Raw genomic sequence first — 461,373 nt, 5'->3', positions numbered from 1 at the left:
CATCCCCTGGTCTTCGATCACCACCTTCGCCAACTTTGTGCGCGGGATTGGTTCCGTTGTGGCGAACTACGATGTGGATCGCCACGAGGATGCAGATAAAGCGAAGCAGGCGCTGCGCGATGCGGTAGAAGAACTGATGCAGATGGAGGACATTCGCGGGCTGGTGATCGGAGAGCCGTCATTTGCCGGCATCGTCGGGCTGACGAACACGGCGTTTACCCTGCGCGTGTCGTTCACCACCCAGCCGCTGAAGCAGTGGACGGTGCGCTTTGCCCTCGACAGCATGGTGAAGAAACACTTTGATCTGGCGAACGTGCGGATGCCCGTGCAGACGTATCAGGTATTGCCGCCGCCCGCATCGCCGCTCCCGCCGCAGGAGCCGACGCTGTAACCTGGTTGCCGGGTGGCGGCTTCGCCTTACCCGGCCTACGACAGGGTGCTATTTACGACGTTTGTTATTGTCCATAAACGTCCAGGCGATAAACCGGCTCTGTTTCTGGCCCTGCGCCATCTCTTTTTTCACCACTTTTACGGCGCCCGCTTCGGTCAGCGCGCGGTAGAGCGGCGGCAGGTTATCCCCGCGGGAAACCAGCGTCGTGAACCACTTCACCTGACGGCCAAACTGTTTGCTTTCCGCAATCATGCGCAGGATAAACGCCACTTCGCCCCCGTCGCACCAGAGCTCCTGCTGCTGTCCGCCGAAGTTCAGCGCGGCGTCTTCAGCCTGACCCAGGTTACGGCGCTTGCGCTCGCTGCCCGCACGGGCCGATGCCGCCGAATCATGGAACGGCGGGTTGCACATCGTGGCGTCATAGCTTTCATTTTTGTGAATAATGCCGTTGAAGATCGACGCCGCGTCTTTCTGACGACGCAGGCGAATAGCGCGGCTCAATCCCGGGTTAGCGCTGATAATCGCCTGGGCGCTGGCAAAGGCCTCGTCACCGATTTCGCTTCCGGTAAAGCGCCACCGATATTCATGCGCCCCGATCAGCGGGTAAATCAGATTCGCCCCGGTGCCAATATCCAGAATGGTAGCCTGCTGTGGAACGACACCCTCATTACCTTCGGCAAGAAGGTCGGCAAGGTGATGAACGTAATCCGCGCGGCCCGGCACGGGTGGACAGAGAAAGCCTTCCGGAATATCCCAGTGAGCCACACCGTAAAAATGCGCCAGCAGGGCTTTGTTCAGCATTTTAACCGCCTGCGGGTCGGCAAAGTTAACCGAGGGCTCACCCGCTGGGGTCTGAACAAGATAGTCCTGCAGCGGCGGGCAGCTCAGGCATAACGCGTTCATGTCGTAGCGGCTGCGGTGGCGATTTCGCGGGTGCAATCCCGGCTTTTGGGCAGTCATGGCATTCTCCTTTAAACAGCGGCGTAAGATACCCTTTGCTGGCCCAACGGTAAATCTTTCTCTGCGGCGTTCAAAAAACAGCCATAAATCAAACACCTTTATGTCTATGATCCGTCAGCGAATTGTCAATTTATATCGTTCAAAAAATAAGCAGATCATCATCAAATATTTGCGCTAAGTCACACTCGTCAGGCTTCTAAACTTAAAGGGAATCACCTGTTGTTTCCTCATGAGGATGTGATTATGAAAAAGTACCTGACCCTTGCTGTTATCGCAGCCGCCCTGGCGACCGCGTCCTTCTCTGCCATGGCCGTCCAGTCACTCACCCAGAGTAATGACACCAGCCAGCTACGCCCTGCGGGCACCGTTTCGGTAAGCCGTGCCAGTAACCTTGACGACCTACAGGCTAAACTCGCCGAAAAAGCCCGTCAGGAAGGTGCAAAAGGATTCGAGATTAATTCCGCCAGCGGCGATAACCATATGTTTGGCACCGCGACCATCTACAAGTAACCCCACGACACGCCAACACACTGCATCTGCCACACAGGTGCAGTTCTCTTCTCCCTTCGCCTTGATTGTTCATTTTTTAACCCCATAGTAAACGTATGGCCTAAACCGATTTCAGGAGGACGCTATGGCTTCCGGCTGGGCAAATGACGACGCTGTTAACGAACAGATCAACAGTACAATTGAAGATGCGGTTGCGCGTGCCCGCGGTGAAATTCCGCGCGGTGAAAGCCTAACGGAATGCGAAGAATGCGGAGAACCCATTCCGGAGGCGCGTCGAAAAGCCATCCCCGGCGTGCGGCTTTGCATTACGTGTCAGCAGCATAAAGATTCAAAAAAATCATTGCACTCAGGATATAATCGCAGAGGTTCGAAAGACAGCCAGTTGCGTTGACTTTACTTTACCCAGGCTAACCGAGCCCGCACGTTCCTTTACGCTCACGGTTTTTAGCCAGACGCGTAGCAAAACGTGCCCTTCTTGTCTCCTCTGTAAAGCGCATCCACAAGAAGTGTAAAGCGGCACTTTGAATTTATTAATATTCAATAAGTTATTTGTCATTCAATTTTTTTGAGCAACCACGTCAATTCTCTTCGATTTTATCTCTCGTAAAAAACCGTGATACTCATCACATCGACGGAACATCGTCCCCTTAACAGAAACACCTGCGAGAGATTAATTATGAAAACCATCAAATATGCTGTAGCTGCTGTTGCCCTGTCCGCTCTGTCTTTCGGCGCTTTCGCCGTAGAGCCTGTCTCTTCTACTCAGGCACAGAACATGAACAAAGTTGGTGTGGTCAGTGCTGATGGCGCCACCACCCTGGACGGTCTGGAAGCCAAACTGGCTGAGAAAGCCGCTGCTGCCGGTGCAAGCGGATACACCATTACCTCCGCTAACGGCAATAACAAGCTGAGCGGTACCGCGGTTATCTACAAATAATCGACTGAATGAATGCTGTACCCTCGCCATACCCTCTGGTGAGCTGCTCCACCCTCATTGACCCTGTTGTTGTTACCCTTGCTTGCCCGTCCGCCACTGGACGGGCTTTTTTTGTCTAAAACGCCTGCGCCACGCGTTCAAGCCCGTCCTGAACGGATTCCACTTCTCCGGTAGCCAGCAAACAGCAGGCCATCTGCAGCTTGATCGAATGTGGAACAGGAACATTTCCGGCAAGGCACTGCTCAATCCAGTGGGCTGTAGTATGGGGATCTTTTGCCTCAGGCAATATCACACCGGTATTCTCTTCCCCGCGCTCAAGAATGGCGCGCGTGCCTGCAGAATCAATCAGCATCACCTGCGGGCAGCGCTGCGGGTTCGCATAAACCTCGCCCTCCGTGCCGTGCATCAGTAACGCCCTTCCGCCAATAGCCTCAAAGAACTGCCCCACGCGCGCCACGTATTCCGGGTGCGAGACGCTGGAAAGACGCAGGGCGGCATCTTCGCCAAACGGCGTGGCCAGCTTCGCCAGCGTGTGCGCGCTGTTGCGCACGCCCATGCGCCAGCGCATATCGAGCTGCTTTTCCAGCGGCGGGCAGAGCGTGCCGACCGGGATATAAACAGGCTGATGACCATCCAGCTTAGCCTGCGCCTGACCGGCATGACGCGTTGGCTCGATGCCCAGCATCCCGAAAATGGTCTCCGTCAGCACGCGGGTGGGATCTTCGCTAACGCCGTGCACCACCACCGGGAACCCCAGCTTGTGTAACAGGATAGCGAGCAGCGGGGTTAAGTTTGCCTGCTTGCGCGCGCCGTTATAGCTCGGGATCACAATCGGCATCGGTTTAGCCACCGGCGGCGTTAAGCGCAGCGTTTGCGCCTGCATGGCGTCATAGAAGCCGCGCATCTCCGCTTCACCTTCGCCTTTAATACGCAGCGCAATAAGAATACCGCCCAGCTCCAGCTCCGGCACCTCGCCGTTAAGCATGCGGGTATAAAGCGCACGCGCGGTTTCATGGTCCAGATCGCGGGCGTGGTTTTTGCCTCTGCCTACCTCTTTGATAATTTTACGATAATCCACGACATTTCTCCTTACAGCAGGTTATCAACAATATAGCCCTGATGATGACTCCGCTGTTAGTTTTTTTGCCCACCCTGCGGGTTTTTATAATCAATTGTTTTAGTAAGAAAAATTATTTTGCAAGAATTAATTGGATTATTAGGAAGCCGCGCGGGACCTTTCCCGGCCTGAATTTTCTGATTAAATAGTCGGCGGTGAGTAGTTGAGACATAACTTCGAATAATGCGGGATGCAGATGTCGAAAGGAGAAACATACAGGTTTAAATATGAAAAAAGTCACTTTAGGTATATTCATTGCTGCCGCTTTGGGATGCTCTGCATCTTCTTTCGCAGCATCCACCGGTGAAGGGCAAATTAACTTCACAGGTGAAATTATCGATTCCGCCTGTCAGGTGGTTAACGGCTTAAGCAGTCCGCTGAATGTTGCGCTGGGCAAAGTCTCCAAAACAGCGTTTACCGGCGCAGGCTCTACCAGCACCTTAACGAAATTTGATATTCAGTTAAAAAACTGCCCGGAAACGGTCACGTCGGCAGCCATCAACTTCGGTGGTACGCCAGATGCGGATAATAACACCACGCTGGCCTTGACCCCGGGTGCGACGACGGCAACTGGCGTGGCAATTCAGCTGGTGGATTCTTCCGAACAGCCCGTCAGTTTATATACGCCTTCAAAGCAGTATCCTTTAGCTGCTGGCACGACGGTAAATAATCTGGAGTTTGGCGCACGTTATATACAGACTCAGGCATCGATCACTGCCGGCCAGGCTAACTCAGCGTCTACTTTTACAGTTATTTATAACTGATACGATCAATAAGGAGATATTCGCCTTCACGCGAAGGTTAATATCTCCTCTTTCTTTGAGACAGATTTATGCGACACAGTTATTTATTAAGCGCACTTTTACTGACCGCAGTAACAGCCCATGCAGGTGTGATTATTAATGGCACCCGACTGGTTTATCAGGGAGAGAAAAAAGAGTCTTCGATTGGGATTTCCAATCCGGATGATATTAACTATCTGGTACAGTCCTGGGTGGATACCGGCTTGAAAAAAGGCGGTAAAGCGCCATTTCTGATTACCCCGCCTCTGTTCCGTCTGAACGCTAAAGAAGATAACGTGCTGCGCGTGGTGCGCACCGGCGGAAATATGCCAGAAGATCGCGAGTCGTTGTACTGGTTAAATATTAAAGCCATTCCTTCTTCAAGTCATGAAGAGGGCGTTAATACATTACAAATAGCCATTAATACCCGTATTAAATTGCTGTATCGCCCTGCATCGATTAAAGGCAAACCTGAAGCAGTGGCTGATAAACTGGAATGGCACCGCGAAGGCAATGATCTGGTGGTAAACAACCCCACGCCTTTCTATATGAATTTCCAGAGCGTAACGCTGAACGGCCAAAAAGTGGCAAAAGCTACCTGGGCTGTGCCAGATACCTCTACCCGCTTTGCCCTTCCGGCAAATACGAACGGTAACACCGTAAGCTGGTCGGTCATTAACGATTACGGAAGCATCAGTAAAACCTGGTCTGCATCCGTTCGTTAATACTCTATTCAACGCCTGGATAATCATGTACAGCACAACTAAGCCGCTATTACGTCGACTGCGTGAAATGCTGCCCACTTTTTGTGGGATAGCGGTGACATGCTGCGCGCTGCAGGCCCACGCTGATGATTATTTTAACCCTGCCCTGCTGGATATTGATAATCCAGAGCAGGCAAAGACCGATCTCTCTGTTTATGAAAACGGTCCCGGTCAGGCGCCCGGTAAATATCAGGTCACGATGTTCGTCAATAACAATAAAATCGACACCCGTGACGTCCTTTTTACATTACAAAAAGATGCGCAGGGAAATGATTCTCTGCAGCCATGCCTGAGTCTGGATGAATTAACGCATCTGGGCATCAAAACCAAAGATTATCCAAAGCTGGCTGCAAAAGGGGAATGCGCGGATCTCAGCGCCATCCCTTCGGCCTCGGCGACTTTCCGCATCAAAAACCAGCAACTACTGCTGAGTATTCCCCAGTCGGCGCTGGGCCAGGTGCCTCGCGGCTATATCGATCCGAAAGAGTATGACGAAGGGATCACCGCGGGCATCCTGAACTATAGCGTTAACGCCAGCCAAAGCCGCGCCCGCCAGCATGGGAAAGCGGACAACAGCAGCCAGTTTATTAACCTGCGCCCCGGTTTTAACACCGGTGCCTGGCGCGTGCGAAATTACAGCACCTGGAACCACAATTCGGATGGCGGTCAGGGCGACGGCAAGCTGACCCCGGTCTATACCTATGCCCAGCGCGATATCGTGGGGCTGAAGAGCGAGCTGACCGTGGGACAGAGCAGCACCCAGGCCGACGTTTTCGACAGTGTCTCTTACACTGGCGCACAGCTGGCTACCGAAAGCGACATGCTGCCGGACAGCGAGCGCGGGTATGCCCCGGTGGTGCGCGGTACGGCGCACAGTAACGCCCAGGTGGTAGTTCGCCAGAATGGCTACGTTATCTACCAAAACACCGTCGCCCCCGGCGCGTTTGAGATTAACGATCTCTACCCCACCGGCAGCAGCGGCGATCTGAACGTCACGGTAAAAGAGACCGACGGCAGCGAGAGTCATTTTGTGGTGCCGTTTGCCTCCGTGCCGGTTCTGCAGCGGGAAAAACACCTGAAGTACAGCGTCGCTGCAGGGCGCTATCGTTCATACGATAAAGAGGTTGAGAAGACCCCTTTCGCCCAGGGCAGCGCCATCTATGGTCTGCCACACGGCGTCACCGTTTACGGCGGTACGCAGCAGAGTTCGCATTACCACTCCGCCGCGCTCGGCGCAGGGAAAAACGTTGGTGACCTCGGGGCGTTCTCCGTAGACGTTACCCGCGCCAAAGCGTTACTGAAAAAGCGCAAAACCAGCAACGGGCAATCCCTTCGTCTGCGCTACAGCAAAAATTTTACCGCGACCGGCACTCACTTTTCGCTGGCGGGTTATCGCTACAACAGCAAAGGCTTTTACACCCTGCAGGACACCATGGAGTCCTGGACCAGTGCAAACGACTGGTCCGCTCCACAGCAGCGCCGCGCACGGGCAGAAGCCACCGTCGACCAGACGCTTGGCGACAAGTGGGGTTCAGTGACGCTAAGCCTGGTGAAAGAGAGTTACTGGAGCCAGCGTCAGGATATGACCTCCCTGAGCGTTAACTACAACAATAGCTGGCACGGCGTGAGCTATAGCCTGAGCTACAGCGTCAATAAAAACAGCGACGACACGGACGAGGACGGTAAATCCATCAGCTATGACCGACAAATCGGCCTTAACGTGTCGGTTCCGCTCGACCGCTGGCTGCCTAACACTTGGGCAAACTACAGCCTGAACAACGGTAAAGACGGCACCACCCACAACCTGGGCCTGAATGGTACCGCGCTGGAGGGAGACAAGCTGAGCTGGAACGTTCAGCAGGGACTGGACAGCGCCAATAACAACACCTCCACCAGTATGAATGCGGATTACAAAGGCACCTACGGTGAAGTGCGCGGCGGCGTAAGCCAGGACAGCCATCAGCACTCCGTGAACGCCGGGATCCAGGGCGGCATCGTCGCCCACTCTGACGGCGTCACCTTCGGTCAGACCCTGGGCGAAACCGTGGTGCTGATTAAAGCACCGGGAACGCACGGCACGCACGTTGCCAACCAGACGGGCGTGGAAACGGACTATCGCGGCTATACGCTGGTGCCCTTTGTCACTCCGTGGCGTCACAACCCAATTTCGCTGGATACCGAGACGCTGCCAGACGATGCCGACGTGACACACGCCTCGCAGACGGTGACACCAACGCGCGGCGCGATAGTTCGCGCCAGCTTCGATACTCGCGTGGGCAACCGCGTCTTAATGACGCTGGCCTGGAAAGACAAACCGCTGCCCTTTGGCGCAACGGTCACCACGGAAGACAAGAGCAGCGAATTTATCGTCGGTAACGACGGCCTGGTGTATCTCACCGGACTGCCGCAGCAAGGACGCCTTTTCGTTTCGTGGGGCAAGGAGGCGAGCGAGCATTGCGTCGCCGATTACGCCCTGACGCAAGAGAAGGATGACACCAACATTATTAACGCTGCCGCGCAGTGTCACTGATTAACACCGGACCGATCATAATGCAGATAGCAAAATCGTTTTTCTTACTTTTAGTTCTGGCGACGGCAGCACTCTTTATGCCGCACGCAAAGGCCAACTGTGTCTCACCAAATTTACCAGCGCTGCTGTCGTTAGCGTCTATTTCAGTACCTACCAGCCTTCCCGTGGGAGAGACCATCCCGGGAACGGAACGTTCGGCTCACATTGCGGGGGGCTGCTATACAGCCGAAGACGCAGGCCGTCAGATCATTGCCTGTTACCACGGCCTGGGTAGAGAGACTCCCAATATCCCTGGTGTTTATGAGTCGGGTGTTGCCGGGATCGGCGTGTCGCTCCGAAACAGTAAAGGGGAGCGTGTGATGGGAGCAGCAGACCAAATCTGCACAACTAAGTCTTCCGTGGGTCAGGTGTCTGATTCGAGCGGTAGCGATGGTTCATTTGCGTTTAGCTTCGACGTCTCGCTGGAACTGGTGAAAACCAGCGAGGTGGTTACCGCCGGTACACTCACATCCAGTAATACACAATTTGGCTTTGGCGTTGAGCAAGTAGAAAGCTTGAGTTATCCAAACACCCTCTCCTACTCAGGTAACGTGGTGGTTAAAGCAGTCACCTGCACCGTATCGCCCAAATCTCTGACCGTCACGCTGGGGGATTTTCCGGTAAGCCGTTTTACCGGTCCGGGAACCCTGGTCTCCCAGTCGGTATTCAATATCGACATGCTCTGCGATCAGGATGTACAGCCGGAAATGATGGTCACCAGCGCCAATGGCTATGAAACGAATTTTCCTGGCGTGATCAAATTAACGCCGGAAAACGGCGTGGCGACCGGCGTGGGGGTGAGAATGCTCTTTAACGGTCAGATGCCTGTTTTCGGGCAATATATGGATACCTTTACCGCCTATGCCAATATCCGCTCGCAATATCCCTTCAGCGTCTCTTACGAACAAACCAGTTCGGAGGTGACGCCCGGAACGGCGAATGCCGTCGCAACCATTACGGTGGCCTACAAATGAAAACCTTATTAGCCCTTTTACTCCTTGGAGTCGCCAGCCAGAGCCTGGCGGAAGAGATTCAGCTCGATATTCGCGGAAACATTTACGCCAACGCCTGCCAGGTAGACAGCGCCAGCCAGAACCTGACGGTGAATCTGGGCAAAGCGAATGCCGGCGATTTTAAGGATGTGGGCGATACCGGACAATGGCATTCATTCGACTTAACCCTGTCGAAATGCCCAACCACTTCCGTGCTGGCCACGGCCACCTTTCACGGTCAGCCAGACAGCATTCATCCGACTAAATTCGCCAGCACCGGAACCGCGAAAGGACTGGCGCTGGAGCTTGCCGACCCGCAGGATCAGATCTCGCTTGCCCCGGACGCCAGCTTCAGCGTGTTGATCAACCAGGACAATCACACGGCGGATTTCCCGCTGGCCGCCCGCTATTACGCCACCTCATTGCCGGTCACGGCAGGAACGTTCAGCAGCGTGGTGCAGGTGACCTTCATTTACCAGTAGGACCGCGCCCCTTAGCACGGAGGCTTTTCTTGCGCCCTGCGGTCAGTTTGACCGGCGGTTTTTTTACCTCGGGCACTTCCGGCTGTTCGATCGAGAAGATCGGCAGCGCGTTCAGGAGCCGTTGGCCGTAATTTTTGGTGAGCAGACGTTTGTCATAAATCACCACCTCGCCCCAGCAGCCGTGGCTACGAATCAAGCGCCCGACCTGCTGAATCAGGTTAAACGACGCCGCAGGCAAACTCTGCACCTCAAACGGATAGCGGTTGAGGCTTTTCAGCCACTCCCCCTCGGTGATCACCACCGGGCTGTCGATAGGCGGGAAGGCGATTTTATGGATATGCACCTGCGTCAGGTAATCGCCTTTCAAATCCAGACCTTCAGCAAACGACTGCAACCCCACCAGCACGCTGCGCTCGCCGTTATCAATGCGCTTACGGTGGGTTTCCACCAGCCGGTAGCGCGGCTGATCCCCCTGCACCAGCAGGAGTAAACGCAGATCGGTGACGTGTTCGAGGAAGCGCTGCATCGCCCGCCCGCTGGCAAACAGCACCAGCATACCGGGGTACTTTTTACTTTCGACCTGCTCGCGGAAGTAGGCCGCCATTTCCGCGATGTGCTGCTCTTCGTTGTCGATGAGCGGCTCGAATTTCATGCGCGGAATGACCAGCTTGCCCTGCTCGCAGTGGTTAAACGGCGAGTCCAGCGCCACGAAACGGTCCCCCGCTTTCTCTTTGAGCCCGCTCATCTCCTGCAGCCTTGAGAAACTGTTCAGGGAACGCAGCGTGGCAGAGGTGACAACCACGTGCGGCACGCTGCGCCAGATCAGCTTTTCCAGCTGATCGGCCACGCGGATGCCCACGCAGTGGAAAAAGAGGTGCACCTGCCCGTCCCGCACGTCGCGGGTGGCCCATTTGGTGACCGGCGCGCCGGACGCCTGCGCCATCGAGGCCAGCCGCCAGAGCTTGCTCTGCGCTTCGAACATCCCCAGCGCGCGGTTCATCTGCAGCAGAACGCGGTGCAGACGCACCACGTCATGCGAGCCGGTTTTCTCGCTGAGATCGTTTAAGAACATCTCCGCCAGCCCGCGCAGCTTTTCCAGATGTTTCGCCAGCTGCTGGCAGATCGCCATCACCTCTTCCGGTAGCTCACCCATCGCAAAGCGATGTTCGGCTTCCTGGGTTGCCGGAAGATAAAGATTCAGGATGTTGTTCAGGGATGAGATGAGGCTATAGACCTCTTCACAGTGGTCGCTCAGCCGCTCCGGCACCGCCAGCGGCGGCGTGGTTTTCGGGCGGAACTGCTCCATGCAGGTCGCTACCAGCTTGCAGAAGAGATCCAGCTGCAGGCGGAACCACGGAGCGGTGATTTCGGCGCTCATCTCCAGCGCATCCCGCGCCACGTCCGGCAGATGGTGGCCTTCGTCGAGCACCAGCAGCAGGTTTTTGGGCTCCGGCAGCACCGCTTCGCTCTCGAGCGCCGCCATTACCAGCGCGTGGTTTGCCACAACCACTTCCGCCTCCTGAATTTCACGCCGGGCGACAAAGAACGGACACTCGCGGTAGTAGTGACAGTTGCGGTTCAGGCAGCTGGCTTTATCGGTGCTGAGCCTGCGCCACAGGTCGTCGCTGATGGCCTGGCTGGTGTGATCCCGCAGGCCGTCCCACTTATAGCCGTCGAGCTCGACTTTGAGTTTTGCACACTGCTCCTGCTCGGCCTTATTGTTTGGCGTCAGTTCGTCATCCAGAAACGCGAGCAGATCCTGCTGATTCGGCTCGCTGCTGGCCAGCGCCGCCAGGTTACGCGGGCACACGTAACGCCCGCGCCCAAAGGCTGCCGTAAACCGCAGGTCGGGGATGATTTTGCGCAGCAGGGGCAAATCTTTGCTGAAGATCTGGTCCTGCAGCGCCACGTTGGCGGTGCTGACCACCAGCGTTTTGTCCTCTTCCCGCGCAATCGCGATGCCTGGAATGAGATACGACAGGGTTTTCCCGACGCCGGTCGGGGCTTCAATCGCCAGATGTCGCCCGTCGTCCCCGGCGAGCGTTTTTGCCACGTCAGCAATCATCTGCCGCTGCGGCGCTCGGGGGATAAAGTCGGGGATCTGCTGTTGTAGCGCCTTATACCATGCGCCAATTTGCGCCTTGAGCGCAGCGGTTAAAGCCATCGGAAAACCTGAAATACTGTATAAACAGCCACTATTGTGGCACTTTCTTTTCGCTGCCGCAAAAAGAAAAGCCCGGCTTTACGACCGGGCTTCCAGATTACTGCGGGTTAGCAGGCTTGCGCGGGCGGCGTCGACGCTGCCCTTCACCTGCCGGTTTCCCCTCGCCGCTGCGCCACGGGTTTTCACCCGCTGGTTTGCTGTCGTTGTTACGACGCGGCGGTTTGCCGGATGATTTCGGTGCGCCGCCTTCGGCACGACGCGGCTGCTGACCGCGACCGCCGCCGCCCTGACCACGTCCACCGCCGCCCTGACGACCGTTCTGAATCGGCTCGGCTTTGATCGACGGGTCCACTTCGTAACCCGGGGTTTCGATGCGCGGGATCTCTTTCTTCAGGAGGCGCTCGATGTCGCGCAGCAGCTTGTGCTCGTCCACGCAGACCAGAGAGAGCGCTTCACCGGTTGCCGCCGCGCGGCCGGTACGGCCGATACGGTGAACGTAATCTTCCGGCACGTTTGGCAGCTCGTAGTTCACCACGTGCGGCAGCTCTTCAATGTCAAGGCCACGGGCGGCGATGTCGGTCGCCACCAGCACGCGGATGTCGCCGGATTTGAACTCAGCCAGCGCACGGGTACGCGCGCCCTGGCTCTTGTTGCCGTGGATCGCCGCACTGCGAATGCCGTCTTTGTTCAGCTGTTCCGCCAGGTGGTTGGCGCCGTGCTTGGTGCGGGTAAAGACCAGCACCTGCTGCCAGTTGCCCTGGCCGATCATCTGGGAGAGCAGTTCCCGCTTGCGCTTTTTATCCACAAAGTGAACGTGCTGCGTCACCTGCTCGGAGGCGGTGTTGCGGCGCGCCACTTCCACTTCCAGCGGGTTATGCAGCAGCTTTTCCGCCAGCGCCTTGATCTCGTCGGAGAAGGTCGCGGAGAAGAGCAGGTTCTGACGACGCGCGGGCAGCTTGGCCAGCACGCGACGAATATCGTGGATAAAGCCCATGTCGAGCATGCGGTCGGCTTCGTCCAGCACCAGAATTTCAACCTGGTCCAGCTTCACCGCATTCTGGTGCTCCAGATCCAGCAGGCGACCTGGAGTCGCAACCAGAACGTCGACGCCGCTGCGCAGCTTCATCATCTGCGGGTTGATGCTTACCCCGCCGAAAACCACCAGCGAACGAATGTTGAGATAGCGGCTATAGTCACGCACGTTCTCACCAATTTGCGCCGCCAGCTCGCGGGTTGGGGTCAGGATCAGGGCACGAACCGGACGACGGCCTTTGGCGTGCGGCTGGTTTTTTACCAGCAGTTCCAGCAGCGGCAGGGTAAAACCGGCGGTTTTGCCGGTACCGGTCTGGGCGCTCGCCATCAGGTCACGGCCCTGAAGAACAGCGGGGATCGCCTGCTGCTGGATTGGGGTTGGCTCAACGTAGCCCTGCTCTGCGATCGCGCGCAGAATTTCCGGGTTCAGGCCAAGGGAATCAAAAGACATAAAAACTCCGAACCGCCCCGACCATCACAGGTGTAGTTTTCAGGGAGATATAACGAATAGGGGAGGACAAAAACCACAATGTCGCGAAGGAGCGGAGTGTAGCAGCTTTTGTGACGTGGCGCATAAAATATCCCTCAGCGTTCCCTCGACGTTAGCGGGAATCAGGCATAATCTTAATCAATCGATTGATTAATTCTTAATGCCGCCATGAATACGACCCCCACAACAACCAAAGGTGAACAGGCCAAAAATCAGCTTATCGCCGCCGCGCTGGCGCAGTTTGGTGAGTACGGGCTGCATGCCACCACGCGCGATATTGCCGCGCTGGCCGGGCAGAACATTGCGGCGATTACCTACTATTTTGGCTCAAAAGAGGATTTATACCTCGCCTGCGCCGAGTGGATCGCCGATTTTATCGGCACGCAGTTTCACCCGCACGTTGAGGAAGCCACCGCGCTGCTCGGCCAGCCGTCGCCCGATCGCGCCGCCGTTCGCCAGCTTATTCTCTATGCCTGCCACGATATGATTCGCCTGCTGACGCACGACGATACGCTCAACCTGAGCAAGTTTATCTCACGGGAGCAGCTCTCCCCGACCGTCGCCTACCAGCGGGTACACGATCGGGTGATTGAGCCAATGCACTCGCACCTGACCCGGCTGATCGCCGCCTATACCGGGCGGGACGCCAGTGATACCGAGACAGTTTTGCATACCCACGCCCTGCTGGGTGAAATCCTTGCCTTCCGTCTGGGCAGGGAAACCATCCTGTTACGCACCGGCTGGACACAATTTGATGAGGATAAAGCCGCGCAGATTAGTAAGGTCATCGCCTGTCACGTCGATCTGATCCTGCAAGGCTTAACGCAAAGGAGCCTGAAGTCATGAAAAAACCTGTCGCCATCATTCTGGTGGTTGTTGTTTTGCTTGCTGCCGGAGTCGGTGGATGGCTGTGGTATCAGAGCCATCAGGATAAAGGCCTGACGCTGTACGGCAACGTGGATATTCGCACGGTGAACATGAGCTTCCGCGTGGGCGGACGTCTCGCCTCGCTGAGCGTTGACGAAGGCGATGCCATTAAAAGCGGGCAGACGCTGGGGATGCTGGATAAAGCGCCCTATGAGAATGCGCTGCTGCAGGCCAAAGCGGGGGTGTCCGTCGCCCAGGCGCAGTATGACCTGATGCTGGCAGGCTATCGCGACGAAGAGATTGCGCAGGCCGCCGCCGCAGTTAAGCAGGCGCAAGCCGCCTATGACTACGCGCAGAACTTCTACGCGCGCCAGCAGGGGTTGTGGAAAAGCCGCACCATTTCCGCCAACGATCTGGAAAATGCGCGCTCGTCCCGCGACCAGGCGCAGGCCACGCTGAAGTCCGCGCAGGACAAATTAAGCCAGTACCACACCGGTAACCGCCCGCAGGATATCGCCCAGGCGAAAGCCAGCCTTGAACAGGCGCAGGCGCAGCTGGCCCAGGCAGAGCTGGATCTGCACGACACCACCTTATTCGCGCCGTCTGACGGCATGCTGATGACCCGCGCCGTGGAGCCGGGCAGCATGCTCAGCGCCGGCAGCACCGTCTTAACGCTCTCCCTGACCCGCCCAGTCTGGGTACGCGCCTACGTTGATGAGCCGAACCTCGGCCAGATGCAGCCGGGCCGCGAGCTGCTGCTCTATACCGACGGTCGCCCGGACAAGCCGTATCACGGCAAAGTGGGCTTTGTCTCCCCTACCGCCGAATTCACGCCGAAAACCGTTGAAACACCTGATCTGCGTACCGACCTTGTGTATCGCCTGCGCATCATCGTGACCGATGCGGACGACGCGCTGCGTCAGGGCATGCCCGTCACCGTAAAAGTGAACAACGGGGAACGACATGAATGACGCGGTTATTCAGCTCAACAATCTGGTCAAACGCTTCGCGGGAATGGACAAACCGGCCGTCGCGCCGCTGAACTGCACCATCCGGAAAGGCTATGTGACCGGGCTGGTCGGCCCGGACGGCGCGGGGAAAACCACGCTGATGCGGATGCTGGCGGGGTTGCTCAAGCCGGACGAAGGCACGGCCAGCGTGCTCGGTCTTGACCCGATCGAGGATGACGGCGCGCTCCACGCCATGCTCGGCTATATGCCGCAGAAGTTTGGCCTGTATGAAGACCTGACGGTGATGGAAAACCTGAACCTGTACGCCGACCTGCGCAGCGTCACCGGCGAAACGCGGCAAAAAACCTTCGCGCGCCTGCTGGAGTTTACCTCCCTCGGCCCGTTCACCGACCGGCTGGCGGGCAAGCTCTCCGGCGGGATGAAGCAAAAGCTGGGGCTGGCCTGCACGCTGGTCGGCGAGCCGAAAGTGCTGCTGCTGGACGAGCCCGGCGTCGGCGTAGACCCCATTTCGCGCCGCGAACTGTGGCAGATGGTGCACGAGCTGGCGGGCGACGGGATGCTGATCCTCTGGAGCACCTCCTACCTCGACGAAGCGGAACAGTGCCGGGACGTGCTGCTGATGAACGAAGGCGAACTGCTTTATCAGGGCGAGCCGACGACGCTGACGCAGAGCATGGCCGGGCGCAGCTTCCTGCTGCACAGCCCGCAGGAGTCTAACCGCAGGCTGCTGCAGCGGGTGCTCAGGCTGCCGCAGGTCAGCGACGGGATGATCCAGGGCCGCTCGGTACGGGTGATCCTCAAAAAAGAGGCCACCGTCGACGATATTCGCCAGGCGCCCGGCATGCCTGAGATCGAGATGGAAGAGACCGCGCCGCGCTTTGAGGACGCGTTTATCGACCTGCTGGGCGGCGCGGGTACCTCAGAGTCGCCGCTTGCCGCCATTTTGCATACGGTGGAAGGCACGCCGGGCGAAACGGTGATTGAAGCCAAATCCCTCACCAAAAAGTTCGGGGATTTCGCCGCTACCGATAACGTCAATTTTTCGGTAAAACGCGGGGAGATTTTTGGCCTGCTCGGACCGAACGGCGCGGGAAAATCGACCACCTTTAAGATGATGTGCGGCCTGCTGGTGCCGACGTCCGGCAAGGCGCTGGTGCTGGATATGGACCTGAAGGTCAGCTCCGGCAAGGCGCGCCAGCATCTCGGGTATATGGCGCAGAAGTTTTCCCTGTACGGCAACCTGACGGTCGAACAGAATCTGCGCTTTTTCTCCGGCGTGTACGGCCTTCGCGGGCGGGCGCAGAACGAGAAAATCCGCCGCATGAGCGACGCCTTCGCCTTAACCAACATCGCCTCCCACGCCACCGACGAGCTGCCGCTCGGCTTTAAGCAGCGGCTGGCGCTGGCCTGCTCGCTGATGCACGAGCCGGATATTCTGTTTCTTGATGAGCCGACATCAGGCGTTGACCCCATTACCCGCCGCGAGTTCTGGCTGCACATCAACAGCATGGTGGAAAAAGGGGTGACCGTGATGGTGACCACCCACTTCATGGACGAGGCGGAGTACTGCGACCGCATCGGGCTGGTGTATCGCGGCAAGCTGATTGCCCACGGTACCCCGGACGACCTGAAAAACCAGGCCGCCGACGATGAGGTTCCGGATCCGACCATGGAGCAGGCGTTTATCACCCTCATCCACGACTGGGATAAGGAGAATGCCCATGCGCAGTAATGCCATTTCCTGGCGCAGGGTGCGCGCGCTGTGCATTAAAGAGACGCGGCAGATCGTGCGTGACCCCAGCAGCTGGCTGATTGCGGTAGTGATCCCCCTGCTGCTGCTGTTTATCTTTGGCTACGGCATTAACCTGGACTCCAGCAAGCTGCGGGTCGGGATTTTGCTGGAGCAGCAGAGTGAGGATGCGCTGGACTTTACTCACGCCATGACCGGATCGCCCTACATTGACGCCACCATCAGCGATAACAGGCAGGAGTTGATCCAGAAAATGCAGGCCGGGAAAATTCGCGGCCTGATCGTCATTCCGGTGGATTTCGCCGCCAACATGGCGCGGGCGAATACCGACGCGCCGATCCAGGTGATTACCGACGGCAGCGAGCCAAACACCGCCAACTTTGTGCAGGGCTACGCGGAGGGGATCTGGCAGCTGTGGCAGATGCAGCGGGCGGAAGATCGGGGCGAAGAATTTAAACCGCTGATCGACGTGCAGACGCGCTACTGGTTTAACCCCGCCGCCATCAGCCAGCACTTTATTATTCCGGGCGCGGTGACGATTATCATGACGGTGATTGGCGCGATCCTGACCTCGCTGGTGATCGCCCGCGAGTGGGAGCGCGGGACCATGGAGGCGCTGCTCTCTACCGAAGTGACGCGCGTCGAGCTGCTGCTGTGCAAGCTCATCCCCTACTATTTCCTCGGCATGCTGGCGATGCTGCTCTGTATGCTTGTCTCGGTCTTTATCCTCGGCGTGCCGTATCGCGGCTCGCTGGTGGTGCTGTTTTTTATCACCAGCCTGTTTTTACTCAGCACGCTGGGCATGGGGCTGCTCATCTCCACCATCACCCGCAACCAGTTCAACGCCGCGCAGGTGGCCCTCAACGCCGCCTTTTTACCGTCGATTATGCTGTCCGGATTTATCTTCCAGATAGACAGTATGCCTGCGGTGATCCGCGCCGTGACCTATGTTATTCCGGCGCGCTACTTTGTGAGCACGCTGCAAAGCCTGTTCCTGGCGGGAAATATTCCGGTGGTGCTGATCGTCAACACCCTGTTTTTAATGGCGTCAGCGGCGATGTTTATTGGGTTGACGTGGATGAAAACCAAACGGCGACTGGATTAAGGAGCGAACATGTTTCACCGATTATGGACGTTGATACGCAAAGAGCTGCAATCCCTGCTGCGCGAGCCGCAAACCCGCGCCATTCTGGTCTTGCCGGTGCTGATCCAGGTTTTGCTGTTCCCGTTTGCCGCCACCCTTGAGGTGACCAACGCCACCATTGCCATTTACAACGAAGACAACGGCAAGCATTCCGTCGAGCTGACGCAGCGTTTTGCCCGCGCGAAGGCCTTTACCCACATCCTGCTGCTGAAAAGCCCGCAGGAGATCCAGCCCACCATCGACACGCAAAAAGCGCTGCTGCTGGTGCGGTTCCCGGCGGATTTCTCCCGCAATCTGGATACCTTCCAGACCGCGCCGATGCAGCTGATCCTCGACGGGCGTAACTCCAACAGCGCCCAGATAGCCGCCAACTACCTGCAGCAGGTGGTGAAGGATTACCAGCAGGAGCTGATGGAGGGCAAACCGAAGCCCAACAACAGCGAGCTGGTGGTGCGTAACTGGTACAACCCGAACCTGGACTACAAGTGGTTCGTGGTGCCGTCGCTGATCGCCATGATTACCACTATTGGGGTGATGATCGTGACTTCCCTTTCCGTCGCCCGCGAGCGCGAACAGGGCACGCTGGACCAGCTGCTGGTCTCCCCGCTCGCCACCTGGCAAATTTTCGTCGGCAAAGCGGTCCCGGCGCTGATCGTCGCGACGTTCCAGGCCACCATCGTGCTGGGGGTGGGAATTTGGGCCTACCAGATCCCGTTCGCCGGTTCGCTGGCGCTGTTTTACTTCACTATGGTGATTTACGGGCTGTCGCTGGTGGGATTTGGACTGCTGATCTCGGCGCTCTGCTCGACGCAGCAGCAGGCGTTTATCGGGGTCTTCGTCTTTATGATGCCCGCGATTTTGCTCTCGGGGTATGTTTCACCCGTCGAGAACATGCCGGTGTGGCTACAGGATCTGACGTGGGTAAACCCGATTCGGCACTTTACGGACATCACCAAGCAAATCTATCTGAAGGATGCGAGTCTGGATATTGTCTGGGGAAGTTTGTGGCCGCTACTGGTCATAGCGGCCACGACGGGCTCAGTGGCGTACGCGATGTTTAGACGCAACATTGCGTAGCTTTTTCTCTTTGGTCAGCAGCGAGACCACCGCAGGCCCTGCGAGGATAGCCAGACCGGCCAGGGCCAGCAGCAGGTTGTTTTGCAGCACGCGCGACAGCAGCCAAAGCACAATCATCGCCGCGCCAAAATACCAGGTGGTGGTGAGCTCTTCGAGCACATCACCCACCTCGCGCCAGCGCGCTTCATGGTGGCGCTGTAAGAACAGCATCGACAGCACGGTGACGCCATAAAGGACGCATAGCCCCAGGCCAACACGCACCAGCGTACCGCTCATCCAGCCCATCACCAGTACGGCCACGACCAGTAAATGCAACATTATCTGCCAGCAACTCAGGCCAGTTGCGACACGAACACGTTGTTGCCACTTCATGGCTTCTCTCCTGAAGGATTTTTCTCTGCTTAATCAGACTACCGCACTTTACGGAAAATTCCGTAACGCCGCATCTTTTTGTGACGACGACTACACTTTATTTTCATTGGGATAGTCACTCAGGAAGGAGCTTATGACTCAAAAAATGCAGCATTTCTCGCTTAAGGTGCTGACGATAAACATTCATAAGGGCTTCACAGCATTTAACCGCCGCTTCATTTTACCGGAGCTGCGCGACGCGGTTCGCACCGTCAGCGCGGATATTGTCTGCCTGCAGGAGGTGATGGGCGCACACGAAGTGCATCCGCTCCACTTTGAGAACTGGCCCGACACGCCGCACTATGAATTTCTGGCCGACACCATGTGGAGTGATTACGCCTACGGCCGCAACGCGGTCTACCCTGAAGGGCATCACGGAAACGCGGTGCTGTCCCGTTACCCCATTGAACATTACGAAAACCGCGACGTTTCCGTCGGGGAAAGCGAAAAACGCGGCCTGCTTTACTGCCGCATTACCCCGCCCGACCTCGAGCGACCTGTCCATGTCGGCTGTGTTCACCTGGGCCTTCGCGAAGACCATCGTCAGGCGCAGCTGAAAATGCTGGCCGAATGGGCCAACGCGCTTCCCGAAGGCGAACCTGTGGTGGTAGCGGGCGATTTCAACGACTGGCGACAGCGGGCAAACCATCCGTTGAAAGTAGATGCCGGGCTGGAAGAGATTTTTACTCGCGCCAACGGCAGGCCTGCGCGCACTTTCCCGGTCCGTTTCCCGCTGCTTCGGCTTGACCGCATCTACGTGAAAAATGCCCACGCCAGCAGCCCGACCGCCCTGGCGCTCCTTAACTGGCGACATCTTTCCGACCATGCCCCGCTCAGCGCGGAGATCCACCTATGAAATGTTCCTGGCAGGAAGGCAACCGAATCACGCTGCTGGTCAACGGGGACGAGTATTATCCGGCCGTGTTTAAAGCGATTGACCATGCACAGCAGAAGGTGATCCTCGAAACCTTTATCTGGTTCGAAGACGACGTCGGCAAGCAGCTGCATGGCGTGCTGCTGCGCGCCGCCCGGCGCGGCGTCAAAATTGAAGTATTGCTTGATGGCTATGGCTCGCCGGATCTCAGCGATACGTTTGTGAATGAGTTGACCGCTGCGGGCGTGGTGTTCCGCTACTACGATCCCGGCCCTCGCCTGTTCGGCATGCGGACCAATCTTTTCCGCCGGATGCACCGCAAAATTGTGGTGGTGGATGAGACGGTGGCGTTTGTCGGCGGCATTAACTACTCCGCTGAGCATATGTCCGACTACGGCCCGGAGGCGAAGCAGGACTACGCTATTCGCATTGAAGGCCCGGTGGTGCAGGACATTTTGCTCTTTGAACTGGAGAACCTGCCGGGTAAAGAGGCCGTTCGCCGCTGGTGGAGACGTCGCCATCGCCCGGAAGAGAACCGGAAGCCCGGCGAAGCGCAGGCCCTTTTCGTCTGGCGGGATAACGGCGAGCACCGGGACGACATTGAACGTCATTATCTCAAGATGCTCGCCAACGCGAAGCGCGAAGTGATTATTGCTAACGCCTACTTTTTCCCCGGCTATCGTCTGCTGCACGCCATGCGCAATGCGGCCCGACGCGGGGTACGCGTGAAGCTTATTGTGCAGGGCGAGCCGGATATGCCGATAGTCAAAGTCGGCGCGCGGCTGCTGTATAACTACCTGGTGAAGGGCGGCGTACAGATCTACGAATATCGCCGCCGACCGCTGCACGGCAAAGTGGCGCTGATGGACGATCACTGGGCCACCGTGGGTTCGAGTAATCTCGATCCGCTGAGCTTATCGCTCAATCTCGAAGCTAACCTGATCATTCACGATCGCCAGTTTAATCAGACCCTGCGGGATAACCTGCAGGCGCTGATCGTTAACGACTGCGTGCGCGTGGACGAGTCCATGGTCCCTAAACGCACCTGGTGGAACCTGGGCATCAGCGTGGTGGTGTTCCACTTTCTGCGCCATTTCCCGGCCATGGTCGGCTGGCTGCCGGCGCATACGCCTAAGCTTGCGCAGGTGGACCCGCCGGTACAACCCGAAATGGAAACCCAGGACCGTATTGAAGCGGAAGACGGAGGCAAACCCTGATGTCGAAATCGCATCCGCGCTGGCGGCTGGCAAAAAAGATCCTGACCTGGCTGTTTTTTATTGCGGTCGCGGTTCTGCTGGTGGTCTACGCGCAGAAAGTTGACTGGGAAGAGGTATGGAAAGTCATCCGCAACTATAACCGGATGGTGCTGCTGGGCGCTGTGGGGCTGGTTATTGTCAGCTACCTGATGTTCGGCTGTTATGACCTTCTGGGCCGTGCTTACTGCGGCCATAAGCTGGCCAAACGTCAGGTTATGCTGGTGTCGTTTATCTGCTACGCCTTCAACCTGACGCTGAGCACCTGGGTCGGCGGCATCGGCATGCGATATCGCCTTTATTCGCGGCTCGGCCTGCCGGGCGGGACCATCACGCGCATTTTCTCGTTAAGCATCACCACCAACTGGCTGGGCTATATTCTGCTCGGCGGGGTGATCTTCACCATCGGCGTGGTGCAGCTGCCCGCGCACTGGTATATCGATGAGACCACGCTGCGCATTCTGGGCATTGTGCTGCTGCTGATTATCGCCGTTTATCTGTGGGCCTGCGCCTTTGCCAGACGCCGCCATATGATCATTAAGGGGCAAAAGCTGGTGCTGCCCTCGTGGAAGTTTGCGGTGCTGCAGATGGCCGTCTCCAGCGCCAACTGGATGGCGATGGGGGCGATTATCTGGCTGCTGATTGGCGAGGACGTCAATTACTTCTTCGTGCTGGGCGTGCTGCTGGTGAGCAGTATTGCGGGCGTGATTGTGCATATTCCGGCGGGGATCGGCGTGCTGGAGGCTGTGTTTATCGCGTTGCTGGCCGGGGAGCATGTCTCTCAGGGAACGATTATCGCCGCCCTGCTGGCGTACCGCATGCTGTATTACTTCCTGCCGCTGGCGCTGGCAACGGTGTGTTATCTGGTGCTGGAGAGTCGGGCGAAAAAGCTGAGAGCGAAGAACGAAAAGGCGTTAGCGAAATAAAAGCAAAACGGCAACGATGTTGCCGTTTTTAGTGTTTGTTCCCTCTCCCGTGGGAGAGGGTCAGGGTGAGGGCACCAGACCGCCACCCGGCAAAACAACCTTAGCGACGGTTGCCGAAAATCCGCAGCAGCATCAGGAACAGGTTGATGAAGTCCAGATACAGCGTCAGCGCGCCCAGAATCGCGTATTTGCGCAGGTTCGAAGTGTCGCGTACGTCGATCTGCTCGCCGATGTTTTTCAGCTTCTGGGTGTCATACGCCGTCAGTCCAACGAAGATCACCACCCCGATGTAGGTCACGGCCCACATCAGCGCGTCGCTCTTCAGCCACAGGTTTACCAGCGACGCCAGCACAATCCCAATCAGCCCCATAAACAGCATGCTGCCGAAGCCGCTCAGATCGCGCTTCGTGGTGTAACCGTAGAGACTCATCGCACCGAACATCCCGCCGGTGACCACAAACGTGCTGGCGATGGAGGAGTAGGTGTAAACGATGAAAATGCTGGAAAGCGTCAGCCCGGTTAGCGCCGAATAGAGCATAAACAGCGTAGTCGCCATTCCGGCACTCAGCTTTTGCACCAGACCAGAAAGCACAAACACCAGCGCCAGCTGCGCGATAATCAGCCCAAAGAAGGTGATTTTGCTGGAGAAGATAAACATCATCAGCTCAGGCGTGTTCGCCGCATACCACGCGATAAACGCGGTAAGCAGCAGACCAACCGTCATCCAGCCGTACACCTGAGCCATATACGTCTGCAGGCCGCTACGGGTCTGCTGTACTATTGAATCGGAACGCGGAAATCGGTCCATGATTCACTCCTGATTAAGTTTAAGTAGACACACACGTTAAGATTAACACATCCACGTAAACCGACTACCAACGGCTGGCAGCTTGTTTATCGCTGTCGCGCGATTCTACCCAGCGGTCACCTTCCGGCGTGGCTTCGCGCTTCCAGAACGGCGCTTTGGTTTTGAGGTAATCCATAATGAACTCCCCTGCCGCAAACGCGCTGCTGCGGTGCGCGCTGGTCACCCCGACGAAGACAATCTCCTCGCCAGGCCACATCTCGCCGATGCGGTGAATAACCGTGACGCGGCCAAGCGGCCAGCGGCCTCGCGCCTCGTCGACAATCTCCGTCAGCGATTTCTCGGTCATCCCCGGATAGTGCTCCAGCGTCAGTGCCTTCACGCTGTCGCCGAGGTTGTGGTTGCGCACTTTGCCGGTGAAGGTGACGACGGCGCCGTCTTCATCGCGTTCCGCCAGCCAGCTGTATTCTGTCCCCACGTTAAAACGTTCGGGACTCACCAGAATTCGGGTTTCAGCCATCTTAGCCCCCCGTAACCGGCGGGAAGAAGGCCACTTCATCGCCCTCCTTCAGCGGATGGGTGAACTCCACCAGCGTTTGGTTAACGGCGGCCAGCAGCTTGCCTTCGTCCAGCGCCAGCGCCCAGCGGTCGCTTTGTGCCGCCAGATGCGCGCGCAGGGCCGCGACGTTTTCGAAGGACGCATCCAGCGTCAGGCTGTCGGTATTCACCAGCTCACGCACCTGCGCAAAAAAGAGCACCTTAATCATGGCTGTCCACCTTAAAATCACCGGATTTGCCGCCGCTTTTTGCCAGCAGGCGAACCGGGCCAATCACCATATCTTTCTGCACCGCTTTGCACATGTCGTAGATGGTCAGCGCGGCGACTGAGGCCGCCGTCAGCGCCTCCATCTCCACGCCGGTTTTGCCGGTTAAGCGGCAGAGTGACTCAATGCGCACGCGATTATGCTCCGGCTGCGCCTGCAGGTTCACTTCCACCTTGCTCAGCATCAGCGGATGGCACAGCGGAATGAGATCCCAGGTCCGTTTGGCGGCCTGAATACCGGCGATGCGGGCGGTGGCAAAGACGTCGCCCTTGTGATGGCTGCCGTCGATAATCATCGCCAGCGTTTCCGGCAGCATGGTGACGAACGCTTCCGCGCGCGCCTCGCGCACCGTTTCCGCTTTGGCGGAGACGTCCACCATATGCGCTTCGCCGGCGGCGTTAATATGGGTCAGTTGTGACATAGCTTATTTCTTTAAATGGGGATGGAAATTACACGGGCGGGTACGGGCATCCAGCTGCGGGGCGATGATGTTTTCCCACGCGGTGCGGCAGGCTTTGGTCGAGCCCGGCATAGCGAAAATCAGGGTTTTGTTAGCCACCCCGGCAATGGCGCGCGACTGGAGCGTGGAGGTACCAATCTCTTCAAAGGAGAGCATGCGGAACACTTCGCCGAAGCCTTCTACCTCGCGATCGAACAGCGGGATCAGCGCTTCAGGGGCCTGATCGCCTGCGGTAAAACCGGTGCCGCCGGTAATCAGCACCACCTGCACCTCATCGCTCGCAATCCACTGCGAAACCTGAGCGCGAATGGCGTAGCGGTTCTCCTTCACGATCGCTTTATCGACGATGTGATGCCCCGCGTCATGGGCCGCCTCGCGCAGCCAGTAGCCAGAGGTATCATCCTCTTCGCCACGGCGGTCGGAAACGGTAAGGATAGCAATGCGTGTCGGGATAAATTCTGCGCTTACCTGACTCATCTTCTGATTCCTTCTTAAGCCTGATTACCCGCCGATGTAGGACAGGTTCTGAGTAATACCGGTATTGCCCTGATGCAGGAAGTGGGTCTGTTTTTTATGCGTCAGCGCGTCAGAAATGCGTGCTTCAAGCGCGGCCTGCTGCGCATCGTCTTCCAGCAGATCGCGAAGATCCAAGCCGCCGTCGCCGAACAGGCAAAGATGGAGCTTGCCAACGGAGGAGACGCGCAGGCGGTTGCAGCTGGCGCAGAAGTCTTTCTCATAGGGCATGATAAGCCCAATCTCACCCTCATAATCCGGGTGGCAGAAGACCTGCGCCGGGCCGTCGCTGCGCTGGCGGATTTGATGGATCCAGCCGCGTTTCAGCAGCTCGTCGCGCAGCACCATGCCCGAGATGTGATGGCGACGGAACAGCTCGCTGCCCTCACCGGTTTCCATCAGCTCGATAAAACGCAGCTGAATGGGGCGGGATTGGATCCACGCCAGGAAAGTATCGAGCTGATGATGGTTCACATCACGCATCAGTACCGTGTTGACTTTGACTTTTTCGAAGCCCGCCGTGAACGCGGCGTCGATGCCGTCCATGACCTGCTGAAATTTATCCTGGCCGGTAATGGCGTGGAACTGACGGGCATCCAGGCTATCGACGCTGACGTTGATCGCCGTCAGCCCCGCATCGCGCCAGTTCGCCACGTCACGCGCCATGCGGTAACCGTTGGTGGTCACCGCAATCTGGCGGATGCGTTCGTTTTCACGCACGGCGGCAATGATGTCGGGGAAATCGCGGCGTAGGGAGGGTTCGCCGCCGGTCAGACGCACTTTTTCGGTGCCGAGCTCAGAGAAGGCGCGCGTGACGCGGCGCACTTCATCCACGGAGAGAAAGCCGTTATTGGTGACGCTGCCCGGTTTGTAGCCATCGGGCAGGCAGTAGGTGCAACGGAAATTGCACACATCGGTAATCGACAGACGTAAGTAATAAAACTTACGCGCGAAAGCATCAGTAAGTTGTGAAGCCATGTACACCTTTCCAGATCGGGAGGCACAGTCATTTCTTTCTGTACCCTGGTGGCAAATTCGCCACGGCCAGAGCGCCATATCTTTCGACACAGGCACAAGGGCTAGAGTGTATGTTTTCAATTTTGAAAACGTGGTTAGGGCGATAGTAGCGCGGAAATTCTGACGACGCCATTCTCGCTTTTCGCTGTATAATTATCTATATAGCGAATCGTTCCTGCATTTTCGCTACAGAATACCTAAAAACCGCATTTTCACATTGATATACGTCATTTTGCATCGGGTGAGGCATCGTCTTTTAGGGGTAGTTAGGTTACTGTTACGCGATCGAACGTGATAAGGAATACGTATGCGCAATCGCACTTTTGCGGATCTTGACCGAGTGGTCGCTCTTGGCGGAGGACACGGCTTAGGCCGGGTTATGTCCTCTTTGTCGTCACTCGGCTCAAGGCTGACAGGGATAGTAACCACCACCGACAACGGCGGCTCAACCGGGCGCATTCGACGTGCCGAAGGCGGCATTGCCTGGGGAGATATGCGCAACTGCCTGAACCAGTTAATTACCGAGCCGAGCGTCGCGTCGGCGATGTTTGAGTACCGTTTTGGCGGTAATGGCGAACTTTCCGGACATAACCTCGGAAATTTGATGTTAAAGGCGCTCGATCACCTGAGCGTAAGGCCTCTGGAAGCCATCAACTTAATCCGTAATCTGCTCAAAGTGGACGCATTCCTGATCCCCATGTCAGAACAACCGGTTGACTTGATGGCAATCGACGCCGAAGGGCATGAAGTGTACGGCGAAGTGAATATCGACCAGCTCATCCTGCCGCCAACGGAGTTAATGACCTATCCGAGCGTGCCCGCCACGCGAGAAGCGGTGGAGGCCATCGGGGAAGCGGATCTTATCCTGATCGGTCCGGGCAGTTTTTACACCAGCCTGATGCCCATTCTGCTGGTAAAAGAGCTGGCGCAGGCGCTGCGCCGCACCCCTGCCCCGATGGTTTACATCGGTAACCTGGGACGTGAACTGAGCCCCGCGGCGGCGAGCCTGTCGCTGGCTGACAAACTTGATTTAATGGAGCAGTACGTCGGTAAAAAAATTATCGACGGCGTCGTGGTCGGGCCGAAGGTGGATGTGTCGGGTATTGGCGACCGCGTGGTGGTGCAGGAGCCGCTGGAAGCGAGTGACATTAAATATCGCCATGACCGTCACCTGCTGCGCGAGGCGCTGGAGAAGGCGATTCAGGCGCTGGGTTAGGTTCCTTTTGTGCGGCCTGATGCCCTCATAATAATGCCCGCACGGACGACCCCCTCTCCCTTGAGGGAGAGGGCTGGGGTGAGGGGGACCATACGACTCTGGTGGTCATTCCGTTCACTTTATGTTCCTTGCTACTCTGTAACGACATGACCGGTGAACGTGCCAGGGTGGCTCAATCGCCACCACCATGGCGACCCGGGCTCCCGGCGGTAAATCGCCGCTTCGCGGATTGTTCGCCCCATCCCTGGGGCTCACCCCTTCGGGGCCAGCGCAAGCGCTGGCCAAAATTGCTCCCGGCAATTTTGTCATCGGCTTATTCCTTTCGGCTGATCGGGTACGGGCGGAGGTAACGTCCCTGTAAAGCCCGCCCTCTCGGCGCATCCCTGCGCCTCGCCCCGGCCTGCAGGAAACGCCTCAGCGATTTACAGCCGGACCAGAGCATCGCTGATAGCCTTCAATCGCTCTGAAACAACGTTATTGCTTCTGTTCAAAAATTACTGGGGATCCCTCTCCCACGGGGAGAGGGAGAAAACAACGCTTTACTCACGATGCCGCGATGAAAAGATCCCGCAGCTGATGAAGCTGGTCGCGGATCTGCGCCGCCTCTTCGAACTCCAGGTTCTGCGCGTGCTGCATCATCTGCCCTTCCAGCTCGTGGATTTTCTGCTGCAGCGCTTTCGGCGTCAGCACGACGGTATCCTCTTCCACCACTGAACGCGCCTTGCCGCGCCCCTTCGCTTTGGTTTTGGCAATGTTCTGACCCAGCGCCAGAATATCCACCACCTTCTTGTTCAGACCCTGCGGCGTAATGCCGTGCTCTTCGTTGTAGCGCTGCTGTTTCTCGCGGCGGCGCTCCGTTTCGCCAATCGCTTTCGCCATCGACGGGGTGATTTTGTCACCGTACAGAATCGCTTTACCGTTGACGTTACGCGCCGCACGGCCGATGGTCTGGATCAGGGAGCGTTCAGAACGCAGGAAGCCCTCTTTGTCCGCATCCAGAATCGCCACCAGCGAGACTTCCGGCATGTCCAGACCTTCTCGCAGCAGGTTGATCCCCACCAGCACGTCAAACTCGCCCAGACGCAGGTCGCGGATAATCTCCATGCGCTCCACGGTGTCGATATCCGAGTGCAGATAGCGCACCTTCTCGCCGTGCTCTTCGAGATACTCGGTGAGGTCTTCCGCCATACGCTTGGTGAGCGTAGTGACCAGCACGCGCTCGTTGATGGCGGAACGGGCGCGGATCTCTGAGAGCAGATCGTCCACCTGCGTGGCCACCGGACGCACCTCGATAATCGGGTCCAGCAACCCGGTCGGACGCACAACCTGATCGACAACGTCTTCACCGGATTTCTCCAGCTCGTAGTTGCCCGGCGTGGCCGAGACGTAAATGGTTTGCGGCGCTAATGCCTCAAACTCTTCAAACTTCATCGGACGGTTATCCAGCGCTGACGGCAGGCGGAAGCCGTATTCCACCAGCGTCTCTTTACGCGCCCGGTCACCGCGGTACATCCCGCCGATCTGCGGGATCGTGACGTGGGATTCGTCGATCACCAGCAAACCGTCTGCCGGCAGGTAATCAAACAGCGTCGGCGGCGGCTCGCCCGGCCCGCGCCCGGAGAGGAAGCGCGAGTAGTTTTCAATGCCGGAGCAATAGCCCAGCTCGTTCATCATCTCAAGGTCAAACTGGGTACGCTGGCTGAGGCGCTGCTCTTCCAGCAGCTTATTGTTCGCCAGCAGCACCTTACGCCGCTCGGCCAGCTCCACTTTGATCTCTTCCATCGCCTGCACGATACGCTCGCGCGGCGTTACGTAGTGCGTTTTCGGGTAGATGGTGAAGCGCTGGATCACCGACTCAACGTGTCCGGTCAGCGGGTCAAAGAGCGACAGGCGTTCAACCTCTTCGTCAAACAGCTCGACGCGCAGCGCCATATCGTCCGATTCCGCCGGGAAGATGTCGATCACTTCGCCGCGTACGCGGAAGGTGCCGCGCTGGAACGCCTGATCGTTACGGGCGTACTGCAACTCTGCCAGACGACGGACGATGGCGCGCTGGTCGATAATCATCCCCTGCGTCAGGTGCAGCATCATCTTGAGATAGAGATCCGGATCGCCCAGACCGTAGATCGCGGAAACCGATGCGACGACGACCACATCACGACGCTCCAGAAGCGCCTTCGTGGCCGACAGACGCATCTGCTCGATGTGTTCGTTCACCGAGGCATCCTTCTCGATGAAGGTGTCAGAGCTCGGCACGTAGGCTTCTGGCTGGTAGTAATCGTAGTAGGAGACGAAATACTCCACCGCGTTTTCCGGGAAGAACTCTTTCATCTCGCCGTAAAGCTGCGCGGCCAGGGTTTTGTTGGGTGCCAGCACCATCGTTGGGCGCTGGAGATCCGCAATCACGTTGGCGATGGTGAACGTTTTACCCGAGCCGGTTACCCCCAGCAGCGTCTGGTGCGCCAGCCCGTCTTCCAGCCCCTCTTCCAGACGACGGATCGCCTCAGGCTGATCGCCAGATGGACGGAAAGCAGAATTCAATTTGAACGGTTTACTCATGGGCGACAACCTGATGACGTTATAAGCGGCAGGTGAGTAATTTTACTCGTTGTTGCCAGGAATGCCAGTAAAAAACACTGGATGAAAAACCAGTAGCATGTCAGGATATTTAGCATAGCGCATGAATGATTAGTGGGATAACGGCCAAAATTTGGACTGTGACAATATAAAACACCAGTCAGGTCAGGTTATCCCCAGAACTTTTTCTTTTTTAACATTTGTCAAGCCAGGTAATGATAGTTTTGTGGCAACCGGTGACACTTTCATGACGGGAATTGCTTTTATCTAAGCAATTAAATAATAAACGATATTTTCTAAAGCCGCGTTTCGCGCCAATTTGGGCGTAAGCCGCGTCTTCTCTCGCTTATCGCGTGTTTTCTAACTCTAATGCACATGGTTATCCACAGGAATAGTGGATAACTGCTTCCAGCCCATACAGACTGGCGCTCGGCAAATTCCCGGTTTTTCCCACGAGACGGCAGTAAAAAATTTTTATAGCTATTTTTTGATGATTAACAGTTGCGTCATTCATAACCAGTCGATGGGATCTTGCTCACATTTTCATCATTTTGGGTTCTGCACCACAACTCACCACCTCCAGCACCGTCGCTGTGCAATCCGGTTTTTTATAAACCGCTTTCTGGTGATTCATTCCTAAAAAAGCCGTTTTTTTGAACACTTTTCGGTTTCTGGCAGGGGTTTTGCAAATTCAAACACGAGCCTCACCTACACACATTTTTAAGGAGAAAAAGATGTTGAGTCTGCGTGCTGTGAATCAGTTTTACGGAAGCCAACATACGCTATGGAACGTGAATTTGGATTTTCCGCAAGGGATGTGTACAGGCGTCGTTGGCCTGCCGGGGATGGGGAAAACCACCCTCATGAATTGCATCGCCGGGAGAGTGCCCGTTGAAAGCGGCAGCATCATCTGGCACGAGGCGGGCGCACCGCCGCGCGATTTGCTTAACCTGCCGCCAGAACAGCGTTCAGGACCGGGGATAGGCTATGTCCCGCAGGACAGGCGGATCTTCTCCCAGCTAACGATTGAGGAGAATCTGCATATCGCCATGCGGGCGATGGGGAAACCCAACCCGGAGGCCAAAAGTGACGTTTACGACCTGTTTCCGGCGCTCTACGCGTTGCGGCAGGCCCGCGCCAATACGCTCTCTCCGGACGATCAGTATCAGCTGGCGCTGGCTAACGCGCTGGTGAACCGCCCGAACCTGCTGATCCTCGATGAGCCCCTGCACGGCGCAGGGCACAGCTTCGCCCAGAAGCAGGGGCAGCTGCTGGCGCGCTTAAACCGGGAGTTAGGTATGACGGTGCTATTAGCGGAGCAGCAGCTGTCGTTTATCCGCCGGGTTGCGGACCGTTTCTGCATGCTCTATCGCGGGCGTAACGTGGCGCAGGGCCACGTTAACGAACTGGATGACGAGCTTATCGCGCACTGGATGTCGCGGGAAGCAAGACGCTGAGATCGAGATAACGCCCGGTGTCGGCATTTTCCGCGCCGTCTGCAAGCCAGGGAATTTCCCCCAGGCACGGGGCGGGCAGTACGCGCCTGAGCGTCGCCAGATACTCCTGGTGTCGTTTACCCGGCGCAACCACGTCGTTCGCTATCCAGCCCGCCAGCGTCAGCCCGGCCTGCTGGACGGCCTGCGCGGTCAACATGGCGTGATTGATGCAGCCCAGCCTGACGCCGACGACCAGAATGACCGGAAGCTGCTCGGCCTGCACCCAGTCAGCAAACGTCTGCGTCTCCGAAAGCGGCGTAAACCAGCCGCCTGCACCTTCCACCAGCACCCAGTCGGCATGGCTTTCCAGCGTCCGTAACCCGGCTGACAGCACGGTGAAATCAATCGGACGACCTTCGTCAGCGCTGATGATGTGCGGCGAGGTCGGTTCGGCAAAGGTGTACGGATTGACCGCTGAATAGGCGAGTTCAAGGGTGCTGTTACGCTGGAGCGCCAGCGCGTCGGTGTTGCGTAATCCTTCCGCCGTCACCTCGCTGCCGGAAGCAACGGGCTTATATCCGGCGGTGTTTTTTCCGAGCAGTCGTGCCGCCTGCAGCAGCGCCGAGCTGGCCACCGTTTTGCCCACTTCCGTATCCGTGCCGGTAACAAAATAACGTTCAGTCACGTTCGATAATCCCATGAAAAAGTTGATAAGAGAGCGGGAAATGTCCCCGCTGCTGCGGCCAGGCCAGCTCCAGACGCTGCAGCTGTCCCCGGGTCAGCGGTTTTTTCTCCCGCCCGGCGTGCAGGTGCGTGGCCCCGATGCCCTTCAGCGATCGCATCGCGCTCAACGCATCGCTAAAATTGAGGGTGATGGTCTGCACCGTGCTGCGATAGCGCCAGCCTGCCAGCGCCTGCGTCACCTGCTCATGCGATAAAAATCGGTTAGCGTGAGGCTGCTCATCCACCGCTTTCCACGCCTGATTCAGCTCCGGCAGCGAGCTTTCCAGCAGGGTGGTAAAAGCCACCTTCCCGCCCGGTCGCGCCACGCGATAAAGCTCGCGCAAGGCCTGCGGCAGGCTGCTGCACCACTGGACCGCCAGATGACTCCAGACCAGATCGAACTGCGCATCCGCCAGCGGAATCGCCTCGATATCCGCCAGCAGATAGCGATCCGCTGCCTGCCGCTGACGCGCCTCATCGAGCATCTGCTCTGAGAGGTCGATAGCCGTGACCTGGCTTCCCGCCCCGCGCCAGTAGCGGCTGTTGCTGCCGGGACCACAGCCGGCGTCCAGCACCTGCGGAAAACGGTTCTCGCCAAGCGCGACCAGAAGCCCCTGCGCGCTCTGACGTTGCAGCTCATCGTGCTGCGAATAGCTCTGCGCGGCCCGGCCAAATGCTGCCGCGACGGCCTGCTTATTCACCGGCGTCATGGAGCGCCTCCAGCAGCGTCTGGATATCCCGAGCGTCATGCGCCGCCGTCAGGGTTAAACGCAGCCGCGCGGTACCCGGCTGGACCGTCGGCGGGCGAATGGCGGTCACCCACATGCCGCGCTCGCGCAGCGCCTGTGCCAGCGCCAGCGCGCGGCCGTTTTCGCCGACAATCACCGGCTGGATGGCGCTTTGCGAATCGGGACTGTGGAAGGGCAGCGCCGCTAACCCCTTGCGGAAGCGGGAGATATGCTCTGCCAGCCGCTGACGACGTTCATCCCCTTCTGCGCTGCGGATCACCGCCAGCGACGCAGACAGCGCCACGGCCTGCGCCGGGGGCATGCTGGTGCTGTAGATCAGGTGTCGGGCAAACTGCAGCAGATAGTCGGCGACGGACTCGCTGCACAGCACGGCGGCGCCGCTGACGCCAAAGCCTTTGCCGAAGGTGACAATCAGCAGCTCCGGCTTTACGTTTTGCTGATGCGCGCTGCCGCGACCTTCGTCACCCATTACGCCAATGCCGTGGGCATCGTCGACCAGCAGCCAGGCGTTTTGCCGCCTTGCTGCCTCGTGCAGCGCGGCAAGCGGCGCGCTGTCGCCGTCCATGCTGAACACACCTTCGGTGACCGCCAGCTGCTGTCCGTCGCAGGGTTTATCCAGCAGCGCGGCGAGCTGCCCCGCATCGTTATGGGCAAAGCGGCGCAGCTGCGCCGGGCTTAAATTTGCCGCCTCCAGCAGCGAGGCGTGGCTCAGGCGGTCGGCGACAATCCGGTCCTCTTTTCCCATCAGGGCGGTAATGACCGCCTGGTTGGCGGCAAAGCCGGAGATGAACAGCAGCGCGCGCGGGTAGCCGAGCCAGTCGGCAAGCGCCTCTTCCAGCGCCTGATGCGCCGTGGTGTAGCCGCTGACGTGTCCCGAGCCGCCGCTGCCCACGCCAAACCGCTCCGCACCCTGCTGCCAGGCGCGGATGATGGCAGGATGCTGGCTCAGCCCGAGATAGTCGTTGCTGGAGAAATTACAAAACTGCCGCCCCTCGCGGGTAAGAAAACGGCCCGCGCCGTTTTCCACCACCCTGCGAACGCGAAACGCCTCTGCCGCCCGGCGTTCGTCCAGCGCGGTATTGATGCGTGCCTGCCAGGTCATACGGCTGCCGCGTTGTAGAACTGATCAGTGTCGGCGTTGAAAATCTGCTGCTCCAGCTGCTGCTGTTGCTCGTTATCGCCCTTCAGCACCTCGGTCTGATGCGGGTTAAGCCCCAGCTTGCGGAACAGCTGAACGTCTTTGTCCTCTTCCGGGTTCGGCGTGGTCAGCAGCTTGCAGCCGTAGAAGATGGAGTTGGCTCCGGCCATAAAGCACATCGCCTGGGTCTGCTCGTTCATCTGCTCGCGACCGGCAGAGAGGCGCACGAAAGAGGTCGGCATCATGATGCGCGCCACCGCGATGGTGCGAATAAAATCAAACGCATCCACGTCGTCGTTATCCGCCAGCGGCGTTCCCTTAACCTTTACCAGCATGTTGATCGGCACGCTTTCCGGCGGGGTCGGCAGGTTTGCCAGCTGCAGCAGCAGGCCCGCGCGGTCTTTCACCGTTTCGCCTAAGCCGACAATACCGCCCGAGCAGACCTTGATCCCCGCATCGCGCACTTTATCCAGCGTGTCCAGACGCTCCTGATAGGTCCGCGTGGTGATGATGTTGCCGTAAAATTCCGGCGAAGTGTCGAGGTTATGGTTGTAGTAGTCCAGCCCTGCGGCGGAGAGGCGCTGCGCCTGCTCCTCGTTCAGCGTGCCGAGCGTCATACAGGCTTCGAGGCCCATCTCCTTCACGCCCTTCACCATCTGCTCCAGATACGGCATGTCGCGGTCGTGCGGGTTCTTCCACGCCGCGCCCATGCAGAAGCGGGTCGAGCCGGCGTTTTTCGCCTTGCGGGCGGAGTCGAGCACCTGCTCTACTTCCATCAGCCGTTCGGACTCCAGTCCGGTTTTGTAGCGCGCGCTCTGCGGGCAATATTTGCAGTCTTCAGGACAGGCACCGGTTTTGATCGACAGCAGCGTGCTGACCTGAACATGGCGCGGATCGAAGTGCTGACGATGCACCTGTTGGGCTTCGAACATCAGCTCAAGGAAAGGTTTGTTGAATAATTCAGTGACTTGCGACATCGTCCAGCGTGCGTGGTGAGCCATCGGGCTTCTCCAAAGGGTTTTGTTAATTTTCGGTTCGGTTTATACTCGTAAACCTAAAACTTTTCAAAATGGTTTACAAGTCGATTATGACCCAGGACGATCTCGCCTTCGACAAGCAGCATATCTGGCACCCTTACACCTCCACCACCCGCCCCCTTCCCGTCTATCCGGTGGCCTCGGCCCACGGCTGCGAGCTGCACCTCGCCAGCGGCGAACGGCTCGTTGACGGGATGTCTTCGTGGTGGGCGGCCATTCACGGGTACAACCACCCGCGCCTTAATGCGGCGATGAAGGCCCAGATTGACCAGATGTCGCACGTGATGTTTGGCGGGATCACCCATCAGCCCGCGGTGGATTTATGCCGTCGCCTGGTGGCGATGACGCCTGAATCGCTGGAGTGCGTGTTCCTGGCCGATTCCGGCTCCGTGGCGGTGGAAGTGGCGATGAAAATGGCGCTGCAGTACTGGCACGCGAAAGGTGAAACGCGCCAGCGCTTCCTCACCTTCCGCAACGGCTATCACGGGGATACCTTCGGGGCGATGTCGGTGTGCGATCCGGACAACTCCATGCACAGCCTGTGGAAAGGCTATCTGCCGGAAAACCTGTTCGCCCCAGCCCCGCAGAGCCGTTTCGACGGCGAGTGGAACGAGATGGACATGGTCGGTTTCGCGCGGCTGATGGCGGCGCATCGCCATGAAATCGCCGCCGTGATCCTGGAGCCGATTGTGCAGGGCGCTGGCGGAATGCGGATGTACCATCCGGAATGGCTGAGGCGCATTCGCAGGATGTGCGACCGCGAGGGCATTCTGCTGATTGCCGATGAGATCGCCACCGGCTTTGGCCGCACCGGCAGGCTGTTTGCCTGCGAGCATGCGGGCATTGCGCCGGATATTCTGTGTCTGGGTAAAGCGCTGACCGGCGGCACCATGACGCTCTCCGCCACGCTCACGACCCGCCAGGTGGCCGACACCATCAGCGACGGCGAGGCGGGCTGCTTTATGCACGGCCCGACGTTTATGGGCAACCCGCTGGCCTGCGCCGTAGCAAGCGAAAGCCTCGCCATTCTGGAGAGCGGCGAGTGGCAGACGCAGGTTGCGGCGATTGAGGCGCAGCTGAAAGATGAACTGAGCGTCGCCTCGAGCGCGAATTTTGTGGCAGACGTGCGCGTGCTGGGCGCCATCGGCGTGATTGAAACCACCCATCCGGTGAATATGGCGGCGCTGCAGCGCTTCTTCGTGAACCAGGGCGTGTGGGTACGGCCCTTCGGCAAGCTTATCTACCTGATGCCGCCGTACAGCATTACGCCGGAGCAGCTGCGTAAATTAACCGACGCGGTTGTAACAGCCGTTAACATTCCCGCGCATTTCACGATGTAACCCTATGCATTACACTTGCTGAACGAGCGATCAACGAGGGTAAACCGTATGAAAATCATCAGTAAAGATCTGCGCGACGGTGAAAAACTGCCGGAACGCCACGTATTCAACGGCATGGGGTATCAGGGAGACAATATCTCCCCGCACCTGGCGTGGGATGAGGTTCCGGCCGGAACAAAAAGCTTTGTCGTGACCTGCTACGACCCGGATGCGCCGACCGGCTCCGGCTGGTGGCACTGGATTGTGGCGAACCTGCCTGCCGACACGCGCGTCCTGCCGCAGGGTTCCGGTTCAGACCTGGTTGCCCTGCCTGAAGGCGCCATTCAGACGCGCACTGACTTTGGTAAAGCGGGCTACGGCGGCGCGGCGCCGCCAAAAGGGGAAACCCACCGCTATATCTTCACGGTGCACGCGCTGGATGTGGAGAAGATTGAGGTCGATGAAGGGGCGAGCGGCGCGATGGTCGGGTTTAACGTGCATTTCCATTCGCTGGGGAGCGCGTCGATTACGGCGATGTATTCATAATAGTGCGGGCTGATGCCCTCACCCCGGCCCTCTCCCACAGGGAGAGGGAGAAAACCGGACAATTCCCTCTCCCTGTGGGAGAGGGTGAGGGCAAAAAATCACAGCACTGAAGGTAGCAGTCCTACAAGGCTTCCCTCTTCCAGAAGCTGCATCGCCTTATCAATATCCGGCGCAAAGAAGCGGTCGTCATCGTAGTGCGATACGTGCTCGCGCAGCGCATGACGCGCCTGCTCCAGCAGCGGGCTGGATTTTAGCCCTTCACGCAGATCGACACCCTGACATGCCGCCAGCCACTCCACCGCCAGCACGCCGCGGGTGTTGGAGGCCATTTCCCAGAGACGACGCCCGGCAGCCGGCGCCATCGAAACGTGATCTTCCTGGTTCGCTGACGTTGGCAGGCTGTCCACGCTGTGCGGGTGCGACAGGGCTTTGTTCTCGCTCGCCAGCGCCGCCGCGGTCACCTGGGCAATCATAAAGCCCGAGTTGACCCCGCCGTTACGCACCAGGAACGGCGGCAGCTGGGACATATGTTTATCCATCATCAGCGCGATGCGGCGCTCGGACAACGCGCCGACTTCGGCAATCGCCAGGGCGATATTATCCGCCGCCATTGCCACCGGCTCGGCGTGGAAGTTGCCCCCGGAAACCACCTCGTTTTCGTGAGCGAACACCAGCGGGTTGTCGGACACCGCGTTGGCCTCCACCAGCAGCACTTCTGCCGCCTGACGCAGCTGCGTCAGGCACGCGCCCATCACCTGCGGCTGGCAGCGCAGGGAATACGGATCCTGCACCTTTTCACAGTTGTGGTGTGAATCCGCGATCTCGCTGGTGTCGGTAAGCACGTGACGGTACATCGCGGCGGCATCAATCTGCCCGCGCTGACCGCGCACCTCGTGGATGCGGGCATCGAACGGGCGACGCGAGCCCAGCACGGCTTCGGTGGTCAGCGCACCGCACACCACCGCCGAGGCAAACAGATCTTCCGCTTCAAACAGGCCGCGCAGCGCGAAGGCCGTCGATGCCTGCGTGCCGTTCAGCAGCGCCAGCCCCTCTTTCGCCGCCAGCGTAATTGGCGTTAATCCGGCTTTTTTCAGCGCCTCCTTCGCAGGAAGCCACTCGCCCTGCCAGCGCGCTTTGCCTTCGCCCAGCAGCAGCAGCGACATGTGGGCCAGCGGCGCAAGATCGCCGGATGCGCCAACGGAACCTTTCGCCGGGATCCACGGATAGACTTCCGCATTGACCAGCGCCATCAGCGCCTGAATCACGCTCAGGCGAATGCCGGAGAAGCCGCGCGCCAGGCTGTTGATTTTGAGCACCATCATCAGACGGACAATCTCATCATCCAGCGGCTGACCCACGCCCGCCGCATGTGACAGCACCAGCGAACGCTGTAAGTTTTCCAGATCGTGTGTCGCGATGCGGGTCTGCGCCAGCAGGCCAAATCCGGTGTTAATCCCGTAGGCGGTGCGCCCTTCGGCAACGATGGCTTCGACGCAGGCGACGCTGTCGTTAATGGCGGCGTGGGCACTTGCATCCAGCGAAAGGGTGACCGGTTTACGCCAGACGTTACGCAGCTGCTTGAGCGTCAGCGAGCCGGGAGTGAGTGTTAATGCGTTCATTAATGCTTTCCTTGTGTGGCAGGGATCATCGGCAGGTTAAGGCCCTGCTCTTTGGCACAGTCAATGGCAATTTCGTAACCCGCATCCGCGTGACGCATCACGCCGGTGGCCGGGTCGTTGTGCAGCACGCGAGCGATACGCGCGGCGGCTTCATCGGTTCCGTCGCAGACGATGACCATCCCGGAATGCTGGGAGAAGCCCATCCCCACGCCGCCGCCGTGGTGCAGCGACACCCAGGTCGCGCCGCTGGCGGTATTCAGCAGAGCGTTCAGCAGCGGCCAGTCGGAGACCGCATCCGAGCCGTCGCGCATGGCTTCGGTTTCGCGGTTCGGGCTGGCGACGGAGCCGGAGTCCAGGTGGTCGCGGCCGATGACGATCGGCGCGGAAACTTCACCGCTGCGCACCATTTCGTTGAAGGCGAGGCCGAGTTTTTGACGCCACTCCAGCCCTACCCAGCAGATACGCGCCGGCAGGCCCTGGAAGTTAATGCGCTCGCGGGCCATGTCCAGCCAGTGATGCAGGTGTTCGTCATCGGCGACGATCTCCTTCACTTTGGCGTCGGTTTTGTAGATGTCCTCCGGGTCGCCGGACAGGGCAACCCAGCGGAACGGACCGATGCCGCGGCAGAACAGCGGGCGAATATAGGCAGGAACGAAGCCCGGGAAGTCGAACGCGTTATTCACGCCCATCTCTTTCGCCATCTGGCGGATGTTGTTGCCGTAGTCAAAGGTCGGAATACCCATCTGGCTGAAGGCCAGCATGGCGGAGACGTGCTCAGCCATGGCGCGTTTCGCGGAAAGCACCGTGCCTTCCGGGTCGGTTTCCGCTTTTTGCTGATATTCTTCCCACGTCCAGCCTTTTGGCAGGTAACCGTGCAGCGGGTCATGGGCGCTGGTCTGGTCGGTGACCAGATCCGGACGCACGCCGCGGGCGACGAGCTGCGGGAGAATGTCCGCCGCGTTGCCGCACAGAGCAATCGACACCGCTTTGCCTTCGGAGGTGTATTTTTTGATGCGCGCCAGCGCATCGTCCAGATCGGTTGCCTGCTCATCGACGTAGCGAGTGCGCAGACGGAAATCAATTCTGCTCTGCTGGCACTCAATGTTGAGCGAGCACGCGCCGGCAAGCGTGGCGGCCAGCGGCTGCGCGCCGCCCATACCGCCAAGACCTGCGGTCAATACCCAGCGGCCTTTGAGCGAGCCGTTATAGTGCTGGCGACCGGCTTCCACGAAGGTTTCATAGGTGCCCTGCACGATCCCCTGGCTGCCGATGTAGATCCAGCTCCCCGCGGTCATCTGGCCATACATCGCCAGCCCTTTCGCGTCCAGTTCGTTGAAATGTTCCCACGTGGCCCAGTGCGGCACGAGGTTAGAGTTAGCGATCAGCACGCGCGGCGCGTTTTTGTGTGTTTTGAACACGCCAACCGGCTTGCCGGACTGCACCAGCAGGGTTTCGTCGTGTTCGAGTTCGGTCAGGGATTTTACAATTGCGTCATAGCATTCCCAGTTGCGCGCGGCGCGGCCTATGCCGCCGTAGACCACCAGCTCGTGGGGGTTCTCCGCCACCTCAGGGTCGAGGTTATTCATCAACATGCGCAGCGGGGCTTCGGTGAGCCAGCTTTTGGCGGTAAGCGTGGTGCCGCGCGCGGCGCGGACGTCCTGCTGGCGGTATTTACCTGACGACATTGTGTGCTCCTCATAGGGGACAGATGATGCATTTAGATATACTTGTATAGACAAGCACACACAAGGTCAGATTTAACAAAGAAGATACAATTTTGTTATATTGCGTTAGCGATCACGCTTATAAAACTTATGACATGAAGTGGCCCTGCAGCCGGTAGCGATTCCCCGGGAAAAGCAGCCGGGCATGCGACACAATGTGCGACGAGGACCAGGTTCGACGGCGGATCAGCAGGCACGGATCGTGCTCTTTAATGCGTAGCCTTTCGCACTCCTGCGGCGTGGCGCGCACGGCCTCCACAATGTGCTCCCCTTCCGTCAGCGGTGCGACGAGCGAGAGATAGGCATGCGGCGTGGTCTGGGTGTAATCCTGGTTCAGATAGTCCGGTATCCGCTCAGCGTTCACGCAGCGATCTTCAATCTGCACCGGAATGTCGTTTTCGAAATGCACCATCACGGAGTGGAAAATGCGGCTTCCCTCCTTGACGTTAAGCTCTGTGGCCTGCTCGGCGCTGGCCTGGGTCTCTTCGAGCACCAGCACCTCACAGCGGTGCTGATGTTTACGCGCGGCTATCTCGTCCGCAATGCTGCGGATTTCAAACAGGGCCGACTGTCCTTTCGGTTCCGCCACAAACGTCCCCACGCCCTGCAGGCGCACCAGAAGCCCTTCGTCGGTCAGCTCGCGCAGCGCCCGGTTGACGGTCATCCGGCTAAAACCAAACTGCGCCACCAGCTCGGCCTCCGAAGGAATACGATCGTGCGGGCGCCAGACGCCGGTAGCGATTTTTTCGCTAATTGCCTGCTTCACCTTTTCATAGAAAGGCGCGGGAGGGCTCGACTGCGGCAGAGGTGAGCGTGAAAACATTGTGACTCCTTGAATAGTGTTATGCCCACCAGTGAGCAATTTGCCAGGCCAGGCGGGCGGCGAGCTTAGCGCCCTGCCCGTCCCGATCGTACTGCGGGTTAAACTCTACCAGATCGGCGGCCTGTAGCTTACCGCTGCGGCAGATTTGTTCGATAACCGGGAGAAGATCCAGCGCCGGTATGCCTAACGCAGCCGGTGCGGACACGGCAGGCATTTCGCTGGCGGGCAGGACGTCCAGATCGATCGTCAGATAGATACGATCGGCCTGCGCCAGCACCCTTTCCAGGGCGGATAGCGCATCGCGCCTGAAATGGAGATCTTCCACCAGCGTGACGTTCAGGCGTTCGGCCTCATCCCACAGCGCCAGCGTGTTCGCCGCCCGGCTCACGCCAAGGCAGGCGTAGTGAAATTCCCGCCCGCGCTCATCGCAGTAGCGCGCCAGCTGGCGAAACGGGGTGCCGGATGTGGCCCGGTCGGCCTTGCGCAGATCGAGGTGGGCATCAAGGTTGATAATGACAACCCGCTCGTTCGGGAAGGCCTCCAGCACGCCGCGACCGTGCGCCCACGCGGTTTCGTGCCCGCCGCCAAACACCAGCGTCCGCATCCCGGACTGCTGACAGGCCGTGACGGCATCGCTTAACGCCTGCTGCGCCGCTTCCAGCTCGTCGCCTTCAACATACACCGAGCCCATATCCGCCAGCCGGTCATGCCCCTGATGGCTTGCCATATTTGCCAGCGCTTTTCGCAGCGTATCCGGTGCCTGCACGGCACCGGGCCTGCCCTGATTGCGTTTAACCCCTTCATCACATTCAAAGCCTATCAGCGCGATGCCGGATGAAAGCGGCGTGAACTGGCCCTGCTGCTTTATCGTCTGGAAAATGCGCTTTGCACTGCTGGCCTCGGCGCTGTCATCGCGCCCCTGCCAGACGGTTTCGGCTACGGGCCGCCATAACCTCATACTGCCTCCCCACGGAAAATACGTTGATACAGCGGATTGCGTCCCGGCTCGTAGACCATCTCAACCGGATGATGAGCATCCCAGACGATAAAATCGGCGACAAACCCTGCCCGCAGCTGCCCGTGGGTTGCGCCACGGCCCAGCGCCTGCGCGGCATGCCGCGTGACGCCAGCCCAGGCCTCTTCAGGGGTCAGACCAAACTGGACGCAGGCCATGTTCATCGCCAGGTGCAGGCTCGCAAACGGGCTGGTGCCGGGGTTATAGTCGGTGGCGACGGCCATCGGCACGCCCTGTTTTCTGAGCTGTTCAACCGGCGGACGCTGGCGCTCCTGCAGAAAATAGAACGCACCCGGTAACAGGACGGCAACCGTGCCGCTTTCCGCCATCGCCTGAACGCCTGCGTCGTCGAGATATTCGATATGATCGGCGGAAAGGCCCTTATACTGGCTGACCAGCGCCGCGCCGCCCTGATTCGACAGCTGCTCGACATGCCCTTTCACCGGGATACCGAGCGCGGCGGCAGCCTGGAAAAGGCGCTCGGTTTGCGACGGGGTAAAGCCGACGTTTTCACAAAACACGTCGACTGCTTCATATAACTCTTTTTGCCACAGCGTGGGCAGTATCTGCTCACAGACCAGCGTGAGGTAGGCATCCGGATCCTGCCGGTATTCCGGCGGAACCGCATGGGCCGCCAGCAGCGTTGGGCTGATATCAATCGGATTATTGAGGCCCAGCTGGCGGGCAACCTGCAGCATCTTCTCTTCGGCCTCGGCGTTGAGCCCGTATCCCGATTTGATTTCAACGGTCGTCACGCCTTCATTCATGAGACGCTGGAGCCGCTGCTGCGCCAGTTTCAGCAAGGTTTCGGCTGAGCTGCTGCGCGTCGCCGTCACGGTAGCGTTAATCCCGCCCCCCTGGGCGCTGATGGTTTGATAAGAGACGCCGTTCAGGCGCTGCTCCCACTCCGCCGCGCGGTCGCCGCCAAAGACCAGATGGGTATGGCAGTCAATCAGGCCAGGCGTGACCAGACGCCCCTGAAGATCGACACAGTGTCGGTGTCCGGAAGGAATGTCAGATTCAGGGATCGCGGCCAGAATAGTGTGGCCGCGCACGACCAGGGCGTGTTGCTCTTTCAGTCCATAAGGCGCAGGTACGTCCGGCGCCATCGTAGCCAGTCGCGCATTTCGCCATATTACATCGTCGGGATGAATCTGCTGCATGGGGCATTCCACTTGTCTTAGGTTGTATAGACATTTATTTGCATCCACCGTCTACTGTCAACCGCCTTAACGGAAAATGTTATTTATTTGTGATCACCTACCTGCCGCTCCGGGGCTAAAAATGTAACTTTTACCCTTTTTATCTTCCCGTTTCGCTCAACTTAGTATAAAAAAGCAGGCTATTTCGTCTATCCCGTTTAAGACTTGCATACCCAGGAGCTCTACCTTGAACATTTCCAGGATTTCCCGTCTGGCGTTAGCACTCGCCTTTGGCGTGACCTTATCCGCATGCAGTTCAACACCACCGGATCAGCGCCCTTCTGAGCAGGTTGCGCCCGGTACCGCCTCCCGACCGATTTTGTCCGCTGATGAAGCGAAGAATTTCGATCGTGCGCACTACTTCTCGGCGATGGATCCTAACGCTGCGCCGTGGACACCGTCTTCTATCAACCTGCCTAAACAGCCTGACTTCGTAGTTGGCCCGGCGGGTGCGCAGGGCGTAACGCATACCTCTATTCAGGCTGCGGTTGATGCTGCCATCACTAAACACAGCGCGTCTCGCCAGTACATCGCGATCCTGCCGGGTGAATATGAAGGCACCGTGTATGTTCCAGCGGCCCCTGGCAGCATTACGCTTTACGGTCTGGGCGAAAAAGCGATCGACGTAAAAATTGGTCTGGCGATTGATTCCGAAATCGACAGCAACACCTGGCGTCACCTGGTGAACCCGGCCGGTAAATATATGCCGGGCAAACCGGCGTGGTATATGTTTGATAACTGCCAGAGCAAGCGCTCCGCCACCATTGGCGTGATGTGCTCGGCGGTATTCTGGTCTCAGAATAACGGTCTGCAGCTGCAGAACCTGACCATTCAGAATACCCTGGGCGACAGCGTTGATGCCGGCAGCCACCAGGCCGTTGCGCTGCGTAGCGATGGCGATAAGGTGCAGATTAACAACGTCAACATTCTGGGCCGTCAGAACACCTTCTTCGTGACCAACAGCGGCGTGCAGAACACCCTGCAGAATAACCGCCTGACCCGTACTCTGGTGACCAACAGCTACGTTGAAGGTGACGTGGATCTGGTGTCCGGTCGCGGCGCGGTGGTGTTTGATAATACCGATTTCCGCGTGGTGAACTCACGCACTCAGCAGGAAGGTTACGTGTTTGCTCCGGCAACCCAGTCTAACCTCTTCTACGGCTTCCTGGCCGTGAACAGCCGCTTTAACGCTGCCGGTGACGGCGTGGCGCAGCTGGGACGCTCCCTGGACGTGGACTCTGCGACCAACGGTCAGGTCGTGATCCGCGACAGCGTGATCAACGAAGGCTTCAACATGGCGAAGCCGTGGGCTGATGCCGCGATCTCCAAACGTCCATTCTCCGGCAATACCGGCGCGGTGGATGATAAAGGGAACGTGCAGCGCAACCTGAACGACGCTAACTTCAACCGCATGTGGGAATACAACAACCGCGGTCTGGGTAGCAAAGTGGTTGCTGAGCCGAAGCAGTAAGCTATTTTGCCCGGTGGCGCTGCGTTTACCGGGCATAAAAAAACCTCGCATTCGCGAGGTTTTTTGTTTTTAGCCGCTTAGTGAGCGTTTACCACCACCCACATTGGCCCCTGGCCTACGGCATAACGCCCTTTCTCTTCCAGCAGCCCCTGCTCGCCTTTAATTTCATACAGCGCGATGTGGTGGGATTTCTGCCCCGCCGCAATCAGGTATTTACCGCTGTGATCGATATTAAAGCCGCGCGGCTGGGTTTCCGTTGGCTGGAACCCTTCAATCGCCAGCACGCTGCCGTCTTCAGAAATGCTAAAGACGGTAATCAGGCTGGAGGTACGGTCGCAGGCGTACAGATGGCGGCCATTTGGCGTAATGTGGATATCCGCCGCCCAGCGGGTATCGGAGAAATCAGACGGCATCATGTCCAGCGTCTGCACGCACTCAATCTGGCCGTTTGGATCTTTCAGCTCCCATACGTCCACAGAGCTGTTCAGCTCATTGACCACGTAGGCGTACTGCTGGTTCGGATGGAAGACCATATGGCGCGGACCCGCGCCTTCAACGGTAGTCACTTCGGCAGGATGCTGCGCCACCAGGTGACCATCGTCGCTCAGGGTGAACAGGCAGATACGATCCTGCTTCAGCGCAGGCACCCACAGCGTGCGGTTATCCGGAGAGATATTCGCCGAGTGGCAGCCTTCAAGCCCTTCCACCACATCCACGGTTTCGACCGGAATACCATCTTCCAGACGCGTTACGCTGACGCAGCCCGCGTTATAAGAGCCGCTGAAGACAAAGTTGCCTTTACGATCGGTCGAGATATGGGTTGGGCTGCCCGGCAACGGGGCTTCGGCAGTGTACGTCAGCGCACCATCGTCCGGAGAAATGCGATAGGCCAGCACGCGGAACTCCGGGCGCACACCCACGTACAAGAAACGTTTATCCGGGCTGATGACCATCGGTTGCACCTGGCCTGGCACATCAACAACCTGAACCAGCGTGAGTGTCCCTTCGGTATTTAAACGCCAGACGTGGATCTGCTGGCTTTCAGGACTGGCGGTATAAACGGTTTGTTTCATGAATATTCACTCCTCACTGCGCATGAAAGTAGTTAACTTTTGACGGTGAATGCTGAATTGTCGACAGGAGTTTTGAAGCGTTCGCCTCTCGGTGTACCATCCCATCAAAACGTAAATTCAATATTAACCCGGGAAAACAGATGACCTCGCGTGTGATTGCTCTGGATTTAGACGGTACCTTACTGACGCCGCAAAAAACCCTTCTCCCCTCCTCCCTTGAGGCGCTAAAACGCGCGCAGGAAGTGGGATATCAACTCCTTATCGTAACGGGTCGACATCACGTTGCCATTCACCCTTTTTATCAGGCACTGGCGTTAGATACACCTGCAATTTGTTGTAATGGCACTTATTTGTATGATTATCAGGCAAAAAAGGTTTTAGAATCCGACCCGCTGCCGGTTCCCCAGGCGCTGCAGCTGATCGATCTGCTGGATGAGCATGCCGTTCACGGCCTGATGTACGTGGATAACGCGATGGTGTACGAGCGCCCTACTGGCCATGTGGTGCGCACCAGCAACTGGGCGTTGTCCCTGCCTGAAGCGCAGCGTCCGGTCTTTACCCAGGTTTCCTCCCTGCGTCAGGCAGCCCAGGACGTTGAGGCTATCTGGAAATTCGCCCTGACCGATGAAGACACCACCAAACTGAATACCTTCGCAAAACACGTGGAACAAACGCTGGGTCTGGAGTGCGAATGGTCCTGGCATGACCAGGTGGATATTGCCCGCAAAGGCAACAGCAAAGGCAAGCGCCTGACGCAGTATGTGGAATCGCAGGGCGGGTCGATGCGTGACGTGATCGCCTTCGGCGACAACTATAACGACATCAGCATGCTGGAAGCCGCCGGTACCGGCGTGGCGATGGGCAATGCCGACGACGCGATAAAAGCCCGCGCCAACGTGGTGATTGGTGACAACACCACCGACAGCATCGCGCAGTACATTTATACCCACCTGCTGTAATCAGGCGGTGATCGAGACGCTCTTAATTTGCGCGTAAAGCCACAGGCCGGGTTTGATCCCTAACTCATCCCTCGCCCACGGGCTAATGCGCGCCCAGAGCGTCCTGCTGCCGACTTCAAGCTTCACTTCCACCTGCCCGTTATCATCAAAACACTCCGCGACTTTGGCGCGCAGAATATTTCGAATACTGGTTTGCAGCGGCGGCTGCAGTACCAGCGAGACGTCCGACGCCTGGATGCGAATTCGCAGCGCGGACTGTAGCGGTTTGTCGATCTTATTGACCCACAGATGCTGGTCGCCCAGCGCCAGGGCGGTCATCGCGTAATGCGGATGATGTTCCAGAACGCTCACTTTCAGGATGCTGCTCTGCTGTTCCCGGGGTAACCAGGGGTGCATTACGCTGCTGCCCCACACCTCTTCCAGATTGCCGAAGGCCTTCACGCTGCCCTCTTCCAGCACCAGCACCTTGTCGGCCAGATGGAGGATCTCATCCAGCGAATGGCTGACGTAGAGCATCGGAATATTAATTTCGCGCGTCAGGCGCTGCAGATAAGGCAGAAGTTCGCGTTTACGCGGAATATCGAGCGAGGCCAGCGGCTCGTCGAGCAGCAGCAGCTCGGGGGCGGTCAGCAACGCGCGGCCAATGGCCACACGCTGTTTTTCTCCGCCGGAGAGCGAGGATGGCAGCCTGTCGAGCAGAGGTTCAATGCCTAAAAGCGTCACCAGCTTGTCAAACTGCCCGGCCATGCTTTTCGCCATGCCGTAACGCAGGTTGCCGCGCACGCTGTAGTGCGGGAACAGGCGCGCGTCCTGGAAAACATAGCCGATGCGGCGTTTATCCGGCGAGAGGTAAATTTTGTTCTCCACGTCATTCAGGACGCGGTCATTCAGGACAATACGGCCTGACTGCGGGCGGGTCAGGCCGCTGATGGCATTAATCAGCGACGTTTTTCCCGCCCCCGACACGCCAAAGATAGCGGTGATTCCGCTTGCCGGCAGCGTCTCGTTAAGCGTCAGGGTATGGTTTCCCAGCGTCTGGGTGAAATGGAGTTCCAGCATGCTTATTTCCCCATCCGCTCGCGGCTGAGCCGCGCCAGCCATTCAGACACCATCAGCGATACCAGCGCCAGCACAATTGAAATAATACACAGCCGCGCCGCCGCGCCTTCACCGCCCGGCGTTTGAATCAGAGTATACATTGCCGACGGGATGGTTCGCGTCTCGCCGGGGATGTTCGACACAAACGTGATCGTCGCGCCAAACTCGCCCAGCGAGCGGGCGAAGGCCAGCACCGTCCCGACAATAATGCCCGGTAGCGTAAGCGGGAGCGTGATGGTGAAAAAGACGCGCCAGCGCCCTGCGCCCAGCGTGCGGGCCGCCTGTTCGAGCTTCATGTCCACGCCTTCCAGCGCGAGGCGTATCGCCCTCACCATCAGCGGAAATGACATCACCGCCGCCGCCAGTACCGCACCGCGCCAGCTGAACGCAAACGTCAGCCCAAACCAGTCGTAGAGCTTCTCGCCGATAAAACCACGTCGCCCCATCGAAATCAGAAGCAGGTAACCGACCACCACGGGCGGCAAAACGAGCGGAAGATGCAGCACGCTGTCGAGCAGCGTTTTGCCGGGAAACTGACAGCGAACCAGTAGCCAGGCAAAGAAGATCCCAAAGGGCAAGCTCAGCGCAACCGCCAGGGAAGAGACTTTTAGGCTCAGCAGAACAGCCTGCCATTCAGGATCGGTCAATATCATCAGTGAGTCGTAAATCCATAACGTTTAAAGATTGCGGACGCCTCCGGCCCTTTCAGGTAATCGCGGAAGGCCGTCACGGCCGCATTTTTATGTCCATCAACAATCGCAACAGGATATTCCACTTTCTTATGGGAATCTTCAGGGAACGTTGCGACTACTTTTACCCCTTTACTGGCAACGGCATCAGAGCCATACACAATGCCCAGCGGGGCTTCGTTGCGCTCTACCAGCGCCAGCGCGCCGCGCACGTCTTCCGCCGGGGCCAGCTTCGGTGACAATGTCTCCCATGCACCCAGCTTTTGCAGCGCTTCTTTGGCATAAATCCCGGCCGGAACGTGCTCCGGGTCGCCCACGGCCAGACGGCCACCGTTCAGCAGGCTCGTCCAGTGGGTCTCTTTGTTGATGGTGATCTCCGCCTGCGCGCTGGCTTTTGGCGCCACGACAACCAGGCTATTCCCCAGCAGCGTTTCGCGGGTTGTGGCATCAATCGATTTCTTCTCCGCCGCGTAATCCATCCACTTCTGGTCAGCCGAGATGAACAGATCCGCCGGTGCGCCCGCTTCTATCTGGCGCGCCAGCGTAGAGGAAGAGGCAAAAGAGGAGACCACCTCGACGTTTTTCTCTTTTTTATACGCCGCCGCGATGTCCTGCAGCGCGTTGGTCAGCGACGCCGCGGCAAAGACCGTGATTTTACCTTCGTCCGCCAGCGCGTGTCCGGTAACGTTGCCCCTGCGAAAAGGCGTCCCCATGAACGTGCCATCTGTAACTCCTGTGAGTAGCGTTATATACATATTAATATAACGGTAACGTCAGGGAGATCCCAGCGTTTAATCGTACCGCTGAAGGGGTAAACCGGGGTGATGCATTAAATAATATCGGCGTAGACGGGAAAATCTTGAGAGCAAAACGCCCGGGCTAGCCGGGCGTTTTGTGGGGAATCAATGCTGCTTTTTAGCCTGGTCTTTGTGACCAATGTTCGAAAAGACGTTGAACACTTCACCCAGGCCGTAGATGGCACCGAGGATGATGGCCATCACTACTGGTACCATGATCACGGCGAATACCAGACTTTTCAACAACTCTAACATGGTTTTCTCCAGATATTGTGAACGGCTCATTCTACCTTGAAAAGTGAGAAAAACATCCCCTTTTGTGCGGTACCCTTTGCGCCTTGCACCATTTGGGTCACAATACTCTTTTTGCCAGGACACTGTTATGCAGGCCGAAATTCTTCTCACTCTACGACTTCAGCAAAAGCTTTTCGCCGATCCGCGACGTATCTCCCTGCTTAAACAAATAGAACAAACGGGCTCAATTAGCCAGGGGGCGAAAAACGCGGGCATCAGCTACAAAAGTGCCTGGGACGCCATCAACGAAATGAACACCCTGAGCGAACAGCCGCTGGTAGACAGAGCCACAGGCGGCAAAGGCGGCGGCGGTGCGATCGTGACGCGCTATGGCCAGCGCCTTATTCAGCTTTACGATCTGCTGGCCCAGATCCAGCAAAAGGCGTTTGATGCGTTGAGCGACGACGATAACGTTCCGCTGGACAGCTTGCTGGCCGCCATTTCCCGCTTCTCGTTACAAACCAGCGCCCGCAACCAGTGGTTTGGAACGGTGACGGCGCGCGACAATCTGCAGGTACAGCAGCATATTGAGATCCTGCTTGCCGATGGCACCACCCGTCTGAAGGCCGCAATAACGGCGCAGAGCGCAGAGCGCCTGGAGCTTTATGAAGGTAAAGAGGTGCTGGTGCTGCTGAAAGCGCCGTGGGTCAATATCACGCGCGATCCCGACACCGCAAAGGCAGCCGATAACCAGCTACTGGGCGCAATTAGCCATATCGAACGCGGCCAGGCGCAGTGCGAAGTGCTGATGACCCTGGCTGACGGGCAGCCGCTTTGCGCGATGATACCGCTTAGCGAAGCGGACGGTTTAGAAGAAGGTTCTGTCGTTACCGCCTGGTTCAATGCAGATCGGGTGATTATCGCCACATTGTGCTGAGCGCATTGACATTCGCGCCGACAGTGCGTATCCCTGATATCTATTGCTGCAAAAACAGGGATAAATCATGTCATCATTGCATATTTCGCAAGGCACGTTTCGTCTTAGCGATACCCGAACGCTGACGATTGCTGATTTGACGATACGCGCGGGTGAAAGCTGGGCGTTTGTCGGCACAAACGGCAGCGGTAAATCCGCGCTGGCCCGCGCGCTGGCCGGCGAGCTCCCCCTCCTCAAGGGCGAATACCAGAGCGACTTTACGCGCCTGACGCGCCTGTCATTTGAACAACTGCAAAAGCTGGTAAGCGACGAGTGGCAGCGCAATAACACTGATTTACTCAGCCCAGGCGAAGAAGATACCGGCCGTACGACGGCGGAAATTATTCAGGATGAGGTGAAAGATCCCGCCCGCTGTCAGCGCCTGGCAGAACGGTTCGGCATCACCGCCCTGCTGAACCGGCGCTTTAAATACCTTTCTACCGGCGAGACGCGAAAAACGCTGCTTTGCCAGGCGCTGATGAGCGAGCCCGAGCTGCTTATCCTCGACGAACCGTTTGACGGCCTTGACGTGCAGTCCCGCGCGCAGCTGGCGGCCCTGCTGGAGTCTCTTAATCAGCAGGGATATACCCTGGTTTTGGTGCTTAACCGCTTCGATGAAATTCCGGACTTTATTCAGCACGCGGGCGTACTGGCCGACTGTAACCTGACCGAGACCGGTGAAAAAACAGCGCTGCTCAAGCAGGCGCTCATCGCCCAGCTCGCGCACAGTGAACAACTCGACGGAATTACCCTTCCGGAACCTGACGCCCCTTCGGCCCGCCACGCGCTCGATCCCCACCAGCCGCGCATCGTGCTGCGGGATGGGATGGTCTCTTATGACGATCGCCCGATCCTTAACCGTCTTAGCTGGACGGTCAATCCCGGCGAACACTGGCAGATTGTCGGCCCTAACGGCGCGGGAAAATCCACGCTGCTGAGCCTGGTAACCGGCGATCACCCGCAGGGCTATAGCAACGATCTGACGCTGTTTGGTCGGCGTCGCGGCAGCGGCGAAACCATCTGGGATATTAAAAAACATATCGGCTACGTCAGCAGCAGCCTGCATCTGGATTACCGGGTCAGTACCACGGTACGCAACATGATCCTTTCCGGGTATTTTGATTCCATCGGTATTTATCAGGCGGTGTCTGACAAACAGCACAAGCTCGCCCAGCAGTGGCTGGATATCCTGGGCATGGACAACCGGGTCGCTGACGCGCCGTTTCATAGTCTGTCGTGGGGGCAGCAGCGTCTGGCCCTGATCGTTCGCGCGCTGGTGAAACACCCTACGCTTCTGATCCTCGACGAACCGCTGCAGGGACTCGATCCGCTGAATCGCCAGCTTATCCGCCGCTTTGTGGACGTGCTGATTAGCGAAGGTGAAACGCAGCTGCTGTTCGTTTCACATCATGCCGAAGATGCCCCCGCCTGCATCACGCATCGTCTGGAGTTTGTGCCGGACGGTGGGAGTTATCGCTACCTTCTCAGCAACGTCGATTAACCGTGGAGGGCTCTGCCCTCCTCTTTTTCAGATAACTTGCATCAATACATCGCTATCTCTTTGATCTAGAATGCACTCAGTCATTGAAAAAGCGAGTGTGAAAACGAGTGTAAACGATTCCACTATTTTATCCCATGTCACACTTTTCGCGTCTCTGTTATGCTATGGTTATTACATACCATAAGCCCAATGGAGCGAAATATGCGAGTTCTGGTAACAGGTGGTAGCGGTTACATAGGTAGTCATACCTGCGTGCAACTGCTGCAAAACGGTCACGACGTCATCATCCTCGACAACCTGTGCAACAGTAAGCGCAGCGTGCTGCCGGTGATTGAACGCCTTGGCGGTAAACAACCGACTTTCGTGGAAGGCGACATCCGCAACGAAGCGCTGATGACCGAGATCCTTCACGACCACGCCATCGAAGCGGTGATCCACTTCGCGGGCCTGAAAGCGGTTGGTGAATCCGTTGCGAAGCCGCTCGAGTATTACGACAACAACGTCAACGGCACTCTGCGTCTCATCTCCGCCATGCGCGCGGCCAACGTCAAAAACTTTATCTTTAGCTCCTCCGCCACCGTTTACGGCGATCAGCCCAAAATCCCTTACGTTGAAAGCTTCCCGACCGGTACCCCGCAAAGCCCGTACGGCAAAAGCAAGCTGATGGTTGAGCAGATCCTGACCGACCTGCAAAAAGCGCAGCCGGAGTGGAGCATCGCGCTGCTGCGCTACTTCAACCCGGTCGGCGCGCATCCGTCCGGCGACATGGGTGAAGATCCGCAGGGCATCCCGAACAACCTGATGCCGTATATCGCCCAGGTTGCCGTGGGTCGCCGCGACTCGCTGGCGATATTTGGCAATGACTATCCGACCGAAGACGGTACCGGCGTGCGCGACTACATCCACGTGATGGATCTGGCCGACGGTCACGTTGCGGCCATGCAGCAGCTGGCCAACAAACCGGGCGTGCATATTTACAACCTCGGCGCCGGGGTCGGCAGCAGCGTGCTGGACGTGGTTAACGCCTTCAGCAAAGCCTGCGGCAAGCCGGTGAGCTATCACTTCGCGCCGCGTCGAGATGGCGACCTGCCTGCTTACTGGGCCGATGCCACCAAAGCCGACAAAGAGCTCAACTGGCGTGTGACGCGCACGCTTGATGAAATGGCACAGGATACCTGGCACTGGCAGTCACGCCACCCGCAAGGCTATCCGGACTAAGGATCCGTCATGACGCAATTTAATCCCGTCGATCATCCGCATCGTCGTTTTAACCCGTTAAGCGGGCAATGGATTTTGGTTTCTCCGCATCGCGCCAAGCGCCCCTGGCAGGGGGCGCAGGAGACGCCTGCAAAACAGACGCTGCCACAGCACGACCCGGACTGCTTCCTCTGTCCGGGCAACACGCGCGTCACCGGGGATAAAAATCCGGACTACAAAGGCACCTTCGTGTTCACCAACGATTTTGCCGCCCTGATGACCGACACGCCGGACGCGCCGGAAAGCCACGATCCTCTGATGCGCTGCGAAAGCGCGCGCGGCACCAGCCGCGTGATCTGCTTCTCGCCCGATCACAGCAAAACGCTGCCCGAGCTGAGCGTGGACGCGCTGAAAGATGTGGTGAGCACCTGGCAGGCGCAAACCGCAGAGCTGGGGCAGCGCTATCCGTGGGTGCAGGTGTTCGAAAACAAAGGCGCGGCCATGGGCTGCTCTAACCCGCACCCGCACGGCCAGATCTGGGCGAACAGCTTCCTGCCTAACGAAGCCGAGCGTGAAGACCGTCTACAGATAGCGTATTACGCGGAAAACGGTTCGCCGATGCTGGTGGATTACACCCAGCGCGAGCTGGCCGACGGCAGCCGCACCGTGGTGGAAACCGAACACTGGCTGGCCGTCGTCCCTTACTGGGCCGCCTGGCCGTTTGAAACGCTGCTGCTGCCAAAAGCGCACGTGCAGCGCATCACCGATCTTAGCGACGCGCAGCGCGACGACCTTGCCCTGGCGCTGAAAAAGCTGACCAGCCGTTACGACAACCTCTTCCAGTGCTCTTTCCCGTACTCCATGGGCTGGCACGGCGCCCCGTTTAACGGCGAAGAGAATCAACACTGGCAGCTGCACGCCCATTTCTATCCGCCGCTGCTGCGCTCTGCGACGGTGCGTAAATTCATGGTGGGCTATGAAATGCTGGCGGAAACCCAGCGTGACCTGACGGCGGAACAGGCGGCAGAACGTCTGCGTGCCGTTAGCGACGTCCACTATCGCGAATCAGGAGTCTAAAAAAAATGAGTCTGAAAGATAAAACCCAATCCCTGTTTGCTGAGAAATTTGGCTACCCTGCCACACACGTTATCCAGGCGCCAGGCCGCGTTAACCTGATCGGTGAACACACCGACTATAACGACGGTTTCGTGCTGCCGTGCGCCATCGATTACCAGACCGTCATCAGTTGCGCGAAGCGCGACGACCGTAAAGTACGCGTGATTGCGGCGGATTACGGTAATGAGACGGACGAGTTTTCCCTCGATGCCCCGATTGTGACGCACGACAGCCAGCAGTGGTCTAACTACGTGCGCGGCGTGGTGAAACACCTTCAGAAGCGCAACAAGAACTTTGGCGGTGCGGATTTAGTTATCAGCGGCAACGTGCCGCAGGGTGCGGGCTTAAGCTCCTCTGCGTCGCTGGAAGTCGCGGTTGGTACCGTATTCCAGCAGCTTTATCATCTGCCGCTGGACGGCGCGCAAATCGCCCTGAACGGTCAGGAAGCAGAAAACCAGTTCGTGGGCTGTAACTGCGGCATTATGGACCAGCTGATCTCCGCACTGGGCAAAAAAGAGCATGCCCTGTTAATTGATTGCCGCTCGCTGGGTACCAAAGCCGTTCCCCTGCCGAAAGGCGCGGCTGTGGTGATCGTCAACAGCAACTTTAAGCGCACGCTGGTGGGCAGCGAATACAACACCCGCCGCCAGCAGTGCGAAACCGGCGCCCGCTTCTTCCAGCAGCCTGCCCTGCGCGACGTGACGCTCAATGAATTTAACAAAGTGGCGCACGAGCTGGATCCGATTGTCGCCAAACGCGTTCGTCACGTGCTGACGGAAAATGCCCGTACCGTTGAAGCCGCGTCCGCGCTGGCGAAAGGTGACCTGAAACGCATGGGTGAGCTGATGGCGGAATCTCACGCCTCCATGCGCGATGATTTTGAAATCACCGTTCCGCAGATCGACACCCTGGTGGACATCGTTAAAGCCACCATTGGCGACAAAGGCGGCGTGCGCATGACGGGCGGCGGTTTTGGCGGCTGCATCGTTGCGCTGGTGCCAGAAGAGCTGGTCCCTGCCGTACAGGATGCCGTGGCGAAGCAGTACGAAGCAAAAACGGGTATCAAAGAAACCTTCTATGTTTGTAAAGCATCACAAGGAGCCGGACAGTGCTAAACGAAACACCTACCCTTGCACCGGATGGTCTGCCGTATCGCCTGTTAACCCTGCGCAACAGCGCGGGGATAGTCGTTACGGTGATGGACTGGGGGGCAACCCTTCTTTCTGCCCGCGTACCGATGCCGGACGGCAGCGTGCGCGAGACCCTGCTCGGCTGCGCCTCGCCTGAGCAGTACGTCAATCAGTCCGCCTATCTGGGCGCGTCCGTTGGGCGCTATGCTAACCGCATCGCGAAGAGCCGTTTTGAGCTCGACGGCGTGCAGTACACCCTGCTTCCAAGCCAGGGGGAGAACCAGCTGCACGGCGGACCGGACGGGTTTGATAAACGCCGCTGGAAGATTGTTCGTCAAAACGACGGGGAAGTGCTGTTCTCGCTGGATTCGCCTGATGGCGACCAGGGGTTCCCGGGGAACCTTGTCGCGTCCGCGCGCTTTACGCTGACCGACGACAACCGTATCGCCATCGAATACCGTGCGACGGTCGACAAGCCGTGTCCAGTCAACCTGACCAATCACGCGTATTTCAACCTGGACGGTAACCAGTGCGACGTTCGCAACCACAAGCTGCAGATCCTGGCGGATGCGTATCTGCAGGTTGACGAGATGGGCATTCCGCATCAGGGCCTCAAAGACGTGAGCGGCACCAGCTTTGACTTCCGCAGCGCGAAGACCATCGCCCAGGATTTCATGAGTGATGACGATCAGCGCAAGGTGAAAGGCTACGATCACGCTTTCCTGCTGCAGGCCAAAGGCGATGTGAAACAGCCTGCCGCGCAGGTCTGGTCTGCGGATGAGAAACTGCAGATGACGGTTTATACCACCGCCCCTGCCCTGCAGTTTTACTCAGGCAACTACCTCGGCGGCACGACGGCGCGCGAACACGATGAGTACAGCGACTGGCAAGGCCTGGCGCTGGAGAGCGAGTTCCTGCCGGACAGCCCGAACCATCCGGAATGGCCGCAGCCGGACTGCGTGCTGCGCCCGGGTGAAGAGTACGTGAGCGTCACCGAGTATCATTTCACTCCGCGCGCTTAACGCCCGGCGGCGCTACGCTTGCACGGGCCTACGGTTAGGCCGGATAAGCGAAGCGCCATCCGGCAAAAAACGCCAGCCCTCACAACGAGGGCTTTTTTCTGCGCGCCTTGCTGAAAATAGCGCCGATCGCAGACAAAATCATAACCCTGGATTCACAAGCATCTTACACTCAGAGACTATTTTCGCTATGGTTAGGGTTAAGCGTTGCTGGTGGCACGGCCACGGCAATATAATGAGAATTGTTATCATTCTAAAAATGCTTGAGGAGTAAGAGATGGCTATAACTAAGCTGGTCCTGGTGCGTCACGGCGAAAGCCAGTGGAACAACGAAAACCGCTTTACCGGTTGGTACGACGTTGATCTGTCTGAGAAAGGCGTAAGCGAAGCAAAAGCAGCGGGTAAACTGCTGAAGGAAGAAGGCTTCAGCTTTGATTTTGCTTACACCTCTGTGCTGAAACGTGCCATCCACACCCTGTGGAACGTGCTGGACGAACTGGATCAGGCCTGGCTGCCGGTTGAGAAGTCCTGGAAACTGAACGAACGTCACTACGGTGCGCTGCAGGGCCTGAACAAAGCGGAAACCGCTGAGAAATATGGCGATGAGCAGGTTAAACAGTGGCGTCGCGGCTTCGCAATCACCCCACCAGAGCTGACCAAAGATGACGAGCGTTACCCGGGCCACGACCCGCGTTACGCGAAGCTGACCGACGCTGAGCTGCCAACCACCGAAAGCCTGGCGCTGACCATCGACCGCGTTGTGCCTTACTGGAACGAAACCATTCTGCCACGCCTGAAAAGCGGCGAGCGCGTGATCGTCGCGGCTCACGGTAACTCCCTGCGTGCGCTGGTGAAATACCTGGACAACATGGGTGAAGACGAAATCCTCGAACTGAACATCCCAACCGGCGTACCGCTGGTGTATGAGTTCGACGAAAACTTCAAGCCAATCAAACACTACTATCTGGGTAACGCAGAAGAGATCGCGGCGAAAGCAGCGGCTGTCGCGAACCAGGGTAAAGCGAAGTAACTTTCGCAAGGCATAAAAAAAGCGCGGAGCCTTCCGCGCTTTTTTATTTGTGTCTGAAAATTCAGCCGCGGCGCGCTTTTACCGCATTCGCCAGCTGACGCAGGATGGTATCGGTATCGTCCCAGCCAATGCAGGCATCGGTGACGCTTTTGCCATACACCAGCGGCTCGCTGCCTTCCAGGTTCTGGTTACCTTCAACCAGATGGCTTTCGATCATTACCCCAATCACCGCCTTCTCACCGCCGGCAACCTGCTGGCAGACGTCTGCACCCACTTCCATCTGCTTTTTAAACTGCTTGCTGGAGTTAGCATGGCTGAAATCGATCATCACCTGCGGTGGCAGCCCGGCTTTTTCCAGCCCGACCTTCACTTCCGCCACGTGTTTCGCACTGTAGTTTGGCTCTTTGCCGCCGCGCAGAATGATATGGCAGTCACCGTTACCGCTGGTGTTAACGATGGCGGAATGGCCCCATTTGGTCACGGACAGGAAGCAGTGCGGCGCACCCGCTGCGTTGATGGCGTCGATAGCCACCTTAATGGTGCCGTCAGTGCCGTTTTTGAAACCCACCGGGCAAGAGAGACCGGATGCCAGCTCGCGGTGCACCTGAGATTCGGTTGTACGGGCACCAATTGCGCCCCAGCTCATCAGGTCTGCCAGATATTGTGGCGTAATCATGTCCAGGAATTCACCGGCCGCAGGCAGGCCACTGTCGTTGATCTCCAGCAGCAGCTTGCGCGCAATGCGCAGACCGTCGTTGATCTGGAAGCTGTTATCCATATGCGGATCGTTAATCAGTCCTTTCCAGCCCACGGTGGTGCGCGGTTTCTCAAAATAGACGCGCATCACGATTTCCAGCTCGTCCTTCAGCTCTTCACGGAGGGTGAGCAGACGGGCAGCGTACTCTTTCGCAGCTGCAGGATCGTGAATGGAGCACGGGCCAATCACCACCAGAAGACGATCGTCATTACCTTTCAGGATCTTATGGATCGCTTTACGAGCATGAGAAACCGTGTTTGCGGCATTTTCAGTGGCGGGGAATTTCTCAAGGAGCGCTACAGGAGGTAATAACTCGTTGATCTCTTTAATGCGTAAATCGTCGTTCTGATAATTCATTTTCTTTCCAGCTCTGCCATATCTTTAGTAATGAAAGCAATCCTTTCAATCTATCTTGTCGACCAGGAAGTGTAAACACGGTTTTACACTTCACGCAGATAATTCCTGGAATTCGCCTAAAAATCGCCACAAAATAGCGAAAAACGAGATCTAACCTAAGCTTTTTAACTGTAACAACCAATTTTACACGCTTAAACGCGATTCCCTACTGACGTAAGTCCGTAAGGCGGAATCTTTCGCCTCAGAAAAAGATGCACTGTTGGAGAATGTTATCCAGCGTAACGACAAGAACAGGAGCACCATGATGAAAATGACAAAACTGGCAACCCTCTTCCTGACCGCCACACTCACTCTGGCCAGCGGCAGCGTCCTGGCCGCGGAAACGGGCACATCAGACAGCAACGGTGATGCGAATGCCGCGGCAGCAGCAGGCCAGCCCGCACCTGATGCGAAACAGAATATCGCCCCGAATAATGTCGACAACAGCCAGATCAATACCGGCAACACTAACACCGGAGGCACCATGCTGCATCCCAACGGCAGCGGTTCCGGCACCATGAATCATGACAATATGAGTTCGGACGAGGTTCATAAGAACTCAATGTGCAAGGACGGCAAATGCCCTGACCCTAATGACAAAGTAGGGAACGACGCGAATACCAAAACCGATGGCACCACCCAGTAATGTAGGGTTCGGTAAGAAAAAGGAGAGCTCTGGCTCTCCTTTCTTTTTGGAGTAACCTATTAAAAACGCTACACTAAAAACAATAACATATCAGGAAAGCAGACATGGCTCACTCCCATTCCCACTCACCCTCTCCCGGCAACGACAACGCTAAACGACTGATGCTGGCCTTTGGCGTTACCGCAACGTTTATGATTATCGAGGTCATTGGCGGCCTCATTTCCGGCTCTCTGGCGCTACTGGCTGATGCCGGACATATGCTGACCGATGCCGCAGCGCTGCTCTTCGCCCTGCTGGCGGTGCAGTTTGCGCGTCGTCCTCCCAATGCGCGCCATACCTTCGGCTGGCTGAGGCTGACAACCCTCGCCGCGTTTGTTAACGCCATTGCGCTGGTGGTCATTACCGTTCTTATCGTATGGGAGGCCGTCCAGCGCTTCAGACACCCGCAGCCGATCGCCGGGGCGACAATGATGGTGATTGCCGTGGCGGGGCTGCTGGCGAATATCCTCGCCTTCTGGATTTTGCACCGCGGCAGCGGGGAAAAGAACCTCAACGTGCGCGCTGCGGCTCTGCATGTTCTGGGTGATTTGCTCGGCTCAGTCGGGGCGATTGTCGCCGCGCTGGTGATCCTCTACACCGGCTGGACGCCTGTCGATCCGATTCTGTCCGTGCTGGTGTCGTGTCTGGTCTTGCGCAGCGCCTGGCGGCTGCTGAAGGAGAGCGTGAATGAACTGCTTGAAGGGGCACCGGCATCGATGGATATTGACGAGCTGAAGCGCAACCTGCGCCGTTCAGTCCCGGAAGTCCGCAATGTTCATCACGTGCACGTCTGGCTGGTAGGGGAAAAACCGGTCATGACGCTGCACGTCCAGGTGATCCCGCCTCACGACCACGATGCGCTGCTTGAACGCATCCAGCATTTTCTTGAACATCACTACGAAATTGGCCACGCCACCATCCAGATGGAGTATCAGCCCTGTAACGGGCCGGACTGCCACCTTAACGAGGCGCAGTCCGGACATTCACATCAGCATCACCACTAGCTGGAAAGCGCGTGAGAACCCCGCTCACGCGCGCTCTTAATCCACATCCGGCTGCCGTTCAGCGCAATGAAGGTCAGCAGCAGATATTCCAGCGACATCGCATAGACGCCCTGCAGGGCGAAGATCGCCACGCTGATCACGTTGATGATGACCCACAGCAGCCAGTTCTCAACGTATTTACGGGTCATCAGGATCATCGCTGCAATTGACAGCACCATCATGCAGGAATCCCAGAACGGAAAGGCATCCGGCTGGAGCTCGGGCATCGTCACGTTCAGGCCGAAACCGGACATGACCGAAACGGCAACGCGGGTCAGGAACGCAAACACCGGGTTGATATAGACGGTCATTAAGCCAATGGCGACCACGCAGGCGACAAACCAGGCGATGGCTTTCGGCAAGGGCAGCCAGCGGATCTGCAGCTCTGCCTCCTGCTGGCTGTTCTGACGCGACCACGCGTACCAGCCGTAAATATTGGCGGCGAAGAAGAACAGCTGCAAAAGCAGACTGGCGTACAGCTGGATCTGGAAGAAGATAATCGCAAACAGCGTAACGTTTATCAGCCCGAACGCGTAGTTGCTGATCTTCTCCAGGCTTGCCAGCCAGATACAGAGTAATCCCGCCAGCGTGCCAACGGCCTCAATCCATGACAGGTCATAGCCACCTGCACCAATCGGTATATGAACCAGAATGTTCTGCGTGCTAAAAAAATCCATCTTTTCCCCGGGGCGTTTTGAATTAAGTACGTAGTGTAGCCGCAAAATCCAGCATACGGTTAAGCGGAATTAACGCACCTTCACGCAGGGCGGCATCCACATGGATTTCATGTGCTGCACCGCCTGTCTCAAGCCCTTCGGCAATGGCCTTCAGGCCGTTCATCGCCATCCACGGGCAATGCGCACAGCTGCGGCACGTTGCGCCCTCACCCGCCGTTGGCGCTTCAAGGAGCTCTTTCTCCGGCACGGCCTGCTGCATCTTGTAGAAGATACCACGATCGGTTGCCACGATGAGCTGTCTGTTAGGCAGCGTTCTGGCCGCGTTGATAAGCTGGCTGGTTGAGCCCACGGCGTCCGCCATCTCGACAATAGACTGCGGTGATTCAGGGTGAACAAGAATCGCGGCGTCAGGATAAAGTGCCTTCATGCGCGCCAGCGCCTGGGTTTTGAATTCGTCGTGCACAATGCAGGCACCCTGCCAGCAGAGAACGTCAGCCCCTGTCTGCTTCTGGACATAATTTCCAAGATGGCGGTCAGGCGCCCAGATAATTTTCTCGCCCAGGCTATCCAGATGTTCAATCAGCTCAACGGCGATGCTGGAGGTGACAACCCAGTCTGCCCGTGCTTTTACCGCCGCAGAGGTGTTGGCGTAAACCACCACGGTGCGGTCAGGGTGGGCGTCACAGAAGGCCGTGAATTCGTCAATCGGACAGCCGAGATCCAGTGAACACTCCGCATTAAGCATCGGCATCAGAATGGTTTTTTCAGGGCTCAGGATCTTTGCCGTTTCGCCCATAAAACGCACGCCAGCAACCAGCAGCGTGGAAGCAGGATGTTTTGCACCGAAGCGTGCCATCTCCAGTGAGTCGGAAATACAGCCGCCGGTCTCTTCCGCCAGCTGCTGAATTTCCGGGTCGGTGTAGTAATGGGCCACCATCACCGCATCTCGTTCTTTGAGAAGACGTTTGATCTTCTCACGGTAGAATTGCTTTTCGTCCTGGCTCAGCGGGACAGGCTTTGGCGGAAACGGATAGATTGCGGCTTCAGGATCAAACATCACACTCATTATGGCTTCTCGTTTTACGGGCTTAACAATTTTGCCTTTCTTTTGCATGACATAGCAAAACGCATGGCAATTGTGTTTTGTATACTAAACAAGATAGCGAATATGAGAGGAAAAGTCACCGGAAATAGGTGCGGATAGCATTTGTCGGCCAGCGGCTTCGCCTTGCCCGACCTGCACAGACGGCAGATAGCAAAAAGGCGCCTTTAGGGCGCCTTTCTACACTGGTGGGTCGTGCAGGATTCGAACCTGCGACCAATTGATTAAAAGTCAACTGCTCTACCAACTGAGCTAACGACCCCTTGCGGGATGTACTTCAAATTTATTCAGGCTGGTGGGTCGTGCAGGATTCGAACCTGCGACCAATTGATTAAAAGTCAACTGCTCTACCAACTGAGCTAACGACCCTTTTGGGTGTTGCCTGAATTATCACTCGGAACCAATAAAATTGGTGGGTCGTGCAGGATTCGAACCTGCGACCAATTGATTAAAAGTCAACTGCTCTACCAACTGAGCTAACGACCCGAGTGGTGGGTGATGACGGGCTCGAACCGCCGACCCCCTCCGTGTAAAGGAGATGCTCTACCAACTGAGCTAATCACCCACTCTGTACTGCTGGTGTGCGTTAAGTGGTGGGTCGTGCAGGATGACTCGGCTTCACCTCGCCCTACGGGCCGTTGCTGACGCAACGTTATCCTTCACGTTTTACTACTACTTCCACCTGACTTAGTGGTGGGTCGTGCAGGATTCGAACCTGCGACCAATTGATTAAAAGTCAACTGCTCTACCAACTGAGCTAACGACCCACTTTTACGCTGTTTTCACGTTGTTTGATATCCCGTGGCAACGGCGGCATATATTACTGATTTAAGAATTCAGCGCAACAAAAATTTCGATGAAGATCACTTAACTGCTTACGAATCATGCTGCACGACCAGAAATAACGCGATTTCTGGTCATGCGATAATCATCCCATCGAATTCAGACGTTTTTGCGCCTGCTTAGCACCTTCGGTACCCGGGAATTTAGAGACCACCTGCTGATAAACCGCTTTGGCTTTCGCAGTGTCGCCTTTGTCCTGCATGATGACGCCCACTTTATACATCGCATCAGGCGCTTTTGGCGATTTCGGGTAATTTTTCACCACAGAGGCAAAATAAAACGCCGCATCGTCCTTTTTACCCTTGTTGTAATTCAACTGACCAAGCCAGTAATTCGCATTTGGCTGATAAGTGGAATCAGGGTATTTCTTAACAAAGTTCTGAAACGCAGCAAGCGCGTCATCCTGACGAGATTGATCCTGCACCAGGGCAATGGCCGCGTTGTAGTCCGTATTCGCGTCACCGCTCTGTACAGGCGCACCTGTTGCAGCAGAAGCATCCGCAGCCGGAGCTGATGTCGCCGCACCGGTCTGATCGCCCGCGGCTGGCTGTGCTTGTGCTGCTGCACCACCGCTGCTCAGGCTATCTATCTGCAGCAAAATCTGCTTCTGACGTTCCACAACCTGGTTCAACTGATACTGGCTTTCCTGAATCTGGCCGCGGAGAGAGTCAATATCGTTTTGGTTATCAGAAAGTTGTTGCTGGAGTTGGGTTAAAAGCTGGCTGTGAGCGTTAGAAATACGCTCGAGTTGAGTGACCCGGTCTTCTACCGAGCCTGAGCCGACACTACTGATTGGTGCCTGAGCAAAAGCGGCCCAGGGGGCCGCTATTCCAACCAGTAACGACAGACTCAACAGATGATGTCTGAAGTTACTGCTCATGCAATTCTCTTAGTAAACCAGTACGGCACGACGGTTTTTGGAGTAAGCCGCTTCGTCGTGACCCAGTACTGCAGGTTTTTCTTTACCGTAAGAAACGATGGAGATCTGGTCAGCAGAAACGCCTTTACCCTGCAGGTACATTTTAACAGCGTTAGCACGACGTTCACCCAGGGAGATGTTGTACTCTGGAGTACCACGTTCGTCCGCGTGACCTTCTACGGTGACTTTGTAAGATGGGTTGCTACGCAGGAAGTTAGCGTGAGCATCCAGCATCGCAGCGAAGTCAGAACGGATGTCGTATTTATCCAGATCGAAGTAAACGATGTTGTTCTGCTGCAGCTGCTGCATCTGAAGACGCGCTTGCTCTTCAGAAGACATGTTGCCATTGCCGTTCGCGTCCATACCGGTGCCGGCACCCATCATGCCTTCGCCGCTCTGGTCATTGCTGGCGTTCTTGTTAGAAGAACACGCTGCGATTGCCATTACAGGCAGAGCGATCATCAGCCCCTTCAGCACTTTGTTCAGTTGCATTTCTATGATTCCTTTAGTAATCAATTAATTATTATTTACAGATACGGCGACCAGGCAGGTGATTTTACCTGTCCATCAGTTGCCGGAATACGCGCTTTGAAACGCCCATCTGTAGAAACCAGATTCAGCACAGATCCCATCCCCTGAGAAGAGCTGTAGATTACCATCGTGCCGTTAGGTGCCAGACTTGGCGTTTCATCCAGGAACGTTGACGACAGAACTTGAACGCCACCCGCTACCAGATCCTGTTTGGCAATGTGCTGCTGCCCACCGTTGGAGCTCACCATTACCATAAATTTACCGTCGCTGCTCACGTCTGAGTTCTGGTTCTGCGAACCTTCCCAGGTAATACGCTGCGGAGCACCGCCGTTGATGTTGACTTTATAGATTTGTGGACGGCCAGCCTGGTCAGAAGTAAACGCCAGGTTTTGACTATCCGGGAACCATGAAGGTTCAGTGTTGTTGCTGCGGCCGTCGGTCACCTGACGGATCTGGCCAGAGCCAATGTCCATCACGTACAGGTTCAGGCTACCGGTTTTTGACAGCGCAAACGCCAGTTTAGACCCGTCCGGAGAGAAGGAAGGTGCACCGTTGTGACGTGGGAAAGACGCCACCTGACGAACAGCTCCGTTTGCCAGCGTCTGGATAACCAGCGCTGAACGGCCGCTTTCGAAGGTTACATAGGCCAGTTTAGAACCGTCCGGAGACCAGGCTGGAGACATCAGCGGCTGAGAAGAACGTTTCACCAGGAACTGGTTGTAGCCGTCGTAGTCAGATACGCGCAGCTCATACGGGAACTGACCACCGTTGGTCTGCACCACATAAGCAATACGGGTACGGAACGCCCCTTTAATGCCGGTCAGTTTTTCAAATACCGCATCGCTGGCAGCGTGTGCCGCGTAGCGCAGGTACTGCTTAGTGACCTTGTAAGAGTTCTGTGCCAGAACGGTACCCGGTGCACCGCCGGTATCCACCAGCTGCCAGGCCACGTTGTAAGAGCCGTCCGGGTTAGGCGTAACCTGACCCACAACCACGGCATCAATACCCAGTGCAGACCATGCTGCAGGCTGTACTTCCTGCGCGCTGCCCGGCTGCTGCGGCAGACGAGAACGATCTAACGGGTTGAATTTACCGCTGTTACGCAGGTCAGCCGCCACGATGCCACCGGCATCTTCAGGTGCAGCGCCAGGACCGGCCCACTGGAACGGAACAACACCGATTGGGCGTGCCGAGTCCACCCCCTGGGTGATCTCGATACGTACTTCTGCGTGCAGTACTGCTGCCCACAGCATTAAAAAACTAAATGCTACACGTAATGCCTGCTTCATCATATCTCCCTTATCCGGGTAACCTTACCCACGATAATTTAGCAGAATGTTAACAAACTCAAATAGACAAAACTACCAGAACCCTGTGACTAAACCTGGTCTATTTTTCCCCGTTTGCACGGGGAAAATGTAACTTAAGGTTTGAAGTCCAGCGGCGCATTTTTGAAGACTTCGTAAACTGCCTGAGACGGCGGTTTAGGCATCTTCGCCTGACGCGCTGCAGCCAGGGCCGCAGTACATAAAGCCGGGTCGCCACCTTCAGACTTGATATCCAGCAGCATGCCGTCCGGAGCCAGTTTTATACGCAACGTACACGTTTTACCGGTATAGGAAGACGCATCATAGAATCGGCTTTCAATAGCGGATTTAATCTGCGCGGCATAACCGTTGATTTCAGCCCCTGTCGCACCGTTACTCTTAGTGTTACCACTTCCCGTCGGCGCTGCGTTGTTTCCTTTCGCCCCACCGCCCGTTTTCGGTGCATTCTTACCGGAGCTCAAATCGCCCAGCAGATCGTCAACCCCTGCGGCAGCAGCGGCTTTTTCAGCAGCCGCGGCCTTTTTGACCGCCGCTTTATCAGCAGCAGCTTTCTTATCGGCAGCGGCCTTCTCAGCTGCAGCTTTCTTATCGGCGGCAGCCTTCTCAGCTGCAGCTTTTTTATCGGCAGCGGCTTTTTCAGCGGCGGCAGCTTTTTCTGCAGCCGCTTTCTCAGCAGCAGCCGCTTTCTTCGCGGCCTCGGCAGCAGCTTTCTTCTCTGCTTCCTGAGCGGCTTTTTTCGCGGCTTCCGCTTCGGCTTTCTTCTGAGCATCAGCAGCGGCTTTCTTCACGGCTTCCGCTTCAGCTTTCTTTTGAGCATCGGCAGCGGCTTTCTTTGCCGCTTCCGCTTCAGCTTTCTTCTGAGCATCAGCAGCGGCTTTCTTCGCCGCTTCTGCCGCTAATTTTGCCTGGGCATCAGCCTGTGCTTTCGCGTCCGCTGCGGCTTTTGCTGCCGCCTCTTCCGCCTGCTTTTGCTGTTCCTGTGCTTTCTTCGCGGCCTCTTCGGCTTGCTTCTGCTGTTCCGCCTGCTCTTTCGCAGCTTCCTGCGCCTGCAAACGCTCTTTCTCAAGCTGCTTCAGACGCTCCTGCTCTGCGGCCTGCTTTTCACGCAGTTCTTCCGCCTGCTGTTGCGACTGTTTTTCACGCTGCTCTTCAGCCCGTTTGGCACTCGCCTTCTGCTGCTGTTCGCGATTATAGTTCTGTACTACCGCACCGGGATCCACCATCACGGCGTCAATGGAAGACCCTCCACCGCCACCGGCTGATGCATCAATATGCTCGTCGAACGAACTCCAGATCAGCGCTGCAAGGAGAATCACGTGCAGCACTGCGGAGACGATTATCGCTCGCTTAAGCTTGTCGTTCTGTTCGGTTGCCTTTGACACTATCGGTTCCCAAAAACTACGCGGATGATCAAATAGGTTGGGTCATTAAGCCAACTGACTTAACACCCGCACTATGTAGCAAGTTCAGCGCTTTAATAATTTCATCGTAGGGTACGTCTTTCGCGCCACCGATTAAGAAGACCGTTTTCGGATTTGACTCCAGACGACGCTGCGCTTCAGCAATCACCTGCTCAGGCGGCAGCTGATCCATACGATCTTTCTCTACCACGACGCTGTATTGCCCTACGCCGGAAACCTCAATGATAACCGGAGGATCGTCATTGGTGCTCACCGCCTGTGATTCTGTCGCATCCGGCAGATCCACTTCCACGCTCTGAGTAATGATTGGCGCTGTCGCCATGAAGATCAGCAGCAGTACCAGCAGGACGTCCAGCAGTGGAACGATATTGATTTCGGACTTGAGCTCGCGACGACCTCGTCCACGCGATCTGGCCATGGTTTACCCCTTGTTGCTCTCGGTGCTGGTAAACGCCTGACGGTGCAGAATCGCAGTGAACTCTTCCATAAAGTTGTCGTAGTTCAGTTCCAGTTTGTTCACGCGCTGGTTCAGACGGTTGTAAGCCATAACCGCAGGAATTGCCGCAAACAGACCGATAGCGGTCGCAATCAGTGCTTCAGCGATACCCGGTGCAACCATCTGCAACGTCGCCTGCTTCACCGCGCCCAGCGCGATAAAGGCGTGCATGATCCCCCACACGGTACCAAACAGGCCGATATACGGGCTGATGGAACCGACAGTACCGAGGAATGGAATATGCGTTTCGAGATTTTCCAGCTCACGGTTCATAGAGATACGCATCGCACGCGAGGCACCTTCTACAACCGCTTCCGGCGCATGATTGTTTGCACGATGCAGACGAGCAAACTCTTTGAAACCGCTATAAAAAATTTGCTCGGAGCCTGTAAGGTTTTCACGACGTCCCTGGCTTTCCTGATACAGACGAGAAAGCTCAATACCCGACCAGAACTTATCTTCAAACGCTTCAGCTTCACGGCCAGCGGCATTGAGGATACGCGTTCTCTGGATGATGATGGCCCAGGATGCGATTGAAAAACCAATCAAAATCAACATGATAAGTTTAACCAGAAGGCTTGCCTTCAGGAACAAATCAAGGATATTCATGTCAGTCACTGCTTAAACTCCGCGACAATAGACTTAGGAAGCGCACGAGGCTTCATTATGGTTGGATCAACACAAACAATCAGCACTTCAGCTGAGTTCAGTACGGTATTCTCTGCGTTGACTATCCGCTGCGTGAAAACCAGTGAGGTCCCGCGCATTGATGTAATTTCAGTTTGGACTTCGAGCATATCGTCGAGTCTGGCAGGCGCAAAATACTCAAGCGTCATCTTGCGTACCACGAAGGCAACTCGCTCAGCCAACAGCACCTGTTGACTAAAGTGATGATGGCGCAGCATCTCTGTGCGTGCCCGTTCATAAAAAGCAACGTAGCTGGCGTGGTAAACCACACCACCGGCATCGGTATCTTCGTAATAGACACGAACCGGCCATCGAAACAGCGTTGTATTCACTTTACATCCCGGTAATGCAACAAAAGTTAATGCTTTTAAACTTCGCTACTATACGCGCGGGAAAGAGGGTTGGGAATGGGAGAAAGTAAACGGAGAGTAAATTTTTATGGGCTCGGGTAAGCCCATAACGTTAACGGACATTTCTTATTCAGAAGAAGAAGAAAATCAAACCGGCGAGAAGCACCAGATCGGCAATCAGCGGGCAAAAAATTCCCTGCCAGTGAATGGCTTTCGGACGAAAGCCGACGCCGTGGATCACACCTGCGCACACCGCCCACATAATGAGAAAGCCGTGCCAGATTTCAAGCTCGCTGGTTTTCGCTGCAAAGCGCGAAGGGTCCCAGAAGATACAACCTGCCAGCAGTAATGCCATCACTAAAGAAAGCGCCCGTAGCGGGCGCTTATCCATTACCGCGTAAAGCGTCGCGATAATATTCATCAGTGTTTTTCTTCACCCGCTTTGGTCGCTTCGACGTGCTCAAGCGCCAGGGCAGTGATGACACCAAATGCACAGGCAAGAAGCGTCCCTAAAATCCATGCGAAATACCACATATTCAGCTCCTTACTTAGTACATAGAGTGGGTGTTGCTTTCGATATGTTCTTTAGTGATGCGACCGAACATTTTCCAGTAACACCAGGTGGTGTAGAGCAGGATAATCGGTACGAACACGCAAGCAACATACGTCATCAGGTTCAGCGTCAGCTGGCTGGACGTTGCGTCCCACATGGTCAGGCTAGCATTCAGCATGGTGCTGGATGGCATGACGAATGGGAACATCGCAATACCCGCCGTCAGGATGATGCACGCCAGGGTCAGCGAAGAGAACACGAACGCCAGCGCGCCTTTCTCCAGACGAGACGTCAACACGGTCAGCAGCGGCAGCAATACGCCCAGAGCCGGGATCGCCCACAGCGCAGGGGTGTTATTGAAGTTCACCAGCCATGCGCCAGCCTGACGCGCCACTTCTTTGGTCAGCGGGTTAGACGGTGCCGAGTGGTTAATTGCAGAGGTCACCACATAACCATCAATGCCGTACACCACCCACACACCGGCCAGTGCGAAGCAGACCAGCGTTACCAGCGCAGCGACCTGAGCCGTCGCGCGAGAACGCAGGTGCAGTTCACCAACCGTACGCATCTGCAGATAGGTTGCGCCCTGAGTGATGATCATCGCCACGCTCACCACGCCGGCCAGCAGGCCAAATGGATTCAGCAGCTGGAAGAAGTTACCCGTGTAGTAAAGACGCATGTATTCGTCCAGGTGGAACGGTACGCCCTGCAGCAGGTTACCGAACGCCACGCCGATCACCAGCGGTGGAACGAAGCTACCGATAAAGATGCCCCAGTCCCACATGTTGCGCCAGCGGGTGTCTTCAATCTTGGAACGGTAGTCGAAACCGACCGGACGGAAGAATAAAGAGGCCAGCACCAGAATCATCGCCACGTAGAAGCCGGAGAACGCAGCCGCGTAGACCATCGGCCAGGCAGCGAACAGCGCGCCGCCAGCGGTGATCAGCCACACCTGGTTACCGTCCCAGTGAGGGGCGATGGAGTTGATCATGATTCGACGCTCGGTGTCATTACGACCGAGGAAACGGGTGAGCATCCCCACCCCCATGTCGAAACCATCCGTGACGGCAAAACCGATCAGCAGAACGCCAACCAGCAGCCACCAGATAAAACGCAATACTTCATAATCGATCATTTGATGACTCCTGTCTTAGCGTGCCGGCTGAGTAGTCGCAGTGGACTGCTCGTAGTGATAGCGACCGGTTTTCAGGCTGCTTGGGCCAAGGCGCGCGAACTTGAACATCAGGAACAGTTCAGCCACCAGGAACAGGGTGTACAGACCACAAATCAGCAGCATGGAGAAGATCAGGTCGCCCGCTGTCAGGGACGAGTTCGCTACCGCCGTTGGCAGTACCTCACCAATCGCCCATGGCTGACGGCCGTACTCCGCAACAAACCAGCCGGATTCGATAGCGATCCACGGCAGTGGAATACCGTACAGCGCGGTGCGCAGCAGCCATTTTTTCTCGCCGATGCGGTTGCGAATCACGGACCAGAAGGACGCCGCAATGATCAGCAGCATAATGATGCCGCAGCCCACCATGATACGGAATGCGAAGTACAGTGGCGCAACGCGTGGAATCGAGTCTTTGGTTGCCATCTGGATCTGCGCTTCTGTCGCATCAGAAACGTTCGGGGTATAACGCTTCAGCAGCAAACCGTAACCCAGATCTTTCTTCACGTTGTTGAACTGGTCGCGAACGGCCTGGTCGGTAGAGCCTGCACGCAGCTGTTCCAGCAGCGAGTAGGCTTTCATACCGTTACGGATACGCTCTTCGTGCTGAACCATCAGCTCTTTCAGACCGGTCACCTGCTTGTCAACAGAACGGGTGGCGATGATACCCAGCGCATAAGGGATCTGAATGGCGAAGCGGTTTTCCTGCGCGTCCTGATCCGGAATACCGAACAGCGTAAAGGCAGCAGGTGCTGGTTGGGTTTCCCATTCGGCTTCGATGGCGGCCAGTTTGGTTTTCTGCACGTCACCCATTTCATAACCGGATTCATCACCCAGAACGATAACAGAGAGGATTGCAGCCATACCGAAGCTTGCAGCGATAGCAAAGGAGCGCTTAGCAAACGCGAAGTCACGACCGCGCAGCATGTAGTAAGAGCTGATGCCCAGTACAAACATCGCGCCGCACACGTAGCCAGAAGCCACGGTGTGAACGAATTTAACCTGCGCAACCGGGTTCAGGACCAGCTCGGCAAAGCTGACCATCTCCATTCGCATGGTTTCGAAGTTGAAATCAGACGCGATAGGGTTCTGCATCCAGCCGTTCGCCACCAGGATCCACAGCGCGGACAGGTTCGAACCTAATGCCACCAGCCAGGTCACCGCCATATGCTGGACTTTACCCAGACGGTCCCAGCCGAAGAAGAACAGACCTACAAAGGTGGATTCGAGGAAGAATGCCATCAGACCTTCAATGGCCAGCGGCGCACCGAAGATATCCCCGACATAGTGGGAATAGTAAGACCAGTTAGTCCCGAACTGGAACTCCATGGTCAAACCGGTTGCCACGCCCAGCGCAAAGTTGATACCAAACAACTTGCCCCAGAACTTGGTCATATCTTTATAAATCTGTTTGCCGGAGAGAACGTATACCGTTTCCATAATGGCCAGCAGGAACGCCATACCGAGCGTCAGTGGCACAAACAGGAAGTGGTACATCGCGGTCAAGGCAAACTGTAAGCGCGACAGTTCGACTATATCTAACATCATGACTCCTTGCTCATCGCATGAAGACTCCGAGAGTGAACCCCGTCAGAGAGAGATCCACACGCATGCCCCAATACAAATTATTCGCATCCTTGTCGTCGTTATTACCCTGAAGGAGGATAAAAACGATGACGTGAGGTTACAAATACGTTAATAAAAAACTCAAATTGATCCCGCAAATATAATACGCTGCAAAACCCTTACAATAAACAGGTTTTTATTGAATCACATTTACGTTTTTCGACGGCGATCAATTTATAGCAAAATTACCACTTTTCGGCCATTTTGATCGGGGACAATTTACCGCCTTTTGATGAGTTTTTCCAAGGATTAAACATTGATTTAAATCAAAAACAATCCTTTGTGTTAAATGTGTTTTGATGCGGTGAACATAGTAAAAACCATGTTAAAGATATGTATATAAAATACAATTAAGGTTATCAAGTCGATTGATGAATATAAACAGAAGTGATTTTTATTAACTCAGAAGCCCGAATGCCTAATTTATTCAGGACATAAATTTTAGTGCGTTTTTCGTTTTTTTCCATCCGCTCTCTTTAAGGTAAATAAATAACAATTATTTTACTTTTATCCCCCTCTCTAATTAACACCATTTAGTGACTATTGCATGATGCCCGGCAGGCAATAAAAAAGGCCGCTTTACAGCGGCCAACCATGTCGAAACGGACATTTTTATACTTCAACGCCCCCCTTTCGGGGAGCAGAGAGGACTTACTTAATGATGGATTTCAGTGCTTCGCCGATATCCGCCAGGCTGCGAACGGTTTTCACGCCTGCGGCTTCCAGCGCTGCGAATTTCTCATCAGCCGTACCCTTACCACCGGCGATGATCGCGCCTGCGTGACCCATACGCTTGCCTTTCGGCGCGGTCACACCCGCGATGTAACCGACTACTGGCTTGGTCACGTGTTCTTTGATGTAAGCAGCGGCTTCTTCTTCCGCGCTACCACCGATCTCACCGATCATCACGATCGCTTCGGTCTGTGGATCTTCCTGGAACAGCTTCAGGATGTCGATGAAGTTAGAGCCCGGAATTGGGTCACCGCCGATGCCCACGCAGGTGGACTGGCCGAAGCCGTAATCGGTAGTCTGCTTAACGGCTTCATAGGTCAGCGTACCGGAACGGGACACGATGCCCACTTTACCCGGCTTGTGAATGTGGCCCGGCATGATGCCGATTTTGCATTCGCCCGGGGTGATAACGCCAGGGCAGTTCGGGCCGATCATGCGCACGCCTGCTTCATCCAGCTTCACCTTCACGGTCAGCATATCCAGCGTCGGGATGCCTTCAGTGATGGTGATGATCAGCTTGATGCCTGCGTCGATCGCTTCCAGAATGGAGTCTTTGCAGAACGGTGCCGGAACGTAGATCACGGTCGCGGTTGCGCCCGTCGCTTCAACGGCTTCACGCACGGTGTTGAATACCGGCAGGCCCAGATGCGTGGTGCCGCCTTTACCTGGCGTTACGCCGCCAACCATCTGCGTGCCGTAGGCAATCGCCTGTTCGGAGTGGAAAGTCCCCTGGCTACCGGTGAAGCCCTGGCAGATAACCTTGGTATCTTTATTAATTAAAACTGACATTATTTCCCCTCCACTGCGGCAACAACCTGCTGAGCTGCATCCGTCAGACTTTTCGCTGCAATAATATTCAGGCCGCTGTCAGCCAGTTTTTTCGCGCCGAGTTCAGCGTTGTTACCTTCCAGACGTACAACAACCGGAACGTTCACGCCCACTTCTTCTACCGCACCGATGATACCGTCGGCGATCAGGTCGCAACGAACGATGCCGCCGAAGATGTTAACCAGAACGGCCTTCACGTTGTCGTCAGAGAGGATGATTTTGAACGCTTCGGTTACGCGCTCTTTGGTTGCGCCACCGCCTACGTCGAGGAAGTTTGCTGGCTCACCGCCGTGCAGCTTAACGATGTCCATGGTGCCCATTGCCAGGCCCGCACCGTTAACCATGCAGCCGATGTTGCCGTCCAGCGCTACGTAGTTCAGCTCCCACTGTGCAGCCTGTGCTTCACGCGGATCTTCCTGAGACTGGTCGCGCATTTCGCGCAGATCCGACTGGCGGAACAGCGCGTTGCCGTCAGCGCCCAGCTTGCCGTCGAGGCAGATCAGGTCGCCCTGGGTGGTGATCACCAGCGGGTTGATCTCGATCAGCGCCAAATCGCGCTCCAGGAAGATGTTCGCCAGACCCATGAAGATCTTGGTGAACTGCTGAACCAGCTTGCCTTCCAGGCCCAGTTTGAACGCCAGCTCGCGACCCTGGTAAGGCATCGGGCCCGCCAGCGGATCGATTGCCACTTTGTGGATCAGGTGCGGGGTTTCTTCCGCCACTTTTTCGATTTCCACGCCGCCTTCGGTAGACGCCATGAACACCACGCGACGGGAGCTACGGTCAACAACCGCGCCCAAATACAGTTCTTTTGCGATATCGGTCGCCGCTTCAACCAGGATCTGGTTAACCGGCTGGCCGTTCGCATCTGTCTGGTAGGTTACCAGACGCTTGCCGAGCCAATGTTCAGCAAACGCACGAATCTCTTCTTTACTCTTAACAACCTTCACACCGCCAGCTTTACCACGGCCACCAGCGTGAACCTGACACTTAACTACCCAAGGGCCGGAACCGATTTTAGATGCGGCTTCTTCTGCTTCACGCGGGGTAGTACAGGCATAACCCACCGGAGCCGGTAAGCCATACCGGGCAAACAGCTGTTTGGCCTGATATTCATGTAAGTTCATGTGTTCTATCCATCCTTCAGGTAATCGTTAGGTCGTGCTTTTATTGGCCCGGCAGCCATACGCCGCCGGGCAAGACTGCAAAACTAGACGTCCAGCAGCAGACGGGTTGGATCTTCCAGCAGCTCTTTAATCGCGACCAGGAAGCCCACGGACTCGCGGCCGTCGATCAGGCGGTGATCGTAAGAGAGCGCCAGGTACATCATCGGCAGGATCTCAACTTTACCGTCTACCGCCATAGGGCGATCTTTAATGGCATGCATACCCAGGATCGCGCTCTGCGGCGGGTTAATGATCGGGGTAGACATCAGCGAGCCGAATACGCCGCCGTTGGTAATGGTGAAGTTACCGCCGGTCAGGTCGTCTACGGTCAGCTTGCCGTCGCGGCCTTTAACAGCCAGCTCTTTAATGTTTTTCTCGATGTCAGCCATACCCAGGGTATCCACATCACGCAGAACCGGGGTGACCAGTCCGCGTGGAGTAGAAACCGCCATGCTGACGTCGAAATAGTTATGGTAAACCACGTCATCGCCGTCAATAGACGCGTTCACTTCCGGATAGCGTTTCAGCGCTTCAACTACCGCCTTCACGTAGAAGGACATAAAGCCCAAACGGATACCGTGACGTTTTTCAAACGCGTCACCGTACTGCTTGCGCAGGTCCATGATTGGCTTCATGTTCACTTCGTTGAAGGTGGTCAGCATCGCGGTGGAGTTTTTCGCTTCCAGCAGACGCTCGGCCACGCGCTTGCGCAGGCGAGTCATCGGCACGCGTTTTTCGCTGCGGGCACCCAGAGCAGGCTGTGCTGCCGGTGCCGCCGCAGGGGCTTTCGCTTCTGCCTGAGCAGGCGCTTTCGCCAGGTGTTTATCGATGTCTTCGCGGGTCAGACGACCGCCCACACCGGTGCCTTTGATGGCTGCCGGGTCAAGGCTGTGTTCAGCCAGCAGGCGACGGATCGCCGGGCTGAGAGCGTCGTTAGACTGTTCTTCCAGAGAAGCCTGCTGGCGCTGAGCCGGCGTAGAGGCTTTCTCTTCAGATTTCGCGCTGGACTCTTTGCCCGCGCTGTTGCCTTCACGCAGGCGACCCAGGATCTGACGAGAGGTTACGGTGGTACCTTCATCTTCCAGCACCGCGTCCAGAACGCCATCCGCCGAAGCCGGTACTTCCAGTACCACTTTGTCAGTTTCGATTTCTACCAGCACTTCATCGCGCTTAACGGCATCGCCTGGTTTTTTGTGCCAGGTAGCGACGGTCGCATCTGCTACGGATTCAGGCAGGTCGGGAACAAGAATATCTACGCTACTCATTTTGTATCCTTTAATTAATCGACGTTCAGCGCGTCATTGACCAGATCTTGTTGCTGCTTCTGGTGAACGGACATATACCCTACCGCCGGAGAGGCGGAGGCCGGGCGACCTGCATAGCGCAGGGCTGACCCAAATGGAATCACTTCACGGAAATGATGCTGGCTGCAGTACCATGCGCCCTGGTTAAGCGGCTCTTCCTGGCACCAGACAAAATCATGTACGTGAGCGTACTGTTTCAGCACTTCCTGCATCGCCTGATGCGGGAACGGATAAAGCTGTTCGATACGCACGATGGCGACATCTTTCTGATCGTTCTTGCGGCGCTGTTCCAGCAGGTCGTAATAAACCTTACCAGAACACATCACCACGCGCTTCACGCCCTGCGGATCCAGCTCGTCAATTTCACCGATGGCTGGCAGGAAGGTTCCGTTCGCCAGTTCTTCCAGGCTCGACACCGCCAGCGGGTGACGCAGCAGGGATTTCGGCGACATCACCACCAGCGGACGGCGCATACCGCGCAGCGCCTGACGACGCAGCATGTGGTAGACCTGAGCCGGGGTGGACGGCACGCAGACCTGCATGTTCTGCTCGGCGCAGAGCTGCAGATAACGTTCCAGACGCGCGGAGGAGTGCTCCGGACCCTGACCTTCATAACCGTGCGGCAGCAGCATTACCAGGCCACACATACGGCCCCACTTCTGCTCGCCGGAGGAGATGAACTGGTCGATCACCACCTGCGCGCCGTTGGCGAAGTCACCGAACTGCGCTTCCCAGATGGTCAGGGTGCGTGGTTCAGCGGTGGCATAACCGTATTCGAAGGCCAGAACCGCTTCTTCAGACAGCACGGAGTCCCAGACCTTGAACTGGCCCTGACCGTTGTGCACGTGCTGCAGCGGGGTGTAGGTTGAACCGTTGGACTGGTTGTGAACAACCGCGTGACGGTGGAAGAAGGTCCCACGGCCCGCATCTTCACCGGACAGACGAACAGGAATGCCTTCGTCAACCAGCGTTGCGTAAGCCAGCGTTTCCGCGCCGCCCCAGTCGAACAGCTTCTCGCCTGCCGCCATGGACTGACGGTCAGCGTAAATTTTCGCCACGCGAGACTGCATCTCGATAGCGTCCGGTACGGTGCTGATGCGTTTAGCCAGCTCCTGCAGGCGCTTCATCTCAACCTTGTTCGGGTAGCTCTCATCCCACTCGTGGTTGAGGTACGGCGACCAGGTAAAGGAGTGCATGTTCATCGGGCGCAGCTCTTTGACCACGCATTCACCCGCATCCAGCGCGTCGCGGTAGAGGTTGACCATTTCGGTCGCATCTTCCAGCGTCGTCACTTTGTCGCTCTCCAGCTTGTCAGCATAGATTTTGCGCGGGGTCGGGTGTTTTTTGATTTTCTGATACATCAACGGCTGGGTTGCACTTGGCTCGTCCGCTTCGTTGTGGCCGTGACGGCGGTAGCAGAAGAGGTCAATGAACACATCGCGTTTAAAGGTGTTACGGAAATCCAGCGCCAGACGGGTAACGAAAGCAACGGCTTCCGGGTCATCCGCGTTAACGTGGAAGATTGGCGCCTGCACCATCTTACCGATGTCGGTGCAGTATGGGGTAGAACGCGCGTCCAGCGGGTTAGAGGTGGTAAAGCCCACCTGGTTGTTGATCACGATGCGAACGGTACCGCCCACTTCGTAACCACGCGCTTTCGACATGTTCAGGGTTTCCTGAACTACGCCCTGCCCTGTTACCGCCGCATCGCCGTGGATGGTAATTGGCAGAACTTTATTGCTGCTCGGCTCGTCCAGACGATCCAGACGCGCACGCACGGAACCGATAACCACCGGGCTAACGATTTCCAGGTGTGACGGGTTAAACGCCAGCGCCAGGTGAACCAGACCGCCTTCGGTTTCGATATCCGACGAGAAGCCCATGTGGTACTTCACGTCGCCGGTGCCGAGGTGTTCTTTATGTTTGCCCGCGAATTCGTCGAACAGGTCCTGCGGTTTTTTACCCAGCACGTTGACCAGCACGTTCAGACGACCACGGTGCGCCATGCCCAGTACCACTTCACGGGTGCCGCTCTTGCCTGCGTGACGAATCAGCTCTTTCAGCATCGGCACCAGCGCGTCGCCGCCTTCCAGCGAGAAGCGTTTTGCGCCCGGGAATTTCGCGCCCAGATAGCGCTCAAGCCCTTCCGCTGCGGTCAGTTCGTTCAGGAAGCGTTTTTTCTCGTCAGCCGAGAAGGTCGCGTGGCCCGCTACGGATTCGATGCGCTGCTGGATCCAGCGTTTCTCTTCGGTAGAGGTAATGTGCATGTATTCCGCGCCGATGGAGCCGCAGTAGGTTTGCTTGAGCGCGTCAATCAGATCGCCCAGCTTCATCGTGTCTTTGCCGATGGCAAAGGAACCTACGTTAAAGCTTTCCTGGAAATCGGCCTCGGTCAGATCGTGATACGCCGGATCGAGATCGGCCACACGGTCTTGCTGCCACAGTCCCAGCGGATCGAGATTCGCATGCTGGTGACCGCGGAAGCGATAAGCGTTGATAAGCTGCAGGACTTTAACCTGCTTCGCATTAGTGTCAGGGTCGGAAATCGCAGAAGAGTAACGTGAGGCATCCTTCGCCAGACGACGGAAATAATCACGTGTTTTGGAATGGAATTGATCCGGTTTGACCCCTGTGCCAGGCAACTGCTGGAACATGGAACGCCAGTTTGCGTCCACTGAGTCAGGATCGGTTAAGAAGTCTTCATAGAGCTGTTCAATCCAGCTCTGGTTCGCACCAGAAAGGAAAGAAGAGTCCAGCCAGGCTTTCATTGCGCCGTTCTGCATCGTGATCCCTTAAGCATTTTTATGCTTACTTTCGCCGTAGAAACTACCACGCACACCACGTGTACGTGCCGGGGTTCACCTGCGAGCTCTTTGTGGCCCGCGAAGGAACCTTTAGAAACTGTCTAAGGGTCTTTACCCTCACCCCTACCCTCTCCCTAAGGGAGAGGGGGAATGCCGTCGGCAGTTTTTAAAGATTTCCTGCAATCTGTCCCCTCTCCCTTAGGGAGAGGGTTAGGGTGAGGGGAACAGCGCTCCCCTCTCACTACTTACGCACTGCGCTGCAGCAGCATCGACTTAATATGGCCGATGGCGCGCGTCGGGTTCAGCCCCTTCGGACACACACTGACGCAGTTCATGATGCTATGGCAGCGGAATACGCTGAAAGCGTCACTCAGTCCTTCCAGACGGCTGTCGGTTTCGGTGTCGCGGCTATCAATCAGGAAGCGATAGGCAGCCAGCAGACCGGCCGGGCCGATAAACTTGTCCGGGTTCCACCAGAACGACGGGCAGGACGTTGAACAGCATGCGCAGAGAATACACTCGTACAACCCATCGAGTTTTTCACGCTGCTCAGGAGACTGTAAGTGTTCGCGAGCGGGTGGATTTTGCCCATTATTCAATAAGTAAGGCTTAATCTTCTCATATTGTGCATAGAATTGCCCCATGTCTACCACCAAATCACGCACGACCGGCAGGCCTGGCAGAGGACGGATAACAATTTTCTGACCAGGACGCTGCAGCGCTGAAATTGGCGTGATGCAGGCCAGGCCATTTTTGCCGTTCATGTTCACACCGTCAGAGCCACAAACCCCTTCACGGCAGGAGCGGCGGAACGACAGCGTAGGATCTTTTTCTTTCAGCTGGATTAACGCATCCAGCAGCATCATGTCGCGACCTTCTTCCGCTTCCAGGGTGTAGTCCTGCATACGCGGAGCATCATCAACATCCGGGTTATAACGATAAACTGAGAATTCGAGTTTCATTATCCTGTCTCCGCATTAGTAAGTACGAATCTTCGGCGGGAACGCCGGACGCAGTTTCGGTTCCATGTTGACGCTACGACGCGTCATGGATTCCGACTCTGGCAGATACAGGGAATGGCACAGCCAGTTTTCGTCATCACGATCCGGGAAGTCGAAGCGGCTATGCGCGCCACGGCTTTCGGTACGGAAGTTTGCCGACATCGCCGTCGCGAACGCGGTTTCCATCAGGTTATCCAGCTCCAGGCACTCAACGCGCTGGGTGTTGAATTCGCTGGAGGTGTCGTCCAGACGGGCATTTTTCAGACGCTCGCGGATCGCTTTCAGCTGCTCAAGACCTTTGGCCATCGCGTCGCCTTCGCGGAACACCGAGAAGTTGTGCTGCATGCATTCCTGCAGCGCTTTACGGATTTCCACCGGATCTTCGCCGTTGCGGTTACCGTTCCAGCGGTTGAGGCGCTCAAGAGAGGCATCAATTTCGTCGTCGGTCGCGTCACGCAGCGCGCCCTGCTCGGCAATGGATTCCTGCAGATGCAGACCGACTGCACGACCAAACACCACCAGGTCCAGCAGGGAGTTGCCGCCCAGACGGTTTGCACCGTGTACGGATACGCAGGCAATTTCGCCCACCGCGAACAGGCCAGGAATAACCACGTCTTCGCCCTGCTCGTTTACGGTCAGCGCCTGACCGGTCACTTTGGTCGGAATACCGCCCATCATGTAGTGGCAGGTTGGAATAACCGGAATCGGCTCTTTGACCGGGTCGACGTGTGCGAAGGTGCGGGACAGCTCCAGGATGCCCGGCAGACGGGACTCCAGAACTTCTTTACCCAGATGGTCGAGCTTCAGCTTCGCGTGTGGCCCCCATGGGCCGTCACAGCCGCGGCCTTCACGGATTTCGATCATGATGGAACGCGCCACCACGTCACGACCCGCCAGGTCTTTCGCATTCGGGGCATAACGCTCCATGAAGCGCTCGCCGTGCTTGTTCAGCAGGTAGCCACCTTCACCGCGGCAGCCTTCTGTTACCAGAACGCCCGCACCGGCGATACCGGTTGGGTGGAACTGCCACATCTCCATATCCTGCACCGGCACGCCCGCGCGGATAGCCATACCGACACCGTCACCGGTATTGATGTGGGCGTTGGTGGTGGACTGATAGATACGGCCTGCGCCGCCGGTAGCCAGCACGGTAGCGCGGGCTTTGAAGTAAACCACTTCACCGGTTTCGATGCACAGCGCGGTACAGCCGACGATTGCGCCATCGGCGTTTTTCACCAGATCCAGCGCGTACCACTCGGAGAAGATGGTGGTGTGGTTTTTCAGGTTCTGCTGATACAGGGTGTGCAGCAGTGCGTGACCGGTACGGTCAGCCGCCGCCGCGGTACGTGCCGCCTGCTCGCCGCCGAAGTTTTTCGACTGGCCGCCAAACGGACGCTGATAGATGGTGCCATTTTCCAGACGGGAGAACGGCAGACCCATATGGTCCAGCTCCAGAATCGCTTCCGGGCCGGTTTTACACATATATTCGATGGCATCCTGGTCGCCGATGTAGTCGGAACCTTTTACCGTGTCATACATGTGCCATTCCCAGTTATCTTCATGGGAGTTACCCAGCGCAACGGTGATACCGCCCTGCGCAGACACAGTGTGGGAACGGGTCGGGAAAACTTTAGAGAGCAGCGCACAGGTCTGGCCGCTCTGGGAAATTTGCAGTGCGGCACGCATACCTGCGCCACCGGCACCAATTACAACAGCATCAAATTCTCTGACTGGCAGTTTCATTACACACCCCACACCACAACGAATCCATAAATAACGTAAACCACCAGTGCAACAACAATGGCCAGCTGCAGTGGGAGGCGAATCGCCAGCGGTTTAACGTAATCGGTCAACACCTGCCACATGCCAATCCAGGCATGAATAAGGATGGAGAACAGAGCCAGCAGGGTGAACACTTTGGTGAAGGCGGATCCGAAGAACCCACTCCAGATTTCCCACGTCAGCGTGCCGCTGGTCGCGAAGAAACCGATCATATAGATGATGTAAAGAGTGAGAACGATGGCGGTAGCACGGACCAGGATGAAGTCATGTACGCCGTTGCGTCCTAATGCGGAGGCGTTGCTTACCATACGAGAACTCCTGCGAGAAGTGAAAGCACGACAGTAATCACAAATGAAATGTTAGCGGAGCGTTTCCCGGCTTCGAAAGTCTCTTCCAGGTAGCCAAAGTCCATCAGCATATGGCGAACACCCACGACGACGTGGTACGCCAGCGCGGTCAGAATGCCCCACATGATGAATTTCACGAAGAAGCTGTTCATGATGGCGGAGGCCTGGAGGAATCCTTCAGGGGAAGAGAGGCTGGTGCCCAGTAACCACAGCAAAATACCGACCGCCACAAACGTAATCACACCAGAAACACGGTGCAGAATGGACGCTATTGCTGTTACAGGGAACCGGATCGTTTTGAGATCCAGATTGACAGGTCTTTGTTTTTTCACATTTCTTATCATGAATAACGCCCACATGCTGTTCTTATTGTTTCCTTCCTCCGGACTGCGATGCGGGTCAAGCAGCGTTCCTTTTCTATAACTGCGCGTCATGCAAAACACTGCTTCCAGATGCTTAAACGACACGTTACAACGCTGGGTGGCTCGGGATTGCAGGGTGTTCCGGAGACCTGGCGGCAGTATAGGCCGTTCACAAAATCATTACAATTAACCTACATACAGTTTGTCGGGTTTTCTCTGGAACAGTGATCAGGGTCACGATAACAACATCTTTTTAATTTTTAATCATCTGATTTGACAAATGTTAAACAATATTGTTACAAACGTCATCAGAAAAGGCATATAATGCGCAAAAGTTATGAGGTCTCTCTTTCACCTGACAAATAGTTATGTAACAGTGTGATGGTATTGACCGAAGTTATCAGGACAGTTATTAGTGATATACAGGTTTGAATAATTCGGACTGCAAAAACGCTGATTTGCTGTTGTTTCACTGATATTTCATTCGTTTACCTGCAAGGCGCCATAGCTCTGTACCCTGGTTTGTCCTCGTGAGCTGAGCGGTAAGCCAAATAACAATCTGGTAACGGTGATTAACAGCTGAAAGCAAATCCGGTAAAGCGCAGTCTTAAGCATAAGGCGCTAAGGAGACCGTAAATGGCTGATACAAAGGCAACGCTCACCCTAAATGGTGACACTGCTATTGAACTGGATGTGCTAAAAGGCACGCTCGGTCAGGATGTTATTGATATCCGTACGCTGGGTTCTAAAGGTGTATTCACCTTTGACCCTGGATTTACCTCTACCGCATCTTGCGAATCCAAAATCACCTACATTGACGGTGACGAAGGTATCCTGCTCCATCGCGGCTTCCCCATCGATCAGTTAGCCACCGAATCCAACTATCTGGAAGTGTGCTACATCCTGCTGAACGGCGAAAAACCGACGCAGGCACAGTACGATGAATTCAAAACCACCGTGACCCGTCACACCATGATCCATGAGCAGATTACTCGTCTGTTCCATGCGTTCCGTCGTGACTCTCACCCGATGGCGGTGATGTGCGGGATTACCGGTGCGCTGGCGGCGTTCTACCACGACTCCCTTGACGTGAATAACCCGCGTCACCGCGATATCGCGGCGTTCCGCCTGCTGTCCAAAATGCCTACCATGGCGGCGATGTGCTACAAATACTCCATCGGCCAGCCGTTTGTGTATCCGCGCAACGACCTCTCCTACGCGGGTAACTTCCTGCGCATGATGTTCTCCACGCCGTGCGAAGAGTACGAAGTGAACCCGGTGCTGGAACGCGCGATGGACCGTATTCTGATCCTGCACGCTGACCACGAACAAAATGCTTCTACCTCTACCGTCCGTACCGCAGGCTCTTCAGGCGCGAACCCGTTCGCCTGTATCGCTGCGGGCATCGCCTCCCTGTGGGGACCGGCGCACGGCGGCGCGAACGAAGCGGCACTGAAGATGCTGGAAGAGATCAGCACCGTTGAGCACATTCCTGAGTTCGTGCGTCGCGCGAAAGACAAGAATGACTCCTTCCGCCTGATGGGCTTCGGTCACCGTGTTTACAAAAACTACGACCCGCGCGCCACCGTCATGCGTGAGACCTGCCACGAAGTGCTGAAAGAGCTGGGTACCAAAGATGACCTGCTGGAAGTGGCGATGGAGCTGGAACACATCGCGCTGAACGACCCGTACTTCATTGAGAAGAAACTCTACCCGAACGTCGATTTCTACTCTGGCATTATTCTGAAAGCGATGGGCATTCCGTCTTCCATGTTCACCGTGATCTTCGCCATGGCCCGTACCGTAGGCTGGATTGCGCACTGGAACGAAATGCACAGCGAAGGCATGAAAATCGCCCGTCCTCGTCAGCTGTATACCGGCTACGAGCAGCGTGATTTTAAGTCTGATATTAAGCGCTAACAGGAGTTGGGTGCGGCCTGATGCCCTCACCCCGGCCCTCTCCCACAGGGAGAGGGTGAACACCTTAAAAACGGTAACCCCTGAGTTACCGTTTTACTTTTATTTCTGGCAGTGCGGGCACCAGTAAAAGGGTCTCGAAGAGAGCATAATTCTGTCAATAATTCCGCCGCATCGCTCGCACTTTTTCCCCGCCCGATGAAACACCTTGAACCGGAACAGCGCCCCGTGATGCGTGTTCTCATCCACCACGCCGCGCGTGTTGTACGACAGCCGCGGAATATCCAGCAGCGCGTGGGATAACGCCTCCAGCTGTTCATCGCTCAGCTGAGACGCTTTATGCTGCGCCGCCAGCCCAACTTCCCAGAGGATCTCTACCCGCAGGTAGTTGCCCAGCCCGGCCAGAAAGGTCTGGTCGAGGAACAAACCGGAAAACTGTCGGTTACGGAATTTAGGTGATAACAGCCGGGCCTTCACGTCGCTTGCCGTCAGGCGCATGTCCAGCACGTCCGGCCCGACCCGCTGCAGGAACGGGTGCGTCAGCAGCTGCTCCGGCGTTAACATTTCGATATCCGACGCGCTATAGAGCAGGATCGCCTTATCCGCCGTTTGCAGCCTGACGCGCAGCACGCGGGTGGTTTGCGGCTGCTCGTCCGCCTCCACCACGCGCCAGACGCCGTAAAGCTGGTTATGGCTATATAACGTCAGGTTATGGGAAAAGTGCGTGAGCAAGGCCTTGCCGCGCGTTTCAATATGGGTCACCGTCTGGCCCACCAGCTGTGATTCAAACGGTTTAAGTTGAGGAAAAGCAAACCAGACATCCGTCAGGGGTTTGCCCTTTATCGCCGCCTCCAGGCTATCCGCCGCGCGGCGGATCTCCGGACCTTCTGGCATTTTTGTGTCCTTATCGTCATTATTCGGCGCTGACGAGGATGCCCTCTTCAGAGAACGCTGCCCGCAAGCGGCGCGCGAACTGGAGCGCATGCTCGCCGTCGCCGTGTAAACATACCGTATCGGCCTGAACGTTTGCCGGTGTTCCATCCACGGCGATCACCCGCCCGGCGCGCACCATCTCCAGCGTCTGCGCCAGCGCCTTGCCTTCATCGGTAATCAACGCCCCGGCTTGCGTCCTCGGCACCAGGCTGCCGTCCGGCTGGTATCCCCGATCGGCAAACACTTCCTGACGCGTGGTCAGCCCCAGCCGTTGTCCGGCGCGAATCAGCTCGCTGCCCGCCAGACCCACAAGGATCAGCTGCGGGCTGCAGTCCCACACCGCGCGGGCAATGGCGTCCGCCAGATCCGCATCTTTCGCTGCCTGGTTGTAAAGCATGCCGTGCGGCTTCACGTGGCGCATCACGCCGTTCTGGGCGCGCACCATCGCCTCCAGCGCGCCGATCTGGTAGAGCACCTGCGCATAGACCGTCGCAGGGGGCAGATCCATCGCCGTGCGGCCAAAGTTTTCCCGGTCGGGGAAGCTGGGGTGAGCCCCAATCGCGACGCCGTTTTTAATGGCATTACGCACGCTCTCCAGCATGGTTTGCGCATTGCCCGCGTGAAAGCCGCAGGCGATATTGACCGAGGTGACCAGGGTCATCAGTTCCGCATCAGCGCGGCTTCCCTCCCCCAGATCGGCGTTCAAATCAATCTTTACCATCAAGCCTCCACGCCAGCTGTTCGAGATAACGCTGCCGATCCTGCCGCGCTTTCAGCGCTTCCTCCAGCGAACACTGCACGAAGTGAATCGGCTGGCCGAGGGGAATTTGCGCCAGATGGTAGCGATCCGCTTCAATAATGCAGGCAATGCGCGGGTAACCGCCCGTTGTCTGCGCGTCGTTCATTAACACGATGGGCTGACCGTTGCCCGGCACCTGAATAACCCCCGGCAGTAAACCGTGGGAGAGCAGTTCCCGGTCCGTCGTGCGGGTCAGCGGCTGACCCTGCAGGCGGTAGCCCATGCGGTTACTCTGCGGGCTGATCTTCCACGGCGCGCGCCAGAAAGACTCTTTAGAAGCCTCGTCAAACTCGTGATATTCCGGCCCCGGTAAGGCGCGGATCTGGTTTCCCCACAGCAGCTGTTTTACGCCCTGCGTGGTCGAGAAATGGCGCGCGGAGGCTTTGATTGCCAGCCGATCGCCGTCGCGCAACAAACGCCCTTCGTGACCGCCGATCCCGGCTTTTTGATCGGTACTGGATGAACCCAATACCTCCGGCACGTCAATGCCGCCAGCCACCGCGAGATAGCTACGCACGCCGTGCAGCGGACGTTTGAGCGTCAGGCGCTGCCCGGCTTTCGCCCGCAGCCGCCAGCCGGTCCACACCGCTTTGCCATCCAGCGTCGCATCACACCCTGCGCCGGTTAAGGCAAACCAGGTCTCCTGACCAAACTCAATCACACACTGACCCAGCGTAATTTCTACCGCCGCCGTGCTGCCTGGGTTGCCCACAAGCAGGTTGGCAATCTCCAGCGAAGGACGGTCAAGCGCACCGCAGTAGCTCACGCCCGACTGGCGAAGACCAAAGCGACCGGCATCCTGTACGGAGGTGTAAAGCCCGGCGCGAATAAGCGTTAACATACCCCCTCCTTCTGCGGGATAAAGCGAAGGGTATCGCCGGGACGCAGGAGTATTGGCGTCTCCAGCCCGGGTTCAAATAACGGTGTAGCGGTATGCCCAATAAGCTGCCAGCCGCCGGGCGATGTCAGGGGATAAACGCCGGTCTGCTCGCCGCCGATAGCCACCGTTCCCGCCGGCACGCTCACGCGCGGCTCGGCACGGCGTGGCGTATGCAGCCGGGGAGATAACCCGCCCAGATACGGGAATCCGGGCTGAAACCCCAGGAACCAGACCACGTAGTCAACCGAGCTGTGCAGCTCAACAACCTGCTTTTCGGTTAATCCGCAGTGATCTGCCACCACGCCAAGATCCGGCCCACCCGTACCGCCATAAACGACCGGGATCTCAATGGCGCGCGATTCCGGCTCCAGCGCCTCGCTCTCTTCCCACCAGCGCTGCAAACGTTCAATGGCATCCAGCGCCAGGGTATGCGGGCTACGCAGCACCACAGTGATGTTATTCATCCCCGGAATGGCTTCAACCACCTCCGGTAATTCGGCCAGACGCTGGGTCAGCCGCCAGATACGCTTTTGCGTGGCAAGCGTCACCGGTGGTTCAAGCTCCAGAACCACTGCGGTTTCACCCAGAAGATAACAACGCGCTCGCTGCACTTAACTACCTCTCGTCAGGCTGGGTTAGGGATATCAATAAAGATCACATCCAGATCGGTATTTTCTGTCAGCCACTCGCTGAGGGCGCGAATGCCGCCGCGCTCGGTGGCGTGATGGCCAGCCGCGTAAAAATGCAGCCCCTGTTCACGCGCCGAATGAATGGTCTGCTCGGAAACCTCGCCGGTGATAAAAGCATCGACGCCGAAACGCGCTGCGCTGTCGATAAAGCCCTGACCGCCACCGGTACACCATGCGACACGCTTCACCGTATCCGGACCGGTATCACCGCTCCACAGCGGACGACGGCCCAGGCGCGCTTCAATCCACGATGCCAGCTCCAGTCCAGGTACCGGCATCGCCAGCTCGCCCCACGGCACCAGCGGCTCAATTTCACCCATCACGGTAATCCCCAGTAGCTGCGCCAGCTGGACGTTGTTGCCGAGATCCGGGTGCGCATCCAGCGGCAGATGGTAGCCGTACAGGTTGATGTCATTAGCCAGCAGCGTTTTCAGACGATTGCGCTTCATCCCGCGAATAATCGGCGATTCGTTTTTCCAGAAGTAACCGTGATGAACAATCACCGCGTCGGCGTTCTGACGAACGGCCTCGTCCAGCAGCGCCTGGCTTGCCGTCACGCCGGTGATAATTTTTTGCACCGTCTCACGGCCTTCAACCTGGAGCCCGTTCGGGCCGTAATCGCTGAAAGAGGTACTGTTCAGTTTTTCGTTAATCAGGCTTTCCAGTTCGCTGTTTTTCATCATCACTCTCTTATGCTTTGCGGGCAGCTTCGTACGCCGCCAGCGTGGCGACACGCGCCTGTTTATGGTCGACAATCGGACGAGGGTAATCCAGCTTTACACGCTGTTTATCCGCCCATGCCCACGGTTCGTGGATCGCTTTAGCAGGTATACCGTTAAGTTCAGGAACCCAGCGGCGGATAAACTCGCCGTCCGCATCAAATTTTTGCCCCTGCGTGGTCGGATTGAAAATCCGGAAATAGGGTGCGGCATCGGTGCCGGTAGAGGCCGCCCACTGCCAGCCGCCGTTATTCGCCGCGAGATCGCCATCGATCAGCTGAGAGATAAAATAGCGCTCTCCGATACGCCAGTCGATAAGCAGATCCTTCACCAGAAAGCTGGCGGTAATCATCCGCAGGCGGTTGTGCATCCACCCCGTCTCATTAAGCTGACGCATGGCGGCATCGACTATTGGATAGCCCGTCTGCCCACTTTGCCAGGCTTTCAGCTGCTTATCATTCGATTGCCACTTTACATTATCGGTCCAGCCAATGAAGGGCCGATGTTTACATAAATCAGGGTGATACGTCATCAGATGGCGGTAGAACTCGCGCCAGATAAGCTCATTCAGCCAGACAGACCCTGCGCCGCCCTCCAACGCCTGCGGCTGCTCCGCCAGCAGACGATGCAAACACTGGCGCGGTGAGATCGCGCCCAGCGCCAGACAGGCCGACAGGCGGCTGGTGCCCTCGATGGCGGGAAAATCCCGACGCGCGTCGTAACTGGCCGCGTCCTGCTTGCAGAACTGGCGCAGTTGGGCGATGGCCGCTTTCTCATCGGCAGGGAACAGCGTTTCATCAAACGGCTGCTGAGGGTAATCAAACGTCAGCTCAGGCAGCTCTTTTATGGCTTCGCCTCGCACGGCAGGCGCGGCAACGCACTCCGGCAGCGCCTCTTTCAGACGTTTGATAAAGGCATTTTTGAACGGCGTAAAAACTTTATACATCTCGTGGTTGCCGGTCATCACGCTGCCCGGTGCCAGCATCACGCTGTCATCAAACCCTTCGCAGACCACCCCTTCCAGCATCTTCTCCAGCTGACGGTCGCGCTGCTGTTCGTTGAATTCGTACTGATAGTTGTAAAAAAGATGCGTGACGTTGTGCTGCTTACATATCTCCTGCACCGTCTGAAGCTGTGCGGCAAAATCACCCACTTCTTTATAGAGAAGCGGTATGCCTTTTCCGGCAAGCGAGTGCTGCAGATCGTTAAGATACGCCCGGAGCAAGGCCGCCTGCCGGGGGGCCATATCGTGCTGCCGCCACTGCTCGGGCGTGGCCATAAACAGGGCCAGTACGTTAGCGTCTGTGGCGCGGCAGGCTGCCGCAAGGGCGATGTTGTCATGTACGCGCAGGTCCGCGCGAAACCAAACCAGATGGGTGGGCATAAAACTCCAGGCAATTATCCATTATGTCCGTAAGGGCATGCCGTAAAAGGAAAAAGCATGCATTGAACTACTTTGCCATGAAGTGTAGACGGGATGAAATAAAAAAGGCCGCCCGAGGCGGCCTTAGCGCTACTTGTCCTGCGCTATCGTGGTTAACGCGACAAACCCATTAGGTTCATCGCTCTTTACAACGAGTACGCTGGCGACAATGAACGCGATGCAAAAATAGCGTTTCATTATGCGGTCCCTGCTGCTAACCGCTCCACCGTTCACCACCGGTGATAAGTCGGTGGACACAAGCCCGGGTAGGCGGGCTGCTTTACGGCTGTAAGTACACCTTTCCCAGGACCGATGCCCATTTGCGAGATGGCGGAAAGGGACGCAGCATCATAATTAACATCCGCTGCGAAGGTAAGATACTCGAATAAAATTAGGAATTTATAAAGGCTTCGAGGGATTGCCATCTGCTTACAGGAAGGTATGATAAAAACCCCGGGTAGGGGCTGCAAGACCACCCAACGGACCGCGAATCCCGAGGGACAAAAAAACCGCCAACAGTAATGTGGCGGTTTTTTTTATTGCTATGTGTAGTCTTAGTATCAGTAGAAATCGCAGGTCGCTTTCTCGGCCTGATCCATCCACACCGGCTTCTCGCTGGTTTTCGCCCAGACGCGGTGCAGATAGCTGTAAAAACGTGCACGATCTTTCCAGAACAGCATCACCGGCAGAGCCAGCACGCCAGCCACTACGGCGAAAGCGCGGCGCAAGAACACGATATGAGCCGGATACTCTTTATAAAGATCCATATTTTCTCCCCTATAGTTGGCCGGAAACGTCATCCGGAAAATTCAAAATCTGTGACCTGGCTAAAATAATATCGCTTTGTTTGTAATTTTACTACTCATCCGACCACTTATTTTTGCCCATTTAGTGAATATTTACATTCACGCCGTAATTAAGTTACAAAAAAGTTAACAGTTTACTTATCAATAGTTAAATTGTGGGCTTTGCCATTTTTATACTTTTTTTACACCCGCCCTCCCCATTTTTGCGAAATCTTTGCGCCGGAAATCCTACCGTTAGTACAACAACGAAAGTCACCTGGAGGTGGATTGTGAGTGCAGGTCTTATTGCCGGCATCGTGCTGGTGTTCCTGTTATTGGGTTATCTGGTCTATGCCCTGATTAATGCGGAGGCCTTCTGATGGCTGCTCAGGCGTTTCTGCTTATTGCCAGCTTCTTAGTGGTACTGTTCATTCTGGCAAGGCCACTGGGATCGGGACTGGCACGATTGATCAACAACGTCCCTTTGCCCGGCACGGGAAGCGTTGAAAAAGGGATCTGGCGCGTACTGGGAATAGACGATCGGGAGATGAGCTGGCGTCAGTATCTGATCGCCATTTTGCTGCTGAATATCGTTGGGCTCATTGCGCTTTTTGCCATGCTGATGTTGCAGGGCATCCTGCCGCTGAATCCGCAACGGTTACCGGGCCTGTCCTGGCATCTTGCGCTGAACACGGCGGTGAGCTTTGTCACTAACACCAACTGGCAGTCCTACGCCGGTGAAACCACGCTGAGCTATTTCAGCCAGATGGTCGGGTTAACCGTGCAAAACTTCCTCTCGGCCGCCAGCGGTATCGCCGTGATCTTCACGCTGACGCGTGCGTTTGCGCGTCAGAAAATCAATACCCTGGGTAACGCGTGGGTGGATCTGACCCGCATTACGCTGTGGATCCTGCTGCCAATTGCGCTGCTGATCGCGCTGTTCTTTATCCAGCAGGGCACCCTGCAAAACCTGATGCCTTACGCGCCCTATACCTCGCTGGAAGGTGCAAAACAGCTCCTGCCGATGGGGCCAGTAGCGTCACAGGAAGCCATCAAAATGCTCGGAACGAACGGGGGTGGCTTCTTCAACGCCAACTCGTCGCATCCGTTTGAAAACCCTACAGCATTGACCAATTTTGTGCAGATGCTGGCGATTTTCCTGATCCCCGCCGCGCTCTGCTTTGCCTTTGGTGATGTGGTTAACGATCGCCGTCAGGGCCGCACCCTGCTCTGGACCATGTCGCTGATCTTTGTGGTCTGCGTGGCGCTGGTGATGTGGGCCGAGTGGCAGGGTAATCCGCACTTCCTCTCGCTGGGTGCCGATAGCGCAATCAACATGGAAGGTAAAGAGAGTCGCTTTGGCATTCTCGCCAGCAGCCTCTATGCGGTGGTCACCACGGCGGCCTCGTGCGGGGCAGTCAACGCCATGCACGATTCCTTTACGGCGCTGGGTGGCATGATCCCGATGTGGCTGATGCAGATTGGCGAAGTCGTCTTTGGCGGCGTGGGTTCGGGTCTTTACGGCATGCTGCTGTTCGTGCTGCTGGCGGTGTTTATTGCCGGTTTGATGATTGGCCGCACCCCGGAATACCTCGGTAAAAAAATCGACGTTCGCGAGATGAAATTAACCGCGCTGGCGATTCTGGTCACCCCGGCGCTTGTGCTGCTCGGCACCGCGCTGGCGCTGATGACCGAGGCCGGACGCAGCGGCATCTTTAATCCGGGCATTCACGGTTTTAGCGAAGTGCTGTATGCCGTCTCCTCTGCCGCCAACAACAACGGCAGCGCCTTTGCGGGCTTAAGCGCCAACTCACCGTTCTGGAACTGCCTGCTGGCGTTCTGCATGTTTGTGGGTCGCTTCGGGATCATTGTGCCGGTCATGGCGATTGCCGGATCGCTGGTGAATAAAAAAATCCAGCCGACCACCACCGGAACATTACCGACCCACGGCGCGCTGTTTATCGGCCTGCTGACGGGTACCGTGTTACTGGTCGGCGCCCTGACCTTTATCCCCGCCCTCGCGTTAGGCCCGGTCGCGGAATACCTCTCTTTACGCTGATTTTGCGGAGAAATTGTCATGAGTCGTAAACAACTGGCCCTGTTCGAACCGTCTTTAGTTCGCCAGGCGCTCATGGATGCGGTGAAAAAGCTGAGCCCGCGCGTGCAGTGGCACAACCCGGTGATGTTTATTGTCTGGGCGGGAAGCGTGCTGACCACCGCCCTGGCGATTGCCATGGGAACGGGCCACATGCCGGGAAATGCGATGTTTACCGGCGCCATCAGCCTGTGGCTGTGGTTTACCGTGCTGTTCGCCAACTTTGCGGAAGCGCTGGCGGAAGGCCGGAGTAAAGCCCAGGCCAACAGCCTGAAAGGGGTGAAGAAAACCGCCTTCGCGCGCAAGCTGCGTGAACCGAAATACGGCGCGCAGATGGACCACGTTCCGGCGGATGAACTGCGTAAAGGCGATGTGGTGCTGGTGGAAGCCGGTGACATTATCCCTTGCGACGGTGAAGTCATCGAAGGGGGCGCCTCGGTGGATGAAAGCGCCATTACCGGGGAGTCCGCGCCGGTGATCCGTGAATCCGGCGGCGATTTCGCCTCCGTGACGGGCGGGACGCGCATTCTCTCCGACTGGCTGGTGATCCAGTGTAGCGTTAACCCGGGGGAAACCTTCCTCGACCGGATGATCGCCATGGTGGAAGGTGCCCAGCGTCGTAAAACGCCGAACGAGATTGCCCTGACCATCCTGCTGGTGGCCCTGACCATCGTCTTCCTGCTAGCAACCGCGACGCTGTGGCCGTTCTCCGCCTATGGCGGCACCGCGGTCACCATCACGGTGCTGGTGGCGCTGCTGGTCTGCCTGATCCCCACCACCATTGGTGGCCTGCTGTCAGCCATCGGCGTAGCCGGCATGAGCCGTATGCTCGGTGCCAACGTCATCGCCACCAGCGGGCGCGCGGTGGAAGCCGCCGGTGACGTGGACGTCTTACTGCTGGATAAAACCGGGACCATTACCCTCGGTAACCGCCAGGCGTCAGATTTCCTGCCCGCCCCGGGCGTGGATGAAAAAACGCTGGCGGACGCCGCGCAGCTCTCTTCGCTTGCCGATGAAACCCCGGAAGGCCGCAGTATCGTGATCCTCGCCAAGCAGCGCTTTAACCTGCGCCAGCGCGACGTTCAGAGCCTGCACGCCACTTTCGTGCCCTTCACGGCGCAAACCCGCATGAGCGGCATTAACATTCAGGATCGCATGATCCGTAAAGGCTCTGTTGACGCCATCCGTCGCCACATTGAGGCCAACAACGGCCACTTCCCGCCGGAAGTGGACAGCCTGGTCGAAAGCGTGGCCCGTCAGGGGGCGACGCCGCTGGTGGTGGCCGAAGGGGCACACGTGCTGGGAGTGATTGCCCTGAAGGATATCGTCAAAGGCGGCATCAAGGAGCGCTTTGCCCAGCTGCGTAAAATGGGGATCAAAACGGTGATGATCACCGGGGATAACCGTCTTACCGCCGCGGCGATTGCCGCCGAAGCGGGCGTGGATGATTTTCTTTCCGAAGCCACACCGGAAGCGAAACTGGCGTTGATTCGTCAGTATCAGGCGGAAGGCCGTCTGGTGGCGATGACGGGCGACGGTACCAACGATGCCCCTGCCCTGGCGCAGGCCGACGTGGCGGTGGCAATGAACTCCGGTACCCAGGCGGCAAAAGAGGCGGGCAACATGGTCGACCTCGACTCAAACCCGACCAAGCTGATTGAAGTGGTGCACATTGGCAAGCAGATGCTGATGACGCGCGGATCGCTGACCACATTCAGTATCGCCAACGACGTGGCGAAATATTTCGCCATCATTCCGGCCGCGTTTGCTGCGACCTATCCGCAATTAAACGCGTTGAACGTGATGCACCTGCACTCTCCGGCATCAGCCATTCTGAGCGCAGTGATCTTTAACGCCCTGATTATTGTCTTCCTGATCCCGCTGGCGCTGAAAGGCGTGAGCTATAAGCCGCTCACCGCCGCCGCCATGCTGCGCCGCAACCTGTGGATTTACGGCCTGGGCGGGCTGGTGGTGCCTTTCATCGGTATCAAGGTTATCGACCTGCTGTTGACGCTGTTCGGCCTGGTTTAAAAGGTGAATCAAATGACGATGTTACGCCCCGCTATACTTCTGTTTATTCTGCTGTCTCTCATTACCGGCGGGCTGTACCCGCTGGTGACCACCGCGCTGGGACAGTGGTGGTTTAAGGATCGGGCCAACGGCTCGCTGATTATGCAAAACGGTGAAAACCGCGGTTCGCGCCTGATTGGTCAGAACTTTACCGATGCCCGTTACTTCCAGGGACGCCCTTCCGCCACTGCCGAAAGCCCGTATAATCCGATGGCATCCGGCGGCAGTAACCTGGCGGGCAGCAACCCCGAGCTGGACAAAGCCGTTGCTGAGCGCGTGGCAGCCCTGCGCGCCGCTAATCCGCAGGCCAGCCGTGAGGTGCCCGTAGAGCTGGTTACCGCCTCGGCCAGCGGGCTGGACTACAGCCTGACGCCAGCAGCCGCGGCATGGCAAATCCCGCGCGTCGCCGCGGCCCGTCAGCTGACCGTCGAGCAGGTTAGCCAGCTGGTTGCAGAGCACACGCAAAAGCCGCTGGTCAGCTTTATCGGCATGCCCGTAGTGAATATTGTTGAGCTGAATCTGGCGCTGGACGCGCTAAGGAAAAACTAAATGACCGACGAGCCCATGCGCCCGGATCCGGACAGGCTGCTTGAACAGACGGCCGAAGCCCATCGCGGCAAACTGAAAATTTTCTTTGGCGCCTGCGCAGGCGTTGGGAAAACCTTCGCCATGCTGACGGAAGCCCAGCGGCTTCGGGCGCAGGGGCTCGATATATTGATAGGCGTGGTAGAAACCCACGGACGCAAAGAGACCGCATCGCTGCTGAAGGGGCTGGCCACCCAGCCGCCCCGCCGCATCAGCCACCGCGGTCGGTTAGTCACCGAATTCGATCTCGATGCCGCCCTCGCCCGCCGTCCCGCCCTTATCCTGATGGACGAACTGGCGCACAGCAATGCGCCAGGCTCACGCCATCCAAAACGCTGGCAGGATGTAGAAGAGCTGCTCGAAGCCGGCATCGATGTTTTCACGACGGTTAACGTTCAGCATCTTGAAAGCCTGAACGACGTGGTGAGCGGCGTGACCGGCATTCAGGTGCGCGAGACGGTGCCCGATCCCTTCTTTGATTCTGCCGATGAAGTGGTGCTGGTCGACCTGCCCCCTGACGATTTGCGCCAGCGCCTGCACGAAGGCAAGGTTTATATTGCCGGCCAGGCCGAGCGCGCCATCGAACATTTCTTCCGTAAAGGCAACCTGATTGCCCTGCGCGAGCTGGCCCTGCGTCGTACTGCCGATCGCGTCGACGATCAGATGCGCGCCTGGCGCGATCTGCAGGGCCAGGAGCGCGTCTGGCATACGCGAGATGCCATCCTGCTGTGCGTAGGGCACGGCAGCGGCAATGAAAAACTTGTCCGCACCGCTGCCCGCCTGGCGGCTAAATTTGGCAGCGTCTGGCATGCGGTGTATGTCGAAACGCCGCAGCTGCACGCGCTCCCCGAGAACCAGCGTCGCGCGATATTGAGTTCGCTTCGCCTGGCGCAGGAGCTGGGCGCTGAAACCGCCACCCTTTCCGACCCTCAGGAAGATAAAGCCATCCTGCGCTACGCCCGTGAGCACAATCTGGGGAAAATCGTGATTGGCCGTCGCCAGCATCGCCGCTGGTTTAGCCGCGAATCGTTTGCCGACAAGCTGGCCCGCCGTGCACCGGATCTGGACCTGGTGATCGTGGCGCTGGATGATAAGCCCACGCCGTTACCCAGCCGCGCGCCGGACAGCCGTGCCTTCAGCGATAAATGGCGCATTCAGCTGCGCGGCTGTCTTGTCGCCGTCGTGCTCTGCGCCCTGATTACCGTGATTGCCAGCCAGTGGCTGATCGCATTTGATGCCGCCAACCTGGTGATGATCTACCTGCTTGGCGTGGTGGTGGTGGCGCTCTTTTACGGGCGCTGGCCGTCGGTACTGGCGACGGTGATCAACGTCATCAGCTTCGATCTGTTCTTTATTGCCCCGCGAGGGACGCTCGCGGTGTCGGACGTACAGTACATTCTCACCTTCGCGGTAATGCTCACCGTCGGGCTGGTGATCGGGAATCTGACGGCGGGCGTGCGCTACCAGGCGCGTATTGCCCGCTATCGCGAACAGCGCACGCGCCATCTCTATGAGATGTCGAAATCGCTGGCGGTGGGCCGCACGCCGCTGGATATCGTGCAGACCAGCGAGCAGTTCATTCGCTCGACGTTTCATGCCAGCAACCTGATTTTGCTCCCGGACGAACACGGCAAGCTGCGCCCGCTGACGTCGGCCTCAGGCATGACGCCCTGGGATGAAGCCATCGCGCGCTGGAGCTTTGATAAAGGGCTACCGGCAGGCGCAGGGACCGACACCCTGCCCGGCGTGCCCTATCAAATTCTGCCGCTGCGCAGCGCCGATAAAAATCAGGGGCTGGTAATTGTTGAGCCCTCCAACCTGCGCCAGCTGATGATCCCCGAACAGCAGCGGCTGCTGGAGACCTTTACGCTGCTGGTTGCCAGCGCGCTGGAGCGGCTGGCCCTCACCGCCAGCGAAGAGCAGGCCCGGCTGGCGAGCGAGCGTGAAAGCATTCGTAACTCGCTGCTGGCGGCGCTCTCTCACGATCTGCGAACCCCGCTCACCGTCCTGTTTGGTCAGTCAGAAATCCTGACGCTGGACCTGGCGGCGGAAGGCTCTAAACACGCCCTTCAGGCCAGCGAGATCCGCCAGCATGTGCTGAATACCACGCGTCTGGTTAATAACCTGCTCGATATGGCGCGTATCCAGTCAGGCGGTTTTAACCTCAAAAAAGAGTGGCTCACGCTTGAAGAGGTGGTGGGCAGCGCCCTGAAAATGCTCGAACCCGGCCTGGGCGGGCGGTATATTGCGCTGAACATGCCCGAGCCCCTGACGTTAATTCATGTTGATGGTCCGCTGTTTGAACGGGTGCTGATCAACCTGCTGGAAAATGCCGGCAAATATGCGGGCGCCAGCGCGCAAATTGGCGTGGATGCGACGGTGGACGACGGCACGCTTCGCCTTGACGTCTGGGATACCGGACCCGGCATTCCCGCCGGGCAGGAGTTGGCTATTTTCGAAAAATTCGCGCGCGGCAATAAGGAGTCTGCCATTCCGGGCGTCGGGCTGGGGCTGGCGATTTGCCAGGCGATCATTGACGTCCATGGCGGGTCCATCTCCGCTGAGAATCGCCCCGAAGGCGGCGCGCGGTTTTGTGTTACACTTCCTCTGGAAACCCCGCCAGAACTAAATGAATTACCAGAGGATTTGTGATCAACGTTCTGATTGTTGAAGATGAGATCGCCATTAGCCGTTTTCTGCGCGCTGCGCTGGAAGGGGACGGTCTGCGCGTTCATGATGCGGGCACGCTTCAACGGGGTTTAATTGAAGCCGCCACCCGCAAGCCGGACCTGGTGATCCTCGATCTTGGTTTGCCGGACGGCGACGGCATCGATTTTATCCGGGAAGTGCGTCAGTGGAGCCAGATGCCGATCCTCGTGCTCTCCGCGCGTACTGAAGAGACGGATAAAATCGCGGCGCTGGATGCCGGTGCAGATGACTATCTGATTAAACCTTTTGGTATCGGCGAGCTTCAGGCTCGCCTTCGCGTGGCGCTGCGTCGCCACAGCGCAACCACGCCTGCTGACCCAACGTACACGTTTGGGGATATCCGGGTTGACCTGGCCGCGCGGCGTATTGTGCGCGGTGAAGAAGAAATCCATCTGACGCCAATAGAATTTCGCCTGCTCGCCGTTCTGCTCAACAACCACGGCAAGGTTCTCACCCAACGCCAGCTGTTAAGTCAGGTGTGGGGACCCAACGCTGTAGAACATAGTCATTATTTACGCATATATATGGGACACCTTCGTCAGAAACTCGAAGTTGACCCCGCTCGCCCTCGCCATTTATTAACTGAAACCGGTATCGGTTATCGGTTTATGCTTTGAATAACTATTCATTTTATTTTTAAATAAAAACGAAATCCCTCAGACAGTATTTCACAAATAACCCATAAATTATTTTTACGGGCTATTTTCGCTCATTTAAAACATTGACGACACAACCTGTTAACGCATCATCAACAAATCAGAATTTTGATCTGCGATATTCATCTAAACCGAATATTTATTTCTGATTTGATCGGTTAACGGTGATCTACCTCACGGTTAATCGCCTTTCACTGGATAAAATGACCATGCTTTCAATTACTGAAAGGAAAATGAAACATGGAAAACAACAATCGCTTAATGCCCCATATAAGGCGGACAACACATATCATGATGTTTGCCCACCGAAACTGCTTTGACTTTCATCTCTTTAATGCCCGGTAGTCCTTCGACTTCTGGCGCACTCGCTTACAGGTTATCCTGAAACACCTTATTTTACAGGCCATTGCCTGTGAACTCGTGCGCTCATTCATTTTAATTCAGACTCATCCGCACCGGGCGGACTGAATTTCAATCATCAAAAAAGCAATTCACTGATTTTAATCAGCGGCCACCCTTTGCTTTTTTTCCGGTAAATTATCGATTTCTTTCTTGCAAGAAATCGAGGGACGCTTATTACCTAAAATAAAGAGAGAAAGATGAAAAGTTTAAAAATCGCAGCCAGCCGTGCATGTCCGGATTGTTTTACTACCCAGCGTGAACTGGTAGATGTCCGCGCCTCTGATTATATTGATGTTGCCGCCATTGTTCTGGCGGTCACGGATATTGCCAGCGGTATCCTGGACGAAATAGAAGCCACCGGTTTTGGCATTCCTGTTTTTGTTGCGACCCACAAAGAAGAGTTCATCCCGGCAGACTATTTATCGCGCATTCACGGCGTATTTGAGTATTCAGACACCAGCAACGACTTTTATGGACGCCAGCTGGAAGCGGCCGCCCAGAAGTATGAAACCCAGCTGCGCCCGCCGTTTTTCCGCGCCCTTGTCGACTATGTGAAGCAGGGCAACAGCGCGTTTGACTGCCCGGGGCATCAGGGTGGCCAGTTCTTCCGCCGCCATCCTGCCGGTAATCAGTTTGTCGACTTCTTTGGTGAGACGCTTTTCCGCTCCGACCTGTGTAACGCCGACGTGGCGATGGGCGATCTGCTGATCCACGAAGGCGCACCGTGCATCGCCCAGCAGCATGCGGCAAAAGTCTTTAATGCTGATAAGACCTACTTCGTGCTGAATGGCACCTCGTCATCCAACAAAGTGGTGCTTAACGCCCTGCTCACCCCGGGCGACCTGGTACTGTTCGACCGTAACAACCACAAATCTAACCATCACGGTGCCCTCCTCCAGGCTGGCGCAACGCCGGTCTATCTGGAAACCGCGCGCAACCCGTACGGCTTTATTGGCGGCATTGACGCCCACTGCTTTGAAGAAAGTTATCTGCGCGAGCTGGTGGCAGAGGTGGCGCCAGGCCGTGCACGCGATGCGCGTCCGTTCCGTCTGGCGGTGATCCAGCTGGGTACCTACGATGGCACCATCTATAACGCCCGTCAGGTGGTGGATAAGATTGGACACCTGTGTGATTACATCCTGTTTGACTCGGCCTGGGTGGGTTACGAGCAGTTTATTCCGATGATGGCCGACTGCTCTCCGCTGCTGCTGGAGCTGAACGAAAACGATCCGGGGATCCTGGTCACCCAGTCCGTACATAAACAGCAGGCCGGCTTCTCGCAGACCTCGCAAATCCATAAGAAAGACAGCCACATCAAAGGGCAACAGCGCTATGTCCCGCATAAGCGCCTGAATAATGCCTTTATGATGCACGCCTCCACCAGCCCGTTTTATCCGCTGTTCGCTGCGCTGGACATCAACGCCCGTATGCACGAAGGCCAGAGTGGCCGCAACATGTGGATGGATTGCGTGGTGAACGGTATCGAAGCGCGCAAGCTGATCCTGGAGAACTGCCGGTATCTGCGCCCCTTCGTACCGGAGACGGTAGATGGCCGCCCGTGGGAAAGCTGGGACACCGCGGAAATTGCGACCGATCTGCGCTTCTTCCACTTCGTACCGGGTGAAAACTGGCACGCTTTTGAAGGCTACGCTGAGCATCAGTATTTTATCGACCCGTGCAAGCTCCTGCTGACCACGCCGGGTATTAACGCCCGCACCGGGGAGTATGACGACTTCGGCGTGCCCGCCACTATCCTCGCCAACTTCCTGCGTGAAAACGGCATCGTGCCGGAAAAATGCGATCTCAACTCGATCCTGTTCCTGCTCACGCCTGCGGAAGATATGGGAAAACTGCAGCAGCTGGTGGCGCAGCTGGTGCGCTTCGAAAAACTGCTCGAGAGCGATGTTCCGCTGAAAGACGTCCTGCCTTCTCTCTACAAACAGCATCCGGAACGTTACGCGGATTACACCCTGCGCCAGATCTGCCAGGAAATGCATGACCTGTACGCCCGCCACAACGTGAAACAGCTGCAGAAAGAGATGTTCCGCAAGTCTCACTTCCCCCGCGTGATGATGAACCCGCAGGACGCAAACTACGCCTATCTGCGCGGTGAGGTTGAACTGGTCTCTCTGCGCGATGCGGAAGGCCGCATCGCCGCCGAAGGCGCCCTTCCTTATCCACCGGGGGTGCTGTGCGTGGTTCCAGGGGAAGTCTGGGGCGGTTCCGTGCTGCGCTACTTTGCCGCGCTGGAAGAAGGCATCAACCTGCTGCCGGGCTTCGCGCCGGAGCTGCAGGGTGTGTACGTCGAGGAGTGTGAGGGTCGCAAGCAGGTTCGCTGTAACGTCATCAAACAACCCGCCGCTCAGCCCGCGCTGCTGAAAGGAGAGAAATTATGAGTAAGTCCAATAAAATGGGCGTGGTGCAGCTGACCATCCTCACCATGGTGAACATGATGGGCTCCGGGATTATCATGCTGCCCACCAAACTGGCAGAGGTGGGCACCATCTCTATCATCTCCTGGCTGGTGACGGCAGTCGGTTCAATGGCGCTGGCGTGGGCGTTTGCCAAGTGCGGAATGTTCAGCCGTAAGTCAGGCGGCATGGGCGGCTATGCCGAATACGCTTTTGGCAAGTCGGGCAACTTTATGGCCAACTATACCTACGGGGTGTCGCTGCTGATCGCCAACGTGGCGATTGCCATCTCCGCCGTGGGTTACGGTACGGAGCTGTTTGGCGCGACGCTCAGCCCGGTGCAAATAGGGCTGGCGACCATCGGGGTGCTGTGGATCTGTACCGTAGCTAACTTTGGCGGCGCGCGCATCACCGGGCAGCTCTCCAGCATCACCGTCTGGGGCGTGATTATCCCGGTTGTCGGCCTGTGCATCATCGGCTGGTTCTGGTTCAGCCCGACACTCTACGCCAACTCCTGGAACCCGCACCATGTGCCGTTCTTTACCGCTGTTGGGTCATCCATCGCCATGACGCTTTGGGCCTTCCTCGGCCTGGAATCCGCCTGCGCGAACGCGGAAGTGGTAGAGAATCCGGAAAAGAACGTGCCGATTGCGGTTCTCGGCGGCACGCTGGGCGCGGCGGTGATCTATATCGTCTCGACTAACGTGATTGCCGGGATTGTGCCAAACATGGATCTGGCAAACTCTACGGCGCCGTTCGGACTGGCCTTCGCGCAGATGTTCACGCCTGAGGTCGGGAAAGTGATCATGGGGCTGATGGTGATGTCCTGCTGCGGTTCACTCCTCGGCTGGCAGTTCACCATCGCACAGGTGTTTAAATCCTCGGCTGATGAAGGTTACTTCCCAAAAATCTTCTCCCGCGTGACCAAAGCGGATGCGCCGGTGCAGGGCATGCTGGCGATTGTTATCTTCCAGAGCGGATTGTCGCTGATGACCATTAGCCCGTCGCTGAACAGCCAGTTCAACGTGCTGGTCAACCTGGCGGTGGTGACGAACATCATTCCGTATATTCTGTCGATGGCAGCGCTGGTGATCATTCAGAAGGTGGCGAAGGTGGATCCTCGCAAAGCGCGTGCGGCCAATATCGTGGCGCTGATCGGGGCAATCTACAGCTTCTATGCGCTCTACTCATCCGGCCAGGAAGCGATGCTGTATGGAGCGATGGTGACCTTTATGGGCTGGACGCTGTACGGTCTGGTGTCACCACGGTTTGAATTGAAGAACAAGCACAGTTAAGTAAAAGCAAAACGGCAACCCAGGGGTTGCCGTTTTTTGTGTTTTCTCCCTCTCCCTGTGGGATAGGGCTGGGTGAGGGCATCAGCCCGCCCCCGAACATCACTTACGCGTTTTTCAGCACTTCGCTGACAATCTCTACCGCTTCTTTCTCAATCTGCTGACGGTGCTCAGCGCCGAGGAAGCTTTCGCAATAGATTTTGTACGCATCTTCCGTACCGGACGGACGCGCGGCGAACCAGCCGTTCTCGGTCATCACTTTCAGACCACCAATGGATGCGCCGTTGCCCGGTGCAGCCGTCAGACGCGCGGTGATCGGATCGCCCGCCAGGGTGCTTGCGCTGACCATCTCCGGTGAGAGCTTGGACAGGGCCGCTTTCTGGGCTGACGTCGCGCTCGCCTGAATACGGTTATAGCTTGGTGCACCAAAGCGTGCCGCCAGGTCGTTGTAGTGTTCCTGCGGGTTCTTACCGGTGACCGCGGTGATCTCCGCCGCCAGCAGGCACATGATGATGCCGTCTTTATCGGTTGACCATGGCGTGCCGTCGAAACGCAGGAAAGATGCGCCCGCGCTCTCTTCACCGCCGAAGCCGAAGCTGCCGTCGTGCAGACCGTCAACGAACCATTTGAAGCCGACCGGCACTTCCACCAGCTTGCGGCCCAGCGCCTCGACCACGCGGTCAATCATCGCAGAGGAAACCAGCGTTTTACCGACGGCCACCTCTTTGCCCCACTGCGGGCGGTGCTGGAACAGATAGTTAATTGCAACAGCCAGATAGTGGTTCGGGTTCATCAGCCCGGCAGGGGTGACGATACCGTGACGGTCATAATCCGGGTCGTTAGCAAACGCCAGATCGAATTTATCACGCAGCGCCAGCAGGCCCGCCATCGCGCACTCGGAGGAGCAGTCCATACGGATCGCGCCGTCTTTATCCAGGTGCATAAAGCGGAAGGTCTGATCGACGTGATCGTTCACGATGGTCAGATCCAGCTTGTAGTGCTCGGCGATACGTTTCCAGTATTCGATACCGGAGCCGCCCAGCGGATCCACGCCCAGCTTCAGGCCGGCTTTCTGGATGGCCGCCATATCGACGATATCCGCCAGCCCTTCCACGAACGGCTGAACCAGATCCTGCTCTTTCACGTGACCGGACGCCATGGCCGCATCCAGAGAAATACGCTTCACGCCTTTAAGATCGTCAGCCAGCAGCGCGTTCGCACGATCTTCCACCACTTTGGTAACGTTAGTGTCGGCCGGGCCACCGTTAGGCGGGTTGTATTTGATACCACCGTCTTCCGGCGGGTTGTGGGATGGCGTAATAACGATACCGTCCGCCAGCGCGCCACCTTTTTTGTTGTGCACCAGGATGGCGTTAGAGACCGCAGGCGTCGGGGTGAAGCCATTGTTCTCCTGAACAATCACATCGACGCCGTTTGCCGCCAGCACTTCCACAACAGAGATGAACGCCGGTTCAGACAGGGCATGGGTATCTTTCCCCACATAGCACGGACCGGTAACGCCGTTTTTAGCGCGCTCTTCCGCAATGGCCTGAGCAATGGCCAGAATATGCGGTTCGTTAAAGCTGTGGCGCGCCGCGCTGCCGCGGTGACCGGATGTACCAAACTTCACTGCGTGTTCTGCGTTGCCCACGACCGGTTTCAGCACGTAATACTGCGCGGTCAGCTGAGCGACGTTAATCAAATCGCTTTGTTGTGCAGGTTGGCCTGCACGGCTGTGATTTGCCATTACCGGGTCCTTCTGATGCAAGGGTTAAATTGTACCGCAAACCTTTTCAATCAATTCCGCCGGGAACTGCATGGACTGCATGATGTGTTCAATCATGCTGCACTTGCGGCCCGTATTGGTATTGGTGATCACCCAGTACGGGGTGCCAGGAACATGTTTGGGTTTGGTTTGATTGCCATTTTGCAGCAGCGTCTGCTCGTCGCCCGCGAAATAGACGCGAGTACGGCCGTGAAGCGACTCGGTCGCTTCAGCAAACGCTTTGTTATCCAGTGAGTAAAGTGTAGACAGCACAAGCATAAAGCGGTTTACCGCTTTTTTCTGCTCCGCGTATTCATCGGAGAGCAGCAGCTCGCGCATCGCGCGCACTTTATCTTTTGCCGGCGTCACGGCAGGTTTTGCTTGTGCAACAACGCTCGGCTGAGACACGACATCTTTGGTGACTGGGGTAGCAGGCTGTGAAGCGGCGGAAATTTTAAGCATGCGCCGTAAAATGTCGGACGCGCTCTCCCCGATATGCCGCGTCTGGCTGGCAATATACTGATAGAGTTCGTCATCAACTTCGATTGTTTTCATCTTAATCCAGTGCGATATCTTATCTGAATACAAGTCATTGGGATTATAAGGTCAAATCCCAACAGCGGATAGCGTCAAACCAGGTTGGCAGCAAAAGTCAGATTAAACTGGAACCTTGCAGCCGGGCGGCAGAATGGTCAACATGATACCCTAACCTGACATCCGTAAAAAAAGAACTTTGCCATGAAATTGAATACCCGAGCGCAAACTGCACAATCGCCGAACAATAATTCTCCCATCGTACTGGTTCACGGGCTTTTTGGCAGTCTGGATAACCTGGGCGTGCTGGCGCGCGATCTGGTTACCGACCACGATATTTTACAGGTCGATATGCGCAATCATGGTCTTTCCGGGCGTTCCGACGAGATGACCTACGCGGCGATGGCGCAGGATCTGCTGGATACGCTGGATGCCCACGACCTGCAAAAGGTGACCCTCATCGGGCATTCAATGGGTGGCAAAGCGGTGATGGCCCTGACGGCACTGGCCCCGGACCGTATTAGCGGCCTGGTGGTGATTGACGTCGCGCCCGTGGATTATGACGTCCGCCGTCACGACGAGATTTTTGCCGCCATCAATGCGGTCACAGAAGCGGGTGTCGCGACGCGCCAACAGGCGGCTGCCGTCATGCGTGAGCATCTTGATGAAGAAGGCGTCGTGCAGTTCCTGCTGAAGTCGTTTGTTGACGGGCAATGGCGTTTTAACGTGCCGGTGCTCTGGGATCAATACAATAACATCGTGGGCTGGGAAACCGTCCCCGCCTGGCCACACCCTACTCTCTTTATTCGCGGCGGAAACTCACCTTACGTTACCGACGCGTACCGCGACACGCTGCTGGCCCAATTCCCGCAGGCTCGCGCCCACGTGATTGCCGGTGCCGGGCACTGGGTGCATGCGGAAAAACCGGATGCTGTGCTGCGCGCCATTCGCCGCTATCTTGCTGATACTGCAAATTGATTAAAAAGAAAGCGACTGGAAGGCTGCGGGCTTCCAGTCGTTGGCGTGCCGTTTTTGGTGATGTATGATGGCGCGCTTATCGCCCGGGCATTAGCAGGGCGGCGTGTTTCCCCCGAAGTCTCAGAATCATGGCCAAAGAACAAACGGACCGTACGACACTAGATCTGTTCGCGAATGAGCGTCGCCCGGGACGACCCAAGACGAATCCGCTTTCGCGCGATGAACAGCTGCGTATCAATAAACGCAACCAGCTTAAACGCGATAAAAATCGTGGGCTTAAGCGTGTCGAACTGAAGCTTAACGCCGACGCCGTCGACGCGCTGAACGAGCTGGCTGACGCGCGAAATATCAGCCGCAGCGAGCTCATTGAAGAAATGTTGCTCGTCCAGCTTGAGACGTTACGCAGCCAGGCATAAGTCTGAAAATCCCCTTTCTCACCCTTTTCATGTAGCACAGAGTGCAGTCCTGCGCGATAGCTGTTTCCGCAGGGTTGCCAGTTCTGCTATTATTGCCCTTATCCGTGGCCGAATTGCGCCACCATACTATTAAGTTTCAAGAGGTTATTTTACTCATGGCAATCATCGGCATTTTCTTTGGCAGTGATACCGGCAATACCGAAAATATCGCAAAAAACATTCAAAAACAGCTCGGTAAAGACGTTGCTGATGTGCATGACATCGCCAAGAGCAGCAAAGAAGATCTGGAAGGCTATGACATTCTGCTGCTGGGTATCCCAACCTGGTACTACGGTGAAGCCCAGTGCGACTGGGATGATTTCTTCCCGACGCTGGAAGAAGTGGACTTCAACGGTAAGCTGGTCGCCCTGTTTGGCTGTGGCGATCAGGAAGACTACGCCGAATACTTCTGTGACGCACTGGGCACCATCCGCGATATCATTGAGCCGAACGGCGCGGTTATCGTAGGCCACTGGCCGACCGCCGGTTACCACTTCGAAGCGTCTAAAGGCCTGGCCGATGACGATCATTTCGTAGGCCTGGCAATCGACGAAGACCGTCAGCCAGAACTGACCGCAGAGCGCGTTGAGAAATGGGTGAAGCAGATCCGTGAAGAACTGCACCTGGATGATATTCTGAACGCCTGATTTTATCGCGGCGCAACTGCGGTTGCGCCCATGCTCCAGGTCAAACCGATTAAATTAATCGCTACAATCTTTTAACTTTTTCGCCCAGACCTGTACAATGTCTCCCTGATAAAACGTGGTTTTCCATTGAGCAAGTTTGTTGGTGATACCACGTTTTTATAAGCATATTTTGCCTGAGACTTGCAGTTTTCATTTAGCCATGGCAGTTCTATAATGAGACGCATTATCCCGGGTGCATTTTCTGTCACTTCCTACAGAAGTGAATCGTTTAGCAACAGGACAGATTCCGCATGACTGACAACAATACCGCATTAAAGAAGGCTGGCCTGAAAGTTACGCTTCCTCGGTTAAAAATCCTTGAAGTGCTTCAGGGTCCAGACAATCACCATGTCAGTGCGGAAGACCTTTATAAACGTCTTATCGACATGGGTGAAGAGATTGGGCTGGCTACCGTCTATCGCGTGCTGAACCAGTTTGATGACGCGGGCATTGTTACCCGTCATAATTTCGAAGGCGGTAAATCTGTTTTCGAACTGACCCAGCAGCAGCACCACGATCACCTGATCTGCCTCGATTGCGGCAAGGTCATTGAATTCAGCGATGATTCCATCGAAGCGCGCCAGCGTGAAATCGCGGCGCGTCATGGCATCCGCCTGACGAACCACAGCCTGTACCTTTACGGTCACTGCGCTGAAGGCGATTGCCGCGAAGACGATCACGCGCACGACGCGAAATAATAAGACTCATACTCTGAGCCAGCCGCAAGGTTGGCTTTTTTTTGCCTAAAAAAAGCCCGCTGGCGCAGAGCCACCGGGCATGATAACAGCGAATTAGTTACTGTTATTGCTTCGTATTTCTTTCCAAATCTGGTCGCAACGCTTCGCCACTTCCTGATCGTTACCGGTTTTACGCGCCTGGATACAGGCCTGATAATCCATCACGCGGACGTTTTCCTGCGTCGCGAACTGCTCATGCGCTTTCTCTTTCTTCAGCACGTTCAGCACGCTCTGACAGGCTTGAATTTTCTCCGGCGATCCTTCCGCAGTATTTATGCAGGCGCTATACGCCTCCTTCAGACGGGAGTCCTCTTTAGGCGCCTGATTCTGAGCACACGCCGCCAGCCCTGATGCCAGCAACGCGACGATTACGATTTTTTTCATCATGTGCAGTCTCCATGCCGGCGGGACTCAGCCCGCCGGTGCGTTCATCAGAAGATGGTGAATGGGGCAATAACCATGAATTTCACGTCACGCTCATCCTGGAAGATGTTGCCGTAACCGCCCGCATAGCTCGGGATATCGGAGTGGTTGTCATACTGGGTGAAGTGCAGTTTGAACATCGTGCCTTTCGCACGACCATCCTGCAGGGTGTAGATAGCATCTAAGCTGTAGGAAGACTCTTTCAGGCGATAGTTGGGATCGTAGTATGCGTCCGGCGTGGCCATATCGGCAGGTTTTGCGTCCCAGGCGTAAGCGTAAGAAGCGCCCACCGCCCAGCCAGGCAGGTTCCAGTTTTTCAGGTCATACATTGCGCCGAAGAAGACCGCTTTCTCGCCGTCGGCGTTGAAGTCTGAGCGGTTATCCCACCAGATATCAAGACGACCGTTGGAGGAGGCGTAGGTCGGGGTCATACGCTGCAGGAAGTAGCCCTGCTGCCCTTCCGCCTTCACCCATGTGCCTTCCAGACGCAAATCAACCTGACCGACCTTGTAGCCGAAGGTTAACGCCTGCAGCCACGCGGTGCCGTCATAAATGTCGTTGACGCCACCGTTGCTGACCTTGTCGCGCGTACCGTAGAACTGGTAGCTGGTGCTCAACGGGCTACCCGCGACATCGAATTTATAGCTGGCCTTGGCAAAATACTGATCGACATAGCCTTGTGCCTGACCGAATGCCGCTTCAAGCACCAGATCGTTTTTGAAGTCGTACTTCGCGCCCAGCGAGTGCAGGTAATCGACTTTGGTTTTTTTATCGTTCTGGTAGAACTTGTCCATTTCGATGTGCCACGGTGCTTTGTACTCGTTGGTCCACATATAGGAGAAGCTCAACGCACCCGCATCACCGTAGTCAAAGTTCGCCCCGGCTTCTGCACCCTGATAGGTACCCGGCATAAAGCTCCAGTGCGGCGCTAACAGAGTCTGACCGGTTGGCTGAATATAACCACCGCGCGCCCAAACCGGACCGTATTTAAATTTTGCTGCGGCTTTGTAAAGGCTGATACCGCTCTTATCCCCGGACCAGTCTTCTTTATAGGCTTTGTTGCTGGAGGAGAAGGCAATTTCGTTCGGGTGGGCGCTGTCGCCGTTTTCCGCCATTTCAATCGCGGTAAACGCAGCAATATCCAGACCGAACATATCCGCGGCATAGCCTGACTGGAAGTCCAGGTTGGCGTTCCAGGTGGAGTGCGAAAGGTTGGTTTTGTATTTGTCTTCGGTGACGTCTTTACGGTCACGTTCACGCTGCCAGTAATAAATACCGCCCGTGAGGGTAGAATCATCGATGAAGCCCGCCGCTTTCGCCTCTGGTGTCACCACCAGACCCGACATTGCTGTCACACCGGCAATAGCCAGCGCCAGCGCACTACGTTTGCCACTGAACGTACGCATAGATTATTCCTCTTTGACGAATTAAAACGCCTGAAGCGGCGTAAATAAAAAAGACCAAATAGTCAGGGGTAGCTTTAAATACCCTCGAATTAACTACCGTCTTTAGGTTATTTTTCGCGGCGCGAATTATCAATGCTTTTTAGCGGACAAAAGTCAGGATTATGACGAAGTGCACATAATTGGTAGCGCTTTGTAACATTTGTGAGGAGGCGAGGAATGGCGGGGAATTTTCAGGTATTTCAGTGGCTAGACGTGAGAATTCTTTCCTTTTTTATCACCTTTTTAATTTCCGCAATGATACAAACTTTTTTTTGAAAAATAAGTAGCACCTCATTGACCTGATATTTTTATCACACCTTTTTAGGCCCTGTCTTAATACCCTGATCGTTAAATAAAAAAACGCCGCATAGTGCGGCGTTTGTCTCTCATTGACCAGACCAGCAATATTATTCGCCGCTCTTCGTCCAGGTATCACGCAGACCTACGGTACGGTTGAATACCGGTTTTTCCGCCGTGCTGTAACGGCTGTCCAGGCAGAAGTAACCTTCACGTTCGAACTGGAACGCTTTGCCCGCTTCAGCGGCTTTCAGAGAAGGCTCCGCATAACCCTGCTTGATCACCAGAGATTCCGGGTTGATGGTCGCCAGGAAATCTTCCGCTGCACCTGGGTTAGGCACGCTGAACAGACGATCGTACAGACGAATTTCTACCGGCAGCGCGTGGGAAGCGCTCACCCAGTGAATCACGCCTTTCACCTTGCGGCCATCCGCCGGATCTTTGCTCAGCGTTTCAGCGTCATAAGAACAGAAGATGGTGGTGATATTCCCTTCCGCATCTTTCTCTACGCGCTCGGCTTTGATGACGTAGGCATTACGCAGACGCACTTCTTTACCCAGCACCAGACGCTTGTACTGCTTGTTGGCTTCTTCGCGGAAGTCAGCGCGGTCAATCCAGATGTCACCGCTGAACGGTACGTCACGGCTACCCATTTCCGGTTTGTTCGGATGGTTAGGCATGGAGACCAGCTCGCTTTCACCCTGCGGATAGTTTTCGATAACCAGTTTCACCGGGTCGATAACGGCCATCGCGCGCGGGGCGTTTTCGTTGAGATCTTCGCGAATGCAGGATTCAAGGGAGGCCATCTCGATGGTGTTGTCCTGCTTGGTCACGCCGATGCGTTTGCAGAACTCACGAATAGAGGCGGCAGTGTAACCACGACGGCGCAGACCAGAGATGGTTGGCATACGTGGGTCATCCCAGCCTTCAACGTGCTTGTCGGTCACCAGCAGGTTCAGCTTACGCTTGGACATCACGGTGTATTCCAGATTCAGACGAGAGAACTCGTACTGGCGCGGATGAACAGGAATGGTGATGTTGTTCAGAACCCAGTCGTACAGACGACGGTTGTCCTGGAACTCCAGCGTACACAGGGAGTGCGTAATGCCTTCCAGCGCATCGCTGATGCAGTGGGTAAAGTCGTACATCGGGTAGATGCACCACTTGTTGCCGGTCTGATGGTGTTCCGCAAACTTAATGCGGTACAGCACCGGATCGCGCATAACGATGAACGGAGACGCCATGTCGATTTTGGCACGCAGGCACGCTTTGCCTTCTTCAAAGCCACCGGCACGCATTTTTTCAAACAGCGCAAGGTTCTCTTCCACGCTGCGATCGCGGAACGGGCTGTTTTTGCCCGGCGCGGTCAGCGTACCGCGATATTCACGGATTTCATCAGCAGACAGTTCGTCAACATACGCCAGACCCTTGTTGATCAGTTCAACCGCGTAGGCGTACAGCTGATCAAAATAGTCAGAGGAGTAGCAGATATCGCCAGACCAGTTGAAGCCCAGCCATTGCACGTCATTCTTGATGGACTCAACGTATTCGATGTCTTCTTTTACTGGATTGGTGTCATCGAAACGCAGGTTGCACTGTCCCTGGTAGTCTTGCGCAATGCCAAAGTTCAGGCAGATGGACTTCGCATGCCCGATATGCAGGTAGCCGTTCGGCTCCGGCGGGAAGCGGGTATGAACTGTGGTGTGCTTACCACTGGCCAGATCTTCATCGATGATCTGACGAATAAAGTTACTCGGGCGGGCTTCTGCCTCACTCATCGTGGATTCCTCAAAGCGTAAACAACGTATAACGGCATATGATCTTATAAGCCGGACGTAGTGACAACCCTTAAAACGTCTCTGAAGAAAATAATGGGGGCTTTTGCTGCAAAAAAAAGCGGCGGAGGATATCCCCCGCCGCTTAAGGCATGACTCTACTCAGGAGCGATTACTTGCCTTTAATCTCATACAGCGGTGTTTGCCCCGCAACAACCAGACCTTTCGCCTGAATGACCAGGCCACTGAAGTCATCGATGTTGCTGCAAACGACCGGGCTTATCATGGAGCGCGCGTTGGCGTTCAGGAAGTCCAGATCCATTTCCAGAATCGGCTGCCCGGCCACCACTTCAGCGCCCTCTTCCACCAGGCGAGTAAAGCCCTGACCGTTCAGCGCAACGGTATCGATACCCATGTGGACAACGATCTCCGCGCCATTTTCGGTTTCGAGGCAGAACGCGTGGTTGGTGTTGAAGATTTTCACGATGGTACCGGCCGCCGGAGACACAACGGTTTTGTCCGTTGGTTTCACCGCCACACCGTCACCAACCGCTTTGCTGGCGAAGGCTTCGTCAGGCACCTGCTCAATCGCAACGACTTCACCGGTTACCGGTGAAACCAGCGCGGCTACCGTTTTGGCGTTCGGTACCGCCTGCGGTTTTGCGGCCGCTGGCGCAGCGGCAGGTGCGGCAGAAGCTTCTGCTGCGGCTACCGGACCAGTGGTTTTCATGGCGTTAGCAATTTTCTCTGCCACGAAGCCAACGATAATCTGCACGCTGGTTTTGTTCAGGCGAATAACACCGGAAGCACCCAGACGTTTGGCCAGCGCTTCGTTCACCAGGGAAGAGTCTTTGACGTTCAGACGCAGACGAGTGATACAGGCGTCGATACCGGTCAGGTTGTCAGAGCCGCCGACAGCGGCGATGTACTGACGCGCCAGGCCTGAAACGTCCTGATCCTGAGCACCGCTCACGTTCACATCCTGACCATCCGCTTCGCTACCGGCCACGGCCAGTTCACGACCCGGGGTCATCAGGTTGAATTTGGTGATAGTGAAACGGAACACCATGTAGTAGATCGCGAAGAACACCAGACCTTGCGGGATCAGCATCCACCAGTGGGTCGCCAGCGGGTTACGGGACGACAGCACCATATCCACCAGACCGGCGCTGAAGCCGAAACCGGCAATCCAGTGCATGCTGGCAGCGATGAACACGGAGATACCGGTCAGCACGGCGTGGATCACATACAGAACCGGCGCCACGAACATGAAGGAGAACTCCAGCGGCTCGGTGATACCGGTGAAGAAGGCCGCGAACGCCCCCGCCATCATGATACCCAGCACTTTCGCTTTGTTCTCTGGACGCGCGCAGTGGTAGATAGCCAGCGCAGCACCCGGCAGACCAAACATCATGATCGGGAAGAAGCCCGCCTGGTAACGACCGGTGATACCGACAACCGCTTTACCTGCTTCGATGGACTGTGCGCCACCCAGGAAGTTAGGGATATCGTTAATACCGGCAACGTCGAACCAGAATACGGAGTTCAGCGCGTGGTGCAGACCGACCGGGATCAGCAGACGGTTGAAGAACGCGTACACGCCCGCACCGACAGAACCCAGTTTCTGGATGTGCTCACCGAAGTTCACCAGACCGTCGAAAATCATCGGCCAGACGTACATCATGATGAACGCGACAACGATCATCACAAACGAGGTCAGGATAGGAACCAGGCGGCGACCGCTAAAGAAGGAGAGCGCTTTTGGCAGCTCTACGCTGCTGAAGCGGTTATACAGTTCGGCGGAAATAATACCCACAAGGATACCGACAAACTGGTTGCTGATCTTACCGAACGCCGCCGGAACCTGGTCCGCCGGAATTTTTTGGATCATGGCCACCGCTGCAGGCGAGCAGAGGGTGGTTAACACGAGGAAACCGACAAAACCGGTCAGCGCAGCGGCGCCGTCTTTGTCTTTGGACATACCGTAAGCCACACCAATCGCGAACAACACGGACATGTTGTCGATAATGGCGGAACCTGACTTGATAAAGAACGCCGCCAGCGCGCTGGTATTACCCCAGCCGTTGGGGTCGATCCAGTAGCCGACACCCATCAGGATGGCTGCGGCAGGCAGCGTGGCGACCGGCACCATAAGCGCGCGGCCAACCTTTTGTAAATAACCTAGAATACTCACTTTCTTCCCCCTATGAGACCCCGTTTAAGGCATGTTCTCAGCTCTGTTTTTTATTGTGTCACGAACTATAGATACAGTTGATGCTTCACTGGCATTGTGAGTGTGTGAAAAATTAATTCGTATCGCAAATTAAACGCGTACTTTTTGTGATTTTTGTCACCAAATATCGTTATTCCCCCTCCCTTATACTGGCTAACAGCGAAAACTTATTTTATCATTCAAAAAATCAAGACGGATTGATCCGGCCTGAAAGTTTCCAGGTTACGCTTAAGTATCAGGTCCCGATAGCCATCCGCCCACTCTTCTACTTAAACTCTTGAGGTGAACAATGAGACTGATTCCCCTGGCAACTGCTGAACAAGTCGGTAAATGGGCCGCTCGCCATATCGTTAACCGTATTAACGCCTTTAAACCGACCGCCGATCGTCCTTTCGTTCTTGGACTTCCGACAGGCGGCACGCCGCTGACCGCCTATAAGGCGCTGGTTGAGATGCATAAAGCAGGCCAGGTTAGCTTCAAACATGTTGTGACCTTCAATATGGATGAATACGTTGGCTTACCGAAAGACCACCCGGAAAGCTACCATAGCTTTATGCACCGTAATTTCTTTGATCACGTTGATATTCCATCTGAAAATATTAACCTGCTGAATGGAAACGCGCCTGATATTGACGCAGAATGCCGTCAGTATGAAGAAAAAATCCGTTCTTACGGTAAGATCCACCTGTTCATGGGTGGTGTAGGTAATGATGGTCATATCGCGTTTAACGAACCGGCGTCATCTCTGGCTTCCCGCACCCGTATTAAAACGCTGACCCATGACACGCGCGTGGCAAACTCCCGCTTCTTTGACGGCGATGTTAACCAGGTTCCAAAATACGCCCTGACCGTAGGCGTAGGCACCCTGTTGGATGCCGAAGAAGTGATGATTCTGGTGCTGGGCGGCGTGAAAGCGCAGGCGCTCCAGGCTGCCGTTGAAGGCAACGTTAACCATATGTGGACCATCAGCTGCCTGCAGCTGCATCCGAAATCAGTCATCGTCTGCGACGAACCGTCCACGATGGAGCTGAAGGTTAAAACGCTGAAATACTTCAACGAGTTAGAAGCTGAGAACATCAAAGGTCTGTAATTGAATAACCGCCTCTTCATCAAGAGGCGGCCGCTTTTTTTAACCGGGGGTCGTTATGTACGCTTTAACCCACGGTCGGATTTATACCGGCCATGAAATTCTGGATGACCATGCGATTGTTATCGCTGATGGCCTGATTGAACGTGTTTGTCCGCTGGCAGAACTGCCGCCGGAGATTGAACAGCGCTCACTCAATGGAGCAGTAATCTCCCCCGGTTTCATCGACGTACAGCTCAACGGCTGCGGCGGTGTGCAATTCAATGACACCGCGGATGCGGTGACGGTCGAAACGCTGGAGATCATGCAGAAAGCCAACGAGAAATCGGGCTGCACCAGCTATCTGCCAACGCTCATCACCAGCAGTGATGACCTCATGAAGCAGGGTATCCGCGTGATGCGCGAATACCTGGCCAAACACCCTAACCAGGCGCTGGGTCTGCACCTTGAAGGGCCATGGTTGAATATGGTCAAGAAAGGAACGCATAACCCGAATTTCGTGCGTAAACCGGATGCGGAGCTGGTTGACTACATGTGTGCGAACGCCGATGTGATCACCAAAGTGACGCTGGCGCCTGAAATGACGGGTACGGATGTGATCAGTAAACTGGCCGCCGCCGGGATTATCGTTTCAGCTGGCCACTCAAACGCGACGCTGAAAGAAGCGAAAGCCGGTTTCCGCGCGGGCATTACCTTCGCAACGCACCTTTACAACGCCATGCCGTATATCACAGGCCGTGAACCGGGTCTGGTCGGGGCGATTCTGGATGAGCCAGACGTCTACTGCGGCATTATTGCCGACGGCTTACACGTCGATTACACCAACATCCGCAACGCTAAGCGGCTGAAAGGTGACAAGCTTTGTCTGGTGACGGATGCCACCGCACCGGCAGGTGCAAATATTGAGCAGTTCATTTTTGCCGGTAAAACAATATACTACCGCAATGGACTGTGTGTGGATGAAAACGGTACGCTGAGCGGTTCCTCTTTAACCATGATTGAAGGGGTGCGTAACCTGGTTGAACATTGCGGGATTGCGCTTGATGAAGTCCTGCGTATGGCCACCCTTTATCCGGCGCGCGCAATGGGCGTGGATAAACAGCTCGGCGAAATTGCACCAGGTATGGTTGCAAACCTGACGGCATTCACACACGATTATAAAATTATTAAGACCATCGTTAATGGTAACGAGGTCGTCACTGAGTAAGTAAAAGTATGACACCTGGCGGACAAGCTCAAATCGGTAATGTCGATCTCGTTAAACAACTTAACAGTGCGGCGGTATACCGCCTGATTGACCAGCACGGACCAATCTCGCGAATTCAGATAGCCGAACAGAGCCAGCTTGCTCCCGCCAGCGTGACAAAAATTACCCGCCAGCTCATTGAGCGCGGTCTGATCAAAGAAGTCGATCAGCAGGCCTCTACCGGGGGCCGCCGCGCCATCTCCATTATTACCGAAACCCGCAATTTTCAGGCCATTGGCGTCCGTCTGGGCCGTCATGACACCACGCTCACGCTGTACGATCTGAGCAGTAAAGCGATTGCGGAAGAGCACTACCCTCTTCCGGAGCGCACTCAGGAGACGCTGGAGCATGCGCTGCTGAATACCATCGCGCAGTTTATTGAAAGCTGTCAGCGCAAGATCCGTGAACTCATCGCCATCTCCGTGATTCTGCCCGGACTGGTCGACCCGGAAAGCGGCGTGATCCGCTATATGCCGCATATTCAGGTTGAAAACTGGGGGCTGGTCGACGCGCTGGAAAAGCGTTTTAAGGTGACCTGCTTTGTGGGTCACGACATTCGCTCTCTGGCGCTGGCAGAGCACTACTTTGGTGCGAGCCAGGACTGTGAAGACTCTATTCTGGTGCGCGTTCACCGCGGAACGGGCGCCGGTATTATCTCTAACGGCCGTATTTTTATTGGTCGCAACGGTAACGTCGGCGAGATTGGCCACATTCAGGTTGAACCCCTCGGGGAGCGCTGCCACTGCGGCAACTTCGGCTGCCTTGAAACGATTGCCGCGAACACGGCCATCGAGCAGCGCGTTCGCCATCTTCTTGAACAGGGATATCAAAGCCGCGTCACGCTGGACGATTGCAAGATAGGCACCATCTGCAAAGCCGCCAATAAAGGCGACGCGCTGGCCTGCGAAGTGATTGAGCAGGTAGGCCGCCATCTGGGGAAAACCATCGCCATCGCCATTAACCTGTTTAACCCCCAGAAAGTGGTGATCGCCGGTGAAATTGTGGAAGCGGAAAAGGTGCTGCTCCCCGCCATTGAAGGCTGTATTAACACCCAGGCGCTGAAAGCATTCCGCCAGAACCTCCCGGTGGTTCGTTCAAAGCTTGATCATCGCTCGGCGATTGGCGCGTTCGCGCTGGTCAAACGCGCCATGCTCAACGGAATTCTGCTGCAGCATTTGCTGGAAAGTTGATCGGACCTTATAGTAACGCCTTCTTTTTTTGATGTCGGACTGTCCATGACCATTAAGAATGTAATTTGTGATATCGACGGCGTGCTGATGCACGACAACGTTGCCGTGCCGGGTGCTGCGGAGTTTCTTCACCGCATCATCGACAAAGGAATGCCTCTGGTTCTGCTCACGAACTACCCTTCCCAAACCGGTCAGGATCTGGCTAACCGCTTTGCCACGGCGGGCGTCGACGTTCCGGACAGCGTGTTTTATACCTCGGCAATGGCCACGGCAGATTTTCTGAAGCGTCAGGAAGGGAAAAAAGCCTACGTAGTGGGTGAAGGTGCGCTGATACACGAGCTGTACAAAGCTGGCTTTACCATCACTGACGTGAACCCGGACTTTGTGATTGTCGGCGAAACGCGCTCCTTTAACTGGGAGATGATGCATAAGGCAGCATACTTTGTCGCCAGCGGCGCACGCTTTATCGCGACCAACCCGGACACGCACGGCCGTGGTTTTTATCCGGCCTGCGGCGCGCTGTGCGCCGGTATCGAGAAAATCTCAGGTCGTCAGCCGTTTGTGGTCGGTAAACCGAGCCCGTGGATCATTCGTGCCGCGCTCAACAAGATGCAGGCCCACTCTGAAGAAACCGTTATTGTCGGCGACAACCTGCGCACCGATATTCTGGCCGGATTCCAGGCGGGTCTGGAGACGATTCTGGTCCTCTCCGGCGTCTCTCAACTTGATGACATTGATTCGATGCCGTTCCGGCCAAGCTGGATTTACCCCTCCGTCGATGAAATCGACATCATCTGATACCGAACCACGCCTCAGGGCGTGGTTTTTCATTTATGGCCTGCACAAATAAAACCACATCTAACAAAAAGCACGTTTTATTGCATAATCATCAATAAAAGAATTCATGGCGTACTCTTTTTTCACTATTCCGCAATCGCTATTGCACTATTTCCGTTTTCACCCGTAAAACGCTTGCGCGCCCTGCCCCTTTGCGGCATTTTCATAAGCAAGCAACATTACAAAGCAACAGGGTTAACGGAGAAGGTTATGTGTTCAATTTTTGGCGTACTGGATATTAAAACTGACGCGGGCGAACTGCGTAAAAAGGCACTCGAACTGTCCCGCCTGATGCGCCATCGCGGCCCGGACTGGTCAGGCGTTTACGCCAGTGACAAAGCGATTCTGGCTCACGAACGTCTGTCTATTGTTGACGTCAACGCTGGTGCACAGCCGCTGTATAACGAGAAAAAAACGCACGCGCTGGCTGTCAACGGTGAAATCTACAACCACCAGGCGCTGCGCGCCGAATACGGCGACCGCTACGCGTTCCAGACCGGTTCTGACTGTGAAGTGATCCTGGCGCTGTATCAGGAGAAAGGGCCTGAGTTCCTGGACGACCTGCAGGGCATGTTTGCCTTCGCCCTGTACGACAGCGAAAAAGACGCTTACCTGATTGGCCGTGACCATATCGGCATTATCCCGCTGTACATGGGCCACGATGAGCACGGCAACTTCTACGTCGCCTCTGAAATGAAAGCCCTGGTGCCGGTATGCCGCACCATTAAAGAGTTCCCGGCAGGCAGCTATCTGTGGAGCAAAGACGGCGAGATCCGCTCCTATTACCAGCGTGACTGGTTCGACTATGATGCGGTAAAAGACAACGTCACGGACAAAGCCGAGCTGCGTCAGGCCCTGGAAGATTCCGTCAAAAGCCACCTGATGTCCGACGTGCCGTACGGCGTGCTGCTCTCCGGCGGTCTGGACTCCTCCGTGATCTCCGCGATCACCAAGAAATTCGCGGCCCGTCGCGTGGAAGATCAGGAGCGCTCAGAAGCCTGGTGGCCACAGCTGCACTCTTTTGCAGTTGGCCTGGAAGGTGCGCCTGACCTGAAAGCCGCGCAGGAAGTGGCGAACCACCTCGGCACCGTGCACCATGAGATTCACTTCACCGTGCAGGAAGGTCTGGATGCGATCCGCGATGTGATCTATCACATTGAAACCTATGACGTGACCACCATCCGCGCCTCAACGCCGATGTACCTGATGTCGCGCAAGATCAAAGCGATGGGCATCAAGATGGTGCTCTCCGGTGAAGGTTCTGACGAAGTGTTTGGCGGCTACCTGTACTTCCACAAGGCGCCGAACGCCAAAGAGCTGCACGAAGAGACCGTGCGCAAGCTGCAGGCGCTGCACATGTTCGACTGTGCGCGTGCCAACAAAGCGATGTCGGCCTGGGGCGTGGAAGCACGCGTGCCGTTCCTGGATAAGAAATTCCTCGACGTGGCGATGCGCATCAACCCGCAGGACAAGATGTGCGGCAACGGCAAAATGGAAAAACATATCCTGCGTGAATGTTTTGAATCCTACCTGCCGGCGAGCGTGGCATGGCGTCAGAAAGAGCAGTTCTCTGATGGCGTAGGCTATAGCTGGATCGACACCCTGAAAGAGGTCGCGGCGAAACAGGTTTCTGACCAACAGCTGGAAACCGCGAGCTTCCGCTTCCCGTACAACACGCCGGGCTCGAAAGAGGCCTATCTGTATCGTGAAATTTTTGAAGAGCTGTTCCCGGTGCCGAGCGCTGCGGAGTGCGTACCGGGTGGCCCGTCCGTCGCCTGCTCTTCTGCCAAAGCGATTGAATGGGATGAATCTTTCAAATCCATGAACGATCCGTCAGGACGCGCGGTAGGCGTTCACCAGTCAGCCTACAAATAATCACTCAGATCGCAATCAGGCCCCTCAGGGGCCTGATTTTTTTGCCTCACATTTCACCGTCTAAATCTGATTAATAACCAATAATTGCCGAATATTCGGCCACGCTGTTCGCAACCTAACCAAACAGTCACATTCCGGCTATTTTCGTTGAAAAAGGTGTTGACGCTGCAAGGGTCTATACGCATAATGCGCCCCGCAACGCCGATAAGGTAACGCGAAAAAAGATGGCTACGTAGCTCAGTTGGTTAGAGCACATCACTCATAATGATGGGGTCACAGGTTCGAATCCCGTCGTAGCCACCATCTTTTTTGCGGGAGTGGCGAAATTGGTAGACGCACCAGATTTAGGTTCTGGCGCCGCAAGGTGTGCGAGTTCAAGTCTCGCCTCCCGCACCATTCCCGGGTAAGCGTTGCACGGATGGGGTATCGCCAAGCGGTAAGGCACCGGTTTTTGATACCGGCATTCCCTGGTTCGAATCCAGGTACCCCAGCCATATTTCTTCGATTTTGCGGTTCTCCGCGGTATTGGGGTATCGCCAAGCGGTAAGGCACCGGTTTTTGATACCGGCATTCCCTGGTTCGAATCCAGGTACCCCAGCCATCGAAGATTGCAGTACTGGCTACGTAGCTCAGTTGGTTAGAGCACATCACTCATAATGATGGGGTCACAGGTTCGAATCCCGTCGTAGCCACCAAATTAAGATTGTCGATTTTTCGGTAATCAAGACAAATTGTTGGGGTATCGCCAAGCGGTAAGGCACCGGATTCTGATTCCGGCATTCCGAGGTTCGAATCCTCGTACCCCAGCCAATTTAAAAAGTCGTTAAGCAGCTTGTTTAACGCAATTGGGGTGTCGCCAAGCGGTAAGGCTCTGGTTTCTGATACCAGCATTCCGGGGTTCGAATCCCTGCACCCCAGCCACTTAAGTAACAAAAAAGCCCGCTATGCGGGCTTTTTTGTTTTTGTTGTTCAGAATGGTGCGGCCTGATGCCCTCACCCTGACCCTCTCCCACGGGGAGAGGGAATGAAAATTAAAGTCCTAAGGCGTATTTCAGCGCCTGACGCTTCAGACCACCGGCACGTTCCGCTGCCATCAATCCAATATTACGCAGAATGCGCACCGGGGCTAAGTCATTGCTGAACCCGGCATAAAACAGATCCATCCCCGACTGCATGATAAAGTTATCCGCCATGCGTCGCGTCTGGTAACGCTTCAGCACCTGATGGCTGGCCCAGTTTTCCGCGTGCCCGCGGGCGCTGCCCAGCACATCCAGTAACGCATCGACATCACGGTACCCCAGGTTCACGCCCTGCCCGGCCAGCGGATGAATGGTGTGTGCCGCATCGCCCACCAGCGCCAGCCCTTCACGAGCATACTGCAAAGCGTGACGTCGCGTGAGGGGAAACGCCCCTGCAGCCACCGGCATCACGTTGCCCAGACGGCTCGGGAAATGCAGGCGGATTTCCCGCTGCAATTGTTCCATTGTAAGCCCCTGCAGCTGGCGAATGCGTGCCGGTTTGTCGTACCAGACCAGCGATGCCCAGTTATCAAACAGCGGTAAAAAGGCATGCGGGCCATTCGGCGTAAAGTGCTGCCACGTGCTTTCTCCCGGCGCATTCTCGCACTCGACGGTAATCAGCATGCAGGACTGCTCATACTGCCAGGCATGAACGCCAATTCCCGCCATCTGTCTGACCTGCGAGTTAGCGCCGTCCGCTCCGACGACGAGCTTCACGGCCAGTTCATCGCCGCTGTCGAGCGTCAGCAAATACCCGCTCTCGTGAGGATACAGTGCCTTAATCGACGCCGGAACGCGCAGCGTCACCTTCGGATGCGCCTCCAGCGCCTGCCAGAGCGCCTGCTGGAGCACGTTGTTTTCCACCATATAACCCAGGCGCGGCAGCTTCAGCTCAGCGGCATCGAACGCGACGTGGGCATTTTCCCACTCCCAGGTTTCAAGACGGCTGTAAGGATGGGCGCGCATCGCCAGCACCACCTCCCAGACGCCCAGCCCGCGCAGCAGATCGACGGACGCCGCGCTGATCGCGGAAATGCGCACATCCGGTTTGCTCGCGGGATCGAATGCCGGCGGAGCAGCCTGTTCGATTACCGTTACCTCAAATCCCTGCTGCGCCAGCCCCAGCGCCAGCGCGCCGCCGACCATACCGCCGCCGACAACGGCAACTTCGGTGTGTAGGAGTGTCATGGTCAATTTTCCTTATTGGAGAATCCCTTAAGTTTACCGGATTTTTGCGGTCCTGAGACACATAACCTTCATACTGGTCACAACCCCACCAAAGCATTACAATACGCGGCTTGCAATCCTGAGCTGAGCAAGTCGATGACTAAAAAACTCCATATAAAAACCTGGGGCTGTCAGATGAACGAATACGATTCATCCAAGATGGCCGATCTGCTGGATTCAACCCACGGATACCAGCTGACTGAAAATGCGAAAGAAGCGGACGTGCTGCTGCTGAACACCTGTTCGATTCGTGAAAAAGCGCAGGAAAAAGTCTTTCACGTGTTAGGCCGCTGGAAGCTTCTCAAACGAAAAAATCCGGACCTGATCATCGGGGTGGGTGGCTGCGTCGCGTCGCAGGAAGGTAAGCTGATTCGCCAGAGAGCCCCGTATGTGGATATCGTCTTTGGCCCTCAGACCCTGCACCGCCTGCCGGAGATGATCAATCAGGTTCGCGGCAACCGTAGCCCGGTCGTTGACGTCAGCTTCCCGGAAATCGAAAAGTTTGACCGTCTGCCGGAGCCGCGCGCCGATGGCCCGACCGCCTTCGTCTCCATCATGGAAGGCTGCAACAAATACTGCACTTACTGCGTGGTGCCTTACACCCGTGGTGAAGAAGTCAGCCGTCCGGCAGATGATATTCTGTTTGAAATCGCGCAGCTTGCCGCACAGGGCGTTCGCGAAGTGAACCTGCTGGGCCAGAACGTAAACGCCTGGCGCGGGGAAAACTACGACGGCACCACCGGCAGCTTTGCCGAACTGCTGCGTCTGGTGGCCGCGATTGACGGCATCGACCGCATTCGCTTTACCACCAGCCATCCGATGGAGTTTACCGACGACATCATTGACGTGTATCGCGATACGCCAGAGCTGGTGAGCTTCCTGCACCTGCCGATTCAGTGTGGCTCTGACCGCGTGCTGAACCTGATGGGCCGCCCGCATACGGTGCTGGAGTACAAGTCCACCATTCGCAAGCTGCGTGAAGCCCGTCCGGATATCCAGATCAGCTCCGACTTTATCGTCGGCTTCCCTGGCGAAACCGCTGATGACTTCGAGCGCACCATGAAGCTCATCGGTGAAGTGAATTTTGACGTCAGCTACAGCTTCATCTTCTCTGCGCGTCCTGGAACACCTGCGGCCGATATGGTTGACGATGTGCCGGAAGAAGAGAAAAAGCAGCGTCTGTATATTCTGCAGGAGCGTATTAACCAGCAGGCCAACGCGTGGAGCCGCCGTATGCTCGGCACCGTTCAGCGCATTCTGGTGGAAGGCACCTCCCGCAAGAGCATTATGGAACTCTCCGGTCGTACCGAAAACAACCGCGTGGTGAACTTTGAAGGCACCCCGGATATGATCGGTAAATTCGTGGACGTCGAGATTGTCGAAGTGCTGACCAACTCGCTGCGCGCGAAGCTGGTACGCACCGAGGACGAAATGGGCCTGCGTATTGCCGAGTCACCGGAATCCGTGATCTCTCGTACCCGTAAAGAAAACGATTCTGGCGTGGGGATTTACCAGCCTTAATCCTCCTGGCCTGCCTTTCCGGCAGGCCTTGTATTTCCTCTCATCGTCCCCAATATCTTCCGCAACGCTTGCGCCTTTATTCTGTGGCGTGAATAATTTCGGTAATGACCGTTTTATTACGTCCTATCGCAATGGGTCAGTTAACCAATTAAAGAGGAACAGTTTGAATATAGATACGCGTGAAATTAGCCTTGAGCCAGCAGACAACGCTCGCCTGCTGAGCCTGTGCGGGCCGTTTGATGACAACATCAAACAACTGGAGCGACGTCTGGGTATCGAAATCAATCGTCGCGATAATCATTTCAAACTTACCGGACGCCCTATCTGCGTCAACGCCGCTGCGGACATTCTGCGTAGCCTGTATGTGGATACATCACCCATGCGCGGCGAAATTCAGGATATCGAACCGGAACAAATTCACCTCGCCATTAAAGAGGCGCGCGTGCTTGAGCAAAGCGCGGAAAGCGTGCCGGACTACGGTAAGGCAATCAATATCAAGACCAAACGTGGCGTCATTAAGCCGCGTACGCCAAACCAGGCGCAGTACATCGCCAATATCCTCGACCACGACATCACCTTCGGGGTGGGTCCGGCGGGTACGGGTAAAACCTATCTGGCCGTTGCCGCTGCGGTAGATGCGCTGGAACGCCAGGAGATCCGTCGTATTCTGCTGACCCGTCCGGCCGTTGAAGCGGGCGAAAAGCTGGGCTTCCTGCCGGGCGATCTGAGCCAGAAGGTCGACCCGTATCTGCGCCCGTTATACGATGCGCTGTTCGAGATGCTCGGCTTTGAGAAGGTTGAGAAGCTCATTGAGCGTAACGTTATCGAAGTGGCCCCGCTCGCCTACATGCGCGGTCGTACGCTGAACGATGCGTTCATCATTCTCGATGAGAGCCAGAACACCACCATCGAACAGATGAAGATGTTCCTGACGCGTATCGGCTTTAACTCGAAAGCGGTCATTACCGGTGACGTCACCCAGATCGACCTGCCGCGCAGCACCAAATCCGGCCTGCGCCACGCCATTGAGGTGCTGGCCGAGGTCGACGAAATCAGCTTTAACTTCTTCCACAGTGAAGACGTGGTACGCCACCCGGTGGTCGCGCGTATCGTTAACGCCTATGAAGCCTGGGAAGAAGCGGATCAGAAGCGTAAGGCCGAACTGGCCGCAGAACGTAAGCGCGAAGCGCAGGAGCAAGAACAGAAATGAGTCAGGTGATCCTCGATTTACAGCTGGCCTGTGAAGACAATTCCGGCATGCCAGATGAGGCACAGTTTCAGAAATGGCTGGATGCCGTTATTCCTCAGTTTCAGGAAGAATCAGAAGTCACGATTCGCCTGGTGGATGAAGCAGAAAGCCATGAGCTTAACCTGACCTATCGCGGGAAAGATAAGCCGACCAACGTGCTCTCTTTCCCGTTCGAAGCGCCGCCGGGCATTGAGATGCCGCTGTTAGGCGATCTGATCATCTGCCGTCAGGTGGTTGAACAGGAAGCCAAAGAGCAGCAAAAGCCGCTTGAGGCCCACTGGGCGCATATGGTGGTACACGGCAGCCTGCACCTGCTCGGCTACGATCACATTGAAGATGACGAAGCGGAAGAGATGGAGTCCCTCGAGACAGAGATAATGCTTGCTCTGGGCTATGAGGATCCGTACATTGCCGAGAAAGAATAGTCCGTCACCTGACGGACTCACATGCCGCCACGAAAGGATATCGCGTGGCGGTAAACGTTGAACTAACAAGAGAACCCTTAACAAACGCCATGAGCGACGACAATTCACACAGTAGCGACACGACAACCAGTAAAAAGGGATTTTTCTCCCTCATTCTGAACCAGCTTTTCCACGGCGAACCCAAAAACCGTGATGAACTGCTGGAGCTGATTCGTGATTCCGGGCAGAACGACCTTATCGACGAAGATACGCGCGAAATGCTCGAAGGGGTTATGGACATCGCCGACCAGCGCGTTCGCGATATCATGATCCCCCGCTCGCAGATGATCACCCTGAAACGTAACCAGACCCTGGACGAGTGCCTCGATGTGATCATCGAATCCGCCCACTCGCGTTTCCCGGTCATCAGCGAAGACAAAGATCACATCGAAGGGATTTTGATGGCCAAAGATCTGCTGCCGTTTATGCGCAGCGATGCCGAAGCCTTCAGCATGGAAAAAGTGTTACGCCAGGCCGTGGTTGTGCCGGAAAGTAAACGTGTGGATCGGATGCTGAAAGAGTTTCGCTCTCAGCGTTACCACATGGCGATTGTTATTGATGAGTTTGGTGGCGTTTCCGGTCTGGTCACGATCGAGGATATTCTTGAGCTGATCGTGGGCGAAATCGAAGACGAGTACGACGAAGAAGAAGATATCGACTTCCGTCAGCTTAGCCGCCACACCTGGACCGTACGCGCGCTGGCCTCGATTGAGGACTTTAACGACGCCTTCGGTACCCACTTCAGCGATGAAGAGGTCGATACCATTGGCGGGCTGGTGATGCAGGCCTTTGGCCACCTCCCGGCGCGCGGTGAGACCGTTGACATCGACGGTTACCAGTTCAAAGTGGCAATGGCCGACAGCCGACGTATTATACAGGTTCACGTCAGAACGCCGGACGACTCACCGGTGCCAAAACTGGAAGATTAATGTAAATGGCATTTGCCCCACTGCTTGAACGCCAGCGCATCCGTTTGCTGCTGGCGCTGTTACTCGGAGCCAGCGGTACGCTGGCTTTTTCTCCTTACGATATCTGGCCCGCCGCCATTCTATCCCTGATGGGGCTTCAGGGCCTGACCCTGAATCGTCGTCCCGTACAGGCTGCGGCCATCGGTTACTTCTGGGGACTGGGGCTGTTTGGCTCAGGCATCAACTGGGTCTATGTCAGCATCGCCCAGTTTGGCGGTATGCCAGGCCCGGTCAACGTCTTCCTGGTGGTATTGCTCGCCGCGTATCTCTCGCTCTATACCGGTCTGTTCGCCGGCATCCTTTCTCGCCTGTGGCCAAAAACCACCTGGCTGCGCGTCGCCATTGCCGCGCCGGTGGTCTGGCAAATAACCGAGTTCCTGCGCGGCTGGGTGCTGACGGGCTTCCCGTGGCTACAGTTCGGCTACAGCCAGATTGACGGCCCGCTGAAAGGGCTGGCACCGGTAATGGGCGTTGAGGCCATCAACTTCCTGCTGATGGTGGTCAGCGGTCTGCTGGTCCTGGCGCTGGTCCAGCGCTGCTGGAAACCCCTGGCTGTGGCGCTGGTGCTGTTTGCCCTGCCCTTCCCGCTGCGCTATATCCAGTGGTTCACGCCCGAGCCAGAGCGCGCCATGCAGGTGTCCATGGTGCAGGGGAATATTCCGCAGTCCATGAAGTGGGATGAGAAAGAACTGCTGAATACGCTGAAGATCTACGCCAACGCCACCGAAGAGGTGATGGGTAAATCCCAGCTGATTATCTGGCCGGAGTCTGCAATCCCCGATCTGGAAATTAACCAGCAGCCGTTCCTCAACATGATGAACGACCTGCTGCTGGCGCGCGGCAGCACGCTGATCACCGGGATTGTCGATGCGCGTCTGAATCAGCAGAACCGCTACGACACCTACAACAGCATCATTACGCTCGGGAAAGATAGCGAGTACAGCTACCACTCCACTGACCGGTACAACAAGAACCACCTGGTGCCGTTTGGTGAATTTGTCCCGCTGGAGTCGATTCTGCGCCCACTGGCCCCGTTCTTTGACCTGCCGATGTCCTCTTTCAGCCGCGGCCCGTACGTACAGCCTCAGTTGCACGCGCACGGCCTGGCCCTGACGGCGGCCATCTGCTACGAAATCATTCTCGGCGAGCAGGTACGCGATAACTTCCGCCCGGATACTGACTATCTGCTGACCATCTCCAACGATGCATGGTTTGGTAAGTCAATCGGCCCGTGGCAGCACTTCCAGATGGCACGTATGCGCTCCCTGGAGCTGGCGCGTCCGCTGCTGCGCAGCACCAACAACGGCATCACCGCCGTGATTGGTCCGCAGGGCGAGATTCAGGCGATGATCCCGCAGTTTACCCGTGAGGTACTGACCACTAAAGTCACGCCAACCACCGGGCTGACGCCATACGCGCGCACCGGCAACTGGCCGCTGTGGATACTGACCGTGCTGTTCGGCTTTGGCGCGGTGCTGATGAGCCTGCGTCAGCGTCTTCGATAATCTCACCTCTTCCTGCCGGGTGGCGGCTACGCCTTACCCGGCCTACATTCCCCATTTCCGTTCCCGTAGGTCGGGTAAGCGTCAGCGCACCCGACAATCCCCTCCCCCAATCGTAAATCTGGCACGCCTATTGCTTTGTTTATTCAGGTAAACGCAGTTTGGCTTAACGTGCAACTTTGTCGCACCAGCGTAGATCATCGGTAGCACCGAAACGGTGCAACGGGAGATATTTGCCTCTGAATGGTGCGGCGCGCTTCGCAAAAATAAACAATAACGCAGCAAAATCTTTACATTAAGCCAGACTAAATGTTAACAAGCTTGCATAACACTGCACTCGCACTGCGCGAGATATAACAACATCACAATGGGTATCAATGCGTCGCTGGCGCTGATAAAAAAGGAGTTGGGTATGCAATTACGTAAACTGGCCACAGCAATGCTGGTTATGGGAATGTCTGCAGGCGTGGTTCACGCTGAAGATGCTCCGGCAGCAGGCAGCACTCTCGACAAGATTGCCAAAAACGGCGTCATCGTGGTCGGCCACCGTGAATCTTCAGTCCCGTTCTCTTACTACGACAACACGCAAAAAGTCGTGGGCTATTCACAGGACTACTCCAACGCCATCGTTGAAGCTGTGAAGAAAAAGCTGAACAAACCTGACCTGCAGGTGAAGCTGATCCCAATCACTTCACAGAACCGTATTCCACTGCTGCAAAACGGCACCTTTGACTTCGAGTGTGGCTCCACCACCAACAACCTCGAGCGTCAGAAACAGGCTGCCTTCTCTGACACCATCTTTGTCGTGGGCACCCGTCTGCTGACGAAGAAAGGCGGTGAGATCAAAGACTTCGCTGACCTGAAAGGCAAAGCGGTTGTTGTGACCTCCGGTACCACGTCAGAAGTGCTGCTGCACAAGCTGAACGACGAGAAGAAAATGGATATGCGCATCATCAGCGCGAAAGACCATGGCGACTCCTTCCGTACCCTGGAAAGCGGTCGTGCCGTCGCGTTTATGATGGATGACGCCCTGCTGGCGGGCGAACGTGCGAAAGCGAAGAAACCAGACAACTGGGATATCGTCGGTACCGCGCAGTCCAAAGAAGCCTACGGCTGTATGCTGCGTAAAGACGATCCGCAGTTCAAAAAGCTGATCGATGACACCATCGCTCAGGTGCAGACCTCCGGCGAAGCGGAAAAATGGTTCGACAAATGGTTCAAGAACCCGATTCCACCAAAAAACCTGAACATGAATTTTGAACTGTCTGACGACATGAAGGCGCTGTTCAAATCTCCAAATGACAAGGCTCTTAACTAATTAGAACAACAGGGGCGGGATCTCCTGCCCTCTCGATTGTCGGGAAGCATGGACAGACTATACGTTGAGTGGTCGTTCCCCACTCAGCGCGAAAAATGAGCTTCTCACCAATCTTCGAGGGTAGCGCTGCTACCCTTTTTTTTCTGGAGTGTATTATGTCAATAGACTGGAACTGGGGCATATTCCTGCAACAAGCCCCGTTCGGCAACACCACCTATCTTGGCTGGCTGTGGAGCGGCTTTCAGGTCACCGTGGCACTATCGATAACGGCGTGGATTATCGCGTTTCTTGTCGGTTCTCTGTTCGGTATTCTGCGCACCGTCCCTAACCGTTTTCTTTCAACGCTTGGCACCCTGTATGTGGAACTGTTCCGTAACGTTCCGCTGATCGTGCAATTCTTTACCTGGTATCTGGTCATCCCGGAACTGCTGCCGGAAAATATTGGCATGTGGTTCAAGTCGGAACTGGATCCGAACGTGCAGTTCTTTGTCTCCTCCATGATGTGTCTGGGGCTGTTTACCGCTGCGCGCGTTTGCGAGCAGGTGCGTGCCGCCATTCAGTCATTGCCGCGCGGACAAAAAAACGCGGGCCTGGCGATGGGCCTGACGCTGCCCCAAACCTACCGCTACGTGCTGCTGCCTAACGCCTACCGGGTTATCGTTCCACCGATGACCTCCGAGATGATGAACCTGGTGAAAAACTCGGCCATCGCCTCGACTATCGGCCTGGTCGACATGGCCGCGCAGGCGGGCAAGCTGCTGGATTATTCCGCTCACGCGTGGGAATCCTTCACCGCGATCACGCTCGCGTATGTTCTGATTAACGCTTTCATCATGCTGGTGATGAACCTGGTTGAACGCAAAATCCGCCTGCCGGGTAATCTGGGGGGCAAATAATGTACGAATTTGACTGGAGTTCTATCGTTCCATCCATGCCTTACCTGCTTGATGGCCTGGTGATTACCTTAAAAATCACCGTTATTGCCATCATCATTGGTATCGTCTGGGGCACCCTGCTGGCCGTCATGCGCCTGTCGAGCTTTAAGCCGCTCGCCTGGTTTGCGACCGCCTACGTTAACGTGTTCCGCTCCATCCCGCTGGTGATGGTGCTGCTGTGGTTTTACCTGATTGTGCCCGGCTTCCTGCAGAACGTGCTGGGGCTGTCGCCGAAAACCGATATCCGTCTGATCTCCGCCATGGTGGCGTTCTCAATGTTCGAGGCCGCTTACTACTCGGAGATTATCCGAGCGGGCATTCAGAGTATCTCCCGCGGGCAATCCAGCGCCGCGCTGGCGCTGGGAATGACGCACTGGCAGTCCATGCAGCTCATTATTCTGCCGCAGGCGTTTCGCGCCATGGTTCCGCTCCTGCTGACCCAGGGCATCGTGCTGTTCCAGGATACCTCGCTGGTCTACGTTCTGAGTCTGGCAGACTTCTTCCGTACCGCGTCAACCATCGGTGAACGTGATGGTACGCAGGTCGAGATGGTGCTCTTTGCGGGTGCGGTCTATTTTGTGATTAGTTTAAGCGCGTCGCTGTTGGTCAGCTGGCTGAAGAAAAGGACGGTATAATGATTTCCCTGAAAAATGTTTCTAAATGGTATGGGCACTTTCAGGTGCTGACCGACTGCTCCACCGAAGTCAAAAAAGGCGACGTAGTGGTGGTATGCGGGCCGTCCGGCTCCGGTAAATCGACGCTGATTAAAACCGTCAACGGACTGGAGCCGGTGCAGCAGGGTGAGATCGTTGTCAACGGCACCAAAGTCAACGATAAGAAAACTAATCTCGCCCAGCTTCGCTCTCACGTTGGCATGGTGTTCCAGCACTTTGAGCTGTTCCCTCACCTCTCCATTATTGAGAACCTGACGCTGGCGCAGGTAAAAGTGCTGAAGCGTGATAAAAAAGCGTCGCGCGAGAAAGGTCTGAAGCTCCTGGAACGCGTTGGGCTTTCGGCGCATGCCGATAAGTTCCCGGCACAGCTTTCTGGCGGCCAACAGCAGCGTGTGGCGATCGCCCGCGCGCTGTGCATGGATCCGGTGGCAATGCTGTTTGATGAGCCAACGTCGGCGCTCGATCCAGAGATGATCAATGAAGTGCTGGACGTAATGGTCGAGCTGGCGCACGAAGGGATGACCATGATGGTGGTGACCCACGAAATGGGCTTTGCCCGTAAAGTGGCCAACCGCGTGATCTTTATGGACGAAGGGAAAATTGTCGAAGACTCACCGAAAGAAGAGTTCTTCGCTAACCCGAAATCCGAACGTGCGAAGGATTTCCTCGCGAAAATCCTGCATTAATCTTCCCGGTGCGCAATCTGCGGATTGCGCACTGCTTCACGCTTTCACTCACTTCCGCTCGTCGGCGTCACATTGCAGCGTTAACCTTGTCACAAAATAACGCTACGTATGGAGAACGCTATGGCACAGCCTATTATTCTCGATTGCGATCCGGGTCATGATGACGCGATCGCGCTCGTCCTTGCACTTGCCTCCCCTGAACTCGACGTAAAAGCCGTCACCTCGTCCGCCGGAAACCAGACCCCTGAAAAAACCCTGCGCAACGTGCTGCGCATGCTCACGCTGCTCAAACGCACAGATATTCCTGTCGCCGGCGGGGCCGTGAAGCCGCTGATGCGCGAGCTGATTATTGCCGACAACGTTCATGGTGAAAGCGGGCTGGACGGTCCGGCACTGCCGGAGCCGGGTTTCACGCCGCAAAACGGTACCGCCGTCGAGTTGATGGCGAAGGTGCTGCGCGAAAGTGCAGAACCGGTAACGCTGGTGGCAACCGGACCGCAAACCAACGTTGCGCTGCTGCTGAACAGCCATCCCGAGCTGCATAATAAAATTGCCCGTATTGTGATTATGGGTGGCGCCATGGGGCTCGGTAACTGGACGCCAGCGGCGGAGTTCAACATCTTTGTCGACCCGGAAGCGGCGGAAATCGTCTTTCAGTCCGGCTTACCGATTGTAATGGCGGGACTGGACGTTACCCACCGCGCGCAGATTATGGCGGACGATATTGAGCGATTCCGCTCGGTGGGTAATACGGTCGCGACAACCGTGGCCGAGCTGCTCGACTTCTTTATGGAGTATCACAAAGTTGAGAAATGGGGCTTCCACGGCGCGCCGCTGCACGACCCGTGCACCATTGCCTGGCTACTGAAGCCGGAGATGTTCACCACGGTGGACAGATGGGTTGGTGTTGAGACGCAGGGAAAATACACCCAGGGAATGACGGTGGTGGATTACTACTCGCTGACGGGGAATAAACCGAATACCACGGTGATGGTGGACATCGACCGCGAGGCGTTTGTGGATTTGCTGGCGGAGAGACTTGCTTACTATAGTGCGGCCTGATGCCCTCACCCCAACCCTCTCCCACGGGGAGAGGGGGCAAACACTAAAAACGGCAACGTGGTTGCCGTTTTGCTTTTACCATGTGCAGCCTGATGCCCTCACCCCACCCCTCTCCCACTGGGAGAGGGAGCAGAGAGTTTTGCTTTTATTTAGGGCTCAAACGGCCGACGCTGGAACTGATCGTGGCCGCATTTCGGACACAGCGGCAGGACATCCGGCGTATATACCGCAATATGATGGTGGCAATTCTCACATACCAGATTTCCCAAGCCGACCACCTCACCACTGTGATACACACCGTGATGGTTCAAATCCTGAAAGACCTCGCGCCACTCCAGCTGCGTTTTATCCGTGATGTCGGCCAGCTCTTGCCACAGGCTCTCTTTAATCACCCGCATAAAAACGCTGTCCGTAACCTCCTCCTGGCTCTCCTGGTAGCTGCGCGCGAACTCTTCCAGATCGCGACGCACGGCGCGCGTCACCTCTTCCACTTCGGTTCGCGTTAACTCACCCGTTTGCGTCACGCGGGCACGCGCTTGCTCCACCAGCGCGTCGATATCTCGCTCGCCGTTACGCAGCCGTTCCGTCAGTGTCGCCACCAGTTCGCGGTAAAATTGAGCAACCTTGTTCATCATTTTGCCTCCCGGGTAAGTAACTATTTCTAATAATAGACCTTATTTCATCGCCGCTTTGTCAGGTGAAGCACAGACCCGGTAAATTCCTGCAAAGCGCATTTGTGCGAAAGGCTGTTTTGACGCTGGCGTTTGGGCTATGCTATGCGGATCTGAATTACCACATCCATTGGCTACATTTGTAGCTGTATTGAAAACAGGACCACTGGCTGCCATGCAAGAGCAATACCGCCCGGAAGAGATAGAATCAAAAGTCCAGCAACACTGGGACGAGAAGCGCACCTTTGAAGTAACCGAAGACGAGAGCAAAGAGAAGTATTACTGCCTGTCGATGCTTCCCTATCCTTCTGGTCGACTACACATGGGCCATGTGCGTAACTACACCATCGGCGATGTGATTGCACGCTACCAGCGCATGCTGGGCAAAAACGTTCTGCAGCCTATCGGCTGGGATGCGTTCGGTCTGCCTGCGGAAGGCGCGGCGGTCAAAAACAACACCGCACCGGCGCCGTGGACGTACGACAATATCGCGTACATGAAAAACCAGCTCAAGATGCTGGGCTTTGGCTATGACTGGAGCCGCGAGCTGGCAACCTGTACCCCGGAATACTATCGCTGGGAGCAGAAGTTCTTCACCGAGCTGTATAAAAAAGGCCTGGTTTATAAGAAGACCTCTGCCGTTAACTGGTGTCCGAACGACCAGACCGTTCTCGCGAACGAACAGGTTATCGACGGCTGCTGCTGGCGCTGTGACACCAAAGTTGAGCGTAAAGAGATCCCACAGTGGTTTATCAAAATCACCGCTTACGCTGATGAGCTGCTGAACGATCTGGATAACCTCGACCACTGGCCAGATACCGTTAAGACCATGCAGCGCAACTGGATTGGCCGTTCTGAAGGCGTGGAGATTACCTTCAACGTTGAGAACTACGACCAGACCCTGACTGTCTACACCACCCGTCCGGACACCTTCATGGGCGCGACCTACCTGGCCGTGGCCGCAGGTCACCCGCTGGCGCAGAAAGCGGCAGAGAACAACCCGGAGCTGGCCACCTTCATCGACGAGTGCCGCAACACCAAAGTGGCCGAAGCCGACATGGCGACGATGGAGAAAAAAGGCGTCGCGACAGGCTTCTATGCGAAGCATCCGCTGACTGGCGAAGCGATTCCTGTCTGGGCAGCGAACTTCGTGCTGATGGAGTACGGTACAGGCGCGGTAATGGCCGTTCCGGGACACGATCAGCGCGACTACGAGTTTGCCACCAAATACAGCCTGCCGATTAAAGCCGTTATTCTGGCCGCCGATGGTTCTGAACCCGACCTGTCCGAACAAGCGCTGACCGAAAAAGGCACCCTGTTCAACTCCGGTGAATTCAGCGGCCTGAGCTTCGAAGAGGGCTTCAACGCCATCGCCGATAAGCTGGCCTCTCTGGGCGTGGGCGAGCGTAAAGTTAACTTCCGTCTGCGCGACTGGGGCGTTTCCCGTCAGCGTTACTGGGGCGCGCCAATCCCAATGGTGACGCTGGAAGATGGCACCGTGATGCCAACGCCGGAAGATCAGCTCCCGGTGATCCTGCCGGAAGACGTGGTCATGGACGGTATCACCAGCCCGATCAAAGCCGATCCTGAGTGGGCAAAAACCACCGTCAACGGTCAGCCTGCGCTGCGTGAAACCGACACCTTTGACACCTTTATGGAGTCATCCTGGTACTATGCGCGCTACACCTGCCCGCAGTATCAGGACGGTATGCTCGATTCCGATGCGGCAAACTACTGGCTGCCGGTTGATATCTATATCGGCGGCATCGAACACGCCATCATGCACCTGCTCTACTTCCGCTTCTTCCACAAACTGATGCGCGATGCAGGCATGGTGAACTCTGACGAACCAGCAAAACAGCTGCTGTGTCAGGGCATGGTACTGGCAGATGCGTTCTATTACGTCGGTGCTAACGGCGAGCGTAACTGGGTTTCTCCGGTTGATGCGATCGTCGAGCGCGACGAGAAAGGCCGTATCGTTAAGGCGAAAGACGCCGAAGGTCATGAACTGGTCTATACCGGCATGAGCAAGATGTCTAAGTCGAAAAACAACGGCATCGATCCGCAGGTAATGGTTGAGCGTTACGGTGCGGACACCGTGCGTCTGTTCATGATGTTTGCCTCTCCGGCCGACATGACCCTGGAATGGCAGGAGTCCGGCGTGGAAGGGGCGAACCGCTTCCTGAAACGCGTCTGGAAACTGGTTTACGAACACACTGCACTGGGCGATGCCCCGGCGCTGAACGCCGCCGCACTGACTGAAGATCAGCAGGCGCTGCGTCGCGATGTTCATAAAACGATTGCGAAAGTGACCGATGATATTGGTCGTCGTCAGACCTTCAATACCGCAATTGCGGCTATTATGGAACTGATGAACAAGCTGGCGAAAGCCCCGCAGGACGGTGAGCAGGATCGTGCCTTAATGCGTGAAGCGCTGCTGGCCGTCGTTCGCATGCTGAACCCGTTCACTCCACACGTCAGCTTCACCCTGTGGCAGGAGCTGAAAGGCGAAGGCGATATTGACAACGCGCCGTGGCCGCAGGCTGACGAAGCCGCGATGGTGGAAAACACGACGCTGGTTGTGGTCCAGGTAAACGGCAAAGTCCGCGGTAAAATTACAGTGGCGGTCGATGCAACCGAAGAACAGGTTCGCGAGCGCGCGGGCCAGGAACCTCTGGTCGCAAAATATCTTGAGGGCGTTACCGTACGTAAAGTGATCTACGTACCGGGTAAACTGCTCAATCTGGTCGTTGGCTAAGCGCGGGAGGAAACGTGCGACAACTGGCAACAATACTCTTATCACTGGCGGTGCTTGTCACCGCTGGCTGTGGCTGGCACCTGCGCAATACCACGGCAGTGCCTGCTGAGATGAAAACGATGATTTTCGACTCATCGGATCCGAATGGTCCACTCAGCCGGGCAGTTCGTAATCAGCTGCGTCTGAACGGCGTTGAGCTTGTTGAGAAACAAACGCTGCGCCAGGATGTACCGTCTCTGCGTATCATCGGAGGAGGTCTGTCGAGAGATACGGCCTCAATCTTCCAGGACGGTCGTACAGCTGAATATCAGATGGTGCTGACGGTCAACGCAGCGGTCCTGATCCCGGGTAAAGACATCTATCCGATCAGCACGAAAGTGTTCCGTTCGTTCTTCGATAACCCGCAGACGGCGTTGGCAAAAGATGCCGAACAGCAGATTATCATCAACGAAATGTACGACAAGGCGGCGGAACAGCTGATCCGTAAACTGCCAGGTATTGCAGCGTCTACCCGACAAGGCTCTGACATTGTTGAAAAACCGGTTGCTGGCACGCTTCCTGCTGCTAACTCTCTGGGTAAATGATGATCAGGCTGTATCCTGAACAACTCCGCGCGCAGCTCAAAGAAGGGCTGCGCGCGGCGTATCTGCTTCTTGGAAACGATCCGTTATTGCTTCAGGAAAGCCTGGATGCCGTGCGGCATGAAGCCGCCTCTCAGGGCTTCGATGAACACCACACCGTCCAGCTGGATAACAACACCGACTGGAATGCCCTCTTCTCACTCTGTCAGGCGATGAGCCTTTTTGCGTCGCGCCAGACAATTCAGATCCTGCTGCCGGAGAACGGCCCTAACGCGGCCATCAATGAACAGCTGGCCACGCTGGTCAGCCTGCTTCACAGCGATCTGCTACTGATTGTGCGCGGCAACAAGCTCACCAAAGCGCAGGAAAATGCGGCGTGGTTCACCCAACTCGCAGCCCACGCGGTGCAGGTCACCTGTCAGACGCCTGAACAGGCGCATCTGCCCAAATGGGTGGCAGCGAGAGCGAAGCAGAACAACCTTCAGCTGGATGATGCGGCGAACCAACTGCTCTGCTACTGCTATGAAGGTAACCTGCTGGCCCTGGCGCAGGCGCTGGACAGACTCTCCCTGCTCTGGCCGGATGGCAAGCTGACCTTGCCGCGCGTCGAGCAGGCCGTTAACGACGCGGCGCACTTCACGCCGTTCCACTGGGTGGACGCGCTGCTGTCGGCGAAAAGCAAACGCGCCATGCATATTCTGCAACAGCTGCGTCTCGAAGGGAGCGAACCGGTTATTCTGCTGCGTACGCTGCAGCGCGAGTTGCTGCTGCTGATTACGCTCAAGCGTCAGTCTGCCCATACGCCGCTGCGTTCGCTGTTTGATAAACACCGCGTGTGGCAAAATCGCCGGGCTTTGATCACCGAAGCCGTCAACCGCCTGAGTCATGAACAGCTTCGTCAGGCAGTGCAGCTTCTGATGCGCGCTGAGCTCACGTTAAAACAAGATTATGGCCAGTCGGTCTGGGCGGAGCTGGAAAGTCTTTCTCTCCTGCTCTGCCACAAGGCGCTGGCAGACGTTTTTATTGATGGATAGCATGCATTCTTTACAGGCCTTATATGGCGGCACCTTCGACCCGGTACATTACGGGCATCTGAAGCCGGTTGAAATTCTGGCAAATCTGATCGGCCTTCAGCGCGTCACCATCATGCCCAACAATGTCCCGCCCCATCGTCCACAACCCGAGGCGACCAGCGAGCAGCGAAAAGAGATGCTTGCCCTTGCCATCGCAGATAAACCGCTATTCCGACTTGACGAGCGTGAGCTGCGTCGCGACACGCCCTCCTGGACGTCTCAGACGCTTCAGGAGTGGCGCGCCGAACAAGGGCCAGACCAGCCGCTTGCCTTTATCATCGGCCAGGATTCTCTGCTGAATTTCCCTACGTGGCATCAGTATGAAACCATCCTGGAGAACAGCCATCTGCTCGTCTGCCGCCGTCCCGGCTATCCGCTGACCATGCGCGAAGAGCAGTACCAGCAGTGGCTGGAAGACCACCTCACCGATAATGTTGAAGATCTTCACAACCAGCCTGCCGGGAAGATCTATCTGGCGGAAACGCCGTGGTTTGATATCTCTGCAACCCTCATTCGCGAGCGTTTACAGCAGGGTTTAGCGTGTGACGATCTGCTGCCGACCCCGGTGCTGGCCTATATCCATGCGCACGGTTTGTATCAGAAAAGCGCAGATGAATAGCCGGAGAGCATAAAAAGCGGCTTATTGTTTATCCCGCCTTGACAGGGTAAGCCATACTGTTATTCTCCGCTGCCAGACTTTCCCGCCGATCATTGCTTTACAGAAATTGTTTTACAAAAATGGCAATGCAATCTCAGGCGGAGGGTGGGATGATACCCGCCTTCAAAAGCCCGGCCGGAGACATTTGTCCCGACGCAGGCGTGAGTTCAGGTATACTGTCTGGCTACGAATTCAAAGTTTTACAATCTCATTCACCCCAGGGGGAAAACTTGCAGGGTAAAGCACTCCAGGATTTTGTTATTGACAAAATTGATGACCTGAAAGGTCAGGACATCATCGCTATCGACGTTAAGGGTAAATCCAGTATTACCGACTGCATGATCATCTGCACCGGTACATCGACGCGTCATGTTGTTTCAATTGCCGATCACGTGGTTCAGGAATCGCGTGCAGCAGGGCTGTTGCCGCTGGGTGTTGAAGGTGAAGCGACGGCTGACTGGGTGGTAGTCGACCTCGGCGATGTGATTGTCCACGTCATGCAGGACGAGAGCCGTCGCCTGTATGAGCTGGAAAAACTCTGGGGTTAATGCGTGAAGTTACAGCTGGTCGCCGTCGGCACCAAAATGCCGGACTGGGTACAAACCGGTTTTACTGAATATCTGCGTCGTTTTCCAAAAGACATGCCGTTCGAGCTGGTGGAAATTCCCGCCGGGAAGCGCGGCAAGAACGCTGATATCAAACGTATTCTCGATAAAGAGGGCGAACTGATGCTGGCTGCCGCTGGCAAAAACCGCATCGTCACCCTCGATATTCCAGGTAAACCCTGGGATACGCCGCAGCTGGCACAAGAACTGGAGCGCTGGAAGCAGGATGGCCGTGACGTCAGTCTGTTGATTGGCGGACCAGAAGGGTTATCCCCTGCCTGCAAAGCGGCGGCTGAACAAAGTTGGTCCCTCTCCGCGCTGACGCTTCCCCACCCGCTCGTTCGGGTACTGGTGGCAGAAAGCCTGTATCGCGCGTGGAGCATTACTACCAACCACCCCTATCACCGCGAGTAATGACTGACCAGGGTAGATTAAGCAGCGGATGAAACTACAGAATTCTTTTCGCGACTATACGGCTGAGTCCGCGCTGTTTGTGCGCCGGGCGCTGGTCGCCTTTACCGGGATTTTGCTGCTTACCGGCGTGCTGATCGCCAACCTCTATAATCTGCAAATTGTCCGCTTTACCGACTACCAGACGCGTTCAAACGAAAACCGTATTAAGCTGGTGCCTATCGCACCCAGCCGCGGCATTATTTACGATCGTAACGGCACCCCGCTGGCGTTGAACCGAACCATCTATCAAATCGAGATGATGCCGGAAAAAGTCGATAATGTTCAGGATACGCTGGAAGCGCTGAAAAGCGTTGTCGATCTTAACGATGACGATATCGCGGCCTTCAAAAAGGAGCGCGCCCGCTCTCACCGCTTCACCTCGATTCCGGTTAAAACCAATTTGACGGAAGTCCAGGTGGCCCGCTTTGCGGTGAATCAGTACCGCTTCCCCGGCGTGGAAGTGAAGGGATATAAGCGTCGCTACTATCCCTACGGCTCCGCGCTGACGCATGTGATTGGCTACGTTTCCAAGATTAACGACAAAGACGTCGACCGCCTTGATAAAGACGGCAAGCTGGCCAACTACGCTGCTACGCACGATATCGGTAAGCTGGGGATCGAACGTTACTACGAAGACGTTCTGCACGGGCAAACCGGCTATGAAGAGGTTGAGGTTAACAACCGTGGACGCGTGATCCGCCAGCTGAAAGAAGTGCCGCCTCAGGCGGGGCATGACGTCTATCTGACGCTCGACCTCAAGCTTCAGCAGTATATCGAAACCCTGCTGGCGGGCAGCCGTGCAGCCGTTGTGGTCACCGATCCTCGTACCGGCGGCATCCTGGCAATGGTCTCCATGCCTAGCTATGACCCGAACCTCTTCGTTGACGGTATTTCCAGCAAAGACTATTCCGGTCTGCTGAATGACCCGAACACGCCGCTGGTGAACCGCGCGACGCAAGGGGTTTACCCGCCAGCATCAACGGTTAAACCGTACGTGGCGGTCTCTGCGCTGAGTGCCGGCGTCATCAACCGTAATACCAGCCTGTTTGACCCGGGCTGGTGGCAGCTGCCGGGTTCAGATAAGCGCTATCGTGACTGGAAAAAATGGGGCCACGGTCATCTGAACGTCACCAAATCGCTGGAAGAATCTGCGGATACCTTCTTCTATCAGGTGGCGTATGACATGGGTATCGACCGCCTGTCAGAGTGGATGAGCAAATTCGGCTACGGGCATTACACCGGCGTGGACCTTTCAGAAGAACGTTCTGGCAACATGCCAACGCGTGAATGGAAGCTGAAGCGCTTTAAAAAACCGTGGTATCAGGGTGACACCATTCCGGTGGGTATCGGTCAGGGCTACTGGACGGCAACGCCGCTTCAGATGAACAAGGCCATGATGATTCTCATCAATGACGGCGTGGTAAAAGTGCCGCATCTGCTACAGAGCACGGTTGAAGACGGCAAAAAAGTACCGTGGAACCAGCCGCACGAGGCGCCAGTGGGTGACATCCATTCCGGCTTCTGGGAAATTGCGAAAGACGGTATGTACGGCGTGGCAAACCGCCCGAACGGTACCGCGCATAAGTACTTCACCGGTACGCCGTACAAAGTGGCCGCGAAATCCGGTACTGCGCAGGTATTTGGTCTGAAAGCCAACGAAACCTATAACGCGCACCGCATTGCTGAACGCCTGCGTGACCATAAGCTGATGACGGCGTTTGCCCCTTATGATAACCCGCAGGTCGCGGTGGCGATGATTCTGGAGAACGGCGGTGCCGGGCCAGCAGTAGGGACCATCATGCGCCAGATCCTTGACCACATTATGCTGGGTGATAACAACACCGAACTGCCGGCTGAAAACCCGGCCGCCGCTGCGGCGGAGGACCAATAATCATGACGGATAATCCAAATAAAAAATCGCTGTGGGATAAAATCCACATCGACCCAGCCATGCTGCTGATCCTGCTGGCTCTGCTGGTGTACAGCGCCCTGGTTATCTGGAGCGCCAGCGGCCAGGACATCGGCATGATGGAGCGCAAAATCGGCCAGATCGCCATGGGTCTGATCATCATGGTGGTGATGGCGCAAATCCCGCCGCGCGTCTACGAAGGCTGGGCGCCCTATCTTTACATCTTCTGTATTATTTTGCTGGTTGCGGTAGATGCGTTTGGCGCCATTTCAAAAGGGGCGCAGCGCTGGCTGGATCTGGGCGTTGTCCGCTTCCAGCCCTCGGAAATTGCCAAAATCGCCGTTCCATTGATGGTGGCACGCTTTATCAACCGCGACGTCTGTCCGCCGTCGCTGAAAAACACGGCCATCGCGCTGGTGCTGATTTTCCTGCCGACGCTGCTGGTTGCGGCGCAGCCTGACCTTGGCACCTCAATTCTTATCGCCCTTTCCGGCCTGTTTGTCCTTTTCCTGTCGGGACTGAGCTGGCGCCTGATTGGTATCGCGGTGGTGCTGATTGCAGCGTTCATTCCTATCCTCTGGTTCTTCCTGATGCATGATTACCAGCGTCAGCGCGTCATGATGCTGCTCGATCCGGAAACCGATCCGCTGGGCGCGGGCTATCATATTATTCAGTCCAAGATTGCGATTGGCTCCGGCGGCCTGCGCGGTAAAGGCTGGCTGCATGGCACGCAGTCGCAGCTGGAATTTTTACCGGAACGCCACACCGACTTTATCTTCGCCGTACTGGCGGAAGAGCTGGGGCTGGTTGGCATCTTAATATTGCTGGCGCTGTACGTACTGCTGATCATGCGGGGATTGTGGATTGCAGCACGCGCGCAAACCACTTTTGGTCGCGTCATGGCTGGCGGGTTGATGCTGATTTTATTCGTTTATGTCTTCGTAAATATTGGTATGGTGAGTGGTATTCTGCCGGTGGTAGGCGTACCGCTGCCGCTGGTGAGTTACGGAGGCTCGGCACTGATCGTGTTGATGGCCGGGTTTGGTATCGTGATGTCGATCCATACCCACAGAAAAATGTTGTCAAAAAGCGTATAAAAATAAGGGGATCGGAATGCGTAAGCAGTGGCTGGGGATCTGCATCGCGGCAAGTTTACTTGCGGCCTGCACAAGTGATGATGGTCAGCAACAGGCAACCGTCGCGCCGCCGCAGCCTGCGGTGTGTAATGGCCCGATCGTTGAAATCAGCGGTGCCGATCCCGTTTATGAACCGCTGAATGCCAGTGCCAATCAGGATTACCAGCGCGACGGCAAAAGCTATAAAATTGTTCAGGATCCTTCCCGTTTCAGTCAGGCGGGCTTTGCCGCCATTTATGATGCCGAGCCGGGCAGTAACCTGACGGCTTCCGGGGAAGCGTTCGACCCAATGCAGCTGACGGCAGCACACCCGACGCTGCCGATCCCGAGCTACGCTCGTATCACCAACCTGGCGAATGGCCGTATGATCGTCGTGCGTATCAACGACCGTGGTCCTTACGGGAATGACCGGGTGATTTCCCTCTCGCGCGCGTCTGCCGATCGCCTGAACACCTCGAACAACACCAAAGTCCGTATTGACCCGATTATCGTCGCACAGGATGGTTCGCTCTCCGGGCCGGGTACCGCGTGTACGACGGTGGCAAAACAGACCTATGCCCTTCCTGACCGCCCAAATCTTGACGGCGGAATGGGAAGCGTCTCGTCTCCGGCAGAGCCTGCTCAGCCGGGGGGAGAAATACGCCCGATCAGCAATGACACGCTGCAAAGCGAGGATTCTACCGGCGCGCCGGTAAAGAGTAGTGGCTTTCTTGGCGCACCGACGACCTTAGCCTCGGGCGTGCTGGAAGGCAGTGAGCCGACTCCAGCCCCTGCTCCCGTTGCGGCACCAGCAACCCAGCCGGCTCCCGTAACGGCGCCTGCAGCCACGCAAAGTGCGGTGGTAGCGGCTCCAGCAGCGGCCAGCGGCAGCTATGTGGTTCAGGTAGGCGCAGTAAGCGATCAGGCCCGGGCCAAACAGTATCAACAGCGTCTGAGCCAGCAGTTTGGCGTACCGGGACGCGTTGAGCAGAACGGCGCGGTCTGGCGCATTCAGATGGGGCCGTTTGCCAGCAAATCGCAGGCCGCGTCCCTGCAGCAGCGTCTGCAGAATGAAGCTCAACTTCAGTCATTTATCGCTGTTGCGAAATAATTAACCGGCGGTATCCGAATTGTCAGTTAGTGTAAAACACATTCACAAACTCATGCTTAAAGTCGGATGCCTGCCTGAATAGCATTTGCTATAGTAAGGCACTTTTTTTAATTCCATCACGGATGTCGTAGTTCTGACCATGAAGACCACTTTTTCTGCTCGTTTTGTGCAGCGCATGGCGCTGACCACGGCCCTTTGCGCTGCTGCGCTCTCTGCAGCTCACGCCGATGACCTGAATATCAAGACCATGATCCCTGGCGTTCCGCAAATCGACGCGGAATCCTACATCCTGATCGATTACAACTCTGGCAAAGTGCTGGCAGAACAGAATGCCGATGCCCGCCGTGACCCGGCCAGTCTGACCAAAATGATGACCAGCTACGTTATCGGCCAGGCGATGAAGGCAGGTAAATTCAAAGAATCGGATCTGGTCACCATCGGTAACGATGCGTGGGCAACCGGGAACCCTGTTTTCAAAGGTTCCTCTCTGATGTTCCTGAAGCCGGGTATGCAGGTTCCTGTTTCCCAGCTGATTCGCGGTATCAACCTGCAGTCTGGTAACGATGCCTGCGTGGCGATGGCCGACTTCGCCGCCGGTAGCCAGGATGCCTTCGTGGGCCTGATGAACAGCTACGTTAACGCGCTGGGTCTGAAAAACAGCCATTTCCAGACCGTACACGGACTGGACGCAGACGGTCAGTACAGCTCCGCACGTGACATGGCCCTGATTGGTCAGGCGCTGATCCGCGATGTACCTAATGAATACTCTATCTATAAAGAGAAAGAGTTCACCTTCAACGGTATTCGTCAGACCAACCGTAACGGCCTGCTGTGGGATAACAGCCTGAACGTTGACGGCATCAAAACTGGCCACACCGATAAAGCGGGCTACAACCTGGTGGCCTCTGCCACTGAAGGTCAGATGCGTCTGATCTCTGCCGTGATGGGCGGCCGTACCTTTAAAGGTCGTGAAACAGAAAGCAAGAAACTGCTGACCTGGGGCTTCCGCTTCTTCGAAACCGTGAACCCACTGAAAGCAGGGAAAGAGTTTGCGTCTGAACCCGTCTGGTTCGGCGACAACGACCGTGCTTCTCTCGGCGTTGATAAAGACCTCTACCTGACCATTCCACGCGGTCGCATGAAGGATCTGAAAGCCAGCTACGTGCTGAACAGCACCGAACTGCATGCCCCGCTGCAGAAAAACCAGGTGGTGGGTACGATCAACTTCCAGCTGGATGGAAAAACGATCGATCAGCGTCCGCTGGTTGTCCTGCAAGAAATTCCTGAAGGCAATTTCTTCGGCAAAATCATTGATTACATTAAATTGATGTTCCACCACTGGTTTGGTTAAAAATTGAACACTTGAAAGTGTGATTTTGATCCCCATATACTAAGTATCCTGATAACTCCCACCTGACGTGGGAGTTATTATTTTTTGACGTTACGCCGGAGCTGACATGAAAACCAAACTTAACGAACTGCTTGAATTCCCAACCTCATTTACCTACAAAGTAATGGGTCTGGCGAAACCTGAGCTGGTTGATCAGGTGGTTGAAGTGGTACAGCGCCATGCGCCGGGTGACTACTCTCCGTCAGTAAAACCAAGCAGCAAGGGCAACTACCACTCGGTTTCTATTACCATCACTGCAACACACATTGAGCAGGTGGAAACGCTGTACGAAGAGCTCGGCAATATCGAAATTGTTCGTATGGTGCTGTAGTCCCTTTGCGGTTACCCGGTTTGCCGGGTAACCCCTCTCCCCCGCTGTGATATACTCCCCCACACCTTTTGTCCCTCGTCTTCGGAGACGCAGTTTTGTATCAGGATAAAATTCTGGTCCGTCACCTCGGGCTGCAACCTTATGAGCCTGTCTCCCGGGCTATGCATGACTTCACCGATTCACGCGATGACAGCACCCCAGATGAGATCTGGCTGGTCGAACACCTGCCGGTATTTACGCAGGGCCAGGCGGGTAAAGCAGAGCATTTGTTAATGACGGGAGATATCCCGGTTATTCAGAGCGATCGCGGCGGTCAGGTCACTTATCATGGGCCCGGTCAGCAGGTGATGTACGTCCTGCTCAATCTGAAGCGCAGAAAGCTGGGCGTGCGTGAACTGGTTACCTTACTGGAACAAACTGTCGTCAACACGCTGGCGGAATATGGTATTGACGCGCATCCACGCGCCGATGCGCCGGGCGTCTACGTTGGGGAAATGAAGATCTGCTCACTGGGGCTGCGTATTCGTAAAGGTTGCTCATTCCATGGCCTGGCCTTGAATATTAATATGGACCTTGCGCCTTTCCAGCGCATTAACCCCTGCGGCTACGCCGGCATGGAAATGACGCAAATGCGTCAGTGGGTTGAAACCGCTACGCCAGAACATATTCGTCCCGTGCTTTTAAAGCAGATGTTAGCGCTACTTAACAATCCCCCATACGAATATATCCCTGCTTAATACATCATACAACATGGCTCGATAATTTGGCGGGCCACTGTTTATTTACAGCTTTTGCACTTTACAATAATCCACAGATTCTATATTTTCGAAGCGCCCGAATATTACCGCCACATATTATTTAGCCTCCAGCAAGCATGGCAAACACGGCATAAGTAAGGTGAGCAATTATCACACAACCGTTTGCCCTTGATAAACAAGTGAAACAAAACCAACACTTTACGAATCTCTACAAGCATAATAAATAAATTCAACTATCATTCATATTGTGAATGTATACGGAGTGAAAGCGTGGAGTATAATAATTTACCAGCCAAACGACTGAATGAACCCGGTGGCGAAGACAAGCCGCAAATTTTTCGGACTTTACGTAATATTGATCTCAATTTACTGACTATTTTTGAGGCGGTATATGTCCATAAGGGTATCGTTAACGCTGCGAAAATTCTTAATCTCACGCCATCAGCAATAAGCCAGTCAATCCAAAAGCTACGCGCTATATTTCCCGACCCGTTATTTATCCGTAAGGGCCAGGGGGTAACGCCGACGGCTTACGCCACGCATCTCCACGAGTACATCAGCCAGGGGCTGGAGTCGATTCTGGGCGCACTGGATTTAACCGGGAGCTATGATAAGCAGAGAACCATCACCATCGGCTGTTCCCCTTCTGTCGGGGTGCTGGTGATGCCGGCGATCTTCCAGGCCGTAAAAGAGCATGCTCCGCAGCTTCTGCTTCGCAATGTGCCTCTCAATGAACCTGACATTCAGCTTGCCCAGTTCCAGACGGACCTGATTATTGAAAGCGGCAGCTTCAGTGCCAGAGCGCTGGGGCAAAATGTGCTTTATGCGGATAACCTGGTACTGGTTTGCCGCCAGCAGCATCCTGCTCTTAGCGAGCCGTTAACCATCGAAAACCTGCGCAACTACGACCACTCGTCTTTCATGACCGAAGGGCAATCTAATCATGCGCTTCGTCAGCGTATTGATGAAATTTTCCCGGAGCGTCAGATCAGCTTCAGCAGTTACAATATGTTTACCACCGCATCCCTGATCGGCAGCAGCGACATGCTGTGCGTTATGCCATCACGCCTGTACAGCCTGCTACAAAAATGCTGGCCGCTGGAAAGCATCCCGCTCAGCCAGCTTAATGCGGAATCTATCGAGATTTCACTGCATTACAACAAGCTGAGTTTGCGCGATCCGGTCCTGGAAAACGTCATCCGCATCATCCGTCAGGCCTTCTGACAGGTTTAGCCAGCACAAGCCCCTGCAACCCGCAGGGCAAAAGGCACTAAACAACAACTATTTTACAAATTGGCGATCTGGCAGGCTGCTTTAACGACCGTTTCAATGATATACTGCCTGTCGTTCGTTCAAAAATAGTTGATAAATACAACATTCCCTTGAATTGAAACGCTTTCCTTCGATATTCGCAACTGGAACACGCACGCTATGAGTAAACCCATTGTGATGGAACGCGGTGTTAAATACCGCGATGCCGATAAAATGGCCCTTATCCCGGTTAAAAACGTGGCTACAGAGCGCGAGGCGCTGTTAAGAAAACCGGAATGGATGAAAATCAAACTTCCGGCCGACTCTTCGCGTATCCAGGGGATCAAAGCGGCGATGCGCAAGAATGGCCTTCACTCCGTTTGTGAAGAAGCCTCTTGTCCGAACCTTGCTGAATGTTTCAATCACGGTACCGCGACGTTTATGATTCTGGGTGCTATCTGTACCCGCCGCTGCCCGTTCTGCGATGTTGCTCATGGCCGTCCAGTCGCGCCTGATGCTAACGAACCCCAGAAACTGGCGCAGACCATCGCCGACATGGCGCTGCGTTATGTGGTTATCACATCCGTTGACCGTGACGACCTGCGTGATGGTGGTGCTCAGCACTTCGCCGACTGTATTACGGCCATTCGCGAGAAAAGCCCTAACATCAAAATCGAGACTCTGGTGCCTGACTTCCGCGGCCGTATGGACCGCGCGCTGGATATCCTGACCGCGACGCCGCCAGATGTGTTTAACCACAACCTGGAGAACGTGCCGCGTCTTTACCGTCAGGTCCGTCCGGGCGCTGACTATAACTGGTCCCTGAAGCTGCTGGAGCGTTTCAAAGAAGCGCATCCGCATATTCCGACCAAGTCTGGTCTGATGGTGGGTCTGGGTGAAACCAATGATGAAATCATCGAGGTGATGCGCGATCTTCGCCGCCACGGTGTGACCATGCTTACCCTCGGACAGTATCTGCAGCCAAGCCGTCACCACCTGCCGGTACAGCGCTACGTGAGCCCGGACGAGTTCGATGAAATGAAAGCCGAAGCGATGGCGATGGGCTTCACCCACGCTGCCTGCGGCCCATTCGTTCGCTCCTCATACCATGCCGATATGCAGGCTAAAGGCGAAGAAGTTAAATAATGCTGTAATATTCATTTACAGTAATACAAAAAACCGGCCTCATGAGCCGGTTTTTTTTCGCAAGCCCTCAGGCGTTGCTGTCACTCTTTGTGAGAAAGCTTGTCTGCCGGGACGTTATCCTCGGCGCTTTTCTTCGCCGCTGCATCATCATCGTTCATCGCTTTCTTAAAGCCTTTGATGGCAGCCCCCACGTCACCACCCAGCGTGCGTAACTTCTTGGTACCAAACAGCAGGACGACCAGTGCGGCAACCACCAGCAGTTTGGTAATACTAATCTCACCCATAGATACCTTCTTTACTTAAAACAGGCTGCATTCAGCGCCAAAACCTGACTGTATTAACGGTCATTTAGCGCGTGCACACAATAGCAATCTGTAACAAGGTGAATCAAGCATTGTTGAAAAAAACATCACAATAATTGCGGTGGCGCAAACCGACGATTGCGAAGAACGGGTAATTGCTGACGCGCAAGCGCAATTCTTTCTGAGTTTATCTCCGCCACCAGCAAATGCGGAGCTTCAGCGGCGGCGGCGATCGTCACCCCCAGCGGATCAACCACCCTGCTTTGCCCGATGTTTTTCGTGCCACATTCCCCTGCGGCAACGACATAGCAGGTTGTATCCAGCGCGCGTGCCGTAAGCAGCGTTGCCCAGTGGTGCTCTTTTAACGGCCCTTTGACCCACGCGGCAGGCAGTACCAGTACGTCCGCCCCCTGCAGCGCCAGATGGAGCGCCAGCTCGGGAAAACGCAGGTCATAGCAGGTCATCAGCCCGACCCTGAATCCGTCAATCTCCAGCAGCGGAGGGATATTGTCTCCGGGGTCAACGCGTCGCGACTCCTGGATGCTGAACGCATCATAGAGGTGAAGCTTGGCGTAACGTGCCACGATAGCTCCGTCACGAATCGCCACGAGCGTATTCACCGCGCGACCCGGCGTGGAGGGAACATGGATCGTTAAGATCGTCGTCATCGTATTGCCTGCGCTCTGGGCAAGCAGCAGCTGCAAAAATTCGCCGTCCAGCGGCTGCGCGGACTTCACGGATAAATCCGGGTCGTTATCATCTCTGGCCAGCAGCGCCTCGGGGAGAACCAACAGCGACGCGCCTTTCTGCCGGGCCTGCATCATCAGGTTGACGCATGTTCTCGCATTCTCATGCCAGTCAGGCGTGACGGCAAACTGCCCTACCGCTACATACATATTTGTCCCCTCATCATAAACGGCGTTAAACTCGCTACTCTTACACATCAAATAGCAGGTATTTAGCGTGTTACAACTACTTTTAGCCGTTTTTATTGGTGGGGGAACGGGTAGCGTTGCGCGATGGTTTCTGAGTATGCGGTTTAACCCCCTGCATCAGGCGATTCCTATGGGGACGCTTGCCGCAAACCTGATTGGTGCCTTTATCATTGGTATGGGGCTGGCCTGGTTTAACCGAATGACGCACATCGACCCAATGTGGAAAGTATTGATTACCACCGGATTCTGCGGCGGTTTGACCACCTTCTCAACCTTTTCTGCGGAAACGGTTTTTCTCTTTCAGGAAGGCCGTATCGGCTGGGCGCTGATGAATGTGGCGATCAATATGCTCGGCTCCTTTGCGATGACGGGGATCGCATTTTGGCTATTTTCTTCCGCAAGCGCGCATTAACAGCCGAACCGTTAATGTTGGCTTAATTTTTCTCTGTCACTCTGAATGTAATACTGAACGAGGGTGACAGAATGAAACAGAGTCTGATGAGCGCAGGAATGGTGTTGTTGAGCGTGCTGATCGTTGCCAGCTTCCTGAAAATGTATCTGCTTGGCTGATTCAAAACGAAAAAAACCCGCTCAGTGAGCGGGTTTTGAAATTCTTGCTGACGCGTCTGAATTACAGAGCGATTACGTTAGCAGCAGAAGGGCCTTTGGCACCGTTAGTGATTTCGAACTCTACACGCTGACCTTCAGCCAGAGTTTTGAAACCATTAGACTGGATTGCAGAGAAGTGTACGAACACGTCTTTGCTGCCATCTTCAGGAGTAATGAAACCGAATCCTTTGGACTCATTAAACCACTTAACGTTACCTTTAATCTTAGACATCAAAATTACCTTTACATTAAAAAACGACACAAATGCTGTGTCGGTTATCAGTACATCAATTGTGGGACCTTTTGTCCAGCGGATCTTTGATAAAAAGTGACTAAAGTCGCGTTAATTTTCACTGACAGATTTTTATCGCTTATGAATCAACGCCTGCGCGTTTTTTCACCAGCATGTAACGTTTTGTCAGTTAAAACTGAAAACGCATCCAGGCGAAGTAAACGTTACCGTTGTTGTACGTACCCGGAATGTAGGTCATCTGGAACGTTGCGGGGCCATAGCCGATAGAGGCCAAAGGCAGCAGCACCGGGATTGGAATGTATTTCCAGTTATCACGTGCAGTAACCCCGGCGGTATAGCCCAAACCGACGTGGAAGTTCTCGTCCGCTAGCGGCCGCCAGGTTTTTTCCCAGCCATACCCCCCAATCGGCTCCCATTTATTAAACGAGTCTTTGAAGGCCATCAGATAGATGCCATGCCAGTTTCCCTTTTCATCCCAGCGCGACTGGCCAAAACCCGCGCCCCACGGACGCTCGTTGTATTTATCGGTTTTCTCTTTGTCATAAGCAAAACGCGCATGCCACGTTATTGCCGGGACATAGAGATCATAATGTTCAGGTGCCGTCCATGTCTGGGAAACATTATCCGTAAAGGTTGAGAACCAGCCTTTATCCGTCGCGTTGCCTTCTGCCTGAGCAACAGAACAAAACGTTAACTGCCCAAAAATAAACAACAAAATAGAGAAAAATGTATTACGTACAATCACAATGCAATTACCATTCTTAGTATTCGAGGCAAAGTTTACCATAAAGTAGTTGAATCAAAGCTTAACGACATCGGCGTTATTCCTAATTATTCAGCTTCTTTTCGGGAATATTCTTAAGGAAAGGCGGCGATGCGTTCAAAATAAACCCACAAGGGGTGTGACTTTACCTATTTAATATTCTGAATCAGTGACATGTAAAACCACACAAAACATTAACAATTTGTTATCATTATTAGGACATATTGCGCTATTTCTGACGGTCAAGACCCGCATGACATAAATGTATGGGCCATGGCAAAAAGACGGTTGTTCTGTTCTTTAGTCGTCTGTTTATTGATTTTAATCAGCAAGAACAGGCCAATTATTCGGCACATTTTCATCCTTCTTTTTTTTGATTTTTTGTGCTCCATAGCAGCAGAGATACAGGGGAAATCATGCTTACGTTATTCGAACTCCTTATTGGAGTCGTCGTCATTGTCGGCGTCGCACGCTACATCATTAAAGGCTACTCGGCCACAGGCGTATTATTTGTCGGCGGTCTAACGCTGCTGATTATCAGCGCAATAATGGGGCACCAGGTGTTACCTGCCAGCGCGACCAGCACCGGTTACACGGCTACAGATATTGTTGAATACATTAAAATATTGCTCATGAGCCGCGGCGGCGATCTGGGTATGATGATCATGATGCTGTGCGGTTTTGCAGCCTATATGACCCATATCGGCGCCAACGACATGGTCGTTAAGCTTGCCTCTAAACCCCTGCAATACATCAACTCGCCGTATCTGCTAATGGTCGCAGCCTATTTCCTCGCCTGCCTCATGTCACTGGCCGTTTCGTCGGCTACAGGGCTTGGCGTACTGCTCATGGCGACGCTGTTCCCGGTCATGGTGAACGTCGGTATCAGCCGTGGCGCGGCCGCGGCAATTTGCGCGTCTCCGGCAGCGATTATTCTCTCCCCGACCTCCGGCGACGTTGTGCTGGCGGCAAAGGCGGCGGAGATGTCACTCATCGACTTCGCCTTTAAAACCACGTTACCGATCTCAATTGTTGCCATCGTGGGCATGGGGATCGCGCATTTCTTCTGGCAGCGCTATCTCGATAAGAAAGAAAACATCAGCCATGAAATGATGGACGTGAGTGAAATCACCACGACCGCTCCCGCGTTCTATGCCATTCTGCCGTTCACCCCGATCGTCGGAGTGCTGATTTTTGACGGAAAATGGGGTCCACAGCTGCACATCATCACCATTCTGGTCATCTGTATGCTGCTGGCCGCCGTGCTGGAGTTTGTGCGCGGTTTTAACACGCAAAAAGTCTTCTCGGGTCTGGAAGTTGCGTATCGCGGTATGGCGGATGCCTTCGCTGGCGTGGTGATCCTGCTGGTTGCAGCGGGCGTTTTTGCCCAGGGTCTGAGCACGATCGGCTTTATCCAGAGCCTGATTTCTATCGCCACCTCGTTCGGCTCCGCCAGTATTATCCTGATGCTGGTTCTGGTGGTGCTCACCATGCTGGCGGCGATGACCACCGGTTCCGGTAATGCGCCTTTCTACGCTTTCGTTGAGATGATCCCGAAACTGGCTCACTCCTCCGGTATTAACCCGGCCTACCTTTCCATTCCCATGCTGCAGGCGTCAAACCTGGGCCGTACCATTTCGCCGGTGTCGGGTGTGGTCGTCGCCGTTGCCGGGATGGCGAAAATCTCGCCATTCGAAGTCGTCAAACGCACCTCAGTGCCCGTTATAGTTGGTCTGATTATCGTGATTATCGCCACGGAAGTGCTGGTACCCGGCGCGGCCTAAGCTAAATTAGGGATATCCAAAAAGCGCCTGCGGGCGCTTTTTGTGCTTTAATAACTTCCAGAAATTAATCGTGCTCATTCGATCAGGAAATCATATGTTCAGGAAGGATATCGTCATCCCGTCTGGCGCAATCGCGCTTGCTCTCTGTCTCTTCTCCGCACAGGCGGAACCGCTGAAGGCAACACAGTATGGCGATTTCGATCGCTATGTGCTGGCTCTGTCCTGGCAAACCGGGTTTTGCCAGAGCATGGTCGAACGCAACCGCAATGAACCTGACGAATGTCGCCTGCAAAAAGAGCGCGATAATAAAGCCGATTTTCTGACCGTTCACGGTCTATGGCCTGGCCTGCCGAAATCTATTGCCGCACGCGGCGTGGATGAACGTCGGTGGATGCGTTTTGGCTGCGCCACGCGCCCCATTCCGAACATGCCGGAAGTAAAGGCTAGCCGCAAATGCGATGCCGCCGAAACCGGACTGTCGCTTTCCGCAGCCGCAAAGCTCAACGACGTGATGCCGGGCGCGGGCGGTAATTCCTGCCTGGAACGTTATGAATATGCCAAACATGGCGTCTGCTTTGGTTTCGATCCAGATGCCTATTTCGGCACGATGGTGCGGATGAATCAGGAAGTTAAAAACAGCGCGGTCGGTAAATTCCTCGCCGATAATTACGGGAAAACCGTCAATCGCAGCGACTTTGACAGTGCCGTTGCCAAAAGCTGGGGCAAGGAGAACATCAAAGCGTTAAAGCTGACCTGCAACGGCAATCCGGCGTATCTGACCGAAATGCAGATTTCGCTTAAGGCGGACACCATTAATAACCCGCTTTCATCGGCGTCATTTGCCCCGCAGCCACATCCGGGTAACTGCGGAAAACAGTTCGTGATTGATAAAGCCGGCTACTGATCCGCGCCCGGGCGCACCATATCAAACCGGTTTTCGTCACTGATGCCATAATACGCCGTCGGCCCACCCGCACGCAGGATGGGCTGCGCTTTCGCCGTCTGGTAAATCCCCTCTTCCAGCAGCGTTTCGGCAATATGGATACCGACCACCTCCCCCAGCACCAGCCAGGTATCGACCGGTGTGCCGTCAGCACCGGTAAGCTGAATGCACTGCGACAGGCGGCACTCAAAGTTCACCGGGCTTTCTGCGACGCGGGGCGCGTTAACCAGCTGGCTCGCCGCTGGCGTAAGTCCGGCAAAGCTGAATTCATCCCGATCGTGCGGAAGCATCGCAGAGGTTTGGTTCATCGCTTGCGCGAGATCGCGCGTCGCAAGGTTCCAGACAAATTCCTTTGTTTCGGTAATATTACGCACGCTGTCCTTCCAGCCGTTGCTGGAAAAGCCGATGATCGGCGGGCGATAGTTAAAGCAGTTAAAGAAGCTATACGGTGCGAGGTTGAGCTGACCGGCCTTGTCGCATGAGGAGATCCAGCCGATCGGACGTGGACCAATAATGGCGTTCAGCGGATCGTGCGGCAGGCCGTGCCCCTGAGACGGTTGGTAGAAGTACATAGTTCTCTCTCATTGGTGGGCGGACGCGAATAGCGCTTCGCGCAAAGCCCGGGTTCAGGACACTCAGCGTAACGTATTCCGCCCGGAATGAAGACTGAATAAATTTCAGCGAAAATTCATATGGACCATGAATGTGACCTTCATCACTTCAAACTTGCGCGCTCAGCCAGTATCATCGGGAGAGTTAAACCCTCGCTGCCAGACGGCGAGGGTTTTCTTTTGGATTGGTTTCTGCGTTACGCGCAGCATTAACGACATGGAGTAAAAATGTCCAGACCTACAATTATCATCAACGAGCTCGACGCAGAACGTATCGACAGGCTGCTGGAAAAAGCGGAGTTTGCCTCACTTCCCGTGGCCGACGCCCTGAATGAGGAGCTCGACCGGGCGCAGATGTGCACGCCTGAGACGATGCCGCATGACGTGGTCACCATGAACAGCCAGGTAAAATTCCGCAACCTGACCACCGGTGAAGAGCTGACCCGCACGCTGGTTTACCCGGCTCAGATGACCGACAGCAGCGCACAGCTTTCTGTTCTTGCGCCTGTGGGTGCCGCACTGCTGGGCCTGCGCACGGGCGATACCATCCACTGGGAGTTGCCGGGCGGCGCCTCTGCCCATCTTGAAGTGCTGGCGTTGCTCTACCAGCCAGAAGCCGCGGGCGATTACCTGCGTTAACCACTTCTGAACAAGCGCCCACCCGCTTTGCACAGAGGATGCAGCCGCATCCTCTTTCCGTAAATTCACCCCATTTTCTTATATCGCGCAAAAAGCCCTTAATCCACGCTTAATCTGTTTTGGTGCCGTGGGGACGGTCATGAGTGAGATACTGGTTATCACACTTATTTTTCTGATTATTGCGGCGATTATCGTCATGGCCGTGCTTTATCTTGAACGCCACAGCTAGGCGAGCACTTATGCAACCCCACCCGGGAAAGCGTTCACCAGGCCCTTAACTTTTTGCTCTGCGGCCTCAGGCGTTTCTGCGCCAGGGACCAGAATCACCTTCCGGCACTCCTCCTCCCGTTTTTCGAATACCTTATAGGCGCGTTCCGCATCGGCAAGGGGAAGATAATGGGTCACGATCTCTTCCGGGGTAAGCAGCCCTTTTTCGATCAGCGGCAGCAGCTCACCCAGCCAGGCATGGACGTGCGTCTGGCCCATCTTAAACGTCAGACCCTTATCAAAGGCATCGCCAAACAGGAAGCCATGAATAAACCCGGCGTACACGCCGGGTACGCTAACCACGCCACCGCGTCGAACGGCAGCAATGCACTGCCGCAGCGCTTTGCCGCTGCTGCCTTCAATTTTAAGATTGCTGAGGATCGTTTCCGTGGTGCTGCCTTTCGCTTCGAACCCTACCGCATCAATCACGGCATCAACGCCGCGCTGGCCAGCGGTCTGCTCGATGATTTTTTCCGCTGCGTCGTTATCATCATCAAAGTTGATGGGGATTGCGCCGTAACGCGCCTCGGCAAATCGCAAACGGTACGGGTGGTGATCGATAACAAAGATCTGCTCGGCCCCTAACAGCCGCGCGCAGGCAATGGTCAGGAGCCCCACCGGCCCGGCGCCGAAAACCGCAACGCTTGAGCCTTTTTCAATCTGCGCATTTTTTGCCGCCTGCCAGGCCGTGGGCAAAATATCGGAAAGGAACAGCGCCTTATCATCGGAGAGGAGTTGCGGGACCTTAAACGGCCCGACGTTGCCTTTTGGCACGCGGACATATTCCGCCTGTCCCCCCGGCACGCCGCCGTAGAGATGGCTGTAGCCAAACAGCGCGGCCGGCGCGGGGATTTGCTTTTTGTTCAGCGCGGCGCCCTGCCCGGCATTGGTATTCTCACAGGCCGCGTATTGCTGCAGACGGCAGAAGAAACAGTCCCCACAGGCAATGACAAAGGGGATCACCACGCGATCGCCTTTTTGCAAATTCTTCACCTCTGCGCCGCACTCGACGATTTCCCCCATAAACTCATGGCCAAAAATGTCGCCGTGCTGCACCTTCGGGATCTTTCCTCGATAGAGATGCAAATCGGAGCCGCAGATAGCCGTGGCCGTGACGCGCAGAATGATATCGTCGGGCTGTTCGATAATGGGATCGGGGACATTCTCGACGCGAACATGGTGCGGACCGTGATACGTAAGTGCTTTCATGCGACCTCCGAAAGGTTCCAGGTAAGTGTATAAGGGTAGCTACCCCTGAAGGTCTGCCCCGGAATACGGGCCTTTTGAGATTTATCCTGGCAACTTAAGAAAACTGACGGGGCGCTTACAGAAACCATATCTATTTTATGGTTGAATGAGTTCAGCGTTTATAAACATGGAGAAACGGGTATGTATCAGAGAATCATTATGCCGGTTGATGTTTTTGAGATGGAGCTGAGCGACAAGGCCGTACGCCATGCGGAGTTCCTGGCGCAGCAGGACGGTGTTATCCATCTTTTACACGTACTGCCGGGCTCCGCCAGCCTGAGCCTGCACCGCTTTGCCGCCGACGTGCGTCGCTTCGAGGAGCATTTGCAGCATGAAGCGGAAACTCGACTGCAAACCATGGTCAGCCACTTCAGCATCGACCCTTCACGCATCAAAGCGCACGTCAGATTCGGCAGCGTTCGCGATGCGGTAAACGAACTGGCGAACGAGCTGAAAGCAGACGTGGTGGTCATCGGTTCGCGCAACCCTTCCATTACCACGCATCTGCTGGGCTCTAACGCCTCCAGCGTGATCCGCCACACCCATATACCGGTGATGGTCGTAAGATAAAAAAAGAGGCCACCTTTCGGTGGCCTCTCGCTATTGCAGGTGTAGCCTTACTTTCTTCTGTTATGCGGTTTTGGTGCGAATCAGGTAGTCAAAGGAACTCAGAGACGCCTTCGCCCCTTCGCCCGTGGCGATAATGATCTGTTTGTACGGCACGGTGGTGCAGTCGCCCGCCGCAAACACGCCTTTCACGCTGGTTTCACATTTCGCATCGATGATGATTTCGCCCATGCGGTTGCGCTCAATCGCGCCTTCCAGCCAGGTGGTATTTGGCAGCAGACCAATCTGCACGAAGATCCCTGACAGCTGAACGCTGTGCACGTCGCCGCTCACGCGGTCGCGGTATTCCAGGCCGGTCACTTTGCTGCCGTCGCCCTTCACTTCCGTGGTCTGCGCGTTCAGTACGATGTCGACGTTTTTCAGGCTGCGAACTTTATCCTGCAGAACCTGGTCGGCCTTCATCTCTGGAGCGAACTCCAGAAGGGTAACGTGCTCAACAATCCCCGCCAGGTCGATAGCCGCTTCCACGCCGGAGTTACCGCCGCCGATCACCGCCACGCGTTTACCTTTAAACAGCGGGCCGTCGCAGTGCGGGCAGTAGGTCACGCCTTTGGTACGGTACCGATCTTCGCCCGGAACGTTCATGTTGCGCCATTTCGCGCCGGTGGCAATGATAATGCTGCGCGCTTTCAGCACCGCGCCGGACGCGGTTTCAATCTGGTGTAAACCACCCTCGACCGCTGCCGGAACCAGCTTGCTGGCGCTCTGGCTGTCAATCACGTCCACGTCGTAGTCGCTGACGTGCGCCTTCAGCGCCCCCGCCAGCTTCTGGCCTTCGGTCTTCGGCACGGAGATGTAGTTTTCGATGTCCACGGTATCGAGCACCTGGCCGCCAAAACGTTCGCCCATCAGGCCGGTACGAATACCTTTACGCGCAGAGTACACCGCTGCCGCCGCGCCCGCAGGGCCGGAACCGACGATAAGCACGTCGTAAGCATCGCGTTTGTTCAGCTCTTCCGCCGCACGTTTTTCAGCACCGGTATCCACTTTGGCTACGATTTCGGTCAGCGTCATACGGCCCTGGCCGAACTCTTTGCCGTTCATGTAGACCGCCGGAACGCCCATCACGTTGCGATCGGTGATTTCATTCTGGAAGGTACCGCCGTCAATCGCCGTGTGCTTGATGCGCGGGTTCAGAACCGACATCAGGTTCAGCGCCTGCACCACGTCCGGGCAGTTGTGGCAGGAGAGCGAGTAATAGGTTTCAAATTCGAAATCACCGTCGATATCGCGGATCTGCTCCAGCAGCGCCTGCGCTTCTTTTGACGGATGACCACCGGTCCACAGCAGCGCCAGCACCAGTGAGGTAAATTCGTGACCCAGCGGCGAGCCGGCAAAGCGCGGTCCCTGGTCGGAGCCTGGGTTGGTAATCAGGAAAGAGGGCTTACGGACCGGCAGCGCGTTGTCTTCTTTGAAGGTCACTTTCGGCGACAGCTCGGCGATCTCCGCCAGCAGTTCCTTGATTTCTGCCGATTTGGCGCTGTCGTCCAGCGTGGCAATCAGCTCAACGGGTTTGGTCAGTTTCTCAAGGTAGGCCTTGAGCTGGGTTTTCATGTTAGTGTCGAGCATTGTTCTTCCCTCTCTTAAGACGTCATCATGCAAGCTGCCTTATACGGGCGGCCTGAATGCAACTTGCATCATGGTGCTGGAATGAAATGGGCGCGGGTGCGCCCATTGATTGCCGAATGGGCAAAACTTAGATTTTACCAACCAGATCTAAGGATGGAGCCAGCGTCGCTTCGCCTTCTTTCCATTTCGCCGGGCACACTTCGCCTGGGTGAGAAGCCACGTACTGAGCAGCTTTCACTTTACGCAGCAGGTCAGACGCATCACGGCCGATACCTTCAGCGGTAACTTCGATAGCCTGGATAATGCCCTGCGGGTCAACAACGAAGGTGGCGCGGTCAGCCAGGCCTTCATCTTCACGCATGTTGTCGAAGTTACGGGTCAGGGCGCCAGTCGGGTCGCCGATCATCGCGTATTTGATTTTCGCGATGGTTTCGGAGCTGCTGTGCCATGCTTTGTGGGTGAAGTGGGTATCGGTAGAGACGGAGTAAACGTCTACGCCCAGCTTCTGCAGTTCATCGTAATGGTCTGCAACGTCACCCAGTTCAGTCGGGCAAACGAAGGTAAAGTCAGCCGGATAGAAGAAGAAGACGCTCCAGCGGCCTTCGGTATCTTTCTCGGTAACTTCGATGAACTCACCGTTTTTGAACGCCTGGTTTTTGAAAGGTTTAATTTTGGTGTTAATCAAAGACATCTGTACTTCCTCCGTGTTTTCGTTGAGGTGTAAGGTAACCAACTTTATTCATCGGGGCTAATGCGTATGCTTTATCAAATCAATCAGCCAAACCTTACAACGTCGACAAGACAACAAGGTGAACCTTTTACAGGAAAGCCTGAAAGTAAAAAGGCCGCCTCAACGGGCGGCCCTGATACCTGAATTCCCCGCAGGTACATTCAGTGCCAGCCGAAACTGGCGTTGCGTTGCGCTCTACAACCCTTTATATCAAGGCGGTAACAGCCGTTTGATTACAACACCCGCGCAGGGATTGAGCAATCCATAAGAGAGGCATTCCTGCCTATGGCTGTGATAGGTTGTGTCGAACATCATTCCGGTGCGTTATAAATTTATTTTTATTATAAAACTATCGCAATATATAAATGACAGTTGTCATTTAAAATGATTGTTCCCTTTACTAAGATAAAATTATCTCAATCGCTTTTGAAGCGCTATTTCAATAATCTGCCACCGTGATATATTAAGATGATTTAATTTAAAACTAAGAGAGCTAACCGAAAGAGTTATAAATGGTTAGCCTTAAACTATTGTTATCAGTTATATGATAACCACAGCAAACGCAGTACCTTCAGGACGAAACATGGCAAACCTGTATGACCTTAAAAAATTCGATCTTAATCTGTTAGTCATTTTCGAGTGCATTTACCAGCACCTTAGTATCAGTAAAGCCGCCGAGACGCTGTATATCACACCCTCTGCCGTGAGCCAGTCACTGCAGCGTCTGAGAGGACAACTCAACGATCCTCTGTTTATCCGTTCCGGTAAAGGGATCACCCCCACGACCGTCGGCGTCAATTTGCATCATCATCTGGAACAGAACCTGAACCAGCTGGAGCAGACTATCAATATCATGCACAGCAGCGGGTTGAAGAAGAACTTTGTCATTTATTGCCCGCATTTTATGAGTACGAAAGCAACGCTTGACCCTATAAAACTGTTGATGGAAAACCATAACTATTCAATTGAATTACATGATGTTTTTCTTTCGTCTGATTCTGCAGAAGATCTCTTAGCCTACAGAAGAGCCGACCTGATATTTTCGTTTTCTTCTTCTAACAATCATTCTGTCGCCTGTAGCCTCTACCATAAACTTCCTTTCGTCCTCGTTTGTCGGGAGGGCCATCCCCGTCTCAGTGAAAATCCCACCCGTCAAGAAATTCTGAATGAAAACTTCACCGCCTACCTGAACGATGAAAACAGCTTCAAAGACTATCAGGAAAAGGCCGAAAACCTGTTAACCGAAAGAAATATCGTCTATCGCAGCGACTCTTTTATATCCCTTCTGTCGGTGATTGGTTCGTCCGACCTCATAGGATTAGTGCCCGCACCGGCCTTCGAACAATATGGGCCAGCCCTCAACCTGCGAAAAGTGGAAACTGACATTCAATTCCCCAGCATTGATATTTACATGATGTACAATCGTTCCGCGCTCAATAGCTCGGCATTCGCGAGTTTTATTGAAGAAATATCCTTACCGTGAGATATTGCTGTGGTTCTCGCACAAAATGGGAACCACACCGTTAAAACATACACCACCGTTATAGAATTACGCGGCATAACCGTTACATATCCAATTAATTATTGACTGATATAATCCTCTTATTAGTATTGACGCTACAGTCAGGTATTTATTCCTCAGGATGAGAATAAGCATGTCAATTTATAAATACCCTTTAAATCAGGATGTTCTTACCGCTGCTCGGGAGCGAATAAAATGGACGCTCGAAAACTTACCCAGAATCTGTGTTTCTTTTTCAGGAGGTAAAGACTCCACCGTCATGCTGCATCTGGTTGCCCAGCAGGCGCGACTGATGAACATCAAAATAGATGTGCTCTTTATCGACTGGGAAGCGCAGTTTTCCCATACCATTATCCATGTGGAACATATGCGCGAGTTGTACAGCGATGTCATCGACCATTTCTGGTGGGTCGCGCTCCCCCTGACAACGCAAAATTCACTGTCGCAATTCCAGCCGGAATGGCAATGCTGGGAACCCGGCACACAATGGGTCCGCCAGCCTCCTGACGATGCGATAACCGATCTCACTTTTTTTCCCTTCTACCAGCCAGGCATGACGTTTGAAACCTTTGTCCGCGGTTTCTCCGACTGGTTCTCTCGCAATCGCCCGGCGGCGGTACTGATTGGCATCAGAGCCGATGAGTCATACAACCGTTTTCTGGCTGTCGCGTCGGCGCGTAAACAGCGGTTTGCCGACGATAAACCCTGGACAACCGTCGCACCGGGAGGACATGCCTGGTATATCTACCCTCTCTACGACTGGAAAACCGCCGATATATGGACCTGGTTCGCCAAATCAGGGGGTTGCTATAACCCACTCTATGACCTGATGTTTCAGGCCGGCGTGCCGCTACGCTACATGCGGATTTGTGAACCCTTTGGTCCTGAACAGCGTCAGGGATTATGGCTCTACCACGTTGTTGAGCCCGATCGCTGGGCGGCCATGTGTGAGCGCGTGAGCGGTGCGCGCAGCGGGGGGATGTACGCCGGACACGATAACCATTTTTATGGTCACCGAAAAATTCTGAAACCCGAACACCTGTGCTGGCGCGAATATGCCATGCTGCTCCTCGACAGCATGCCGCAAAATACGGCTGAGCATTACCGCAATAAAATCGCCATTTATCTGCACTGGTATCAGAAGAGAGGCACAGAGGAGATTCCCGATACGCAGGACGGTGATATCGGTGCCAAAGATGTTCCCTCATGGCGCCGTATTTGTAAGGTTCTCCTGAATAACGACTACTGGTGCAGGGCGCTATCATTCAGCCCAAATAAACCCAAACATTATCAGCGCTACAGCGACAGAGTGAAGGCGAAACGCAAGGAGTGGGGCATATTATGCGACAAAAACTAATCAACGAGATGGAAACGTACCTTCAGTCACTTCCCGAAGAGGAACGCATTAACGCCATAAATGCTTTTCGTGAAGCGATCCATAAACACAGTCCGTTTCGTGCGCAACCGATAGACTGCGTCCTCTGGATCAGACAGGACGCTATTACCGCTAACGACTACAACCCCAATAATGTTGCCCCGCCAGAAAAACGGCTGCTCAGTAAGTCGCTGGAACTCGATGGATTCACCCAACCTATCGTTGTGACAGAAAGTGAACCGCAACACTATGAAATTGTGGATGGTTTTCATCGCCATGAAATCGGTACAAATCGGGCGGCACTGAAGCACCAGCTCAAGGGTTATCTCCCTGTGACCTTCCTGCGCCAGGACCGACAGGATAAACATGACCGTATGGCTGCCACTATTCGTCACAACCGGGCGCGGGGTCGACACCAGATTAACGCTATGTCGGAGATCGTTCGCGAGCTGGTGCAGCTTGGCTGGAATGACGAGAGAATAAGCAAGGAGCTGGGAATGGACGGCGATGAAGTCTTGCGCCTCAAGCAAATCAACGGTCTGCTGGAGCTGTTTGCAGACCGTCGTTACTCAGAAGCCTGGACGGTGAAATAATCAGAGCGTGATCAGGCGCTCTGCCGCCGCTAGCAGCGTCGATTCCTGCTTCGCAAAGCAAAGACGAATCAGCTTATGCGGGAAGGGATCGGCGCAGAATACAGACAGCGGAATGGCGGCCACGCCCACCTCTTTCGTCAGCCACTGGCAGAAACTCACGTCGTCCAGTTCCGATATCGCGCTGTAGTCGGCGAGCAGGAAATAGGTCCCTTCTGAGGGCAAAATTTCCAGACGACTTTTGCTTAGCGCCGCCACAAACAGATCCCGACGTTCACGATAGAAGTGCGGCAGCTCGCGATAGTGCTCCGGCTCGGCGCGCAGCATATCCGCCAGCGCCAGCTGAGCCGGCGTGTTCACGGCAAAGGTCAGGTACTGGTGCACCTTGCGCAGCTCGGCGCTGATAGCCGCCGGTGCGACGCAGTAGCCCACTTTCCAGCCGGTCATATGGTAAGTCTTACCGAATGACGAGACGGCGATAGCACGCTCGCGAAGCTGCGGATGGGCCAGCACGCTGGCGTGTCCTTCTTCTGCAAAGCAGATGTGCTCGTAGACTTCATCGCTCAGCACGTAAATTTCACGTTCCGCAATCGCCTGCCACAGCACGGCGAAATCGGTCTTTTGCCACACCGTCGCCGACGGGTTGTGCGGGGTATTCAGGATCACCAGGCGGGTTTTGTCGCTCAGCAGCGCAGCAAACGCCTGCCAGTCAGGGCGAAAATGCGGCGGCTGAAGCGCCACGCGCTTCACCACACCGCCGGAGAGTTCAACTGCAGGCGCATAGCTGTCGTAGCTCGGATCAAAGCAGATAACTTCATCGCCCGTACGCACCAGCGCGGTGATTGCCGCATAGAGCGCTTCGGTCGCCCCTGCCGTCACCGTAATGTCGCTGTTCGCATCGGGCTTATGGCCGTACAGCTCCGCCGTTTTATCCGCAATGGCTTCCCGCAGCGCCTGCACGCCCGTCATCGGCGCATACTGATTCGCCCCCTGCGCCACGTGGTACGCCAGGCGCTCCTGCAGATAGGTCGGGCCGTCGAAATCCGGGAATCCCTGAGAAAGGTTAATGGCGTTGTGCTGCTGCGCCAGAGCGCTCATCTGCGTAAAGATGGTAGTACCGAGATTGGGAAGTTTACTCTGAGGAATCAATGCTTTATTGCTCATTGTGTCGTGCCTGCTTGTAATACTTATGTTGCTGCCACTATAACACGATGTTAGTCTTTGGCAATCAAGACGCTTAGACGTCTATACCCTAAATAATTCGAGTTGCAGGAAGGCGGCAAGGGAACGAATCCCCGGGAGCGTACATAAGTACGTGACTGGGATGAGTGAGTGCAGCCAACGCACCTGCAACTTGAAGTATGACGGGTATAAACCATATGAATATTCCTGGCCGCGAGGGTAAAAGGAAATGACAGACAACCTGCAACTCACACATCTGGTCGACGCCTGCCGCTGGATTGGCGCCAAAGGCTGGGCCCCCGCCACCGGGGGCAACATGTCGGTGCGTCAGGACGAACGACTCTGCTGGCTCAGCGAATCCGGAAAAGACAAAGGCAGCCTGACAACGGCAGATTTTCTGCAGGTTGAAATCGCCACCAACCGCGCGCCGTCTGGCCGCAGGCCGTCGGCTGAAACCGGTCTTCACACGCTGATTTATCGCCTGTTCCCGGAAGCCAACGCCGTCCTGCACGTTCATACCGTCAACGCCACGGTGCTGTCGCGTCTGGTCAAAGAAGCCGAGCTCAACATCAGCGGCTTTGAGATGCAAAAATCCCTCACCGGGCAGACCACGCATCAGGATACGGTGGCTATCCCGGTCTTCGATAACGACCAGGATATTGACGCCCTCGCCTCCCGAATCGCCCATTACGCTAAGGAACGCCCGCTTAATTATGGTTTTCTTCTGCGCGGTCATGGCTTAACCTGCTGGGGACGCGACGTGGCCGAGGCCCGCCGTCATCTGGAAGGACTAGAATTCTTATTTGAATGCGAAATGCGTTTACGACAACTGGAGAGAGTATGATTCGCGCGATTGTGACGGATATTGAAGGGACCACCAGCGATATCCGTTTTGTCCATGACGTTTTGTTCCCCTACGCGCGTGAGCGGCTGGCGGCCTTCGTGACCGCGCAGCAGTACGCCGAGCCGGTCAAATCCATTCTGGACAACCTGCGTGATGAAATCGGTAACCCGCATGCCAGCGTCAGCGAGCTTATCGAGGCCCTTTTTGCCTTTATGGATGAGGACCGCAAATCCACGGCGCTCAAAGCCCTGCAGGGGATCATCTGGCATGACGGCTACGTGAACGGCGACTTTACCGGCCACCTCTACCCGGACGTACTGCCTGCGCTGGAAAAGTGGAAAGCGCAAGGGATTGATCTCTATGTTTATTCCTCTGGCTCCGTCGCCGCGCAGAAACTGTTATTTGGCTACAGCGACGAAGGTGATATTACTCATCTGTTCAGCGGCTATTTTGATACCCACATCGGCGCCAAGCGCGAGGTGCAGTCCTATCAGAACATTGCGGCACAAACGGGCATCGCCCCGTCGCAGATCCTGTTCCTGTCCGATATTCATCAGGAGCTGGACGCGGCTGAACAGGCAGGTTTTCGCACCCTGCAGCTGATTCGCGGTGATGATGACGGCGCAAGCCATCACCATCAGGTCCACCAGTTTGACGAGATTAATCCGGAGCAGATCCCTTCATGAGCGCATTGACCATTTATTCCGATAAAGACGCCAGTCAACACCAGTGGCACAGCACCGACGCCGCCGAGATCGCCCAGCAGCTCAACGCCAAAGGCGTGCGGTTTGAACGCTGGGCGGCGGATCGCGATTTAGGACACGATCCCGCACCTGAAGCCGTGATCGAGGCGTATCAGCATGCGATCGACAAGCTGGTGGCGGAAAAAGGCTACCAAAGCTGGGACGTGATCAGCCTGCGCGCCGACAACCCTCAGAAAGAGGCGCTGCGCGCGAAGTTCCTGAACGAACACACCCACGGCGAAGACGAAGTGCGCTTCTTCGTGGAAGGCGCGGGGCTGTTCTGCTTGCACATTGGCGATGAGGTGTATCAGGTGCTGTGCGAGAAAAACGACCTGATTTCCGTTCCCGCGGGCACGCCGCACTGGTTTGATATGGGCTCAGAGCCGAACTTTACGGCGATCCGTATTTTCGATAACCCGGAAGGCTGGGTGGCGCAGTTTACGGGCGATGCCATCGCGGATGCGTATCCACGGTTGGCATAGGTAAAAGCAAAACGGCAGCTAGAGCTGCCGTTTTTAGTGTTTGCTCCCTCTCCCTGTGGGAGAGGGTCGGGGTGAGGGCATCAGGCCGCTCGAGCTTCAACGCTCCAGTCCTTTCACATAACCCACCAGCTGATCCAGCACAATCCCCCACCCTTCGTGGAAGCCCATCTGTTCATGCTGCTCGCGGATTTCCTTCGTCGGATGACGCGCAATCGCCGTGTAGCGGGTCTTGCCCTCGCCCACATCCTCCAGCAGCAGGATCGCCGTCATAAACGGCTTCTCGGCCGGTTTCCAGCCTTCGGTATAGCCGTCGGTAAAGACCAGCTTTTGACCGGGATCGATTTCCAGGAAGACGCCCCGGTTATCCATCCGCTGCCCGTCCACCTCAAACACGGTGTTGAACCGCCCGCCCACGCGGAGATCGAGATCGCATTCGGTCACCTTATGGGGAGCAGGAATGAAGAAGTTTTTGATGTGCTCCGGCGTGGTCCAGCACAGCCACAGCAGGTCGCGCGGTGCATCCACCACGCGCTCCAGTTTTAAGTCTGTTTCAGGATCGAGCGTCACGATATTGTCCTCTCAAGGGAACCCCTTAAAGGATAGCCGGACTCAGGCGAATTTCCCGTTTGCCACCGCTTCCGGCGTGACTACGCCCGTATCCAGCACCCAGCCGCTAATCAGCGAGGCAGGTGCGACGTCAAACGCCGGGTTATAGACCTGCGCGTTTTCCGGCGCCCACTGCACCGCGCCAAAGCTTCCGGCCACGCCCGTCACCTCGCTGGCGGCGCGCTGCTCAATCGGGATCGCGTCCCCGTTCGGGCAGTCCGGATCGAGGGTCGTTTGCGGGGCGGCAACGTAGAACGGAATGCCGTGGAACTTCGCCAGCACCGCCAGGGAATAGGTGCCGATCTTGTTCGCCACGTCCCCGTTGGCGGCAATGCGGTCTGCGCCCACCCACACGGCGTCCACCAGCCCTTTTGCCATCAGGCTGGCGGCCATGGAATCGGTAATCAGCTGATACGGCACGCCCAGCTCGCCAAGCTCCCACGCGGTCAATCTGCCGCCCTGCAGCAGCGGACGGGTTTCATCCACCCAGACGTTGCTGACGTTACCCTCCTGATGCGCGCGGGCAATCACGCCCAATGCGGTGCCAACGCCCGCCGTTGCCAGCCCGCCGGTGTTGCAGTGGGTCAGCAGACGGCTGCCGGGCTTCACCAGCGCGCTGCCGGCTTTGGCAATCGCGTCGCAAAGACGTTTGTCTTCGTCAATCAGGCGCAGCGCTTCGGCCACCAGCGCCGGAACATACTCTTCCTGCCACAGGGCGAGCTTCATGCGGTCGAGATTGTTCATCAGGTTCACCGCCGTCGGGCGGGATGCGCGCAGGGTTTCCAGCGCCGCCGCCAGCTCGTCGCGGCTTTTGCCGTTTTCCGCCAGCAGCGCCAGCAGCAGGCTTGCAGAGAGACCAATCAGCGGCGCGCCGCGCACGCGCAGGGCGTGGATATGCCCGACCAGCGCCTCTACCGTCGAGGCATCCAGCCAGCGTTTCTCCTGCGGAAGCGCCTGCTGATCGAGAATAAAGAGCTGATTATCCGCCACCCGCAGGCTGGTCGTCTGTAATGTCTGCATGTCGTTAATTCCCTGTTGCGTTGTTGTAGCACATTGTGTCAGGATGAAATCCAGATGTATAGACGTCTACATGTCTTAATTAGAAAACTCGTGAGGAGCAGGCCATGTCGCAATACCGTACCTTTACCGCTCAGGACGCCGTGGAGTATGCCAGGCAGTTTGGCGGACTTGACGATCCTTCATCGCTGGTAGAGGCGCAGGAAGTAGGCGACGGCAACCTCAATCTGGTATTCAAAATTTTCGACGGCGCGGGCGTGAGCCGCATCGTCGTTAAGCAGGCGCTGCCCTACGTCCGCTGCGTCGGCGAGTCCTGGCCGCTGACGCTGGACCGCGCCCGCCTTGAAGCGCAAACGCTGGTCGAGCACTACCAGCACAGCCCGCAGCACACCGTGAAAATCCACCACTTCGACCCGGAGCTGGCGGTGATGGTGATGGAAGACCTCTCCAGCCATCGCATCTGGCGCGGCGAGCTGATTAAAAACATTTACTACCCGCAGGCGGCCCGTCAGCTGGGCGAATACCTCGCGCACGCGCTGTTCCACACCAGCGATTTCTACCTGCACCCGCACGCGAAAAAAGCGCAGGTGGCGAAATTCATCAACCCAGAGATGTGCGAGATCACCGAAGATCTGTTCTTCAACGATCCGTACCAGATCCACGAACGCAACAGCTACCCGGCCGAGCTGGAAAATGACGTCGCGGCCCTGCGCGACGACGCTCAGCTTAAAATTGCCGTGGCCTCCCTGAAGCACCGCTTCTTCTCGCACGCCGAAGCGCTCCTGCACGGCGATATTCACAGCGGCTCGATTTTTGTGGCTGACGGCAGCCTGAAGGCCATCGACGCCGAGTTCGGCTACTTTGGCCCGATTGGCTTTGACGTCGGTACCGCCATCGGCAACCTGCTGCTGAACTTCTGCGGCCTGCCGGGGCATCTGGGCATTCGCGATGCCGCCGCCGCGCGCGAGCAGCGCCTGACCGATATTCAGGAGCTGTGGAACACCTTCGCGGAACGCTTCCAGGCGCTGGCAAACGAGAAAACGCGCGACGCCGCGCTCGGCGCGCCGGGCTATGCCTCCGCGTTCCTGAAAAAGGTCTGGCATGACGCCATCGGCTTCTGCGGCACCGAGCTCATTCGCCGCAGCGTCGGGCTTTCCCACGTCGCGGATATCGACACCATCCAGGACGAGGCGATGCGCCACGAGTGCCTGCGCCACGCGATAACGCTCGGTAAAGCGCTGATTGTCATTGCCGACCGCATCGACAGCGCCGAAGATCTGGTGGCACGGGTGCGTCAGTACAGCTGATTACATTTGGTTTTCTCCCTCTCCCTGTGGGAGAGGGACGGGATGAGGGCATCAAACCGCACTCATCCCAGATACTCAATCACCGACAGCCCGCCGTTATAATCCGTGCTGTAAATTATCCCCTGCGCATCCACAAACACGTCGCACGACTGGATCACCTGCGGGCGATTCGGCCTCGTGTCCATCATTCTCTCCGGCGCGGCGGGCACCAGCGCACCGGTTTCCACCGGTCGATACGGATTGGAAATGTCATATGCGCGCACGCCCGCGTTCTGATAGGTCGCAAAAATCAGCGTCGAGCTGATAAAGCTCCCCGGCCGGTTCTCATGCAGATTATGCGGGCCAAAATGCGCCCCTTTCGCCACGTAGTCGGTTTCATCCGGCTGCGGGAAGGTCGAGATGCTGACCGGGTTCGACGGCTCGCGGATATCAAACAGCCAGATCAGCTTTTCGCCGTCCTCCTGGTTATCGAGCACCGCTTCGTCCAGCACCACCAGCAAATCGCGGTCCGGCAGCGGCAGCGCGGTGTGCGTCCCGCCGCCAAACGGCGGACTCCAGTTGCGGTGGCTAATCAGCTTCGGCCGGGTGCGGTCCTTCACGTCCAGCAGCGTCAGGCCGCCGTCGCGCCAGCTGCCGTAGGCGGTATCGCCCGCGATAATCGCGTGATGCAGCGCGTAGCGTTTCCCTTCCGGCCAGTTCGGCTTCTCCCCTTCGGCCTGGTTCATCCCCGGCAGCCACCAGCGCCCCGCCACTTCAGGCTTACGCGGATCGGCCAGATCGATGGTCAGGAAAATGTAGTCGGTAAAGCCGTCGATCAGCGCTGACACATACGCCCAGCGGCCGCCGACGTACCAGATGCGGTGGATGCCGATGCCGCTCAGCGACAGAAAGCCGATTTCGCGCGGCCTGTCGGGCGTGGAGATATCAAACACCCGCAGCCCGGCGCTCCAGCCTTTGTCCTGCACATCGCTGACGGTCTCCCCCACCTGGCGTGTGTAGTAGACCTTCTCGTCGGCAAAGCGGGCATCGGCAAACAGATCCCGGGCGTTAATCACCAGCAGCAGGTCGTCATGCGCCTGCAGGTGCACGTTCCAGGTGCCGGGCGGCGCGGGCACGTAGCCCGCCGCTTTCGGGTTTTTCGGGTCGCGCACGTCGACAATCGAAAAGCCCTGCGACACCATATGGCCGATATAGGCGAAACCGCGATGGACCATCAGCTGCACGCCGTCCGGGCGACCGCCCTGATCGCTATGGCCAATCAGCCGCATATTGTGGCTGTATTCTGGAAGGGGTACTTGCGTCACCTGTTAGCTCCTTTGGGTTTTCCCCCTCTCCCTGCGGGAGAGGGCCGGGGTGAGGGCATCAGGCCGCACCTGACGCCACCCGGCCTGGTTTTATTTATTTTTCGCTTCCAGCGTCGCAAACCACGGCGCGATAAAATCTTCCGTCTGGCCCCAGCCCGAAATGATTTTCCCCAGCGACGCCACGTTCACCGGGCCCGGCTGGGCGGTCAGCAGCGCCTGAGGAATGGCCGCCGCTTTGAAATCGTAGGTCGCAGGCGTCGCTTCCCCGGCAATCTTGTTCGCCACCAGACGCACGTTAGTTGCGCCAATCAGCTTCGGATCCACCGCCACGCTCACCTTCCACGCGCTGCCCGGCTCGCGCATCAGCTGCAGATCCTGGTTAGAGATGTCGATGCTGTAGAGCTTGATCTCGGTGCGGCCGTTCTCTTTCAGCGCCTTATACGCGCCCTGGCTGAAGGCGTCCCAGGTTCCCCAGATGGCGTCAATTTTGCCTTTCGGGTATTTCGCCAGGATCGCCCCCACCTTGTTGGCGGTATCGCCCTGCACGTCAGAGGACACGGCGCCGATAGACTCCAGCTCTTTGATGTCCGGATACTGCTTTTGCAGCTCTTTATAGGCCGCCTGACGACGCTCCATCGGCGGGAAGCCCGCCACCCACAGCTTGACGATATTGGCCTTGCCGTTGAAATCTTTCGCCAGCTGGCCGAAGGAGAGGTTCGTCAGGGAGGCATCGTCCTGCTGGGTGACGGTCACGCCAGGGATCTCGCCGTTAACCGCCGTATCAAAGACGGAGACTTTGATCCCGGCATCCACCGCTTTCTTCACCAGCGCGGTGGAGTACGGATCGCGCCCCTGAGAGAGAATAATCCCGTCGTACTTCTGGCTGATGGCCTGGTTCACAAAGTCCTGGAATTTGGCGTCGTCCCCGTTGCTTAAAAAGGTGCTGACCTTAAAGCCGAGCTTTTTCCCTTCCTGAATTGCGCCAGCAATAAACTGCGTGGTGTTGTCGTCTGAGCCGAGGTTACGGATCACCGCGATGCGGATCGGGCCGTCATGGTTCGCAATGGCAGCCGGAAGCGGCGCGGGCGTAGCCGCGAAGCCTGGCAGAGCAGTGAGCAACCCAAGTGCCACCAAAGAGAATGCAATCTTTTTCATTTTTTTATCCCGTTGTGTTGTCAGCGTTTTTGTATGTAGGTAATCGCCAGCGCTACCGCGAGCACCAGCCCTTTTATAATGTCCATGGCGTAATACGGCACGGAGAGCATCACCAGCCCGTTCGACAGCACGCCGAGAATGACCGCCCCGACCAGGGTTCCCAGCGCGTTCGGCTTGCCGGAGCCTGCCAGAGAGAAGCCAATCCACGCCGCCGCCACCGCATCCATCAGGTATCCGCCGCCCGCATTCACCTGCGACGAACCGATGCGCGAAGCCAGCAAAATCCCCCCCAGTCCCGCCAGCAGCGAGGCAATCACGTAGGCCGCCACCTTGTAGCGCGTGGTGCGAATGCCGGAGAGGCGCGCCGCTTCGGGGTTACCGCCGATGGCGTACATGCGTCGGCCATGCGTAGTGAGCGACAGGCCCAGCTGCGCCAGCACGGTCACCACCAGCATGACGATCACGATGGTCGGCACCTGCCCCAGCAGGCTGAACGCCGCCGGAATGGTCCCTTCCGCCATGTCGCCGCTCGGCAGGACCATGTTCTCGGTAATCGACCCGCCGTAGCTGTAGGTCATCGCCACGCCCTGGATTACAAACAGGCTGGCAAGCGTCGCCAGCATGTCCGGAATGCGCAGGATGACGATCAGGAAGGCGTTAAACAGACCCACCAGCGTGCAGAGCGCGAGGGTGATCAGAATCGACTCGGTGGTGCCAAAGCCGTGCCAGACGAAAAGTGAAATCACCAGCGCGTTCGCCAGCGAGGCGGTGGATCCCACGGAGAGATCGAACCCGCCGATGGTCAACGAGATCGACACGCCAATGGCAATCACCGTCACGATGGCAATCGAGCGCAGAATATTGATGATGTTGTTCGGATCGAGGAAGCTGTCCGACGCCAGGCCAAAGACGGCCACCAGCGCGACGACGGTTAACAGCATGCCCCACCTGTAGAGAAAATCGAAAATCTGCTGGCGGCCAGACGCCGCCGCGTTCACTGAAAGGGCCTTGCTCACGACGCCGTTCCTCCGGTTGAATAATAAAGTAGTGTCTCTTCGCGGGCCTCGGCCCCGGCGATTTCCGCCACGATGCGCCCGTCCCACAGCACGCAGATGCGGTCGCACAGCCCGACCAGTTCGGCAAACTCGCCCGAGGCGTAAATCACCCCTTTGCCCTCGCGCGCCAGGCCGTCAATCAGCTGGAACAGGTCGGTTTTGGCCTTCACGTCCACGCCTTTGGTCGGCTCGTCGAATATCAGCACGCTGGCGTCATTGCGCAGCCATTTACCGATGGCGACCTTCTGCTGGTTGCCGCCGGAAAGACGGCGCAGCACCTGCCCCGGCCCACGCGCGCGCACGCCGACGCGGGCGATGACCTCTTCCGCCCAGCGCCACGCCTGACGATGGCCAAACAGGCTCCAGCGCGAAAAGCTGTTATCGGCGCACACGGCGAGGTTCATGCTCACCGGCTCGTCGATAAAAATGCCCTCTTTGCGGCGCTCCTCCGGCACCAGCGCCAGACCGCGCAGCACGGAGTCGGCCGGATCGCGCGGCTGCCAGGATTGATGATTCAGCTCACCGTGCGCCACGCGGCTTTTAGTGGCGCCAAACAGCGCCTTGCAGAGTTCGGTTTTTCCCGCGCCCGCCAGCCCGGCAATCCCGAGAATTTCGCCTTTGCGCAGGTGCAGGGAGATATCTTTCAGCAGCGCGTCGTCGTGAAGCCCCTCAACGCGTAACAGCGTCTCTTCGCCGTGCGGCGGCCGCGCGGGCGGATAGATATCGCTCAGCACGTGGCCGAGCATCTTCTCGACGATCGCTTCGCCGCTAAGATCGGCCATCGGGCCGGACTCGATCAGCTTGCCGTCGCGGAGCACCGTCAGGGTGTCGCAGATGGCCTTCAGCTCGTGAATACGGTGGGAGATAAACACCACGCCGATGCCCTGCTGCTTTAAACGTCTCACCACCGCAAACAGGCGCTCGCTCTCATGCGCATCCAGCGGCGCGGTGGGCTCATCAAGAATCAAAAAACGGCAGTGGTGGGACAGGGCGCGCGCCAGCAAAATCTGCTGCTTTTCGGCCAGCGAACAGCCGTCGATGGAACGGCGAACGTCCAGCGTCACGTCGAGCTGCGCCAGCGCCTGTCTCGCCTGCTGGCGGATAGCGCGCCAGCTGAAGCGATGCCCCGGCTGCGCCAGCTGGTCGAGCATGATGTTTTCGGCAATGCTTAACCCCGGGATCAGCGCTACGTCCACTTCCTGCTGCACAAGGTGGATCCCCAGCCGTTTGGCATCGAGCGGTTCGCGGATGCTCACCGGCTGGTTGTTGATGCTGATCTCACCCTCATAGTGGTCGTGCGTCCCGCACAGAACCGCCATCAGGGTCGATTTTCCCGCGCCGTTGGCACCGGTCAGCGCGTGTACGGATCCGCCGGTTAAGGTGAAATTCACGCGCGACAGCGCCTGAAAGCCGGAAAAGGCCAGGCTGATACCGCGCATCTCAAGGCGACTGGAAACCATCCGCGTAAATCCTTCATTACTCTTCTGATTTATCGAATTTTTCACAGCTCTGGTTGACTGACAACGACGGAAAAGGCATAAGTTAAAGCGAAATATTATTAGCCATCCGGATGTCCAGACATAACATCGGGTTAGCGCTTCCGCAAAAAGGACACCATCATGAGCAACACCGATATCCGCGTCGTGCCTGGCCCGGCGAACTACTTCTCTCATCCCGGAAGCCTTGCGCAGCTGGATAACTTCTTTACCCCGCAGCAGCTCTCCCGCGCGGTGTGGATTTACGGCGAGCGCGCTATCGAAGGCGCGCGCCCTTTCCTGCCCGAGAGCTTTAACGCGCCGGGAGCGAAACGCCTGCTGTTTAAAGGCCACTGCAGCGAGCGCGACGTCACCCATCTGGTGAATGAATCCGGCAGCGACGCCAGCGTGGTGATTGGCGTCGGCGGCGGCGCGGTGATGGATACCGTCAAGGCCGTGGCGCGCCGCTTAGGGGTGCCGTTTGTGGGCATCCCCACCATTGCCGCCACCTGCGCGGCGTGGACCCCGCTCTCCGTCTGGTACAACGATGCCGGTCAGGCGCTGCATTTTGAGATCTTCGACGACGCCAACTTCCTGGTGCTGGTGGAGCCGCAGATCGTCCTTAACGCTCCGGCGGAGTATCTGCTGGCGGGCATCGGCGATACGCTGGCGAAGTGGTACGAAGCGGTGGTATTGGCACCTGAGCCGGAGAACCTGCCGCTGACCGTGCGGCTGGGCATTAACGGCGCGCTGGCGATCCGCGACGTGCTGCTGGCGCGCAGCGAAGAGGCGCTGGCCGACCAGCAGCGCGGCGAACAGACGCAGGCGTTCCGGGACGTGGTGGATGCAATCATCGCCGGCGGCGGGATGGTCGGCGGCCTGGGCGAACGCTATACGCGCGTGGCGGCGGCGCATGCGGTACACAACGGCTTAACCGTGCTGCCGCAGACGGAGAAATACCTGCACGGCACCAAGGTGGCCTACGGCATTCTGGTGCAGAGCGCCCTGCTCGGCCAGGACGACGTGCTGGCGCAGCTGGTGACGGCTTACCAGCGTTTTAACCTGCCGACCACGCTTCGCGAGCTGGACGTCGACATCAATAACCGCGACGAGCTGGATCGGGTCATCGCCCACACCCTGCGCCCGGTGGAGTCGATTCACTATTTACCTGTTACGTTAACGCCTGACGTTCTGCGCGCCGCGTTTGAGAAAGTAGAATCCTTCAGCCGTTGATCGCGCCGACAGGCTATACCTAATGATGATTCTTACCACTCTCGTAACGAGGTCATCATGCAGATCGATTTAACAGGTAAAAAGGCGCTGGTTACCGGTGCCAGCCGCGGGTTGGGTCGTGCGATTGCCCTGTCGCTGGCGCGCGCCGGTGCGGATGTGATTATTACGTATGAAAAATCTGCCGATAAAGCCCAGGCGGTCGCCGATGAGATTAAGGCGCTGGGACGACACAGCGAAGCCGTGCAGGCCGACAGCGCCAGCGCGCAGGCGATTCAGGATGCCGTCACCCATGCGGCGCGTTCTCTTGGCGGGCTGGACATTCTGGTCAACAACGCCGGGATCGCGCGCGGCGGCCCGCTGGAGTCTATGACGCTGGCGGACATTGACGCCCTAATCAACGTCAACATTCGCGGCGTGGTGATCGCCATTCAGGAAGCGCTGGTGCACATGTCCGACGGCGGGCGCATTATCAACATCGGCAGCTGTCTGGCAAACCGCGTGGCGCAGCCGGGCATTGCCGTTTACTCGATGACCAAATCGGCGCTGAACTCCCTCACCCGCGGGCTGGCCCGTGATTTAGGGCCGCGCGGCATTACCGTTAACCTGGTGCACCCCGGCCCCACCAACAGCGATATGAACCCGGAAGACGGGGAACAGGCTGACTCTCAGCGTCAGCTTATTGCTTTGGGTCATTACGGTCAGCCGGAAGACGTCGCGGCGGCGGTCACGTTTCTTGCCAGCCCGGCGGCCGGGCAGATCTCCGGCACCGGCCTGGATGTGGACGGCGGTTTGAACGCCTGATCGCAATCTCCCTGCAAGCCTCTGTCGCCCGGCAGAGGCGTTTCCGAGCATCCTCGACGGTTCGCGTTTTGCCGCTTTCTCCGGTTATTTCCCCGCTCTACAGTACCCCATTAGAAATTCGGAATTTATCTAATAGCCTTATTATTTCCTTATACTTTGTGTGGGCGTACAGTGGAGGTACGGATGAAGATTGTCTGGTCAAAGAATGCAAAGAAAGAGTTTTTCAAAATCGATGGCCGATATCAGCGAAGAATCAAAGCAAAACTTGCTGAGCTGGACGATCGCTCAGCTCCCCGGCCCGATATCAAAAAAATATCGGCAACAGAAAATCAATTCCGGCTACGCGTTGGCGATTACCGCATTCTGATTACACTTCGGGACGATCCCGATAACCATTGTTATGTTTTGGCCGTCAAGCGCAGAACATCAACGACCTACCTTCACGAGGAGAAAGCCCCCTATGGCTGTTCAGCTAATTAAGGACGATGACGGAAAAGCGCAGTACGTCGTTATTCCCTATGATGAATACTTTCGTATGTGCTTACAGATGGCAGAAATCGACGACGAAACCGATGATGATCTAGAGGATATTGAAGTCGAACACGATTGTTATGATGACGTAGGATTACCTGGTGAAGTGTGCGACGTCATGCATAACGAGAACGTCAGCCTGCAGGCCGCGTGGCGTATCCTGCGCGGCATGTCCCAGCAGGAGGTGGCGGAAAAACTCGGCATCACCCAGTCCGCCGTGTCGCAGCTGGAAGCGCTGGACTCCCGTCCGCAAAAGCGCACCCGTGAAAAGCTGGCAGCGATCTACGGCTGCAGGCAGGAACAGATCAGCCTCTATTTACCGAAAGAGGGTTAACAGCACTTCGCCCCGCCCTTGCCGCCGTAGCGGGCGTCCTGGCGGTCGCGGAAAAATTCTTCGTAGGTCATGGGCGTCTGGTCCGGATGGTTGACGCGCATATGCTCGACGTAGTTGTCGTAGTCCGGCACGCCAATCATCATTTTGGCGGCCTGGCCCAGGTATTTACCTGCTTTGGATAGAGTGTCGAACATAATCAGTTTCTCGTTTGTTTCCGGCCCTCTCCCGGAGGGTGAGGGCGGAGAAGAAATGTAGGCCGGGTAAGGCGAAGCCGCCACCCGGCAAACAGGTTAGTGCGCCCCTTTCGCCTGGGTCACAATCTCTTCCAGGTTTTCAGGCATCGGCTCGTACGGTGTTTCTTTCGCCGTTGGCTGATCGTTTTTCAACGCCGCGAGCGCGGTCTTGAGAGAATACAACGCCAGCACCACGACCACCACCATAAAGAAGATGGTCAGCCCGGCATCCAGACGGTTGTTAAACACCAGTTGGGACAGCTGCGACTCGGTGTACTGCGCCGGGATCTTGCCGCTGTCGATCATCGCCTGGAACTTGTTGGCGATCGCCAGGAAGCCCACCTTGTTGTCCGGGCTGAAGGCTTTCTGCCAGCCCGCCGTCAGGGTACAGATCAGCAGCCACGCGGTTGGCACCAGTGCCACCCACGCGTAACGCTGGCGCTTCATCTTGAACAGCACCACCGCGCAGAGCATCAGCGCCATGCCTGCCAGCATCTGGTTGGCGATACCAAACAGCGGCCACAGGGTGTTAATCCCGCCCAGCGGATCGACTACCCCCTGATGCAGGAAGTAGCCCCACGCCAGCACGCACAGCGCCGTCGCCAGCAGGTTAGCCGGGAGCGAATCGGTACGCTTCAGGTTCGGGGAGATCACCCCCAGCAGGTCCTGCAGCATAAAGCGCGCCGCACGGGTTCCTGCATCCACCGCCGTCAGGATAAACAGCGCCTCGAACAGGATGGCGAAGTGATACCAGAACGACACGTCCATCAGCCCGCCCAGCGCGCCGTGAAGAATATACGCCATGCCGACCGCCAGCGTCGGCGCTCCGCCCGCACGGGAGATAATCGACTGCTCGCCCACTTCACTGGCGATGCTCGTCAACGTATCAGGGGTAATCGCAAAGCCCCAGCCGCTCACCACCTGCGCGGCGGACGCCACCACGTCAACGGTGCCAGCCGGTGCCAGTACCGCCATCGGGCTGTTCATCGCGAAATACACGCCCGGGTCGATGATACAGGCAGAGACCAGCGCCATGATGGCGACAAAGGATTCCATCAGCATGCCGCCGTAGCCGATCAGGCAGGCCTGATTTTCATTCGCCAGCATCTTCGGCGTGGTTCCGGATGCGATCAGCGCGTGGAAGCCCGACACCGCGCCGCAGGCGATGGTGATAAACAGGAACGGGAACAGGTTACCGGTCCAGACCGGACCGGTACCGTCGATGAATTTGGTTAACGCAGGCATGGTCAGGGTCGGGCGCATAATCAGAATGCCGATCGCCAGCCCGACGATGGTACCGATTTTCAGGAACGTAGAGAGATAGTCACGCGGAGCCAGCAGCAGCCATACCGGCAGCACCGCCGCCACAAAGCCGTAGCCCACCAGCATCCAGGTCAGCTGGACGCCGGTAAAGTCGAAGAACGGCGCCCAGGTCGGGCTTTCCGCCACCCAGCCGCCGGAGATAATGGCGAACACCAGGAACACCAGGCCAATTACCGACACCTCACCAATGCGGCCCGGGCGCAGGTAGCGAATATAAATCCCCATAAACAGCGCCAGCGGAATGGTGAAGGCAACGGTATAGGTCCCCCACGGGCTGTGGGTCAGCGCTTTCACCACGATCATCGCCAGCACCGCGAGGATGATCACCATGATCATAAAGGTCGCCACCAGCGCAATCACCCCGGCGGTTGCCCCCATCTCCTCTTTCACCAGCTCACCCAGCGAACGCCCGTCGCGGCGGGTCGAGACGAACAGCACCATAAAGTCCTGCACCGCGCCCGCCAGCACCACGCCCGCGAGGATCCAGATCATCCCCGGCAGGTAGCCCATCTGCGCCGCCAGCACCGGCCCCACCAGCGGACCCGCCCCGGCAATCGCCGCAAAATGGTGACCGAACAGCACTTTTTTGTCGGTCGGCACGTAGTCCAGCCCGTCGTTATGGCGGACGGCAGGCGTCATGCGCGTCGCATCAACGCCCAGAACGTTCTTCGCAATATAGCGGCCATAAAAACGGTACGCGATCAGATAAATGCAGACGGAGGCGACGACGATCCAGAGCGCATTGATCTGTTCCCCCCGGTTGAGGGCGATATAGCCCAGGGCAAAGGCTCCCACAACGGAGAGCCCTGCCCATATAAGGTATTTCCCTGAGTTGTTCATAGTTGTTGTCCGTTGTTGTGAAACAGTGAGATGTTACATTTTGTTTCTAGAACAACCGGAAAAATTTAACAACTTTGAAACGCAATAATGCGTGGTCAAACCAGAGATTTACACCACAGTGTTAAGCCGATCACTTTGATCTGCCTGGCTTAGCCCAACACCATCGTACTCAACCGACAGGTGCAGCACCGCCGCCCCTGCTCGTCGAATACCACAATCTCCCAGCTCTGGCTCGAACGCCCCAGATGCAGCGGCTGGCATACCCCGCGCACTTTGCCGTGAGAGACCGCACGATGGTGCGTGGCGTTAAGCTCCGTCCCCACCACGCTCTGCCCGTCGCGGGTCATCAGAAAACCGGCCATCGACCCCAGCGTTTCCGCCAGCGCCGCCGACGCGCCGCCGTGCAGCAGGCCAAACGGCTGATGGGTACGCGCATCCACCGGCATCTCCGCTTCCAGCGTGTCGTCACCGATACGGGTATAGACGATACCGAGATGCGCCACCAGGGTGTTCAGGCTGGTCGCGTTCAGCTCCTCGAGCGGTAAATGACGTTTCCAGATCATCTTACGCCCCCAGCGTGGAGCCGCCGTCCACCACGATATCCTGCAGGGTGATATGGCTGGCGGCATCGGAAGCAAGGAACAGCACCATGCTGGCAATCTCCTGCGGGCGAGCGATTTTGCCCAGCGGAATGCCGAGCTTGAACTGCTCGCCAAAACCGCGAATACGCTGCTGCTCCGCGTCGTCGCTTTTCCACAGCGTGCGCTGCATATCGGTATCCGTTGAGCCCGGCGACACCAGGTTACAGCGCACGCCGCTGCCCGCCAGCTCCAGCCCGACGGTCAGGGCCAGGCTTTTCAGCGCCGCCTTCGACGCGCCGTAGGCGCTCATGCCGATGCGCGGCGTGTGTGCCGCGTCGGACGCCACGGTGACTATCGCCCCGCCCTGCTGACGGCGAAACTGGCCCATCGTCTGCTGGAACAGGTTGAACGCGCCGCCGACGTTGACCGCGAAGGTCTGCTGCCAGTCCTCTTGCGAAAGCTGGTCCGTCGCCCCCATGCGCAGAATGCCCGCCGCGTTGACCAGCACGTCCAGCCGTTCAAGCGACGCCAGCGCCCGCCCGCACACTTCATGCACCTGCGCGGCATCCGCCACGTCCAGGGTTTCAGTGGCGAACGGATAATCCCCCAGCGGAAACGCCAGATCGAAGCCGGTCACCCGTGCGCCCACCTCCACAAACGCCAGCGCCGTCGCGTAGCCAATCCCCTTACCCGCGCCCGTCACCCAGACGGTTTTACCGGTGAAATCCAGCCCCATCACTTCACCTCGCGGGACAGCAGCGCCCACCAGGCGTCGATGGTTGGATTTTTGGCCAGCATCACGAAGTCAATGTCGCCGTGCACTTTGCGCCAGCGGGCGGCCAGCGCCATCATGCGCACCGAGTCCAGGCCGTAGTCGATCAGGTTTTCGTCATCCATCGGCTCGTCGGACTCGTCCAGCAGCGGCAGAATCAGCTCACGCAGCGCGGCTTTGGTCGCCGGAACGGACGGCAGCAGCTCGTCGGTCATCACCACACGGCCCGAGCGTCCGGCCACATAGTTGAGCGACATCAGGTGCTCGTCGCGGGTGAAATCCGCCAGCGCGTCGGCGATAAAGAACGGTTTGATGTCGCGCATAAAGGCATCGGTGGCGGTGGTCATACAGCCGATATGGGCGTAAACGCCGGTAATCAGCAGCTGGTTGCGGCCGGTTTCTTTCAGCATCTGCTCCAGCGGCGAGCGGTGAAACGCGCTGTAGCGCCACTTCACCAGCACCGTGTCCGCTTCGTCCGGGGTCAGTTCGCGGACAATGCGCTGCTGCTCCGGCGAGCGGGTCAGGCCCGGCCCCCACATGTCGTTCAGCAGGGCGCGGTCTTCGTCGCTCTGCTCTTTCGGCTGAGCGGTGTAGTACACGGGAATATTGTGCGCTTTGCAGTAAGCGCGCAGTCGGGCGATATTCGCCACCACCTGCTGCATCATCGCGCTGTTTTCGCCCCAGAAGTTCAGGAAATACTCCTGCATATCGTGGATCAACAGCGCGGCACGTTCAGGCTCAAACGCCCAGTTCACTTTACTGGTCGGCAGTTCTGCGGCGGTCGGCAGCGCGTAAGCGGTTAATTTTGGAATGGCCATACTCTGTTCCTCAGCCCCGGGCGCGTTCAGCAAGCCACAGGCGCAACTGTTTCTTATCGACTTTGCCGACCGGCGTCAGCGGGAGCGCATCCACGCTCTCCACGCGGTCCGGCAGCTTGAATTCGGCAACGCCCTGCTCGCGCAGGAAGCGGCGCACCTCGACCGCGCGCAGGGGCTGTTTCACCACCAGATACGCGCAGCTTTTTTCGCCCAGCAGGCTGTCCTCCATGCTCACCAGCGCGGCGTGGATCACCGCCTCGTGGCGCAGCAGCAGGTTTTCAATCTCTTCAGCGGCGATCTTCTCGCCGCCGCGGTTGATCTGATCCTTCTCGCGCCCCTGCACGGTGATGTAGCCCTGCTCGTCGATGGCGATCAGATCGCCAGAGCAGTAAAAGCCGTCGGCGTCAAAGGCGCTGGCGTTGTGTTCCGGGCTGTTGAAATAGCCGCGGAAGGTATACGGCCCGCGCGTCATCAGACGCCCGACCTCACCGCGCGGCAGCGGGTTGCCGTGTTCGTCCGCCACCCACACTTCGTCGTCCGGGCACATCGGGCGACCCTGAGTGTTGATGATGCGCTCCGGCAAGTCGTCGAGCGCGGTGTAGTTCACCAGCCCTTCCGCCATGCCGAACACCTGCTGAAGCTGGCAGCCGATTTCCGCCGGAATGCGCGCCGCGAGCGTGGCGGAGAGGCGTGCGCCACCCACCTGCAGCAGCCTGAGGGATTTAAGCTGCGCGTTGCCCGCGCCGTCGGCAATCGCCTGCAGCCACAGGCTCACCGCCGGAGGAACCAGCGAGGTGACGTTAATCTGATGCCGTTCAATCAGCGGGAAGCAGAGCGTGGCGCTTGGATCGTTCGCCAGCACCACGCACCCGCCCGCGGTGAAGACGCCTAACGATCCCGGCGAGCTCATGGCGTAGTTATGCGCCGCGGGCAGCGCGTTCAGATAACGGGTGTGTGCATTGATTCCGCAGATCTCGTTGCTGCGGCGGATGCTGTAGTCGTAGTCGTTATGCGTGCGCGGGATCAGCTTCGGCGTGCCGGTGCTGCCGCCGGAAAGCTGGAAAAACGCCACTTCGTCGGCGGGCGTCGGGTTCGGGATGAAATTGTCTGTCGGACGCGCAATCGCCGCTTCCAGGGCGTGTTCGTCCTTATCGCCGCGCAGCAGCACGACGCGAACCGAGCGGTGCGCATCCACAAAGGTGTTAAGAAAATCATTGCCCGCAAACAGCGCGTGGTCGCGATCGGCAATCAGCACGGCGGGTTTGATCTGCTCCGCGTAGGCGTTCAGCTCGCTGCGCTGGTGGCTAAAGAGCGCGTTCACCGGCGCGACGCCGATTTGCAGCAGCGTAAAGAAAGTGACGTAGAACTCGGCCACGTTGCCGAGCTGAACCAGCGCGGTCTCGCCGCACTGCAGCCCGCGCGCCTGAAGAGCGGACGCCAGGTTGTTCACCGCCTGATTAAACGCGCGGTAGGTTATGTGCCGCTCGCCGTCGATAATCGCCACGGCATCGCTGTCCGCGCGATCCGTCAGGATGTGGGTCAGCGGCAGATCCTTCCAGTAGCCTTTTTCACGATAGCGGCGGGCGAATTCCTCAGGCCAGCGGGTAAAAGGAATGGTCATGAGCGATCCTTAGTGCAAGCCAAACACGTTGAGCATGGTGGAGAGCTTCACGCCCGTTTCGCGCCATTCGCCCACCGGCGAAGAGGCAGGCACAATGCCCGCGCCGGCAAACAGGCGAACGCTATTTTCGCGAAGACGCGCGCAGCGGATGGTCACCACCCACTCGCCGTTGCCTTCGCTGTCGCACCAGCCGACGATGCCGCCGAACAGCTCGCGGTCGAACGGCTCCAGTTCGGCGATCAGCTCTTTTGCCGCCTCATGCGGGAAGCCGCTCAGCGCCGGGGTCGGGTGCAGCAGGCAGGCCAGAGTCAGGGCGTTTTCGTTTTCACGCGCGTCACCTTCAACCGGCGTCGCCAGATGCCACAGCGTCGGCGTGGTGATGAGCTGCGGGGAAGACGGCATGCTCAGGTGGTGGCTTCGCGGTGCCAGAATGGCCTTCATCGCCTGGGTTACGAGATCGTGCTCGTGACGGTCTTTTTCGGAGGCCAGCAGCTTATTGCCCGCTTCGCGATCCAGCACGTCGTCCGGCTGACGGCGCGCGGAGCCTGCCAGCGGCAGCGAGCTAAAGTGCGCGCCCTCTTTACGCAGCAGCAGTTCGGGGCTGGCGCCGAGCAGCACGCCGCCGTCTTCCAGCGGCACGTGGAAGTTAAAGCTCGCCGGGTTCTGGGCGATCAGCCGCTCCATCAGCGCACCGCTATCAATGTTTTTGTCGGTCGCGATATCAATCAGACGCGACAGCACCACCTTGTTCACCTGCGGCGTGGCGGTGAGCGACGCGGCGCGAGCAACCATCTCTTCGAACACGGTCTGCGGCGGGATCTCGGTGCGTTGTTCCACCTTCAGCGCCTGCGAGCCGGAAAAATAGCGTGCGGACTGCTGACGTGCCGGACGGGAAAAGGTCTGCCAGCGCTGCGGAATAAACAGAGAAGATGGCTTGCGGGTATCGAACGGGATAGCCCCTACCATCACCGGATGAGCGATACCGTTAGCTTTCGCATTCCGGAAGGCCTGGGCTAATTTTTGCTGGAATTGCCCGGCCGGATCGTCACCGCCGACGGCGGGTTCAGAGAAGCGGGCAAAACAGCCTGAGGTAGTAAAACTGCGGTAAGGCGACATAAAGAAAAAGCTGTCTGATTGCAGCGTGGTCGCGGTGTGCTGAACTTCCTCAGCCAGGGACGTGTCCATATCATCCTCCTCAAAATGATAAAAGAAGCAATAATGATTATCATTTATATTTTCGTCGGCTAACCTAATCCCACATCGCTTCGCTGTCAACCGTCGGACAAATAACTTATGCGACAAAAGCTTGCATCCCTTCGCATCAACCATGAAAATGAGAAGCATTATCTTCAACGAAAACAGGATGTCGCGCTGTGAAATTCCATGCCCTATTCCGTAATACCCTGCTTTTATCTGGACTTTTTGTTTTAGGACTTGCCTCAGCCGCTGCCGCCGACTGGCCGCGTCAGGTGACCGACAGCCGAGGCGTTCACACGCTTGAGAGCAAACCGACGCGTATTGTCTCCACCAGCGTGACCTTAACTGGCTCCCTGCTGGCGATTGACGCGCCGGTCGTTGCCAGCGGCGCGACCACGCCGAACAACCGCGTGGCGGATGCGCAGGGCTTTTTGCGTCAGTGGGGCGATATTGCGAAACAGCGCAAGGTTGCGCGGCTGTACATTGGCGAGCCAAGCGCCGAAGCGGTCGCCGCGCAAATGCCGGATCTGATTTTGATCAGCGCTACCGGCGGGGATTCCGCGCTGGCGCTGTACGATCAGCTTTCCGCCATCGCCCCAACGCTTATCATCAACTACGACGACAAGAGCTGGCAGGAACTGCTGACGCAGCTGGGCACAATAACCGGGCAGGAAAAACAGGCCTCAGAGCGCACTGCCGCGTTTGATAAACAGCTCGAGCAGGTGAAACAGCAGATGAAGCTGCCGCCGCAGCCGGTGAACGCCATCGTCTACACCGCCGCCGCGCACAGCGCCAACCTGTGGACTGCGGAATCGGCGCAAGGCAAGCTGCTGCACCAGCTGGGCTTTACGCTGGCGGAACTGCCCGCCGGACTGCACACCTCTAAAAGCCAGGGCAAACGCCACGACATTATTCAGCTGGGCGGTGAAAACCTGGCGACGGGGCTGAACGGCGAAGGGCTGTTTGTGTTTGCCGGCGACCAGAAAGACGTGGATGCGATTTACGCCAACCCGCTGCTGGCGCATTTGCCGTCGGTGAAAAACAAACGGGTTTGGGCATTGGGAACGGAGACGTTCCGCCTGGATTATTACAGCGCGATGTTGGTGTTGCAGCGTTTAGAAGCAATCTTTGGGTAACAGCTGCGCCCGGTGGCGCTTCGCTTACCGGGCCTACGGGTGCAAAATGTAGGCCGGGTAAGGCGCAGCCGCCACCCGGCAAATCACACCGGAGCACTCTCCTGCCTGAATCGGCGCAATTCTGCCAACGACATGAATAAAACCACGCCAATAATTGCCAGTACAAACCCGCCGCAGCTCGCCGAGGCCACCGGAGTCATCATCGCCCCCAGCCCGCCGAGGATCGCCGCGCCAATCGCATCGCCCGTGACGTTCTGCGCCGTCCACAGACCGTTAATGCGCCCGAGCATCCCTTCCGGCGTCTGGGTCTGGATCAGGGTGTACTGCAAAAGCGAGCTGATGGCGCTCAGCCAGCCGAAAATCACCAGACACAGCACCCCGAGCGCCCACACAGGCATCAGGCTGAAGAACCCAATGGCGATAAACGAGGCCAGCGTGGCAAGCAGCATAATCAGCCCCGGACGCGCGCCCTGCGCCAGGTTGCCGCTGGTCAGCGCCCCGCACGCCGCGCCGAGCGGAATGGCGGCGTAGAGAATGCCAATCTCCGAGGCGCTCATCTGCCACTCTCCCGCCAGCGCCGGGTACAGCACGCGCACGGCGCTCGCCATGGTCAGCAGGCCGCCGAGCAGCGCAATCCCGCCAATCAGCGGGTTGCTGAACAGGAAACGAATCGCGGCCATCAGCGATTTCAGCGGATGCTCGCGCGGCTGCGGCGGAGGCGGCAGCAGCGGCAGGCGCAGCAGCGTCAGCGTGGTGATAAAGGTTCCCGCCGCCGCCAGCCCGTAGTTCCAGGCCACGTTGCCGGTCGCCAGCAGCAGGCCGCCCACCATCGGCGAAATCACCGAGCCCAGACGCACGGTGAGCATGGTGATCGCCCCCGCCTGCATCAGGTTCTCGCGCCCGACCAGCGCGGGCGTCGCCGCCAGCAGCGCCGTCACGCCCAGCGAGGCGAAGAAACCGTCCCACAGCCCCAGGGCATAAATCGCGAGCAGCGACGGCTCCGGCAGCATCGCATTCAGACACAGCCCAATAAAGCCCACGCCGCAGGTGCCGCGCGCCAGCAGGATCAGCTTTTTACGCTCGTAGCGGTCCGCCAGCACGCCGCCGACCATCAGGCCGATGAACATCGCCCCGCCGGTTAAGGTGACGGATAACCCCACCAGCCAGCTGGAGTGGGTCATGGTCTGGATCTGTACCGGCACGGCGACGCCAAGCAGCCCGAGGGACAAAATGGAGATAAAGCGAGCGATAAAAACGGCGCGATACGCCGGGTGCGTTTTCAGCAGGCTGAGGTTGAGCAGCCAGGATTTTTGATTCATGACAAAGCCTTGAGTCTATTTCTACCCATTCCATGGGCGCACATGCTAACATAGCCAAATAAGATAGATAACGATAATCACTATCATTATCAAATCATGGATGTTGCTATGTCGTTTTCCTCTTCTTCGATGCGCGCCGTTGCCGTGCCCGTTTTATTGCTGCTGTTGATCCTTGCGACTGCACTCAGCCTGCTGGTCGGCGCGAAGCCGCTGCCCGCGTCCGTTATCGTTGATGCGCTCTCCGGCACCTGCCAGAGCGCCGACTGCGTCATCGTGCTCGACGCCCGACTGCCCCGCACGCTTGCCGGACTGCTGGCCGGTGGCGCGCTCGGCCTTGCTGGTGCCCTGATGCAAACCCTCACCCGTAACCCGCTGGCGGACCCCGGCATTCTCGGCGTTAACTCCGGCGCCAGCTTTGCCATCGTGCTCGGCGCGGCGCTGTTCGGGTTGACATCTCCTTCCGAGCAGCTGGCGATGGCCTTCTGCGGCGCGCTGGCCGCCTCGCTGGTGGTCGCCTTTACCGGCAGCCAGGGCGGCGGGCAGCTGAGCCCGGTACGCCTGACGCTCGCGGGCGTAGCGCTCGCGGCAGTGCTGGAAGGTTTGTCCAACGGCATTGCCCTGCTCAACCCGGACGTCTACGACCAGCTGCGCTTCTGGCAGGCCGGTTCGCTGGATATCCGCACCCTTGAAACCCTAAAAGTGGTGGCGATCCCGGTCATTATCGCCGCCGCCGTGGCGCTGTTTTTAAGCCGGTCGCTCAACAGCCTGAGCCTCGGCAGCGACACCGCGACCGCCCTCGGCAACCGCGTGGCGCGCACGCAGCTGATTGGTCTGTTCGCCATCACCGTGCTGTGCGGCAGCGCGACCGCCGTGGTCGGCCCGATCGCCTTTATTGGCCTGATGATGCCGCACATGGCGCGCTGGCTGGTGGGCGCGGATCACCGCTGGTCGCTGCCGGTCACGCTGCTGGCGACCCCTGCCCTGCTGCTGTTTGCCGACGTGCTGGGCCGCCTGCTGGTGCCCGGCGAGCTGCGCGTCTCGGTGGTCAGCGCCTTTATCGGCGCGCCGGTGCTGATTTTCCTGGTACGCCGTAAACGCGGAGGTGGCGCATGATGGCCCCGTCCCGTCGTTTACTCACCAGCATCTGCCTGCTGAGTATTGCCATTCTGCTGCTGGCGGTCTGGAGCCTGCGCAGCGGCGCGGTGACGCTCGACTTTGCTCAGGTCTTCAACGCCCTGCTCGGCAGCGCGCCGCGCAACATCACCATGGTGGTGACGGAGTGGCGCCTCCCGCGCGTGGCGATGGCGATTCTGGTCGGCGCGGCGCTCGGCGTGAGCGGTGCGATATTCCAGTCGCTGATGCGCAACCCGCTCGGCAGCCCGGACGTGATGGGCCTTAACACCGGGGCCTGGAGCGGCGTGCTGGTGGCGATGGTGCTATTTGGTCAGCACCTGACGGCCATTGCCTTTACGGCGATGGCGGGCGGCATTCTGACGTCATTACTGATCTGGGCGCTGGCCTGGCGCAACGGTATCGACACCTTTCGCCTGATCATCATCGGGATCGGCATCCGCGCCATGCTGATGGCCTTTAACACCTGGCTTTTACTGCAGGCCTCGCTGGAAACCGCGCTCTCCGCCGGGCTGTGGTACGCCGGATCGCTCAACGGCCTGACGTGGGGCAAAACCTGGCCCGCCGCGCCGCTGATTTTGCTGATGTTTATCGGCGCGCTGCTGCTGGTGCGGCGCATGCGTCTGCTGGAGATGGGCGACGACAGCGCCTGCGCGCTGGGCGTGGGCGTCGAGCGCTCGCGCCTGATGCTGATGCTGGTCGCCGTACTGCTGACCGCCGCCTCCACCGCGATTGCCGGGCCAATCTCGTTTATCGCCCTCGTGGCACCGCACATCGCCCGGCGACTTAGCGGCACGGCGCGCTGGGGATTAACCCAGGCGGCGCTGTGCGGCGCGCTGCTGCTGCTGGCCGCCGATCTCTGCGCCCAGCGGCTGTTTATGCCTTATCAACTGCCGGTGGGCGTGGTGACCGTCAGCCTCGGCGGGATTTACCTCATCGTCTTGCTCGTTCAGGAGTCACGCAGGAAATGACTGATTCAACCACCCGCTTGCGCGGCGAAAACTTAACCCTCTGCTACGGCAAAAAAATCATTGCCCGTGACTTATCCGTCGCCATTCCGGACGGCCATTTCACCGCGATTATCGGCCCGAACGGCTGCGGCAAATCGACCCTGCTGCGCACCCTGAGCCGCCTGATGACGCCGGCTGAAGGCAGCGTGTTCCTCGACGGGGAGCAGATCCAGCGCTTCGCCAGCAAAGAGGTAGCACGGCGCATCGGTCTGCTGGCGCAAAACGCCACCACGCCGGGCGACATCACGGTGCAGGAGCTGGTCTCGCGCGGACGCTACCCGCACCAGCCGCTGTTTACCCGCTGGCGCAAAGAGGATGACGAGGCGGTGAACCGCGCGATGCAGGCGACGGGCATCACCGATCTTGCCCAGCAGAGCGTGGACACCCTCTCCGGCGGGCAGCGTCAGCGGGCGTGGATCGCGATGGTGCTGGCACAGGAAACGTCGATCATGCTGCTGGACGAGCCGACAACCTGGCTCGACATCAGCCATCAGATTGACCTGCTGGAGCTGCTGAGCGAGCTGAACCGCACTCAGGGGTATACCCTGGCGGCGGTGCTGCACGACTTAAACCAGGCGTGCCGCTATGCGACGCATCTGATTGCGCTTCGCGACGGTGAGATCGTGGCGCAGGGTGCGCCGAAGGAGATTGTGACGCCGGAGCTGATCGAGCGGATCTACGGCATGCGCTGCATGATTATTGACGATCCGGTGGCGGGTACGCCGCTGGTGGTGCCGCTGGGGAAGCGTGCGGGCTGATGCCCTCACCCCGGCCCTCTCCCACAGGGAGAGGGAGCACCCCCTCCCCTCGCCCTGTGGGAGAGGCGCTTTTGACGTTACCCCAATATCTCCCTCAACACCGGCCCTATCTTCTCAAACGCCTGCGGTGAAATGATATCCACGTGGGCGCAGTCCTGGCTGTACACCTCAAGCTCCGCCACCCACGGCGCCCAGGCGACCTGCGGATCCATCGTTCGCGTGCGCTCGGCGACAAACAGCGTCGCTTTGCCGTCAAAGCGCGCGCTGCGCGCCGTGGTGAGCAGCCGCACCGCGTCGGCGTAGTTGCCCTCGATAGCGTTAAACAGCTCGCTGGAGCCCTGACCCTGCTGGGCGGCGATAAACGCCTGACGCTCGCGCTCGATTTCCGCCAGCACCTCGGGGTCGAGGCCGTTGGCCTCTTTCTCCGACCAGTTCTGGGTTTCCGGCGGCCAGGTGTCCAGCAGGCCGAGGAAGGCTACCGCTTCACCCTGCTCGCGCAGACGGGCGGCAATACCCTGCCCCAGCGTGCCGCCGAGGGAATAGCCGAACAGGTAATACGGCCCCTGCGGCTGCTGCTTACGCAGCGTAGCCAGGTGATGCTCAATCACCCCATCCAGATCCGCACGCTGCTGCATTGGACCGTCCGGACGCGGCGACTGAATGCCGACGATGGACCAGCGCGGGCTGAGATAGCGTGCCAGGACGCTAAACTGCCAGGCAAAGCCGGACGCCGGATGGAAACAGAACAGCGTCGGGCCGTCGCTTTCGCGCAGCGGAAGAAGTGTTTCATACCCCAGTCGCTGCGCCTGCTCGTCGCTCATCTGCGAGTCCAGCAGCGCGCTGAGCTTGCTCACCGTGGAGGCGACCATAATCTGCCCCGGCGTAACCTTGCGCTCGAACTCGCGGCTAAGCTGTGCCGCCAGGCGCATCGCCAGCAGCGAGTGTCCGCCGAGGGCAAAGAAGTCGGCGTCGATGTCGTTGACCTCGCAGCCCAGCAGGGCGGAAAACGCCTGCGCGACGGCGACTTCGGTTTCCGTCTCCGGCGCACGGCCGGAGGATTTACTCGTCAGCTCCGGCAGCGGCAGCGCCTTGCGGTCAAGCTTGCCGTTCGCGCTGAGCGGCAGCGCGCTGATTTGCAGCAGCACCACCGGCACCATGTGCGGCGGCAGCTGTGCTTTTAGTGCTTCCATCAGCGCGTCGCGATCCAGCGGTAAGCCGGATTCGGAAACCACATACCCCACCAGCTGGCGGGCATCGCCGCCGGTGGCTGCCGCCTGGTTGAACACGCAGGCGTGCGCCACGGCCTGGGCCACATCCGGCAGCGACAGCATCGCCCGGTCGATTTCGCCCAGCTCGATGCGCTGTCCGCGGATTTTTAACTGGTCATCGCTGCGGCCGAGATATTCCACCGCGCCGTTGTCCAGCCAGCGGGCAACGTCGCCGGTGCGGTACATCCGCTCGCCCGGGGCGAACGGGTCGGCAATAAAGCGGCTGGCGGTGAGGTCCGGACGGCCCAAATACCCCTGCGCCAGCTGAATCCCGGTGAGATAAAGGTCCCCCGCCACGCCGAACGGCACCGGGCGCATCATCGCGTCCAGAATGCGCAGCCCAGTGTTCCAAACCGGGAAGCCGATCGGCACGCTGTTGCCTTCCACCGCCGCCAGCTCGGGGCCAAACGCCGGATACCAGCTGACGTCAACCGCCGCTTCGGTTGGGCCATAGAGGTTGTGCAGCGGCGCACGAGTGAGCTGCTCCCACTCGCGGCACAGCTCGGTCGGCAGCGCTTCGCCGCTGCAGAACACCTGCTTAAGCGTTCTGCAGCAGTCGACGTTTTCCGGCGTCAGCGAGGCGACAAACGCCGCCAGCATCGACGGCACGAAGTGGGTAGTAGTCACGCCGTACTGCGCGAAGAAGCTCTGCATGGCCTGCGGGTCGCGGTGCGCGTCCGGCTCGGCCATCACCAGCTTCGCCCCGGCGATAAACGGCCACCAGAACTCCCACACCGACACGTCAAAGCTGCACGGCGTTTTCTGCGCCACCACATCCGTCGCGTCCAGCGGGTAGTGGTCCTGCATCCACTTCAGGCGGTTAACGATGGCGGTATGGCCAACCATCACCCCTTTCGGACGCCCCGTCGAACCGGAAGTAAAGATGATGTACGCCGTCTGCTCCGGCTTCGCCAGGCGCAGCGGTTTTACATCCGCAGCCGGTAAAAGGGTGTTGTAACTAAAGGCAGTAATCGGCAGATCGCTAAAGCGCGGAAGCTGCTCGTCGGTGGTAATGAGCAGGGATGGCTTCGCGTCTTCCAGCATCATCCGCAGGCGGTCGTCCGGGTAGCCGGTGTCGAGCGGCAGCCACGCGGCGCCGGCCTCGACGATGCCGTGCAGCGCCAGCGTCAGGAACACCGAGCGCGGCAGGGCCACCGCCACGCTGTCGCCCGGCTTCACGCCGCGCGCGCGCAGCAGGTTTGCCAGCGCAACCACCTGCTCGCGCATCTGACGATAGCTGAGCTCAATATGCGCGTCCGCCAGCGCGGGGGCGTCCGGCGTTTTGCTCGCCTGCTCAGCCACCAGATCCGCCAGCGTGGTGGCCGGCAGCGCCAGTCCGGTATCGTTGATGCGCGCAAGCCTCTGGTATTCCTGCTCTGAAACGGTTTCCACTTCGCCGCAGCGCAGGTCCGGGTTGGCCGCAAACTGCATCAGCATCGCGTTCAGGCGCGCGACGTGACGGGAAAGCGTCGCCTCATCGTAACGCTGCTTACTGGCGAGGATCTCAATGCTCAATCCGCCCTGTTCGTCCGGGAACAGCGCCAGCTCAAGGTCGTTCACCGGGCCGGTGGCCAGCGTGTGGGTGATGGCCTCCACGCCGTCGATATCCAGCTGATAATCAAACACCTTCACGTTCAGCACCGGGCCAAACAGGGCTTCTTCGCCTGCGGCACGCCCGCTGTCGCGCACGATCTGCTCGGCGTCGTAGCGCTGGTGGCGGCGCATTTTTTTCAGCTGGTTGGCCAGGCGCAGCGCCAGCTCCGGCAGGCTCTCCTGCGGATTGATATTCACCGCCAGCGGCAGGACGTTGAGCACCGGTCCGGTCGCGGTCAGCGCGGCGGAGCCCATGCGTCGCATAAAGATAAACCCGGCGGCGTAGTCCAGCCTTCCGGTCAGGCGGCCCAGCCACAGCGCCACCAGCGCAAGGGCCAGATCGGTACGCTGCGCCTGCCCTGCCGCCTGTGCAAGCTGGCTAAAGGCGCGACCGTCGGCGGCGATTTTGAGGCGCAGAATATCGGTAGTGGCGGCGCGTCCCGGCAGCGGCGCGGAAGAGAGCGAGACCGGAGAAGGAAGCTGCCTGCGCTGCTCCGCCCAGAAGGCGCCGTCGCGCTGATACGCCTCGCTGTCGCGATAGCGCTGATACTCTTCCACCACTTCGGCAAATGGCGTAAACGGGGAGTCAGGAGTCGGTTCATCCTTTTTCCACGCGGCGTAAATCGCGGCGATCTGGCGGGTAATGGCCGGGAAGCTGAAGCCATCCACCACCAGATGGTGATAGCGCTGATACCAGTACCAGTGGCTTTCACCCACCTGAATCAGCTGGTGAAACGCCAGCGGCTGACCGCTATCGACGCGCAGGTTTTGATTGAGATCGGCCTCCATCAGCGCCACGGCATCTTCGTGAGAGGCAACGCGAACGATGGACGGCTCCGGCAGAATGAGGGTGTCATCCACCCACTGCCACACCTCGCCGTTCTCCTCGGCAAAACGCATCCGCAGGGTATCGGCCTGCATCATGCCTTCAGCAATCGCTTTTGCCAGCAATGACGCGTCGATATCGCCTTTCAGCTCGGTGTAGTGCGCCACGCTCCAGGCGTTTGGCAGCGTGGACAGCTGCTCCGCCATCCAGATACCCGGCTGGGCGGCGACGAGGGGAAGACGGTTCATGGGTTCTCCCCCGCAAAATGAGACGGTTCAAGAGTGCGCCAGTGCCCGGCCAGCCACTGCTGGCACGCCTCCTGAGACTGCGCTTCGCACACCACGCGCCACCCCGCAGGCAGTTCGCACTGCTGCGGCCACAGGCTGTACTGCCCACGGTCGTTTTGCAAAATGGCGAACTGTCCCTGCGGATTATCGAAAGGATTGCTGAATTCCATACAGACTCCGTTATTGAATGAGCGGCTGCCAGAGGGTCATCAGCCCCTGCGTCAGCCCACCGCGCCAGCAAAGCGCATCGTGTCCGCCGTCAACCTGACGCCAGGTAACCTGCTGCGCGCGTAGTTCGGCGTAAATCGCCTGATTGGCATTGAAAATCAGCGGCTCGTTGCGCCCGGCCTCGAGGACGATACGCAGCCCGCTCGCGGTCAGCTCACCGGCTCTGAGCTGTTCGATGAGGCACCCTTCCTGCTGCCCGCCGCGGTGCGGCCACCAGTACGAGCCGGACTGGCTCAGCACGCAGCCAAAACGCTGCGGCCAGCTGAGGCCAGCATAAAGCGAAGAGAGTCCGCCAAAGCTCTGGCCCGCCACCACGGTACGGTCGGCGCGGTCGCTGAAGGGCGTGAGATGTTTTACAAGAGGGAGAAGTTCTTCCTGTACCGCCAGCCAGAAATCGGGGTTACAGGGCAATTCGCGGTTGCGGTGTTCCATATCGATCGCATCGATTAATACGTAGACCGCAGGGGGCAGTTGGCGCCCGGTGGTGAGCGACGTCAGCGCAGGCCAGACGGGCATGCTTTCGGCCCAGAACTGCCCGTCGAGCAGCACCGCCAGCGGGCGCTCGGGGCCGTCGTCCCCGGTGGTAAAAATCCATACGCGGCGACGGTTGTTGAGACGCTCGCTGTTCCACTCAATGCAGACCGGCTGTTGATACGGCGTATCGGGACGATCCCAGCCGGGCTGAACGGGCGCGTCCGGCATCTCCAGCGCCGAAACGGCATGACCGCGCCCGCCGCGCCAGCTCTGCCGATTCAGCGGGTCGGAAACCGCGTGCGGCAGCAGCTTGCGCCAGCCTTCGCGCAGCGCCATGCGGTCCGGCAGTTCGCCTTCAAACACGGTATCGGCAAAATCGTTTTCATTTTCAGAAGGGATAAAACAGTAGCTCCCGCGCCACTCGGGGCTGAATTCGCCCTGCCACTGCCAGACGTCGGTATCCGGGATGCGCTCGAGGGACTGCGGGCGGGCATTTTGATGGTGATCGGTCACGCCGGTAACGTAGAGCCAGACGCGTTTGACCGATGAGGTTTTCTGCGTGCCTGCCGGATCCCGCCACCAGAAGGTGACGCGACAGCTCTCCTTCAGACGTTCCCATTCAGGTCCGTTTTTCGACTGCCACCACGCTTCACTTCCGGTTGTTAACGTCGTCACCCTTATAACCCCATGTTTAACAGACTTTTTTGTTTCAGAGCAAATTTTATTGATAATATTATTGATAACTATTTGCATTTGCAATAGCGTAATGCCCGCGCTGTGGGAAGCGCGCTCATTAAATAACCATAAAAGCGGGACGTACAATGAATAAGAAGATTCACTCTCTGGCCTTGCTGGTCAATTTAGGGATTTATGGTGTCGCGCTGCCCGCCGTGGCAGACGACAACACCGCCTCTGCGCAGCACGAAGACACCATGGTGATCACCGCCGCCGAGCAGAATTTACAGGCGCCGGGCGTGTCGACCATCACCGCCGACGAGATCCGCAAAAACCCGCCCGCGCGCGACGTGGCGGAAATCATCCGCACCATGCCGGGCGTTAACCTCACCGGCAACTCCACCAGCGGCCAGCGCGGAAACAACCGTCAGATTGACATTCGCGGCATGGGGCCGGAAAACACGCTGATCCTGATCGACGGCAAGCCGGTGACCAGCCGTAATTCCATCCGTCTGGGCTGGCGCGGCGAGCGTGACACGCGCGGCGATACCGGCTGGGTGCCGCCGGAGATGATCGAGCGTATCGAAGTGATCCGCGGTCCGGCAGCCGCGCGCTACGGCAACGGCGCGGCAGGCGGCGTGGTAAACATCATCACCAAAAAATTCGACGACCAGTGGCACGGCTCCTGGAACACCTACCTGAACGCGCCAGAACATAAGGACGAAGGTTCCACCAGGCGCACCAACTTCAGCCTGAGCGGCCCCCTGGGCGGCGACTTCAGCTTCCGCATGTTCGGTAACCTCGATAAAACCCAGGCCGACGCGTGGGACATCAACCAGGGTCATCAGTCCGATCGTACCGGTGCCTACGCCAACACCCTGCCGGCTGGCCGCGAGGGCGTGGAAAACAAAGACATCAACGGCGTGGTGCGCTGGGACTTCGCGCCCATGCAGTCCCTGGAGTTCGAAGCGGGCTACAGCCGCCAGAACAACCTCTACGCGGGCGACACGCAGAACACCAACAACGACAGCGCGCTGGTGAAGAAGAATTACGGCAAAGAGACTAACCGTATCTACCGCCAGAACTTCGCGGTGACCTGGAACGGCGGCTGGGATAACGGCATCACCACCAGCAGCTGGGCGCAGTACGAACACACCCGCAACTCCCGCCTGGGCGAAGGTCTGGCGGGCGGGACGGAAGGCTTGTTCAACAGCAATAAATTCACCGACACCGACCTGGCCGACGTGATGCTGCACAGCGAGATCAACCTGCCGATTGATTTCCTCGTCAACCAGAACCTAACGTTGGGCACCGAGTGGAACCAGCAGCGCATGAAGGACTCCACCTCCTTTACGCAAACCCTGCAGGGCGGCACCGTTCCGGGCATGAGCAACGACCGCAGCCCGTACACCTCGGCGGAGATTTTCTCCCTGTTCGCCGAAAACAACATGGAGCTGACCGACAGCACTATGCTGACCCCTGCCCTGCGCTTCGATCACCACACCATCGTCGGCAACAACTGGAGCCCGTCCCTGAACCTGTCGCAAGGTCTGGGCGATGACTTCACGCTGAAGATGGGGATCGCGCGCGCCTATAAAGCGCCGAGCCTGTACCAGACCAACCCGAACTACCTGCTCTACAGCAAAGGCCAGGGCTGCTACGCCAGCTCGGACGGCGTGGGCTGCTACATGATGGGCAACGACGATCTGAAAGCGGAAACCAGCATCAACAAAGAGATTGGTCTGGAGTGGAAACGCGACGGCTGGCTGGCGGGCGTGACCTGGTTCCGCAACGACTATCGCGACAAGATTGAAGCGGGCTACGCGCCGATCGGTCACACCTCTTCCGGTAAAGTGCAGACGGATATCTACCAGTGGGAAAACGTTCCGAAAGCGGTCGTCGAAGGGCTGGAAGGCTCCCTGAACGTGCCGGTCAGCGACACGATCAACTGGACCAATAACATCACCTGGATGCTGCAGAGCAAAAACAAGGAGACCGGTGACCGTCTGTCGATCATTCCGGAGTACACGCTGAACTCGACCCTGAGCTGGCAGGTTCATCAGGACGTGTCGCTCCAGTCGACCTTTACCTGGTACGGCAAGCAGCAGCCGAAGAAGTACAACTACAAAGGTCAGCCGGTGACCGGGTCTGAGAAAGACGAAGTCAGCCCGTACAGCATCGTTGGCCTGAGCGCGACCTGGGACATGACCAAAAACGTTAGTCTGACCGGCGGCGTGGACAACGTCTTCGACAAACGCCAGTGGCGCGCGGGTAATGCCCAGACGACCGGAAATTCCACCACCGGTGCATATATGTACGGTGCGGGAGCGTATACGTATAATGAGCCGGGCCGTACCTGGTACATGAGCGTGAATACGCGATTCTGATACAGGCAGTAACTCCCCCCTCTCCCCGTGGGAGAGGGCCGGGGTGAGGGCATCAGGCCGCACAATTCTGAAGGGAAAAACATGCACACAACCCACACCACGTTCATTCTTGCCGGCCACCCCGTCCATCACGTCACCTTCGACCCCACCACCTTCACCGACGCCGACCTTCTCTGGCTCCCCCACTACGCTGAGCTTGCAAACGCCGGACGCAAACGCAAAGCCGAGCATCTGGCAGGCCGCATCGCCGCCGCACATGCGCTCGGCGCGATACATGAACGCGCGATCCCCGGCATCGGCCCCAGCGGCGAACCGCTCTGGCCGGAAGGGGTTTCGGGGAGCATCACTCACAGCGGCGCGCAGGCGATGGCGGTTGTCGTCCGTCATCCAGATGCGCTGGTGGGTATTGATTGCGAAGCCATTCTTGCGGAGCGTGAAGCCCGCGAAATCCAGGACGGCATTATTGATGCGCAGGAGGCGATATGCCTGACGCACTCGGGCTACCCTTTTGCGCTGGCGCTGACGCTGGCATTTAGCGCCAAAGAGAGTTTGTTTAAGGCGCTCTTTCCAAAGGCAAATACTTACATGGGGTTTGAGTGGGCGAGAGTCACAGAGTTAACGGAAAAAACAATCACGCTGGCGCTTTCGAACCCGGCTGGAGACTATCCTGAGGGTAAACGCTTCATCCTCGTCTGGCAGCATAATGATGGGAACGTGTGGACGCTGCTAAAAGCCTGATGGCGCTACGCTTATCAGGTCTTCGGTAAAGCGGTGTTGTAGGCCGGGTAAGGCATCGCCGCCACCCGGCATAAATTGTACAGATAGATATCAGCTCACTGCCCCGCAAGCGCTCTGAAAAACGCGGGATTATCTCTAATCACATTTAGCACTTTCGCCGCTAATCCCGTTGGGTTTCGCCGTTTCGACTCCCAGCTTTTAATCGTATCAACACTTGTACCCAGAGCCTTCGCCATTTCGCTTTGAGTGACATTTAACTGCTCTCTTATCGCCCGAACGTCCGCGACCTCATAGCGAGTGACTCGTGATGGAGTTTTCTTACCACGTTGGATCTCGGCAGCCTCTTCAAGCGAAGCCTTAAGTTCATCAAAGATACTCATTGTCTGCCCCTTCTTGCCTGATGGAGTACATAGTACACCTTTAATTGACGGAACTTGAAGCGCTATTGGTGAGAACAGACGTGAGTTTTCTGAGTTCGGCTTTCTCTACATCGGTCAGGCTGTCCTTCATGCTTTTTGGATAGGCCATGAGGAAAAAAATCACCTCTTCAGTAGCCAGAAAGTAGATGACTCTGGCCCCGCCGCTTTTTCCCTTTGAGCCAACAGCCATTCTTATTTTACGTAGCCCGCCTGTATGCTGGATCAAATCGCCTTTATGAGGCCAGGCAATGAGTTCCTTTTGGAGATCCCTTAATTCATCATCCGTAGCAATACTTTTGAACTGCCGGGTAAAAAGTGATGTTTCGATAAATTCTATCGCGTGGCTCATGCATGATTCCTTCCCTGATGCAGCAAAAGCCTGAATGCTTCAGCATCAGGCTTTTGCTGCAATATGACTCTTCCATGAGTAATATCGCATTGAACAACTGTATTTATATACAGATATATTGTTATTTAAGAATCCGTTTAGACATCCGGGAACATCACGCTATTCCCCGGCGCTTCCCTGTGCAGATGGATAAAGTTCAGGTGCCGTTCATACTGGTCCAGAATGTCCGTAATCACCTGCTCCTTGCTGTAGTCCATCAAATCATTCCCCTGGCTCCCTTCCAGCAGGAAGGTCTCAAGCCGGTAGTAGGTCGATTTCCCGCTGCGCGCCCGGTAGGTAAACCCGGGTACCGAATACTGCTGCGGCCAGATCTGATAAACAAAGTTCTGCTCGTCGCCCATGTGCACCAGCAGATCCAGGTGCCCCAGGGTCTCTCCCTCCTCCGGCGGCAGGTTTTTCAGCTCCACGTAGGCTCCACGCAGCTTCAGCTCCTGCGCAACCTCTTCCATCGCCGGGAAGCAGACCGTCTCCATCATCTGTTTCGTGTAGCGCGTGCCCGGGTAGTTCATCAGGCGCGAGAGACGTTTCTTCCAGCTCAGCCTGTCCTGCGCGCCCATCGGACGCGGCGCGGTGTCGCGGCTGGCGCTGACGCGGCGATAGTCTTCTACCTTGAGCGATTTATACAGCCCGGCCATCACGAAGAAGATGACGAAGCTGAACGGCAGGCCCATGATCACCGTGGTGTTCTGCAGCGCCGAGATACCGTTGGTCATCAGCATGCCGAGCGTCAGCAGGCCAATGGCGATGGACCAGAAGATGCGCAGCCAGTTTGGCGCATCGCTGTTGATATCTTTGAGCTTCGAGGTGAAGTTGCCCAGCACTAGCGCGCCGGAATCCGCCGAGGTGACGTAGAACAGCAGGCCGGTGATGGTCGCCACGGAGGCGCTAAATGTGAACGCCGGATACTGCGCCAGCAGGCTGTAGAAGCCGCGCTCCGGGTGCGCCATCGCTTCCTGCGCGAAGGTGGCATTGCCGTGGATGATCTCATGCAGCGCGCTGTTGCCGAAAATCGACAGCCACAGCAGGGTAAAGGTGAACGGGATAATCAGCGTGCCCATCACGAACTGGCGGATGGTGCGGCCACGCGAAATACGCGCCAGGAACAGGCCGACAAACGGCGACCACGCCACCCACCACGCCCAGAAGAACAGCGTCCAGTTGTTCATCCACTCTACCGGGCGGTCGAAGGCGAAGCTGTTCAGCGTCATGCCCATAAAGCGGTTTACGTAGTCGCCCACGTTGAGCACTAAGGCATTGAGCAGGAACGAGGTATCGCCCATAAAGAGCACGAACAGGATCAGCCCCAGCGCCAGCGCCACGTTCAGCTCGGAGAGCACGCGGATGCCTTTATCGACGCCCGACGTCACCGAAATGGTGGCGATAATGACGGAGAGCGCAATCAGCGCCGCTTTGGCCGCCATCGAATCCGGGATATCAAACAGCACGCTCAGCCCGTAGTTGAGCTGCACCACGCCAATCCCGAGCGTCGTCGCAATACCAAAGATGGTGCCGATCACCGCCGCGATATCGACGCTGTGGCCAATCGGCCCGTTAATCTTTTTACCGAAGATCGGGTACAGCGCGGAGCGGATGGTGAGAGGCAAATTATAACGATAGCTAAAGTATCCGAGCGCCATGCCCATCAGGGCGTACATCGACCAGCCCGTCAGGCCGTAGTGGAACAGCGTCCAGACCATCGCCTGGCGCGCGGCCTCCATCGTCTGCCCCGCCCCTTCCGGCGGCTGCATATACTGCGTGACCGGTTCGGCCACGGAGAAGAACATCAGGTCAATGCCGATGCCGGCGGCAAACAGCATCGCGGCCCAGCTCAGCAGGCTGAACTCGGGCTTGGACTGCTCAGGCCCGAGCTTCACCGAGCCGAAGCGCGAGCAGGCAATGCAGACCACGAAGACGATATAGAGCGTCGCGGCCAGCAGATAGTACCAGCCGAAGGTCTTCGACACCCAGTTCAGGGTGCGCCCAATCCACTCGGCAGAAAAATCACGAAAGAAGATGGTCGTCAGGGAAAACAACAAAATCAGCCCGGCGGACGTGTAAAAAACGACCGGGTTGATTTTGTCTTTTTCTCTGTCTTGTGAAAGGTCTGTCATCCAGTATCCCCACTGTTTTTGTAACTATTAAAATCCAAATCTGCAACAATTAAGACACATTTTATATTGAACGTCCAATCAAAAACCGCTTTAATGTATTACCAACGCTGATGAATGGAGTGGCAAAAATGCCCAAAGTGGGGATGCAGCCGATCCGGCGCAGGCAGCTTATCGACGCCACGCTGGAAGCAATAAATGAAGTGGGAATGCACGACGCGACGATCGCGCAGATCGCCCGTCGGGCGGGCGTTTCCACGGGGATCATCAGTCACTACTTCAAAGACAAAAACGGTCTGCTGGAAGCGACCATGCGCGACATTACCGGTCAGCTGCGCGACGCGGTTTTGAGCCGCTTACGCGCCCTGCCGGACGGCAGCGCGGAGCAACGCCTGCAGGCCATTGTCGGCGGCAATTTTGATGAAACCCAGACCAGCGGCGCGGCAATGAAGGCCTGGCTGGCCTTCTGGGCGAGCAGCATGCACCAGCCGATGCTCTACCGCCTGCAGCAGGTGAGCAGCCGTCGCTTGTTGTCAAACCTGGTGTACGAGTTCCGCCGTGAGCTGCCGCGCGAACAGGCTGAAGAGGCGGGCTACGGCCTGGCGGCCCTGATCGACGGGCTGTGGCTGCGCGCCGCGCTGAGCGGCAAGCCGCTGGATAAGACCCTGGCGCAGTCGCTCACCAGCCACTTTATCAGCCAGCATTTACCGACCGAATAACCGAGGAGAATTTATGTCCCGAATGGCAGAACAGCAGCTTTATATCAATGGTGGTTATACCTCCGCCACCAGCGGTCGCACCTTCGAGACCATCAACCCGGCCAACGGTGAAGTTCTGGCGAGCGTACAGGCCGCCGGGCGCGAAGACGTCGACCGCGCCGTGGAAAGCGCAAAACGCGGGCAAAAAATCTGGGCAGCGATGACCGCCATGGAGCGCTCGCGCGTTCTGCGTCGCGCCGTCGATATCCTGCGCGAGCGCAACGACGAGCTGGCGAAGCTGGAAACCCTCGACACCGGTAAAGCGTATTCCGAAACCTCCACCGTCGACATCGTTACCGGCGCGGACGTGCTGGAGTACTACGCGGGGCTGATCCCGGCGCTGGAAGGTAGCCAGATCCCGCTGCGTGAGACCTCATTCGTCTACACCCGCCGCGAGCCGCTGGGCGTGGTGGCGGGCATCGGCGCGTGGAACTACCCGATCCAGATCGCCCTCTGGAAATCCGCCCCGGCGCTGGCGGCGGGCAATGCGATGATCTTCAAGCCGAGCGAAGTGACGCCGCTCACCGCCCTGAAGCTTGCCGAGATCTACACCGAAGCGGGCCTGCCGGACGGCGTGTTTAACGTCCTGCCGGGCGTGGGCGCGGAGACCGGCCAGTACCTCACCGAGCATCCGGGCATCGCCAAAGTCTCCTTCACCGGCGGCGTCGCCAGCGGCAAGAAGGTGATGGCCAACTCGGCGGCCTCGTCCCTGAAAGAGGTGACGATGGAGCTGGGCGGCAAATCCCCGCTGATTATTTTCGACGACGCGGATCTCAATCTCGCGGCGGACATCGCCATGATGGCGAACTTCTTCAGCTCCGGCCAGGTGTGCACCAACGGCACCCGCGTGTTCGTACCCGCGAAATTCAAGGCCGCGTTTGAGCAGAAAATCGTTGAGCGCGTGGGCCGCATCCGCGCGGGCGATCTGTTCGATGAACGCACCAACTTTGGCCCGATGGTCAGCTTCCCGCACCGCGACAGCGTGCTGCGCTACATCGCCAAAGGCAAAGAGGAAGGCGCGCGCGTGCTGTGCGGCGGTGACGTGCTGAAGGGCGAAGGCTTCGACAACGGCGCGTGGGTTGCCCCGACAGTGTTCACCGACTGCACCGATGAGATGACCATCGTACGCGAAGAGATCTTCGGCCCGGTGATGTCCATTCTCACCTATGACGCTGACGAAGAAGCGATCCGCCGCGCCAACGACACCGACTACGGTCTGGCGGCGGGCATCGTCACTGCCGACCTGAACCGCGCGCACGGCGCCATTCATCAGCTCGAAGCGGGCATCTGCTGGATCAACACCTGGGGTGAATCCGCCGCAGAGATGCCGGTCGGCGGCTACAAACACTCCGGCATTGGCCGCGAGAACGGCGTGATGACGCTGCAGAGCTACACCCAGGTGAAGTCCATCCAGGTTGAGATGGGTAAATTCCAGTCCATATTTTAACCGGGAGGTTTATTTGCAATTTGACTACATCATTATCGGGGCCGGCTCTGCCGGCAACGTGCTGGCAACGCGACTGACTGAAGATCCGAATACCACCGTCCTGCTGCTTGAGGCGGGCGGGCCGGACTACCGCTTTGACTTCCGCACCCAGATGCCCGCCGCGCTGGCGTTCCCGCTGCAGGGCAAGCGCTACAACTGGGCGTATGAAACCGAGCCAGAGCCGTACATGAACAACCGCCGCATGGAGTGCGGACGCGGCAAAGGTCTGGGCGGCTCGTCGCTGATCAACGGCATGTGCTACATCCGCGGTAACGCGATGGACCTCGACCACTGGGCCAAAGAGCCGGGTCTGGAGCACTGGAGCTACCTCAACTGCCTGCCCTACTACCGCAAGGCGGAGACGCGCGACGTGGGGCCGAACGACTACCACGGCGGCGACGGCCCGGTGAGCGTTACCACCTCGAAACCGGGCGTGAACCCGCTGTTTGAGGCGATGGTGGAAGCGGGCGTGCAGGCGGGCTACCCGCGCACCGACGATCTCAACGGCTATCAGCAGGAAGGCTTCGGCCCGATGGACCGCACGGTCACGCCGCAGGGTCGACGCGCCAGCACCGCGCGCGGCTATCTTGACCAGGCCAAAAAGCGCCCGAACCTGACCATCCGCACTCACGCCATGACCGATCATATTATTTTTGACGGCAAGCGCGCGGCGGGCGTCGAGTGGCTGGAGGGCGAAAGCACTATCCCGTCCAGAGCGACGGCGAATAAAGAGGTGCTGCTGTGCGCAGGCGCGATTGCCTCCCCGCAGATCCTCCAGCGCTCCGGCGTGGGCAACGCGGAGCTGCTGAAGCAGTTCGATATTCCGCTGGTGCACGACCTGCCCGGCGTGGGCGAAAACCTGCAGGATCACCTGGAGATGTACCTCCAGTACGAATGCAAAGAGCCGGTCTCCCTCTACCCTGCCCTGCAGTGGTGGAACCAGCCGAAGATTGGCGCCGAGTGGCTGTTTGGCGGCACCGGCGTGGGCGCGAGCAACCACTTCGAAGCGGGCGGTTTTATCCGCAGCCGCGAAGAGTTCGAGTGGCCGAACATTCAGTACCACTTCCTGCCGGTAGCGATTAACTACAACGGCTCGAACGCGGTAAAAGAGCACGGCTTCCAGTGCCACGTTGGCTCCATGCGCTCCCCAAGCCGCGGGCACGTGCGCATCAAGTCGCGCGATCCGCGCCAGCATCCGGCGATCCTGTTCAACTATATGTCTCACGAGCAGGACTGGCAGGAGTTCCGCGACGCGATCCGCATCACCCGCGAGATCATGCGCCAGCCCGCGCTGGACAAATATCGCGGTCGCGAAATCAGCCCGGGCGTCGACTGCCAGACCGACGAGCAGCTCGACGAGTTCGTGCGCAATCACGCGGAAACCGCCTTCCACCCGTGCGGCACCTGCAAGATGGGTTACGACGAGATGGCGGTGGTCGACGGCGAAGGCCGCGTTCACGGGCTGGAAGGGCTGCGCGTCGTGGATGCGTCGATCATGCCGCAGATCATCACCGGCAACCTGAACGCCACCACCATCATGATTGGCGAGAAGATTGCCGACGCCATTCGCGGGCTCGAGCCGCTGGCGAAGAGCACGGCGGCGTATTATGTGGCGAACGGGGCGCCGGTTCGACGCTGAGGGTATTTCCCCTCCCCTTAACCCTCTTCCATACGGGGGAGGGATCCCCACAAAACAATGCCTGTACGGACGACTCCCTCTCCCTTGAGGGAGAGGGCTGGGGTGAGGGGGAACATACGGCTGTGGTGGTCATTCCGTTCACTTGACGTTCCTTGCCACTCTGTAACGACGTAACTTGTGAACGTTCCAAGTTAAAAAATGACTGGGGCTCTCTCACTCCATACGGGAGAGGGAGTTTATCTTCCCGCCAAAAATTTATTTTCATTTGCCTGCATCCAGTTTCCACCCTGCCCTCGTATGTGAGTATGTGAGCAACGCCTTTGCTCCTTAATCCGAGGATAAATGATGAAAAAGCTACTCAGTGTTGCATTCGTATCCAGCGCTTTACTCTTCTGTGCAGGCGCATCAGCAGCCATGACGTCAGGCTCCGTGATGGTGGGCGGAGCGGAAATGTTCCCGAGCAAAAACATTGTTGAAAACGCCGTGAATTCTAAAGATCACACCACGCTGGTGGCGGCGGTTAAAGCGGCCGGGCTGGTGGATACGCTGCAGAGCAAAGGGCCATACACCGTCTTTGCGCCCACCGATGCGGCGTTTGCGAAATTGCCTGCGGGTACGGTCGACAATCTGGTGAAGCCGGAAAATAAAGCGCTGCTCACCAGTATCCTGACCTATCACGTGGTTGCGGGTAATTACGATATGAAAGCGCTGGAGCAGAAAATTAAACAGGGCGGCGGCCACGCGGAGCTGAAAACCGTTAACGGTCAACCGCTGTGGATCATGAGTAACGGCCCGCACAATATTCAGCTCAAGGATGGTAAAGGCAACGTGGCGAATATCAGCACCTATGACGTCCATCAGAAAAATGGCGTGATCGATGTGATTGATACCGTCCTGATGCCTAAGTAGTTGTCTATACTTCGGAAGTGTGACGTTGCCTTCCGGGAAAAACATGGATAACGCGTTGGCTGAACAGCAGTTGAAATTAATGCAGGCGGTCGCAAACGGCGATCGCCGCGCATTTGAACAACTTTACCGACTCACATCGCCTCACCTGTTTGCCGTCGCGCTGCGCATGCTACGCCATCGCGCCTGGGCAGAAGAGATCCTTCACGACTGTTTTGTCACCGTCTGGAGTAAAGCCGAAACCTATAACGCCGCCCTGAGCTCTCCGATGACCTGGCTTACGCATATTGTTCGCAACCGCTGTATTGACTGGCTGCGCAGCGGGCAAACCCGCGCTGCCGCCCGCGAGGAGTCGTATTCCGAAGAGAGTCTGCTGAGCGAAAACGATGAGCAAAACAACTGGTACGACGACGCGCAGGCAGCACGGCTCAGGCATTGTCTGGATCATCTGAGTCAGGAACAGCGCCAGAGCATTACGCTCGCCTACTATCAGGGCATGTCCCACAGCGACATTGCCGACTGGCTCCAGCAGCCCGTGGGCTCGGTAAAAAGCTGGATCCGCCGCGCGATGGATCATCTTCGGGAGTGCGTGGGCCTATGAATGACAGCGAAAAACGCGATGACATGCTGGCTGCAGAATATGCCCTCGGCACCCTGCGCGGAGGGGCGCGGCTTCAGTTCCAGAAAAGGCTTGCCGCTGAGCCCGGTCTGGCTGCCCGCGTGGCGTACTGGCAGGAAATGTTCAGCACGCTCGATAGTCACCTTACGCCCGTTCACCCACCCGAGACGGTGTGGAAGAGAATCGCCCTCGATCTGCCACCGAAAAAGCCTTTGCGCCAAAGCCGGCCCTATCTCGGCTGGATGGTCGCGGCCGGCCTCGCCGCCGTTACCGTCGTGACCTGGTATTCCACCCGAACGCCGGAACTCGCACCGCTGATGGTGCTCAACGATGCCCAACAGCACGGGCAATGGATCGTCAGTGCGGACAGCCGCCGCCAGTATCTGAGCATCACCCCTCTCAGACCGAACGCTGTCGCGGCGCAAAACAGCCTGCAGCTTTGGCTTATTCCTGCCGGTAAGGCCCCGATATCCCTTGGGCTGCTGCAACGTGATATACCGACTCATGTTGCCCTCAGGAACAACACCCTTACCCCTGACGCGATGATAGCCATAAGCCTCGAGCCCGAAGGTGGGTCACCCACCGGTCAACCCACCGGCCCCGTGCTGTACAGCGGCAAGATTTAATCCCCCGGCCTTGTTCGCAGGGCCGCGGGGGTCACCAAATTTTATTCTGTTCATATGATTGTTACATATAAGAATTAAATATTAAGCTTGCAATTAATTTAATTATTAAAAAACGTCATTGACATTTTCTTCCGCACTCCATTAAGTTTTAAGCGAGCATTATTTCATTCCAGATACAGAATATATCAAAAACGAGCGTTTAAGAATTTTTCATAATTCTTAAACCGCTCCCTTATTTTTATTTATTTTGAATCACACAACAGTGAGATAAGATCATGAATAATAGTGCAAACAAAGTTGTTGTTATCACCGGTGCCAGCAGCGGTATTGGTGAGGCCATTGCCCTTCATCTGGCAAATAAACCTTTCTCTCTGGTGCTGGTTGCCCGTCGTCTGGAGAGAATTAACGCCCTGGTGGATCGCATTATTCAGCAGGGCGGCCAGGCGATTGCCGTGAAGGCGGACGTGACCCGACAGGAGGAGGTTCAGCGCGCGATTGACGCTGCCGTCGCCGCATACCAGCGCGTCGACGTGCTGATCAACAACGCAGGCTTTATGGCGATTGCTCCCCTCAGCGAGCTGAAAACCGACGAGTGGGACCGGATGATCGATACCAACATCAAAGGCGTGCTGTACGGTATCGCAGCGGCATTCCCGGTATTCCAGCGTCAGGGGAGCGGACACTTTATTAACGTGGCCTCCGTGGCGGGTATCAAGGTCCTTGCCCCCGGCGGCGTGGTGTACAGCGCCACGAAATTCGCCGTCCGCGCCCTGAGTGAAGGCTTACGTCAGGAAGCGGGGAAAACCGTTCGGACGACCCTTATTTCCCCCGGCGCCGTTGAAAGCGAGCTGCAGTTTGGCAGCTCTGATGCCCCGAGCAAACAGTTCCTGCATGAATTTTATAAGCAGGCTATTCCGGCAGAGTCGATTGCCAGGGCCGTATTATTTGCTATCGAACAGCCTGGCGACGTTGATGTAAATGAAATAATTGTCCGTCCTACGCAGGAAGAATTTTAGCATGAGTTAAATAACGCTGAATGAGGTGTCATTATGATTAAATCATTAACGTCCCTGTCAGATTTAAATATGCGATCGGGTGCCGATATTCTCCTTGAAGTGCTGGAGAGTGAAGGTGTGGAATATATTTTTGGCAACCCCGGCACCACCGAACTCCCGCTCATTGATGCCCTTCTTCGCCATGAAAATATTCACTATATTCTGGCACTCCAGGAGAGCAGCGTGGTCGCCATTGCCGACGGCTACGCGAAAGCCTCCGGCAAGACCGGTTTTATCAATTTGCATACCGCCAGCGGTCTTGGGCACGGCATGGGGAATCTCATTAATTCGCGGATCATGAAAACGCCGCTGGTTGTCACCGTCGGGCAGCAGGACACGCGGCACTACGTGCGCGACCCGCTCCTGTATGATGACATTGTCTCCATTGGATCGCCGGTGGTGAAATGGGCGCAGGAGGTCACCAGCGCCGACCAGCTTCCGGTGCTGGTGCGTCGGGCGTTTCATGCCGCCAGCTACCCTCCCGCGGGTCCGGTTCTGCTATCCCTGCCAATGAACGTGATGGAAGAGCTGAGCGACGCCGGGATACAAACGGCCTCTAAAGTGAACTACCACACCGTGGCGGGCTCGCTGGACGAACTGGCCGAAGAGTTGAGCCAGGTTACGCCCGGCAGGATCATGATTGTGGCGGGGGATGAAGTTCACTCCAGCGGCTCGACGCAGGAGATTGTCCAGCTTGCTGAAGCGCTCGGCGCCCACGTCTACGGCTCCTCCTGGCCGTTGAATTTGCCCTTTCCCACGCAGCACGCGCTATGGCGAGGCAATATGCCCACCACCGCAAATGAAATCGCCAGCGTCGTTAATGCCTACGATGCGGTGTTTATCATCGGCGGCAGAAGCCTGATTACCATTTTGTATAGCGAGGGCGAGGCCATTCCGGAAACCTGCGCGGTGTATCAGCTCTCGGCGGATATGAACGAACTTGGCCGTACCTACGCCACCCGCCTCTCGGTGATGGGGGATATAAAACTCTCCCTGAAGGAACTGCTGCCGAAGCTTGAGCAGCGCCGGGTGGCAAGCAAATTGACGCATCAGCGGCTGCTCAAAGCGGCACGTGCTGAACGAGAAAAAGAGTGGCAACTGCAGGAAGAGCGTCTGGCAGCCGAGCGGCTGCGCCCGGCGATTTCGCCGATGGTCGCGGCCTACGAGGTGATAAAGTCCGTTCCGCCGGGCACCACGATTGTCGACGAGGCGATAGCAACGGCCAGACACGTTCGCCGGTTTATTTCCGACCAGCAGCACCCGCGCTACTACTTTATGCGCGGCGGCGGTCTGGGCTGGGGAATGCCTGCAGCAGTCGGTCACTCGCTGGGGCTGGGGCGCGAGCCGGTTGTGTGTCTGGTTGGCGACGGCGCCTCCCTGTACTCGCCGCAGGCGCTCTGGACGGCGGCGCACGAAAATCTGCCCGTCACCTTTATCGTGATGAATAACCTGGAGTACAACATCCTGAAAAACTTCATGAAAGGACAGCCGGGCTACAGTTCGACAAAGCTGGGTCGCTTTATCGGGATGGATCTGATTAACCCGCGAATTGATTTCCAGTCGCTGGGCGCCGCGATGGGTATCCGCTGCTGCCGGGTGACTCAGGCCGCGGATATCGCCTCGGCGGTGACGCAGGGGCTACAGTCCGGAAAAACCAATTTGATCGAAATTGCCATTTCCGCAGATTGATCGACCGTTTCAGACGTACCCTACATAAAACACTTATAACCGAAACGCCTCAAGCCGCTTAATCTGACGCCCTTCCCCGTCAAAATTCTCCGCCGCCAGCCAGGCGCGCAGCTCGACGTCTCTTTGCGGCCACTCGCCGTCAATAATAGAAAGCATATCGCTGTCGCGGTTGCGCCCTTTGCGCACCAGCTTCTGGCGCAGGCGTCCTTCCCAGACAAACCCCAGCCGCTCCGCCGCATTGCGTGACGCAACGTTCATGGAATCGCACTTCCACTCGACGCGCCGGTAGCCGTGCTCAAACGCATTTTTCAGCAGCAGCCACACCGTTTCGGTGCCCATCCGGGTTCCTTTCATCCTGCGCGACCAGGTCACGTGCCCGATCTCCACTGATCCCAGCAGCCGCTCGTTAGCCATATAGCTCACCAGCCCCACCGCGCGTTCGGTGCGTAAATCAATGACGGCAAACGGCACCAGCTCATCGTCCATCACCTTAGCCACGATCCAGTGGGCGGTGGCTTCCACGCTCGCTGGCTGCGTGCTGGCAAGCCACGTCCAGTCGCTGTCGTCGCCCAGCGCGTAGGCCTCATAGAGATCGGCCGCGTGGCGATCGGCATCCAGCGGCTCCAGGCGGCAATACTGGCCGAACAACGGCGTGCGGGTTAATACGCGCGCGCCTCTCCAGTCTGGAACGATATCGTTAACGGTTTGACCATGTTGATTGATTTCGGGCACGGCGGTGACTCCCTGAAAGGTAAGGAGTTTGTTATAGCAGGTTAAAAAGCGGGCGAAAAGCAGCACATTTTAATAGCCCAAGCGCATGCGATATTCCCTGAAGATATAAGCAAAGCTGAATTTCGACTTTGCGGAATGTCAGAGTCGACCTAACGTAGCGGAGCATAAAACAATCACAATATATTCTTCTCAGGGATCGCTATGACGAAAAAACTGTTGCCGTTACTGGTGCTGGCTGCGCTCTCAGGCGCTGTCCACGCCGCTACTCCGCCCAACACGCTGGTTGTCGCCCAGGGGCTGGATGACATCGTGAGCCTCGACCCGGCCGAAGCCAACGAGCTTTCCAGCATCCAGACCGTGCCGAGCCTGTATCAGCGTCTGGTACAGCCGGACCGCGATAACCCGGAAAAAATCACCCCGATTCTGGCAGAAAGCTGGGAAGCGGACGCGGCAGCAAAAACCCTGACGATTAAGCTTAAGCCTGATGCCAAATTCGCCTCCGGGAACCCGCTGCGCCCGGAAGACGTGATTTTCTCTTACACCCGCGCCGTGACGCTGAACAAATCTCCGGCCTTTATTCTGAACGTGCTGGGGTGGGACGCGAGCAACATCGCCAGCCAGCTGAAAAAGGTGGACGACCATACCCTCCAGCTTCACTGGACGGCGGACGTTAGCCCGTCGGTGGCGCTGAATATTCTCTCCACGCCGATTGCCTCCATCGTCGATGAAAAGCAGGTCGCGGCAAACGTGAAGGATAATGACTTCGGCAACGCGTGGCTGAAAATGCACTCGGCGGGCAGCGGCGCGTTCAAAATGCGCGTCTATCAGCCGCATCAGGCCATCGTGCTGGAAGCCAACGAATCTGCACCCGGCGGCGCGCCGAAGCTCAAAAGTATCATCATTAAAAACGTCCCCGATCCGGCCTCACGCCGCCTGCTGATCCAGCAGGGTGATGCCGACGTGGCGCGCGATCTCGGAGCAGATCAGATAAGCGCCCTGGACGGCAAGCCGGGCGTTAAGGTGCTGAGCATTCCGTCCGCCGAGCAAAATTACCTGGTGTTTAACACCGGCAACAGCGCCAACCCGCTGCTGAACAACCCGGCGTTCTGGGAAGCCTCGCGCTGGCTGGTCGATTATGAAGGCATCACCAAAAATCTGCTGAAAGGCCAGTACTTTGTTCATCAGAGCTTCCTGCCGGTCGGCCTGCCGGGCGCGCTGGAAGACAACCCGTTTAAATTTGACCCGGCAAAAGCGAAAGCCATTCTCGCCAAAGCGGGCATTAAAGACGCGCACTTCACGCTGGACGTGGAGAACAAGCCGCCGTTTATCACCATCGCCCAGTCGATGCAGGCGAGCTTTGCTCAGGGCGGCGTGAAGGTCGATCTGCTGCCTGCCGCCGGGAGCCAGGTCTATGCCCGCGTGCGCGCAAAGCAGCATCAGGCGGCGATCCGTCTGTGGATCCCGGACTACTTCGACGCGCACTCAAACGCCAGCGCCTTTGCGTGGAACGACGGTAAATCCAGCACCGTGGCCGGGCTTAACGGTTGGAAAATTCCGGAGCTGAACAAAGCCACGCTGGCGGCGGTAGCCGAGCCGGATCCGGCGAAGCGTCTGGATCTCTACAAAAAGATGCAGGAACAGCTGCAGCAGAATTCGCCGTACGTGTTCGTCGATCAGGGTAAAACCCAGATCGTGGTGCGCGATAACGTGAAGGGGTATCAGCAGGGGCTGAACGCGGATATGGTCTGGTACGATCGCGTCACGAAGTAGCCCTTCTCCTTCTCCCTCTCCCGTGGGAGAGGGTTGGGGTGAGGGCAACATCGTGCAACAGAGCCGCCTGTTCCCCCTCACCCCCGCCCTCTCCCACAGGGAGAGGGGGTCGTCCGTGCATATTTTCAGGATAACGATTTACCCATGCCACATCTTTCCACCCGCGTGCTTCAGGGTCTGCTGACCCTGCTGCTCACGCTCTTCGGGCTGTTGCTCGTCACGTTTGCGCTCTCGGCGTTTTCACCTGTCGATCGCGTGCTGCAGATCGTCGGCGATCACGCCAGCCAGTCAACCTACGATCAGGTTCGCCACCAGCTTGGGCTGGATCGTCCCCTGCCCGTGCAGTTCTGGCACTACCTGCAAAACCTTGCCCACGGTGATTTAGGCACCGCCAGCGCCACCGGGCAGCCGGTGCTGCAGGATCTGCTGCACGCGTTCCCCGCCACGCTGGAGCTGGCCACGCTGGCGTTAATCATCGGCGCCGTGCTCGGCGTGATTGCCGGGGTGCTGTGCGCCCGCTACGCCGGTTCGCCGCTCGATCTCGCCATCAGAACGCTCACCCTGCTCGGCAACTCGGTACCGATTTTCTGGCTCGGCCTGCTGATGCTGGCCCTGTTCTACGCGAAGCTGCAGTGGAGCGCGGGTCCCGGCAGGCTGGACGATATCTGGCAGTTCACCGTCGAGCCGCGCACCGGCTTTGCGCTGGTGGATACCTGGCTTTCCGGCGATCGCGAGGCGTTCCGCAACGCCCTCAGCCACCTGGTGCTGCCGGTGCTGCTGCTGGCCTATTACTCGCTGGCGAGCATCACCCGCCTGACGCGTTCCGCCTGCCTGAGCGAAATGAACAAAGAGTACATCCTGCTTGCCCGCGCCAAGGGCGCCGGGGAGATGGCCATTCTGCTGCGCCACGTGCTGCCGAACATTCGCGGCACCCTGCTGACGGTGATCGCCCTCGCCTACACCAGCATGCTGGAAGGCGCGGTATTAACCGAAACCGTCTTCTCCTGGCCGGGGATCGGGCGCTACCTCACCACCGCCCTGTTCGCCGGAGACACCACCGCCGTCATGGGCGGCACGCTGCTGATTGGCGTCTGCTTTGTGCTGATCAATAACCTTACCGACCTGCTCGTGCGGGCGACCGACCCCAGGGTGCGCTGATGCCGTTTTATCTTTTCTTACGCCGCCTGCGCCGCTCCCCCGCCGCGTTTTGCGGGCTGGCTGCCATCGCGCTGCTGGTAGCTATCGCCCTGTTCGCGCCGTGGCTCGCGCCGCTTGACCCGAACTGGCAGGACGCCGCCTCGCGCCTGCAGGCACCGAACAGCCAGCACTGGCTGGGCACCGACAGCTACGGGCGAGACCTGCTTTCGCGCCTGATTTACGGCACCCGTCCGGCGCTCGGGCTGGTGGCGTTAGTTACCGTAATCACCCTGCCCGCCGGGCTGCTGGTGGGGATTTTGTCCGGCTACTACGGCGGCTGGCTGGAGCGCATCCTGATGCGTTTTACCGACGTGGTGATGTCGATGCCGCGCCTGATCCTCGCCTTCGCGTTTGTGGCGATGCTCGGCCCAGGGCTGGTCAACGGCGCGCTGGCGCTGGCCTTAACCACCTGGCCTGCCTACGCGCGTCAGGCGCGGAGCGAGATTCAGCGTCTGCGCCACAGCGATTATCTGGCCGCCGCCGAGATGATGGGCATTCGCGGCCCGCGCCTGCTGGTCGGCCATATTCTGCCCCTGTGCCTGCCGTCCGCGATTGTGCGGCTGGCGCTGGATCTGGCGGGGATTATTCTGGCGGCCGCCGGTCTGGGCTTCCTCGGCCTTGGCGCACGTCCGCCGATGGCCGAATGGGGCGCGATGATTGCCGACGGCATGCAGGTGATTTTCGACCAGTGGTGGATTGCCGCCATTCCGGGCGGGGCCATTCTGTTTGCCAGCCTGGCCTTTAACCTGCTGGGCGACGGCCTGCGCGACGTACTGGAGCCACAGCATGACTGAACACCGCGTTATCGTCGATGCGCTGAATATCGACTACCCCGCCGCGCGCGTGGTCAACAATCTGAGCTTCACGCTGGGCAACGAGCGGCTGGCGCTGGTGGGGGAATCCGGCTCGGGCAAATCAATGTCCGCCCGCGCCCTGATGGGGCTGGTGCGCAAACCCGGCATCGTGAGCGCGAACCGGCTTAGCGTGCTCGGCAACGACCTGCTGACCCTGAGCACCCGCCGCTGGCAGGCGCTGCGCGGTAACGGGATTGCGATGGTCCTGCAGGACCCGCGCTACGCGCTGAATCCGGCGCAAAATGTCGCCGCTCAGCTTGATGAGGCGCTGACCCTGCACCAGCGCCTGCCCCGCGCCGAGCGCCTGGCGCGCATTCACGACATTATCCGCGCCGTCGGGCTCAACGAACACGTCCTCCAGCGCTATCCCGGCGAACTCTCCGGGGGCATGGGCCAGCGGGTGATGATCGCCATTGCGCTGATCAACAACCCGCAGGTGCTGATTGCCGACGAACCCACCTCCGCGCTGGACGCCCGCCTGCGCAATCAGATCCTCGAGCTGCTGGTGCAGCAGAGCGAAGAGCGCCAGATGGCGATGCTGCTCATCAGCCACGATCTGCCGCTGGTGGCGGAACACTGCGACCGCGTGCTGGTGATGTATCAGGGCGAAAAGGTCGATGAGATGGCGGCGAACCGGCTGCCGCAGGCGACGCACCCGTATACGCGCACCCTGTGGACCTGCCGTCCGAACGCCAACACCTTCGGCCAGATGCTGCCGACGCTGGACCGCACGCAGCCGTGGAAGGAGGCCGATAATGGCGCTCGTTGAGGTTAACGATCTCCAGGTGAGATTCGGGGAGAAAACGGCGGTGTCCGCCGCCAGCTTTGGCATCGAGAAAGGTGAAACCTTCAGCCTGATCGGCGAATCCGGCTGCGGGAAATCGACTATTCTGCGCGTGCTGGCGGGATTGCAGCGCGAGTGGAACGGCCGCATTTCGATCCTGGGAGAGGCGCTACGGCCAGGACGGCGTTTTGAAGGCGAGCTTCGCCGCAACGTGCAGATGGTGTTCCAGGATCCGTGGGCGTCGCTGCACCCAAACCACACCGTTGCGCGCACCCTGTCGGAGCCGTTAAACATCCACGGCGAAACGCAGATTGCGGAGAAAGTGGCGGATGCGCTGCAGCAGGTGGGACTTTCCGCCGACGCGGGCAGGCGTTACCCACACCAGCTTTCCGGCGGGCAGCGTCAGCGCGTGGCCATTGCCCGCGCGCTGCTGCTGCGCCCGCAGCTTCTGCTGCTGGACGAGCCGACTTCGGCGCTGGATATGTCCGTGCAGGCGGAAATTCTCAATCTTTTGAACCGCCTGAAGGCCGAGCACGGCATGACCTACCTGCTGGTGAGCCATGACGCGGACGTGATTGCCCATATGTCCGACCGGGCGGCATTTATGGCGCACGGGGAGATCCAGAGGGTGTTTGACCGCGAGGCGATGTTACGGGGTGAGCACAGGATGGGGTAAGCCGCGTGGCGGCGAGCGCCGCGCGGGTTTTCCAGGCCGGGTAAGGCGTCGCCGCCACCCGGCAAAAAAAATCACTTCAGCAGCTTCACCGTGGCGTCGATGTCGATCTCATCTTCGGTGAAGATTAGCGTCGTATTCTGGAAGGTGGTGATCGCCAGCTTCTTCACCGTGCGCATTTCGCCCGGCTTTTTCTCGGATTTCGGCTTGATGCTGTTCATCAGCAGCCCAACCGACAGCACCGCGTTCTCTTTGTCGATTTTGGTATCAGCCGGCTCTTCTTCGTTAAACACCACGAAGGATTTGATGGAGGAGAGCTTCACGCGCTCGCCGGCAATAAAGAGATGTTTGCTTTCGGGGATCACCTTCACCGCGTAGGCGGAAAGGCCTTTGTTGTTGGTGGTCGGCTCAAAGGTCACCGCGGCATCTTTCTTAATCAGATCGGGGTTCGCGACCTTAATCACATGAAAATAGCGGTTGTCGCCGTTTTCATCTTTGATAAATCCAAAGCCTTTATCTTTAAACCACGTTGTGATTGTACCGTTCATCGCTGTTACCGCCTGTCAGATCGTAATGACTAAAGTTTTGCAGCGCGCAGTGTAATGCACAATGACGGAGGAGACAAAAAAAAGCCCCTGCACGGGTGCAGGGGAAAACTCATGTCAGAGCTTTTACCCTAAATAATTCGAGTTGCATGAAGGCGGCGACGCAGCGAATCCCCGGGAGCGTACATCAGTACGTGACTGGGGTGAGCGAGGAAAGCCAACGCACAGGCAACTTGAAGTATGACGGGTATATTAGTATTTAGTTGAACACCATCCCTCCATCGATTAAGAGCGACTGGCCGGTCATGTAGTCGGAATCCGGGCCTGCCAGGTATGAGACGCAGGCGGCGACATCTTCCGGCTCGGACAGGCGGCCAAGCGTAATGCGTTTGGCAAAGGTTTCGGTCCCGTAGCCGAGCGGTTTACCCGCCGCCTCGGAGACCTGACGGTCGATTTCCGCCCACATCGGCGTTTTGACGATGCCCGGGCAGTAGGCGTTAACGGTGATCCCCAGCGGCGCGAGATCCCGTGCCGCGGTCTGGGTTAAGCCGCGCACCGCGAACTTGCTGGAACTGTAGACCGCCAGTTCCGGGTTGCCGGTGTGGCCCGCCTGGGAGCAGGCGTTGATGATCTTGCCGCCGTGCCCCTCTTTGCGGAAGGCGTCAATCGCGGCCTGGATCCCCCAGATCACCCCTTTCACGTTGATGTTGTAGACCTTGTCGACAATGTCCGGCGTGATGGATTCGATAGGGGTAGACGGCGCAATCCCGGCGTTATTAACGATAACGTTAAAACCGCCCAGCGCGGTGCGCGCTTTCTCCACCGCCGCAAACACCTGTTCGCGGTCAGAGACATCGACCTTCACGGCAACGGCGTTGCCGCCGTTACGGATGATTTCATCGGCGACGGCTCTTGCCGTCTCAACGTTATAGTCGGCGATGGCGACGGCAAAGCCGTCTTTCACCAGGCGAAGCGCGATCGCTTTACCAATCCCCTGGCCTGAGCCTGTTACGAGAGCAACTTTTTGCATTTCTCTGTCCTTATATTGAGTCACAAAATCTGGCTGAGATGGAGCTGGCCCATCAGCAGCGGGTTATCGCTGTAGTCGACGGGAATGGCCACCACGGCCGGGCCATCCACATCCATCGCCGCACGCAGCGTCGGCTCAAGCGCCTCGGCGCTCTCCACGGCAAAGCCTTTCGCGCCGAAGGCGTCGGCATATGCTTTGAAATCGACCGGGCCGAATTCGACGCCGGAAAGCCGCTGGTATTTTTTCTCTTCCTGAATCGCCACCATGTTGTAGGCGTTATCCACCCAGATGATGTGCAGCACGTTGGCGTTGAGGCGCACCGCGGTTTCCAGCTCCATGCTCGACTGCAGGAAGCCGCCGTCGCCGGAGACTGAAACCACCTTGCGGCCCGGGTTCACCAGCCACGCGCCAATCGCCCACGGCAGGGCAACGCCCATGGTCTGCTGACCGTTGGAGATCATCACCTGACGCGCCCGGAAGCTGTAGAGATAGCGGGCGATCCAGATGTGGAAGCTGCCCATGTCGACAGTGAGCGTCACGTCGTTGTTCACAATGTCCTGCATGGCGCGCACGATGCGCAGCGGATGCAGGGCAAACTGGTTGAGCGAGGCGCCGCGGCGGTCGAGCAGATCGCGCTGATGCTGGCGATCGACCAGAATTTCGGAGGCCCGCTGGCTCAGCTCGAGCTTACGATCGATCCGGTTAGCGAGCAGGTTCAGCGTTTCGGCGATGTCCCCCACCAGCTCCAGATCCGGGACGTAGTTCCGCTCTTCATAAGCGGGCAGCACGTCGATATGCACCAGCGTCGCGTCGCCGCTGTTCCACATGGACGGCTCGTACTCCACCGGGCTGTAGCCGATGCAGATAATCAGGTCCGCCAGATGCAGCAGCCGGTCGCCCGCCTGGTTATTGAACAGGCCGACGCGTCCGGCGAAGCGGGTGAAGTGCTCCTGGTTTACCGCCCCGGCGGCCTGATAGGTGCTGGTCACCGGAATGCGGCTTTTCTCCAGCAGCTTGCGCAGCGCGGCGCTGTTCGCGGGCTGGCTGGCCATCAGGCCGAGTAAAATGACCGGGTTTTTGGCGTTTTCGATAAGCTTCGCCACGTCGTTAATCGCTGACTCCGGTGCCGGGCCCATCAGCGCCGGGCCGCTGGCGGGTAAAATCGCCCCCGTGGCGGGCTGGTCGACGATATCCTGCGGCAGGCTGACGAACGCGCCCCCCGGCCTGCCGTGCTCGGCGGCGCGAAACGCGTTCGATACCACCTCGGCAATCGCGTCTGGCGAACTGACCTCCACGGCGTATTTAGTGACAGGGCTGAACATGGCGACGGTGTCCATACTCTGGTGCACCAGCTTGGCTTTATCCGCCCGCTTCACCGCCCCGCCCAACGCCACCACCGGGTCGCCTTCGCTGTTGGCGGTGGCGATGCCGGTGATCAGGTTAGAACAGCCCGGCCCGGAGGTGACCAGCGCCACCCCGGCCTTGCCGGTCAGCCGCCCGACCGCCGCCGCCATAAACGCCGCGTTGGCCTCGTGGCGTACCGGGATGATCTCGATGGAGGAGTCCAGCAGGGAGTCAAAGACCTTGTCGATTTTCGCCCCCGGGATCCCGAACACCTGCTTCACGCCCTGCGCTTCCAGCTGGCCGACAACCATATCGGCGCCGTGCGCCCACTGACGTGACTGTTTCTCACTGTTCACGGTAGTTCTCCTGTTAGTTTTCGACGGAACGGATCGCTGCATCAAGATTGCTGGGGTGAAGGTTGGCCTGTAAGAACGAGCTGTCGGCGGGCAGGTCAATCATCAGCTTGTGAATTTCACCGAAGGTGAGCACGCCGCTCTCCAGCTGGTAGTCGAGCAGATGGCCCCCGCCCTGACGGTCGTCGGTGATGAAATGCTCGTGATAGCCCGCCACGTTGATGCCCTGCATGTGCTGCGGCGTGCGGAACCCGACCAGCACCCCTTCTCGCTGGTTAAAGCGGAACACCGGCTGGTCGTCCAGCACGTCGGTCATCGCGCGGTACGGCGGCTTCTGGCGCGGTACCGTGCGGGTGTGGGCGTGGCGGAAGTTGCCGTCAATGCGCAGCGCGCAGAACAGGTTATCGGAGGGGATCTGCTGGTCGATGACGTCGTGGATCTGCTGACGGCTGACCGGCGCATCGAAGGTTTTGCGGTACTGCGGCTGGAACCAGGTCATCACCGCGAACGGCGTTTTCTGTTCTGGCTTCGCGGCCCGGGCGCTGCCGTCGGCGCGCAGCTGGTACACCTGGCTGCTGAAGGCAATCATTTCACCGTCCAGCTCGTTGAAGGTGCCTAAACCAAAATCACCGTGTGCCAGCAGATCGGCGATGGTGGTCTCTCCTTCGTACACGCCGCTTAGCAGGGCGCTCATTAGCGATGTCTGATAGATCACGCTGTCAGGATGCCGGGCGGAGAACCCCCGCAGGGTCTCGCACAGGCTGGCCTCACAGTCGCAGGCAGATGAATGCATCATCGTGCTCGTCCTCTTCAACTTTATTTAGAAAGGTTAAATAAATGTTGACCCGATTCAGCAGAGAGTTCCAATATAGAAACCATGCTGGTTTGAGACGTTTTAGATATGGAACTTCGTTATCTGCGGTATTTTGTCGCGGTTGCACGCGAGCGACACTTCACCAGGGCGGCCGAAGCGCTGGGTATTTCACAGCCTCCTCTGAGTCAGCAGATCAAACGGCTCGAAGAGGAAGTGGGCACGCCGCTGTTCAGACGCCTGACGCGGGGCGTGGAGCTGACCGAGGCGGGAGAAGCCTTCTACGAGGACGCCTGCAAAATTCTGGCGCTGAGCGATGCCGCGCTGGAAAAAGCCCGCGGCATCGCGCGCGGGCTGAACGGCAACCTGTCGATTGGCATCACCAGCTCCGACGCTTTTCATCCCAAAATTTTCGCGCTGATCCGCCAGTTTCAGGTGCAGAACATGGCGGTGCAGGTTCACCAGGTGGAAGCCAATATGTCGTCGCTGACGACGATGCTGGCGGAGGGTGAACTGGATATTGCCTTCGTGCGCCTGCCGTGCGAGAGCAGCAAGGCGTTCGAGTTAAAAATCCTCGACCGGGAGCCGATGGTGGTGGCGCTGCATCGCGATCATCCGCTGGCGGCGTGCGATTCGCTGGCGTTAGAGCAGCTTCGGAATACACCGGTGGTGCTGTTCCCGCAGGAGGTCGCGCCGGGGCTGTACGAACGGGTTCACGGCTGCTGCGAGCGGGCCGGAATTGACGTGCAGCACGCGCTGCAGTCGTCGCAGCTTTCCTCCTCCCTGAGCATGGTTTCCGCGGGCGGCGGGTTCGCGCTGGTGCCCAAATCCATGGCGGCCATTTCACCGCCGAATGTCACCTATCACTCGCTGAGCTCGCCGGAGCTTTATACCGATATCGCGCTCTGCTGGCGGCGCTTTGAACGCTCGCGGACGGTGAAGCGGTTTTTGATGATGATGAGCGAGGGGTGACGGCAATAGAGGGGTTTTGGTTTTTGTAGGCCGGGTAAGGCGCAGACGCCACCCGGCAATGCCAGCCTCTGTCGTGCTTAGAACGGTAAAGGTCATGTTGATGCACGCTTAGGTACTACGTTTTCCTGGTAATTGTCTGCCGCAAACCCTCTGTTACTCTGGCTGCACTCAAGGGATGACAAGGAAGAGAGATGCTGAATCCAGGCTGGCAAGATGCCTTGAAATACCCTGAACAATGGAGGTTTTGATGACTACACGAGTTATTGCATTTTTGCTTATACTCGGCGCATTCGCTGTAAATGCTGCCGATGGCGGTAATGGTGGGGATGGCGGAAACGGTTCTGATGGAGGAAACGGTTCGGATGGCACCGTCTCAGCTCCGGGCCGTGCGGGTTGTCCGGGCGGAACAAATCCGGACGCGTCGGGAAAATTTTATCTTCCAGGAACAAAACAGCAGTGCAATCCGGGGAAGCAGGATGCCGTGAAAAGCGCCAGGCAATCAGATGCAGAGTGACAGTATGTTAACGCATCCTGGTTCCACATCCTCACTTGCCTCCTGCTTCAGGCATTAATATATGCGCCGGAATACGCAGAACTAGACTTTCGCCTCCGCACGTAATGCGGCCTGCACCGCGGGCCGGGCACTGATTTTTTCCCTGTGCGCCAGTAGCGCGGGCCAGTCGTTGAGTTCAATTGAGAAGAACGTGCACCATCCCAGCACGGTGAAAAGATAGGCATCTGCCACGCTGAAAGACGCTCCCGTCAGATAAGCGCTTGCGGAGAGCGTTTCCTGAAGAAAATCGAACCGCCTGAACAGCTTCTCACGAAAAATCGATTTGGCCTCTTCGGGCAGCGCACGATTAAAAAGAGGTGCCGATCCCGCGTGTATTTCGCTGGTGATAAAGTTTAGCCATTCCTGAAGCCGCACCCGCTCCCAGCCGTCTGCTCGCGGTGCCAGCCCACTTTCTGGCTTGAGGTCTGCCAGGTACTGCAAAATGGCTGGCCCCTCGGTCAGGATTTTCCCGTCATCCAGTTCAAGCGCAGCGACATAACCTTTGGGGTTGATGGTCAGGAAGTCGCGCCCGTCAGCGGTAAGCTTGCTCCTGTTGTCCACTTTAACCAGTTCAAACTCAATCGCCAGTTCGCGCAGCACGATATGGGGTGAGAGTGAACAGGTGTCCGGGGCGTAATAGAGTTTCATAATCTCTCCGTTAAAGCGGTTGTGTGATTTACATACACTGTGCTTAAAGCCATTCTCACTGTAAAATTAATGATTCATAAAATAGCTATTAGCTGAGCTACTGATATCCATGATGAATCTTTTACACTGGCGCTTGCTGGTTGCAGTGGCCGATGCCAGTAATATTTCCCGTGCCGCTGAAGAGGTTGGCATGACGCAGTCTTGCGCCAGCCAGGCGATCGCTCAGTTAGAGGCCTCATTAGGATTTGCGGTATTCACGCGAGAGCGACGCCACATCGGCGTGACTGCCCTGGGCGAGCGGGTTGTCAAAGAAGCAAGGAGTATGCTGGCGCGGCTGGATGCCATCCGTGCACTGGCGGATGAGAGCCGGGGGCTGAGCGGCGGGCGTATTCGTCTTGCCAGTTTTCCTTCGGTGACATCCACGTTTTTGCCCGGGCTGCTGCGGGATTTTAAGCGCCTGCATCCTGAAATCGAGGTGGTCGTACTGGAAGGGACGGACCAGGAGGTCGAAGAGTGGCTGGCAGCAGATACGGCTGATGTGGGCGTGGTCATGAACCCTGTTCCCGGGCGTGCTGAAGCGATCTTAGGGCAGGATGCATGGGTCGCGGTGCTGCCAGCCAGCCACCGTCAGGCTCGTTATGCACGTACGCGCGCCATCACCCTTGAGGAACTGGCAGACCAGCCCTTCGTGCTCGCAACGGGCGGTTGTGCCGTCAATGGAAAAAGCCTGATGGAACTGGCTGGCTTGCAGCTGTCTGACGTGCGGGTGACCGTCCGCGACTGGATCAGCGCCTGCCTGCTGGTACGCGAAGGCATGGGCGTCGCGCTGATACCTGAATCCGCCCTGCCGGGTGATTTACGCGGCTTGTGCGTCGTGCCCGTGACGCCTTCGCTGTGCCGGGAGTTTGGGCTGGTTTGTTCGCAGGCTGGCAAATCCTCCCGCGCGACGCAGGCGTTATTAGAAGGATTGCTCAAAATGAAAAGGTCTGCGTGAAGGAGTAACCGTGGTTCAAACTGTGCCCGGCGGCGCTGCGCTTGCGCGGGCCTACGGTTCGTGTCGCGGGTTGGTTGGCGGTTTTGCAGGCCGGGTAAGCCGTAGCCGCCATCCGGCAGTGCCCTTCTGGAAGCCGCCTCGCAAACTTTCAAGAAACCTTATGTAATTCAGGGTGATCCCTTTCCTTCCCTTTTTCGCCGCCGTAAAGTGCCTGCGTTGCGGCACATCCGTAACCGGGCGTAGGAACCCGTTAGCATAACATGACGTTTTTTTGGACAAAGAGGATGCTAAATGGCGACTACCCCTGGATTTTCTTACGCGCTCTCTGAGGAAAGCGCAGTTCATCACCTTATCAACACTTCAATTTCCGATTCCGCGGATCTCTTCGTACTGGCCGATGCCTGTACTGCGTATGTCAGCGTGCTGGTGGAAACTGACGACGCGGTGACATTTGCCACGCTCTGTAAGAGATTGCTGGCTGCGCTTAAGCGACTGCGGGAGTGCTGCAATGCCGAACTGCCTTCGCATCTGGTTGAACAACTGATTGCGGGGGAAAAGATTGCCTCCTGCGTACCGGACTGCTGGCAGGAGACGACGCTGCAGGTGGATTATGCCGTGGCGTTAACGCTGGCGGTGATGGGCGGGACGTTGCCTGCGAGCGTGGCGAAAGAACTCACCGGGCTGCTGCATGATATGGTCTGGTTGCTGGCGGAATTTGTAAAGGAGCCTTATATTTCGGCACATTGAGGTGGGTGATAGGTGGCCGGAATTCTGCTGGGTAGAAGCAGGATTTCGACCTTACGCTAACGTTGAATGTCTGCTAAAAGCGAGGAGCGGACATCTTAAGTAAGTTGTTTTTTTATGCTACTACCTCTATATAGCAATGTTATATGGCTACATTTATACAGAAGTAAGGATTAGTCTTTTCCCGGGCCATAATTGAATTTTGTACCTTTACCAATGGCGTAAAACTGTCCGCCAGCTACGTAATGGACAGTACGTAATTCATCTGGCGCATCATCAAAAATCCAGTGCCCATTTCTGAAAACGCGGTCATCACTCCATGCTCCGACAATTTCCCCCATAAACAAGTTGTGCTGCTTTTCATTTTCTTCATTGGGTATGACCTTACATACTAACCAGCCAGCGCAACCTTCAACTAAAGGCAGATCAAACTCTTTTTGATAAAATAGTGGAATTTTACTGTTTTTATCGGGTGTGTCGGAATAACTGTGGCCTCCAGCATATAAGACCATATCCATCTGATTTACTACTGGGATCTGCACAACGTAATATCCGCTTTTTTCTACAAGCCCGCGAGTAAATGCCTGTGGACCTATAAAAGCCATCACTTTGTTATTGCCTACTAATCCCACCCAGGCCGCTGCCATGACATTTTCAATGCCATCATTTTTAGCCGATATCATCGTCGTTGGCCCGATCTGTAATAGCCGATAGGCTTTGTTTAACTCTACTCGTTGAATTGACATAATTTACTCTTTTGAGTTCTGATAAAAAGTAAGACAGGTTACTTATTTTATTGTTCGATTATATGACTGGAATACTTGCAAATTAATTGCTATTATCAAAATATATTAATGCAAATTTCACAACAATCATGAACAAACTTGATGCTCTAAAATTTTTCATCATCGCCTCTGAGACCTTGAACTTCCGCGAAGCAGCAATCAAGCTGTCGGTTTCACCATCAGTAGTAAGCCGAACAGTCGCTGAGTTGGAGAAACAACTTGGTGAACCTCTATTCAAACGCAATACGCGTTCGATCTTTCTCACCAGTTTCGGCGAACTATTTTTACCCCAAGCGAAGCGACTGCTGGAGGATTCAGAAAAACTATTTCAGACGGCAAAAGATGATAATGAAATGAAGGGCATTGTTCGTATCACATTACTTCGACTTCCAAATCATGAACAAATCTTGTATGAACTATTGACTGCACTACGTCCCTATCCTGAGTTATTTATCGACTGGCGTTTAGATATGATGAAACTTGATACTATCGAGCATCGTATTGATATAGGTATACGCGTAGGGCGAGAACCTAATCCAAACTTTATCATTAAAAATATTGGGCAAGTTGAACATATTTTAGTCGCATCCCCTGAACTCATTGCGCGCCTGGGGGCACCTACTGATTTAGAAGATCTTCGACAGCGTTATCCATTTAGTGGTTTAATTAATCCTGAGACGGGAAAAATCTTTGAATTTATGAGTGATGCAGTGAATACCTTTGTCCCTCGTCATATTGAATTTTATACTACGGACCCATACGCAGAAATTCAGGCCGCTTTGGCTGGCAAAACGGTTGTACAGTCCAGCGATTTTATCTGTAGAGAGTACTTAGCAAATGGTCAACTCATAAAACCCCTGCCAGAACTGCGACAGGAGAAATGGCAATTTTATTTATATCGGCCTTATCAGACGATTACTCCAAAAAGGGTCACAGTAATTTTTTCACTATTAGAAAAAATCTTACGCAAACATTTCGTATCATAACTAACATACCGCGCAACGTCCGCTTCTGGCACAAAGCGGACATTTTTTTCACAGTCACCTCATACAGTGTTCACACTCATTAAATGACCGCCGTCATCACGAGCATTTGAAAACTGTACTCCATCAATGTTTCCATATTATCAACCCACCAACTATCACCTATTATATTTCCAATATGGAAACACGAGGCAAGGATGCACGTAGTCTCAAGAGCGCCTTTCGACGCAGCCACCAGACAATTTCCTAATCAAGCACAAGCCCAGGACGATCTTTACCGGGTACTAAAGAGGAACACTACCCGTCACCGGACGATATGCAAAAGCGATTCCCCAGCCAGGACAGGATGAAATACCGGGTGAAATGGTGGGTCATTGATGTGGGCTGCGGTGATGTTTTTTGCTGATTTTGAGCGAGGAAAGATTTTCATCAAACACATCAGCACATACGCAGAGTATGGCAAGCTCACGGACATCTAACGGAGAACGTAAGTATGAATTATGCAGCAGCCATCAAAGCGGCAAACGATCTGACAAACGCGCTCCCTTTCCTGGGCTTAAGCCCGTCGCGGCATGATTACGAGGATGCGCTGACGTTGGTGGAGATGCTCACCACTAAAATCGATAAATACGAAAACAAGTCTCCGGTGTTTGCAAAATTTAACGCGCGTGTTGCCAGCATTCCGTCAGGCGTTGCGTTATTGCGAACGCTGATGGATCAGTACCAACGTTAACGCTGGATCATATGCGTGCGCTGGCGAAGGGTTTTGGTTTGCCGGTGAGTGCGTTTGTGGGGAAGTGATCGAGAGCAGGCGCTTTGTACCCAATCCGCGATAATGCGTCGTTTACATACAAGAACAAAGAGCTGTTTATGAAAACAATTGAAGAACTACGAAACGAGCTTCTAAAAATAGGTGAGCAACTAGGGGGAGGCACAAGGTCAAACCATTACTTCTTTATCCCTGACCAACCCGATGGGATTGCAACTCCCTATCTTGAAATTCATGGCAAAGAATATCATTTTATCGTCAGTGAAAGAGGCCTTGAGATACAGCGAAAAGTAACGCTCAGTGACGATGAAATTCTGTATTGGTTTGTGGAAAGTGCCGTGGCGGGGCTGGCCTCAACTTATGCAGCAAACCATTCATTTGAACGAGAATTCAGAGAGATTTATTTCAGAAGGCAATACAGTTTAATGCTCTCTATCAAACCTGAATGGGCAACAAGAAAGCGCAAAGAAATCACTGAGCTTCTCCATTCGCAAAGAAGCGAACGTCGTTAACCCAACCGGCTCGTTACATTTACTTCCCTGTTGCCCTCTCTTTTCCTGGTAATTGCCTGCGACACACCATCTGTTACTCTGGCAGGACGCAAGGGATGACAAGGAAGAGAGATGCTTAACCCAGGATTCGTTACCCGCAAAGCGCTTGCTCAGTGGAAGGATGTTCCCGCTTTTCTCCCCCAGTTCCAGTTTCATGAAAAACACCTAACGGTCATTCACACTACCTACCCTGAAAATATTCTGCCGTTGATTGCCAGCTTTGACGTCCGGCAAGATGCCGTGATTCGGCGGTTAATGTCTTTGCGTCAATTACCGCAAAAATTACTACGCAATCAGCAGCCTGACTCGATCGGCAACTTTGGCCTGCACAGTTTTACCCTTTTGAAGAACTCTGCATCTGAGCTCTGCTATGGCTTAAGAGGGCAATTCTGGCGTACCGATTTCGGTCTGGAAAACGTGCCGGATGCCAGTGCTTTTCAGACCCCAGCCGAGCCGGGCAGCGCGAAACTGTTGCTGCGCTACAAGGTAACGGAGCTGGCGCCCGGCAAACATGAGCTCTCTACGGAAACATTCATCTATTGTCCGGATAGACGCACTCGACTAAAAATGTCGGCTTACTGGCTGATAATACGGGCGGGAAGCGGCTGGATCCGTAAAAGGACGCTGAAGGCTGTTAAATCGAATATTGAAGGACGGGAGTCATAAGATGCTGGCTTATATCACAATAGGTACAAACAACTTTCAGCGCTCCGTGAATTTTTATGACGCAGTTTTTAACGTTCTGGGCTATTCACGTCTGCCGGCATGGACTGAAAGCTGGGCAATGTGGGGAGATGAAAATAATCCCGGCGAGGGCTTCAGCTTCTGTCTTTGTCCTCCTTTTGACCAGCAGCCCGCGACGGCGGGAAACGGGACAATGTTCGCATTCAGTGCAGATAACGCGGATCTTGTCAGACGGTTCCATGCAGCTGGCCTCCTTGCGGGAGGAACGGATGAAGGCGAGCCTGGTACGCGAAGCGCGTACGGCCCCGACTTTTATGTTGCCTATCTGCGCGATCCTGACGGGCATAAGCTCGCATGCGTTTATCAGCATTACTCTCCTGAAGCCGACAAGTTTGTAGACAAGGAATAGTCGCTTCAATCCTTATCTACCGCCCCACCGCCACGCTCGCCGACAGCCCCGCCACCAGCTCAACGCCCTCCGGCAACCTGTCGATATGAATGCGCACCGGTACGCGCTGCGCCAGGCGCACCCAGCTAAAGGTGGGCTCGACGTCGGGCAGACCCAGCCCGCCCGCCTCATCGTTGCTGTCCCCGATCCCATGCCCGATGCTCTCCACGTGGCCCGTGATGACCGGCTCGTAGCCCATCAGCATCACCTGCGCGGCATCCCCGACGCGAATATGGCGCAGCTTGGTCTCCTCAAAGTACCCCACCACCCAGAAGCTGTGGGCATCAACGATGGCGACCTTCATCTCCCCCGCCGTCGCGTAGTCTCCGGGGCGAAGCCGCAGGTGCGTGACGTACCCCGAGACCGGCGCGCGCACGGTGGCGTGCGCCAGATTCAGCTCTGCCAGATCCAGCGCGGCCAGCGCGCCGTGATAATTGGCCGCCGCGACGTTCGCCGCGCTGCCGGTTTGCTGTAAATCCTCGCTCGAGATGGCGTTTTTAATCAGCGTGCGTCGGTGGGCCGCGTCCTGGCGCATCAGCATCTCATGGCGTTTCGACTCGACGTCCGCCTGCGCGCCGACCACCGCCAGCTTAAGCCAGCGCGGATCGATGGTGTAAAGCACATCGCCCCGGTTCACCCACTGATTGTCCCGCACGGCCACGCTGATGACCGGCCCGGAGACGTCCGGCGCAATCTGCACCACGTCCGCCCGCACGCGGCCGTCGCGGGTCCACGGCGTTTGCGCGTAGTGTTTCCACATCATAAAGGCCAGAAGCGTGGCCGCCGCGGCCGCGATTAAGGTCAGCGCATAGCGAGCCAGTAAAGAGAGCAGTGATTTCATGACAATAACCCCAACGCGGTCAGACCCTGCATCAGCAGGAAAAAGGTGACAATCCAGGTTGAAACATCCATCAGCGGGCGAAACGGCAAGCGCCGGTAGAGCCTGCTGAGAGAGAAAAGCGCGACGAGGCCCAGCGTGCAGACCAGCGCCGCGAGGGCGACTGTCAGCAGCCCCGGAATAAAAACCCCGCCGATATTGAGATCGTTAACCATTGTCTGGCCCCCGTAATGCACAGTGCAGATCCACCAGCCTGAAGACCAACTGGCGCGTATGTTCATCTGCCGCAGGCAGATGGCGCGCGATAATAGCGGCAATGCGTTCGCGCAAGGCGTGGCGGTCCCCGGCGTTTATCCGATGAAAAAGCGCGTCAACCCCCCTGCCGGGCGGTGCGTCACTGCGGCGTAAATGCATGACCGCCAGCCCCAGACGCAGCGCGTGTAACAGTCGATCCAGCGCCTGCTCCGGCGCGCGCGCGCTGCGCTGCAAACGCGGCAGCAACAGGGCGGTCCGGTCCATCATCAGGTTGATCCAGTGCGTTTCATCAACCCGCAGCGTGCCCTTCACGCTGCGGCGAATGTCGCGCTGGCAGAGGTTCAGCAGACGCGCGATGGCGCCATCCGCCTGCACGGTTTGCAGCAGGCTCATGCTGATGACGGCAAAGCCGGTCGCGGCAAAGAGCGCAATGGCGGTGTTGGCCGCGACGGCGAAGTCTCCGCTGTAGTGCGCCCCCAGCTCGCACAGAATGGGCAGCGTCAGGGTGATGCCCATCGCCATAAACGTGGTGGGCGGGCGCGCCTGAAGCGACCCGGCCAGCAGATACGCCGGGGCAAGCACCGCCACCAGCACCGGGAAATCGCTTACCTGCGGCAGCAGCGCAAAGCTGTAGAACAGGCTAATGACCACGCCCCAGAATGAGCCAATGATGTATTTCACGATGTGCGGCGCCGGGGTGTCGAAGCTGCCAAACAGCGTGCAGCAGACGCCGAGTATTGAAACCGCCGTACCGCCATCCGGCCACGCCGAGAAGATCCAGACCAGACAGCCGCTCAGGATGATGCCGAAAGCCCCCAGCGCCGTGCGGGCGGCAGTAAGAGGATCGCGGTGGAAAACGTAGCCTTTCGCCGCGCGGGTTTGCACCTCCCCAAACACGGGTTTTGCACGGTGGATGGCCCCGGAAAGACGCTCGCACTGCTGCAGAAGCGCGATCGCCTCCGAGAGGTAGCGGATAAAACTGACCAGCAGCGCGTCGTCAAACGTCTGCGCCTGCGCGGCATACCGATCGATGAGAAGCGTACAGCGGAGCCGCAGCGACTCTGCCGTACTGCCGGCATCAGCGCCTTCAGCGGCAAGCCAGGCCTGAACGTCGCCCATCAACGCCTGCACGTCGGCGGGCAGGGTTCCGCTCGCTGGCAGGCGATCGTGCAGTTCACAGTTGACGATAACCAGCCGCGCCAGCCGGTCGTGGATCGCTTTTCTGGCCTGCCGCACCGGGGCTGAAAGGGCAAAATCATACGGAATATGGTGGCTGATGCCCTGCAGGAACTGCAGCGCCAGGGCCAGATACAGGGGGCCGGAAGCCGCGTCGGGTTTACCCGCTAAGGTGTCAGCCACCCGCCCGCGCGCGGCCTGTAGCGTCTGGGATAGCTTAGCGTTGAACTGGCCCGATACGCGCGCGGGCAGCACGTAGCGGTGGATCAGCGCCGCGCAGAAAATCCCAATCGCGATCTCCTGCACGCGGACGATGGCGACGTTAAAAATGCCGCCGGGATCGGACACCGCCGGAAAACCAATCAGGCTCGCGGTGTAGCCTGCCAGCACAAACGCGTAAGCCCGGGGCGTGCGTTCCAGCAGGGAGAGCCACAGGCAGAATACGATCCAGCCCGTCAGCACCACGCTGCACAGGACTGGCGTATTTGCGAAGGCAGGTACAATCACAACGGTCGCGCTGGCACCCGCCACGGTACCGGCCAGCCGGTAGAGGCTTCTGCTCAGCGATGCTCCGACCGACGTCTGCGACACGATGTAAACCGTAATAATGGCCCACGAGGGGCGCTCAAGACCGATCGACAGCGCGAGGTAATAAGCCAGCATCGCCGCGGCAAAACTCTTCGCGGAATAGATCAGCGCGCCCGCATCGTTTCGCAGCGCGGCGGGGATGTGCACGTGAAGTGAGAAGATTTTATTCATGCCGGGATTATTACCGGCTTGCAGACCCGCTTAAATACTCTATTCTGTCAAAAAATACCTAAACGTTGCCATAATCGTGAAGCCTCAACCTGCTACTACGCTGTATGACCCTGACTCTACCGCCTCTCCTGCCGTGGCGCGTCATCTGGACTTTGTGGACTACGCCGCGGAAGTGCCGGTACATACCCACCGCAAGGGGCAGCTGATTATTGCCCGATACGGAGCGGTCAGCTGTTACGCGGAGAATGACATCTGGATCGTGCCGCCGGACTGCGCCGTCTGGATCCCCGGCGGGATCCCGCACAGCGCCAAAGCGACCTGGAACGCGCATCTTAACTATCTGTTTATTGAGCCCGGCGCGGCGGCGCTGCCGGAAAGATGCTGCACGCTGGCGATCTCGCCGCTGATTAAGGAGCTGGTCGATCGTCTGACGCGCGAAGGCGTGGATTATCCCCCCGACGGCCACGTCGCCAGATTGACCCGGGTCACGCTTGACGAGCTCGCCAGCATGCCGCAGCAGAAGCTAAGCCTGCCGGTCTCAACCGATCCGAAAATTCGCGCCATGGCGGACGCGCTGGTCAGCCGTCCTGAGGACAGAAGCACCCTGAAGGACTGGGCGAAACGGCTCGCCCTCAGCGAGCGATCGTTTGCCCGCCTGATGCAGCGCGAGACCGGGCTGAGCTTCGGGCGATGGCGTCAGCAGCTGCATTTGATTATTGCCCTGCGGGAGCTGGCAAGCGGCGTGCCCGTCCAGAACGTGGCGGCAACGCTCGGGTATGAATCGGTGAATGCGTTTATCACCATGTTCCGAAAAGCGATGGGCAGCACGCCCGCCAACTACTTTGCCGAACGGAAAAACAGCGGCCGTTAGCCCGGCCCCTCGCTCCCCGCCGCCAGCAGCGGCACCACCACGTCGCTGATGGGCACCGCAATCCCGTGCTTGCGGCCGTAGCGCTGGATCACGCCGTTGCGGATATCCCACTCCATCGGGCGATTGGCCTGACGGTCGGCCAGGATCGAGGTGCCCAGGTCTTCAGGCGCACGCTGAAAGTTTGCCAGGATCTCCTGCGCCACGTCATCGTCCAGCTTCGCCCCTTCGGCGTGGGCGACGGTAAGCCCCTCGCGCAGGTAGGCCAGCGCAAGCTCGCTGATATCCTCGCGCCTGAACATCCCGGCGCGGCGGTTAGAAAGCACCATCAGCCCGGCGACCGCGTTTTGCAGCAGCTTGCGCCAGGCGACGGAGGCGAAATCTGTCGAGAGTTCAACCGCGCAGCGCGTACCGCGAAGCGCCTCCACCACCCGCTGCGCCTGCGGCACGTCCGGCAGCGTCAGGCGCGGCTTCGCCCGCAGCCAGACGGAGGCATCCGGCTCGCGCTGGGCCGGGAACCAGACCACCGACGGCAGCACCGTCGCGCCGTTAACCCACGGCTCAAGCTGGGCTTTTTGCTCCACGCCGTTTTGCAGGGCGCAGACCACGGTGTTTTCATCGCACAGTGCGCGCAGCCACCCGGCGCTGTCGGCGTTCTGGGTAGTTTTCACTGCGATGAAAACCAGATCCACTGGCTGCCTGATGACGGCCGGATCGGTCAATACCGGACCGGGCACCACGGTTTCACCCTCGTCGTGGCGCAGGCGTAATTCCGGATGCGCGGTGCGTCCGCACAGCAGCGGCGTGCGGCCAACGTCATGCAGCACCGCGGCGATGGTGGTACCAATTGCGCCAGGCCCAATCAGCGCAATCACTGGATTGTCAGACATGGTTAACTCCCCTTTTCGCTAAGCCTGCTAACAGTTATACCACCCTGAAAAGTGAGCGCCACGTCGTTGTCTATACTCAACACACAACAGACAACGGAGTGCGCCATGCCTTTACCCGATTTTAAGTCCTCTGAACCTTTCACCCTCGGCATCGAACTCGAACTGCAGGTGGTTAACCCGCCGGGCTACGATCTGAGCCAGGACTCCTCCGCGCTCATCGCCGCCGTCAAAGACGACATCAAAGGCGGCGAGGTCAAACACGATATCACCGAAAGCATGCTCGAAATCGCCACCGGCGTATGCCAGAACATCGACCAGGCGGCGGCGCAGTTCTCGGTGATGCAGCAGAGCATCCTGCGCGCGGCGGCGGAGCAGCATATCCAGATCTGCGGCGGCGGGACGCATCCGTTCCAGAAGTGGCAGCGTCAGGAGGTGTGCGACGACGAGCGCTATAACGTCACGCTGGAGCGCTTTGGCTACCTGATTTTGCAGGCGACGGTGTTCGGCCAGCACGTGCACGTCGGCTGCCGAACCGGGGACGACGCGATTTACCTGCTGCACGGCCTGTCGCGATTCGTGCCGCACTTTATCGCCCTGGCGGCGGCCTCGCCGTACATGCAGGGCACGGACACGAAGTTCTCCTCGTCGCGGCTCAACATCTTCTCGGGATTTCCGGATAACGGCCAGATGCCGTGGGTCAACAGCTGGCAGGAGTTCGAGGGGCTGTTCCGCCGCCTGAGCTCCACCAGCATGATCGACAGCATTAAGGATCTGCACTGGGATATTCGCCCCAGCCCGCACTTCGGCACCGTCGAGGTGCGGGTGATGGATACGCCGCTGACGCTCGGCCACGCGATTAACATCGCCGGGCTTATTCAGGCGACGTCGCACTGGCTGCTGACTACGCGGCCCTATAAGCATCAGGAAAAAGATTTTCTGCTGTACCGCTTTAACCGTTTTCAGGCCTGTCGCTACGGGCTGGAGGGGATCCTGACGGACGTGCATACCGGCGAGCATAAAACCGTGGCGGAAGATATTGCGTGGCAGCTGGAGCAGGTTGCGCCGTCGGCCGAGAAGCTCGGCGCGACGAGCGCAATCAATGAAATTGCCCTGCTGTTAAAGCAGGGCAAGAGCGAGGCGCAGCGCATGCGGGAGTTTATCGCCGACGGCGGCTCGCTGATTTCTCTGGTTCAGAAGCACTGCGAGCTGTGGGCGACGAGTCCGTAAGGCCGTGGCCCCACTCGCGCAGGCGCTGGAACAGCACGAACAGCGCGGGGATAAACACAATCCCCACCACGGTCGCTACCAGCATGCCGCTGAACACCGTGGTGCCGATGATGCGGCGGCTCTGGGCACCCGCCCCGGTCGCCAGCATCATCGGCAGGACGCCGATAATGAACGACACGGCGGTCATCATCACCGCGCGGAAGCGGCGCGAGGCCCCTTCCCGCGCGGCATCGACAATCGCCATTCCGTCCATGCGCCGCGCGCGGGCGAACTCCACGATAAGAATTGCGTTCTTGGCGGCGAGGGCTATCAATAGCACCAGACCTATCTGCACGTACACGTCGTTGGCATAGCCCGCCAGCCACAGCCAGACCAGCGCCCCGCCGATGGCGAACAGCACCGAGAGCATCACGCTCGCCGGGAGCGTCCAGCTCTCGTACTGGGCGACGAGGAACAGCCACGCCATCACTACCGCCGCCAGCACGATCCACATCGCCTGGTTGCCGGTCTGCTGCTCCTGATACGACATGCCGCTCCAGGCGTAGTCGTATCCCGCTGGCAAATTCTGCGCCAGAAGCTCGCCCATCGCCGCCATCGCGGTGCTGCTGCTCACCCCGTCCGCCGCCGAGCCGCTCACCGACACGGACGGGAACTGGTTGTACTGCTGCAGGAACGGCGCCCCGACGGTTGGCGTGATGGTGACGAGGTTGCTCAGGCGCACCCGCTCGCCGCTGTTGCTGCGCACGAACAGCTCGCCGATCTGCCCGGCGCGCTCGCGCCACTGCATCTCGTTCTGCATCACCACGTGGTAGACGCGGTTGTTGACGCTGAAATCCCCGGCGCGCGTGCCGCCAAAGGCGGTTTGCAGGCTGCTGAAGATGCGCGACACCGGCACGTCGAGGCGCGCGGCGCGCTCGCGGTCAACGGTCAGCATCAGCTGCGGCACGTTGCTGCTCCAGGTGGTGAACACGCGGCTCAGCTGCGGGTGCTGGTTGGCTTTGGCCAGCACCTCGCGCGTCACGCGCTCCAGCTCCGCCGGGCTCTGCCCCGCCTGCGCCTGGATGCGCAGATCGAAGCCGGAGGCGTTGCCCAGCCCCGGCAGCGTCGGCGGGGCAAAGGTCATGATGGTCGCTTCCGGCAGGGCCAGCAGCTGGCGCTGCAGGGTACCCATCACCTCATCCAGCGGCGGACGCTCGCTCCAGTCCTTGAGCATGATGGAGATAAACCCGCCGTTGGAGGCGCTGGTGCCGTTGAGAATGTTAAACCCGGAGACCTGAATCACGTCCTCCACCGCCGGATTTTTAGCGATGAGTTCGCGTGCCGTGGTCATCGCCGCTTCGGTGCGCTCCAGCGAGGCCGCCTCAGGCAGCTGAACGCTGGCAAAGAAGTAGCCCTGATCCTCCTGCGGCAGGAAGCCTTTAGGCATCGACGTAAAACCGAACGCCACCACGGCCGCCGCGCCTGCGGTGGCCAGCAGCGCCAGCCACGGGCGAAGGTTGAAGACAGTCACGATGCGGGTGTAGACGCCACGCGTGGCCTCCAGCCCCCGGTTGAACCCACGGAAAATCGCCGCGGGCTGCACCGGGCGCGGACGCAGGAGCATCGCGCACAGGGCGGGCGTCAGGGTCAGCGCCACGAGGCTTGAGAGCGTGACGGCCGTCGAGAGCGTCACCGCAAACTGGCGGTACAGCTCGCCGACAATCCCCGGCAGGAGCGCTACCGGCACAAACACCGCCAGCAGAACCAGCGTCGTCGCGATGACCGGCCCGGCGATCTGGCGCAGCGCCAGCGCGGTCGCCGCCGTGCGGCTCTGCCCTTCCGCCATCAGCGTTTCGACGCTCTCCACCACCACGATGGCGTCATCCACCACCATGGTCAGCGCCAGAATAATGGCGAACAGGCTGAGCGTGTTGGCGGAGTAGCCGAGCGTGTAGAGCACCGCGAAGGTGCCCACCAGCGATACCGGAATGGCGAGCGCGACAATCAGCGTCGCGCGCCAGCTTTGCAGGAACAGGGACACCACGACCACCACCGCCAGCAGGGTGAGCGCCAGCGAGACGCCGATCTCCTTAATGGTGGCGGCAACAAAGGAGGTGGTGTCGAACTTCACCTCGTAGACCAGGTCGTCCGGGAAGCGCGTCGAGAGGCGATCCAGCTCCGCGCGCACCGCGTCGGCCACGCGCAGGGCGTTGGCGGACGGCGTCGGGTAGATGCCGAGATAGGCGGAGTCGTGCCCGTTCAGCTGCGCGCCGGAGCTGTAGCTGCGCGAGCCGAGCTCAATGGTGGCGACGTCCTTCAGGCGCACCAGCTGGCCCATCTCGCCCGCGCGGATGATAATGTCGGCAAAGTCTTCGGCCTGGTTTAAGCGCCCCAGGCCGTTGATGGTCAGGGTCTGCTGCTGGCCGTTAAACACCGGCGGCGTGCCGACCTGGCCTGCCGCCCCCTGCACGTTCTGCTCGCGCAGCGCCTGCGCCACGTCGTCGGTGGTGACGTTCAGGGCGTTCATGCGGTCCGGACGCAGCCAGATGCGCATGCTGTAGTCGCGCGCGCCAAACATCTGCACCTGCCCGACGCCCGGCAGACGCGACAGCGCCTCGCGCACCTGGGTGCTGGCGTAGTTACTCACAAACAGCGGCGTATGGGTGTTGTCCGGTGAGTAAAGACTTACCCCCATCATCAGGTTGGTGGCGCGCTTGCGCACCTGCACGCCGTTTTGCTGCGCTTCGGTCGGGAGCTGCGCCACGGCCTGCGAGACGCGGTTCTGCACGTCGATGGCGGCGAGGTCCGGATCGGTGCCCGCCGCGAAGGTGATGTTCAGGCTATACGAGCCTTCGTCCGAGCTGGTGGACTCCATGTAGAGCATGTGATCCACGCCGTTCAGCTGCGTCTCCAGCGGCGTGGCGATAGCCTCCGCCACGTCAGCCGAGCTGGCGCCCGGCCAGCTGGCAGACACATTCACCACCGGCGGCGCGATCTGCGGGTACTGCTCCACCGGGATAATTCTCAGCGCAATGGCCCCCAGCAGGGAGATGACCAGCGCAATCACCATCGCGAAGCGCGGGCGTTTGATGAAAAACGTCAGCATGATGGCTCCTTAATTCAGTATCTGGACGGCCGCGCCGGGCTGCACGCGCTGCGCGCCGTCAGTAATCGCTCGCTCACCGGACTTCACGCCGGATGAAATCCGGAACTGCTGGCCGATCTGTCCGGCGACCTTCAGCGGGCGCATTTCGGCTTTGCCGTCGGCGTTAACCACCCAGGCAAAGAACCCGTCGCCGTTCTGCTGGACCGCCGCGGCGGGCAGGGTCAGAACCGGCTGCTCGCTGGCCGGGCGCAGCGTCACGTTCACGCTGCCGCCGGGCAGCAACTGATGGCGCGGGTTGGCAAACTCGGCGCGCAGCATCACGCTGGCGGTGCGCGGATCGATGCGGTTGTCCACGGACGTCAGCTCGCCGCTGACGCGCTGGCCGTTGCTGTCAATGAACGTCTGCCAGGCCTGCTTCATGGCGCTGATATCCGCATGCTGTCCGGCTTTGGTGGCAAACGCGCCCTCTTCCAGCGCAAAGGCGATGCGGATGGGATCGAGCTGCACCACCTCCACCAGCACGCCGCTGGCAGGGTTGACCAGGCTGCCGACGTGGAACTGGCTGTGCCCCACGCGACCGTCGATCGGCGAGGTGATGCGAGTGTAGTTCAGGGTGACATTACGGGTTTCGAGACGGGCTTTGGCCTGCTCCAGCGCCGCGCTGGCGACGTCGCGCTGCATGCGGGCGTTGTCCACGTCGTGACGGCTGATGGCGTTGCTGCTGCCCAGGCTTTCAAAGCGGGACAGCTGCTGCTGCGCCTGGCGCAGCGTGGCTTCGGCGCTTCTCACCTCAGCCTGCGCCAGACGCAGGGCGGCGCGCGGCTCGGCGTCGTCCAGCTCGAACAGCAGGTCGCCTTTTTTCACGTACTGCCCGTCGCGGAAGTGGATTTTGGCGATCGCGCCTTCGGTACGCGCGCGCAGCTCAACGGTGTGGATGGCTTCGATGCGGCCCGGGATCTGGCGCTCGGCGGCGTGGGCGGTCTGCTCCACGGTGGCGACGCGAACGGGGATGGCGGCAGCGAATACGGGTTGCAGGGTGCAGGCGAGGAGCGCGAACAGGAGTGGGAGTTTCATGGGAGTACCTCAGCGTTGTTTCTCCCCTCACCCCGGCCCTCTCCCACAGGGAGGATCTATAATAGCGTGTTGATATCCACCAGTGTCAACACACTTCAACCAATCCCACACACCACACGGTAACCACTGGATTTATCCTCTCTCCCATGTCTATCATTCCCCTCCGGGGTCAACGGAAATCAACTCACCTTTGGGGGCAACTCTGGGGGCAATAAACAGGAAACCACCGCTATGGCATTAACTGCCCGTCAAATAGAAACTGCCAAACCAAAGGATAAAGACTACAAGCTGACTGACGGTCAGGGGCTGTATCTGCTGGTCAAAAAATCTGGCGCTAAATACTGGAACCTCAAGTACCGTTTTGTCGGGAAAGAGAAAAAACTCTCCATTGGCGTTTATCCGACTGTCACACTGGCTGAAGCGCGTTCCCGGCGAGAAAATGCCCGCAGACTACTCAGGGAAGGCAAAGACCCTTCTTACGAAAAGCAGGCCAGCAAGCAAGCCCACAGGGTCAATATCGAGAATACCTTTAAGGCTATCGCAACGGAATGGTTCGCGCACAAAGCCCGCCAGTGGACCGAACGCTACCTGAATGACCAGATTGCCCGAATGGAAAACAAAGTCTATCCCTTCATTGGTCATCGTCCCGTGACAGACATCCAGCCAATGGAAATCTTAAACTGCCTGCGTGAGGTTGAGAAGGACGGAAAGCTTGAAACCCTGCGGAAAACCCGCCAGATCTGCACACAGATATTTACGCATGCCATTATTACCGGACGAGCAGTAACTAACCCGGCCGCACATCTCAGCAGCGCATTGTTGCCACCGGAACAGGGGGAAGGTCGCAGTCTGAGCACTGAGCAGCTTCCGGCCTTTCTGCGTGATATCAGCAAGTCCAGACGCATTATGGCACTGGGTACACTGTTACTGATGCTGACGGCGCTACGTACCGGGGAAATGCGTCAGGGACGATGGGAGGAGATCGACTTTGATAAAGCGATATGGCAGATCCCGAAGGAGCGCATGAAAAAGCGTCGCCCTCACATCGTACCGTTATCCACACAGGCAATAGCGACTCTGAAACAGATTCAGACACTGACAGCATCGCTGAACTCGCCTTATATCTTTCCAGGCGCACGTAACCCGGCCCAGCCCCGGGCCAGACGTTGCATCAACGATTTTCTGGTTCAAATCGGCTGGCATGAACACTCCGCTGCACACGGACTTCGCCATACCTTCAGCACCCTCCTGCATGATGCCGGGTTTGACTCCGCGTGGATTGAGTTACAGCTTGCTCACGTAGACAAAAACGCCATTCGCGGCGTTTACAACCATGCGCAGTATCTGGATGGACGGCGCGAAATGATGCAGTGGTACGCTGACCACATCGACAGCCTGATAAGTGGTATGGCGAACAAAGTAGCATAATCCCTGGTCGCTCAGCCTTCACGGTTGGGCGTCCTTCATTTCATCGCAGCACTTTGCCCCCTCAAATATCAACCCCGCTTTTCACTTTACGTAAACCATCGGTTTATTTGACCCGGTGCAAGCCTCCTCAACATCAAGCCCTACTGTAAATTATCTACGATCATTCCCCAAATCCTGTGTGGTAACCCGCGCTCTGCAACGAGTGACAACCCCATACAGGAAAAACAAACCAAATGAACAGATTTCTCATCTTTGTCTCACTGGCGGCACTGCCTTTTCTCATTGAGCGCTTTATGGCGCTGATTCATCTCATTGTGCTCTCAGTTCTGGCTCAATAATCGCCTTTCAGGCATCTACCGACGCCGGATGTCTCATCCTCATCCCACATTTGACTCAACTAAGGTGCAATATGCGCATTTATATCGACGATGGTTCGACCCATATCAAAATGCTGTGGGAGCAGCACGGCAGGACCTTTACTCACCTCAGCCCTAACAGCTTCAAACGAGGCTGGTCAGCCACGTTTGGCAACGGTAAGCCGTTTAACTATACCGCAGGCAAGGAGAAATATTCGTTTGACCTCATTTCCCCGGATTCACTCACCACCAGCAACATTGAATGGCAGTACAGCCCGCTCAACGCCGTTGCGGTCCACCATGCGCTGCTGACCAGTGGTCTTGCGCCGCAGTGTGTGGATATTGTGGTGACGCTGCCGCTGGCGGAGTTCTACGACGAAGACGCGCAGTACCGGCTTGATAACATTGAGCGCAAAAAGCAGAGCCTGCTGCAACCGGTAGCGCTGAATAACGGCCACGTATTCACCATCACCCGCGTCACCGTGCGCCCGGAGTCCATTCCTGCAGGTATAGCGCTGTGTGATCAACTCTCGTCCTCCAACTCTGTGCTGATTGTTGATCTCGGAGGAACTACGCTGGATATCTCACAGGTAGCGGGCCAGATGTCTTCGGTATCGCGTATCTACGGCGATCCGGCATTGGGCGTATCGCTGGTGACCGATGAAGTTCAGCAGGCCTTACGTAAAGCCGGTATGGCGCTGTCCCGTTACAACGTGGACCGGCTGATCATCAAACGTTTCGACGATACCTACCTGGCGAACAACATCAACGATCCGCGTGCTGTCGATTCCATAAAACAGGCAATCCACAGTGGTATCGCGCGTTATCGTGCGCGGATACTGGAAGCAATTGATCGCTTTAAAGGCTATACCCATGTTGCTGTGGTGGGAGGTGGAGCCTGTCTGCTGGCTGAAGCCATTCGTACTCACGTGAAGCTGCGTGAAGATCGTTTCTTTGTCGCTCAGGATCCGCAGTTCGCACTGGTACATGGACTGAAAGCCATTGGTTAAGAGGAGCGGGTCATGACCCGAAGAAAGATACTGATTTATCTTCGCCCGGAAACACACGCCAGTGAACGCTTTGCAGATATTCGTATAGAAGCATTAGCTCGGGGCGATCGCGGTGAGTTAACACGAACGGCATTGCTGGCAGGTATTGCACTGGGTGAAATTGACAACCGCTTGCCGTCTGTACTGGCAGCGTTGCTTGCTGATAACACTTCCCCGGAAACTCTGCGTTCCATGCTGGTAGCATTTCTGAATATTCAGCCGGGATCGCGTCAGCCCGAAGCGGTAGTCGCCACAGCACCAACACCAGAGGTAACGAAACAATCCACCATCAGCGTATCAGCAAAGAATCTGGCGGGCTCTTTGCCTGAATAGTTAATTCATGATGTTATATCGTTACATTGAGAGGGATAAAAAACAGGACGCTCAGCCCTTGTGGCCGGGCGTCCTTTTATCACTGTGTTCTTTTTTGTTTTCTTTTACCACCAACTTTAACCCTGCTACGGTGCTGAAGAATGTACATTTCCCGATTCTGGCAATAGTTGATAAACGACATATCCGTCGTCATCAGGCAACCGCTCAGCACTCAGATTACATTGTGCCAGAAGCGCAGGGATGCCGCTGATATCGCCAGTAAGCCTCAGCGCCATTGGTTTAATGAGTTCGCCTTTGTCGGTGAAGACCTGATGCAGTTCTTCTTTCGGGGTATAAATCGCACAGACATTACCCGCCAGTTTAGCTTTGTCTTCCCATTCCTTTGCTGAAACCAGCCAGTCTACCCAGCCCATTGTCCTAAGCGTGTCGATCATATGCGTAAAACGAAACAGCGTGCTCTGCTGCGTAAGCTCGCCAGAGCTGGCGAGCCACATGTACTCTACCTTGCTGTAAAGCCGCGCTGATGGTCCGTAACGCTTACCCTGCTCCTGCAGCGAGATGATGTCCGATGCTAACGTTCGGGGAAACAGTTTGCGTTTTGGGCTGTCAGTCAGCAACTACTGCATGATGAACATATGCTCCTGCAAAGAATAGAGGTTAACAGGATCATCCTTGTGCTGTTGTTGCTCGTGGTATAAATACTCTACTATCGATTTGACGAAGTGCCTGCAAAAGAAACATTCTTTCCACCATATGATCTTCACTGACAGGTACGCTTACTCTCAGCGTAGTTCCATTTCCCAGTGACCGATAGTAATAATAAAACCCATCACCATCTTTTTGATAAACAAAAAAATCGTTGTACAATTTCCCATGAGGATTAATCCGTTTTGCATTATCCATCAGCTTCCTGACTGATTCAGAAAAAATTGCAATATTTATGTAATCAAAATCTCTATCCAGCATGAAGGACACGGCCACTCTAAAAGGCTCTATAACGACGGAACTGTCGTTTTTTCCTTGATTTAAATTAAAATCCATTTTTAGCCTTTTATTAAAATTAAATTTAAAATCAATAGCATTTTTAATTTTATTTTCTATATCAGAAATATTTAAAAGCTCACTGTTTTTTGTTTTATATTTATCCTCCAGGTCTTTTCTGGAAAGTTCAATATCACTCAGTGAAATCCACTTTTTTCCCCGGTAACGAGGATCCATGGTGCGTAAAAAGCAAAATGCTTTTGCAGCAGCGTCCGGGGACCTTGCATGAGCAAGTCCTATAAAGTAGCGTTGTAGCGACGCATTAAACTGAATGTAAATCACTTCAAGCTCACCATACTGATCATAATAAACAGCACCATTTTCCGAGCTAAAAATGATACCTCGCTGGCCCGCCAGCCAGGAGTTCATATTAAAATCATCTTTTTTCCCACTAACAACAACCAGTTCACCATCTGTTTGGTTAGGTCGATCATGGTAGTCATAGACTATCGTGCCTGAATCGTTTTTATCTATTATTAATCCTCCTATTTTCCTGCGATAAATACCTCCCAGTCTTTCTTGAGTTGATTCTTGTACGTAAAAAGGTAGTTTAAGTGAAAATCCATCCGCGACAGAAAACAGAGAACCGGGAAAGTCTGGCATTGCTGTATTGTTGAATCGTTCACGTTCCCGAAAGATTTTCACCTGAAACGCCTTAAGGCTTTTAGCGTATTCCTGCCTCAACTTACCAAGCTCTGGAGAGTTATCATCTGTTTTTTTTAACACAAAAACCATCTGACAAGAAAATAAAGCACATGTACTTTTTTCATCTGAGTTAAAAACAATATCATTTCCGAAACCTGACCGTGCAGTGTACCAGACGTGGTTTATATTCACTCTGTTATTAACAATATTACTACTATTTTCTTCCCCATCATAGTACCATTGCACATTCTTAGACGTGATATGGAAGTACACATGTTTCATGATGTTTTTTGTTGTACTGACATATTTCTCACAAAAAAAACATCCTTTAGCATCTGTTTTTTGTGTTTTGTCTTTTTTATAAAAAACAATATCAATGTTAGTCGGGATATAATACCCTGAGTCTAAAGTTATAGATCTATAATACCAATAAAAAAACACAAACAACATCACCAACAATATAACTAATATTGTCCATAATTTTACTTTCATATTGCACACCGTCTGATACACTCTTGAAAATCTGTCGAAAAATGCGAAAGCAACATCTATCCGCCGTATGGAAAAATACGCTCCGTAGTTCGAAAATATTAACGTGAGTTATTTTCTCCACTCCAGCTTTGCATCTAATTTTTTGCGTAAAAGTCGCTCCCGCGCTTTTTCTACCGCCCGATTGGTCCTGTCGGGGAACAGCGTGGCCTGTTGCTCAGCCACACTCAGATGCATATTTTTCTCCAGCAACGTCCATTCCTCATCGCTCCAGGGACGAAACCCGACCTGACTTTCACGGGATTTCTTCAGCCCCAGCCTTCTCGCCATCACCCTGACGGCCACCTCATTCCTGCCCGGCAGCTGGTGCATGACTTCAGTACCAACCACCGGGTACTGTGCTTTCAGAATACGCAGTTCGTCTTCACGCCAGAATCGCCCGCTCTGTACCCCCATCGCTTCAGCCCGAGCAAATATCGCACGGATGCTTCTGCCCGGCAGCAGTCGGGTCAGCTCTTCAGCCTCAACACCCTGCGCATAGTGTTTACGGATAATCTCCATTTCCGCTTCGCTCCACGGCGTGTTTCCTTTTCGCCGGCATCCCAGTTTGTCGGCCATCAGCCCCACTGCACCCGGCGTGCGTTTCAGAAGGACGGCAAGCTCTGCTACGGACACCGTGCCGTAGTTATTTTCCAGAAAGGTTAAATCCTTTACCGTCCAGAGCGTAAAATGCTTATCGGGCAGTGACTTACTGGTCATTCATACCGCCTTTCCGGGACATAGCGCTCGCTGCTTTCCTGGTCATCTGAAAGGTGCCCCCCAGCTATACTCCAGCGCTTATGTCTTTCCAGAACCCACCCGGCCTGCCGTAACTGCTCCAGAATAAAGCGGGTGGTATGTTCTCCCAGACCAGCAATCGTACTCACCGCCTGTAACGTCATCACCGGCGCTTCTCTGAATGCGCCCAGAATGCGTTTTGCATCATCCGTCATCTTTTGTGTCATTTCACTCAAATCCATCGGGTTAAAAAATAAATCAGGGTTCCATGGTATAGTCCAGTACGATAATCTCCCTCAATATCGGTCGAAAAATCGTTTTAAGATCATCATGCGCAGGATGCGGTAAATACCGCTTGCGGGCAGCTTCATCGGCAAACGTCATCAGCACGCAGTGTGTGAAGCCGCTATTCTTGCCTTCAGGGCTGTTATTTATGCCCCATTCCACATTCGTAACACCTTCAATCCGATCGGGGATTTGCAGGAATGCCTGCCTGACAGCCTGTATTTGTTCCGGTTGCGCACTATCAGTAAATGTAATCAATAAAATATGACGAATCATTATTCCTCCGGTCAATACAATGAATATCTACAGTTAATAATGGTTCACCCATTACCCCTTGTCCTGTTCGGGCTTACCGCTCTGTTTTTTAGCGTATCGTCGTAATCCCAGTTTCTCAGCCTTGTGGTGAATTGCGCTTACCTTCCTGCCAGGTAACATCGCGGTAACCTTTCTCCCCAGTTTCGGGTAAAACTGCTGAAGAATGCTGATCTCCGCAGACGTCCACATCACTGCTCGCCTTAACCCTAATTTGGTCGCCTGCGCCGAAATGGCTTGTCTGGAACGATGGGGCAATAGCGCATGGATGGCATCAAGGTTATCTGAGTTACCGTAATGCTCAGTCAGTATCGCGTTTTCCTCACGGGTCCATCTACTCAGTCGCGTTTTCCCCAGCTTAAGTACATTTGCCCGGCTCCTCACGGCACTGACACTTTTGTTAAGGGTTGCAGCGACTTCTTCAACAGGCATATGACCATACTGCTCTCTCAGGAGTGCGACGGCGTCAGGATGCCATTCCCGTTCATCGGTGAGCCCCGCCTTTGCCGCCTGTTTCCTGACAGAGTCCTTATCGCGGTGCGGCAGAAGTGCCCTCACCATGGCGATACCGGCACCATGAGAGTAATGCTTTTTCATGATGTTAATTTCCCACAGTTCCCAGGGTTTAGCCTCCCAACGACCAACCCCAACCTTTAACGCCATCGACCTGACCGCTGAAACGCCTCTTCCCAGTGTGGCGGCTATCTCCTGTGCCGGGATTTTGCCGTAGTGTTTCTCAAGACAGGCTATTTCTGCCAGCGTCCAGTGCTCATAGTGATTACGGGGTGTGGCTGTTTTTTCCACTGCTCTCGCGGATGATGGATTCGGTTTCTTTTTCATTATTCAGTCACTCCCCCACGGGTAATCAGCACGTAACGATCCTGCAACTGACGCAGACTCTGTTCTGCCTGCTGTTCTGCGACAGGCTGATTGCCGTTCTCTTTTTTTTGCTGTGACAACTGGCGTAACTGTTCTTCCACTGGCACGTTCTGACTCAGGGTCTGCATGATGGCAAACACCGAAGATTTCAGCTCCGAAACCGTCAGGTATTTCCCCCGCTGCATATCGGTGCTGTTGAGTTTCTCCGTCAGCGACTGCAGCTGTCCCATCGCCTGATGCCAGCCCTGCAGACGGGCTTCCGGCAGGGCATTCGCCTCCACCTGCTGCTGCCATTGTCTGGCAAGCGCCGCCGTTTCTGGCTGATGCGGCCACAAGCGCTGCGTCTGTGTTACCAGCGCAAAACCGTAATCCTGCGCCCATACAGGGGAAAGCTGCGCCACCACTTCCAGCTGGCGATGCGTGCGCTGAGTGACAGCTCGCCCATGAGACTGCAGCGCAGCGGCGTTGTCTTCAATCAGCGCATCTTGTGCAGACGACGAGAGCACCACCGGCAACGGCGAAAGCGACGCGCCAATCAGGGTTTCAGGCAGATTGTAGTGCCAGGCCGTCCAACCCCATACTGACAGTGACGTGATAACCACTGCGCTCAGGGCACCTGCCGCAAATCCGCCCCACACGCCACGACGATGACGCTTAAGAAGGGAGGTCTGTGTTATCCGCTGCGTACCGTCATCCCTGACCACCAGGACCACCGGCTCGCTGTGGCTGTAGGCAGGCCCGGGGCTGGCCGGTATCGGACCGGGCGTGTGGTACGGTGCCTCAGTTGGCGCGGGCAGCGATGTCTCTCTGGCACTTTCCAGACGCACCACGGCCGCATGCATCCAGTGCAGCAGGGCGTCCATTTTACTGACCTGCCTCAGGTCGAGCCGCTGCAGCAGGTCGCACAGGTGGCGTAGCTGTTGTTCAAGACGATAAATTGCTGCCAGGTCCTGATGGCTGAGGGTAAACCGACGCAGGCTCTGCATCAGCCAGGCACTCAGCCACACCAGTATCTCTTTGCGCACGGGCAGCTGTGGCGGCCACATCACGCTCCACTGATGCGATATCAGCGAGTCCAGCAACTCCAGCCCTTCCGACAATCCGGACAGGTTGCCCCGCTGCAGGCGGGCGCAGCAGAACCAGGCGGCCGTCTGCAGGTCGGTGCCGTTGTGGCGAAACAGGGTCACACACAGCAGCTCCACGTTCTGCCAGTCCACATCGGGTCTGGCCGGGTGGGTCAGCTTACTCAGTTCATCGCGCAGTTGCGTGTATTCAGACCACGCGCGCGGGTCCTGGCCCGCATGCAGGGGCAGGTTTCGGGTGAACATAATAAAGCGTCCTTAACTCACGGGAGGATTCGTTGTTGTTTCAGGTGGCGGAGCAGTACCTTGCCTTCGGGCATAAACTCGGTGCCAAAACGCACCAGCCCGCCGTCATGCAGTTCCGCTTCGATGGCGTAGCGCAGCTCACCGGGCTGGGTCTGTTCCAGAATCACCACGTTAATGTCCTGAATACGCGGCTCGTATTTCAGCAGCGTGGTCGCCAGCGTGGTTTTGAGTTGATGGACGGTGCCAGGCATGCCCTGCAAAATCAGCGTCATATCCGGCAGACCGTAGTCCGGCAGATGGGACACCGAACCGGCCCGGGTGTTGAGCACCCGCTGCAGGTTATCCAGCACCGACAGAATGCCCTGATTTTCTTCGCTGACCCGATGCAGCTCAATCTCCCCTTCAAAATTTCCATACAGCATGTCGTGTAATGACACTGAACGATGACTCATTCTGATGACGACTCCGGTAAGGTAAAGACACTGCCCCGCTCATCGCGTTTCAGCAGCGACCAGCAGGCACGGTGTTTCTGACCGTGAACATCCTCAAAGGCGGGCATTTTTTGTCCTTCACGGGTTTGAATATACTGCGTGGTGCCGTTAACAATCGAGGCCCACTGCCCGGCATGAGGGGCGATATCATCCGTCCAGCGGGTAATACGTACCGGCTCCAGTGACTGACCGTCATCGTCGCTGTCCAGCAGGGCACTGGCTTCATCAAAACGAGCAAACCAGGCCATGGAAGACTCTTCTTCAAACTGAAAGTTTTCGTATTCTGAGTAAAAATGCAGGCCATTATGCCCGTCCTGCCGGATGGGTTTGATAATCTGATTCACTTTGACCAGCAGCGGCGGTAACGGTTCTGAATTGACCTCGCCAGGGGCGGGCGGTAATGCCCCGGCTTTCAACACAATGCCGCTGTTATAGGAGAGCAGTTCAATCTCCGGCGTTTTCGCCAGACGGCGGGTCAGTGTCTCCGTACCGCCCAGCTTGTCCAGCCACGGCGTCCCCAGAATGGTGTACCAGCAGGCTCCTTTTACTCCCTCGACCGCTTCTCCCCCCTCCAGTGTCCCCAGTGAATCGACCATCACGCCGGGAAAACGCTGCGCCAGCTGGTACTCATAGGGAAACATGCGTTCGCGGGCATAGGGGAGCACAAACGACAGTCCGGCATAACCGCTTTCCACCGCAAAGGTGTTGCACAGCCACATCAGCCAGGACTGATAGCGCACTTTACCCTCCGGCTCTTTCAGCAGCGACAGCGGAAACACCTGTTTGATAACCGAGCGATCGTTCTCATTATGGAAAATCCGATTCCCCATGATAAGAATGCTGTAGTCAGGGGCATGGTAATCGGTTTCGACACTGCCCAGATACCAGGAAATAATCTCTTCCGGGGATGAATCCAGGATTGTCTGTCGGTTTTTCTGGTAGTTTTTCTCCGTGATGCCCACCCATTTCGAGAGCATGGTCTTCTTCAGATGCGGCTTAAACTCACCGTAATAGCGGTCCACGCATTCGACCATCTTACGGCGCACCGCTGCCGTATGGCCGTCCTTAAAAAACACCGTGATAATCAGCCCGAGGTTGATCGCCGGGCTGCCGTCCCGGTATCTGACCGACGCGTCTGGCAACCACTTATCAAGATACGTCAGCTCAAAATCTTTCAGTTCCATTATCGCTCCCTTATTCGGTTGCCAGCGTGCCGGACGCTCCGGCACCAAGAACGGCAGCCAGTTCGTCCCAGGCGCTGATTGCCAGACGCACGATGGTTAAAAAGGCGGCCAGTATTTCCGCCGGAACCCCCAGCGTGACCACCAGCCCCCCAATGCCGATCGCAACGAGCACCACGCCCACCGTTTTCGCCACGCTGGTGATGATCTGAACCCATTCCACCTGTTTCAGTGTATCAAGCGTCATGTCCGTCGCCCGCTGAATGCTCACCCATGCAGCCTGTAGCTGCGCGTTACTCCAGACTGCCGCGCTGCGCTCGGTACGGCTGATCCAGCGCCACGTCTGCGCCCCCTGGTAATAAACCCACTCGCCTGTGTCGTTGAGCCATCCAGCCCCCCGGCTCAGTTCCTGCTGCATCTCTTTCGACAGGGCATTCCAGCCTGCGGCCACGTGACCGATAACCCCCTCACTGAGGTCAGCAACGGCCTGACCGGCATAGGTCCAGGGCTCCACTTTCGAGGGGGCGGGCGTGGCCGGGGGCGTGGGGGTAAAGATAGGCGGGTAGAGAAACAGCGGCCAGTATTTCGCCCCGCTGGTTTTCCAGGCCTTCATCGTCACGTTGACCACCTGATCGCTCCACTGCTGCTCCTGTGAGCGGCAGTCGTGGATCTCCAGTATCGTCATACGCCTGCGCTCTCTGCCAACAATCTGCATGTAATCTTTATACTGCTCCTCAGTCAGTTTATCCCCCGGAAACTTGACCTCCACCAGTCGCTCCAGGTTATCGCCGTGCCTCTGCCCTTCCGCATCGTCTCCCGCCAGCCCCGGCCAGCGATTATCTTTATCCTTCACGATAATGATATCGGGGCGGCGGTAGAGACCTTTTCCCGGCACCGGAAACGGGTTGGTGGTGTGGCGTCGGCCTGCGCCCTCATGCCGTAATGAACTGCTGAGAAACGGGCGCGGCGGCGTGGTCCGCATATCGAACGATACCTCGGCCTTGTACCACCAGCGGTATTTAGCGGCAATTTCGTCCACCCGGATCAATCCGCTCATCATCATCTGTTTCAGGCTCATCTGATAACACTTACCGTTCCGGCGGATTTCACCCGATAAGCGGGGAAAGCGCATCGCGTATTCCACCTTGATGTGCAGGTACTGACGATTATCCGCTGTCGGCAGGCGTGACTGTTTCTCCACCATCTCAATGCCGGTGGTGGTGCAGTCCCACGGCTGATTGTTCGCACCGGCAGGCCTCTCTGCTGCCGGGATATCGGGTAAATCGGGTTGTTCCATTACGCCTCTCTGAATTCCATTGCCAGTTGATGTGTCTCCCCGTCCCCCGTAAAGCACAGTGGGGTATCCGGCGAGAGTTTCGGGTGAACCACATGCAGTTCAGCAGCCTCTTCTTCACGGGTATAAACCGGGGCCGAGTAACCATTGTCATCGGTATATCCGCTCGCTATCAGGCCAGAAGGCGTAGTAATGCGGTAAGGTGTCTTCACTCTGACGTTACCGTGCATGTCCAGTAGCCGGTACACCGCCGAGTACATACGGGAAAGTCCCGTCACAGGGATATCCACCGCCATTGGGGCGGCGGCCACATTCATCGTGGGTTTTACCCTGCGCTGATAGCTCTGCATCGTCCCGTATTCCACGACACCCTGCGCCAGTGTCAGATAGCTGCCGCCACCAATCAGAGTGATACGCTTCTTGCCGGTCAGGGTGATATCATCGCCAGCACTGAGGTTCAGCGGTTTCTGTGCCGACAACTGCATACATCCGTGCTGCGCCTGTGCCACCACAGGCCCCTCGCCCGACTGCAGACGCATCGCCCCCCGGTGCGTAAACAGCCCGAGCAGCCCTCCGGCCATTACCGTCATCGCCCCCGTCACCCCGAGGCTGATATCCGCGCCTGCGCTGAGCGCCACATTGTCAGCCGCCGCCAGCTGCAGGTGCTCCCCGCTGGTCAGCGCTATCCCCTCCGGGGCCGACAGATGCAGCATCCGGTCCAGGGTCTGCAGCCGCGTCTGTGACATCTGTACCTGAGCGGTGATATCCGCCTGCAGCACCTGCGCCTGTTCCGCGGCAATATCCAGTTGCTGGCGCTGCTGCAGGCAGACGTCAATTTCACGCAGCGCATCGGCCTGGTCCAGCACCTCACCGACGGCTTTGTTCTGCCCGTCGGTGGTCACCAGCAGCCCCTTTGCCACCCGGATGACACCATACTCATCGGTGCGCAGCTCAAATCCTGTACCACGCGGCTGGCGCTGCGCATCCGTCATTTTCCCCTGATTCAGCTGCGTCGCGCCATACGGCGTGCTCAGCGCAATATGCTCCTGCGCTTTCTGGTCTTCCATTCGCAGCTCATTGCCACCGCCGGTACGCAGAATATTCTGACTGCGGTTGTCAGCGGTCACGATGTCAGGGTGTCCGGAATCATGGAACGCATGCGCAATATAAGGGCGGTCCGGATTGCCACCGTGAAACGCCACTCCCACTTCCGTACCGTCTGTCAGGGGCATGTGCCAGCCATACACCTCTCCGGCGTATGGCGAGGCCCGCCGCAGCCACGGATACGCGTAACCCGGCTCGCCCTCGTCCGGATGAAAATCCATTCGTACCCGGTAACGCCCGGTGTTATCAATATGCGCGTAGCGGTCATAGGGTGTAACGCTTTCCACCCGGCCAGGCAGTGTGCCGGTGATGTGAGGACGGGGACATTCCGCAGGCCGGAAGCCATACGCCTCCCGGTACGGCATCCCCCACAACGACACGTACAGCCGTGAGTCACGCGCCCCCCGGAACGAGGTGAAGGTCACCAGTATGCCCTCATTCAGGCCATGCAGCCCCGCCCCCTCGGGATTTATCACCTGCCCCGGACTCAGCCAGTAAGCGTTGCTGAACAGGTGAAGGTAAGCCGAGTTATTCTGCTCGCGCTCATGGCGGATGCGGGCATAAAAGCCCCCGGTTTCAGGGGCCGGGGCGCTATCCTCTCCGGCGTGTAGATAAGACTCGCTATCACGGTAATGCCCCCCCGTCGTCACGCCCGCAGCACGCACAGAAGCAGCAGCGTCCATGGGCTCACGTGCGGTACGAGGATTGTAATCACGAACCGAGACGTTCCCCGTCGCCGCGTTGTGCCAGGTGCGCAGCCCCCAGCAGCAGAGTTCAGCACCATCATACAGACCGGACGGTTCATGGTATGGCAGAGGCTGCTCAGGCAGATACTGCTGCTGGCTGTCACCAAAGACCGTCACATCCAGTCCGGTCACATCGTGCATCGTCTGGCGATACCAGATGCCGACCTCTGCCAGAATACGCTGCACAAACGCCAGGTCCGTCTCCTGCCACTGGGTGATGAGTTCGCGTTCCGGGTAATCGCCGGTCAACTGAAATTCAAAATCCGGCCCTTCCAGACCGTGCGAGCGCAGTATCTGCGCCACCAGCTCCGGCACGGTGGCATTCTGATAAATGGCGCAACGCCGGGAGCGCGACAGCAGCGCCAGACGGGATCCAAGGGTCACGGCATAGTGAGACTGGTCTGCGTTTGAGGAAAGCCATTCCAGCTCCGTGATGACCCCCTGCACCACCTTGTGATGGCGCAGACTGAAACGCGCTGACTTCAGCAGCACGCTCTCTGCGCTCACCGTTCCTGAGGTGGTAAATTCAATACGCCATGAAAACGGCCTGCTCAGCGCCTCTGTCCCGCGAAAGCGCAGAACGTCGGCCCTGACCGTGCTGTCGCTTATCACCAGTTGATACGGGTTATGTCCGCGAACGGTACTCTTATCATCCACCCTATTTCTCCTTCACCGGCACCAGACTCAGACTGCCATCGCCCAGCTCAACGGTCCGGGCCTTGTCCGGATCCAGTTCGTCACGTCGCAGCACCAGTCGCCAGGTATTTTTCTTCAGATCCGGCTGGCGAAACAACGCCACCACCGCCACGTAAGCGGCATTTTCCTCCATCGGCATATTCAGCGTCACATTGCCGCCGGGCATCACCAGCAGCGAACGGGAGGCCAGCATATCCTCTTTCAGGACCGGGCTGTCATCACGCAGCAACGTCTGATAATCAGCGGAGTCCAGGCTTTTCCGGTCCTTCAGCTGATACACCCTGACCATGGTCGCCAGCGGCGTCTGGGACTCATCTGCATTCAGCGCCGCACGCGGTGACAGATCCAGGTGCAGCGTTTTGATTTTTTTGTAAAACAGCGAGGTTGCCATACTGTGCGTGCCGTCATGGATGCTCTGGGCCAGTCCGCACCCGCTCAGAAGAGTGCACAGAAGCGGGAGCAGGGCCCGCCGGAGGTTCACAATTTTCATGGTGTTTCCTGTTCAAAACGATACTGGCCGTTCTGCGACGGGGGCAGTACGGCCACAGACAGACTTTCATAGCGGCCCGTACTGACGGTGATCTCACGGCTCGCTGAGGTTTCACGTCCCTGATGCCCGAGGACGCCGGTCTGGCCGAGGCGAACCCGATGCTCCCGGTGTAGCCGGGGTTCCGGTATCAGGGACAGCGGCACACGAAGCTGAAGACGGACATCGCTGCGATACCCGAGGTACACCCGCAGCAGAACCCGCAGGTCAGCGTGAAGCGATCCCCCCGGCAGCCAGCCTGCCGCCTCTTCCCGGTCTGTAGTGCTGAGCGTTACCCGCACCCGACTGCAGCCTTCCGGGGCAGTCTGCCCCAGCACGGGACGTGCAGAAAGCCTCACGCGGTTTGCCCTCTCCAGACCGCTGCGTACGCCCACCGGGACACGTATCACCTCATAATTGCTTACCGTCGTCTGCGTCCGGGGAGCCAGCAGGCTGACCAGCGCGCGGATCCCTTCGGCATTGCGGGTCGGCAGACGCATGTTGCCCAGCAGGGCCAGAAAGCGGGACACGGGCGTGGCAATCCGTCCGGCGGTACCGGGTATCCCCAGACCAATCAGCCCCAGCAGACACTGTGAGGTCGCATCCGTCCCTCCCGCCTCAAACGTGGCCGGGTACGCATATTTGCGCCAGATCCGGTAATACTGCGTGGTAATACGGTGGCTGAACATATCCAGAAAGGCGGTGACGGCTTCATACCCTTCACGCCGGGTGGCAATATCATCCAGATAGTGCGTCGGCAGCGGGGAGTCCACGCCGTATACCCCGAGGAAGGTTGTCCGTACCGAGAGCGGTGCATCCGGATCGTCCTCATTCTCCTCCACGGCCCGCAACTCGCTGACCGGAAACCCCATCCCCGGCCAGGGACGAAAGCGAACCGGATCGTTTTCGGGATGACTGGTACTGCCAAGTGCAGGCGCATCAGGAGCCGCCTGCTCCAGCAACCGGCAGAAACGGTAGAAATTAACCCGCCAGATCTCGTCCCGCAGTTGCTCTGTCAGCCGGGTACGTGCTGACTGTGATTCTCGCACCATCGCAGTCGTTCTCCTGTGGGCTGCAGCAACAGCGTCAACTGATTAAAAAGATGAATATCGGCATACAGGCTGAAGAATCGGTGCAACAGCTCCCCGAAAAGATTCACATCCCCTTTACCGGCAAACAGCCCGGTGTCCAGGGTGATTTCAATATCGACACCGCGCAGCATCACCCCGCGCTCAAAGCGGCGGATAAGGGTATGCCTCACATCCACAATGGCTTCCAGACGGCGACGGTTCATTTCATCGTCGCTCCAGTCGTACAGCGCCAGCGTCCCCCGCAGCACCTCCGGGTTATCCATCATGCTGAGAAAGTTCGACCCCAGATGGCTCATGACCCGCCAGTGAAAACGATCGCGGGCAGGCGGGTAGAGCGGCATCGTGGGTGCCGTCAGGTTCTGGATCTGCAGCGGAATTTTTCCGGCTTTCACCGGTCTGTCCAGCCGCGTGCTCCTCAGCGCCATACGGGGTAACTGACCGTTGGTCACGGTCATTTTCATCGACAGCACATCGGTTTTTTTTGCCAGCTGGTCAGCATCGAAGGAATCCCCTCCCAGAATAAGCCAGGTGTCATACAGACCAGAGGGACCGCGTTTCACCCGGGTATGAAAATAGCGCTCTGGTGCGCCATGGCGCATCATCCCGCCACGGTGACGAAAGCTGGTAAACGGCACATAGCGCTGTTGACCATTTTTCACCGTCCCGTGGATCTCATCCACGCTGTAGATCTCGGTATGCCCGTCCTGGATCCGCAGGGGACGCAGAAGATATTCATTTTCCAGCGGATCCAGAGGCATCGGATCCGCTTCCAGCGTGAACAGGTTGATGACCGGCGCACAGTGCAGACGAACGTTACCTGTGCCAAACGTTAAATCGGCAGGCCAGGCCTCGCTGAGCACGATATCCACCTCAAACCACGTACTCTCCGGTGCCAGCACAAGCTGTTCCAGCCCCCGGAGCCCGACAAACATGAATTTTTCCCGGAAGCTGAAATACTCCAGCAGCAGCTGATAGCCACTGAATGCGGATGCGCCCTTTGGCCACAGACGATCATCGTCAAAGCCCAGCGGTTTACACCAGCCGTCAAAGGGCTGTCGCTCCGGGATCCCCGCATGGCGGACATACATCGCCTGAACCTGGCGCGTCAGCGCCAGATGCAGGGCTGAACTGACCGGTGCATCCGCACAGAGGTACAGAACAACTTGCTCCATCCCTGCCTGCGCCAGGTCAGCCCGGGCGGGGCATTCAAAGCGCAGCCGGATGGCAGACCGACCGTCGGTTTCCGTCTGCAGACGGGCTTGCGCCAGATGCAGGGGCTGCAGCATCAGCGCCCGGGTGGTCCGGTACTGGCAGGCCGTCTGCCGTGGCCCCACCGGACGGGAGAGCACGGAAAACCCCTCCGGCAGCCGTTCCGCCTGCCGAAGTTGTTGCCACGGTGGCGCAAACTCCACCACCGACAGGGAGGGGATGGTTCGCAGATAATGCGGCCACAACAGGCTCACCAGGCCTTCCGTCAGTTCAGGCAAATCGTCATCCAGCTTTTCGCGAAGACGTCCCATCAAAAACGCAAACCCCTCCAGCAGGCGTTCCACATATGGCTCAACCGCACCGGGTTTATCAAGATGCAGCATCGACGCTCTGTCCGGATGGGCGCGGGCGAATTCTTTTCCGGCCTCGCGCAGATAGCGCATTTCGGCCTCGTAATAACGCAGGGTTAAATCATCCATTCCTGTCTTCCTGATAGTCTGAAAGCGATCAACTGCAGAGCACCATGGCCCGGGCAGGATCGAGGTTAACCAGCGAGGCCAGCAGGCTGTCCATCTCCGGAGCCAGCCGTGTACGCTCACTGTCGTGACGCCCCGCCCGCAGGCGAAGCAGCTTCAGACGCCGGGCAAGCACTTCAAACAGCAGCCCCGGCTCCCAGTCCGCCAGCGTCAGTTGCGGTGCCTGCGCTGCCAGCTCGCCCAGAAGATGCATCGCCATGTCATTGCGGCCATACTGCTCTGCCACGCGGGCCATCAGCAGGCGCACCATCCACCGGCCCCGTGGTGTCTCAAAACCTGGCCGGGTCTGCAGCCACGTCAGGGCAGCCTCCGGCCCGTCACTGTCCCCCTTCGCGGTCGCCTCCGCTTCCAGGGTCTGTATGTCCTCATCCACCGCGACTGTCGTCGCAGCAGGCTCATGTCCAGGATGCCGGGGTGCCTCATTCACGCGTTCCGCAATCCAGTGCAGGGTGACCTCATCAGCAAATGGACTACCATCGTTCCAGGCCAGTGTCTCAATACCGGGCAGTCGCGTCAGAAACAGCCGTAAATCCGCCAGCACCGCATCTGCAATAACCTCGGGTTGTTCCCCTGCCTTGCTCAGCCCCTGCCAGAGGTACCACTGCAAATCGAGCCAGAAATGATTGACGCCTTCAGCAAAAAACTGTTCGGACAGGGTCACCAGCGCCGACCAGCTTTGCTGGCGGTAAAGGCGGATCAGCTGTGCCCGGTAATCGGCACGGGGGGGATTAAGCCGGGTTGTCCCGTCCGCCGCCAGCGGAGGCAACTGCTCAACGGTGTCCCAGCGAACGGTTTTCATCAGACGGTGTGCGGCCAGCCAGCCTGACGGCTGTTCACCCAGCCAGCGGGACAGCTGGCGGGTCTGTTCCAGGACATCCCTCGCGGACAATTTTCCCGGTACCGCGCCCCCGGAAAAGGGTTGCGGAGCAGGAGAAGCCCCCTGAGGGCTGACATTCTGGGGCAACATCGTCCCCGCGCCCCCGGCATTTTCAAGCTGTACGCGCAGGGCCTGGCATAACCCCGTGAAGACAGGCCGTTCCGCTTCCGGCCATTGACTCACCGCCTGGTGTAACTGCAGCAGGGCCATTGCCACCGTGGCCGTGTCTTCCGCCACTACGCCAGGAAAACGCCCGAGACTGTCGATAATGCGCTCACTGTTGAGCCATTCCAGTGATGCCCGTCTGGCATTCGCCCGCTGAGGATGCAGCTGAACGCCAAAACGTGACACCAGTCCGTACAGCAGCAACAGCCCCTCACTGAGTCCCCGGAGCCCCTCATCCTGTAGTCGGACCAGGGTATACCAGGTCACCACGCGGATATCCTTGGCCGTATGGCAAAGGAACGCTCCCGCCCGCAGACAAAGCTGCGGCAGATCCCCGCCTGAGGTTTTGTTTATCTCCTCACGCATCCACAAAAAATCGTCCTCGTAGGCCGGATCTTCGCCCGCTGGCACCGCATCGCCAAAAGGCTGCAGCCAGTCTTCCAGACCCGAGAGCGTCTCCTGCGCGACCTGCAGTAACCGCTGCTGTGTCTCTGCATCAGGTGCGCTCAGGTGAAGCAGTTGTTCAGGGGCATTCATTCGTTGTCCTCCCCGGATAAAAGGGACGCATCAGGCTTATCGGATATCACGTCATGTGGCCCCGCAAAAATCGTTTCCGGCAGACGAAAGTTCCTGAGTTTCAGTAATGCCAGAGGCCCGCCACCCAGTTCGCTGCGCAGGACCATACTGAGCGGGTGACCGTCGGCCGTCAGCCAGAGAAGCTGAGTACGGCTGCTGTCCAGCGGTGTGGTTCTGGCCTTCTCCAGCAGGCGGATAAGACTCCATACGCCCTGCTGACTGTCATACAGCTGAAGCCCCCCGTTACGGTTACTCTGCCAGCTCAGGGACTCCCCCGGGCTGTAGGTGTCCCCCGGCCAGGCGAAGCTCTGCCAGCTTTCCATCTGGTTAAAGTAATCCAGTTGTTGTCCGTCCACCGTCAATTGCATCCGGGCCACGTCTTTCGACGGTCGGGGCAGGAGTTCAAAATGAACCCCGGCATCACCTCCTGCAAAGACGATGTCGGAAAGCGCGGTCAGCTGGTTCACCGCCGAGAGAAATGCAGGGTTAATACGCATCCCCTGACTGGCCGCAGGATCCACCACCCAGCGATTGCCCTCCAGACGCAGCATGCCCCCCAGATTCGCGTGCAGAAAGGTGGAAATCCGCCCTGTATCCGCCCGTAAAAACTGTGCCAGCATCGGTAAAGAGGCATCACTGCCGGTGGCGCTGAACGGATAACGTCCGGTAAAGGCGGTATTCCATGGCCTCACAATGGCGCTCTGCCAGCGGGCGTTCAGCCCACCCGCCGCCGGGGCCAGTACCTGACGCCAGGCCAGATCCAGCGGCTGAACAAACAGTGCCTGACCGAATCCGCCCCACGCCTGCCCGAGACTCGCGGCCACCAGGCTGCCGTAGTCGCGGGTGTCGGTCAGATCGCCGGATTTTCCCTGAAAGACCGCCTGCGCCAGCGCCTGTGCCATCTCCTGCGGATCGGGGGCGCTGGTCACCTGTTGCAGTTTCAGCCGCAACTGCGTGACGCGGGTAAGCCAGGCCCCGAAACTCAGGTTACCACTGTTGTCGCTGCCCTCATGCCCTGCCATCAGCCCCAACAGGGGACCAAACACGCCATCCAGAGGACCTTCCGGCCCCCGGGCCTGCGCGGCAAACTGCTCGCCGTTCGTCACTTTCCCCATCAGTTTTTTCGCTGAGTTCACCAGCGTGTCTGCCAGTGCACCGCCTTTCTGGCCGGTTTTTCCCTGATAGCTGAGGGTGTTCATCAGCGCCACCAGGGGAGACTGCCGGGCATCAGACAGCAGGTTAAGCTGAGCCATCGCGCCGGACAGTGACGACGCAGGATGCCAGCGGATGCTGTTGACCATACCGAGCCAGGCGTTGCCAAAATCGGTAAAATAGCGTTCCGTCAGCCTGGCCTTTAACGCCTCCGGCGACGCCTCGCTGCCGGGTTTGTTCGCCTTGTCGGTCAGCACCCAGTCAATCTCCTCCCGACGGGATTTCACGACATTATCAATGGCGCTCTGCACCTGTGACTCCCAGGCCTGACGAGTGAACATCCCCGGCACCACCTCGTCGGTGGAGAACAACGAAGACGCATCCGTATCGCCGGTCATATCGGCCAGCGTCAGGTCCGGCCAGTTGCTGGCAATCTGTTTCAGCATCTGCTGGTACAACCCGGAGTCCGCATTATGCTGACCGATTTGCTTCAGCAGGATCTGACGCACGGTCCCCACCAGTTCGCGATCGGGCGTCACCGCCCATTCCGGGTGCGCCGCCAGATTCTGTCCCCAGAACCCCGCCAGCGAGGGTGCCAGCGTCTGCCAGGTGCCCGCAGGCACGCCATCACGCTGCGGCCAGGCCGTCAGGATATATTTTGCCATCCAGGCAGCATCCGCTTTATCCGGGCGCGACATCATCAGATAGTCTTTCAGCAGCCCGTAAGCCTGCTGCGCCTCCTTCGTCCGCGCATCGCTCGCAGGCGGCAAACGAACAAAGGCACGAAGACGGGTGCTGAGCTGTTGTGCGGTTGCATCACGCATCAGCAGGGTATTATTGCGGGCATAAAGCGGCCACAGAGCCGCAAGCGTATCGTGGTCCTGATTGAGGCCAAAACGGGTGTACCACGGCGCTCCCCGGGCTTCCCGGTACTGAAGACGGGCAATAGCCTGCTGCAGCGCCATCTGGTGATGCAGTCGGGCGGCCAGCGAACTGTGGGTATCCGCCGCCTGGCTGGCAGTCTTCTGCGCCAGATAAATTTGTGTACGATTCACGGCAAGCGACAGGCCGGTGCCCGCGCCCCACAGCACGATGAGCGCCAGCAGGAGAGCTTTTCCCCGGGTTGTCCAGTCCGTCGTGATTTTTCGGGCGCGAACCACCACGCTGTCCTGAGCAATGGTCTGCCATCCCGGCGAGGACAGCGCACTGTGAGGGAGCGATGCGGTACGGATCTGTGCCGGACTGAAGACGAGGCCACGCAGATGATAAGGTGCCGTTGCGCCCAGCAACCCGGTCACCAGCGTCTTAATATCGCTGCGCAGGGTATCCTGTAACCGGGACGACAGACTCAGCAACCCGTCGTGGCGCAGGTCATTCAGCACCGCGCTCATCCCAGTCTGACGCAGACGGGGAACCAGCGCATCCACCTGTGACAGTAAGGCTTCCGGTGTGCTTCCCGGTCCCGACAGAGCCGCAACCGCCTGGCTGGGTCCGCCCTCAGAAAACCCCTGATGTGCCAGCGGCAGCCACAGCCAGACCGGTGCCAGCCAGCCCAGGAGCTGGTCAGCTTTCTGACGGTAACGGATACAGGCATCACGCGCCTGCTCATCGGGGAAAGCGTCCGTATGCACTATCTGGACAATCCCGCTCAGCGGCTGACGGGGGCGAAGCTGTCTGAGCACAGATAAGACGTTTTCATCCGGTGGCAACTGCGCATCGCCACCGTAAACCAGCAGACAGCCTTCAACATCCTGCCAGTGCTCACTGCTCAGCCTGGGGGCAGCGCTCTCCGTATCTTCCGGACTCCCCGTCACAAGGAAAATACGGACTTTCTTTTGCCAGCGCGGACCGTAACGGAGCTGAAGGTGATCGCGGATAGTTTCAACACAGAGACTTTTTTCACGACTTCCGACCTCGGGGAGGTCGGTTAATATAACCCCGACATCCTGCTTCCGGTTTGCGCCCCACTGATAATACAGACCGGATTTACCTGAAGCATTGAACATCTGTTCAGCCAGCCAGCCCAGTAAAAACCAGATAGCAGCCATCAGCGAACAACAGGTGAAGATCCGCTGACCATCCCATGGACCAAGCCCTGTTGTGGACACCATTGTTTCCGGAAAGGCATAAAACAAAAAAGCCACGATCACCGTCAGAAAAAACAGAACCGCAACAGTCGTGCCAATCAGTGTTTTCACTTTTACTTTAGACATTCCCTTGCCGTTCCTCGTGCATTTTTTCTTTAGTGATAACCATGACCCAAATCTCATCAATATCAGCTGCTGGCTGGGCGGCAATAAGCTGGGGTCCCCTTGTCTCACAAACTGCTTCAGCCAGCCCTGCGGCAACCCACAGCGCCGCCTGACCGCAATACCCCAGGACAGAATCGAAGCAAACGTTGTTTTCTGACAGACTGTATGTCAGTCCATTTTCTTCACAGGCCGTATTCCAGCTCGCGCCCGTCTCCAGCAGTGGGCCACTACTCCACCCGGCCTGTAACGCGCAGCCATCAATTCCGGCCCACAGCAGGGCTCTGTTCAGGGTTTTCACGAGGGTAGTCTTACGACCTTTTTCAGGTCTGTGGAGACGAGGGGCGTCAGGAAATGCCACCGATTTACGGTTACAGAGCACCATCATTGTCACAGCATCAGCCTCTCCAGCCCGGGGAATGGACGGAAGAGAAAATGTGACAGCAACAAGGATACCCGGCACCTCATGGCATTGATCCAGCCAGAAGTCAAATGCAGCCGCTCCTCTCTCAGAGAGAAGATGAAAAGTACTTCCGGTCACCTGCAAAAATTTATTGATGAGAAGAGGCTTAACCTCTGACTCCAGGTCAGTGTCACAATCCAGCGCCAGCCAGCAGGCGATTCCCCGGGGAAGATGTTTTACCACTCCAGCCAGACTCGATGACAGTTTGTTAACCGCATCATCCAGCGCCTTCGGAAAATCCTGTCGAAAATCAATCATTGCGGCATAATTGACCTGTGCGGAACTGCCCCGTGATGGTGACAGTTCCGCGACGGGTGATGCCTTGCTGATGGCAGACAGCAACTGCCCGGGTTTATTTCCGGCGGCGAGCTGGATACGCGTGGCGAGGATCCAGGCACAGCGTTGTCCACGACGAATCTCCTGGTCAATAAGCGCTTCACGTGCCACATTTCGGGACTCAGCGGCAACCTGCTGAATTTTGTAACCAAAACGCCGGACTGAAAAAATCAGGCCCCAGCAACAAAAAGGTAATCCCAGCGCGGTGAACCAGAAAACAAATCCTGTACGTTCTGACGTCCATCGCCAGAACGTCAATATAATTCCAGTCAGCATGACAAATGCGAGAAACAGCAGCCAACGCCGGGTGTCTGGACGCCGGACCTTCGCCGCTTTCTCCGGAATAGCATCCAGCCAGACAGGCATATTCAGCCCACCTTCGCCAGGGAGAAGGAGCTAATCAGTGTACAGCCACAACCGCATTTATGGCCGTGAAACGCCACGGGAACACCATGATCAAGATAATCAGGATTACCCTCAATAATCGTAGTGGGACCATGACCGTTAACCGGGCAGGAAACTTTGTCACCTTTACGGGCAACGCCGATACCGCCGAACTTCATGGTTTCTGAACCAGTGAGAACCGCACCACCGTGGGTGGTTTTATCCCCCTTACGAATAATAGGTAACATGAGTAAATTCCTTATTAAAAAATCAAAAAAAATGCGAATATATTTCATTGTCTCACCCTGTGCTTACCAGGTGTTTTTAAAATCGATTTGACTCAACAAGGTTGATTCAACCCAGCCCGTGATTGTACGCCCTGATTTTGTTTGATACGATACTTTGCTATACTCTCCTTCTATTCCTAAAAGATGAACATAATCTCCATTAATGATAAATGTTTTAGTTTGTCTCATAACTGAGTCTTTTTTATCAAAGAAATACACCCGTCCCTTACTTCTAACCCGATAAACAACATCACCTAAAAGACAGTATTTCTGAGCTTTCTCATATTCTCTATTATAAGTTAGTTTGATTGGTTTTTCTGGATCGATAGTCGTGTTAAGTAACTCGCCATTACTCTTATCAAACACTATCCATCCTATTGTTCCTGTACCATCAGTATCAACCTCTAGTTTCGCTCTAATTATTTCACTATCATCCTCATCAATTATTAAATTTACTTTTCGCGGCTTAACACCCCAGTCATTGAATGGATAATTACTACTTCTCACTAACTCAGTAAAGTATGAATAACACTGTTCTGGAGTCGCTGAATATGACACAGACAAAGGAAGCAAGGAAAACAATGGGATTATTATTTTGATATGAATTTTCATTTATCCTCTTTATTGATTTCATCGATAAATGGGTGCCTCATTTTAGAAATTGCAGTTCTATAATGCTCTTGTACTGAAGGATCTCGTGAGTGCCAGCGTGCCCAATTACCACCATTTCTGTTTATATAATCAACTTTATACTCCATTGCAGCTAAAACTGATGGGAAAATTATATAACCTTTTTTCCTGCTTGTTACTTGCTGATTCCCACCCTGACCACTTAATCCTTTGTTTTCAAAAGCCCACCAAATTCCAATAGGTGTATATTCTGGATGTAATGAAAACAGTGACTCATTCCAACCATATCCTGGTGGTTGAGGATTTCTACCTGATACCTCCATGCCACCCGCACCACATCGTTTATACTGTGTCGATTGGAAGTGACCAGTTTCATCCCGATAAAGCTGCTCTATTATTTTAGCCATATTATAGCCATGTTCTATATAAATGGTCCTTAAAGCCTCTTTAGCATCAGAAGGGGTATAATTCCTGTACGTGGAAACCGTCTGGATCTTCAAATAGCCAAGAAACATTATTGGATGCATATGCCACAGTGATGGCCCCAGTTTTAATTTACTGGCATCCTGCATCCAGGCCATCTTGTCGATAAAAGCCTCACTATAAGCCTTCCATTCCGGTGCTTCTTTCTTTAACGGTTCCAGAAATGACTGCCATATTGCATCGCCTTTTTTGTGATACCAGTCGCTCGGATGCTTCACTATCGCTTTTTGCACAACATCCTGGTAGTCCGGTCGGTGAATCGCCCGCAGGTATTCTCCAGAAGAGTAATACGGTTCCCCGCTGTCAATCTTATTCAGCAGGTACTGGTAACCGTGTTTTGCCATTGCATGGCTGGGACGCGGATCGTTTTTAGCCACTTCCAGAATCCATTCAAAAATACGCCGCACCAGCCCCACTGGCTGGGTTTTACCATCAAGGTAATCAAAACTCGGAGGGTCTACAATTTCCGTTCTGAAACCCAGTTTCCCCAGGTCATACTGAGATAATAATTCCGGTTGAGCCTGACCTTTGGGAACATAGCCATTTTCAGGGGGCAACAGCCAGTATTCCTGGTTTGTGGTGGTATCCGTCTCTGTTCTCAGGTCGCTCAGTTTCAGCAATCCGGCCCTGTTGGTCACTCTGCCGTCTTTCCCGAACGTTCCGGCCCGGATATTTTTACTGTACAGCTCCAGATCCGGCGAATACTTCAGCCACAGCGGATGTTCAGCACCGGCCTTTTCCGGATTGTTGAGAAACTGTGGCAGGTTATCATCCATACTGAAGCACTCAATATGCACCTGATAACGCGAGACATAGCTGCCATCTTTCGGCGACTGATAATATCCCAGATGCCCAACCGGATCTCCCGCGTGGATAGCGAAAGGCTCCGGACATACCACCTGGTCAAATACCATGCTGTCTTTCGCCGGTGGCATCAAGGAACGCCACCATGCAGGCAGCACCACAGAACCAGCCCCCGGAGCGATATTGTTGTTATCAACCAGCATCCAGTACTGCTGCCCGGCTTTAAGCGATGTTTTTACATTGTTTTTTTGTGCTTCTTCATTCAGCCCCTGGTAAGTCACCAGCCCGTATTTGCGCTGGTTGAAGCCCATCACGTGCAGACTGTCGTCAGACTCATCCCATTCGACAATGGCACCTTTCGGGATCGTTCCAGCCCGGTAACTACTGTTTACTGAATCCGGGTTATGGCTTGCCGCAACCATGAGCCAGTCAGGATGATAAACCGACAGTGCATTCTGAACGGTCCAGAGGGGTTTATCCTGCTGTTCGTCATAAGCCGAATAAGGGGCCAGATGCATATAGAGAGTATAAAAATGCAGGCCGCTTTTTTCCGTCTCCCCCGGCTGAATATAGTGACGAACCAGCAAAAATGAGCCGGAAAACAATAGCGGCCCGGATTCCCATGGAATATCGAGATAATCCTGGCAGATCCGGTAGGCAACGACTTCTCCGTCAGCCATACAACGCACAGCCTGCTCCCCCTTGTACGCCACAGGGAAGTCTGTGTGCTCTGATACCGCTTTGCCACTAAGTGCACACCAGGGGGTCGTGACCTGCGTGATATGGATCCCTGGATGCCACATCCCACTACGCCCGACAAGAAAAAGTCCCGTAGGCTCTCCGTTCAGATGAGCAAGCACATCCTCCTGATGACTAAACGCATTTCCCCTGCGATCGGCAGGAACCGGCCATACAATTTTGGGTATAACAGACACGATGTTTTATCTCCGTCAGTCGTGAAATGACTTGCTGTCGATATGCTTCACTTCCGTCAGCGTGGATACGCCGAACTCTGAGGTATCTGCAGAAAGGCTCGCTCCCGAGCCAGGCACCAGATACTCCGCCACCTTCATGATCATCTTCCCTTCAGAGCCATGCTCAATGCCGTTCTCGCTCAGCTTCAGGTAAGAGCCGCCACCGTTCAGCGTCAGCGTTTTCGGCGTGCTGATGATGATTTCATCCTCTGTACTGGTGATGGTGACCTGCTTCTCCGCGCTGAGCGCCATCGTATTGTGCTGGGCCTGGATGGCGATATCCCCCTGACCGGCAATCAGTTTCATCCCCTCTTTATGCGCAAAAAGCCCCAGTGACGCCTCTGCCGCCACCGAGACGTTTTTCATCGCCCCCAGGTCAAGATGCTGACCGGCGTTGACCATCACGTTCTGGCTGGCCGTCAGTTGTACATGTTCACCTGAGGTGAAGGCCACGCCACGGGGAGCGCTCGCCAGCAGTACCGCAGACTGCAGCTGTTTCAGCCGCTCATCAAGCAGCGCCCTCTGGGCCCGGATATCACAGGTCAGCGCCTGTGCCGCCTGCGCCGCGTCATGCAGCGCCTGCATTTCATTATTCGCCTGCGTTATCTGGCTGACCGCCGCGCTCATCTCCAGCACCAGGCCCTGTGCTTTCGGCTGCTCGTCAGCGCTCAGAAACAGTCCACGCGCCGCACGAAGGGCACCGTATTCGTCGGTGCGCAGCTCAAAGCCGGTTCCCCGGGGCTGGCGCTCAGCGTTGACCAGATGCCCCATATTCAGCTGGCTCTTGCCGTATTCCGTCGCCAGTTTGATGTGCTCCTGCGCCTGCTGGTCCTCCAGACGCAGCTTGTTGTTGGACGGGGTACGCAGCACGTTACGGGTATGGTTGTCCTGCGTCACCGGGTCCGGGTGCTCTGAATCATGCAGGGCGCTGGCGATATAAGGCCGGTCAGGGTCGCCTGCATCAAAGGCGACCGCCACTTCCGTGCCGTCCAGCAGCGGGGCGTGCCAGCCGTATTCATATCCGGCGTACGGCTTCGCGAGCCGCAGCCAGAGGTACGCGTCTCCGGCACTGCTGTCGCTGCGGTCCACGTTGAGCCGGACGCGATAGCGCCCCTGGAGGTCCAGCCAGGCATAGCTGTCGCCCGTGGTCTCACTTTCCACACGCGCCACCAGCGTTCCGGCAACCACCGGACGGGCGACCAGAGGAGGACGAAAGCAGACCGTTTCACTGTAGGGAATAGCATCAAAATCCAGAATAAAGCTGCTGCTTCGGGAGCCACGAGTGCGAATACGGGTGATGACCATCCCCTCTTTCAGGCTCTCCGGCAGGGAAACGTCGCTCTCCAGCACCTGGCCGGGTAGCAACTGCGGACTGGTCGAGCGCCCGGTGACCTGATGCTGTGCGTTCAGGAGACGCTCATGGCGAAGCCGGGCATAAAAGGCCCCGGCTTCCGGGGTATCCGTATCCCCTGCCGACAGAAAAGGCTCCGCGTAGTGGTAGACCTCTCCCGTCGTGATACTGTCGTCACCGCTGAGACTTTCCGTGCTGTCCTGAGGTATCAGCGCCTGCCGGTAGTTATAGTCCCGGGTGGTCACACGGTTGCTCACCACCTGATGCGAAGTGCGGATAGCCCAGATGCTCGCCTGACCGTTATCACTGGTCCCCGATGGAGAACGTAACGGTATCCGCATCCCGAACAGATACTGCGCCTGGGTATCCATGAACACCACAACATCCATCTGGCGTTTTTCATCCATCTCCGTGCGCCAGAAAATCCCGACTTCCGCCAGGATTCGCTGCACAAACGCCAGGTCCGTCTCCTGCCACTGGGTAATGAGTTCACGCACCGGGTAATCCCGCGCCAGATGAAACACAAAGTCCGGGCCTTCCAGGCCATGCGAGCGCAGTATCTGCTCCACCAGCTCCGGCACGGTAACATTCTGGTAAATGGCACTCTGGCGGGTGAACTGCAGCAGCGCAATGCGCGGCACCAGGGTGAGCTGGTATGTCGTTTCATCCGCCGATGTGGAAAGTCGTCTGAAAGACCGCACCACACCGTGCAAGGTACGCAAGGGGGTGGCGGCCCTGCCGTTAAAATCCGGCACCTGAAACGTAAATGACGCAAATTTCAGCAATAGCGCATCACAGGCGATATCCGCCGCCCCGCAGGTCACCCGGATATGATAATGCCAGGGCGCACTGAGGGATTCTTCGGACCTGAACGACAGCACATCCAGAAAATGCGGGCATTCATGCACATCCAGACGGTAACGGGACTGGCTGATAAGCGTCTGAGCGGCCAGGTCTGCCAGACCGGTCAGTATCTCACTCATGGTTCACCTCTTTTTCCGGGGCCACAAACGCCATCACGATACCTTCCTCATCATGCCAGCCGAGCGTCAGGTGCTGCGGTTTCTGTCCGGCAGCGAGGTGATGCAACAGTTGCTGGCTCAGCACCGGCAGTATCTGCTGGTTAAGCAGGCTGTCGATATTACGCGCCCCGGTGTCCGGCAGCAGACAGGCCGCCGCCAGCGCGTCAAACAGGCTGTCATCAATGGTGGTGGTGATGCCGTAGTGGCGGGTGAGTCGCTGAGTGACTTTCTCAAGCTTCATCGCCACGATGGTGCGCAGCGGCGCTTCGCCGAGCGGGCGGTAGAGTACGGTCTGAAAACGCGCCAGCAGCGCGGGCTGGAAGTGGTCGCGCAGCAACGGTCTGACCAGTTCATGCAGTTCGCTGTCGGTGGTCTGCGGAGCTTCCGTCAGTTGCTGCATGATGTGGTCGCTGCCGAGGTTCGAGGTCATCAGGATGACGGTGTTGCGAAAATCAATTTCCCGGCCTTCGCCGTCGCGCATGAAGCCCCGGTCAAACACCTGATAGAACAGGTTCATCACGTCACGGTGGGCTTTTTCCACTTCGTCGAGCAGCACCACGCTGTAAGGGCGTTTGCGTACCGCTTCGGTCAGAATACCGCCCTGGCCGTAGCCGACGTAGCCCGGCGGGGAGCCCTTCAGCTGCGAGACGGTGTGCGGCTCCTGATATTCTGAGAGGTTGATGGTAATCAGCGACTTTTCACCGCCGAACAGCGCGTCCGCCAGGGCGTGGGCGGTTTCGGTCTTGCCGGTGCCGCTGGGTCCCGCCAGCAGGAACACGCCCTGCGGGCCGTTCTCCGGCGTCAGCCCGGTTTTTGACGCCCGCAGACGCTGTGCAATGGCGGCAAGCGCCGTGTCCTGACCCACCACGCGCCGCTGCAGCAGGGATTCCAGATGCAGCAGCTCCGTCTGTTCGTCTTTCAGTAATGACGAGAGCGGCACGCCGGTCCAGTCGGCAATGACCTCCGCCACCATCCGCACGTCCACGTCCGGGCACAGCAGCGGGCTGTTCTGCTGCAGGGCGTGCAGTTGTTGCTGCAGTTCTGCGGTCTGCTGTTGTGATTCGGGCGCATGGCGGCTGTCCTGCAGCTGTGCGACCAGTTTTTTCTCTTCCTGATAGCGGGCTTCGAGCAACTGCTGCTCCGTGGTGAGCTGACGGGTCTGCTGCGCAATCTCTGCCAGCCGCGCGGTCTTCACGGTCTGACCCACAGCCTGGTCTTCCAGCAGAGCCTCTTCTTCCAGCACCAGCGCATTCTCCTGCGCCGCCAGCCGGGTGAGGGCTTCCGGGACCGTATCGAGGCTCATGCGTACGCGGGCGGCGGCGGTGTCCAGCAGGTCCACCGCCTTGTCCGGCAACTGGCGTCCGGTGAGGTAGCGCCGCGACAGCGTGACGGCAGCGCGAACCGCCTCATCGCTGATATGTACGCCGTGGTGCTCCGCGTAGCGGGACTTCAGCCCCCGCAGCATCAGGCAGGCGGTGTCGTCGTCCGGTTCGTCCACCTTAACCATCTGGAACCTGCGCTCCAGCGCGGCGTCGCGCTCGAAGTACTGTTTGTATTCGCTCCAGGTGGTGGCGGCGATGGTTCTGAGTTCCCCCCGGGCCAGCGCCGGTTTCAGCAGGTTGGCCGCATCTGCGCCGCCCGCCTGATTGCCCGCCCCGATGATGGTGTGAGCCTCGTCGATAAACAGCAGCACCGGTAACGGGGACTGTTGTACCGCATCGATGATGTTTTTGAGGCGCTGTTCGAACTCGCCTTTGACACCGGCCCCCGCCTGCAGCAGACCGAGGTCGAGGGTGCGCAGGATGACCGGTTTGAGGGACTCCGGGACGTTGCCTTCTGCGATACGCAGCGCCAGGCCTTCCACCAGGGCGGTTTTGCCGACGCCAGGTTCGCCCACCAGAATCGGGTTGTTCTTGCGACGACGGGAGAGAATATCCACCATCTGACGGATTTCATTGTCGCGGCCAAACACCGGGTCGATTTTGCCGTCACGGGCTCTGGCGGTCACGTCGGTGGTGAAACGGTCGAGGACGGCCAGCAGGGTCGCCGTGGGTTTACCTTCTTTTGTGGCTGATGTGGCTGAGACTACAGTCTCGTCAGCACCAACCAGGCGGCCGACAAACGTCACCTTATCACCGCCGGTATCGTCGCATGGGCCGTTCCCGGCCATCAGCGCAGCCTCCTGCTGAACGTCAGGGCGCTCTTCCGAATAACCATCCAGCAGCGGACGCAACGCCGTGAGCTGCCCTGCGGTCAGGGAGAGCAGTGGCCAGAGGCCGTCGCAGAGCAGCATCGCCGGTTTATCCTTCATCGCCATCAGCAGGTGAAGACTGCGTATCTGCTCGTCACCCGCCATCGAAGCGCACAGCCAGGCCTGACGCAGCAGTTCGTTAAACTGTTCTGACAGCTGCGGTCGCCTTCTGACCGAACGCGGCAGCCGGTCCAGATACGCCAGTAAATCCTGCCAGACGTCATCCATATTCCATTCATAACGGCGGGCCAGCACGGTGAGGTCACCTTCACCCTGCTCCAGCAGCTTCAGCAGCCAGTGCTCAGGATGAAGCTCCGCGTGGGCCCGGGTCTGGCACAGCGTGGCTGCATCCTCCAGCGCCCGGGCGCAGAACGGGTTGAGACGACGCAGCAGTACAGCAGGATTTTCCATGTTCATTTACTCGCAGTCGGGGACCTTCAGGCACGCTACCGCCCCTCGCTGTTTCCTGGTGTTCAGGAGACCAGAGCGCATCAGGTCAGATTTCCGGATTGTGTTGTTTTTTGCTCAGCATCCGTACAAACAGACGTTCAGCAAAAAAAGCAGACAGGGATAACCCCGCCTGCTGACGTATTACGCGGTGGCGCGTTCGTTCCAGGCATCGGAGTGCATGATGTTGCCCTGAACGGTATGCCAGGTGATTTTCTCGTAACGCAGCGCCACCTCTTCCAGGTGGTTGTGCTTCTCCTTCGTCGGGTCCTTCACGTCGTGCATCACCGGACTGACCTTCACTACCTTCACGCCTTCCAGCGTGACGTTGAAATACACCTCCTCCTGACCCGCATCGTTGATGCGATACCAGTTGAATTCGGCGCTTTTCAGGGTCTGTCCGGTGGTCACCGCCTTGTACAAATACGGGCTGGAAGAATCGATTTCCTTGGTCAGCACCACCGGTGTGTGGATACGCGTGCCGGTGAGCTTGCCGGTGTTGTTGTCTGTCGGGATATAGACCTGGTGGTCAAACGACTGAACCTCAACACTCCCTTCACGGTCCTTCACATCCACGGAGCCCTTAATGTCCGCGCCACCATCGTCTTTCAGCCACAGATAAACCGGAATTGCCATATTGTTGATTCCTTTTACTTATTGATGTTGAGAAGCGCCACCATCCTGTGATGGCATCGGGTTTGTGCCCGGTATCCGGCAGGCATCCGCCTGCGGGACCAGACGGATTTCAACCCGACGGTTGGCCGCCCGGCCCGCCGTCGTGTCATTGGTCTGCAGGGGACGTGTCGCCCCGTAGCCCTGCACCGCAAAACAGCTTTCCGGCACGCCACCGGTGTCCCGCATCCAGTCGCGTACCGCTTCCGCCCGCTTAAGGGACAGCATCTGGTTCAGCGACGAGCTGCCTGTGTTGTCGGTATGCCCGCTGACCACAATCAGCCAGCCGGGCCTCGCCTTAATACCCACCAGGGCATTCACCAGCACCTTTGTGGAGCCGGGTTTCAGGGTGGCACTGCCGGGGTCGAACAGCGACAGGCTGTCAAGCCGCACAATCTGCGGAGGTGCTGTGGGTGTTCGGGAACGGTCCTGCGTTGCCTGGGGCACAACTGGTGCAACGGTATCGGTAACCTGCTGCAATGCCCGCAGCAGCGGCTCGCCGGTATACAGCCCTAATCCGTAACGCAGTGGTTCACCCTGTCGCTGCCAGCGTTCAAGCTGAAGTCTGCGCTGCGTCACGGCAGGCAACACCTGAGACCGACCGGATACAGGATGTGTACGCCACCGGGTCAGCAGGTCATGGGTACCGTTAATCAAATGGGCGTTGTTAACGGTGGAAAATGCCAGGGCGGTCAGCAGGCACCCCGTCAGAAAAGCCAGCGTATAACGCGCGGCAACCGAATGTCCTACCGGTGACGATGCGCGGGCAAGCACCGGCAACAGCACATCCACGAAGGTCATGGCTTCGCAGGCAGGCGCAGAGGTAACGTGGTAACGTACTGCCGCCGCACGTATCAGCCAGCGTTGCCAGAGCGAGGTGTCAGCTGTCTGCAGTGCGTTCAGACGAAGCACCACCGCCAGGGGCGATACCACGGGAAAATAATCATCAGGACGCGTCAGCTCACTGAGCATGAAGGACCGGCAGAACGCCATCGCCTGCGACAGCACCGGTATACTGGCAATATGATTATCCTGCTGCTGCCATTCACTGAAGGCATACACCTCACCATCATCCGCGCAGGCACTCACCTCCCGCCCCTGAATGATGAACCAGGGTGTATCATGTCCGGCAAACATGCACTGCAGTACCACCGGCAGCAGAATGTTGTGCGTATCCCTGATGCGTTTAATCTGCTGGCGCAGGTTTTTCAGCGACAACCGCAAAGCCACCTCATCATCCCGTCCGTCTGGCTGGCAGCAGTACACCACCGATAACCGCCCCGAGAGCGCTGGCGAGTGACTGAGCAGGTGACTGACCTGTGCCGACAGTGCCCCCGGCTCCCCGGTCAGTAGCCAGCACCCGGTGGACGTTTTACGAAGCAGCTGCCCGGCAAACATCTCCTCCGCGCCATCCCCGCACACCAGCGCCACCGGGCCGTGCACGTCAATACCAGAATACACCTCGTCAGATACGGACTCTCCCGACAGCCGTCTGCGATGAAGCACCCACCCCATACCCACCAGCAGCGTCAGCACCGTTAACAGACTGCGACTCAGCACCGAAAACGGCACAAATCCCCACAACAGCCACATTGCCGCGCAGAAGCAGATCGACACGAACAATACGGCGCGGAAAGTCAGTGATATCCGCATCAGGAAGCGAACCCCGACAGATGTGTCGTCAGTAACGACTGCAGCCAAAGGTGTCCCCCCCACCAGGCCAGCCCGGTCACCAGAAGAGCCGAGACCAGCCAGAAACCGAAGGTGCGCAGCAGACCAAAACGATGACGGGTACGGTCATGCACAACGAGGGAAAGATCAGATGGCAACGGCGGTACTCGCGCCGCCAGCGCTTTCAGCACCGAGTCCCGTTGCGAAGTGTCGTCTTCTTTCAGGGTATATACCCCCCGGAAACCAAAGACCAGCACACGGTGATAGCAGGTCAGTACCGCCTGCACTGGCGCAGGCTGATGCAGCACATCGGTAATACGCTCCCACAACGTGCCACCGGCCTGCAGGGTACTAAAATACCGGGCCTGCAGGGGAGCCGCTTTCCATTCTTTCGGCACGGGCTCCGTACGTGACGCGTCGCCGGAGATCACATCACTGTCCACGGGGATCGCATGAAGCCTCAACACCGCTTCATCCAGCAACGCACACTGGGCATAAGAGATATGCTCGCGACTGGTCTTATCGTACCCCGCCAGCTCCAGCGCTTCACGAACCCGCTCAACTTCTGCACAACAACGCTGATACAGTATTTTTCCTTCCGGCACGGCAGCCCCCCGCCGCAACAGGGAGACCATCAGCCAGGTCTCCGCCATCAGTTCGTCAATATCCACCCCGGTCATGAGCGCAGCACCGCAAACAGTTCAAGCTCCACTGCACCCAGCAACGCCGGGACGTAGAACAGGCATACCCCCTGCTCCAGCATGGCGCGAGCCGCCGGATTATCCATGTCCATGGCAAAGTACTGATTTTCGAGACGAACAGGCAGGGCTGCTGGCACCCGCGAGACCGGCATTAACGGGATCCCCGCCAGTGCCAGACTGGAAATCGTACGCACATCATCGGGACTACCCGCCTTGCACATGCCGGGGAATTGCTCTGCCAGTTGCCAGAGCGGAATATCCGAACGAACAGACAGCCAGAAATCCGCCTCTTCACGCAGGCGAATATCATGAAAGGTCGCTTTCCACGTCTGTTCATCAGGCCTTGACATATCCAGCGCTACCACACGTGACGGCAGACTGGTTTCCAGCAATTCCGCAATCAGATCAAACAACGGCGGAAAGGTTCGTGCCGGATCATCGTGGTAATACTCCGGGATCACATCCGGTTCATGCTCCAGCGAGAACGTCAGCATGCTCCCTGCCAGGCGGGGTCAGTTCCGCCCAGACCCTCTCAGGAGGACGCTGTGGCTGATGCTCATACCGGGTCAGCACGCGGGCATGCGCATTCAGGGCATTGAGCAGCCAGAACAGCGACACGTCTGCGACAGCAAAGTCGGCCAGACGGGCATTACTTTCGCGCCGCATGGACATCAGCCGGGTTCGTCGGGAACGAAGTTGCCGGTTCAGTAACGACAGACGCTCACACATCGCCGTACTGGCCGAAAAAAGGGCCATGGGTGGAATAAAATCAGGATCTCTGTGCCAGCCCCCCTGCTTATCCCGCACCAGACGTGCAACCGGACAGGTCAGCCATGCCGCATTGTTTTCATGTGCATAACGGACAGACAGATTCAGACGGGCAACCGCAATGGACTCCTCCTCCTGACCAAACATATCAGGGACTGGGATCCACTCCTCGCGAAAACGCAACGGTTGCCCGCTCACGACGCCCTCACTCTGTACGTTCACCATTCCTGGCTGCATCAGAGGTAAGCCCAACAATACCGTTACCGCATCTCTGCCAGAAAGCGCCTGCTCATCCAGTTCCCGGACATCCGGTCCCGGATCACAGTTCTGCGTATCCACCAGCGTGCCATCCTGCAGCCAGAGCCGCAGCGCAGTAAACTGAATACGCCCGAAAGACAACAGATGCTCATCCAGCTCAGCGCGTTCAACGCCCCACGGGTAAGGCGATGTCAGTGCGGACACGCCCGCACGGATAAAGTTATCCATGGCAGACTGCTGCTGAAATTGCTGAGGGGAGAGCAGCACACCCTCGTTCCATAACGGACGATAAATCTTCATGACTGCAACCCGCTATGCTTTGGCCTTCGGCATCTTGCTGACCAGAGAGAGATTGACATCCATCCCCTCCACCTGAAAATGCGGCACCGCAAAGAGTTTCACGCGGAAGAAGCCCGGGTTATCCTCAATGTCTTCCACGACGACCTTGCCTTCGCGCAGCGGGTGAGACGCCTGCAGGGCGTCGCCCGGATCGGTCATCTCAGTCACCAGGCCACTCAGCCAGCGGTTCAGCTCCTGCTCCAGCACGCGACGGTCTTTGGTGGTGCCGATGTTCTCGCGCTGAATCACCTTCAGGTAATGAGCAATACGCGACATCAGGAGGATATACGGCAGACGGGCGTTGATGCGGCTGTTGGCCGTGGCGTCCGGCGTGTCATACAGCGCCGGTTTCTGGGTCGAGTTGGCAGAAAAGAAACAGGAAAAATCTTTGTTTTTATAATAACTTAGAGGAATTAACCCCAGATTGGAAAAATCAAACTCGCGGGTCTCGGAGATCATGATTTCGGACGGGATTTTGACCTGGCTACCGGTACCGAGGTCGTACAGGTGGATAGGTAGATCTTCCACCGCGCCCCCGGCCTGCGGGCCACGGATCTGCACGCACCAGCCGTTGTTCGCAAAACTGCGGGCCATGTTGGCGGCGAAGGCGAAAGAGGCGTTAGTCCACAAATACTTGTCGTGATCCGGGCCTTTCACTTCTTCCACGTAGTTGAAGCTGCGCACCGGCACGGTGTCCGGGCCATACGGCAGGCGGCCCAGCACGCGAGGCATCGTCAGGCCTATGTAGCGCGAATCATCGCTTTCCCTGAAGCTCTTCCATTTGATATACTCCGCGCGATCGAAGAAATTGGTGATGTCCTTAATGGCCGCTACCTCTTCGATCGTGTTTTTCATGAAGAACTTCGGCCCCACCGAGCCAATGAACGGCATATGGGCGGCGGCAGACACTTTCGAGATGTTACGCAGCAGGGTTATATCCTGCGAAGAGGCATCAAATTCATAAGCAGAGATTAATGCTGCAATGGGCTCACCGCCCGGAGTATCGTACTCATTAACATATGTGTGCTGGTATAATCCACTCTGGATAATTTCCGGCGCGTCCTCAAAATCTTCCCTTAACGATTCTTTAGACAAATCAAGAAGCTCTACGCGAATATTTTTTCTGAAATCGACTTTATTGACCAGATGCTCCACGCCGCGCCAGAGGCTTTCCACCTTCTGAAACTCAGGATGGTGGAGGATTTTATCCAGATCCTGACTGAGCTGGCGATCCAGTTCGCCAATCATCTGATCCAGCAGGGCTTTATCCAGCTTATCAACTTTTTGCGTACCGGACTGGCGCAACTGCTCCAGAAAGATGCCCAGGGCAGCGGTCACGCGCTGATTCGCACCGGCTTCTGCCATATCGGCTTCATCCCGCCAGGCACGGATATCGCTGAGCCGGTCAACCGGGGACAGGTTAATTTTTTTGAGTAATGACGCGTAGACCCCGGCAGACGGTTCCTGCTCCAGGACTTCAGCCGTCGCGGCGGCGGTATTCTGTTCTGCTGACATGGTTTTTATCTCGTGCAAAATAGGGGGGATCAGATGTCCAGTGGTGCCAGGGCGGCAATTTCAGCGCGAAGCTCATCGCTCAGAGCGGGGTTGCGCAGGATTTCCAGCAACTCGCGGCGGAAGCTGACGTCATCTAACAGATTGGCCCGGAGGTCTTTCAACAGATTGCGCATCATTAACATCGCGTGCAGACGTGGCACCTGGCGGGCAACATGCTCCGGTGAAAAATCTTTCATGTGGCGAAACGTCAGATTAATTTTCTCTTCCGTTTCTTCATCACCGTCTGTATGCTTCACGTCAAAGCTTGTCGACGGCGCGAACTCTGCCAGCACCTGCTGCATGTTCAGCTTATTGATATTGACTTTATTCCTTTCTGAAAGCGGTGCCGTCTCCCGGCCATTACTGAAGTCTCCCGACACGACCATTTTCAAAGGGAGCTCAGATTTTTTTTGAGCCCCACCCGTGTGCAAATCCAGCTGAAGATTTATTCGGGCTTTAGGTATCTCAGACTGATACGAACTCATTATTTTGGTTTCCTTTGATAACCCATGACAGATGTAGGGCTGTTGGTTTTTCCTTGCTCATACTAGATCGATATGCTGTTCATGATCAATATGTGAGAATAATGATCTAGCAAAATGAAAACCAATGGTTGTTTATTTCATTTTGTAACGCCAACAAGGCAGCGAGATATGCTAAAGACAATGACATAAACAACCTTTTACCCTCCATAAATGAATACACACAAGTGAATGTGCTAACTAAATAAAATTCCGAAAAAAATAACAGCAACGATTCTTTAAAGAATTAAAAATGGTTAACGGGGAAACAAGTTGTTTCATAAACAAGGTTATTCAGTACTTGCAAAGCACGCCCGGCAACAATAATCAAAAATAAGCAGTATTCATTTATAAATTGTTTATATTGCTCATGCTAAAGGCTTATTACTGATAAATCATTATCTGCAACAAAGTGCGTTTTCATGAAAATTAAATATCCGCATCTGCCTTATATTTTTTGCTGTATGTTATTTCTGACGACCTTCATCGCGAGAGCAGAAACCACCGTCGTATTCCTGCGCCACGGTGAAAAACCGGAGGCCCCCACCGGCCAGCTGACCTGCAAAGGGTTTAATCGTGCGCTGGCGTTGCCATCAGTTCTGTTGACCCGTTTTGGAATGCCTGACGCTATCTATGCTTCTGCACCAAAGGAAAACAAAACCGGCAGTTCACTTCGTCCGCTGACCACCATTCTTCCCACTGCCATTCAGGCTGAACACCCGGTTGTGCTGAAATATCACGCCACGGAGACGGATGGGTTGGTCAGCGATCTTCTGTCCACCAGCAACAGACAACAGAGGGTGTTTGTCTCATGGGAACACAAAAACCTGGTGGTTGCAGCTAAAGCCCTGGTTAAACAGACCGGAGGCGATCCGCAACAAATTCCCGCGTGGCCGGGGCAGGATTTCGACAGCCTGTACATTGTCAGGCTTAACGATCGGGGCCAGTTTGAATCATTCAATAAAGAAACAGAGGGGCTGAACGGGGTAAGCGATCGCTGTCAGCAGTGAAAAAGACGAAGGGATCCTCAAGGTTCCCTTCACTCATTGGGCAAACAGCCACTGTGTCGTTTTGCTGTCGATCTTACCGGAAGGTTTTCCGTCAGCACCAAAATAGCGGTCCTTGCGGCAGACTTTCTCTTTGGTGTCGCAGTAAATGCCATTGGCAAACGTAAACGCCGTGCGGTCAAACTCGCCCTGGGCCGCCAGCTGCTTCCCTTTTTTCGCGCCCAGATATTTCGTCGTCAGCGCATCTGAAACACCCGCCGCGTCAGCACAAAAATACGCATCGCAGACAACGCCCGAGACGGGGTTTGTGAGCCTGCTATGATCTGCGGCCTTAGCCAGACTGCAGGCACTACCGACGATAAGGCATAACCCCAACAAAAACTTCTTCCGCATACGCATTTTCCTTATTTAAAAGCATGTACCCACTCTGGCAACGGCAGACTACGGGTGTCAGGTTTTCACGCAATTCGGTATGGTGTGCAAGCGATACCGTTCTCATCGCACCCTGCCACAACCTCATCACCGTCTGCTGTTATCATTCCCGCTTCAGTCGCGGTGAATTGCACAGCCATAACGTCATGACCATCACCAGTATCGCTCCGGCATACACCAGCACATCACGCGAAGACGGATGCTCAACAATAATCAGCCTGACGATAGCCGTGATGCCAATATAAATGATGTAACGCAGAGGGAAATGGTACCCTGCCTGAAAGTACTTCACGATAAGCGCGATAAACTCAAAATACAGAAAATACACCATCAGCCCGGCCACCAGGCTGTATTTGCTGTTATCCGCGTCAGGCTGAAACAACACCTCTGCCAGATGCAACGTTTCCTTTGCGAGGAACACAACCAGTATCAGTCCCAGCAACAACAGCGCGGCATTGAGTATCAGCTGAAGACATCTGGCTATCGTTGCCGGTACTGCATGAAAAATCTGTTCAGCAGGTAACATCCTTTCCTCCTTGCTCTGCCGCCGTACTGTCGAAACCCGATATCAGCACCACAGATAAGCGCACTGAACATCTTTCGCTCCGGCCGCACACAGGGCAATCCCCGGGACAGTACGCTTATCTGTGTGACGAAAACACGTTCGGCTGAGTGCGGAGTATGCAGGCGTCAGGGGATGTGACATCCGGGTCAGCATACCCGCACTCATGCGAATGGACTCTCCGGCCACTCCGGGTTAACCCTTCATCGCAGGCCGAAAAGCCAGAATGGACCGCCACCAGGCCTCAAAGGCCGCAGTTGCAACATCAGTGTCACCGGCTCTTTCCTGCTGAGCGAGTGGCGGTCTGTGTCTCCCTGACATGGAGGTGAATGCTACCTACGGGAGATTAACCCTACAATGACACAGCGTTAACATAATGCTTCAGCTGAATGCCAGATGTTAAAAAAGCGCAGCATTTTACGACAGTCAATCTGAACAACGCAGGCTCCGGGACGGGAAGTCAGTTCAACCCTACAGAGCCTGAAGTCATTCGAATCATTCTTACGGGGTTCTTTTCGCCAGACATCGATGGCAGGACGCTCCCTGAAAAGGTAAACTCTGGAAAGAGATTCAGCGTGATGACAAGTTAAAAAGCCCAGCCATGCTTCCGGGCTGGCGACAGTAGTTTTCAAGGTATTCCTTAAAGTGCATCACACGCCTGGGCATAAATTCGTATTTCCGGTAGTACAGGCAGATATCAAAGGTACTCGCAATATAGTCAGGCAGGAGCTCCACCAGAGATCCTTTCTCAATATCAGGCTGAACCAGCTGGCGCGGCAGACAGGCGATCCCTGCATGATTCAGCGCCATCGTTCGAAGAACTTCTGAATCATCACACTGTACGGTGTCCGGGATCTTAAAAAAATCGTGTTTATCTCCCCGCCGAAATTCCCAGCGGTCGCCGCCAACCAGGCTGGACGCAAACAGGCAGTTATGACGGGCGAGATCATCCGGCGTATTCACTTCACCACGGTCAGCAAGATAGTGTTGTGTGGCGATCACCACCAGGGGTTCACTGTACAGCCTCAGGCTGGTATCACCAGACGGTATGCCGGGTTTGCCGATATGACTCGCAATTGCCCTGACAGAAAAATCATATTCATCAACCACATCGGCCTGAAAGGGATTAATGACCACCTTAAAACGTGTCCCGGGGTGCGTCTGCAGGTATGCCGCAATAATGTGTGGCAGGACGTTGCGGGCAAACAATGGCGTCGATGATATTTTAATCTGGCCGCAAAGATCCTCTTCTCTCCCCCTGATTTCTTCAATGGCGATATCTGCCTCCTTCAGAACAGGCAAAAACCGTTCATACAGTGACATTCCGGCCTCCGAGGCGACCACTTTTCGGGTGGTCCGGTGCAGGAGCGTCATACCCAGCTGTGATTCCAGTTCGGCTATCCAGCGGCTGCCGGCTGACACGGAGATCCTGTGCTCAGAGGATGCCCTCCCCACCGAGCCCAGACGAACGACAGAGCAAAAAAATTCGATTTTATCCAGCATGGACTGATACCTGTTATTTCAGTCTGGCAGCGCAGTGACTGACAGACCGAAGCAAAGTGGGGGATTAAGGCCGGTTGTTCAACAGGACGTACTGCTATGGTACGGGCGTGCGTATTATAAACACCATCAGCACTTTGTTTCAGAAGGTGACTGTAATGTCAGTAACATCGGACCGTCCTGGAATATTGCTGCGTCCATGATTTTCAGCGACGGGCTGACAACCGGGGTGAAGTCCATCTTTTCCAGAATATCGCGATGTAAATCCACCCCCGGAGCCATTTCAGTCAGCTCCAGTCCCTCTGCGGTCAGGCGGAAGACGGCACGCTCCGTAATATACAAAACGGTTTTACCGGATGCGACGGCCATCTTCCCCGAAAACGTGATTTGCTGTACCTCACGGATGAATTTACGGATGGTGCCGTCGCTGACAATGTTCAGTTTGCCGCCTTCGATCCGGATGTCGGATTTCCCGGCCATAAACGTCCCGCAAAAATACACTTCGCGGGTGTTCTGTGTGATGTCGATAAACCCTCCACAGCCGGCAATTTTTGGACCAAAACGGGAGACATTCAGGTTCCCCTGCCTGTCGCATTCGGCCAGTCCCAGAAAAGCCTGGTCCAGACCACCGCCATCGTAAAAATCAAACTGCTGATCCTGGGTGATAATCGCTTCCGGCATGGAGGACGCGCCGAAACTCAATCCACCGGCCGGGGTCCCGCCAATGGCACCAGGCTCCACGGTCAGCAGCAGGCGGTCAGACAATCCCTCTTCGCGGGCAACGGCGGCAATCACTTCCGGGACGCCAATCCCCAGATTTAACACCGCGCCTTCTCTCAGCGCCATCGCTGCCCGTCGCGCAATGATTTTCTTCGCATCCATTCTGACCGGCGTGGCAGATGACATGTCTTCCCGCCCCTGGCTGCTGTACCGGTCATTCTGAATTTCAGCAAAGGTCTGCATATGGTCGTGTAAATCATCGACCAGCACGATATCGTCAACGTAAATCCCCGGGATGCGGACATCATGGGGTTTTAACGTCCCGGCAGGCACCCGACGTTTAACCTGAACAATCACCCTGCCTCCGTTATTTTTCACCAGTTGGGCAATCGCCAGGTTGTCCAGCAGCAGACACTCATCTTCCATCGTGATGTTACCGTGCTCATCGGCCGTTGTGCCGCGCAGGAGAGCGATGTCGCCTGGGATTTTTTTATAAAAAAGACACTCTTCGCCACCAATGTTAACCACCTCCACCCACTCCTCCGTGGTCAGCGCATTGATTTTTCCGCCCTCCAGGCGGGGGTCAACAAAGGTACCCAGTCCGACATGACTTATCGTGCCGGGTTTGCCGGAGGCGGAGTCACGCATCAACTGGGCAATGACCCCCTGAGGCAGATTGTACCCTTTGATTTTGCCTTCCATCGCCAGGTGCTGGAGCTTCGGGCTCAGGCCCCAGTGACCGGCAATCACAAAAGACACCAGCCCCTCCTGTGCCATATGGTTAACGCTTTTGTCACCCCCATCGCCCTGACCGGCCGTGAAATAAATGGACAGGTTTCGCGGGTGACCTTCCCGCTGAAAACGTCTGCCGATTTCTCTTTCTATTGCCTCAGGTACAGCCGCTCCGATAAACCCGCCCAGGATAACATGGTCATTATCCCGGATACGGCATGCTGCCTCTTCGGCGGAAATAAAGTTTACTCGTTTCATCACTTAACTCATCTGTAATGTTAGCTGGCAGAAAAGAACGTCATGACGGCACAATAAAATCCTCATGAAAAAATAAAAATCAGTTTCGGAGAAAAACAGTTTTTCAGAAATGAAACAATACAAAGCATTCAACCGATACATAAAACCTCTTCACTCCGGCATCATTTCATAAATGAAAAACACTTTTTCGCGGAAAGTATTTTATTCATCTTACAACGGGCGATATATTCCACAGCAGATTAACGGTGACAGCACACCGGATTAATACAGCGCGTATTTTATTGCACAAATCAGTGAGCAGGAAATACGGATAACAGCAACCCGAACCACTAACTCAGGAGGGCATAAATGTCCTTTACCATAGACCAGCTGACGGTGGGTCAGACCGCGTCATTTCGCAAAACCATCACGGAAACGGATGTCATCAATTTTGCCTCTGCCAGTGGTGACATGAACCCGGTGCATATCGATAAACTCGCCGGGAAGGCGAGTATTTTCGGCGACCGTGTTGCCCACGGCCTTCTGGTCAGCGGCCTGATATCCACGGTGCTGGGTACCCGCTTACCCGGAAACGGGACGATTTACCTCGGGCAGGAAATGAAGTTCACCCGCCCGACCTATATTGGCGACACCATTACGGCAACGGTTGAAGTGGAAAATATTGACCACGAGAAAAAACGTATCCGGCTTAAGACCACCTGCACCAATCAGGACGGGGTGGTGGTGATTACCGGTACTGCGACCGCCATGCCACCGAAAGCATGACGGAATAAAGGTGTATGTAGTTTCATTCTGTTCGAAATATGCCATGGGCAAAGCCCCAATAACGTATTCTTCGACGTAATTAATATAAGGCGAAAATAATGATTATCGAACCGGTAATTAAAGGCAGCGTTGCCCGTAACTGCCATCCTGATGGCATCAGGACTGCGGTGCAGCAGCAAATTAATTATATCAAAAACGTTCCTCCGGTTAAGGGACCGAAAAAAGTCCTGGTGATTGGCGCGTCTTCCGGATACGGTCTGGCGTCCCGTATTGCCCTGACCTTTGGCTGTGGCGCAGACACCATTGGTATCGCCTTTGAAAAGGGACCGAATGAGAAAGGCCAGGGTACCGCAGGCTGGTATAACCTGATTGCTTTCCGGGAGGCCGCAGAAAAAGAAGGGCTGACCGCCCGTAACTTCATCGGGGATGCCTTCAGTGATGAGATGCGCCGTCAGGTCACGGACTACATTATCAGTGAGTTCGGGGGGCAGATTGACCTGGTGGTGTATTCACTGGCGTCCGGTATTCGTACCGCCCCGGACGGCGTGACGTACCGTTCCACGCTGGGCGTCCGTGATGTTCCGTTCAGCGGTGAAGCGTTTGACCTTGAACATCAGACGCTGACCCGACAGACGCTGGAGCCGGTATCCGACCAGCAGTTGCAGGACACCGTCAAAGTGATGGGTGGAGAGGACTGGCAGTTATGGATTGACTGGCTGAGTCAGGCTGGTGTACTGGCGAACGGTTTCAGAACCGTGGCCTACTCCTATATCGGTCCGGAATCCACCTGGCCGCTGTATAAGGATGGTGCCCTGGGGGCGGCCAAAACACACCTGCATCATACTGCTGATGTGCTGAATGACCAGCTCAGGGGCACCGGCGGGCAGGCACATATTGCCGTCTGCAAGGCCGTGGTCACCAAAGCCAGTGCTTTTATCCCTGTATTCCCGCTCTACATCGCCCTGCTGTACCGGGTCATGAAAGAAAAGCATCTTCATGAAACCTGCATCGAACAGATGTATCGCCTGCTGGCTGACAGGCTGTATCCCACCCACGGGGAGACCCCTGTTGACGACCAGCGTCTTATCCGTCTTGACGACCGGGAACTGCGTCCCGACGTACAGGCTGAGGTTGACGCGCTACGCAGACAGGTTAACGCCGATAATTTCATGACAGTCAGCGACTTTGCCGGCTATCTGCGGGAATTCCATGCCCTGAATGGCTTCGGGCTCCCCGGGGTGAATTATCTGGCAGACGTTGACCTGAAAGCTCTGGTCACGATGAAACCGTAATCCTCACCACTTTATTCCGGCAGCGTACGACCACTTTTCCGGGCAGGTCCAGGAAAAATCACCGGAGGCTGACGGTAACCAGGACTGACATGAAGATTGATACTGTACGTCAGCAGGCCTATACCATGCCGCTGACCAGCCCGGCTTTCAGCCGGGGTCCTTTCCGGTTTTATAACCGGGAATATCTGGTACTGAGCTACCGGACCGATATGGAGGCACTGCGGGCGGTAGTGCCTGAGCCTCTGGAAATCACGGAGCCGGTAGTCAAATACGAGTTTATCCGCATGCCGGATTCAACGGGGTTTGGCAATTACACCGAGAGCGGACAGGTCATACCCGTCAGCCTCCATGGCGTGCAGGGGAATTATACCCACGCCATGTATCTGGATGACCATGCCCCGATTGCCGGCGGGCGTGAACTGTGGGGTTTTCCCAAGAAATACGCTCACCCGCACATGGAGGTGTTTCAGGACACGCTGGTCGGGACGCTGGATTATGGCCCGGTACGAATTGCCACCGGCACCATGGGCTACAAATACCAGGAAATCGAGCAGGCGTCGCTGCTGGAAAGTCTTAAGCAACCCAATTTCCTGCTGAAAATCATTCCGCACGTGGACGGCAGCCCCCGGATTTGTGAGCTAGTTCAGCATCACCTGAGCGACATCCGCCTGCAGGGGGCCTGGACAGGCCCCGGGTCGCTGGAGCTGCATCCCCATGCTCTGGCACCGGTGGCCCGGTTACCCGTCCTGGAATTACTGTCTGCCAGCCACTACATCGCTGACCTGACCCTGACTCACGGACGGGTCGTTTATGACTACCTCACCTGAGGGCAAAGTCGCTCTAAATATTCCGGACACGATACGGAGCACAACCTGCAACCGAACAGTCCGAAAACCAGAAGGAAAAATGTATATGTCGCTTAAGAATAAAGTTGCACTGATTACCGGCTCCGGCAGCGGTCTGGGGAAAAGCATTGCACTGCAGTATGCCCGTGAAGGTGCCAGGGTGGTGATTTCGGACCTGTCACCTGAAGCCGTCATCCGCACCGTGGAGGAGATACGGGCGCTGGGCGGTGAGGCGTTTGGCGTCACCATGGATGTTTCGAATGAGTCTGAGGTCAACGACGGCGTGAAAAGCGCGGCGGACCATTTCGGCACCATCGATATTCTCATCAGTAACGCCGGGATCCAGATTGTGCGGCCGGTGGAGGAATTCCCCCTGGCAGAATGGAAAAAAATGCTGGCAGTTCATCTGGACGGTGCCTTCCTGACCACCCGCGCCTGCCTGAAATACATGTATGCGCAGAAACGTGGCTGCATCATCTATATGGGGTCTGCACACGCGAAAACGGCGTCTAAGCTGAAAGCCCCTTATGTCACCGCCAAACACGGACTGCTGGGATTATGCCGCGTGGTGGCAAAAGAAGGAGCGTCTCAGGGCGTAAGAGCCAACATGATTTGCCCGGGCTACGTTCGCACGCCTCTGGTTGATAAACAAATCCCGCAACAGGCTGAAGAACTGGGGATTTCAGAGGATGAGGTCATCAGAATGATGCTGGCTGAAACTGTGGACGGCGAATTTACCACGGAGAAGGATATTGCTGATGTGGCGGTCTTTCTGGGGGATTTTGAGACGAATGCCCTGACCGGACAGTCCCTGCTGGTCAGCCACGGTTGGATGATGGAATAAATACGCAGCGTGTCTTCCCTGAGGACACGCTCTCCCCCGGGGATCGGCTCCATACCTTAGCCTCAACACAACCAGCATCACGGAGATAACGCATGAAACAGAATACCGGTAAAAAAACACCCGGGTCAGTCAAACGGGCGCTCTGTCACCTGCCCTGTAGTCTGGCGCTGAGCGTCAGTTTGCTTTGCGGGACAACCCAGGCCAGCCCTTTACAAATGCAACAGACGCAATATGCACAACACTGGCAGGCTAAAAACGGCCCACTGACGGCCGCACCGCCTCCGGCGCTGGGTACCTTCCTGGCACAGCACGCCACCTCGCCGGGCACACCGTATGACACCCTGAGTGCCCGTGAAGGGCTGGAGGCCCTGACCCGGCAGTACACCACCCCGCCGCAGGATGCGCTGTCGGTGGTGAATATCGATGTGGACGCGCACGGACGACGTATCCCGGTGCGGATTTACCACAGTAACTCCCCCCGTTCATCCTCAGCCACCGGCACGAAAAAATCTGCCGCCCCCGGCGTGCTGTTCTTCATTCACGGCGGCGGTCACCTGAGCGGGTCTGTGGAAGTCTATGACCCGGTGGCCCGTCATCTGGCAGTGAGTACCGGCGACACCGTGATAGCGGTGGACTACCGCCGTGCGCCGGAAAACCCGTTCCCGGCAGGGCTTGAGGATGCACGGGCTGTGCTGCTGCAGGCGTACCCTCTGCTGGACCGTCAGCATATCCCATATACACGGCAACTGACGCTTGCCGGAGACAGCGGCGGCGGTGCCTTCAGTGCCACCCTGACGGCAGAAATGCAGTCCACCCACCCGGACCTGATCAACCGTCTGGTGCTGATTTACCCGAGCCTGGATTACACCCTGAGCTGGCCATCCGTGAAGGAGAACGGGACCGGGAAACTGCTCGATGAGGCTAAAGTACGCTGGTACTTTGACCAGTATTTTCAGCATGACGAGGACCGCCGTGCTCACTCCCCGCTGACCATGCCGGTGACAAAAGCCTGGCCGCCGGTGCTGCTGTTCAGCGGCGGTCTTGACCCGCTGCGCGATGAAGATTTTGCGTTTGTGGCACGTCTGAAGGCCGCGGGTATCCCGGTCCGCCATGTACACTTTCCGGATGTGGTGCATGCGTACCTGATGCTGGAGAACCTGGTGCCGGAAGAGGCGAAAGCCACCTATAAGGCCATCGGCGCATTTGTAAACGACGCGAAGGACAGCCGGACGTAATATCACGCCCCGTTCGCATCCCATGCGTATTACCATGGGCGGAAGACGCTTAAGTATTGAGCGTTTCCCGCCCGGACAATGCGCACATTCCACCCGCTGATAATTTCGCCTTTCCACGGAGCTCTTCGCCCGGGCAACTTGTGCGCATTTAATCAATAAACGCCAGCAGTACCGCTTTCAGTTTACTATCCAATGGAAAATTGACCCGCCATTTAACATCCGCTATCGAAAAATCGAGAGCGGGATCGTCCAGCATTTCTGTTATACGTTGCTTCAGATACTCAGGCCTGTTGTTTGCGTTTCTGAGTATGATCCGAAACAACATCGCATAGAGATCACAATGCCATGACCAGCCATCACCCACGCCAGTCACATCCTGCAAACGCGACTGATCATCAATAAGTCGCAGAATAAACTGTTCAGCCAAATCAAGATGTTCCTGGCTCACATTATCTAATGGCGCAAGAACAGCAACGGATAATTCGTGTAACCATCGTTCGGCTTCTTGCTCACGCCGGAAATGCTGCGTTTCCCGGGTTCTTTTATCGTACTCACCGGTAACCAGCGGAAGGATTTTATCCGGTGCCGTCAGCCATTTATTTTTCAACAACACACCCGCTGTTGGATGACAACAGGCAAGTTCGGCAACCATCTCAAGCAGTGCGCCCCGATGACTCTGATTTAACATTTCACGATGCTCACTCGTAAATGCCTGCTCATCGAACAGGCACTGCCATACTATCGGCGTTCCGTCAGGCATTTTCTCCATGGTCATTTACCCTGCTGGCGGTACCAGCGTCAACAAACACCCGCCAGCGCGTTGCTTACCCAGCGCATAACGCAGCTCCCGCGCATCAAAAGCCTCGCCAACAACACGCACCTCTCCGGCAACGACAAACTCAACCGGCGCAGTCTGCTGCCCCTGTTCGTTAAAATGGCACTGCAGTTCGGACTTCCTGACCAGTAATGCAGAGGTATTCGCATATTCGGTATACAGAATTTCGGGAACCCACTCTTCGTCCGCCACCACCGCGTTCACCCAGCCCTGCGAACGCAGGTGTTCAATCGCATGGGTCAGACGAAACAAATCCGACTGCTGCGAAACAGGCTCCGTGCAGGAGTGCCAGAGGTATTGCAGCCGCTGCTGTAAATCCGCAGCAGGACCTTTCTGGCGCCCCAGACGCAACAGGCTGTCGATGTCGGGCGCAACGGAGCGGGGAAACCGGCGTTGTTTCTGTGCATCCGCCAGCCAGCGGACCAGAAAAGTGTGAATGGTCAGCGGTGAACGTGCCTGGCCGTCCTGCTGAGCCAGCCGTAATCCCACCAGCGCACACCAGGCAAAATGCGCCAGGTCAGCCAGTGATTCTTCGGGAAGTAATGTCGTCTGTCCGTTTTTCATAACGCCCGGAGTATAAACGAAGGGCTGTGGTGCAGAAAAGCCCGCAACCCCGCACGCAAAAAATCCCCGCCTCGGGGGGGCGCTGACAGGGGGCGGGGTAATGCGCAAATTGCCGATGGAAGCTTATCTGCCTCTAAATCAGGACAGAGTATGGCAGCAGCTGTTAAACCAGATATCAATCATCCGGTAGTGGTCATCTGCTCGCTGCAATCCCGTATCGCCATATTCCCAGGCCACACCAGGGGGACGCCTTCGTTTTACCAGCACGACATCTCCACGCAAATGTTATTTCATGGTTTACCGGCGGTTTAACACGCCTGGTTACACTTCAACCGGCAATATCTACGCTCTTTGAACCGTCTTCCTGTGCTGTTTCGTTGATGGCAGCATTCTGGTTCAGTGGAGGCTCCCCTGCGATACGCCATATATCGCTGTTCCTGCCTTAATCGGGTGTGCCTCCTTCTTTTCTCCTGAGGATAAACTTACCCAATACAAACTACGGTACTGACTGGACATTGCGCCATTATGAGCACCAGTACTCAGGGACCGGACTGCGCCCTCTGATCACACCGTTAATTATCGATTTATCTTTTCAGCGTACTATGCAGCCTGACTGAAACCGGTCAGTTGGAATTATTTTTCAACCAGCATCAGACAACATCGCTGAACCAGGGAATGAATATATGCCAGAATCTGAAAAGAAGACCGCTCCCGAAAAACACCGTCGACAGAAGCACAGCGTTTTACCCGTAGCCATACTGAGAAAAATACGAGAACGCCAGCAGTCTCATCGTCATCTGACAGATGAAACCCGCAAATAATGATTAGGGTCATGCAGAACAACAGGAAGGTTGAGGCCCCGGGGATGGCCTGCAGTGTCGATGCCAGTGGTGTTTTTACTGGCCCCCCGGCTCCCGCTTAATCCTGTTGTTCTTTTGCACACATCACAGACTGCCGTTTCATACTGTCGTTGAATGACGTGCATATGGAATACCGGCTGACCCCACAGGAGGAATACCGTGCTGATATCTGTTCTCGTCGCCGTGGTCTTTGCTGTTGTTGTCCTCAGCATCGCTGCAGCCCTGCTCATTCACGCTGGTGAATCTCACTGACCACGCAAGGGCGAGCCAGACACGACAAAAAAATCCCCATATTACGCACGGGCATGAGGCGGGGTTAACAGAAACGATGTCGTTCTTGATCTCGCGAATTGTGGTTATCGGGATCGCAGCTTTACCTTATACCGCGACTCGTAAAACCAGCGTTAAATATTGCTGACTTTTCAATGACCTGCTGCAGCAATATTCCCCTGTTCGCGCCAGGCATGTGGGTTCACTATCACTCCTGGCGATAATGTCATCCCTGGCAGATGTACAACTGTACTGAATGCGTCTCCCACTCTGGACAAACATGGACTGACCAAATCGCGACCGGAGAGAGATGCCAGACCATGACCGATTCAGACATCACCCTGCAACGGAAGCAGCGGAACTGCATATTCGCACGGTGATCGATCGCCAGTTCGCACCGTAGTCGATCATGATTTCGCGAATCGCTGATCGACGTTCCATGCGAAAACATGATCGAACAGAGCGGAATACGCAGCGGAACGATGCCGGAAACGCCCCCGGCCAGTTTCATACAGCATTCACGCACTGATAACGCACGTTCGCGCCGTGGTCAATGGAGCCCTCATTTCCTGTACTTTCGCCTTCAGCTGGTTAAATGACGCAGCGAAAGCGTCCCGGCCAGTGCGACTGATAACGAGCGGCATGACAGTCGTTACGCCAGCGCAGGCAGTGCCGGTGACCGTTTGCCAGGCGTCAGAGAGGATGGTGTTTAGTGCCCGTAGCGCACTGTCGGTCAGCTGCGGGTTTCTCACTGTACCCAGCGTATCAAGATTGAGCAGCAGGACCATTTTGCATTCCGGCGCGCTGGTTGAAGCCCATAACCAGCGTAACAGCGTCGGTGGTGAGCTCAGGCGTGCCTGCTGACGTTGCCACGAGTATTCGCTAATCCGCTGCCAGACTTCGGTATGAAAACGCAAAATCAATGACCGGTAATCCGCCATCGTTTCGTGATGCGGTAAGACCAGCGTAAAGCTGAACGATGCCAGACGTGGGTAATGGTCAACGGCCTGTTGCAGAAACGCTTGTGTATTCACTACATCTGCAGCGACTGTGTCGGTGTGATGACTATTCATGGGGTATCTCTTTTGTTGATTCAGGTTACACAGTAAGCATCTGATACAGAAGGTGGGGACAGGGCTTATCCGGGGAGCGTGTTGCAGCAGTAATTCCGCTGCCAGTTTGCCTCTTCGATGCTGTAAATACCGGTCAGACACCGGGGACAATGCTTCACGCCCTGATAATGCTCGCCACACCACACACAGTACCAGGCAAGCGACATCACTGGCGCCTCCAGCCCGCCGATGATACGGCGCAGTCTGTTGTGCCGGGCTTCGGCTTTGACTTCCGGGTCGAGATGGGCGCAGGTCATCAGCACGTGCCGGGCCACACTCTGCTGGTCATGCTCAAACCACGGGTCTTCGTGCATACTGGCATGCAGTATCAGCCGGCAGCCACAGGACGCGCAGCTCCATATCTGCCCCGGCGCACTCATCGCCTCACCGGCTGTCGCGTAGTGGCCTTCACGGTCATTCGCCAGGTAACACTTCAGCATGCGCATAACGACACCTCCGTTAACCGGCTGGCCGCATCAGCGGGCGCATCACTGTGTTCACCCGTCCGGCAGACGAGGCAGTAACGTTCACCGTGGTAATCACTGCTGCAGCCGTAACAGTGCCAGTCGGCGCAGAAAACCAGGGGGCGGGCTTCCGGTACATACCATTGCAGTTGCCGGATAATGCGGGTTTCTTTCAGTTCAGGATTAACATACGGGCAGTGCTGTCGCCCGTTCTCCGTCAGCGCGCCGGACCGGTGTTCAAACCACGGGCGTTCCGTGTCGTATTCCGGATGGTACTGCAGGGCACGACCACACAGATGGCAGCTGTAGCGGTCATACGGCGCGGTCTGCGCAGTACGGGCACCGGTAAGACGGCCGTTGCCGTCCAGAGCCATAAAGGATTTTGCGTACATCGTATTCATAATATTTGCGCCTTACCGCCAGACGACACGCAGGCATCAGCCGTCCCGGTACAGGCAGCGTGGCAGGGTGCGAATGGCGGTGGAGTTATACGTTAGCGGGTCGGTACGGCTGGTAGCTGGTGCAGGAATACAGAAAGGTTACGGTTGCGCCGGTGCGCCGGAGGGACGAAAACACACGGGACAGGGTTTGATACCACAGTACCGTCGCTGGCAACGGGGACACGTCCAGCGTGGGGGTATTTTCCATGGCTGAGTACGGCGTCTTTTTTCCATTCAGCTGCCTCCTCTGCTCAGGCACCACGGGAATCAGCAATGCGCTGTCGCATCCAGGATTCCACTTCGCTTCTGCGCCAGCGGGAACTGCGCCCCAGCTTGATGGGTTTCGGGAACTGACCATCCTGGATTAATTTGTAAAACCACTTATCACTCAGTCCCGAAAATTCTGTAATGAATGCCATATCAACAAGTTTGTCGTTCAGCAGGTCAGCAGTGATATCCATCTTTGTCATAACAATCTCGCTTTGTCTCAGGGGAATGAAAGACAGGAGCACCAGGGATGATTGAGTTATCTTTACTCTGGCACTCCGCCATAACATTCCTCTCGCCAGTAGAAAAATACTGATGACCTAATCAGAACTGACTGCAGCCAAAGTTACGCTGGCTATCTGAATTATCTTTGCTGAACTCCTTAGCCAGATAATTGACCCTGTTCGTAATGTCAGAATGCTGCTCGGTAAAATTCTCGCTATTCCTGCTCAAGTGGTAATAGCAGTTTTTCGGAAACTCTGTCAGCGCATAATATTGCGTATGGTTTTCCACCGAATGAAGCCCCAGAGCCCGTACCCAGGCCTCCATAATCATCACGGCCAGATTGTGAGTATAATTGCCATCGGTGCTCGTATAGCTTCCTGGATAGGCATAAGCTTCACGATTAAACAATAAAGCCACGTGATAATGCTTTTTACCGTACTCATTAAATTCCCTTGCCCAGATATGACGAACACGACAAGGGTGAACACGTTTACCTGCATGATATTTTTTCAGTAAGTCAGCTTCAATCTGAGCTTTAAGGGAAACAACGAAACGGGTGATCAGTCCTGAGTCGGACTTATATGAGCCTGTTTCAATCTCAGGTAAGCGAAGATCTACCCTCAGGACCATAACGCGGGGATAATTATTCAGGGCTTTAGTGATAGTATCCTGAATGCGTTTAACATAGCTCTGGTTCAATATTCCGTAACTGCTGGTATTAATGCTCATGAGGGAATTACCTTGTGTTAGTGAGTTTGTTCAATAGAATACTCACAAGCAGTAATAAATTACTTTCCACCCTGCCGACAGGGTACGAATGTGTGTTATTGATGCGACATCAGGTGTAAGTTAGTATATTGGTCATATTTATTGAGTTAGTGTACCATCTGATATTGCATGTATAACCATTACTCAATCTGATACGCTTACCAATATAACCACGCAAACACTAATAAGTGCATCTATATAAATATATTACCAACCCGACAAACCCAATAATTAATGAATGGTAACTGCAATAAAAGAAAGAAAACACAAAAAACATCTTTAGCATTCAAATTAAATGATAATTTCACTCTCAAGTTAGCACTTAATTTCTGTTAGAAAACTATCTTCGCTCCTTCTTTCCAGGGCCCCAGATAATGTAATCATTATTGATTAACATTCGAACCCATCAGCCTTCCCTGATTCACCTTTGAACGAAATTCCATACCAGGCGGCCGATGACTAATTAGCGCAAGTCCCCTCCGACTCCAGGGGTCAGACAGTGCTGTAAAGCAACATTCGCTACACTACGTAAAAACTACGAATTACCACGAAATCATTACGTAAAACAACTTGATTATCACAAAACAAAAAAAACACTACTCATTAGCATCAAAAACACTACATAATGACACGTACAAAATGAACATTTATTGAGCTTTATAAGTGAGGATGGTTATGACCGACAGCACCCGTCTTATTATCAGGACGAATGACGTACGCTCCTGTCGTTTTTATTTCCACTACATACAAGTAAATATCCCTTCCGCCAGTAATCTTGTATTCGATGTGAATAATCCGGATACAGCACTCTCATGTCGTATCATCAACGATGCGCTTGAAGCTTACTTCCCGGACAAATCAGTAAGACTGGGGTTTATTCGGGGAATGGAGCTTAATCTGAGCACAACGATTATCGCTGAAAAAAACTTTGATTGGTTCAAGGACGATACGCGGGCAACATATTGGCTATGGGGCTCCTTGTTACTGGACAGGCGATGTAATCAGGGTATTAATGATGCACTGGGTTTACACAGCAATGCATGGTATAAAGAGCTGAATATGCCTGAATCTCCCGCAAGTCATTCAGATCGTTTTAACTGTATTGTTATGTTTATTGACAGATTATGTCTGCAAACCAGAAGAACTCCTGCCCTGCGGATATGGCTTTCAAAAACACTAAATTTCTGGCGGGAACATGCGACCAGACTGACTCGGTTCAAATGGCTTCAAAATGAAGGTAATGACATTGCTGTATGGGCTTATCATGCGATGCTTAAATATCAGCAGAATCACAAATCTGCCGATAACGATCCCCTTAACCCTGTGGTCATACCTCACCCAGTTAACGCTGAGGAAGCATTACATTCTTTTTACGCACTTCTTGATTTGTGGGAAATTGATAATGAAACCCAAAAAAACACCATTACTAAAATAAACAAAGCTTACTATCAAAGAACATTCAGGAAAAAACAGGCTGTAATGAAAGGGCGAGAAGAAATCAGCGATGAGCACAGTAAAAAATTATCATTCCTTGCTAGCCATTACCATTCCGACAAAATATCCGTTCTGGAAATGTTAATTGAAGACAGAATGAGAGGTATTGAAATAGCTACAAACGCACGACAGTTAAGACCACGACGTCCCTGAATACAAATCCACAACCATAATTATCATTGCTATTTTAACTTAGAAATAGTTACAGACCTATATTACCAGTGTGAGAACGGCAGCAGAAATGCTGCCGTTTTGTTATTTCTCTCACGGAGGTTAATGTGTCCGATAAAACCGAACAGGGCCTTGATGCCCTGAAGCAACAGCTGTCTCTCCTGCCCGAAACACTCTCCCGCACAATACTGAACCGCATCCGCCAGCACATCCATTACGAACCAGTAATTGGCATTATGGGTAAAACAGGAAGTGGCAAAAGTTCGCTCTGTAACGCGCTCTTTCAGCAGCCCCTCAGCCCGGTCAGCGATGTGCAGGGCTGTACCCGTGAACCGCTTCGCTTCTCTCTCGATGTGGGCGGGCGCCGCATGACGCTGGTCGATTTGCCCGGTGCAGGCGAATCTCTGGACTATGACCGTGAATACCGGCAACTGTATAAAGAGCAGCTACCGGCGCTGGATCTTATTCTCTGGGTGATGAAAGCGGATGACCGGGCCTGTGCGACCGATGAAGCGTTTCACCGGTTCCTGCTCAAATGCGGTGTCTCGCCGGGCAGCATTGTCTTCGTCATCAACCAGGCCGACAAGGCGGAACCCTCGCTGGAATGGGACAGGGAAGCATGCCAGCCCTCCACCGGCCAGTTGCTGACGCTGACCGCCCGAAGCGCAGCTATCTCACGGCAGTTCTCCTGTCCTTATCCGGTACATGCGGTGTCGGCAAAAACCGGCTACAACCTGGCCCGCCTGGTTGAAACCATGATATTTGCCCTGCCCCCGGAGGCCAGCAGCGGCGTGTTCCGTCAGGTCAGGGAAGAGCACCGGACTGCGGAGGCAGAGAGTACCGCCCGACAGGATTTTGGCGATCTGCTGGGTGAGCTGTTCGGCCGGATAGTGGATGCCATTCCGCTGCCCAGGCCGGTCCGGGAAGCGCTGGGCACGATCCGCGACGGGATTGTGAATGCCGCTTCTGCGCTGTGGCACTTACTTTTTTGAGGAGGTAGAAAATGATATTCAGGAAGCTGACATGTCCCCTGTTACGCATGCTGCTGCGCTATATCCGAAGACAGACAGTAACCCGGATCCTGGATTACTGCCGGCGCGCAGGTTGGCCGAAGAAAGAGATCCACAGCATGCGCTGGGCTCTCATCGTTCTGTTTCGCCGTTTACTGAGCGAGCGATTTATACAACGCCATACTGCATCCTCCTTCCGCCCTGGCAACGCCTCCTGCTGACCTGATTCATGACAGGGTATGACCACATGCAGCTCACCAGATGAACAATGTGGAATTATCAGCGTAAATTCAGTCAGTTACCTTGGTAAAAATATTTCATCTTTTCTGCCGCGCGCTCTCATCGCTGGTCATACCCTGTCCACCATGTCCTGCATAATAACCGCATGACTTATCTCAGTATTTTCCATTCACGGAGGGCATATGCGCACCACGGACCCTGCGCATCGACACGACAAACTGGCACTCAGGCTATCAGTCATTATCAGCCGGCTTCTTGCTGGTGAAATCCTTTCACTGAAAGCGTTGTCCGGTGAATTTAGCGTATCTGAGCGCACCCTGCGCCGGGATTTCTCTCAGCGTCTGCTGCATCTGGATCTCACTGGCGATAACGGCTGCTGGCGTTTACGGACGAACCCAATGCGCGATCATACTCCAGGTGCGCTGGCGTTTGCCCGCAACACCGGAATAGCCCGCCTCATTCCCTCACAGAGCCGTCATCTGATGCAGCTGTTGATGGATGAAAACGGCACATCGCCGTGTCTGATAGGACATGTACATCAGCCTGCGGGGATCCTCCCGGACTGCTTTCAGCGGCTTGCTGAAGGGATTTACCACCACCGGATGGTCAGCCTGCTGGTTAAGGGTATTCGTCACGACCACCTTGAACCCTACCGGCTGATTTTCTCGTATGCGTGCTGGTATCTGGTGGCCAGCCAGTATGGTGCGATACGGGTATTCAGAATTGAGGAAGTGACGTCCGTTTCCCTGTCTGAACGCTCTTTCCACCGACGCAGTGAGACCAGCGCACTCATTGTGGATGCGAATTTCATCAATGCTCTTCCACATTTTCACTTTATCAGCAACGTCATTCACACCTTCCGGGAGCTTTCTCCCGAACCTCAGACCAGACCAAAAGGAGTTAAGTAAGACATGAAACACAGTACAGCCCTGCTGCTGAGCGCAGGAATGATGCTGGCATCGCTGTCGGCCGTAAATGCCGCTACGCCCGATGCTCTTATACAGGCACATGACCAGCGCTGCGGAAAGCCCGTCTTCTATGCGCAGACTGCTAACCACAAAAAGGAGGTTGAGATTTGCATCATCACGCCGTCGGTATCGTATTCATTCGGCAGGACCGGCGCAGAACATAAGGAAATGGACATAACCGTACCAGCAAACACCACCACGTACGCATACCAGAACAATCAGGTAATCAGTCTGCAGGAATTCACCGTCAGGAACGGCGACACCTCATACCTGGTATCTGCCGGGACAAACGATGAAGGCACACCGTTCGCGTCCCTGGACGTTTATCAGGGAACACCTGAGGCGGGTAAGCATCTGGCGGAAATCCAGCTCGATCCGGATACGGTGGTGAACAACATCAGCCGTGCACTTGAACAGGAAGGCGTGGCGCAATCGAACAGCCTCTGAGCAGAAATCTCTTACGTATGGATATTCACACAATGATAAACAGGCAATTAAAAATGACGATGGCTTCACAGGGCGCATTACTGGCCGTCACTCTGCTGACCGCGCTGGCCCTGAGTGGCTGTGGTGACAAGAACGAACGAGAGTTTATCCGGGGCTGCAAATCAGGCGGCGGTACTACCGCCGTCTGCGGATGTATCTGGGATGACCTCAAAACGAAATATATGCACGGGGAGCTGGAGAAAATGAACCGGCAGTACGGTTATGTTCCGCCGCGCTTCATGGACAACATGCTGAGTGCTGCTAAGCAGTGCAGAAAATAAGGAAATCTGAACATGCCTCTTGTCATTAAATATTTCGCGATTGCCTTCGCCATCGCGCTTGTGGTCGTGCTGTTTAACGTGTTCGGGAGTACCGGTGAGATACGCAGTTTTGGTCAGGGAATGGGGTATCTGTTCTGGATGACGCTTGGGCCCGGAGCCGGTATGACGGTCGGTGCTGCTCTTCGACAATGGCTGATGCCGGACAGCGTCTATACCACTGGCGGAATGGGCGGTCTGTTAAAAGCCCGACTGTTCTGGCTTGCTGGTCCTCAGTGTATCGGCTGGCTGGCCGGTCTGATGACGGTGAGTAAACAGTTGATGTAGTGCCTTATGCGAATAAATCCACCCAAATACCATATAAGAATGGAAATAACTTTAAATATCTTTCATAAAGGAAAGCCCCTCATGTTTAAACATGTACTGACCGCCGCACTGCTCATTATCAGCGCCTCAGCACTGGCTGACACTGCACCCCTGTCCGTAAATTCACAGGGAACGTATCTGATTAATAATCCGAATCTCCCCGTCTGGCAGCTCACCCTGACCAGCCTGGAAAACGACATCACCATTAAGTCACTCACGCTTAACCGGGGCAACTGCCTGATATCCATCGCGGGGCGGGGAAGAAACATGAACAAACGCCTGGAGTACGGTCAGACATTCTCATTCACCACACCGAGTAACAGCGGTTTCACGAAATGTCGCCCTCTGGAGCTCACAGTCCAGACCAGCAAGGGTCCATACACCTATAACTGGCACTAATGTCTGCCGCTCCGTCTGCAAAAAGTGCATAAGCAACGATAAAATAAGGAAATTACGCCATGAACGACATCACCACCCTCAGCCAGCGGCTGGCAACCCCCACCCTGAATTGCGTACTGCTCACCGTCGCTACCTGCGGCGTCTGGCCGCTGCTCTGGTTGTATAAAAAGCAGGACCTCATCAGCGACACCACCGGCATGCGTGTGTGTGGCAACCTCTTTATCATCTGGCTCGCCGTCTGCTTCGGGCTCAGCCGCCAGCTCAGTGTACTGGCCTCGCCGGACCAGGCAGGCTACAACACGGGCAGCGACACGTTGCTGGTACTGAGCAGCATTCTGTCGTTAGCCACCGGCATGATGTACATCGTCTGGGCCTTTAAGGCCCGCACCGCCCTGCGCCACTATGCGCTGAACACCTTCCGCTTTGACCTGAAAATGAACGCATTTTACACCGTGCTGTTCAACGTCTTTTACATCATCTGGTGCATCAACGACATGCCCCAGGCACTCGCAAAGCACCGGATTATTCATGGTCAGGCCACCGTGCAACCAGACTCTTCGTCACCGCAGTAACACAGTACCTCTCTTATTTACCCCGCAGGGGCATTCGCGAATGCCCCTGTCCGTCCTGGTTCACCTCCGGGACTGACTCAATGACATGACTCAAAATACAGGTCACTACGCTGGGCCTGTTGCTGACATGGTGCACCAGCGACCGGACACAGCAGTTTGTGGAAGACCATGACGAAGACAGCCTTGATAATGCCCTTTATGACGCTTGCCAGGAGCATACACATGCACAACACCGACAGTCCGCTACTGCCCGAAGGCCCCTTTTCCCGCAGGCAGGCTGAAACAATCGTAGCGGCGTACCAGAACGCGGCTATTGAAGACGACCAGTGTACCCATTTTCGGCTGGTCATCCGCGACAGCGATAACCAGTTGATCTGGAGGGCGTGGAATTTTGAAGACAATGCCGGGTATTGGCTTAACCGCTATCTGCTCAGCCACGGACTACCTCAGCACTGACTCGCCACGGGCCTCACCCGGATACCCGCCACACCAACAGGCCATGTTCCCACAGGAGCATGGCTTTTTTGTTTATGCCGTTCAGTCAACCAACAAAGGAGATTAACAATGCGATTAGCCAGCCGCTTCGGGCGGACAAACCAGATCCGCCGCGACCGTCCCTTAACCCGTGACGAACTGATGCAGGTCGTTCCCAGCGTCTTCAGTGAAGAGCGCCACGAGTCCAGAAGCGAAAAATACGCTTACATCCCCACCATTACTCTGCTCGAAAATCTTCAGCGTGAAGGCTTTGAACCCTTCTTCGCCTGCCAGTCACGCGTACGCGACCCTGACCGCCGGGAGCACACCAAACACCTGTTACGTCTGCGTCGGGCCGGGCAGATCAATGGCCAGCAGGTACCGGAGATCATTTTGCTCAACTCGCACGATGGCTCCAGCTCATATCAAATGCTGCCAGGGCTGTTCAGAGCCATCTGCACCAACGGGCTCGTCTGCGGACAGTCGTTCGGTGAAATTCGCGTGCCGCACCGGGGCAATGTGGCCGGGAAAGTGATTGAGGGGGCTTATGAAGTGCTCGGTGTTTTTGACCGGGTGGAAGAGAAGCGTGACGCCATGCAGTCGCTGCGGTTACCCCCACCGGCACAACATGCCCTGGCGAACGCCGCCCTGACGTACCGCTTTGGGGAAGAACACCAGCCGGTGACCGCTACGCAGATACTGACTCCGCGACGGTATGAGGACCGTCAGGACGACCTGTGGACCATTTATAACCGCATTCAGGAGTCTTTGCTCAAAGGTGGTCTGCCAGGGCGCACCGCACAGGGAAAACGTACCCACACCCGCGCGATTAACGGCATAGATGGCGACGTTAAATTAAACAGGGCGCTGTGGGTGATGGCGGAAAGCCTGCTGGAGACGCTGAAGTAATGCCGCGTATCCCTGATGGCCGTCATCCGATTACGCCATATCCGTTCGCCCTGCTGAGCCTGCCGGGCTGTCGTTCCATCTCTGACGACGACCTGTGCGCCTGGTGCTCACATCTTCTCTACCGGCCCGGTGAGCTCAGCCTCTGCCAGTTAAGTCTTCCTGAAGGCCACTGGCCATCACGCTGTGATGAGGATGGCTATGCGCAGTCCTGCCCGTCATGCCTGCTGAACCAGCATCCCCAACCCGAGAAATAAACAAGGAAAAATGACTATGACCGACATTATCAACCTTAACGATACCTTCCCGTTACAGACACAACCTGCCGGTGCCGGTTCTGAGCCAGCGCTGACCGCTACCCTCGTACAGGACGAGCAGCGCGTGGGCTTCTGGCCGCAGCACTTCGGCAGCATACCGCAGTGGATAATCCTCGAACCGACCGTCTTCACCTGGATGGACCGCCTCTGTGCAGACTACAGCGGCGGCATCTGGAACTTTTACACGCTCAGCAACGGCGGTGCGTTTATGGCCCCGGAAGCAGACGACAATACCCATGAACAATGGTCCCTGTTCAACACCATGAACGGTAACGGCGGTGAGCTCAGCAGCGAGGCCGCCGGGATTGCCGTCTGTCTGATGACGTACAGCCACCACGCCATGCGCACCGAAAGCGACGCCATGACCGAACACTACTACCGCCTGCGGGACTACGCGCTCAGTCACCCCGAATGCAGCGCCATCATGTACATCATCGACTGAGGTAAGCCGCGATGGAACAACCGTTACCGCTGTTTGCCCGTGAATTAGCTCCTGCCGACCAGCAGACGGTCAGGGAGGCATTAACCCTGCTGGAATGCCAGTTACGTGAACCCGGCGCGTCATTTACCTCCAGCCATGCCGTCCGCGACTGGCTGCGTCTGCATCTCGCGCCACTGGAGAGGGAAGCGCTTTCTGTTCTGTGGCTCGACAATCAGCATCGCCTGATAGCCCACGACACGCTGTTTCTCGGAACAATCAACACCATCACCGTGCATCCGCGAGAGGTCGTAAAGGCCGGTCTGAAGCACAACGCTGCGGCTGCCGTTCTGGCGCATAACCACCCGTCAGGGGAGGCGGAGCCCAGCAAGGCTGACAGACTGATTACAGAGCGTCTGAAGCAGGCGCTGGAGCTGGTCGATATTCGCCTGCTGGACCATCTGGTGGTGGGCGGGATGGAAATAGTCTCGTTTGCAGAGCGAGGATGGATTTAAGGAGCAAAATATCGATGAAGATTATCAGTAAGCGCCAGGCAATGGCGATATACCGCCAGCATCCACAATCCCGGCTGTTTCGCTTCTGTACCGGCAAATATAAATGGTCTGGCAGCATCTGCCACTATGCCGGCCGGGATGTCCAGGATATCAGCGGTGTGCTCGCTGTCTTCGCAGAACGCCGACAGGACCGCAACGGTCCCTATGTCGTGTTGCGCAGCGTTACCCTGAATTAATTCACGTTTAAGGAAGACTAAATTGTCGAATGAAATACCGGCAGTAAACCACAATATCGCCGAACCCTGGTGGGGGCTTAAACGCGATATCACACCCTGTTTTGGTGCCCGTCTGGTGCAGGAAGGCAACCGGCTGCATTACCTGAATGACCGCGCCAGCATCACCGGAACGTTCAGCAAGGCGGATTTACGCCACCTTGATCAGGCGTTTCCGGTTCTGCTCAAACAGCTGGAATTAATGCTGGTTTCCGGTGAACTCAATCCCCGCCATCAGCACGGCGTCACGCTCTATGCAAAAGGGCTGGTATGCGAGGCGGATACCCTAGGCAGTTGTGGTTATCTCTATATCGCGATTTACCCGACACCTGTAACAACCGCTTAAACTTTCGTACCGCTTCCTCTCGTTTTAACCCATCAGCTAAGAGATCCAACTATGCAAACTCAACCTGTTCCCCCGACACGGGAGGTTTCACCACGCCCGTCACCCGTGGAGATCTGGCAGCGCCTCCTGAGTCACCTGCTGGAGCACCACTACGGTCTGACGCTCAACGACACACCTTTCGGCAACGATGGCGTGATTCAGGAGCATATTGACGCCGGTATCTCACTGTGCGACGCCGTGAATTTTATTGTGGAAAAATACGATTTGGTTCGCACCGATCGTCACGGCTTCAGTGCCGAAACACAGTCGCCGCTTCTCACCAGTATCGATATTCTCCGCGCCCGCAAAGCCACCGGGCTGATGACCCGCAACGGCTACAAAATGATGACCGATATCACCACAGGCAAATACCGCGAGGTGCAGCAATGAAGTTATCCCTGACGGTAGAAGCCGACGCCATCAACGTTCTGGCCCTGAATGCGGGCCGGATCGCCGTCGATATTGACGGCATTGAACTGGCTGCGCTGATCGATGTGGTCTGTGACAACGGGTATTCACTTCGCGCTGCTGACGAGCCAGGCAAGCTGGTAGTGGAAGATCCACTGCCGCCCGTCGCCCACGTAAACTGCATCCAGTGCAGCACCGCTCATATCACGGCGGAAGACAATGCTCTGCTGTTTACCCTTTCGCACCAGCATGAAGACTTTGGCGACCAGGAATGGATTTCGTACACCGGATCGGGTTATCTGCTCTACCTGGGCGCGTGGTCATTTCCGGTCTTACGCCTCAAACGTCTCGGCCTGTCGAAAGCCTGCCGTCGGTTAGTGTTGACGCTTATCCGTCGCTACGCCGCTGGTATTGTTCATCTGGATGCCTTTGGCGAAGTACTGCCGGGCTTTGCCACCTTCGACTGGTAACACAACCACAATCACCACCAGGTTTTCACCTGCCGAAATTAACCACCGAAGCCGCTCTCAACATTCTGATTGAGTGGCTGCAGGACAACATCGATTGTAACAGCGAGATTATCTTCGACAACGACGAAGACAGTGCTGTTGCCCTGGATTGAACGTGCGCGTCAGGACGTTCGCGATCTCCGTCATCTCCAGCTTCTGCGTCATGCCAGAACTGATTAGCCGCCTGACAATATTCATAACACACGTATAAGCGCCAGCCCTCACCGGCTGGCGCTTTGCTTTATATAAAGGAAATAAAAATGATGTCAGAACTTACTCTCACCGAACCCGAAGTATTAACCGACCACACCGACGTGATTTGCTCTACCAGCATTGAACGCATCGTCACAGGTCGTAACGCTGCGCTGGCACAGATTGAAGCGCTCATTCAGCAACTTGATGACATCTCATTGCTGACGTTCTCACTGGGAGCGGGTACGGCAAAAGAATGGGGAATGAAACAGCACCGCTATGAATGCTGGCTAATGGAGAAAGCGGATACGGCGATGAAAGCCATTACCCGCAGTATCGATCGCGGGATATGGCGAGATTTGATGCAACGCTCTGGAATGCAGAGCCTGATGGACGCGCAGGCCCGTGATGAATGGCACAACAGCCTGGAAAAGGAGGATATTCCGGCTGTCAGTGAAGAGAATATCCTTAGCACGTTTGAGCAATTGCATCTGAATAAAGGCGAGGTGTTTGAGCGCGGAGTGATAAATGTGTTCAAAGGGCTGAGCTGGGATTTTAAGACGAACTCGCCCTGCAAGTTTGGTGCGAAAATCATTGTGACGGGACTGGTCAAATATGACCGGTGGGGATTTGGGCTTAACTGGGGCTGGCAGCGTGACCGCCTGGCAGACCTTGAGCGTATGCTGATGCTTCTGGATGGTAAGCCGGTTCCTGACAACCGCGCTGACGTTACCCGTCGTCTCGGCGATCATATCCATGCTAACCGGCACAGCAACCGTTACGAGGACGAGATGTTTACGATTAAGTACTTTCAGAAAGGAACAGCCCATATCACCTTTAAGCGACCTGAACTGGTCGATAAACTGAATGACATCATCGCCCGTCACTATCCGGGGGCGCTGGCGGCAAGATAAATTTTGTTTTATTTGTGGGGCTCCCCAGAAAGTCGCATCCCCCGCAAATGCCCTGCCAAAATCCGTGCCGGGTAATCCCTGAGCGGCATTTTTTCTTATTGCATATTAGCCAGCTTCTGTGCGTGTATAATGTCGTGTATGCAACACGTAACATCATCAGTAGGGAGCACAGTATGACTACCAGACAACGCAATACCCAAAGCGTCACAATGACGTTAGAACGAGGATTACTCAGCCGGGCGCGTGAGGCCGGTATTAACCTTAGCGCCACCCTGACGGCGGCACTGGATACTGAACTACGTCATCTGGCCGTAAGCCAATGGCAGGAAGAAAACAAGGAGGGGATAGAAGCGTTAAACCGTTTTCATGATGAACATGGCTGCTTCAGTGACGATCACAGGACGTTTTAACGATGCAATTCACCGTATACAGCAATACCGGGAAGAGCAGCACGTACCCTTTGTTGCTTGACGTCACGAGCGATATCATCGGACAGCTAAATCGCCGGGTCGTGATACCGTTATTACCGATTGAAAAATATCCTGGTGGTAATCGACCGGAGAGGATGATCCCACTCATCAAACTAACCGATGGCAAGGAATACGCAGTCATAACCCACGAGCTGGCAAGTATCCCTGTCCGTGCCCTGGGGGCTGAGTTCTGTAATGCGGTGCAATACCGCGTAAAGGTAAAAGCAGCAATAGATTTTCTGTTTGACGGAATTTAGGATCCCGTCAGCAAATTGATCTTTATTCTGGTCGCTAATTCATTACAGTCCATGCAGCCCCAAACCGTACTGAGCACGGGAGTATTCTCTGATGAGAAGATAACAAATCACTACAAACGAAGCCGCAAACACCTGGGGGCCACTATGGGGGCAACAAAATAAATAATGAAAAAATAAATTCTTAAACATCAATTGAGTATGTTTTTTAATACCCTCCCCCACAGGGAGAGGGAGGTCAGAGTCCCCTCTCCCTGCGGGAGAGGGTTAGGGTGAGGGCAAAAGGTTATGCAGCCTTACGGAACCTGCGGGTCAGTCGCTTCTCGATTTCGACGACGAAGAACATCACGCCCGCTACCGCCAGGGTCACAAACCAGTAGCGCAGCGGCAGCGCTTCGGTGCCGAACAGCATCTGCATCAACGGCAGGTAGATAATCGCCGCCTGGAGCAGGAACAGCACGCCCGTCACCAGCCAGATCCCTTTGTTCGCCAGCAGGCCGCGGTTCAGGGAGAACCCTTCGGTGTTGCGGCAGTTAATCATGTACACCCACTGGGCGCAGACCAGCATCTGCAGCAGCACGGTGCGGATGAACTCCGCGCTGTGGCCGCGCGGGGCCAGCCAGGCTTCCAGCGCAAAGGCGGCGATGGCAATCATGGTGCCGACGAAGGCCACGCGCCAGACGGCGTAGGCGTCCATTACGTGCTGTCCGGTCTGGCGAGGCGGACGACGCATGATGTTGCGCTCGGCGGCTTCGAAGGCCAGGCCGAAGGAGAGCGTGGCGGAGGTGGCCATGTTCATCCACAGAATCAGCACCGGCGTCAGCGGAATGATGTTCCCCGCCAGCAGCGCAATTACAATCAGCAGCCCCTGCGCGAGGTTGGTCGGCATGATGAACAGAATCGTCTTCTTCAGGTTGTCGTAAACGCGACGCCCCTCTTTCACCGCGCTGGCGATGGTGGCGAAGTTGTCGTCCGTCAGGACCATGTCCGCCGCCTCTTTGGTCACTTCCGTGCCCTTGATGCCCATCGCGATGCCGACGTCAGCCTGACGCAGCGCCGGGGCATCGTTCACGCCGTCACCGGTCATGCCGACGATTTCGCCTTTGTCCTGCAGCGCTTTCACCAGGCGCAGCTTATGCTCCGGGCTGGTACGGGCGAAGATGTCATACTTCACCGCCGCTTCCGCCAGCGCGGCGTCGTCCATCTTCTCCAGCTCGTAGCCGGTGACCGCCTGCTCGCTGTTGGCGATCCCCAGCATCTGGCCAATGCTCATCGCCGTCTGCGGGTGATCCCCGGTGATCATCTTCACGCGGATCCCCGCCTGCTGGCAGGCGTTAATCGCATCAATGGCTTCCGGACGCGGCGGATCCATCATCCCGGCGATGCCGAGGAAGATCAGGCCGTGGCTCAGGTCATCGTGCGTCAGTTCCTGCTCGCCGTTCGCCGGCTTGAACGCCGCGGCGACCATGCGCAGCCCCTGACGCGCATAGCGCTCCATCTCGCTTTCCCAGTACGCGCGGTTGAAGGCTTCCGCACCGTTGCGGGTCTGCTGCTGCGCGCACAGGGCGAAAATGACGTCCGGCGCGCCGGTGATCAGGATCTGCTCCTCACCGCCAATCTGGTAGTGGGTGCTCATGTACTTGTACTGCGAGTCGAACGGGATCTTGTTAACCAGCGTGGTCATGACCGGCTCAAGGCTGGCCTTCGCCGCCAGCACCTTCAGCGCGCCCTCGGTTGGGCCACCGGTGATGCCCCACAGGCCGCGCTCGTCCTGGATCAGCTGGCTGTCGTTGCACAGGTCGATGGTGCGCAGGTAGTGCTCCAGCACGGTGCCCGGCTGGATGTGGACCGGCTCATCGCTGCCTTCCAGGTAGATGTTGCCCACCGGCTCGTAGCTGTTGCCGTCCACGCGATAGCAGGCGTCAGCGGTGATAATGGCTTTAACCGTCATCTCGTTCATGGTCAGGGTGCCGGTTTTATCCGAACAGACCACGGTCATCGCGCCGAGCGTTTCCACCGTCGGCAGCTTGCGGATAATCGCCCGCTTGCGCGCCATCGCCTGCACGCCCAGCGAGAGGATGATGGAGATAATCGCCGGCAGACCTTCCGGCACGGAGGCCACCGCCAGGCTAATCAGGGAGAGCAGCAGCTCGCCCATCGGGATCTCGCGGAACACCAGGCTGAAGACAAACAGCGCGGCCATCATCGCCAGAATAATGGCGAAGATCGCTTTACCCAGCTTGTCCATCTGAACCAGCAGCGGCGTGCGGTGCTTTTCGATACCCGCCATCATCTGGTTAATATGGCCGAGCTCCGTATCCTTACCGGTCGCGGTGACCACGCCGACGCCGCCGCCCGCGCTTACGGTCGTTCCGGAGAAGACCATATTGGTGCGATCGCCCAGCGGCAATTCACCGCTCAGCGGATTAACGTGTTTATCCACCACGGTGGATTCACCGGTCAGAATCGCCTCTTCCACGCGTAAATTATGCGCTTCGATTAAACGCATATCCGCCGGAATACGATCTCCCGCGCGTAATACAATAATATCGCCCGGGACTATTTCAGTTGTGGGTAGAGTTTCGTGATTGCCGTTACGAATAACGCGCGCCTCGCTGGAGAGCATATTGCGAATACTCTTCAGGGATTTTTCCGCGTTGCTTTCCTGAATATGGCCAATTAAGGCATTGATTACCGCCACGCCCAGAATAACCAGCGTATCAACCCAGTGGCCCATTATTGCCGTTAATACGGCGGCGGCCAGCAGGACATAAATCAGCACATCATTAAAATGGGCCAGAAAACGCAGCCAGGCGGGTTTGCCTTTTTTCTCCGGCAGCGCGTTCGGCCCTGTTTTTTGCAGACGCGCCTGCGCCTCTGCACGATCCAGACCGCTGGCCTGGCTCTGCGTGTGGGTAAGCACCTGCTCTACGGTCTGCTGGTATGCCAGCCCGCCGGAAGGCGGCATGTTTGGGGACAATTTTTTTTCGGTCATCGTATTTTTCCTTCAATATCCGGTGAACAGAAGCCTGAATTCCTTTCTGGCTAAATAAATTCATTTTAAAGTCTTGCGGGTAAAATTGATCTACCGCAATATAATGACTTCTCGGTTATTCAAAACTGATTAAAACTATTTCGATGGCCTGATTTTTACAAAATATTTCTAAACCAACATTAAACGAGGGGGAACCATGTGGGGTATTTATCGCGGACGCCGACTGGTGTTATACGTTATCGCGGCCATTGTTATTGCCACGTTAATTGGTTATAGCACCTATACATTTGTAAAATTATTTTCCTGATAAAGACGTTTATTTACATAACGCGATATTAATATAAATGCCGGGCCATATTTTGTTATTTATTCGAAAAATAATATCTTCGTTTTGTTCAATAACGTCTTAGTCGCTGTTATTGCTTTACGTTACAGGATGCCGGACAATGACATTTTTAACTGACGATTAACATTACGATGAAACACCCGTTAGAATCGCTGCTTACGGCAGGCGGCATTTTATTGCTGGCCCTGCTCTCCTGCCTGCTGTTGCCCGCTCCGTCGCTGGGTCTGGTGCTGGCGCAGAAGCTGGTTCAGACCTTTCACATGGTCGATCTGAACCAGCTTTACACCATTCTGTTCTGCGTGTGGTTTTTACTGCTGGGTGCTATCGAATTCTTCGTGCTGCGTTTCGTCTGGCGCCGCTGGTTTTCACTGGCGTCGTAAGCCGATGAAATCGCGCATGCCGTGATCAGCGCTTCTCACCGGGCCGCGAAGTCGTGGCCTCGCGGAACAGCGGGTCGATAGCACACCGATGACTGTCGCGCTACACGATTTAACCCAGGACAACGTGGCGGATACCAGGTATGTGGCGTCATGCGCAAGCAATACGGCGAGTTGATATGGGATTGGCCACACACAATGATGGCGACGGTGAACGGTTGCCAGTAAAGCGAAATTGCCGGGTAGCGCCTATGCTTACCCGGCATATGTTCTGGATATAAAGCTAAAAAGCCTTATTCCGTTTCAACATTAATCTGTATATCGCTCATAACATCATGCTTATCTCTGACATGAAGCTCATTTTTGTTAAGAACAGGTTTGAGTGTGAGCGTAACGCTGAACTGCTTACCAGCCAGAATCTGCGAACCCTGGACAGGAATCAATCCCTGTTGCGCCTGGACAAGATGGTTATCCTCGCTTTGCCCTGCAATAACAAACGGGTCATGAGAAACAGTATGGCTCAGCGAAACATTCTTCCCATCCAGTGTTGCCTGAGTGGCCTGAATGAACAGCCCACTCCGATCGCCGAAAATAAATGCCCCTTGCTCTCCCGATTTACCGCTAAAGAACAGCGCCATCTTTTGTGGTTCAGTACAAAATGCCGTGAGATGAACATCTCGTTGAGCTAACGCATTCCACTGTTTAACGGTATTGACGATATCGTCAGGTTTAATTTGACCATAGTTAACATCATGCTGTGACAGTGATACCTGGCAATCAGCAAGTGAATATGGCATACAGACCAATTGCATCAGTCCTGCCACGATATATTTCATATAATGTCTCACTGGCATACTCCGGTGATGTCCTCATAGAAGTTATTAAGGTCTTGTTTTTCTGGCAATTTGAAATGCAACTGACACTGATGTCTTCCCTGCTCATCAACTGCATACAAGGTCGGTAAATTTTGCACATCGCTTAAAAATACCAGACCATCTTCAATCGCAGTGGCAACATAATTACCTTTGCTATCAACCACAGAACTCCCTTTCGTCAATATACCTTTATCCTGGCGCGAAACATGTAACATGATTCTACGGGTATTGATCACACCAAAACGCACCTGGCTCACGGCACCATGTCCACTCGCAACGATTGAAATACCGTTGTTTACATCGATATTTTTGGGTAAGGTTTCAGTATTAATTTCGATGCGAGCATTATGATAAGCAGGCAGTGAAGGGATCACCGCACGCCCCCAGCGATCTGTCCAAACGTCACCGGACGGAGTCGATATTTCAACATTACTCACTTTTTCATCCAGCGACACTAACGCGAAGGTGTCATCAATTGGATACGATGAAAAAGTCACGCCCTTGGAATGTGCCAGTACACCGCCGCTCAGTCGTGCGCCATAATTTTTGTTGTCGTTACCCGTGGTCCCTGCATTGAGACCAAGCTGAGTGAAATGCAAATTGTCGCTCAGGCTGCCATCAAAACTATTTTCATTGTTAAACATGTCGCGCTCTGCGGCGACGGAATAAGAGACCTCAGGGCTAATAGTTCCACTGCTTTGTAATCCACTGTGCTCAGAATCACCTTGTTTGCGCATATACGCGCCGACACGCTGAGAACCAATAGGAACACTCATATTCACGTAAAACATATCAGCATTGGTGTTGTGATTGTCATTGTCATTGTCATCGCGGTTTAACTGGCTTTGCCAGTTTGCCGTTATGCTGAATCGCGAGAAGGTTTTACCCCATGCCAACGTAACGTAACGCGTGTCGTTTTCACCCTTACTGCCTTTATTCAGGCTGTATCCAAGATTAACTGAACCTAAGATGTTATTACTCCATCCCACGTTACCGCTGTATTGACCGCTATATTGAATAAAATCATCCTGCAATGTATCGGCTAATTCACGATAACCGGAGGTGAAATGCGACGCGGCGGCAGACAAGGAAATATTATTGCCTGGTGAATAACTGGCACTGAGCGTGGACTCCGTTCCTTTATTATCATCTTTAGAATCCTGTGAAGCTTTAATGACCGAAGACAGAAGTGTTTCAGACACTGGTGAAACATCCGCAGAGAAAGCCAGGGCATTATATTTTGTTGCCGTCAATCCACCGGCACTCACATTCATCCAGGGTGAAATTTTCCAGCCTTTGGATGCAGTCAGCAGATAGGGCAATTCACCGTTACTGTCTATATCCCGAAGCTTACCTGCGGCGATGGAGAACCCCTGTGGTCCACCTAGCTGGTTAGGATGCAATGATTCAGCGGGAATAACATAATGGTTCTCTGAGCCATCAGTTTCTTTTACCTTAACATCAAGCGGTGTATTTACGCTGGTAATCGGAACATTACTTAGCGAAAAAGGACCAGCAGGAACCAGCGTAGAATACACCAGTGCGCCATTTTGTCGAACTTCGACACGCGCTTGTGGACCCTGGGCAATACCCTTAACCGTTACACCTGAACCCGAATTAACGTTAAGTTCTGCTTCTGGAACCATTTGCACGCCGGAAATCGCGGAACCAGAAAATAAGGTATTACTGATGTAGATCTGCCCAGCCTGCACTAATGCTTGCTGATCAACAAATGTATGTTGTACATAGGTATACAGCGCATCATTACTCAACTGGCCATCATTATTTGTGAAAATCTGACGACTGCGTAAAAGCCAGTCGTTAAAGTTAAGACCTTCTTCCGTCGAAGCCTGAGTATAATGACTTTGATCATTACTATAGGTATTTTTAGTCGTAAAGACGTCGTAATTCAGCAGACCTGCTGCTCCGCCCTTTTGATAGTTTTTAATAAGCATATTGTCATGGGCTTGTGCCTCCTCAGGTACAATGAGGTCCAGACGCTCTTCACCAGGGCGTTTAATAATAACGGTTGTAGGATAATATTTTTTATAATCAAAACAGGTATCAGTCTTTTTCCCTTGTATAGCTTTAGCATCCTGATTTTCTTGCTCGGTAAAAAACTGGCTTATCTCACCGGGGATCTGCAGCCCTGCCGCTGTCAGGAAATCATTATCGACGCATAACTCACCGGCATTATCAAATCGAGCAGTCACGCTACCAATATTTTTTCCATTAACATACAGAGTAACCGGACTTCGTCCTGGTGCAAATTTTGCTTTATCCGCAAAGTAATCGCTCAAAGCGCTATCAAGACCACGAGTCTTCAAAACGTCTTTGTCAAATTCAGCCATGTTATCTGCAGCAAAACATTTTGCATCGATCGCAGCACAGAGGAGTACACTGCACACAATGCCTATTTTAAACGTTATATTTTCAGGTTTCATAATTAACGAACAAAAAAATACCAGAAGTTGTTTTGATTACTCGATGACGAGATTAATGTGCATTCAGTTGTGCCGTATAATTTTCTATTTGCACACCATAGCGACTGACCGGCGAAAACGTGACCTGAGTATCTCCCGCGAGAGATCTACCCGTATCAACCACTATGGATTGGCCTGGCAATATATAGCTGCGCGGAAATTTGATCGTCGTTTTAGACGGTAATGCTACACTCTGCGGCTGGAAACGTACGACATATGGACTGGTATTCTGCAAAGTGATAGCTGTGCCATTCACTTTCCAGGTAAGCAAAGTCCATGCATCTTGTCGTTCAGGTATGCCTGACGGATGAATAATCACCGGTAAATCCTGACGGATATTAAATCCAACAGCGTCTTTCCCTACTTCCTTCTGCGGAATTCCTTCAAAAACAACGCGCGCCATGTGTTCCACTTTCAGTGGCGCATCGGTTTGCAATACAAATCGTACATGCTGAGTATCGCCGCCCTCCACACGCGTTACTGGCTGCGTGGCAATCAGGTGAAAACCTTTTTCTCCTGGCAACTCGGTAATACTGGTGTAAAGAAGCTGCGGCCTTTCATCGCTATTTTTAACATTCATACTCCCACCCTTCGCTTCTTCATTGATGAAGAGCATGGACGTTTCTGGAATCAATCCCGTTGCCTTGGCGGAAGGAGTATTTAAAACACCAAGCAAAATGAAAAATAACAGACTGAAAGGATAATTACGGTTAGACATTGATTTCACCATGGAAATGAAGGGCGAAAATAAAACATATTTAAATAAGGGTGCAATGAAATCATTACACCCTCAATACTTCTAACAAAAATTTAAATTGGTATCTAAATAGTTATTAGAGATAAACCAGAGATAAGGTTGTTAAGCCATCGAGATTCGTCTCGTCGGTGATAGCAAGAGTCGTTGTGTCTTGAATCGCAGCGTTCACACGCAGTGGCAGCACGGCAACTTTAAAGGCCTTAGGCACAACAGTGCCTGTTGCGGCAAAACTCCAGACTTCTGTACCATCCGGTCTGAAACCGGTGCTCATTGACGTTACACTTCTCCAGTCAGTACTGGTTACCGAAGCGCCAGCCGTTTTCTGGACAATCATATCAGCCGCAACGCCATCCAAAGTTACGCCTGATCCATCTGTGTGAGCGGATGTAATGGTATAAGCGCCTAGCTTGACTCCACCAGTTGTCTGACCTAAACCAAACTCCCACGCACCAGAGTTGATGTTAACGTTATTGCTCGTTCCCTGACTAATCAGGAGTGCTTGCCGGCTTGAGCTACGACCATCCATTGCAGAAACACCTACTGCCATGGGTGCATCACATGTAATTGTTAACGTGATTTCTTTTTTGCCTAACTGATTTACATCAGTAGCGCTGAGCGTGCTCACTTTAAGACGACCAAAATCGGCAACACCATCATTACTCAGTGTTGGTGTACAGGCTGTATTACCCAACACACCTTTAACTTTCAGATCAACTGTATCACCAGCAAATGCAGAGAAGGCTGCACTTACTAATAATGCTGAGGTCAATACCTTACCAATCATTTCTTTTTTCATTTACGACACCTATATTCTATCCGTTCCGCTATAATATTTAACGGTGCACGCTATATATCGCCCTTACCCAAAAGGTACATATACAAACATCAAGCAATATTAATTAACCCCACCGCGGCGCCTATTAAATATCCAGACAGTGAATATAACAAGAAACAGGCAATCCTAATCAGGATCCTAAATTACTTGAAGTAGAATATTAAGCAGCGTAGTAATGAAATAGCGAGGATCTTACAGGAAATGATAATAGAGAAATGCCAGGGTATACTTTTGGCCCGGTAAGCATAGCGCCACCGGGCGATAACAACTCAATGCGTCTGACTGTGGTTCTCTTTACGGTAGGCACCAGGCGGCTGGTTGAACGTCCGGGTGAAGATACGGGTAAACGTCTGCTGCGAGTCAAACCCGTAACGCAGGCAGATGTCGTAGACCCGAGCGTCGGATTCACGCAGATCGCGCGCCGCCAGCAGCAGCTTGCGCTCACGGATATAACGCCCCAGGCTCTCCCCTTTGTACTGCATAAACAACCGCTGCAGGTGCCACTTCGAGTAGCCCGCGTGGCGGGCAATCTCTTCTATACGTAATGGCTGGTGCAGATTGTCGTCGATCCATTCGACGATAGTGTCGATGACTTGAGCGGAAATGGTCATGCTGCTGTCCCCCTCTGCTTCTCGCTTAAACATTATTCCCACCACGCGCGAAAGGTTTGCGTGGCGTCATTCACCCGGACGGGCTCGCCCAGCGCCGGTGTCAGTAGCCGATAGTTTTTATCCTTGCTGGCTTTAGCCAGCTGGATCAGCGGATCGTTCCACGTATGTTTCGCCAGCACGAAGCGTCCGTTATGCCCGGGCACCACGGCTTTCGCGTTCAGATCCACCGAGGCCTGCGCCGTTTCCTCCGGCAGCATGTGGATGTACTTCCAGTCCTGGTCGTACTGGCCGTTTTCCATGATGGCGACATCCACGCCATCAAACTGCTCGCCGATGGCCTTAAAGTGCGGGCCGTAGCCGGAGTCCCCGCTGTAATAAACCTTCCGCTCTGGCGTGACGAACATAAAGCTGCCCCACAGGGTTCGATCGCGCTTGATGCCGCGCCCGGAGAAGTGGCGCGCCGGCAGAACATGCACCGTCAGTTCATCGCTGATGCGTACCGACTGGTTCCAGTCGCGTTCGTCAATAATCTCAGGCTTCATCCCCCAGTAGCGCAGATGGGATCCCACGCCCAGCGGCGTCACCACGCGCTTCACCTTAGGCAGTAGCGCCCTGATGGTGGCGTAATCCAGATGATCGTAGTGATCGTGCGAGATAATCAGCAGGTCGATTTCCGGCATGCTTTCAGCGCGCCACGGATACTCTCCGGCAAAGGCTTTATTCAGGAACGAGAACGGCGCGGCGTAGTTGCCGAGCACCGGGTCGATCAGGATGCGTTTGCCCGCGAGCTGCAGGTACCACGAGGAGTGACCGAGCCACACCAGGGTGTCCTGCTCCAGCGGCAGGCTCGCAAGATCGGTTTTCACCAGCGGCAGCGGCTGGGCCGGGCGCGCGTTTTCGGTTTTTTTGGTCAGAAAATCCCACGTTGCGACCAGCATGTTTTTGTCGCCGTTATAGCCCGGCGTTGGCAGCGTATTGTGGAATTTCCCGTCGCGATACTGGGGAGAGGCCTCCACTTCGGTGAGCTGCTCACCCTGCGGTGGCTGGCCGAATCCGGCATTCAGTACAAACGGTAAACTCGCAGCTGAAGCAATAATCATGATTAACACCACGCAGATGAAGAGAGGTTTTTTCATATCCAGACCCGAAAACGCGCCCCATCCGATAGTTTGCGCGGGGTAAACTTGATTATGAGTGAGTAAGCACTCATTATAGATATGATGATAAAGTCGTCAAGACGTTTTCGATCTTTGACATTCCGCGTTGCAGCGTGTCAAAGCACGTGTTTCAATCAGGGTTTTTATAATTGACAGGGGGAAAAATTTAGTGGCACGTCCGAAGAGTGAAGATAAAAAACAGGCCTTACTGGAAGCCGCAACGGTGGCGTTTGCACAGTCAGGTATTGCCGCCTCAACGTCGTTAATCGCCCGTAACGCGGGCGTCGCCGAAGGGACCCTGTTTCGCTACTTTCCCACTAAAGACGATCTGCTAAATGCCCTCTATCTGCACCTGAAGCAGGATCTCTGCCAGGCCATGCTGGCAAACCTCGATCGCACCATCACGCTGCCCAAAGAACATACCCGCAATATCTGGAACAGCTACGTGGACTGGGGTATTCGTAACCCCGTTTCTCATGCGGCTATCCGCCAGATCGGCGTCAGTGAAAAGCTGAGCGCCGAAACGGAACAGGCGGTGAAAGAGATGTTCCCGGAACTCCATGAGCTGTGCCGCCGCTCGGTGCGTCAGGTGTTTATGTCAGATGAATTTAAAACGTTTGGCGATGCGCTTTTCTTATCGCTGGCCGAATCCACGATGGAATTTGCCACTCGCGACCCTTCCCGCGCCGTTGATTTTAAAGCGCTCGGTTTTGAAGTGATGTGGCGCGGGCTGGCCCAGGAAGAAAACGATGGACAGTAAATCCCTGCAGGAACATGCAATGCGCGTGGCCCTTGAGTTGCCCTTCACCGAGCACTGCTGGCCGTTTGGGCCGGAGTTTGACGTGTTTAAAGTGGGCGGAAAGATTTTCATGATCGTCGCGGTCGCGCACGGGCGACCGCACGTCAGCCTGAAGTCAGACCCGGAAAAATCGCTGTTAAATCAGCAGATCTATCGCGGGATAGAGCCGGGCTACCATCTGAGTAAGAAGCACTGGATTTCCCTTTACGGCACCGACGACGTGACGCCGGAACTGGTTACTGACCTCATTCATGATTCCTGGAATCTGGTGGTGGATAAGCTGCCGAAAAAAGACCAGAAGTGGATCCGGCCGGTCTGATTGTTCGTCTGAGACGAACAGATTAAGCGCTCGAATTGCACTTATCTTTTTCCGCGTCCCGCTGTAATCTGCATTCCTTTCGCGCCCGCGAGCGGGCGAATTTCATCACCAGGAGTTGTTATGGATATCATTTCTGTCGCCCTGAAACGCCACTCGACCAAGGCGTTCGACCCAAGCAAAAAACTGACCGCGGAAGAAGCGGAAAAAATCAAAACCCTGCTGCAGTACAGCCCGTCCAGCACCAACTCCCAGCCGTGGCACTTCATTGTGGCCAGCACCGAGGAAGGAAAAGCGCGCGTGGCGAAATCCGCCGCGGGCACCTATGTGTTCAACGAACGCAAAATGCTGGATGCTTCTCACGTGGTGGTGTTCTGCGCGAAAACCGCGCTGGATGACGCCTGGCTGGAGCGCGTCGTGGATCAGGAAGAGGCCGATGGCCGTTTCAACACGCCGGAAGCCAAAGCCGCAAACCACAAGGGCCGCACCTACTTCGCCGACATGCACCGCGTGGATCTGAAGGATGACGACCAGTGGATGGCGAAACAGGTTTACCTGAACGTCGGCAACTTCCTGCTGGGCGTGGGCGCGATGGGTCTGGACGCGGTACCGATTGAAGGGTTCGACGCCGCTATTCTCGACGAAGAGTTTGGCCTGAAAGAAAAAGGCTTTACCAGCCTGGTGGTAGTACCGGTTGGGCACCACAGCGTGGAAGATTTCAACGCCACTCTGCCGAAGTCTCGCCTGCCGCTGAGCACGATTGTCACTGAGTGCTGATCTCCTCTGGCACGCTGGGATCCGGCGTGCCTGTTTTCAATACCGCATACTCCCGTTGTGTATAGATGCATCAGTTAGCAGGCAAATTATTTGTAACAGCATAGAAATACTTATATCGGAAATTTCGCATACAATTTTATAATTAATAATTACGTTCTTTTATGTGATATCAACCAGTTACAGCCTCTCAGCACTCCAATCAATAACCCTCAAAAATATATCCATTTATTTTTTGTCACGCTCACGTTAATTATTCCATTCTGGTTCAGCATTAATTAATACGCATTTTGTATGAATTGTTACATGTCTATTTTTGTAATCGAGGTTGTGCATGTTTTTATGTGCTTCCATTTCGCATGAAGAGAAATGGGAACACTTTTTCAAGGAATTACAAGGATAGATATATGAAAAATAAAAGTGCAGTGAGCACAAAGGCTAATTCAAAGGTATTGCACGCCAAACTGGCGCCGACCTGCTTTGCGACTATGCTTGCGCTGGGCATGATTATGCCAGCTCAGGCTGCCATCGTGGCAGGTAATACCGATAAACCGGCCATTCATACGGATGCAAGTGGCGCAACCATCGTTGATATTAACAAGGCGAGCGCAGGTGGAGTTTCCCATAACGTTTATTCCGAATTTAACGTCGACAGCAACGGCGTAATCCTGAATAACAGCGGCACAGCAACCAACACCCAATTAGCAGGCCAGATCAATGGCAACGCTAATATGGCCGGCGGCAGCGCTAAAGTGATCCTGAACGAAGTGCGTTCATCCGATCCGAGCCAGCTGAACGGCATGGTCGAAGTGGCAGGCCAGTCCGCGCAGGTGATTATTGCCAACCCATCAGGCATCACCTGTGACGGTTGTGGCTTTATCAATACCAACCACGCTACGCTGACCACCGGTACCGCCACCTACGACAACAAGGGTGATGTTAGCGGTCTGGATGTGAGCAAAGGCCAGGTGACCATCACCGGTAAAGGGATGGATACTCGTTCTACGCAGTACACCGACATTATTGCCCGTTCAGTGAAGGTCAATGCGAAACTTCAGGCTAACGAACTGAATATCGTCACGGGTAACAACCACATCGATAAATATGGCCGTGTGCAGAAGAAGTATGACAGCAGCAATGCCCCTGACGTAGCGCTGGATGTGTCTGCGCTGGGCTCCATGTACGCGAATAAAATCTATATGGAAGGCACTGACGCCGGCGTTGGCGTGCATATCGATCGTGCTGACCTGACGGCATCGGACACGCTGTCAATCAACGTTGATGGTGTGGTCGAAAACAACGGTGGACATATCAGCGGTAAAAATGCAGCTACCGTGATGGGAAGTGATGTCCTGAACCATAACGGTCAGATTACCTCTGAGGGTATGGTGTCCGTTACCGCAGACAACACGCTGGACAACACTAACGGCGTCATCAAAGCTGCGATGGTTAATGTTTCCGGCAAAAATACCGTTAACAGCCATGGTTCCATTCAGGGCAGCCAGAATACCTTTATTACCGCTGACTCGCTGGACAACCGCGACGGTGAAATTCTCAGCAATGGCGATTTGACGATCGAACGCGCCTCATGGAATTACAACGCGCAGGGCGTGAATAATACCCATGGCAGCATTGTTGCTAAAGGTGCCCTCAACGTAGATGCTGCCAGCCTGAACAACTCCGCTGGCCGCGTAGAAACCAACGGAGCGATGGCCGTCAATGTCGACACGCTGACGAACGACAACGGTCTTATTTCCGCCGGGAACGGCTGGAACATGATCAACGCCTCCATGCTGAATAACGATAACGGTGTGATTCAGTCTCTGGGATCTGACAGCCAGCTTCAGGTGAGCGGCAACAACATGCTCTCTAACCGCAATGGTTCAATCCACAGCGACGGATCTGTTTCAATCAATGGCGCGCTGGATAATATGTCCGGCACCATCGCAGCCGAAAAAGACCTCTTTATGTACGGCACGTCTTACTATTCTGACCTTGCCAGTAAGATGGAAGCAGGCGGCAATATCGACATGACCGTGACCGGTACGTTCCAGAACGCCGGAACCCTCAAGGCGGGTCAGGATATGATGTTAACCATCGGTTCTAATGGCTGGAATAACTATGGCGGCCCGGTGCAGAACAGCGGTTCCATCGCGGCTGGCGGTCGCCTGGCGCTGCAGATGAACAGCAGTCAGTTCGACAACAGCGGCGACATTACCGCTAATCAGATGGATCTTCAGCTGGCAGACCTGTCCAACAGCGGCTCGATCGTCAGCAAGAATGATATCAACCTTAACACCACTAGCCTGGAAAACCGGGGTAACGGTACGCTCGTCGCAGACCATAACATCAACATTACCGCCTCTTATCTGATGACCGATGCAGGCAGCCAGATCAACGCGGGTTCTGATGCCATGCTGTTTGTCATGAACAATCTGGACAACAGCGGTGACATCCGCGCGGCGCATGACATTAATCTCGACGTAATGGGCAGCTACGGCTGGTCTCAAAGCACCGCGTATAACTACGGCACGATTGTGGCGGGTAATACCCTGAACGCACAGATGGACCGTGTCAACCTCATTAACGGCGGCACGCTGTCCGCTGATAACGGTATTACCCTGGTCAGCAACTACCTGACCAACAGCGGTAACATCACCAGTGCAAGTGATATTACGCTGAATACTGCCAGCGGTATTAACAACGAAGCCAGCGGCAATATTACCGGCGATCGCGTGTACACCACAGGCTACGTTAATAATATGGGTATTATTAACGAGACCGGTGCTGCGACCACGGATAACGGTGCAACGACCCCGGATAACGGTGCAACAACGCCTGACGACAGCAATACCAACCCAGACTCAGATGCCACGGCGGATAACAGTGGAAATACCACAGTTAAGCCAAACGGGACACCTGAAGGTAATGGCGTTTGGGAAAACGGCGTAGTTTATCACCCGGGTGATATCTATTACGGCTATGTTGTTCAGGACATTATTTATTATCCTGGCGGCTATGTCATCGCTACCGCTGCGTAATTCTTTTTAAATAAAAAGCCTCACATTTTCGTGAGGCTTTATTTCCTAACTATGTTTCTGCGATGAGTATCTCCAGGACGTTGTAAATTATAATGAACAATTATCAAGCGGGCCTCAGTTTCCTTTTTTTGTCCTTATGCTTAATGCAATCCTCTCTTCTTCATGCCGAACCAGCAACGATACAGCAGCAGGATCAAGCCCGACACGAACAGCTCGCCCCTCCGGGTAAGCCGCTGCTTACGGCTGAAAGCATGTCTAATGGCGACGCGCTTGTTCTTCCGAAAGAGTCTGTTTGCTACGACATTCACCATGTGAGAATCGACAATACGCAGTCGCTTCCACACTGGCTCACCTTTCGCGATGTCATTCGTCAGGCTGAGAATAACTGTATCGGCGTGAAGGGAATTAAAGCCATACATACGGCCGTGCAGGATCGATTAATATCCCACGGATTTATTACCACCCGCGTATTAATACCGGAGCAAAATTTGCACAAGGGAACGCTAACCCTGCGAATTCTGCCTGGACGCGTCAGTGATGTCATTATTCAGGATGAAAGCGGCCTCCCCGTTCATCGCTGGAATAACGTCCCACAAGGGCCGGACGATCTCCTCGATTTACGCGGTCTGGAACAGGGGCTGGAAAACCTGCAGCGTATACCCGGTTCGCAGGCCAGTATTCGTCTGATGCCGGGGGAAAATCCTGGCGATACGCGCGTTGAGATCAAGCGCGACCAGCGTAAAGCCTGGCGACTGGGCAGCTGGTTTGATGATTCGGGTAGTAAATACACCGGACGGTATCAGGAGGGCCTGGCGCTATATCTGGATAACCCCACCTCGCTCAACGATATGTTTTATGCAGCCTATGGCGGTGGCTTCAAAAATGAAAACGGCAAGCGTAACGATAATACCTCGGCGTTTTACTCCGTTCCCTGGGGATACTGGGCGCTGGAACTTTATGCCAGCCAGTACAGAACGACGCAGACTCTCCATAGCGGTGATTTTAACTACCGGTACAGTAGCGATGAAAAGTTAATGACCGCCGCGCTTAACCGCGTGGTTTACCGCAGCGCGAGCCAGAAAACCACGCTGGACTTTAAAGGGATCAAGCGGGATTCCCGCTACGATCTTAACGACGTGGAAGTGGAGGTTCAGCACCGGGACACCAGCAGCTGGCAGCTCAGCCTGGAACATTTAGCCTATCTTCCCTTCGGTCAGCTTACGGCAAGCCTCGGTTATCAACATGCCGCACCGTGGTTTGGTGAAGAACCCGATGCTGAAGAGATAGTGGGCAGTGCCGACGCGCAGGCGCGCATCATTACGCTGAGTGCAGACGGTACTTTCCCGTTCAAACTGGGCAAGTTTTCCCTCAGCTATGAACCGCATTTCAAGCAACAGACCACTCCGGACAGGCTGACCCAGCCCGATAAGTTCACCATCGGCAACCGCTGGACGGTGCGCGGCTTTGACGGAGAGTCCTCATTGTATGCCGACAAAGGGTGGTATCTGCGCAACGATATCAACCTGAATCTGCCGGTATGGGGAATGCAGCCGTACATTGGCGCAGACTATGGCGAAGTCAGCGGCTCAGAAAATGATTACTGGAGCGGGGCGCACATTGCCGGTGCGGTCGCAGGCGTGCGCGGGATAAAAGGCCATCTGGGGTATGACCTTTTTGCGGGTGTGCCTCTGGCAAAACCGGATGAGATGCATACCAGTCCCGTCACGCTTGGGTTTTCGGTGCAATGGCAGTACTGACGGAGAAAGTCTAAGAAAGGACGCGGGAGCGTTAACCCTTGTCGGAGAGGGTAAATACAATGATGATTTACCCTCTTCAGGCTCTAATGAACACGCTGACATTCTCTTTGATTACGCTGGCAAATACATTGCTAAACGCCCGCACGATTCGCGTGCTGATACTGTCCACTTTCAGCCTTTACTGGCTGGTGCTGCTCCATATTCCCTGGCCGAACAGCGGCGATTACGGCATGAACTTGCCCATGAACCTGCTGAGCTGGGGCATTATCTCACTGCTGGGTTTGATAGTTTGGCTATTACAGCGGGAAAAAACGGTACGCTTCACCCCTACCGGTTTGCTGATGCTGGCTAGCGCAATGCTGTTTACCGTTCCGGCTTTCTGGTCACCGCACGAGGCCTTACCTATCGCTCTGCCGAGGCTTGTCGGCATCTGGGGCGGAGCGTTGGTTTATATCACGCTTCTGCAGCAGCCCATTCGCGAAAATGAAACCGTTGCCCTCTTTTACCTGTTGGCCGCCGCAGCTGTTATTGAGTGCACCCTCTCTCTGGCCGGGTTTTACTGTCCTCAATATTTGCCTTTTCCCCTCAATTCGCTGGCGGAAATATATGACGGGCACGCGGCCGGCATCTTTCAACAGCTCAACGTGACCGCCTCATTTCTCGCGACCGGGCTTGCCGCCCTGCTCTATCTTCTTGCCGATACGCGGCGCGCGCTTTATCTGCCGCAAGCCGAGCGTGTGCGGTTCGTAGCCATCAGCGTCGCCATTATCGTGATAACGGCGACGCTGGTGCTCTTCCATTCCCGTATTGGCTGGATTGGCGGGTTAACCTCGATAGTCTGCGCATCGGTATTGTTCGCACAGGCTCGTTTTCGACACCGCACCACCCGCTGGCGGCGAGCGCTGATAATCCTGCTGCCGGTGCTCGGTGGTCTACTCGGTACGCTTATACTTCAGCAATCGATTGTGGCGTCGCTCCTGCATGAAGGTTCTAACCACCAGCGCTGGGTGACCCTGGCGTACACGTTGCGCATGATCGGCGTCCACCCCTGGCAGGGCTGGGGGCTGGGGATGTTCGAATCTGCATTTCAGCTCTTTATGGCCGCGTTACCCGGTGACAACCCGAGCCGCGAAATGATGCAGCACCCGCACAACGAAACGCTGTTTATCTGGGCTGAAGGCGGCGTACCCGCGCTGGCGGGGGGCGTGGCGCTGCTGTTGGGCTGGGTGGTACTGTGCCGCCGACGCAAAAACCTCTGGCAGTGGGCGGCGTTGTTAACCACGCTGCCGATCCTGCTGCATACGCAGGTGGAGTTTCCGCTTTACTATTCTGTGGCGCATTTCTTTGCCGTGCTGCTGCTGATGGCGGCTTCAGAAGGGAATGCTACTGCTTTCACCATGCGCCCTGCCCTGATCCGTCTGCCGCTGGTTGCTATTGCGTCATACGGCATCGTACTCTCCTTCCAGCTCTTTTCTGCCAGCATCGCGCTCGGCAATTTTGAAACTGCCCGGCTTGCGGATCGGCAGAGCATTACTCGTCTGCATGTTCCATGGCTGATGCAGATGCGCTATCAGCGCGATATTACACTGTTGCATCTGGCGAATTTCAATGAACACGGAGATTTGGCGGAACTGGAAATGTTCATGCGTAGTAATGCCCAGTGGATAAAGCTGCATATGGAAGAAGATGCGTATAACGATCAGATCAATATTCTTTATTTTTTAAACCGGCATACAGAAGCAGAAAAATTAAAAACCGAAGCCCATCGCTTAATGCCGTGGGACGACAGATTTAAACCTTGAGAGATAGCTCATTAATATTAAGCCGCGTGATGATACGTGGCTTAATATACTTTAAGATATAATTTAAACACAGACTTAAGCAATTCAAAACGAACTCAACCTTGCCAACTGGATCTGTAGTTTTCATCAGTATTTAGGTCGTAGTGGAAGACGTACAGATGTGATAACGGCACAGCTTAAGCCAGAGACGCTTGTGATAAAAGAAGTAGAATTAGCTCTGGCGGTACGAGAGACGTGGGTATTAAAAAGAAGCGCGGGTGAAGAATGCGAGGCCGGGCATCCTGCCCGGTTTATCTCAAATGAATTTACTGATAGGTTAGGTCCAGCGTTGCGATCCCGTTAGCGGTGCCAGGTTTTACCTGACTCTTCGTTTGATAGTAATGGGCAGTTATTGGAATGATTTCCTGTCCTCCATTAGATCGCATAAGGTTTAGAAGTTTATTTAATTCCAGAGACTGACCATCATACAGTATTTCAATACCCACACCATCCGCCACTCCGGGCTGACCTTGATTACTTAAAGACAACACTGAATCTTTAGATGAGTCAGGATTTTTAACCCCAGTCAACATAATATTAATATTTGCATTTGCATCACAGCTAAGTACCATATTTTGAGTGGCACTGTTGTCCGGTGAAAAACCTATTTGTGATGAGAATTTATCAACACTGACATTTCCCATTTCAAACAGTAACTTATCATTCATCAACGTACATTTGTCAGAAAAGACCTTCACTGATGATGTCAGATTAATGTCTGAGGTTTTTTTCGTGTAACCTGTGTTATTATATTCAATCTTTGTATTAATTACTGAAGGAATTGTCAAAAGAGCGCCCGAATTTAAAGGCTGGGATATTTTCACCAATTTAGATTTTATTTGAACTGTAACTGAGGAATTTTTAGTACCATGCATCCAATGGCATTTCAATCCATAATATGAATTATTATTCCTAAAATAATCCTGTGAAGATTCTGCACCACATACTGAAAAACCAGAGAAATTACTAACAGTAAAATAATATTTTATACCCACTCCAGCAAGATTTGTTGCAAAAACACCATCAAATCCAGAAACACTCTGAGTAGGTACGACTAAAAATTTGAACCATAAATCTCTATCAGCCCCTCCGGCATCCAGAATACCATTGCATGTCAATGTTGTTTCGATAAAAGGATTTATAAAATCACTTTCCTTACCAACAGGATCGTCCCTCTGAAAATGAACATCATCCGACAGAACGACAGATACGGGATTGCTGGTGCAGACATCTTCATCCGATCCTACAGCGTAACAACTCTGTGAGAACGAAATAAATAACAACATCAATAAAACACAGTATTTCATACGAGATTGGAAGCCCATCAGCCAAATTACTACCCGAAGAATAGGTCTCTAAATCAATATTTGAAATGAATATTTAGTCTTTTACAGGACCGTGGCTAATTATAATTTACAACAAACGTCACCGTCACATTCGCACTTCCCACCATAACACTATCCAAAACAGCCACATATCTCGCTGAAAAATCCATCGTCACCGAAGCCTGCCCTGGCTTCAGAACAACGCCCGCGCTGGTTTCTCCCGGTGCGATACGCTGGCCCTTATTGTCATAAATCCCCAGAGCAAGACCGCTGGCTGAATCAGCGCCCGCGTCGAGAGCATAGAGTCCAGGGTTCTGGGTATCTGCCATGCCCGAAAATGTCACCGTCGCCTCGCTGGCCGCCGGGCCGCAATTCTCCAGGCTAAGCGTAAAAGGTTTAGCCGGAGAAAAATCCCCAACCCGTCTAAACTGCGGCCCTGCGACAGCCCCCATATTGACCGTTTTATTTTTTGAATCCGGTGCCAGCTCGCAGGTATTATCCTGAATGGTTCCAGAAATACTCACCGTACCATCATGAGCTTGAGCCGCCGAAATAAATAACACCATCAGAAGAATAATCACACCTTTCCATTGTCCAGAAGTCATTAACTAATACTCACTGATAGGTTAAATCGAAATACATCACAGCCGAGGCCTCACCCGCAGTGACGGGATAACGTGTAGATTTGTAGCGCAGCAGGAACGAAAGCGTGTTATTTCCTGCATCCAGTTCAAACGTCTGTGGGGCTTCCTCGTTAAATGGTATGGTTTTACCGCTGTTGTCCAGTAACTCTACGCCAACCCCTGTCGCCACCGTCCCACCAGTCCCGTTATCTGTTACCGCCAATAATGTAGGGTTATCAACATCAGACGTGCCGGAAAATGTCACCTGAATCGTCGTCAGCTTGTCGTAGCAATTTGAGAGGTTAATGTTCATCGCCTTAAATGCAGAAGTGCTTCCCACAGACGGGAAATCTTTGCCGGAAAAAGTGCCGATCTTCACTTTCTGATTTTCGCTTCCCGTATCCACCTCACAACTACTGGCGATCACGTTGCCGGTGACCGCCAACGTTGAGTCCGCAGCCGACACGCCTGAAGGCAGCAAAAAAATCATCAAAGCGCCTGAGAACAGCATCAAAAATAATGGCTTCTTCATGTTCATCCCTGTTAGCGGCAGATAACGTTCATCTGGGTAATAGCGGCGTTTTCTGCATCTACAGGCAGTTGATAGTCTACGCTACAAGCCTGATCGGCCCCCTCACCCCACTGAACCTTTAGCTTGCCCTTCGGTGCAAGTCCTGAGAGGTAGACCTGACCGTCTTCCCCGACAATGCTGCCTGCGCCTTCATCGTCGCGCGTGACGGTGGCGCCAAACGGAATCGGCTCGCTGTTGTGCAGCATTGTCAACAGTGCACGAATCCCCACATGGGCTTTAAATGAAGCACGCACCAGTGCCCCTTTGGTCGGTACCACGTCAACTACGGCATCATCAATATCCACTTTGTCACCCAGCGTTGCGGTATCCAGCGCAATGCGGTTTTTGCGGTAGGTATTGGCGTACGGCACGACGGCATACCCGCGCCAGTCAGTCTTCACGCCGGTGGCATTTGCAACGCGCACGCGGTTCGCACCCGGGGCTTCAATCAGTACATTAGTTTCTCCCAGCGGCTGGCTGAGGGTCACTCCGTGACGATGGGCGACTACGCCGCCAGAGATACCGTAGTTAACCTGTTGGGAATCACCGTTATCGCTGTAGTTGTAGCTGATGTTAGAGCTTCCGTAACTGCCTTGATGAGCCAGACTGGCATTGCCGCTATTGCCTGCTCCGTTGTTGGCAAAACCTTGCTGCACGCTGTAGCTCAGGTTGTTACCTTCCAGGAGGGTGCCGCTGATACCGGCATTACGCGTGGCGCTACCGTGGTTGTCATGGTTTGCGCTGTAGGTGGCAAAGGCGTTATTTGGCGTAGTCGTGTCTTTTGGCGACAGCCACTTGCCGATAGGCAGAGAAACGTTAAAAGCGACTATTTTATCCGCCTCCGGCTGGCCAGAGGATTTGCTGTAGTTGTAGCTCAGACCGAGGTTGATATCGTGCCACGACGTGTTGTACCCCACCTGTAACAGTGTATCCTTACCCTCGGTGTGCCAGTAGGTCTGCTGACTACCGCTCACATATAATGAACCCAGTTCTCCCAGCTGCTGGGAAATGTTGACCTGCAACTTGCCACGTTTGGAGTAGTAAAGGTTGTAATAGTCATACCAGTGAGGATGGTCATTGCCCGGATCGGTATCTTCGTTTTCCGGATCGCTGTTATAGCCATCCATATGCTTATAGGTAGTGTCTGCGAAGGTGTAATACCCGGATGTGGAGTAGCGATAACCCAACAGCTGGAAGTTAGTGCCAAAGTCGTTAAGGGATTTAGCGTACAGCAAGCGCAGCGACTGCCCGGTATGCTGCGTGTCGTCAATCAACGTACTTTTCGCGCCAGTGATATCTGCAGACAGAGCGCCCCAGTCTCCCATATTGACCCCCGCTCCTAACGCAACGGCTTTGTAATTGCTGGAGAACTGCGTGCCGCCATAAAGGGTAATGCCGTGCGACAGCCCCCACATCAGGGTACCCTGACCAAACGGAGTCTGATCCTGTTGATCGTTGCTGGTACGGTACTTCGCGGCGGTAAGAGAGTACTTTAGACGCCCTTCTCGTTGTAGCAACGGCACCGCCGAGTACGGCAGGCTGTACGTTTGTGTTTTCCCATCCTGCTCTTTGACTTCGACCATCAGGTCTCCGCTCGAAGATGTCGGGAAAAGATCGTTAATAGCAAATGCACCCGGTGCAACATAGGTCTGGTAGACGATATAACCGTTCTGTTTAATCGTGACCTGAGCGTTACTGTTAGCAATGCCGCGCACCGTTGGCGCAAACCCTTTAAGGCTGTCCGGCAGCATGTTGTCATCAGAAGCCAGCTGTACGCCGCGAAAGCTGATGCTGTCGAAGACCTCACCGGAGGTATAGCTATCTCCAGCTGTCAGCTCGCTTTTCATAGAGATAATGGTGCGTTCAATAAAGCCGCTGACGTGCTCCCACTCGGTTGATGTTTGCCCATTACTGCTGGTATTACGGTTAAAAGTAGAGTAATCGCGATAGCGCCACGGGCCAACGTTAACCCCTCCGTTCAGGCCGAGAAAATTGCTGCTGCTTTTACCACTCTGATCTTTGCTGTTGGATCCGCTGAAGCTGTAGTTCATCAGCAGGGCATTAATGCCCTGATCCCATTTTTCTGGTGCAATATAGCCTCGCGCGGTGTTCTTCAGCCCCACCTGCGGTACGCTGAGATCCAGACGCTGATGGCCAAAATCAAAGCTTGCAGTCGCGCCGTCAATCAGGGAAGCAATAGTGATACATTGCCCGTCAGCAGCCTGCTTTTTATCGTCAGGAATGTTAAGTTCAATATCCATATCTGACAGCGTTTTTGCTGACAGACATGCCACCAACCCCGTGTCATCCACAGTTTTGGCGTTGGGATTAACCTCTTTTTGTGCCCTAAATTCCACGTCACGGCTGACCACAAAATCATTATTCAGATAAATATCAACGCGATAGGTGCCTGGCGCCTGGCCGCCACCCGTCTCAAAGCTCGAGAGATCGGCCACTTGCACTTTGCCGTCACTCAGAAAGGCCGGGTTAAAATACTCATCCGCCAGTACACAGCCTGAAAACAGGCTGGCGCCAATCATCAGCGCCAACGGCGAAATGCGCCAGCGCACTACTGATAACATGCGTTTTTCTTTCCGGATACCCATCGTGTCCACCACAGTTAAGCTTTACAGCTCAGCTCAGCGGTCACCGCGCCGTAGTCATTCAGCGTCTGGTATTTGACGGCACCAGACCCTTTGATCGTCTGGCTGCTTTTTGGCGGCACCATCATGTTCGGCTGTTTTATACCGGCAACAGTAAAATTGACCAGGGTGATGAAATAAGGCGATGGATTAGAAATAGTGAGGTTTGGGCCTTCTGACTGGCAACGCAACATGGCGGCGGCATCGACTGGCTTAACAGTCAGGTGTGCCGGGCGAACAAAAAGTTTGATCACAGACTGGGTAGCAATCTGCAAGGAGTTACCCGTCAGGGTGGTTTTATCCAGCGATGGAATCGCTTTATTATTGAGATAGAAAACGGATTCTTTATCTTCAGGCAGAGCCGGGCCGTTATAGATCATACGCAGGATGTTGACCTTACCGGGTTTTAATACAAATAATGGCGGCGTGACGACAAAAGATGGCACTTTATTACCCTTATCGTCTGATACCCAGGACTGAACCAGGAAGGATTCATGCAGATCGCTGTTAGTCACATTAATACTGGCCTGTTTAGCGTCCTGCGGATAAATCACACGAGTCGCCCCTAAAGCTACACCCGCAGCAGCAGCGTTATTTGACAATGCGAGGGAAATGACAGAAGCCATTAAACCAACAACGGTTAACAAAACGCGTACATAGTGTGATAATTTCAAAATAGATTTCATTACAAATTCCGAAATAAGAGTTATGTAATCCCTGTTCCTTTTCCTGTGCTGCTTACTGATAGATTACTGAAAAGTTTACCGCCGCACTGGCGTCACCTGCGACAACCTTTTCAGAAACCGACCGATATTTTGCGGTAAAATATAAAACGGACTCTCCATCAAGAAGTGGATATTGTGAAAGCGGTGTTGAGTTAGGAATAATTAAGTTTCCTTTACTGTCAAAAATACCGATTCCCATGCCTTTCGCTGCATCTGCGCCAAACCCGACCTTAAAAACCTGTGGGTCATTCGCATCGGTTGTGCCCGTAAAAGCGACCGTGGCAAACTGAAATAGCTTATTACTGCAGTTAACCAATTTGATCCAAAAAGTCTTCGGTGCAGCCCAACTGCCGGGCGACGGGAAACTTGCTGCCAAAACTGGATCCATCATGACGATTTGATGAAGACTTTGTGCTTCTATGGAACAGGGGGCATTAACCACTGCACCATAAAAATGCACATCGCCCCCCGTCAGATTATTAGAACTACTGGCGTAAGCAAAGAAACTGAGTAACGGTGTAATAATTATCATTAAAAACAGACGAAACATTTTCTCTTGCTCATTAAGAATAATTATATGACGCGAAATGCGCGCTCTCCCTTTGTTCCGGGAGAGCGTTTTGATCAGGAATAGGTGACCTGGAATGTTGCTACTGATTCCACAGCCCCCGCAGTAGCGGCATCAGCAGTCGTCACGTAATCCACACTCATCGGGATTTTGTTCGTTCCGGTAGACAGAATTTGCTTCGAGGACTCTTTTTCCACGTCCAGTTTGTTACCATCAGGGCCAAACAACTGCAGCGCAACGCCCTTTGCCGCACCAGAACCCGCGGTATTCGCCAGCACGCCAGCCTGGTCTGGACTGGACTGGCCATGGAAGGTTACTGTCGCGTTTGTATAGGTGGTCACATCGCAATTTTCCAGGCTGATATTGAACGCCTTAGCCTGACCAGAGGTCTCACCTTTAGCACCCATGCTGTCCAGAGTAACCTGATCAAGAATCACGATACCGTGTTCAGAATCAGCACTCACAGAGCAAGGCGCATTGACAACAGACCCCATAAACTGGATTGTGCCGCCGCTTACCGTCAGTGTCGTACTTGCTGCCTGTGCAGTAAACGCAGTACCAGCGATAAAGGACGCGGCAATAATAGCCAAAACTTGCTTTTTCATTATTCAAAACTCCATAAACAAACTTAAAATTATCCTTGCCATGTTTCAATAACCCACGTTGTTACCACGTTTTATTGACAGGAATATTGTTTCCGGTATCAATCCAGCTCTCAACTTCAAAAAAGTCCTTTTCAGGATTTCAAACAGGACAGAAAGCGTGAAGACATTACACAGACATAACGAATATAGTGTTGCAATCAGCAAGGATTATACCTGCCACTTTATTATGGAGTGATTTATTTACCCTGGAGTTTATCGTTGAAAAAAATATTATCTGCACTTCTTAGCTGTGTTATTTCGTCCAGCTGTTTTTACGCTAACGCCACCGTTAATATTGGCGGCACGCGTTTGCTTTATGACGGTGCGAAGAAAGAAGTGTCATTGAGCGTACGTAATCCGGATAGCACACCCTATTTAATCCAGACGGTGGTGAGCAATCTCAACGACGATGCGCAAAAACCGCCGTTTGTCATCACTCCGCCTCTTTATCGTCTGAATGGGGGCAAGGAGAACCTGATGCGCATAATCCTTGCAGGTACGCTGCCGCAGGATAAAGAGTCAATGTACTGGCTGCGCGTTAAAGCGATCCCTTCAGCACCGCGTGAAAAGAATACTCTGCAGATAGCTGTTGCCACCAGTATTAAGCTGATCTATCGCCCGGATGCGCTAAAAGGCGCTGATGTGGAAAAAGAGAGCGAAAAACTGAGCTGGCGGATAACCGGTAACCAGCTGGAGGTTAAAAACCCGACACCGTATTTCATTAATTTTAATGAAATTACAGTGGCCGGGAAAAAATTATCCAATGTCACCTGGGCAGCACCGGGAAGTACCGCTTCGTTTACCCTGCCAGCAGGTGTGAATGGCGGAAATATCCAGTACAGCGTCATCAGCGACTTCGGCGCTGTCGGCAATATGCACTCTCATTCAGCATAAAATGGTTATGACTATGTTTAATCTCAAATACGTTTTTTTGTCACCAGTAGCATGTCTTTTGCTCTCTGCTGGTATGGTCCATTCTGCTTTTGCAGCTGACCCGGTTGCCATTAACGTAACCGGAACGGTTGTCGCTTCACCTTGTACGATTGATGACTCCGCCGCCTCGGGCTTAACTATTCCGCTTGGCACATTGCAAAGTGCCGACCTCAACGCAGCAGGAAGTAGCTCAGCATGGGTACCCATTAACGTTAAGTTTAAAAGCTGCCCGGCGGGTACCTCAAGCATTACCGCGACATTCCACGGAACAGCTGACGATGACGATGCTACAACACTCTACAGCAATACAGCGGTCGATGACGGTACAAACTTAGCGGCGAAAAATGTCGCGGTTCAGCTGGAAGGTTTGGATAGCGAACCTTACGGCGATGGCAAAACGGCGACCATCGACATTGCTTCAGCAGGTGCAACCCCCACCTTTAAAATGCAAACGCGTGCCTTCAGTAAAGCCGGTGGCGTGACGCCAGGCAGCATTAAAGCCGCCATCACCATGTCGTTCACCTATAACTGACAGGCTGGCTTATCGTATGCTTGATCCGGAAACGGCCAGTGGATGGCGGTTTCCGGGTATATTTTCGATGTTGAGTGCTGAAAGGGATTTATTTTTTCTCACGCTGCCGTTCACTTCCTGCTTCATCCCCTTTCGTCCTCTATTGAACGTTACCCCCATTACTCGTTCTTGTCTCCGTCAAAACAACGCCTAATATCTTGTGTAATTTGGTGGGGTAAGCACGAACCTTTTCGTACTGGCAGCGCTTTTATCAGCCTCTGATATACTCGTAGTGATATTTCTCTGGGAATGCTGTGCGCTATGAAACCTGAAAATTACATTATAAAACTTATTGGTGAGCTCTCTGAACCCGCGCGTATAAGAGTCGGCCGCCAACGCCAAATCATCTCACTCGATCAACTTGAAGAACCGATGACGTTCATTCTTCACTCCGGCATCGTCGCCGTCTACCGTACGAGAGACCAGCTTCTGCTGAAGTTTATCGAAGCCCCGATGATCGTTGGCATGAATGACCTTATTGATACCAATGCGGGCTTTTATATGCAGGCCTGCGGTGAGATTAGATATGAAATCAAACCACGAAAATCCACACTTGAAATTATTAACAATCGCAATCTTTGGCAGGAAGCCGCCTATTCGTATATGTATGCCATAAAACGGTTACTGCAAGCTCACGAAACTTCGGTTGGGTTGTCTACATACGAGTTGATTCGTTTAAACCTTGTGTCACTAATGACCGAAAAAGAGGACCTTCGTCTGTCGATTAATGCCTGTGACTATATACAGGAAAAAACCCATCTTTCGCGCAGTCGAATTATGAAGATCCTGAGCGATTTGAAAACAGGCAACTATATTAAAATTGAACGTGGGCTCTTAATGGCAATAAACAGGCTTCCGGATAACTACTGACCCGGGAAACCAGGTTTATTTGTTCTGCACCGCCAACCATGCCATTGCTCTTTCCCCCGCCTCATCCACGGGGAGATACACCAGCAGCCGCGACCCGTTTCGCGGCGCGGAGTACCAGTACATCTGCTGCAGCGTAAAATCCCCCAGCTCGGGATGGGTAAACAGCTTGAGCTGGTTCTCCACGCCGCGCACGTCGTTGCGCTGGTGCCACAGGGTTTTAAACTCTTCCGACACCGCAAAGAAGCGCGCCAGTTTGGCCTCCCACAGCGGGTCACCCCGATGTTCGGCCATCGCTGCCCGAAAATAGGAGACAAATATGGGCAGCACATCGTCACGTCTGCCGAGACGCGCGCGCCACGCCGGGTGGGTGAGGAACAGGTAAATACAGTTGCGGTCTTCCGGCGGGATTTCATTGAAATCGACGCCCATCAGGTGCCCGAAGCTGTCGTTCCACGCCACGATGTCGAAATTCGGTTTCTGAATGCTGGCGGGTTTAGGCATAAGCGTATCCAGCAGGCGCCGCGTGCCCTCGCTGATGCCCTCGCAGCAGACCGCCTGCGGCGCTTCCCCCGGCGGCAACCCGGCTAACACAAACAGGTGTCGGGCCTCGGTCGGTGTGCATTGCAGCGCTTTCGCAACAGCGGCCATCACCGCGCTGGACGGATTGACGTCCCTGCCCTGCTCAAGCCAGGTGTACCAGGTCACGCCCACGTCCGCGAGCATCGCCACCTCTTCCCGGCGCAGACCCGGCGTGCGGCGACGACCGCTGCGCGGCAGGCCGAGACGCTGCGGATCGAGGCTTTCGCGTCGCGCGCGTAAAAATGCCCCCAGCTGTTTTCGGGTGTCATCCTGAAGTGAGACGACGGGTTCAGACATCAAGGCCATAAATCCCCCTGCATGGTAGTGCCAGTACCAGTATAAGTAAGAACTGGTACCCGTTTATCAGATGGTTGATGCTACGACCATCTGTTGAATGACGCAATGGAGTTACCATGAATACGTCAGTTGTTTCACCCGGCCGCGCTGGCCTGATATTGCTGCTAACCGGCCAGATGCTGCCCATGATTGATACCTCAATCACCAACGTCGCGCTGGACGCCATCACCCATTCGCTGAACGCCACCGCCACCGAGCTGGAGCTGATCGTCGCCCTCTACGGCGTGGCCTTCGCCGTCTGCCTCGCGCTCGGCAGCAAGCTGGGGGATAACTTTGGCCGTCGGCGTCTGTTCATGTGGGGCGTGGCGAGCTTTGGCCTGGCCTCGCTGCTCTGCGGGATGGCGGGGAACATTGAACAGCTGCTGGCCGCGCGCATCGTTCAGGGGGCGGGAGCCGCACTGATCGTGCCGCAAATTCTTGCCACGCTGCACGTGACGCTGAAAGGTACGGCGCACGCTAAGGCCATCAGCCTGTTTGGCGGCATCGGTGGGATTGCGTTTATCGTCGGCCAGATGGGCGGCGGCTGGCTGGTGTCGGCGGATATCGCCGGGCTGGGCTGGCGTAACGCCTTCTTTATCAACGTCCCGATCTGTCTGGTGGTGCTGGCGCTGAGTCGCCATTTCGTACCCGAAACCCGTCGCGAGACGCCGTCACGCATCGACTGGACCGGAACCGTGCTGCTGGCGATCATTCTTTGCTGCCTGCTGTTCCCGATGGCGCTCGGCCCCCAGTGGCACTGGTCGTGGCCGCTGAAGGTTATGCTTCTCGCCATTATTCCGCTGGCCTGGCTGACGGCGCTGAATGCGCGCAAAAAGGAGCGTGAGAATGCCCACCCGCTGATCCCGCCGCGCCTGCTGCAGCTTCGCAGCGTTCGCTTTGGCATTCTGATTGCGATGCTCTTTTTCAGCGTCTGGTCCGGGTTTATGTTCTGTATGGCGCTGACCATGCAAACCGGTCTGGGGATGGCACCGTGGCAGTCCGGAAACAGTTTTATCGCGCTGGGCGTAACTTACTTTATTTCGGCGTGGTTCGCGCCGAGGCTGATTGCTCGCTACAGCACCAGTACCATTCTGCTGACGGGTCTGGCGATCCAGATTGCCGGCCTGCTGGCGCTGATCGCCACGTTCCGCGTCTGGGGAATGGAGAATACCGCCCTGACGCTGGCGCCCGCGACCGGGCTGGTCGGCTACGGGCAGGCGCTGATCGTGAACAGCTTCTACCGCATCGGGATGCGCGATATTCAGCCTGACGACGCGGGGGCTGCGAGCGCCATTCTCAGCACGCTGCAGCAGGCCGCGCTGGGGCTTGGCCCGGCCATTTTTGGCGCGATTTTGCTGCACGCGCTGCAAAACCATCACGGGGATTACACCCAGGCGGTTAACGTCTTCCTGATGGTGGAAACGGCGATGATGGTGGTACTTGCCCTGGCGACGCTGCGCATCCGCCATAGCCTGTGCCTGCCGGTGGTGAAGGTCTGCCAGGCCACCAAATAAGCCCGGGAATTTGCATAATAGATCCGCAGCCGCCATTATGGGGCTGCATCAATACAGGAGACGTTATGCAGGAATTAATTGCTCAGGTTGAAGAGTTAGGCATTGAAATTAATCACACCACCTCTTTAGTGATTATCTTTGGTATTATTTTTCTTACCGCCATCATCGTTCATTTTATTCTGCACAAAGTGGTGCTTCGCGCGTTCGAAAAACGCGCGCAGGCCAGCAGCCATTTGTGGCTGCAGATCATCACCCAGAATAAATTATTTCACCGTCTGGCCTTCACCCTTCAGGGGATAATCGTCAACGTTCAGGCTGTACTGTGGCTGCAAAAGGGCAGCGAAGCGGCGGAAATTCTCACTACCTGCGCAAAGCTGTGGGTCATGGTGTATGCCCTGCTCTCCTTCTTCTCGCTGCTGGACGTGATTTTTAATCTGTCGCAGAAAATGGCCACCGCGTCACAGCTGCCGCTGAAGGGGATCTTCCAGGGCATCAAGCTGGTGAGCGCCATCCTGGTGGGGATATTGATTATCTCCCTGCTGATCGGCCAGTCCCCGGCGATTCTGATCAGCGGTCTGGGCGCCATGGCCGCCGTTCTGATGCTGGTGTTTAAGGACCCGATACTCGGACTTGTGGCCGGGATCCAGCTTTCCGCCAACGACATGCTCAAGCTCGGCGACTGGCTGGAGATGCCGAAATACGGTGCCAACGGCACGGTAACGGACATCGGTCTGACCACCGTTAAAGTGCGCAATTTTGATAACACCATCACCACCATTCCGACGTGGGCGCTGGTCTCCGACGCCTTTATCAACTGGAGCGGCATGTCGGCCTCCGGCGGGCGACGCATTAAGCGCAGCCTGAATATTGATACCACCAGCATTCATTTTCTCGACGAGCAGGAGCAGCAGAAACTCATTCAGGCGAAGCTGCTGAAGCCCTATCTGGCCGCGCGACATGAGGAAATTAGCCTGTGGAATCAGAAGAACGGTGAAGGGGAGTCAGTATTAAATCTGCGTAAGATGACCAATATTGGGACCTTCCGCGCCTACCTGAATGAATATCTGCGCAACCATCCGCGTATTCGCAAAGATATGACGCTGATGGTGCGCCAGCTAGCGCCTGATGCGAATGGTTTGCCGATTGAAATATATGCCTTCACCAACACGGTGGTCTGGGCAGAATATGAGGAGATTCAGGCCGACATCTTCGACCATATTTTCGCAGTGGTGGATGAATTTGGGCTGCGTATTCACCAGTCCCCGACCGGGAACGATATTCGCTCGTTGACCCTACAGCATCGGTGAGGTGGGTTGCCGGGCGTGAAGGCAGGTGCAGTCTGGTGCCCTCACCCCGGCCCTCTCCCACGGGGAGAGGGAGAAAAGCAGATCACTTTTTGCGGGAAAGCTTAAACGCCACAAACAGGAAGATAACCCACACCGGCAGCAGCATCGCCGAAAGACGCATCTCATCCATGGTGCACATCAGCACCAGAATCAGCCCGAGGAAAGCGATACAGATATAGTTCCCCGCCGGGTAAAGCAGCGCTTTGAACTGCGTCTCGCGTCCCTTGCGGCGCATCGCGGTGCGAAAGCGCAGGTGCGCAAGGCAGATCATGATCCAGTTCAGCAGCAGCGTGGCAACAACCAGCGCCATCAGCAGGCCAAAGGCCTCTTTCGGCAGCAGATAGTTGATCAGCACCACCAGCGACGTAATGGCGCCGGAAAGTAACAAGGAATTCACCGGCACGCCGCGACGGCTGACGCGGGTGAGGAACTTCGGCGCGTTGCCCTGCACGGAGAGGCCGAACAGCATGCGGCTGTTGGAGTAAACGCCGCTGTTATAGACCGACAGAGACGCCACCAGAATGACGAAGTTCAGCGCCGAGGCCACCACGTTGCTGTTCAGATCGTGGAAAATCATCACGAACGGGCTGCTGTCGGACTTCACTTCCACCCACGGATAGAGCGCCAGCAGCACCACCAGCGAGCCGATGTAGAACAGCAGAATCCGGTACACCACCTGGTTGACCGCTTTGGGAATGCTTTTATGCGGGTCGCGCGCTTCCGCGGCGGTAATGCCGATCAGCTCTAGTCCACCGAAGGAGAACATGATCACTGCCAGGGAGAGGATCAGCCCTTTCCAGCCGGTCGCCAGGAAGCCGCCGTGCTGCCACAGGTTGTCGATCGTGGCGCGCTCGCCGCCGTGGCCGGAGAACAGCAGCCACAGGCCAAAGCCGATCATCCCGATAATCGCCAGCACCTTGATCAGCGCAAACCAGAACTCGGTTTCGCCATACAGGCGCACGTTGACGAGGTTAACGGCGTTAATAATGATGAAGAAGGCCGCCGCCCAGATCCATGTCGGGACGTCCGGCAGCCAGTACTGCATGTAAATGCCTGCGGCGGTCAGCTCGGCCATCCCCACCAGCACGAACATCACCCAGTAGTTCCAGCCGGACAGGAAGCCAGCAAACGGGCCCCAGTATTTATAAGCAAAGTGCGCGAAGGAGCCTGAAACCGGCTCTTCAACGACCATTTCGCCAAGCTGGCGCATGATCAGGAAGGCGATAATCCCGGCGATACCGTAACCCAGCAGCACCGCCGGGCCAGCCATCTGAATAGCGGGGCCGATGCCGAGAAACAGCCCGGTACCGATCGCGCCGCCAAGGGCAATGAGCTGAATATGTCGATTTTGCAAACCACGTTGCAGCGTCGGATTCTGATCCGACGAGGCTTCAGCGCTACCATGGCCTGAAGCGGATGACGCGTCTTTCACGTCCTACCCCTGTCTCTTTTTTAGAAGGGGCACGTTTTAACACTTCATGCTGGAGGTAGCAAGGGATTGGGGCATCCCTGCCCCGGATAACGAGATGGAACGCTTAAAACGCGTAGCCAACCGAAACCTTAAAGGTGCGCGGTTCGCCCTGCGTAATATAGGTACCGGAATCGTCCACGCTGGCCCAGTAGTTTTCATTAGTCACGTTGTCGATGCCCGCGCGAACCGTCATCTGGTTTTCATTGTGGTTCACCGCGAAGCGATAACGCATCCCCAGATCCAGCGTGGTGTAGCTGTCCAGCTTTTTGGTGTTTGCCAGGTCAGCGTACTGCGCGCCGGAGTGATTCACGCGGGCGGTGGCGGTCAGGCCGTCAATTGGCTTAATGTCGTACTCAGCGCCCAGTACGGCGTAAAAGTTCGGGATCCCGATCGCATCGTTGCCCTGATTCACGCCATTTTTGGTTTTGGTCAGTTCGGCCTGCAGCCAGGTGGCGCTGGCGTTCAGACGCATCCCCAGCATTGGCTCGCCGAAGACGTTCAGCTCCACGCCACGGTTACGCTGCTCGGCGTCCAGGCCATAGTGGCCGCTGTCGTCGAGGATCGCCGACGGCATTTTGATCTCAAACAGCGCAAGCGATCCGCCCACGCGGCCGAAGTCCGCCTTCACGCCCACTTCGTTCTGCTTAGAGTGAACGATACCGGTGCTCTGGCCGTAGTTGGTGGCGGTGTTAGGTGCGGTTTTGCCCGGCTGCAGCGCTTCGGTGTGGTTTGCATAGAGGGAAATTTCCTCCCACGGCTTGTAGACCACGCCGTAGGTGGGCATCCAGCGGCTGCCGTCGAAACCGTCCGCCGCGTTTTCCGCACCGGTGACTTTGTTATACCCGCGAATGACGACTTTCTGATGGCGGGCGCCTGCGGTGAACAGCAGCTTGTCGTCCAGCACGCCCAGCGTATCGCTCAGCAGCCAGCCCTGGGTACGGGTGCGCCCGCTGGTCAGCGGATCGCTGTACTTTCCGCCGGAGCCGCTGAAGTTGGTGCTGTCCGGCATGTCGACGCCGGTGTTGTGGTAGATGTTGGTGGTCGGATTATCCTTCGTCGCCGACATTTTCCACGCGATTTTTTCGTTTTTGGTCATCGCCGAATAGCCAACGTTGACCTTGTGCGAGACGAAGCCTGTATTGAAATTACCGCGAATGCCCGCCATGCCGCTGACGGAATCGCTGATGCGGTTGGTGTCGAGACGGCTGACCGTTGCCTTGCCGCTTTTATCCACCAGCTTCGGCGCGCTGTAGATGCCTTCCTCGTGCGCGTGCTGCGCGCCAAGACCGGTATAGGCGGTCCAGCCGTCGGTGATGTCATACTCGCTGCGCCATATCCCGAATTCGTTTTCGATGTTGCTGTAGGCCCACTTCTGCGAGAAGTTGCGATCGTTTTTCGGCGGCTCCGGAACGAAATCCACCGCGGAAATATTGACGCTGGTCGGGCTGCCGTGGAAGGTTTTCTTCTGATAACCCAGATCCAGCGAGGTGCGGAAGCGGTCGCCCGCGTAATCCAGGCCGGTAGAGAGTAGCGTGGTGCGGCGGCGGTCATTCGGTATGCCGGTTTCCCCTTCGCGATGAACCAGGTTCACCCGCGCGCCGAACTGGTCGCTGTCACCGTAGCGACGGCCCGCATCCAGCGTGGTGCCAATCTGGGAATCCGAGGTGTAGTCCACGCCGACTTTCGCCTGTGGGAGTTCGCCCGCGTGTTTTGGTTCAAGGTTGATCATCCCGCCGACGCCGGAGCTTGCCGCGCCGTTCATCAGCGAGTTTGCCCCTTTGAAGATCTCGATGCGGTCGACCATCTGGGTATCCACAACCTGGCGCGGCAGCACGCCGGACAGGCCGCCAAAGGTCATGTCGTCGCCGTCAAACTTCAGGCCGCGGATGCGGTAGGTCTCCGCGCTGTTGCCGTATCCCTGAACGAACTGCACGCCCGCGTCGTTCGCGACGACATCGGCAATGGTTTTCGCCTGCTGATCTTCCACCAGCTTCGAGGTGTAGCTGATGATGTTGAACGGCACGTCCATGGCGTTTTGCTGGCCCAGCATACCCATGCGCCCGCCGTTCGCCACCTGTCCGTCAAGGAAGGCAGGTACCAGCTGGTCGCCACCGGGTTTGAAATCGCTGGCTGGAGCAGCCTGGACAACAAGGGTGTCCTCTTTTTGATTGTCCGCCGCGAAGGCGGAATGTGTCGCCGCGCCAACGGCGAGCGCCAGCAGCGTTTTGTGCATGATGGTGTTGTTCATCGTTAACTCATTTTAAAGTGCGCGCAAAAATGACCCGTTGTCGGGCCTTAGAATGTATTGAATGCAATGCAAATGAGAACTATACGCATTATCCATGCGTTAGCAAGTGTAACCGCGTTCATAAGGAGATTTGGCGAGAAAAGAGGGGGAACAGCCACCCCGTTTCGGGGATGGCTGCAATAACATTATTTTTTCTTGTAGATATTGGCCGTACCGTGAATTTTATTGTTGGTGTTCCCTGAAGTGAGCACCAGGACATCCGCGCCTTGCTTATCGGCTTTCTCAATCAGTTCTTTTTTCGCATCATCCACCGATACTTCATTCGAGGTGTTTACCGTACCGATTTTTTTATATTGAGATGCAACTTTCTTGAACTCGCTTTTAGTGAGTAGCTGGGCAGCAAAAGCATTGGTCGTAAACAGTAACGCCGTTCCCAACAAAATAGCAGTCGTCTTTTTCATAACCTTTTTCCTTGAGATTAATCAGCAACTACGAAAAACCTCACGCATTGTGGTGAGGTTTTATGAGCATGGTAGAGAATCTCAGGAATTGCCATGCGTTCGGGAAAAATCTTTTATAACAACCCGTTGCATGAAATTACTAACGAATATTAAGAATATTCGAATACCCGCGCGGTGCCAGCAATATCAATGCGTACAGCCGTGCCCGGGTTCCATCCTGGCTGGCTTACGGTCTTCAGAATTACGGGCTGCTGCTGCCCGGCTAATCCCAGGGTGAGCGTTGACAGCTGGCCGGTGAAGTCCACGTCGAGAATCGAGATCGGGCTTTCATGCGCTGCACATGCCGTCACGCGTAATTGTTCAGGACGCATCATTACCCTGCCCTGTCCTGTCGCCTGCGCGTTGTCCGTCGGCACTTCACCCAGCGCGCACACGGCATACCCGGCAGCGAGCTGAGCAGGCAGGATCACGGCATCGCCAAGAAACAGCGCCGTCTCTTCGTCAACGGGACGGGTGTAAACGTCATAAGGCGTCCCGACCTGCGTGAAGCGCCCGGAGCGCATGACGGCAACCTGCGTGGCAAAGGACAACGCTTCGTTCTGATCGTGGGTGACCAGAATCGAGGCTACGCCCGCTTCGGCCAGCAGATCGGCCGTTGCCTTACGCGTCATCGCGCGCAGGCCGGTATCCAGCGCCGAGAACGGTTCATCCAGCAGCATCAGTGAAGGTCGCTGGGCCAGCGCACGGGCCAGCGCCACGCGCTGCTGCTGTCCGCCGGAAATCTCGTGGGGCCAGTGCGTTGCGAGCTGCCTGTCCAGAGAAACCATCTCCATCAGCGCCTCAACGCGCTGGCGCTTCTCGTGGCGAGTGCCGTCCAGCCCCCAGGCGATGTTGTCTGCCACATTGAGGTGCGGGAACAGCGCACCCTCCTGAGGCACAAAACCGATCCGGCGCAGGTGGGCGGGAACAAAACTGTTTTCGTCGAACAGCGTTCTCCCCTGCATGACAATGCGCCCGGTGTCAGGCGTTTCGAACCCGGCCAGAATACGCAGCAGCGTGGTTTTCCCCGACCCGGACGGCCCGACAATCGCCGTCCTGCTCCCCGGCGCCACGCTCAGGTTTAAGCTGTCGAGCACCTGCACATCAGAAAACGATTTAGAAATGGCGGTTAATTCAAGCATGTCATAGCCCTGCAATTTTTTTCGACTGCATATAGAGAATGGCGGTCAGCGGGAGTGAAATCAGGATCATCAGCATCGCGTAAGGCGCGGCGGCCACATAGTCAATTTCACTGGTCAGCGCCCAGAATCCGGTGGAGAGCGTGCGCGTGCCCAGCGGAGAGAGCAGCAGCGTGGCGGTCAACTCGTTGCTGACGCCGAGGAAAACCAGCGCGGCCCCCGCCGCCGCACCCGGCGCGGCCAGCCGCATCGTGACGCTCCAGAGCGCCTTCGCGGGCGTGCTGCCCAGGCTGCGCGCCACGTTCTCCAGTTCGACCGGCGCCTGCGCAATCCCCGCCCGCAGGTTGATGAGCGCACGGGGCATAAACATCAGCAGGTAGGCAAGGAACAGGGTAATTTCCGTCTGGTAAATGGGACGGGCGTAGTGAATGGTGACGGTGACCAGCGCCAGCGCCGTGACGATGCCCGGCAGCGAGCTGGTGATATAGATACACCCTTCCAGCGTCCGGAAGATGCGGTGCGGATAGCGAATACCCAGCCACGCGATGGGGATCACGCACGCCGTCGTCAGAAGCGCGCCGCCCACGCCGAGCATCAGCGTCTGGCGCAGGGAGTGCCAGAGATCGGCACTCATCCAGTTTTGCACGCCGCCGAGCCAAATCCAGCGACACAGGACAATTAACGGCACGCCCAGCGCCAGCACGATCAGCACGATGAAAAACAGCTGGCCCAGCGCGGCGGCCGCAGGCTTCAGCGGCCAGCGTTTCTGCTCGCGCGCGGCCCCGGCGCCAATGCGCGCGTAGCGTGCTTTTCCGCGCGTCACGCCTTCCAGCATTAATATAGCCAGACAGCACAAGGCCAGCACGCCCGCCAGCATGTTCGCCGCCGGGCCGCTGAAGGTAGACTGGAACTGGTCATAAATTGCCGTGGTGAAGGTATCAAAGCGGATCATCACGTACAGGCCATATTCCGCCAGCAGGTGCAGCGCCACCAGCAGCGCGCCGCCGCAGATAGCGAGCTTAAGCTGGGGCAGCACCACGCGGAAAAAGACCCGCCACGGCGGCGTACCCAGCGAAGCGGCGACATCTTCAAGCGTCGGGTCAAGGCGACGCAGCACCGCCGCAACCGGCATATAGATAAACGGATAGTAGGCAAGAACCGAGAGGAACACGCCCGCGGAGAGCCCGTGCATGGACGGGACAGCGCTCACCCAGGCGTAGCTTTGCACAAACGCGGGGATCGCCAGCGGGGCGACCGCCAGTGCGGACCAGATCCCTCGCCCGGCAAGCTGCGTGCGCTCCGTGAGCCAGGCGATTGCCACGCCCGTCACGATACACAGCGGAACCGCTAAAGCCGTCAGCCACAGCGTGTTGCTGAGCAGCTCAGCAACACGCGGGCGAAACACCAGCGCCTTAATGGTTTCCCAGCCGGTCTCAATGCCAATGGCAATGATAAAACCCAAAGGCAGAAGCGCCATTAATGAAAACAACACAGCTAACGCAACCATCGGCAGTGCAGGACGCCTGCGGGCAGGCTCCTGCGCTCTGTTTTTTCCGATGTCGAGACTCAGACCAGACATAAGACGTTCACTTCACTCTCAGGATCACAGCAGGCCGGCTTGCGTCATCAGCTCGATAACTTTTTTACTGTTGAGCGTTGAAGGTTCAACTTTCGGCGCATCAAGATCTTTCAGCGGGACCAGTTTCGGGTTTGAGGCCGCGTTCACGCCCACGGCATATTCAAAGGCGTTGTTGGTCCGCAGGCTTTCCTGGCCTTCTTTACCGGTAATGTATTTGATGAAGGCCTGCGCCTGCGCTTTGTGTTTGCTGGACGCCAGCACGCCGCCGCCAGAGAGGCTCACGAACGCGCCCGGATCCTGGTGTTTGAAGTAGTAAAGCTGGGTGTTTTTGCTGTTTTCACCGGTTTTGGACTGATCGACAAAACGGTAGTAGTGATAAATCACGCCGCCATCAATCTGACCGGCATTGACCGCTTTCATCACGGTGCTGTTGCCTTTATAGGCAACGAAATTGGCTTTCATCGCCTTGAGCCATTCCAGCGTGGCCTTTTCGCCTTTCAGCGCCAGCATCGCGCTCACGATGGCCTGGAAATCCGCGCCTGACGGTGATGCCGCCCAGCGGCCTTTCCACTCGGGTTTTGCCAGATCCATCAGCGATTCAGGCAGCTGCTTTTCGTTCAGCTTTTCCGGGTTATACACAAACACCGTGCTGCGGGCCGCGATGCCAATCCAGCGGCCGTGCGCCGGACGATATTCTGCCGGTACCTGCTTAAGGGTGTCTGCATCCAATGGCGCAAACAGGTTGGCGTTATCCACCAGCACCATTGAAGGCGAGTTCTCCGTCAGGAATACGTCTGCCGGGGACGCGCTGCCTTCCTGAACCAGCTGGTTACCCAGCTCGCTGTCATCGCCATTACGCAGAGTGACTTTAATGCCGGTTTCTTTGGTAAAACCGTCAACCCACGACTTCACCAGGTTTTCGTGCTGCGCGTTATAAACAACGATACCTTCGTTGTTATCGGCGGCAACTGCTTGTGTGGAAAGGAAAAGGGATGAAGACAACAAGGCAAGCGAGAAGCAGGACAGCAGGCGAGAATTCATGAACATATCCTTTATAGACCAACGGGATTAACGACTCATAGCTTTGTGGGACAGGATTAAAGCATACAACAACGCTAATGATAATTAGTATCAATCGAGTTTAGTCGTAAAAGTGTAAAATTTCTTTATTGCGGAGTTTGTTAAGATAAAAATTCAGATTTTAATCCGAGATAATATTTAGATTAAGAAAACCTTAAGCCTGCCAGCAATGAAATTCATTAGCCTTCTATTCATTCTCCCGCGAAGTGAAATTTGTTGTTTACGCACCCGGCATATATAAAAAAGCCCCGATATTTCGGGGCTTTTTATGTTTATTCAGAGGTAGCCAAATTATTAGGCGACTATTTAAAAACGCATCACATCGCAGCGTGGGGGGCATACATCGGATAGGTGAAGAACAATAAATGCACGCAGTTCAGCCCAAAATGGAATAACGTCGCAACCCAAAGCCTGCCGCTCCACATCCACGCCAGGCCGTAAATAATGCCGGAGAGGCTGGCAAAAATAATCAGTAGTAAACCGCCGCTATAATGCATCAGTCCAAAGATGACTGAGGCAATCAACAGCGCGACAACAGGATGAATAATCCGGGACAAGCGTTGCTGCAGGTAGCCTCTGAACAAGGCTTCCTCAGCCAAAGAGACGAAAAAAATATTCGCAAGGGCAAATTGAGCGAACCATTCAGGCGCATGCGGCTCAATTCTAAGTCCGCCCAACGCAACAGCCAGAAGTAACAGCGCGGGTATCGCAAGAACCAATATTCCCCAGCCGAGCTTGCCCGCTTTATAGAGGGGTTTTGCGACGAATAACGTTGGCATGCACGTAATTAAAAAGAACGGCACCACTGCCTTGTCCATATTAAAGTACATACTGAACGGCATGCTTTGCGGACCTACGACGACAGCATCCAGCACTTTGGGGTTATGGAAGCCCGGGATCAGATGCAAAACCAGGGCAACGGCGATGGCCACGCACAGGCCTTCGACCAGATAGGTATATTTATTATTTTTATTCCGTAGCCATTCAACAGCAGACCAGCCAACAACGATTGATGCAATAACCAGCAGCGCCGGGGCGTCAAGAATACTCTGTTTCCAGCCGAGAAATGCCGTTAATCCCAGCATCAGGTAAGCCAGGCTTTTATTAAGGGAGAGTGCGGCAAGCGAAGTTGCGAGTAGATACCACATAAATGTCCTTCTTGACCGGTAAATTTTAGGGGCGATGTCCCAAATATGTCCCACAACGAAAATCAGGAGGATGTGAAGGAGGCGTACTCTATGAAATGAAATGGCACGCCCTGTAGGATTCGAACCTACGACCTACGGCTTAGAAGGCCGTTGCTCTATCCAACTGAGCTAAGGGCGCACTGATATGCGTGTACTTCGCGGTGGTGAAACGCGAAGAATTATACGGTCAATGGCAGGTGAGTCAATGCCTTTTCCGTTTTCAGGGCCAATTACCGCTAGCCGATTGTAAATACGGCTATTTTCTCAACATTTCGCCCTGTTTCACCGTAAAATTTAGCGCTGCGAAAAGGCTTAGTTGCATTTAAGTAACGCCTGCTGTTTTCCTGACCGTCAGCTCGTCACACTAGAGTCAGGTATCCCGGCCGCCTGGAGGCTGACAGACAACAGGACAATGGAGTGACAGCGCAAAACCTGATCGATACGCCCCCCCGGTTACAGTACATTTCTCAGGACATCGTCGGCATTAAGCTTGAGCCCATCGTCGCCCTTTCCTCCTTGCGCCAGGTTGGCGTGGAGGTCCTTAGCGTCCTGTCCGACACGCGGGACAGCGAGAACTTTTTTTGCGATCGCTCCGCAGAGTGGTCGATAACGCTGCTTGAAGCGCAGCTTGCCGCGTTAAAAAATACGCCGCACGGTCATAATCTTTTTATTAATCTGCCGATAACCGTCCTGACAGAGCCCGCGTCTTTTCAGCGACTTATCCGGTTGCCAGGCGTGCCGCTCAATATTGAGATTGTCGACCTCGCGTCCTTTTTGGCGCTTTCCCTCGTACAGAAGCAGCATGTCGTTCAAAATTTGCGGCAACTTTGCAGACAGGGACACGCAATCTGGCTTGATGACGTGGATGACGTCACAGTGCAGTCGTTTTTATCCTGCCGACTCCCGTTAAGCGGCATCAAAATAGATAAGGAAGCATTCTGGCGTTTACGCGACACCCCTGCGCTGAGGCAACTGGTTTCCCTTTGCTTTCAGCTTGCCGGGAAAGTGCTTATTGAAGGTATTGAGACTGAACGCGATCGTACCTGGGCACTGCAGGCAGGCGCAGACCTCGGCCAGGGATATTACTGGCCGTCCTGGACATGGCCGGAGGATTAAAACGCCATTTCCAGGAGGGAGACCATGCGAATGACAGTGCGCCGTTACCGGCGGCGGCGTACAGGAAGTGATGCACTGGGATTTACGCGCTCACCTTTTGCTCCCCCCTTTTTCGACCGGCTCGAATTTTTGAGCCAGTCCATCAGCCAGCCCCGCAAAACCGACGCCCCGTTTATCCTTCTGGTGACGGAGGATCACTACCTGCGCACCGGTTTTCTCAACGGGCAGTTTCCCCTGAGCAGCTGCTGCGACTACGCCACGCTGGACGACGCCCTTATCGCTCAGACGCAGTGGCCCTCAGCCCGTCTGGTCGTGGATATTGAAAGCCGATCCACGGGGCTTCTGGAGAAACTGGATCAGTTGAGACGGCATAGCCTGTTTCCTCCGTTCCTGACGCCCTGGCTGTTGGTCCGGGCCGATAATTACGACACCCGCCTCTTCTGCAAAGCGGCAGGTCCCTTTCATGTGCTCGAACGTCAGCTGAACGCCGCCGCGCTCCAGCACAGCCTGCAGGATCCCCTCCCTCCGCCGGGAACCGAGAAAGACTGGTTCTCGCGCAACGAATGGCCCATTCTGCAGGAGCTATCCCGGGGCAAGACATTGCGTCAGATTGCCCTTATGCAGAATCGCCCCTATAGCCGCATTATCTATCGTCTCAGCTGCATCCTGCTGAAGCTGGGGCTAAGGCATCGCCAGGAATTGCTGCATCTTCTTAATAACCTCTCAGACTGCACGTTTTCACTCACCTCCTAACCCCTTATTTCCTAAAGCGGTTTAAGAATTTACTTACCACTTGCGTTGCGTAAATGTTAATTTTTAACAATAAAATCGAATTTATAACTATTCCTAATTCATGGGCGTGAACCTTGTGAAATGCCACAGATTAGCGGAACGGCAGCACTTTCCTCCATCCGTTAAGCGAATGCAGAAGGCGTTAACAAGATGATAATGATGTAAAAACAAGCAGCTTAGCGACAACTGCCAGGAGTAAAAAGCAAAGCGGGCAGCACGTTCTCCTGTGCACCAGACGCCGTTATCCGGATCGGCGCAAGCACTTTCAGATGAAGGCCAGACGGCCTGCGAGGGCAATTTTTAACCTCACTTTTGCGGGTTCGTCCCTTTCAAAGAGGCGTATTTTTGTTAACAATTAATCAACATACAGAGATATCTGTTATTTTTTGTTATTACATAAAGATGAAAATATGCGGTAAATGAGATAACAGGATATTTCCGCTAAATTTAAAAAAATAGCGATTAAGATCCAGAAGATAATACAAACCAATACCCTCACATTAATTTACAGGGTTTTCGGAAAAAACTTACCCTGTATAATAAGATGCGTATCAAATATGAATAAGAAAAACCTTTTTGCCAACACCAGCCTAATGAGATGACCGCGCTGAGGCATAGTTCTTTTCATTACGTAAACAAGGATGCTTTCGCTCTTTCCAGGGAAATACTACGGTATAGGGATCTGCACATTATATCCTTCCGGCATTTCGAGAGTTTTACCAAACTCTGCATAACGCTTTTAACAATCTGAGGCATTAAAAATGAAACCGGCATCCGTTATCATTATGGACGAACATCCTATCGTCAGAATGTCGATAGAAGTCCTGCTACAGAAAAATAAGAATATCACAGTCAAGCTCAAGTCTGGCGATAGCCATGAAGTCCTTGACTGTATCCGCAATCACCCTATCGATCTGGTGATCCTTGACATTGAACTCACGGGCACGGATGCTTTCGCTTTACTTAAGAGAATCAGAAACTTAAACAAGAACATTAAGGTTCTGTTCCTCTCGTCTAAATCAGAGTTATTTTACGCGGGTCGCGCCATTCGCGCCGGGGCAAATGGCTTCGTCAGTAAACGAAAAGATTTAGGTGAGATCTACAACGCCGTAGAAATGATCCTGATGGGCTATTCCTTTTTCCCGTCGGAAACGCTGAACTTTATAAACCACCTGGGTTCAGGGAAAGGGATGGCAGTAGATATGCCATTATCGAATCGCGAGGTCACGGTATTACGGTATCTGGCGAATGGATTATCCAACAAGGAAATTGCTGAACAGCTACTATTAAGCAACAAGACCATTAGCGCGCACAAATCCAATATTTATTCCAAGCTGGGTGTGCAAAGCATCGTGGAATTAATTGATTACGCCAAAGCCCACGAGCTGCTATAACCTGAATTCACTCCCTGCAGCTTATCTGAGCTGCAGGGAGTGCGGTCAGTGCTAATTATAATTAATCATGAAGGTGGCATCCGCATCAGCCCGTCCGGGCTGAGGGTTATCGGCAGTGGCAATATAATTGGCATAAAATGACAGAATCGCATTTCCCTGCGCATCAACCGAGACCGGCTGGCTGGCCTGCTGAAGCGCCAGCCGCGTTTTATCCGCATCCCTGATCTCAACGGCGACATGGCTTGCAGTACTGGCGTCATTCAGCGCCAGCAAGCCGCTATTGCTTCCGTCGGCTTTACCCGAAAACGTAATGGACGCCGCGCCCGGCGGGCAGCCGGTCAGCTTCAGCGTAAACGGCATCGGCTGCGTGCGGCTCCCGGTGGTGCTGAGCTGTTTCGTGGGCCAGGTGCCCAGCGGGACGGCCTTGTCGCTGTCGCTGCCCTCGGCAACGCAGGTAAAATCGACGATATTGCCGTAGAGCCGAATGTTAATCTCGCCCAACGCGGTGTCCGCCTGAGCCTGCGTGCAAAGCGCAAAGAGCGCTACGGTGAGAAAACGGATCCTGTTTCGCATATCGGCTCCTTAGTCGTAATCCACGCGCAAATACCCGCGCGAGGTGAAGCGCCCTTCCGCTGGCTTATTGCCCGTCACGCTCACCGGCCAGACCCGGATCCCGACCTGCGCCTGCGCGCTGTCGTCGAGGCGGAACGGAATTTTGCTCGTCAGGTTGTTGGGTGTCAGCGGCGCCCCGCTCTCGTTGGCGATGATGAACCCCACATCCGGGTTATCCGACACCAGCACATTATCAGAGACTTTTTCCGCCTCGACCCGCATCGTCAGCATGGCGTTCGCCTCCACGTTGGTGCATTTGATGGCGATGGTTTTGCTTTGCGATGAGACCCCCTCCGGCTTGTTACCCACGCCCGCCTTGCTGAACAAGGAGGCGCCAATGTCGCCGAAATCAAACTCCACCACGTTACCGGCATTGATGGCACAGCTTTGCGGCACCTGAATGGTTCCGCTGTAGCTGATGGTATAGACCGGCGTGGTTAACGGATCGGAAGAGGTAGTGGTGACGTAAACGCGGAACATGGTGGCACGCGGGATCACCACCATGTTGATAAAACGCCGGGTCACCTTAAGACGGAAGACCAGGCTGGAGTCCTGAACGCCAAACGGTTTGTTTTTGGAGACGTTAGGATGGCTCCCCATCTGGATATAGCTTTTTGGCGGGTAAAACACGCCAGCATAGCTGTCCGTGATTTTCATCGCCCCGTCCAGATAGTCGTTAAGCTTCAGATACTGGTAGCCATCGCTGGTCCCCGTTACCGTATAATCGGTCACATAGCTGCGCTTGGTGGTATTCCCGGTCGTGCCCTTCGGGCAGACGGCATTCACCCCTACCCACTGCGATTTCTCGCTGAGCGTCACGACCTGCCCAATCTGGTTATTCGAGCTGTTGAATTTATCCGTCAGGTCGTAATGCACTTCCGTCGGCACGCCTTTTTCATTGACGCACACGGTCGCTAATGCGTTTGTCGCGGGCAGTAGCGCCAGCAGCGACAAGGCAAAGAGTTGAGTTTTAATCACAGCCGATCCCCTTAAGTGTGATTGCCTGTTGCAGGCTCTGTTCAGACAAGCTGTAAGGTGCGCGACACTGGGACTGCGCCCCGTCGCCCCACTGGATCAGCAGTTCTCCCTCCAGCGGCAGCCCACTCAGGTAAATTTGCCCGTCATCCCCCACCATGCTGGTGACGCCGCTTTTGGTCTCGCGCACCACCGCGCCGAACGGCACCGGCTGGTTGCCGCGCGTTACCGTCAGCAGGGCGCGCACGCCAATGCGGGTATCAAAGCTGGCGCGTACCAGCGCACCTTTGGTCGGCACCACGCTGCTCACGTTGTTTTCGATATCGGTGTTATTGCTCATGGTGTTGGTATCCAGCGCCACGCGGTTGTAGCGATAGACGGTGGCATACGGCATCACCGCGTAGCCTCGCCAGTCGGTTTTCACGCCGGTCTGGTTTTCAATACTGACGCCCGATGCCCCCGGCGCTTTGATCAGCACGTTGGTGTCGCCCAGCGGCTGGCTGAAGGTCACGCCGTCGGCGTGGCCGACTACCCCGCCGGAGAGCTGCCAGTTGAGATCGTGCTGGTCGCGGGAATAGTTGTAGCCAACGCCCAGCGTGCCGTAGGTCGCCTGCCAGTTGGCGCTGGCGCTTCCGCTTGCGCCGTTGGTGCTGGCGTGTCCCTGGGTCACGCTGTAGTTCAGGTTGCGATCCTCCAGCAGCGTTCCGCTGACGCCGGTTTGCCAGCTTGTGTCGCCATCGCTGTTTCGACTGGCGGATGCCGTAGCGTAGGCGCGGTCAATCGCGCTGTCCCGGCGATAGCCCTGACGGGTAAAGAGGCTGAACGGCACGGAGACGTTAAACGACGCGATCCGATCGGTGCCATCTATCCCCACGGATTTGTTCCACGACCACGAGACGGAGTAGTTGATCCCCTTCACGCCTCCCGCGTAGCCCAGCTGGTACCAGAGGTTCGTCTCGTCTGTTCCCCAGTAGGTCTGCTCGCTACCGGAGATATAGACCGAGCCGTAGTCCCCAAGAGACTGAGAAACGTTGAGCTGGAAGCGGCCTTTTTTATTCCACGTCAGGTTGTGATAGCTCTGCACGTCCGGCACATCGTTATCGTTCTGGCTATCGGCATACTGATAGCCCTCCATGGAGCGCCAGGCGACATCGTCGAGGGTGTAAAACCCTTTTGTGGAGTAGCGGTAGCCCAGCAGCTGGAAGTTGGTGCCGAAGCCGTTAAGGGATTTCGCATAGAGGAAGCGCAGAGACTGCCCTTCGTGCCTGCTGTCGTCCGCGAGCTGGCTGCGGGCGTGGGTGATATCGAGCGAGACCGCGCCCCAGTCGCCCAGGTTTTTCCCGGCCCCGACGGCCACCGCGGTATAGCGTGACGCCAGCTGCGTCCCGCCGTAGAGCGTGTAACCGTTGGCAAGACCGGTAATCAGGGTGCCCTGAGTGAAGAACGGCGTATCCTGATCGCTGTTCCCGCTGCGGTAATCCCCCGCGACGAGGTCATACTTCCAGCGCCCTTCACGCTGCAGGAGCGGCACGGTGGAGTACGGCACGGTATAGCGCTGCTGGGTGCCGTCTTTCTCTTCGACCGTGACTTCCAGATCACCGCTTGAGGAGGTCGGGTTAAGATCGGTAATCGCAAATGCGCCCGGCTGGACGTAGCTTTGATAGATAACGTAGCCGTTCTGGCGAACCACCACTTTGGCGGGCGTACGGGCGATCCCGCGCACGGTCGGCGCGTAGCCCTGCAGGCTGTCCGGGTACATGCTGTCAGACGAGAAAAGCCGTCCGCCGCGAAAACCCATGCTGTCGAAGACGTCGTTCCCGGTATTGCTGTCGCCCAGCACCAGTTCGCTTTTGAGCGGGATGACGGTGCGCTGCGCCCAGGTGCCAATATTCTGCCACTCGCTGTGCCGCTGCCCGTTATTCTGCGTGTACCGCCATGCGCCGTTGTTACGTAAACGCCAGGCGCCATAGTTCAACCCGCTCTGCAGGTTCAGATAATAGCTGTCGTCTTCGCTTCCCCGGTTACCGGTGAAGCTGTAGTTCACCAGCGCGGCGGGAATGCCTTCATCCCACTGTTCAGGCGGAATGTAGCCCCGGGCGCTGTTTTGCAACGCCACCTGCGGCAGGCTGACGTCCAGACGCTGAGAGGCAAAATTGAATACCGTTTCGCTGCCGGGTATGGCCGTGGTCAACGGAACGCAGGTGTCGCCCTGCACCTTAGCCAGCTCGGGAAACGCCGCGACGTTGACGCCAAAGCGATCGAGCATCGCGCGCGTAATGCACGCCGACAAACCGCCCGCCACCGGCGGCGTGTTCTCGGCCTGCTCGAAACGCACGTCCTGGGTACCGATAAACTCATCGTTACGCCAGATATCCACGCGATAAACGCCGGGTGCCTGCTGGTGTCCTTGTTCAAAACGCGACAAATCCGCCACGCTGGCGGTGTCGTCCGACAAGAAGGCCGGGTTGAAATAACTTTCGCTCCAGCCAGCCTGCGGCCAGAGCGCAGCCATCAGCGCCAGTGCAACCGGGCAGTAACGTCTCTGGTGCTTTTTCATCGCCCTGACTCTGCTCACAGGTTGACGCTACGCGCCGGGGTGATGGCACCGTAGTCATTCACGCTCTGCCAGGAAAGCGTACCGCCAGCACCGGCTGGCAGCACCTGCTGAGCCGAGCTTTTCGGTGCAACCATCAGGTTATCCAGCTGCTGCCCGCCCAGCTTTAGATTGACGAGGGTGATGTAATACGGAGAAGCGTTGCTGACTTTGAGATGGCTGCCCGCGCGCTCAAACCGCAGCTGGGAAAGCGCCTCTTCCGGCTGCATCGCCAGGTTGTTCGGGCGCACAAACAGCTTGATGCGTGAGAGGATCGCCAGCTGCAGCACGTTATTGTTTTCCGTTTTCGCTTTGTTCACCGACGGGATCGCCTTCACGTTCATGTAAAAGAGCGATTCGCGATCGGCAGGCAGCGCTGGCCCGGCGTAAATAATACGCAGCGTATTTTCACTGTTCGGCTCGCTGACAAACAGGGGCGGAGTGACGGCAAAGGTTTTTTCTTTTTGCCCGCTCGCATTTTCGATCCACGCGTTAATTAAATAGCGTTCCTGTTTGTTGCTGTTGGTGATCGCCAGCGACGTTTGCTTCGCCTCTGCGGGATAAATAACGCGCGTGGCCCCCAGCGCAATACCGCCGGAAGCATTTGCGCAGGCAGAAACCATCATCAAAATAAACGATAAAAAAAGTCCTGGTTTAATTAGGGTATTCATCACAACCGTACCTTTAATAATGTGTTCGCAGGTGTTATGGATAAATCAACGTAAACCAGACATCCGACTGAATTTTGCCTGGCTCGAGGTGTTCGGAAATAGCCCGATAGCGGGCGCTAAAATGGAACGCGAGCTCGCGGGTATCGATCGGCAGCCAGCTGACGGCCGTGGCGTTTGGGATAATCTGACGCTGCTGTTCGTCAAAAAGCGCCAGCCCCACGCCGCTGCTGACGGGCGTTTCACCCGGCCGCGAGGTCGCCAGAAAGACCTGCGGATCTTCTGCGGGCGTCACGCCCTGAAACTGGATCCCCACGGTGCGCGAAACATCAACGCTGCAGTCCAGCAGCCGCACGGTAAAAGGCACGTTAACCGTGGAAAAACTGCCCACACCGGAAAATGAATTGGTTCGGTACTGCCCCATGTCGATGCGCATATTCTGGCTGTCTGGCGCCACGGCGCAGCCGCCGTTCACCAGTTCACCTCTGAGATGAACCTTGCCACCTTCGATCACCACGGTATGCGCCGATGCCGGGCATGCCATCGCAAGGGTTAACAGCAGTAGTGTTCCAGTCCTTGTCATCCTTCGTTCCTGGCATTAGCGTATGACGGGCCTCGTCCGTGAGGCCTGAACATCCCTGTGCGGAGGAATTACTCGTATTTCATTACGAAGGTGGCGTCAGCGTTTGCCTGGCCTGGCTCAGTGGTGGCAGCCGTTGATTTGTAACGTGCGGTGAACTTCAGGGTGTTGGTCCCTTCGATCAGCGTCTGCGCAGCAGAGAAGGTCGCGCCGTCTGGGGTCAGAACGCTGGATTTGCTGTCGAGGATTTCGATACCCACGCCTTTCGCGGTGTTGTCGTTGTTACCGGAGGTCACGGCCAGCAGGGTTTTGTCGGTTGGGTCGATCTGACCGGTGAACGCAACAGCGGCAGTTTTGGCAACCAGCGGATCGCAATCATTCAGTTCAATGTTGAATGGAATATTAGAGGTGGTGTCGCCCACTTTGGTAAATTTCGCGGTGCGATACTGACCCAGATTAACGGTCTGCTCGGAAGAATCAGTATTTACTGAACAAGCCGCATTAACCAGCTCACCTTTAAAATGTACGGTACCGCCATTTACGGAAACCGGCGCAGCAGGATCTGCTGCATTTGCGGCACCTGCAACCAGGGCCAAAGTAGCAATAACAGTAGAAGCAATGTTGCTGAGTTTCATGTCTATTCCTTTAAAATGTAAATAACCCTTCCCGCGAATAATCGGGAATAAGAAATACGTTCAATTGATTAATTGAAAGCTTATTTCGGAGGAGACAAAGTAGCTCAGGACGCGTTTTTTAAATATGTCAAAACGCTGCCATTTCGCCAGGTCACATCCTAATCCCGCCTAAGAAATTGACCATCCCTTAAGAAGGGTTTTTGCGTCTCACTGATAAAAACGCGTAAAGGGTGACTGACAGCGACGCTCGCTTCTGACAAAATACACGCCATCCCCCCTTTCAAACGTTACAGACGGAATCTTCTCTCTGATGGCAGCAAAGATTATTGACGGTAAAACGATTGCGCAGCAGGTGCGCTCTGAGGTCGCGGAAAAAGTGAAGGCGCGTAAAGCTGCCGGAAAACGCGCCCCCGGGCTGGCCGTTGTGCTGGTTGGCAGCAACCCGGCATCGCAGATTTATGTCGGCAGCAAGCGCAAAGCGTGTGAAGAGGTGGGCTTCGTCTCCCGCTCTTACGATTTGCCGGAAACCACCAGCGAAGCAGAGCTGCTGGAACTTATTGACACCCTGAATGCCGATAAAGAGATCGACGGTATTCTGGTTCAGCTGCCGCTGCCGGCGGGTATCGACAACGTGAAGGTGCTGGAGCGTATCGCGCCGGATAAAGACGTGGACGGTTTCCATCCGTACAACGTTGGCCGCCTGTGCCAGCGCGCGCCGCGTCTGCGCCCGTGCACGCCGCGCGGCATTGTGACGCTGCTGGAGCGCTATAACATCGACACCTACGGTCTGAACGCCGTGGTTATCGGTGCGTCCAACATCGTGGGTCGCCCGATGAGCATGGAGCTGCTGCTGGCGGGCTGCACCACCACCGTAACCCACCGCTTCACCAAAAACCTGCGTCACCACGTCGAGAACGCCGATCTGCTGATCGTCGCGGTCGGCAAGCCGGGCTTTATTCCGGGCGAGTGGATCAAAGAAGGCGCGATTGTCGTGGACGTCGGGATTAACCGTCTGGAAAACGGCAAAGTGGTCGGCGACGTGGTGTACGAAGATGCCGCCGCGCGCGCGTCTTACATTACCCCCGTACCGGGCGGCGTAGGCCCGATGACCGTAGCAACGCTGATTCAGAACACGCTGCAGGCGTGCGAAGAATATCACGACGTAGAGGACGCGTAAGATGGCGACTTTTTCATTAGGTAAACACCCGCACGTTGAGCTGTGCGATCTGCTGAAGCTGGAAGGCTGGAGCGAAAGCGGCGCGCAGGCGAAAATCGTTATCGCCGACGGGCTGGTAAAAGTTGACGGCGTGGTAGAAACGCGCAAGCGCTGCAAGATTGTCGCGGGTCAGACCGTGAGCTTTGAAGGACAGAGCGTAACCGTTACGGCCTGAGCCGTATTATGCCCTCACCCTAACCCTCTCCCACAGGGAGAGGGGATATAAAATCCCCTCACACCCATCGCGGTTATTTATCGATCAACTTCAAATAATCACTATTTCATCTGTTGAAACATGAAAATTCTGTTGCGCGTTTTTCACTCTTTGCCCACGATAAGTAGAACGTTCTACTAAAACGTTCTACTTACAATAACAGCGCCAAAAAAGCGCTACTCGGGGGAAATCAGCATGAGTCTGATATCAGGGTTTGTTAAATCGCTGTCTAAGTTATCGATGATTGGTCGCGCCTTAATGCTGCCAATTTCACTGCTTCCCGCTGCGGGCCTGCTGCTGGCCTTCGGCGATAAGTTCCATCTGCCGCTGATGATGAACGCGGGCGGGGTTATCTTTGATAACCTGCCGATGCTGTTTGCCATTGGCTCCGCCGTGGGTCTGGCGTCAGAATCGGGCATCGCGGCGCTGTCTGCGGCGGTGTCGGTGTTTGTCACGAATATCACCATCAGCACCGTGCTGAGCATCACGCCGGAAATGGCCTCCCAGGGCGGAAAATACGCCATGGTGGTCGGCATCCCGACGCTGCAGATGGGCGTCTTCGGCGGCCTGATCTGCGGTATTCTCGCGGCCTGGTGCTATAACCGCTTCCACACCATGCAGCTGCCGGAGTTCCTGGGCTTCTTCTCCGGCAAGCGCTTCGTGGCCATTGCAACGGCGTTTCTGTCGTTCCTGATGGGGCTGCTGCTGCCGTACGTATGGCAGCATATCCAGGCCGGTATCGACGCGCTCTCCGTGGTGGTGAACGGCGATAATCAGGCGGCGTCGACCTTTATCTTCGGTCTGGTAGAGCGCGCGCTGATCCCGCTCGGCCTGCACCACATCTGGTATCCGTCCTTCTGGTACTCGTTCGGGGATTACACCACTCAGGCAGGACAGGTGATCCACGGCGACCAGACCATCTGGTTCAAGATGCTGGAAGAAGGGGTGAAGTCCTTCAGCAGCGACACCTACCAGAATGCCGGTAAATTCATGCAGGGCGAATTCCCGCTCATGCTGTTCGCGCTGCCCGCAGCGTGCCTGGCGATGTATCACGAAGCCCATACGAAGAATAAGAAAATCGCGGCCGGTATTCTGTTCTCTGCGGCGCTGACCTGCTTCCTGACGGGGATCACCGAACCGGTCGAGTTTACCTTTATCTTCGTGGCGCCGATCCTGTACGTCTTTAACGCCATCATGGCGGGCCTGGCCTACATGACCATGTATCTGCTGCATGCGCATATCGCCAAGTCGTTCTCCGCGGGCTTTATCGACTATCTGTCATTCGGGATCCTGCCGTCCTTTAACGGCTACAAGACCAACTTCCTGAATGCGATTATCATCGGCATTCCAATGGGCCTGATTTATTACTTCACGTTCCGCTTTGTGATCCGTCGTTTCGACGTGAAAACGCCGGGCCGCACTGAAGTGACCGCCAACGCGGATGATAAGTCTGATTCAGAACTCGCGACCGAGATCATCACCCTGCTGGGCGGGGCGCACAACATCGACTCCGTCGGCGCCTGTATCACCCGCCTTCGCCTGGAAGTGGCAAAAAGCGAGGTGGTCGATAAGGACGGCCTGAACGGACTCGGCGCGCGCGGCGTGGTCTTCGTCGGCGACAACGGTATTCAGGTGATTTTCGGTGCCAGAGCACAGTTTATCGCCCAGACCATGTCCACCATGATCGGCAAATAATAAGATGCCTGCACGACGCGTCTCCTGTAGTCTGGGAGACGCATTGTCGTATCTGACTGATAATCGGTGAATTTCAGGGAGCGGTTTTGAAGAAAGTCAGCATTATTGATGTCGCAAAGCACGCGGGCGTGTCGGTCTCAACCGTCTCGCTGGTTTTGCGCCAGAAAGGGAAAATCTCAGAGGCAACGATCGAGAAGGTCAACGCTGCCATCAATACGCTGGGCTATGTTCATAACGTTGCCGCTGCCAATCTCCGCGCCAATACGTCCAATCTGATTGGCCTGATCCTCCGCGACTTTAGCGACAGTTTCTCCATCAAGGTGATGGCGAGCATCGTCCAGGATCTTGAAAAACAGGGGTATATGGTTTTTCTCGGCCAGCCCCAGAACGACCATGACCATCTTGAGCGCTGCCTGCTGTCGTTTAAGCAGCAGGGCGTCGCCGGGGTTATCTATCTGGCCTCGGATACCCGCACCTCCACCCTGCCGGAGCAAATTCGCCGCTGCCCGCTGCCGCTGGTGGTGGTTTCTCAGTCGCTGCTGGATGAAAAATGCAATCTGGTGATGCGCGATAACCGTCAGGCGGCAAACCTGGCGGTGCGTTATCTTATCGAGCGCGGCCATCGCAATATTGCCTACATTGGCGGGCGTGAAGGCTGCCTCATCCGCGAGCAGCGCCTGCTCGGTTTTCGCAGCGCGATGACGCAGAACGGGCTGGTCTGGCGCGATGAATACTCTCCGGCCTGCAGCGATGACACGCTGGCGGCGGGTTTCGCCACCCGCCAGCTGCTGGAAAAAAACAACACCATCACCGCCCTGCTCTGCCACTCGCCGGATGCCATGATCGGCTCCATCTCGGGTATTCATCAGGTTGGACGAACGGTGGGCAAAGATGTGTTTCTGACGCAGCAGGTCGCACTGGTCGGTTTCGAAGATATGCTCCACGTTAACCTCACCTCGCCATCCTTTACCTACGTGTCGTCCGCCAGCGAAGAGACGGGGCGTCAGGCTGCCGGGCTGATTATTCGTACGCTGAAGGAGCCGACGCTGCAAACCCAGCGCATTACGCTTTCCGGACAGCTTATCGCGCGCGAGTCGGCGTAAAAATAAGAATTTGACGCGGATCTGCCGGCGCGGGATTGCTGCTATATTTCCATGATTTGCCATGGATAATCGCAATGCCTACCGTTATTACACACGCTGCTGTTCCGCTTTGTCTGGGCTTAGGCCTGGGAACCAAAGTGATTCCTCCCCGCCTGCTGTTTGCCGGGATTGTCCTCGCCATGCTGCCGGATGCCGACGTGCTGGCGTTCAAGTTCGGCGTCGCGTACGGCAATGTTTTCGGCCATCGCGGCTTTACCCACTCCCTGCTGTTCGCCTTTGTGGTGCCGATACTCTGCGTGCTGACTGGACGACGGTGGTTCCGGGCCAGCCTGACGCGGTGCTGGCTGTTTTTAACCGTGTCATTGCTTTCGCACAGCCTGCTGGATTCGATTACCACGGGCGGGAAAGGCGTCGGCTGGCTGTGGCCGTGGTCAGATGAACGCTTCTTTGCGCCGTGGCAGGTGATTAAGGTCGCGCCGTTTGCGCTGTCGCGCTATACCACGCCGTACGGGCATCAGGTGATCGTGTCGGAGCTGCTGTGGGTGTGGCTGCCGGGAGTCGTGCTGATGGGGTTGCTGTGGTGGAGAAAACGTGGGCGCTGATGCCCTCACCCCGGCCCTCTCCCACGGGGAGAGGGAGAAAACCTAATAATTCCCTCTCCCTTTGGGAGAGGGTTAGGGTGAGGGGAAAATTACTTACGGCGCCAGGTGGTGCCCTGCGGGCCATCTTCCAGAATGATGCCCATCTCGGTCAGACGGTTACGCGCCGCATCTGCCGCCGCCCAGTCTTTTGCCTGACGCGCTTCCAGACGCGCTTTGATCAACGCTTCAATCTCCGCAACTTCACCGTCGTCCGCCTGCGCACCGCTCTGCAGGAACGCGTCCGGATCCTGCTCCAGCAGGCCGAGCACGGAGGAGAGCTTACGCAGATGGGACGCCAGCGCATTCGCCGCGGCCATATCTTCTGACTTCAGGCGGTTCACTTCGCGCGCCATGTCGAACAGCACGGAGTACGCTTCCGGGGTGTTGAAGTCGTCGTTCATCACCTCAACAAAGCGGGCTTCGAACGCTTCGCCGCCTGCAGCAGGAACAGACCTGTCGGTACCGCGCAGCGCGGTATACAGACGCTCCAGCGCCGAGCGCGCCTGTTTCAGGTTCTCTTCGCTGTAGTTCAGCTGGCTGCGATAGTGGCCGGACATCAGGAAATAGCGCACGGTTTCCGCATCGTAATACTTCAGCACGTCGCGCACGGTGAAGAAGTTACCCAGCGATTTAGACATCTTCTCGCGGTCAACCATTACCATGCCGGAGTGCATCCAGTAGTTCACGTACTCGCCGCCGTGGGCGCAGGTGGACTGCGCGATTTCGTTTTCGTGGTGCGGGAACATCAGGTCCGAACCGCCGCCGTGAATATCGAAGTGCTTGCCCAGCTGCTTGCAGTTCATCGCGGAACATTCAATGTGCCAGCCCGGACGGCCTTCGCCCCACGGTGATGGCCAGCTTGGCTCGCCCTCTTTGGACATTTTCCACAGCACGAAGTCCATCGGGTTACGCTTCACGTCAACCACGTCAACGCGCGCGCCGGCCTGGAGCTGGTCCAGATCCTGACGGGAAAGCGAACCGTAGGTTGGGTCCGTCGGCACCGAGAACATCACGTCACCGTTGTCCGCAACGTAGGCATGACCGCGTGCGATCAGCTTTTCGGTAATCTCAATGATTTCGTGAATATGGTGGGTCGCGCGCGGCTCGCTGTCCGGGCGCTGAATATTCAGGGCGTCGAAATCTTTGTGCATTTCGACGATCATGCGATCGACCAGCGCAACGAAGCTTTCGCCGTTTTCATTAGCGCGCTTGATGATTTTGTCGTCGATGTCGGTGATATTACGCACGTATTTCAGGGTGTAGCCCAGAAAACGCAGGTAGCGTGATACCACGTCGAAGGCGACAAAGGTACGGCCATGGCCAATGTGACAGAGATCGTAAACCGTAATACCACACACGTACATGCCGACTTCCCCGGCATGGATAGGTTTAAATTCCTCTTTCTGGCGCGTCATTGTATTAAAGATTTTTAACATCGAAGATTCCATGTAAACACGTGTGTGGTTGAAAACCGGCTATTCTACCCGTAATTCAAACCCGAAGCAGCACACAATGCAAGGTGATCGCATCCTGTGGTTATGCTATAACAAGCCCCTATAGATGACCCGAACGCGGGTCGACGTACCACAATAACGGAACAGGATGCAAAAATGGTTACTTTCCACACTAATCATGGCGATATCGTAATCAAAACCTTTGATGACAAAGCGCCTGAAACAGTTAAAAACTTCCTGGACTACTGCCGCGAAGGTTTCTACAACAACACCATTTTCCACCGCGTGATCAACGGCTTTATGATCCAGGGCGGCGGTTTCGAACCTGGCATGAACCAGAAAGAGACCAAAGAAGCGATCAAAAACGAAGCGAACAACGGTCTGAAAAACACCCGCGGTACGCTGGCAATGGCCCGTACTCAGGCGCCACACTCTGCCACCGCGCAGTTCTTCATCAACGTGGCGGACAACGACTTCCTGAACTTCTCCGGCGAAAGCCTGCAGGGTTGGGGCTACTGCGTATTCGCAGAAGTGGTTGAAGGTATGGACGTGGTTGACAAGATCAAAGCCGTCGCTACTGGCCGCAGCGGTATGCACCAGGACGTTCCTAAAGAAGACGTTGTGATTACAAGCGTGACCGTCAGCGAGTAATTCGTGGCGACACTCTTTATTGCGGATCTGCATCTGCAAACAGAAGAACCGGCGATAACCGCCGGTTTTCTGCGTTTTTTACGCGGTGAAGCGAAAAGCGCCGATGCGCTGTACATCCTGGGCGACCTCTTTGAAGCCTGGATTGGCGACGACGACCCTAACCCGCTGCACCGTGAAATGGCCGCCGCCATTCACGCGCTCGTGGATTCCGGCGTCCCCTGCTACTTCATTCACGGCAACCGTGATTTCCTGATCGGCAAGCGCTACGCCCGCGAAAGCGGCATGACGCTGCTGCCGGAAGAGCAGGTGCTCGACCTCTATGGCCGCAGGGTTCTGATCATGCACGGCGACACGCTCTGCACCGACGATACCGGCTACCTGGCGTTTCGCGCCAAAGTCCACACCCCGTGGATCCAAAAGGTGTTCCTTGCGCTGCCGCTGTTTATCCGCAACCGTATCGCCGCCAGAATGCGCGCGGGCAGTAAAGCCGCCAACAGCAGCAAATCCATGACCATCATGGACGTGAACCCGCAGGCCGTGGTGAGCGTGATGGAAAAGCATGGCGTTCAGTGGTTGATCCACGGTCATACGCACCGTCCTGACGTCCATTCCCTTATCGCCAACGGCGAACCGGCCCATCGCGTGGTGTTGGGTGCCTGGCACACCGAAGGTTCCATGGTCAAAGTCACGCCAGAGGGCGTGGAGCTGATCGCGTTTCCGTTTTAACCTCTCGCACCATCATTCTATTTTTTTGAACAATATCGGCAAATTGTTTCGATTTTAATCAGCCCGTGGTCGGCCTATTATTTATCACATCAGGGCAATACGCCCTATCCCAGATAAAATACTTAAGGAATACGACCATGAAATCTATCAAAACTTTCGTTGCAGCTGCCGCTCTTTCCCTGGTTTCTTTCGGTTCTTTCGCTCAAAGCGTGAGCGCAACCGCCTCTACCCTTGACCGCGCAGAAGCGAAAATTGCCGCGCAGGCCGCCGAGCAGAATGCCTCTTATAAAATCACGAGCGCGAAGGTCAACAACCGCGTGTACATGACCGCAGAACTGACTAAATAAAAACCCTGATTGCCGTGCCGCCAGCGAAGACGTGCGACAGCGACAATACGATGAGGAAGGAACAGAGAATGAAAAACATCAGCATCGTAAGTACCCTGCTGCTGGCAGTCGTGGTGTCCACTGGCGCACAGGCCGCGGAGAATCGCTTCTCCGTGCCAAAATCGGGCTCGAATGCCGACACCAGCATGGTGAATCATATCGATGTCAGCCGCGCGTTCGACAACGAGAACCTGTCCGCAGGGGATCTTCAGTAACATCATATAAAAGACCGCCATCGTGCGGTCTTTTTTGTTATCGCTTTCTCGCCATAACTGCTCGCCTTTTAACCGCGCAACCGTTTTCCTTGCCCGTATAACATGCTATTCTCTGTGCCCTCGAAAGCAGTGTGTTTCGCACCACAGGAGTTTTAAGACGCATGTCTTCCCGCAATAATCCGGCGCGTGTCGCCATCGTGATGGGGTCCAAAAGCGACTGGGCTACCATGCAGTTCGCCGCCGAAATCTTTGAAATCCTGAATGTTCCGCACCACGTTGAAGTGGTCTCCGCGCACCGTACACCGGACAAACTGTTCAGCTTCGCCGAAAGCGCCGAAGAGAACGGTTATGAGGTGATCGTTGCCGGCGCGGGTGGCGCAGCACATCTGCCAGGCATGATTGCCGCTAAAACCCTGGTGCCGGTACTGGGCGTTCCGGTCCAAAGCGCCGCGTTAAGCGGTGTGGATAGCCTCTACTCAATCGTCCAGATGCCGCGCGGTATTCCTGTCGGCACGCTGGCGATTGGTAAAGCGGGTGCTGCCAATGCCGCCCTGCTGGCGGCGCAAATTCTTGCGACGCACAATAAAGCATTGCATCAGCGCCTGGCGGACTGGCGTAAAGCCCAGACCGACGAGGTGCTGGACAATCCGGACCCGCGGGGTGCGGCATGAAGCAGGTTTGCGTCCTCGGTAACGGCCAGCTAGGCCGCATGCTGCGTCAGGCCGGTGAGCCGCTGGGTATTGCCGTCTGGCCCGTCGGGCTGGACGCCGAACCGGAAGCCGTACCGTTCCACCAGAGCGTGATCACCGCCGAGATCGAACGCTGGCCGGAAACGGCTCTGACCCGCGAGCTGGCGCGTCATAACGCCTTCGTTAACCGCGACGTGTTCCCGATCATCGCCGACCGTCTGACGCAAAAGCAGCTGTTCGACAAGCTCGGTCTGCCGACCGCGCCGTGGCAGCTCCTGTCCGATAAAAGCGAGTGGAATGACGTTTTCGCGATGCTGGGCGAGCTGGCAATCGTGAAGCGCCGCGTGGGCGGCTATGACGGCCGCGGCCAGTGGCGCCTGCGTGCAGATGAAACGGCAGAACTGCCGGACGACTGCTACGGCGAGTGCATCGTTGAGCAGGGCATCAACTTCAGCGGTGAAGTGTCGCTGGTTGGCGCGCGCGGGCACGACGGGCATACCGTCTTTTATCCGCTGACGCATAACCTGCATCAGGACGGCATTCTGCGCACCAGCGTCGCCTTCCCGCACGCCAATGCTGACCAGCAGGCGCAGGCGGAAGATATGCTCTCTGCCATCATGCACGAACTCGGATATGTGGGCGTCATGGCGATGGAGTGCTTTATCACCCCGTCCGGTCTGCTGATCAACGAACTTGCGCCGCGCGTGCACAACAGCGGCCACTGGACGCAAAACGGCGCGTCCATCAGCCAGTTCGAACTGCACCTGCGCGCGATCGCCGACCTGCCGCTGCCGCAGCCGGTGGTGAACAGCCCGTCGGTGATGATCAACCTGATCGGCACCGATCTGAACTACGACTGGCTGAAGCTGCCGCTCGTGCATCTGCACTGGTATGACAAAGAGGTACGCGCGGGTCGTAAGGTCGGTCACCTGAACCTGAACGACAGCGACACGGGCCGCCTGAGCGCCACCCTGGAAGCGATGATCCCGCTCCTGCCGCCGGAATATGCGAGCGGTATTGTCTGGGCACAGTCTAAGCTCAAGTAAGACATCTGCGCCGGGGAGTTGATCTTCCCCTTCCCCGGCGTACAATCCCCGCCCATTGCTGCTGAGTTTTCTTCTGGAACAACCATGAACGATGGAACGGACTATCGCGCGATCCTCGCGTCTGATACCCCTTTAATCGACGTTCGCGCGCCGATCGAATTTGCCCAGGGCGCGATGCCTGCGGCGATCAACCTGCCCTTAATGAACGACGACGAGCGCGCCGCCGTCGGTACCTGCTATAAACGCCAGGGCCCCGAGGCCGCGCTGGCGCTCGGCCATCAGCTGGTGAGCGGCGAGACGCGTGAGGCACGCATTAACGCCTGGCGGGAAGCCAGCCTTACCCATCCTGAGGGCTTTCTCTGCTGCGCGCGCGGCGGCCAGCGCTCGCATATCTCGCAGGCCTGGCTGAAAGAGGCGGGCGTTGACTACCCGCTGATCCGCGGCGGCTATAAGGCTCTGCGTCAGACGGCGATTCAGGTGACTATCGAGCAGTCGCAAAAGCCGATGGTGCTTATTGGCGGCTGTACCGGAAACGGCAAAACCCTGCTGGTGAAGCAGCACGCGCAGGGTATCGATCTGGAAGGGCTGGCGCACCATCGCGGTTCGTCGTTTGGCCGCACGCTCACGCCGCAGCTTTCCCAGGCCAGCTTTGAAAACCACCTTGCGGCTGAGCTCCTGAAAAAAGACGCCGCGCGCTGGGTGCTGGAAGACGAGGGCCGGATGATAGGCTCCAACCACCTGCCGGAGTGCCTGCGCGACCGCATGGCTGAAGCCCCTATCGTTGTCGTCGAAGACCCGTTTGACGTCCGCCTTGAGCGCCTGCGCGAAGAGTATTTCGACCATATGTGGGCGGATTTTTCTGCTGCCTACGGCGAGGAAGCAGGCTGGAAAGAATACAGCGAGTATCTGCACCATGGCCTGTTCGCCATTCGCCGCCGTCTGGGGCTGCAGCGGTATGCAGAATTCACCGCGCTGTTAGATTCCGCGCTGCTGGAACAGCAACGCTCCGGCAGCACGGACGCGCACTTCAGCTGGCTTGCGCCGCTGCTGAAGGACTATTACGACCCGATGTACGGCTATCAGCTGGAGAAAAAGGCGGAGAAGATTGTGTATCGCGGGACGTATGGCGAGGTCGCTGACTGGCTTAATCGCTAAAACAAAGCCGGGTGGCGAGGTAAAAGCAAAACGGCAACCTGGGTTGCCGTTTTTAATGTTTATTCCCTCTCCCCGTGGGAGAGGGTCAGGGTGAGGGCATCAGGCCGCACCCAACAAGACGACTTAGAAGTCGTAACGCAGACGCACCAGGTTCATGTCACCCAGGTTGTCGGTGCTGGAGGTGAACACGTGTTCGTAATCCACGCGGAAACCGTAATCCAGCTGGAAGCTGATACCCACGCCGTTGTCGATGCGCTGGTAGTTACGGCCGTTCACGTACTCAATACGGTCGCCCATGAAGTAAGGCTGGATGGATTTAACCGCGTACTGACCGACTGGGAACTTGTAGCCCGCAAAGTATTCAATACCCCATGCATCACCTGCAAAGTAGTCGTTAACCGACACTTTTTTGGTGGTCATGAAGTTCTGGTACCAGCCGCCGCCAGCGGAGAAGGTCCAGTTGTCCGGGGTCCAGCTCAGCGCGGTACCGAGAATGTTCTGGTCGTAGGTTTTGCTGTCGCCGTTATCCGGGTTACGCATGTCCGCGCGGGTGTAGTTCCACGCCGCGCCCCAGGTCAGATCGGTGGTCAGGTGGTAATCCAGACCCAGCGAGCCGCCGCCTTTACGCTTGTAGCGCAGGCCGTTGCCCGGCAGGTATTCGCTGTCTTCAAACAGGTAAGATGCGTAGATGTCGGCATCGCCCACGGTTTTCTTATATTTCAGCATATTACGTGAACGGTAAGAACCGTCGTAATCGCCTTTGATCCCGTTACCTGGTGCCTGACCGATCATGTCGTAGTCCCAGATATCGGTTTTCGCGCCCACCACATCATAGTAAACGCTGTTCTGTTGACCGAAGGTCAGCGTACCCCAGGTGTCGCTCTTCAGGCCGGTGTAGAGCATACGACGCGTCGTGTCGTGATCGCTTTCGCTGTAGTGGTTGTCCCAGTTGAACATTGCAGGGAAGTTCACGCCCAGCTCGTAGTAGCTTACCCAGCTAATGTCATCAAACAGGTAGTAATCAGCCGCGAAACGGAAACGGGTACCGCCGTCAAAGCCGTTACGCTTGTAGCTGTTTTTACCGTCGTCGCCGGTCATGTTCTGGAACTGAGGACGAATACTGCCGCCAACGGTAAAGTTCAGGCGGCTCAGCGGGTTACCCGCCTGAGGATCCTGCTTAAGAACGGTGATTTCCGCCTGAGAAGCGAAGGTAGTCAATGCCACTGCCGCGCCGATCGTTGCCGCCAGCGCTGATTTTTTTATAGTCATTATTTTTCCTTAATAGACACGCTGCTAAATATTTAGCGGGTGAATATTAACTGGAAATAATCGGGCCGTGTGGTCGGGTTTTTAATGTTTTGTGCTACTAAATGAGTGGGTATTATCACTTTGTGCTATTTAAACGCTGCGCACCGGCATTAACACCCGATGCGCAACTATCACGGTTCTAAATCAACTTGCAAACTGACGGAACAGGGCTTTGCCCTTTAACAGCCGCGTGCCGAGCCAGCCTCCGCAAAGAGAAAGCAGCACCGCGCCGCTGAGAGGCAGGATCAGCCAGAGGCGCCAGTCAGGCTCCCACGGGAAGTCGAAGACCTTTGTCTGCAGTACCGCCAGCGCCGTTTCCGCGCCAATGGCCGCTACCAGACCCGCCACCAGCCCCAGCAGCGCAAACTCGCTCCAGAGCGTCATCCGCAGCAGCCGCTTTCCGGCACCCAGCGTGCGGTAGACCACCAGCTCCTGATGGCGCTGGCGCATGCCCACCTGCACCTGGGCCAGCAGCAACAGCACGCCGCAGAGGGCCACCAGCACCACCATCACCTCCAGCGCGCGGCTCACCTGCTCCAGCACCTGCCCCACCTGCTTCAGGATCGCCCCAATATCCAGCAGGCTGACCGTCGGAAACTCCCGGTTGAGCTGGGTCAGCATGCCGTTGCCGTTTTCCCAGCGGAAGCTGGTCAGCCAGCTCTGCGGCTGCCCGTCCAGCGCGCCCGGCGGGAAAATAAAGAAGAAGTTTGGCCGCAGGCTTTCCCAGTCCACTTTACGCAGGCTGGTGACTTTCGCGGTAAAATCCTGGGTATCGCCGGTAAAGGTGACGCTGTCCCCCAGCTTCACGTTCAGGCGCGTCGCCAGCCCCTCTTCCATCGACACTTCCCCCGCTTTTGGCGGCCAGGTGCCGGCGGTTATCGGGTTGTGGTCAGGGCGTTTCTCCTGCCAGGTCAGGTTCAGCTCGCGGTTCAGCGACTCGTCCTTGTTCCCGTCCGCTGGCTGGCCGTTGATCTGCGTCAGACGCGCGCGAACGATGGGATAAAACGACTCAGGGATAATGTGATGCTCCGACAGGAAGCCCTTCAGCGGCGTGACCTGCTCAGGGGCAATGTTGATCAGGAAATAGTTCGGGCTTTCCGGGGGAAGCTGCTGCTGCCAGCGATCGAGCAGATCGCCGCGCAGCACTAACAGCAGCGCCAGCAGCATAAACGACAGCGAAAACGCCGACAGCTGGCTGAGCGTTGACCACGGCTGATGCAGCAGGCGGTTGACCGCCAGGCGCACGGGCAGCGATTTCACCGTGAGCCGCTTCAGGACGTTGAGCAGTATCCAGCCCAGCACGCCGCACAGCAGCGCCAGCACAACCGCCCCGGCCAGTACCGCCCACAGCAGCGTGCTGCCCCCCATCAGCCACGCCAGCAGCCCCACCGCCACGGCTATTATCACCGGAAGGTAGAACTTCAGCGGCCAGACGTTCGCCACCACGTCATTGCGAAGCACGCGCAGGGGCTGCGTCGCGAGCAGCAGGCGGTAGGGGCGTAGCCCCACCAGCAGCGAAATCACCGTCATCGCACCGATTGCCCACAGCCACGGCCAGAGGCTGGCCGGCGGCAAGGCGGCCGGGAGCACCGGTTTCAGCATCACCATCAGCAGTTTTTCAAACAGCAGCCCCATTATTCCGCCGGTCAGCGCGGAGAGGACCAGCAGCATCAGCCACTGGCCGACAATCAGCTTGCGCAGCTGCGCCCTGCCCGCCCCCAGGGTTTTGAGGATCGCCACCAGGTCGTAACGGCTGCGGCAGTAGTGCCCCATCGCCACGGCAACCGCCGCCACCGCCAGCAGCAGGGTCAACAGTGCCGAAAGCAGCAGGAACTGCTGAGAACGTTCAAGTGATTTACCGAGCGCGCCTTCGTCCTGCTCCAGCCCGTACCAGCGGTGCTCCGGCTTGAGCTGCGGCAGAAGCCATTTTTCATACGCGTCAAGCTGGGCAGGCGTGCCGCCAAACTTATAGCGCCAGGTGACGCGGCTGCCCGGCTGTACCGCATGGGTTGCCGCAACATCCGCGGTGTTCATCAGCAGGCGCGGCGCGAGCTGGAAGGGGTTAAAGCCGGAATCGGGCTCCTGCACCACTTCCCCGGCAATGTTGAGGGTGGCGTCGCCGACGTCGATACTGTCGCCGGGTTTCAGGTTCAGAAGCGCCATCAGACGTGATGCCAGCAGCACCGTGCCGGGCTTTGGCTTCAGCCCTGGCGGGTTGGTCTGCAGTTCGCCGTACATCGGGTAGATATCATCGACGGCTTTAACGCTGGCGAGCTGCGGCGTGTCGCCCGCAAACGTCATGGTCTGGAAGCTTATCTGCTCCCCCACCTTCAGCCCTTGTTTACGTGCTTCGTCAATCCAGCCCAACGGCACCGGGCGAGAGCTTTGCAGCGCCCGGTCACCCGCCATAAATTCCCGGCTCTGCTGGCTAAGCCCTTTTTCCATGCGGTCGCTGACGCTGCCGAGCGCCAGCACGCAGGCCACCGCCAGGCTTAGCGCCAGCCAGACAATCAGCAGCGAGGGCGAGCGCCACTCGCGCCAGAACCAGCGGGTAATCATGCCTCCTCCTGAAGGATACCGTTCACCAGCCGCAGGCGGCGGTCGCAGCGGGCGGCGAGCTGCGGATCGTGGGTGACGAGGATCAGCGTGGTGCCGTGCTCGCGGTTGAGCGAAAACAGCAGGTCGGCAATCCGGTCACCGGTTTTACGGTCAAGGTTACCGGTGGGCTCATCGGCAAACAGGACTTCGGGACGACCGTTAAACGCCCGCGCCAGCGCCACGCGCTGCTGCTCGCCGCCGGAAAGCTGTGCGGGAAGGTGGTCGAGACGCTTGCCCAGACCGAGCTGCTCCAGCAGCGCCTTCGCGTGCGCCCGGCTTTCACGGCTGTTTTCACCGCGCAACAGCGCCGGGAGTTCGACGTTTTCCAGCGCGTTCAGGGTTGGGATCAGCATGAATGACTGGAAGACAAAACCAACGTGACGCGCGCGCAGCGCGGCCCGCGCCTCTTCATCAAGCTGATGCAGCGGTTGCCCGACAAGATGGACCTCGCCGCTGCTGCCGTCGTCCAGACCGGCCAAAATCGCCAGCAGCGTGGACTTGCCGGAGCCGGATTCGCCAATCAGCGCGATGGTTTCAGCGCGTTTGACAACGAGTTCAACTCCAGTAAGGATGGAAAGCTCGTGTTCCCCCTGACCGACGGACTTCTTAAGATGATGAACTTCAACACTGTTTTCCGCTGGCATTTGCCCTTCCTGTTTTTGATTCTGATGACCTTCCGCGCGGCGGCAGCGGACACGTTACTGGTTCTCGGCGACAGCCTGAGCGCTGGCTATCGCATGGCGGCCAGCGCGGCCTGGCCCGCGCTGCTCAATGACAAATGGCAGAGCAAGACGTCGGTAATTAACGCCAGCATCAGCGGCGATACCTCGCAGCAGGGCCTGTCACGCCTGCCTGCACTGCTCAAACAGCATCAGCCGCGCTGGGTGCTGGTGGAGCTTGGCGGTAACGATGGATTGCGCGGTTTCCAGCCTCAGCAAACCGAGCAAACGCTGCGCACCATTTTGCAGGATATCAAAGCGGCAAACGCCCAGCCGCTGCTGATGCAAATTCGCCTGCCCGCCAACTACGGTCGTCGGTATAATGAAGCCTTTAGCGCGATCTACCCTAAGCTTGCCAAAGAGTTTGATATTCCGCTGCTGCCATTTTTCATGGAAGAGGTCTATCTCAAACCCCAGTGGATGCAAGACGACGGGATCCACCCCAATCGCGATGCTCAGCCGTTTATTGCCGACTGGATGGCAACGCGGCTGGCTCCTTTAGTTAAACATGACTCCTGATTAAGCGGAGATCCTGACAGGTAAAGTTATGCAAAAATCGGTCTTAATTACAGGATGTTCCAGTGGAATCGGCCTGGAAAGCGCGCTCGAACTGAAGCGCCAGGGGTTTCGGGTGCTGGCGGCGTGTCGCAAACCCGACGATGTCGAACGCATGAACGGGCTGGGCTTTACCGGCGTGCTGCTGGATATGGACTCGCCGGAGAGCGTTGAACGCGCCGCCGATGAAGTGATCGCGCTGACCGACAATCGTCTGTACGGGCTCTTTAACAATGCCGGCTACGGCGTGTATGGCCCGCTGGATACGCTCTCCCGCGAAACGCTGGAGAAACAGTTTTCGACCAACTTCTTCGGCGTGCATCAGCTCACCATGCGCCTGCTCCCCGCGATGCTGCCGCACGGTGAAGGGCGCATCGTGATGACATCGTCAGTGATGGGGCTGATTTCCACCCCGGGCCGCGGCGCCTACGCCGCCAGCAAATATGCGCTGGAGGCCTGGTCCGACGCCCTGCGCATGGAGCTACGCCACAGCGGCATCAAGGTCAGCCTGATTGAACCCGGCCCGATCCGCACCCGCTTTACCGAAAACGTGAACCAGACCCAGGCGGATAAGCCGGTCGAGAACCCCGGCATTGCCGCACGTTTTACCCTCGGGCCAGAGGCGGTGGTGGCCAAAGTGCGCCATGCTTTTGAGAGCGAACATCCTAAAATGCGCTATCCGGTGACGCTGGTCACCCATGCCGTAGGCTGGTTAAAACGCCTGCTGCCGGGCCGGATGATGGACAAAATTTTGCACGGTTGAGTTGAAGCGACGACGCTCATCCCCATGTAAAGAACAAACCGACAAAAGAGAAAGCCGCATGTCCGTACAGAATATCGTCAATATTACAGAAGCTAACCTGCAACAGACCCTTGAACAGTCGATGACCAAACCGGTCCTGTTCTACTTCTGGTCTGAACGCAGCCAACACTGCCTGCAGCTGACGCCGGTGCTGGAAAGCCTTGCCGCCCAGTACAACGGTCAGTTCATTCTCGCTAAGCTGGACTGCGACGCCGAGCCGATGGTGGCGTCTCAGTTTGGTCTGCGCGCCATCCCAACCGTCTATCTGTTCCAGAACGGCCAGCCCGTTGATGGCTTCCAGGGGCCGCAGCCGGAAGAGGCTATCCGCGCCCTGCTGGATAAAGTGCTGCCGCGCGAAGAAGAGCTGAAAGCGCAGGAAGGCATGGCGCTGATGCAGGAAGGCAAATACGACGAGGCGCTGCCGCTGCTCAAAGAGGCGTGGCAGCTGTCGAATCAGAACAGCCAGATTGGCCTGCTGCTGGCGGAAACGCAAATCGCCCTGCACCGTTCAGAAGACGCGGAAGCCGTACTCAAGACGGTTCCGCTGCAGGATCAGGACACCCGCTATCAGGGTCTTGTCGCGCAGATTGAGCTGCTGAAACAGGCGGCGGACACCCCGGAAATTCAGCAGCTGCAGCAGCAGGTTGCCGACAACCCGGCCGATGCCGCGCTGGCAAGCCAGCTGGCGCTGCAGCTGCACCAGGTGGGGCGTAACGAAGAGGCGCTGGAGCTGCTGTTCAGCCATCTTCAGAAAGACCTGGCAGCAGCAGACGGTCAGGCGCGTAAGATGTTCCAGGAAATTCTGGCCGCGCTGGGCACCGGAGACGCGCTGGCGTCGAAGTATCGTCGTCAGCTGTACGCGTTGCTCTACTAACAAAAAAATGCCCGGTGGCGCTAACGCTTACCGGGCCTACAAAACAGGCTTAACCCGTTTTCTTTAATTGCGTCACCACCAGCTGGTGGCGCGCGTTGTAGAACTTCCGATAGGTCAGGTAGCAGGCAATGATGGTTGACAGGCTTGCCGTGGAGAGCAGCATAAACGTCACCATGATCTGATACTTAATCGCTTTTACCGGATCGATACCGGCAAAAATCAGCCCCGACATCATGCCCGGCAGGCTCACCAGCCCCACCGTTTTGGCTGAATCGACCGTGGGGATCAGCGATGAGCGAATGCTCTCACGGATCAGCCGCGCCGAGGCCACTTTAGGCGTCGCCCCCAGGCTTAATTTCTCCTGCAGCTGCTGCTGTTCACTGCTGAAGCGCTGGCCGAGATTGTTATAACAGAGCCCAACGGCCACCATGGCGTTCCCCGCAATCATCCCGGAGATAGGGATAACCTGCATCGGCGTAAAGGCAATCGAGCCGGAGAGCACCAGCACCGCCAGCGTGAGCGCCGTCCCGGTGGTAATGGCGATAAACGACGAGATAAACGCCTTATCAATGTATTTACTGCGTTTCTTCGCATTCCACGCCGCGTTGAAACAGATAAAGAGCACCATCAGCAGCGTCAGCACCGCGTGGTTGACGTTGAAAATATACTTCAGCACATAGCCGACGATGATGAGCTGAACCACCGCGCGGCAAATACTCCACACAATATCTTTTTCCAGCCCCAGCTTTTCCCGGTAGCTGACCACAATCGCAATCAGCACCAGCACCATCGAAAACGCCAGTGATTCATTGGTAATGTTATGCTCACCCACGGTTAGCCTCCTGCATTTTCCCGCCGTGCGGCTGAAGCGTAATCACGTCATCCGCATGGGTTATTTCGCTAGCGTCGTGCGTCACCCACAGCACGGCAATATTCTGCTCCCGGGCGTAGCGATGAATAATCTCGTTAACGTTGCGCTTGTTGACGTCATCGAGCGCGCTGGTAATTTCGTCCAGCAAAAGCACCTTCGGTAAAAACTGCAGGTTACGGATCAGCGAGACGCGCTGCTTTTCTCCGCCCGACAGCGCGGTGATAGATTTGGTTAACGTCTCCTGCGCCAGGCCAAAGCGGGCGAGATCGCTGATAAACTTTTCCGGTTCCGGCGTTTTATTGCGGATTTGCCACGGGAAAATCAGGTTGTCATAAACCGTATCGCCAAACAGCGCGGGGGTTTGCACGCAGTAGGAGACCTGCTGGCGATAGTTTTCCGGGGACAGGGTTGCGATATCCTGTCCTTCAAACAGAATAGCGCCCTCCGTCGGGCTGAGGAGTGAGGCCACAATTTTCAGCAGCGTGCTTTTACCGCAGCCAGAGGGGCCCGTGATTAATTTAAACTCGCCCGGCGACAGGCTAAACCCGACGTGCTGAAGAATAATATTTTCTCCAACACGAAATCCGATATCCCTGAGTTGTAATAGTTCTTTTTTATCGTTCATTACGCTTCCGTTAACCGCTTCGTGTAATAACCGCCTGTAGCATAATCCTTTCGTGCGCACAGAGCGAATAGCCTCACGCTAAAGCAAGTGTTAAACTTTTTGTTTGTTATTTGTCTCCACCATCACTACAGGAAGTAAGCAGCATGGCACATATCTTTTATGAGTTTCCTTCCCTGAAGCCTGGTGTTCCTGATGTCGAAACATTAATGGAAGTCATCAAATCGTCGGAACTCACGCGTTTTGTCATCGGTGCAGAGGTGGTGGATTTTGTTAAGAAGGCGCTTATCGTGAACACCACGATCGGCAGTTTCAAAAATTGCTATTTCGCCTTCGACAACGGGACACACTTCCTGGAATTTGACGGCAAGGGAAAATCCAAACGCTTCAATGAGGTACCCGACTGGTTCGTCTCTCCGGCTGAATTTTCTCGTACCCAGTGGCTTATCAACCACGATCTTGCGGATGTAAAGGCCACCCAATTCATTGACGTGCTGATGTCCTACCCGCTGAAAGAGCGCCGTGCGCACTGTAATTTGTTATTCGGGCTGGATCTGGAAAAGGTGAATGCGGTTCCGGCCGCAGCGTCAGCCGCAGGGAAAATCGGCAATAAAAACGGTAAAACGACCAAACCGCGCGTGACCGATCTGGGATCGTTTGAATTGTTCAGCCAGTTCTTTGCGCGCATGAAAACCGCCGTGCTGGCCGATGAGTTTCCCACCCTGCAGGTTCTGACGGGCATGGATAACCTGACTAAAGCGCCGCATAATTTAAAGCAGGGTATCAGAACATGGTTCAAGGCCATCGCGGGCGACCTTCCCCCTAATAACAAGCGCGTTGAAGCGGGGAATGCCGTTCTGTTCTGCGCCCCCATTCGCGAACAGATCCAGCGTATCGAAGCGCTGGGGCTGGAGAAGTACTACCAGGGATTATCCAAAGCCATTGCCGAAGCGGGTGATGGATTCATCTCTGACTTTACCTATACTTACGAGCAATAAACACACACATTCACTCATCACAGCATGCAAAACAGGAGGTTTTTATGCTTATCGTTGTTCCTGTCCTTATTTTCGTTGCGCTGGTTATTGTGGGCGCAGGCGTCAAAATTGTCCCTCAGGGCTATCAGTGGACCGTCGAGCGTTTCGGTCGATATACCAATACCCTCCAGCCAGGCTTAAGCCTGATTGTTCCGTTCATGGATCGGATTGGACGCAAGATCAACATGATGGAGCAGGTACTGGACATTCCTTCTCAGGAGATCATCTCCAAGGATAACGCCAACGTCACCATTGACGCCGTCTGCTTTATTCAGGTGATTGATGCGCCGAAAGCGGCCTATGAGGTCAGCAACCTGGAGCTGGCGATCGTCAACCTGACGATGACCAACATCCGTACCGTGCTCGGCTCGATGGAGCTGGACGAAATGCTTTCCCAGCGCGACAGCATCAACACCCGCCTGCTGCACATTGTCGATGAAGCAACGAACCCGTGGGGGATCAAAGTCACCCGTATTGAGATCCGCGACGTGCGCCCGCCGGCGGAGCTGATCGCCTCCATGAACGCCCAGATGAAGGCCGAGCGAACCAAGCGTGCCTACATTCTGGAAGCCGAAGGGGTACGCCAGGCGGAGATCCTCAAAGCGGAAGGGGAAAAACAGTCGCAGATCCTGAAAGCGGAAGGCGATCGTCAGTCCGCATTCTTACAGGCGGAAGCGCGTGAACGTTCAGCCGAGGCGGAAGCCCGCGCCACCCAGATGGTGTCCGAGGCAATCGCCGCCGGTGATATCCAGGCCGTGAACTACTTTGTCGCGCAAAAATATACCGACGCGCTAAAACAGATCGGATCGGCGAACAACAGCAAAGTGGTGATGATGCCGCTGGAGGCCAGCAGCCTGATGGGCTCTATCGCCGGTATTGCCGAACTGATTAAAGACAGCGGAAACGAGCGTAAAAAATGATTGAGCTGATCGCTGCACATCCTCATGCCTTCTGGCTAAGCCTCGGCGGCTTATTGCTGGCGGCGGAGATGCTGGGCGGCAACGGCTACCTGCTCTGGAGCGGTGTTGCCGCCGTCATTACGGGCCTTCTGGTCTGGATCCTTCCCCTGGACTGGGCGTGGCAGGGTGCGCTATTTGCCGTGCTGACGCTGGTGGCCGCGTGGCTGTGGTGGCGCTGGCTAAACCGGCGGGTTACCGAGCAAAAGCCGCTGGACGCGCACCTCAACCAACGCGGACAGCAGATTGTCGGCAAGCGTTTTACGCTCGACACCGCGCTGGTAAACGGACGCGGGCACATGCGCGTGGGCGACAGCTCGTGGCCGGTAGTCGCCGACGACGACCTCAGCGCCGGCACGCGGGTTGAGGTCATTGCGGTGGAAGGCATTACCCTGCGGGTGAAGGCCTGTTAGACAGATGCCTTACGATGACAGCAGCCGGCAAGATTATCGATAATCGGGCAGTCGGCGCTGTCATCCCCCGGACAGGATTCCGCGAGCTGCAGCAGCTGTTCGCGCATCGCCTGCAGCTCGATGATGTGGCGTTCGATCTCGGCCACTTTTTCCAGCGTGCGTTTTTTCACGTCGGCGCTGTGACGCTTCGGATCGTTAAACAGGTTAACCAGCTCGCCGCACTCTTCCAGATTAAAACCGACCTGCCTTGCCTGGCGCAGCAGCGTCAGCTCATCAATATGCAGTTTCGTATAGCTGCGGTAGCCGTTTTCGCTGCGCAGCGGTGGCGTCACCAGCCCCTTCTCTTCATAAAAGCGAATCGCTTTGCTGGTTAAGCCGGTTTTTTTTGCCACGTCACTGATATTCACATTTCCCCCTTGACCTTCCCCTTGATGGAAGGTTTAACCTTTATAACAGTCAGTGAAAAGCACTGTATCGGTCAACAACTGACCAGATCATTATACGGGAGTTTTACTATGTCTCACACTATCGACCTGACGCTGGACGGCCTCTCCTGCGGCCACTGCGTCAAACGCGTTAAAGAAAGCCTGGAACAGCGCCCTGACGTTGAAAGCGCTGACGTGACTATCGATCATGCCGCCGTCACCGGCAGCGCCAGCGCGGATGCGCTGATTGATACCATCAAGCAGGCCGGTTACGGGGCGGAGTTAAGCCACCCAAAGGCTAAACCGCTGGCAGAGTCATCATCCCCGTCGGAAGCACTGACAGCGGCCACTCCTGAGCTTCCGGCAGCTGATGATATTGACGACAGCCAACAGCTGCTGATCAACGGCATGAGCTGCGCCAGCTGCGTCTCCCGGGTACAAAACGCCTTGCAGGCCGTACCGGGCGTCGCGCAGGCACGGGTAAACCTCGCGGAGCGCACTGCGCTGGTGATGGGCAGCGCCTCCGCCGCAGATTTAGTGCAGGCCGTTGAGAAAGCGGGCTACGGGGCGGAGGCCATCGAAGATGATGCCGAGCGCCGCGAGCGCCAGCAGGAAACGGCTATCGCCACCATGAAGCGATTCCGCTGGCAGGCGATTGTCGCCCTGCTGGTGGGTATTCCGGTGATGGTGTGGGGCATGATGGGTGACAACATGATGGTCACCGCTGACAACCGCACGCTGTGGCTGGTGATTGGTCTGATTACTCTTGCGGTGATGGTGTTTGCAGGCGGGCATTTCTATACCAGCGCCTGGAAGAGCCTGAAAAACCGCACCGCGACGATGGATACGCTGGTGGCGCTCGGAACCGGCGCGGCGTGGCTCTATTCGATGAGCGTGAACGTCTGGCCGCAGTGGTTCCCGATGGAGGCGCGCCATCTCTACTATGAAGCCAGCGCGATGATTATCGGCCTGATTAACCTGGGCCACATGCTGGAAGCCCGCGCCCGCCAGCGCTCCTCGAAAGCGCTGGAAAGATTGCTTGATTTAACCCCGCCGCTGGCGCGCGTGGTCACGGACGAGGGGGAGAAAAGCGTCCCGCTGGCGGAAGTTCAGCCCGGCATGACGCTGCGCCTGACGACGGGCGATCGCGTTCCCGTTGACGGCAAGATAACCCAGGGCGAAGCCTGGCTGGATGAAGCGATGCTGACCGGCGAGCCTATCCCCCAGCAGAAAACAGACGGCGACGCCGTTCATGCCGGCACGGTGGTGCAGGACGGCAGCGTGCTGTTTACCGCCAGCGCCGTCGGCAGCCACACGACGCTGTCGCGTATCATCCGCATGGTGCGCCAGGCGCAGAGCAGCAAGCCGGAAATTGGCCAGCTTGCTGACAGAATCTCGGCCATTTTTGTGCCGGTGGTGGTCGGCATTGCCCTGCTGAGCGCGGCGATCTGGTATTTCTTCGGCCCCGCACCGCAGATTGTTTACACCCTGGTGATTGCCACTACGGTGCTGATCATCGCCTGTCCTTGCGCCCTTGGCCTGGCGACCCCAATGTCGATTATCTCCGGCGTAGGCCGCGCGGCCGAATTTGGCGTACTGGTACGGGATGCGGACGCGCTGCAGCGGGCCAGCACCCTCGACACGCTGGTGTTTGATAAAACCGGGACGCTGACCGAAGGCAAACCGCAGGTGGTGGCCGTCACTACCGCAGGCATTGCGCAAGAGGACGCGCTGCGCCTCGCCGCCGCGCTGGAGCAAGGATCCAGCCATCCGCTGGCGCGCGCCATTCTCGATAAAGCGAATGCTTCTGCCCTGCCGCAGGTCAGCAATTTCCGCACCCTGCGCGGGCTCGGCGTCAGCGGTGAAGCAGAAGGCCATGCGCTGCTGCTGGGCAACCAGGCATTGCTTAATGAAAACGGTATTGATACCGCCGCGCTGGAAAGCGAGCTGAAAGCGCAGGCGTCTCAGGGCGCTACGCCGGTTCTGCTGGCGGTGGATGGCAAAGCCGCCGCGCTGCTGGCCGTGCGCGATCCGCTTCGCCAGGACAGCGTGGACGCCCTGCAGCGTCTGCACCGTGCGGGCTATCGTCTGGTGATGCTGACCGGGGACAATCCGACAACGGCCAACGCCATCGCGAAAGAGGCCGGAATTGATGAGGTCATTGCAGGCGTACTGCCGGACGGTAAAGCGGACGCCATCAAGAAACTGCAAAGTCAGGGCCGTCAGGTGGCGATGGTCGGCGACGGCATCAATGATGCCCCGGCGCTGGCCCAGGCGGACGTGGGGATTGCCATGGGCGGCGGGAGCGATGTCGCCATCGAAACCGCTGCGATTACGCTGATGCGCCATAGCCTGATGGGCGTTGCCGACGCGCTGGCCATTTCAAAAGCCACGCTGCGCAACATGAAGCAGAACTTACTGGGAGCGTTCGTCTATAACACCCTCGGTATCCCAATCGCGGCCGGTATTCTGTGGCCGCTGACCGGCACGCTGCTTAACCCGGTGGTCGCGGGCGCGGCGATGGCGCTCTCCTCCATTACCGTGGTGAGCAACGCCAACCGCCTGCTGCGCTTTAAACCGAAGGATTGAACCTTGTACCCGTACGCGCTAGCATGAACCTTTCCATTCATGGAGCGCGTATGGGTCTGTTTAATCGTATAAAAGCATCGTTTCGCGCCCTCTTTCCTCGCCGTTATGCCTGGCCCGGTCTGGATATCTCTCTCCCCGGCGGGCAGCACCTGCATCTGGTCGGCAGTATTCATATGGGTACGCAGGATATGTCTCCCCTGCCACCCGGGCTGATTAAACTGCTGAAACGCGCCGACGCGCTGGTCGTTGAGGCGGACATTTCGGGTCAGGAGTCGCCGTTTGCCGGGCTGGAAAGCGATCTCACTCTGGCGGAACGTCTGGATGATCCCCGGCTTGCCGAACTGACGCGCGTCGCGGATGAAACCGGCGTGTCGCTCTCCATGATTGACACCCTGCCGCTCTGGCAAATTGCGATGGTGCTGCAGGCTACGCAGGCGCAGCGTCTGGGACTGCGCGGTGACTACGGCATTGATTACCAGCTGCTGAACGCGGCAAGGGCGCGCAGCCTGCCCGTCATCGAGCTGGAAGGGACGGACAGCCAGATTGCGCTTCTGCGCCAGCTTCCCGACGACGGCCTGATGCTGCTGGATGATACGTTGACCCACTGGCACACCAACGCGCGCCTGCTGCAGACCATGATTGGCTGGTGGCTGGACGCGCCGCCTGAGGACGGTAAGCTGGCGTTACCGTCGACGTTCAGCGAATCGCTGTATGATGTGCTGATGAATGCGCGCAACAAAGCCTGGCGGCAGACGCTGCATGCTTTGCCCGCGGGGCATTACGTGGTGGCGGTTGGGGCGTTACATTTGTACGGAGAAGGGAATTTGCCGTCACTGTTGAAATAAAAAAATGGCCAATATTTCTATTGGCCCGTCAAAGAGGAATTTCATCGTTTTTATTATGCCGAAGGAGACCTTCGGTTGAGCCGATTGTCGCTCAAAGTGACCATCACTGCCAATACTATTGCGCAAGATGGTGCTATTTTTTAGACAAACGTCAGGCGTATGCTGATGGCATGATTTGTCTGTCGTAAGAAGGATAGCTATGACTCCCGCCGTTAAATTACTCGAAAAAAACAACATTTCTTTCCGGATCCACACCTACGATCACGATCCGAATGAAACTAACTTTGGTGATGAAGTGGTGCGCAAGCTGGGGCTGAATGCTGACCAGGTTTATAAAACGCTGCTGGTGGCGGTGAATGGCGATATGAAACACCTCGCCGTCGCGGTTACTCCGGTGGCGGGACAGCTGGATCTGAAGAAAGTCGCCAAAGCCCTGGGCGCGAAGAAGGTGGATATGGCGGATCCGATGGTGGCGCAGCGCACCACGGGCTACCTGGTGGGTGGGATCAGTCCGCTCGGGCAGAAAAAACGCCTGCCGACGCTGATTGATGCCCCTTCGCAGGAGTTTGAAACCATCTTTATATCCGGCGGCAAACGCGGGCTGGATATCGAGCTGGCGGCGGGCGACCTGGCGAAAATGCTGGACGCGAAGTTTGCGGATATTGCGCGCCGGGATTGAGAAAATTGCCCGGTGGCGGCTGCGAGGTAAAAGCAAAACGGTAACAGGCGTTACCGTTTTTTGTGTTCGCGCCCTCTCCCGGTGGGAGAGGGTTGGGGTGAGGGCATCAGGCCGCACACCACTACTGCCAGCTCACCTCACCTTTCGGCTCGTAGGCATTCACGTCAATCGGCGAATTCTGCTCGATGAACTGCTTCAGCACTTCCGCGTCGATAAAGCCGGTATTCACGTATCCCGGTTTGTTATCAATATGCGGATAGCCGTCGCCGCCGGTGGCGTTAAAGCTTAACGTCGCCAGACGGTAGGTTTTAGCCGGGTCAACCGGTTCGCCTTTGATCTTCAGGTCGTTAAGCTTGCCGTCTTTCGCCACAAAGCTGACGTTGGCAAACTGCGGATAGGCCCCGGAATCCGGCTTCATCTGCGCCACGGCGGTCAGGTAGTCAATCACCTCTTTCCCGCTCATGTCCGCATAGACCACCACGTTGCCGAACGGCTGCACCTTCAGGACGTCTTTATAGGTAATGTTTCCGCCCTCGATGGAATCACGAATACCGCCGCCGCTCATCACGCCGAAGTCAGCGCCGGTGCGCGCCATTTGCGCCGCCAGCACCAGGTGGCCCATGTTGGTCTGCACGAAGCGAACTTTACTGCGGTCCCCCTCCAGACGACCGTTCAGCGTGCCGATCTTCACGTCCAGCTGCGCCTTGCCTTTGTTCTGGAACGGCGTCAGCAGGGAGAGCATCTGCTGGTTTTCTGCGATCTCCGGCGTGTAGAGTACGCGCTCGCTTTTCCCGTCCGGGTAGGTGACTTTCTTCTTCAGGTTGACCGGGATGAGCTGATAGTGCACCAGCTTCATCTCGCCGTTACGGAACTCGAAATCCGCCCGGCCAACGTATTTGCCCCACTCGTGCGCCTGAACAATCCAGATACCGTTCTGACGGTCCGGCGCGCACGGCGTGCCCGGCACGTAGTCCACCTGCTTTTTGTTCTCCGAGGCCATACACACCGGATCCTGTGAGTGACCGCCCACAATCATTGCCAGCGAGCCCGCAGGCAGGCTGCGCGCCATTTCCACGTCGCCGGGCGCGTTAGAGCCGTGCTCGCCGTTGTCGTAGTGCCCCATGTGCGTGGTGGCGATAATCACGTCCGGCTTCTCGTTTTGCTGCAGCTCCTGAATCACCAGCTTCGCTTCGTCTGCCGGTTTGCGGAATTCGATATCGGTAAAGAACTCGGGGTTGCCAATTTTCGCCGTGTCGTCAGTGGTTAAGCCGATGACCGCAATCTTCAGATCCTGGCGCTTAAACAGCGCCCACGGCTTAAACAGGCGTTCGCCGGTGCTTTTCTGGTAAATATTGGCGGAGAGGAAGGGGAATTTGGCCCATTTTTCCTGCTGACGCAGCACGGTCAGCGGATTATCGAACTCGTGGTTACCCACGGCCATCGCGTCGTAGCCAATCAGGTTCATACCGCGAAAATCAGGTTCCGCGTCCTGTAAATCGGATTCCGGCACGCCGGTATTGATATCACCACCCGACAGCAGCAGCACGCTGCCGCCCTGGGCAGCCACCTCTTTGCGAATGCCGTCCACCAGCGTTTTTTGTGCCGACAGGCCATATTCGCCGTATTCGCTGCGCCAGAAATGACCGTGGTGATCGTTGGTATGCAGAATGGTGATTTTATAGGTTTTGTCTTTTTCATACGCCTGCGCGGGCAGGCTTACCAGGCCCCATGCGGCGATGAGCGCCAGCGCGACGCCCCGCTTCATAAACTTCATCTTCTCTCTCCCTGACCAATAGACAAAGGCAAAAATTACAGTGACTAACAAGAATAGACAAATAAGTTTTCAGAATTGCGACTTTCTTCAAATGTCCCGGACGGGTATGTTAGTCGGATAATAATTACACCCTGCATCTCTAATAACGAAAAACGTGGTACTTCTCTCTATGGCAATCAGTGAATCAACCCAGCCCGTTCCGGGCGCGCCGGCGTCGCGCACCTCCTTTAAAGTCTTAGGCGCAATCAGTCTCTCGCACCTGCTCAACGACATGATCCAGTCGTTGATTCTGGCAATTTATCCGCTGCTGCAGTCCGAGTTTTCGTTAACGTTCGTGCAGATCGGGATGATCACCCTGACCTTCCAGCTGGCTTCCTCACTGCTGCAGCCGGTGGTGGGCTACTGGACGGATAAATACCCGATGCCGTGGTCGCTGCCGATCGGCATGTGCTTCACCCTAAGCGGGCTGGTGCTGCTGGCCATGGCGGGGAGCTTTGAAGCCGTGCTGATTGCTGCCGCGCTGGTAGGCACCGGCTCGTCCGTTTTCCATCCGGAGTCCTCCCGCGTGGCGCGTATGGCCTCCGGGGGACGTCACGGTCTGGCGCAGTCTCTCTTCCAGGTGGGCGGTAACTTTGGTAGCTCTCTCGGCCCGCTGCTGGCCGCGGTGATTATTGCCCCTTACGGCAAAGGCAACGTGGCCTGGTTTGTGCTGGCCGCACTGCTGGCCATTATCGTGCTGGCGCAGATCAGCCGCTGGTATGCCGCTCAGCATCGCGTGAATAAAGGTAAACCTAAAGCGAAGGTTATCAATCCCCTTCCGCGCAACAAGGTTATCCTGGCGGTTTCCGTGCTGCTGGTACTGATCTTCTCGAAATACTTCTATATGGCGAGCATCAGCAGCTATTACACCTTTTATCTGATGCAAAAATTCGGATTATCGGTACAGAATGCGCAGATCCACCTGTTTGCCTTCCTGTTCGCCGTTGCGGCCGGCACGGTCATTGGCGGGCCTGTGGGTGATAAGATTGGGCGTAAATACGTCATTTGGGGCTCTATCCTCGGCGTGGCGCCGTTTACCCTTATTTTGCCGTACGCGAGCCTTGAATGGACGGGGATTTTAACCGTGATCATTGGTTTTATTCTCGCATCCGCGTTTTCCGCCATTCTGGTCTATGCCCAGGAGCTGCTGCCTGGCCGTATCGGTATGGTTTCCGGGCTCTTTTTCGGTTTCGCCTTCGGCATGGGCGGGCTTGGCGCGGCGGTGTTGGGGATGGTGGCGGATCACACCAGCATCTTCCTGGTTTATAAAATCTGCGCTTTCCTGCCACTTCTCGGGATGTTGACCATATTCCTGCCTGATAACCGTCATAAAGCGTAAATTACGGGTAGCCAAAGTTTAACTTTGGCTACCTGATACCCTGATGCCATAAGGGTTTCTTCTTCTTCCCCTCGCTGAATTTATCAAAACGCGCTTTTTTACGTGCATATTGCTGTTTTATTCAAACTTCAACAATAATTCATAAACATAAGGGTAAAAATTGTCATAAACTATTACTCGGTTTTTTGGTTTTCGCCAAAAAGGAACACCCACAACGAAAGGAGACGGAATGCACCACGCCACACCGCTTATCACCACCATTGTTGGTGGACTTGTGCTCGCTTTTATCCTCGGCATGATTGCCAATAAGCTGCGTATTTCTCCTCTTGTCGGCTATCTGTTAGCGGGTGTACTGGCGGGACCGTTTACGCCAGGCTTCGTGGCGGATACCAAGCTGGCCCCTGAGCTGGCGGAATTGGGCGTGATTCTGCTGATGTTTGGCGTCGGCCTGCACTTCTCCCTGAAGGATCTGATGGCGGTAAAGTCGATCGCCATACCGGGAGCGATCGCCCAGATTGGGGTGGCGACGCTGCTGGGGATGGCGCTCTCGGCGGTGCTGGGCTGGTCGTTAATGACCGGCATCGTATTTGGGCTGTGTCTCTCAACCGCCAGTACCGTGGTGCTGCTGCGCGCGCTTGAAGAGAGACAGCTGATAGACAGCCAGCGCGGGCAAATCGCGATAGGCTGGCTGATTGTGGAAGACCTGGTGATGGTCCTGACGCTGGTGCTGCTGCCAGCCGTCGCCGGGATGATGGAAAAAGACAACGTCGGCCTGGCCTCGCTGGCGCTGGATATGAGTATCACCATCGGTAAGGTGGTGGCGTTTATCGCCATCATGATGCTGGTGGGACGCCGTCTGGTGCCGTGGATCATGTCCCGCAGCGCGGCAACCGGCTCACGCGAGCTGTTTACCCTCTCCGTGCTGGCGCTGGCGCTGGGTATCGCGTTTGGTGCCGTAGAGCTGTTTGATGTCTCCTTTGCCCTGGGCGCGTTCTTCGCCGGGATGGTGCTGAACGAATCCGAGCTGAGCCACCGCGCGGCGCATGACACTCTGCCGCTGCGCGATGCCTTCGCCGTGCTGTTCTTCGTCTCCGTCGGGATGCTGTTTGACCCGATGGTCCTGATTCACCAGCCGCTGGCCGTGCTGGGCACGCTGGCAATCATCATCTTTGGTAAGTCGCTTGCCGCCTTCTTCCTGGTGCGGATGTTCGGCCACTCCCCGCGCACGGCGTTGACCATCGCCGCCAGCCTGGCGCAGATCGGTGAGTTCGCCTTTATCCTGGCCGGTCTGGGCATGGCCCTGAACCTGCTGCCGCAGGCGGGGCAAAACCTGGTGCTGGCGGGGGCGATCCTGTCGATTATGCTGAACCCGGTGCTGTTTGCCCTGCTGGAAAAATACCTCGATAAAACCGAAACGCTGGAAGAACAGACGCTCGAAGAGGCCATCGAAGAAGAGAAGCAGATCCCGGTGGATATTTGCAATCACGCCCTGCTGGTCGGCTTTGGCCGCGTGGGCAGCCTGCTCGGTGAGAAGCTGATGGCGCAGGGCATTCCGCTGGTGGTGATTGAGACCTCACGCACCCGCGTCGACGAGCTGCGCGAGCGCGGGATTCGTGCGGTGCTGGGCAATGCGGCAAACGAAGAGATCATGAATCTGGCGCACCTGGACTGCGCGCGCTGGCTGCTGCTGACCATACCTAACGGCTATGAAGCGGGTGAAATTGTGGCTTCCGCGCGCGAGAAGTGCCCAACGATTGAGATTATCGCCCGGGCGCACTATGACGACGAGGTCGAGTACATTACCGAACGCGGTGCGAATAAGGTGGTGATGGGCGAGCGCGAGATTGCGAATACGATGCTGACGCTGCTGGAGAAACCGCCGGTTGAAGAAGGGGTGACGGGGTAAGTTTGGTGCGGCCTGATGCCCTCACCCTGACCCTCTCCCACAGGGAGAGGGAACAAACACTAAAAACGGCAACCAGGGTTGCCGTTTTGCTTTTACCTGTCCCAGTAAGCCTCTTCGAGGCTGTCTTCACGTTCCGGCAACCCACGCGTTAAGCGCGGAGAATGCTGGTTCAGTACCTGATAGCTCACGCGGTTGGCATATTTACACACCTGCGCCAGCGAGGAATAGGTCAGCCAGCTGAACTTGTGCTTGCTGGAGTTCGGCACGTTGGTTTTATGGTAGGCGTTAGCGGTGATGTCGTGCAGCAGCGCGGCCAGCGCGCCGTCGCCCGCACCGTTGGTGTTCATGATCTTCTCCGGCCCGCCCATATATGGCGCGATATGAGAGTAGATACGCAGCGGATTCACGCAATCTTTGTAGCGCATGCCGCGGCTGAACTCGTACTGGTTGAACTCGGCAATCGCACCGGGCAGCAGCGGGTGCTGGGTTTTGCGCTTGCTCTCTTCTTCCGTGAAGCCCGCCATATAGAGCCCAACCGGGCCGGCGGTGCAGAGCACCAGATCCACCCAGTCCAGCGCTTTGTCAGACGCCAGCAGCGGATCGCTTTCGCCGGTCAGCGCTTCGGCCTCTTCTTCGTTCATCGCCAGAATCGAGACGTGCTCTTTCAGGAACGCCTGCCACCAATCCGGGTTATCGGCGATAACGAATTTTGTGCCCAGCGTCAGAACGACAGGCACGTTGTATTTCTTCGCGTACTCGATCGCTTTCATGGTCGCTTCCGGCATCGGCTCGCCCGGCTTACAGCGCACCAGGTAGGAGGTCAGCACCAGCGCCGAGGCGCCCGCGATCACCTCTTCCGGAATACTCTCGGCGCGCAGCTTGTTCATATGACCCGGGCTGATGGCAAAAGTACGCTCGCCGGAATCGCTAATCAGCGTAAAGCAGCGGCCAATAGGCCCGTCGACGCCCTGAAGGTAGTTCAGATCGGTACGGCTGGAGGTGTTGCAGAGATAGCGGTAGGCATAGCCACCGATTTCGATATTGCTGCACATCACGCCGAGCAGCACCGAGCGGTCGTCGGCCAGCACGGAGTAGTTATGCATGGTATTGCCGATGGTGCCACCGGCGAACTGATGGGTAATCAGGTTTTCGCGCACCAGCTCCTGATACAGCGCTTCGGCAACGTCGTCCTCAATCACCAGCGAGTGACCGGCGCTCAGACCGTAACGGGCGACAAACGCATCATCCACTTTCGCTTCAATGTCCACCAGCGTCTGATCGATACCGACGACCCATGCCGCGCTGGTTTCGTTTTCTGGCTGGATTTGCTGCAGGAGCGGGTCGCGGGCATCGACGGGGAAGTAGTGTTTGGATTTGCGTTTACCGGGAAATTTCATGGTCTGAACTGTACGAAGAATATGGGCCGGGAATGGTAGCACAAACCCGGCCCGGAGTGCGATCAGCGGCTGTTGGTTACCAGCGAGACCATCATGTCGATATGCTCAGGCGAGTCGTTAAGCGCCGGAATGTACTCGTACTTTTCGCCGCCAGCCTCAAGGAAAAATTCCCGGTTTTGCACCGCGATCTCCTCCAGCGTTTCCAGACAGTCGGCCGAGAAGCCCGGCGACATCACCTGAATGTGCTTCACGCCCTTCTCACCCAGCATTTTGAGGGTTTCATCGGTATAAGGCGTCAGCCACGGCTCGCGGCCGAAGCGCGACTGGAAGGTCATCATCACCTTCTCCGGCGGCAGGCCGAGGGCGGAGACCAGCTCGCGCGTGGTATCGCGGCAGCGCTGCGGATAATCATCCCCTTCATTGGCGAAACGCTGCGGGATCCCGTGATAGGAAAGCAGCAGCAGATCCGGCTCGCCGTGCTTTTCAAACGACGCGCGCGCGCTGTTGGCAAGCGCCTGGATGTAGAGATCGTTATCCGCGTAGTCGCGAATAAAAGTCACGCCCGGAATGCGGCGGCGGGTCGCCAGAATGCGGGCCAGCTCGTCCCAGACGGCGGCCACCGTCGAGCAGGAGTACTGCGGGTAAAGCGCCAGCACGACGATATGGTCCACGCCCTGCGCCAGCAGTGATTCCACCGCGCTTTTCAGGGACGGTTTTCCGTAGCTCATGCCGAGTGCGACGGGCATATCCGGCAGGCGGGCAGCCAGCGCTTTTTCCTGGCGACGGCTGTATACCATCAGCGGCGAGCCCTCTTCCATCCAGACGGACTGATAAAGTTTGGCGACGCGCGGAGAACGAATCGGCAGAATGACGCCACGCAGCAGCGGCCACCACAGCAGTCTCGGGAAATCCACGACGCGCGTGTCGCTTAAAAATTGTCGCAGGTAGCGTTTTACCGCGTCTGATGTAGGTGCTTCTGGAGTGCCCAGATTGGCAAGCAGGATGCCGGTTTTCGCCTGACTCATTCACGCCTCTTAACCATTTGATAGGTTGTCAATTGTAGCGGAAATGCGTTTAAACGAAACCCATTGCTGTAATAGGTAAGATGAGAATATTTCTCACCCGGGAGCCCGGGTGAGAGGCGCGCGATTAGCCGAGGATTTTTTCCAGCTCTGCACGTACGTCAGCCACGGCTTTGGTGCCGTCAACTTTGGCGTATTTGGTGTTACCCGCCTGCGCTTCTTTGGTGTAGTAGCCGATCAGCGGCGCGGTCATCTGATGGTATTCCACCAGGCGTTTACGCACGGTCTCTTCCTGATCGTCTTTACGGGTAGTCAGCTCTTCGCCGGTCACGTCGTCTTTGCCTTCAACCTTAGGCGGGTTGAATTTGATGTGGTAAACGCGGCCAGAAGCAGCGTGTACGCGACGGCCAACGATACGGTCAACGATCAGCTCGTCCGGTACGTCGAACTCCAGAACGTAATCCACGTTGATGCCCGCTTCTTTCATGGCGTCAGCCTGAGGAATGGTGCGTGGGAAGCCGTCCAGCAGGAAACCGTTACGGCAGTCTTCCTGCGCAATGCGCTCTTTGACCAGAGCAATAACCAGCTCGTCGGTCACCAGCTTGCCTGCGTCCATGATGTCTTTCGCTTGTTTACCCAGCTCGGAGCCAGATTTAACAGCGGCGCGCAGCATGTCACCGGTGGAGATTTGCGGAATACCGTATTTCTCCATGATGAACTGAGCCTGAGTTCCTTTACCCGCGCCCGGAGCGCCAAGCAGAATAATACGCATTGCGAAAATCCCCTCAAAAGTCGTTTCAATTTTTCAAAAGCGCTAAACAATACCACCAGAACGGGCATCGCTCAAGGAAGGCGGGAAGGCTGAAACGGTTAACGGGGGGAGATTATTTGGGTTAGTGCGGTCTGGTGCCCTCACCCCGGCCCTCTCCCACGGGAGGGGGAGAAGACCAGGGGAGGCGCGGTCAATTACGCCAGCAGCAGCGCATTCACACGTTTAATGAACAGGTTAGGATCTTCCAGCGTGCCGCGCTCGGCCAGCAGGGACTGATCCAGCAGCAGCTCAACCCACTCGGCAAAGCGGGCGTCGTCCTGGGTATCCGCCGCGCGTTTCACCAGAGGATGATCCGGATTAAGCTCAAAGATATATTTCACTTCCGGCATCGCCTGGCCCGCCGCAGCGAACAGTTTCGCCATCTGGGTGCTCATTTCGTCCGCATCGGTGGTGACAATCGCCGGGGTGTCGGTCAGACGGTGCGTGAAGCGCACCTCTTTCACGCGCTCGCCCAGCAGGGTTTTCACACGCTCAACGAACGGCTCCAGCGCCTTCTCGGCTTCTTTCGCGCTTTCGTCCACTTCATCGGCCAGCTTGTCGATGGACTCGTCGGCTTTGGCTACGGACTGGAAGGATTTACCGTCGAACTCGGTCAGGTAGTTCATCATCCACTCGTCGATGCGGTCAGAAAGCAGCAGCACTTCGATGCCTTTCTTACGCAGCAGCTCCAGGTGCGGGCTGCTCTTCGCCGCCGCGTAGCTGTCGGCGGTGATGTAGTAGATCTTCTCCTGCCCTTCTTTCATGCGGGAGACGTACTCTTCCAGCGACACGGTCTGCGCGGAGGAGTCGGTGTGCGTAGAGGCGAAGCGCAGCAGTTTGGCGATCGTTTCAACGTTCGCGGTGTCTTCTGCCGGGCCTTCTTTCAGCACCAGGCCAAACTGTTTCCAGAAGGTCTGATATTTTTCCGCATCGTCTTTCGCCAGTTTTTCCAGCATCTGCAGCGCACGTTTGGTCAGGGCGTTGCGCAGGTTACGGGTGACGGTGCTGTCCTGAAGGATCTCACGGGAGACGTTCAGCGGCAGATCGTTGGAATCGATCAGACCACGCACGAAGCGCAGGTAGTTCGGCATGAACTGCTCAGCGTCGTCCATGATGAAGACGCGCTGCACGTACAGCTTCAGGCCGTGCTTGTGATCGCGGTTCCACATGTCCCACGGCGCCTGTGCCGGGATGTACAGCAGGCTGGTGTACTCCTGCTTACCTTCCACGCGGTTGTGGCTCCAGGTCAGCGGGTCGGTAAAGTCGTGGGCGATGTGCTTGTAGAACTCGTTGTATTCGTCGTCTTTAATTTCAGACTTGTTGCGCGTCCACAGCGCCTGCGCCTTGTTGATCTTCTCCCAGGAGACCACGGTTTCACCGTCTTTCTCTTCCTGTTTTTCAATCTCAACCGGCAGCGCGATGTGATCGGAATATTTGCTGATGATGGAGCGCACGCGCCAGTCGTTCAGGAAATCGTCTTCCCCTTCGCGCAGGTGCAGGGTGATTTCGGTCCCGCGATCCGCCTTGGTGATGTCATCAACGGTGTATTCGCCTTCCCCTTTGGATTCCCACAGCACGCCGTTCTCGGCGCTGTCGCCTGCAGCACGGGTACGGACGGTAACTTTGTCGGCCACGATAAACGCCGAGTAGAAACCGACGCCGAACTGGCCGATCAGCTGGCTGTCTTTCGCCTGGTCAGAGCCCATGGACTCAAGGAACGCTTTGGTGCCGGATTTGGCGATGGTGCCGAGGTGGTCGATCACCTCGTCGCGGTTCATCCCGATGCCGTTATCGGCGATGGTCAGGGTGCGGTTCTCTTTATTGAACGAGACGCGCACGCGCAGCTCGCCGTCGCCTTCGTACAGGTCCGGGTTGGACAGCGCGCGGAAGCGCAGCTTGTCCGCCGCGTCCGAGGCGTTGGAAATCAGCTCACGCAGGAAAATTTCTTTGTTGGAATACAGGGAATGGATCATCAGGTGCAGAAGCTGTTTTACTTCTGACTGGAAACCACGGGTTTCTTGTCCTTTCATCTAAGTCGACCTCAACAATGCCATTTAATGGGGTTTTAAAACGTTGAGTGAGAGATGGGGATAAGGGGGGAAATTTTCAAGCGGAGGCCGCGCGCGCAGCCTCCGTTTGGTCAGAAAATAATCTTGTGACGCCCGGCCAGAGAGTGCGACAGCGTGGTGCCGTCGACCATTTCCAGCTCGCCGCCCACCGGCACGCCGTGGGCGATGCGGCTGGCGTCAACGCCGTACTGCGAGCACAGTTCAGCGATATAGTTGGCGGTTGCCTCCCCTTCCACCGTCGGGTTGGTGGCGAGGATCACCTCTTTGATGGTTTCGGACTCAAGACGCTGTTCAAGGCGGTCAAGACCGATATCATCCGGGCCAATACCGTCCAGCGGGGAGAGATGCCCCATCAGCACGAAGTAGCGGCCGGAAAACTGCCCGGTTTGTTCGATGGCGTAGATGTCCGCCGGACTCTCCACCACGCAAATCTGACCGTTTTCCTGACGACGCGGGTTCGTACAGATGTTACACACGTCCTGCTCGGTAAAGGTGCGGCAATCCGCACAGTGACCAATTTCTGACATGGCGCGGGTTAAAGCCTGCGCCAGGCGCATCCCGCCGCTGCGGTCGCGCTGCAATAGCGTAAACGCCATGCGCTGCGCCGACTTCGGGCCAACGCCCGGCAGGCAGCGCAGTGCTTCCATTAACTGCGTGAGCAGCGGACTGGTTTGCATCAGAATGGCATCTTGAAGCCAGGCGGAAGCTGCATACCGCTGGAAACAGAGGCCATTTTCTCTTTCTGAGTTTCGTCGATACGGCGAGCGGCATCGTTAAACGCGGCTGCAACCAGATCTTCCAGCATCTCTTTGTCGTCTTCGAGCAGGCTCGGGTCGATTTCCACGCGACGGCAGTTGTGCGCACCGTTGATGGTCACTTTGACCAGACCGGCACCGGACTCACCCGTGACTTCCAGCTGAGCGATCTCTTCCTGCATCTTCTGCATTTTTTCCTGCATCTGCTGAGCCTGCTTCATCAGGCCACCCAGACCGCCTTTTCCACCAAACATAGGCTTCTCTCTTTTTCACGTTTAAGGATTACAACCGTAAGTCAGACTCACGATCAAATGGGGCGAATACTCTCTTCATCCAGATCGGCGTCGAAGAACCGGCGCAGGGTCTGAATGTTGTTATCCGCAATAATCGCCTCGCGCGCCTGCGCGAGCTTTTCTTCATAAATGGCCTGGCGCCACTCGAGCGGCGTTTTCACTGCCGGATTATCATCTTCAATGATAGTCAATTCAACCGGCGCGCCCTGTAATGCGGCGAGCGCCTCCGCCAGCGCCTTTTGCGCGCCAGGGGAATTGAGGTGCCGCTGACCCGGACGCAGGTGCAAACGCACCTGATTGCCGTCCTGCTCTTTCCAGGCATTCAGCGCGACCTGCTCGACCAGCTTCGGCAGCTGGAGTTTGCTGACCTCGGCGGCCCAGGCGTCGCGGGCAATGGACTCTTCGGCAAGCTTCGCGGAAAGCTCCGGCGTTTTCTCATGCTCCAGCGCCTTTTTCAGCGCTTTCGGCGTGGCGACCTCTTCCTTCACCGTTTCAGTGATGGTGGTTGCCTTCCAGCGGTAAGCCTCTTCTTTCACCGGGGCTTTCTGCTCGAGCGCGGACGGTGCCGGACGCGACTGTACGCGCTCCGTTACCGAGGCCAGTCGTTCAAGCGCGGCGTTGTTCACCGGCCGCGCTCTTCCTGGCGCTGCCGGTTCACTCTTTTTTGGTTTGGTTACTCCCTGCGCACGCTGCAGCTGGCTGCGTGCGGCAAGCACCGAACTGGTGGCATCCGACAGCGGCACGTTTTGCTGCGGCGGCGGTGTCGGCTGCGGTGGCACCTGCTGCGGCGACATCACCGCCGTAGGGGCGACCGGCGCGAAAGACTGCCGCGGCGCTTCCGGCTCCGGCAATGGCATGCGCGGGTGGAACGCCAGCGCGCGCAGCAGCGTCATTTCAACGCCCATTCGTGGATCCGGCGCGAACGGTAACTCTTTGCGGCCAATCAGCAGCGTCTGGTAGTACAGCTGCACGTCGGCAGGCGGCACGGTGCGGGCAAGCTCACGCATCCGCTGTTCAATGGCGGCCATATCCGCTCCGATGGCGGACGGTGAAAGCTGCAGCATCGCCACGCGGTGCAGCAGGCTGAGCATCTCAACCAGCAGTCCTTCCCATTCGATACCCCGGGCAGCGGCCGCGTTCACCTGCGACATCACGCGTTCGCCGTTGGCGGCAATCATCGCCTCGATAAGCGACAGCGCCTGATCGTCATCCAGCGTGCCGAGCATGGTGCTGACCGCCTCGGTGGAGAGCTTGCCGTCACCGCTGGCAATCGCCTGGTCGGTCAGGCTGAGCGCATCACGCAGGCTGCCGTCCGCCGCGCGTGCCAGCAGCTGCAGGGCGCGCGGCTCGTGAACGATCTTCTCTTCATCAAGAATGTGCTCAAGCTGCGCGCGGATCTGCTCAACGTCCAGCGCCTTCAGGTGGAACTGCAGGCAGCGCGACAAAATCGTGACCGGCAGCTTTTGCGGATCGGTGGTCGCCAGCAGGAACTTCACGTGCGCGGGCGGCTCTTCCAGCGTTTTCAGCAGGGCGTTGAAACTGTGGCGCGACAGCATGTGCACTTCATCGATCAGGTAGACCTTGAAGCGGCCACGCGCCGGGGCGTACTGCACGTTATCGAGCAGATCGCGGGTATCCTCCACTTTGGTGCGCGAGGCGGCGTCGATCTCGATCAGATCGACAAAACGCCCCTGCTCGATCTCCCGGCAGTTATCACACACGCCGCACGGCGTGGCGGTGATCCCGGTTTCGCAGTTGAGACCTTTTGCCAGCAAGCGGGCAATAGAGGTCTTACCGACGCCGCGGGTGCCGGAGAAAAGATAGGCGTGATGGATGCGACCTAGCGACAAGCCGTTCGCCAGGGCCGTCAGCACATGTTCCTGACCGACAACGTCAGCAAAGGTTTGTGGTCGCCATTTACGGGCTAACACCTGATAACTCATGGGCAGGCTCTGCAACGCTGGAAGGTGAATTTATGGAGGGGAATGCTATCACAACCTCACCCATTGAGCGAGGTTGTGAAAACCGGGATTAATGACCCGGGAAAGGCACCAGGCTGTAGCTGGTAATGCCCTGTTTTTCCAGGCGCTGTTCACCGCCGAGATCGAACAGGTTGATGATGAATGCCGCGTCGGTCACTTCACCACCCAGACGACGGATCAATTTCACGGTCGCTTCAATGGTACCGCCGGTTGCCAGCAGATCGTCCACCACCAGCACCTTGTCGCCAGGCTTGATCGCATCAACGTGGATCTCCAGCTGATCGGTGCCGTACTCCAGCTCATAGCTCTCAGCAATGGTTTCACGCGGCAGTTTGCGCGGCTTACGCACCGGCACAAAACCCACGCCCATCGCCAGCGCAACCGGTGCGCCAAACAGGAAGCCACGGGCTTCGGTACCTACTACTTTGGTGATCCCGGCGTTTTTATAACGCTCGACCAGCAATTCAATGCTGAGCGCGTACGCTTTCGGGTCTTCCAGCAAGCTGGTGACATCACGGAAAAGAATGCCAGGCTTTGGATAGTCCTGGATGCTTTTGATGCTGTTTTTCAGATATTCAAGCTGCTGTGCAGTTGCGGTCATCGGTTTTGCCTAAATGAAACAGTGTTACTCACAGCGCGCAACGAGTCGGCCAAGGCAACAATTGTTTAACCTTTGACCAGGCGCACCTGTGCTCGAAAACGGTCGAATTTACTGGCTGTGCGTGATAATTGCAACAGCCATGATGAGGCTTCAGTGCTTTTGTTGCTTTTCATCAACCACGGGGATCCGCCACATAAAGAAAAGCAGGCAGGAGAGGATCGCCAGCAGCAGAATGCGTACCCACATCATTTTCACCAGCCATAATGAAATAGCGAAGGTGATGAGGATCACCGCGATCGCGCGCGGCTTCGCGCCGGGCGGCATGGCCCGGTGTTTTTGCCAGTGCCGCAGATAGCCGCCAAACCATGAACGATAGAGCAGCCAGTGGTGAAAACGCGGCGACGAGCGGGCGAAGCACCAGGCCGCCAGCAGGATAAACGGGGTGGTCGGCAGCAAGGGTAAAAACACGCCCAGCGTGCCAAGCACTACCGCGAGCCAGCCAATGATGATTAAAATAGTACGCTTCATAATGCGAATCGTTATCAAACTGAACGGCTACTTTACCACTGGAGAGCGCCTTGAAAACAGCACTGCTTCTTGAGAGGCTGCAAAATCAGCTTATTGCTCTGCGGGAGCAGGCTACACCGCTGATGGGCCACGCCACGCTGAAACCGCGCTTTGACCGGCAGCTTTTTCGTACCCGCAGCACCGTCATTCAGGATTACCTGGCGGAAGCGCAGACCAACCTCGACGAGCTTCGCCATGCGGTTGAGAGTGAACAGCAGGAACAGGTGGCGTGGCTCGCAGAGCATCTCACAGAGCAGATCACCGCTCTGCATCGCGAAATCGCCGCCTGGCCGCTGCGCGCCTGGGACAGCGCCTCGCCGGGGCTCGGTAAATGGCAGCGCAAGCGGCTGGAGAACCAGGAGTTTGAGCGCCGGCTGTTTGAGATGAAGCGCGAGCGCGAGACGCGGCTGAACAACAGCGAGACGCTGGAAGAGCAGCAGCTATTGATGCGCGAGATTAGCGCGCTGGAAGGACGTATCGTCCGCTGCCGCCAGGCACGGGACGAGATTGAGCGTGTCATTGAACGTTTGACCCGTTAACAGGAGCCACACCCATGTCACTGGAAAATGCACCCGATGAGGTCAAGCTGGCCGTCGATTTGATTATGCTTCTGGAGAATCATGAGATCCCCGCCGAAACGGTGCTTAAGGCACTGGAGATTGTGCGGCGGGATTTTGAAGGTAAATTACCCTCACCCCGGCCCTCTCCCTGAGGGAGAGGGGGAAAATCGTTCCCTCGCCCCTGAGGGCAGAGGGAAAATAATAGATTAAGCCGGAGTCGGATCGTCACCCTTAATGTCGCGCTTCACTTCCGTATGCTCATCACCTTTCTCGTTGCGCAGGTGAACCTCGAGCTGGTTGAAGGCGATATTAATATCGTTTTCACGGCACAGACGATCGATAGAACGGTTGAGTTCATCCACCGTGTAGCTGCGGTCACGCAGCTCGCGCACGTATAAACGCAGCTCGTGATCCAGCGTGCTCGGCCCAAAGGTGGTGAAGAAGACCGCCGGAGCCGGATCGTGCATCACTTTCGGGTGTTCTGACGCCGCCTTGAGCAGCACCTCTTTCACCTTCTCCAGATCCGATCCATAGGCTACGCCCAGGCGGATCACCACGCGCGTCACCGTATCGGAGAGCGACCAGTTGATCAGGCGCTCGGTCACGAACGCTTTGTTCGGGATGATCACCTCTTTGCGATCGAAGTCGGTGATGGTGGTGGCACGAATACGGATCTTGCTGACCGTACCGGAGAAGGTGCCGATGGTGACGGTATCGCCGATTCGTACCGGACGTTCGAACAGGATGATCAGGCCGGACACGAAGTTACCGAAGATCTCCTGCAGGCCAAAACCAAGACCGACCGAGAGGGCGGCCGCCAGCCACTGCAGTTTATCCCACGAGACGCCAAGCGAGCCGAAGACCGTCATCGCCCCAACAATAATGATCACGTAGTTGAGGATCGTGGTAATGGCGTAGGACGCCCCCTGGCGGAGATTCAGACGTGACAGGAGCAGCACTTCGAGCAGGCCTGGCAGGTTGCGAATCAGCGCCCAGGCCACCACCGACGACACCAGCGCAAACAGCAGACTGCCCATGGTCACGCTTTTCATGACCGCCGCGCCCGCTTCGGTACCGTTGTATTGCCAGAGGGTAATACTGTCTAGATAGGCGAAAACGGTAATAAGATCGGACCAGATGGCCCAGAACATCACCGCAAACAGCGCGATCATCACCAGCATGGTGATGCGCAGCGTCTGCTGGTTAACCTGCTCCAGGGCGATGGTCGGCTCTTCCTGCGGCTCCGCGCCCTCGGCTCCTTCTTTCACCTGATGCTGACGACGCGCGATGGCACGGCGATAGGCGATGCGGCGAGCCGCCACGCTCAGGCCGCGCAGCACGGTCTGATAGAGCAGGTTCCAGACGATCACCAGATAGACCGTTTCAATCCAGCGCCCGGACAGGCGCAGCGTGGTATAGAAGTAGCCCGTTGCCGTCAGCACCATTAGCGCCAGCGGAATGATCGCCAGCACCGTCACGGTGGCCAGGCGAATATTGTGGGACTCTTTATCACGCCAGCTGTCGCGGCACATCGGCCACATCAGGATCGCAATCAGCAGCAGGTTCAGCAGGATAACCAGCTGGCCCAGCACGTCATCCATCAGGTGCAGCGGGGAAAGCTCAGAGACAACCGACCAGAAGTGCAGCGGCAGGAGCGCCAGGCTAATGCGCACAATCTGACGACGCCAGTGGCTGGTCAGCTGCGCAGGCATGTTGAAATGACGCACCGCCACGCCGTCTTTTTCCAGCACCTTCCAGCACACGCCAAAGACCAGCCAGAACAGCGCCAGTTTTTTACTGAACGCCCACAGCAGATCGCTGACGTTGAGCTGCATGGTGAGCAGAATCAGGCCCACCGCCAGAATAATCAGACACACCGGCAGGGCGCGGATGAGATCGATGAGAATCGCTTTTGGCGTATGGAGCTGGCTATCGTTGCGCAGCTGCCCCACTTCGGAGGCCAGCTTCGCCTGATATTTTTTCAGCCAGCCCAGACGCCAGCGGATCAGGCCGGCAATCAGCAGCAGCGGTAATCCCGCCAGCAAGGCAATCGTCACCGCAGGCCAGGCTTTCTCCCAGTTTACGGTGATCTTCATGCTCTTAATCTGCGTTTTCAGCGTCTCCGGGAAGGATTTGACCCAGTCCCAGTCCATCGGCTTGTTGCTGTTCACCCAGAAAATCTGCTGGGTCAGGATCTCCTGCAGACTTTTCGAAACGCTCACCAGCTGCTGCTGGTTGATTTGCAGGTTAATGGCCATCATCAGCTGGTTGCCCAGCTGTTTGTTGAGCTGGTCCAGCAGCTCGCGACGCATATCGACGACCTGGAGCAGCGCGTCGTGCACTTCCGGGTTCACGTCGCTGGAATGCCCTTCTTCAATTTTGGCGACAAAGGCATCGCTCTGGAAAAGGGCATCGCGCTGCTGGTTGACGTCAAACTGTTCCAGACGTAAATCCGCAATGCGGTTGGTCATGTCTTCCAGCTCATCGGCGGACGGGAGCGTCTGCTGCTGCTGGTAGAGAATACGCGACAGCAGGAGGCTGCCCTTCAGGACCGCGATCTGCTCTTTGATGTTGCGTTCAGCCTGCAGCGCGCGATCCAGCCAGTTCTTCACTTTGATATTTTGCTGAACCAGCGAGTTGCCGTTTTCCGTCGCCAGTATCAGGCGCTGGCTAAGCTGGTGGTTGGCCTCGAGCTCCTGTTTCACCAGCGGATTTGCCTGAATGCGGGCGGTTTCGTCAGGCGATACGGCCTCCTGGGCGGTTTTTTCCGTCAGGGTCAGGCGTTTGCTGTTTACCGCCTCCTGCAACAGCTGAAGCTGGTGTTCCAGGCGATTAATGTTCGCGGTGACGTAATCACGCTGTTTCTGAAGCGTGTCCTGCAGCACCGTATTCCCTTCCAGGCTTTTACGCTGCTGTTCAATCTGTGCATTGAGCAAGGTCTGCTGAACCAGCAGCAGGGTTTGCTGCGTCGGGCGCAGCGTGCCTTCGCCTACCGTCGTGCCGTTCAGACGGTTGCGGATCTGCTGCAGCTGCTGAGACGCGGCGTACATCGCGTTTTGCACGCGCTCGGGCTGGGTCTGCAGCGAGACAAGCTGGCTGTTATAGGTTGCGAGATCCGACTGCGCGGTTTGCAGGTCGTCGAGCAGTTGCGCGACGCGGGACTCCAGCTGGCGTAAAGAGAGCGTCGAGAGCGTCTTGCGCGTCTCGTCGTCGTTATCCACATCGCTGAGGGCATTCAGCGCGTCGGTGGCCTTACGCATGTTTTCAGGCGCCTGCGCCACCTTCTGGCGAAGCTGGACGGTTTCCGCTTTGATGCGTTCAATTTTATCCAGCGTTTCCAGCGTTTCCGTCAGATCCTGCTGGACGAGTTTCTCCTGAGGGGAGAGATCTTTTTGTTTGTTCAGCGTGTCGAGCTGCGACTGAACATCGCCGCGCGAGGGAATATCATTGCTGTTATCGGCGCGGGCCCAGGTCAGCGGCGCCGTGGCGAAGAAAAACAGCATCGCAAAGAGCAATGCAAAAACAGGATGTTGCGAGCGATTGATGGGCAGCATAGTTGTGAATGATGTCAGAAGATGACCGAAAATAGTCCGGCGTGAAGAATATCACGCTCGCTGAAAGCAGAATAGCGCGAACGTTATCCTCTGAGATAATTCCTGGAAAGGGATCAGGCCGTTAGCGAAGGCGCGTCGCTGCGCAGCGTGGGGCAGAGCTGTAGCATTTCCAGTAAAATCGCCACGTAGCTGCGGGCTTCCTCTTTGAGGTCAAAGGATTGCGGCGAGAAAAGCCAGTTTTCCATCAGACCTGAAATGTAGCTGCGCATCAGGATTGCCGCCCGTCGGGTCAAGAGATTGGCCGGTAAGAGTTTTGCCTGCATACACAGATTCAGATTCTGTTCAATACGATCATAGCTCTCCAGGCTAAGGCTGCGCTGCGCCTGCTGCACCACCGCCATCTCGCCCACGAACTCGCATTTATGAAAAATAATCTCCATCATTAATCTGCGACGTTCTTCAACTACCGTTGCTTCAAGGATATATACTAATATTTCTCTCAATACTGAGAGTGGATCGTCAGGGAATTTTGCCCGATACTCACTCTCGAGATCGCTAATGCTGGACTCTGAAAGCTCCCAGATTTCACTGAACAGATCTGACTTATCTTTAAAATGCCAGTAAATCGCTCCTCGCGTCACACCGGCAGCCTGAGCAATCTGCGCCAGCGAGGTGGATGAAACACCCTGCTGCGAGAACAAACGTATTGCCACATCCAGAATGTGTTGTCGGGTTTCCAGCGCTTGTTGTTTAGTTTTTCGTGCCATAGGTGGGTGAATTTACAGGAGTCAGATTTACATACATTTGTGAATGTATGTACCATAGCATGACGATAATATAAACGCAGCAATGGGTTTTTAGACTCAGGACCCTTGATCAATTTGAAATCGGACACTCGAGGTTTACATATGAACAAAAACAGAGGGTTAACGCCTCTGGCGGTCGTTCTGATGCTCTCAGGCAGCTTAGCGCTAACAGGATGTGACGACAAACCAGCTCAACAAGGAGCTCAGCAGGCGCCAGAAGTAGGCGTCGTGACGCTCAAATCTGAACCTCTACAAATCACCACCGAATTACCAGGCCGTACCAATGCTTACCGCATAGCGGAAGTGCGTCCTCAGGTTAGCGGCATTATCCTGAAGCGTAACTTCACCGAAGGTGGTGATGTGAAAGCCGGTGAGTCTCTGTATCAGATTGATCCAGCAACCTATCAGGCCTCTTATGAAAGTGCGAAAGGCGACCTGGCGAAAGCACAAGCCGCAGCCAAAATTGCTCAGCTGACGTTGAACCGCTACCAAAAGCTGCTCGGCACCAAGTACATCAGCCAACAGGATTACGATACCGCCCTGGCAGACGCACAGCAGGCTAACGCGGCCGTGGTGGCAGCCAAAGCCGCCGTCGAAACCGCGCGCATTAACCTGGCCTATACCAAAGTGACCTCCCCTATCAGCGGTCGTATTGGTAAATCTTCCGTCACGGAAGGGGCGCTGGTGCAGAACGGTCAGACCAATGCGCTGGCAACCGTGCAGCAGCTTGATCCGATCTACGTTGACGTGACGCAGTCCAGCAACGATTTCCTGCGCCTGAAACAGGAGCTGGCTAACGGCACCCTGAAACAGGAAAACGGCAAAGCCAAAGTGGAACTGATTACCAATGACGGTATCAAGTTCCCGCAGGAAGGAACCCTGGAATTCTCTGACGTGACGGTCGACCAGACTACCGGTTCCATCACCTTACGTGCGATTTTCCCGAACCCTGACAAAAATCTGCTGCCAGGTATGTTCGTTCGCGCGCGTCTGGAAGAAGGAACGAATCCAACCGCACTTCTGGTTCCACAGCAGGGTGTGACCCGTACGCCACGCGGCGATGCGAGCGCGCTGGTTGTTGGGGCTGATGACAAAGTCGAAACGCGCAATATCACCGCCACCCAGGCGATTGGCGATAAATGGCTGGTGACGGAAGGTCTGAAAGATGGCGATCGCGTGATTGTTACTGGTTTGCAAAAAGTTCGTCCTGGCGCGCAGGTTAAAGCACAGGAAGTGAAATCTGACGATAAACAACAAGCTTCGGCCGCTGGCCAGTCAGAACAAACCAAGTCTTAACTTAAACAGGAGCCGTTAAGACATGCCTAATTTCTTTATCGATCGCCCCATATTTGCGTGGGTGATCGCCATAATCATCATGCTGGCCGGGGGACTTGCGATCCTGAAGCTGCCTGTCGCGCAATATCCAACGATTGCGCCACCGGCGGTGACAATTTCCGCAACCTACCCGGGGGCTGATGCGAAAACGGTGCAGGACACCGTCACCCAGGTTATCGAACAGAACATGAACGGTATCGATAACCTGATGTACATGTCCTCAAACAGTGACTCCACCGGTACGGTGCAGATCACCCTGACCTTCCAGTCAGGTACGGATGCTGACATTGCGCAGGTTCAGGTGCAGAACAAACTGCAGCTGGCAATGCCTTTGCTGCCGCAGGAAGTACAACAGCAGGGTGTGAGCGTCGAGAAATCGTCCAGTAGCTTCCTGATGGTTGTCGGCGTTATCAACACCAACGGCACCATGACGCAGGAGGATATTTCCGACTACGTGGGCGCCAACATGAAGGACGCCATCAGCCGTATTTCCGGTGTGGGTGACGTGCAGCTGTTCGGTTCCCAGTACGCGATGCGTATCTGGATGGATCCGAACAAGCTGAACAACTTCCAGCTGACGCCGGTTGACGTGATCAGCGCGATTAAAGCGCAGAACGCCCAGGTAGCGGCCGGTCAGTTAGGCGGTACGCCGCCGGTGAAAGGCCAGCAGCTTAACGCCTCGATCATCGCGCAGACCCGTCTGACCTCTGCCGATGAATTCAGCAAAATTCTGCTGAAGGTGAATCAGGACGGTTCGCAGGTTCGCCTGCGCGACGTGGCGAAAGTTGAGCTGGGCGGTGAGAACTACGACATCATCGCGAAGTTTAACGGTAAACCGGCTTCCGGTCTGGGTATCAAACTGGCGACCGGCGCTAACGCCCTGGACACCGCCACGGCGATCCGCGCAGAGCTGAAGAAGATGGAACCGTTCTTCCCGTCAGGTCTGAAAATCGTTTACCCGTACGACACCACGCCGTTCGTCAAAATCTCGATTCATGAAGTGGTTAAGACGCTAGTTGAGGCGATCATCCTGGTATTCCTGGTGATGTACCTGTTCCTGCAAAACTTCCGCGCGACGCTTATCCCAACGATTGCCGTGCCGGTGGTATTGCTCGGGACCTTTGCGATCCTGTCGATATTCGGCTACTCGATAAACACCCTGACGATGTTCGGGATGGTGCTCGCCATCGGCCTGCTGGTGGATGACGCCATCGTCGTGGTCGAGAACGTCGAACGCGTGATGGCGGAAGAAGGTTTGCCGCCGAAGGAAGCGACCCGTAAATCAATGGGCCAGATCCAGGGCGCGCTGGTCGGTATCGCGATGGTACTGTCTGCGGTATTTATCCCGATGGCCTTCTTCGGAGGCTCTACCGGTGCGATTTACCGTCAGTTCTCCATTACCATCGTTTCCGCGATGGCGCTGTCGGTGCTGGTCGCGTTGATCCTGACTCCTGCCCTGTGTGCCACCATGCTGAAGCCAATTCAGAAAGGCGGTCACGGCGAGCACAAAGGGTTCTTCGGCTGGTTTAACCGCATGTTCGATAAGAGCACGCATCACTACACCGACAGCGTGGGTAACATCCTGCGCAGCACCGGTCGTTACCTGCTGCTCTATATCATCATCGTGGTGGGCATGGCCTTCCTGTTCGTTCGTCTGCCAAGCTCGTTCCTGCCAGATGAAGACCAGGGCGTGTTCCTGACGATGGCACAGCTTCCGGCGGGTGCCTCGCAAGAGCGTACCCAGAAAGTGCTGGATGAAGTGACGGACTACTATCTCACCAAAGAGAAAGACAACGTTGAGTCCGTGTTTGCGGTTAACGGCTTTGGCTTTGCGGGTCGTGGTCAGAACACCGGTATTGCCTTCGTTTCTCTGAAAGACTGGTCTGAACGTCCAGGCGAAAAGAACAAGGTTGAAGCTATCACCGGTCGTGCAATGGGCACCTTCTCGCAGATTAAAGATGCGATGGTCTTTGCCTTTAACCTGCCAGCGATTGTTGAACTGGGTACCGCGACCGGCTTCGACTTCCAGCTGATTGACCAGGGCGGTCTGGGCCACGAGAAACTGACGCAGGCGCGTAACCAGCTGTTTGGTGAAGTCGCTAAACACCCTGACCTGCTGGTCGGCGTGCGTCCAAACGGCCTGGAAGATACGCCGCAGTACAAGATCGATATCGACCAGGAGAAAGCCCAGGCGCTGGGCGTATCCATCAGTGACATCAATACCACGCTGGGCGCAGCTTGGGGCGGTAGCTACGTTAACGACTTCATCGACCGCGGTCGTGTGAAGAAAGTGTACGTGATGTCAGAGGCGCAGTACCGTATGTTGCCTAACGATATCAACAGCTGGTTCGTGCGCGGCAGCAATGGTCAGATGGTACCGTTCTCGGCGTTCTCAACCTCACGCTGGGAATACGGTTCGCCGCGTCTGGAACGCTATAACGGTCTGCCATCGATGGAGATCCTGGGTCAGGCTGCTCCGGGCCGAAGCACCGGTGAAGCCATGAACCTGATGGAAGAGCTGGCAAGCAAACTGCCTGCGGGTATCGGCTATGACTGGACCGGTATGTCCTATCAGGAACGTCTGTCCGGTAACCAGGCCCCTGCCCTGTACGCCATTTCACTGATTGTGGTCTTCCTGTGTCTGGCGGCACTGTACGAGAGCTGGTCGATTCCGTTCTCCGTTATGCTGGTGGTTCCGCTCGGGGTTATCGGTGCGCTGCTTGCGGCAACGTTCCGTGGACTGACCAACGACGTTTACTTCCAGGTAGGCCTGCTGACAACCATTGGCTTGTCGGCGAAGAACGCGATACTTATCGTTGAATTCGCCAAAGATCTGATGGAGAAAGAGGGCAAAGGCCTTATTGAGGCGACGCTTGAAGCGGTTCGTATGCGTCTGCGCCCAATCCTGATGACGTCGCTGGCGTTTATCCTCGGCGTACTGCCGCTGGTTATCAGCTCCGGTGCGGGCTCCGGCGCGCAGAACGCGGTAGGTACAGGCGTAATGGGCGGTATGGTTACCGCGACCGTACTGGCTATCTTCTTCGTACCGGTGTTCTTCGTGGTGGTTCGCCGCCGCTTTAGCCGCAAGAATGAAGATGTTGAACACAGTCATTCGGTAGAACCTCACTGATACCGGTTCCACATGATAAAAAGGCCGCATTAGCGGCCTTTTTCATTTTCAGAAAAAATCATAAATTACGCTTATTGTGGCTCTATTTATTTTCTGCCATCTTAAATAGACATATCATAATTAACTGATACCTTAATCGGTGAATTCAGGATTTTTTTAATTTCATTTCCCCGCTTAAGCTATTAGGAATATTCCTAATAAGAAGTTCTTACAAAGATAAGTCTGAATCTGAACTTTTCTCATCATTTTTGCTAAGCCGATGAAACGTAAGGAAGCGATAAAACCCCGTCGTTAATTTGGATAAAAACGTTGAGTCCAGGGTAACCATTTGCGTACACGCTCCCAGCCTGCGGTTTTTATTTGTAATTTTTCGTAATAGCGCGGTGAAATCCAGGAAGGAGTGGCTTATAGTTAGGTTATCAGGAACACAGCACTCATGTAGCTAAGTCAGTTGTATCCATCCCGACAATGATGTTCGGTGAGTAAGAAATCACTCAGAAGGGGATGCGCTATGGACGAGTACTCGCCAAAAAGGCATGATATCGCGCAGTTGAAATTTCTCTGCGAATCCTTGTACCATGACTGCCTTGCCAATCTTGATGAAAGTAACCATGGCTGGGTAAATGACCCAACGTCTGCCATCAATTTACAGTTGAATGAGCTGATAGAGCATATCGCAACCTTCGCACTTAATTATAAAATTAAGTACAATGAAGATAATAAGCTCATTGAGCAAATTGATGAATACCTGGACGACACCTTTATGTTGTTCAGCAGTTACGGCATTAACGCTCAGGATTTGCAAAAATGGCGTAAATCGGGAAATCGGCTATTCCGCTGTTTCGTCAACGTGAGCAGAGCTAACCCGGTGAGTCTTTCCTGTTAAAATTATTACAATTACTAAGGTGAATTTATGTCTGATAAACCACTCACAAAAATCGATTATTTGATGCGCTTACGACGTTGTCAGTCAATTGACACGCTTGAGCGCGTCATTGAAAAGAATAAATACGAGCTTTCTGATAATGAACTGGCGGTATTTTATTCAGCCGCTGACCATCGTCTTGCTGAACTGACAATGAATAAACTGTATGACAAAATCCCTACTTCTGTGTGGAAATTTGTCCGTTAATCTTTGAAGGGTGTCTGTAGAGTTCTACGCCTCGTTCTGAGTATTTACCTGTCCCGTTATGTTCCCTGTGCCCAGGCCAGGTCTCCGTGTAAAACGTGTTCATCAGCAGCAATGTTGTGACGTCAGTCACATCGGCTTTTCGGGAACGTTCCCCTCCTGGCCTGTTCCGATTACCCTTCGGTAATCACATCCAGAGAGGTTTCCAATGAGCTTAGAAAAACAGAAAATGATTGCCGGTGAACATTACCGCCCCGGCGATGAGACGTTACGGGCTGACCGACTGCACGCCCGCCATCTGGTTTACCGCTATAACCACACCGCGCCTGATGAAAAAACAGAACGCCAGAACATTCTGGCGGAACTTCTGGGACAAAGCGCAGGCGCTTATATTGAGCCGAGCTTCCGCTGCGACTATGGATATAACATTTATCTGGGCAAAAACTTTTACGCTAACTTCGACTGCGTGATGCTGGATGTCTGCCCTGTGCATATTGGCGATAACTGTATGCTCGCACCGGGTGTTCATATTTATACGGCTACCCATCCCCTGGACGCGGAAGAACGAAACAGCGGCGTGGAGTTTGGAAAACCCGTCAATATTGGCAATAACGTCTGGATTGGCGGCAGGGCTGTCATTAACCCTGGCGTCACCATTGGTGATAATGTGGTCGTGGCCTCCGGCGCCGTCGTGACGAAAGACGTCCCGGCTAACGTCGTCGTTGGCGGCAATCCGGCAAAAATCATCAAAACGCTGTGAGGTTGCGGGGAGTCAACTGTTATAGTCTTTTAGCGCCAGACTGTTACTTTTTTCAGCCTGTTGGCTCCCCTAAAATTGGCAGACCCCCTGTATTGTCAACTCTTATGAAGGCAAAAAATGACCGAGATACAGCGCCTGCTTACCGCCACCATCGACGATCTCAACCTCCGCGAAAAGCGCGACAATCGCCCGCGCTTTAGCATTAGCTTTATTCGCAAACATCCTGGACTGTTTGTCGCCATGTATGCCGCCTGGCTGGCGACGCTTATTGTGATGCTGAAGTCCGAAACGCTGGTGGACTCCGTCTGGCTGCTGGTTGTACTGTTTGTCGTCTTTAACGCCTTTTTCTTTTTCGACGTGAATCCGCGCTACCGTTACGAAGATATCGACGTGCTCGATTTCCGGGTTTGCTATAACGGCGAATGGTACAACACGCGTTACGTGCCAGAGGAGCTGATCGAAAACATCATGCACTCTCCGGCGGTTGAAGCCGGGCAAAAAGAGAAGCTGCAGAAAATGGTCTCCACCAAAGGTCAGCTCTCTTTCTATGATGTCTTTACCCTTTCCCGCCCTGCTGCTGCGTAATTAACGCCTGCAGACGTCGGATCCCCGGCGCAAACTGAGAAGCAGAGGTATTGCCGTAACCTAAAACCAGACCGGTTTGCCCCTGCTTCGCCTCCAGGTAGTACCCGCTCAGCGCAGCGGGTGCCAGCTGAAACGCCCTCGCCTGCTCCACCAGCTTCTGGTCGTCAATACCGTCTATCGCCAGCGTCAGATGCATTCCCCCTTCGCCTGCCAGAATGCGATGCGGAGAATGAAGCTCTGCGCTCAGCACCTCCCGCAGCTGGCGGTAGCGTTTACGGTAGAGCCGACGCATGGCGGCAAGGTGACGGGCGTAATGACCTTCTTCAATAAATAGCGCCAGGGTACGCTGCTCCGCACGATGTCCCCCGCGCAACAGCGAGCCGATGGCCGGGCGAGCCGCTTTCGCCAGCGCTGGCGGTAGCACCATGAACCCCATTCTGAGCGAAGGAAACAGCGTTTTACTGAACGTTCCCAGATACACAACGGGCGCATTGTTGACCATTCCCAGCATCGCTGGTACGGGCTCACCGGCATAGCGGAACTCGCTGTCGTAATCGTCTTCAATGATCCACGCGTTGTGCTGCCGGGCCAGCTCCAGCAGCGCCAGCCGCCGCCGCGCGCTGAGCACGCTTCCGTAAGGGAACTGATGCGAAGGTGAGGTAAAAATCAGTGAAGGAGCGGGCGAATTCAACCCTTCCCAGCACATTCCCTCGTCATCTACCGGTATTCCCGTCATTGCCAGGCCAGTTTTAACAAACGCACTCTTTGCCCCGCTATAGCCGGGGTTTTCTACCCAGGCGACATCGCCAGGCTCGCTTAACAGCATCGTGCAGAGGTTGACGCCCTCCAGCGCTCCCTCGGTTATCACAATCTGGCTGGCGTCGCAGTCGATACCGCGGGACAGGGCGAGATGCCGGGCAATCGCGGCCCGCAGCGACGGCTCGCCGGCCGGGTCGCCATAGCCTAACAGGGCACTCCCGTCCTCGCGCAGGACGCGATCGTACAATCGCCGCCACAGCGGCAAGGGGAAATAGTTAATGGCAGGCGTTCCCGGCGTAAATGCCATCACCGGGGTGTCGCGCGGCACGGGCGCGGGCAGCAGGGCGACCCGTTTTGTCAGCCTGACGTCAGGATCCGGCAATGTCCGGGCAATCGTACGATGAGCGAATTGCCCCACCCGCGTCCCCTGACGGTTACGCAGCAAATAGCCTTCGAGCGTGAGCTGGTCCAGCGCCGCATTGACCGTGTTTCGGGAAACCGAGATCTGCTGCGCCAGCGTTCGCGAACCGGGCAGCTGGCTGCCGGACCGAAGCCTTCCGCTCAGTATGGCCTCCCGCAAAGCGAGATAGAGCGCGCGCTGAAGCGTCTCCTGCCCACGCTTTTTCAGCGCAGCATGGAGCAAAGTGTAAAGCTCATCACCCGGTATATTCATCTTCCCTCCTTGTGGTACCAGAAAAACATACCTTGGTGGTTCTTTTTAAGGAACCAGCAATTCACTAATCTGGAAATCTTTTCAACGTCATGGAAATAAAGATGAATACATTCAACGAGTTTGGACAGCCTGTAGGCGAAGCCCTTATCGACTGGCAGCCTCGTCAGCACCCGTCCCGGGTGGTCCTTCAGGGTGACTATTGTCGGCTTGAGCCGCTGCGCGTGGAGCATGCCCACGCGTTGTTCTCCGCCTATTCACTGGCCGAAGATACCCGCAGCTGGACGTGGCTGCTGCGTGAACCCGATGCCACCGCAGAGGAGTTTGCCGACTGGGTGGCGAGCGTAAGTGAGTTATCCGATCCCATCCACTTTACCGTTATGGACAACCGGACCCAGTCTCCTGTCGGGACGCTGTCCCTGATGCGGATCGATCCTAAAAACGGGGTCGTGGAAGTGGGGCACGTTCACTTCTCTCCTCTGTTAAGCCGCACGCCAGGGTCGACAGAAGCGCAGTATCTGCTGATGCGATACGTGTTCGATACCCTGGGGTACCGGCGTTATGAATGGAAGTGCAATAGCCTGAACGAGCCTTCCCGTAAAGCGGCGCTGCGTCTGGGCTTTCAGTTTGAGGGGCGCTTTCGTCAGGCGCTGGTCATAAAAGGCCGTAACCGGGATACCGACTGGTTTTCGATTCTCGACAAAGAGTGGCCGGCGCTGGCTAACGCCTTTGAAAGCTGGCTTGCCACCGACAATTTTACTGCCGATGGCAAACAGAAAAGATCCCTGGAAAGCTGGCGAGAAACGCGCGTTTAGCGTCTTTTTTTACGTCCCTGAACCGCCTTAAAGCGCGGATTAGATTTGCAAATCACGTATAAGCGTCCCTTGCGTTTGACAACCTGGCAATCCGGGTGGCGCTGCTTTGCACTGCGTAATGAGTTAAGTACCTGCATGATTAGCCCCGCTTCGCATTGAGAAAACCGCCAAAACGCTTGCGGAAGCGCGCTGCGCTGCCGTCCGTGGAGAACGTTTTTTGCTTACCGGTATAAAACGGGTGCGATTTTGAAGAAACCTCGATGGTGATGTACGGATACGTTTCACCGTCGAGTTCAATTTCGCGGTCGGTCCTAATGGTTGAGCCAACTTTAAAGTATTCATTAGCGCTGGTGTCGTGGAATACCACGGTGCGATAGGCTGGGTGGATATCGGGTTTCATCGTAAATCCTTTATGTTTTGTTATAACATAACAAAATAATATCCAGGCGAGGTTGAAAAAACAACCCCTCTCTTCTGACGATAATTTCTCGTATGCCTGAGATAAAATGAAAACCATGCCAACCACGTGCTATAACTATATCATTTCGCGGTAAAATCTTTCTCTTCAGGCAGGGAACTCAATGCCCAGGAACGGGTATACGAGGAAGGACACGACAGCATGAAAACCCGACATCTGGTCAGTCTGGTGACTGGCGTACTTATCTTTTCTGTGCTGGTCCCCATTTGCCTGAGCATCTGGCTGGCCCATCGCCAGGCGGAAGATAAATTCGCCGATGCGCTGGATAACTATGCCTCCCGCGTGCTGGTACGCACCGACAGGGTTGTGGATCAGGCAAAAGAAGCGCTCGATCACCTGCAGGCCTTTGAGGGCGTGCCGTGTAGCCCCTTGCAATTGCGGGAAATGCGCCGGGTCGCTTTCTCGTGGCGATATGTCCAGGAAGTGATTTATATCGACAACCTTCGACCGCTCTGCTCCTCCCTGGAGCAAACCAGCCATGCGTCCCCTTTCCCTCCTCCAATGCGCATTACCGAAGATGGTTACAGCGCGTGGCTGACCACGCAAAACGATCTTGGGTTTAACCGCTACATGACGGTGCTGGGAAAAGGCCACTACCTTGTCATGATCGATCCTGCCTCGCTGGTGGACGTGATCCCTTTCGGCGAGATAGCGATTGATGCCGCCCTGGTAGGAAGCGCAACGCACCGCATATTTGCCAGCAGCAGCAAGCTCGACTCTCACATCCGCGACATGGTTCAGGAGCGGGGTGTGAAAAGCGTGCAGTACAACGGTTCAATGTACGTCATGAAGTCTGTACCTGAGCTTGGGTTTACCGTTGTCGCATGGGCAACGCTCAAACCGCTGGCTGAAACCTGGCACCGGCAGCTTCTTTTCTGGTTACCGTTCGGCATGTTGATAAGCCTGCTCGCCGCACTGTTTGTCCTGCGGATCCTGCGGCGTATCCAGTCGCCGCGCAATCGCCTGCTTGACGCCATTAACAGCCGGGATTTTGTGGTCCACTATCAGCCCATCGTGGCGCTCTGTAGCGGAAAAATTGTGGGCGCTGAGGCGCTGACGCGCTGGCCACAGCCGGACGGAAGCTGCCTCTCGCCGGATATTTTTGTCCCCCTTGCCGAGCAAACGGGGCTCATCTCGAAGCTGACGCAGTTAGTCATCGAAAAGGTGTTTGAAGATATGGGCCACTGGCTGCAACGCTATCCGGATCAGCATATCTCCATTAACCTCGCCCCTGCAGATTTAACCTCCGGCATCCTGCCGCCTCTGTTGAGTCAGCTCCTGAATAAGTGGCAAATCCACCCCCGGCAAATCGCCCTGGAGCTCACCGAGCGCGGCTTTGCCGATCCCAAAATTAGCGCACCGGCTATCGCCGCATTTCGCCGTTCAGGCCACCCTGTCTATATTGATGATTTTGGCACGGGCTATTCCAGCCTGAGCTATCTGCAGGATCTGGACGTCGATACGCTAAAAATTGATAAATCGTTCGTGGATGCGCTGGAGTATAAAAACGTGACGCCGCACATCATTGAAATAGCGAAGTCGCTGAAGCTGGCGATGGTGGCGGAGGGCGTCGAAACCGCAGGGCAACTCGCCTGGCTACACCAACACGGCGTGCAGTACGGGCAGGGGTGGTACTACAGCAAAGCGCTGCCAAAAACGGAATTTATTCTCTGGGCAGAAAATAACCTCGGCACGCACGCTACTTGAGATAGGATTTCATCACCCGCAATACCACGCCAAGATCGGCTTCACGCTGCGCTTCTTCAGGCTCTTTCACCACATGATCGGTTAAATGCCCTTCGATCACCTGCATCATCATGCCATTGACCGCCCCGCGGATCGCCGCCAGCTGCTGTAACACCTCGGCGCATTCGTGATCGCTGTTGAGCATTTTCTCCAGCGCGGTGCTCTGCCCCTGAATTTTCTTCAGGCGAGTCAGTAACATTTTCTTGTCGCGAACGGTATGTGACATCTCTGTATCCCTTATTTTTTGGCTTTTAAAGCATATCACGCTCTACTCCCCCTGAGTATTTTTCTACTGGGGGGTAGTATTACGCTACTGGGGGGGAGTAGTATCTCCGCACGCTTTCCACTCCGGAATTTCCCATGACCGATTTTGCTTCACTCCTTCAGCAGGGCAACGCCTGGCTGTTTGTTCCCAGCGCTATCCTGCTCGGTGCGCTACATGGCCTGGAACCGGGCCATTCAAAAACAATGATGGCCGCCTTTATTGTTGCCATCCGAGGCACGCTGAAACAGGCGGTGCTGCTCGGCCTGGCGGCAACGCTCTCCCATACGGCGGTGGTCTGGCTCGTTGCGATGGCGGGATTATGGTTTGGTCGGGGCTGGGATGCACACACGTCCGAACCCTGGTTCCAGCTGATCTCCGGAGTGCTGATCGTTGCGATCGCCCTATGGATGGCGTGGCGAACCTGGAAAGAAAGCCAGCCGCACGATCGTCATCACCACCACGACCACCATGACCATGACCATGACTATGACCATGACCATGACCATGACCATGACCATGACCATGACCACCATCATGATCATCATCATCACCACGAACACTCGCTGGTTGAAGAAGAGTGGCAGGATGCCCACCAGCGCGCTCACGCGCAGGATATTAACCGGCGCTTCAGCGGTCAAAACGTCACCACCGGCCAGATCGTGATGTTTGGCCTGACCGGCGGGCTTATCCCCTGCCCGGCGTCCATCACCGTACTGCTGATCTGCCTGCAGCTGAAGCATTTCGCCCTCGGCGCGACGCTGGTGTTCAGCTTCAGCATTGGTCTGGCGTTAACGCTGGTCGCTTCCGGCGCGATTGCCGCCTTAAGCCTCAAGCACGCGACCAAACGCTGGCCCGGGTTTAGCGAATTCTCCCGTAAAGCGCCGTGGATCTCCGCTGCGCTGATTACCGTAGTAGGGATTTACATGAGCCTGCATGGCCTGAGCGGCATTCTGGCGTAAGACTGCGGCCACGCTCTGTGGCCGCATCTTCATGGTCAGCTAAGGGTTCTGCTGCCAGCTGAAGGTATAGCGAAGCTGGCGTGTCTGCAGGATGAACTCCGGAGAGACGCTGGGGCTCCAGGAGTCGTCGCCGCCCACGCCCATATGGAACGCATCGAGATTGAGCCAGCATCCCGGCTCTTCGCGCAGCAGATGATGATGGGTTGTCTCACGCAGCTGCTGCTGGCCGTAGCGGCTCACCGAGAAATGGAACCGGCCGTTCAGCTGATGCGTTCCCACCACAAGTTCCCGGGTATCGCAGCGCAAACCATTTTCCGTCGGGAAGATATACGGCGTGTGCATGGCCTCGAGAGGTAATGTCCAGCGACCCTGCTGCGCCGCCAGCTTTCTGTCCGGGTAGTTTTCATGCGGCCCCAGCCCCAGCCAGTGAACGTTTTCCGGCGTTTCGGCAAGATGAACGCTCAGGCCAACGCGCGCGGGTTCAGGGATATCAGACGCAACATCAATCTGAATATCGCCATGCAGAACGCCCCGATCGTCCACCCGCCAGACTTTACGACTCAGGAACAGCGCGTTGTCGCGATACTCAAGGACGTGCTGGGTTGTGACCACCACCTCACCTGCGTGCTGCTCTGCGTCACAGCGCAGCACGCGCGAGGTGAGATCGTACATGCCCGCCGCTTTCCAGCGCTCAACCCACGCGTTCGGATCGATCTGCGTCGCCTCGCTCACGCCAATGTCGTTGTCCAGCGGCGCGCGGCTGACGTTGTCCGTCAGAGGTGAAAGCAGCGTTTCAACGCCGTTTCGCCACCATTGGGACAGGTTTCCGGTTGCGCGATCGAACTGCCAGCGCTGTTGACGATGGGCGATCTCCAGGATGCGATCGTTTTGCGTTAACACTGGAGGCTCGCCCGCCGGGACTGGCGGAGCAATAAAGAGGGGAGCCGGAAGCGGCCACTGCTCCCACGCGCAGCGATGGTCAGCCGGAGACCACGGCGTTGCCCGCGGCTGGCGGACTTCAACGTTCAGCCAGACCTCACCCGGCCCGGCGTTCAGCTCCGGCAGGTCAATCTCCAGACGCTGGGAGCCTTCAGGCGCCATCGAGAGCGTCACCTCGCCCGCGGCCAGCACGTCCCCGTCCCGGGCAACCGTCCAGTTCAGCACTTCGTTATCGGTGTGGCGGAACAGGTAGCCGCTTTGCACCTCAATCACCAGCGGAGAGGTGCTGACCCGCGTAAAGGTAAAGAACTGCTGGGCACGCTGCGCCTCGTACAGCGCCGGGTGCGGCGTGCGATCGGGGAACACCAGCCCGTTAAGACAAAACTGCCGATCGTTCGGCTTATCCCCGAAGTCTCCGCCGTAGGCCCAGAACAAGTTGCCCTTTTCGTCCCGTTTCGTCAGGGCCTGATCGACCCAGTCCCAGACAAACCCACCCTGCAGGCGAGGATGGCTGCGAAACGCTTCCCAGTATTTCGCAAACCCGCCAAAGCTATTTCCCATCGCGTGGGCGTATTCACAGAGGATCAGCGGGCGCGTTTCGTCCGGCATACCGATCCATTTCTTGATTGACCATTTAGGCACTGCCGGGAAGGGCTGATCCCGATCGACCCGGGCGTACATCGGACAGACAATATCGGTCGCCGCCGTATTCGCGCCGCCGCCTTCATACTGCACCGGACGCGTAGGATCGGTGGTTTTCAGCCAGCGGTACAGCGCATCGTGATTCGCACCGTGGCCCGACTCATTGCCCAGAGACCAGATGATAACCGAGGGATGATTACGATCGCGCTGCACCATGCGGGTCACCCGCTCGCTCATTGCCGGCAGCCAGCGCGGATCGTCAGCAAGGCGGCTCATCGGCACCATGCCGTGCGTTTCGATATTGGCTTCGTCAACGACGTACAGCCCGTAGCGGTCGCAAAGCCGGTACCACAGGGGATGGTTCGGGTAGTGCGAGCAGCGCACGGCGTTGAAGTTGTGCTGCTTCATGATTTCGATATCGCGGCGCATGGTCGCTTCGTCCATCACCTGGCCGTTTTCCGGGTGATGCTCGTGCCGGTTAACCCCGCGGATCAGCAGCGGTTTACCGTTAAGCTTCAGCAGGCCATTGCTGATGTCAACGCGGCGGAAGCCCACGTCGCACGCCTCAACCTCCAGCACCTCACCCTGCGGGTTAAGAAGCGCAATCGTCAGGCGATACAGTTCTGGCGTTTCAGCGCTCCAGAGCGCGGGCTGGTCAACGGGGATCGCCGCCGTTAAGCGCTCTGCCCAGCTGCCGCGCTCGTCGACGATGGCAGATCCTGGACGCCGGGAAACGCTGGCGCATTTTTCACCCGTGCGCCACAGGGTCATGACCACCTCGCAGTCTGCAAAGCCAGCGCCTGCCAGCGCGACATCCACCTTCAGCACCGCGCGATCCAGCTCCGCATTCAGATCCGTCACCACATGATAATCGGCAATCTGCGTCTCGGGTTTATGCAGCAAGGTCACATCGCGGAAGATGCCGCTCATGCGCCACATGTCCTGATCTTCCAGATAGCTGCCGTCGCACCAGCGCAATACCATGACAGCAAGGCGGTTCTGCCCGGGGCGTAATGCCGCAGAGAGGTCAAATTCAGCGGGCAACCGGCTGTCCTGGGAATAGCCCATCCACTGTCCGTTGCACCAGAGATGGAACGCGGAGTTCACGCCGTCGAAGATGATGCGGGTCTGCCCGCTCTGAAGCCAGGCGTCATCCACCTCAAATGTGAGCGAGTAACAACCGGTCGGATTTTCCTGCGGCACAAAAGGTGGGTTTACGGGAATGGGATAGGTGACATTGGTATAGATGGGCGTGTCGAACCCCTGCATCTGCCAGTTAGACGGCACGGGCATCGCAACGGCATCGGCGCAATCTTCGGTTACCCATGCCTGAGGAACCCGCTCCGGCGCAGAAAAGAAGCTAAACCGCCAGAGCCCGTTGAGAGAGTGCCTGCTGGTGGATCTAGCGTCCTCTCTGGCAGAGGGTTCATTGCGCCAGCTGTGTAACGGCGCGTGTGCGGCCAGACGGTTCCACTGGGTGAGGCCAGGATTTTCCCAGTCCCGACGGGCCAGAATGGCGCTGAGGGTCAGCGGTGAAGTGGTAGACATAGTAACCTCTTTGCGAAGCGCTCACAATTTTGGTTAACATGCCCTGGCACCCGGCAACGGTAAAGCGTTCAATCGCGGGGTAGCGAGTCCGATCACAAAGTTTTATTTGCGGGCAATCTGCTCGGCAAGCAGTGCCAGACTTCTGAGCTGCTGCGCCAGATCCTCGCGTTCGGCCTGCTTAGGGTTGCGCCGTGCGCTGGAATGACGGGTAACCAGCGTCACCGGCAACTGAACCTGCCGGCACGCTTCGCCCCCGGAAGGCGCCAGCAGCCACTCCACGCTGCGTTCGCCCGCCTCGCGAAACGCCTGACGAATGGTCGTCAGCGGCGGGGAAAACCAGGCGCTGTCGGCCGTATCGTCAAACCCTACCACCGAAAGCTGGCCAGGGATCGCGATCCCTTTTTCCGCGCAGGCGCGCATCACCCCGAGCGCCATCTGATCGTTCGCCACCAGAATCGCGTCCGGTAATGCCGCACCCGACAGCAGCACGTGTCCCTTCTCGTAACCGCTGGCCGCGCTCCAGTCACCGTAGGCCACAGCCGTCGCGTTAAGACCCGCCTGCGCCAGCGTCGCTTTCCAGCCTGCCAGGCGCGCCCGTGCAGAGACCGAGCTCTCCGGCCCGCTCAACAGGGCAATATTCCGATGCTCCAGTGAAAGCAGATGCTCAACGCCCAGCCGCGCCCCCTGCTCGGCGTTAAACACGAGGCTGTTTACCCGCGCTGAGGGCGCCACATCGAGGAACAGCACCGGGACGGGCGACGCCAGCGCCCCGAGCTCTTCGGCGAGCGGATCGTCAAGCGGCACATTCACCAGCAGCGCGTCCACCCGCTGTGCCAGCAGCGTCTGAAGCGCGGCCTGACACTGCTGGGGTTGCTCCACCATGGAAATCAGGACGCTCGCCCCCTGTTCCGCCGCACGCGATTTGACCGCCGACACAATTTGCGAAGGCGCGTGCAGGGCCAGGTCGGTGGTGATGAGGCCCAGCGTACGGGTGCGTTTTCCCGCCAGCTGCTGCGCCCGAAGGTTAGGAACGTAGTGCAGCTCCGCCATCGCCTGCTGCACCTTTTCTCGCGTGCGAGCAGACACATGTTCCGCGTCGTTAATGACGCGGGAAACGGTCTGATAAGAAACCCCCGCAAGGAGGGCGACATCATAGAGAGTGATTGCTTTCATGCTTTCTGGCATCGCGATTTTCGAAGCGTCTATTCTGGCACAGCGACGCCGTTAAAACATGTGAGCGCTTCGCAAAATCAAACAACCTGCTCCGGCTGGGGTATTTCGGCAATGCGCGGCTTCTGGCGGAACCAGGGCAGACAGAGCTGGATAAGCGGGCCAATGGTCAGTGCATACAGTACGGTTCCCACCCCAAACGTGCCGCCAAGCACGCACCCAATTAGCAGGACGGACACCTCAATTGAGGTACGCACGCTGCGAATGGACCACCCCAGCCGGGCGTGAATGCCGGTCATCAGGCCGTCGCGCGGGCCTGGCCCGAAACCGGCCCCGATGTACATGCTGGTCGCAATCGCGTTCATCACGATGCCCGACACCAGGAAAGCAATTCGAACGGGTAACGAATCCAGTTCCGGGATAAGCGCCATGCTGGCGTCCGCCGCCAGACCGATACAAATCACGTTGCTGATCGTGCCAAGCCCCGGCATCTGGCGCAGCGGGATCCACAGCAGCAGCACCGCAGCGCCGACTAAAATGATCACCGTCCCGATAGTCATCCCCAGCTGCATCCCCACCCCGAGGTGAAACACATCCCAGGGATCGACACCCAAATCGGAACGAATAAACATCGCGGTGGAAAGGCCATACAGTCCTAAACCGACATAGAGTTGTAGCAGACGACGTACCATTTTTATCTTCTCCAGTGAACCAGGCTTTCATCCTGACCTAAAATGGCACTATGATTAATGTCCAGTTTTCAAATAGTGGACTGCATATGTCATCACGTCGCTTCGGAAGCCAGTCTCTGGTACGCCTTTTAGGCCACTGGCAGCAAGCCTCATCCCGCACCCCGCTCTGGCGACAGCTGGCCGACGCGCTGCGTCTGTTAATCCTTGATGGACGTCTGGCACTGAATACGCGGCTGCCTGGCGAGCGTGAACTGGCCACAGCGCTGGACGTGAGCCGAACCACCATCAGCAGCGCGCTCGCCCACCTGCGTGAAGAGGGGTACCTTGAAAGCCGCCACGGCAGCGGGTCGCGGGTCATTCTCCCGGACACGCGCGCCGTTCCCACCCTTTCCGCGGCGAGCGCCGCACTGGATCTCTCTACTGCCGCCCTGAATGCCGGGCCGGAGATCCATCAGGCTTATGCCCATGCGCTCACGGCCATTACCCCGCATCTCTCGCTGACGGGCTACGATCAGCTGGGGCTACCGACGCTGCGGGAGGCCATCGCTGCGCGCTATACCGCGCGGGGTCTTCCCACCCGCGCAGACGAAGTGATGGTGGTCAATGGCGCCGTCAGCGGCTTTGCGCTGGTGCTGCGGATGATGACCGGGCCGGGGGACCGCGTCGTGGTCGATCATCCCACCTATCCGCTGGCGATTGCCGCCATTCAGGGGGCGCAGTGTCGGCCAGTCGGGGTGTCGCTGCCGGAAACCGGCTGGGATACGGATGGCTTTGCCGCAACGCTTGCCCAGACGGCGCCGCGCCTGGCCTACCTGATGCCAGATTTTCATAATCCGACCGGGCGCTGTATGGATATCGCCACCCGTCGGGCCATCACGGATATTGCAGCTCAAACCCGCACGGCGCTGGTGGTGGATGAAACGATGGTGGATCTCTGGTTTGATGCGCCTCCCCCGCCACCGCTGGCCGCCTTTAACCCGCAGGCCACCGTCATCACCTTAGGCTCTGCCGGAAAAAGCTTCTGGGGCGGGCTGCGTCTCGGCTGGATCCGCGCCTCATCGCGCATCATCGCCACCCTTGCCCAGACGCGGGATACTCTGGATTTAGGCTCGCCGCTGCTCGAACAGCTGGCAATGCAGTGGCTCATTAACAACAGCGAGACGTTTCTGCCCGCACGCCGGAAGATGCTGGCGGAACGGCGCGATCGATGTGGTGACCTGCTGCGCGAGCATTTCCCGGAGTGGAAATTCCACGAGGCGGAAGGCGGGCTCTCTTACTGGATAGAGCTTCCGGGCATGCTGGCGACACAGCTTGCCGCGCGGGCAGAAATAATCGGGATTAACCTGGGAACCGGGACGCGATTTGGTTTATCGGGGGCGTTTGACCGCTATTTACGGATGCCCTTCTCGCTCGAATCGACAGAGCTTGAGCAGGCGTTGCTGAGGATCAAACCGTTATGGCTCGCCCTGAATAAAAACGTGCCATCGTTAAAACGCAGCGTGATCTAATATTAAAATATTTGAAGCAGATCATAAAATAAAAACTGCTGACTGTAACATATGCAGTCAGCAGTTTTCACTGGTCAGGGTTTAATGCTGAGGAGGAATAGGAAAGCCTTTTAGTGAAATAACGAAGTTATCACCGTCTTTCTTTATTTTTGCACCGGTATCACACCAGTCAGACGCAATACGAAAGAACTCATCGCTTCCAACATTCCAGCCAAGACGTACATGCTTCACGTAGCCTGAACGCAACAGATCGCAGGCCTCGTTGTAGTCACTGGCGGTTGACAGTTGTTGTTTCATTTTCTCTTCTTCAGAAGTTTACGTAGAGCCTTGATTTCTTTAGGAGTAAAAGGAGAAACACTCTCTTCTTCCGTATGCTGATTATCAATATCCTCTTCCGATACTCCCGCCTCTTCTACTGCTTCGAACGCCAGCAGCAGCAGTTTCTCTGTCGTCACGCTTAAATTCTCGTTATTGACTTCCGCATAGTGGCGAAGCCTTTCTTTTAGCGCGTCATCAATCTTAACGTTTAATACCGCTGTAGCCATGTTTGTCACTTCCCTTCGGAATAAGTACTTTATTTAATACACGAACTTAACAATGTTATCCAGATATATATTTTTTTGAGTTATGGAACAAAATAACCGTCCGATTATAAAATGACAGTCTATTATTACAGGTTTATGACAATAATATTTCAGTGCAATGAAATATATATTACACGATACAGGCGTAGTTTTATTGTGGAGTAATGCTTTGAGGGAGAGGTGAAGCTGAAGAATCTTATGAGGCTACAAATGGGTGGGGGCCCTGCCAGCTACATCCCGGCACACACGTCGTCTGCCCTGGCTGCTTCCTTCCGGACCTGACCTGGTGAACAGAGTAGCGTTGCGGGAGAACCAACAGAGCCCCCATTGAGAGCGTTGATAACCAACGCGCTGGCGCATTATCCCTGTGCTAAAGCCCAATTGCAAGCGACCAGCAACCGGATGCTGGTTTCTTGCGCAAACAGGCGCAGCAATCATGAAGATCTTCGTTTACCATAGCTTTCCAGAAACTCCCCACAGGTAAAGGTATGGACGAACACGACTCCTTTCCACAGCGCGTATGGCAAATCGTGGCCTCAATCCCGGAAGGCTACGTCACCACCTATGGTGATGTCGCGCGTCTGGCCGGTTCCCCGCGCGCGGCGCGACAGGTTGGAGGCGTCCTGAAACGGCTGCCGGAAGGCAGTACGCTGCCCTGGCATCGGGTGGTGAACCGTCATGGCGCCATTTCACTCACCGGGCCGGATCTTCAGCGTCAGCGTCAGGCGTTACTTTCAGAGGGTGTGCAGGTGTCAGGGTCGGGTCAGATCGATTTGCAGAAGTTTCGCTGGGTGTATTGACCCCTCTCCCGGAGGAGAGGGGAAATGCAGAAATTACATCTGAGTCGGTGGAGTTGGCAGAGACGGCTGATTGGTCTGCGGTGCGACCGGCACTTCGGTCTGCTGCACCGGCACCAGGTTCAGATCGATTTTTGTCCCACCGTTGTTGATCGCTTCCTGGACCGTATCGGTGATAAAGACCAGCTTGCCGTTGATGGTTACCGCTGCGCTCAGCAGGATACGGGCGTTAGGCTGCACGTCCGACGGGTTATACGGCAATACGAAGCTAAACGGCGCCTGCTTGCCTTCAGTACGAACGGCACGCTGGGCAACGACTTTCGACGGCGCGTCGGCCAGAGAAGCATCAGACAGCGTTACGGTTAATACCGCATCCGGCGGCAACGCCACTTTCTGTTTAATCCAGATGGTACCGGAAACATTAGGCTGCTGAATGGATTGCTGCGAAAGGGTATTAATCCCGTTCGGGTCGGCTGCTGGTACTGGCACTTGGGCGCTTTTACCGGCACAGGCGGACAACGCCACCGCAATAGCTACACCACTTAGCATGGGCACGAGTTTCATTGAAGTCTCCTTATCAATGCACCAGCGGGATCGATCCCATCCGATGTTGTTTCAATCACATAACGTATTCAAGTGTGGCACAGATCACCGATTTATGCCTGAAAACGTGCCGATATTCAGATTATTCTACCCATCGGACCACTTTCATTTCTGCGTTATACTCTGCCTATCTTTCGCTACGGCGTTTATTGAGGACAACTATGAGTCAGGCACTGAACAATCTGCTGACATTACTGAATCTGGAAAAAATTGAGGAAGGACTCTTTCGCGGACAGAGCGAAGATCTCGGCTTACGCCAGGTCTTCGGGGGGCAAGTCGTTGGACAAGCACTGTACGCAGCAAAGGAGACTGTCCCGGCAGACCGTCTGGTGCATTCGTTCCACAGCTACTTCTTACGCCCTGGCGATAGCGCAAAACCGATTGTGTATGACGTTGAAGTCCTGCGAGACGGCAACAGCTTCAGCGCGCGCCGCGTAGCAGCTATTCAGAACGGCAAGCCGATCTTTTACATGACCGCCTCTTTCCAGGCGCCGGAACCCGGCTATGAGCATCAAAAAGTGATGCCCCCGGCTCCGTCGCCCGACTCTTTAAAATCAGAGACGGATATCGCCCGCGCGCTGGCGCATCTGCTTCCGCCGCAGGTCAAAGAGAAGTTTCTCTGCGATAAGCCGCTGGAGATCCGCCCGGTTGAGTTCCACAACCCGATGAAAGGCCATACCGCCGAGCCGAAACGCCAGGTCTGGATCCGTGCCAACGGGAGCGTGCCGGAAGATTTCCGCGTGCATCAGTATCTGCTCGGCTATGCGTCAGATTTCAACTTCCTGCCGGTGGCGCTGCAGCCGCACGGGGTTGGTTTCCTGGAAAAAGGGATGCAGGTCGCGACGATCGATCACTCCATGTGGTTCCACCGTCCGTTCAACATGAATGAGTGGCTGCTTTACAGCGTGGAGAGTACGTCAGCGTCGAGCGCGCGCGGGTTTGTGCGCGGGGAGTTTTATACTCAGGACGGCGTGCTGGTCGCATCTACGGTGCAGGAAGGGGTGATGCGTAATCGCGGGTGATTGTGTACGGCCTAATGCCCTCACCCTGCCCTCTCCCACGGGGAGAGGGAATACACATTAAAAACGGCAACCGAAGTTGCCGTTTTGCTTTTGCCTTGTGCGGCCTGATGCCCTCACCCTGACCCTCTCCCCCGGGAAGAGGGAATACACATTAAAAACGGCAACCGAAGTTGCCGTTTTGCTGTTTATCAGGCGTTATACGCATTCTCGCCGTGGCTGTTGACGTCCAGACCTTCGCGCTCCTGCTCTTCCGGTACGCGCAGACCCACCGTCATATCCGCCAGCTTATAGCCAATGAAGGCTACAACGGCAGACCAGACAACGGTGATTGCAATACTTTCCAGCTGCACCAGCACCTGATGAACCATGGTCACGCCTTCTGCGTAACCCACGCCACCGAGCGATTTCGCGGCGAAGATACCGGTCATGATACAACCCACGATGCCGCACACGCCGTGGACACCAAACACATCGCATGGGTCGTCAACGCGCAGCACACGTTTCAGTGCGGTCACGCCCCACAGACCCGCCAGACCGGACACCAGGCCGACCAGCAGCGCGCCACCCACGCCGACATAACCACATGCTGGCGTAATGCCAACCAGACCGGCAATGGCACCCGAACAGGCACCCAGCAGAGAAGGTTTGCCGCGTACCGCCCACTCGCCAAACACCCAGGAGAGGATTGCACCCGCCGTCGCCACAACGGTGTTCACGAAGGCCAGCGCGGCGATTTCGTTTGCTGCACTTGCCGAGCCGGCGTTAAAGCCAAACCAGCCAAAGTAGAGGATAGCCGTACCGGTAAACACCATCGGCAGGTTGTGCGGTTTAAACGCTTCTTTACCGAAGCCCACGCGTTTGCCAATCAGATAGGCACCCACCAGACCCGCTACCGCGGCGTTGATGTGTACAACGGTACCGCCCGCGAAGTCCAGCGCGCCGTGCGTTGCCAGCAGACCGCCACCCCAGACCATGTGCGCAATCGGCACATAGGAGAGCGTCATCCAGACCACCACGAAGATCAGCACGGCAGAGAAACGAATACGCTCGGCGAGCGCGCCCACAATCAGCCCGACGGTAATACAGGCGAAGGAGCCCTGGAACGCAACGTGGATGTACTGATAGAAACTGCCCATCAGCGCGGTCAGCTCAATATTTTTCAGCATCACCCAGTCGAAGTTACCAAAGAACGCGTTGCCCGTACCGAACGCCAGAGAGTAACCGTAAACCACCCACAGCACGCAGACCAGTGCGAACGTCACGGCAACCTGCGTCAGCATGGAGAGAACGTTTTTGCCACGGATCAGACCGCCGTAGAACAGCGCAATGCCCGGAATTGACATGAACAGCACCAGCGCGGTGCTGATCATCATAAAGGCGTTATCGGCTTTGTCGACCACCGCAGGGGTAGCAGCCAGCGCCAGGCCCGGCAGCAGCGCCAGCGAACCCAGACCCGTTTTAAGTGTTGCTATCTTCATTTTCTCGATCCCTATCACTGTGTGCCAGGCGTTATTTACAATGCCGCTTCGTCAGATTCGCCGGTACGGATGCGAATGACGCGCTGCAGTTCGGCAACGAAAATTTTGCCGTCGCCAATTTTGCCGGTATAGGCCGCTTTGCTAATGACATCAATGACTTCATCAAGCTGATCGTCAGCAATCGCGACATCAATTTTTACTTTTGGCAGAAAGTTAACGCTGTATTCCGCCCCGCGATAAAGCTCGGCATGACCCTTCTGACGACCAAAGCCTTTCACTTCGGTGACAGTCAGTCCCTGAATACCCATTGAAGACAACGCTTCACGCACGTCTTCGAGTTTGAATGGTTTGATTACAACCGTAACCAGCTTCATAGATCCCCTCCAGTCAGAATTCGGTAATGGCCGCAGCTTACGCAGAGGGTATTGCAAGGGGTGTGCCAGAAATGAAAACGAGGGGGAACGGCGGCGCACAGAGCATTACGCGGCCTTAATAAACGAACAGGTGAAAAAAAACGCACCATGCCGGTGCAGAGTGCGTTTCAGTTTTGCACCAACAGGAATGACAGTTAGCGCGTCGCCTCATTTTGGTGCATCAGGCGCTAAGCGACTCTTCATCACGCACGCTGGCCGCCAGCTCTTCGCCCGCCAGCTGCAGCTGGTACATCTGCCAGTAGCGCCCTTTGGCTTCCAGCAGTTCACGGTGCGTACCGCGTTCAACGGCCTGTCCGCGATGTAGCACCAGAATGGTATCGGCATCGACGATGGTGGAAAGACGGTGGGCAATCACCACCAGCGTTGTATGGTCGCGTACGGCGGCCAGCGCCTGCTGGATGGCCTGTTCGGTGCCGGAATCAATACTGGCCGTGGCTTCATCCAGAATCAGTATCTGCGGCGTTTCAATCAGCACCCGCGCCAGCGCCAGGAGCTGCTTTTGCCCGACGGAAAGATTGTTCCCCTGCTCGCCCAGTTTGGTATTGATCCCATCGCTAAACCCGCGCGCCAGCTCTGCCAGCTGCACTTTTTCCAGCACGTCCCAGACCTGCTCCTGGGAGTAGTCTCGCCCCAGGGTCACGTTGGCGTAGAAGGTATCGGCCAGCACGACCGGATCCTGCTGCACCATCGCGACGCCTTTACGCAACACGGTGTGGCTGAGAGACGCAAGCGGGCGCCCGTCGAGGCGGATTTCGCCGTGCGTGACCGGGTAATAGCCCATCAACAGACTGGCAAGCGTGCTCTTACCGCTGCCGGTATGCCCCACCAGCGCCACGAAACCGCGCGACGGAACGTCAAGCGTGATGTCCTGCAGCACCAGCCGGTCTTCGCGATAGGCAAACGAGACGTTATCAAAGGCGATACTCCCGCTTTGCAGAGGCCGCTCGTCATTGCCGTAGGCCTGGCGCGGCCTGTCCATCAGCTCAAACACGCGCTCACCGGCGACCACCGCCTGCTGCAGCATCGATTGCTGGGTGGTAAGCTCGATCAACGGCTCGTTAAGACGCCCGAGATAGCTGATAAAGGCGTACAGCACGCCCACTTCAATCGTACCGTTTGAGCTCAGCCCGAAGAGCATCAGCAGCCCGCAAAGCACCAGCGCCGAGAAAAGGCTCAGCAGCGGACGCAGCAGGAAACCATCAAGCCGCAGCGTCTGCATACGCGCCATGTAGTGCGAACGGCTGGCTTCCCCCATGCGTTCGCCAAAGCGCGCCTGCTGGCGGAACTGCTGGATGACGCTCATGCCGTTGATCACTTCGTTGAAGCCATCGTTAATGTCGGCCAGATACGCGCGCACCCGACGCACGATTGGCGTGCTGTAGCGCTGGTAAATGACCATGACAATCAGCACCGCCGGGAAGATGGTGATCGCCACCAGCGCCATGCGCCAGTCGAGGCTGAACATCGCCACCAGCATCGCGCCAATCAGCGCCGCGCTGCGTAACACCGTCGCGACCACGGTAACGTACAGATCGCGGATCACCTCGGTATCGTTGGTCACGCGCGAAATCACCTGCCCGACCGGCTGGATATCAAACTCGCTGAGCGGCTGGCGAAGCGCCGCGTCCATCACATCCGTACGTAGCTGCTGAACAACGCCCACGGCTGCGCGGTTAAACAGCAGCGACTGCGCATAGTGCAGCCCTGCCGCCGCCAGCTGCAGGCCAACGTAGGCCACGCCTAAGCCCGCCACCAGCCCCAGCGGAAGGTAGCTTTTGGCGACCATGTTGTCGATAAAATAGCTGATGAGCAGCGGACCGCTCACCTCAGCAATCGCCGCAATCCAGAGTAGAAGCACGGCCACGGAGAGCGGTTTACGCCATGGCGAGCCGTAGGCCAGCAGACGCTTGAGCGTCGGCCACATCGTTCCGAGCTTACGCATTGGCGGCCTCCTCATCCTGCTCCGGCGCATCGTCCAGCGCCGCCTCAAGCTGTTGATAGCGGTACATATCGCAATACCAGCCCGGCTGCTCGGCAAGCGTTTCATGCTGCCCGCGCTGGGCAATGTGCCCGTGCTGTAAGACCACAATTTCGCTGGCTTCGGTGAGCGCCGACAAGCGGTGGGCGCTGATAATCACCGTGTGTCCGTCGCCCCACTGGCGCAGGTTATGCAGAATTTGATGCTCGGTACGGCCGTCCACGGCGGAAAGCGCATCATCCAGGATCAGAATTTCAGCATTCAGCAGCAGCGCGCGGGCAATCGATATACGCTGCTTTTGCCCGCCGGACAGCATGACGCCGCGTTCCCCGACTTCCGTTTCGTACCCCTGCGGCAGACGCAAAATATCATCATGAACGCTGGCCAGACGCGCCACATGTTCAATCTCTTCCTGCGTCGCCCCGGGGCGTCCCAGGGCAATGTTGTTTGCCACGGTGTCCGAAAATAAAAACGGCGTCTGGCTGACGACCGCCAGTCGACCGCGCCACTCGTCCAGCAGCAGTCTGGTCAGGGGGATATCGTGAAAGCGGATATCGCCCTCGGTGACGTCAAAGTGGCGCTGAAGCAGAGAGAGCACGGTACTTTTGCCGGATCCCGTCGGGCCGCAGATCCCCAGCATCTGGCCTGGCTGAAGCGTAAAGCTAACGTTCTCCAGCACCGGATGCTCCGTATGCGGATAGACAAACTTGCGGACGTCGACGGTCATGACGCCGCGCCCTTCCGGTACGGCCTCGCTACCGTCGATGACCACCGGCGCTTCGGCCAGCATGGCGCGAATGCGGCTGTAGGCAGCGCTGCCGCGCTCCACGATGTTAAACATCCAGGCCAGCGCCAGCATCGGCCAGATCATGAGCCCCAGATACATCGCAAAGCTGGTCAATTGCCCCAGGGTAAGCGTGCCCTGCACCACCATCCAGCTTCCGCCGCCAATCGCCAGCATATTTGCCATGCCGATTGCGATATAAATCGTCGGGTCAAAACGGGCGTCGATACGCGCGACGCGCATGTTTTTCGCCCCCGTGTCTGCCGCATCGGCGGCAAACAGCGCAGACTGACGGTCTTCCAGGCCAAACGCTTTGATCATGCGGATGCTGGTCATGCTCTCCTGGGTGCGATCGTTCAGAGACGAAAACGCCGCCTGCGCCAGCTTGAAGCGCTCGTGCAGCTGTTCGCCATAGCGATTGATCGCCAGCGCCATGATCGGCATCGGCAGCAGGGCGAGCAGGGTCAGCTGCCAGCTGATCTGCGTGGACATCACGATCAGCACCGCACAGCCCATCACCAGCGAGTCCACCAGCGTCAGCACTCCTTCCCCGGCGGCAAAGACCACGCGATCGACGTCGTTCGTCGCGCGGGCGATGAGATCCCCGGTGCGATGACGAAGATAAAATTCGGGATGCTGTCGGCTCAGCTGGCGGTAAAAATCTTCACGTAGCTCAACGGCCAGCTGATAGGACGCACCAAACAGCAGCACGCGCCAGACGTAGCGCAGCAGATAAACAATGACCGCCGTCAGCACCAGCGTGCCGACCCACATCAACACCCGTGCGGTGGTGTAATGCTGCTCGGTGACGCCATCCACGACGTACCCCACCACTTTCGGCGGGATCAGCTGCAGGATGGCAATAATAATAAGCAGGGCGACTGCACCGAGGTAGCGTTGCCACTCCCGACGAAAGTACCAGCTTAGTTGGGCAAATAATCGCACGCGGTTTGTTCCTGAAGGTATTTTACGAAGTTATTCAATGGGTAATGCTGTGGTGTATTTAATCTGTTCCATGGCAAAGCTTGAGGTGACGTCCGACAAACCCGGAACGCTGTTCACCAGCCGCTTGTAGAAATCATCATAGCGCTTCATGTCGGCCACCTGGACGCGCATCAGGTAATCATACTCTCCGGCCATACGCCAGAAACCGAGCACCTCGGGCATCTCAGACACCTGAGTGACGAAGCGGCAATACCACTCGCTGCTGTGATGCTGGGTTTTTATCAGCACAAATGCCGTCAGCCCAAGCCCCAGTTTTTCGGGATCTAACAACGCGACGCGCCCCAGAAGAATGCCGTCATCTTCCAGCTTCTTAAGCCGCTTCCAGCACGGGGTGGTGGTCAGATTAACGGCATCTGCCAGCGCCTGCAAAGAGAGGGTACAGTCATTTTGCAGCAATGAAAGGAGCTTGCGGTCAATTTTATCTAGCATACCCACCTCACAGAGAAAATTTTTCTCTCTTCATTCTATTTTAAAGGCCAGATAGCAACAATTTTTTCTGTGCTTTTCGCTATCCTAGGCACAAAATGACAAACGGATAACGATGATGAATAGCACCTGGGTTAAACATGCGATCAGCGAAATCAATGCCGACTATCAGCGCTCGGCGGATACGCACCTGATTCGCCTTTCCCTGCCGGGATTTGACGGCATTCAGCTCTATCTGAAAGATGAAAGCACCCATCCCACCGGTAGCCTGAAGCATCGCCTGGCGCGCTCGCTGTTTTTATACGGTTTATGTAACGGCTGGATTAAAGAAGGCACCACTATTATTGAATCTTCGTCCGGTTCAACGGCGGTGTCCGAAGCCTATTTCGCCCGCCTGCTGGGCCTGCCGTTTATCGCGGTAATGCCGTCCTGCACCGCAAAACGCAAAATCGAACAGATCGAATTTTACGGCGGACGCTGCCACTTTGTGGAAAGCGCCTGCGAAATCTACGCCGCCTCCGAAATGCTGGCCCGTGAGCTGAACGGTCACTATATGGACCAGTTCACCTTCGCCGAGCGCGCGACCGACTGGCGCGGCAATAACAACATTGCCGACAGTATTTTCCGCCAGATGACCCACGAACCGCATCCGGTTCCGTCCTGTATCGTCATGAGCGCCGGTACCGGCGGCACGTCAGCCACGATTGGACGCTACATCCGCTGTCAGGGATACGATACCCAACTGATGGTGGTTGACCCGCAGAACTCCGTGTTCCTCGACTACTGGCAAAACCGCAATGCGGAGCTGCGCAGCCCGGTGGGCAGTAAAATTGAAGGGATTGGCCGCCCGCGCGTGGAGCCCTCTTTCATCCCCGACGTCGTGGATGAGATGATGCGCGTGCCGGATGCCGCAAGCGTGGCAACGGCGCACTGGCTGGAAACGCAGCTGGGGCGCAAAGTGGGCGCATCGACGGGCACAAATATGTGGGGCGCACTGCAGCTTGCCGCCCGTATGCGCGAAGAGGGCCGTACCGGTTCCATCGTCACGCTGCTGTGCGACAGCGGCGAACGCTACCTTGAAACTTACTACAACGCGGAGTGGGTGCAGGCCAACATCGGCGATATCGCTCCGTGGAAAGCGCAGATTGCAGAACTGGTGAAATAAAAAAAGCCAGACCGAAGTCTGGCTTGCTGGAAGGGTCTCACTATTCGGGGGAATACGGGAGATTGTTGTTGTCCAGCCAATGCGTCAAAAAATGGGACACTGCTTCATTGCGGCAGTGGCCAATAACCGGCAGATGGGGAAGTTCTGCTTTCAGCTGCGCCATCGCATTCCCCATGATCAGACCGCGACCTACGCTACCCAGCATTTCGCGGTCGTTCATGGCGTCACCAAACGCCATACACTCCTGCAGCGTTAAGCCCAGGTGGTCGCTCAGCACCGCCAGAGCGGAGCCTTTGTTACAACCCACCGGCAGCACTTCCAGACAATCCACCGCCGAGAAGGTCAGGTGCGCCCGGTCACCCAGCGCCTCATTCAGCTGAATCCGTAAGCGACACAGATCGTCATGATCGCCGCAGAAGCAGATCTTGGTTACCGCATGAGCGGGGATCCGACGCAGATCGATAAGCTGATATTTGAAACCGCTGTATACATGCGCGTGCAGCAGTTCAGGAATTTCACGTCCGGTAAACCAACCCCGATCGTTAAAGACATGGATACTGGCCTGCGTGTCCCAGGTGCTGTGCAGCACGATGTCCGCCACTTCCGGGTTGAGATCCTGCCGGTGCAGCACATCGCCTTCTACGGAGTGAATTCGCGTCCCGTTGCCGGTGATTAGAAAGGCGTCGAGGGAAAACGCGCCCAGCAAATGGCGCATCTCCAGCACATGGCGGCCAGTGGCAAACGTCAGGGTGACATCACGCTCGCGCAGGCGCTTCAGCGTGTTCAGGGTTTTTTCCCCTAAACGGTGATCCGGCATTAACAGCGTACCGTCCATATCAAATGCAGCGAGCCGAGCCATGATTACTCCCGAAATGTGATGCGGTTAACTTGTGCAACAGTATCGTGTGAGATATACGGAAGTAATAGTGAATAGATGAAAATTATTGTTCCGGGTTTCTTATGCGCCAGCTCAATCGACTCAACCAGTATCACCGCCTCTGGCAGCCTTCGCAGGGTGCAACGCAACAGGTCACCATCAGCGAGCTGGCCGCCCGCTGTTTTTGTAGCGAGCGGCATGTCCGAACCCTGCTGCGCCAGGCCCAGGAGGCGGGCTGGCTCAGCTGGCGAGCGCAGTCTGGCCGCGGTAAGCGCGGTGAGCTCACGTTCCATGTCGCCCCGGAGTCACTGCGCAATGCGATGATGGAAGAAGCGCTGAAAAGCGGGCAGCAGCACAACGCGCTGGAACTGGCGCAGCTTGCCCCTGAAGCGCTGCGGTCATTACTGCATCCTTTTTTGGGCGGGCAGTGGCAAAACGACACGCCGACGCTGCGCATCCCCTACTATCGCTCGCTGGAGCCGCTTCAGCCGGGTTTTTTACCGGGCCGGGCAGAGCAGCATCTGGCGGGAGAGGTCTTCTCAGGCCTGACGCGTTTTAACGGTAATAGCAGTGAACCTACGGGCGATCTGGCGCATCACTGGGATGTCTCTGCTGACGGCCTGCGCTGGCATTTCTACATTCGCTCCACCCTGCACTGGCATAACGGCGATAAAATAGAAACGCCGCAACTCCAGCGAAGTCTGACAGCGCTGTTGACGCTTCCTGCCCTGCGCACTCTGTTTCAGAGCGTCTTATGTATTGAAACAACGCATCCACAGTGTCTGACGTTTACGCTGCATCAACCGGACTACTGGCTGCCGCACAGGCTGGCAACCTACTGTAGCCGTCTGGCGCATCCCGACCATCCTGTGGTTGGCAGTGGCCCGTTTCGGCTGGCCGCCTTTGAGCCCGACCTGGTTCGTCTGGAAAGCCATGAGCAGTATCACCTGAGCCATCCGCTGCTCAAAGCCATCGAATACTGGATCACTCCCCAGCTTTTTGATTACAGCCTGGGCACCAGCTGTCGTCACCCGGTGCAAATCGCGATCGGCGAGGCCGACGAGCTGGAAAGTCTGCGTCTGGTAAGCAGCAGCACCAGCCTGGGGTTCTGTTACCTCACGCTAAAACAGAGCGCGCGCCTGAGTGAGATTCAGGCAAAGCGGCTTATCAATATCATTCATCTCTCCAGGCTTCTTCACACACTTCCGCTAAACGAAGGGCTCATCACGCCCACCCAGGAACTGCTTCCCGGCTGGACCATCCCCGAATGGCCTGATTTATCGGACGTCACCCTCCCTGAAGCGTTGACGCTGGTTTACCATCTCCCTGTTGAGCTTCACACCATGGCCAGCCAGTTGAAGGCATACCTGGCGCTACAGGGGTGTGAACTGACCGTCATCTTTCACGACGCCAAGACGTGGGACGGATGCCTGGAGCTTGCCGATGCAGACATCATGATGGGGGACAGGCTGATTGGCGAAGCGCCGGAATATACGCTTGAACAGTGGCTGCGCTGCGATGCCCTCTGGCCGCACGTTCTTAGCGCTCCGGCTTACGCCCATCTGCAAGCCACGCTGGATGCGGTACAGACTCAGGCCGAGGCTCGGAATAGACACGCGGGGCTGCAAGCCATCTTTAACCGGTTAATGGAGAGTGCGGTGCTGACGCCACTCTTTAATTATCAATACCAAATCAGTGCTCCGCCTGGCGTGAATGGTATACGCCTCAACACCCGCGGCTGGTTTGACTTTACCGAAGCCTGGCTGCCCGCGCCCAAATCGTGAAGAAGCTGGTCGCCGTCGTGGTCAGACGGTAACATAACGTTTTTACCGTAACAGTCGAGATGATTTATGAAACGTGCCGTCGTCGTGTTCAGCGGAGGACAAGACTCAACTACCTGCCTGGTCCAGGCCCTTCATCAGTACGATGAAGTTCACTGTGTCACTTTCGATTATGGTCAGCGTCATCGCGCTGAAATCGACGTTGCCCGTGAACTTGCCCTGAAACTGGGCGCACGCGCGCACAAGGTGCTGGACGTTACGCTGTTAAATGAACTGGCCGTGAGCAGCCTCACCCGCGACAGTATTCCTGTACCAGACTATGAACCCGATGCCAGCGGTATTCCAAATACCTTCGTGCCGGGCCGTAATATCCTGTTCCTGACCCTGACGGCGATCTACGCCTACCAGGTAAAAGCCGAAGCGGTGATCACGGGCGTGTGCGAGACCGACTTCTCCGGCTACCCGGACTGTCGTGATGAGTTCGTGAAAGCGTTAAACCACGCCGTTAATCTGGGGATGGCGAAAGAGACGCGCTTTGAAACTCCGCTCATGTGGCTGGATAAAGCCGAAACCTGGGCGCTGGCGGACTACTGGGGCAAGCTGGACCTTGTTCGCAGCGAAACGCTCACCTGCTATAACGGTATCAAAGGCGACGGTTGCGGCCAGTGCGCGGCCTGTAATCTGCGCGCTAACGGGCTAAACCACTATCTTGCCTATAAATCCGGCGTGATGGCCGCGATGCAGAAAAAGACCGGTCTTAAATAGGGCTACTTGACCGTGCTGTCGAACAGTTTCACACCGGCAGCACGGGTGACTTTCATCAGCGTTGTCAGCGTTGGGTTGCCGTTGTCTGATAGGGTTCGGTATAGCTGCTGACGGGACAGACCTGCTTTGGCAGAAATTTCTCCAATACCGCCTCGCGCTTCAATGACCTGACGGAGTGCAATGAGATAGGCAGGGATTCCCTGCTCTTCATAGATCTCTTCCAAGGCTGTTTGCAGATAACGCTGAGCGTAGGAAGGATTCTCTCGCAGCATTTTCACAACAGCATCATGGTGGCTAACGGAGCTCGAATATTTTCGTTCAGTGGCGCTCATAGGAATGTCCTTTTGTTTGATGATCTTTCCAGTAATCTATTGCCAGTTTGATATCCGCTTTTTGGCTCTTTTTGTCACCACCGATCAGTAACAATAAAACCTGCCGATTCTCTACTGAAAAAAAGATTCTGTAGCCGGGGCCACTGTCGACTCGCATCTCCCAAACACCTTCCCTGAGATACCTGTAATCGCCAAAATTACGTTTTATCGCGCGGTTAATCCGCATAAGGATCCGGAAAACCATATCCGGATCCCTTCGATTCATTCTAGCTACCCACTCCTCAAACGGTACTTTCCCGTCACGGGTCCGGTAGCGTTCAACGACATAGTCCCTGTCCATTATTCTATCCCTGAAAAATCCTTTTGTCTTTTATAAAAGACAACATTTCTAAGCGATCATCAACTCCAGCTTTTCCCGCAATTCCCCTTCCAGCGGCAGCGCTTTCTGCGTTTTCAGATCGATACAGACGAACGTGATCAACGCATCTGCGACCACCTGCCCTTCTGGATCGAGCGTCACCACCTGGCTTAAGACCCCGCTTTTGCCATTGATCTGTTGCACCTGGCTGGTGATCGTGAGCACATCACCCAGCACGGCTGGACGGCGGTAGTTGATGTTGATATTGACAACCACAAACGCGATGTTGTGCGCGGTCAGCCACTGAAAGCTTTCGCTGTTTTCCAGCCCGTCCCAGCGCGCTTCTTCAAGAAACTCAAGATAGCGAGCATTGTTCACATGCTGATAAACGTCGAGATGAAAACCGCGTACTTTGATTTTTGTCTGCATAGCGCAATAGCCTTTACTGTTATTGTAGGAAGAGAGGTCATAACTGGTATGACCTCTTTATCCTGGCAAAATTTTGCCGCAGTGCAAGAAATTGCGTAATTACAGCGTCAGGTGTGAGAGGTTGCGCTCAACCAGCGCGCTGCCCATGCCCGGCACCTGCTTGAGATCGTCGACCGTTTTGAAAGGACCATACTCTTCGCGGTAGCTGACGATGGCCTGCGCTTTTTTCAGGCCCACGCCGTTCAACGCACGGGCGAGATCTTCCGCTGAGGCCGAATTGATACTGACCCGCGTACCGTCATCATCCGCATTTTTACCGGCATCTGTCGCTTTGGTTTGCCCTTGCACCGGCGCTGTCGCATCGGACTTGCTCTGCGTAGCCTGTGCTTTGGCAGCAGGCGTCGCCGCCAGCGCGCCCGCGCTCATCCCGGTGGTGGCAATAGCCAGCGTAATTAACAGTGCTTTGATTCCACATTTCATGCTGTTATCTCCTTGTTTGTTGACAGCCACGTCACGATAGCCGCCAGTTAAAACCGGCACAAACAGCAGATTGCAGAAATGGAAAAGGCCGCGAAAGCGGCCTTTAGTTTTTGCAGAGCGTTACGAAAATCTGCGAGCAGACACGTAATTACTGCTGCTGAGTCATTACATCACCCAGCTTGATTTTGGCTTCTTTACGCAGGTTGCTCATCATGGCTTCGAAGGCAATCTGAGCATTGTTCTGGGTAATCCCCTGAACCATCGCTTTCTTCTGCGCTTCTGGCAGGGTACCGGCTTTCACTTCATCCAGCGCCAGCAGAACGACGTTACCCTGCGTATCGGTGGTGGTACCAAAGCTTGGCTTGTCCTTCGCAGGCAGAGTCAGACCAAACGCGGCCTGGCTGATTGGGTCCTGGCCGGTACGGCTCAGCGTTTTCGCTTCACCGAAGCTCAGGCCAGCTGCTTTCAGCGCGTCTTCTTTACCCGCTTTCAGATCGGACAGAATCTTCTCAGCATCCAGTTTCGCCTGCTGTTCCGCTTTGTTGTGCTTAACCTGAGCGACGACCTGATCCTTCACTTCCGCCAGCGGTTTGACCGCTTCTGGCTTGTGCTCGCTGACGCGCAACACAAACGCACGATCGCCGTCGACGGTAATGATGTCAGAGTTACTGCCCGGCGTGCCGTTTTCGCCCACCAGACCACCGTTGAAGATGGCATCGGAAACCGGTTTGAAGTTCAGCTCTTCCGGAAGGTTGTCACGACCAAACCAGCCCGTCTCAACCGCCTTCACGCCCGCCGCCTGCTCTGCACCTGCCAGAGATTCGTTGTCGTTGCTGGCAGCATCGCTTACCTTCTGCTGCAGCGCATAGTAGGCATCCAGCGCTTTTTCCTGTTTCACTTTCGCCGCGATATCATCACGAACGTCAGCCAGCGGCTTGGTTTTCGCCGCGGTGATGTCGTCCAGACGCACGACCAGGAAACCAACGGAAGACTTAATGACGCCAGAAAGCTGGCCTTTCTCTTTCAGACCGGCATTTTTCAGCTCGTCAGGGGTGGTCGCATCTTCCAGCCAGCCCATATCGCCGCCGTTTTTCGCAGAGATAATGTCGGTGGATTTCGCTTTCGCAACGGTCGCGAAATCAGCGCCTTTGTTCAGCTCATCCAGCGCCGCTTTAGCATCAGCCTCGGTTTTCGTCTGAATCACGCTGTAGCGGTTACGCTGCGGCTGAGTGAACTGATCCTGATGCTGATCGTAGTAAGACTGGATTTCAGCATCAGACGCGGTTTCCTGCAGCGCGGCCGCATCCAGCTTGATGTAGCTCACGCGGAACTGCTCTGGAGAAACAAAGGAATTCTTGTTCTGCTCGTAGTAAGCGTTGACGTCAGCGTCGCTCACCTGCTGTTTCGCCGCCAGGGCGTTCACATCAATGGTCGCTTCGCGTACAACACGCTGCTGCGCCACCAGCGCGGCCAGTTCATCCGTTTCACCTTTGAGCATGAAATCGGTGCCCACGACGGCATTGATGAGCTGCTGGGTGGTCAGCTGGTTACGCAGCGCCTGAGCGTACTGGTCGGCCGTCATCCCCATCTGATTGACGATGCTGTTGTAACGCGCGTTGTCGAATTTACCGTTAGACTGGAAGGCTTGCGTGGAGAAGATGGCTTTTTTCACCTGCTCATCGCTGATGCCAAGGCCCAGTTTTTTGGCATACTGATCAAGCAGCGCTTCGTCGATAAGACGGTTCAGTGTCTGTTGGCGCAGGGTCTTCATGTACCCTTCGTTCGCCGCCAGTTCAGAGAATTGGTCGCCCAGCTGTTGCTGCATACGGTTACGTTCACCGGCAAAAGCATTCTCGAACTGACCACGGCTGATTTCCTGGCCATTCACTTTTGCGGCGTAGTTTGCGCCACCGCCAATAAGGTAACTGCTCACGCCGGTCAATATGAACGACACGATAATGATACCGAAAATAATCTTGAGCACGAGACTGTTAGCAGCCGTGCGTAAGCTGTCCATCATGGTGTAACAACACTCCGCTGTAGGTGACTGGTTACCTGACGCTGACGGAAAATCCTGCCCGTCGCGCGTGAAGGCGTATTGTGACAAGAAAACGGGGCGATTGTCAGCCCACAACTCGCATAAACTCGCACAAATCAGGTCTGGACAAACAAAAAAGGCACATCAAATGATGCGCCCTTGTACTTTCCGGCTTCCCTGAAACGGGAAAGCAATCAGTTTACTGCGTCTTTCAGCGCTTTACCTGCACGGAAACCCGGCACTTTAGCAGCAGCAATGGTGATCTCTTTACCGGTCTGAGGGTTGCGGCCAGTACGGGCAGCACGCTCTTTAACAGCAAAAGTACCGAAACCTACCAGTGCAACGTCGTCCCCAGCCTGCAGAGATTCAGTAACAGAAGCAATTAAAGCATCTAACGCACGTCCAGCTGCAGCTTTAGAAATATCAGCACCCGCAGCAATTTTGTCAATCAGTTGAGATTTATTCACTGTTCTCTTCCTCTCTTTATAATTTATATCGCGCCTGAATCCTTCACAACGCGACCGCGCAGCAGTTATATCAGGCCTGCCATGACCTTACAACACCCGTTGTTGATGACGGACCTAATCAGCAATCTAAATTAGCTATACAAAAAAAGGCTGGCAAGTGCGAAATGACTTACCAGCCTTGTTTTTATTGACGCTCTTTGCGCGAGGTCACTATTTTGCGGTTACAACCTGCATTCCGGAGGGTTCATTCTGCAGTGCGAGACTGAGAACTTCCTCAATTCGCTTCACAGGATGGATCTGCAGGTCGGCAATCACATTGTCCGGAATCTCTTCCAGATCGCGTTTGTTTTCGTAAGGGATCAATACGGTTTTGATCCCACCGCGGTGTGCCGCCAGCAGTTTTTCTTTTAAACCACCAATCGGCAGAACCTGACCACGCAGCGTAATTTCACCGGTCATTGCCACATCGGCACGCACCGGGTTACCTGTCAGGCAGGAAACCAGAGCGGTACACATAGCAATACCCGCGCTTGGGCCATCTTTCGGCGTCGCCCCTTCCGGAACGTGCACGTGGATGTCGCGTTTTTCGTAGAAATCAGGGTTGATACCCAGTTTCTCCGCGCGCGCACGCACCACGGTCAGCGCAGCCTGGATGGATTCCTGCATCACTTCACCCAGCGAGCCGGTGTAGGTCAGCTTGCCTTTGCCCGGGACACAGGCGGTTTCGATGGTCAGCAGATCGCCGCCCACTTCCGTCCATGCGAGGCCGGTCACCTGGCCAACGCGGTTTTCGTTGTCCGCGCGACCGTAGTCGAAGCGCTGAACGCCGAGATAGGCATGCAGATTGTCGCCGTTAATCACAATGTGTTTCAGGCTCTTATCCAGCAGCAGCTGTTTCACCGCTTTACGACACAGTTTAGAGATTTCACGCTCAAGGCTACGCACGCCCGCTTCACGGGTGTAGTAGCGAATGATGCCGATAATCGCACTGTCCTCTACGGTCAGCTCGTTGGCTTTCAGCGCGTTACGCTCAATCTGTTTCGGCAGCAGGTGCTGCTTAGCGATGTTCAGCTTCTCATCTTCGGTATAACCGGAGAGACGGATCACTTCCATACGGTCCAGCAGCGGGGCCGGAATGTTCATGGAGTTGGAGGTCGCCACGAACATCACATCGCTCAGGTCGTAGTCCACTTCCAGGTAGTGATCGCTGAACGCCACGTTCTGTTCTGGATCAAGCACTTCCAGCAGTGCAGACGCAGGGTCACCGCGCATGTCCGACGACATCTTGTCGATCTCATCGAGCAGGAACAGCGGGTTTTTAACCCCCACTTTCGCCATCTTCTGGATCAGTTTACCCGGCATAGAACCGATGTAGGTACGGCGGTGACCGCGGATTTCCGCTTCATCACGTACGCCACCCAGCGCCATACGGATATACTTACGTCCGGTCGCTTTGGCGATGGACTGACCCAGAGAGGTTTTACCCACCCCCGGCGGTCCAACCAGGCACAGAATTGGGCCCTTGATTTTGTTTACACGGCTTTGTACCGCGAGGTACTCAAGAATGCGGTCTTTCACGCGTTCCAGGCCGTAGTGGTCGGTATCCAGGATTTCCTGCGCCTGACGCAGGTCTTTTTTGACCTTGCTGCGGGCGTTCCACGGAACCTGCACCATCCACTCAATGTAGCCGCGTACAACGGTCGCTTCAGCCGACATTGGAGACATCATTTTCAGCTTCTGCAGTTCTGCTTCGGCCTTCTCTTTCGCCTCTTTCGGCATCTTCGCCGCGTCGATCTTACGCTTCAGCGCTTCGTTTTCGTCCGGCGCGTCGTCCATCTCGCCCAGTTCTTTCTGAATGGCCTTCATTTGCTCGTTCAGATAGTACTCACGCTGAGATTTCTCCATCTGCTTTTTGACGCGGTTGCGAATGCGCTTCTCGACCTGCAGCAGATCGATTTCAGACTCCATCATCGCCATCAGGTATTCCAGACGTTCGTTAACGTCGGACATTTCCAGCACGGACTGCTTGTCAGCCAGCTTCAGCGGCATATGTGCAGCGATGGTGTCCGCCAGACGCGCAGGATCGTCAATGCTGTTCAGCGACGTCAGCACTTCTGGTGGAATTTTCTTGTTCAGCTTGATATAGCCTTCAAACTGGCTAATCGCGGTGCGAACCAGCACTTCCTGTTCGCGCTCATCAAGCTCAGGCGAATCAAGGTACTCTGCCTTTGCAGAGAAGTGCTCGCCGTCATCTGACAGAGTGGTAATACGCGCACGCTGCAGGCCTTCTACCAGCACCTTCACGGTGCCGTCAGGCAACTTCAGCATCTGCAAAATAGAGGCCACGGTCCCGACGGTGAAAAGATCGTTTACACCCGGCTCATCCGTTGATGCTTCTTTCTGCGCGACCAGCATGATTTTTTTATCATGATCCATGGCGGCTTCGAGGCAACGGATAGATTTTTCCCGCCCTACAAATAAGGGTATGACCATGTGCGGATAAACCACCACATCGCGCAACGGCAATACGGGGATTTCAATGCGTTCAGAACGCTCAGGATTCATAGAGCTCTCTCTTAGTTAGTGTCCGCCAGGTAAGCTGGTCATGTCACTGTGCTTCACATAACCATTAACATGTATCCAGTATATGGGGATGTTTCCCACACATTCAACGCTATGAATACGGAAAAAGTAAAGGGGAGATAAAATCCCCCCTTTTTGATTAACTGCTTGTATGGTTTGGTTAATTATTCGCCAGATGCCTGCTGCGCTTCCGGTTTGCCGTAAATCAGCAGCGGCTTGGTTTGACCGCTAATGACGGACTCGTCAATCACCACTTTCTCAACGTCTTCCATCGACGGAAGATCGTACATGGTGTCGAGCAGTGCCGCTTCAACAATTGAACGCAGACCACGGGCACCGGTTTTACGGATCATCGCTTTCTTGGCAATAGCATCCAGCGCTTCGTCGCGGAATTCCAGATCAACGCCTTCCAGATTGAACAGCGCCTGATACTGCTTGGTCAGCGCATTTTTCGGCTCTTTCAGGATCTGGATCAGCGCGTCTTCGCTCAGCTCATTCAGCGTTGCCACAACCGGCAGACGGCCGATGAATTCAGGGATCAGACCGAATTTGATCAAATCTTCCGGTTCAACCTGAGACAGCAGTTCGCCTTCGTTTGGTTTTTCGGACGTCGATTTCACCGTTGCGCCAAAACCAATGCCGGAGCCGGTTTCAACACGGTGGGAGATGACTTTGTCCAGACCAGCAAACGCGCCACCACAGATGAACAGGATCTTGGAGGTATCAACCTGCAGGAACTCCTGCTGCGGATGTTTACGACCACCCTGTGGCGGAACGGCAGCAACAGTACCTTCAATCAGCTTCAGCAGTGCCTGCTGTACGCCTTCGCCCGATACGTCACGGGTAATGGACGGGTTGTCAGATTTACGGGAGATCTTGTCGATCTCATCGATGTACACAATCCCGCGCTGGGCTTTCTGTACGTCGTAATCGCACTTCTGCAGCAGTTTCTGAATGATGTTTTCGACGTCCTCACCCACATAACCGGCCTCGGTCAGGGTGGTGGCATCCGCCATCGTGAACGGAACATCAAGCAGACGCGCCAGGGTTTCAGCCAGCAGCGTTTTACCGGAACCGGTTGGGCCGATCAGCAGAATGTTACTTTTACCCAGTTCTACGCCATTGCTGGTGTCGCCGTTACGCAGACGTTTGTAGTGGTTATAGACCGCTACCGCCAGCACTTTCTTGGCCTGCTCCTGTCCGATGACGTAGTCGTCAAGGTGATGACGAATTTCATGCGGCGTTGGCAGCGCGCTGCGCTCACGGTGCGGTGCGACTTCTTTAATCTCTTCGCGAATGATGTCGTTACATAAATCGACACATTCGTCGCAGATATACACGGACGGCCCGGCAATCAGTTTACGCACTTCATGCTGGCTTTTGCCGCAAAAAGAGCAGTACAGCAGTTTGCCCGAACCATCTTTGCGTTTATCTGTCATGAGTCCAAACCTCTTTTTAAGTTCTTTGTGCCGCACATGACGACGCAAATGCCATTCTAAGACGCAAGCTGCAATCAGCAGCGTGCCGCCCTACCTTAGTATAGCGGCACACTCGCGTCGCGGGCATCAATTACGATGGGTCAACACGGAGTCGACTAAGCCGTACTCAACTGCCTCTGGAGCAGAGAGGAAGCGATCGCGCTCGGTATCGCGCTCGATCTGCTCGAGTGGTTGACCCGTATGCTGCGCCATAAGTTCATTCATGCGCGCTTTTACTTTCAGAATTTCGCGGGCGTGGATTTCGATATCCGTCGCCTGCCCCTGGTAACCGCCCAGCGGCTGGTGAATCATCACGCGGGAATTTGGCAAGCAGAAACGCTTACCTTTCGCCCCTGCTGTTAACAGGAACGCGCCCATTGATGCAGCCTGACCCATACAGATAGTGCTTACATCAGGCTTGATGAATTGCATGGTGTCATAAATGGACATTCCTGCTGTAATCACGCCACCCGGGGAGTTAATGTACAGGTAAATGTCTTTTTCCGGGTTTTCCGCTTCCAGAAACAGCATCTGCGCCACGATCAGGTTAGCCATGTGGTCTTCCACCTGGCCGGTCAAAAAGATAACGCGTTCCTTGAGCAGACGGGAATAGATATCAAAAGAACGCTCACCACGTGAGGTCTGTTCAATAACCATTGGCACCAGAGCCATATGGGGTGCAAAGTTATCTCGTTCGCCACTGTATGACATTTCCGTCTCCTGGATCAAAATTGAAAACACCTGCTGTACTGATTGTAACCTTACGGACGGATTATCAGCCAGTCTCATTCATCATGATTACGTACTTATGGGGTTCACAGTGCCCTATTTCAAGCATAACAACCTTTTGTTGTTACGCTAACACCGAAAGGGCGTTTTAGCACTCTTCCTGGGCTATCGCTGCGATAAAAAAAACCCGCTGCCGCAAGGCAACGGGTTTTCTGTTCAAACTTTAAACCGTTGGGGCGAAATTACGCCTGCTGGTTCATCAGTTCGTTGAAAGAGGTCGCTTTTTCGGTCACTTTCGCTTTCGCCAGTACCGCTTCAACAGCCTGCTCTTCCAGGGCAACGTTGCGCATGTTGTCCATCAGCTCTTTGTTCTTACCGTAGAACTCGATCACTTCTGATGGATCTTCGTATGCAGAAGCCATCTCTTCGATCAGGCCTTTCACACGCTCTTCGTCAGCTTTCAGCTCGTGGGTACGAATTACTTCGCCCAGCAGCAGGCCAACAACAACGCGGCGTTTCGCTTGCTCTTCGAACAGCTCGCGTGGCAGTTCCATCGCTTGCTGCTGGTTGCCACCGAAACGCTGTGCAGCCTGACGGCGCAGAACGTCGATTTCGCTGTCGATCAGGGCAGCTGGAACGTCGATTTCGTTGGCTTTCACCAGACCTTCGATCGCCTGAGATTTCACACGGTTACGCACCGCGCCGTTCAGTTCGCGTTCCATGTTCTTACGTACTTCGGTACGCAGACCCGCTACGGAACCATCTTCCACGCCGAAACGCTTGATGAATTCTTCAGTCAGTTCTGGCAGTTCGCGCTCTTCAACTTTCTTCAGGTTGATAGCGAACTTCGCTGCTTTCCCTTTCAGGTTTTCAGCGTGGTATTCTTCCGGGAAGGTCACGTCGATGGTGAACTCTTCGCCAGCCTTGTGGCCTTTGATACCGTCTTCGAAGCCTGGGATCATACGACCCTGGCCCATCGCCAGTACGAAGTCAGACGCTTTACCGCCTTCGAACTCTTCGCCGTCTACAGAACCGGTGAAGTCGATGGTGACACGGTCTTCAGCGTCAACAGCGCCTTCTTTCTCTTTCCAGTTCGCCTGCTGTTTGCGCAGGGTATCCAGCATGCCGTCAACGTCTTCGTCAGTCACGGAAACAACTGGTTTTTCAACTTCGATAGATTCCAGACCTTTCAGCTCAACTTCCGGGTACACTTCGAACTCTACGGAGTAGGTGAAGTCTTCGCCCATTTTGTATTCGCCTGGAACGTAGTTCGGCGCACCGGCCGGATTGATTTTTTCTTTGATGATCGCATCAATAAAGTTACGGCTCATCAGTTCACCCAGCACATCCTGACGCACGGAAGCGCCATAACGCTGAGCAACAACATTCATTGGTACTTTGCCCTTGCGGAAGCCGTCAATACGTACTTTTTTTGCTACGTTGACCAGCTCGCTTTTCACAGCAGTTTCGATGCTGTCAGCAGCGATAGTAATCGTTACACGGCGGCCAAGGCCTTGAGTGGTTTCAACTGAAACTTGCATCTTGTTACCTCAAAAAAATCACAGTGCTCGGTCAACTCTGAATCTGTCTGTTATACCGGGATGCTCTCTTAGTGCAGATTCACATTCCCTGTCGCCAGAATCATCCCGAAGACATTCAATAAGACGCGGCATTATAGCGGCATCACTTAGGTGAGTCGAGAACGGTTGGGGCATGTTGCTGCGGCTTTTTTCACACTTTAAGGCTATTTTTAGTCTTAAAATCGCTCCATTCGCTCAAAACTCAGACAAAACAAAACGGCCCGAAGGCCGTTTTGAGGAAATCTGTAAGCAACATACTGGAAAAGCTCCAGCCGTTGCAAATCCGATTTATCAGGCGATAGTGCCTGCACCGCGACAGGGCGGCGATGCGAAAACCGTATCCTGAAGGCCTTCCCATTCCTTAATGGTGTAGGTATGCAGTGCCAGCGCATGCACGGTCGTGGAGAGCTCTTCCGTCAAGGTGCTGTAGATCAAGCGGTGTCGATTCAGGAAACGTTCTCCCGTGAAGCGATCGCTAACCAGAACCACTTTAAAGTGGCTTTCAGAACCTGCCGGCACGTTATGACGATAGCTTTCGTCGACGACTTCGAGGAACACAGGGTTGAACGCTGCCCTTAATTTATCTTCTATATGCTCACGTATCATCATGAAATTACTCCTCCGACAACGCCAGGATGTCACCCATCCCTTTAAATGTTAGCCGCTTTTACCGTTTCCATTACACCTTGACAACAAATATTTAGCTTTCGTCTGATTTTCTCATTCAAACGAATGAAGTTCACTGTGAGACTCATACGTTTTGTCATACACGGATTGGGAAAAACGGTGAACTGGTCAGTTTTCGGACAAGGCGATGAATTTACATGCGTTGACCACTTCCCCTCGCCGTTGGCGATGTTATGATGGCGGCAATTTTTCTCTTTATATGCTTACGATTCGTTGAGAACCCGAAAATGTTAAAAAAACTCTTCTTTCCGTTGGTAGCCCTTTTTATGCTGGCAGGCTGTGCTACCCCGCCTACCACTATTGATGTCTCACCAAAAATCACTCTGCCTCAGCAGGACCCAAGCCTGATGGGCGTCACCGTGAGCATTAACGGCGCCGATCAGCGTCAGGATCAGGCGCTGGCTAAAGTGACCCGCGATAACCAGCAGGTTACCCTCACCGCGTCCCGCGACCTGCGCTTCCTGCTCCAGGAAGTGCTGGAGAAACAGATGACCGCTCGCGGCTACATGATTGGCCCAAGCGGCGCGGTTGATTTGCAGATCATCGTGAATAACCTGTACGCTGACGTGTCTCAGGGCAACGTACGCTACAACATTGCGACCAAAGCGGATATCGCCATCATTGCCACCGCGAAGAATGGCAACAAGATGACCAAAAACTACCGCGCCAGCTACTCTGTTGAAGGTGCCTTCCAGGCTTCTAACCAGAACATTGCTAACGCCGTGAACAGCGTGCTGACCGATACCATCGCCGATATGGCGCAGGACACCAGCATTCACGACTTCATCAAGCAGAACGCGCGTTAATCCCGCTCTCTGACCCGGTGTATCACCGGGTCAGTTTTATAAGAACATGTCCAGCCATTACTTACGCATTTTCCAGCAACCGAAATCAGCGATCCTGCTGATCCTCGGCTTCGCCTCGGGTTTACCCCTCGCGCTCACTTCCGGCACGCTTCAGGCGTGGATGACGGTTGAGAACATCGATCTTAAAACCATCGGTTTCTTCTCGCTTGTTGGCCAGGCCTATGTCTTTAAGTTCCTGTGGTCTCCGGTCATGGATCGCTACACGCCGCCTTTCCTCGGACGTCGACGCGGCTGGCTAGTGATGACGCAGATCCTGCTGCTGCTGGCTATTGCGGCAATGGGGTTTCTTGAACCCACCACCCAGCTTCGCTGGATGGCCGCGCTTGCGGTAGTGATTGCCTTCTGTTCCGCCTCTCAGGATATCGTGTTCGACGCCTGGAAGACGGACGTGTTACCTGCTGAAGAGCGCGGCGCCGGTGCGGCAATCAGCGTGCTGGGCTATCGCCTCGGGATGCTGGTCTCCGGCGGGCTGGCGCTGTGGCTGGCCGACCGTTACCTCGGCTGGCAGGGCATGTACTGGCTGATGGCCGCCCTGCTGATCCCCTGCATCATCGCGACGCTGTTCGCGCCCGAACCGAGTGACGTTATTCCGGTTCCCCGCTCGCTGGAGCAGGCCGTCGCCGAACCGCTTCGTGACTTCTTTGGCCGCAACAACGCCTGGCTGATCCTGCTGCTTATCGTCCTTTATAAGCTGGGCGATGCCTTTGCCATGAGTTTGACCACTACCTTCCTGATCCGGGGCGTCGGTTTTGACGCCGGTGAAGTGGGTGTGGTGAATAAAACGCTGGGGCTGTTTGCGACCATTGTCGGCGCGCTTTATGGCGGCGTGCTGATGCAGCGCCTGACGCTGTTTCGCGCGCTGCTGATTTTCGGCATCCTTCAGGGCGCCTCAAACGCAGGCTACTGGCTGCTGTCGATTACCGACAAACATACGATCAGCATGGCCGCGGCGGTGTTCTTCGAAAACCTCTGCGGCGGCATGGGAACCGCGGCGTTTGTTGCCCTGCTGATGACTCTGTGCAACAAGTCGTTTTCCGCCACCCAGTTCGCTCTGCTCTCGGCGCTCTCCGCCGTTGGCCGCGTGTACGTTGGCCCGATTGCCGGCTGGTTCGTGGAAGCCCACGGCTGGCCAACATTTTATCTCTTCTCGGTCGTGGCTGCCGTGCCGGGAATTTTATTGCTGCTGGTCTGCCGTCAGACGCTGGAATATACCCAGCGGACGGAACACTTTATGCCGCGCACCGAATATCGCCGCGCCTACCGTTTTGCGCTACGTCTGTTAATGGCGGGCTGCATTGCTCTGGCGCTCTGGCTTGTGGTGCTTATTATCAATGCCAGCACCTCTCTGGTACTCCCTTTCGAAGCCCTTCTGCTGGACGCAGGCGCCCTGCTGGCTATCGCCGGGATCCTGATCGGAGGTCTGCTTGATTTCATGGCGTTGCGTAAAACGCAGATGACCTGAAGAAAAATGCGAAAGGTTATTTCCCGTTGTAATCACTAACCGAAATTATAACGGCGAAATAGCCGCCAGGCGCAAAAAAAAATATTTGTTGTTTTGTGCGGGATAGGATTTGGAAATTATTGGCTCCCATTCCAAAACGCTATTTTTCATTAAACGATTCAGCATACGAGAGTTTGATTTTTCGTTTTTCAGATGTCTTTTTATTGATAATTAATTGTTAATTTTTTGTTTATTTTCAACAATGGTTATACCAATTGCCCCTTTTAAGGTATGCTTGGGGGTCCTTTCGTTATAAAGCCCATGCCATGCGGCTTCGGTCATAAAAACCGACATAATTTGCAACACTTGTGACACGTGCGGCAGAACCCGGTAACACCTTCCTGACACAGGCCTAATGATGTTTACAGTAATGTAACCTTCCCGTAAAATGCCCGCACACTTTAAACGCCACCAGACTCCGTGGAATTGAGGTCGTTAAATGAGACTCGGGAAATACAATAAAAGTTTGGGATGGTTGTCATTATTCGCGGGCACTGTATTACTCAGTGGCTGCGATTCTGCACTACTAGACCCCAAAGGACAGATTGGACTGGAACAACGTTCACTGATATTGACGGCTTTTGGCCTGATGTTGATTGTGGTTATTCCTGCCATTTTGATGGCTGTTGGTTTCGCCTGGAAGTATCGTGCGAGCAATAAAGATGCGAAGTATAGCCCTAACTGGTCACACTCCAATAAAGTGGAAGCTGTGGTCTGGACGGTACCTATTCTGATCATCCTGTTCCTTGCCGTACTGACCTGGAAAACCACTCACGCACTTGAGCCAAGCAAACCGCTGGTTCACGATGAGAAACCTATTACCATTGAAGTGGTCTCCATGGACTGGAAATGGTTCTTCATCTATCCAGAGCAGGGTATTGCTACCGTGAATGAAATCGCCTTCCCGGCGAACACTCCGGTTCAGTTCAAAGTGACCTCCAACTCCGTAATGAACTCCTTCTTCATCCCACGTCTGGGTAGCCAGATTTACGCGATGGCCGGTATGCAGACCAACCTGCACCTGATCGCGAATGAAGCAGGCACCTATGATGGTATCTCCGCCAGCTATAGCGGCCCGGGCTTCTCAGGTATGAAGTTCAAAGCTATTGCGACGCCAGACCGTGCCGCTTTCGACCAGTGGGTTGAAAAAGCGAAGCAGTCTCCAAACACCATGTCTGACATGGCGGCGTTCGAAAAAGTGGCTGCACCAAGCGAATACAACAAGGTGGAGTACTTCTCTAATGTGAAACCTGATTTGTTCAAAGACGTTATTGGCAAATTTATGGATCACGGCAAGAGCATGGACATGACCCAGCCTGAAGGCGAGCACAGCGCGCACGAAGGTATGGAAGGCATGGACATGAGCCACGCGGAAACCGCTCACTAAGGGGCCGAGGAAGAAAATGTTCGGAAAATTGACACTGGATGCAGTGCCCTACCATGAACCGATTATCGTGGTTACGGTGGCTGCAATTATCATTGGTGGCGCGGCCTTACTGGCCCTGATCACTTACTTCGGTAAGTGGAGCTACCTGTGGAACGAGTGGCTGACTTCGGTTGACCACAAAAAACTCGGTATCATGTACTGCATCGTCGGTATCGTCATGTTAATTCGTGGCTTTGCGGATGCGATCATGATGCGTAGCCAGCAGGCACTCGCTTCTGCGGGTGAAGCCGGCTTCCTGCCACCGCACCACTACGATCAGATCTTTACCGCCCACGGCGTTATCATGATCTTCTTCGTGGCGATGCCGCTGGTTATCGGTCTGATGAACGTTGTCGTTCCGCTGCAAATCGGCGCGCGCGACGTGGCGTTCCCGTTCCTGAACAACCTGAGCTTCTGGTTCACGGTTGTCGGCGTTATCCTGGTTAACCTGTCACTGGGTGTGGGCGAATTCGCGCAGACCGGCTGGCTGGCTTACCCGCCGCTGTCAGGAATTGAGTACAGTCCGGGCGTTGGCGTCGACTACTGGATTTGGGCGCTTCAGCTCTCCGGTGTCGGTACTACCCTGACCGGTATCAACTTCTTCGTGACCATTATCAAGATGCGTGCCCCAGGCATGACCATGTTCAAGATGCCGGTATTTACCTGGGCATCTCTGTGCGCCAACATCCTGATTATTGCCTCCTTCCCAATTCTGACCGTCACCATCGCGCTGCTGACCCTGGACCGCTACCTGGGCACCCATTTCTTCACGAATGATATGGGTGGCAACATGATGATGTACATCAACCTGATTTGGGCCTGGGGTCACCCGGAAGTTTACATTCTGGTTCTGCCTGTGTTCGGTGTGTTCTCCGAAATCGCGGCAACCTTCTCGCGTAAACGTCTGTTTGGTTACACCTCTCTGGTGTGGGCAACCGTGTGTATTACCGTTCTGTCGTTCATCGTTTGGCTGCACCACTTCTTCACCATGGGTGCGGGCGCGAACGTAAACGCCTTCTTCGGTATTACCACCATGATTATCGCCATCCCTACCGGGGTGAAGATCTTCAACTGGCTGTTCACCATGTACCAGGGCCGTATCGTGTTCCACTCAGCGATGCTGTGGACTATCGGCTTCATCGTGACCTTCTCCGTAGGTGGGATGACCGGCGTACTGCTGGCGGTACCAGGTGCTGACTTCGTTCTGCACAACAGCCTGTTCCTGATTGCGCACTTCCATAACGTTATCATCGGTGGCGTGGTCTTCGGCTGCTTCGCTGGCGTAACCTACTGGTGGCCAAAAGCGTTCGGCTTCACGCTGAACGAAAAATGGGGTAAACGCGCGTTCTGGTTCTGGATCATCGGCTTCTTCGTGGCATTTATGCCGCTGTACGTGCTGGGCTTCATGGGTATGACCCGTCGTCTGAGCCAGCAGATCGATCCGCAGTTCCACCCAATGCTGATGGTTGCAGCGGGCGGCGCTGTGCTGATTGCCTGCGGTATCGCGTCTCAGCTGATTCAGTTCTACGTGTCTATTCGCGACCGCGACCAGAACCGTGACCTGACCGGTGACCCATGGGGTGGCCGTACGCTGGAGTGGGCGACCTCTTCTCCACCTCCTTTCTATAACTTTGCCATCGTGCCGCAGGTTCATGAACGCGACGCATTCTGGGAAATGAAAGAAAAAGGTGAAGCGTACAAGCAACCTGCTCATTACGAAGAAATCCACATGCCGAAAAACAGCGGTGCGGGCATTGTGATTGCCGCCTTCGCAACGGTATTTGGTTTCGCAATGATCTGGCACATCTGGTGGATGGCGATTGTTGGCTTCGCCGGCATCGTAATCAGCTGGATTGTGAAGAGCTTTGACGAGGACGTGGACTACTACGTACCAGTCCGTGAAGTTGAGAAGCTGGAAAATCAGCATTTCGACGAGATTTCTAAAGCGGGGCTGAAAAATGGCAACTGATACTCTGGCGCACTCAACTGCCCACGCGCATGAACATGCGCACCACGATACAGGACCGACTAAAGTCTTCGGTTTCTGGATCTACCTGATGAGCGACTGCATTCTGTTCTGCTGTCTGTTCGCGACCTATGCCGTTCTGGTGAACGGCACGGCGGGCGGCCCGGCTGGCAAGGACATCTTTGAACTGCCGTTCGTTCTGGTTGAAACCGCACTGCTGTTATTCAGCTCCATCACCTACGGCATGGCGGCTATCGCCATGTACAAAAACAACAAGAGCCAGGTTGTGTCCTGGCTGGCGTTGACCTGGCTGTTTGGTGCTGGATTTATCGGGATGGAAATCTATGAATTCCATCACCTGATTCTGGAAGGTTTCGGTCCGGATCGCAGTGGCTTCCTGTCAGCGTTCTTCGCGCTGGTCGGTACCCACGGTCTGCACGTAACCTCTGGTCTGATCTGGATGGCGGTACTGATGTTCCAGGTATCCCGTCGCGGCCTGACCAGCACTAACCGTACCCGTATCATGTGCCTGAGCCTGTTCTGGCACTTCCTGGACGTGGTGTGGATCTGTGTGTTCTCTGTTGTATATCTGATGGGGGCGATGTAATGAGTCATTCAAACGATCATGGCGCTTCCCACGGTAGCGTAAAAACCTACATGACAGGTTTCATCCTGTCGATCATCCTGACGGTGATCCCGTTCTGGATGGTGATGAGCGGTTCTGCGTCTAAACCGGTTATTCTGGGTGCAATCCTGGTGACCGCGGTGATTCAGATTCTGGTGCATCTGGTTTGCTTCCTGCACATGAACACCAAGTCCGATGAAGGCTGGAATATGACCGCCTTTATCTTTACCGTGATTATCATCGCTATCCTGGTAGTCGGTTCCATCTGGATTATGTGGAACCTCAACTACAACATGATGGTTCACTAAGAGCGGCGAGTATGTTTAAGCAATACCTGCAAGTAACGAAACCAGGCATCATCTTTGGCAACCTGATCTCCGTGATCGGAGGGTTCCTGCTGGCCTCTAAGGGCAGCATTGATTACACCCTCTTTATCTACACGCTGGTCGGTGTGTCACTGGTTGTTGCGTCCGGTTGTGTATTTAACAACTACATCGACATGGATATCGACAAGAAGATGGAAAGGACCAAAAATCGGGTGCTGGTGAAAGGCCTGATCGCCCCTTCCGTCTCGCTGGTGTACGCCACCTTGCTGGGTATTGCTGGCTTTATGCTGCTGTGGTTTGGTGCTAACCCGCTGGCCTGCTGGCTGGGGGTGATGGGGTTCGTGGTGTATGTGGGCGTCTACAGCCTGTATATGAAACGCCACTCCGTCTACGGCACGCTGATTGGTTCTCTCTCCGGCGCTGCGCCGCCGGTGATTGGCTACTGCGCGGTCACGAACGAGTTCGACAGCGGTGCACTGATCCTGCTGGCTATCTTTAGCCTGTGGCAGATGCCGCACTCCTATGCCATCGCGATTTTCCGCTTTAAGGATTATCAGGCGGCGAACATCCCGGTTCTGCCGGTCGTGAAGGGCATTTCAGTTGCCAAGAACCACATCACGCTGTACATCATCGCTTTTGCTGTAGCAACGCTGATGCTCTCTCTGGGTGGCTACGCTGGATACAAATATCTGGCGGTAGCGGCCGCAGTGAGCGTCTGGTGGCTCGGTATGGCGCTGCGCGGTTACAAAGTGGAAGATGACAAAGTCTGGGCGCGCAAGCTGTTTGTGTTCTCGATTGTGGCCATCACCTCGCTGTCCGTGATGATGTCCGTGGACTTCATGGTGCCAGATTCACACAACCTGCTGACTTACGTCTGGTAAGTCAAAACAGGTCAATAAAGGGGTGCTTCGGCACCCTTTTTTATTCACTGAATCTACTAATAACGCATGTAATATTTGTTAAATAACCCTTTATTTACCCCGCCCCTTCCCCGCACTACACTATGGCCTGCTTTTGAACTGAGGTGGTAATGAACGATTATAAAATGACGCCAGGCGAGCTACGCGCGACCTGGGGCTTAGGGACTGTCTTCTCGCTACGGATGCTTGGCATGTTTATGGTCCTGCCTGTTCTGACCACGTACGGTATGGCGCTGCAGGGGGCCAGCGAGGCGCTGATTGGCCTCGCGATCGGCATCTACGGTCTGGCGCAGGCGGTTTTCCAGATCCCCTTTGGCCTGCTGTCTGACCGGGTGGGCCGAAAGCCGCTGATCGTCGGCGGGCTGCTGGTCTTTGTGCTCGGAAGCGTGATTGCCGCCCTCTCCCACTCCATCTGGGGGATTATTCTCGGCCGCGCCCTGCAGGGCTCCGGCGCGATTGCCGCCGCGGTGATGGCACTGCTGTCCGACTTAACCCGCGAGCAGAACCGCACCAAAGCGATGGCGTTCATCGGCGTGAGCTTTGGCGTGACCTTTGCGATTGCGATGGTGCTGGGCCCCATCATTACGCACACGTTGGGTCTGCATGCCCTGTTCTGGATGATTGCCGTGCTGGCGACCATCGGTATTGCCTTAACCCTGTGGGTCGTGCCGGACAGCAAGAACCACGTCCTGAACCGTGAGTCGGGGATGGTAAAAGGCTGCTTCAGCAAAGTGATTGTCGAACCGCGCCTGCTGAAGCTGAACTTTGGCATTATGTGTCTGCACATCCTGCTGATGTCCACCTTTGTCGCCCTGCCCGGCCAGCTTGCCGCAGCGGGTTTCCCGGCGGCTGAGCACTGGAAAATCTATCTGGTCACGATGCTGATTTCGTTTGTCTCCGTCGTGCCGTTCATCATCTACGCCGAAGTGAAGCGCAAAATGAAGCGCGTCTTCGTGGGCTGCGTGGCGGTCCTGCTGATTGCCGAAATTGTGCTCTGGGGTGCCGGCCCGCACTTCTGGGAGCTGATTGCCGGCGTACAGCTGTTCTTCCTGGCCTTTAATCTGATGGAAGCGCTGTTGCCGTCTCTGATCAGCAAAGAGTCCCCCGCCGGGTATAAAGGCACGGCGATGGGCATCTACTCCACCAGCCAGTTTCTCGGCGTGGCGATCGGCGGCTCGCTCGGCGGCTGGGTGGACGGCCTGTTTGATTCACAAACCGTGTTCCTCGCCGGTGCGCTATTGGCGACAGTCTGGCTGCTGGTCGCCAGCACCATGAAAGAGCCGCGCTACGTGAGCAGCTTGCGGGTAGAAATCCCGGATGATGTGGAGATTAGCGATGCGCTGAAACAGCGTCTGGAAGCCAAAGAGGGTGTGACGGAGGTGCTCATCGTCGCGGAAGAGCGCAGCGCTTACGTCAAAATAGACAGTAAAATGACCAACCGCTTCGAAGTCGAGCAGGCGCTCAAAGCGTGAAAAAAAGCCCGGTTAAACCGGGCTTTTTTATATTAATCGCGGAAGTTTTTAAACTGGAACGGTTGCCCCAGATCGCCGCCGCGCACCAGCGCCATTACGGACTGGAGATCATCGCGGGACTTCCCGGTCACGCGAATTTCTTCGCCCTGGATCTGCGCCTGCACCTTCAGCTTGCTGTCTTTAATAAGCTTAACGATCTTCTTCTGCACCGCGCTCTCGATGCCCTGCTTCAGCCTGGCTTCAACAAACCAGTTTTTACCGCTGTGCACAAACTCTTCCGGCACGTCCAGAGACGTCCCTTCGATGCCGCGCTTTAACAGCTTGGCGCGCAGAATGTCGAGCAGCTGATTCACCTGGAAATCAGACTCGCTCAGCACCTTAATGGTCTTATTTGCGTCGTTCAGCTCAAACGACGCCTCAACGCCACGAAAATCGAAACGTGACTCAACTTCGCGGGTTGCGTTCTCAACGCCGTTGCGAACTTCCTGGATATCAACTTCGGAAACAATATCGAAAGATGGCATCTTTTCTTCTCCCTTCACTTTTGTTGCGTTGCATAATACCCGCTACGAGGCATAACTCAACAGAAGCTTAGCTGTATAATTAAGCTGTAACACCTGGCGCAGTTGCAGGTGAGGAGGAACAATGAAAATTACGGTGCTCGGATGCGGAGCGCTTGGTCAGCTGTGGCTGACCGCGCTGTGCAAGCACGGACATGAGGTTCAGGGCTGGCTGCGCGTGCCCCAGCCCTATTGCAGTGTAAACCTGATAGGTGAAGACGGAAGCATCTTTAACGAATCCCTCACCGCGAACGATCCTGATTTCCTGGCGCAAAGCGATCTTTTACTGGTGACGCTCAAAGCGTGGCAGGTCTCAGACGCGGTAAAGACACTGGCCGCGCAGCTCCCCCCCACTTCACCCATACTGCTGCTGCATAACGGCATGGGGACCCTTGATGAGCTGAAAAGCGTACCGCAGCCCCTGCTGATGGCGACGACCACGCACGCTGCGCGTCGCGACGGCAACATCATCGTGCATGTCGCCAGCGGCGTGACGCACATCGGGCCCGCCAGAACTCAGGATGGAGATTACAGCTATCTTGCCGATGTGCTGCAGAAGGTGCTGCCGGACGTCGCCTGGCACAACAACATCCGCCCTCAGCTGTGGCGCAAGCTGGCGGTAAACTGCGTGATCAATCCGCTGACGGCGCTGTGGAACTGCCCGAACGGAGAGCTGAAAAATCATCCGCAGGACGTTGCGATTTTGTGTGCGGAAGTCGCGGCGGTCGTTGAGCGGGAAGGCCTGCATACCTCGGCCGACGATTTACGCTGCTATGTCGAGCAGGTCATTGAGAGCACGGCAGAAAATATCTCCTCAATGCTGCAGGACGTTCGGGCATTACGCCACACGGAGATCGACTACATCACCGGCTATCTGCTAAAACGCGCCCGCGCGCACGGCATCGCCGTGCCGGAAAACGCCCGTCTGTATGACCTGGTTAAACGTAAGGAGAGTGAATATGAGCGCGTCAGCCCTGATCTGCCTCGCCCCTGGTAGCGAAGAGATGGAAGCGGTCACCACCATTGATTTGATGGTGCGCGGCGGCATTAAGGTCACCACCGCCAGCGTCGCCAGCGACGGTAATCTGGCAATCACCTGCTCGCGCGGGGTGAAAATCCTTGCGGATGCCCCCCTCGTTCAGGTGGCTGACGGCGATTACGACATCATCGTGCTGCCCGGCGGCTTAAAAGGCGCGGAATGTTTTCGCGATAGCCCGCTGCTGGTCGAGACCGTGCGTCAGTTTCATTTATCCGGCCGCATCGTCGCGGCAATCTGTGCCGCAGCAGGAACGGTTCTGGTTCCGCACGATATCTTCCCCATCGGCAACATGACCGGCTTCCCGGGGCTGAAGGATACGATCCCGGAAGAGCACTGGGTGGATAAACGCGTCGTCTGGGATCCGCGCGTCAACCTGCTGACCAGCCAGGGGCCAGGCACCGCGATTGATTTTGGCTTAAAGATTATTGACCTGCTGGTCGGGCGCGAGAAAGCGTACGAAGTGGCGTCGTCGCTGGTGATGCCGGCGGGGATTTATAATTATTACGAATAGGTGTTCTCCCACTCCCGGTGGGAGAGGGCCGGGGTGAGGGCTTCAGGCCGCACTCCCCGGCAAAAAACTACGGGCGATACACCTTCACGTTCGCAAAGCCCTGTTCGCGCAGATACAGCGCCTGCAGGCGACTCATCACCCCGCGCTCGCACCACAGCAGATACGTTTTGCTCTGGTCGAGATCGCCAAACTTGGTGCTCAGCTTATAGAACGGCAGAGAAACCACGTCGACGCCTTCAACCTGAAGCGGCTTGTCATCCTGCTCGTCAATGGAGCGGATATCCAGAATCGCATCGTTAGCGCCGAAACCGCTCACGGTTTCAACTTCAACGACTTCCTGCTCGGTCTGCTGGGCAATCTCGCGGATGTCGATGTTGGACGCTTCCTCCACCACTTTTTCCAGAATGCTGAAATCGAAGTTCTCTTCTTCCGCTTCGATCTTCGCCTTCACCGCCTTCACCGTCGGGCTTTTTGAGATCACGCCGCAGTATTCCGGCATGGTGCGGGCAAAATCTTCGGTGCCGATTTCGCGCGCCAGATCGATGATGTGCTCTTTATCGTGGGAGATCAGCGGGCGCAGGATCAGCGTATCAGACACGTTGTCGATCAGACGCAGGTTGGTCAGCGTCTGGCTGGACACCTGGCCCAGCGCTTCACCGGTGACCAGCGCCTGCACGCCGTAGCGCTCGGCAACTTTGGACGCCGCACGCACCATCATGCGTTTCAGCACCACGCCCATCTGGCCGTCGTCCACTTTTTCGAGGATTTCGCCGACCACAGGTTCGAAGTTGATCGCCACGAAACGCACGCGGTGGGAGCTGCCGAAGCGGTTCCACAGGTAATGCGCCACCTGACGAACGCCGATTTCGTGCGCCGCGCCGCCCAGGTTGAAGAAGCAGTAGTGCACACGGCAGCCGCGACGCATCAGCATATAGCTGGAAACGCCGGAATCGAAGCCGCCGGAGATCAGGGACAATACGTCTTCCTGGGTGCCAATCGGGAAGCCACCGATACCTTCATAGCGCCCTTTCACCAGCAGCAGGCGATCGTTTTCGATCTCCAGGTTCACGGTTACGTCCGGGTTGGTCAGACGAACGCGCGCCGTTTCAACGTGCTGGTTCAAACCGCCGCCGACGTAACGTTCCACTTCAATAGAGCTGAACTCGTGCTTACCGCGACGCTTCACGCGCACGCAGAAGGTTTTGCCTTCGATCTGGTCGCGGTACTGGACCAGCGCTTTCTCGAAGATGTCGTGCATATCGCTGAACGGAACATCTTCCACTTCCAGGATATGGTGGATCCCCGGAATACGGGTCAGCGCGTCGCGAATATCCTGACGTTTGTTTTCGTCTTTGGCGCGCACTTCAACGTGGTCCCAGTGGCGCACCACGGCGAGGGTTTCGTCGTAGTGCTTTAATACGTTACGAATGTTCCCGGTGAGAATTTTAATAAAGCGCAAACGCACAGATTGGCTTTTGATGGTGATTTCAGGGAACAATTTAATGATAAACTTCATGGCGGCAATGTTTCTTAGGCAAGCGTATTAAGGCTTGTAATGGAAAAGAGTACAGCAGCCCACACCCGTGGCTGCATCCAGGCGCGCAAGTATACCATCATCGCGCCGCTCCTGTGCACATTGCGCGTTATTTGATAATTGCCCTGAGTCCGTTACCATGTCGGGGCTGAGAATATAAGAGTCAATTCACTATGCCGAAGAAGAACGACGCACCGGCCAGTTTCGAAACTGCGCTGAGTGAACTGGAGCAAATCGTTACCCGTCTTGAAAGCGGCGATCTCCCGCTGGAAGAGGCGCTCAACGAATTCGAGCGTGGCGTGCAGCTGGCGCGCCAGGGGCAGGTCAAACTGCAGCAGGCCGAGCAGCGCGTGCAGATCCTGCTTTCCGACAGCGAAGACGCGAAAACCACGCCTTTCACACCGGACGCCGAGTAGATGGATTTTGCCAACGAGCTTCAGGCGCGTGTCGTACGCGCCAACGACGCCCTGCGCCGTTTTATTGCGCCACAGCCTTTTCAGAACACTCCTCTGGTTGAAGCCATGCACTATGGCGCACTCTTGGGTGGAAAGCGCCTTCGCCCGTTCCTGGTGTACGCCACGGGCAATATGTTTGGCATCAGCGATAACACGCTGGACGCCCCGGCAGCCGCCGTGGAGTGTATCCACGCCTACTCGCTGATCCACGACGATCTCCCGGCCATGGACGACGACGATTTGCGTCGGGGTCAACCCACCTGCCATATCAAGTTTGGCGAGGCGAATGCCATTCTGGCGGGTGATGCCCTGCAAACGCTGGCATTCTCGATTTTGAGCGACGCGCCGATGGCGGAAGTGGCCGACCGCGACCGCCTGGCGATGATCTCCGAGCTGGCGATGGCCAGCGGCGTGGCCGGCATGTGCGGCGGACAGGCGCTGGATCTTGAAGCGGAAGGACGTCAGGTTAATCTGGAACAGCTGGAGCGTATTCACCGCCATAAAACCGGGGCGTTGATTCGTTCCGCCGTTCGCCTGGGCGCGCTGAGCGCGGGTGAACAAGGGCGCAAAGCCCTGCCGATTCTGGACAGATACGCAGAAAGTATCGGTCTGGCATTCCAGGTTCAGGATGACATTCTGGATGTGGTGGGCGATACTGCAACATTGGGTAAACGTCAGGGTGCGGACCAGCAGCTTGGCAAAAGTACCTACCCCGCCCTGCTGGGTCTTGAGCAAGCCCAACGTAAAGCCCGGGATCTGATTGACGATGCCCGCCAGTCGCTAAATGAACTGGCCGCGCAATCGCTGGATACCTCGGCACTGGAAGCGCTAGCGGACTATATAATCCAGCGTGATAAATAAACTATATATCTCGATGAGCCTTTGATGAGTTTTGATATTGCCAAATACCCGACACTGGCGTTAGTTGACTCCACCCAGGAGTTACGTCTGTTGCCGAAAGAGAGCCTGCCGAAGCTGTGCGACGAGCTGCGTCGCTACCTGCTCGACAGCGTAAGCCGCTCCAGCGGCCATTTCGCCTCCGGGCTTGGCACGGTAGAGCTGACCGTGGCGCTGCACTACGTCTATAACACGCCGTTCGATCAGCTCATCTGGGACGTGGGACACCAGGCCTATCCGCACAAAATTCTGACCGGACGTCGCGATAAAATTGGCACCATTCGTCAGAAAGGCGGCCTGCACCCGTTCCCGTGGCGCGGTGAGAGCGAGTATGACGTGCTGAGCGTCGGCCACTCCTCCACCTCCATTTCTGCGGGCATCGGTATTGCCGTTGCCGCCGAGAAAGAGAACAAGCAGCGCCGCACCGTCTGCGTGATTGGCGACGGCGCCATTACCGCCGGTATGGCCTTCGAAGCCATGAACCACGCGGGCGATATCAAGCCGGACATGCTGGTTATCCTCAACGATAACGAAATGTCGATCTCAGAGAACGTCGGCGCGCTGAATAACCATCTGGCCCAGCTGCTCTCCGGCAAGCTTTACTCCTCGCTGCGCGAAGGCGGCAAGAAAGTCTTCTCCGGCGTACCGCCGATTAAAGAGCTGCTCAAGCGTACCGAAGAACACATCAAAGGCATGGTGGTGCCGGGCACCCTGTTTGAAGAGCTGGGCTTTAACTATATTGGCCCGGTTGACGGTCACGACGTGCTGGGACTGGTGACCACGCTCAAGAACATGCGCGACCTGAAAGGCCCGCAGTTCCTGCATATCATGACCAAAAAAGGGCGCGGTTACGAACCGGCGGAAAA

Annotated in this window: 436 protein-coding genes, 13 tRNA genes, 1 other RNA gene, 6 pseudogenes, 1 riboswitch and 1 other annotated feature (2 of these 458 cut by a window edge); of the genes and pseudogenes, 229 read left to right on the top strand and 227 right to left on the bottom strand. The window is 56.1% G+C overall.

Annotation, left to right across the window (positions count from 1 at the left end):
• Nucleotides 1-391 carry the 3' portion of a mechanosensitive channel protein gene (gene ybiO / locus ACERY3_RS02830; protein WP_058841680.1) on the top strand. Its footprint begins 1,823 nt before the window's first position, so 391 of the gene's 2,214 nt are visible here — the last part of the coding sequence; the start codon falls outside the window, past its left edge; it ends in the stop codon at nt 389-391.
• Between the two features lie 48 nt (nt 392-439).
• Here ybiO and rlmF read toward each other — a convergent pair whose 3' ends face one another.
• Nucleotides 440-1,351, bottom strand: a complete 912-nt coding sequence (rlmF, locus tag ACERY3_RS02825; protein ID WP_058841681.1) for a 23S rRNA (adenine(1618)-N(6))-methyltransferase RlmF — start codon at nt 1,349-1,351, stop codon at nt 440-442.
• A gap of 243 nt (nt 1,352-1,594) precedes the next feature.
• On the opposite strand from rlmF, the gene ACERY3_RS02820 reads away from it, so the two are divergent.
• From ACERY3_RS02820 to ybiJ, 3 genes are all read left to right on the top strand, one after another.
• Entirely contained in the window at nt 1,595-1,861 is a 267-nt protein-coding gene (locus tag ACERY3_RS02820; RefSeq protein ID WP_373225007.1) for a YdgH/BhsA/McbA-like domain containing protein, read from the top strand.
• Nucleotides 1,862-1,985: 124 nt separating this feature from the next.
• Complete coding sequence (locus tag ACERY3_RS02815; RefSeq protein ID WP_058841682.1) at nt 1,986-2,252, top strand: DksA/TraR family C4-type zinc finger protein; 267 nt, start codon at nt 1,986-1,988, stop codon at nt 2,250-2,252.
• 285 nt (nt 2,253-2,537) lie between these two features.
• Nucleotides 2,538-2,798, top strand: coding sequence for a DUF1471 family protein YbiJ (gene ybiJ / locus ACERY3_RS02810; RefSeq protein WP_023310874.1), 261 nt, complete (start codon nt 2,538-2,540; stop codon nt 2,796-2,798).
• A gap of 115 nt (nt 2,799-2,913) precedes the next feature.
• On the opposite strand, the gene ybiB is transcribed toward ybiJ, so the two are convergent.
• Nucleotides 2,914-3,876, bottom strand: a complete 963-nt coding sequence (ybiB, locus tag ACERY3_RS02805; RefSeq protein WP_058841683.1) for a DNA-binding protein YbiB — start codon at nt 3,874-3,876, stop codon at nt 2,914-2,916.
• Nucleotides 3,877-4,142: 266 nt separating this feature from the next.
• Between ybiB and ACERY3_RS02800 the strand changes: the two genes are divergently transcribed.
• The 5 genes from ACERY3_RS02800 to ACERY3_RS02780 all read left to right on the top strand — a co-directional run bounded on the left by ACERY3_RS02800 (nt 4,143) and on the right by ACERY3_RS02780 (nt 9,504).
• A complete protein-coding gene (locus ACERY3_RS02800; RefSeq protein WP_029739812.1) occupies nt 4,143-4,679 on the top strand; it encodes a fimbrial protein in 537 nt (178 codons plus the stop codon).
• A gap of 68 nt (nt 4,680-4,747) precedes the next feature.
• Nucleotides 4,748-5,422 carry a molecular chaperone gene (locus tag ACERY3_RS02795; RefSeq protein WP_048976785.1) on the top strand — a complete coding sequence of 225 codons (675 nt, stop codon included), beginning with the start codon at nt 4,748-4,750 and terminating at the stop codon, nt 5,420-5,422.
• A gap of 25 nt (nt 5,423-5,447) precedes the next feature.
• Entirely contained in the window at nt 5,448-7,991 is a 2,544-nt protein-coding gene (locus ACERY3_RS02790) for a fimbria/pilus outer membrane usher protein (protein WP_214586612.1), read from the top strand.
• Nucleotides 7,992-8,011: 20 nt separating this feature from the next.
• The gene (locus ACERY3_RS02785; RefSeq protein WP_047061877.1) at nt 8,012-9,004 is read left to right on the top strand and encodes a fimbrial protein; all 993 of its coding nucleotides are present in this window, start codon (nt 8,012-8,014) and stop codon (nt 9,002-9,004) included.
• A complete protein-coding gene (locus ACERY3_RS02780) occupies nt 9,001-9,504 on the top strand; it encodes a fimbrial protein (RefSeq protein WP_058841685.1) in 504 nt (167 codons plus the stop codon). Before ACERY3_RS02785 ends, ACERY3_RS02780 begins: the two co-directional genes overlap by 4 nt.
• Here the strand turns inward: ACERY3_RS02780 and dinG are convergent.
• Nucleotides 9,491-11,668, bottom strand: a complete 2,178-nt coding sequence (dinG, locus tag ACERY3_RS02775; RefSeq protein ID WP_373225006.1) for an ATP-dependent DNA helicase DinG — start codon at nt 11,666-11,668, stop codon at nt 9,491-9,493. The two genes, ACERY3_RS02780 and dinG, sit on opposite strands and share 14 nt — an antisense overlap.
• A gap of 97 nt (nt 11,669-11,765) precedes the next feature.
• Nucleotides 11,766-13,151, bottom strand: a complete 1,386-nt coding sequence (rhlE, locus tag ACERY3_RS02770; RefSeq protein WP_033144989.1) for an ATP-dependent RNA helicase RhlE — start codon at nt 13,149-13,151, stop codon at nt 11,766-11,768.
• A gap of 207 nt (nt 13,152-13,358) precedes the next feature.
• On the opposite strand from rhlE, the gene cecR reads away from it, so the two are divergent.
• Genes cecR through ACERY3_RS02745 form a run of 5 tightly spaced genes read left to right on the top strand, consistent with a single transcriptional unit; the run spans nt 13,359 to nt 18,999 of the window.
• Nucleotides 13,359-14,036 (top strand): transcriptional regulator CecR, encoded by a 678-nt coding sequence (gene cecR, locus ACERY3_RS02765; RefSeq protein WP_058841687.1) that lies wholly within the window; start codon nt 13,359-13,361, stop codon nt 14,034-14,036.
• Nucleotides 14,033-15,028: a secretion protein HlyD gene (gene hlyD, locus ACERY3_RS02760; protein ID WP_373225005.1), complete on the top strand. Its 996-nt coding sequence runs from the start codon at nt 14,033-14,035 to the stop codon at nt 15,026-15,028. Before cecR ends, hlyD begins: the two co-directional genes overlap by 4 nt.
• On the top strand, nt 15,021-16,760 hold the full coding sequence (locus ACERY3_RS02755; RefSeq protein ID WP_058841688.1) for an ATP-binding cassette domain-containing protein: 1,740 nt from the start codon (nt 15,021-15,023) through the stop codon (nt 16,758-16,760). Before hlyD ends, ACERY3_RS02755 begins: the two co-directional genes overlap by 8 nt.
• The gene (locus tag ACERY3_RS02750; RefSeq protein WP_045142921.1) at nt 16,750-17,883 is read left to right on the top strand and encodes an ABC transporter permease; all 1,134 of its coding nucleotides are present in this window, start codon (nt 16,750-16,752) and stop codon (nt 17,881-17,883) included. Before ACERY3_RS02755 ends, ACERY3_RS02750 begins: the two co-directional genes overlap by 11 nt.
• Before the next feature lie 9 nt (nt 17,884-17,892).
• Nucleotides 17,893-18,999 (top strand): ABC transporter permease, encoded by a 1,107-nt coding sequence (locus tag ACERY3_RS02745; RefSeq protein ID WP_023310860.1) that lies wholly within the window; start codon nt 17,893-17,895, stop codon nt 18,997-18,999.
• Here the strand turns inward: ACERY3_RS02745 and ACERY3_RS02740 are convergent.
• Complete coding sequence (locus tag ACERY3_RS02740) at nt 18,961-19,371, bottom strand: YbhQ family protein (protein ID WP_014883088.1); 411 nt, start codon at nt 19,369-19,371, stop codon at nt 18,961-18,963. The genes ACERY3_RS02745 and ACERY3_RS02740 overlap by 39 nt on opposite strands.
• Nucleotides 19,372-19,504: 133 nt before the next feature.
• Here ACERY3_RS02740 and ACERY3_RS02735 point away from each other — a divergent pair, with 133 nt between their 5' ends.
• Genes ACERY3_RS02735 through ACERY3_RS02725 form a run of 3 tightly spaced genes read left to right on the top strand, consistent with a single transcriptional unit; the run spans nt 19,505 to nt 22,463 of the window.
• Nucleotides 19,505-20,266, top strand: coding sequence for an endonuclease/exonuclease/phosphatase family protein (locus ACERY3_RS02735; RefSeq protein ID WP_058841689.1), 762 nt, complete (start codon nt 19,505-19,507; stop codon nt 20,264-20,266).
• The gene (gene clsB / locus ACERY3_RS02730; protein ID WP_048979617.1) at nt 20,263-21,501 is read left to right on the top strand and encodes a cardiolipin synthase ClsB; all 1,239 of its coding nucleotides are present in this window, start codon (nt 20,263-20,265) and stop codon (nt 21,499-21,501) included. The genes ACERY3_RS02735 and clsB overlap by 4 nt, the downstream gene beginning before the upstream one ends.
• A complete protein-coding gene (locus ACERY3_RS02725; RefSeq protein WP_373225004.1) occupies nt 21,501-22,463 on the top strand; it encodes a lysylphosphatidylglycerol synthase domain-containing protein in 963 nt (320 codons plus the stop codon). The genes clsB and ACERY3_RS02725 overlap by 1 nt, the downstream gene beginning before the upstream one ends.
• A 100-nt stretch (nt 22,464-22,563) precedes the next feature.
• Here the strand turns inward: ACERY3_RS02725 and ACERY3_RS02720 are convergent, their stop codons facing one another.
• From ACERY3_RS02720 to moaA, 6 genes are all read right to left on the bottom strand, one after another.
• The gene (locus ACERY3_RS02720; protein WP_039261391.1) at nt 22,564-23,271 is read right to left on the bottom strand and encodes a Bax inhibitor-1/YccA family protein; all 708 of its coding nucleotides are present in this window, start codon (nt 23,269-23,271) and stop codon (nt 22,564-22,566) included.
• Nucleotides 23,272-23,335: 64 nt separating this feature from the next.
• Nucleotides 23,336-23,788 (bottom strand): molybdopterin synthase catalytic subunit MoaE, encoded by a 453-nt coding sequence (gene moaE, locus ACERY3_RS02715; RefSeq protein ID WP_023310855.1) that lies wholly within the window; start codon nt 23,786-23,788, stop codon nt 23,336-23,338.
• Between the two features lies 1 nt (nt 23,789).
• Nucleotides 23,790-24,035: a molybdopterin synthase sulfur carrier subunit gene (moaD, locus tag ACERY3_RS02710; protein ID WP_023334974.1), complete on the bottom strand. Its 246-nt coding sequence runs from the start codon at nt 24,033-24,035 to the stop codon at nt 23,790-23,792.
• Nucleotides 24,028-24,513, bottom strand: coding sequence for a cyclic pyranopterin monophosphate synthase MoaC (gene moaC, locus ACERY3_RS02705; RefSeq protein ID WP_008501142.1), 486 nt, complete (start codon nt 24,511-24,513; stop codon nt 24,028-24,030). The genes moaD and moaC overlap by 8 nt, the downstream gene beginning before the upstream one ends.
• A gap of 3 nt (nt 24,514-24,516) precedes the next feature.
• Nucleotides 24,517-25,029 carry a molybdenum cofactor biosynthesis protein B gene (gene moaB, locus ACERY3_RS02700; RefSeq protein WP_373225003.1) on the bottom strand — a complete coding sequence of 171 codons (513 nt, stop codon included), beginning with the start codon at nt 25,027-25,029 and terminating at the stop codon, nt 24,517-24,519.
• Between the two features lie 24 nt (nt 25,030-25,053).
• Entirely contained in the window at nt 25,054-26,043 is a 990-nt protein-coding gene (gene moaA, locus ACERY3_RS02695; protein WP_058841691.1) for a GTP 3',8-cyclase MoaA, read from the bottom strand.
• Nucleotides 26,031-26,164: riboswitch (molybdenum cofactor riboswitch) on the bottom strand. Its footprint overlaps the gene before it by 13 nt.
• A 225-nt stretch (nt 26,165-26,389) precedes the next feature.
• On the opposite strand from moaA, the gene yvcK reads away from it, so the two are divergent.
• Nucleotides 26,390-27,298, top strand: coding sequence for a uridine diphosphate-N-acetylglucosamine-binding protein YvcK (yvcK, locus tag ACERY3_RS02690; RefSeq protein ID WP_010428835.1), 909 nt, complete (start codon nt 26,390-26,392; stop codon nt 27,296-27,298).
• A gap of 543 nt (nt 27,299-27,841) precedes the next feature.
• On the opposite strand, the gene uvrB is transcribed toward yvcK, so the two are convergent.
• The gene (gene uvrB, locus ACERY3_RS02685; protein ID WP_029742168.1) at nt 27,842-29,857 is read right to left on the bottom strand and encodes an excinuclease ABC subunit UvrB; all 2,016 of its coding nucleotides are present in this window, start codon (nt 29,855-29,857) and stop codon (nt 27,842-27,844) included.
• Nucleotides 29,858-30,609: 752 nt separating this feature from the next.
• Here uvrB and ACERY3_RS02680 point away from each other — a divergent pair.
• Nucleotides 30,610-31,332, top strand: coding sequence for an ABC transporter ATP-binding protein (locus tag ACERY3_RS02680; RefSeq protein WP_373225002.1), 723 nt, complete (start codon nt 30,610-30,612; stop codon nt 31,330-31,332).
• On the opposite strand, the gene bioD is transcribed toward ACERY3_RS02680, so the two are convergent.
• The 4 genes from bioD to bioB are packed head-to-tail and all read right to left on the bottom strand — an operon-like array spanning nt 31,295 to nt 34,922.
• Nucleotides 31,295-31,996: a dethiobiotin synthase gene (gene bioD / locus ACERY3_RS02675; RefSeq protein ID WP_058841693.1), complete on the bottom strand. Its 702-nt coding sequence runs from the start codon at nt 31,994-31,996 to the stop codon at nt 31,295-31,297. The genes ACERY3_RS02680 and bioD overlap by 38 nt on opposite strands.
• The gene (bioC, locus tag ACERY3_RS02670; RefSeq protein WP_058841694.1) at nt 31,989-32,744 is read right to left on the bottom strand and encodes a malonyl-ACP O-methyltransferase BioC; all 756 of its coding nucleotides are present in this window, start codon (nt 32,742-32,744) and stop codon (nt 31,989-31,991) included. The genes bioD and bioC overlap by 8 nt, the downstream gene beginning before the upstream one ends.
• Nucleotides 32,728-33,885, bottom strand: coding sequence for an 8-amino-7-oxononanoate synthase (bioF, locus tag ACERY3_RS02665; protein WP_058841695.1), 1,158 nt, complete (start codon nt 33,883-33,885; stop codon nt 32,728-32,730). Before bioF ends, bioC begins: the two co-directional genes overlap by 17 nt.
• Nucleotides 33,882-34,922, bottom strand: a complete 1,041-nt coding sequence (gene bioB, locus ACERY3_RS02660; protein ID WP_023310845.1) for a biotin synthase BioB — start codon at nt 34,920-34,922, stop codon at nt 33,882-33,884. The genes bioF and bioB overlap by 4 nt, the downstream gene beginning before the upstream one ends.
• 68 nt (nt 34,923-34,990) lie before the next feature.
• On the opposite strand from bioB, the gene bioA reads away from it, so the two are divergent.
• A complete protein-coding gene (gene bioA / locus ACERY3_RS02655; protein ID WP_081318803.1) occupies nt 34,991-36,298 on the top strand; it encodes an adenosylmethionine--8-amino-7-oxononanoate transaminase in 1,308 nt (435 codons plus the stop codon).
• 48 nt (nt 36,299-36,346) lie between these two features.
• Nucleotides 36,347-36,823, top strand: coding sequence for a kinase inhibitor (locus ACERY3_RS02650; protein ID WP_008501131.1), 477 nt, complete (start codon nt 36,347-36,349; stop codon nt 36,821-36,823).
• Between the two features lie 98 nt (nt 36,824-36,921).
• Here the strand turns inward: ACERY3_RS02650 and hutH are convergent, their stop codons facing one another.
• The 5 genes from hutH to hutI form a co-directional block, all read right to left on the bottom strand.
• On the bottom strand, nt 36,922-38,442 hold the full coding sequence (gene hutH / locus ACERY3_RS02645; protein ID WP_058841697.1) for a histidine ammonia-lyase: 1,521 nt from the start codon (nt 38,440-38,442) through the stop codon (nt 36,922-36,924).
• Entirely contained in the window at nt 38,442-40,127 is a 1,686-nt protein-coding gene (gene hutU / locus ACERY3_RS02640) for a urocanate hydratase (protein ID WP_058841698.1), read from the bottom strand. The genes hutH and hutU overlap by 1 nt, the downstream gene beginning before the upstream one ends.
• Nucleotides 40,128-40,254: 127 nt before the next feature.
• Complete coding sequence (locus tag ACERY3_RS02635) at nt 40,255-40,989, bottom strand: histidine utilization repressor (RefSeq protein ID WP_058841699.1); 735 nt, start codon at nt 40,987-40,989, stop codon at nt 40,255-40,257.
• A gap of 19 nt (nt 40,990-41,008) precedes the next feature.
• Nucleotides 41,009-41,947: a formimidoylglutamase gene (gene hutG / locus ACERY3_RS02630; protein WP_058841700.1), complete on the bottom strand. Its 939-nt coding sequence runs from the start codon at nt 41,945-41,947 to the stop codon at nt 41,009-41,011.
• Nucleotides 41,944-43,167, bottom strand: a complete 1,224-nt coding sequence (hutI, locus tag ACERY3_RS02625) for an imidazolonepropionase (RefSeq protein WP_058841701.1) — start codon at nt 43,165-43,167, stop codon at nt 41,944-41,946. The genes hutG and hutI overlap by 4 nt, the downstream gene beginning before the upstream one ends.
• A gap of 226 nt (nt 43,168-43,393) precedes the next feature.
• Here hutI and ACERY3_RS02620 point away from each other — a divergent pair, with 226 nt between their 5' ends.
• Nucleotides 43,394-44,677 carry a putative acyl-CoA thioester hydrolase gene (locus ACERY3_RS02620; RefSeq protein ID WP_033144970.1) on the top strand — a complete coding sequence of 428 codons (1,284 nt, stop codon included), beginning with the start codon at nt 43,394-43,396 and terminating at the stop codon, nt 44,675-44,677.
• A gap of 77 nt (nt 44,678-44,754) precedes the next feature.
• Here the strand turns inward: ACERY3_RS02620 and pgl are convergent, their stop codons facing one another.
• On the bottom strand, nt 44,755-45,750 hold the full coding sequence (gene pgl / locus ACERY3_RS02615) for a 6-phosphogluconolactonase (RefSeq protein WP_319875530.1): 996 nt from the start codon (nt 45,748-45,750) through the stop codon (nt 44,755-44,757).
• Nucleotides 45,751-45,890: 140 nt separating this feature from the next.
• On the opposite strand from pgl, the gene ACERY3_RS02610 reads away from it, so the two are divergent.
• On the top strand, nt 45,891-46,709 hold the full coding sequence (locus tag ACERY3_RS02610; RefSeq protein ID WP_319875529.1) for a pyridoxal phosphatase: 819 nt from the start codon (nt 45,891-45,893) through the stop codon (nt 46,707-46,709).
• Here the strand turns inward: ACERY3_RS02610 and modC are convergent, their stop codons facing one another.
• The 4 genes and pseudogenes from modC to ACERY3_RS02590 form a co-directional block, all read right to left on the bottom strand.
• Nucleotides 46,710-47,768 carry a molybdenum ABC transporter ATP-binding protein ModC gene (modC, locus tag ACERY3_RS02605; protein WP_029742082.1) on the bottom strand — a complete coding sequence of 353 codons (1,059 nt, stop codon included), beginning with the start codon at nt 47,766-47,768 and terminating at the stop codon, nt 46,710-46,712.
• 2 nt (nt 47,769-47,770) lie between these two features.
• Complete coding sequence (gene modB, locus ACERY3_RS02600) at nt 47,771-48,460, bottom strand: molybdate ABC transporter permease subunit (protein ID WP_033144966.1); 690 nt, start codon at nt 48,458-48,460, stop codon at nt 47,771-47,773.
• A pseudogene (modA, locus tag ACERY3_RS02595) lies at nt 48,460-49,220 on the bottom strand (molybdate ABC transporter substrate-binding protein). The gene modB and the pseudogene modA overlap by 1 nt, the downstream one beginning before the upstream one ends.
• 178 nt (nt 49,221-49,398) lie before the next feature.
• Nucleotides 49,399-49,548 (bottom strand): AcrZ family multidrug efflux pump-associated protein, encoded by a 150-nt coding sequence (locus ACERY3_RS02590; RefSeq protein ID WP_023310811.1) that lies wholly within the window; start codon nt 49,546-49,548, stop codon nt 49,399-49,401.
• Between the two features lie 127 nt (nt 49,549-49,675).
• Between ACERY3_RS02590 and modE the strand changes: the two genes are divergently transcribed.
• From modE to gpmA, 7 genes are all read left to right on the top strand, one after another.
• On the top strand, nt 49,676-50,464 hold the full coding sequence (modE, locus tag ACERY3_RS02585) for a molybdenum-dependent transcriptional regulator (protein WP_319875524.1): 789 nt from the start codon (nt 49,676-49,678) through the stop codon (nt 50,462-50,464).
• 67 nt (nt 50,465-50,531) lie between these two features.
• Nucleotides 50,532-52,004 carry a molybdate ABC transporter ATP-binding protein ModF gene (gene modF / locus ACERY3_RS02580; RefSeq protein ID WP_319875523.1) on the top strand — a complete coding sequence of 491 codons (1,473 nt, stop codon included), beginning with the start codon at nt 50,532-50,534 and terminating at the stop codon, nt 52,002-52,004.
• A gap of 201 nt (nt 52,005-52,205) precedes the next feature.
• Nucleotides 52,206-53,222: a UDP-glucose 4-epimerase GalE gene (gene galE / locus ACERY3_RS02575; RefSeq protein ID WP_024908784.1), complete on the top strand. Its 1,017-nt coding sequence runs from the start codon at nt 52,206-52,208 to the stop codon at nt 53,220-53,222.
• Between the two features lie 9 nt (nt 53,223-53,231).
• On the top strand, nt 53,232-54,278 hold the full coding sequence (gene galT / locus ACERY3_RS02570; protein ID WP_373225001.1) for a galactose-1-phosphate uridylyltransferase: 1,047 nt from the start codon (nt 53,232-53,234) through the stop codon (nt 54,276-54,278).
• Between the two features lie 5 nt (nt 54,279-54,283).
• Entirely contained in the window at nt 54,284-55,432 is a 1,149-nt protein-coding gene (galK, locus tag ACERY3_RS02565) for a galactokinase (protein WP_033144961.1), read from the top strand.
• Complete coding sequence (gene galM, locus ACERY3_RS02560) at nt 55,426-56,469, top strand: galactose-1-epimerase (RefSeq protein WP_373225000.1); 1,044 nt, start codon at nt 55,426-55,428, stop codon at nt 56,467-56,469. Before galK ends, galM begins: the two co-directional genes overlap by 7 nt.
• A 274-nt stretch (nt 56,470-56,743) precedes the next feature.
• Nucleotides 56,744-57,496 (top strand): 2,3-diphosphoglycerate-dependent phosphoglycerate mutase, encoded by a 753-nt coding sequence (gpmA, locus tag ACERY3_RS02555; RefSeq protein WP_033144959.1) that lies wholly within the window; start codon nt 56,744-56,746, stop codon nt 57,494-57,496.
• A 61-nt stretch (nt 57,497-57,557) separates the two neighbouring features.
• Here gpmA and aroG read toward each other — a convergent pair whose 3' ends face one another.
• Complete coding sequence (aroG, locus tag ACERY3_RS02550; protein WP_058841707.1) at nt 57,558-58,610, bottom strand: 3-deoxy-7-phosphoheptulonate synthase AroG; 1,053 nt, start codon at nt 58,608-58,610, stop codon at nt 57,558-57,560.
• A 304-nt stretch (nt 58,611-58,914) separates the two neighbouring features.
• Between aroG and ACERY3_RS02545 the strand changes: the two genes are divergently transcribed.
• Both ACERY3_RS02545 and zitB read left to right on the top strand, forming a co-directional pair.
• Entirely contained in the window at nt 58,915-59,295 is a 381-nt protein-coding gene (locus ACERY3_RS02545; protein WP_032661161.1) for a protein YbgS, read from the top strand.
• Between the two features lie 104 nt (nt 59,296-59,399).
• On the top strand, nt 59,400-60,338 hold the full coding sequence (gene zitB, locus ACERY3_RS02540) for a CDF family zinc transporter ZitB (protein WP_033144958.1): 939 nt from the start codon (nt 59,400-59,402) through the stop codon (nt 60,336-60,338).
• On the opposite strand, the gene pnuC is transcribed toward zitB, so the two are convergent.
• The 26 genes from pnuC to sdhC all read right to left on the bottom strand — a co-directional run bounded on the left by pnuC (nt 60,335) and on the right by sdhC (nt 82,407).
• Nucleotides 60,335-61,054, bottom strand: coding sequence for a nicotinamide riboside transporter PnuC (pnuC, locus tag ACERY3_RS02535; protein ID WP_047061376.1), 720 nt, complete (start codon nt 61,052-61,054; stop codon nt 60,335-60,337). The genes zitB and pnuC overlap by 4 nt on opposite strands.
• A gap of 22 nt (nt 61,055-61,076) precedes the next feature.
• On the bottom strand, nt 61,077-62,120 hold the full coding sequence (gene nadA, locus ACERY3_RS02530) for a quinolinate synthase NadA (protein WP_319875518.1): 1,044 nt from the start codon (nt 62,118-62,120) through the stop codon (nt 61,077-61,079).
• Between the two features lie 222 nt (nt 62,121-62,342).
• Nucleotides 62,343-62,418, bottom strand: a tRNA-Lys gene (locus ACERY3_RS02525).
• Nucleotides 62,419-62,449: 31 nt separating this feature from the next.
• Nucleotides 62,450-62,525, bottom strand: a tRNA-Lys gene (locus ACERY3_RS02520).
• Nucleotides 62,526-62,566: 41 nt separating this feature from the next.
• Nucleotides 62,567-62,642 (bottom strand) — tRNA-Lys (locus tag ACERY3_RS02515).
• Between the two features lie 3 nt (nt 62,643-62,645).
• Nucleotides 62,646-62,721: transfer RNA gene (locus ACERY3_RS02510), tRNA-Val, on the bottom strand.
• A gap of 126 nt (nt 62,722-62,847) precedes the next feature.
• A tRNA-Lys gene (locus tag ACERY3_RS02505) sits at nt 62,848-62,923 on the bottom strand.
• Nucleotides 62,924-63,084: 161 nt separating this feature from the next.
• Nucleotides 63,085-63,879: a cell division protein CpoB gene (gene cpoB, locus ACERY3_RS02500; protein ID WP_048976319.1), complete on the bottom strand. Its 795-nt coding sequence runs from the start codon at nt 63,877-63,879 to the stop codon at nt 63,085-63,087.
• A gap of 9 nt (nt 63,880-63,888) precedes the next feature.
• Nucleotides 63,889-64,410 carry a peptidoglycan-associated lipoprotein Pal gene (gene pal / locus ACERY3_RS02495; protein WP_003858578.1) on the bottom strand — a complete coding sequence of 174 codons (522 nt, stop codon included), beginning with the start codon at nt 64,408-64,410 and terminating at the stop codon, nt 63,889-63,891.
• Between the two features lie 35 nt (nt 64,411-64,445).
• The gene (gene tolB, locus ACERY3_RS02490) at nt 64,446-65,738 is read right to left on the bottom strand and encodes a Tol-Pal system beta propeller repeat protein TolB (protein WP_008501103.1); all 1,293 of its coding nucleotides are present in this window, start codon (nt 65,736-65,738) and stop codon (nt 64,446-64,448) included.
• A 134-nt stretch (nt 65,739-65,872) separates the two neighbouring features.
• Nucleotides 65,873-67,159 (bottom strand): cell envelope integrity protein TolA, encoded by a 1,287-nt coding sequence (tolA, locus tag ACERY3_RS02485; protein WP_373224999.1) that lies wholly within the window; start codon nt 67,157-67,159, stop codon nt 65,873-65,875.
• Nucleotides 67,160-67,187: 28 nt separating this feature from the next.
• Nucleotides 67,188-67,616 (bottom strand): colicin uptake protein TolR, encoded by a 429-nt coding sequence (gene tolR / locus ACERY3_RS02480; RefSeq protein ID WP_003858589.1) that lies wholly within the window; start codon nt 67,614-67,616, stop codon nt 67,188-67,190.
• A gap of 3 nt (nt 67,617-67,619) precedes the next feature.
• A complete protein-coding gene (gene tolQ, locus ACERY3_RS02475) occupies nt 67,620-68,312 on the bottom strand; it encodes a Tol-Pal system protein TolQ (protein ID WP_008501101.1) in 693 nt (230 codons plus the stop codon).
• The gene (gene ybgC, locus ACERY3_RS02470; protein ID WP_003858593.1) at nt 68,309-68,713 is read right to left on the bottom strand and encodes a tol-pal system-associated acyl-CoA thioesterase; all 405 of its coding nucleotides are present in this window, start codon (nt 68,711-68,713) and stop codon (nt 68,309-68,311) included. Before ybgC ends, tolQ begins: the two co-directional genes overlap by 4 nt.
• A 148-nt stretch (nt 68,714-68,861) precedes the next feature.
• Nucleotides 68,862-69,152 (bottom strand): cyd operon protein YbgE, encoded by a 291-nt coding sequence (ybgE, locus tag ACERY3_RS02465; protein ID WP_014831116.1) that lies wholly within the window; start codon nt 69,150-69,152, stop codon nt 68,862-68,864.
• On the bottom strand, nt 69,152-69,265 hold the full coding sequence (cydX, locus tag ACERY3_RS02460; RefSeq protein ID WP_003858598.1) for a cytochrome bd-I oxidase subunit CydX: 114 nt from the start codon (nt 69,263-69,265) through the stop codon (nt 69,152-69,154). The genes ybgE and cydX overlap by 1 nt, the downstream gene beginning before the upstream one ends.
• Before the next feature lie 14 nt (nt 69,266-69,279).
• Entirely contained in the window at nt 69,280-70,419 is a 1,140-nt protein-coding gene (gene cydB / locus ACERY3_RS02455) for a cytochrome d ubiquinol oxidase subunit II (protein ID WP_047061368.1), read from the bottom strand.
• A gap of 15 nt (nt 70,420-70,434) precedes the next feature.
• Nucleotides 70,435-72,003 (bottom strand): cytochrome ubiquinol oxidase subunit I, encoded by a 1,569-nt coding sequence (cydA, locus tag ACERY3_RS02450; protein ID WP_023310795.1) that lies wholly within the window; start codon nt 72,001-72,003, stop codon nt 70,435-70,437.
• 732 nt (nt 72,004-72,735) lie between these two features.
• On the bottom strand, nt 72,736-73,605 hold the full coding sequence (gene sucD, locus ACERY3_RS02445) for a succinate--CoA ligase subunit alpha (protein WP_008501094.1): 870 nt from the start codon (nt 73,603-73,605) through the stop codon (nt 72,736-72,738).
• On the bottom strand, nt 73,605-74,771 hold the full coding sequence (gene sucC / locus ACERY3_RS02440; RefSeq protein ID WP_023310791.1) for an ADP-forming succinate--CoA ligase subunit beta: 1,167 nt from the start codon (nt 74,769-74,771) through the stop codon (nt 73,605-73,607). Before sucC ends, sucD begins: the two co-directional genes overlap by 1 nt.
• 83 nt (nt 74,772-74,854) lie before the next feature.
• Complete coding sequence (odhB, locus tag ACERY3_RS02435) at nt 74,855-76,075, bottom strand: 2-oxoglutarate dehydrogenase complex dihydrolipoyllysine-residue succinyltransferase (protein WP_008501093.1); 1,221 nt, start codon at nt 76,073-76,075, stop codon at nt 74,855-74,857.
• Nucleotides 76,076-76,089: 14 nt separating this feature from the next.
• Nucleotides 76,090-78,897 (bottom strand): 2-oxoglutarate dehydrogenase E1 component, encoded by a 2,808-nt coding sequence (gene sucA / locus ACERY3_RS02430; protein WP_033144953.1) that lies wholly within the window; start codon nt 78,895-78,897, stop codon nt 76,090-76,092.
• Between the two features lie 266 nt (nt 78,898-79,163).
• Nucleotides 79,164-79,880 (bottom strand): succinate dehydrogenase iron-sulfur subunit SdhB, encoded by a 717-nt coding sequence (gene sdhB / locus ACERY3_RS02425; RefSeq protein ID WP_008501090.1) that lies wholly within the window; start codon nt 79,878-79,880, stop codon nt 79,164-79,166.
• A gap of 15 nt (nt 79,881-79,895) precedes the next feature.
• Nucleotides 79,896-81,662, bottom strand: coding sequence for a succinate dehydrogenase flavoprotein subunit (gene sdhA, locus ACERY3_RS02420; RefSeq protein WP_023310789.1), 1,767 nt, complete (start codon nt 81,660-81,662; stop codon nt 79,896-79,898).
• Entirely contained in the window at nt 81,662-82,009 is a 348-nt protein-coding gene (gene sdhD, locus ACERY3_RS02415; protein WP_008501088.1) for a succinate dehydrogenase membrane anchor subunit, read from the bottom strand. Before sdhD ends, sdhA begins: the two co-directional genes overlap by 1 nt.
• A complete protein-coding gene (gene sdhC / locus ACERY3_RS02410) occupies nt 82,003-82,407 on the bottom strand; it encodes a succinate dehydrogenase cytochrome b556 subunit (RefSeq protein ID WP_020684965.1) in 405 nt (134 codons plus the stop codon). The genes sdhD and sdhC overlap by 7 nt, the downstream gene beginning before the upstream one ends.
• A 639-nt stretch (nt 82,408-83,046) precedes the next feature.
• Between sdhC and ACERY3_RS02405 the strand changes: the two genes are divergently transcribed.
• Complete coding sequence (locus ACERY3_RS02405; protein ID WP_023334930.1) at nt 83,047-84,330, top strand: citrate synthase; 1,284 nt, start codon at nt 83,047-83,049, stop codon at nt 84,328-84,330.
• Nucleotides 84,331-84,429: 99 nt separating this feature from the next.
• Here the strand turns inward: ACERY3_RS02405 and nei are convergent, their stop codons facing one another.
• The 7 genes from nei to ACERY3_RS02370 form a co-directional block, all read right to left on the bottom strand.
• Nucleotides 84,430-85,221 carry an endonuclease VIII gene (nei, locus tag ACERY3_RS02400; protein ID WP_373224997.1) on the bottom strand — a complete coding sequence of 264 codons (792 nt, stop codon included), beginning with the start codon at nt 85,219-85,221 and terminating at the stop codon, nt 84,430-84,432.
• A gap of 19 nt (nt 85,222-85,240) precedes the next feature.
• On the bottom strand, nt 85,241-85,981 hold the full coding sequence (pxpA, locus tag ACERY3_RS02395; RefSeq protein ID WP_373224996.1) for a 5-oxoprolinase subunit PxpA: 741 nt from the start codon (nt 85,979-85,981) through the stop codon (nt 85,241-85,243).
• Nucleotides 85,968-86,900: a 5-oxoprolinase subunit PxpC gene (gene pxpC, locus ACERY3_RS02390; RefSeq protein WP_373224995.1), complete on the bottom strand. Its 933-nt coding sequence runs from the start codon at nt 86,898-86,900 to the stop codon at nt 85,968-85,970. The genes pxpA and pxpC overlap by 14 nt, the downstream gene beginning before the upstream one ends.
• The gene (gene pxpB, locus ACERY3_RS02385) at nt 86,894-87,550 is read right to left on the bottom strand and encodes a 5-oxoprolinase subunit PxpB (RefSeq protein WP_039261304.1); all 657 of its coding nucleotides are present in this window, start codon (nt 87,548-87,550) and stop codon (nt 86,894-86,896) included. Before pxpB ends, pxpC begins: the two co-directional genes overlap by 7 nt.
• A gap of 14 nt (nt 87,551-87,564) precedes the next feature.
• Nucleotides 87,565-88,308 (bottom strand): type 2 GTP cyclohydrolase I, encoded by a 744-nt coding sequence (locus tag ACERY3_RS02380; protein WP_373225545.1) that lies wholly within the window; start codon nt 88,306-88,308, stop codon nt 87,565-87,567.
• 10 nt (nt 88,309-88,318) lie between these two features.
• The gene (gene phrB / locus ACERY3_RS02375) at nt 88,319-89,731 is read right to left on the bottom strand and encodes a deoxyribodipyrimidine photo-lyase (protein ID WP_373224994.1); all 1,413 of its coding nucleotides are present in this window, start codon (nt 89,729-89,731) and stop codon (nt 88,319-88,321) included.
• Nucleotides 89,732-90,330: 599 nt separating this feature from the next.
• A complete protein-coding gene (locus tag ACERY3_RS02370; RefSeq protein ID WP_023310781.1) occupies nt 90,331-90,537 on the bottom strand; it encodes a YbfA family protein in 207 nt (68 codons plus the stop codon).
• A gap of 308 nt (nt 90,538-90,845) precedes the next feature.
• On the opposite strand from ACERY3_RS02370, the gene kdpF reads away from it, so the two are divergent.
• The 9 genes from kdpF (at nt 90,846) to potE (ending at nt 102,778) form a co-directional block, all read left to right on the top strand.
• Complete coding sequence (gene kdpF / locus ACERY3_RS02365; RefSeq protein WP_014069365.1) at nt 90,846-90,935, top strand: K(+)-transporting ATPase subunit F; 90 nt, start codon at nt 90,846-90,848, stop codon at nt 90,933-90,935.
• Entirely contained in the window at nt 90,935-92,614 is a 1,680-nt protein-coding gene (gene kdpA / locus ACERY3_RS02360; protein WP_373224992.1) for a potassium-transporting ATPase subunit KdpA, read from the top strand. The genes kdpF and kdpA overlap by 1 nt, the downstream gene beginning before the upstream one ends.
• Before the next feature lie 18 nt (nt 92,615-92,632).
• Entirely contained in the window at nt 92,633-94,681 is a 2,049-nt protein-coding gene (kdpB, locus tag ACERY3_RS02355; protein WP_023310779.1) for a potassium-transporting ATPase subunit KdpB, read from the top strand.
• Nucleotides 94,682-94,693: 12 nt separating this feature from the next.
• Nucleotides 94,694-95,269: a potassium-transporting ATPase subunit KdpC gene (gene kdpC, locus ACERY3_RS02350; RefSeq protein WP_023310778.1), complete on the top strand. Its 576-nt coding sequence runs from the start codon at nt 94,694-94,696 to the stop codon at nt 95,267-95,269.
• Nucleotides 95,270-97,957, top strand: coding sequence for a two-component system sensor histidine kinase KdpD (gene kdpD / locus ACERY3_RS02345; protein WP_373224991.1), 2,688 nt, complete (start codon nt 95,270-95,272; stop codon nt 97,955-97,957).
• Nucleotides 97,954-98,631 carry a two-component system response regulator KdpE gene (gene kdpE / locus ACERY3_RS02340; RefSeq protein ID WP_008501074.1) on the top strand — a complete coding sequence of 226 codons (678 nt, stop codon included), beginning with the start codon at nt 97,954-97,956 and terminating at the stop codon, nt 98,629-98,631. The genes kdpD and kdpE overlap by 4 nt, the downstream gene beginning before the upstream one ends.
• Nucleotides 98,632-98,910: 279 nt before the next feature.
• Nucleotides 98,911-99,015 (top strand): leader peptide SpeFL, encoded by a 105-nt coding sequence (speFL, locus tag ACERY3_RS02335; RefSeq protein WP_003858645.1) that lies wholly within the window; start codon nt 98,911-98,913, stop codon nt 99,013-99,015.
• A 254-nt stretch (nt 99,016-99,269) separates the two neighbouring features.
• Entirely contained in the window at nt 99,270-101,468 is a 2,199-nt protein-coding gene (gene speF, locus ACERY3_RS02330) for an ornithine decarboxylase SpeF (RefSeq protein ID WP_032661123.1), read from the top strand.
• Complete coding sequence (gene potE / locus ACERY3_RS02325; RefSeq protein ID WP_014831099.1) at nt 101,465-102,778, top strand: putrescine-ornithine antiporter; 1,314 nt, start codon at nt 101,465-101,467, stop codon at nt 102,776-102,778. The genes speF and potE overlap by 4 nt, the downstream gene beginning before the upstream one ends.
• Before the next feature lie 103 nt (nt 102,779-102,881).
• Here potE and pgm read toward each other — a convergent pair whose 3' ends face one another.
• Together pgm and seqA are read right to left on the bottom strand one after the other, a co-directional pair.
• Nucleotides 102,882-104,522, bottom strand: coding sequence for a phosphoglucomutase (alpha-D-glucose-1,6-bisphosphate-dependent) (gene pgm / locus ACERY3_RS02320; protein ID WP_058841816.1), 1,641 nt, complete (start codon nt 104,520-104,522; stop codon nt 102,882-102,884).
• 24 nt (nt 104,523-104,546) lie between these two features.
• On the bottom strand, nt 104,547-105,095 hold the full coding sequence (seqA, locus tag ACERY3_RS02315) for a replication initiation negative regulator SeqA (RefSeq protein ID WP_008501070.1): 549 nt from the start codon (nt 105,093-105,095) through the stop codon (nt 104,547-104,549).
• A gap of 183 nt (nt 105,096-105,278) precedes the next feature.
• On the opposite strand from seqA, the gene ybfF reads away from it, so the two are divergent.
• The 4 genes from ybfF to fur all read left to right on the top strand — a co-directional run bounded on the left by ybfF (nt 105,279) and on the right by fur (nt 107,891).
• A complete protein-coding gene (gene ybfF, locus ACERY3_RS02310; protein WP_045887714.1) occupies nt 105,279-106,052 on the top strand; it encodes an esterase in 774 nt (257 codons plus the stop codon).
• Between the two features lie 128 nt (nt 106,053-106,180).
• Entirely contained in the window at nt 106,181-106,468 is a 288-nt protein-coding gene (ybfE, locus tag ACERY3_RS02305) for a LexA regulated protein (protein WP_028019455.1), read from the top strand.
• A 155-nt stretch (nt 106,469-106,623) separates the two neighbouring features.
• Nucleotides 106,624-107,154: a flavodoxin FldA gene (fldA, locus tag ACERY3_RS02300; protein ID WP_008501067.1), complete on the top strand. Its 531-nt coding sequence runs from the start codon at nt 106,624-106,626 to the stop codon at nt 107,152-107,154.
• A gap of 290 nt (nt 107,155-107,444) precedes the next feature.
• The gene (gene fur / locus ACERY3_RS02295; RefSeq protein WP_014169146.1) at nt 107,445-107,891 is read left to right on the top strand and encodes a ferric iron uptake transcriptional regulator; all 447 of its coding nucleotides are present in this window, start codon (nt 107,445-107,447) and stop codon (nt 107,889-107,891) included.
• A 93-nt stretch (nt 107,892-107,984) separates the two neighbouring features.
• Here fur and chiQ read toward each other — a convergent pair whose 3' ends face one another.
• From chiQ to nagE, 4 genes are all read right to left on the bottom strand, one after another.
• The gene (gene chiQ / locus ACERY3_RS02290; protein ID WP_058841825.1) at nt 107,985-108,314 is read right to left on the bottom strand and encodes a ChiQ/YbfN family lipoprotein; all 330 of its coding nucleotides are present in this window, start codon (nt 108,312-108,314) and stop codon (nt 107,985-107,987) included.
• A 47-nt stretch (nt 108,315-108,361) separates the two neighbouring features.
• Nucleotides 108,362-109,759, bottom strand: a complete 1,398-nt coding sequence (chiP, locus tag ACERY3_RS02285) for a chitoporin (RefSeq protein WP_023310769.1) — start codon at nt 109,757-109,759, stop codon at nt 108,362-108,364.
• Nucleotides 109,760-110,205: 446 nt separating this feature from the next.
• The gene (gene glnS / locus ACERY3_RS02280; protein WP_373224990.1) at nt 110,206-111,873 is read right to left on the bottom strand and encodes a glutamine--tRNA ligase; all 1,668 of its coding nucleotides are present in this window, start codon (nt 111,871-111,873) and stop codon (nt 110,206-110,208) included.
• A gap of 169 nt (nt 111,874-112,042) precedes the next feature.
• Nucleotides 112,043-114,064 (bottom strand): N-acetylglucosamine-specific PTS transporter subunit IIBC, encoded by a 2,022-nt coding sequence (gene nagE / locus ACERY3_RS02275; RefSeq protein ID WP_075203929.1) that lies wholly within the window; start codon nt 114,062-114,064, stop codon nt 112,043-112,045.
• Nucleotides 114,065-114,392: 328 nt separating this feature from the next.
• Here nagE and nagB point away from each other — a divergent pair, with 328 nt between their 5' ends.
• The 12 genes from nagB (at nt 114,393) to ACERY3_RS02215 (ending at nt 121,259) form a co-directional block, all read left to right on the top strand.
• Nucleotides 114,393-115,193: a glucosamine-6-phosphate deaminase gene (gene nagB, locus ACERY3_RS02270; protein WP_023310765.1), complete on the top strand. Its 801-nt coding sequence runs from the start codon at nt 114,393-114,395 to the stop codon at nt 115,191-115,193.
• Nucleotides 115,194-115,248: 55 nt separating this feature from the next.
• Entirely contained in the window at nt 115,249-116,397 is a 1,149-nt protein-coding gene (nagA, locus tag ACERY3_RS02265; protein ID WP_373224989.1) for an N-acetylglucosamine-6-phosphate deacetylase, read from the top strand.
• Between the two features lie 8 nt (nt 116,398-116,405).
• Nucleotides 116,406-117,626, top strand: coding sequence for an N-acetylglucosamine repressor (locus ACERY3_RS02260; protein WP_021242995.1), 1,221 nt, complete (start codon nt 116,406-116,408; stop codon nt 117,624-117,626).
• A 45-nt stretch (nt 117,627-117,671) separates the two neighbouring features.
• Nucleotides 117,672-118,424 (top strand): ribonucleotide monophosphatase NagD, encoded by a 753-nt coding sequence (gene nagD / locus ACERY3_RS02255; RefSeq protein ID WP_023310763.1) that lies wholly within the window; start codon nt 117,672-117,674, stop codon nt 118,422-118,424.
• 249 nt (nt 118,425-118,673) lie between these two features.
• Entirely contained in the window at nt 118,674-120,338 is a 1,665-nt protein-coding gene (gene asnB, locus ACERY3_RS02250; RefSeq protein ID WP_023310762.1) for an asparagine synthase B, read from the top strand.
• Nucleotides 120,339-120,564: 226 nt separating this feature from the next.
• Nucleotides 120,565-120,641: transfer RNA gene (locus tag ACERY3_RS02245), tRNA-Met, on the top strand.
• An 8-nt stretch (nt 120,642-120,649) separates the two neighbouring features.
• Nucleotides 120,650-120,734 (top strand) — tRNA-Leu (locus tag ACERY3_RS02240).
• A 23-nt stretch (nt 120,735-120,757) separates the two neighbouring features.
• Nucleotides 120,758-120,832 (top strand) — tRNA-Gln (locus ACERY3_RS02235).
• Nucleotides 120,833-120,864: 32 nt separating this feature from the next.
• Nucleotides 120,865-120,939: transfer RNA gene (locus tag ACERY3_RS02230), tRNA-Gln, on the top strand.
• 17 nt (nt 120,940-120,956) lie between these two features.
• A tRNA-Met gene (locus tag ACERY3_RS02225) sits at nt 120,957-121,033 on the top strand.
• A gap of 40 nt (nt 121,034-121,073) precedes the next feature.
• Nucleotides 121,074-121,148: transfer RNA gene (locus ACERY3_RS02220), tRNA-Gln, on the top strand.
• Between the two features lie 36 nt (nt 121,149-121,184).
• A tRNA-Gln gene (locus ACERY3_RS02215) sits at nt 121,185-121,259 on the top strand.
• 110 nt (nt 121,260-121,369) lie between these two features.
• Here ACERY3_RS02215 and ubiF read toward each other — a convergent pair.
• Nucleotides 121,370-122,545, bottom strand: a complete 1,176-nt coding sequence (gene ubiF, locus ACERY3_RS02210) for a 3-demethoxyubiquinol 3-hydroxylase (RefSeq protein WP_373224988.1) — start codon at nt 122,543-122,545, stop codon at nt 121,370-121,372.
• A 135-nt stretch (nt 122,546-122,680) separates the two neighbouring features.
• Between ubiF and miaB the strand changes: the two genes are divergently transcribed.
• From miaB to rihA, 10 genes are all read left to right on the top strand, one after another.
• Nucleotides 122,681-124,105, top strand: a complete 1,425-nt coding sequence (gene miaB, locus ACERY3_RS02205; protein ID WP_033144935.1) for a tRNA (N6-isopentenyl adenosine(37)-C2)-methylthiotransferase MiaB — start codon at nt 122,681-122,683, stop codon at nt 124,103-124,105.
• 163 nt (nt 124,106-124,268) lie between these two features.
• On the top strand, nt 124,269-125,315 hold the full coding sequence (locus ACERY3_RS02200) for a PhoH family protein (RefSeq protein WP_008501053.1): 1,047 nt from the start codon (nt 124,269-124,271) through the stop codon (nt 125,313-125,315).
• A complete protein-coding gene (ybeY, locus tag ACERY3_RS02195) occupies nt 125,312-125,779 on the top strand; it encodes an rRNA maturation RNase YbeY (protein ID WP_008501052.1) in 468 nt (155 codons plus the stop codon). Before ACERY3_RS02200 ends, ybeY begins: the two co-directional genes overlap by 4 nt.
• 89 nt (nt 125,780-125,868) lie before the next feature.
• Complete coding sequence (gene corC, locus ACERY3_RS02190) at nt 125,869-126,747, top strand: CNNM family magnesium/cobalt transport protein CorC (protein WP_021242574.1); 879 nt, start codon at nt 125,869-125,871, stop codon at nt 126,745-126,747.
• Between the two features lie 5 nt (nt 126,748-126,752).
• Nucleotides 126,753-128,291, top strand: coding sequence for an apolipoprotein N-acyltransferase (gene lnt / locus ACERY3_RS02185; protein WP_373224987.1), 1,539 nt, complete (start codon nt 126,753-126,755; stop codon nt 128,289-128,291).
• A 409-nt stretch (nt 128,292-128,700) separates the two neighbouring features.
• Nucleotides 128,701-129,606: an amino acid ABC transporter substrate-binding protein gene (locus ACERY3_RS02180; RefSeq protein ID WP_008501049.1), complete on the top strand. Its 906-nt coding sequence runs from the start codon at nt 128,701-128,703 to the stop codon at nt 129,604-129,606.
• Between the two features lie 155 nt (nt 129,607-129,761).
• Nucleotides 129,762-130,502 carry an amino acid ABC transporter permease gene (locus ACERY3_RS02175; RefSeq protein ID WP_023310756.1) on the top strand — a complete coding sequence of 247 codons (741 nt, stop codon included), beginning with the start codon at nt 129,762-129,764 and terminating at the stop codon, nt 130,500-130,502.
• Nucleotides 130,502-131,176 carry a glutamate/aspartate ABC transporter permease GltK gene (gene gltK / locus ACERY3_RS02170; RefSeq protein WP_014883002.1) on the top strand — a complete coding sequence of 225 codons (675 nt, stop codon included), beginning with the start codon at nt 130,502-130,504 and terminating at the stop codon, nt 131,174-131,176. The genes ACERY3_RS02175 and gltK overlap by 1 nt, the downstream gene beginning before the upstream one ends.
• The gene (locus tag ACERY3_RS02165; RefSeq protein ID WP_014883001.1) at nt 131,176-131,901 is read left to right on the top strand and encodes an amino acid ABC transporter ATP-binding protein; all 726 of its coding nucleotides are present in this window, start codon (nt 131,176-131,178) and stop codon (nt 131,899-131,901) included. Before gltK ends, ACERY3_RS02165 begins: the two co-directional genes overlap by 1 nt.
• Before the next feature lie 120 nt (nt 131,902-132,021).
• Nucleotides 132,022-132,963: a pyrimidine-specific ribonucleoside hydrolase RihA gene (rihA, locus tag ACERY3_RS02160; protein WP_193138911.1), complete on the top strand. Its 942-nt coding sequence runs from the start codon at nt 132,022-132,024 to the stop codon at nt 132,961-132,963.
• A 149-nt stretch (nt 132,964-133,112) separates the two neighbouring features.
• On the opposite strand, the gene ACERY3_RS02155 is transcribed toward rihA, so the two are convergent.
• Nucleotides 133,113-133,595 (bottom strand): zinc ribbon-containing protein, encoded by a 483-nt coding sequence (locus ACERY3_RS02155; protein ID WP_032661386.1) that lies wholly within the window; start codon nt 133,593-133,595, stop codon nt 133,113-133,115.
• Nucleotides 133,596-133,809: 214 nt separating this feature from the next.
• Here ACERY3_RS02155 and leuS point away from each other — a divergent pair, with 214 nt between their 5' ends.
• The 14 genes from leuS to lipA all read left to right on the top strand — a co-directional run bounded on the left by leuS (nt 133,810) and on the right by lipA (nt 148,773).
• Nucleotides 133,810-136,392: a leucine--tRNA ligase gene (gene leuS, locus ACERY3_RS02150; protein WP_033144930.1), complete on the top strand. Its 2,583-nt coding sequence runs from the start codon at nt 133,810-133,812 to the stop codon at nt 136,390-136,392.
• Between the two features lie 14 nt (nt 136,393-136,406).
• Nucleotides 136,407-136,976 carry an LPS assembly lipoprotein LptE gene (lptE, locus tag ACERY3_RS02145; RefSeq protein ID WP_039261260.1) on the top strand — a complete coding sequence of 190 codons (570 nt, stop codon included), beginning with the start codon at nt 136,407-136,409 and terminating at the stop codon, nt 136,974-136,976.
• Entirely contained in the window at nt 136,976-138,007 is a 1,032-nt protein-coding gene (gene holA, locus ACERY3_RS02140) for a DNA polymerase III subunit delta (RefSeq protein ID WP_182072433.1), read from the top strand. Before lptE ends, holA begins: the two co-directional genes overlap by 1 nt.
• Complete coding sequence (gene nadD, locus ACERY3_RS02135; RefSeq protein ID WP_029740134.1) at nt 138,000-138,665, top strand: nicotinate-nucleotide adenylyltransferase; 666 nt, start codon at nt 138,000-138,002, stop codon at nt 138,663-138,665. The genes holA and nadD overlap by 8 nt, the downstream gene beginning before the upstream one ends.
• Nucleotides 138,666-138,934: 269 nt before the next feature.
• Nucleotides 138,935-139,252: a ribosome silencing factor gene (gene rsfS / locus ACERY3_RS02130; RefSeq protein ID WP_023334893.1), complete on the top strand. Its 318-nt coding sequence runs from the start codon at nt 138,935-138,937 to the stop codon at nt 139,250-139,252.
• 3 nt (nt 139,253-139,255) lie between these two features.
• Complete coding sequence (rlmH, locus tag ACERY3_RS02125) at nt 139,256-139,723, top strand: 23S rRNA (pseudouridine(1915)-N(3))-methyltransferase RlmH (protein ID WP_023310748.1); 468 nt, start codon at nt 139,256-139,258, stop codon at nt 139,721-139,723.
• Nucleotides 139,724-139,751: 28 nt separating this feature from the next.
• Nucleotides 139,752-141,653 (top strand): peptidoglycan DD-transpeptidase MrdA, encoded by a 1,902-nt coding sequence (gene mrdA / locus ACERY3_RS02120; RefSeq protein WP_033144927.1) that lies wholly within the window; start codon nt 139,752-139,754, stop codon nt 141,651-141,653.
• A 2-nt stretch (nt 141,654-141,655) separates the two neighbouring features.
• Nucleotides 141,656-142,768 carry a peptidoglycan glycosyltransferase MrdB gene (gene mrdB, locus ACERY3_RS02115; protein ID WP_023310746.1) on the top strand — a complete coding sequence of 371 codons (1,113 nt, stop codon included), beginning with the start codon at nt 141,656-141,658 and terminating at the stop codon, nt 142,766-142,768.
• A 16-nt stretch (nt 142,769-142,784) separates the two neighbouring features.
• Nucleotides 142,785-143,897 carry an endolytic peptidoglycan transglycosylase RlpA gene (gene rlpA, locus ACERY3_RS02110; protein WP_058841808.1) on the top strand — a complete coding sequence of 371 codons (1,113 nt, stop codon included), beginning with the start codon at nt 142,785-142,787 and terminating at the stop codon, nt 143,895-143,897.
• Between the two features lie 139 nt (nt 143,898-144,036).
• Entirely contained in the window at nt 144,037-145,248 is a 1,212-nt protein-coding gene (gene dacA, locus ACERY3_RS02105; RefSeq protein ID WP_032638844.1) for a D-alanyl-D-alanine carboxypeptidase DacA, read from the top strand.
• 106 nt (nt 145,249-145,354) lie between these two features.
• Nucleotides 145,355-145,618 carry a DUF493 family protein YbeD gene (gene ybeD, locus ACERY3_RS02100; protein ID WP_006177135.1) on the top strand — a complete coding sequence of 88 codons (264 nt, stop codon included), beginning with the start codon at nt 145,355-145,357 and terminating at the stop codon, nt 145,616-145,618.
• Nucleotides 145,619-145,713: 95 nt separating this feature from the next.
• Nucleotides 145,714-146,355: a lipoyl(octanoyl) transferase LipB gene (gene lipB, locus ACERY3_RS02095; RefSeq protein WP_167818342.1), complete on the top strand. Its 642-nt coding sequence runs from the start codon at nt 145,714-145,716 to the stop codon at nt 146,353-146,355.
• A gap of 291 nt (nt 146,356-146,646) precedes the next feature.
• Nucleotides 146,647-147,600 (top strand): YbeF family transcriptional regulator, encoded by a 954-nt coding sequence (locus ACERY3_RS02090; protein WP_032665064.1) that lies wholly within the window; start codon nt 146,647-146,649, stop codon nt 147,598-147,600.
• A 207-nt stretch (nt 147,601-147,807) separates the two neighbouring features.
• The gene (lipA, locus tag ACERY3_RS02085) at nt 147,808-148,773 is read left to right on the top strand and encodes a lipoyl synthase (protein ID WP_013097595.1); all 966 of its coding nucleotides are present in this window, start codon (nt 147,808-147,810) and stop codon (nt 148,771-148,773) included.
• Nucleotides 148,774-148,853: 80 nt separating this feature from the next.
• Here lipA and tatE read toward each other — a convergent pair whose 3' ends face one another.
• Nucleotides 148,854-149,057, bottom strand: a complete 204-nt coding sequence (tatE, locus tag ACERY3_RS02080) for a twin-arginine translocase subunit TatE (RefSeq protein ID WP_373224986.1) — start codon at nt 149,055-149,057, stop codon at nt 148,854-148,856.
• Between the two features lie 125 nt (nt 149,058-149,182).
• Nucleotides 149,183-149,971 carry a deaminated glutathione amidase gene (locus ACERY3_RS02075; RefSeq protein ID WP_373224985.1) on the bottom strand — a complete coding sequence of 263 codons (789 nt, stop codon included), beginning with the start codon at nt 149,969-149,971 and terminating at the stop codon, nt 149,183-149,185.
• 67 nt (nt 149,972-150,038) lie between these two features.
• On the opposite strand from ACERY3_RS02075, the gene crcB reads away from it, so the two are divergent.
• Complete coding sequence (gene crcB, locus ACERY3_RS02070) at nt 150,039-150,422, top strand: fluoride efflux transporter CrcB (RefSeq protein ID WP_033144922.1); 384 nt, start codon at nt 150,039-150,041, stop codon at nt 150,420-150,422.
• A 219-nt stretch (nt 150,423-150,641) separates the two neighbouring features.
• Here the strand turns inward: crcB and cspE are convergent, their stop codons facing one another.
• The gene (cspE, locus tag ACERY3_RS02065; RefSeq protein WP_002439184.1) at nt 150,642-150,851 is read right to left on the bottom strand and encodes a transcription antiterminator/RNA stability regulator CspE; all 210 of its coding nucleotides are present in this window, start codon (nt 150,849-150,851) and stop codon (nt 150,642-150,644) included.
• A gap of 190 nt (nt 150,852-151,041) precedes the next feature.
• The gene (pagP, locus tag ACERY3_RS02060) at nt 151,042-151,659 is read right to left on the bottom strand and encodes a lipid IV(A) palmitoyltransferase PagP (protein WP_045142917.1); all 618 of its coding nucleotides are present in this window, start codon (nt 151,657-151,659) and stop codon (nt 151,042-151,044) included.
• A gap of 392 nt (nt 151,660-152,051) precedes the next feature.
• On the opposite strand from pagP, the gene dcuC reads away from it, so the two are divergent.
• Together dcuC and rna are read left to right on the top strand one after the other, a co-directional pair.
• The gene (dcuC, locus tag ACERY3_RS02055) at nt 152,052-153,419 is read left to right on the top strand and encodes an anaerobic C4-dicarboxylate transporter DcuC (protein ID WP_023310737.1); all 1,368 of its coding nucleotides are present in this window, start codon (nt 152,052-152,054) and stop codon (nt 153,417-153,419) included.
• A gap of 94 nt (nt 153,420-153,513) precedes the next feature.
• Complete coding sequence (gene rna / locus ACERY3_RS02050; RefSeq protein ID WP_058841805.1) at nt 153,514-154,323, top strand: ribonuclease I; 810 nt, start codon at nt 153,514-153,516, stop codon at nt 154,321-154,323.
• Here rna and ACERY3_RS02045 read toward each other — a convergent pair.
• Entirely contained in the window at nt 154,317-154,934 is a 618-nt protein-coding gene (locus ACERY3_RS02045) for a flavin reductase family protein (RefSeq protein WP_023310735.1), read from the bottom strand. The two genes, rna and ACERY3_RS02045, sit on opposite strands and share 7 nt — an antisense overlap.
• A 267-nt stretch (nt 154,935-155,201) precedes the next feature.
• Between ACERY3_RS02045 and rnk the strand changes: the two genes are divergently transcribed.
• The gene (rnk, locus tag ACERY3_RS02040) at nt 155,202-155,612 is read left to right on the top strand and encodes a nucleoside diphosphate kinase regulator (RefSeq protein WP_023310734.1); all 411 of its coding nucleotides are present in this window, start codon (nt 155,202-155,204) and stop codon (nt 155,610-155,612) included.
• A gap of 139 nt (nt 155,613-155,751) precedes the next feature.
• Nucleotides 155,752-155,841 (top strand): small membrane protein YldA, encoded by a 90-nt coding sequence (yldA, locus tag ACERY3_RS02035; RefSeq protein ID WP_272481390.1) that lies wholly within the window; start codon nt 155,752-155,754, stop codon nt 155,839-155,841.
• 8 nt (nt 155,842-155,849) lie between these two features.
• Here yldA and ACERY3_RS02030 read toward each other — a convergent pair whose 3' ends face one another.
• Entirely contained in the window at nt 155,850-157,088 is a 1,239-nt protein-coding gene (locus tag ACERY3_RS02030) for a zinc-dependent alcohol dehydrogenase (RefSeq protein WP_032661072.1), read from the bottom strand.
• Nucleotides 157,089-157,268: 180 nt separating this feature from the next.
• On the opposite strand from ACERY3_RS02030, the gene uspG reads away from it, so the two are divergent.
• The gene (uspG, locus tag ACERY3_RS02025) at nt 157,269-157,697 is read left to right on the top strand and encodes a universal stress protein UspG (RefSeq protein WP_058841804.1); all 429 of its coding nucleotides are present in this window, start codon (nt 157,269-157,271) and stop codon (nt 157,695-157,697) included.
• A gap of 60 nt (nt 157,698-157,757) precedes the next feature.
• Here the strand turns inward: uspG and ahpF are convergent, their stop codons facing one another.
• Nucleotides 157,758-159,323, bottom strand: a complete 1,566-nt coding sequence (gene ahpF, locus ACERY3_RS02020; protein ID WP_047061336.1) for an alkyl hydroperoxide reductase subunit F — start codon at nt 159,321-159,323, stop codon at nt 157,758-157,760.
• Nucleotides 159,324-159,450: 127 nt separating this feature from the next.
• Nucleotides 159,451-160,014 carry an alkyl hydroperoxide reductase subunit C gene (gene ahpC / locus ACERY3_RS02015; RefSeq protein WP_008501015.1) on the bottom strand — a complete coding sequence of 188 codons (564 nt, stop codon included), beginning with the start codon at nt 160,012-160,014 and terminating at the stop codon, nt 159,451-159,453.
• Nucleotides 160,015-160,636: 622 nt separating this feature from the next.
• Here ahpC and ACERY3_RS02010 point away from each other — a divergent pair.
• The 3 genes from ACERY3_RS02010 (at nt 160,637) to ACERY3_RS02000 (ending at nt 163,543) form a co-directional block, all read left to right on the top strand.
• Nucleotides 160,637-161,536, top strand: coding sequence for a LysR family transcriptional regulator (locus ACERY3_RS02010; protein ID WP_373224984.1), 900 nt, complete (start codon nt 160,637-160,639; stop codon nt 161,534-161,536).
• A 172-nt stretch (nt 161,537-161,708) separates the two neighbouring features.
• Entirely contained in the window at nt 161,709-162,932 is a 1,224-nt protein-coding gene (locus tag ACERY3_RS02005; RefSeq protein WP_373224983.1) for a phosphoadenosine phosphosulfate reductase, read from the top strand.
• Nucleotides 162,917-163,543, top strand: a complete 627-nt coding sequence (locus ACERY3_RS02000) for a ParB/RepB/Spo0J family partition protein (RefSeq protein ID WP_033144915.1) — start codon at nt 162,917-162,919, stop codon at nt 163,541-163,543. Before ACERY3_RS02005 ends, ACERY3_RS02000 begins: the two co-directional genes overlap by 16 nt.
• Here ACERY3_RS02000 and ACERY3_RS01995 read toward each other — a convergent pair whose 3' ends face one another.
• Nucleotides 163,544-164,704, bottom strand: coding sequence for a pyridoxal phosphate-dependent aminotransferase (locus ACERY3_RS01995; protein ID WP_373224982.1), 1,161 nt, complete (start codon nt 164,702-164,704; stop codon nt 163,544-163,546).
• A gap of 247 nt (nt 164,705-164,951) precedes the next feature.
• On the opposite strand from ACERY3_RS01995, the gene ACERY3_RS01990 reads away from it, so the two are divergent.
• The 3 genes from ACERY3_RS01990 to ACERY3_RS01980 are packed head-to-tail and all read left to right on the top strand — an operon-like array spanning nt 164,952 to nt 166,791.
• Nucleotides 164,952-165,566, top strand: coding sequence for a methylthioribulose 1-phosphate dehydratase (locus ACERY3_RS01990; RefSeq protein WP_058841799.1), 615 nt, complete (start codon nt 164,952-164,954; stop codon nt 165,564-165,566).
• A complete protein-coding gene (gene mtnC, locus ACERY3_RS01985) occupies nt 165,563-166,252 on the top strand; it encodes an acireductone synthase (protein WP_029740121.1) in 690 nt (229 codons plus the stop codon). Before ACERY3_RS01990 ends, mtnC begins: the two co-directional genes overlap by 4 nt.
• Nucleotides 166,249-166,791, top strand: coding sequence for an acireductone dioxygenase (locus ACERY3_RS01980; protein WP_015571163.1), 543 nt, complete (start codon nt 166,249-166,251; stop codon nt 166,789-166,791). The genes mtnC and ACERY3_RS01980 overlap by 4 nt, the downstream gene beginning before the upstream one ends.
• A gap of 96 nt (nt 166,792-166,887) precedes the next feature.
• On the opposite strand, the gene ACERY3_RS01975 is transcribed toward ACERY3_RS01980, so the two are convergent.
• On the bottom strand, nt 166,888-167,358 hold the full coding sequence (locus ACERY3_RS01975; RefSeq protein ID WP_033144910.1) for an SRPBCC family protein: 471 nt from the start codon (nt 167,356-167,358) through the stop codon (nt 166,888-166,890).
• A gap of 42 nt (nt 167,359-167,400) precedes the next feature.
• Nucleotides 167,401-168,417, bottom strand: coding sequence for an S-methyl-5-thioribose-1-phosphate isomerase (mtnA, locus tag ACERY3_RS01970; protein WP_373224981.1), 1,017 nt, complete (start codon nt 168,415-168,417; stop codon nt 167,401-167,403).
• A gap of 104 nt (nt 168,418-168,521) precedes the next feature.
• Between mtnA and mtnK the strand changes: the two genes are divergently transcribed.
• A complete protein-coding gene (mtnK, locus tag ACERY3_RS01965) occupies nt 168,522-169,721 on the top strand; it encodes an S-methyl-5-thioribose kinase (protein WP_033144908.1) in 1,200 nt (399 codons plus the stop codon).
• Between the two features lie 62 nt (nt 169,722-169,783).
• Here the strand turns inward: mtnK and ACERY3_RS01960 are convergent, their stop codons facing one another.
• The 4 genes from ACERY3_RS01960 to ACERY3_RS01945 form a co-directional block, all read right to left on the bottom strand.
• Nucleotides 169,784-171,025 carry an LVIVD repeat-containing protein gene (locus tag ACERY3_RS01960; RefSeq protein WP_373224980.1) on the bottom strand — a complete coding sequence of 414 codons (1,242 nt, stop codon included), beginning with the start codon at nt 171,023-171,025 and terminating at the stop codon, nt 169,784-169,786.
• Nucleotides 171,026-171,115: 90 nt separating this feature from the next.
• Nucleotides 171,116-172,180 carry a sugar ABC transporter substrate-binding protein gene (locus tag ACERY3_RS01955; RefSeq protein WP_373224979.1) on the bottom strand — a complete coding sequence of 355 codons (1,065 nt, stop codon included), beginning with the start codon at nt 172,178-172,180 and terminating at the stop codon, nt 171,116-171,118.
• A gap of 20 nt (nt 172,181-172,200) precedes the next feature.
• The gene (locus ACERY3_RS01950; RefSeq protein ID WP_023334863.1) at nt 172,201-173,196 is read right to left on the bottom strand and encodes an ABC transporter permease; all 996 of its coding nucleotides are present in this window, start codon (nt 173,194-173,196) and stop codon (nt 172,201-172,203) included.
• Nucleotides 173,193-174,695 (bottom strand): sugar ABC transporter ATP-binding protein, encoded by a 1,503-nt coding sequence (locus ACERY3_RS01945; RefSeq protein WP_373224978.1) that lies wholly within the window; start codon nt 174,693-174,695, stop codon nt 173,193-173,195. Before ACERY3_RS01945 ends, ACERY3_RS01950 begins: the two co-directional genes overlap by 4 nt.
• A gap of 159 nt (nt 174,696-174,854) precedes the next feature.
• Here ACERY3_RS01945 and ACERY3_RS01940 point away from each other — a divergent pair, with 159 nt between their 5' ends.
• The 4 genes from ACERY3_RS01940 to ACERY3_RS01925 all read left to right on the top strand — a co-directional run bounded on the left by ACERY3_RS01940 (nt 174,855) and on the right by ACERY3_RS01925 (nt 177,609).
• The gene (locus tag ACERY3_RS01940; protein WP_033144903.1) at nt 174,855-175,943 is read left to right on the top strand and encodes an oxidoreductase; all 1,089 of its coding nucleotides are present in this window, start codon (nt 174,855-174,857) and stop codon (nt 175,941-175,943) included.
• A gap of 57 nt (nt 175,944-176,000) precedes the next feature.
• Entirely contained in the window at nt 176,001-176,744 is a 744-nt protein-coding gene (locus tag ACERY3_RS01935) for an SDR family NAD(P)-dependent oxidoreductase (RefSeq protein ID WP_032661029.1), read from the top strand.
• Between the two features lie 183 nt (nt 176,745-176,927).
• The gene (locus ACERY3_RS01930) at nt 176,928-177,224 is read left to right on the top strand and encodes a type II toxin-antitoxin system RelE/ParE family toxin (protein ID WP_047749439.1); all 297 of its coding nucleotides are present in this window, start codon (nt 176,928-176,930) and stop codon (nt 177,222-177,224) included.
• Nucleotides 177,205-177,609 carry a helix-turn-helix domain-containing protein gene (locus ACERY3_RS01925; protein WP_033144901.1) on the top strand — a complete coding sequence of 135 codons (405 nt, stop codon included), beginning with the start codon at nt 177,205-177,207 and terminating at the stop codon, nt 177,607-177,609. The genes ACERY3_RS01930 and ACERY3_RS01925 overlap by 20 nt, the downstream gene beginning before the upstream one ends.
• On the opposite strand, the gene ACERY3_RS01920 is transcribed toward ACERY3_RS01925, so the two are convergent.
• The 7 genes from ACERY3_RS01920 to entC all read right to left on the bottom strand — a co-directional run bounded on the left by ACERY3_RS01920 (nt 177,606) and on the right by entC (nt 184,982).
• Nucleotides 177,606-177,803 (bottom strand): YbdD/YjiX family protein, encoded by a 198-nt coding sequence (locus ACERY3_RS01920; protein WP_006809671.1) that lies wholly within the window; start codon nt 177,801-177,803, stop codon nt 177,606-177,608. The two genes, ACERY3_RS01925 and ACERY3_RS01920, sit on opposite strands and share 4 nt — an antisense overlap.
• 96 nt (nt 177,804-177,899) lie before the next feature.
• Entirely contained in the window at nt 177,900-180,005 is a 2,106-nt protein-coding gene (cstA, locus tag ACERY3_RS01915; protein WP_033144900.1) for a pyruvate/proton symporter CstA, read from the bottom strand.
• Nucleotides 180,006-180,154: 149 nt separating this feature from the next.
• A complete protein-coding gene (gene entH / locus ACERY3_RS01910) occupies nt 180,155-180,568 on the bottom strand; it encodes a proofreading thioesterase EntH (protein WP_029740111.1) in 414 nt (137 codons plus the stop codon).
• A gap of 1 nt (nt 180,569) precedes the next feature.
• Nucleotides 180,570-181,325, bottom strand: a complete 756-nt coding sequence (entA, locus tag ACERY3_RS01905) for a 2,3-dihydro-2,3-dihydroxybenzoate dehydrogenase EntA (protein ID WP_373225544.1) — start codon at nt 181,323-181,325, stop codon at nt 180,570-180,572.
• The gene (locus ACERY3_RS01900) at nt 181,322-182,176 is read right to left on the bottom strand and encodes an isochorismatase (RefSeq protein WP_033144898.1); all 855 of its coding nucleotides are present in this window, start codon (nt 182,174-182,176) and stop codon (nt 181,322-181,324) included. Before ACERY3_RS01900 ends, entA begins: the two co-directional genes overlap by 4 nt.
• Nucleotides 182,177-182,186: 10 nt before the next feature.
• On the bottom strand, nt 182,187-183,797 hold the full coding sequence (gene entE / locus ACERY3_RS01895) for a (2,3-dihydroxybenzoyl)adenylate synthase EntE (RefSeq protein WP_058841261.1): 1,611 nt from the start codon (nt 183,795-183,797) through the stop codon (nt 182,187-182,189).
• 9 nt (nt 183,798-183,806) lie between these two features.
• A complete protein-coding gene (gene entC / locus ACERY3_RS01890) occupies nt 183,807-184,982 on the bottom strand; it encodes an isochorismate synthase EntC (protein WP_058841260.1) in 1,176 nt (391 codons plus the stop codon).
• A 188-nt stretch (nt 184,983-185,170) separates the two neighbouring features.
• Here entC and fepB point away from each other — a divergent pair, with 188 nt between their 5' ends.
• Entirely contained in the window at nt 185,171-186,130 is a 960-nt protein-coding gene (fepB, locus tag ACERY3_RS01885; protein WP_373224976.1) for a Fe2+-enterobactin ABC transporter substrate-binding protein, read from the top strand.
• Between the two features lie 83 nt (nt 186,131-186,213).
• On the opposite strand, the gene entS is transcribed toward fepB, so the two are convergent.
• Nucleotides 186,214-187,449, bottom strand: a complete 1,236-nt coding sequence (gene entS / locus ACERY3_RS01880; RefSeq protein WP_058841258.1) for an enterobactin transporter EntS — start codon at nt 187,447-187,449, stop codon at nt 186,214-186,216.
• Nucleotides 187,450-187,557: 108 nt separating this feature from the next.
• Here entS and fepD point away from each other — a divergent pair, with 108 nt between their 5' ends.
• Genes fepD through fepC form a run of 3 tightly spaced genes read left to right on the top strand, consistent with a single transcriptional unit; the run spans nt 187,558 to nt 190,348 of the window.
• Nucleotides 187,558-188,562 carry a Fe(3+)-siderophore ABC transporter permease gene (fepD, locus tag ACERY3_RS01875; protein ID WP_058841257.1) on the top strand — a complete coding sequence of 335 codons (1,005 nt, stop codon included), beginning with the start codon at nt 187,558-187,560 and terminating at the stop codon, nt 188,560-188,562.
• Entirely contained in the window at nt 188,562-189,551 is a 990-nt protein-coding gene (gene fepG / locus ACERY3_RS01870) for an iron-enterobactin ABC transporter permease (protein WP_373225543.1), read from the top strand. Before fepD ends, fepG begins: the two co-directional genes overlap by 1 nt.
• Nucleotides 189,548-190,348 (top strand): iron-enterobactin ABC transporter ATP-binding protein, encoded by an 801-nt coding sequence (fepC, locus tag ACERY3_RS01865; protein WP_373224975.1) that lies wholly within the window; start codon nt 189,548-189,550, stop codon nt 190,346-190,348. Before fepG ends, fepC begins: the two co-directional genes overlap by 4 nt.
• A 77-nt stretch (nt 190,349-190,425) precedes the next feature.
• On the opposite strand, the gene entF is transcribed toward fepC, so the two are convergent.
• Genes entF through fes form a run of 3 tightly spaced genes read right to left on the bottom strand, consistent with a single transcriptional unit; the run spans nt 190,426 to nt 195,699 of the window.
• On the bottom strand, nt 190,426-194,283 hold the full coding sequence (gene entF / locus ACERY3_RS01860; RefSeq protein WP_373224974.1) for an enterobactin non-ribosomal peptide synthetase EntF: 3,858 nt from the start codon (nt 194,281-194,283) through the stop codon (nt 190,426-190,428).
• The gene (locus ACERY3_RS01855) at nt 194,280-194,492 is read right to left on the bottom strand and encodes an MbtH family protein (protein ID WP_039264064.1); all 213 of its coding nucleotides are present in this window, start codon (nt 194,490-194,492) and stop codon (nt 194,280-194,282) included. Before ACERY3_RS01855 ends, entF begins: the two co-directional genes overlap by 4 nt.
• Nucleotides 194,493-194,502: 10 nt before the next feature.
• Nucleotides 194,503-195,699 carry an enterochelin esterase gene (fes, locus tag ACERY3_RS01850; protein WP_373224973.1) on the bottom strand — a complete coding sequence of 399 codons (1,197 nt, stop codon included), beginning with the start codon at nt 195,697-195,699 and terminating at the stop codon, nt 194,503-194,505.
• A gap of 146 nt (nt 195,700-195,845) precedes the next feature.
• On the opposite strand from fes, the gene ACERY3_RS01845 reads away from it, so the two are divergent.
• A complete protein-coding gene (locus ACERY3_RS01845) occupies nt 195,846-198,086 on the top strand; it encodes a TonB-dependent siderophore receptor (RefSeq protein ID WP_373224972.1) in 2,241 nt (746 codons plus the stop codon).
• Between the two features lie 81 nt (nt 198,087-198,167).
• On the top strand, nt 198,168-198,824 hold the full coding sequence (gene entD, locus ACERY3_RS01840; protein WP_373224971.1) for an enterobactin synthase subunit EntD: 657 nt from the start codon (nt 198,168-198,170) through the stop codon (nt 198,822-198,824).
• 95 nt (nt 198,825-198,919) lie between these two features.
• Here the strand turns inward: entD and nadS are convergent, their stop codons facing one another.
• The 3 genes from nadS to betT form a co-directional block, all read right to left on the bottom strand.
• Nucleotides 198,920-199,204: a NadS family protein gene (nadS, locus tag ACERY3_RS01835; protein WP_033144885.1), complete on the bottom strand. Its 285-nt coding sequence runs from the start codon at nt 199,202-199,204 to the stop codon at nt 198,920-198,922.
• A gap of 40 nt (nt 199,205-199,244) precedes the next feature.
• Entirely contained in the window at nt 199,245-199,592 is a 348-nt protein-coding gene (locus ACERY3_RS01830) for a type II toxin-antitoxin system RelE/ParE family toxin (protein WP_033144884.1), read from the bottom strand.
• 137 nt (nt 199,593-199,729) lie between these two features.
• A complete protein-coding gene (gene betT / locus ACERY3_RS01825) occupies nt 199,730-201,763 on the bottom strand; it encodes a choline BCCT transporter BetT (protein WP_023310695.1) in 2,034 nt (677 codons plus the stop codon).
• A gap of 128 nt (nt 201,764-201,891) precedes the next feature.
• Here betT and betI point away from each other — a divergent pair, with 128 nt between their 5' ends.
• From betI to ACERY3_RS01785, 8 genes are all read left to right on the top strand, one after another.
• A complete protein-coding gene (betI, locus tag ACERY3_RS01820) occupies nt 201,892-202,479 on the top strand; it encodes a transcriptional regulator BetI (RefSeq protein WP_032662864.1) in 588 nt (195 codons plus the stop codon).
• 13 nt (nt 202,480-202,492) lie between these two features.
• Nucleotides 202,493-203,965, top strand: a complete 1,473-nt coding sequence (gene betB / locus ACERY3_RS01815; protein WP_058841249.1) for a betaine-aldehyde dehydrogenase — start codon at nt 202,493-202,495, stop codon at nt 203,963-203,965.
• A 13-nt stretch (nt 203,966-203,978) separates the two neighbouring features.
• Nucleotides 203,979-205,643, top strand: a complete 1,665-nt coding sequence (gene betA / locus ACERY3_RS01810) for a choline dehydrogenase (protein WP_058841248.1) — start codon at nt 203,979-203,981, stop codon at nt 205,641-205,643.
• Nucleotides 205,644-205,988: 345 nt separating this feature from the next.
• Nucleotides 205,989-206,552 carry a fasciclin domain-containing protein gene (locus ACERY3_RS01805; RefSeq protein ID WP_058841247.1) on the top strand — a complete coding sequence of 188 codons (564 nt, stop codon included), beginning with the start codon at nt 205,989-205,991 and terminating at the stop codon, nt 206,550-206,552.
• Nucleotides 206,553-206,595: 43 nt separating this feature from the next.
• Complete coding sequence (locus ACERY3_RS01800) at nt 206,596-207,150, top strand: RNA polymerase sigma factor (RefSeq protein ID WP_047061309.1); 555 nt, start codon at nt 206,596-206,598, stop codon at nt 207,148-207,150.
• A complete protein-coding gene (locus ACERY3_RS01795; RefSeq protein WP_167819104.1) occupies nt 207,147-207,794 on the top strand; it encodes an anti-sigma factor domain-containing protein in 648 nt (215 codons plus the stop codon). The genes ACERY3_RS01800 and ACERY3_RS01795 overlap by 4 nt, the downstream gene beginning before the upstream one ends.
• Before the next feature lie 275 nt (nt 207,795-208,069).
• The gene (locus ACERY3_RS01790; protein ID WP_033144879.1) at nt 208,070-208,810 is read left to right on the top strand and encodes an SDR family oxidoreductase; all 741 of its coding nucleotides are present in this window, start codon (nt 208,070-208,072) and stop codon (nt 208,808-208,810) included.
• A gap of 33 nt (nt 208,811-208,843) precedes the next feature.
• Nucleotides 208,844-210,538 carry a thiamine pyrophosphate-binding protein gene (locus tag ACERY3_RS01785; protein ID WP_373224970.1) on the top strand — a complete coding sequence of 565 codons (1,695 nt, stop codon included), beginning with the start codon at nt 208,844-208,846 and terminating at the stop codon, nt 210,536-210,538.
• Nucleotides 210,539-210,571: 33 nt separating this feature from the next.
• Here the strand turns inward: ACERY3_RS01785 and ACERY3_RS01780 are convergent, their stop codons facing one another.
• On the bottom strand, nt 210,572-211,270 hold the full coding sequence (locus ACERY3_RS01780; protein WP_373224969.1) for a GNAT family N-acetyltransferase: 699 nt from the start codon (nt 211,268-211,270) through the stop codon (nt 210,572-210,574).
• 201 nt (nt 211,271-211,471) lie between these two features.
• Here ACERY3_RS01780 and ACERY3_RS01775 point away from each other — a divergent pair, with 201 nt between their 5' ends.
• From ACERY3_RS01775 to ACERY3_RS01755, 5 genes are all read left to right on the top strand, one after another.
• A complete protein-coding gene (locus ACERY3_RS01775) occupies nt 211,472-213,040 on the top strand; it encodes an ABC transporter substrate-binding protein (RefSeq protein ID WP_048976653.1) in 1,569 nt (522 codons plus the stop codon).
• Nucleotides 213,041-213,184: 144 nt separating this feature from the next.
• Nucleotides 213,185-214,198: an ABC transporter permease gene (locus ACERY3_RS01770; RefSeq protein WP_247825510.1), complete on the top strand. Its 1,014-nt coding sequence runs from the start codon at nt 213,185-213,187 to the stop codon at nt 214,196-214,198.
• On the top strand, nt 214,198-215,031 hold the full coding sequence (locus ACERY3_RS01765; RefSeq protein WP_373224968.1) for an ABC transporter permease: 834 nt from the start codon (nt 214,198-214,200) through the stop codon (nt 215,029-215,031). The genes ACERY3_RS01770 and ACERY3_RS01765 overlap by 1 nt, the downstream gene beginning before the upstream one ends.
• The gene (locus ACERY3_RS01760) at nt 215,024-215,860 is read left to right on the top strand and encodes an ABC transporter ATP-binding protein (protein ID WP_373224967.1); all 837 of its coding nucleotides are present in this window, start codon (nt 215,024-215,026) and stop codon (nt 215,858-215,860) included. The genes ACERY3_RS01765 and ACERY3_RS01760 overlap by 8 nt, the downstream gene beginning before the upstream one ends.
• On the top strand, nt 215,847-216,551 hold the full coding sequence (locus ACERY3_RS01755) for an ABC transporter ATP-binding protein (protein WP_373224966.1): 705 nt from the start codon (nt 215,847-215,849) through the stop codon (nt 216,549-216,551). Before ACERY3_RS01760 ends, ACERY3_RS01755 begins: the two co-directional genes overlap by 14 nt.
• Before the next feature lie 71 nt (nt 216,552-216,622).
• On the opposite strand, the gene ACERY3_RS01750 is transcribed toward ACERY3_RS01755, so the two are convergent.
• The 4 genes from ACERY3_RS01750 to budA all read right to left on the bottom strand — a co-directional run bounded on the left by ACERY3_RS01750 (nt 216,623) and on the right by budA (nt 220,616).
• Complete coding sequence (locus tag ACERY3_RS01750; protein ID WP_023310683.1) at nt 216,623-217,096, bottom strand: cold-shock protein; 474 nt, start codon at nt 217,094-217,096, stop codon at nt 216,623-216,625.
• A 256-nt stretch (nt 217,097-217,352) separates the two neighbouring features.
• On the bottom strand, nt 217,353-218,123 hold the full coding sequence (locus tag ACERY3_RS01745; RefSeq protein ID WP_024906954.1) for a (S)-acetoin forming diacetyl reductase: 771 nt from the start codon (nt 218,121-218,123) through the stop codon (nt 217,353-217,355).
• A gap of 20 nt (nt 218,124-218,143) precedes the next feature.
• On the bottom strand, nt 218,144-219,865 hold the full coding sequence (gene alsS / locus ACERY3_RS01740) for an acetolactate synthase AlsS (protein WP_198922085.1): 1,722 nt from the start codon (nt 219,863-219,865) through the stop codon (nt 218,144-218,146).
• Nucleotides 219,837-220,616, bottom strand: coding sequence for an acetolactate decarboxylase (gene budA, locus ACERY3_RS01735; protein ID WP_373224964.1), 780 nt, complete (start codon nt 220,614-220,616; stop codon nt 219,837-219,839). Before budA ends, alsS begins: the two co-directional genes overlap by 29 nt.
• A gap of 105 nt (nt 220,617-220,721) precedes the next feature.
• On the opposite strand from budA, the gene ACERY3_RS01730 reads away from it, so the two are divergent.
• Complete coding sequence (locus ACERY3_RS01730) at nt 220,722-221,603, top strand: LysR family transcriptional regulator (RefSeq protein WP_058841237.1); 882 nt, start codon at nt 220,722-220,724, stop codon at nt 221,601-221,603.
• 247 nt (nt 221,604-221,850) lie between these two features.
• Nucleotides 221,851-222,117: a hypothetical protein gene (locus ACERY3_RS01725; protein ID WP_072210807.1), complete on the top strand. Its 267-nt coding sequence runs from the start codon at nt 221,851-221,853 to the stop codon at nt 222,115-222,117.
• Between the two features lie 81 nt (nt 222,118-222,198).
• Here ACERY3_RS01725 and gstA read toward each other — a convergent pair whose 3' ends face one another.
• The gene (gene gstA, locus ACERY3_RS01720) at nt 222,199-222,804 is read right to left on the bottom strand and encodes a glutathione transferase GstA (protein WP_373224963.1); all 606 of its coding nucleotides are present in this window, start codon (nt 222,802-222,804) and stop codon (nt 222,199-222,201) included.
• A 109-nt stretch (nt 222,805-222,913) separates the two neighbouring features.
• On the opposite strand from gstA, the gene ACERY3_RS01715 reads away from it, so the two are divergent.
• Together ACERY3_RS01715 and ACERY3_RS01710 are read left to right on the top strand one after the other, a co-directional pair.
• Nucleotides 222,914-223,798, top strand: a complete 885-nt coding sequence (locus ACERY3_RS01715; RefSeq protein WP_373224962.1) for a LysR family transcriptional regulator — start codon at nt 222,914-222,916, stop codon at nt 223,796-223,798.
• 291 nt (nt 223,799-224,089) lie between these two features.
• Nucleotides 224,090-224,545, top strand: a complete 456-nt coding sequence (locus ACERY3_RS01710) for a hypothetical protein (protein WP_214579260.1) — start codon at nt 224,090-224,092, stop codon at nt 224,543-224,545.
• 170 nt (nt 224,546-224,715) lie between these two features.
• Here the strand turns inward: ACERY3_RS01710 and ACERY3_RS01705 are convergent, their stop codons facing one another.
• Complete coding sequence (locus ACERY3_RS01705) at nt 224,716-225,288, bottom strand: flavin reductase family protein (protein WP_048976663.1); 573 nt, start codon at nt 225,286-225,288, stop codon at nt 224,716-224,718.
• A 128-nt stretch (nt 225,289-225,416) separates the two neighbouring features.
• On the opposite strand from ACERY3_RS01705, the gene ACERY3_RS01700 reads away from it, so the two are divergent.
• The 6 genes and pseudogenes from ACERY3_RS01700 to ACERY3_RS01675 all read left to right on the top strand — a co-directional run bounded on the left by ACERY3_RS01700 (nt 225,417) and on the right by ACERY3_RS01675 (nt 228,723).
• Entirely contained in the window at nt 225,417-226,313 is an 897-nt protein-coding gene (locus ACERY3_RS01700; RefSeq protein ID WP_373224960.1) for a LysR family transcriptional regulator, read from the top strand.
• A gap of 194 nt (nt 226,314-226,507) precedes the next feature.
• Nucleotides 226,508-226,789, top strand: a pseudogene (locus ACERY3_RS01695) (type II toxin-antitoxin system HigB family toxin).
• Between the two features lie 14 nt (nt 226,790-226,803).
• The gene (locus ACERY3_RS01690; RefSeq protein WP_058841233.1) at nt 226,804-227,043 is read left to right on the top strand and encodes a hypothetical protein; all 240 of its coding nucleotides are present in this window, start codon (nt 226,804-226,806) and stop codon (nt 227,041-227,043) included.
• A gap of 137 nt (nt 227,044-227,180) precedes the next feature.
• On the top strand, nt 227,181-227,591 hold the full coding sequence (locus tag ACERY3_RS01685; RefSeq protein ID WP_373224959.1) for an Imm63 family immunity protein: 411 nt from the start codon (nt 227,181-227,183) through the stop codon (nt 227,589-227,591).
• A gap of 111 nt (nt 227,592-227,702) precedes the next feature.
• On the top strand, nt 227,703-228,296 hold the full coding sequence (locus tag ACERY3_RS01680; RefSeq protein ID WP_047061298.1) for a hypothetical protein: 594 nt from the start codon (nt 227,703-227,705) through the stop codon (nt 228,294-228,296).
• A 1-nt stretch (nt 228,297) separates the two neighbouring features.
• Nucleotides 228,298-228,723 carry a VOC family protein gene (locus ACERY3_RS01675; protein ID WP_064673603.1) on the top strand — a complete coding sequence of 142 codons (426 nt, stop codon included), beginning with the start codon at nt 228,298-228,300 and terminating at the stop codon, nt 228,721-228,723.
• 16 nt (nt 228,724-228,739) lie between these two features.
• Here the strand turns inward: ACERY3_RS01675 and ACERY3_RS01670 are convergent, their stop codons facing one another.
• Genes ACERY3_RS01670 through ACERY3_RS01660 form a run of 3 tightly spaced genes read right to left on the bottom strand, consistent with a single transcriptional unit; the run spans nt 228,740 to nt 231,790 of the window.
• Entirely contained in the window at nt 228,740-229,603 is an 864-nt protein-coding gene (locus ACERY3_RS01670) for a biotin/lipoyl-binding protein (protein WP_373224958.1), read from the bottom strand.
• Entirely contained in the window at nt 229,600-229,815 is a 216-nt protein-coding gene (locus tag ACERY3_RS01665) for a DUF1656 domain-containing protein (protein ID WP_047650509.1), read from the bottom strand. The genes ACERY3_RS01670 and ACERY3_RS01665 overlap by 4 nt, the downstream gene beginning before the upstream one ends.
• Nucleotides 229,808-231,790, bottom strand: a complete 1,983-nt coding sequence (locus ACERY3_RS01660) for an FUSC family protein (protein ID WP_373224957.1) — start codon at nt 231,788-231,790, stop codon at nt 229,808-229,810. The genes ACERY3_RS01665 and ACERY3_RS01660 overlap by 8 nt, the downstream gene beginning before the upstream one ends.
• 76 nt (nt 231,791-231,866) lie before the next feature.
• On the opposite strand from ACERY3_RS01660, the gene ACERY3_RS01655 reads away from it, so the two are divergent.
• Nucleotides 231,867-232,661, top strand: coding sequence for a helix-turn-helix domain-containing protein (locus ACERY3_RS01655; RefSeq protein ID WP_094935790.1), 795 nt, complete (start codon nt 231,867-231,869; stop codon nt 232,659-232,661).
• Here ACERY3_RS01655 and ACERY3_RS01650 read toward each other — a convergent pair.
• Nucleotides 232,658-233,548, bottom strand: a complete 891-nt coding sequence (locus tag ACERY3_RS01650; RefSeq protein ID WP_373224955.1) for an oxidoreductase — start codon at nt 233,546-233,548, stop codon at nt 232,658-232,660. The two genes, ACERY3_RS01655 and ACERY3_RS01650, sit on opposite strands and share 4 nt — an antisense overlap.
• 105 nt (nt 233,549-233,653) lie before the next feature.
• Here ACERY3_RS01650 and ACERY3_RS01645 point away from each other — a divergent pair, with 105 nt between their 5' ends.
• Nucleotides 233,654-234,775, top strand: coding sequence for a YbdK family carboxylate-amine ligase (locus ACERY3_RS01645; RefSeq protein ID WP_373224954.1), 1,122 nt, complete (start codon nt 233,654-233,656; stop codon nt 234,773-234,775).
• On the opposite strand, the gene ACERY3_RS01640 is transcribed toward ACERY3_RS01645, so the two are convergent.
• Nucleotides 234,705-237,860, bottom strand: coding sequence for an efflux RND transporter permease subunit (locus ACERY3_RS01640; protein WP_373224953.1), 3,156 nt, complete (start codon nt 237,858-237,860; stop codon nt 234,705-234,707). The two genes, ACERY3_RS01645 and ACERY3_RS01640, sit on opposite strands and share 71 nt — an antisense overlap.
• A 9-nt stretch (nt 237,861-237,869) precedes the next feature.
• Nucleotides 237,870-238,934 carry an efflux RND transporter periplasmic adaptor subunit gene (locus ACERY3_RS01635; protein ID WP_047061291.1) on the bottom strand — a complete coding sequence of 355 codons (1,065 nt, stop codon included), beginning with the start codon at nt 238,932-238,934 and terminating at the stop codon, nt 237,870-237,872.
• 231 nt (nt 238,935-239,165) lie between these two features.
• Between ACERY3_RS01635 and ACERY3_RS01630 the strand changes: the two genes are divergently transcribed.
• From ACERY3_RS01630 to ACERY3_RS01620, 3 genes are all read left to right on the top strand, one after another.
• Nucleotides 239,166-240,362, top strand: coding sequence for a tyrosine-type recombinase/integrase (locus ACERY3_RS01630; RefSeq protein WP_373224952.1), 1,197 nt, complete (start codon nt 239,166-239,168; stop codon nt 240,360-240,362).
• 409 nt (nt 240,363-240,771) lie between these two features.
• Nucleotides 240,772-241,728, top strand: a complete 957-nt coding sequence (parM, locus tag ACERY3_RS01625; protein WP_373224951.1) for a plasmid segregation protein ParM domain-containing protein — start codon at nt 240,772-240,774, stop codon at nt 241,726-241,728.
• Nucleotides 241,729-241,740: 12 nt separating this feature from the next.
• The gene (locus ACERY3_RS01620) at nt 241,741-242,100 is read left to right on the top strand and encodes a plasmid partitioning/stability family protein (RefSeq protein ID WP_373224950.1); all 360 of its coding nucleotides are present in this window, start codon (nt 241,741-241,743) and stop codon (nt 242,098-242,100) included.
• A gap of 125 nt (nt 242,101-242,225) precedes the next feature.
• Here the strand turns inward: ACERY3_RS01620 and ACERY3_RS01615 are convergent, their stop codons facing one another.
• From ACERY3_RS01615 to tssB, 28 genes and pseudogenes are all read right to left on the bottom strand, one after another.
• Nucleotides 242,226-242,717, bottom strand: a complete 492-nt coding sequence (locus ACERY3_RS01615; protein ID WP_373224949.1) for a DUF2913 family protein — start codon at nt 242,715-242,717, stop codon at nt 242,226-242,228.
• Nucleotides 242,718-242,766: 49 nt separating this feature from the next.
• A complete protein-coding gene (locus tag ACERY3_RS01610; protein ID WP_373224948.1) occupies nt 242,767-244,278 on the bottom strand; it encodes a hypothetical protein in 1,512 nt (503 codons plus the stop codon).
• A 108-nt stretch (nt 244,279-244,386) separates the two neighbouring features.
• Nucleotides 244,387-245,034, bottom strand: a complete 648-nt coding sequence (locus tag ACERY3_RS01605) for a hypothetical protein (RefSeq protein ID WP_373224947.1) — start codon at nt 245,032-245,034, stop codon at nt 244,387-244,389.
• Nucleotides 245,031-245,279 carry a hypothetical protein gene (locus tag ACERY3_RS01600; protein WP_373224946.1) on the bottom strand — a complete coding sequence of 83 codons (249 nt, stop codon included), beginning with the start codon at nt 245,277-245,279 and terminating at the stop codon, nt 245,031-245,033. Before ACERY3_RS01600 ends, ACERY3_RS01605 begins: the two co-directional genes overlap by 4 nt.
• 31 nt (nt 245,280-245,310) lie before the next feature.
• Nucleotides 245,311-245,613 carry a Dabb family protein gene (locus tag ACERY3_RS01595; RefSeq protein WP_373224945.1) on the bottom strand — a complete coding sequence of 101 codons (303 nt, stop codon included), beginning with the start codon at nt 245,611-245,613 and terminating at the stop codon, nt 245,311-245,313.
• 51 nt (nt 245,614-245,664) lie between these two features.
• Complete coding sequence (locus ACERY3_RS01590) at nt 245,665-246,489, bottom strand: hypothetical protein (RefSeq protein ID WP_373224944.1); 825 nt, start codon at nt 246,487-246,489, stop codon at nt 245,665-245,667.
• On the bottom strand, nt 246,489-247,856 hold the full coding sequence (locus ACERY3_RS01585; protein ID WP_373224943.1) for a VasL domain-containing protein: 1,368 nt from the start codon (nt 247,854-247,856) through the stop codon (nt 246,489-246,491). Before ACERY3_RS01585 ends, ACERY3_RS01590 begins: the two co-directional genes overlap by 1 nt.
• 17 nt (nt 247,857-247,873) lie before the next feature.
• Nucleotides 247,874-248,308, bottom strand: coding sequence for a type VI secretion system baseplate subunit TssE (gene tssE, locus ACERY3_RS01580; protein WP_373224942.1), 435 nt, complete (start codon nt 248,306-248,308; stop codon nt 247,874-247,876).
• Nucleotides 248,305-249,531: a DUF3396 domain-containing protein gene (locus ACERY3_RS01575; protein ID WP_373224941.1), complete on the bottom strand. Its 1,227-nt coding sequence runs from the start codon at nt 249,529-249,531 to the stop codon at nt 248,305-248,307. Before ACERY3_RS01575 ends, tssE begins: the two co-directional genes overlap by 4 nt.
• A gap of 10 nt (nt 249,532-249,541) precedes the next feature.
• The gene (locus ACERY3_RS01570; protein WP_373224940.1) at nt 249,542-250,825 is read right to left on the bottom strand and encodes a VRR-NUC domain-containing protein; all 1,284 of its coding nucleotides are present in this window, start codon (nt 250,823-250,825) and stop codon (nt 249,542-249,544) included.
• Entirely contained in the window at nt 250,825-253,329 is a 2,505-nt protein-coding gene (locus ACERY3_RS01565) for a type VI secretion system Vgr family protein (RefSeq protein WP_373224939.1), read from the bottom strand. The genes ACERY3_RS01570 and ACERY3_RS01565 overlap by 1 nt, the downstream gene beginning before the upstream one ends.
• 1 nt (nt 253,330) lies before the next feature.
• Nucleotides 253,331-253,858, bottom strand: coding sequence for a type VI secretion system lipoprotein TssJ (tssJ, locus tag ACERY3_RS01560; protein ID WP_373224938.1), 528 nt, complete (start codon nt 253,856-253,858; stop codon nt 253,331-253,333).
• The gene (gene tssG / locus ACERY3_RS01555; RefSeq protein WP_373224937.1) at nt 253,855-254,946 is read right to left on the bottom strand and encodes a type VI secretion system baseplate subunit TssG; all 1,092 of its coding nucleotides are present in this window, start codon (nt 254,944-254,946) and stop codon (nt 253,855-253,857) included. The genes tssJ and tssG overlap by 4 nt, the downstream gene beginning before the upstream one ends.
• A complete protein-coding gene (gene tssF, locus ACERY3_RS01550) occupies nt 254,910-256,673 on the bottom strand; it encodes a type VI secretion system baseplate subunit TssF (protein WP_373224936.1) in 1,764 nt (587 codons plus the stop codon). The genes tssG and tssF overlap by 37 nt, the downstream gene beginning before the upstream one ends.
• 28 nt (nt 256,674-256,701) lie before the next feature.
• Entirely contained in the window at nt 256,702-258,309 is a 1,608-nt protein-coding gene (gene tssA, locus ACERY3_RS01545) for a type VI secretion system protein TssA (RefSeq protein WP_373224935.1), read from the bottom strand.
• Nucleotides 258,306-261,713 (bottom strand): ImcF-related family protein, encoded by a 3,408-nt coding sequence (locus ACERY3_RS01540; RefSeq protein ID WP_373224934.1) that lies wholly within the window; start codon nt 261,711-261,713, stop codon nt 258,306-258,308. The genes tssA and ACERY3_RS01540 overlap by 4 nt, the downstream gene beginning before the upstream one ends.
• Nucleotides 261,706-262,914: a hypothetical protein gene (locus tag ACERY3_RS01535; protein ID WP_373224933.1), complete on the bottom strand. Its 1,209-nt coding sequence runs from the start codon at nt 262,912-262,914 to the stop codon at nt 261,706-261,708. The genes ACERY3_RS01540 and ACERY3_RS01535 overlap by 8 nt, the downstream gene beginning before the upstream one ends.
• A gap of 2 nt (nt 262,915-262,916) precedes the next feature.
• Nucleotides 262,917-263,180 carry a PAAR domain-containing protein gene (locus ACERY3_RS01530; RefSeq protein WP_373225542.1) on the bottom strand — a complete coding sequence of 88 codons (264 nt, stop codon included), beginning with the start codon at nt 263,178-263,180 and terminating at the stop codon, nt 262,917-262,919.
• Nucleotides 263,181-263,243: 63 nt separating this feature from the next.
• On the bottom strand, nt 263,244-263,831 hold the full coding sequence (locus ACERY3_RS01525) for a hypothetical protein (protein ID WP_373224932.1): 588 nt from the start codon (nt 263,829-263,831) through the stop codon (nt 263,244-263,246).
• Nucleotides 263,828-265,816, bottom strand: coding sequence for a hypothetical protein (locus tag ACERY3_RS01520; protein ID WP_373224931.1), 1,989 nt, complete (start codon nt 265,814-265,816; stop codon nt 263,828-263,830). The genes ACERY3_RS01525 and ACERY3_RS01520 overlap by 4 nt, the downstream gene beginning before the upstream one ends.
• A gap of 270 nt (nt 265,817-266,086) precedes the next feature.
• Nucleotides 266,087-268,444, bottom strand: coding sequence for a type VI secretion system Vgr family protein (locus ACERY3_RS01515; protein WP_373224930.1), 2,358 nt, complete (start codon nt 268,442-268,444; stop codon nt 266,087-266,089).
• A complete protein-coding gene (tssH, locus tag ACERY3_RS01510) occupies nt 268,437-271,145 on the bottom strand; it encodes a type VI secretion system ATPase TssH (protein ID WP_373224929.1) in 2,709 nt (902 codons plus the stop codon). The genes ACERY3_RS01515 and tssH overlap by 8 nt, the downstream gene beginning before the upstream one ends.
• A gap of 180 nt (nt 271,146-271,325) precedes the next feature.
• Complete coding sequence (locus ACERY3_RS01505; RefSeq protein ID WP_373224928.1) at nt 271,326-271,817, bottom strand: Hcp family type VI secretion system effector; 492 nt, start codon at nt 271,815-271,817, stop codon at nt 271,326-271,328.
• An 18-nt stretch (nt 271,818-271,835) separates the two neighbouring features.
• Nucleotides 271,836-273,554, bottom strand: coding sequence for an OmpA family protein (locus ACERY3_RS01500; protein WP_373224927.1), 1,719 nt, complete (start codon nt 273,552-273,554; stop codon nt 271,836-271,838).
• A complete protein-coding gene (gene tssL / locus ACERY3_RS01495; protein WP_373224926.1) occupies nt 273,506-274,204 on the bottom strand; it encodes a type VI secretion system protein TssL, short form in 699 nt (232 codons plus the stop codon). The genes ACERY3_RS01500 and tssL overlap by 49 nt, the downstream gene beginning before the upstream one ends.
• Nucleotides 274,201-275,551 (bottom strand): annotated as a pseudogene (tssK, locus tag ACERY3_RS01490) (type VI secretion system baseplate subunit TssK). Before tssK ends, tssL begins: the two are co-directional and overlap by 4 nt.
• 12 nt (nt 275,552-275,563) lie before the next feature.
• A complete protein-coding gene (gene tssC / locus ACERY3_RS01485) occupies nt 275,564-277,105 on the bottom strand; it encodes a type VI secretion system contractile sheath large subunit (protein WP_373224925.1) in 1,542 nt (513 codons plus the stop codon).
• A gap of 29 nt (nt 277,106-277,134) precedes the next feature.
• Nucleotides 277,135-277,629, bottom strand: coding sequence for a type VI secretion system contractile sheath small subunit (gene tssB, locus ACERY3_RS01480; RefSeq protein WP_373224924.1), 495 nt, complete (start codon nt 277,627-277,629; stop codon nt 277,135-277,137).
• Between the two features lie 458 nt (nt 277,630-278,087).
• Here tssB and ACERY3_RS01475 point away from each other — a divergent pair, with 458 nt between their 5' ends.
• Nucleotides 278,088-278,675 carry a histidine phosphatase family protein gene (locus ACERY3_RS01475; RefSeq protein WP_373224923.1) on the top strand — a complete coding sequence of 196 codons (588 nt, stop codon included), beginning with the start codon at nt 278,088-278,090 and terminating at the stop codon, nt 278,673-278,675.
• A 33-nt stretch (nt 278,676-278,708) separates the two neighbouring features.
• On the opposite strand, the gene ACERY3_RS01470 is transcribed toward ACERY3_RS01475, so the two are convergent.
• The 4 genes from ACERY3_RS01470 to ACERY3_RS01455 all read right to left on the bottom strand — a co-directional run bounded on the left by ACERY3_RS01470 (nt 278,709) and on the right by ACERY3_RS01455 (nt 282,876).
• Nucleotides 278,709-279,065 (bottom strand): YcgJ family protein, encoded by a 357-nt coding sequence (locus tag ACERY3_RS01470; protein ID WP_373224922.1) that lies wholly within the window; start codon nt 279,063-279,065, stop codon nt 278,709-278,711.
• A 142-nt stretch (nt 279,066-279,207) separates the two neighbouring features.
• Nucleotides 279,208-279,630, bottom strand: a complete 423-nt coding sequence (gene psiE, locus ACERY3_RS01465) for a phosphate-starvation-inducible protein PsiE (protein WP_373224921.1) — start codon at nt 279,628-279,630, stop codon at nt 279,208-279,210.
• A 606-nt stretch (nt 279,631-280,236) separates the two neighbouring features.
• Entirely contained in the window at nt 280,237-281,169 is a 933-nt protein-coding gene (locus ACERY3_RS01460; RefSeq protein ID WP_373224920.1) for a LysR family transcriptional regulator, read from the bottom strand.
• Nucleotides 281,170-281,295: 126 nt separating this feature from the next.
• A complete protein-coding gene (locus ACERY3_RS01455; protein ID WP_373224919.1) occupies nt 281,296-282,876 on the bottom strand; it encodes an acyl CoA:acetate/3-ketoacid CoA transferase in 1,581 nt (526 codons plus the stop codon).
• A 348-nt stretch (nt 282,877-283,224) separates the two neighbouring features.
• Here ACERY3_RS01455 and ACERY3_RS01450 point away from each other — a divergent pair, with 348 nt between their 5' ends.
• The 5 genes from ACERY3_RS01450 (at nt 283,225) to ACERY3_RS01430 (ending at nt 287,857) form a co-directional block, all read left to right on the top strand.
• A complete protein-coding gene (locus ACERY3_RS01450; protein WP_373224918.1) occupies nt 283,225-283,641 on the top strand; it encodes a MaoC family dehydratase in 417 nt (138 codons plus the stop codon).
• 98 nt (nt 283,642-283,739) lie between these two features.
• On the top strand, nt 283,740-284,933 hold the full coding sequence (fabV, locus tag ACERY3_RS01445; protein ID WP_373224917.1) for an enoyl-ACP reductase FabV: 1,194 nt from the start codon (nt 283,740-283,742) through the stop codon (nt 284,931-284,933).
• 89 nt (nt 284,934-285,022) lie between these two features.
• The gene (locus ACERY3_RS01440) at nt 285,023-285,760 is read left to right on the top strand and encodes an acetoacetate decarboxylase (protein ID WP_373224916.1); all 738 of its coding nucleotides are present in this window, start codon (nt 285,023-285,025) and stop codon (nt 285,758-285,760) included.
• Nucleotides 285,761-285,845: 85 nt separating this feature from the next.
• Nucleotides 285,846-286,622 carry a 3-hydroxybutyrate dehydrogenase gene (locus ACERY3_RS01435; RefSeq protein ID WP_373224915.1) on the top strand — a complete coding sequence of 259 codons (777 nt, stop codon included), beginning with the start codon at nt 285,846-285,848 and terminating at the stop codon, nt 286,620-286,622.
• 92 nt (nt 286,623-286,714) lie between these two features.
• The gene (locus ACERY3_RS01430; protein ID WP_373224914.1) at nt 286,715-287,857 is read left to right on the top strand and encodes an alpha/beta hydrolase; all 1,143 of its coding nucleotides are present in this window, start codon (nt 286,715-286,717) and stop codon (nt 287,855-287,857) included.
• 148 nt (nt 287,858-288,005) lie between these two features.
• On the opposite strand, the gene ACERY3_RS01425 is transcribed toward ACERY3_RS01430, so the two are convergent.
• Entirely contained in the window at nt 288,006-288,632 is a 627-nt protein-coding gene (locus tag ACERY3_RS01425; protein ID WP_373224913.1) for a hypothetical protein, read from the bottom strand.
• Nucleotides 288,633-289,256 carry a DUF2913 family protein gene (locus ACERY3_RS01420; RefSeq protein ID WP_373224912.1) on the bottom strand — a complete coding sequence of 208 codons (624 nt, stop codon included), beginning with the start codon at nt 289,254-289,256 and terminating at the stop codon, nt 288,633-288,635.
• Between the two features lie 150 nt (nt 289,257-289,406).
• Between ACERY3_RS01420 and ACERY3_RS01415 the strand changes: the two genes are divergently transcribed.
• Nucleotides 289,407-289,568, top strand: coding sequence for a hypothetical protein (locus tag ACERY3_RS01415; RefSeq protein ID WP_373224911.1), 162 nt, complete (start codon nt 289,407-289,409; stop codon nt 289,566-289,568).
• 1,336 nt (nt 289,569-290,904) lie between these two features.
• Here the strand turns inward: ACERY3_RS01415 and ACERY3_RS01410 are convergent.
• The 5 genes from ACERY3_RS01410 to ACERY3_RS01390 form a co-directional block, all read right to left on the bottom strand.
• Nucleotides 290,905-291,420 (bottom strand): DUF3296 domain-containing protein, encoded by a 516-nt coding sequence (locus ACERY3_RS01410; RefSeq protein WP_373224910.1) that lies wholly within the window; start codon nt 291,418-291,420, stop codon nt 290,905-290,907.
• Between the two features lie 104 nt (nt 291,421-291,524).
• Nucleotides 291,525-291,944 carry a putative zinc ribbon protein gene (locus ACERY3_RS01405; RefSeq protein WP_373224909.1) on the bottom strand — a complete coding sequence of 140 codons (420 nt, stop codon included), beginning with the start codon at nt 291,942-291,944 and terminating at the stop codon, nt 291,525-291,527.
• On the bottom strand, nt 291,932-292,354 hold the full coding sequence (locus ACERY3_RS01400; RefSeq protein WP_373225541.1) for a putative zinc ribbon protein: 423 nt from the start codon (nt 292,352-292,354) through the stop codon (nt 291,932-291,934). The genes ACERY3_RS01405 and ACERY3_RS01400 overlap by 13 nt, the downstream gene beginning before the upstream one ends.
• Nucleotides 292,355-292,653: 299 nt before the next feature.
• Complete coding sequence (locus ACERY3_RS01395) at nt 292,654-292,863, bottom strand: helix-turn-helix transcriptional regulator (RefSeq protein ID WP_373225540.1); 210 nt, start codon at nt 292,861-292,863, stop codon at nt 292,654-292,656.
• Between the two features lie 130 nt (nt 292,864-292,993).
• Nucleotides 292,994-293,623, bottom strand: coding sequence for an inovirus Gp2 family protein (locus ACERY3_RS01390; protein WP_373224908.1), 630 nt, complete (start codon nt 293,621-293,623; stop codon nt 292,994-292,996).
• 714 nt (nt 293,624-294,337) lie between these two features.
• On the opposite strand from ACERY3_RS01390, the gene ACERY3_RS01385 reads away from it, so the two are divergent.
• From ACERY3_RS01385 to ACERY3_RS01285, 21 genes and pseudogenes are all read left to right on the top strand, one after another.
• Nucleotides 294,338-295,309, top strand: a complete 972-nt coding sequence (locus tag ACERY3_RS01385) for a hypothetical protein (protein WP_373224907.1) — start codon at nt 294,338-294,340, stop codon at nt 295,307-295,309.
• Nucleotides 295,310-295,434: 125 nt separating this feature from the next.
• Entirely contained in the window at nt 295,435-296,319 is an 885-nt protein-coding gene (locus ACERY3_RS01380; RefSeq protein WP_373224906.1) for a GTPase family protein, read from the top strand.
• Between the two features lie 440 nt (nt 296,320-296,759).
• On the top strand, nt 296,760-297,485 hold the full coding sequence (locus ACERY3_RS01375; RefSeq protein ID WP_373224905.1) for a helix-turn-helix transcriptional regulator: 726 nt from the start codon (nt 296,760-296,762) through the stop codon (nt 297,483-297,485).
• Nucleotides 297,486-297,488: 3 nt separating this feature from the next.
• Complete coding sequence (locus ACERY3_RS01370; protein ID WP_373224904.1) at nt 297,489-297,992, top strand: hypothetical protein; 504 nt, start codon at nt 297,489-297,491, stop codon at nt 297,990-297,992.
• 53 nt (nt 297,993-298,045) lie between these two features.
• Nucleotides 298,046-298,312: a hypothetical protein gene (locus ACERY3_RS01365; RefSeq protein WP_373224903.1), complete on the top strand. Its 267-nt coding sequence runs from the start codon at nt 298,046-298,048 to the stop codon at nt 298,310-298,312.
• Nucleotides 298,313-298,324: 12 nt separating this feature from the next.
• Nucleotides 298,325-298,636 (top strand): hypothetical protein, encoded by a 312-nt coding sequence (locus tag ACERY3_RS01360; RefSeq protein WP_373224902.1) that lies wholly within the window; start codon nt 298,325-298,327, stop codon nt 298,634-298,636.
• An 81-nt stretch (nt 298,637-298,717) separates the two neighbouring features.
• Entirely contained in the window at nt 298,718-299,074 is a 357-nt protein-coding gene (locus ACERY3_RS01355; RefSeq protein WP_373224901.1) for a hypothetical protein, read from the top strand.
• Nucleotides 299,075-299,133: 59 nt separating this feature from the next.
• Entirely contained in the window at nt 299,134-299,646 is a 513-nt protein-coding gene (locus ACERY3_RS01350; protein WP_373224900.1) for a DUF4234 domain-containing protein, read from the top strand.
• A gap of 222 nt (nt 299,647-299,868) precedes the next feature.
• The gene (locus ACERY3_RS01345; RefSeq protein WP_373224899.1) at nt 299,869-300,102 is read left to right on the top strand and encodes a DUF905 family protein; all 234 of its coding nucleotides are present in this window, start codon (nt 299,869-299,871) and stop codon (nt 300,100-300,102) included.
• A gap of 108 nt (nt 300,103-300,210) precedes the next feature.
• Entirely contained in the window at nt 300,211-301,029 is an 819-nt protein-coding gene (locus tag ACERY3_RS01340; protein WP_373224898.1) for a DUF932 domain-containing protein, read from the top strand.
• A complete protein-coding gene (locus ACERY3_RS01335) occupies nt 301,029-301,283 on the top strand; it encodes a hypothetical protein (RefSeq protein ID WP_373224897.1) in 255 nt (84 codons plus the stop codon). Before ACERY3_RS01340 ends, ACERY3_RS01335 begins: the two co-directional genes overlap by 1 nt.
• A 16-nt stretch (nt 301,284-301,299) precedes the next feature.
• A complete protein-coding gene (locus tag ACERY3_RS01330; protein WP_373224896.1) occupies nt 301,300-301,785 on the top strand; it encodes an antirestriction protein in 486 nt (161 codons plus the stop codon).
• Nucleotides 301,786-301,796: 11 nt separating this feature from the next.
• Nucleotides 301,797-302,276 (top strand): DNA repair protein RadC, encoded by a 480-nt coding sequence (gene radC / locus ACERY3_RS01325; RefSeq protein ID WP_373224895.1) that lies wholly within the window; start codon nt 301,797-301,799, stop codon nt 302,274-302,276.
• A 14-nt stretch (nt 302,277-302,290) separates the two neighbouring features.
• On the top strand, nt 302,291-302,512 hold the full coding sequence (locus ACERY3_RS01320) for a DUF987 domain-containing protein (RefSeq protein WP_373224894.1): 222 nt from the start codon (nt 302,291-302,293) through the stop codon (nt 302,510-302,512).
• A 22-nt stretch (nt 302,513-302,534) separates the two neighbouring features.
• Complete coding sequence (locus ACERY3_RS01315; RefSeq protein WP_373224893.1) at nt 302,535-302,894, top strand: type IV toxin-antitoxin system YeeU family antitoxin; 360 nt, start codon at nt 302,535-302,537, stop codon at nt 302,892-302,894.
• A 51-nt stretch (nt 302,895-302,945) separates the two neighbouring features.
• On the top strand, nt 302,946-303,323 hold the full coding sequence (locus ACERY3_RS01310; RefSeq protein ID WP_373224891.1) for a TA system toxin CbtA family protein: 378 nt from the start codon (nt 302,946-302,948) through the stop codon (nt 303,321-303,323).
• On the top strand, nt 303,320-303,811 hold the full coding sequence (locus ACERY3_RS01305; protein ID WP_373224890.1) for a DUF5983 family protein: 492 nt from the start codon (nt 303,320-303,322) through the stop codon (nt 303,809-303,811). Before ACERY3_RS01310 ends, ACERY3_RS01305 begins: the two co-directional genes overlap by 4 nt.
• A gap of 29 nt (nt 303,812-303,840) precedes the next feature.
• Nucleotides 303,841-304,030, top strand: a pseudogene (locus tag ACERY3_RS01300) (hypothetical protein).
• Between the two features lie 83 nt (nt 304,031-304,113).
• Nucleotides 304,114-304,956: a DUF4942 domain-containing protein gene (locus ACERY3_RS01295; RefSeq protein WP_373225539.1), complete on the top strand. Its 843-nt coding sequence runs from the start codon at nt 304,114-304,116 to the stop codon at nt 304,954-304,956.
• A 173-nt stretch (nt 304,957-305,129) separates the two neighbouring features.
• Entirely contained in the window at nt 305,130-305,366 is a 237-nt protein-coding gene (locus tag ACERY3_RS01290; protein WP_373224889.1) for a type II toxin-antitoxin system CcdA family antitoxin, read from the top strand.
• Nucleotides 305,367-305,368: 2 nt separating this feature from the next.
• Nucleotides 305,369-305,683, top strand: coding sequence for a CcdB family protein (locus tag ACERY3_RS01285; RefSeq protein WP_373224888.1), 315 nt, complete (start codon nt 305,369-305,371; stop codon nt 305,681-305,683).
• A 283-nt stretch (nt 305,684-305,966) separates the two neighbouring features.
• On the opposite strand, the gene ACERY3_RS01280 is transcribed toward ACERY3_RS01285, so the two are convergent.
• On the bottom strand, nt 305,967-308,675 hold the full coding sequence (locus tag ACERY3_RS01280; protein WP_058841227.1) for a cation-transporting P-type ATPase: 2,709 nt from the start codon (nt 308,673-308,675) through the stop codon (nt 305,967-305,969).
• Between the two features lie 477 nt (nt 308,676-309,152).
• Here ACERY3_RS01280 and ACERY3_RS01275 point away from each other — a divergent pair, with 477 nt between their 5' ends.
• A complete protein-coding gene (locus tag ACERY3_RS01275) occupies nt 309,153-309,401 on the top strand; it encodes a DUF1158 domain-containing protein (protein WP_013097677.1) in 249 nt (82 codons plus the stop codon).
• A gap of 290 nt (nt 309,402-309,691) precedes the next feature.
• Here the strand turns inward: ACERY3_RS01275 and ACERY3_RS01270 are convergent, their stop codons facing one another.
• The 6 genes from ACERY3_RS01270 to ACERY3_RS01245 all read right to left on the bottom strand — a co-directional run bounded on the left by ACERY3_RS01270 (nt 309,692) and on the right by ACERY3_RS01245 (nt 316,095).
• Nucleotides 309,692-310,234 (bottom strand): hypothetical protein, encoded by a 543-nt coding sequence (locus ACERY3_RS01270; RefSeq protein ID WP_139153149.1) that lies wholly within the window; start codon nt 310,232-310,234, stop codon nt 309,692-309,694.
• 8 nt (nt 310,235-310,242) lie between these two features.
• Nucleotides 310,243-312,717, bottom strand: coding sequence for a fimbrial biogenesis usher protein (locus ACERY3_RS01265; protein ID WP_072210802.1), 2,475 nt, complete (start codon nt 312,715-312,717; stop codon nt 310,243-310,245).
• 52 nt (nt 312,718-312,769) lie between these two features.
• Nucleotides 312,770-313,474 carry a fimbria/pilus chaperone family protein gene (locus ACERY3_RS01260; RefSeq protein WP_058841225.1) on the bottom strand — a complete coding sequence of 235 codons (705 nt, stop codon included), beginning with the start codon at nt 313,472-313,474 and terminating at the stop codon, nt 312,770-312,772.
• Between the two features lie 115 nt (nt 313,475-313,589).
• On the bottom strand, nt 313,590-314,309 hold the full coding sequence (locus ACERY3_RS01255) for a DUF1120 domain-containing protein (protein ID WP_081318801.1): 720 nt from the start codon (nt 314,307-314,309) through the stop codon (nt 313,590-313,592).
• A gap of 308 nt (nt 314,310-314,617) precedes the next feature.
• Nucleotides 314,618-314,959, bottom strand: coding sequence for a RamA family antibiotic efflux transcriptional regulator (locus tag ACERY3_RS01250; RefSeq protein ID WP_010428317.1), 342 nt, complete (start codon nt 314,957-314,959; stop codon nt 314,618-314,620).
• Between the two features lie 32 nt (nt 314,960-314,991).
• Nucleotides 314,992-316,095, bottom strand: coding sequence for an MBL fold metallo-hydrolase (locus tag ACERY3_RS01245; protein WP_058841223.1), 1,104 nt, complete (start codon nt 316,093-316,095; stop codon nt 314,992-314,994).
• Nucleotides 316,096-316,285: 190 nt separating this feature from the next.
• Here ACERY3_RS01245 and ACERY3_RS01240 point away from each other — a divergent pair, with 190 nt between their 5' ends.
• The 6 genes from ACERY3_RS01240 to ACERY3_RS01215 all read left to right on the top strand — a co-directional run bounded on the left by ACERY3_RS01240 (nt 316,286) and on the right by ACERY3_RS01215 (nt 324,605).
• Complete coding sequence (locus tag ACERY3_RS01240) at nt 316,286-316,876, top strand: TetR/AcrR family transcriptional regulator (protein ID WP_023310663.1); 591 nt, start codon at nt 316,286-316,288, stop codon at nt 316,874-316,876.
• The gene (locus ACERY3_RS01235; protein WP_058841222.1) at nt 316,866-317,234 is read left to right on the top strand and encodes an MmcQ/YjbR family DNA-binding protein; all 369 of its coding nucleotides are present in this window, start codon (nt 316,866-316,868) and stop codon (nt 317,232-317,234) included. Before ACERY3_RS01240 ends, ACERY3_RS01235 begins: the two co-directional genes overlap by 11 nt.
• A gap of 120 nt (nt 317,235-317,354) precedes the next feature.
• A complete protein-coding gene (gene nfsB / locus ACERY3_RS01230; protein WP_039264018.1) occupies nt 317,355-318,008 on the top strand; it encodes an oxygen-insensitive NAD(P)H nitroreductase in 654 nt (217 codons plus the stop codon).
• Between the two features lie 404 nt (nt 318,009-318,412).
• Nucleotides 318,413-321,046, top strand: coding sequence for a filamentous hemagglutinin N-terminal domain-containing protein (locus ACERY3_RS01225; protein WP_058841221.1), 2,634 nt, complete (start codon nt 318,413-318,415; stop codon nt 321,044-321,046).
• A gap of 143 nt (nt 321,047-321,189) precedes the next feature.
• The gene (locus ACERY3_RS01220) at nt 321,190-322,803 is read left to right on the top strand and encodes a ShlB/FhaC/HecB family hemolysin secretion/activation protein (protein WP_233423229.1); all 1,614 of its coding nucleotides are present in this window, start codon (nt 321,190-321,192) and stop codon (nt 322,801-322,803) included.
• An 86-nt stretch (nt 322,804-322,889) separates the two neighbouring features.
• The gene (locus ACERY3_RS01215; protein ID WP_373224887.1) at nt 322,890-324,605 is read left to right on the top strand and encodes a Wzy polymerase domain-containing protein; all 1,716 of its coding nucleotides are present in this window, start codon (nt 322,890-322,892) and stop codon (nt 324,603-324,605) included.
• A 305-nt stretch (nt 324,606-324,910) separates the two neighbouring features.
• On the opposite strand, the gene ACERY3_RS01210 is transcribed toward ACERY3_RS01215, so the two are convergent.
• The 7 genes from ACERY3_RS01210 to ACERY3_RS01180 form a co-directional block, all read right to left on the bottom strand.
• Nucleotides 324,911-325,930, bottom strand: a complete 1,020-nt coding sequence (locus tag ACERY3_RS01210) for a fimbrial protein (RefSeq protein WP_373224886.1) — start codon at nt 325,928-325,930, stop codon at nt 324,911-324,913.
• 116 nt (nt 325,931-326,046) lie between these two features.
• Nucleotides 326,047-326,574 (bottom strand): fimbrial protein, encoded by a 528-nt coding sequence (locus ACERY3_RS01205; protein ID WP_373224885.1) that lies wholly within the window; start codon nt 326,572-326,574, stop codon nt 326,047-326,049.
• 10 nt (nt 326,575-326,584) lie between these two features.
• Nucleotides 326,585-327,124: a fimbrial protein gene (locus ACERY3_RS01200; protein ID WP_058841218.1), complete on the bottom strand. Its 540-nt coding sequence runs from the start codon at nt 327,122-327,124 to the stop codon at nt 326,585-326,587.
• Nucleotides 327,125-327,135: 11 nt separating this feature from the next.
• A complete protein-coding gene (locus ACERY3_RS01195) occupies nt 327,136-329,769 on the bottom strand; it encodes a fimbrial biogenesis usher protein (RefSeq protein ID WP_373224884.1) in 2,634 nt (877 codons plus the stop codon).
• A gap of 14 nt (nt 329,770-329,783) precedes the next feature.
• Nucleotides 329,784-330,491 (bottom strand): fimbria/pilus periplasmic chaperone, encoded by a 708-nt coding sequence (locus ACERY3_RS01190; RefSeq protein ID WP_058841216.1) that lies wholly within the window; start codon nt 330,489-330,491, stop codon nt 329,784-329,786.
• 52 nt (nt 330,492-330,543) lie between these two features.
• The gene (locus ACERY3_RS01185; RefSeq protein WP_058841215.1) at nt 330,544-331,080 is read right to left on the bottom strand and encodes a fimbrial protein; all 537 of its coding nucleotides are present in this window, start codon (nt 331,078-331,080) and stop codon (nt 330,544-330,546) included.
• 74 nt (nt 331,081-331,154) lie between these two features.
• Complete coding sequence (locus ACERY3_RS01180) at nt 331,155-331,703, bottom strand: fimbrial protein (protein ID WP_058841214.1); 549 nt, start codon at nt 331,701-331,703, stop codon at nt 331,155-331,157.
• A gap of 231 nt (nt 331,704-331,934) precedes the next feature.
• Between ACERY3_RS01180 and ACERY3_RS01175 the strand changes: the two genes are divergently transcribed.
• From ACERY3_RS01175 to ACERY3_RS01165, 3 genes are all read left to right on the top strand, one after another.
• On the top strand, nt 331,935-332,636 hold the full coding sequence (locus ACERY3_RS01175; protein ID WP_373224883.1) for a molecular chaperone: 702 nt from the start codon (nt 331,935-331,937) through the stop codon (nt 332,634-332,636).
• A gap of 13 nt (nt 332,637-332,649) precedes the next feature.
• Nucleotides 332,650-333,207 (top strand): fimbrial protein, encoded by a 558-nt coding sequence (locus tag ACERY3_RS01170; protein WP_065120847.1) that lies wholly within the window; start codon nt 332,650-332,652, stop codon nt 333,205-333,207.
• Between the two features lie 300 nt (nt 333,208-333,507).
• Nucleotides 333,508-334,116 carry a helix-turn-helix domain-containing protein gene (locus tag ACERY3_RS01165; RefSeq protein WP_052206784.1) on the top strand — a complete coding sequence of 203 codons (609 nt, stop codon included), beginning with the start codon at nt 333,508-333,510 and terminating at the stop codon, nt 334,114-334,116.
• 15 nt (nt 334,117-334,131) lie between these two features.
• Here the strand turns inward: ACERY3_RS01165 and ACERY3_RS01160 are convergent, their stop codons facing one another.
• Nucleotides 334,132-335,001: a helix-turn-helix transcriptional regulator gene (locus ACERY3_RS01160; protein WP_087822131.1), complete on the bottom strand. Its 870-nt coding sequence runs from the start codon at nt 334,999-335,001 to the stop codon at nt 334,132-334,134.
• A 107-nt stretch (nt 335,002-335,108) separates the two neighbouring features.
• Between ACERY3_RS01160 and ACERY3_RS01155 the strand changes: the two genes are divergently transcribed.
• Both ACERY3_RS01155 and ACERY3_RS01150 read left to right on the top strand, forming a co-directional pair.
• On the top strand, nt 335,109-336,545 hold the full coding sequence (locus tag ACERY3_RS01155) for an MFS transporter (RefSeq protein WP_373224881.1): 1,437 nt from the start codon (nt 335,109-335,111) through the stop codon (nt 336,543-336,545).
• Nucleotides 336,546-336,610: 65 nt separating this feature from the next.
• Complete coding sequence (locus ACERY3_RS01150; RefSeq protein ID WP_033144837.1) at nt 336,611-337,852, top strand: mechanosensitive ion channel family protein; 1,242 nt, start codon at nt 336,611-336,613, stop codon at nt 337,850-337,852.
• Nucleotides 337,853-337,934: 82 nt separating this feature from the next.
• Here the strand turns inward: ACERY3_RS01150 and pheP are convergent, their stop codons facing one another.
• From pheP to ACERY3_RS01110, 8 genes are all read right to left on the bottom strand, one after another.
• Nucleotides 337,935-339,323, bottom strand: a complete 1,389-nt coding sequence (pheP, locus tag ACERY3_RS01145; protein ID WP_319875445.1) for a phenylalanine transporter — start codon at nt 339,321-339,323, stop codon at nt 337,935-337,937.
• 103 nt (nt 339,324-339,426) lie between these two features.
• Nucleotides 339,427-341,610 (bottom strand): TonB-dependent receptor, encoded by a 2,184-nt coding sequence (locus ACERY3_RS01140; RefSeq protein WP_373224880.1) that lies wholly within the window; start codon nt 341,608-341,610, stop codon nt 339,427-339,429.
• A gap of 185 nt (nt 341,611-341,795) precedes the next feature.
• On the bottom strand, nt 341,796-342,071 hold the full coding sequence (gene yahO, locus ACERY3_RS01135; RefSeq protein WP_033144835.1) for a DUF1471 family periplasmic protein YahO: 276 nt from the start codon (nt 342,069-342,071) through the stop codon (nt 341,796-341,798).
• 149 nt (nt 342,072-342,220) lie between these two features.
• A complete protein-coding gene (locus tag ACERY3_RS01130) occupies nt 342,221-343,252 on the bottom strand; it encodes an ABC transporter ATP-binding protein (RefSeq protein ID WP_033144834.1) in 1,032 nt (343 codons plus the stop codon).
• A gap of 1 nt (nt 343,253) precedes the next feature.
• Nucleotides 343,254-344,828: an iron ABC transporter permease gene (locus ACERY3_RS01125; protein ID WP_058841208.1), complete on the bottom strand. Its 1,575-nt coding sequence runs from the start codon at nt 344,826-344,828 to the stop codon at nt 343,254-343,256.
• Nucleotides 344,829-344,852: 24 nt separating this feature from the next.
• Nucleotides 344,853-345,869 carry an iron ABC transporter substrate-binding protein gene (locus ACERY3_RS01120; RefSeq protein WP_039263996.1) on the bottom strand — a complete coding sequence of 339 codons (1,017 nt, stop codon included), beginning with the start codon at nt 345,867-345,869 and terminating at the stop codon, nt 344,853-344,855.
• 356 nt (nt 345,870-346,225) lie between these two features.
• Entirely contained in the window at nt 346,226-347,056 is an 831-nt protein-coding gene (locus ACERY3_RS01115) for a CPBP family intramembrane glutamic endopeptidase (RefSeq protein ID WP_058841207.1), read from the bottom strand.
• A gap of 101 nt (nt 347,057-347,157) precedes the next feature.
• Nucleotides 347,158-347,234 (bottom strand) — tRNA-Arg (locus ACERY3_RS01110).
• A 278-nt stretch (nt 347,235-347,512) separates the two neighbouring features.
• Here ACERY3_RS01110 and ACERY3_RS01105 point away from each other — a divergent pair.
• The 3 genes from ACERY3_RS01105 (at nt 347,513) to fimZ (ending at nt 350,397) form a co-directional block, all read left to right on the top strand.
• Entirely contained in the window at nt 347,513-348,211 is a 699-nt protein-coding gene (locus ACERY3_RS01105; protein WP_058841206.1) for an EAL domain-containing protein, read from the top strand.
• A 24-nt stretch (nt 348,212-348,235) separates the two neighbouring features.
• Nucleotides 348,236-348,964, top strand: coding sequence for a response regulator transcription factor (locus tag ACERY3_RS01100; protein WP_058841205.1), 729 nt, complete (start codon nt 348,236-348,238; stop codon nt 348,962-348,964).
• Nucleotides 348,965-349,764: 800 nt separating this feature from the next.
• Entirely contained in the window at nt 349,765-350,397 is a 633-nt protein-coding gene (gene fimZ / locus ACERY3_RS01095) for a fimbria biosynthesis transcriptional regulator FimZ (protein WP_033144828.1), read from the top strand.
• 51 nt (nt 350,398-350,448) lie between these two features.
• Here the strand turns inward: fimZ and sfmF are convergent, their stop codons facing one another.
• The 6 genes from sfmF to fimA all read right to left on the bottom strand — a co-directional run bounded on the left by sfmF (nt 350,449) and on the right by fimA (nt 356,460).
• Nucleotides 350,449-350,970, bottom strand: coding sequence for a fimbria assembly protein (sfmF, locus tag ACERY3_RS01090; RefSeq protein WP_039263992.1), 522 nt, complete (start codon nt 350,968-350,970; stop codon nt 350,449-350,451).
• Nucleotides 350,971-350,979: 9 nt separating this feature from the next.
• On the bottom strand, nt 350,980-351,987 hold the full coding sequence (fimH, locus tag ACERY3_RS01085; protein ID WP_039263990.1) for a type 1 fimbria D-mannose specific adhesin FimH: 1,008 nt from the start codon (nt 351,985-351,987) through the stop codon (nt 350,980-350,982).
• Nucleotides 351,980-354,541: a fimbrial biogenesis usher protein gene (locus ACERY3_RS01080; protein WP_182931605.1), complete on the bottom strand. Its 2,562-nt coding sequence runs from the start codon at nt 354,539-354,541 to the stop codon at nt 351,980-351,982. The genes fimH and ACERY3_RS01080 overlap by 8 nt, the downstream gene beginning before the upstream one ends.
• 14 nt (nt 354,542-354,555) lie before the next feature.
• Complete coding sequence (gene fimC / locus ACERY3_RS01075) at nt 354,556-355,248, bottom strand: type 1 fimbria chaperone FimC (protein ID WP_032661434.1); 693 nt, start codon at nt 355,246-355,248, stop codon at nt 354,556-354,558.
• 34 nt (nt 355,249-355,282) lie between these two features.
• Entirely contained in the window at nt 355,283-355,828 is a 546-nt protein-coding gene (gene fimI, locus ACERY3_RS01070; RefSeq protein WP_023310642.1) for a type 1 fimbrial protein subunit FimI, read from the bottom strand.
• A 68-nt stretch (nt 355,829-355,896) separates the two neighbouring features.
• Nucleotides 355,897-356,460, bottom strand: a complete 564-nt coding sequence (gene fimA / locus ACERY3_RS01065; protein ID WP_023310641.1) for a type 1 fimbrial major subunit FimA — start codon at nt 356,458-356,460, stop codon at nt 355,897-355,899.
• Between the two features lie 310 nt (nt 356,461-356,770).
• Here fimA and folD point away from each other — a divergent pair, with 310 nt between their 5' ends.
• The 5 genes from folD (at nt 356,771) to ACERY3_RS01040 (ending at nt 361,290) form a co-directional block, all read left to right on the top strand.
• Nucleotides 356,771-357,637, top strand: coding sequence for a bifunctional methylenetetrahydrofolate dehydrogenase/methenyltetrahydrofolate cyclohydrolase FolD (gene folD / locus ACERY3_RS01060; protein WP_008499332.1), 867 nt, complete (start codon nt 356,771-356,773; stop codon nt 357,635-357,637).
• Between the two features lies 1 nt (nt 357,638).
• The gene (gene ybcJ / locus ACERY3_RS01055; RefSeq protein WP_023334767.1) at nt 357,639-357,851 is read left to right on the top strand and encodes a ribosome-associated protein YbcJ; all 213 of its coding nucleotides are present in this window, start codon (nt 357,639-357,641) and stop codon (nt 357,849-357,851) included.
• 234 nt (nt 357,852-358,085) lie between these two features.
• Nucleotides 358,086-359,585, top strand: coding sequence for a PTS transporter subunit EIIC (locus ACERY3_RS01050; RefSeq protein WP_029741054.1), 1,500 nt, complete (start codon nt 358,086-358,088; stop codon nt 359,583-359,585).
• An 86-nt stretch (nt 359,586-359,671) separates the two neighbouring features.
• Nucleotides 359,672-360,688, top strand: coding sequence for a Mal regulon transcriptional regulator MalI (gene malI, locus ACERY3_RS01045; protein ID WP_023310638.1), 1,017 nt, complete (start codon nt 359,672-359,674; stop codon nt 360,686-360,688).
• A 74-nt stretch (nt 360,689-360,762) separates the two neighbouring features.
• The gene (locus tag ACERY3_RS01040; protein WP_039263988.1) at nt 360,763-361,290 is read left to right on the top strand and encodes a metal-dependent hydrolase; all 528 of its coding nucleotides are present in this window, start codon (nt 360,763-360,765) and stop codon (nt 361,288-361,290) included.
• An 89-nt stretch (nt 361,291-361,379) separates the two neighbouring features.
• Here the strand turns inward: ACERY3_RS01040 and cysS are convergent, their stop codons facing one another.
• Nucleotides 361,380-362,765 carry a cysteine--tRNA ligase gene (gene cysS, locus ACERY3_RS01035; protein ID WP_029741052.1) on the bottom strand — a complete coding sequence of 462 codons (1,386 nt, stop codon included), beginning with the start codon at nt 362,763-362,765 and terminating at the stop codon, nt 361,380-361,382.
• A gap of 174 nt (nt 362,766-362,939) precedes the next feature.
• On the opposite strand from cysS, the gene ppiB reads away from it, so the two are divergent.
• The 7 genes from ppiB (at nt 362,940) to mnmH (ending at nt 367,651) form a co-directional block, all read left to right on the top strand.
• Nucleotides 362,940-363,434, top strand: coding sequence for a peptidylprolyl isomerase B (gene ppiB, locus ACERY3_RS01030; RefSeq protein WP_023310635.1), 495 nt, complete (start codon nt 362,940-362,942; stop codon nt 363,432-363,434).
• A gap of 3 nt (nt 363,435-363,437) precedes the next feature.
• A complete protein-coding gene (gene lpxH / locus ACERY3_RS01025; protein ID WP_039263987.1) occupies nt 363,438-364,160 on the top strand; it encodes a UDP-2,3-diacylglucosamine diphosphatase in 723 nt (240 codons plus the stop codon).
• A 137-nt stretch (nt 364,161-364,297) separates the two neighbouring features.
• On the top strand, nt 364,298-364,507 hold the full coding sequence (locus ACERY3_RS01020) for a YdgH/BhsA/McbA-like domain containing protein (protein ID WP_033144821.1): 210 nt from the start codon (nt 364,298-364,300) through the stop codon (nt 364,505-364,507).
• A gap of 68 nt (nt 364,508-364,575) precedes the next feature.
• Nucleotides 364,576-364,761 (top strand): hypothetical protein, encoded by a 186-nt coding sequence (locus tag ACERY3_RS01015; protein WP_029741050.1) that lies wholly within the window; start codon nt 364,576-364,578, stop codon nt 364,759-364,761.
• A gap of 161 nt (nt 364,762-364,922) precedes the next feature.
• A complete protein-coding gene (gene purE / locus ACERY3_RS01010) occupies nt 364,923-365,432 on the top strand; it encodes a 5-(carboxyamino)imidazole ribonucleotide mutase (protein WP_058841202.1) in 510 nt (169 codons plus the stop codon).
• A complete protein-coding gene (purK, locus tag ACERY3_RS01005) occupies nt 365,429-366,496 on the top strand; it encodes a 5-(carboxyamino)imidazole ribonucleotide synthase (protein ID WP_058841201.1) in 1,068 nt (355 codons plus the stop codon). Before purE ends, purK begins: the two co-directional genes overlap by 4 nt.
• An 84-nt stretch (nt 366,497-366,580) precedes the next feature.
• Complete coding sequence (gene mnmH / locus ACERY3_RS01000; RefSeq protein WP_058841200.1) at nt 366,581-367,651, top strand: tRNA 2-selenouridine(34) synthase MnmH; 1,071 nt, start codon at nt 366,581-366,583, stop codon at nt 367,649-367,651.
• A gap of 123 nt (nt 367,652-367,774) precedes the next feature.
• Here the strand turns inward: mnmH and ACERY3_RS00995 are convergent, their stop codons facing one another.
• The 3 genes from ACERY3_RS00995 to ybbA form a co-directional block, all read right to left on the bottom strand.
• Complete coding sequence (locus ACERY3_RS00995; RefSeq protein WP_039263983.1) at nt 367,775-368,920, bottom strand: porin; 1,146 nt, start codon at nt 368,918-368,920, stop codon at nt 367,775-367,777.
• Between the two features lie 183 nt (nt 368,921-369,103).
• Entirely contained in the window at nt 369,104-371,518 is a 2,415-nt protein-coding gene (ybbP, locus tag ACERY3_RS00990; protein WP_373224879.1) for a putative ABC transporter permease subunit YbbP, read from the bottom strand.
• Entirely contained in the window at nt 371,515-372,201 is a 687-nt protein-coding gene (ybbA, locus tag ACERY3_RS00985) for a putative ABC transporter ATP-binding protein YbbA (RefSeq protein WP_023617272.1), read from the bottom strand. Before ybbA ends, ybbP begins: the two co-directional genes overlap by 4 nt.
• On the opposite strand from ybbA, the gene tesA reads away from it, so the two are divergent.
• From tesA to ACERY3_RS00970, 3 genes are read left to right on the top strand one after another with little or no spacing between them, the layout of a single operon-like run.
• Complete coding sequence (gene tesA, locus ACERY3_RS00980) at nt 372,172-372,795, top strand: multifunctional acyl-CoA thioesterase I/protease I/lysophospholipase L1 (RefSeq protein WP_032661743.1); 624 nt, start codon at nt 372,172-372,174, stop codon at nt 372,793-372,795. The genes ybbA and tesA overlap by 30 nt on opposite strands.
• 28 nt (nt 372,796-372,823) lie before the next feature.
• On the top strand, nt 372,824-373,594 hold the full coding sequence (locus tag ACERY3_RS00975) for an SDR family oxidoreductase (protein ID WP_014882827.1): 771 nt from the start codon (nt 372,824-372,826) through the stop codon (nt 373,592-373,594).
• 58 nt (nt 373,595-373,652) lie between these two features.
• Entirely contained in the window at nt 373,653-374,507 is an 855-nt protein-coding gene (locus ACERY3_RS00970; RefSeq protein WP_023310624.1) for a co-chaperone YbbN, read from the top strand.
• A 49-nt stretch (nt 374,508-374,556) separates the two neighbouring features.
• On the opposite strand, the gene fetB is transcribed toward ACERY3_RS00970, so the two are convergent.
• Both fetB and fetA read right to left on the bottom strand, forming a co-directional pair.
• Complete coding sequence (fetB, locus tag ACERY3_RS00965; protein ID WP_023310623.1) at nt 374,557-375,339, bottom strand: iron export ABC transporter permease subunit FetB; 783 nt, start codon at nt 375,337-375,339, stop codon at nt 374,557-374,559.
• Nucleotides 375,332-376,003, bottom strand: coding sequence for an iron ABC transporter ATP-binding protein FetA (gene fetA / locus ACERY3_RS00960; protein WP_373224878.1), 672 nt, complete (start codon nt 376,001-376,003; stop codon nt 375,332-375,334). The genes fetB and fetA overlap by 8 nt, the downstream gene beginning before the upstream one ends.
• A 143-nt stretch (nt 376,004-376,146) precedes the next feature.
• On the opposite strand from fetA, the gene ACERY3_RS00955 reads away from it, so the two are divergent.
• Genes ACERY3_RS00955 through ACERY3_RS00945 form a run of 3 tightly spaced genes read left to right on the top strand, consistent with a single transcriptional unit; the run spans nt 376,147 to nt 378,406 of the window.
• Entirely contained in the window at nt 376,147-376,998 is an 852-nt protein-coding gene (locus ACERY3_RS00955) for a hypothetical protein (protein WP_058841196.1), read from the top strand.
• A gap of 44 nt (nt 376,999-377,042) precedes the next feature.
• Nucleotides 377,043-377,957 (top strand): SPFH domain-containing protein, encoded by a 915-nt coding sequence (locus ACERY3_RS00950; RefSeq protein WP_023310620.1) that lies wholly within the window; start codon nt 377,043-377,045, stop codon nt 377,955-377,957.
• Nucleotides 377,954-378,406 (top strand): NfeD family protein, encoded by a 453-nt coding sequence (locus tag ACERY3_RS00945; protein WP_039263977.1) that lies wholly within the window; start codon nt 377,954-377,956, stop codon nt 378,404-378,406. The genes ACERY3_RS00950 and ACERY3_RS00945 overlap by 4 nt, the downstream gene beginning before the upstream one ends.
• Here ACERY3_RS00945 and cueR read toward each other — a convergent pair.
• On the bottom strand, nt 378,403-378,813 hold the full coding sequence (gene cueR, locus ACERY3_RS00940) for a Cu(I)-responsive transcriptional regulator (RefSeq protein ID WP_058841195.1): 411 nt from the start codon (nt 378,811-378,813) through the stop codon (nt 378,403-378,405). The two genes, ACERY3_RS00945 and cueR, sit on opposite strands and share 4 nt — an antisense overlap.
• A gap of 108 nt (nt 378,814-378,921) precedes the next feature.
• Here cueR and copA point away from each other — a divergent pair, with 108 nt between their 5' ends.
• The 3 genes from copA (at nt 378,922) to ybaK (ending at nt 382,944) form a co-directional block, all read left to right on the top strand.
• Nucleotides 378,922-381,420 (top strand): copper-exporting P-type ATPase CopA, encoded by a 2,499-nt coding sequence (gene copA / locus ACERY3_RS00935; protein WP_373224877.1) that lies wholly within the window; start codon nt 378,922-378,924, stop codon nt 381,418-381,420.
• A gap of 50 nt (nt 381,421-381,470) precedes the next feature.
• The gene (locus ACERY3_RS00930; protein WP_039263973.1) at nt 381,471-382,265 is read left to right on the top strand and encodes a TraB/GumN family protein; all 795 of its coding nucleotides are present in this window, start codon (nt 381,471-381,473) and stop codon (nt 382,263-382,265) included.
• Nucleotides 382,266-382,464: 199 nt separating this feature from the next.
• The gene (gene ybaK / locus ACERY3_RS00925; protein WP_023310615.1) at nt 382,465-382,944 is read left to right on the top strand and encodes a Cys-tRNA(Pro)/Cys-tRNA(Cys) deacylase YbaK; all 480 of its coding nucleotides are present in this window, start codon (nt 382,465-382,467) and stop codon (nt 382,942-382,944) included.
• 121 nt (nt 382,945-383,065) lie between these two features.
• On the opposite strand, the gene ushA is transcribed toward ybaK, so the two are convergent.
• The gene (gene ushA / locus ACERY3_RS00920; RefSeq protein ID WP_033144802.1) at nt 383,066-384,718 is read right to left on the bottom strand and encodes a bifunctional UDP-sugar hydrolase/5'-nucleotidase UshA; all 1,653 of its coding nucleotides are present in this window, start codon (nt 384,716-384,718) and stop codon (nt 383,066-383,068) included.
• Between the two features lie 169 nt (nt 384,719-384,887).
• On the opposite strand from ushA, the gene ACERY3_RS00915 reads away from it, so the two are divergent.
• Both ACERY3_RS00915 and ybaL read left to right on the top strand, forming a co-directional pair.
• A complete protein-coding gene (locus ACERY3_RS00915; RefSeq protein ID WP_045887946.1) occupies nt 384,888-386,096 on the top strand; it encodes an MFS transporter in 1,209 nt (402 codons plus the stop codon).
• A gap of 229 nt (nt 386,097-386,325) precedes the next feature.
• The gene (gene ybaL, locus ACERY3_RS00910; RefSeq protein ID WP_336658087.1) at nt 386,326-388,002 is read left to right on the top strand and encodes a YbaL family putative K(+) efflux transporter; all 1,677 of its coding nucleotides are present in this window, start codon (nt 386,326-386,328) and stop codon (nt 388,000-388,002) included.
• 92 nt (nt 388,003-388,094) lie between these two features.
• Here ybaL and ACERY3_RS00905 read toward each other — a convergent pair whose 3' ends face one another.
• The 9 genes from ACERY3_RS00905 to ACERY3_RS00865 all read right to left on the bottom strand — a co-directional run bounded on the left by ACERY3_RS00905 (nt 388,095) and on the right by ACERY3_RS00865 (nt 397,460).
• A complete protein-coding gene (locus tag ACERY3_RS00905; RefSeq protein ID WP_094934743.1) occupies nt 388,095-389,399 on the bottom strand; it encodes an inosine/guanosine kinase in 1,305 nt (434 codons plus the stop codon).
• Between the two features lie 62 nt (nt 389,400-389,461).
• Nucleotides 389,462-390,424 carry a ferrochelatase gene (hemH, locus tag ACERY3_RS00900; RefSeq protein ID WP_029741031.1) on the bottom strand — a complete coding sequence of 321 codons (963 nt, stop codon included), beginning with the start codon at nt 390,422-390,424 and terminating at the stop codon, nt 389,462-389,464.
• Between the two features lie 124 nt (nt 390,425-390,548).
• On the bottom strand, nt 390,549-391,193 hold the full coding sequence (gene adk, locus ACERY3_RS00895) for an adenylate kinase (protein ID WP_006809841.1): 645 nt from the start codon (nt 391,191-391,193) through the stop codon (nt 390,549-390,551).
• A 194-nt stretch (nt 391,194-391,387) separates the two neighbouring features.
• Entirely contained in the window at nt 391,388-393,262 is a 1,875-nt protein-coding gene (gene htpG, locus ACERY3_RS00890; protein WP_039263967.1) for a molecular chaperone HtpG, read from the bottom strand.
• A 110-nt stretch (nt 393,263-393,372) separates the two neighbouring features.
• Entirely contained in the window at nt 393,373-393,978 is a 606-nt protein-coding gene (recR, locus tag ACERY3_RS00885) for a recombination mediator RecR (RefSeq protein ID WP_008499298.1), read from the bottom strand.
• Entirely contained in the window at nt 393,978-394,310 is a 333-nt protein-coding gene (locus ACERY3_RS00880; RefSeq protein ID WP_003858972.1) for a YbaB/EbfC family nucleoid-associated protein, read from the bottom strand. Before ACERY3_RS00880 ends, recR begins: the two co-directional genes overlap by 1 nt.
• Nucleotides 394,311-394,363: 53 nt before the next feature.
• Nucleotides 394,364-396,292, bottom strand: coding sequence for a DNA polymerase III subunit gamma/tau (dnaX, locus tag ACERY3_RS00875; protein WP_058841190.1), 1,929 nt, complete (start codon nt 396,290-396,292; stop codon nt 394,364-394,366).
• Nucleotides 394,970-395,034: a sequence feature (DnaX frameshifting element), on the bottom strand. (Overlaps the previous gene by 65 nt.)
• A gap of 88 nt (nt 396,293-396,380) precedes the next feature.
• Nucleotides 396,381-396,932 (bottom strand): adenine phosphoribosyltransferase, encoded by a 552-nt coding sequence (apt, locus tag ACERY3_RS00870; RefSeq protein ID WP_000127359.1) that lies wholly within the window; start codon nt 396,930-396,932, stop codon nt 396,381-396,383.
• Nucleotides 396,933-397,082: 150 nt separating this feature from the next.
• Nucleotides 397,083-397,460 carry a DUF454 family protein gene (locus ACERY3_RS00865; RefSeq protein ID WP_033144794.1) on the bottom strand — a complete coding sequence of 126 codons (378 nt, stop codon included), beginning with the start codon at nt 397,458-397,460 and terminating at the stop codon, nt 397,083-397,085.
• Between the two features lie 50 nt (nt 397,461-397,510).
• Here ACERY3_RS00865 and priC point away from each other — a divergent pair, with 50 nt between their 5' ends.
• On the top strand, nt 397,511-398,038 hold the full coding sequence (priC, locus tag ACERY3_RS00860) for a primosomal replication protein N'' (protein ID WP_033144793.1): 528 nt from the start codon (nt 397,511-397,513) through the stop codon (nt 398,036-398,038).
• A gap of 14 nt (nt 398,039-398,052) precedes the next feature.
• A pseudogene (gene rsmS, locus ACERY3_RS00855) lies at nt 398,053-398,269 on the top strand (pleiotropic regulatory protein RsmS).
• Here the strand turns inward: rsmS and mscK are convergent.
• Both mscK and acrR read right to left on the bottom strand, forming a co-directional pair.
• Entirely contained in the window at nt 398,266-401,613 is a 3,348-nt protein-coding gene (mscK, locus tag ACERY3_RS00850) for a mechanosensitive channel MscK (protein ID WP_058841188.1), read from the bottom strand. The pseudogene rsmS and the gene mscK sit on opposite strands and share 4 nt — an antisense overlap.
• A gap of 113 nt (nt 401,614-401,726) precedes the next feature.
• Nucleotides 401,727-402,380 carry a multidrug efflux transporter transcriptional repressor AcrR gene (gene acrR / locus ACERY3_RS00845; protein ID WP_033144791.1) on the bottom strand — a complete coding sequence of 218 codons (654 nt, stop codon included), beginning with the start codon at nt 402,378-402,380 and terminating at the stop codon, nt 401,727-401,729.
• A 141-nt stretch (nt 402,381-402,521) separates the two neighbouring features.
• Between acrR and acrA the strand changes: the two genes are divergently transcribed.
• The 6 genes from acrA (at nt 402,522) to ACERY3_RS00815 (ending at nt 409,358) form a co-directional block, all read left to right on the top strand.
• Entirely contained in the window at nt 402,522-403,715 is a 1,194-nt protein-coding gene (acrA, locus tag ACERY3_RS00840; RefSeq protein WP_029741963.1) for a multidrug efflux RND transporter periplasmic adaptor subunit AcrA, read from the top strand.
• 22 nt (nt 403,716-403,737) lie between these two features.
• Nucleotides 403,738-406,884, top strand: a complete 3,147-nt coding sequence (acrB, locus tag ACERY3_RS00835; RefSeq protein ID WP_373224876.1) for a multidrug efflux RND transporter permease subunit AcrB — start codon at nt 403,738-403,740, stop codon at nt 406,882-406,884.
• A gap of 511 nt (nt 406,885-407,395) precedes the next feature.
• Nucleotides 407,396-407,770 carry an Hha toxicity modulator TomB gene (gene tomB / locus ACERY3_RS00830; RefSeq protein WP_008499288.1) on the top strand — a complete coding sequence of 125 codons (375 nt, stop codon included), beginning with the start codon at nt 407,396-407,398 and terminating at the stop codon, nt 407,768-407,770.
• A gap of 27 nt (nt 407,771-407,797) precedes the next feature.
• A complete protein-coding gene (locus tag ACERY3_RS00825; protein ID WP_008499287.1) occupies nt 407,798-408,016 on the top strand; it encodes an HHA domain-containing protein in 219 nt (72 codons plus the stop codon).
• A gap of 205 nt (nt 408,017-408,221) precedes the next feature.
• On the top strand, nt 408,222-408,773 hold the full coding sequence (gene maa / locus ACERY3_RS00820) for a maltose O-acetyltransferase (protein ID WP_047061252.1): 552 nt from the start codon (nt 408,222-408,224) through the stop codon (nt 408,771-408,773).
• A gap of 117 nt (nt 408,774-408,890) precedes the next feature.
• Nucleotides 408,891-409,358, top strand: a complete 468-nt coding sequence (locus tag ACERY3_RS00815) for a YlaC family protein (protein ID WP_023310598.1) — start codon at nt 408,891-408,893, stop codon at nt 409,356-409,358.
• On the opposite strand, the gene ACERY3_RS00810 is transcribed toward ACERY3_RS00815, so the two are convergent.
• Nucleotides 409,330-410,790 carry a PLP-dependent aminotransferase family protein gene (locus tag ACERY3_RS00810; RefSeq protein ID WP_373224875.1) on the bottom strand — a complete coding sequence of 487 codons (1,461 nt, stop codon included), beginning with the start codon at nt 410,788-410,790 and terminating at the stop codon, nt 409,330-409,332. The two genes, ACERY3_RS00815 and ACERY3_RS00810, sit on opposite strands and share 29 nt — an antisense overlap.
• Before the next feature lie 101 nt (nt 410,791-410,891).
• Between ACERY3_RS00810 and ACERY3_RS00805 the strand changes: the two genes are divergently transcribed.
• Nucleotides 410,892-411,602: a GNAT family N-acetyltransferase gene (locus ACERY3_RS00805; RefSeq protein WP_373224874.1), complete on the top strand. Its 711-nt coding sequence runs from the start codon at nt 410,892-410,894 to the stop codon at nt 411,600-411,602.
• Here ACERY3_RS00805 and ykgO read toward each other — a convergent pair.
• Nucleotides 411,599-411,739, bottom strand: a complete 141-nt coding sequence (gene ykgO / locus ACERY3_RS00800) for a type B 50S ribosomal protein L36 (RefSeq protein WP_163330438.1) — start codon at nt 411,737-411,739, stop codon at nt 411,599-411,601. The genes ACERY3_RS00805 and ykgO overlap by 4 nt on opposite strands.
• A 2-nt stretch (nt 411,740-411,741) precedes the next feature.
• A complete protein-coding gene (locus ACERY3_RS00795) occupies nt 411,742-412,002 on the bottom strand; it encodes a type B 50S ribosomal protein L31 (protein ID WP_045356432.1) in 261 nt (86 codons plus the stop codon).
• 219 nt (nt 412,003-412,221) lie between these two features.
• Between ACERY3_RS00795 and ACERY3_RS00790 the strand changes: the two genes are divergently transcribed.
• The gene (locus ACERY3_RS00790; RefSeq protein WP_047061248.1) at nt 412,222-413,787 is read left to right on the top strand and encodes an EAL domain-containing protein; all 1,566 of its coding nucleotides are present in this window, start codon (nt 412,222-412,224) and stop codon (nt 413,785-413,787) included.
• On the opposite strand, the gene ACERY3_RS00785 is transcribed toward ACERY3_RS00790, so the two are convergent.
• The gene (locus ACERY3_RS00785; protein ID WP_023310594.1) at nt 413,780-414,052 is read right to left on the bottom strand and encodes a metal-sensing transcriptional repressor; all 273 of its coding nucleotides are present in this window, start codon (nt 414,050-414,052) and stop codon (nt 413,780-413,782) included. The genes ACERY3_RS00790 and ACERY3_RS00785 overlap by 8 nt on opposite strands.
• Nucleotides 414,053-414,186: 134 nt before the next feature.
• On the opposite strand from ACERY3_RS00785, the gene ACERY3_RS00780 reads away from it, so the two are divergent.
• The gene (locus tag ACERY3_RS00780; RefSeq protein WP_373224872.1) at nt 414,187-415,050 is read left to right on the top strand and encodes a nickel/cobalt efflux protein RcnA; all 864 of its coding nucleotides are present in this window, start codon (nt 414,187-414,189) and stop codon (nt 415,048-415,050) included.
• Nucleotides 415,051-415,089: 39 nt separating this feature from the next.
• Here ACERY3_RS00780 and ACERY3_RS00775 read toward each other — a convergent pair whose 3' ends face one another.
• From ACERY3_RS00775 to ACERY3_RS00765, 3 genes are all read right to left on the bottom strand, one after another.
• Nucleotides 415,090-418,179 (bottom strand): beta-galactosidase, encoded by a 3,090-nt coding sequence (locus tag ACERY3_RS00775; protein WP_373224871.1) that lies wholly within the window; start codon nt 418,177-418,179, stop codon nt 415,090-415,092.
• A gap of 102 nt (nt 418,180-418,281) precedes the next feature.
• Nucleotides 418,282-419,352 carry a LacI family DNA-binding transcriptional regulator gene (locus tag ACERY3_RS00770; RefSeq protein ID WP_373224870.1) on the bottom strand — a complete coding sequence of 357 codons (1,071 nt, stop codon included), beginning with the start codon at nt 419,350-419,352 and terminating at the stop codon, nt 418,282-418,284.
• Between the two features lie 77 nt (nt 419,353-419,429).
• Nucleotides 419,430-420,041, bottom strand: coding sequence for a YitT family protein (locus ACERY3_RS00765; protein ID WP_373224869.1), 612 nt, complete (start codon nt 420,039-420,041; stop codon nt 419,430-419,432).
• An 86-nt stretch (nt 420,042-420,127) separates the two neighbouring features.
• Here ACERY3_RS00765 and ACERY3_RS00760 point away from each other — a divergent pair, with 86 nt between their 5' ends.
• Nucleotides 420,128-421,549 carry a PLP-dependent aminotransferase family protein gene (locus tag ACERY3_RS00760; RefSeq protein WP_373224868.1) on the top strand — a complete coding sequence of 474 codons (1,422 nt, stop codon included), beginning with the start codon at nt 420,128-420,130 and terminating at the stop codon, nt 421,547-421,549.
• 81 nt (nt 421,550-421,630) lie between these two features.
• Here ACERY3_RS00760 and ACERY3_RS00755 read toward each other — a convergent pair whose 3' ends face one another.
• The 3 genes from ACERY3_RS00755 to ffs form a co-directional block, all read right to left on the bottom strand.
• A complete protein-coding gene (locus tag ACERY3_RS00755) occupies nt 421,631-421,846 on the bottom strand; it encodes a hypothetical protein (RefSeq protein WP_023310588.1) in 216 nt (71 codons plus the stop codon).
• Entirely contained in the window at nt 421,843-422,094 is a 252-nt protein-coding gene (locus ACERY3_RS00750) for a hypothetical protein (RefSeq protein WP_023310587.1), read from the bottom strand. The genes ACERY3_RS00755 and ACERY3_RS00750 overlap by 4 nt, the downstream gene beginning before the upstream one ends.
• A gap of 260 nt (nt 422,095-422,354) precedes the next feature.
• Nucleotides 422,355-422,451, bottom strand: an RNA gene (gene ffs, locus ACERY3_RS00745) — signal recognition particle sRNA small type.
• Nucleotides 422,452-422,535: 84 nt separating this feature from the next.
• Between ffs and ACERY3_RS00740 the strand changes: the two are divergent.
• Nucleotides 422,536-422,933: pseudogene (locus tag ACERY3_RS00740) on the top strand (MGMT family protein).
• A 33-nt stretch (nt 422,934-422,966) separates the two neighbouring features.
• On the opposite strand, the gene ACERY3_RS00735 reads toward ACERY3_RS00740, so the two are convergent.
• A complete protein-coding gene (locus ACERY3_RS00735) occupies nt 422,967-423,494 on the bottom strand; it encodes a YbaY family lipoprotein (RefSeq protein ID WP_008503301.1) in 528 nt (175 codons plus the stop codon).
• Nucleotides 423,495-423,694: 200 nt separating this feature from the next.
• Here ACERY3_RS00735 and tesB point away from each other — a divergent pair, with 200 nt between their 5' ends.
• Complete coding sequence (gene tesB / locus ACERY3_RS00730; protein WP_058841181.1) at nt 423,695-424,555, top strand: acyl-CoA thioesterase II; 861 nt, start codon at nt 423,695-423,697, stop codon at nt 424,553-424,555.
• Nucleotides 424,556-424,743: 188 nt separating this feature from the next.
• Here tesB and amtB read toward each other — a convergent pair whose 3' ends face one another.
• The 5 genes from amtB to ACERY3_RS00705 all read right to left on the bottom strand — a co-directional run bounded on the left by amtB (nt 424,744) and on the right by ACERY3_RS00705 (nt 430,663).
• Nucleotides 424,744-426,033 (bottom strand): ammonium transporter AmtB, encoded by a 1,290-nt coding sequence (gene amtB, locus ACERY3_RS00725; RefSeq protein WP_023310584.1) that lies wholly within the window; start codon nt 426,031-426,033, stop codon nt 424,744-424,746.
• Nucleotides 426,034-426,068: 35 nt separating this feature from the next.
• Nucleotides 426,069-426,407, bottom strand: a complete 339-nt coding sequence (glnK, locus tag ACERY3_RS00720) for a P-II family nitrogen regulator (protein WP_008503304.1) — start codon at nt 426,405-426,407, stop codon at nt 426,069-426,071.
• 220 nt (nt 426,408-426,627) lie between these two features.
• Nucleotides 426,628-428,409, bottom strand: coding sequence for a SmdB family multidrug efflux ABC transporter permease/ATP-binding protein (locus tag ACERY3_RS00715; protein ID WP_087822099.1), 1,782 nt, complete (start codon nt 428,407-428,409; stop codon nt 426,628-426,630).
• Complete coding sequence (locus ACERY3_RS00710) at nt 428,402-430,174, bottom strand: SmdA family multidrug ABC transporter permease/ATP-binding protein (protein ID WP_373224867.1); 1,773 nt, start codon at nt 430,172-430,174, stop codon at nt 428,402-428,404. Before ACERY3_RS00710 ends, ACERY3_RS00715 begins: the two co-directional genes overlap by 8 nt.
• Before the next feature lie 30 nt (nt 430,175-430,204).
• Nucleotides 430,205-430,663 carry an Lrp/AsnC family transcriptional regulator gene (locus ACERY3_RS00705; protein WP_023310581.1) on the bottom strand — a complete coding sequence of 153 codons (459 nt, stop codon included), beginning with the start codon at nt 430,661-430,663 and terminating at the stop codon, nt 430,205-430,207.
• Nucleotides 430,664-430,775: 112 nt separating this feature from the next.
• Here ACERY3_RS00705 and ACERY3_RS00700 point away from each other — a divergent pair, with 112 nt between their 5' ends.
• Nucleotides 430,776-431,825: a PLP-dependent cysteine synthase family protein gene (locus ACERY3_RS00700; RefSeq protein WP_219773467.1), complete on the top strand. Its 1,050-nt coding sequence runs from the start codon at nt 430,776-430,778 to the stop codon at nt 431,823-431,825.
• A gap of 40 nt (nt 431,826-431,865) precedes the next feature.
• Here the strand turns inward: ACERY3_RS00700 and cof are convergent, their stop codons facing one another.
• Complete coding sequence (cof, locus tag ACERY3_RS00695; protein ID WP_039263943.1) at nt 431,866-432,684, bottom strand: HMP-PP phosphatase; 819 nt, start codon at nt 432,682-432,684, stop codon at nt 431,866-431,868.
• Nucleotides 432,685-432,785: 101 nt separating this feature from the next.
• On the opposite strand from cof, the gene ACERY3_RS00690 reads away from it, so the two are divergent.
• Together ACERY3_RS00690 and queC are read left to right on the top strand one after the other, a co-directional pair.
• Nucleotides 432,786-434,486 carry an SgrR family transcriptional regulator gene (locus ACERY3_RS00690; protein ID WP_373224866.1) on the top strand — a complete coding sequence of 567 codons (1,701 nt, stop codon included), beginning with the start codon at nt 432,786-432,788 and terminating at the stop codon, nt 434,484-434,486.
• A 66-nt stretch (nt 434,487-434,552) separates the two neighbouring features.
• On the top strand, nt 434,553-435,248 hold the full coding sequence (gene queC / locus ACERY3_RS00685) for a 7-cyano-7-deazaguanine synthase QueC (protein WP_319875409.1): 696 nt from the start codon (nt 434,553-434,555) through the stop codon (nt 435,246-435,248).
• A 2-nt stretch (nt 435,249-435,250) separates the two neighbouring features.
• Here queC and ACERY3_RS00680 read toward each other — a convergent pair whose 3' ends face one another.
• The 11 genes from ACERY3_RS00680 to bolA all read right to left on the bottom strand — a co-directional run bounded on the left by ACERY3_RS00680 (nt 435,251) and on the right by bolA (nt 446,331).
• A complete protein-coding gene (locus tag ACERY3_RS00680) occupies nt 435,251-435,580 on the bottom strand; it encodes an addiction module antidote protein (protein ID WP_048978937.1) in 330 nt (109 codons plus the stop codon).
• Complete coding sequence (locus ACERY3_RS00675) at nt 435,567-435,920, bottom strand: type II toxin-antitoxin system RelE/ParE family toxin (RefSeq protein ID WP_319875408.1); 354 nt, start codon at nt 435,918-435,920, stop codon at nt 435,567-435,569. The genes ACERY3_RS00680 and ACERY3_RS00675 overlap by 14 nt, the downstream gene beginning before the upstream one ends.
• Nucleotides 435,921-435,968: 48 nt before the next feature.
• Nucleotides 435,969-436,367: a YbgC/FadM family acyl-CoA thioesterase gene (locus ACERY3_RS00670; protein WP_319875407.1), complete on the bottom strand. Its 399-nt coding sequence runs from the start codon at nt 436,365-436,367 to the stop codon at nt 435,969-435,971.
• Nucleotides 436,368-436,466: 99 nt separating this feature from the next.
• Nucleotides 436,467-436,847: a helix-hairpin-helix domain-containing protein gene (locus ACERY3_RS00665; RefSeq protein WP_319875406.1), complete on the bottom strand. Its 381-nt coding sequence runs from the start codon at nt 436,845-436,847 to the stop codon at nt 436,467-436,469.
• Between the two features lie 148 nt (nt 436,848-436,995).
• The gene (gene ppiD / locus ACERY3_RS00660) at nt 436,996-438,867 is read right to left on the bottom strand and encodes a peptidylprolyl isomerase (RefSeq protein ID WP_033144773.1); all 1,872 of its coding nucleotides are present in this window, start codon (nt 438,865-438,867) and stop codon (nt 436,996-436,998) included.
• A gap of 212 nt (nt 438,868-439,079) precedes the next feature.
• Nucleotides 439,080-439,352, bottom strand: coding sequence for a nucleoid-associated protein HU-beta (hupB, locus tag ACERY3_RS00655; RefSeq protein ID WP_002444653.1), 273 nt, complete (start codon nt 439,350-439,352; stop codon nt 439,080-439,082).
• 210 nt (nt 439,353-439,562) lie between these two features.
• Nucleotides 439,563-441,917 carry an endopeptidase La gene (gene lon / locus ACERY3_RS00650; protein ID WP_023334706.1) on the bottom strand — a complete coding sequence of 785 codons (2,355 nt, stop codon included), beginning with the start codon at nt 441,915-441,917 and terminating at the stop codon, nt 439,563-439,565.
• A 182-nt stretch (nt 441,918-442,099) separates the two neighbouring features.
• Complete coding sequence (clpX, locus tag ACERY3_RS00645; RefSeq protein ID WP_024906819.1) at nt 442,100-443,374, bottom strand: ATP-dependent protease ATP-binding subunit ClpX; 1,275 nt, start codon at nt 443,372-443,374, stop codon at nt 442,100-442,102.
• A 126-nt stretch (nt 443,375-443,500) separates the two neighbouring features.
• On the bottom strand, nt 443,501-444,124 hold the full coding sequence (clpP, locus tag ACERY3_RS00640) for an ATP-dependent Clp endopeptidase proteolytic subunit ClpP (protein ID WP_010428105.1): 624 nt from the start codon (nt 444,122-444,124) through the stop codon (nt 443,501-443,503).
• A 260-nt stretch (nt 444,125-444,384) separates the two neighbouring features.
• Nucleotides 444,385-445,683, bottom strand: coding sequence for a trigger factor (tig, locus tag ACERY3_RS00635; RefSeq protein WP_048975533.1), 1,299 nt, complete (start codon nt 445,681-445,683; stop codon nt 444,385-444,387).
• A 330-nt stretch (nt 445,684-446,013) separates the two neighbouring features.
• Nucleotides 446,014-446,331: a transcriptional regulator BolA gene (bolA, locus tag ACERY3_RS00630; protein ID WP_021241655.1), complete on the bottom strand. Its 318-nt coding sequence runs from the start codon at nt 446,329-446,331 to the stop codon at nt 446,014-446,016.
• Between the two features lie 305 nt (nt 446,332-446,636).
• Between bolA and ACERY3_RS00625 the strand changes: the two genes are divergently transcribed.
• The 8 genes from ACERY3_RS00625 (at nt 446,637) to ACERY3_RS00590 (ending at nt 455,511) form a co-directional block, all read left to right on the top strand.
• Entirely contained in the window at nt 446,637-447,215 is a 579-nt protein-coding gene (locus tag ACERY3_RS00625) for a lipoprotein (protein ID WP_023310568.1), read from the top strand.
• 46 nt (nt 447,216-447,261) lie between these two features.
• Complete coding sequence (ampG, locus tag ACERY3_RS00620) at nt 447,262-448,737, top strand: muropeptide MFS transporter AmpG (protein WP_023310567.1); 1,476 nt, start codon at nt 447,262-447,264, stop codon at nt 448,735-448,737.
• 478 nt (nt 448,738-449,215) lie between these two features.
• Nucleotides 449,216-450,163 carry a cytochrome o ubiquinol oxidase subunit II gene (cyoA, locus tag ACERY3_RS00615; RefSeq protein ID WP_014882770.1) on the top strand — a complete coding sequence of 316 codons (948 nt, stop codon included), beginning with the start codon at nt 449,216-449,218 and terminating at the stop codon, nt 450,161-450,163.
• Nucleotides 450,164-450,179: 16 nt separating this feature from the next.
• Nucleotides 450,180-452,171, top strand: coding sequence for a cytochrome o ubiquinol oxidase subunit I (gene cyoB / locus ACERY3_RS00610; RefSeq protein WP_014168864.1), 1,992 nt, complete (start codon nt 450,180-450,182; stop codon nt 452,169-452,171).
• A complete protein-coding gene (locus ACERY3_RS00605) occupies nt 452,161-452,775 on the top strand; it encodes a cytochrome o ubiquinol oxidase subunit III (protein WP_023334703.1) in 615 nt (204 codons plus the stop codon). The genes cyoB and ACERY3_RS00605 overlap by 11 nt, the downstream gene beginning before the upstream one ends.
• Complete coding sequence (locus ACERY3_RS00600; RefSeq protein WP_006176899.1) at nt 452,775-453,101, top strand: cytochrome o ubiquinol oxidase subunit IV; 327 nt, start codon at nt 452,775-452,777, stop codon at nt 453,099-453,101. The genes ACERY3_RS00605 and ACERY3_RS00600 overlap by 1 nt, the downstream gene beginning before the upstream one ends.
• A gap of 11 nt (nt 453,102-453,112) precedes the next feature.
• Nucleotides 453,113-454,000, top strand: a complete 888-nt coding sequence (gene cyoE, locus ACERY3_RS00595; protein WP_013095848.1) for a heme o synthase — start codon at nt 453,113-453,115, stop codon at nt 453,998-454,000.
• A gap of 149 nt (nt 454,001-454,149) precedes the next feature.
• Entirely contained in the window at nt 454,150-455,511 is a 1,362-nt protein-coding gene (locus tag ACERY3_RS00590) for an MFS transporter (RefSeq protein ID WP_058841174.1), read from the top strand.
• A gap of 32 nt (nt 455,512-455,543) precedes the next feature.
• On the opposite strand, the gene ACERY3_RS00585 is transcribed toward ACERY3_RS00590, so the two are convergent.
• Complete coding sequence (locus ACERY3_RS00585; RefSeq protein ID WP_033144770.1) at nt 455,544-456,035, bottom strand: YajQ family cyclic di-GMP-binding protein; 492 nt, start codon at nt 456,033-456,035, stop codon at nt 455,544-455,546.
• Between the two features lie 121 nt (nt 456,036-456,156).
• On the opposite strand from ACERY3_RS00585, the gene panE reads away from it, so the two are divergent.
• Nucleotides 456,157-457,068: a 2-dehydropantoate 2-reductase gene (panE, locus tag ACERY3_RS00580; RefSeq protein ID WP_058841173.1), complete on the top strand. Its 912-nt coding sequence runs from the start codon at nt 456,157-456,159 to the stop codon at nt 457,066-457,068.
• The gene (gene yajL, locus ACERY3_RS00575; protein ID WP_033144768.1) at nt 457,031-457,621 is read left to right on the top strand and encodes a protein deglycase YajL; all 591 of its coding nucleotides are present in this window, start codon (nt 457,031-457,033) and stop codon (nt 457,619-457,621) included. The genes panE and yajL overlap by 38 nt, the downstream gene beginning before the upstream one ends.
• Before the next feature lie 67 nt (nt 457,622-457,688).
• Here yajL and thiI read toward each other — a convergent pair whose 3' ends face one another.
• Nucleotides 457,689-459,137, bottom strand: coding sequence for a tRNA uracil 4-sulfurtransferase ThiI (gene thiI, locus ACERY3_RS00570; protein WP_048978945.1), 1,449 nt, complete (start codon nt 459,135-459,137; stop codon nt 457,689-457,691).
• A gap of 191 nt (nt 459,138-459,328) precedes the next feature.
• Here thiI and xseB point away from each other — a divergent pair, with 191 nt between their 5' ends.
• The 3 genes in view from xseB to dxs are tightly spaced (at most 24 nt apart) and all read left to right on the top strand, a layout consistent with a single transcriptional unit that may run on beyond the window.
• Nucleotides 459,329-459,571, top strand: a complete 243-nt coding sequence (gene xseB / locus ACERY3_RS00565; protein WP_008503331.1) for an exodeoxyribonuclease VII small subunit — start codon at nt 459,329-459,331, stop codon at nt 459,569-459,571.
• On the top strand, nt 459,572-460,471 hold the full coding sequence (gene ispA / locus ACERY3_RS00560) for a (2E,6E)-farnesyl diphosphate synthase (RefSeq protein WP_008503332.1): 900 nt from the start codon (nt 459,572-459,574) through the stop codon (nt 460,469-460,471).
• Between the two features lie 24 nt (nt 460,472-460,495).
• Nucleotides 460,496-461,373, top strand: the start of a protein-coding gene (gene dxs, locus ACERY3_RS00555) for a 1-deoxy-D-xylulose-5-phosphate synthase (protein ID WP_373224865.1). Its footprint extends 985 nt past the window's final position; the window shows 878 of its 1,863 coding nt (coding positions 1-878); its start codon is at nt 460,496-460,498; its stop codon lies beyond the right edge, outside the window.

The organism is Enterobacter cloacae complex sp. ESBL7 (genome assembly GCF_041679625.1).
In the GTDB taxonomy this organism is placed as follows: domain Bacteria; phylum Pseudomonadota; class Gammaproteobacteria; order Enterobacterales; family Enterobacteriaceae; genus Enterobacter; species Enterobacter asburiae_B.
Note: the sequence above shows the minus strand (reverse complement) of the source record. Positions and strands in the feature narration are given on the sequence as shown.

Coding starts and splice junctions, on each gene's coding strand:
- betB (WP_058841249.1), top strand. CDS start 202,493: ATGTCCCGAATGGCAGAACAGCAGCTTTATATCAATGGTGGTTATACC.
- mrdA (WP_033144927.1), top strand. CDS start 139,752: ATGAAACTACAGAATTCTTTTCGCGACTATACGGCTGAGTCCGCGCTG.
- ACERY3_RS01330 (WP_373224896.1), top strand. CDS start 301,300: ATGACCGACATTATCAACCTTAACGATACCTTCCCGTTACAGACACAA.
- ACERY3_RS01020 (WP_033144821.1), top strand. CDS start 364,298: ATGAAATCTATCAAAACTTTCGTTGCAGCTGCCGCTCTTTCCCTGGTT.
- ybiJ (WP_023310874.1), top strand. CDS start 2,538: ATGAAAACCATCAAATATGCTGTAGCTGCTGTTGCCCTGTCCGCTCTG.
- clpX (WP_024906819.1), bottom strand. CDS start 443,374: ATGACAGATAAACGCAAAGATGGTTCGGGCAAACTGCTGTACTGCTCT.
- mnmH (WP_058841200.1), top strand. CDS start 366,581: ATGAACGATGGAACGGACTATCGCGCGATCCTCGCGTCTGATACCCCT.
- ybaL (WP_336658087.1), top strand. CDS start 386,326: ATGCACCACGCCACACCGCTTATCACCACCATTGTTGGTGGACTTGTG.
- entS (WP_058841258.1), bottom strand. CDS start 187,449: ATGAATCAAAAATCCTGGCTGCTCAACCTCAGCCTGCTGAAAACGCAC.
- tssC (WP_373224925.1), bottom strand. CDS start 277,105: ATGTCAGCAGAACAGAATACCGCCGCCGCGACGGCTGAAGTCCTGGAG.
- sucA (WP_033144953.1), bottom strand. CDS start 78,897: ATGCAGAACGGCGCAATGAAAGCCTGGCTGGACTCTTCTTTCCTTTCT.
- ACERY3_RS00750 (WP_023310587.1), bottom strand. CDS start 422,094: ATGGCTACAGCGGTATTAAACGTTAAGATTGATGACGCGCTAAAAGAA.
- ACERY3_RS02785 (WP_047061877.1), top strand. CDS start 8,012: ATGCAGATAGCAAAATCGTTTTTCTTACTTTTAGTTCTGGCGACGGCA.
- ahpC (WP_008501015.1), bottom strand. CDS start 160,014: ATGTCTTTGATTAACACCAAAATTAAACCTTTCAAAAACCAGGCGTTC.
- ACERY3_RS01900 (WP_033144898.1), bottom strand. CDS start 182,176: ATGGCCATTCCAAAATTAACCGCTTACGCGCTGCCGACCGCCGCAGAA.
- ACERY3_RS01350 (WP_373224900.1), top strand. CDS start 299,134: ATGAACGACATCACCACCCTCAGCCAGCGGCTGGCAACCCCCACCCTG.
- uvrB (WP_029742168.1), bottom strand. CDS start 29,857: ATGAGTAAACCGTTCAAATTGAATTCTGCTTTCCGTCCATCTGGCGAT.
- nadD (WP_029740134.1), top strand. CDS start 138,000: ATGGATAGCATGCATTCTTTACAGGCCTTATATGGCGGCACCTTCGAC.
- seqA (WP_008501070.1), bottom strand. CDS start 105,095: ATGAAAACAATCGAAGTTGATGACGAACTCTATCAGTATATTGCCAGC.
- fabV (WP_373224917.1), top strand. CDS start 283,740: ATGATTATCGAACCGGTAATTAAAGGCAGCGTTGCCCGTAACTGCCAT.
- ACERY3_RS01390 (WP_373224908.1), bottom strand. CDS start 293,623: ATGAGCATTAATACCAGCAGTTACGGAATATTGAACCAGAGCTATGTT.
- ACERY3_RS00775 (WP_373224871.1), bottom strand. CDS start 418,179: ATGTCTACCACTTCACCGCTGACCCTCAGCGCCATTCTGGCCCGTCGG.
- mtnA (WP_373224981.1), bottom strand. CDS start 168,417: ATGCAGACATTACAGACGACCAGCCTGCGGGTGGCGGATAATCAGCTC.
- tesA (WP_032661743.1), top strand. CDS start 372,172: ATGAACTTCAACACTGTTTTCCGCTGGCATTTGCCCTTCCTGTTTTTG.
- ACERY3_RS02155 (WP_032661386.1), bottom strand. CDS start 133,595: ATGAACAAGGTTGCTCAATTTTACCGCGAACTGGTGGCGACACTGACG.
- ACERY3_RS01120 (WP_039263996.1), bottom strand. CDS start 345,869: ATGAATTCTCGCCTGCTGTCCTGCTTCTCGCTTGCCTTGTTGTCTTCA.
- ACERY3_RS01295 (WP_373225539.1), top strand. CDS start 304,114: ATGTCAGAACTTACTCTCACCGAACCCGAAGTATTAACCGACCACACC.
- ACERY3_RS01040 (WP_039263988.1), top strand. CDS start 360,763: ATGCCTACCGTTATTACACACGCTGCTGTTCCGCTTTGTCTGGGCTTA.
- hlyD (WP_373225005.1), top strand. CDS start 14,033: ATGAAAAAACCTGTCGCCATCATTCTGGTGGTTGTTGTTTTGCTTGCT.
- ACERY3_RS00880 (WP_003858972.1), bottom strand. CDS start 394,310: ATGTTTGGTGGAAAAGGCGGTCTGGGTGGCCTGATGAAGCAGGCTCAG.
- tssA (WP_373224935.1), bottom strand. CDS start 258,309: ATGAATGCCCCTGAACAACTGCTTCACCTGAGCGCACCTGATGCAGAG.
- ACERY3_RS01190 (WP_058841216.1), bottom strand. CDS start 330,491: ATGAAATCTATTTTGAAATTATCACACTATGTACGCGTTTTGTTAACC.
- ACERY3_RS00590 (WP_058841174.1), top strand. CDS start 454,150: ATGAACGATTATAAAATGACGCCAGGCGAGCTACGCGCGACCTGGGGC.
- zitB (WP_033144958.1), top strand. CDS start 59,400: ATGGCTCACTCCCATTCCCACTCACCCTCTCCCGGCAACGACAACGCT.
- ACERY3_RS00755 (WP_023310588.1), bottom strand. CDS start 421,846: ATGAAACAACAACTGTCAACCGCCAGTGACTACAACGAGGCCTGCGAT.
- tesB (WP_058841181.1), top strand. CDS start 423,695: ATGAGTCAGGCACTGAACAATCTGCTGACATTACTGAATCTGGAAAAA.
- ybgE (WP_014831116.1), bottom strand. CDS start 69,152: ATGAATATTATCGCGACGCTTTACGCGGTAATGGATAAGCGCCCGCTA.
- miaB (WP_033144935.1), top strand. CDS start 122,681: ATGACTAAAAAACTCCATATAAAAACCTGGGGCTGTCAGATGAACGAA.
- ACERY3_RS01575 (WP_373224941.1), bottom strand. CDS start 249,531: ATGGAACTGAAAGATTTTGAGCTGACGTATCTTGATAAGTGGTTGCCA.
- mtnK (WP_033144908.1), top strand. CDS start 168,522: ATGTCGCAATACCGTACCTTTACCGCTCAGGACGCCGTGGAGTATGCC.
- queC (WP_319875409.1), top strand. CDS start 434,553: ATGAAACGTGCCGTCGTCGTGTTCAGCGGAGGACAAGACTCAACTACC.
- tssB (WP_373224924.1), bottom strand. CDS start 277,629: ATGAGTTCGTATCAGTCTGAGATACCTAAAGCCCGAATAAATCTTCAG.
- ACERY3_RS00805 (WP_373224874.1), top strand. CDS start 410,892: ATGAATACATTCAACGAGTTTGGACAGCCTGTAGGCGAAGCCCTTATC.
- ACERY3_RS01470 (WP_373224922.1), bottom strand. CDS start 279,065: ATGCGGAAGAAGTTTTTGTTGGGGTTATGCCTTATCGTCGGTAGTGCC.
- ACERY3_RS01930 (WP_047749439.1), top strand. CDS start 176,928: ATGAAGATTGTCTGGTCAAAGAATGCAAAGAAAGAGTTTTTCAAAATC.
- acrR (WP_033144791.1), bottom strand. CDS start 402,380: ATGGCACGAAAAACTAAACAACAAGCGCTGGAAACCCGACAACACATT.
- ACERY3_RS00930 (WP_039263973.1), top strand. CDS start 381,471: ATGGGTCTGTTTAATCGTATAAAAGCATCGTTTCGCGCCCTCTTTCCT.
- ACERY3_RS02175 (WP_023310756.1), top strand. CDS start 129,762: ATGTCAATAGACTGGAACTGGGGCATATTCCTGCAACAAGCCCCGTTC.
- ACERY3_RS01505 (WP_373224928.1), bottom strand. CDS start 271,817: ATGGCAATTCCGGTTTATCTGTGGCTGAAAGACGATGGTGGCGCGGAC.
- ACERY3_RS02800 (WP_029739812.1), top strand. CDS start 4,143: ATGAAAAAAGTCACTTTAGGTATATTCATTGCTGCCGCTTTGGGATGC.
- ACERY3_RS01155 (WP_373224881.1), top strand. CDS start 335,109: ATGAATACGTCAGTTGTTTCACCCGGCCGCGCTGGCCTGATATTGCTG.
- ACERY3_RS01525 (WP_373224932.1), bottom strand. CDS start 263,831: ATGAAAATTCATATCAAAATAATAATCCCATTGTTTTCCTTGCTTCCT.
- hutG (WP_058841700.1), bottom strand. CDS start 41,947: ATGAGGTTATGGCGGCCCGTAGCCGAAACCGTCTGGCAGGGGCGCGAT.
- ACERY3_RS01200 (WP_058841218.1), bottom strand. CDS start 327,124: ATGAAGAAGCCATTATTTTTGATGCTGTTCTCAGGCGCTTTGATGATT.
- ACERY3_RS02165 (WP_014883001.1), top strand. CDS start 131,176: ATGATTTCCCTGAAAAATGTTTCTAAATGGTATGGGCACTTTCAGGTG.
- ACERY3_RS01370 (WP_373224904.1), top strand. CDS start 297,489: ATGAAACACAGTACAGCCCTGCTGCTGAGCGCAGGAATGATGCTGGCA.
- apt (WP_000127359.1), bottom strand. CDS start 396,932: ATGACCGCAACTGCACAGCAGCTTGAATATCTGAAAAACAGCATCAAA.
- ACERY3_RS01170 (WP_065120847.1), top strand. CDS start 332,650: ATGTTTAATCTCAAATACGTTTTTTTGTCACCAGTAGCATGTCTTTTG.
- tssL (WP_373224926.1), bottom strand. CDS start 274,204: ATGACCGGGGTGGATATTGACGAACTGATGGCGGAGACCTGGCTGATG.
- ACERY3_RS01790 (WP_033144879.1), top strand. CDS start 208,070: ATGAATAATAGTGCAAACAAAGTTGTTGTTATCACCGGTGCCAGCAGC.
- ACERY3_RS01235 (WP_058841222.1), top strand. CDS start 316,866: ATGGACAGTAAATCCCTGCAGGAACATGCAATGCGCGTGGCCCTTGAG.
- ACERY3_RS01570 (WP_373224940.1), bottom strand. CDS start 250,825: ATGGAACAACCCGATTTACCCGATATCCCGGCAGCAGAGAGGCCTGCC.
- ACERY3_RS01770 (WP_247825510.1), top strand. CDS start 213,185: ATGCCACATCTTTCCACCCGCGTGCTTCAGGGTCTGCTGACCCTGCTG.
- pal (WP_003858578.1), bottom strand. CDS start 64,410: ATGCAACTGAACAAAGTGCTGAAGGGGCTGATGATCGCTCTGCCTGTA.
- gpmA (WP_033144959.1), top strand. CDS start 56,744: ATGGCTATAACTAAGCTGGTCCTGGTGCGTCACGGCGAAAGCCAGTGG.
- betT (WP_023310695.1), bottom strand. CDS start 201,763: ATGACAGACCTTTCACAAGACAGAGAAAAAGACAAAATCAACCCGGTC.
- nei (WP_373224997.1), bottom strand. CDS start 85,221: ATGCCAGAAGGTCCGGAGATCCGCCGCGCGGCGGATAGCCTGGAGGCG.
- ACERY3_RS02720 (WP_039261391.1), bottom strand. CDS start 23,271: ATGGACCGATTTCCGCGTTCCGATTCAATAGTACAGCAGACCCGTAGC.
- bolA (WP_021241655.1), bottom strand. CDS start 446,331: ATGATGATACGTGAGCATATAGAAGATAAATTAAGGGCAGCGTTCAAC.
- acrA (WP_029741963.1), top strand. CDS start 402,522: ATGAACAAAAACAGAGGGTTAACGCCTCTGGCGGTCGTTCTGATGCTC.
- ACERY3_RS01290 (WP_373224889.1), top strand. CDS start 305,130: ATGACTACCAGACAACGCAATACCCAAAGCGTCACAATGACGTTAGAA.
- ACERY3_RS01745 (WP_024906954.1), bottom strand. CDS start 218,123: ATGCAAAAAGTTGCTCTCGTAACAGGCTCAGGCCAGGGGATTGGTAAA.
- ampG (WP_023310567.1), top strand. CDS start 447,262: ATGTCCAGCCATTACTTACGCATTTTCCAGCAACCGAAATCAGCGATC.
- ACERY3_RS01415 (WP_373224911.1), top strand. CDS start 289,407: ATGGCAGCAGCTGTTAAACCAGATATCAATCATCCGGTAGTGGTCATC.
- ACERY3_RS01405 (WP_373224909.1), bottom strand. CDS start 291,944: ATGCGCATGCTGAAGTGTTACCTGGCGAATGACCGTGAAGGCCACTAC.
- fimZ (WP_033144828.1), top strand. CDS start 349,765: ATGAAACCGGCATCCGTTATCATTATGGACGAACATCCTATCGTCAGA.
- ACERY3_RS00795 (WP_045356432.1), bottom strand. CDS start 412,002: ATGAAACCCGATATCCACCCAGCCTATCGCACCGTGGTATTCCACGAC.
- ACERY3_RS01460 (WP_373224920.1), bottom strand. CDS start 281,169: ATGCTGGATAAAATCGAATTTTTTTGCTCTGTCGTTCGTCTGGGCTCG.
- ACERY3_RS01855 (WP_039264064.1), bottom strand. CDS start 194,492: ATGGAATTCAGCAATCCTTTCGATAATCCGCAGGGACAGTTCGCCATT.
- ACERY3_RS01475 (WP_373224923.1), top strand. CDS start 278,088: ATGAAAATTAAATATCCGCATCTGCCTTATATTTTTTGCTGTATGTTA.
- ACERY3_RS01605 (WP_373224947.1), bottom strand. CDS start 245,034: ATGACCAGTAAGTCACTGCCCGATAAGCATTTTACGCTCTGGACGGTA.
- ACERY3_RS02005 (WP_373224983.1), top strand. CDS start 161,709: ATGTCAATTTATAAATACCCTTTAAATCAGGATGTTCTTACCGCTGCT.
- ACERY3_RS02750 (WP_045142921.1), top strand. CDS start 16,750: ATGCGCAGTAATGCCATTTCCTGGCGCAGGGTGCGCGCGCTGTGCATT.
- rnk (WP_023310734.1), top strand. CDS start 155,202: ATGTCCAGACCTACAATTATCATCAACGAGCTCGACGCAGAACGTATC.
- nadS (WP_033144885.1), bottom strand. CDS start 199,204: ATGAGTATCTTTGATGAACTTAAGGCTTCGCTTGAAGAGGCTGCCGAG.
- odhB (WP_008501093.1), bottom strand. CDS start 76,075: ATGAGTAGCGTAGATATTCTTGTTCCCGACCTGCCTGAATCCGTAGCA.
- cof (WP_039263943.1), bottom strand. CDS start 432,684: ATGGCTCGGCTCGCTGCATTTGATATGGACGGTACGCTGTTAATGCCG.
- panE (WP_058841173.1), top strand. CDS start 456,157: ATGAAAATTACGGTGCTCGGATGCGGAGCGCTTGGTCAGCTGTGGCTG.
- ACERY3_RS01775 (WP_048976653.1), top strand. CDS start 211,472: ATGACGAAAAAACTGTTGCCGTTACTGGTGCTGGCTGCGCTCTCAGGC.
- adk (WP_006809841.1), bottom strand. CDS start 391,193: ATGCGTATTATTCTGCTTGGCGCTCCGGGCGCGGGTAAAGGAACTCAG.
- rhlE (WP_033144989.1), bottom strand. CDS start 13,151: ATGTCTTTTGATTCCCTTGGCCTGAACCCGGAAATTCTGCGCGCGATC.
- kdpD (WP_373224991.1), top strand. CDS start 95,270: ATGACCGACGAGCCCATGCGCCCGGATCCGGACAGGCTGCTTGAACAG.
- tssJ (WP_373224938.1), bottom strand. CDS start 253,858: ATGAAAATTGTGAACCTCCGGCGGGCCCTGCTCCCGCTTCTGTGCACT.
- tssE (WP_373224942.1), bottom strand. CDS start 248,308: ATGAGTCATCGTTCAGTGTCATTACACGACATGCTGTATGGAAATTTT.
- fimC (WP_032661434.1), bottom strand. CDS start 355,248: ATGAATACCCTAATTAAACCAGGACTTTTTTTATCGTTTATTTTGATG.
- cyoA (WP_014882770.1), top strand. CDS start 449,216: ATGAGACTCGGGAAATACAATAAAAGTTTGGGATGGTTGTCATTATTC.
- ubiF (WP_373224988.1), bottom strand. CDS start 122,545: ATGACACTCCTACACACCGAAGTTGCCGTTGTCGGCGGCGGTATGGTC.
- ACERY3_RS01080 (WP_182931605.1), bottom strand. CDS start 354,541: ATGAAAAAGCACCAGAGACGTTACTGCCCGGTTGCACTGGCGCTGATG.
- ACERY3_RS01255 (WP_081318801.1), bottom strand. CDS start 314,309: ATGAAAAAAGAAATGATTGGTAAGGTATTGACCTCAGCATTATTAGTA.
- tolR (WP_003858589.1), bottom strand. CDS start 67,616: ATGGCCAGATCGCGTGGACGAGGTCGTCGCGAGCTCAAGTCCGAAATC.
- ACERY3_RS01015 (WP_029741050.1), top strand. CDS start 364,576: ATGAAAAACATCAGCATCGTAAGTACCCTGCTGCTGGCAGTCGTGGTG.
- hutI (WP_058841701.1), bottom strand. CDS start 43,167: ATGCAGCAGATTCATCCCGACGATGTAATATGGCGAAATGCGCGACTG.
- nagB (WP_023310765.1), top strand. CDS start 114,393: ATGAGACTGATTCCCCTGGCAACTGCTGAACAAGTCGGTAAATGGGCC.
- lnt (WP_373224987.1), top strand. CDS start 126,753: ATGGCATTTGCCCCACTGCTTGAACGCCAGCGCATCCGTTTGCTGCTG.
- ACERY3_RS01635 (WP_047061291.1), bottom strand. CDS start 238,934: ATGAAACTCCCACTCCTGTTCGCGCTCCTCGCCTGCACCCTGCAACCC.
- ACERY3_RS01285 (WP_373224888.1), top strand. CDS start 305,369: ATGCAATTCACCGTATACAGCAATACCGGGAAGAGCAGCACGTACCCT.
- ACERY3_RS02745 (WP_023310860.1), top strand. CDS start 17,893: ATGTTTCACCGATTATGGACGTTGATACGCAAAGAGCTGCAATCCCTG.
- ACERY3_RS01675 (WP_064673603.1), top strand. CDS start 228,298: ATGCTGGCTTATATCACAATAGGTACAAACAACTTTCAGCGCTCCGTG.
- ybcJ (WP_023334767.1), top strand. CDS start 357,639: ATGGCGACTTTTTCATTAGGTAAACACCCGCACGTTGAGCTGTGCGAT.
- ybfE (WP_028019455.1), top strand. CDS start 106,181: ATGGCCAAAGAACAAACGGACCGTACGACACTAGATCTGTTCGCGAAT.
- moaC (WP_008501142.1), bottom strand. CDS start 24,513: ATGTCACAACTGACCCATATTAACGCCGCCGGCGAAGCGCATATGGTG.
- tssH (WP_373224929.1), bottom strand. CDS start 271,145: ATGGAAAATCCTGCTGTACTGCTGCGTCGTCTCAACCCGTTCTGCGCC.
- ACERY3_RS01220 (WP_233423229.1), top strand. CDS start 321,190: ATGCAATCCTCTCTTCTTCATGCCGAACCAGCAACGATACAGCAGCAG.
- ACERY3_RS01710 (WP_214579260.1), top strand. CDS start 224,090: ATGGCGACTACCCCTGGATTTTCTTACGCGCTCTCTGAGGAAAGCGCA.
- clpP (WP_010428105.1), bottom strand. CDS start 444,124: ATGTCATACAGTGGCGAACGAGATAACTTTGCACCCCATATGGCTCTG.
- cysS (WP_029741052.1), bottom strand. CDS start 362,765: ATGTTAAAAATCTTTAATACAATGACGCGCCAGAAAGAGGAATTTAAA.
- ACERY3_RS01715 (WP_373224962.1), top strand. CDS start 222,914: ATGATGAATCTTTTACACTGGCGCTTGCTGGTTGCAGTGGCCGATGCC.
- ACERY3_RS01845 (WP_373224972.1), top strand. CDS start 195,846: ATGAATAAGAAGATTCACTCTCTGGCCTTGCTGGTCAATTTAGGGATT.
- recR (WP_008499298.1), bottom strand. CDS start 393,978: ATGCAAACCAGTCCGCTGCTCACGCAGTTAATGGAAGCACTGCGCTGC.
- nadA (WP_319875518.1), bottom strand. CDS start 62,120: ATGAGTGTGATGTTTGATCCTGAAGCCGCAATCTATCCGTTTCCGCCA.
- aroG (WP_058841707.1), bottom strand. CDS start 58,610: ATGAATTATCAGAACGACGATTTACGCATTAAAGAGATCAACGAGTTA.
- dacA (WP_032638844.1), top strand. CDS start 144,037: ATGAAGACCACTTTTTCTGCTCGTTTTGTGCAGCGCATGGCGCTGACC.
- ACERY3_RS01430 (WP_373224914.1), top strand. CDS start 286,715: ATGAAACAGAATACCGGTAAAAAAACACCCGGGTCAGTCAAACGGGCG.
- modE (WP_319875524.1), top strand. CDS start 49,676: ATGCAGGCCGAAATTCTTCTCACTCTACGACTTCAGCAAAAGCTTTTC.
- asnB (WP_023310762.1), top strand. CDS start 118,674: ATGTGTTCAATTTTTGGCGTACTGGATATTAAAACTGACGCGGGCGAA.
- bioB (WP_023310845.1), bottom strand. CDS start 34,922: ATGGCTCACCACGCACGCTGGACGATGTCGCAAGTCACTGAATTATTC.
- galK (WP_033144961.1), top strand. CDS start 54,284: ATGAGTCTGAAAGATAAAACCCAATCCCTGTTTGCTGAGAAATTTGGC.
- hutU (WP_058841698.1), bottom strand. CDS start 40,127: ATGTCGTCAGGTAAATACCGCCAGCAGGACGTCCGCGCCGCGCGCGGC.
- ACERY3_RS00760 (WP_373224868.1), top strand. CDS start 420,128: ATGTCATCACGTCGCTTCGGAAGCCAGTCTCTGGTACGCCTTTTAGGC.
- ACERY3_RS01795 (WP_167819104.1), top strand. CDS start 207,147: ATGAATGACAGCGAAAAACGCGATGACATGCTGGCTGCAGAATATGCC.
- rlpA (WP_058841808.1), top strand. CDS start 142,785: ATGCGTAAGCAGTGGCTGGGGATCTGCATCGCGGCAAGTTTACTTGCG.
- ACERY3_RS01540 (WP_373224934.1), bottom strand. CDS start 261,713: ATGTCTAAAGTAAAAGTGAAAACACTGATTGGCACGACTGTTGCGGTT.
- ACERY3_RS01980 (WP_015571163.1), top strand. CDS start 166,249: ATGAGCGCATTGACCATTTATTCCGATAAAGACGCCAGTCAACACCAG.
- ACERY3_RS01245 (WP_058841223.1), bottom strand. CDS start 316,095: ATGAAAAAACCTCTCTTCATCTGCGTGGTGTTAATCATGATTATTGCT.
- ACERY3_RS02405 (WP_023334930.1), top strand. CDS start 83,047: ATGGCTGATACAAAGGCAACGCTCACCCTAAATGGTGACACTGCTATT.
- ACERY3_RS01205 (WP_373224885.1), bottom strand. CDS start 326,574: ATGACTTCTGGACAATGGAAAGGTGTGATTATTCTTCTGATGGTGTTA.
- ACERY3_RS01335 (WP_373224897.1), top strand. CDS start 301,029: ATGCCGCGTATCCCTGATGGCCGTCATCCGATTACGCCATATCCGTTC.
- betI (WP_032662864.1), top strand. CDS start 201,892: ATGCCCAAAGTGGGGATGCAGCCGATCCGGCGCAGGCAGCTTATCGAC.
- ACERY3_RS01100 (WP_058841205.1), top strand. CDS start 348,236: ATGCGAATGACAGTGCGCCGTTACCGGCGGCGGCGTACAGGAAGTGAT.
- ACERY3_RS02010 (WP_373224984.1), top strand. CDS start 160,637: ATGGCAAACCTGTATGACCTTAAAAAATTCGATCTTAATCTGTTAGTC.
- ACERY3_RS01115 (WP_058841207.1), bottom strand. CDS start 347,056: ATGTGGTATCTACTCGCAACTTCGCTTGCCGCACTCTCCCTTAATAAA.
- fldA (WP_008501067.1), top strand. CDS start 106,624: ATGGCAATCATCGGCATTTTCTTTGGCAGTGATACCGGCAATACCGAA.
- ACERY3_RS01215 (WP_373224887.1), top strand. CDS start 322,890: ATGAACACGCTGACATTCTCTTTGATTACGCTGGCAAATACATTGCTA.
- ACERY3_RS01680 (WP_047061298.1), top strand. CDS start 227,703: ATGCTTAACCCAGGATTCGTTACCCGCAAAGCGCTTGCTCAGTGGAAG.
- ACERY3_RS00825 (WP_008499287.1), top strand. CDS start 407,798: ATGTCTGATAAACCACTCACAAAAATCGATTATTTGATGCGCTTACGA.
- ACERY3_RS01765 (WP_373224968.1), top strand. CDS start 214,198: ATGCCGTTTTATCTTTTCTTACGCCGCCTGCGCCGCTCCCCCGCCGCG.
- ACERY3_RS01585 (WP_373224943.1), bottom strand. CDS start 247,856: ATGTTCACCCGAAACCTGCCCCTGCATGCGGGCCAGGACCCGCGCGCG.
- lon (WP_023334706.1), bottom strand. CDS start 441,917: ATGAATCCTGAGCGTTCTGAACGCATTGAAATCCCCGTATTGCCGTTG.
- cydB (WP_047061368.1), bottom strand. CDS start 70,419: ATGATCGATTATGAAGTATTGCGTTTTATCTGGTGGCTGCTGGTTGGC.
- ACERY3_RS01730 (WP_058841237.1), top strand. CDS start 220,722: ATGGAACTTCGTTATCTGCGGTATTTTGTCGCGGTTGCACGCGAGCGA.
- ACERY3_RS01260 (WP_058841225.1), bottom strand. CDS start 313,474: ATGTCTAACCGTAATTATCCTTTCAGTCTGTTATTTTTCATTTTGCTT.
- ACERY3_RS01305 (WP_373224890.1), top strand. CDS start 303,320: ATGAAGTTATCCCTGACGGTAGAAGCCGACGCCATCAACGTTCTGGCC.
- fepD (WP_058841257.1), top strand. CDS start 187,558: ATGTCGTTTTCCTCTTCTTCGATGCGCGCCGTTGCCGTGCCCGTTTTA.
- kdpB (WP_023310779.1), top strand. CDS start 92,633: ATGAGTCGTAAACAACTGGCCCTGTTCGAACCGTCTTTAGTTCGCCAG.
- htpG (WP_039263967.1), bottom strand. CDS start 393,262: ATGAAAGGACAAGAAACCCGTGGTTTCCAGTCAGAAGTAAAACAGCTT.
- ispA (WP_008503332.1), top strand. CDS start 459,572: ATGGATTTTGCCAACGAGCTTCAGGCGCGTGTCGTACGCGCCAACGAC.
- cydX (WP_003858598.1), bottom strand. CDS start 69,265: ATGTGGTATTTCGCATGGATTTTAGGGACGCTTCTTGCCTGTGCATTT.
- ACERY3_RS00700 (WP_219773467.1), top strand. CDS start 430,776: ATGATGAATAGCACCTGGGTTAAACATGCGATCAGCGAAATCAATGCC.
- sfmF (WP_039263992.1), bottom strand. CDS start 350,970: ATGCGAAACAGGATCCGTTTTCTCACCGTAGCGCTCTTTGCGCTTTGC.
- ykgO (WP_163330438.1), bottom strand. CDS start 411,739: ATGCAGGTACTTAACTCATTACGCAGTGCAAAGCAGCGCCACCCGGAT.
- ACERY3_RS01270 (WP_139153149.1), bottom strand. CDS start 310,234: ATGAAATATATCGTGGCAGGACTGATGCAATTGGTCTGTATGCCATAT.
- ACERY3_RS02795 (WP_048976785.1), top strand. CDS start 4,748: ATGCGACACAGTTATTTATTAAGCGCACTTTTACTGACCGCAGTAACA.
- bioA (WP_081318803.1), top strand. CDS start 34,991: ATGGTTTACAAGTCGATTATGACCCAGGACGATCTCGCCTTCGACAAG.
- tssF (WP_373224936.1), bottom strand. CDS start 256,673: ATGGATGATTTAACCCTGCGTTATTACGAGGCCGAAATGCGCTATCTG.
- ACERY3_RS00605 (WP_023334703.1), top strand. CDS start 452,161: ATGGCAACTGATACTCTGGCGCACTCAACTGCCCACGCGCATGAACAT.
- sdhD (WP_008501088.1), bottom strand. CDS start 82,009: ATGGTAAGCAACGCCTCCGCATTAGGACGCAACGGCGTACATGACTTC.
- purK (WP_058841201.1), top strand. CDS start 365,429: ATGAAGCAGGTTTGCGTCCTCGGTAACGGCCAGCTAGGCCGCATGCTG.
- ACERY3_RS01340 (WP_373224898.1), top strand. CDS start 300,211: ATGCGATTAGCCAGCCGCTTCGGGCGGACAAACCAGATCCGCCGCGAC.
- ACERY3_RS01355 (WP_373224901.1), top strand. CDS start 298,718: ATGTTTAAACATGTACTGACCGCCGCACTGCTCATTATCAGCGCCTCA.
- ACERY3_RS00705 (WP_023310581.1), bottom strand. CDS start 430,663: ATGCTAGATAAAATTGACCGCAAGCTCCTTTCATTGCTGCAAAATGAC.
- sdhB (WP_008501090.1), bottom strand. CDS start 79,880: ATGAAACTCGAATTCTCAGTTTATCGTTATAACCCGGATGTTGATGAT.
- gltK (WP_014883002.1), top strand. CDS start 130,502: ATGTACGAATTTGACTGGAGTTCTATCGTTCCATCCATGCCTTACCTG.
- cecR (WP_058841687.1), top strand. CDS start 13,359: ATGAATACGACCCCCACAACAACCAAAGGTGAACAGGCCAAAAATCAG.
- ACERY3_RS00765 (WP_373224869.1), bottom strand. CDS start 420,041: ATGGTACGTCGTCTGCTACAACTCTATGTCGGTTTAGGACTGTATGGC.
- dinG (WP_373225006.1), bottom strand. CDS start 11,668: ATGGCTTTAACCGCTGCGCTCAAGGCGCAAATTGGCGCATGGTATAAG.
- entC (WP_058841260.1), bottom strand. CDS start 184,982: ATGGACACGTCCCTGGCTGAGGAAGTTCAGCACACCGCGACCACGCTG.
- ACERY3_RS01265 (WP_072210802.1), bottom strand. CDS start 312,717: ATGAAACCTGAAAATATAACGTTTAAAATAGGCATTGTGTGCAGTGTA.
- ACERY3_RS01130 (WP_033144834.1), bottom strand. CDS start 343,252: ATGCTTGAATTAACCGCCATTTCTAAATCGTTTTCTGATGTGCAGGTG.
- hemH (WP_029741031.1), bottom strand. CDS start 390,424: ATGAGTCAGGCGAAAACCGGCATCCTGCTTGCCAATCTGGGCACTCCA.
- ACERY3_RS01225 (WP_058841221.1), top strand. CDS start 318,413: ATGAAAAATAAAAGTGCAGTGAGCACAAAGGCTAATTCAAAGGTATTG.
- ybbA (WP_023617272.1), bottom strand. CDS start 372,201: ATGCCAGCGGAAAACAGTGTTGAAGTTCATCATCTTAAGAAGTCCGTC.
- ACERY3_RS01955 (WP_373224979.1), bottom strand. CDS start 172,180: ATGAAAAAGATTGCATTCTCTTTGGTGGCACTTGGGTTGCTCACTGCT.
- ACERY3_RS01345 (WP_373224899.1), top strand. CDS start 299,869: ATGCACAACACCGACAGTCCGCTACTGCCCGAAGGCCCCTTTTCCCGC.
- ACERY3_RS01375 (WP_373224905.1), top strand. CDS start 296,760: ATGCGCACCACGGACCCTGCGCATCGACACGACAAACTGGCACTCAGG.
- ACERY3_RS00950 (WP_023310620.1), top strand. CDS start 377,043: ATGCTTATCGTTGTTCCTGTCCTTATTTTCGTTGCGCTGGTTATTGTG.
- ACERY3_RS02180 (WP_008501049.1), top strand. CDS start 128,701: ATGCAATTACGTAAACTGGCCACAGCAATGCTGGTTATGGGAATGTCT.
- ACERY3_RS01420 (WP_373224912.1), bottom strand. CDS start 289,256: ATGAAAAACGGACAGACGACATTACTTCCCGAAGAATCACTGGCTGAC.
- ACERY3_RS01665 (WP_047650509.1), bottom strand. CDS start 229,815: ATGGTTAACGATCTCAATATCGGCGGGGTTTTTATTCCGGGGCTGCTG.
- tatE (WP_373224986.1), bottom strand. CDS start 149,057: ATGGGTGAGATTAGTATTACCAAACTGCTGGTGGTTGCCGCACTGGTC.
- ACERY3_RS01830 (WP_033144884.1), bottom strand. CDS start 199,592: ATGAGCCACGCGATAGAATTTATCGAAACATCACTTTTTACCCGGCAG.
- ACERY3_RS00600 (WP_006176899.1), top strand. CDS start 452,775: ATGAGTCATTCAAACGATCATGGCGCTTCCCACGGTAGCGTAAAAACC.
- ACERY3_RS01630 (WP_373224952.1), top strand. CDS start 239,166: ATGGCATTAACTGCCCGTCAAATAGAAACTGCCAAACCAAAGGATAAA.
- tomB (WP_008499288.1), top strand. CDS start 407,396: ATGGACGAGTACTCGCCAAAAAGGCATGATATCGCGCAGTTGAAATTT.
- ushA (WP_033144802.1), bottom strand. CDS start 384,718: ATGAAGTTTATGAAGCGGGGCGTCGCGCTGGCGCTCATCGCCGCATGG.
- ACERY3_RS01400 (WP_373225541.1), bottom strand. CDS start 292,354: ATGTACGCAAAATCCTTTATGGCTCTGGACGGCAACGGCCGTCTTACC.
- ACERY3_RS01800 (WP_047061309.1), top strand. CDS start 206,596: ATGGATAACGCGTTGGCTGAACAGCAGTTGAAATTAATGCAGGCGGTC.
- ACERY3_RS01140 (WP_373224880.1), bottom strand. CDS start 341,610: ATGAACAACACCATCATGCACAAAACGCTGCTGGCGCTCGCCGTTGGC.
- ACERY3_RS01360 (WP_373224902.1), top strand. CDS start 298,325: ATGCCTCTTGTCATTAAATATTTCGCGATTGCCTTCGCCATCGCGCTT.
- folD (WP_008499332.1), top strand. CDS start 356,771: ATGGCAGCAAAGATTATTGACGGTAAAACGATTGCGCAGCAGGTGCGC.
- ACERY3_RS01620 (WP_373224950.1), top strand. CDS start 241,741: ATGACCCGAAGAAAGATACTGATTTATCTTCGCCCGGAAACACACGCC.
- ACERY3_RS01195 (WP_373224884.1), bottom strand. CDS start 329,769: ATGGGTATCCGGAAAGAAAAACGCATGTTATCAGTAGTGCGCTGGCGC.
- ACERY3_RS02610 (WP_319875529.1), top strand. CDS start 45,891: ATGACCTCGCGTGTGATTGCTCTGGATTTAGACGGTACCTTACTGACG.
- gstA (WP_373224963.1), bottom strand. CDS start 222,804: ATGAAACTCTATTACGCCCCGGACACCTGTTCACTCTCACCCCATATC.
- ACERY3_RS00625 (WP_023310568.1), top strand. CDS start 446,637: ATGTTAAAAAAACTCTTCTTTCCGTTGGTAGCCCTTTTTATGCTGGCA.
- yldA (WP_272481390.1), top strand. CDS start 155,752: ATGAGTGAGATACTGGTTATCACACTTATTTTTCTGATTATTGCGGCG.
- chiQ (WP_058841825.1), bottom strand. CDS start 108,314: ATGAAAAAAATCGTAATCGTCGCGTTGCTGGCATCAGGGCTGGCGGCG.
- mtnC (WP_029740121.1), top strand. CDS start 165,563: ATGATTCGCGCGATTGTGACGGATATTGAAGGGACCACCAGCGATATC.
- ACERY3_RS01520 (WP_373224931.1), bottom strand. CDS start 265,816: ATGGCTGACGGAGAAGTCGTTGCCTACCGGATCTGCCAGGATTATCTC.
- hutH (WP_058841697.1), bottom strand. CDS start 38,442: ATGAACGCATTAACACTCACTCCCGGCTCGCTGACGCTCAAGCAGCTG.
- xseB (WP_008503331.1), top strand. CDS start 459,329: ATGCCGAAGAAGAACGACGCACCGGCCAGTTTCGAAACTGCGCTGAGT.
- thiI (WP_048978945.1), bottom strand. CDS start 459,137: ATGAAGTTTATCATTAAATTGTTCCCTGAAATCACCATCAAAAGCCAA.
- ACERY3_RS01185 (WP_058841215.1), bottom strand. CDS start 331,080: ATGTTTCGTCTGTTTTTAATGATAATTATTACACCGTTACTCAGTTTC.
- nfsB (WP_039264018.1), top strand. CDS start 317,355: ATGGATATCATTTCTGTCGCCCTGAAACGCCACTCGACCAAGGCGTTC.
- pxpC (WP_373224995.1), bottom strand. CDS start 86,900: ATGTTAACGCTTATTCGCGCCGGGCTTTACACCTCCGTACAGGATGCC.
- ACERY3_RS00790 (WP_047061248.1), top strand. CDS start 412,222: ATGAAAACCCGACATCTGGTCAGTCTGGTGACTGGCGTACTTATCTTT.
- ACERY3_RS01050 (WP_029741054.1), top strand. CDS start 358,086: ATGAGTCTGATATCAGGGTTTGTTAAATCGCTGTCTAAGTTATCGATG.
- ACERY3_RS02725 (WP_373225004.1), top strand. CDS start 21,501: ATGTCGAAATCGCATCCGCGCTGGCGGCTGGCAAAAAAGATCCTGACC.
- ACERY3_RS00905 (WP_094934743.1), bottom strand. CDS start 389,399: ATGAAATTTCCCGGTAAACGCAAATCCAAACACTACTTCCCCGTCGAT.
- fur (WP_014169146.1), top strand. CDS start 107,445: ATGACTGACAACAATACCGCATTAAAGAAGGCTGGCCTGAAAGTTACG.
- yajL (WP_033144768.1), top strand. CDS start 457,031: ATGAGCGCGTCAGCCCTGATCTGCCTCGCCCCTGGTAGCGAAGAGATG.
- dnaX (WP_058841190.1), bottom strand. CDS start 396,292: ATGAGTTATCAGGTGTTAGCCCGTAAATGGCGACCACAAACCTTTGCT.
- yvcK (WP_010428835.1), top strand. CDS start 26,390: ATGCGCAATCGCACTTTTGCGGATCTTGACCGAGTGGTCGCTCTTGGC.
- ACERY3_RS01600 (WP_373224946.1), bottom strand. CDS start 245,279: ATGACACAAAAGATGACGGATGATGCAAAACGCATTCTGGGCGCATTC.
- moaB (WP_373225003.1), bottom strand. CDS start 25,029: ATGAGTCAGGTAAGCGCAGAATTTATCCCGACACGCATTGCTATCCTT.
- ACERY3_RS01450 (WP_373224918.1), top strand. CDS start 283,225: ATGTCCTTTACCATAGACCAGCTGACGGTGGGTCAGACCGCGTCATTT.
- ybfF (WP_045887714.1), top strand. CDS start 105,279: ATGAAATTGAATACCCGAGCGCAAACTGCACAATCGCCGAACAATAAT.
- ACERY3_RS02780 (WP_058841685.1), top strand. CDS start 9,001: ATGAAAACCTTATTAGCCCTTTTACTCCTTGGAGTCGCCAGCCAGAGC.
- ACERY3_RS00735 (WP_008503301.1), bottom strand. CDS start 423,494: ATGAAACTCGTGCCCATGCTAAGTGGTGTAGCTATTGCGGTGGCGTTG.
- cyoB (WP_014168864.1), top strand. CDS start 450,180: ATGTTCGGAAAATTGACACTGGATGCAGTGCCCTACCATGAACCGATT.
- ACERY3_RS01395 (WP_373225540.1), bottom strand. CDS start 292,863: ATGGATATCACTGCTGACCTGCTGAACGACAAACTTGTTGATATGGCA.
- sucD (WP_008501094.1), bottom strand. CDS start 73,605: ATGTCAGTTTTAATTAATAAAGATACCAAGGTTATCTGCCAGGGCTTC.
- entF (WP_373224974.1), bottom strand. CDS start 194,283: ATGAACCGTCTTCCCCTCGTCGCCGCCCAGCCGGGTATCTGGATGGCG.
- fepC (WP_373224975.1), top strand. CDS start 189,548: ATGACTGATTCAACCACCCGCTTGCGCGGCGAAAACTTAACCCTCTGC.
- ACERY3_RS01760 (WP_373224967.1), top strand. CDS start 215,024: ATGACTGAACACCGCGTTATCGTCGATGCGCTGAATATCGACTACCCC.
- ACERY3_RS00810 (WP_373224875.1), bottom strand. CDS start 410,790: ATGAATATACCGGGTGATGAGCTTTACACTTTGCTCCATGCTGCGCTG.
- ACERY3_RS02000 (WP_033144915.1), top strand. CDS start 162,917: ATGCGACAAAAACTAATCAACGAGATGGAAACGTACCTTCAGTCACTT.
- corC (WP_021242574.1), top strand. CDS start 125,869: ATGAGCGACGACAATTCACACAGTAGCGACACGACAACCAGTAAAAAG.
- ACERY3_RS00945 (WP_039263977.1), top strand. CDS start 377,954: ATGATTGAGCTGATCGCTGCACATCCTCATGCCTTCTGGCTAAGCCTC.
- ACERY3_RS00585 (WP_033144770.1), bottom strand. CDS start 456,035: ATGCCATCTTTCGATATTGTTTCCGAAGTTGATATCCAGGAAGTTCGC.
- ACERY3_RS02380 (WP_373225545.1), bottom strand. CDS start 88,308: ATGAAAAACAGCGAACTGGAAAGCCTGATTAACGAAAAACTGAACAGT.
- galT (WP_373225001.1), top strand. CDS start 53,232: ATGACGCAATTTAATCCCGTCGATCATCCGCATCGTCGTTTTAACCCG.
- ACERY3_RS00785 (WP_023310594.1), bottom strand. CDS start 414,052: ATGTCACATACCGTTCGCGACAAGAAAATGTTACTGACTCGCCTGAAG.
- ACERY3_RS00670 (WP_319875407.1), bottom strand. CDS start 436,367: ATGCAGACAAAAATCAAAGTACGCGGTTTTCATCTCGACGTTTATCAG.
- ACERY3_RS02755 (WP_058841688.1), top strand. CDS start 15,021: ATGAATGACGCGGTTATTCAGCTCAACAATCTGGTCAAACGCTTCGCG.
- ACERY3_RS01690 (WP_058841233.1), top strand. CDS start 226,804: ATGAATTATGCAGCAGCCATCAAAGCGGCAAACGATCTGACAAACGCG.
- ACERY3_RS01440 (WP_373224916.1), top strand. CDS start 285,023: ATGAAGATTGATACTGTACGTCAGCAGGCCTATACCATGCCGCTGACC.
- entD (WP_373224971.1), top strand. CDS start 198,168: ATGCACACAACCCACACCACGTTCATTCTTGCCGGCCACCCCGTCCAT.
- ACERY3_RS02740 (WP_014883088.1), bottom strand. CDS start 19,371: ATGAAGTGGCAACAACGTGTTCGTGTCGCAACTGGCCTGAGTTGCTGG.
- ACERY3_RS01925 (WP_033144901.1), top strand. CDS start 177,205: ATGGCTGTTCAGCTAATTAAGGACGATGACGGAAAAGCGCAGTACGTC.
- pnuC (WP_047061376.1), bottom strand. CDS start 61,054: ATGGATTTTTTTAGCACGCAGAACATTCTGGTTCATATACCGATTGGT.
- ACERY3_RS01640 (WP_373224953.1), bottom strand. CDS start 237,860: ATGCTGACGTTTTTCATCAAACGCCCGCGCTTCGCGATGGTGATTGCG.
- ACERY3_RS01995 (WP_373224982.1), bottom strand. CDS start 164,704: ATGAGCAATAAAGCATTGATTCCTCAGAGTAAACTTCCCAATCTCGGT.
- ACERY3_RS01650 (WP_373224955.1), bottom strand. CDS start 233,548: ATGTCTGACAATCCAGTGATTGCGCTGATTGGGCCTGGCGCAATTGGT.
- ACERY3_RS00665 (WP_319875406.1), bottom strand. CDS start 436,847: ATGAAATGTGGAATCAAAGCACTGTTAATTACGCTGGCTATTGCCACC.
- ACERY3_RS02735 (WP_058841689.1), top strand. CDS start 19,505: ATGACTCAAAAAATGCAGCATTTCTCGCTTAAGGTGCTGACGATAAAC.
- ACERY3_RS01940 (WP_033144903.1), top strand. CDS start 174,855: ATGAGCAACACCGATATCCGCGTCGTGCCTGGCCCGGCGAACTACTTC.
- modB (WP_033144966.1), bottom strand. CDS start 48,460: ATGATATTGACCGATCCTGAATGGCAGGCTGTTCTGCTGAGCCTAAAA.
- ACERY3_RS01725 (WP_072210807.1), top strand. CDS start 221,851: ATGACTACACGAGTTATTGCATTTTTGCTTATACTCGGCGCATTCGCT.
- holA (WP_182072433.1), top strand. CDS start 136,976: ATGATCAGGCTGTATCCTGAACAACTCCGCGCGCAGCTCAAAGAAGGG.
- clsB (WP_048979617.1), top strand. CDS start 20,263: ATGAAATGTTCCTGGCAGGAAGGCAACCGAATCACGCTGCTGGTCAAC.
- purE (WP_058841202.1), top strand. CDS start 364,923: ATGTCTTCCCGCAATAATCCGGCGCGTGTCGCCATCGTGATGGGGTCC.
- ACERY3_RS01515 (WP_373224930.1), bottom strand. CDS start 268,444: ATGAGTGAGATACTGACCGGTCTGGCAGACCTGGCCGCTCAGACGCTT.
- ACERY3_RS01425 (WP_373224913.1), bottom strand. CDS start 288,632: ATGACCATGGAGAAAATGCCTGACGGAACGCCGATAGTATGGCAGTGC.
- ACERY3_RS02260 (WP_021242995.1), top strand. CDS start 116,406: ATGACACCTGGCGGACAAGCTCAAATCGGTAATGTCGATCTCGTTAAA.
- rihA (WP_193138911.1), top strand. CDS start 132,022: ATGGCACAGCCTATTATTCTCGATTGCGATCCGGGTCATGATGACGCG.
- cstA (WP_033144900.1), bottom strand. CDS start 180,005: ATGAACAACTCAGGGAAATACCTTATATGGGCAGGGCTCTCCGTTGTG.
- ACERY3_RS01670 (WP_373224958.1), bottom strand. CDS start 229,603: ATGAAATCACTGCTCTCTTTACTGGCTCGCTATGCGCTGACCTTAATC.
- dcuC (WP_023310737.1), top strand. CDS start 152,052: ATGCTTACGTTATTCGAACTCCTTATTGGAGTCGTCGTCATTGTCGGC.
- ybbP (WP_373224879.1), bottom strand. CDS start 371,518: ATGATTACCCGCTGGTTCTGGCGCGAGTGGCGCTCGCCCTCGCTGCTG.
- sdhA (WP_023310789.1), bottom strand. CDS start 81,662: ATGAAACTGCCAGTCAGAGAATTTGATGCTGTTGTAATTGGTGCCGGT.
- ACERY3_RS02650 (WP_008501131.1), top strand. CDS start 36,347: ATGAAAATCATCAGTAAAGATCTGCGCGACGGTGAAAAACTGCCGGAA.
- ACERY3_RS02790 (WP_214586612.1), top strand. CDS start 5,448: ATGTACAGCACAACTAAGCCGCTATTACGTCGACTGCGTGAAATGCTG.
- moaD (WP_023334974.1), bottom strand. CDS start 24,035: ATGATTAAGGTGCTCTTTTTTGCGCAGGTGCGTGAGCTGGTGAATACC.
- psiE (WP_373224921.1), bottom strand. CDS start 279,630: ATGTTACCTGCTGAACAGATTTTTCATGCAGTACCGGCAACGATAGCC.
- bioF (WP_058841695.1), bottom strand. CDS start 33,885: ATGACCTGGCAGGCACGCATCAATACCGCGCTGGACGAACGCCGGGCG.
- ACERY3_RS01935 (WP_032661029.1), top strand. CDS start 176,001: ATGCAGATCGATTTAACAGGTAAAAAGGCGCTGGTTACCGGTGCCAGC.
- nagD (WP_023310763.1), top strand. CDS start 117,672: ATGACCATTAAGAATGTAATTTGTGATATCGACGGCGTGCTGATGCAC.
- maa (WP_047061252.1), top strand. CDS start 408,222: ATGAGCTTAGAAAAACAGAAAATGATTGCCGGTGAACATTACCGCCCC.
- speF (WP_032661123.1), top strand. CDS start 99,270: ATGAAAAGTTTAAAAATCGCAGCCAGCCGTGCATGTCCGGATTGTTTT.
- pgl (WP_319875530.1), bottom strand. CDS start 45,750: ATGAAACAAACCGTTTATACCGCCAGTCCTGAAAGCCAGCAGATCCAC.
- ACERY3_RS01705 (WP_048976663.1), bottom strand. CDS start 225,288: ATGTCAATTCAACGAGTAGAGTTAAACAAAGCCTATCGGCTATTACAG.
- ACERY3_RS00770 (WP_373224870.1), bottom strand. CDS start 419,352: ATGAAAGCAATCACTCTCTATGATGTCGCCCTCCTTGCGGGGGTTTCT.
- kdpA (WP_373224992.1), top strand. CDS start 90,935: ATGGCTGCTCAGGCGTTTCTGCTTATTGCCAGCTTCTTAGTGGTACTG.
- ybaK (WP_023310615.1), top strand. CDS start 382,465: ATGACTCCCGCCGTTAAATTACTCGAAAAAAACAACATTTCTTTCCGG.
- ybeY (WP_008501052.1), top strand. CDS start 125,312: ATGAGTCAGGTGATCCTCGATTTACAGCTGGCCTGTGAAGACAATTCC.
- ppiD (WP_033144773.1), bottom strand. CDS start 438,867: ATGATGGACAGCTTACGCACGGCTGCTAACAGTCTCGTGCTCAAGATT.
- yahO (WP_033144835.1), bottom strand. CDS start 342,071: ATGAAAAAGACGACTGCTATTTTGTTGGGAACGGCGTTACTGTTTACG.
- ppiB (WP_023310635.1), top strand. CDS start 362,940: ATGGTTACTTTCCACACTAATCATGGCGATATCGTAATCAAAACCTTT.
- ACERY3_RS01210 (WP_373224886.1), bottom strand. CDS start 325,930: ATGTTGTTATTTATTTCGTTCTCACAGAGTTGTTACGCTGTAGGATCG.
- ACERY3_RS01660 (WP_373224957.1), bottom strand. CDS start 231,790: ATGAATAAAATCTTCTCACTTCACGTGCACATCCCCGCCGCGCTGCGA.
- ACERY3_RS01785 (WP_373224970.1), top strand. CDS start 208,844: ATGATTAAATCATTAACGTCCCTGTCAGATTTAAATATGCGATCGGGT.
- pagP (WP_045142917.1), bottom strand. CDS start 151,659: ATGGTAAACTTTGCCTCGAATACTAAGAATGGTAATTGCATTGTGATT.
- ACERY3_RS00915 (WP_045887946.1), top strand. CDS start 384,888: ATGGCAATCAGTGAATCAACCCAGCCCGTTCCGGGCGCGCCGGCGTCG.
- galE (WP_024908784.1), top strand. CDS start 52,206: ATGCGAGTTCTGGTAACAGGTGGTAGCGGTTACATAGGTAGTCATACC.
- ACERY3_RS01275 (WP_013097677.1), top strand. CDS start 309,153: ATGAAACACCCGTTAGAATCGCTGCTTACGGCAGGCGGCATTTTATTG.
- ACERY3_RS00715 (WP_087822099.1), bottom strand. CDS start 428,409: ATGCGTAAGCTCGGAACGATGTGGCCGACGCTCAAGCGTCTGCTGGCC.
- glnS (WP_373224990.1), bottom strand. CDS start 111,873: ATGAGTGAGGCAGAAGCCCGCCCGAGTAACTTTATTCGTCAGATCATC.
- copA (WP_373224877.1), top strand. CDS start 378,922: ATGTCTCACACTATCGACCTGACGCTGGACGGCCTCTCCTGCGGCCAC.
- ACERY3_RS01750 (WP_023310683.1), bottom strand. CDS start 217,096: ATGAACGGTACAATCACAACGTGGTTTAAAGATAAAGGCTTTGGATTT.
- ACERY3_RS00995 (WP_039263983.1), bottom strand. CDS start 368,920: ATGACTATAAAAAAATCAGCGCTGGCGGCAACGATCGGCGCGGCAGTG.
- ACERY3_RS01160 (WP_087822131.1), bottom strand. CDS start 335,001: ATGGCCTTGATGTCTGAACCCGTCGTCTCACTTCAGGATGACACCCGA.
- ACERY3_RS01990 (WP_058841799.1), top strand. CDS start 164,952: ATGACAGACAACCTGCAACTCACACATCTGGTCGACGCCTGCCGCTGG.
- ACERY3_RS01530 (WP_373225542.1), bottom strand. CDS start 263,180: ATGTTACCTATTATTCGTAAGGGGGATAAAACCACCCACGGTGGTGCG.
- fetA (WP_373224878.1), bottom strand. CDS start 376,003: ATGAACGATAAAAAAGAACTATTACAACTCAGGGATATCGGATTTCGT.
- ACERY3_RS02590 (WP_023310811.1), bottom strand. CDS start 49,548: ATGTTAGAGTTGTTGAAAAGTCTGGTATTCGCCGTGATCATGGTACCA.
- ACERY3_RS02030 (WP_032661072.1), bottom strand. CDS start 157,088: ATGAAAGCACTTACGTATCACGGTCCGCACCATGTTCGCGTCGAGAAT.
- lipA (WP_013097595.1), top strand. CDS start 147,808: ATGAGTAAACCCATTGTGATGGAACGCGGTGTTAAATACCGCGATGCC.
- ACERY3_RS01310 (WP_373224891.1), top strand. CDS start 302,946: ATGCAAACTCAACCTGTTCCCCCGACACGGGAGGTTTCACCACGCCCG.
- ACERY3_RS01920 (WP_006809671.1), bottom strand. CDS start 177,803: ATGTTCGACACTCTATCCAAAGCAGGTAAATACCTGGGCCAGGCCGCC.
- nagA (WP_373224989.1), top strand. CDS start 115,249: ATGTACGCTTTAACCCACGGTCGGATTTATACCGGCCATGAAATTCTG.
- phrB (WP_373224994.1), bottom strand. CDS start 89,731: ATGCCCACCCATCTGGTTTGGTTTCGCGCGGACCTGCGCGTACATGAC.
- radC (WP_373224895.1), top strand. CDS start 301,797: ATGGAACAACCGTTACCGCTGTTTGCCCGTGAATTAGCTCCTGCCGAC.
- budA (WP_373224964.1), bottom strand. CDS start 220,616: ATGATGCATTCATCTGCCTGCGACTGTGAGGCCAGCCTGTGCGAGACC.
- potE (WP_014831099.1), top strand. CDS start 101,465: ATGAGTAAGTCCAATAAAATGGGCGTGGTGCAGCTGACCATCCTCACC.
- glnK (WP_008503304.1), bottom strand. CDS start 426,407: ATGAAGCTGGTTACGGTTGTAATCAAACCATTCAAACTCGAAGACGTG.
- ACERY3_RS01535 (WP_373224933.1), bottom strand. CDS start 262,914: ATGCCTGTCTGGCTGGATGCTATTCCGGAGAAAGCGGCGAAGGTCCGG.
- ACERY3_RS02820 (WP_373225007.1), top strand. CDS start 1,595: ATGAAAAAGTACCTGACCCTTGCTGTTATCGCAGCCGCCCTGGCGACC.
- leuS (WP_033144930.1), top strand. CDS start 133,810: ATGCAAGAGCAATACCGCCCGGAAGAGATAGAATCAAAAGTCCAGCAA.
- uspG (WP_058841804.1), top strand. CDS start 157,269: ATGTATCAGAGAATCATTATGCCGGTTGATGTTTTTGAGATGGAGCTG.
- ACERY3_RS00975 (WP_014882827.1), top strand. CDS start 372,824: ATGCAAAAATCGGTCTTAATTACAGGATGTTCCAGTGGAATCGGCCTG.
- ybeD (WP_006177135.1), top strand. CDS start 145,355: ATGAAAACCAAACTTAACGAACTGCTTGAATTCCCAACCTCATTTACC.
- bioC (WP_058841694.1), bottom strand. CDS start 32,744: ATGACGCCGGTGAATAAGCAGGCCGTCGCGGCAGCATTTGGCCGGGCC.
- ACERY3_RS00865 (WP_033144794.1), bottom strand. CDS start 397,460: ATGAAGCGTACTATTTTAATCATCATTGGCTGGCTCGCGGTAGTGCTT.
- ACERY3_RS02075 (WP_373224985.1), bottom strand. CDS start 149,971: ATGTATGTAGCGGTAGGGCAGTTTGCCGTCACGCCTGACTGGCATGAG.
- ACERY3_RS01250 (WP_010428317.1), bottom strand. CDS start 314,959: ATGACCATTTCCGCTCAAGTCATCGACACTATCGTCGAATGGATCGAC.
- entH (WP_029740111.1), bottom strand. CDS start 180,568: ATGATCTGGAAACGTCATTTACCGCTCGAGGAGCTGAACGCGACCAGC.
- ACERY3_RS01755 (WP_373224966.1), top strand. CDS start 215,847: ATGGCGCTCGTTGAGGTTAACGATCTCCAGGTGAGATTCGGGGAGAAA.
- ACERY3_RS01125 (WP_058841208.1), bottom strand. CDS start 344,828: ATGTCTGGTCTGAGTCTCGACATCGGAAAAAACAGAGCGCAGGAGCCT.
- fepG (WP_373225543.1), top strand. CDS start 188,562: ATGGCCCCGTCCCGTCGTTTACTCACCAGCATCTGCCTGCTGAGTATT.
- ACERY3_RS01435 (WP_373224915.1), top strand. CDS start 285,846: ATGTCGCTTAAGAATAAAGTTGCACTGATTACCGGCTCCGGCAGCGGT.
- ACERY3_RS00780 (WP_373224872.1), top strand. CDS start 414,187: ATGACCGATTTTGCTTCACTCCTTCAGCAGGGCAACGCCTGGCTGTTT.
- ACERY3_RS00675 (WP_319875408.1), bottom strand. CDS start 435,920: ATGGACAGGGACTATGTCGTTGAACGCTACCGGACCCGTGACGGGAAA.
- ACERY3_RS01590 (WP_373224944.1), bottom strand. CDS start 246,489: ATGAAAAAGAAACCGAATCCATCATCCGCGAGAGCAGTGGAAAAAACA.
- pgm (WP_058841816.1), bottom strand. CDS start 104,522: ATGGCAAATCACAGCCGTGCAGGCCAACCTGCACAACAAAGCGATTTG.
- mscK (WP_058841188.1), bottom strand. CDS start 401,613: ATGCTGCCCATCAATCGCTCGCAACATCCTGTTTTTGCATTGCTCTTT.
- entE (WP_058841261.1), bottom strand. CDS start 183,797: ATGACCATTCCTTTTACCCGCTGGCCTGAGGAATTCGCCCGCCGCTAT.
- ACERY3_RS01685 (WP_373224959.1), top strand. CDS start 227,181: ATGAAAACAATTGAAGAACTACGAAACGAGCTTCTAAAAATAGGTGAG.
- cyoE (WP_013095848.1), top strand. CDS start 453,113: ATGTTTAAGCAATACCTGCAAGTAACGAAACCAGGCATCATCTTTGGC.
- rna (WP_058841805.1), top strand. CDS start 153,514: ATGTTCAGGAAGGATATCGTCATCCCGTCTGGCGCAATCGCGCTTGCT.
- pxpA (WP_373224996.1), bottom strand. CDS start 85,981: ATGGTAAAGATTGATTTGAACGCCGATCTGGGGGAGGGAAGCCGCGCT.
- tolB (WP_008501103.1), bottom strand. CDS start 65,738: ATGAAGCAGGCATTACGTGTAGCATTTAGTTTTTTAATGCTGTGGGCA.
- fimI (WP_023310642.1), bottom strand. CDS start 355,828: ATGACAAGGACTGGAACACTACTGCTGTTAACCCTTGCGATGGCATGC.
- ACERY3_RS00815 (WP_023310598.1), top strand. CDS start 408,891: ATGACCGAGATACAGCGCCTGCTTACCGCCACCATCGACGATCTCAAC.
- ACERY3_RS01150 (WP_033144837.1), top strand. CDS start 336,611: ATGCAGGAATTAATTGCTCAGGTTGAAGAGTTAGGCATTGAAATTAAT.
- chiP (WP_023310769.1), bottom strand. CDS start 109,759: ATGCGTACGTTCAGTGGCAAACGTAGTGCGCTGGCGCTGGCTATTGCC.
- amtB (WP_023310584.1), bottom strand. CDS start 426,033: ATGAAGATAGCAACACTTAAAACGGGTCTGGGTTCGCTGGCGCTGCTG.
- ACERY3_RS01805 (WP_058841247.1), top strand. CDS start 205,989: ATGAAAAAGCTACTCAGTGTTGCATTCGTATCCAGCGCTTTACTCTTC.
- ACERY3_RS01365 (WP_373224903.1), top strand. CDS start 298,046: ATGACGATGGCTTCACAGGGCGCATTACTGGCCGTCACTCTGCTGACC.
- ACERY3_RS02045 (WP_023310735.1), bottom strand. CDS start 154,934: ATGTACTTCTACCAACCGTCTCAGGGGCACGGCCTGCCGCACGATCCG.
- modC (WP_029742082.1), bottom strand. CDS start 47,768: ATGCTGGAACTCCATTTCACCCAGACGCTGGGAAACCATACCCTGACG.
- moaE (WP_023310855.1), bottom strand. CDS start 23,788: ATGGCTGAAACCCGAATTCTGGTGAGTCCCGAACGTTTTAACGTGGGG.
- alsS (WP_198922085.1), bottom strand. CDS start 219,865: ATGCAGCGATCCGTTCCGTCGAAAACTAACAGGAGAACTACCGTGAAC.
- ACERY3_RS01320 (WP_373224894.1), top strand. CDS start 302,291: ATGAAGATTATCAGTAAGCGCCAGGCAATGGCGATATACCGCCAGCAT.
- fimA (WP_023310641.1), bottom strand. CDS start 356,460: ATGAAACTCAGCAACATTGCTTCTACTGTTATTGCTACTTTGGCCCTG.
- cpoB (WP_048976319.1), bottom strand. CDS start 63,879: ATGAGCAGTAACTTCAGACATCATCTGTTGAGTCTGTCGTTACTGGTT.
- ACERY3_RS00955 (WP_058841196.1), top strand. CDS start 376,147: ATGGCACATATCTTTTATGAGTTTCCTTCCCTGAAGCCTGGTGTTCCT.
- ACERY3_RS01165 (WP_052206784.1), top strand. CDS start 333,508: ATGAAACCTGAAAATTACATTATAAAACTTATTGGTGAGCTCTCTGAA.
- ACERY3_RS00970 (WP_023310624.1), top strand. CDS start 373,653: ATGTCCGTACAGAATATCGTCAATATTACAGAAGCTAACCTGCAACAG.
- ACERY3_RS01455 (WP_373224919.1), bottom strand. CDS start 282,876: ATGAAACGAGTAAACTTTATTTCCGCCGAAGAGGCAGCATGCCGTATC.
- ACERY3_RS02680 (WP_373225002.1), top strand. CDS start 30,610: ATGTTGAGTCTGCGTGCTGTGAATCAGTTTTACGGAAGCCAACATACG.
- rlmF (WP_058841681.1), bottom strand. CDS start 1,351: ATGACTGCCCAAAAGCCGGGATTGCACCCGCGAAATCGCCACCGCAGC.
- ACERY3_RS01645 (WP_373224954.1), top strand. CDS start 233,654: ATGCCTTTACCCGATTTTAAGTCCTCTGAACCTTTCACCCTCGGCATC.
- acrB (WP_373224876.1), top strand. CDS start 403,738: ATGCCTAATTTCTTTATCGATCGCCCCATATTTGCGTGGGTGATCGCC.
- ACERY3_RS01610 (WP_373224948.1), bottom strand. CDS start 244,278: ATGAAAGTAAAATTATGGACAATATTAGTTATATTGTTGGTGATGTTG.
- parM (WP_373224951.1), top strand. CDS start 240,772: ATGCGCATTTATATCGACGATGGTTCGACCCATATCAAAATGCTGTGG.
- ACERY3_RS02815 (WP_058841682.1), top strand. CDS start 1,986: ATGGCTTCCGGCTGGGCAAATGACGACGCTGTTAACGAACAGATCAAC.
- ACERY3_RS01385 (WP_373224907.1), top strand. CDS start 294,338: ATGACCGACAGCACCCGTCTTATTATCAGGACGAATGACGTACGCTCC.
- modF (WP_319875523.1), top strand. CDS start 50,532: ATGTCATCATTGCATATTTCGCAAGGCACGTTTCGTCTTAGCGATACC.
- sdhC (WP_020684965.1), bottom strand. CDS start 82,407: ATGTGGGCGTTATTCATGATAAGAAATGTGAAAAAACAAAGACCTGTC.
- ACERY3_RS01700 (WP_373224960.1), top strand. CDS start 225,417: ATGAACAAACTTGATGCTCTAAAATTTTTCATCATCGCCTCTGAGACC.
- moaA (WP_058841691.1), bottom strand. CDS start 26,043: ATGGCTTCACAACTTACTGATGCTTTCGCGCGTAAGTTTTATTACTTA.
- tssG (WP_373224937.1), bottom strand. CDS start 254,946: ATGGTGCGAGAATCACAGTCAGCACGTACCCGGCTGACAGAGCAACTG.
- ACERY3_RS02370 (WP_023310781.1), bottom strand. CDS start 90,537: ATGGATCTTTATAAAGAGTATCCGGCTCATATCGTGTTCTTGCGCCGC.
- ahpF (WP_047061336.1), bottom strand. CDS start 159,323: ATGCTCGACACTAACATGAAAACCCAGCTCAAGGCCTACCTTGAGAAA.
- ACERY3_RS00690 (WP_373224866.1), top strand. CDS start 432,786: ATGCGCCAGCTCAATCGACTCAACCAGTATCACCGCCTCTGGCAGCCT.
- ACERY3_RS02545 (WP_032661161.1), top strand. CDS start 58,915: ATGAAAATGACAAAACTGGCAACCCTCTTCCTGACCGCCACACTCACT.
- ACERY3_RS01180 (WP_058841214.1), bottom strand. CDS start 331,703: ATGAAAAAGCAAGTTTTGGCTATTATTGCCGCGTCCTTTATCGCTGGT.
- mrdB (WP_023310746.1), top strand. CDS start 141,656: ATGACGGATAATCCAAATAAAAAATCGCTGTGGGATAAAATCCACATC.
- tig (WP_048975533.1), bottom strand. CDS start 445,683: ATGCAAGTTTCAGTTGAAACCACTCAAGGCCTTGGCCGCCGTGTAACG.
- ACERY3_RS00680 (WP_048978937.1), bottom strand. CDS start 435,580: ATGAGCGCCACTGAACGAAAATATTCGAGCTCCGTTAGCCACCATGAT.
- cspE (WP_002439184.1), bottom strand. CDS start 150,851: ATGTCTAAGATTAAAGGTAACGTTAAGTGGTTTAATGAGTCCAAAGGA.
- ACERY3_RS01595 (WP_373224945.1), bottom strand. CDS start 245,613: ATGATTCGTCATATTTTATTGATTACATTTACTGATAGTGCGCAACCG.
- cydA (WP_023310795.1), bottom strand. CDS start 72,003: ATGTTAGATATAGTCGAACTGTCGCGCTTACAGTTTGCCTTGACCGCG.
- kdpC (WP_023310778.1), top strand. CDS start 94,694: ATGACGATGTTACGCCCCGCTATACTTCTGTTTATTCTGCTGTCTCTC.
- sucC (WP_023310791.1), bottom strand. CDS start 74,771: ATGAACTTACATGAATATCAGGCCAAACAGCTGTTTGCCCGGTATGGC.
- ACERY3_RS02635 (WP_058841699.1), bottom strand. CDS start 40,989: ATGTTTTCACGCTCACCTCTGCCGCAGTCGAGCCCTCCCGCGCCTTTC.
- speFL (WP_003858645.1), top strand. CDS start 98,911: ATGGAAAACAACAATCGCTTAATGCCCCATATAAGGCGGACAACACAT.
- ACERY3_RS01280 (WP_058841227.1), bottom strand. CDS start 308,675: ATGACCGAAAAAAAATTGTCCCCAAACATGCCGCCTTCCGGCGGGCTG.
- ACERY3_RS01945 (WP_373224978.1), bottom strand. CDS start 174,695: ATGGTTTCCAGTCGCCTTGAGATGCGCGGTATCAGCCTGGCCTTTTCC.